The sequence below is a fragment of the Burkholderia seminalis genome (assembly GCF_001718535.1).
In the GTDB taxonomy this organism is placed as follows: domain Bacteria; phylum Pseudomonadota; class Gammaproteobacteria; order Burkholderiales; family Burkholderiaceae; genus Burkholderia; species Burkholderia seminalis.
Window position 1 is genome coordinate 113,323 of the sequence record NZ_CP013398.1, and the last position, 456,876, is coordinate 570,198.

The window sequence follows — 456,876 nt, forward strand, 5'->3', positions numbered from 1 at the left end:
CAATGCACACGAGGAGGCGCAACTGCTGGCCGAAGCCGCACGCCAGATCCGCCGCGTGGGGCTCGAGAAGCACATGTACGACGAAGCGGGCAGCCTCGCGCTCGGCCAGCAGCGGATTCTCGAAATCGCCCGCGCGCTGTGCTGCGATCCGACGCTGCTGCTGCTCGACGAGCCGGCTGCGGGGCTGCGTTACCAGGAGAAGCAACAGCTCGCCGACCTGCTGCGACGGCTGAAGGCGGAAGGCATGAGCGTGTTGCTCGTGGAACATGACATGGATTTCGTGATGAATCTCACCGACCGGCTGGTGGTGATGGAGTTCGGCACGCGGATCGCGGAAGGGCTGCCGCAGGATGTGCAGCAGGACCCGGCCGTGCTCGAAGCGTATCTGGGCGGGGTGGAGTGATGACGGACACGACGATGCCGATTCTCGAAGTGCGCGGGCTGGCAGTCCGGTACGGGAAGGTGGAGGCACTGCACGGTGCGGCGATCATGGTCGGTGCGGGGCAGATCGTCAGCGTGATCGGCCCGAACGGTGCCGGCAAGTCGACGCTGCTGAACGCGATCATGGGCGCGTTGCCGGTTACGGGGCATGCGTCGGGCGCGGTCGTGTACCGCGGCAGCGACGTCGGTGCGTTGCCGGTCGAGCAGCGTGTCGCGCGCGGGATGTGCCTCGTACCGGAAAAGCGCGAGCTGTTCAGCACGATGACGGTCGAGGACAACCTTGTGCTGGGTGCGTATCGCCGCAAGCAGGCTGGCGAATCGAACTTCCTCGACCAGCTCGACCACGTGTTCGTGCTGTTCCCGCGGCTGAAGGAGCGCCGCAAGCAGGCGGCCGGCACGCTGTCGGGCGGCGAGCGGCAGATGCTTGCGGTCGGCCGCGCGCTGATGGGCAAGCCCGACCTGTTGATGCTCGACGAGCCGAGCCTCGGGCTCGCGCCGCTGATCGTGAAGGAGATCTTTCATATCATCAGCGCGTTGCGCGGTACGGGGGTGGCGACGTTGCTGATCGAACAGAACGCGCGGGCCGCGTTGCAGATCTCGGATTACGGCTATGTGCTGGAGACCGGTGAGGTTGCGCTGGAAGGGCCTGCCGCCGAGCTTGCGCAGAATCCACGCGTGATCGAAACGTACCTGGGGCTGGCGAAGAAGACGGCTTGAGGGACCGAGCGGTTGGCGGGAAACGAACGGCGTGTTTCACGTGAAACACGCCGTTTTTATTTGCCGGTGAGGCCTTGTTGGCTCGAGGTCTGAGGATAAGCGCCGGAGGAATCGTCTTAAGTCCTGTGCGGTGGTGGCTCGTTCCACAGGCCGATGATGTGTGGAACCTCGGTGGACAAGGGTGAGAGTAACCGGCAGAAATGCTGTGAAGAGAAGGGGGCACAGCATGTCGTGTTCGCGCGGCCTCGCGGGCCACGGATATCGATCGGGTCATATTCCGCCTGCGGCGTTCTCGCCAGTCAGGTTTTTTGCACAGGTGCAGCGATGTACGGCAAACCGTGCTCGGGCTTTGCCTGAACAGGCTCGACACCCTGGATTCTCCCGTCCACGGCCCAAAAATCGACGAAATGCACAGACCCTACCATTCGGACGGCATTCGGGTGAAAAGCGAACCCGCTATAATTCGGCCCATACATTTCTCTGATAGGTTCGTGCGCAGCTCGGCGTGCGGAATCCACCATGCTTTTTCCCACAGAATTTGACGTCATCGTCGTCGGTGGCGGTCATGCCGGCACGGAAGCCGCGCTGGCGTCCGCCCGTATGGGCGCGAAGACGCTGCTGCTGACCCACAATATCGAAACGCTCGGGCAGATGAGCTGCAATCCGTCGATCGGCGGCATCGGCAAGGGCCATTTGGTCAAGGAAGTCGACGCGCTGGGTGGCGCAATGGCCGCCGCGACGGACGAGAGCGGTATTCAGTTCCGGATCCTCAATTCGTCGAAGGGCCCGGCCGTGCGCGCGACGCGTGCACAGGCCGACCGCATCCTGTACAAGGCCGCGATCCGCCACCGGCTCGAGAACCAGCCGAACCTGTGGCTGTTCCAGCAGGCCGTCGACGACCTGATGGTCGAAGGCGATCGCGTGGTGGGCGCCGTCACGCAGATCGGTATCCGCTTCCGCTCGCGTGCGGTCGTGCTGACGGCCGGCACGTTCCTCGACGGCAAGATCCACGTCGGCCTGAACAACTACACGGGCGGCCGCGCCGGCGATCCGGCAGCCGTGTCGCTGTCGTCGCGCCTGAAGGAGCTGAAGCTGCCGCAGGGCCGGTTGAAGACCGGTACGCCCCCGCGTATCGACGGCCGGACGATCGACTTCTCGAAGCTCGACGAGCAGCCGGGTGACCTCGATCCGATTCCCGTGTTTTCGTTCCTGGGCCGCGCGGAGCAGCATCCGCAGCAGCTGCCGTGCTGGGTCACGCATACGAACGAACGCACGCACGACATCATTCGCGGCGGCCTCGACCGTTCGCCTATGTATACAGGCGTGATCGAAGGCGTCGGGCCGCGTTATTGCCCGTCGATCGAGGACAAGATCCACCGGTTCGCGTCGAAGGAATCGCACCAGATCTTTCTCGAGCCGGAAGGGCTGACGACCAACGAGTTCTACCCGAACGGGATCTCGACGAGCCTGCCGTTCGATGTCCAGCTCGAGCTCGTGCATTCGATGCGCGGCCTCGAGAACGCGCACATCCTGCGCCCGGGTTATGCGATCGAGTACGACTACTTCGACCCGCGCGCGCTGAAGGCGTCGCTCGAGACCAAGGCGATCAACGGGTTGTTCTTTGCGGGCCAGATCAACGGCACGACCGGCTATGAAGAGGCGGCCGCGCAGGGCTTGCTGGCCGGCCTCAATGCGGGTCGCTATGTGCAGGAGAAGGACGCGTGGTGCCCGCGCCGTGACCAGGCCTATCTGGGCGTGCTGGTCGACGATCTCGTGACGCGTGGCGTGGCCGAGCCGTACCGGATGTTCACGAGCCGTGCCGAGTATCGCCTGAGCCTGCGTGAAGACAATGCCGACATGCGCCTGACCGAGATCGGCCGTGAGCTGGGGCTCGTCGACGACGCGCGCTGGGACGCATTCAGCCGGAAGCGCGACGCTGTTTCACGTGAAACCGAACGCCTGAAGTCGACGTGGGTCACGCCGAAGACGCTGCCGCCGGAAGAGGCGACCGCGCTGCTCGGCAAGGCGATCGATCACGAATACAGCCTCGCCGAACTGCTGCGTCGTCCGGGCATCAGCTACGACGGCGTATGCGGGCTGAAGGGCGGTGAATGCGGTCCCGCGGAGCCGCTGACCGACGATCCGGTGCTGCTCGAGCAGATCAAGGAGCAGGTCGAGATTGGTATCAAGTATCAGGGCTATATCGAGCGCCAGGCATCCGAGATCGAACGCAACGACGCGAACGAGAACACGCGCTTGCCGGACGGTATCGATTACCGTGAAGTGCGCGGGCTGTCGTTCGAGGTGAGCCAGAAGCTCAACGAGTTCCGGCCGGAAACGATCGGGCAGGCATCGCGCATCTCGGGCGTCACGCCGGCGGCAATCTCGCTGCTGATGGTGCACCTGAAGCGTCGCGGGCTGGGCCGCCGGAATGGCACGGCCGCCGAGGCAACGGAGCAGGGGGACGGCGCCGTCCCGACGCAACAATGACGGCGCGTCGCGCGCCGGCGGTTAATCGGGACGTACTGGAACAGATGCTCGTCGAAGGCACGGCGGCGCTCGACCTCACGCTGACGGATGCTCAGCGCAACCAGTTGCTCGACTATGTCGCGCTGCTCGGCAAGTGGAACGCGGTCTACAACCTGACCGCGATCCGCGACCCGAAGCAGATGCTGATCCAGCACATCCTCGATTCGCTTTCGATCGTCCCGCATCTGCGCGGCCGTGCGTCGGCGCGTGTGCTCGACGTCGGTTCGGGCGGCGGGTTGCCCGGCATCGTGCTCGCGATCGTCGAGCCGGACTGGCAGGTCACGCTGAACGATATCGTGCAGAAGAAGTCTGCATTCCAGACGCAGATGCGCGCGGAACTGAAGCTCGCGAACCTGTCGGTCGTCACCGGGCGGGTTGAATCGCTGCAGCCGGGCGTCGAAGTGCCGGAAAAATTCGACATGATCGTATCCCGCGCTTTCGCGGATCTGTCCGACTTCGTTAAACTTGCTCGACATCTGGTTGCGCCGGGTGGATCGATCTGGGCAATGAAGGGCGTTCACCCGGATGATGAAATTGCGCGTTTGCCGGAAGGCAGCCGCGTGAAGCAGACGATCCGGCTGGCGGTGCCGATGCTCGATGCCGAGCGGCATCTGTTCGAAGTGGCCGTCGACGACGCGAATTGAAGGCGCGCGGTAGCGCGCCGTTTGTTTGAAGGTAAAGGGAACACACCAACGATGGCAAAGATCTTCTGCGTTGCGAACCAGAAGGGGGGCGTCGGCAAGACGACGACATCGGTCAATCTCGCCGCAAGCCTTGCAGCGCAGGAGCAACGAGTCCTGCTGATCGATCTCGACCCGCAGGGCAACGCGACGATGGGCAGCGGGATCGACAAGGCCGCCTGTGAGGCGACCGTGTACGAAGTGCTGGTCGATGGCGTGTCGGTCGCCGATGCGCGCATCCGCCCGGACGGCGTCACCTACGATGTGCTGCCCGCGAACCGCGAGCTGTCCGGTGCCGAGATCGAACTGATCAGCATCGACAACCGCGAGCGCCGGCTGAAAGCAGCGCTCGAACGCGTGGCCGACGACTACGATTTCGTGCTGATCGATTGCCCGCCGACGCTGTCGCTGCTGACGCTGAACGGGTTGTGCGCGGCACATGGCGTCGTGATCCCGATGCAGTGCGAGTACTTCGCGCTGGAAGGGTTGTCGGACCTCGTCAACACGATCAAGCAGGTTCACGCGAACATGAACCGCGACCTGAAGATCATCGGCTTGCTGCGTGTGATGTTCGATCCGCGCATCACGCTGCAGCAGCAAGTCTCCGATCAACTGAAAGCGCACTTTGGCGACAAGGTGTTCGACGCGGTGATTCCGCGCAACGTGCGCCTGGCGGAAGCGCCGAGTTACGGGTTGCCGGGCGTCGTGTTCGACCGCAGCTCGCGCGGTGCGCAGGCGTATCTCCAGTTCGGTGCCGAGATGATCGAACGCGTCCGCGCGTTCGAGGTGTCGTGATCCGGACATGAGCGAAGCGAGGAAGAAAGACATGAACGCGGTACCAAAGAAGAAGGGCTTGGGACGTGGCCTCGAAGCGCTGCTCGGCGGCAGCGCCGATATCACCGAAGCGGTGAAGATCGAAGGGGCGCCGAACACGCTCGCGCTCGGCAAGCTGCAGGCCGGCAAGTACCAGCCGCGGACGCGGATGGACGAGGGCAGCCTGCAGGAGCTCGCGGCCAGCATTCGCGCTCAGGGCGTGATGCAGCCGATCCTGGTACGGCCCATTTCATCAGACAAATACGAGATCATTGCAGGCGAGCGGCGGTTCCGCGCGGCGCGCCTGGCCGGTCTCGATGAAGTGCCGGTGCTCGTAAAGGACGTGTCCGATCAGGCTGCCGCCGCGATGGCGCTGATCGAGAACATCCAGCGCGAGGACCTGAACCCGCTTGAAGAGGCGCACGGTATCCAGCGCCTGCTCGACGAGTTCGGTTTCACGCACGAGCAGGCGGCCGAATCGGTCGGCCGTTCGCGCAGCGCGGTGTCGAACCTGCTGCGCCTGCTGAACCTCGCGTCGCCGGTGCAGACGATGCTGCTGGCCGGCGATCTCGACATGGGGCACGCGCGCGCGCTGCTCGCCGTCGATGCGGCCACGCAGATCACGCTCGCGCATCAGGTCGTCAACAAGCGCATGTCGGTGCGCGAAACCGAGAAGCTCGTCGCACATACGACGAAGGAAGCGCCGGCCGTGAAGGCGCGCGCGAAGGACGACGGCGGCCGCGATACGCGCCGTCTCGAAGAGGAGTTGTCCGACCTGCTCGCGTCGACGGTGAAGATCAAGCTCGGCCGCCGCGGGCGCGGGCAGGTGACGATCGACTTCGGCAACCTCGATGCGCTCGAGGGCATTCTCGCGCGGCTGCGCGGCAACGTCGCAACCGAAGAGTAAGGACAGCCAATGGAGAAGACGGGCGCACCGGCGCCGCGCCGGTGGCTCGGATGGCTTGCGCAGGAACCGGTACTGTCGGTGCTTGCACTCGGCCTGATCGTGCTGCAATGGGTGCGTCCGCAACCATTTTCGGTGCTTGCAGGTCGCGTCGACTGGCAGACGGTCGCGACGCTCGCGGGCCTGCTGATGCTGACCAAGGCACTCGAGCTGTCCGGTTGCCTGATGTGGCTCGCGCACCGCATCGTGCATCACGTGCATTCCGAACGCGGGCTCGCGATGCTGCTGGTCGGATTCGCCGCGGTACTGTCGATGTGGCTCACCAACGACGTCGCGCTGTTCGTCGTCGTGCCGTTGATGGTGTCGCTGCGTGCACTGACGCCGCTACCGTTCCGGCGGCTCGTGATCGTCGTCGCGCTGGCCGTCAACGCGGGGTCCGTCGCGACACCGCTCGGCAATCCCCAGAATCTTTTCCTGTGGCAATTGAGCGGCGTGTCGTTCGGCCGCTTCGTGGTTACGCTCGGGCCGCTGGCGCTTGCGTTGATGGCGTTGCTGCTCGTGCTGACCGCGTTCATGTTTCGCGCGAAGCCGCTCGATCTGTCCGGCGACGCCATCGCGTTACCGGTACAGCGCATGCACGCGCTGATCGCGGCAGTGCTGTTCGCTGCATTCGTACTGCTCGCCGATGCCCACCATCCGCTGCCGGGCCTCGTCGGCGTCGCCATCGTCCTGCTCGCCGTCAAACGCAACGCAGTCCTGAAGATCGACTGGCTGCTGCTGCTGATCTTCGTGCTGATGTTCGTCGTGCTGCGCAGCGCGGCCGCGCTGCCCGTCGTGCACGACACGATCGCGAATGCGCGGCTCGATTCGCCGCTGCGCGTCTATGCCGCGGGCGCCGTGCTGTCACAGGTGATCAGCAATGTGCCGGCGGCGATCCTGCTGTCGGAATTCACGCACGACTGGCGTGCGCTGGCGTTCGGCGTATCGGTCGGCGGTTTCGGTTTTGCCATCGGTTCGCTCGCGAACCTGATCGCGGTGCGTCTCGCGAAGGAGCCGCGCATGTGGCTGCCGTTTCATCTGGTGTCGATTCCGTTCGCGCTCGTGAGCGCGGCACTTGGCGCGTGGTTGCTCGTTCACGGTTGAGCAAGGCGGGTGCGCGGCACAGGTGTGCGATTCGAGGGGCGGGGAAGGGTGCAGTGTTCGCGGTGGTTATAGGCTGTTGATAAGTGCCGCAACCCACAGTCGAACACCTGTGGTGGCGCGACAACTGATTGGACGTATCGATGCGCGAGCGTCCGGTCGAATTTCACCCGTCGCGCACGACCGATCGGCCAGGGCGCTTCGCGTGTTCCGGGCCGTCGTGCCAAGTCATTCCGGGCGAGTGTTTCACCGCGCATTTCCCGCGGCGATCGTGCCGCTCCGCCCGGACCCGTACCGGGCATCGTTTCCCCGTCATTCCCCCTGCCGCCGGCGTTTTACGCGCAAGAAATACCGGTGCAAGAAATCGACCTTACAACTGTCATCGTACGTCGTCGAATCGGGTGTTTTTTCACATGATGAGGCGTCGTTTTATGCAGGTTTTTGTCGCGTCTAAAGCCTTGAATCACTTGCAACTATCGCTTACAATCGCCCGGATTTGTTAGCTAGGCACCCCTGAAAGCTTTCAGAAAGCTTGGGGTCGGGTTCAAGGACTTTGCGGAAGATTGCGATGGCGGGTCAGGCGCCGGACGACAGGCACGATGATCAGCGCACGCAACGCCCCGCTTCGGCGGCCGGTGAGTGGCGCGAATCCGACGACTGGGATGTCGAGCAGCAAGATAACAACATCGTTCCGCTTACACGGACGGAAGCCGAGAGGCTGTTCGGTCCGAACGTGAGCAAGCCCTCGCGCGTGACCCCCTACAAGGTGGTGTTCGCGCAAGTGGTCCTGTCCCTGGTTGCAACGCTGGCGTGGTGGCTGTTTTCGAAGTCGCCGGGCGCCGCTGCGCAATCCGCGTTTCTGGGCGGAGCGATTGGCTGGGTGCCAAGTGCGGTATTCGTGGCACGACTGAAGGCAGGTGGCTCGGCCACCGTGATGAGCTGGGTGATGGGCGAAGCCCTGAAGCTCGCTCTGACGATCGGGATGTTCACCGCAGTGGCGTTCGGCTGGGCCGGCGTGCACTGGGTGCCGTTCCTCGTCACGTACCTCGTCGTGCTGAAGACCTACTGGATCGCGCTGGCCTGGCGGTAAGGAACAAGCAGCGTGCGGTTTCGACAGCGAACCGCACCGGCCCGTTCCCGCAATAGCGTGTTGCGGAACAGGCAAAACGATTTTCGACAATTTGGGTGGCATTAACGATATGGCAGCTAGCGAAGGCACGCGCGGTCCGGATCCGTCCGAGTACATTGCGCACCACTTGCAGAATTTCTCCACCTCGCATCAGACGTCGATTTTCGACATCCACGTCTGGAATCTCGACACGCTGTTCTGGTCGATCGTGTGCGGCATCGTGACGATCGTCCTGCTGCGTCTGGCCGCCCGCAAGGCGACGTCGGGCGTGCCGGGCCGCTTCCAGTGCGCGATCGAGATGCTCGTCGAAATGGTCGAAGACCAGTCGAAGGCCATCGTCCATGGCAATCGTACCTTCATCGCTCCGCTCGCCCTCACGGTGTTCGTGTGGGTCGCGCTGATGAACTCCCTCGACTTCCTCCCGGTCGACCTGCCGGGCCGCGTGATCGGCCTGCTCGGTCTGTCGGACGTGATTTCCCACCATCGCATCGTCCCGACGGCCGACCTGAACGGCACGCTCGGCATCGCGCTCGGCGTGTTCGTCCTGATGATCTACTACAGCATCAAGATCAAGGGCGCGGGCGGCTTCGTGCACGAGCTGCTGTCGGCACCGTTCGGCGCACACCCGCTGCTGTGGATCCCGAACCTCGCGCTCAACATTGTCGAATATCTCGCGAAGACCGTTTCTCTCGGTATGCGGCTGTTCGGCAACATGTACGCGGGTGAGCTGTTGTTCCTGTTGATCGCCCTGCTCGGCAGCATGTGGAGCTTCGGTGGCGACGCAACGTTCCTCGGCTTCGTTGGTCATGTGATCGCGGGTAGCGTCTGGGCAATCTTCCACATCCTGATTGTTCTGTTGCAGGCATTCATTTTCATGATGCTGACGCTGGTGTATCTCGGCCAGGCGCACGACAAGCACTAAGCGCGGCGTGCAAGAAAGAGTCTTCGTTTTAGTTTTTTAAATCTCAGTTCCAAGTCTTTTCACAAAGGAGTGATCATGCAAGCTTACATCGCCAACATCCAGGGTCTGACCGCCATCGGTATCGGCATCATCATCGGCCTGGGTGCAATCGGCGCCTGTATCGGTATCGCGCTGATGGGTGGCAAGTACATCGAAGCCTGCGCGCGTCAGCCGGAACTCATCAACCCGCTGCAAACGAAGATGTTCCTGCTGGCTGGCCTGATCGACGCTGCATTCCTGATCGGCGTTGGTGTCGCAATGCTGTTCGCGTTCGCGAACCCGCTCCTGTCGAAGCTCGCAGGCTAAGGTTCCTCGGAAATATGCGTCCGGCGTGAGCCGGCGCAGGGCGGAACGGAGACTTGGGGCGCTGATCGAATGCAACTCGATGAGCGCCTTACCGTTTCATTTTTCCGGAATAGCAGATAAGGAAACACCGTGAATCTCAACGCAACTCTGTTTGCGCAAATGGTCGTGTTCCTGGTCCTCGCGTGGTTCACGATGAAATTCGTGTGGCCGCCGTTGATCAACGCCCTCGACGAACGTTCGAAGAAGATCGCCGACGGCCTCGCCGCCGCGGAGAAGGGCAAGGCGGAACTCGACGCAGCGCACAAGCGCGTGGACCAGGAACTCGCGCAGGCCCGCAACGACGGCCAGCAGCGCATCGCCGACGCCGAAAAGCGTGCCCAGGCGGTCGCCGAGGAAATCAAGGCCAACGCCCAGGCTGAAGCCGCCCGCATCGTCGCTCAGGCGAAGGCGGAAGCAGAACAGCAAATCGTGAAGGCGCGCGAAGCGCTGCGTGGCGAAGTCGCCGCGCTGGCCGTGAAGGGCGCCGAGCAGATCCTGAAGCGCGAAGTCGATCAAACGGCCCACGCCCAACTGCTGAATCAACTGAAAGCCGAGCTCTGATCATGGCCGAACTTGCAACCATCGCCCGCCCTTACGCAGAAGCGCTGTTCCGCGTGGCCGAGGGCGGTGACATCGCCGCCTGGTCCACGCTCGTGCAAGAGCTGGCCCAGGTTGCGCGTCTGCCGGAAGTGCTGTCGGTCGCGTCGAGCCCGAAGGTGACGCGCACGCAAGTAGCCGAGTTGCTGCTTGCTGCGGTGAAGTCGCCGCTCGCGGCCGGCGCCGAAGCGAAGAACTTCGTGCAGATGCTGGTCGACAATCATCGCATCGCGCTGCTGCCGGAAATTGCCGAGCAGTTCGAGGCGCTCAAGAACGAACGTGAAGGCGCAGCCGACGCCGAGATCGTGAGCGCGTTCCCGCTGAACGGCGCGGATCTCGACAGTCTCGTCTCGGGCCTCGAACGCAAGTTCAAGCGCAAGCTGAAACCGACGGTCGAAGTCGATTCGTCGCTGATCGGCGGCGTGCGCGTGACGGTCGGCGACGAAGTGCTCGACACCTCGGTTCGCGCGCGCCTCGCATCGATGCAGGCTGCCTTGACCGCCTGAGCGCCACGCCGGCACGCAACAGAATTGACTATCAGGAGCGAATAATGCAACTCAATCCCTCTGAGATCAGCGAGCTGATCAAGAGCCGGATCCAGGGCCTTGAAGCGAGCGCAGACGTTCGCAACCAGGGCACCGTGATCTCCGTGACCGACGGTATCGTGCGTATCCACGGCCTGTCGGACGTGATGCAGGGCGAAATGCTCGAGTTTCCGGGCAACACGTTCGGTCTCGCGCTGAACCTCGAGCGCGACTCGGTCGGCGCGGTGATTCTCGGCGAATACGAACACATCTCGGAAGGCGACGTCGTCAAGACGACGGGCCGCATTCTCGAAGTGCCGGTGGGTCCGGAACTCGTCGGCCGCGTGGTCGATGCGCTCGGCAACCCGATCGACGGCAAGGGCCCGGTCAACGCGAAGCTGACCGACGCGATCGAAAAGATCGCCCCGGGCGTGATCTGGCGCAAGTCGGTGTCGCAGCCGGTGCAGACGGGCATCAAGTCGATCGACGCGATGGTGCCGATCGGCCGTGGCCAGCGTGAGCTGATCATCGGCGACCGTCAGTGCGGCAAGACCGCGGTGGCGCTCGACGCGATCATCAACCAGAAGGGCAAGGACCTGATCTGTATCTACGTCGCGATCGGCCAGAAGGCTTCGTCGATCATGAACGTGGTTCGCAAGCTCGAAGAAACGGGCGCGATGGAATACACGATCGTCGTCGCCGCTTCGGCGTCGGATTCGGCCGCGATGCAGTACCTCGCACCGTACGCCGGCTGCACGATGGGCGAATACTTCCGCGACCGCGGCCAGGACGCGCTGATCATCTATGACGACTTGACCAAGCAAGCCTGGGCATACCGTCAGATCTCGCTGCTGCTGCGCCGCCCGCCGGGCCGTGAAGCGTACCCGGGCGACGTGTTTTATCTGCACTCGCGCCTGCTGGAGCGTGCCGCTCGCGTGTCGGAAGAGTACGTCGAGAAGTTCACGAACGGCGAAGTGAAGGGCAAGAGCGGTTCGCTGACGGCACTGCCGGTCATCGAAACGCAGGCGGGCGACGTGACCGCGTTCGTTCCGACGAACGTGATCTCGATCACCGACGGCCAGATCTTCCTGGAAACCGACCTGTTCAACGCAGGCATCCGCCCGGCAATCAACGCCGGCGTGTCGGTGTCGCGAGTCGGTGGCGCCGCTCAGACGAAGGTCGTGAAGAAGCTGTCGGGCGGTATCCGTACCGACCTCGCGCAGTACCGTGAACTGGCTGCATTCGCGCAGTTCGCATCGGACCTCGACGAAGCGACCCGCAAGCAGCTCGAGCGCGGCCGCCGCGTGACGGAACTGCTGAAGCAGCCGCAGTACCAGCCGCTGCAGGTCTGGGAACTGGCCGTGTCGCTGTACGCCGCGAACAACGGCTACCTCGACGATCTCGACGTCAAGCAAGTGCTGTCGTTCGAGAAGGGCCTGCGCGAAAACCTGAAGACCAGCCACGCTGACCTCATCAAGCGCATCGAAGACACCAAGGATCTCTCGAAGGACGACGAAGGCGCGCTGCGCTCGGCGATCGAATCCTTCAAGAAGTCCGGTGCCTATTGATCCGCGAGTGACACATTGAGGCCGCGCGGGTGCTGATGCGCCCGCGCCGCTTCGGTGAGCGATGCATGAGCCCCGAGTAAAGCGCTAAAGCGCTAACCCGGGGCGCAAAGGAGCAAGCTATGGCTGGAATGAAGGAAATTCGCGGCAAGATCAAGAGCGTGCAGAACACGCGCAAGATCACGAAGGCGATGGAGATGGTGGCCGCATCGAAGATGCGCCGCGCGCAGGAACGCATGCGCGCCGCTCGTCCGTATGCGGACAAGGTCCGTGCCATCGCCGCGCACATGAGCCGTGCGAACCCGGAGTACCGCCACCCGTTCATGGTGGCAAACGACGGCGCGAAGACGGCCGGCATCATCCTCGTCACGACGGACAAGGGGTTGTGCGGCGGTTTGAACACCAACGTGCTGCGTGCGACGGTGCAGAAGTTCAAGGAGCTGGAAGAGAAGGGCCAGAAGGTCGAAGCCACCGCGATCGGCGGCAAGGGCCTCGGGTTCCTGAACCGCTTCGGCGCGAAGGTGATGTCGCAGGTCGTGCACCTCGGCGACACCCCGCATCTGGACAAGCTGATCGGCGCCGTGAAGACGCAGCTCGATCTGTATTCGGAAGGCAAGCTGTCGGCGGTTTATATCGCTTACACGCGCTTCGTCAACACGATGAAGCAGGAAGCCGTGATCGAGCAGCTGCTGCCGCTGTCGTCGGAACACTTCGAAGCCGATGACGGTACGCCGGCCACGTCGTGGGACTACATCTACGAGCCGGACGCGCAGGCAGTCGTCGACGAACTGCTCGTGCGTTACGTCGAGGCGCTGGTGTACCAGGCCGTCGCGGAAAACATGGCGTCCGAGCAATCGGCGCGCATGGTCGCGATGAAGGCCGCGTCCGACAACGCGAAGACGGTGATCAGCGAACTGCAGCTCGTATACAACAAGAGCCGTCAGGCCGCGATCACGAAAGAACTGTCGGAGATCGTCGGCGGCGCAGCCGCTGTTTAAGCGCGCGCCCGGGACGACAACTGCGCCTTTGCGCGAGTAAAGAATCAGGTATTTAAAGGAAAAGCGATGAGTACTGCTGCTTTGGTAGAAGGCAAGATCGTACAGTGCATCGGCGCCGTTATCGACGTGGAATTCCCGCGCGACAGCATGCCGAAGATCTACGACGCGCTTATTCTCGATGGCTCGGAACTGACGCTCGAAGTCCAGCAGCAGCTGGGCGACGGCGTGGTCCGTACCATCTGTCTGGGTGCTTCCGACGGCCTGCGCCGCGGCCTGACCGTGAAGAACACGGCAAAGCCGATCTCGGTGCCGGTCGGCAAGCCGACCCTCGGCCGGATCATGGACGTCCTCGGCCGTCCGATCGACGAAGCCGGCCCGATCGAAAGCGAACATACGCGTTCGATCCACCAGAAGGCTCCGGCGTTCGACGAACTGTCGCCGTCGACCGAACTGCTCGAAACGGGTATCAAGGTCATCGACCTGATCTGCCCGTTCGCCAAGGGCGGCAAGGTTGGCCTGTTCGGCGGTGCTGGCGTGGGCAAGACCGTCAACATGATGGAGCTCATCAACAACATCGCGAAGGAACACGGCGGTTACTCCGTGTTCGCGGGCGTGGGCGAGCGTACCCGTGAAGGGAACGACTTCTACCACGAAATGAAGGACTCGAACGTTCTCGACAAGGTCGCGCTGGTGTACGGCCAGATGAACGAGCCGCCGGGCAACCGTCTGCGCGTCGCGCTGACCGGCCTGACGATGGCCGAGCACTTCCGTGACGAAGGCCTCGACGTGCTGTTCTTCGTCGACAACATCTACCGTTTCACGCTGGCCGGTACCGAAGTGTCGGCACTGCTCGGCCGTATGCCGTCGGCAGTGGGCTATCAGCCGACGCTGGCTGAAGAAATGGGCAAGCTGCAAGAGCGCATCACGTCGACCAAGAAGGGCTCGATTACGTCGGTCCAGGCCGTGTACGTCCCTGCGGACGACTTGACCGACCCGTCGCCGGCGACGACCTTCGGCCACCTGGACGCAACCGTCGTTCTGTCGCGTGACATCGCTTCGCTGGGTATCTACCCGGCGGTCGACCCGCTCGACTCGACGTCGCGCCAGATCGACCCGAACGTGATCGGTGAAGAGCACTACTCGATCACCCGTCGCGTTCAGCAGACGCTGCAGCGCTACAAGGAACTGCGCGACATCATCGCGATTCTGGGCATGGACGAACTGTCGCCGGAAGACAAGCTGTCGGTCGCACGTGCACGTAAGATCCAGCGTTTCCTGTCGCAGCCGTTCCACGTTGCTGAAGTGTTCACGGGCTCGCCGGGCAAGTACGTGCCGCTGAAGGAAACGATCCGCGGCTTCAAGATGATCGTCGACGGCGAGTGCGACCACCTGCCGGAACAGGCGTTCTACATGGTCGGCACGATCGACGAAGCCTTCGAAAAGGCCAAGAAGATCCAGTAAGGGTCGGGTGTAACGCAGCGGGCGCCGTTGAGGTCGTTGATTCTCCTATACCCCCGGGGATAGGAGACACGGCGCCCACGTAATACGCTCAACCAGGAGTCGATATGGCAACCATCAAAGTAGACGTCGTCAGCGCGGAAGAGCAGATCTTCTCGGGCGAGGCGAAATTCGTCGCGCTGCCGGGCGAAACGGGTGAGCTGGGCATTCTGCCGGGTCACACGCCGCTGATCACGCGGATTCGTCCGGGTGCGGTGCGCATCGAAGTCGAGGGCGGCAACGACGAATTCGTGTTCGTCGCGGGCGGCATTCTCGAAGTGCAGCCGGGCGCCGTGACGGTGCTCGCCGATACCGCGATCCGCGGCAAGGACCTCGACGCGGCGAAAGCCGAGGAAGCGCGCAAGCGTGCCGAGGAAACGCTGCAGAACGCGAAGTCGGATCTCGACCTCGCGAAGGCGCAATCCGAGCTCGCGACCGCGATGGCGCAGCTCGAAGCGATCCAGCGTCTGGCGAAGATCCGCAGCCGGCACTAAGCCGCGCCGCGTATCCCGCGAAAGAAAGCAGCCTTCGGGCTGCTTTTTTTTCGTCTGCGGATTGCGGGCCAGATCATTCCGTCCGGTCGTGCTATTTCATCCGTCCGCCGCGAATTGATGTCAGAGTGTCGTCAGCGGAGCGCGGCATCATCCGCAGTGAGGCTGTCCGTCGCGATCGAGGCGATGGAGGCGGGCGCGGCAGGCGCGCGCGGGCCGATCAGACCAAAAAGACGGAGACATTCATGGCAGCAGACCTTGGCGTGGGCGCGCTGATCGCGCCCGAGAACGGCTTGTCGTACGTGCGTGGCGCGACCGACGTGCCGCTGTCCGAAGCGACGATCGGCCGGTTCCTGCGCGACACCGCCGGCCGCTTTCCCGACCGTCCGGCCGTCGTGTTCCGCGAGCAGCAGGTGCGCTGGACCTGGCGCGAGTTCGCGAACGAGGTCGACGTGCTCGCGGCGGGGCTGGCCGCGCTCGGTATCGTGAAGGGCGACCGCGTCGGCATCTGGTCGCCGAACCGCAGCGAATGGCTGCTCACGCAGTTCGCGACCGCGCGCATCGGTGCGGTGCTCGTCAACCTGAATCCGGCCTACCGGCTCGCCGAGCTCGAATACGCGCTGAACAAGGTCGGCTGCAAGGCCGTGATCACGGCCGAGCGCTTCAAGTCGTCGGCCTACGTCGAGATGCTGCAGGCCATCGCGCCGGAGCTCGCGACCACGACGCCGGGCGACCTGCACGCGGCACGCGTGCCGAGCCTGCGCACGGTCGTGTCGATGGGCGACGTCGCGCCGGCCGGCATGTTCCGCTTCGCGGACGTGATGACACGCGGCCGCCAGGCCGTCGATCCGGGATTGCTCGATGCAATCGGCACGACGCTCACGGCCAACGAACCGATCAACATCCAGTTCACGAGCGGCACGACCGGCAGCCCGAAGGGCGCGACGCTCACGCACCGCAACGTCGTCAACAACGGGCGCTCGATCGCGACCGCGATGCGCTTCACCGAGCACGACACGCTGTGCATCCCGGTGCCGCTCTATCACTGCTTCGGGATGGTGCTGGCCGTGCTCGCGTGCGTGTCGAAGGGCGCGGCGATGGTGTTCCCCGGCGAGGCGTTCGATCCGGTTGCGACGCTCGCGGCCGTGGCCGGCGAGCGCTGCACCGCGCTGCACGGCGTGCCGACGATGTTCATCGCCGAGCTCGATCATCCGGCGTTCTCGACCTTCGATCTTTCGACGCTGCGCACCGGGATCATGGCCGGCTCGCCGTGCCCGATCGAGACGATGAAGCGCGTCGTGTCGCAGATGCACCTGTCGGAGATCACGATCGCGTACGGGATGACGGAGACGAGCCCCGTATCGTTCCAGAGTTCGACCGACGATCCGCTCGAGAAGCGCACGACGACGGTCGGCCGCATCCAGCCGCACCTGGAAGTGAAGATCGTCGATGCGAGCGGCGACATCGTGCCGGTCGGCGCGACGGGCGAGCTCTGCACGAAGGGCTATTCGGTGATGCTCGGCTACTGGGACGACGACGCGAAGACGCGCGAGGTGCTGGTCGACGGCTGGATGCACACGGGCGACCTCGCGACGCTCGATGCGGACGGCTACTGCAATATCGTCGGCCGCCTGAAGGACATGGTGATTCGCGGCGGCGAGAACGTCTATCCGCGCGAGATCGAGGAGTTCCTGTTTCGGCATCCGAAGATCCAGAGCGCGCAGGTGTTCGGCGTGCCGGATGCGAAGTACGGCGAGGAGCTGTGCGCGTGGATCGTGCTGCGCGCGGACGAGCAGATGACGGAGGACGACGTGCGTGCGTTCTGCAGCGGGCAGATCGCGCACTACAAGATTCCGCGCTACATCCGCTTCGTCGACGAGCTGCCGATGACGGTGACGGGCAAGGTGCAGAAGTTCGTGATGCGCGACCGGATGATCGAGGAGCTGAAGCTCGACGTGCAGAAGACCGCTTGATGCGGGACGGCGCGGGAAAAATGCGGGAAAAAACGTGGCGGCCTGCGGGCCGTTACGTTTTCGATGGACGAAAAAAAGCGGGCTTATTAGCCCGCTAAAAACCACACGCTACGGGGTTAGCGCGAGGAGACCAAAGATGAAACCGAATCCGGCGGGGGGCCGGAAACGACTCCAACAGGGATGCCCCTCGGAAGGGCTTCGGTACGTGACCGACTGGCTCGCAGCGCTTCGCGTCCGCTCACACTTGGCACACGAGACCGCATCCGTGTTGAAACCGTTGAGGCCATTGTGGGCGAATTAATGACCCGTCGCGGTAACAAAGTGTTTCAGGTTGTAACGCCCGCCAGATAAGGCTTCCCGGGATTTTTTGCTGTTTTCGGGGTCCTGAAAAAGGTCATTTTTACCCATATTTTCCGCTGCGTTTTCAGCCGATGCGCACGATGCGTTTTTCATGCGTATCGGGCGCGATGAATGGCCGATTTTCACGTCAGAAAGTGCGCGGCATGATCGATACCGCGGATGACGATTCATTCGTCAGAAAGATTTTGAAACGTGATCGGAATGCGCGGAAGTCGGCCGATCGGCCGATTCGGGTGGTTTCGCGCCGATTGTCGGGTCGGGCGACGCGAGGGCAATGTGTAACGGCGGCAGGTTCGCCGCCGCCATGCCGCGCATTCGGCAGGCGGCGGCCACGGGGTCGATGCCCGTTATCGGCCGCCGCGGGACGGGCTTCTTACTTCAGCCACTTGTCCGAAATCGCCTGGTATTCGCCGGTCGACAGCGCGAGATGCAGCCACTGGTCGACGTATTGCTGGAACACGACGTCGCCGCGCGGCACCATGTACGCCTTCTCGCCGAACTGGAACGGCTTGTCCGGATGCACCGAGCACAGCCCCGGATTCAGCTTTTGCTGCAACTGCGTCTCGGACGCATCCGTCACCATCACGTCGGCCTTGCCCGCGAGGATCTGCTTGAAGATCGTCACGTTGTCCGGATAGACGGTCAGGTTCGCATGTGTGAAGAACTGTTTCGCGAACCGCTCGTTGGTACCGCCCGGATTCACGATCACACGCGTCTCGGGCCGGTCGATCTGCGCGACGGTCTGGTACTTGTCGGCGTCCGCGCAGCGCACGATCGGCGTCTTGCCGTCGACGACGTACGGCTGCGTGAAGAACACGCGCTTCTGGCGCTCGAGCGTCGTCGACACACCGCCCACCGCGATGTCGCATTTCGCGACGAAATCGGCGGTCAGGTTCGGCCAGCTCGTCTTCACGAAGTCGGTCTTCACGCCGAGCGATTTCGCGAGCGATTCGGCCATGTCGATGTCGATGCCCTCGAAACGGCCGTCCGTGCGGTAGTACGAATACGGCTTGTAGTCGCCCGTCGTGCACACGCGCAGCGTGCCGCGCGCGAGCACGTCGTCGAGCCGCGAACCGGCCCCCGGCGCGGCGGTGGTGCCGGTGGTGGTCTGCGCGTGCGCGGCGGCGCAGCAGAGCAGCGCGGCAGCGGCGAGCGTGGCGAATGTCTTCATCGGTCTCCTCCTTCATTCGATATGAGCGTCCGATCATAACGGAGCCATCGCGCGCGTCATATGGCCGCCATCGCGTCGGCATGCGCAGCCTGAGGGCGGCTGTCCGGTAAAATGCCGCTTTGCCTTCGCATCGTCGCTCCTACCGTGGCCCATAACCTGCTCAACGACACCTTCCTGCGTGCGCTTCTGCGCGAGCCGACCGACTACACGCCGATCTGGCTGATGCGCCAGGCCGGCCGCTACCTGCCCGAATACAACGCGACGCGTGCGCGCGCCGGCAGCTTCCTCGGCCTCGCGAAGAATCCCGACTACGCGACCGAGGTGACGCTGCAGCCGCTCGAGCGTTTCCCGCTCGACGCCGCGATCCTGTTCTCGGACATCCTGACGATTCCCGACGCGATGGGGCTAGGTCTCGACTTCCAGGTCGGCGAAGGGCCGAAGTTCGCGCATCCGGTGCGCACCGAGGCCGACGTCGCGAAGCTCGCGGTGCCGGACATCGAGGAGACGCTCGGTTATGTGACGGGCGCCGTGCGCGAGATCCGCCGCGCGCTCACCGACGGCCAGGGCCGCCAGCGCGTGCCGCTGATCGGCTTCTCGGGCAGCCCGTGGACACTCGCGTGCTACATGGTCGAAGGCGGCGGGTCGGACGATTTCCGCACGGTGAAGTCGATGGCGTATTCGCGCCCCGACCTGATGCACCGGATCCTCGACGTGAATGCGCAGGCGGTGGCCGCGTACCTGAACGCGCAGATCGAAGCGGGCGCGCAGGCCGTGATGATCTTCGATACGTGGGGCGGCGCGCTGGCCGACGGCGCATACCAGCGCTTCTCGCTCGACTACATCCGCCGCGTGGTGAGCCAGCTCAAGCGCGAGCACGACGGCGAACGCGTGCCGGTGATCACGTTCACGAAGGGCGGCGGGCTGTGGCTCGAGGAGATCGCGGCGACCGGCGTCGATGCGGTCGGGCTCGACTGGACGGTCAACCTCGGCGCCGCGCGCGAGCGCGTCGCGGGGCGTGTCGCGCTGCAGGGCAACCTCGATCCGACGATCCTGTTTGCGCCGCCGGCCGCGGTGCGCGAACAGGCGCGCGCGGTGCTCGACAGCTACGGCAACCATCCGGGCCATGTGTTCAACCTCGGCCACGGCATCTCGCAATTCACGTCGCCCGATCACGTCGCCGAACTCGTCGACGAAGTACACAACCACAGCCGCGCGATCCGTAGCCGACCCGCTGGCTGAACGCAAGCGTTGTCATGCTGCACTGCGGGATGACAGCGTTTCGCTGTCGGGACTAAACAGGGCGCAACCCCGCTCCCGCTGCCGATCCGGTGCTTGTCAAGACTTGACTTATACACATTTTCCACGTTGCAGCGCGGTAGAGCCCTGTATCGGTCAATTTGTCTCGCTATTGTTCGGTAATTTGAATAGCAGCCTTATGGAATAAGGCTCCGCGGGGCGGCGCCCCGCGCGGCGAAAAACAGCGGAAAGCACGGCCCCGCGCGCGTTGCGGCCATTCGGGGGCGAGTTCTCAACAAAGTTATCCACAGGACTGGGCAGGGTATACGGCGATTCCTAATGCGAATCCAAAACTTAGCGCGGAATCTGAAGTTTTACTTTAAGTTCGCTGCCGCGATGCGGACGCGGATGCAAGCCGCCTGTCCTTCGCGTACCGCTGCCGGTGGGGCGCCGCAATGAGCGGCACCTACCTGCGCGTCGCGCTCGACCATCCGCTCGCGACCCTGTTCGACTACCGCTGCGACGCGCAGCCGGCACCCGTGCCCGGCACGCTCGTGCAGGTGCCGTTCGGCAAGCGGCAGGCCGTCGGGCTCGTTTGCGAAGTGACGACTCACACCGATGTGCCGCCGTCACGGCTGCGCGCGGTCGACGCGATCTGCGCCGACCTGCCCCCGCTGTCGGCGGACTGGCTCGCCCTGGTGTCGTTCGCCGCCGACTACTATCAGCGCGGGCGCGGCGAGGTTGCGCTGCCGGCGCTGCCGCAGGCGCTGCGTGACGCCGGGCGCTGGGGGCGGCTGCTCGCGCCCGAAGTGCGCTACCAGCCGACCGAAGCCGGCCGCGCGGCGTTGCCCGATGCATTGCCCGCGCGCGGCGCCGCGCTGCGGCGGCTTGCACAGGCGCTCGTCAATACCGGTTCGTTGACGCTGCCCGACGCGCGGGTGCTGCATCCGAAGGCGGCCGCGACGCTCGATGACTGGGCCGCGCGCGGCTGGGTCGACGTCGAGGAGATCGGCTGGGCCGATGCGCCTGTGCCCAAAGCTGTGGATAACCTGTCGACAACCGGTGGACGAACCGTGCCGCCGGCACTGACCGACCAGCAGGCCGAGGCGCTCGACGCGATCCGCGCGGCAGCGGGCTTCGCGCCGTTCCTGCTGCACGGCGTGACGGGCAGCGGCAAGACCGAGGTCTATCTGCATGCGCTCGCGTCGCTGCTCGATGCACGGCCGGACGCGCAGGCGCTCGTGCTCGTGCCCGAAATCAACCTGACGCCGCAGTTCGAGGCCGCGTTTCGCGCGCGCTTCGCGGGGGCGCTCGCCGACGACGCGATCGTCACGCTGCACAGCGGGCTCGCCGAGGGCGAGCGGGCGCGCAACTGGCTGGCCGCCCACACGGGCCGCGCGCGGATCGTGCTCGGCACGCGCCTGGCGGTGCTGGCGTCGATGCCGACGCTCGCGCTGATCGTCGTCGACGAGGAGCACGAGCCGGCGTACAAGCAGCAGGAAGGGCTGCGCTATTCGGCGCGCGATCTCGCCGTGTGGCGCGCCAAGCAGCTCGGCATCACGGTCGTGCTCGGCTCGGCCACGCCGTCGCTCGAAAGCTGGTGGCAGGCCGAGCAGGGGCGCTATACGAAGCTCACGCTATCGCGCCGCGCGGTGGCCGACGCGACGCTGCCGACCGTGCGGCTGATCGATCTCGAAGAGGAGCGACGGCGCGGCCGCGCGTCGATGGGCGGGCTGTCGGGGCCGCTCGTCGCGGCGCTGAAGGCGCGGCTCGAACGCGGCGAGCAGAGCCTCGTGTTCCTGAACCGGCGCGGTTACGCGCCGCAGCTCGCGTGCGACGCATGCGGCTGGGTCGCCGGTTGTCCGCGCTGCAGCGCGTACGTCGTCCTGCACAAGCCCGAGCATGCGCTGCGCTGCCATCACTGCGGCTGGGAGGCGCGCATTCCTCGGTCGTGTCCGGAGTGCGGGAACGTCGACATCGCGCCGCTCGGGCGCGGCACGCAGCGTATCGAGGAGGCGCTCGCCGAGGCCGTGCCGGGCGCGCGGGTGCTGCGGATCGACGCGGACAGCACGCGCCGCAAGGGCAGCGCGCAGGCGCTGTTCTCCGACGTGCATGCGGGCGAGGTCGACATCCTGGTCGGCACGCAGATGATCGCGAAGGGGCACGACTTTCAGCGCGTGTCGCTCGTCGGCGTGCTCAATGCCGACACCGCGCTGTTTTCGCACGATTTCCGGGCGAGCGAACGGCTGTTCGCGCAGTTGATGCAGGTGAGCGGCCGCGCGGGGCGGGCCGGGCTGCCGGGCGAGGTGATGGTGCAGACGCGTTACCCGCGTCATGCGCTGTATCACGCGCTCGGGCGGCAGGATTACGTCGGCTTCGCGAATTCGACGCTCGGCGAGCGCCGCGACGCGCACCTGCCGCCGTTCGTCTACCAGGCGCTGCTGCGCGCCGAAGGGCGCACGCTCGACGCGGCGCTCGCGTTCCTGCTTCAGGCCGCGGCCGCATTGCCGGGGCTGCCGGGCGCCGATCGCGTGACCGTGTACGACGCGGTGCCGATGACGATCGTCAAGGTCGCGAACGTCCATCGCGCGCAGTTGCTGCTCGAAAGCGCATCGCGGGCGGCGCTGCAGCATGCGCTGCGTGCATGGCAGCCGGCACTGCGGGCGCTGAAGGGCGTGCTGCGGTGGAGCGTCGAAGTCGACCCGCTGGATATCTGAGCGGCGCGCTGCCGTATGAAGAAGCCCGGCCCGCCGGGCGTCATCCGCCTGCCTCTCGTCGCGCGTCCGAACCGGGCGTCGCATCGTTTCTCCCACCCAGTGCAACCCGTTTTCGGCCGCTTCCACGCGCGTCGACGGTTGCACACGCGCGTCCAGCCGGCCCGATCAGGGAAAACACCGATCCGCCGACCACGGGCAACCCCTAGGTTGCAACCACATAAGTGGCTGATTATATTGACTAACTTGTGGGTGCAACCTGTTCGGTAATTTGGTTGCACCTTTTTATTGCGTGCCGTAGGATTTCGCGCATCCTCTTACACCACATCGCCGGGCTCGCACCGGCGCACGAACCCACCATGGCAAGCACGACTCTCGGCGTCAAAGTCGACGACCTTCTCCGCTCGCGCCTCAAGGACGCCGCCGCGCGCCTCGAGCGCACTCCCCACTGGCTGATCAAGCAGGCGATCTTCGCGTATCTCGAGCGGATCGAGCACGGCCAGTTGCCGCCCGAACTGTCGGGCCACAGCGGCGTGACGGAGCTCGCCGACGGTCAGGCGGCGGACGGCGACGACGACAACTCGCCGCATCCGTTCCTCGAGTTCGCGCAGAACGTTCAGCCGCAATCGGTGCTGCGCGCGGCGATCACGGCCGCGTACCGCCGCCCGGAGCCGGAATGCGTGCCGTTCCTGCTCGGTCAGGCGCGCCTGCCGGCGAACCTGCAGGCGGACGTGCAGGCGCTCGCGACGAAGCTCGTCGAGGCGCTACGCGAGAAAAGCTCGGGCGGCGGCGTCGAAGGGCTGATCCACGAGTTCTCGCTGTCGAGCCAGGAAGGCGTCGCGCTGATGTGCCTCGCCGAGGCGCTGCTGCGCATTCCCGATCGCGCGACGCGCGATGCGCTGATTCGCGACAAGATCAGCAAGGGCGACTGGCGCTCGCACGTCGGCCACGCGCCGTCGCTGTTCGTGAACGCGGCGACCTGGGGGCTGATGATCACCGGCAAGCTCGTGACGACCAACAGCGAAGCGGGCCTGTCGTCGGCGCTCACGCGCCTGATCGGCCGCGGCGGCGAGCCGCTGATCCGCAAGGGCGTCGACATGGCGATGCGCCTGATGGGCGAACAGTTCGTCACCGGCGAGACGATTTCCGAAGCGCTCGCGAACAGCCGCAAGTACGAAGCGCGCGGCTTCCGCTACTCGTACGACATGCTCGGCGAAGCGGCGACGACCGAAGAGGACGCGCAGCGCTACTACGCGTCGTACGAACAGGCGATCCACGCGATCGGCAAGGCGGCCGGCGGCCGCGGCATCTACGAAGGCCCGGGCATCTCGATCAAGCTGTCGGCGCTGCACGCGCGCTACTCGCGCTCGCAGCAGGACCGCACGATGAGCGAGCTGCTGCCGCGCGTGCGCGCACTCGCGCTGCTGGCGCGCCGCTACGACATCGGCCTGAACATCGACGCTGAAGAGGCCGACCGCCTCGAGCTGTCGCTCGACCTGCTCGAGGCGCTGTGCTTCGATCCGGATCTCGCGGGCTGGAACGGCATCGGCTTCGTGGTGCAGGGCTACCAGAAGCGCTGCCCGTTCGTGATCGACTACCTGATCGATCTCGCGCGCCGCAGCCGTCACCGCCTGATGATCCGCCTCGTGAAGGGCGCGTACTGGGATACCGAGATCAAGCGCGCGCAGGTCGACGGCCTCGAAGGCTATCCGGTCTATACGCGCAAGATCTACACTGACGTGTCGTACCTCGCGTGCGCGAAGAAGCTGCTCGCGGCGCCCGACGCCGTCTACCCGCAGTTCGCGACGCACAACGCGTACACGCTGGCCGCGATCTACCAGCTCGCGGGCCAGAACTACTACCCGGGCCAGTACGAATTCCAGTGCCTGCACGGGATGGGCGAGCCGCTGTACGAGGAGGTCACGGGCCGCGACAAGCTGAACCGTCCGTGCCGCGTGTACGCACCGGTCGGCACGCACGAGACGCTGCTCGCGTACCTCGTGCGCCGCCTGCTCGAGAACGGCGCGAACACGTCGTTCGTGAACCGTATCGCGGACAAGACCGTGTCGGTGAAGGAACTGGTCGCCGATCCGGTCGACGAAGCGTCGAAAGTCGTGCCGCTCGGCGCGCCGCATGCGAAGATCCCGCTGCCGCGCAACCTGTACGGCGACGAGCGTCCCAATTCGATGGGCCTCGATTTGTCGAACGAACACCGGCTCGCCTCGCTGTCGTCCGCGCTGCTCGCGAGCGCGCATCATCCGTGGCGCGCGGCGCCGATGCTCGCCGACGACGCGCTCGCCGACGCACCGGCACGCGACGTGCGCAACCCGGCCGACCAGCGCGACCTGGTCGGCACGGTCAGCGAGGCGACGGCCGAACACGTGAGCGCGGCGCTCGCGCACGCGGTGGCCGCCGCGCCGATCTGGCAGGCGACGCCGGTCGACGCCCGCGCTGACTGCCTGGCGCGCGCAGCCGACCTGCTCGAAGCGCAGATGCACACGCTGATGGGCCTGATCGTGCGCGAAGCCGGCAAGTCGCTGCCGAACGCGATCGCCGAGATTCGCGAAGCGGTCGACTTCCTGCGCTACTACGCGGCGCAGATCCGCGACGAGTTCTCGAACGACACGCATCGCCCGCTCGGCCCCGTGGTCTGCATCAGCCCGTGGAACTTCCCGCTCGCGATCTTCATGGGCCAGGTCGCCGCGGCGCTCGCCGCCGGCAACACGGTGCTCGCGAAGCCGGCCGAACAGACGCCGCTGATCGCCGCGCAGGCCGTGCGCCTGCTGCGCGAGGCCGGCGTGCCGGCCGGCGCGGTACAGCTGCTGCCGGGTACCGGCGAGACCGTCGGCGCGGCGCTGGTCGCCGATCCGCGTACGCGTGCGGTGATGTTCACGGGCTCGACCGAAGTCGCGCGCCTGATCAACAAGACGCTGTCCGCGCGCCTCGACCCGGAGGGCAAGCCGATTCCGCTGATCGCGGAAACGGGCGGCCAGAATGCGATGATCGTCGACTCGTCGGCGCTCGCGGAGCAGGTCGTCGCGGACGTGATGCAGTCGTCGTTCGACTCGGCCGGTCAACGGTGCTCGGCGCTGCGCGTTCTGTGTCTGCAGGACGACGTCGCGGACCGCACGCTGACGATGCTCAAGGGCGCGATGCACGAGCTGGCGCTCGGCAACCCCGACCGGCTGTCGACGGACGTCGGCCCGGTGATCGACGGTGAAGCGAAGCAGACGATCGACGCGCACGTCGCGACGATGAAGGACAAGGGCCATGCGGTCACGCAACTGCCGACGCCCGAGGCCTGCGCGCACGGCACGTTCGTGCCGCCGACGCTGATCGAGATCGGCAGCATCGACGAGCTCAAGCGCGAAGTGTTCGGCCCCGTGCTGCACGTGGTGCGCTACCGCCGCAGCCAGCTCGACAAGCTGCTCGAGCAGATCCGCGCGACCGGTTACGGGCTGACGCTCGGGATCCACACGCGGATCGACGAGACGATCGCGCACGTGATCTCGAATGCGCACGTGGGCAACATCTACGTGAACCGCAACGTGATCGGTGCAGTGGTCGGCGTGCAGCCGTTCGGCGGCGAAGGGCTGTCGGGCACGGGCCCGAAGGCCGGGGGCGCGCTGTACCTGCAGCGCCTGCTCGCGACGCGTCCGTCGGGCCTGCCGCGCTCGCTCGCGCAGACGCTGATCGCGGACGGCGCGGTCGAAGGCGATGCGCGCGGCAATCCGGCGGCGGCGCTCACGACGCTGCGCGACTGGCTGATCGAGCAACGCGAGCCGGCACTGGCCGCGCGTTGCGACGGCTATCTGGCACAGGTGCCGGCCGGCGCGACCGCCGTGCTGACCGGGCCGACGGGCGAGCGAAACACGTATACACTCGGCCCGCGCGGCACGGTGCTGTGTGTCGCGGCCACCCCGAGCGGCGCGCGCGCGCAGTTCGCGGCGGTGCTGGCCACCGGCAACCGCGCATTGTTCGCGGGCGCGGCCGGCGAGGCGCTGGTCGCCGCGCTGCCGGCATCGCTGAAGGCGCATGCGAGCGTGCGCAAGCAGGCCGACGCGCCGTTCGACGCGGTGCTGTTCGAAGGCGACAGCGACGAACTGCAGACGCTCGTGAAGGACGTCGCGCAGCGCCCGGGCCCGATCGTATCGGTGCAGGGCGTGTCGGTGGGCGCGTTCGAGAACGGCGATGCGGAAGACTACGCGCTCGAGCGGCTCCTGACGGAACGCTCGGTGAGCGTGAATACGGCCGCGGCGGGCGGCAATGCGAATTTGATGACGATCGGCTGATCATCCTTGCCGTTCGGATCAAACAAAGAAGCGGCAAGGCGATCCCGAAGCCGCTTCATTTACCCTGGTACCAAGGAGATGCTATGCAACACACGATGAAAAAGGTGGCAGGCGCGACGTTCGTCGCCGTCATGTCGCTGGCGGGGACGGCCCATGCGGATGACGTGAAGATCGGTTACGCAGGGCCGATGACGGGCGCGCAGGCGCACTACGGCAAGGACATGCAGAACGGGATCGTGCTCGCGCTGGAAGACTTCAACGCGACGAACCCGAAGATCGGCGGCAAGCCGGTGAAGTTCGTGCTGAGCACGCAGGACGACCAGGCTGACCCGCGCACGGGCACGACGGTTGCACAGAAGCTCGTCGACGACGGCATCAAGGGCATGCTCGGCCACTTCAACTCGGGCACGACGATTCCCGCCTCGCGCATCTACGCGAACGCGGGCATTCCGGAAATCGCGATGGCGACGGCGCCGGAATACACGCAGCAGGGTTACAAGACGACCTTCCGCATGATGACGTCCGACACGCAGCAGGGCTCGGTGGCCGGCACGTTCGCGGCGAAGGATCTCGGCATGAAGAAGATCGCGATCGTCGACGACCGCACGGCCTACGGCCAGGGTCTCGCCGACCAGTTCGAGAAGGCGGCGAAGGCCGGCGGCGCGACGATCGTCGACCGTGAATTCACGAACGACAAGGCGGTCGACTTCAAGGCGATCCTGACCAAGCTGAAGGCTGCGAAGCCGGACATGGTCTACTACGGCGGCGCGGATTCGCAGGCAGCGCCGATGGTCAAGCAGATGAAGGCGCTGGGCTTCACCGCACCGCTGATGAGCGGCGAAATGGTGAAGACGCCGACGTTCCTGAAGATCGCGGGCAACGCGGCCGACGGCACGATCGCTTCGCTGGCCGGCCTCCCGCTGGAAGAGATGCCGGGCGGCAAGACCTACGCGGACAAGTACAAGAAGCGTTTCGGCGAAGAAGTGCAGACGTACTCGCCGTACGCGTACGACGGCGCGATGGCGATGCTGAACGCGATGAAGAAGGCCGATTCGACCGATCCGGCGAAATACCTGCCGGTGCTCGCGAAGACCGACATGGCCGGCGTGACGTCGACGCACGTCGCGTATGACGCGAAGGGCGACCTGAAGAACGGCGGCATCACGATGTACAAGGTCGAGAAGGGCGAGTGGAAGCCGCTGAAGAGCATCGGCGGCAAGTAAGCAGCCTGTGAGTCGCGGGCGGCGACGTCGTCGCCCCGTTGAACATGCGAAAGCCATCGGATCGTTTGGGGCCGGTGGCTTTTTCTTTGTCGGTGCACGGCCGGGTAGTGCATATGAATCCTGCCGACGATGGTGTGGCGATGCGTTGCAGGATCATGCGCGGTCGATAGGTTCCGCCAGGCGTGCCACCAGTGCAGGTCAACGACTCGTCGAAGTGACTGACGGCAGTATTAGGTTACTTGCCGTCGCAGCACTTGTTAGGGCAATCAGGCAGGAAGGAGATTTCCACACGCCTTCCATTGTCCACGTCGCCGTGCGAATAGACGTGGACGCTCGTCTTGATGATGCCGCGTAGAAAACCTAGCTGCTCCAGCAGCGCATACGCGGTTTGCATTCGGGACTGTGCAAGGGACAGTGCTCTTTGCTCCCCTTCTTCAGCATGGCCGCTAATCAGTGTTGTTTCTTTGGTTAAGTGATTGGCGTAATCGATTTTTTTATCGATTGCCCATTTTGTAACGCGGATGATTTCTGAATTGGATATATGTGAGCTATTTGGCGAGAAGTAGATGTCGAAATTTTCGCTGGCGATGCACGCAAATGATGGGCTGGAAATGAAGAGGCATAGGCCGAGAATAAATTTAGGCATTATATATAATATATCCTGCAATACTGTCGGCATTGTTGATTGCTTGATTCGGATTTTCGGCTCCGAATGTCAAGCAATCTTCCATAAAGTATCTGTGATCTCTGGTTCCCATTGTATCGTCAAAATGACTTGCCTCATGAATCAGGGTGGAGATCATCGAATCCTTTTCCCATGAGAAGTCACGCATCGTGCAAAAATCGACGTGTATTGCGATTGTATGGGTTGCGGTATCCGGTGAGCACACTGATGCAGCGACGCCTGACTGATTTGGATTTGGAACGCATCCGATATGCTTGAATCGCTCGCTATCCCATCGCGTAAAGTTGTGGCCCGTAAGCGATTTGAGTACTTCGGTGATTGCAGTCAGCCCTGTTAGTAGTATCCTGCGCGTGCCTTCGTCTATTCTGCCAAACCATTGTAGTACGCGTGCCTTGTCGGTGCTGGACCAGCGTTGCAAATCCGTGATTCTTTTGTCGACGAGAGAAACGGCTCGATCCCGTATGCTCAAGACCATTTCTCGAAATTCCTTGTTGGTCATGTTCGGGCATATTTTCTCGATGTTGATTGTTACTTCCACCATCGATCCGGGGTTGGTATTGGTGGCGGTGCCCGAGTGTACGAGGAACCATTCCTCATCGTCATGTGCAGCAAAATTTTTCATTGTCTCAATGGCCCGCTGTATAGATTTTCAGGAACGCCGCAGCGTCGGTAACGATTCGACGTGTTTGCCCGTCCGAATCGGTGGTGCCCGTGAAGATCTGCCCGGTGTCGGTCACCACTCGATAGCGGACGTTTGCGAGCGGCCGACGGCTGCCATCGAGCAAGATGAATTGCTCGTCGTGCATGACGCTCGATCGAGCAAATGACCGATCGGCTGCACCAGGTTTAGGCCTATCCAGCGTCGCTATCTCGCCCGCAGTGAAAATCATCCGCATGCCGCGCTCAGCGTAAAAGACCGGCGGCGGATGGCATTCGCAGACATTGATGTCTCCGCTCAATGCCCATTGTTTGCCGTTCGGGCCGGTACCAGGCCAGCGCGGCCCTTGCGGTGCGATGTGCCCTTCACGCTTGCAGGCCGAACAGTAGGTCTTCATATCGAGCGTGGCGATATGAACGCGCGGTGGTGGATCGGAACAGGTCACGGTGTCGAGACCTTCGATAATGACCGCATCACCGGCGTGGTCGCGTTTGGCAAGAAAGTAGCGGATCACAGGAGCCGCCTCAGTGGGACAGGGGCGTTTGGGTAACGACGCTAAATACAATGGACGACGCGACGCCTCGCCGCTCTGGGCTGTCAGTGATCGTGTCGCCGTTATCGAGTTCACTGCCGACGAAGGCGAGTGGTGCGAAGTCGGACCTGTCGGCCAAACCCAGACCGCTGATCACGCACGCGGTTGAGCCGTCCGGATAGTGGATCAGGTCGCCCACCACGGCCGCGTTGCCTAAGTGCGGTGCTACTTCCCATGTACCGGACGGCTCGCGCAACGCACCGCCGTGCGCTGTCGTCGCACCACGTACGGCCAGTCTGTAGGCGGGCGCTGCGGGCGGCGGCACGTAGGTCGGATCGAACAGTCCAGCAACGCTTTGCCGCTCGCGTACGTGAATGCCCAATGAGGTGCGCAGCGTTTCGGTAATGCGATCGCCGTTGCTCAATCGGCTGCCGACCAACGCGAAGGGCTTGCCCTCGCTATGGTTGTTTCCCGCCCCATCGATGATCACGGCCTCGCTACCGTCGTCGTAGGTCACCACGTCTCCGACGCGGGCTACCTCCAGCCCAGCCAGGGTCAGGCCGCTGGTTGCAGTCGTGACGCGTCCGCCACGTTCGGTGAGTGAGCCAACGGTGGCAAAAAGATGGGTCGGTGCTTTGTGTTCGTTTTTCATCGTGCGTCCCTGTCTCGGTAAATGGAATGACCGGCTTAGAGACGCTATTTCAGACAAGAACCATTGATCAATCGGACGAGTATGATTTGTTATCCTAAAGTTTTATTACTCGTTTCATATCATCCTTTGGATCGACCACGCATGCTGAAATGAGCCGGTGCGATGGCGCGGTTGGGTGCTTTCTTGCAGCGCGTGAAGCACGCTTCGATCACCGGATGCCGGAGGGATGCGGAAAACGCAGACCGTAACCAACGGATGCCGTGGACGGGGGAATGGCGCCGCTTCCGACCTGGATGAAAGCTGTCGGCAAGTGGAATAGGAGTGCACGAGTTGCGAGTGCCTTGACCAAACCTCAGGTACTTAATCCCCGCGCACGCGCAGCAGGAACTTCTGCAGCTTGCCGGTCGGCGTGCGCGGCAGCGCCTGCGCGAACGTGAATTCGCGCGGAATCTTGTACGCGGCCAGCCGCTCGCCGCAGAACGCGCGCAGCGCCTCCGCGTCGGGCGCCGCATTCGCGCGCAGCACGACGTGCGCGACGATCGTCTCGCCCCAGTCGGGATGCGGGGCCCCGACGACGGCCGCCTCGGCGATGTCGGGGTGCGCGCCGAGCACGTCCTCCACTTCCTTCGAATAGACGTTCTCGCCACCGGTCACGATCATGTCCTTCAGCCGGTCGACGATGAACAGGTAGCCGTCCTGATCGATCCGCGCGATGTCGCCGGTGCGATACCAGCCGTCCGGCGCGAACGCCGCGTCCGTCGCGGCCGCGTCGTCGAGATAGCCGAGCATCATGCAGTCGGCCTTCAGCCAGATCTCGCCGGTCTCGCCCGGCCGCGCGTCGATGCCGTCCAGCCGCACGACGCGCAGGTCGACGCCCGGGCCGCCCTGGCGGCCGATCGAGCCGGCCTTCGCGATCTGCTCGTCCGGATACAGCGTCGTGCCGGCCGGGCCCGTTTCGGTCATCCCGTACACCTGGAAGAACGCATGGCTGCGATACGCCTGCGCGAGCCGTTCGGCCTGCGTGGCGCCGATCGGGCCGCCGCCGTACAGCCACGCGCGCACGCTCGACAGGTCGAACGCGCCGAAGCCGTCGACCGTGTCGAGCGGCAGCGTGTACGACACCGGCGCGCCGAAATACAGTGTCACGCGTTCGCGCTCGATGGTTTGCAGGAAGCGCAGCGGATGGTATTCGCGCATCAGCACGACGGTGCCGCCCGCGAACAGCGTGCCGCCGAACCAGTTGTTCAGCGGCGACGAATGCCAGATCGGCATCGCCATCAGCGTGCGCTCGTTGCGGCCGATGCCGGTCGCGAGCGCCGCCTGCATCGCCGCGAGCGTCACGGTGCGATGGCTGTGCACGCAGCCTTTCGGGCGGCCGGTCGTGCCGGACGTGTAGAGAATCTGCGCGATGTCGCCGTCGGCCGGTTCGATCCCCGCGAGGGCGTCCCGCGTCATGCACATCGTGTCGAAGTTCGGCACGCCGTCGAGTTCGCCCTCGGTCACGAGCCGCCGCGCGGGATGCGCGAGGCGCTCGACCACCGGCGCGAGCGCCACGTCGAACAGCAGCGCCTTGCAGCGGCTGTGTTCGAGCACGTAGTCGACTTCCGGTGCCTGCAGCTTGTGGTTGATCGGCACGAACGCCGCGCCGAGCCGCCATGCGCCGAACATCAAGTCGACGAAGGCCGGCGTGTTGAAGCACATCGCGGCGACGCGGTCGCCGGCCGCGACGCCGAGCGCGCTCAGCACGGCCGCCGCGCGGTGCGAGCGCTCGCGTGCGGCGGCATAGGTGATCGTCGCGGATTCGTTGACGAGGAACGGCTTGTCGGGCGTCGCACGAGCGGCGCGGTCGAGGGCGGCGACGAGGTTCATCGGGGCTCCGGGCGGGCGAACGAAGGCGAACGCGGGTGAACAAGGGTGAACGGACCGGCGTCAGGCCGGGTAGGCGCGCTGCAGCAGCGCGGCGACGTCGATCGCATGCGGATCGAAGCCGCCCGCGATGCGGCCCCAGTCGGGCGCGGCGAGCCGGGTCGCGACGAACGCGTCGGCGACGGCCGCCGGCGCGTCGCGGCGCAGCAGGCACGCCTGTGCGACAAGCGCGAGCCGCTGCGCGAACACGCGGGCCGATGCTTCGAGCGTGTCGGCCGGCGCGGCGAGCATCGCGCGCAGCGCGTCGAGCGCCGCGCGGATGCGCGGTTCGCCCGCGCCTAGGTCGGCGAGTTCGTCGAACAGCGCGGCGGCCGCGTCGGGCTCGCGCGACACCGCGCGCAGCACGTCGAGGCACATCACGTTGCCCGAGCCCTCCCAGATCGAGTTGACGGGCGCCTCGCGGAACAGCCGCGCGATCGGGCCGTCGTCGACGTAGCCGTTGCCGCCGAACACTTCCATCACCTCGCCGGTCAACTCGACCGCGCGCTTGCAGACCCAGAATTTCGCGGCGGGCGTGACGATCCGCTTCCATGCGCGCTCGCGCGGCGAGTCGTCGCGTTCGAACGCGTCGGCCAGACGCATCGCGAGCGACAGCGCGGCTTCGCTTTCGAGCGCGAGATCGGCGAGCACGGTGCGCATCAGCGGCTGCTCGGCGAGCGCGCGGCCGAACGCGTGGCGCTGGCGCGTGTACGCGATCGCCTGCACGACGCCCTGACGCAGCATCGCCGCGCTGCCGAGCACGCAGTTCAACCGCGTGTAGGTGGCCATCTCGATGATGGTCGGAATGCCGCGGCCTTCGTCGCCGAGCATGATGCCCCACGCGTCGTTCAGCTCGATCTCGCTGCTGGCGTTGCTGCGGTTGCCGACCTTGTTCTTCAGCCGCTGGATCTCGACCGCGTTCTTCGTGCCGTCCGGCCGCCAGCGCGGCACGTAGAAGCACGACGGGCTGCCGGCCTCGGTGCGTGCGACGACGAGGTGCGCGTCGCACATCGGCGCGGAGAAGAACCACTTGTGGCCGCGCAACCGGTATTCGGCGCCACGCCCGCCCGCGCCGACCGGCGTGGCGAGCGTCGTGTTCGCGCGCACGTCGGAGCCGCCCTGTTTCTCGGTCATGCCCATGCCGAACCAGATCGAGCGCTTGTCGGCGACCGGCACGTCGCGCGGATCGTAATCGTCGTTATAGAGCTTGTCGCGCAGCAGGCCCCACAGCGCCGGTTCCTTCTGCAGCACGGGAATCGCGGCCTGCGTCATCGTGGCCGGGCATAGCGTGCCGGCCTCGATCTGGCCGTGCAGGTAGAAGCCGGCGGCGGTCGCGGCCCAGCGGCCGCGGTGCGACTCGCGGAACGCGAGCGACACGAAGCCTTCGTGGCGGTACTGGCCGAGCAGCGCGTGCCAAGCCGGGTGGAAATCGACGCGGTCGATGCGGCGGCCGCGCCGGTCGAACGTGTTCAGTTCCGGCCCGTGGCGGTTCGCTTCGTCGGCGAGCCGCGCGGTGTCGGCGCGGCCGAGCCACGCGCCGTACGCGTCGAGCTGCGGCATGGCCCAGTCGGCGCCTGCCCGGGCGAGCGCGTCGCGTAGCGCGAGATCCGTCGCGAAGAGGTTATAGTCGACCAGTTCGTCGACCTGGTTCGTGACGGCGTGAGTCGATTCGGTCATCGCGTGTGTCTCCGGTCTCATGCTTCGCGGGCAGCCGGCGCCATGCCGCGCGGCGCGCGCTTCGGCACGGCTTCGGGCGCCCGGTAAAACGTATTCCCTGCCGATTTCAGAGTAGCAAATATGCCGCCGCGACATGTTCAGGTTCCGGCGCCGCCCGGCCAGCCGGCGGCGCAACCCGCGCCCGCATTGCGCCGCCGGCCGCGCCAGTCGCGCGCGCAGGCGAGCTCCGATGCGCTGCAGCAGGCGTTCGTTCAGCTTTTGCTCGAACGCGGCTATGCAAAGGCGACGATCCGCGAGATCGCGGCCGTCGCAGGCGTGAGCATCGGCACCTTCTACGAGTATTTCGGCGACAAGCAGAGCCTTGCGGCGCTCTGCATCCACCGTCGCGTGCAGGCGCTGGCCGACCGGCTGCGCGATGCGGCCGAGCGGCTGCGCGGCGCACCGCGGGCCGAACTCGCCGCCGCGCTGGTCGACCTGCAGGTCGACGCGATCGCCGCCGATGCGGCGCTGTGGGGCGCGCTGTTCGTGCTGGAGCGGCAGGTCTCGCCGTTGGCCGCGTACCGCCGGCATTACGACGCGTATGTCGCGCTGTGGCGCGACGCGCTGGCCCAGGCGGCCGATCCGCCGCCGGCCGCGCGGCTCGACGGGCTCGCGCGGATGGCCCAGACGATCTGCTACGGCGGGCTGTCGCAGGCCTTGCTGACGCTCGGGCCCGCGCTCGATTTCGCCGCGCAGCGCCGCGAACTGCGGGCCGTGCTGCTCGCGTACCTGGCGGCGGCGGATGCGTAGCGCCACGGGAAATGCCTGATTCGCATGTCGGGCCCGCCCACCAGCCTTGCAGTTGCGTGCTTCTCCCGGTGAGCCATGAGGAAAATGCATGGACGCCATGACGAACTTTCGATTGTCCGCCGATATTGGCTCGGGCTAAATCATGCGGCAGACGGAGGGCCGCGCGTGACGCGGGCCCGCCCGAAGGACATCAGAAGGAGGAGTCATGCGAAGCGCCACCGCGCCCCGTTCGAAACTGCCCGACGTCGGGACGACGATCTTCACGGTGATCGGCCAACTGGCTGCCCAACACGACGCGTTGAACCTGTCGCAGGGCGCGCCGAATTTCGCGCCCGATCCGGCGCTCGTCGAAGGCGTCGCGCGCGCGATGCGCGACGGGCACAACCAGTACGCGCCGATGGCCGGCGTGATGGCGCTGCGCGAGCGGCTCGCCGAGAAGACGGAAGCGCTGTACGGCGCGCGCTACGACCCGGCGACCGAGATCACGGTGATCGCGAGCGCGAGCGAGGGGCTCTACGCGGCGATCAGCGCGCTCGTGCATCCGGGCGACGAGGTGATCTATTTCGAGCCGTCGTTCGACAGTTATGCGCCGATCGTGCGGCTGCAGGGCGCGACGCCGGTCGCGATCAAGCTGTCGCCCGAGCATTTCCGCGTGAACTGGGATGAAGTGGCTGCCGCGATCACGCCGCGCACGCGGATGATCATCGTCAACACGCCGCACAACCCGACCGCGACCGTGTTCTCGGCCGACGATCTCGACCGGCTCGCGCAGCTCACGCGCGATACGGGCATCGTCGTGCTGTCCGACGAGGTCTACGAGCACGTCGTGTTCGACGGCGCGCAGCACCAGAGCGTCGCGCGCCACCGCGAGCTGGCCGAGCGCAGCGTGATCGTGTCGTCGTTCGGCAAGTCGTTCCACGTGACCGGCTGGCGGGTCGGCCATTGCCTCGCGCCGGCCGAACTGATGGACGAGATCCGCAAGGTCCACCAGTTCATGGTGTTCTCGGCCGACACGCCGATGCAGGTCGCGTTCGCGGAGATCCTCGCGCGGCCGGACAGCTATCTCGGCCTGTCGGCGTTCTACCAGGCCAAGCGCGACCTGCTCGCGCGCGAGCTGGCCGGTTCGCGTTTCGAACTGCTGCCGAGCGAAGGCTCGTTCTTCATGCTCGCGCGCTTCCGTCACTTCTCGGACGAAAGCGACAGCGATTTCGTGCTGCGCCTGATCCGCGACGCGCGTGTCGCGACGATTCCGCTGTCGGCGTTCTACACCGACGGCACCGATGCCGGCGTGATCCGGCTCAGTTTTTCGAAGGACGACGCGACGCTGGTCGAAGGCGCGCGGCGGCTGCGTTCGCTGTAGGAAAACCGGCGACGGGCACCCGGCGACGGGCCCGTCGCATCGACCAGACACTGGAGATCACGATGAAGCACACGGCCACCCTGAAACTCGCGTTCGCACTTGCTTGCGCAATCGGCTCCGGCGCGGCGCTCGCCGACGCGCAGACGCTGCGTTTCGGCCTTGAAGCGCAATACCCGCCGTTCGAATCGAAAGCGCCGAACGGCGACCTGCAGGGCTTCGACATCGACGTCGGCAATGCCGTCTGCCAGACGGCGAAGCTGTCGTGCAAATGGGTCGAGACGTCGTTCGACGGGCTGATTCCCGCACTGAAGGGCCGCAAGTTCGACGCGATCAATTCGGCGATGAACGCGACCGAGCAGCGGCGCCAGGCGATCGACTTCACGACGATCATCTATCGCGTGCCGACCCAGCTGATCGCGCGCACCGGCAGCGGCCTGCTGCCGACGCCCGAATCGCTGAAGGGCAAGCGCGTCGGCGTGCTGCAGGCATCGATCCAGGAAACCTTCGCGAAGGCGCACTGGGAACCGGCGGGCGTCGCGATCGTCGCGTACCAGGACCAGAACCAGGCGTACGCGGATCTCGTGGCGGGCCGCCTCGACGCGACGCTCGTGCTCGCACCGTCCGGCCAGCGCGGCTTCCTGTCGCGCCCGGACGGCAAGGGCTTCTCGTTCGTCGGCCAGCCGGTGCACGACGACAGGATCCTCGGCAGCGGGATCGCATTCGGCCTGCGCAAGGGCGACGACGCACTGAAGGCGAAGCTCGACGCGGCGATCGACAAGCTGAAGGCGGACGGCACGGTGAAGTCGCTCGGCCTGAAGTATTTCGGCGATATCGACATTTCGACCAAGTAAGCGGGCCGCACGATGCAGAACCGGGAGACGGCGGCCGCGGGCGGCGAACCGCGCGGCGGCGCGCAGCCGGGCGAGGCGCCCGACGCCGTGCTCGTCGCGGAACTGGGCGATGCGCTGGTTACGCGTTCCGCCGAGATCGATCCGCGTTACTTCACCGCGTACAACGAGCCGGCCGGCGTGCGGCCGCGCGCGCTGGTGCGCCCGCGCAGCGTCGACGACGTGTCGCGCACGCTCGCGCTGTGCACGCGGCTCGGGCTGCCGGTCGTGCCGCAGGGCGGACTGACCGGGCTCGCGCGTGGCGCGGTCGCGCTCGGCGGCGAGGTCGTGCTGTCGATGGAGCGGTTTGCCGGTATCGAAGCGATCGACGCGGCGTCCGGCACGATGACCGTGCGCGCCGGGACGCCGCTGCAGACGGTGCAGGAAGCCGCGGAAGCAGCGGGCTTCACGTTCGGCGTCGATCTCGGCGCGCGGGGTTCATGCCAGATCGGCGGCATGCTCGCGACCAATGCGGGCGGCACGCGCGCGATCCGCTACGGGATGATGCGCGAGCAGGTGCTCGGGCTCGAAGCCGTGCTCGCGGACGGCACGATCGTCTCGTCGATGAACCGCATGCTGAAGAACAACGCGGGTTATGACCTGAAGCAGCTGTTCATCGGCAGCGAGGGGACGCTCGGCGTCGTCACGCGCGCGGTGTTGCGGCTGCACCCGCTGCTCGCGGCGCCGGCCACCGCGCTGTGCCGCGTGCGCGACTACGACGCGGTGGTCGAGCTGTGGAACCGCGTGCGCACGCTGCCGGAAGTCGTCAGCTTCGAGGCGATGTGGCCGGCGTTCTACGACTACGTCGCGCGTCACACGCCGGACGTCACGGCGCCGTTCGCGGGCGAAGGCGGCTTCGCGGTGCTGATCGAATGCGCGACGAGCGCGCCGGGCGGCGATGCGCGCCAGGCGCTGGAATCGGGCCTCGCGGCGGGGTTCGACGCGGGGCTGGTGGACGACGCGGTGCTCGCGACGTCGGAGCGGCAGGCGCGCGACCTGTGGACGTTGCGCGAAGGCCTGGCGATCGATGCGCTGCCGCATCTCGTCAATTTCGACGTGAGCTTGCCGACGGGCGAGCTCGGCACGTTCGCCGGGCGCTGCGAGGCGGCGCTGCGGGCGCGCTGGCCGGACGTCACGTGCCTGTTCTTCGGTCATGTCGGCGACGGCAACGTGCATATCGGCGTATCGCTGGCCGGGATGACCGCGGCGGACCTCGAGGCGCTCGATCACGGCGTGTACGCGGTGGTGCGCGACATGGGCGGCTCGGTATCGGCCGAGCACGGGATCGGCGTGCTCAAGCGCGCTTATCTCGCGCATACGCGCAGCGACGCGGAAATCGGGCTGATGCGGCGCCTGAAGGCCGCGCTGGACCCGCACGGCCTCCTCAATCCCGGCAAGGTGCTTTGACGCGGTCGATTCCCGTGACCGACGGGAAGCGACCGGCGAGATAGGTACGTCAGCCGTCCACCCAGCGCAGCGCGCCGATCTTCAGGTGTTCGACGACGCTGCGCGTCCAGTCGAGCTCCGCATTGAGCAACACCAGCGCATGTTCGTTCTGCAGCAGGAACAGGCGCGGCACCTGGTCGGCCTGCGCGGTGGCCCGCAGCCCTTCCAGCCGTTCGCGCTCGGCGTCGAGCCGCGCGATCCGCAGCTCGAGCTGGTGGCGCGCGTCGTCGGCGTCGAGCAGCGGCAGGAACGCGAGACCGGCGCCGAACACCGGGAATTCGCGCGCGGGCTCCGCGAGCAGCGCATGCAGCCACGCCTGCCCCGCCGTGTGCCCGGCTTCGGTCAGCGCATACAGCGTGCGTTCCGGAAATGCCCCGTCGCGCTCGGTGTCGTGCACGGCGATCAGCCCGTCGCGCAGCAGCCGGTCGATCGTCTGGTAGAGGCTCGTGCGCTGCCGCACGTTGACGACTTCGTCGTATCCGCGGGCCTTCAGTTGCTGCAGCATCCCGTACGGATGCATCGGCGTTTCGGTGAGCGTCGCAAGGACGGCCAGCGCGAGCGGGGACGGACGACTCGTAGACATGAATAGTTCATTTATATCTAGTCAGAATATAACTATTCTCAACCAGACTATCTTATTTCACAAGGGTTTCAGCCGAGGTGCGATCGCTTCGCGGCCGGCGCGACGGTTTCCATCGTCGCGAGACCATGCACGATGCCGCAATCCTCGACCGAATGTTCGCCGACGCACTGGCGGCGCAATTCGGTGAGCTGGTCGCGCAGATGCGTGAGTTCCGCGAGGCGCGCATCGACGTGTCCGATGTGATCGTCGAGCAGCGAATTGATCGAATCGCAGCGGTCGGCCGGCGTGTCGGTGAGCCGCAGCAGCGCGCGGATTTCGTCGTGCGCCATGTCGAGCGCGCGGCAGTTGCGGATGAAGCGCAGCCGTTCGACGTGCACGTCGGTGTAGTTGCGGTAGTTCGAGTCGGTGCGCTCCGCATCCGGCATCAGCCCCTCTTTTTCGTAGAAACGGATCGTCTCGGGGGTGCAGCGGGCCGCCTTGGCCAGTTCGCCAATCTTCATGCCTTTCTCCCGTGTAAGGGTTGACCTTGTAGTGGCTTCAGGGTGTTAACTGTACTCCGTCAAGCCATTGAAAGCCATTGAGGAGGTTGTCATGACCGACGCCCAGCGTACCCGCGACCCGCGACACCGTCATGCCGGCGGCGCCGATGCATGCTGCGCCGACCCGCGCGACACGCAGACGGCGACCGTTGCCGATGCGGCGCCGGCGGCCGGCGAGCGCGCGCACGGCGAGGTTGCCTCGCGCGGCCGCGACCATGATCACGATCATTCGCACGACGACGCGCATCAGCACGGCGCGACGTGTTCGCACGACCACGCCGCGCATGACCATGCCGGTCACGACCACGACCACGACCACGACCACGACCACGACCACGACCACGCGGCCGGCGCCTGCTGCGCGCCTGCCGCGCTGACGCTCGCGCCGCTGCCGGTCGCGCAGGCGACCGCGTCGGGTCATGTGCGCTCCGCGTTCCGGATCATGCAGATGGACTGCCCGACCGAGGAAACGCTGATCCGCAAGAAGCTCGGCGGGATGAACGAGGTATCGGCGCTCGAATTCAACCTGATGCAGCGGATGCTGACCGTCGAGCACGTGCCCGGCGCGCAGCCGGCGATCGAAAGCGCGATCCGCACGCTCGGGATGACGCCCGAGGCCGCGACGGCCGGCGCACCGGCGCCGCGCGTCGCCGACGCGCCCGCGAAGCCGTGGTGGCCGCTGGCGCTGGCCGGCGTCGCCGCGATCGCATCCGAAGGCGCGACGTGGGCCGGGCTGCCGGTATGGCTCGCGGCGGCGCTCGCGCTTGCCGCGGTGCTCGCGTGCGGGCTCACCACGTACAAGAAGGGCTGGATCGCGATCCGCAACGGCAACCTGAACATCAACGCGCTGATGAGCATCGCGGTGACGGGCGCGATGGCGATCGGCCAGTGGCCGGAAGCCGCGATGGTGATGGTGCTGTTCACGATCGCCGAATTGATCGAGGCGAAGTCGCTCGACCGCGCGCGCAACGCGATCCAGGGCCTGATGCAGCTCGCGCCGGACACCGCGACCGTGCGGCAGGCCGACGGCGCGTGGCGCACGGTCGAGGCCGCGCAGGTTGCGCTCGGCGCGGTCGTCCGCGTGAAGCCGGGCGAGCGGATCGGGCTGGACGGCGAGGTCGTCGCGGGCCGCTCGACGGTCAACCAGGCGCCGATCACCGGCGAGAGCCTGCCCGTGGAGAAGACGACCGGCGACGCCGTGTACGCGGGCACGATCAACGAATCGGGCTCGTTCGAATACCGCGTGACGGCCGTCGCGGCGAACTCGACGCTCGCGCGGATCATCCACGCGGTCGAGGAAGCGCAGGGCGCGAAGGCGCCGACGCAGCGCTTCGTCGACCAGTTCGCGCGCGTCTACACGCCGATCGTGTTCGCGGTTGCATTGCTGGTCGCGGTGGTGCCGCCGATCGTCATGGGCGGTGCGTGGCAGGACTGGATCTACCGCGCGCTGGTGCTGCTCGTGATCGCGTGCCCGTGCGCGCTGGTGATCTCGACGCCGGTGACGATCGTGTCGGGGCTCGCGGCGGCCGCGCGGCGCGGGATTCTCGTGAAGGGCGGCGTCTACCTGGAAGAAGGGCGCAAGCTCGCGTGGCTCGCGCTCGACAAGACCGGCACGATCACGCACGGCAAGCCGGTGCAGACCGACTTCGACTTGCATGCGGACGACGCCGATGCGGCGCGCGTGCGGCATCTCGGCGCGAGCCTCGCGGCGCGCTCCGATCACCCGGTGTCGCAGGCAATCGCGGCCGCGGCGCGCGATGCCGGCACGACGGCCTTCGCCGATGTGCAGGACTTCGAAGCGATCGTCGGGCGCGGCGTGCGCGGCACGATCGACGGCACGCGCTACTGGCTCGGCAACCATCGGCTCGTCGAGGAGCTGGAGCGTTGCTCGACGGCCCTCGAAGCGAAGCTCGACGCGCTGGAGCGCCAGGGCAAGAGCGTCGTGGTGCTGGTCGACGACGTGCGCGTGCTCGGCATCTTCGCGGTGGCCGACACGATCAAGGACACGAGCCGCGAAGCGATCGCCGATCTGCACGCGCTCGGCATCCGCACCGCGATGCTGACGGGCGACAACCCGCACACCGCGCAGGCGATCGCGCAGGAGGCCGGCATCGACGACGCGCGCGGCAACCAGTTGCCGGAAGACAAGCTCGCGGCGGTCGAGGCGCTGTCGGCCGGCGGCGCGGGCGCGGTCGGGATGGTCGGCGACGGGATCAACGATGCGCCGGCGCTCGCGCGTGCCGACATCGGCTTCGCGATGGGCGCGATGGGCACGGACACCGCGATCGAGACGGCCGACGTCGCGCTGATGGACGACGACCTGCGCAAGATTCCCGCATTCGTGCGGCTGTCGCGTGCGACGCACCGCGTGCTGGTGCAGAACATCGGCTTCGCGCTCGGCGTGAAGGTCGTGTTCCTCGGCCTCACGGTCGCGGGGCTCGGCACGATGTGGATGGCGGTCTTTGCCGACGCGGGCGCGAGCCTGATCGTCGTGGCCAACGGCTTGCGGCTGCTGTCGTCCTCCGGGGCGTTCGGCGGCGCACCGGCCAAGCGTTGAGGAGCGGGCGATGAGCTTTCTGAAACGGATCCTGGGCGGCCACGGCAGTGGTCATGGCGGCGGGCACGGCAGCGGTGGCCACGGCGGCGGGCATCACGGCGACCAGCGTCGTGACGGGCACGGCGGCCACGATGCACGCGGCCGGGATCGCCACGGCTGGGGCTGGCAGGCGCCGGCCGACGCGTCGAACGGCGGCCAGGGCGGCAACCTGCCGCTGAGCCAGCTCGCGTGCGCGGGCTGCGGCGCGCTGAATGCGGCCGATGCGCGCTTCTGCGCGCAGTGCGGCGCGGCCCAACGCAGCCGGGCCTGCAGCCGTTGCCACACGGCGCTGGCGGCCGACGCGCGTTTCTGTCCCGGGTGCGGGACGCAGGCGACTTAACACGCCTGCGCGCATGATCATCGGCCGGCGCGCGTCGTTTCACGGCGGGCCCGGCGGCCTGTCGATCAGCGCAACGGCAGGTAGATCTCGGTGCGCAGGTCGGCCGGCGCCGCATCCATCGGCGTGTTGAGGTACAGCTCGAACGGCGGCGCGTCGGCGGCTTCGCGGCCCGAGTGACGCAGCCAGTCGCCGTAGAGCCACTGGTAGGCCGTCTTCAGGTCCGCATACGGCCCCGTATGCAGCAGCACCGCGTACTCGCCGCCGGCCACCGTCGCGCGTTCGACCGGCGGCGCGGGCTCGACGTCCGGCGCGCCGTCGGCCGGCATGAAGCACGCCTTCGCGCGCAACTGCGCTTCGGGCGTCGTGTCCGGATCGTCGTAGAAAATGCCGATCATCTTCGCGCCCGGGCCGATCAGCCCGTGCTGTCCGACCCACGCGCCGATCCGCCCGAACGCATCGCCGACCTTCAGGTAAGCGCCGGTGTGCGCGACCGCGTAGCCACGCAGTTCCGGCAGGCGCCGGATCTCGACCTCATGCTTGAACATGTCTTCCTCTCCTCTCTGTAGCGGGTAGATCGGCCGGTGCACGCCCGTGCGCCGGTGCTGGGCAGGCGGCACGCCGTAGGCGTCGCGGAATGCCCGCGCGAACGCGTGCGCCGAACCGTAGCCCGCGCGCCGCGCGATCTCGTCGATCGGCCGCGCGGTGCACACGAGATCCTCGGACGCGCGCACGATGCGCATCCGCCGCACCGTCAGCACGATCGACTCGCCGTACAGCGCGCGGTACACGCGTTGCCAGTGATACGGCGACAGGCACGCGACCTCGGCGAGCCGGTTCAGGTCGAGCGGGCCGTCGAGGTGCGCGAGGATGGTTTCGTGAACGCGCGCCACGCTTGCCGCATAGCGACGCCACGCGGGGCGGTCGGTTTTCGTTTCGGCTGTCATCGACGGGTCCGGGGCAAGAACGGAAACCACGGTAGCACGGGCGCGATGGACAAATCTTGCGGAAATGCGTAGCCGTCCTGAATCCGCCCCTTTTTATTTTCGCCGAAATGGGGTCTTGCCCCTCCGCAATCAATGACTAAAGTTAAAGACGGTGAAATCGGGTGATCGCGTCATTTTTCTCGGGTAAGTTGCTCGGACAGGGCCGCACGCTTTTCGAAGTACGCAGGTAGTTCGTCGATGTTCAATCGCAACACCACGTTTTCGGGAGAAGAAGAAATGGATGCTTCCAGCTTCATCACGTCGCTGCAGAGCACGCTAGGCGGATACCTGCCCAAGATCGCCGGCGCGATCGGCATCCTGGTGATCGGCTGGCTGATCGCGGTGGTGGTGCGGGCCGGCGCGCTGCGCCTGCTCAGCGCGCTGAAGGTCGACAAGCGGATCAGCGACAGCACCGGCCAGGGCGCGTGCGTCGAGCGCATCATCGCCGGCGGGCTGTTCTGGCTCGTGCTGCTCGTCACCGCGGTGGGCATCTTCAACGTGCTCAACCTGTATGCGGTTTCCAATCCGTTCTCGCTGCTCGTCACGCACATCGTCAACTACCTGCCGAACCTGATCGGCGGCGCGGCGCTGACGCTGATCGCGTGGCTCATCGCGTCGCTGCTGCGCAGCCTCGCGAACCGCGCGCTGAAGGCCAGCCGGATCGACAACAAGCTGTCCGAAGGCGCCGGCATGCAGCCGATGAGCGGCTATCTCGGCGATGTGCTGTTCTGGCTCGTGATCCTGATGTTCCTGCCGGCGATCCTCGCGTCGTTCGCGCTGTCGGGGCTGCTGTCGCCGGTGCAGGGGATGGTCGACAAGCTGCTCGCGATCGTGCCGAACCTGTTCGCGGCCGCGGTGATCGGCTTCGTCGGCTGGGTCGTCGCGCGCGTGCTGCGCGGCCTCGTGACGAACCTGCTGGTCGCCGCCGGCGCCGATCGCCTCACGCAGCGCCTCGACAGCCCGACGCCCGTGCGCGTGTCGAGCCTGATCGGCACGATCGTCTACGTGTTCGTGTTCGTGCCGACGTTGATCTCCGCGCTCGACGCGCTGAAGATCGAGGCGATCTCGATTCCCGCGACCAACATGCTGAACCAGTTCCTCGGCGCGGTGCCGGACATCGTCGCGGCGATCGTGATCGTGGTCGTCACGTTCTACTTCGCGCGCTTCGTCGCGTCGCTCGCGCAGAAGCTGCTCGAAGCCGCGGGCGCCGACGGGCTGCCGGCGGTGCTCGGCGTCGAGCGCGTGTTCTCGGGCATCCTGCAGCCGTCGGTGCTGGTCGCACGGCTGATCGTGTTCTTCGCGATGCTGTTCGCGTCGGTCGAAGCCGCGAACCGGCTCGGTTTCTCGCAGGTGCGCGACGTCGTCACGCTGTTCATCGAATTCGGCGGCCACGTGCTGATGGGCGGCGTGATCCTCGTGATCGGCGTGTGGCTCGCGGGCCTCGCGCGCCGCGTGCTCGAGCAGGCCGACCGCGAACACAGCGTGCTGTTCGCGCGCATCGCGCAATTCGCGATCCTCGGCCTCGTGTTCGCGATGGGGCTGCGCGCGATGGGCATCGCGAACGAGATCGTCCAGCTCGCGTTCGGCCTCGTGCTCGGCGCGATCGCGGTGGCCGTGGCGCTGTCGTTCGGCCTCGGCGGCCGCGAGGCGGCCGGCAAGCTGCTCGACCGCTGGTTCAACCAGCGCGGCGGCGGCCAGTAAGCACGGGCGATCCGGCCCGCGTCGTGCGGCCGGATCGCCGTTGCAACCCGCGCGGCCGGCGTTTCCGTCAGCGAAATGTCAGCCGCGATCTTTGCCGAATTTCGATAACACGTCGTTTAATGACTCTCTAGCATCGATTCTCAGTCGCGCGGGCCGGCAAGGCCCGGCGCCCTTGAGGAGAATGTCCGATGAAAGCAGAGTCGAATGGCCGGCCCGCCGCCGGCGCCAAGTCCGGCCAGCCCGCGCTGCAGCAGACGCTCGGGACCTGGCAACTGTGGGGCATCGCGGTCGGCCTCGTGATTTCCGGCGAATACTTCGGCTGGAGCTATGGCTGGGCGAGCGCCGGCACGCTGGGCTTCGTCATCACCGCACTGTTCGTCGCGGCGATGTACACGACCTTCATCTTCAGTTTCACCGAGCTGACGACGTCGATCCCCCATGCCGGCGGCCCGTTCGCCTATGCGCGCCGCGCGTTCGGCCCGACCGGCGGTTATCTCGCCGGCGCCGCGACGCTCGTCGAGTTCGTCTTCGCGCCGCCCGCGATCGCGCTCGCGATCGGCGCGTACCTGCACGTGCAGTTCCCCGGCCTCGAGCCGAAGCACGCGGCGATGGGCGCGTATCTCGTGTTCATGGCGCTGAACATCGTCGGCGTGCAGATCGCGGCGACCTTCGAGCTCGTCGTCACGCTGCTCGCGATCTTCGAGCTGCTGGTGTTCATGGGCGTCGTGTCGCCGGGCTTCGCGTGGAGCAACTTCGCGAAGGGCGGCTGGTCGGGCGCCGATCATTTCAGCGTGGGCGCGTTCCACGGGATGTTCGCGGCGATCCCGTTCGCGATCTGGTTCTTCCTCGCGATCGAAGGCGTCGCGATGGCCGCCGAGGAAGCGAAGAACCCGAAGCGCTCGATTCCGATCGCGTACGTCGCCGGGATCCTGACGCTCGTTGCGCTCGCGATCGGCGTGATGGTGTTCGCCGGCGGCGCGGGCGACTGGACCAAGCTCGCGAACATCAACGATCCGCTGCCGCAGGCGATGAAGTACATCGTCGGCGCGAACAGCGGCTGGATGCACATGCTCGTGTGGCTCGGGCTGTTCGGGCTCGTCGCGTCGTTCCACGGGATCATCCTCGGTTATTCGCGCCAGATCTTCGCGCTGGCCCGCGAAGGCTACCTGCCCGAATGGCTCGGCAAGGTCCATCCGCGCTTCAAGACCCCGCATCGCGCGATCCTCGCGGGCGGCGTGGTCGGCATCGCGGCGATCTACAGCGACGAGCTGATCCAGTTCGGCGGGCAGACGCTGACCGCGAACATCGTGACGATGTCGGTATTCGGCGCGATCGTGATGTATATCGTGAGCATGGCGTCGCTGTTCAAGCTGCGCCGCACGCAGCCGAACATGGCGCGGCCGTTCCGCGCGCCGATGTACCCGATCTTCCCGGCGTTCGCGATCCTGGCCGCGCTCGTCTGTCTCGGTACGATGGTGTATTTCAACGGGCTGGTCGCGCTGGTGTTCGTCGGCTTCCTCGCGGTCGGCTACGCGTACTTCCTCGCGACGCGTTCGCAGCGGGCGAGTGCGCCGGGCGACGCGCTGCTGGAGGAGTGAGCAGCGTGAAGATGGCAGGCCGTTTCTGACGGCATCCGGCGCGCCCCGTCGAACGGGCGCGCCGTCGGCTTTTGGCAAGGATGGGCAAGGAGGCTCGCAGATGTCCTATACGGAGACGATCGGTCCGCGCACGTACCGCTTCGCGGACCTGAAGACGCTGCTCGCGAAGGCGAGCCCGCTGCGTTCCGGCGACCAGCTCGCCGGCGTCGCGGCGGCGAGCGAAGAGGAGCGCGTGGCCGCGAAGATCGCGCTCGCGGGCGTGCCGCTGAAGGCGTTCCTGAACGAGGCGGTGATTCCGTACGAAGACGACGAGGTCACGCGCCTGATCATCGACGATCACGACGCGCAGGCGTTCGCGGAAATCTCGCACCTCACCGTCGGCGATTTCCGCAACTGGCTGCTGTCGCCCGCGGCCGACGGCGCGGCGCTCGAACGGATCGCGCCGGGCCTCACGCCCGAGATGGTCGCGGCCGTGTCGAAGCTGATGCGCAACCAGGACCTGATCGCGGCCGCGCGCAAGCGCCGCGTCGTCACGCGCTTTCGCAACACGGTCGGGCTGGCCGGCCGGATGTCGGTGCGGCTGCAGCCGAACCACCCGACCGACGACGTGAAGGGCATCGCCGCGTCGATGCTCGACGGGCTGATGTACGGCTGCGGCGACGCGATGATCGGCATCAACCCGGCCACCGACAGCCTCGCGGCGATCGTCAAGCTGCTCGCGATGATCGACGCGTTCCGCGAACGCTACGGCGTGCCGACCCAGTCGTGCGTGCTCACGCACGTGACCAACACGATCGCGGCGATCGAGAAGGGCGCGCCGGTCGATCTCGTGTTCCAGTCGATCGCGGGCACGGAGAAAGCGAACGCGAGCTTCGGCATCTCGCTGGCCCTGCTCGGCGAGGCGCGCGAGGCCGCGTTGTCGCTGAAGCGCGGCACCGTCGGCAACAATCTGATGTATTTCGAGACGGGCCAGGGCAGCGCGCTGTCGGCGAACGCGCACTTCGGCGTCGACCAGCAGACCTGCGAAGTGCGCGCGTATGCGGTCGCGCGCAAGTTCGAGCCGTTCCTCGTGAACACGGTGGTCGGCTTCATCGGCCCCGAATACCTGTACGACGGCAAGCAGATCATCCGCGCGGGGCTCGAGGATCACTTCTGCGGGAAGCTGCTCGGCGTGCCGATGGGTTGCGACATCTGCTACACGAACCACGCGGAAGCCGACCAGGACGACATGGACACGCTGCTGACGCTGCTCGGGGCGGCCGGCATCAACTTCATCATGGGGATCCCGGGCGCGGACGACGTGATGCTGAACTACCAGAGCACGTCGTTCCACGACCAGCTCTACGTGCGCGAGGTGCTCGGGCTGCGCCGCGCGCCGGAATTCGAGGAATGGCTGGAGACGATGGAGATCGCCGACGCGCACGGCGTGCTGCGCACGGCGACGGCACGCGTGCCGCTGCTCGCGGGGGCGAACGACTGGATGGGGGTGTCCGCATGAGCGACGCCGTCGAGAAGAATCCGTGGGCGCAGCTGAAGTCGTTCACGAACGCGCGGATCGCGCTCGGCCGCGCGGGCAACAGCCTGCCGACCGCGCCGCTGCTGGCCTTCAACCTGTCGCATGCGCAGGCGCGCGACGCGGTGCACCAGCCGCTCGATGCGGACGCGCTGCGGCGCGAGATCGAGGCGGCCGGCCTGCTGCCGACGCTCGGCGTGCAGAGCGCCGCGCCGGATCGCGACCATTACCTGCGCCGGCCCGATCTCGGCCGCAAGCTGTCGGACGACAGCCGCGGGTTGCTGGCCGGCTACGGCGCGGCGCTCGACGAGGCGCCGGACGTCGTGTTCGTGGTCGGCGACGGGCTGTCGGCGTTCGCGGCCGCGAAGCAGGCGCTGCCGCTGCTGCAGGCCGTGCGGCCGCGGCTCGACGCGGACGGCTGGCGCGTCGGGCCGGTGGTGGTCGCGAAGCAGGCGCGCGTCGCGCTCGGCGACGAGATCGGCGAGCTGCTGCGCGCGAAGGTCGTCGCGATGCTGATCGGCGAACGGCCGGGGCTCAGCTCGCCGGACAGCCTCGGCGTGTACCTGACGTGGGCGCCGAAAGTCGGCTGCCACGATGCGCTGCGCAACTGCATCTCGAACGTGCGGCCCGAAGGGCTGCCGCATGCGGCAGCCGCGCACAAGCTGCATTACCTGATGACGCATGCGCGCCGCCTCGGGCTCACCGGCGTGGGGCTGAAGGACGACAGCGATGCGCTGCCGCCGCCGGCGGAAGCCGGGCGGATCGGCGCGGCGTGACTACCTGAACAGCCGCTCGCACAGGAAATCGACGAACACGCGCAGCTTCGGCGACAACTGCCGGCTCGACGGCCACACGATCGAGAACTGCCCCGGCGCGATCCGGTAGTCGTCGAGCACGGTGACGAGCGCGCCGTGTTCGAGTGCGTCGCGCGCGAGGAAGTCGGGCATGTAGCCGATGCCGAGCCCCGCGAGCACGGTGCCGCGCAACGCCTCCATGTTGTTGCAGGTCATCGCGGTGCGCAGCTTCAGCGGCGTGCCGTCGTCGGCCGCGAGCGCCCAGTCCTGCAGCTTGCCGGTGGTCGGGAAGCAGTAGCGTATGCAGTCGTGCGCCTCGAGGTCGCGCGGCGTGCGCGGCGTGCCGGCCTGCGCGAGATACGCGGGCGTCGCGCACAGCACGAACGCGAACGGGCCGAGCCGCCGCGACATCAGGCTCGAATCGGACAGCGGGCCGCTGCGGATCACCGCGTCGAACCCGCCCTCGACGACGTCGACCATCCGGTCGTTGAAATCGAGATCGAGCTCGACGTCCGGATAGCGCTGCCGGAATTCCGGCAGTACGGGCAGCAGGAAGCGGTAGCCGATCACCGGCAGGCTCACGCGCAGCCTGCCGCGCGGGCGCTGCGCGGACGCCGTCACGGCCGCTTCCGCATCGCGGAAATCCTCGAGGATCCGCTGGCAGCGTTCGTAGAAGTGTCGTCCCTCGTCGGTGAGCGTGACGCGTCGCGTCGTGCGGTTGAACAGGCGCACGCCGAGCGACTGTTCGAGTTTCGCGATCGTCTTGCCGACCGCCGACGCCGAAATGCCGAGCGCACGGCCGGCCGCGACGAAGCTCAACGCTTCGGCGGTGCGGACGAACGCGACGATGCCGGAGAGGTTTTCCATCGTTCCATCGAATCGAAGGGCACAAGACGACGCTCGCGCCACGGGAATTACGGAATTTTAGTCCGTTATATGCGGAGCTTTGCGTAGTTTTTCGCGGATTGAATCGGATTTATCTTCTGTTGCTCTGACGGCGCAGCCGCGCCGGCTTTTCGAGGAGCGATGATGGATCACCCTGTATCAGCCGTTTCGGCCCAGTCGGCGCGCCGGCGCGCATGGGTGCTGGCCGCCGTCTGCATGGCCGCCGTCGCGCTGCCGCTGTCGTTTTCGGGCGGCGCGGTCGCGACGCCGGCCATCGGCCGCGATCTGCACGGCAGCCCGGTCGCGATGAACTGGATCACCAACGCGTTCATGCTCGCGTTCGGCAGCTTCCTGATGGCGTCGGGCGCGCTCGCCGACCAGTTCGGGCGCAAGCGCGTGTTCGCGATCGGCGTCGGCGGCTTCACGCTGATGTCGGTCGCGCTCGCGTTCGCGCCGTCGATGCTCGCGGTCGACCTGCTGCGCGCCGCGCAAGGGCTCGCGGCCGCCGCGGCGCTCGCCGGCGGTACCGCCGCGCTCGCGCAGGAGTTCGACGGCGCGGCGCGCACGCGTGCGTTCAGCCTGCTCGGCACGACCTTCGGCATCGGGCTCGCGTTCGGGCCCGTGCTCGCCGGCGGCCTGATCGGGCACTACGGCTGGCGCGCGATCTTCATGACGAGCGCGGTGGCCGGCGTGTTGTCGCTCGTGTTCGGGCTGCCGCGCATGCACGAGTCGCGCGACCCGCACGCGACGGGGCTCGACTGGCCGGGCACGGCCGCGTTCACGGCCGCGCTGACGCTGTTCACGTTCGGCGTGATCGAGGCGCCCGCGCGCGGCGGGTCGAGCGCGCTCGTGATCGCGCTGCTGGCCGGGGCGGCGCTTGGCGCGGCTGCGTTCGTGAGGATCGAGACGCGTGTCGCGCGGCCGATGCTCGATCTGTCGCTGTTTCGCATCGCGCGCTTCGTCGGCGTGCAGGTGCTGCCGGTGTCGACCTGCTGCTGCTACATCGTGCTGCTCGTCGTGCTGCCGCTGCGCTTCATCGGCATCGACGGCTTCAGCGAGATCGACGCCGGCTGGCTGATGCTCGCGATCTCCGCGCCGATGCTGGTCGTGCCGTTCGTCGCGGCGACGCTCACGCGCTGGCTGTCGGCCGGCGTGATCTCGGGGCTCGGGCTCCTCGTCGCGGCGGCCGGGCTCGTGTGGCTGGGCATCGCGTTGCGCGGCGGCGCGGGGCCCGCGGCGATCGCGCCGATGCTCGCGATCGGCGTCGGCGCCGGCATGCCGTGGGGGCTGATGGACGGGCTGTCGGTGAGCGTCGTGCCGAAGGAGCGCGCGGGGATGGCGACGGGCATTTTCAGCACGACGCGGGTGGCCGGCGAGGGGATCGCGCTGGCGATCGTCGGCGCGGTGCTGGCCGCGCTCGCGCGGACCGGGCTGACGCAGGCGGCGGGCGCGGCCGGCACGCCGGACGCGACGCTGCGGGCGGCCGCACGGCTCGCGACCGGCGATCTCGCGGGCGCGGCCGCCGCGTTGCCGGGCGTCGGGCACGCGGCGTTGATCTCGAGCTACGCGCATGCGTTCGACCGGCTGCTGACCGGGCTGGCCGTCGTTACCGTGTTGTGTGCCGCCGTGGTGTTCGCGTTTCTCGGCGGGCGGGCCGCCGTGGCTGAAACGCCTGAAGCGGATGACGGCGCCGGCGCGCCAGTGCGCGGCCGGATCGAACCGGCCTGCGCGGAAACGCACGGACGTTGAGCGTTGCGTCGTCGCGCGTGGATCACACGCGACGCGTCATGCGAGCACGAGCGGCGGCAGCGCCGCATCGGCCCGCGCCTGTGCCCGTTCCACGTCGACCACCACATAGCGCAACGCATCGGGCCACAGGTGCGCGCGGCTTCCCGCATCCTCGTCGATCGTCGCGCGTCCCTGCACGAGCCAGGTCGTCTGGCGCACGAAATCGACGAACAGCAGCGCGATCGCGGGATTCACGAGCAGGTTGCCGATCGTATTGAAGAGGTTGTTGCCCGCGAAGTCGGGCAGCACGAGCGTGCGGCGGTCGGGCAGGTGGACGAGCGGCTCGAACGAGCCGTCGCCGCGCGGCTGGCGGCCGCGGTACGAGCAGTCGCCGTTGCCGGCCGCGTCGGCGGTCGCGACGATCAGGAAGGCCTGCTCGCGGATGAACGCGATGGCGTCGTCGGTCAGCGGGCACGGGTCGTTCATGGTGTCGGGCGGCGCGAATGCCGTTGCGTGTCGATCGTCGGGTCGCACGCAAGCGACATGCCACGCGGCGCGGCCCGCATCCGCGTGCAGCGCAGTGCCGCGCACTGTGGAAATTTCGAACACCGGCCGCGCCGCTGCGCAATCGCGGTGTTCAGAATCGGCGCACCGGTCGTGCTTCACGCGTGAACACCGCACGGTGCGCACACGGGCCGGCGGCGATCGACGTGGTCATGTCCTGTTTGGCACGCATGTTGCGTAAACGGATGCAGCGCATTCCAACCGGCGCTGCATCCACACAAAGCACGATGAACAGGAGACATGTATGAACCCGTTTGACCTGAAGCAACTGGGCCTCGACGTCGAATACCCGTACCGTCAGCAGTACGACAACTACATCGGCGGCAAGTGGGTCGCGCCGGTGAAGGGCGAGTATTTCGAGAACGTGTCGCCGATCAACGGCCAGCCGTTCTGCCGCGTGCCGCGCTCGGGCGCCGACGACATCGAACTGGCGCTCGACGCCGCGCACGCCGCGCGCCGCAAGTGGGGCAAGACGTCCGTGGCCGAGCGCGCGAACCTGCTGCTCGCCGCCGCCGACCGGATGGAAAAGAACCTGAAGCTGCTGGCCGTGGCCGAGACGATCGACAACGGCAAGCCGCTGCGCGAGACGATGGCCGCCGACCTGCCGCTCGCGATCGACCACTTCCGCTACTTCGCGGGCTGCATCCGCGCGCAAGAGGGCGGCATCTCCGAGATCGACGACAACACCGTCGCGTACCACTTCCATGAACCGCTCGGCGTGGTCGGCCAGATCATCCCGTGGAACTTCCCGCTGCTGATGGCCGCGTGGAAGCTCGCGCCGGCGCTCGCGGCCGGCTGCTGCGTCGTGATGAAGCCGGCCGAGCAGACGCCCGCGTCGGTGCTGGTGCTGATGGAGCTGATCGGCGACCTGTTCCCGGCCGGCACGATCAACATCGTGAACGGCTTCGGCAAGGAAGCGGGCGAAGCGCTCGCGACCAGCAAGCGGATCGCGAAGATCGCGTTCACGGGCTCGACGCCGGTCGGCAAGCACATCCTGCGTGCCGCGGCCGAGAGCCTGATCCCGTCGACGGTCGAACTGGGCGGCAAGAGCCCGAACATCTTCTTCGCCGACGTGCTCGACCAGGACGACGCGTTCCTCGACAAGGCGCTCGAAGGGCTCGCGATGTTCGCGCTGAACCAGGGCGAAGTGTGCACGTGCCCGTCGCGGATCCTGATCCAGGAATCGATCTACGAACGCTTCATCGAGAAGGCCGTCGCGCGCGTCGAACGCATCAAGGCCGGCCACCCGCTCGACCTGCAGACGATGATCGGCGCGCAGGCGTCGCAGCAGCAGCTCGACAAGATCCTGTCGTACATCGACATCGGCCGCGGCGAAGGCGCGCAATGCCTGACGGGCGGCGAGCGCACGGCGCCGGCCGCGGAACTCGGCACGGGCTACTACGTGAAGCCGACGATGCTGCTCGGCAACAACAAGATGCGCGTGTTCCAGGAAGAGATCTTCGGGCCGGTCGCGTCGGTGATGACGTTCAAGGACGAGCAGGAAGCGATCGAACTCGCGAACGACACGTTCTACGGGCTCGGCGCCGGTGTGTGGACGCGCAACGGCACGCGTGCGTACCGGATGGGCCGCGAGGTCGAGGCCGGCCGCGTGTGGACCAACTGCTATCACCTGTACCCCGCGCATGCGGCGTTCGGCGGCTACAAGCAGTCGGGGATCGGCCGCGAGACGCACAAGATGGCGCTGTCGAACTATCAGCAGACGAAGTGCCTGCTGGTGAGCTATCAGGCCGAGGCGCTCGGGTTCTTCTGATCGCCGACACGGGGGCAAGCGCCGGGACGCGCCGGCCGGCAGCGCAACGCCGGCCGGTGCGGTTGCCGGTCTTTCACGGCGACGCGCGCAGCGCATACGGTGCCGGGCGCGCTCGCGCGGCGCCTGGCCCGTTTCGATTTCGACATTCGGCGCCGGCGCTGCATCGTCGCATCCGGCACCGGAGACGACACCGGCGGCCGCCCGTTCGCGGCGGCACGGTGCGCTCACGCGCTTAACAAGAACCAGCATGGCAGAACCGCCCCGATCCTTTCCGCGTCACCCGGTATTTCATCCGGGTGAACTCGACGCGCAGCACCGCTTCGGCGTCGCCGACGAAGCCGAGCGGATGAGCGACGTCGTGACGACGCGCCTGAGCATCGGCGTGCGGCAGTTCGTCGAATCGCAGCCGTTCATGTTCGTCGGCGCAGCGGGCGGCACCGGCGGTGTCGTGACCTGCGACATCGTGCAGAGCCTGCGCGATGCGAACGGCGATCTGCTGCCCGTCGTTCGCGTGATCGACACGAAGACGCTGCGGTTCGCGTTGCCCACACATGACGGCGGCGGCCGGATCGCGTCGGCCGTGTACGACGGCAGCGGTGTCGGGTTGCTGTTCGTCGATTTCGTGCGCGGGATCCGGTACCGGATCAACGGCCGCGCCACGTTGCGGGCCGATCAGCCCGAAGCGGACGCGGCGCCGTGGGCGGCGGGCAGCACGATCGTCGAGCTGGCGGTCGCGCAGGCGTACGGCAACTGCGGCACGCGGGTCGTGCGGCTGAAGCCGGCCGGCTAGCCGGTGTGCGGGAGCCGGTCGCGGCACGGATGCGCGGTCGCGGCGCATGTTGCACCGCGTATCGCACCGGCGGCGTGCGCGCGCCGCCGCCTTCGGGTGCGCCCGCATGGCGCGTATCGGCCGGACAGCGTGCAATGGCGGGCGATTCGCCGGGCCATGCGGTTCGGCACGGGACTTGCGTGACAGGCGCGGTTCCGCGCAGGTGAGGGAGGACACGATGGATCAATACGTGGCGTGCAGGGAAGAACCGACCGCCGAAGACACGCGGCGCAATGCGCAGGGCGACGATGCGCTGGCCGGGCAGGCGGTCGTCAGCGTCGCGCACGATGCGGACGAGCAGGCGCGCAACCTGATCGGCTGGCGGCAGACCTACGACCAGCTCGCGGCCGGCCGCTTCGTCGGCACGCTGACCGAGCTGCCGCTCGACACGATGAAGCTGTTTCGCGAATCGACGAGCCACCTGCTGCGTCAGGCGTGCGAAGTGCGCGGCGACGCGTACTGGTTCGGCATTCCGCTCGTGTCCGACGGCACGGCGCGCGTCGATGCGTGCCGCATCGGGCCCGGTGCGCTCGCGTTCCGGCCCGGCAACGTCGAATTCGAACTGGTGACGCCCGCGCAGTTCTCGATCTACGGCGTCGTCGTGCGCGGCGACGTGCTGCGCCGCTACGCGCAGGAGGTCGAACGCCGTGCGCTCGACGAGCGGCTGTTCACGCAGTGCGTGATGCAGGTCGGCGATGCGCGGCTCGCGCGCCTGTGCGCGCTGCTCGGCCGCCGCCTCGACGGCGCGGTGGCGATGGCCGGCCCGCTGCCCGATGCGCAGCGCGACGACCTGCAGGCCGACGTGCTGGCCGCGCTGTTCGACGTGTGCGCGCACCCGGCCGACGACGGCAGCGGCGCCGCGCCGTCGACGCGGCGCTGGATCGTCGATCAGGCGCGCGACTACGTGCTCGCGCACCGTACGCGCCCGGTCGGCGTGCCGGAATTGTGCGAGCAGTTGCACGTGAGCCGGCGCACGCTGCAGTACTGCTTCCAGGACGTGCTCGGGATGGCGCCCGCGACCTACCTGCGCACGCTGCGGCTGAACGGCGCGCGGCGCGACCTGTGCGGCCGCGCGGCCGGCTCGGTGCAGGATGTCGCGGAGGCATGGGGCTTCTGGCACCTGAGCCAGTTCGCGACCGATTACCGGCGCCTGTTCGGCAAGCGGCCGTCGGAGACGCTGCGCGATCGCGCGGTGCGGGTCGGCGCGGGGTGACGAAGGCGGCGGGGGCGACGTTCCGACTCGCTGCCGCACCCGGGTTCCTTATCCGGTGGCCGCCGCCGCATCGCGCGGTGCGGGCCACGGCAGCCCATCCCAGTCGACGTTCCGGTAAGCGGCTTCGACCGCCGCGAGATCGTCCGGCCGCTCGCTGCGGTGCAGCCCGCGCAATTCGGCCGGCAATTCGAGTTCGACCGGTACGCAATGCGGATAGTCGCGCACGCGCAGCGCCGGCCCGATCGTCGTGAAGCACGCGAGCGTCGGCACGTCGAAACCGTCGGCGAGATGCAAGGCGGCCGTGTCGGGCGCGAACAGCAGGCGGGCGCCCTTGACCCACGAGATGAAGCGCGCGGTGTCGGTGGCGTCGCCGCTCACGTCGACGTAGTGGGGATGCGCGACCGGGCCGAAACCGGCCACCGGCAGCCCGTAGCGCTGCACGAGCCGATCCACGAATGCCGCGCGCAGCGCGGGCGGCACGCTGCGCACGGCGGTGCTCGCGTTCGGGCAGAACAGGACGTACGGCCGCTGCCACGCGGCCGGCAGCGCGGGCAGCGGCAGCCGGGCGAGCCAGCGGTTGCGCTTCGCGGCGGCCGGTACGGCGGCCGGGTCGACGCCGAGCGCATCCAGGAAGAAATCGATCATCGGCAGCCGCGCGAATGCGGGCCAGTACAGGTGATTGCCGACGTCGATGCATGGCGCATCGGCGGGCAGCGCGTCGACCGGGCACGGCAGCGTGCGCGACGGCGCGACGACGTCGGCCGCGAGCGCATACAGCGTGTCGACATAGCGCGGCGCGCGGGCCGGCCGGTACAGCGTGAAACGCAGGCCCGGGTGGGCCGCACGCAGCGCGGCGACGGCCGTCAGCCCGATCACCGAATCGCCGAGCGTGACGCCCATTCCGTTGATCACGTGCACGTGCCGCGCGTCGTCGTAATCGAGCCGGAACGGCCGATGCGCGGCGTGCAGCAGGCCGAGCGCGGGCGCGGCCGGCACGTGGCCGTCGGCACGCAGGTTGCCGGACTCGAGGTCGTACGGCGCGACGAGCGCGCCGTCGGGCGCGAGCAGCGTGCCGGGGCAGGCCAGCGCGTCCTCATGCGACAGCCCGGCGCCGGGCGGCGCGGTGTGCGTGTCCACCGTCACCCGCCGCGCGCCCGGCGGCCTTGCTCGCGGATCTGTTCGAGCGTCGCGGCCGGCGTGCTGGCGTCCTGCGGGATGCGGATCTCGATCACCGCGGGCAACCCGCAGGTCAGCGCGCGCTCGAGCGCGGGCGCGAATTCGGCGGTGCGCTCGACCGTCTCGCCATGCGCGCCGAATGCACGCGCATAGGCGGCGAAATCGGGATTCGTGAGCCCCGTGCCGTGCACGCGGCCCGGATAGTTGCGCTCCTGATGCATGCGGATCGTGCCGAAATGCCCGTTGTTGACGACGATCGCGACGATGTTCAGCCCGTACTGCATCGCGGTCGCGAGTTCGTTGCCGGCCATCATGAAGCAGCCGTCGCCCGCCAGCGCGACGACCGCGCGCGACGGGTACAGCGACTTCGCGGCGAGCGCGGCCGGCAGCCCGTAGCCCATCGCGCCGCTGGTCGGCGCGAGCTGCGAACGGAAGTGCCGGTACGCGAAGTGGCGATGCAGCCAGATCGCATAGTTGCCGGCGCCGTTGGTCAGGATCGCGTCGTGCGGCAGGCGCTCGCGCAACTGCACCATCACGTCGCCGAGCTGGACGTCGCCGGGCATCGGCAGCGGCGCATGCCATTCGCGGTACGCGCGATGGGCGTCGGCGGCCGCGCCGGCCCATGCCGGACGGTCGGGCGGCTCGAGCGCGGCAAGCGGCGCGGCGATCTCGGGCATTCCCGACACGATCGGCAGGTCGGCCGCATACACGCGGCCGAGTTCGTCGGCGCCCTGGTGCACGTGGATCAGCGTCTGGCGCGTTTTCGGGATGTCGAGCAGCGTATAGCCGCCGGTCGTGGCTTCGCCGAGGCGCGGCCCGATCACGAGCAGCAGGTCGGCGTCGCGGATGCGCTTCGCGAGCGCAGGGTTGATCCCGAGGCCGACGTCGCCCGCGTAGTTCGGGTGCGCGTTGTCGATCGTGTCCTGGAAGCGGAACGCGCACGCGACCGGCAGTTGCCAGCGTTCGACGAAGGTGCGCAGGTTCGCGCACGCGTCGGGCGTCCAGCCGCTGCCGCCGACGATCGCGAACGGCCGCTCCGCGCGCGCGAGCCGCTCGCGCAGCTCGTCGAGCTGCGCGGCCGACGGCGCGGCCGCGACGCGTTTCGCGGCCGGCACGACGGGTTGGGACGCGCACGCTTCGGACAGCACGTCCTCCGGCAGCGCGAGCACGACCGGGCCGGGCCGGCCCGACGTCGCGACGTGAAACGCATGGCTCAGGTATTCGGGGAGGCGGCGCGGGTCGTCGATCTGCGCGACCCATTTCGCCATCTGGCCGAACATCCGGCGGTAGTCGATTTCCTGGAAGGCTTCGCGGTCGAGGTGCTCGCGTGCGCATTGGCCGACGAACAGGATCATCGGCGTCGAATCCTGGAACGCGGTGTGCACGCCGATCGACGCATGGGTCGCGCCGGGCCCGCGCGTGACGAATGCGATGCCGGGACGGCCGGTCAGCTTGCCGACCGCTTCGGCCATGTTCGCGGCGGCCGCCTCGTGACGGCAGACGACCGTCTGGATGCGCGCGGTGTCGTCCGCCAGCGCATCGAGTACGGCGAGGAAGCTTTCGCCCGGCACGCAGAAGACGCGTTCGACGTGATTGGCGAGCAACGCATCGACGAGCAGTCGCGCACCGGTGGTGGCGCGCGGCTCGAGATCCTTGGCATGCGACATGGGCTGCCGTCTCCCTGGGTAGCGGGACGTACAGCTTACGCCCGTTGGCCGGGCGCTGAAAAGTGCCGCGGGCAAGCGGGGTGGCGCTGCTTGACCCTCGCGCTGTACTGGAATCCCAAGGCGCGCGAGGATCGCGCCGCGATCATGGACCATATCGGCCAGGACGATCCGCTGGCCGCGCTCGAACTGGACGAACTGCTGGAGGAGAAGGCAGCGGCGTTGCCGGCGCGCGCGGAACTGTATCGGCGAGGGCGCGTGGCAAGTACGCGCGAACTGGTGATTGCGCCGAACCATGTGCTCGTCTATCGCATTCGACCCACCGAGCACATCGTGGCAATTCTTCGCGTGTTGCATGCGCGACGACAGTGGCCGTGATGGCGTCATGCGGATACATGGCTTGCATCGAGCCTGTCGCGGTGTGCATGAACCCCGCCCGCGAGCGGAAGAAGATCATCCCGACAAACCGATCGCCGCTCACGCTGTGCCGCTCGACGTCGTGCTCGTGACCCACAACGAGCGGGACTTCGCCGGTTATCCGGGCTTGCGGCTCGAGAACGGGTTGAACGACTGATGCACGCCCGTTAGCGCCCGGCGGCCATGCGGGACATCGTGACCCGCGTGGCCGCCGGAACCCGCATCAGCACTCGACGATGTTCACCGCCAGCCCGCCGCGCGACGTTTCCTTGTACTTCGTCTTCATGTCGGCGCCGGTCTCGCGCATCGTCTTGATCACGGAGTCGAGCGACACGTAGTGCGAGCCGTCGCCGCGCAGCGCCATGCGCGCCGCATTGACGGCCTTCACCGACGCCATCGCGTTGCGCTCGATGCACGGGATCTGCACCATCCCGCCGACCGGGTCGCAGGTGAGGCCGAGGTTGTGTTCCATGCCGATCTCGGCCGCGTTCTCGACCTGCTGCGGCGTGCCGCCGAGCACGGCCGCGAGCGCGCCGGCCGCCATCGAGCACGCGACACCCACTTCGCCCTGGCAGCCGACTTCCGCGCCCGAGATCGACGCGTTGAGCTTGTACAGAATGCCGATCGCGGCGGCCGTCAGCAGGAAGTCGATCACGCCTTGCTCGTTCGCGCCGGGCGTGAAGCGCGTGTAGTAGTGCAGCACGGCCGGGATGATGCCGGCCGCACCGTTGGTCGGCGCGGTGACCACGCGGCCGCCGGCCGCGTTTTCCTCGTTGACCGCGATCGCGTACAGGTTGATCCAGTCGATCATCGACAGCGGATCCTGCAGCGCGCGCTCCGGGCTGCCGGTCAGCGTGCGGTACAGTTGCGGCGCGCGGCGCTTGACCTGGAACGGGCCGGGCAGGTTGCCGTCGGCGTCGGGGTTGCCGATCCCGCAGCCGCGCGACACGCACGATTGCATCACGGCCCAGATCTTCAGCAGCCCGTCGCGCGTTTCTTCCTCGGTGTGCCACGCGCGCTCGTTTTCCCACATCAGCTGCGCGATCGACTTGCCGGTCGACGCGGTCAGCGCGAGCAGCTCGGCGCCGGTGCGGAACGGGTGCGTCATCTGCTCGGCCGCACTCAGCACCTTCGTGTTCGGCGCGCCGGCCGTCACGACGAAGCCGCCGCCGACCGACAGGTAGGTGCGCTCGACCAGTACCGCGCCGTTCGCGTCGCTCGCGCGCAGCTTCATCCCGTTCGGATGCTCGGGCAGCGCCTGGCGGTAGAACGCGATGTTCTCCTTCAGCACGAACGGCACCGGATGCGTGCCGAGCAGCGCGAGTTTCTTCGACTGGCGGACGTCTTCCAGCCGCGCGTCGATCGTGTCGGGATCGACGGTGTCGGGCGCGTCGCCGAGCAGGCCGAGCATCACGCCGCGGTCGGTGCCGTGGCCCTTGCCGGTCGCGCCGAGCGAGCCGTACAGCTCGACCTTCACGTGGGCCGTCGCGTCGAGCAGCCCGTCGCGCTCGAGGCCCTGGACGAACATCAGCGCCGCGCGCATCGGCCCGACCGTGTGCGAACTGGACGGACCGATGCCGATCTTGAAGAGGTCAAACACGCTGACTGCCATTTCGATACCTGCCTTGCTTTAAGAGTAGTGCTAGCGCGCCTGCAATGGCAGGCACGCGGCGAGCCATGCGGGCGGTGTTGGGGAAAGCTGCTGCGCGACGCGGGCATAGCGCCCGTCGAGCCGCGCGGCCAGATGGAAGAGTTCGGTGGCGTTTTTCGGGTCCCACTGCCCCGTGTAGCCCGGCAAGCCGGCCTCGCGGCGCTTCGCGTCGAACGGCACCGGCGAATTCACGAATTCCTCGTGGGTCTTCTCGCCGAGCGCGTACGGCACGAGCCAGTCGAGCGCCGCCGCGAGCGTCGCGCCGTTCGCGCCGCGTTCGCGCAGCCAGTTGCGGTTGAAGCGGCGCGCGGCGAGCGCGGCCGTCACCAGCGGCTGCAGGTCGTAGACCGCGTAATGCAGCGCATCGCGTTCCTCGAAGTCCCATGTCTTGCCGTCCGGGCCGATGTTGTCGGCGAGATGCTCGACGAACAGCCGTTGCGCGGCGTTCATCATCTTGCGGTCGCCGAGCGTGAACGCGGACAGCGCGATCAGCTTGATCCGGTGGCTCTGCCAGTTGTTGCGCCAGGTGCCGGTGAGCGGGCGCTTCTGCGCGTCGATCTGCGCGACGTAGCCGGCGCCGAGCTTCGCGATGAACGCGGCCGTCGCGTTGCGCGTTTTTACCGGCAGCGCGCTCGCGGTCATGTCGTACGCGACGATCAGGCTCTCGAAGCGCGTTTCGTCGATCGGATTGAAGCTCGGCTGGTAGGTCGAGACCCACGCGGACAGGAAGCGGTCGACGAGCTGCAGGTAGCGCGGCGCGTTCGTCACGCGCCACGCGAGCGCCGCGTCGCGCATCAGGTCCATGTCCTTCAGCGCGGCCGCACTCTGGTCGTAGATGCCTTCGTGCGGCAGCGTGCCCTCGGTGTGCACGCGCGCCATCGCCTTCGGCTGCTCGCCGATGCGCGCGTCGACGCTGCGGATCAGCGCCTGCACGCCCGGCTCGGCCTGCGTCGTCTCGCTCGCCTGCAGCGCCGGCGCCGCGCAGAAATTCATCGCCGCGCGCGCCCCGCCGGACGCGCCGAGGCCGGCGGCGGCAAGCGACAGCGAGGCGACGAGCATCGGCACGAAACGACCGGCACGCGCGTGCGGCCGCGTCCTGTTTGCACCATGGCCCGGAAACATCGGACGCACCATGCGGAACTCCTTCATTGGCTGGATCGCGTGTGATGTTAGCCGGATTGGCGGGGGAACGTGAACCGGTTCGCCCGGCGAACGCAAAAACCGCACGCAACCCCGGGTTGCGTGCGGTGCGGTCATGGTCGGGCGGCGCCGGGGCTGGCGTGCGTTACGCGTATTCCGACATCGGCACGCACGAGCAGAACAGGTTGCGGTCGCCGTACGCGTTGTCCGCGCGGCCGACCGGCGGCCAGTACTTGTTCGTGCCGAGCGACGCGACCGGGTACGCAGCCTGCTCGCGCGAGTACGCGTGCGGCCATTCGTTCGCGGTGACGACGGCCGCCGTATGCGGCGCGTGACGCAGCGGGTTGTCCTCGCGATCGGCGCGGCCTTCCTCGACCGCGCGGATTTCCTCGCGGATCGCGATCATCGCGGCGATGAAGCGGTCGAGTTCTTCCTGCGATTCCGATTCGGTCGGCTCGACCATCAGCGTGCCCGGCACCGGGAAGCTCATCGTCGGCGCGTGGAAGCCGTAGTCCATCAGGCGCTTCGCGACGTCGTCGACGCTGATGCCGCTCGACTCCTTGATCGGGCGCAGGTCGAGAATGCACTCGTGCGCGACCAGCCCGCCCGGGCCCGAATACAGCACCGGGTAGTGGGGCGCGAGGCGCTTCGCGATGTAGTTCGCGTTGAGGATCGCGGTTTCCGTCGCGGCGGTCAGGTTCTTCGCGCCCATCATCGCGATGTACATCCACGAGATCGGCAGGATCGACGCCGAGCCGTACGGGGCGGCCGACACCGCGCCGATGCCTTCTTCGCCGCGCGCATAGCCGGTCGAACGCTGGTTCGGCAGGAACTTCGCGAGGTGCGCGCCGACCGCGACCGGGCCGACGCCCGGGCCGCCGCCGCCGTGCGGGATGCAGAAGGTCTTGTGCAGGTTCAGGTGCGACACGTCGCCGCCGAACTGGCCCGGCGCGGTCAGGCCGACCATCGCGTTCATGTTCGCGCCGTCGACGTACACCTGGCCGCCGTGCGCGTGCACGATCTCGCAGATCTCGCGGACGTTCTGCTCGAACACGCCGTGCGTCGACGGATACGTGATCATGATCGCCGCGAGGTCCTTCGAATGTGCTTCGGCCTTCGCCTTCAGGTCGGCGATGTCGACGTTGCCCTGGGCGTCGCAGGCGACGACCACGACCTTCATGCCGGCCATGTGCGCCGACGCCGGGTTCGTGCCGTGCGCGGATGCCGGGATCAGGCACACGTCGCGATGCGCTTCGCCGCGCGATGCGTGGTACGCGTGGATGATCAGCAGGCCCGCGTACTCGCCCTGCGAGCCGGCGTTCGGTTGCAGCGACACGGCCGCGTAGCCGGTGGCCGCGACGAGCATCTGCTCGAGTTGGTCGATCATCTCGCGGTAGCCGACGGTCTGCTCGGCCGGTGCGAACGGATGGATGCCGCCGAACTCGGGCCACGTGACGGGCAGCATTTCCGACGTCGCGTTCAGCTTCATCGTGCACGAGCCGAGCGGGATCATCGAGCGGTCGAGCGCGAGATCCTTGTCCGACAGGCTGCGCAGGTAGCGCAGCATTTCGGTTTCGGAATGGTGGCGGTTGAACACGTGGTGCGTCAGGTACGCGCTCGTGCGCTCGAGGCCGGCCGGCAGCGCGGCGACGCCGGCGAGGCCCGCGTCCAGCGCGTCGACGGCCGGTGCGGTGCCGCCCGCGGCCTGCGCGAACACGTCGAGCAGGTCGGCGAGGTCGTCGCGCGTCGTGGTTTCGTCGACCGACACGCCGACTTGCGTGTCGCTCACGCGGCGCAGGTTGATGCGCTTGGCTTTCGCGAATTCATGGACCTGCGCGGTGCGCGCGCCGGTGTCGACCGTCAGCGTGTCGAAGAACGTGTCGTTGACGGTCGCGAAGCCGAGCTGCTTCACGCCGGCGGCGAAGAGCGCCGCGATGCGGTTCACGCGCAGCGCGATCGTCTTCAGGCCGTGCGGGCCGTGGTAGACCGCGTACATGCTGGCCATGATCGCGAGCAGCGCCTGCGCGGTACACACGTTCGACGTCGCCTTCTCGCGGCGGATGTGCTGTTCGCGCGTCTGCAGCGCGAGGCGCAGCGCGGGCTTGCCCTGTGCGTCGACCGTCACGCCGACGAGGCGGCCCGGCATCTGGCGCTTGAATTCGTCGCGCACCGCGAGATAGGCGGCGTGCGGGCCGCCGAAGCCCATCGGCACGCCGAAGCGCTGCGTGTTGCCGATCGCGACGTCCGCGCCCCATTCGCCGGGCGGCGTCAGCACGGTCAGCGCGAGCAGGTCGGCCGCGACGACCACGTGGCCGCCGGCCGCATGGATCGCTTCGGTGAGCGCGCGGTAGTCGCGCACGTCGCCGTTCACGCCCGGGTATTGCAGCAGCACGCCGAATGCGTTCGCCTGCGCCGCGTCGGCGGCCGGGCCCGTCCTGACCTCGATGCCGACCGGCAGCGCGCGCGTGCGGATCACTTCGAGCGTTTGCGGCAGCACGTCGTCGGCGACGTAGAACACGTTCGACGCCGGCTTGCCGGTGCGCTGCAGCAGCGTCATCGCTTCGGCCGCGGCGGTCGCTTCATCGAGCAGCGACGCGTTCGAGATCGCGAGGCCCGTCAGGTCGGCGACCATCTGCTGGAAGTTCAGGAGCGCCTCGAGGCGGCCCTGGGAAATTTCAGGCTGGTACGGCGTGTAGGCCGTGTACCACGCCGGGTTTTCGAGCACGTTGCGCAGGATCACGGCCGGCGTGTGCGTGTCGTGGTAACCCTGACCGATATACGAGCGGAACACCTGGTTCTTGTCCGCGAGAACCCGCAGCGCGGCGAGCGCTTCGGCCTCGCTCTTCGGCTGCGCGAACGGGCCGAGCGGCAGCGTTTCGGCGCGGCGGATCGAGGCCGGGATCACGGCGTCGATCAGGGCGGCGCGCGACGCGAAGCCGAGCGTGTCGAGCATGGCCTGCTGGCTGGCGGCGTCGGGGCCGATGTGGCGTTCGGCGAACGCGTCGTGCGTTTCGAGCGCGGCGAGCGAGAGGGGCGTGCGGTTCATCAGGCGGTCCGGGTGTTCGAGCTTCATGGCGTGACTCTGGTCCCGCGCGGGCCGAGGCCGGCGCCACGCGGTTCGGGTAGGGAAATTAGTCGATCAGCTTGCCGTAGGCGGCTGCGTCGATCAGCTTGTCGGTCGATGCGCCGGCCGCGAGCTTGATCTTGAAGAGCCACACGCCGTACGCGTCGCTGTTCACTGCTTCCGGTGCGTCGGTGGCTTCTTCGTTGATGGCGATGATTTCGCCGGACACCGGCGAGTAGATGTCGGATGCCGCCTTCACCGACTCGACGACGCCGACGGCATCGCCTTCCTTCACTTGCTTGCCGACTGCCGGCAGTTCGAGGAACACGATGTCGCCAAGCGTGTTCTGCGCGTGATCGGTGATGCCGACCGTCAGCGTGCCGTCTGCCTCGGTGCGGATCCACTCGTGTTCGTCGGTGTATTTCAGCTCGGCCGGGACGTTGCTCATCGGTTGCTCCTGGATAAAAGGGTGTGATTCGTTCTTCTGGCGCGCCGCCATGGCACGCCGGGTAGGGTTGCGCCGGGTGCCATCTCCCGGCTTACCGGGAGGCAGGCCTCCCGGCCGTTACGCAGCGAGGACCTTGCCGTTGCGTACGAACGGCAGTTTTACCACGCGCGCGGGAAGATTCTTGTCTCGAATTTGCACCTGGATCAGGTCGCCGATCTGGACGGCGGCCGGCACGCGCGCGAACGCGATCGATTCCTGCATCGACGGCGAGAACGTGCCGCTCGTGATCTCGCCTTCGCCGTGCGGCGTGACGACCTTCTGGTGCGCGCGCAGCACGCCGCCCGCCTTGCCGTTTTCCTTCTGCAGGATCAGGCCGACGAACGCGGCGCGGGTGCCGTTGGCTTCCAGTGCGGCGCGGCCGACGAAGTCGCGCGGCGCGGTGAGGTCGACCGTCCACGCGAGGCCCGCGTCGAGCGGGGAGACGGTGTCGTCCATGTCCTGGCCGTACAGGTTCATGCCGGCCTCCAGGCGCAGCGTGTCGCGCGCGCCGAGCCCGCACGGACGCACGCCGTTTTGCTGCAGCGCGGCCCACAGCGCTTCGACGTGTACGGCCGGGACGATCACTTCGAAACCGTCTTCACCGGTATAGCCGGTGCGGGCGATGGTGAGGTCGCCGAACGGCGTGCCGGCGACCTGCGCGGCGTTGAACGGCTTCAGCTCGCTGGTCGCGGCGCGTGCGGAAGGCACCGTCGTCCACACCTTTTCGCGCGCGTTCGGACCCTGTACGGCGACGATCGCGAAGTCGCGGCGCGGCGCGATCGTGAGACCGAAGCCGCCTTGCTCGTTCAGCTGGTTGAACCACGCGATGTCTTTCTCGGCCGTGCCGGCATTGACGACGACGCGGAAGAATTCCTCGGTGAAGTAATAGACGATCAGGTCGTCGATGACGCCGCCCTGCGGGTTGAGCAGGCACGAGTAAAGCGCCTTGCCGGGCGTCTTGAGCTTGCCGACGTTGTTTGCGATCGCGTGCTCGAAGAACGCGCGCACGCGGCTGCCGGTGAAATCGATCACGCACATGTGCGACACGTCGAACATGCCGGCGTCGGTGCGCACGGCTGCGTGTTCTTCGATCTGCGAGCCGTAGTTGACGGGCATGTCCCAGCCGCCGAAGTCGACCATGCGGGCATTGAGCGCGCGGTGCGCGGCGTTGAGCGGGGTGTGATTCAGTGCAGTCATCGAGGCCTCAGGCAAGGCGCTTGCGCGCGGATCAGAACGGCCATGTGCCGACCGCCGCGGCCGATGGCCCGAGCGATCCGGTACATGCCCCTCTGTCCTCGATACCTGAGAGATTGCGCGGCGGGCAAAGCCCGGCCGGCGCGCGCCCCTTCGGTGGGCAGCCTGCCCGCGCAACCAGTGCGCTGCGGGCTACTGCCGCTCTCCAGAGTGCGGGGAGCGTATGGCCCGCGCAGTGCGCGGACGCGATTCCCCGACGCGGTCGGTCCTTTTGCCTGAGAGTTTGCGGGTGTGCCCCTTCGGCGGCGCAACCGGTGTCGAAACCACCCGGTTACACGCTCTCCCGACGCGTGCGGGCGACTGTACGCGAGCAGATGGGCATTGTCAATTTGGGCAAAATAATGTCGCTTCGCGACAAGCGGCGGCGTGAGGGGCCGCCGCTTTCGCCGACACCGGGAAGGGGCGGCGCTGCCGGGATTACTCGCCGATCGCGCGTGCGGCGGTGTCGAGTTCCTGGTTCAGCACGCGCTGCTCGTCGCCGGACAGGCCGCCGTTATGCTGGGCCGACATGTCGTTCGCTTCCTGGCGGATCACGTCGAGGCGGTGGTGCAGTTGCGCGCCGTACGGCGGCGGGTAGTAGCCGTTGTTGACGCGCGCGTCGATCCGGCGGTGCAGGTTGTCGATCCGGCCCTGGACCTCCTGCATGCGGTCGTTCGCGACGACCTGCGGATTCGGTCGCGGCGGAGGCGGCGGTGCCTGCCGGACCGGTCGCTGCGGCTGCACGATACAGGCCGCGAGCGTGGAAACCAGGACGCAGCATGCCGCTGCGCGAATCAACCGTTGCATCACATTCTCCTGACGGTTTGGTGTCGGATCGACTTTTTGAGAAACGCGTCAGACCGGATGACCGCTGACTTTCGTTCCCGCACCATTTGTAACGGAATGTTCCGGACCGTGCCGGCGGGGCGGCCCGCGCAGGGCCGCTGCCCGCGAACGACGCGGGAGGGCGACTGCGGCTGGGCAGGCGCCGGCCCGGCCGGCGGCCCGTCAGATGGCGCGGCGCACGAATGGTACCCGGCGGCCGTCGTGCTCGCTTTGCGCGGCAAGCTCGATGACGGTCATCACGTCGACGGCGTCCTGCGCGGTGATGGGGAACGGCGCGCCGTCGCGGATCGACGCCGCGAGCGCGCGGTAGAACTCAGCGTACTGGCCGTCGAGGGTCGGGATCGGGCGCTCGACCTCGACGTCGCCGTCGAGCACGCGCAGCAGGCCGGGCGGGTTGCCGCCGCCGAATTCGACGTCGTCCGCGGTGAGACCGGCCTTGAGCTGGTCTTCCTGCGTGTCGAGCCCGAACTTCTGGTAGCTGCCGCGCGTGCCGTGCAGCGTGAAGCGCGCGGGCTCGATCGCCGACAGCGCGCTCGCATGCAGCGCGACCTCCTTGTCCGGATAACCGAGCAGCAGGTGGACGAAATCGGGCGCGGTGCCATCGTCGCGGCGCGTCTTGACGGTCGCGCTCACCGTTTCCGGCAGGCCGAACAGCGCGAGCGCCTGATCGATCAGGTGCGGGCCGAGGTCGAGCAGCAGGCCGCCGCCGCGGGCCGGTTCCTCGCGCCAGCGCGTGCGCGGCGTCGGCCGGAAACGGTCGAAGTGCGACGCGAAATAGGTGAGGCGGCCGAGCTCGCCCGATTTGACGATGTCGCGCACGGTGAGGAAATCGCCGTCCCAGCGGCGGTTGTGAAACGGCGCGAACAGCCGGCTGCGCGCGTTCGCGAGCCGCGCGAGCGCGAGCGCCTCGTCGGCGGTGAGCGTGACGGGCTTGTCGACGACCACGTGGCGGCCGGCCTCGAGCACCTGGCGTGCGAGCGTGAAGTGCGTGTCGTTCGGCGTGGCGATCACCACGCACTCGATATCGTCGAGGCCGAGCAGCGTGTCGAGGTCGGGGACCACGCGCGCGCCCGGATACGCGGCCTGCGCGCGATCGGGCTGCCCCGTCGCGATCGCGGCGACTTCAGTGCGGCCGCTCGTGGCGATCACCGGCGCGTGAAACGTCGCGCCGGCGAAACCGAAACCCATCAAACCAATCCTGAGCAATGACGACATGGCAATTCCTGGCTGCGAAGGAAACTAAAGGATGGCGCGCCGAAACGGCGCGAAGACGACCGGCTATTTTGGCATGGCGCCGCCGCTTGCACAGGCACGTTGGGCGAAATGCGCGACGCGACGCAGCACATGCGCAAGGAAGGCCGGCATTTTGCGCGAGGCCGTGCGCCGCGCGCGGCATCGCGGGCTGCCCGGCTGAGCGGTGAACGGGCGGCGTGCGGCCCACACACCGCGTCATGCGGCTGCCCGTTGCCGCACGGCCGTTGCGACCTGAGAAGCCCACGCCGCGCACGCGGCTTCACCGGGATGGAAGCCGTCGGCGGCCATCAGGTGGCGCTCGAGCGGCAGGTCGACCCGCAGGAACGTGCAGTGCGGCTGCGTGCCGGCCCAGCCGGCGAGCGCCGCATTGAGCCGCTTCGCGCGCAGCCCGAGATACCACGCGAGCGGCTGCGGCAGCGCCGGGAAGCGCTCCATCGGCGGCACCGCCGACAGGATCGCGTGCCCGACCCGGAAGCGGGCGGCGAGCAGCCGCACCAGCTCGGCCTGCTGCGCCAGCCAGCGCGCGGGCGCCACGCCGCCCGTCACGTCGTTGACGCCGAGCGACGTGACGGCCACGTCGAACGGCTCGGCCGGCTCGGCGGCGAGCCACTCGACGAGCTCCCGGGTGGTGAGGCCCGTGCGCGCGAGCAGCTTCCAGCTCACGCGGTGCGTGGCCGCCAGCGCGTGCGCCAGTTGCCCGGCGAGCGCGTCGCGCTGCGTGGCGACGCCGACGCCCGCGGCGGCCGAATCGCCGACCACCAGCACGCGCAGCGGCGGGCCGTCGCCGGCCACGCCGTCGCGCGGGCCGGCCGCTTCGGGCAGCCGCGGCGTGACGCGCCGCACGTAGCACCCCTGCGCGAACAGCAGCGGGCCGAGGGCGGCGGTGGCGAACGGGTAGCCCATGAGGTCGATCCGGTGGTTGGTTCAGACGAATGAAATCGGACCGGCGCGGGTGGCGCCGGGGAGTAGGTATTGTGTCCGATCGCCGCGCGAACGGGGCCGGATTGGCCGAACGGGCAGGGACGACCGCGCCGGACGGACAGGGGGTGCCCGCCCGGCAAGCCCGCGCGGCCCCGTCCGGCGGCCCGCCCGAAATGCGCGCCGCCGACGTGTTAACATGCGCGTCCTGCCCGCGTGTCCGCCTGCTTCGCCAGCCTGTCGCGCACGGCATCCTCCCGGCGTTCCGCCGTCAACCGCAACACCATCCGTCATCATGTCCGCAGGCCTCAATCCCGCCCAGAACGAAGCGGTGCGCTACCTCGACGGTCCCTGTCTCGTGCTCGCCGGCGCGGGCAGCGGCAAGACCCGCGTGATCACGCAGAAGATCGCGCACCTGATCGAAGCGAAAGGCTTCGAGCCGCGCCATATTGCCGCCGTCACGTTCACGAACAAGGCGGCGGCCGAAATGCGCGAGCGCGTGTCGAAGCTGCTCGAGGGCAAGACGCTCACCACGCCCGGCAAGGAAGGCCGCAAGGTGCCCGTCAACCAGCTCACCGTCTGCACGTTCCATTCGCTGGGCGTGCAGATCCTGCGCCAGGAGGCCGAGCACGTCGGGCTGAAGCCGCAGTTCTCGATCATGGATTCGGACGACTGCTTCGGGATGATCCAGGAGCAGCTCGGCACGACCGACAAGGGGCTGATCCGCAAGATCCAGAGCATCATCTCGCTGTGGAAGAACGGCCTGATCATGCCCGACGAGGCGATGGCGATCGCGGCGAACGAGGACGAGCACCAGGCCGCGCTGGTCTACCGCAACTACGTCGCGACGCTGCACGCGTACCAGGCGGTCGACTTCGACGACCTGATCCGCCTGCCGGCCGAGCTGTTCGCGAAGAACGAGCAGGTGCGCGACCGCTGGCAGAACAAGCTGCGCTACCTGCTGATCGACGAGTACCAGGACACCAACGCGTGCCAGTACGAGCTGCTGAAGCTGCTCGCCGGCCCGCGCGCCGCGTTCACGGCGGTCGGCGACGACGACCAGGCGATCTACGGCTGGCGCGGCGCGACGCTCGAGAACCTCGCGCAGCTCGGCAAGGATTTCCCGAAGTTGCACGTGATCAAGCTCGAGCAGAACTACCGGTCGACGGTGCGGATCCTGACCGCCGCGAACAACGTGATCGCGAACAACCCGAAGCTGTTCGAGAAGAAGCTGTGGTCCGAGCACGGGATGGGCGATTCGATCACCGTCACGCCGTGCAACGACGAGGAGCACGAGGCCGAATCGGTCGTGTTCCGGCTGTCGGCGCACAAGTTCGAGCGGCGCGCGCAGTTCCGCGACTACGCGATCCTGTACCGCGGCAACTTCCAGGCGCGCATCTTCGAGCAGGTACTGCGGCGCGAGCGGATCCCGTACGTGCTGTCGGGCGGCCAGTCGTTCTTCGACAAGGCCGAGATCAAGGATCTGTGCGCCTACCTGCGGCTGATCGCGAACGCCGACGACGATCCCGCGTTCATCCGCGCGGTCACGACGCCGCGCCGCGGAATCGGCAACACGACGCTCGAGGCGCTCGGCTCGTTCGCGGGGCAGGCAAAGGTGTCGCTGTTCGAGGCCGTGTACATGGGCGGGATCGAGGCGCGGCTGTCGGCGCGCCAGGTCGAGCCGTTGCGGATGTTCTGCGACTTCATCCAGCGCCTGACCGAGCGCGCGGACAAGGAGCCCGCGACCGTCGTGCTCGACGACATGATGGAGGCGATCCACTACGAGGCGTACCTGTACGACGCGTTCGACGAGCGGCAGGCGCAGTCGAAGTGGCAGAACGTGCTCGAATTCCTCGAATGGCTGAAGCGCAAGGGCACCAAGCCCGAGACGGAAGCCGTCGACGGCGAGGCCGAAGGCTTCCACAACGCGGACGGGCTCGCCGATACGGGCAAGAACCTGCTCGGCCTGATCCAGACCGTCGCGCTGATGTCGATGCTCGAGGGCAAGGACGAGGATCCGGACGCGGTGCGGCTGTCGACCGTCCATGCATCGAAGGGGCTCGAGTATCCGCACGTGTTCCTGGTCGGCGTCGAGGAAGGCATCATGCCGCACCGCGGCGGCAGCGAGGACGACGGCCCGATCGACAGCGAGCGGATCGAGGAGGAGCGCCGGCTGATGTACGTCGCGATCACGCGCGCGCAGCGCAGCCTGCACCTGAACTGGTGCAAGAAGCGCAAGCGGGCCCGCGAGACGGTCGTGTGCGAGCCGTCGCGTTTCATCCCGGAGATGGGGCTCGACGAAGCGCCGCCGCCGACGCCGGAAGAAGCGCCGATGTCGCCGAAGGACCGGCTCGCGAGCCTGAAGGCGCTGCTGCAGAAGTAATGCGGTAGTCCGGCGGACCGGAAAGACAAAACCCCCGCGATGCGTGTGCGTCGCGGGGGTTTTTTACGGATGGCCCGGCGTGATTACTTCGACGCGTTGACCATGTAGTCGACGGCCGCCTTCACGTCGGCGTCCGACGCGGTCGACCCGCCCTTCGGCGGCATCGCGCCCTTGCCGTGCAGCGCGTAGTTGTAGACCGTGTCCATCGAGTCCTTCAGGCGCGGCGCCCAGTCCTCCTTGCTGCCGAACTTCGGTGCGCCGAGCACGCCGGCCGCGTGACAGGCTTGGCAGGTCGACGTGTACAGCGCCTTGCCGGCCGTTGCCGCGTCGGCGCTGGCCGGCGCGGCCGCGGGTTTTTCGCCGGCCTTCGGAATCGCGGCGATCGCGGCCATGGCGGCGGCGGCCTGCGCGTTCGACGCGTCGGCACCCGATGCGGCGGCGCCGGCGGCGGGCGCGGCATTGGCAGCCGGGGCGGCCGGTTCGGGGAAGTTCGCGCCGTCGTTGTTCGCCATGTAGACGATCGCGCGGGCGATTTCATAGTCGCTGACGTCGTCGGGGCTCGTGCCGCCGCGCGGCGGCATCGCGCCCTTGCCGGCGAGGGCCGTCTTCAGCAGCGTGTCGAAGCCTTGCGAGATGCGCGGCGCCCAGTCGTCCTTGTTGCCGAACTTCGGTGCGCCGGCGGCGCCGGTGCCGTGACAGGTCACGCAGACGGCCTTGTAGACCGCCTCGCCGGTCTTGTACGTGCGGGGCGCGTTGGCGTCCTTCACGTCGACCTTCGCGAGTGGCGCGATGCGCGCGGCGACCTGCTCGTCGGACAGCGCATCCGTGCCGGCGCCGGAACGGAACGCATGGTTCGCATAGTTGGCGAACAGGACGATCAGGATGATCGGAATCGCGAACGACGCGATGATGACGGCAATCAGCTGCCCGGGGGTTTTGACGGGAGATTCGTGGGGTGCTTCGCTCATGCTTGCCTCGTCTCCATGAATAGGAATTGTGAGCGCGGTGCAACGGCAAAATGGCAGTCCAATGAAGCACGGACGATTATAGACGGAACGTTTACATCACGGCGAGCGATGCGATGGCGCGTGTTTACCCGCACGCAGCAAGGCCCGGCGGCCATTCGGCGGGTAAGGTGGACGCGTCATGGGAAACCGGGTATCCTTGCCGTCTTGCCAAACGTGGGCGGCCTGTATATGGGGTCGCTTCACTGTCTCACGCGCCCGTAGCTCAATGGATAGAGTACTGCCCTCCGAAGGCAGGGGTTGCTGGTTCGATCCCAGCCGGGCGCGCCATATGGCCTGATTCCAGGCGTCGAGTTTCCCCGATCCGTTGTTCCGAAATCGGCCAGGCGTAGCGTCACCGCACGGCATTGCGTCGATCATCGTCATTTCCCGCACCGTCCCCACGCAATTCCCCGCCTCACCGCCGTGCGAGAATCTCCCGCAACGACAACTCAAGCGTCGATCGCGGCGGCCGTCCGCGCATCACGCCGACTCCCGATGGCAGCCCTTCCGTCTACCCCGACCACCGTCGATGCGCGCGCGCTGACCGATGCGCAACAGGCGCTGCTCGCGCGTCTGCACGCCTATTCCCCCGACGATCCACGCGCGCCGCTGCCGTACAGCCGGCGCCTCGCCGAAGCCGAAGGCTGGTCGCATGCCCACGCGCTGGCCGTGATCGACGAATACAAGCGCTTCGCGTTTCTCGCGCAGGCGGCCGGGCATCCGGTCACACCGTCGGTCGCGGTCGATGCCGCATGGCATTTCCACCTGCAGTACACGCTCGAATACTGGGACGTCTTCTGCGCCGGCGTGCTGCGCGCGCGGCTGCATCACATGCCCGGTACGGGCGCGTCGGACGAGGGCGCCGTGTATGCGCGGCGCTATCGCGACACGCTCGACAGCTATCGCCGGATGTTCGGCCACGAGCCGCCGGAATCGATCTGGCCGCGCCCGGTCGATCGGCCGGCCGAAGCGGCGGCGCCGCAGGCAGACGAGCCGGCCGCCGCTGCGCCGCGCCGCGCGTTGGGCATCCGGCTGCCGAAACTCGCGTGGCCGGCGGCCGCCGCAAGCGTCGCCGCGACCTGCGCATCGGCGCAGGACTTCAACGTGCTGGATTACACGGGGCCGCGGTTTCTCGCGTTCTACATTCCGGTCTGCATCGCCGCGCTGCTGCTGATCGGGCTCCTGCAACAGATCGAATACCGATGCCGGCGCAGGCGCGCATTCCCATCGGACCTGACCGCCGAGGAGGCCGCGTACCTCGCCGGCGACGCGTCGCGGGTCGTGCAGGTCGCGACGCTTTCGCTCGTCCATGCGGGCGCGATCGATCTGACGATGGCCGGACGGCTGGGTGGGCGCGTGCGGCTCATCGACGCGACTCGGGCGGGCGCGTACGCGGACGCATGCGAATGGCTGGCCGGGCAGCCTGACGGGGAGGCCAGCTTCGGTGCATTCCGCCAGCTGCTGGCGCGTCACGCTGCCGAGCACGCGAAATCGTTGCGCGCGCGTGGCTGCTTCTGGGCGCCGGGCGACCTGCGGACGGCGCGCATGGCCGCACGCGCGATTGCGCTGCTGGTGCTCGGCACGGGCGCGGCGAAACTGGCGGTCGGGCTGAGCCGGGGGCGGCCGGTCCTGTTGCTCGTCATCGGCATGGCGGCGTTTGCGATTGCGTACCGCATCATCGTGGGGCGGCTGACCGGATTCGGGCGGCCTGGCCTGACGGTGGGCGGGCAGGCGTCGCTCGCCGCGCGGCGGACCGTGCGCAGCGACGATCACGACGGGCCGGACGCATTGCTGTGGACCGCCGCGCTGTTCGGCGCGGGCGCGCTGGCCGGCACCGCATGGGCTGCACATTCCATGGTGCTGATGGAGCCGCCGCCGTTGGCGCCGGCCGCCGCACGGGCGGGCGGATCGACCGGTTCCTCCTACGGTTCGAGCGACTCGTCGTCGAGCTGCAGTTCGTCGAGTTCGTGCAACTCCAGCTCCTGCAGTTCGAGCAGTTGCGGCGGATGCTCGTCGAGCAACTGAGCGCGCCCGGTCACGAAGGCACGATGGGGACCGGGCGCCTTCGTCAATCGATCGCCGCATCCGCGGCGGTCGTCTCCTGAATATCGTCTCCGGCTTCGGTGTCCGCGGCGTCGATGATCGTGAACCAGTCGAACGCCGGCATCGCGGCGAGCTGGTCGGCCGTGGCCGCATACTCGTGCGGCGTGGCCCGCAGGTAACGCAGCCGGTCCGTCCACTCGGGCAGCGGGTCGGGCGACGTCGTCAGCACCACGTTCAGCAGATCCTGTTCGGCGCGTGCCGCGACGATCCGCAGCGCGGCCCGCACACGCTCGACGTCGCCGGCGGCGTCGAGGATCAGCACGCCCGGAATCGGCGCTTCGCGCGGCGGCAACTGCACGGCCGTGCCCTGACGTTCGACGCACAACCGGTAAAGTTCGCGATGCAGCGGCAGTTGCGCCTGCAGCGCGTCGCGCTTGCGCACGCGTGCCTGCGCGGTGCGGGCCAGCCGCCGGCGCAGTGCGGGTTGCGTGACCAGGCGGTCGATCGCGTCGTCCCACGCGTGCGGGTCGTCGCCGGCAAGCAGTACGTCGTCGCCGTCGTTCAGGCCGATGCGAAGCGCCGGCAGGTCGCTCGCCACCACGGCGATGCCGGCGGCCGCGAATTCCTGTCGCCGGATGGCGCCGGCCGCGTTGTCATCGGCATCGGCGAGCGGCAGCAACGCGATGTCCCAGTCCAGCGCGCGCAACTGCTGCGCATACGCGCGGTACGCATCGGGCGCGGGTAGGAAGGAGGCTGCCGGATGGTCCGCCCAGCCGGCGGGCGCGTGCGTGCCGAAGAGCTGCACGGCGACGCGGCCGGCGTGGCGCGCGCAGACCGCGCGCAGCGCGGCGTCCACGCGTGCGAAGTTGGCCGGCAGCAGCGCGTCGCCCGCGACGCCGATGGTCACGCGATCCGCCGCACGGGCCGGCACCGGCCGCAGGAACAGGTCGAGATCGACGCCGTCGGGCAGCACGAACACGCGTGGGTTCCACGGCCGGTAGCGGTGCGCGAGATCCGGCGTCGGGATGACGACAGCGCTGGCGTTGCCGAGCGTATACGCGATGCCCGTCCACGCCGGATCGTCCGGCGCCGCGGGCGGCGGGCAGTCGGTCGCATAAATCACCGGCTTGTCGAATTTGAAGATCGCGCGCAGGCCGTCGAGCGACAGCCGGCCCGGCGTGTGGCGATCGAGCAGCACGGCGTCCGCCGTGGCGATCGCGTTGCCGTCGGCCATGCCCCAGACGAATTCCCAATCGTTGCCGAGCCGCGCGAACGGCAGCGCGACGCGGCGCTGCACGGACGCACCGTCGACCGGATCGAGCGCATAGGCGACGAGGCGCTTCTTCTGCCAGGCACGCGGCACGTGCGCGCCGCCCGGCGCGGGTGCCGGTGCGCGAACCGGCCGCCGGCCCTGTTCGGCGAGCCACGCGTACAGCGTACCGTGGCGGATGCAGTCGGCATCGCCGGGGAGCACGTGTACCGCCGCATTGACGTGACGGTACGTGCGCGCGATCGCGTCCGACGGCACGACCAGCGCATCGGCACGCCGGATCGCGTCGTGCATCGCGGCCAGCCGGCGCGCGCTGCCGGCGACTTCCGGGCCATCGAGCGAGAGCGCGTCGAGCGGCCGGTCGAGATCGCAGACGACCGGCTTGCCGAGCGCGAACATCTGCTCGAGCGCGGGGCCCGACAGCAGGCTTGCGACCGCGCCGTGCAGGACGACGATGTCCGCCCGCTGGAGCGCGTCGAGGTCGATGCCGTTGCTGCCGACGGGAAAGTCCACGGCCCATTCGCGATCGAGCTGGCCGAACGGGGTGCCGAACCGCGCCGCGACGTGCGGGTGCGTGGCCGGTTCGGCGCAGACGACGGCCATGCGCCGCACTGCGCGCGCCGCTGCCGCCCGCGCGCCTGCCGGGCCATGCGAATCGGGCCGCGCATCGAGCGCGCTGGCATGGGCCTGGGTCTTGTCGACGAAGTGCCGCAATTGCCGCCAGAACGTTGCCTCTTCTTCCCGGTAGACGTCGCGCGCTTCATGCACGGTCGCTTTCGCGTGCGCGATTTCGCGCGGATCGAGTCCCCATGCGATGCCCTTGCCGCCCATCACCCAGCGCTCCGCGTCCGGCATCGACGCGTCGTTGAGGATGCACACGACCGGGCAGCCGCACAGCAGCGCTTCGAAGGCGATGGTGGACCACTCGTACAGGTACACGCATTCGACCCGGCGCAACAGTTCGGCGAGCTCGTGCGCGGAGCGCTCCGGCACGCGGCCGGAGATCTCGATGGATTCGGCCGTCGCCGGATGCAGGCTGCCGCCGCGGCGAAGGTGGCGGTTCAGGAAGACGGCCGTGCCGCTGCGGGTCGCGTCGTCGACGCCGTCGCAGTGGAAGATGCGCGTATCGACGAGCGGGATTCTCAGCAGGTCGGCCTGCCATCCGTCGGGCACGATCGTCGGCCCGAACGCGAACACGAGATCGGTCGGCGCCAGGTCGAGCGGGTTGCCGTTGATGCGGCCGGGTTCCGCGAGCAGATAGCGCGCGACACAGCGTGAACCGAACGGATTGCCCTCGACGATCTCGGGATACACGGCCACCGGGCTGCGGCCCGCTTCGAAGTGGGCCTGCGCGATCTCCTGCGTCAGCAACGGCGTGCGCAGCGCGGGATGCACTTCCGTGGTCTTGAGGTAGGCCTCGCAGCCGAGCAGGTTCAGTGCATGGCACAGGTAGTGCATCGCGCGCACGCCGCCCGACGTCTGCTTGTAGCCGGGCGCGGTGAGGTAGTACGGATGGTCGAGCGGCGCGAAGATGCGGGGCGAGTCGTTCATGGGACGAATGGCGAAAGGCGCGATGAAGGGCGACGGGCGGCCGGTTACGTGCCGGCCCGGTAGAAATCGGATACCACGTCGATGACGCGATCCTGTTCCGCCTCGCTCATCGCGTGGTACAGCGGCAGGCGCACGAGCCGGTCGGCGACGTCGTCGGTAACCTGCATGCCGGAGCCGCACCGGCCGTAGCGCAGGCCCGCCGGCGAACTGTGCAGCGGCACGTAATGGAACACGGCGAATACGCCCGCGTCGCGGATACGTTCGAGCAGCGCCGTGCGTTCGGCGAGGTTGCGCGTGAGGAGATAGAACAGGTGGCCGTTGCCCTGCTCGCTCAGCGGCGTGGCGGGCAGCGTGATGTGACCGGCTTCGTGCAGCGGCCGCAGCGCGTCTTCGTAGCGTTTCACGGTTGCGCGCCGCTGCGCGGTGATCACGTCCGCGTGTTCGAACTGCGCGTACAGGAACGCGGCGATCAGCTCGCCCGGCAGGTACGACGAACCGACGTCGACCCACGTGTACTTGTCCACGTGGCCGCGGAAGAACTGGCTGCGGTTGGTGCCCTTCTCGCGGACGATTTCCGCACGCTCGACGAGGCGTTCGTCGTTGACGAGCAGCGCACCGCCTTCGCCGGCGATCACGTTCTTGGTCTCGTGGAAGCTGAGGCACGCGAGGTGGCCGATGCTGCCGAGCGGCCTGCCCTTCCAGGTCGACTGGATCGCCTGCGCGGCGTCCTCGACGACCCACAGCCGGTAATCGGCCGCGAGGTGCGAGATCGTGTCCATGTCGCACGCCACGCCCGCGTAGTGAACCGGGACGATCGCGCGCGTGCGCTCGGTGATCGCGGCCGCGACGAGCTTCTCGTCGAGGTTCAGCGTGTCGGGCCGGATGTCGACGAAGACGGGCGTCGCGCCGCGCAACGCGAATGCATTGGCGGTCGACACGAACGTGTAGGACGGCATGATCACCTCGTCGCCCGGGCCGACGTCGGTGAGGATCGCGGCCATCTCCAGCGCGGCCGTGCACGAATGCGTGAGCAGCGCGCGATGACAGCCGATGCGCGCTTCGAGCCACTGGTGACACAGCTTCGTGAAGGCCTGGTCGCCGGCGAGCCCGCCCTGTTCCACCGCTTTCGCGATGTAGTAGAGCTCCTTGCCGACGATGAACGGCCGGCCGAACGGAATGCGGTCGAGATTGGGAGGAGCGAACATGACGGGACTCCGCGGGAGCATATGAGGGGCGACGGGCGGCAGCTTGCGCGGGGTGCGTTCAGCCGTCCTTCCTGACGAGCAGCGTGAATTCGTACAGCCCGTAGTCGTGCAGCAGCGCGACGTGCCGCGAGTAGCGGCGCTTGCAGCGATCGAACAGCGCGCACGGATCGGCGTAGTAGAGCCGTTCGGGGCGCATGAACGGCGGATCGGAATACGACGTCAGGCAGTTGAACGAGAAGCCGAGTCGGCTCGTCGCATGCAGCATGTCGAGCGTCGTGTGGATGTAGTCGAGCCACGTCGCGTCGTCGTGGCCGCGATGGACGTTGAAGATCCCCGACGCGATGCCGTAGTCGGCGCTCGCCAGCGGCGTATCGCCGACGTGAAACGACACGTCGGAGCGGTCGCGATAACGCTGCCGTGCCGCGTCGACCATCTCGGGCGACACGTCGTTGCCCGCGTAGGCATGACGGCGTCCCGCCGCATGCTCGTCGAGGAAATCCACCAGCGCGCCATAACCGCAGCCGATGTCGTTGACCGAAAAGGCGTCGGCATCGGGTGCGACGATTTTCGTCAGCTGTGCGAAGCGCAGCCGCTGGCCGTCCTCGCCGTTCCAGTCCACGCCGCGCGCGGTCTGTCCGTGCTCGGCGAGGCGCGCGCCGTAATAGGCGGCGACGTCCGCCAGCAGGCTCGAGTGTCGGGAATCGTGCATCGCGTGGTCCTCAGGTTCGGCCGGTCACGACATGGCGGCGCGCCTCCGGGCCGCAATGAAACAGCACGTCGAGCACCGTCACGCCATGCACGAACTCGCCCCACAGCTGCGCATAGGGCGGATAGGCCGGATAGTCGAACCAGCGCACCGCGATGCCTTCGGCCGCGAACCGGCTCTCGTCGAGGTAGTCGCGTGCGGCGGGGCCCGACAGGTATTCGGTCGCGCCGGCCTGGAGGCACAGGTTCAGCAGTTTGTCGGTGCGGTCGCCTTCCAGCGTGTAGTCGGACGACGAAGAAATGCGCGTGGCGATGCCCAGCTGCCGGTTGATCCAGGCCAGCATCGCGAGGTTCAGCGCGCTCAGCGTGCCGTGCCGGCCGTTCAGGTAAAGCGCCTCGAGCTGCTCCGCGTAGCGCGCGAAATGCGGCGCACGCGCGTAGTTCTGCCGCAGCCGCGTCCAGTGCTGCTGTGCCCATTGCGTGCCGTCGATCTCGGTTTCGCGAATGCTCTGGTGATAACGGCCTTTCACCTTGACCGGCACGGTCAGCCACTGCACGCCTTGCGGCGTCTTGATCTGGTTGCGGTTGCGCCAGTCGCGCCGCGTGTACTGCGCGTCGTCGTACAGGATGAACTCATCGGTCGCGGCGATCAGGTCGAAGTACCCCTTCCAAGGGATGTAGTTCGACTGGACGATCGCGATGCGCTTCGGCTGCGGATTCATGTCGATCAGGCCGGGATGTGACCGTACCGGTACATGTCGACGAGCTCGGGCGGAATGCCCCAGTCCGTCGCGCCGAGCCGGTCGTGCAGCGCCTCGAGATCCGCGCGGCTCGCGCGTTCGAGCTGTTCGACCATGCGGTTGCGCGCGGGGACGAAGTCGTGCTGGAAAGCCGCGTTGATCTGGTGGCGGACCGTCTTGGCGATCGCCGCCTCGCGCGACAGGTTGCGGATCAGCGGCCGCTCCGGCGCGAGGTCCGCATAACGCGGGTCGATCGGCTCGCCGCGCATCGCCGCGACGAGGTCGCGGCACAGCACCGGCGACAGATGAAAGCCGTCGCGCTTGGTGCCGCCGAGGATCCACAGGTCGCGCACGCTGGTCGCGCCGATCAGCGGATAGAGATCGGATGTCGTCGGGCGCCAGCCGACGTTGACGTTGACGAGATTCGCGCGCGAGAAACGCGTATTGATCTGGTCCATCGCCGATTTGAGCAGCGTGTACGCGCTGCCGGCATGCCCGTGTTCGTGCGGCACCGGGCTGATGTAGTTGCTGGCGCCGACGAGCGTGCGGTCCGGGCCGTACGGCGCCGAATAGACGCCGCACGCGAGGCCGCGGTTGGTCGTGCGCACGCAGTGCGTATGCACGTTCTCGCTGCTCTGCAGTTCGATCGACATGCCGATGCCGTAGAACAGCCGCTGCACCGGCAGCTCCGGCACGCTCGCCTGCAGCACGCGCGTCAGGTTCGCGCCGTTGCAGAGCACGAAGCGGTCGGCCTCGACCGTCGAGCCGTCGCTCAGCCGGGCGCCGGTCACGCGCCCGCTCGCGACGTCGATGCGCTCGACTTCGGCCGAAACGAAGGTGACAGGGCCTGCCGCGGCCACGCTGGCCTGGAGCGCATCGAGAAACTGTTTCGGGTTCGTCCAGCCTTCGCGCCTCAGATACACCGCGTTCAGCGCGCGGAACTGCGGATGCGGGTGATAGTTCGGGATGCCGGCGGGATCGACGGCCTCGCACGGCTCCTCGAATTCGCGGCAGAAGCGCCGCATCGCCGCGAAGTTCTCGTCGTCGAGCGCGTCGGTGGCCGCGTTGTTGAGCACGTAGGTGCCGAAGCCGTGCGCGACCGCGTGCGCCGGTGTGCAGATCTCGGCGAACACGCCGGGCCAGGCGGCGGTCGCCGCGCGGCTCAGCTCGAACTTGAAGCGGTCGAGCGGCGTGCCGAGCGAATCGCCTTCCAGTTCGGTGAACGAGTTGAGCATCGCGGCGGCCGCGCGCGTCGCGGAACCTGGGCGCTGCGCGGGACCGACGACGACGAGCTCGATGCCCGGCTCGGCGCGCTGCCAGGCACGGGCCGTCATCAGCCCGAGGATGCCGTTGCCGAGGATCACGATCTTCATGGGCGCACCCCGCCGCCTTCCGGGAACGTCAGATAGCACAGCGACGGATACGATTTCGCCTTGTGGATGCGGTGCGGGTGCTTGCCGAGCAGCTCGCGCACGTAGTGGATCCCTTCGGCCGGCGTCTGGCCGCCGCGCGTGAGCTGCCAGAACGCGACCACGCCGCCGGGCACGAGCCGCTTCATCACGGTCTCGAAGGCGTGGCGCGTCGGTCCCGGCACGTTCAGGTCGAACCACGCGAGCGCGACCGGTTCGCCGGGATGCGCTTCCTCGTAGGCGGCGAGCGTTTCGCGGCAGTCGCCTTCCCACACGTGGTGCTTGCCGTTCACGTGGCCCATCGCGTTGTTGCGTTCGTGCAGCGACAGCAGGTTGCGCAGCAGGTCCGCGTAGTCGCCGGCGAGCGAGTACGTGCCGTCGGAGAACAGCTTGCGATCGCGCGAATCGGTGTCGGAGAAACCCGCGTAGCCGGTGAACGTATCGAACGCGTGAATCCGGCGCTGGAAGTTCAGCGGCTCGAGGATCGCGCGGAAGTTCTCGCACAGCACGGCGGTCTGCCCGCGCCAGGTGCCCAGATCGAGGATCGAGCCGGGCAACGGCACGATCTGCTCGTAGACCTCGAACGTCGCGAGAATCCGCGCGAGCAGCGAGCCGCGCACGAACAGGCCGAGCGAGCGTTCGAGTTCCTCCTGCGTCGCCGGATAGGTCTGCATCAGGTCGAACAGTTCGCGCCGCGCGGCGAGCTGATCGTCGTTCGAGTTGGAGATGATTGAGGACTCGTGCATACACATGGCTCCAGGCGCTGAGGGTGGATTCGAGGGCATCCCCAGCCGCGGGCCGGCAAGCGGCTTGCGCCCGGCGCGATCGTCCGCGCGGTGGACGCCTCCAAGTCTGTGCCCGAGTCTATCGATCCGCGCCCGGATCGAACGGCGGATTAGCGGGCCGTTTCACCCCGCATTTCGACGGATGCCGCCGCGACCGGCGGCCGGGCGGGCGCGGCCGCCGCATGCCGCCGCAATGCCGAAAACCGTTATCCGGCGCGGCCCGGCGCGATTCGGCACCCATGCGCGGCATGCCGTCTCGGCCGACGATCCGCGTTCCGCGCCGCTCGAGCCGCAACCTTGACCGGCGTCATGCCGGCACCCGCGCGGTCACATGAAAAGCGACCAAATCCGGCACCTGCTCCGCCGATTGGAACGACTGGCGCGCGCCGAGAATGCTGGCATGTCGAAGGCCGTCCGCCCGCATGCCGACCGGTATCCGCCCGGGCGTGCCTTCGCGATCACGTGCCGGCCCGCGCGCCGGTGCGCGCGCCCCTATCGAACCCAGGCTGGCTTACCACGATGACTGATCTCACGCTGCCCGACTCCCCCGTCGCCACGATCGAAGCGGCGCTGGCGCTGCACCAGGCCGACCGCCTCGAAGAAGCCGAGACGCTGTACCGGCAACTCCTCGACGCCGACCCCCGGCACGCGGACGCGCTGCACCTGCTCGGCCTGATCGGTCACCAGTACGGGCGCTATCAGGAGGCGTCCGAACTGATCATGGCGGCGATCGAGATCAAGCCCGACGCGATCTACTACTACAACCTCGGCAACGTGATGCAGGCGCACAACCGCCCCGCCGCGGCCGCCGAGTGTTTCCGCCTCGCGATCGAGCTGCGGCCCGACTACGTCGACGCGTACAACAACCTCGGCAACGCGCAGCGGCTGGCGGGCAACGCGCGCGCGGCCGTCGACGCGTTTTGCCAGGCGATCGCGCTGCAGCCCGACCACGGGCAGGCGTACAACAATCTCGGCAATGCGCTGCTCGACCTGAACGAGATTCCGGCCGCGCTCGAGGCGTACCAGCACGCGGTCGCGCTGCGCCCCGAGCTGCCCGAGCCGCGCAGCAACCTGCTGTTCGCGTACCACTACAGCGATGCGTTCGACCAGCAGGCGTATCTCGACGAAGCGGCCCGCTTCGACGCGCTCGTCACCGGCCGCGCGCAACCGTGGTCGACCTGGCTCGTCGACCTGACCGCGCGCATCGGCCGGCCGCTGCGCGTCGGCATCGTATCGGGCGACCTGAAGTCGCATCCGGTCGGCTATTTCATCGAAGGGATGCTCGCGCACCTGAACGGCGCGCGTGTCGAGCTGCATGCGTACCCGACGCGCGACGTCGAGGACGACGTCACCGCGCGCCTCAAGCAGCGCTTCGCGTCGTGGACCCGCCTCGCGGGCCTCGGCGACGCCGCCGCGGCCGCCCGGATCCGCGACGACCGCATCGACGTGCTGATCGATGCGTCGGGCCACACGATCCACAACCGCCTGCCGCTGTTCGCGTGGAAGCCCGCGCCGCTGCAGGTGAGCTGGCCCGGCTATTTCGCGAGCACCGGCATGCGCGCGATCGACTACGTGCTCGGCGACCGCCACGTGATGCCGGACGACGAGGCCGCGCATTTCGTCGAGCGCGCATGGCATTTGCCCGACAGCTACCTGTGCTTCACGCCGCCGGCTGTCGAGCTCGACGCCGGCCCGCTGCCGATGCTCGCGAACGGTTATCCGACCTTCGGCTATTTCGGCAAGCTCGCGAAGCTCACCGACCGCGTGATCGCGGTGTGGTCGCGCGTGCTGGCCGACGTGCCGAACGCGAAGCTGTTCGTGAAGGCGCCGCATCTGGACGACCCGCGCGAGCAGGACGCGCTGTCGGCCCGCTTCGCGGCGCACGGCATCGGCGCGGCGCGCCTGCTGTTCGAGGGCCGCTCGCCGCGCGACGAATACCTCGCCGCGTACCGGCGCGTCGACCTGATGCTGAGTCCGTTCCCGTACCCGGGCGGCACGACGACGGCCGAAGCGCTGTGGATGGGCGTGCCGGTGCTCGGCCGCCGCGGCGCGCGGTTCCTGTCGCACATCTGCGAAAGCCTGCTGCACGCGGCGCGCCTGCCGGAATGGATCGCCGACGACGATGACGATGCGTACGTCGCGAAAGCCGTCGCGTTCGCGCGCAATCCGGCCGAGCTGGCCGTGCTGCGCACGACGTTGCGCGCGCAGGTGCTCGCCGCGCCGCTGTGCGACGCGCCCCGCTTCGCGCGCCATTTCGAGGACGCGCTGCACGCGATGTGGGCGCGCCACGTCGAGGCCGCGCCGGGAGCCGCGTCGTGAACGGCCGTTCCGTGCTTGTCACCGGCGGTGCGGGCTTTCTCGGCTCGCACCTGTGCGAGCGCCTCGTCGGCGCCGGTTACGACGTGATGTGCGTCGACAACTTCTACACGGGCAGCAAGCACAACGTCGCGCACCTGATCGGGCACGTCAATTTCGAGCTGATCCGCCACGACGTGTGGCTGCCGCTGTATGTCGAAGCCGACCGCGTATTCAACATGGCGTGCCCGGCGAGCCCGGTGCACTACCAGAGCGATCCCGTATCGACGGTGAAGACGGCCGTGCTCGGCGCGATCAACATGCTCGGCCTCGCGAAGCGCTGCGGCGCGCGCATCCTGCAGGCGTCGACGAGCGAGGTGTACGGCGACGCGCAGCAGCATCCTCAGCAGGAAAGCTACTGGGGCAACGTCAATCCGAACGGGCCCCGCGCGTGCTACGACGAAGGCAAGCGCTGCGCCGAGACGCTGTTCTTCGACTATCACCGGCAGCACGGCGTCGACATCCGCGTGGTGCGGATCTTCAACACCTACGGCCCGCGCATGCGCGCCGACGACGGGCGCGTCGTGTCGAACTTCATCATGCAGGCGCTGCGCGGCGAACCGATCACGCTGTACGGCGACGGCAGCCAGACGCGCTCGTTCTGCTACGTCGACGATCTCGTCGAAGGCCTGCTGCGCATGATGGATCAGAACGACGACACCGGCCCGATGAACCTCGGCAATCCGAGCGAGATCACGATCCGCGAGCTGGCCGAATGCGTGCTGCGGCTCACGGGTTCGAAAAGCCGCATCGAATATCGCCCGCTGCCCGCCGACGATCCGCTGCAGCGCCGCCCCGACATCGGCCGTGCGCGTCAGCGCCTCGATTGGCAGCCCGGCGTCGCGCTCGAGGACGGCCTGAAGGAAACGATCGCCTATTTCCGCAAACAGGTGAATGCATGACCCCCGAACTGATCGACGCCACCTGCCCCGTTTGCGCGCATACCGTTGCCGCGCCGTTCTTCCCGGCCGGCGAGCACACGCTCGCGACGCTTGCCTGGCCCGCGTCCGCCGAAGCGGCCCGCCGGCTGCCGCGCCATGTGCTCGACTTCGTCCAGTGCCCGCGGTGCTCGCACGTGTGGAACCACCGCTTCAGCTACGATGCGATTCCGTATCAAAGCAACCCGAACCGGATGTTCAACAGCGGCGGGATCTGGAAGGGCCATCTCGCGGCCACGCGCGACCTGCTGCTCGGCGCGCTGCCGGCCGAACCGGCCGTCGTCGAGATCGGCTGCGGCGAAGGGCATTTCGTGCGCGGGCTCGCCGAAGCGAGCCGCGGCGGCCGCTTCGCCGGCTTCGATCCGAACGCGAGCGCGGGCACCGGCCACGGCATCGAGTTCCATGCGCGGCTGTTCGAGCCGCTCGCCGACATGCCGGCCTTCCGGCCCGATGCGATCGTCATCCGCCACGTGCTCGAACACCTGACCGAACCCGCGAAGCTCGTCGAGCAGCTCGCATGGGGCGCCGCGCGCCAGCCGAACGCCTGCTGGCTGTTCGCGGAAGTGCCGTGCATCGATCGCGTGTTCGAGACCGAACGCCTCGCCGATTTCTTCTACGAGCACGTGTCGCAGTTCACGACGGAGTCGTTCCGCACGCTGATGGCGCGCGCGGGCGAGGTCGTCACGCTCGCGCACGGCTACGACGGCGAAGTCGTCTATGCGCTGGTGCGGCTCGGCGTGCCCGAGCAGGCGCGCAAACGTGCCGATGCGTCGACGCATTTCGCGGCCCGCACGGTCGAGCACCGCGCGGCGATCGCCGGGCAGCTCGCGGCGCTGGCCGAATCGGGGCGGCGTGTCGCGATCTGGGGCGGTACCGGCAAGGCCGCCGCGTTCATCCATCACTTCGATGCCGACGCCGCGCGCTTTCCGCTCGTCGTCGATTCCGATCCCGACAAGGTCGGCACCTACGTGCCGGGCACGGGCCAGAAGATCGAATACCGCGACGCGCTGAAAGCGGCGCCGGCCGACGTGATCATCATCCCGACGCAATGGCGCGCACGCGACATCGTCGCCGAGATGTCGCGCGAGGGGATCGCGGCCGCGGCCGTGATGATCGAGCACGAAGGCCGGCTGATCGACTTCGGGCGCGAACCGCATCCGTATTGAGCGGCCCACGCGATGGAGTCGATCGGACCGCAACTGCAGGCGGCACTCGCGCATCACCAGGCCGGCCGTCTCGTGGAAGCGAAGACGCTGTACGACGCGATCCTCACGGCGCAGCCGGGCCAGCCCGACGCGATGCATTTCCTCGGCCTGCTCGCCTGCCAGCTGAAGCAGTACGATGCGGGCCTCGCGCTGATGGAGCGCTCGCTCGCGGCGCGGCCGGACGCGTCGTACTTCAACAACCTCGGCAACATGCTGCGCGAATGCGGCCGGCTCGACGACGCGATCGCGCATTACCGCCGCGCGGTGGCGCTGCGCCCCGAGTTTCCGGAAGCGCACAACAACCTCGGCAACGCGCTGCGCGACGCGCGGGTGCCGGCCGAGGCGATGGCGAGCTGTTCGCGCGCGATCGAGCTGCGGTCCGGTTACGCGGAGGCGTACAACAACCTCGGCAATGTGCTGCAGGATCTCGGTGAACTCGACGCGGCGGCGGCCAGCTACGGCAAGGCGATCGCGTTCCACACCGCGTATGCGGAAGCGCACAGCAACCTCGGCCACGTGCTGCGCGCGCAGGACAAGCACACGGAAGCGATCGCGCACTACCGCCGCGCACTCGAACTGAGCCCTGCGCTGCCGGCCGCGCGTCACGGCCTCGGCCTGTCGCTGTGGGCGCTCGGCGAACTCGGCGAAGCCGCGCGGGTGCTGCGTGCCGCCGTCGCGGCCGAACCTGGCGATGCGGACCTGCACAACAACCTGGCCGGCGTGCTGCGCGATGCGGGCGACCTCGACGGCGCCGCGTCGCACTATGGGCGCGCGCTGGAACACGATCCGTCGATGGCGGTCGCGCATGCGAACCTGAGCGGCGTGTTGCGCCGCCAGGCACGTTACGCGGAGGCGTTGCGGCATGCGCAGCATGCGATCCGGCTGGCGCCCGGTCTCGCCGATGCGCACAACCATGCCGGCAATGCGTATCACGGCCTGAACGATCTCGACGCGGCGGACGCGAGCTACCGCACCGCGCTCGCGCTGAACCCGGCCGATGCCGGCGCCGCCCACAACCTGTCGGTCGTGCTGCTCAAGCGCGAGCGGCACGACGACGCGCTCGCGTATTGCCGGCAGGCGCTGTCGGCCGGCCGCCCGAGCGCGGCGATGCACGTGAATCTGGGCGACATCCTGCGCGGCCAGGGCAACGTCGACGCCGCCGTGCCCGCGTACCGGGACGCGCTGGCGCTGGTGCGCGACGACGCGGACGACGGCGCGGCCGATGTACTGAGCCGCCTGCTGTTCGCGTCGGCCGCGTCGGCGAGCGTGCAGCCAGCCGATTACCTGAACGACGCGCGCCGCTACGGCCGGCATCTGGCGGCCCGTTCGACGCGTTATCCGCACGACGTAAGCGAACGTGCGGCGCGCGCGCGGCACCGCCCGCTGCGCGTCGGTTTCGTGTCGGGCGACCTGCGCCTGCATCCGGTCGGGATCTTTCTCGAAAGCGTGTTCGCGCATCTCGATCGCACGCGCGTCGCACCGCACGTCTATGCGACGTCGGACGAAGAAGACGCGGTCACCGCGCGGCTCAAGCCGCATGCGGCCGCCTGGCGCTCGATCGCCGCGCTCGATCCGCAGGCGGCCGCGCGCACGATTCACGACGACGGCATCGACGTGCTCGTCGACCTCGCGGGCCACACGCAGGCGAGCGGCCTGGCCGTATTCGGCTGGAAGCCCGCGCCGGTGCAGGCGAGCTGGCTCGGCTTCTTCGCGTCGACGGGGTGCGATGCGATCGACTACTTCATCGGCGACGCGTACACGTTGCCGGAAAGCGAAGCCCGTCATTTCGTCGAGGCGCCGTGGCGGCTGCCGGACAGCTACCTGTGCTTCACGCCGCCGGCCGACGACGTACCGGTCGGCCCGCTGCCGATGGCCGCGAACGGCGGCGTGACGTTCGGCTGTTTCGGCAAGCTGGTGAAGCTCGGCGACGACGTCGTGCGCGTGTGGTCGCGCGTGCTGCACGCGCTGCCGTCGGCCCGGCTGCTGCTGAAGGCGCGCGAGCTCGAACACGCGGCCGTGCGCGATGTGACCGCTGCCCGGTTCGCGCGGCACGGGATTGACGCGAGCCGGCTCGCGTTCGAACCCGCATCGCCGCGTGCCGACTATTTCGCCGCGTACAACCGGATCGACATCGCGCTGAGCCCGTTCCCGTACCCGGGCGGCACGACGACGGCCGAGGCGCTGTGGATGGGCGTGCCGGTGATCGGCATGAAGGGCGGGCGCTTCGTCACGCACATCTGCGAGAGCCTGCTGCATGCGGCCGGCATGAACGACTGGATCGCCGGCGACGAAGACGACTATGTCGCGAAGGCGGTGGCGGCCGCCGCCGACGGGGCGCGCCTGGCGGCGCTGCGCGCGGATTTGCGCGCCACGCTGCTCGCGTCGCCGCTGTGCGACGCGGCGCGTTTCGCACATCATCTCGAAGACGCATTCCACGGCATGTGGGCACGCTATACGGAAACGGCACACGCAGCATGAACGACATCAACGACACCCTGCAACGCGCGCTGGCGCATCACCAGGCCGGCCGTCTCGCTGAAGCGAAGACGCTGTACGACGCGATCCTCAGGGCGCAGCCGGGCCAGCCCGACGCGATGCATTTCCTCGGCCTGCTTGCCTGCCAGCTGAAGCAGTACGATGCGGGCCTCGCGCTGATGGAGCGCTCGCTCGCGGCGCGGCCGGACGCGTCGTACTTCAACAACCTCGGCAACATGCTGCGCGAATGCGGCCGGCTCGACGACGCGATCGCGCATTACCGCCGCGCGGTGGCGCTGCGCCCCGAGTTTCCGGAAGCGCACAACAACCTCGGCAACGCGCTGCGCGACGCGCGGGTCCCGGCCGAGGCGATGGCGAGCTGTTCGCGCGCGATCGAGCTGCGGCCCGGTTACGCGGAGGCGTACAACAACCTCGGCAACGTGTTGCAGGATCTCGGTGAACTCGACGCGGCGGCGGCCAGCTACGGCAAGGCGATCGCGTTCCACACCGCGTATGCGGAAGCGCACAGCAACCTCGGCCACGTGCTGCGCGCGCAGGACAAGCACACGGAAGCGATCGCGCACTACCGCCGCGCGCTCGAACTGAATCCCGCGCTGCGCGTCGCGCAACGCGGGTTGGGTGCCGCGCTGCGGGCGACCGGCGATTTCGACGGCGCGCTCGCGCATGCACGCGCGGGACTCGAGCCGGACGATGCCGAAGCCCATTGCGCGCTCGGCATCTCGTTGCGCAGCATCAACGATTTCGACGGCGCCGCCCAGTTGTTCGAGCGCGCGCGAGAGATCGATCCGCGCTACGCGCCGGCCTGGGCGCGGCTCGGCGAGCTGCGTTGCCAGCAGGGCGAATACGAGGCGTCCGTGCACCTGTGCCGGCGCGCGATCGAGCTCGATCCCGAGCTGGCGGACGCATACAACTTTCTCGGCCTCGCGTATCACAACCTCGACCGGATGGCGGCCGCGGAGTTGAGCCATCGCCACGCGATCGACCTGAACCCGGACGACGCCGATGCGCACCACAACCTCGCCGCCGCGCTGTTCCGCCTCGACAAGCTCGACGAGGCGATGGACGAATACCGGATCGCACAGGCGCTCGGCATCGATCCGGTGAAGATCCAGCTGACGCTCGGCGACATCCGCTGGGCGAAGCGCGACTTCGCGGGCGCCGTCGCGGCCTTTCGCGAGGCGATCGAGCACGACCCGCATCGCGCGTATGCGCGCCTGCTGTTCAACATGTCGAGCTCGGCGGCGTTCGAGCCGCGGGACTGGGTGGTCGAGGCGCACCGCTACGGCGAACGCCTGGCGCGCGACGTGCGGCCGTTCGAGCACGATCGCGCCCGGCGCGTGCGAGACGCGCGCGGCCGCCCGCTGCGGGTCGGCTTCGTGTCGGGCGACCTGCGCCAGCATCCGGTCGGCATCTTCCTCGAAAGCGTGCTCGCGCATCTCGATCGCACGCGCATCGAGCCGCATGCGTACGTGACCTTCGTGGTCGAGGACGACGTGACGGCGCGGCTGAAGTCGGGCTTCGCGAGCTGGAAGAAACTGACCTGCATGAACCGCGACCAGGCGGCGCGGATGATTCGCGACGACGGCATCGACGTGCTCGTCGACCTCGCCGGGCACACGAACTGGAGCGGGCTGCCGATCTTCGCGCACCGGCCCGCGCCGGTGCAGGCGAGCTGGCTCGGCTTCTTCGCGACGACGGGGGTGCGCGCGGTCGACTATTTCGTCGGCGATGCGTACACGCTGCCCGCCGACGAGGCCGAGCACTTCGTCGAGGCGCCGTGGCGGCTGCCGGACAGCTACCTGTGCTTCACGCCGCCGGCCTACGACGTGCCGGTCGGCCCGTTGCCGATGGCCGCGAACGGCGGCGTGACGTTCGGCTGCTTCGGCAAGCTCACCAAGATCAGCGACGACGTCGTCGCGCTGTGGTCGCGGCTGCTGCAGGCACTGCCCGATGCACGCCTGCTGCTGAAGGCGCACGAACTCGGCGCGGGCGACCTGAATGCGGCGACGCGCGCGCGCTTCGCGCGGCACGGCATCGACGCGGGCCGGCTGATCCTCGAAGGCGGGTCGCCGCGCGCGGAATACTTCGCCGCGTACAACCGGATCGACATCGCGCTGAGCCCGTTCCCGTACCCGGGCGGCACGACGACGGCCGAAGCGCTGTGGATGGGCGTGCCGGTGATCGGCATGAAGGGCGGGCGCTTCGTCACGCACATCTGCGAGAGTCTGCTGCATGCGGCCGGGATGGGCGACTGGATCGCCGACGGCGAAGCGTCGTATCTCGCCAAGGCCGTCGCGTTCGCGCAGGATCGCGACGGGCTGGCTGCGTTGCGCGCGACGTTGCGCGAACGCACGCTCGCGTCGCCGCTGTGCGATGCCGCGCGGTTCGCGCGCAATCTCGAGGACGCGTTCCACGGGATGTGGGATCGCTACGCGGCCGGCGAGACGACGGAGCCGCGCGCATGACGGGCCTCGTCGCGGAACGGTTGAACGCGGCGCTCGCGCACCATCAGGCCGGGCGTCTCGACGATGCGCGCGTGTTGTACGAGGCGATTCGCCGCGACGCGCCCGACCAGCCGGACGCGACGCATTTCCTCGGGCTCCTCGCATGCCAGCTCGGCCAGTTTCCGGCCGGCCTCGCGCTGATGGAGCGCGCGATCGCGCTGCGTGCCGATCCCGTCTACCTGAACAACCTCGGCAACATGCTGCGCGCGCACGGCCGGCTCGACGACGCGATCGGCGCCTATCGTCGCGCGATCGCGCTCGCGCCCGGTTATGCGGAAGCGCACAGCAACCTCGGCAACGCGCTGCACGAGGCGGGCGACGCCGACGCCGCGATGCTGAGCTGCGCGCAGGCGCTCGCGCTGCGGCCCGACTATGCGCCGGCCTACAACAACCTCGGCAACGCGCTGCGGGACAAGGGCGAAGCGGATGCCGCGGCGCGCGCGTACGAGAAGGCGCTCGCGCTCGATCCCGCCTATGCGGAAGCGTGTTTCAACCTGGGCAACGTGTGCGGCGCGCAGCATCGGCACGACGACGCGATCGCGCACTACCGCCGTGCGATTGCGCTGCAGCCGGGCCTGCACGCCGCGCATCACGCGCTGGGCATGCTGCTGCTGGAGCGCGGCGAACTCGACGCCGCGATCGCGAGCCTCGCGTGCGCGGCGGAGTCGGGCGACGTCGACCGGTTGTTCGGCCTCGCGGCCGCGCTCGATCATGCGGGCGATCTCGACGGTGCGGTGGCGAGCCTGCGGCGCGCACTGGCTGTCGCGCCCGATCGCGCCGAACTGCATCACCATCTGGCACAGACGCTCGTGCGGCAGGGCAAGCGGCGCGACGCGCTCGACAGTTGCCGCGTCGCGCTGTCATTGCCGAACCCGACCGCGCAGATGCACGCGGTGATGGGCGACATCCTCTGTGCGCTGTGGCATATCGATGCCGGGCTCGCGAGCTACGACCGCGCGCTCGAGCTCGATCCGGCGTTTCGCAACGCGCACTCGGGCCGCATGTTCCACGGCGCCGGCACCGACCGGCTGTCGGCGGCGCAACTGCGCGAGCGCGCCTGCGCGTTCGGCGCGCAGATGGCGGCGCTGGCGTCGCCGCATCGCCACGCGCCGCGGCCGGCGAACGGGCGCGCGTTGCGGGTCGGCTTCGTATCCGGCGACCTGAAATCGCATCCGGTCGCGGTGTTCCTGCTGAGCGTCGTCGCGGCGCTCGATCGGTCGCGCGTCGAACTGGTGGCCTACGCGACGCAACCGGTCGAGGACGACACGACCGCGGCGCTCAAGCGCCACTTCGCGCTGTGGCGCGACCTCACGCCGCTCGACGACCGTGCGGCCGCCGACCTGATCGCGGCCGACCGCATCGACGTGCTGGTCGACCTGAGCGGTCACACGGCGTCGAACCGGCTGCCGCTGTTCGCGTGGAAGCCGGCGCCGGTGCAGGCGACCTGGCTCGGCTATTTCGCGACGACGGGCGTCGCCGCGATCGACTACGTGATCGGCGATCGCCACGTGCTTCCACCCGACGAGGCGGCGCATTTCGTCGAACGGCCGTGGCGGCTGCCGGACAGCTATCTGTGCTTCACGCCGCCCGCGCTGCCGCTCGACGTCGGGCCGCTGCCGGCCGAGGGAAACGGGTGCGTGACGTTCGGTTGCCTGAACAACGCGAACAAGATCGGCGAGCCGGTCGTCGCGCTGTGGTCGCGCGTGCTGCATGCGGTGCCGGGCTCGCGCCTGCTGCTGAAGTCGGCGCAGCTCGACGAGGCGGCGCTGCGCACGAGTCTCGCCGCGCGCTTCGCCGCGCACGGCATTCCCGCCGAACGGCTGCTGCTGCGCGGCGGCTCGAAGCGGCTCGCGCATATCGGTACGTTCAACGACATCGACATCGTGCTCGATCCGTTCCCGTATCCGGGCGGCACGACGAGCATGGAGGGGCTGTGGATGGGCGCGCCGTTCGTCACGCGGCGCGGCGACCGTTTCCTGTCGCATATCGGCGAAAGCATCCTGCACACGCTCGGCATGCCGGAATGGATCGCGGACGGCGACGACGCTTACGTCGCGAAGGCGGCCGCGTTCGCGAACGACCTGCCGCGCCTGGCCGCCGTGCGGGCCGGGCTGCGCGAGCGGCTGCTGCGCTCGCCGTTGTGCGATGCGCCGCGCTTTGCCCGGCACCTCGAAGCGGCGTTCGCGCAGATGCATGCGGCGGCGGTCGAACAGGCGGCGCGCGGCGCGCACTAGCGTAGGCGCGGCGCCCGGGGGCGCGCGAGGCGCCTCCTTTCGCCCCCTGCCTGCCGGCGAAAAAAGAGCCGCATGCATGCGGCTCGACGATACGACGTCGGCGCCCGCTCGATGGCGGCGCGCGTTGTTGTTCGCAGGCTTACAGCATGCCGGTCGTCTGGTAGGCGCTCGCGGCGCGGATCCGCTCGCGCGATGCGGTGAACTGCTGCGCGAGCCGGTCGCGATCGGCCTGCGCGTCCTGTGTGATCGATGCGTCGATGTCCATGATCCGGCGGATCGTGTCGAGCGCGGCCGGCGTCTGCTCCGGCGCCAGGCTCATCAGCAGCGGCGAGCGCGCGTCGGCCAGCGCGGCGACGCGCTCCCAGTCGCGCAACGCGCTCGCCGACTGCATCGCCTGGGTCAGGTGCAGCGCATGGTTCAGGGCATCGGTCGTCATGGTCATGGTCGTCGTCCGGTGTCGTGCGAAGGGCGCGTTACTTGTTGGTGGCGAGCGCACCCGCGCTGTTGGTGCCGCCGAACAGCTGGGTCAGGTACTTCGTGTTGTTCGCCATCGTCGCCATCAGGTTGTTCAGCGCGGTGAACTGCGCGTTGTACTGCGTGGTCAGCTGGGCCGAGTAGTTCTGCAGTTGCGTCGCCTGGTCCGACAGGCTCTTCAGGTCCGCGTTGATCGCGGTGGTGCGCTGGTCGATCAGGCCGTTGGTCTGCGTGTAGTTGCTGACCAGGTTGTTGAGCGTCTGGCCGACACCGTTCGTCGTGTTGAACAGTGCGCCGACCGCCGGGTTGTTCGACGTGAGCGCGGTGTTCAGCGCGCTCGAGTCCACCTGCAGCGTGCCGTCCGCCTGCAGGCTGATGCCGATGGCCGCCAGCGAATAGGTCGAGCCGCCCGTCGTGACGCCGCCGCTGATCGCGGTCGCGAGTCCGTTCGAGATCGTGTTCAGCATCGAATCGCCGAGCAGCGGGCCGGCCGTCGACGTGTTCGGATCGTACGACGACAGCGACTGCGCGGTCGTCACGTAGGTGTTGTACGCGCTGACGAACGCGTTGATCGCGGTCGTCGTGGCCGTCGTGTCGGGCGACAGCGTGACCGTCTGGGTCGTGTTCAGCGCCTGCGTCGTCAGGTTCAGCGTGACGCCCGTCAGCACGCCCGACACGCTGTTGGACGCGCTCGTCACCGGCGTGCCGTCGACGGTCAGTTTCGCGTCGGCGGCCGCCGTCACGGTCGTGTAGCCCGAGGTCAGCTTCGAATTGACGCCGGTGCCGCTCACCGACACAGTGTTGGCCGCGCCTGTGTTGTTCGACTGGATCACGAGATGCTGGCCGTCCGAGCCGGTGATGACCGACGCGGTGACGCCCGGGTTGCCGGCCGTCGTGTTGATCGACTTCGCGATGTCCGACAGCGATGCACCGGCCGCGACGTTGACGTTGAAGGCCGTGCCGGTGCCGAGCGTGATGCTCAGCGAACCGGCGGAGATCGTGTCCGAGGACGTGATGCCGGCCGACGACAGCTTGTTCGCGGTGGCGAGCTGCGTGACGTTGACCGCGTACGAGCCGGCCACCGCGCCGCCGCCGCTCTTGACCGACGCGGTGATGCCGTTGCCGCTCGCGGTTGCCGCGAGGCCGCTCAGCGTCGTGCCGTTCGACAGGCCCGTGATCGCGGTCTGCAGCGCCGACAGCGCGGATTTCAGTTTGCCGACCGCCGACAGTTCGGTGTTGTCGGCCGTCTGCTTGTTCGTGAGGGTGGTCTGCTGGCCGATGGTCTTGGCCTGCACCAGCGACGTGACGAGCGAATTGACGTCGAGCGTCGAATTGGTCGCGCCGCTGATGATCGATTGTCCGGCCTGCGCCAGGATGCTGCCGATATCCGTCGTGCTCGTCGTGGCCATGCGGGTGCTCCAGTCGTTTGCGCGATGACGCGCGTTTCGGCGGGTCGCCGTACTTCGGTTTCAATGCAAGCAGGGAGGCATGCCTCCCTGGAGTGTCGGGTCCGACGAATCGAACCGGCGCCGTCGCGCGCCGCAACGCGGACGACGCCGTGCGCGCGGGCGACTCGCCCGGCGCGGGGTGTTCCCGATTACTGCAGGAGCTTCAGGACTTGCTGCGGCAGCGAGTTCGCTTGCGCGAGCACCGAGATGCCGGCTTGCTGCAGCACTTGCGCCTTGCTCAGGTTCGCCGTTTCCGTCGCGAAGTCCGCGTCGGTGATCTGCGAACGCGCCGCGCTCATGTTCGTTGCCTGGGTTTGCGTCGTCGTGATCGCAGCCTGGAACGTGTTTTGTGCCGCACCCAGCGTTGCCTGGAACGTGTTCACGTTCTTCAGTGCCGCGTCGATCGACGTGATGGCCGACTGTGCGCTCGTCTGGTCGCTGACCGTCAGGCCGCTCAGGCTCAGGCCGCCGCCCGTGCTCGTCCACACCGTCGCGCCGAAGTTGACGGCCACGGTCTGGTTGGCTGCCGCGCCGACCTGGAACGTGACGTTGCCCGCTGCGCTCAGGATGGTCTGGCCGTTGAACGACGTTTGCGTTGCCACGCGGTCGATTTCGCCGAGACGCGTCGTGACTTCAGCCTGCAGGTTCGCACGTGCGTTCGAATCCAGCGAGCCGTCGCCTGCTTCGACTGCCAGCGTACGGATACGCTGCAGGTTGTCGACGGTCGACTGCAGCGCGCCGGCTGCCGTCTGGATCATCGAGATGCCGTTGTTCGCGTTCGACACGCCTTGGGTCAGCGCGTTGATCGCTGCCGTTTGCGACGTCGAGATCGCGAGACCTGCCGCGTCGTCGGCTGCCGTGTTGACGCGCTTGCCGGACGACAGGCGGTTGATCGCTTGCGACAGCGCGTTTTGCGAGCCCGACAGATTCGTCTGCGTCGTCAGCGAAAGGATGTTGGTGTTGATGTTCAGCATTTGCTTCCTCGTTTTGGAAAATGCCTGAGATACAGACAGGTTCTGATTTCGGCGTTGCGCTTTTTCGCGTCTGGCGCTGCCCGCCTTTCCTGGTTGACGGCGGCACCCGGCGAAAACTTTAGAGGGATGTTTGAGGAAATTCGGGACGGAAGAGGGGATTTCGCCGGGAAGGCTCGCCCGGCATGGCGGACAGCGTGGTGGCCAGGGCGAGGAACACCGCCCGGTTGGGTGGAACGTTTGCCCGCGATCGACAAAAGGATGGTTTTGTCTGTGATTCCCTGCTATGATGGCGGGCTGAATTGAGATTTCTGTCACGCCTCTGCCGTTTTCGGCATGTCTGCTGGCAGTCAAACGCGGCGCTGCACGCGGCTGTGAAGCGTACTCGCGGTGCTTTCCGCCTCTCTTTTCCGGCCTCCGAGGCCGTATTTCCGCTCGTTTCGCCTGTTCGTGGGGACGCTCGGATGGCCGGTGCGTGGCGCTTGGCCGCTACGTTTTTGACCGTTTAAGCAATTTAGGAACGACATGACGACGATTCTTCTGAAAGAAAACGAGCCGTTCGAAGTGGCGATTCGCCGCTTTCGTCGCGCTATCGAAAAAAATGGCCTGATCGCTGAACTGCGTGAGCGCCAGTCTTACGAAAAGCCGACCGCAGTCCGCAAGCGCAAGAAGGCAGCAGCCGTCAAGCGCCTGCACAAGCGTCTGCGCAGCCAGATGCTGCCGAAGAAGCTCCACTAAGAGCGTCTGACGGTTCGCCGCGAAACGGCGGAGTGTGCCTCGAAAGAGGCCGCTCCGCCGTTTCGCTTTTGGGGTCCGGGAAAATCCCGAGGCTCGCCGCGGGGCGGCCGTTCCGGCCGGCGGCCGCGGTTGGCGGCCGGCCGGTGCGGCGTCCGGAAGTCGATTTTTGCGGTCAGGCCAGCCGTGCGCGGGTCGCCCGGCTTCAGGTCATCCGCGTACTGATATTCCCGGTAACGGCGGTTCTGCACGCTGCCGATTGGCGCGCGCAGCGTCAAGGCGTGGCGGCCGACCTGCGTCGGGGAGTGCGCCCGCATCGATGGCGAGCCAGTCTGGCGCATCGAGGCCGCCGGTCGCGCGCAGCGGCGTCGCGCCGGCGAATCGTCGGCATGCGCGAGCGAGGCGGCGAAGCAGGCAGGGGCGGCGGCCTCGCGGCGTGGACGGACGTGCGGTCGCGCGAAGCCGACGGTCATGGCGGGTGAGCAAAAATGCGAGTAAGAATCATTCGCATCGCGATAAAATGTCGCGCATCGTATCAAGACCCGCCGAACGCGCAATATTTCCAGGCCGCGCACAAGGGCATCCGGCCTCGCCTGGCGCGGCCGGCCGGCGCTTGCGCGGCGTTTGACATCAGATGACCTTCCTCCCGTCGACCCGGGGCCGCCGCCTGTGCCGGCCCGTTTTCCTGTCGCCGCGCACGCGATGAATGCGTTCCCGCGACCGTTTCTCGTCCGCCTGCATCGCTGGTTCGGGCTCGCCATCGCGCTGTTCCTGTTCGTCGCGGGGCTCACCGGCGCGCTGATCGCATGGGACCACGAGCTCGACGCGGTGTTGAACCCCGACTTCTACGTCGCGCGCAGCGGCGCCGCGCCGCTTGCGCCGCTCGAACTGGCGACGCGCATCGAGGCTGCCGACCCGCGCGTGCAGGTGACCTATCTGCCGCTCGCGGTCGAGCCGGGGCACACGCTGCAGGCGGGCGTGATACCGCGCACCGACCCGGCGACCGGCCGGCCGTACGCGATCGATTTCAGCCAGATCGCCGTCGATCCCGCGACCGGCGCGGTGCAGGGCCGCCGCGAATGGGGCGCGGCGTCGCTCGCGCGGCTCGACCTGATGCCGTTCATCTACCGGCTGCACTACTCGCTGTTCCTCCCCGAGTACGGCGGGATCAACTTCGGGTTCTGGGTGATGGGCGTCGTCGGTATCGTGTGGGCAATCGACAGCCTGATCGCGCTCGTGCTCGCGTTCCCGAACCTGAAGAGCTGGCGCAAGTCGTTCGCGTTCCGCGTGCGGCGCGGCGGCTATCCGCTCGTATTCGACCTGCACCGCTCCGGCGCCGTATGGGTATGGGGGCTGCTGCTGGTCGTTGCGGTCACATCGATCTCGATGAACCTCGCGGTTCCGGTCGTGCGCCCGCTGGTGTCGCGGCTGTCGCCGCTCGCGCAGACGCCGTACACGAATCCCGAGCGTTTCCCGCCGGCTCCACCGGGCAGCACCGTGCTGCCGCGCGAGCGAATCGTCGAGATCGCGCGCCCGGCCGGGCGCGACGCGGGAATCACCGCGCCGCCCGGTGCGCTGCTGTTCGCGCCGGCGATGAACGTCTATGCGGTCGGGTTCTTCACGCCCGGCAACGACCACGGGGACGTCGGGCTGGGTAACGCGTGGTTGTACTGGGATGCGGTGACGGGCAAGCCGGTCGCCGCCCAGGTGCCCGGCCGCGGCTCGGCCGGCGACCTGTTCATGCAGGCGCAGTTTCCGCTGCACTCGGGGCGGATCGCCGGCGTCGCGGGCCGCGTCGCGATCAGCGCGCTCGGCATCGTCATCGCGATGCTGAGCGTGACGGGCATCTGCATCTGGGTGAAGAAGCGCAGCGCACGCGTGCGGGCCGCACGAAGCGCACGGTCGGCCGTGCCGGCGTCGTCACGCGCCGCGCGGTAAGCGACGGGTGGCGCCGTGGCCACCGTCGCCGCGGGCGGCGTTGAAGGACGGGTGCCCGGCTGGCGCCGGTGCCTGCGCCTGCGTGGTCAGCCCGCCTTGCGCTTGCGTGCCGGCTGTTTCCGGCCGAGCGCCGCGCACCGCGCGTGGCACGGGCAGCCGATCTCGTGATCGTTGACCATGCCGGTTGCCTGCATCAGTGCATAGCAGATCGTCGAGCCGACGAACTTGCAGCCGTATGCCTTCAGCGCCTTGCTGAGCGCGTCGGACTGTTCGGTCGACGCGGGCGCGTCGCGGTACGACTGCCATGCATTCTGGATCGGCGTATTGCCGACGAACGACCACAGGAATGCGGCGAGCGAACCGTGTTCGTCGCGGATGCGCTGCACGGCGCGCGCATTGGTGACCGCCGATTCGACCTTCGCGCGGTTGCGCACGATGCCCGGATTCTCCAGCAGCTTGTCGATGCGCTTCGGCGTGAAGCGCGCGACGGCGTCGACGTCGAACTCGGCGAACGCGCCGCGATACCCCGCGCGCTTGTTCAGGATCGTCGACCACGACAGCCCGGCCTGCGCGCCTTCCAGGATCAGCATTTCGAACAGGTGGCGATCGTCGTGCGACGGCACGCCCCACTCGGTGTCGTGATAGTGAGCGTCCGCTTCCGTCTTCACCCAGTTGCACCGCTGCGACATCGTCTGCCTCGTTTTCAGTGTCGAATCGATCGTGCCAGCATAGCGGAAGCCCTTTTTGCGGGATAGCCGGCCGAACGGCAGATGGGCGCGCGGCGCCGATCCGGTTAAGCTTGGCGCCTGTTCGAATCAGCGGGATGAAGGCATGGCGGCATTACTTTTTGCGATCGGCATCGACGGCGGCGGCACGGGCACGCGCGCGGTGCTGGCCGACCGGCACGGGCGCGAGCTCGCGCAGGGGCGCGGCGGCCCGTCGGGGCTCGGGCTTGGCATCGAGCGCGCGTGGGCGTCGATCGGGGCGGCGTGCGCGGACGCGTTCACGCAGGCCGGCCTTGCGTTCGACTGGTCGCAGTGCGCGCTCGGCTGCGGGCTCGCGGGCGTCAACAATGCGGCGTGGCTCGCTGCGTTCCGGGCGCAGGCCCCGCTCGGCGCGCTCGCGATCGAGAGCGATGCATATACGACGGTCGTCGGTGCGCACGGCGGCGCGCCGGGGCTCATCGTCGCGCTCGGCACCGGCAGCATCGCGGCGGCGCTCGATGCGGGCGGCGCGTGCCGGATCGCCGGCGGGTTCGGCTTTCCGTCCGGCGACGAGGCGAGCGGCGCGTGGCTCGGCGTGCGCGCGCTCGCATACGCGCAACAGGCGCTCGACGGCCGCGTGCCGCGCGATGCGTTCGCCGATGCGCTGCTCGCGGAAACGGGCGCGCAGGATCGCGACGCGCTCGTCCAGTGGTCGTGCGACGCGAACCAGACGATCTACGCGCGCCTCGCGCCGGTCGTGTTCACGCACCGCACGCATCCGGTGGCGGGCGCGCTGATCGCGCAGGCCGGCGACGAAATCGGCAAGATGATCGACGCGCTCGATCCGCAGCACGCGCTGCCGGTCGCCCTGTGCGGCGGGCTGGCGGATGCACTCGCGCCGGCTGTGCCGGCGCGCCATGCCGCGCGGCTGCGCGCGCCGCTCGACGATTCCGCACATGGCGCGCTGCGGCTCGCGCTGCAGGCGCTGCGGGTGGCGGAAGGCGGCTGAAGCGAGGCAACGCGGGCCAGGGCGGGGTGGAAGGCGCGTCGACCCAGCGCCAAAGGCGCGCTTGACCGGGAACCACCCGGCGCGCCGCCGGGCACGACGTTAAAATGGCGATTCCGCAGCGTCCTGTGCGCCATTCTCCCGTCCCATGTACAAAGTCATCGCCACCGATCTCGACGGTACCCTGCTGAACAGCGACCACCAGCTCGATCCGTACACGATCGACACCGTCCGCCGGCTCGACCGCGACGGCCTGCAGTTCGTGATCGCGACGGGGCGCCATTACGCGGACGTCGCCGGCATTCGCGACGTGCTCGGCATCCGGCCGTACCTGATCACGTCGAACGGCGCGCGCGTGCATGCGCCGGACGACACGACGATTCACGCGCAGGACATCGATCCCGCGATCGTCCGCAGCCTCGTGCAGCCGGAGGTCACCGGCGCGCATGGCCGCACGATCGTCAACCTGTTCACCAACGACGGCTGGCTGATCGACCGCGACGCGCCGCACCTGCTCGACTTCCACCAGGATTCGGGCTTCCGCTACGACGTGATCGACATGGCCGCGCACGACGGCGCCGATATCGCGAAGGTGCTGTATATCGGCGAGCCGGCCGATCTGGCGGTCGTCGCCGAGCAGATGCGCGTGCGCTTCGGCGATGCGCTGTACGTCACGTATTCGCTGCCCGACTGTCTGGAGGTGATGACCGCGAACGTATCGAAGGGCCGCGCGCTGCGCACGGTGCTCGGGCGGCTCGGCGTCGATACCGGCCACTGCATCGCGTTCGGCGACAACATGAACGACATCGACCTGCTCGAAACCGCCGGTCACGCGTTCATGATGAACAACGCGAACCCCGACCTGGTCGCGCGGCTGCCGCACATTCCGCGGATCGGCAACAACTTCGATGCGGGGGTCGCCCGGCACCTGCGCTCGCTGTTCTCGCTCGAGGACAACGTCGCCGCTTCCTGAGCGTCCGGCCCCGGGCGCGTGTCCCGTGCGGAAATGAAAAACGGGCGCCAGTGGCGCCCGTCGAAATTGCCTGCCTCGATGTTGTTGGACAGCGTGAGGCTCGCTGCTCTGCTCGCTTGACCCCGTAGTGTTTTATTCGCTTGTGCGAGCCGATGCCGGAAGCAGGTCGACGGCGTCGTCACGCCCGGCGACCAGCGGGTAGATGATCCCTGCGAGTACCGCGCCGATCATCGGCGCCACCCAGAACAGCCAGAGCTGGCCGATCGCGTCGCCGCCGACGAACAGCGCCGGGCCGGTCGAGCGCGCCGGGTTCACCGACGTGTTGGTGACCGGGATCGAGATCAGGTGAATCAGCGTCAGGCACAGGCCGATCGCGATCGGCGCGAAGCCGGCCGGCACACCGCGCTTGTCGGTCGCGCCGAGGATCACGAACAGGAAGAAGCCCGTCATCACGACTTCGCAGATGAACGATGCGCTCAGCGAGTAGTGGCCGGGCGAGCGATCGCCGAAGCCGTTCGTCGCAAAGCCGCTGCCGACGACGTCGAAGCCCGGCTTGCCGGTGGCGATCAGGTACAGCACGAACGCGCCGAGCGTGGCGCCGACGACCTGCGCGACGATGTACGGAGCGAGATCGCGTGCCGGGAAGCGGCCGGCGACCGTCAGGCCGACGCTCACCGCCGGATTCAGGTGGCAACCCGAGATGTGGCCGATTGCGAATGCCATCGTCAGCACGGTCAGGCCGAAGGCAAGTGCGACGCCGGCAAAGCCGATGCCGAGGCCCGGAAAGGCGGCGGCCAGCACGGCGCTTCCGCACCCGCCGAGCACCAGCCAGAACGTGCCGAATACCTCTGCAGCGAGACGCTGAGAAAGATTCATGTAAGGACCTCGTTCAAGTGGGTTGAAGACCACCGGACGACACTGCGGATTTAATCCCTCGCCCGGAATTGGTCTGGATTATAGGAAATGAATCGCGTCCGGGAGGGTCAACGATTGTTAAATTTGAATGGCTGACGAATGCCTTTTATTAGAATAAGTCCGCATTCTCGATAAAGCCGAATCGGTTAAAGATGACAGTATTTATTTCGAAGGGCAGGGCGGCAGTGCGGATGACGTAACGGGTGTTGGCGTCCCGGCCGGATTCGCCGGGGCCGCATCATCGAAAAGGGGAGTCGAAAAATGTCTCAATACGCGAAACTCAAGGCGCAGATCGCTGATCTGCAGGCTCAGGCGGACGACGTGCGCCGCCAGGAAGTGGCGGCGGTCATTGCCGACGTCCAGCGAATGATTGCGGAATACGGCCTGACGGCCCAGGACCTGGGCTTCGCGGAACGGGCACGGCGCGGGCGCCCGCCGAAGAAGGCGCCGCTGCCGCCGAAATACCGCGATCCGAAGTCGGGTGCCACCTGGAGCGGGCGCGGCAAGCCGCCGAATTGGATCGTCGGGAAAAACCGCGATCGTTTCCTGATCGAATGACCGGAAGCCGAAAAGAAAGAGCCGCATCGTCGATGCGGCTCTTTTGTTTTACGCGCCGATTTCGGCGCGGATTTTGCTGAGTATTTCCGCGCGGATTTCCGCGTCAGGCGCTCGCGACCCGGCGCAATACCGGTTGCTTGGCCGCCGCGCAAAGCGATTCGTAAGTTTCGACATAACGCTGCGCCATTGCCTTCGAGCTGAAACGCGTGTCGAAACGCTGGCGGATCGCGGTGCGCGACAGCGTGTCGATCCGGTGCAGCGCCCCGACCGCGCCCTGCACGTCCTCGACGATGAAGCCGGTCACGCCGTCCTCGATCACTTCCGGCACCGAGCCGCGGTTGAACGCGACGACCGGCGTGCCGCAGGCCATCGCCTCGATCATCACCAGGCCGAACGGCTCCGGCCAGTCGATCGGGAACAGCAGCGCCTTCGCGCCGGACAGGAACGCGGGCTTCTGCGCCTCGTTGATCTCGCCGATGAATTCGACGTGCGCCTGGCCGAGCAGCGGCTCGATCACTTCCTTGAAATAGTCGGCGTCGGCCTTGTCGACCTTCGCGGCGATCTTCAGCGGCAGCCCGCTTTGCGCGGCGATCCGGATCGCGGTGTCGACGCGCTTTTCGGGACAGATCCGGCCGAGGAACGCGAGGTATTCGGGCTTCACGCCCGGCTGCGGCGTCAGCAGCGTGTCGGGCAGCCCGTGATACACGGTGCCGGCCCACGCGGCCTGCGGCAGCGGCTTGCGCTGGTTGTTCGAGATCGACACGACCGGCGCGTCCGGGAACGCGTCGAACACCGGCTGCAGCTCGGGCAGGTCGAGGCGGCCGTGCAACGTCGTCACGTACGGCGTGTCGAGGCGCGACATCAGCGGGAACGGCAGGTAATCGAGGTGGAAATGCAGCACGTCGAATTCGTGCGCGACCCGGGCCACCTGCTCGAGGAGCCGCATGTGGGGTGCCATCGAATCGCGGATCGACGGGTCGAGCCGCAGGGCGCGCGGCCACGCCGCCTCGAGACGGGCCGACGTGACGGAGTCGCCGCTGGCGAACAGCGTCACGTCGTGGCCGAGTTCGACGAGCGCCTCGGTGAGGTAGGACACGACACGCTCGGTGCCGCCGTAGAGTTTCGGCGGAACGGCTTCGTAAAGCGGCGCGATCTGGGCAATTCGCATCGGTGTTCTCCGGTTTTCGATCCGTGGGCGCCATCGCGCCGACGCGGATCCCATACAACGTTGCGGAACTCGCCGACGCACGCGTCTGGCGTACGTGGCCGGGCCCTGGACGGGGTGCGCGGGGCGCCGGACGGCAAGCTGCGGGGCGGGCCGGCACGGCTCGCGCCGCCGCCCATTGGAGTCCATTATCGATATCGCCCTGCGGGGTTCGAGTGTTTTTTCAAACACTTAAGGCTTGTTACACGATGAAATACGCGAAAACCCCGAGAAAAAGGGCGCGGAATCATGAATCGAGATGGCCGCAACTATTGTTGCGCGATCGTGAAAAACCACTATAATTTTTACCGATCCGATTGTCGGCAGCCCTGCCGGCAAGCCTTCCGCCATCGAGCGGGCGGCCATCGGCACCCTCGCAGCCGAATGCGCGCTGTCATCCGCTTTCCCGATTGCCCCTTTCAATTCGCTTTGTCGGAAAAATTCCTACACGGTTTACAGACAAATCCTGCATGGCATACGCCACTTCGCTGATACCGACATAAATGGCGTTTGGCCAAAATTCGCCCTGTAAGACTATAAACGAGCCGACAGTGCGCCAGGAGCGCTCCGATCGAGCAAACGTTTTCATAACACGAATGGCCAAAGCAAAGCTCTTATAACGGGGGAATCATGAGCGCTACCAGCGAAATGCTCAGTGAGATCAAAGAGGTCAACCTGTCGTACCTCCTCCTCGCGCAGCGCCTGCTGCGGGAAGACAAGGCGATGGGCATGTTCCGCATGGGAATTTCCCAGGAACTCGCCGACGTGCTCGCCAACCTCACGCTCGCACAGACCGTGAAGCTCGCCGCGTCGAACCAGATGCTGTGCCGCTTCCGCTTCGACGATCACGCGCTGCTGTCGTCGCTCGCCGACAAGGGCCGTAGCGATGTCGTCGCGCACGCCCACTCGGCCATCCTGATGGCCGGGCAGCAGGTCGAAGGCGTCCGCTGATCCATCCCGCCTTGCGTTGTGTCCCGGCGTACCGCGCCGGAGGGCAGCGTATTGGCCATCCATTCGAACAACGTCAAGCGGACGGTTATCACCATGGCAAGCAAAAGCGTCGTGATCGAGGTGAAGGAAATCACCCTCGCCATCGAACTGATCGAACTGGGCGCCCGGCTGCAGCTGCTGGAGGCGGAGACGAGCCTGTCGCGGGACCGTCTGATCAAGCTGTACAAGGAACTGAAGGGCGTGTCGCCGCCGAAGGGGATGCTGCCGTTCTCGACCGACTGGTTCATGACGTGGCAGCCGAACATCCACTCGTCGCTGTTCTACAACATCTACCGGTTCATGCAGGACCACGGCCGCTGCGAGCCGATCCAGTCGATCGTGAAGGCGTACCGGCTCTATCAGGAGCACGTGAACCTGTCCGGCGACGAGGCCGCGCTGAGCCTCACGCGGGCATGGACGCTCGTGCGCTTCTTCGATTCGGGGATGCTGCAGATGACCCCGTGCACGCGCTGCGGCGGCCACTTCGTCGCGCATGCGCATGATCCGCATCAAGGTTTCGTGTGCGGCCTCTGCCAGCCGCCGTCGCGTGCCGGCAAGACCCGCAAGGCCGCCGCCGCGCGCGCCGAACTGGCTGCCACCGCGGCCTGAGTGCCGCCGGGCGGGGCGCGGGCGGTTGCCGCGGGCCGCGCGAATCGTCCGTGCCGTGCTGGTAAACACTGCCGGGCCGCCGCCGGGCGGCCGCGAAAGTTTTCCTGCCGACTGCCGTAAACCTGTTTAACGGCGGTCTTCCCGCCGGTCTTTCGTGAGGGACAGGCAGTGCTGATTATCGTGGGAACACTCGTGACGCTGTTGTCCGTCTTCGGCGGCTATGCGCTGGCAGGCGGGCATCTGGGCGCATTGATCCAGCCGGTCGAGATCCTGATGATCGTGGGCGCCGGCGTCGGCGCATTCATCCTCGGCAACGGCGGCAAGACCATCAAGGCCACGCTGCGCGTGCTGCCGACCCTCTTCAAAGGGTCGAAGTACACGAAGGACGTCTACATGGAGCTGATGGCGCTGCTCTACGTGCTGCTGGCGAAGGCGCGCAAGGAAGGCACGCTGACGCTCGAGGCCGACATCGACGATCCGGAAAAGAGCCCGATTTTCACGCAATACCCGAAGATCCTCGCCGATCATCACATCGTCGAGTTCCTGACCGACTACCTGCGCCTGATGGTGGGCGGCAACATGAACGCGTTCGAGATCGAGAGCCTGATGGACGAGGAGATCGAGACGCACCACGCGGAAGGCGAAGGCCCCGCGCACGCGCTGATGCGCGTCGGCGACGCGATGCCGGCGTTCGGCATCGTCGCGGCCGTGATGGGCGTGGTCCACACGATGGCGTCGGCCGACAAGCCGCCCGCGGTGCTCGGCGCGATGATCGCGCAGGCGCTGGTCGGCACGTTCCTCGGGATCCTGCTGTCGTACGGGCTGATCGGGCCGCTCGCGAGCCTGGCGGAGCAGCGCGTCGCCGAGTCGACGAAGATGTTCCAGTGCATCAAGGTGACGATCCTCGCGACGCTGAACGGTTATGCGCCGGCGATTGCCGTCGAGTTCGGCCGCAAGGTGCTGTTCTCGACCGAGCGCCCGTCGTTCTCGGAACTCGAAGAGCACGTGCGCCGGGTGAAGGCGAAGTGACGCGGAGCGCACGATGAGCAAGAGCAAGGATCGCGCGATCGTCGTCAAGCGGGTGGCCCCGGCGAAGAAGGGCCACCACGGCGGCGCATGGAAGCTCGCGTACGCGGATTTCATGACCGCGATGATGGCGTTCTTCCTGTTGATGTGGCTGCTGAGCTCGGTCACGCCGGTGCAGCTGAAGGGCATCGCCGAATACTTCAACACGCCGCTGAAGGCCGCGCTGTTCGGCAGCGGCGACCGCAATTCGCAGGACTCCAGCATCCTCAACGCCGGCGGCCGCGACCTGTCGAGCGTCGACGCCGGCACGCTGCGCCGCACCGACGGCTCGACGCAGCTCGCCGATCGCGTCGCGAAGGCCGGCGACGACAACACGCGCTCGCAGGCGCAGGGCGCGCAGGACCGGCTCGAGCAGGCGCGCCTGCACGACCTGCAGATCAAGCTGATGGCCGCGATCGAGGCGAATCCGACGTTGCGCCAGTTCAAGCAGCAGATCCGCATCGATTCGACGCTGATGGGGCTGCGCATCGAGATCGTCGATTCGCAGAAGCGGCCGATGTTCGCGATGTCGAGCGACCGCGTCGAGCCGTACATGCGCGACATCCTGCGCGAGATCGGCAAGACGCTGAACGACGTGCCGAACCGGATCATCGTCCAGGGCCACACCGACGCCGTGCCGTACGCGGGCGGCGAGGGCGGCTACAGCAACTGGGAGCTGTCGGCCGATCGTGCGAACGCGTCGCGCCGCGAGCTGATCTCCGGCGGCATGGACGAGGCGAAAGTGCTGCGCGTGCTCGGCCTCGCGTCGACGCAGAACCTGAACAAGGCCGACCCGCTCGATCCGGAAAACCGCCGGATCAGCGTGATCGTGCTGAACCGCAAATCCGAAGAGGCGCTGATGCGCGATGACGCGACGACCACGACGCTGTCGGCCGATGCGGCCGGCTCGAAGCAGCTCGCGCAGCAGCTCGGCGCGGCGCCGGCCGTGCGCCCCGCGCTCGCGGCGTCCGCCGTCGCGGTGCCGAAACCCTGATATCGACAAGACCCGCTCCGAGACAGACATGATCCGAACCATTCTCGCCATCGACGACTCCGCGACCATGCGCGCCCTGCTGCAGGCGACGCTTGCACAGGCCGGCTATGACGTGACGGTGGCGCCGGACGGCGAAGCCGGCTTCGACATGGCCGCGACCGCGCCGTACGACCTGGTGCTGACCGACCAGAACATGCCGCGCAAGAACGGGCTCGAGGTGATCGCCGCGCTGCGCAAGCTGACCGCGTATGCGGACACGCCGATCCTCGTGCTGACGACCGAGGGCAGCGATGCCTTCAAGGATGCCGCGCGCGACGCGGGCGCGACGGGCTGGATCGAGAAGCCGATCGACCCGGCCGTGCTGGTCGACCTGGTCGCGACGCTCTCCGAGCCGGCCGCATCCTGACATGAACGCGACGAATTCAACCGGTGACCGGGCATGACTCTCGACATCACTCAGTTCTACCAGACCTTTTTCGACGAAGCGGACGAGCTGCTCGCGCAGATGGAGCAGCTGCTGCTGAACCTCGACGTCGACTCGCCCGACCCCGAAGACCTGGCCGCGATCTTCCGCGCCGCGCATTCGATCAAGGGCGGCGCGGCGACGTTCGGCTTTTCCGCGCTGACCGATACGACGCACATCCTCGAATCGCTGCTCGACCGCGCGCGCAACCACGAGCTGACGCTGACCAAGGAGATGGTCGACGCGTTCCTCGAGACCAAGGACGTGCTGTCCGACCAGCTCGCGGACTACCGCGCGAGCGCCGAACCGGACGCGGCGGCTGCCGCGACGATCTGCGCGAAGCTCGAACGGCTGAAGGCCGAGAGCGGCGCGGGTGAACCGGCGGCGGCCGCCGCGCCGGCACCTGCGCCCGCTGCCGCACCCGCTGCCGCTGCTCCGGCCGCGGAACCCGCCGCCGGTGGCGAGCGCGCGCCCGATCACGTGGTCGAGCAGGCCGTCGCGGCCGCGCATCCGGCGGGTGACGCGGACGCGGGCGCGGGCGGCCCGCACCTGAAGATCACGCTGGTGGGCGTCGACGCGAAGGACCAGGCGCTGCTCACCGAGGAACTCGGCAACCTCGGCCGGATCGTCGGCCGCGAGGCAGCGGGCGCCGACCTGTCGCTGTGGCTCGAATCCGATGTGCCGTCCGACGACATCGTCGCCGTGTGCTGCTTCGTGATCGACGAAAGCCAGATCCGCGTCGCGCACGGCACGGCGCCGGCCGCACCGGCCGCGCCGGCTGCCGCGCAGGACACGGCGGCGCCGGTTGCCGAACCGGCCGCTGCCGCGCAACCGGCGCGCGTCGAGGTGTTCGCGCCGCCGGCCGCCGCGCCGCAACCGGCCGCGCCGGCGCCCGCCGAGCCGGCCGCCGCGGCCGCACCGGCCCAGCCGCCGCAACCCGCGCCGCAACCGCCGGCCGAACACGCGGCGCCGGCCGCCGCGCACCACGACGACAAGCGTGCGCGCCCGGCCGCGGCCGCCGCCGCGGGCGCCGAAGGCAGCTCGATTCGCGTCGGCGTGGAGAAGGTCGACCAGCTGATCAACCTCGTCGGCGAGCTCGTGATCACGCAGGCGATGCTCGCGGAAACCGCGAGCGCATTCGATCCGGCGCTGCACGACCGCCTGTTCAACGGGATGGCGCAGCTCGAGCGCAACGCGCGCGACCTGCAGGAAGCGGTGATGTCGATCCGCATGATGCCGATGGACTACGTGTTCAGCCGCTTCCCGCGCCTCGTGCGCGACCTCGCCGGCAAGCTCGGCAAGCAGGTCGAGCTCGTCACGTTCGGCCAGGCGACCGAACTCGACAAGAGCCTGATCGAGCGGATCATCGATCCGCTCACCCACCTCGTGCGCAACAGCCTCGACCACGGGATCGAAACCGTCGACAAGCGCGTCGCCGCCGGCAAGGATGCGGTCGGCCAGCTCGTGCTGTCGGCCGCGCATCACGGCGGCAACATCGTGATCGAGGTGAGCGACGACGGCGCGGGCCTGAACCGCGAGCGGATCCTCGCGAAGGCCGCGAAGCAGGGCATGCAGGTGTCCGACAACATCAGCGACGACGAAGTCTGGCAGCTGATCTTCGCGCCGGGCTTCTCGACGGCCGAGACGGTGACCGACGTGTCGGGCCGCGGCGTCGGGATGGACGTCGTGAAGCGCAACATCCAGTCGATGGGCGGCCACGTCGAGATCACGTCGCAGGCCGGCCGCGGCACGACCACGCGGATCGTGCTGCCGCTCACGCTCGCGATCCTCGACGGGATGTCGGTGAAGGTCGGCAGCGAGATCTTCATCCTGCCGCTGAACTTCGTGATGGAGTCGCTGCAGCCGTCGACCGACGACATCTACACGGTCGGCAACGGCGAGCGCGTGGTGCGCGTGCGCGGCGAATACCTGCCGCTGGTCGCGCTGCACGAGGTGTTCTCGGTCGAGGACGCGCGCACCGACCCGACGCAGGGGATCGTCACGATCATGGAAACCGAGGGCCGCCGCTTCGCGATGCTGATCGACGAGCTGGTCGGCCAGCAGCAGGTGGTCGTGAAGAACCTCGAAACCAACTACCGCAAGGTCCACGGCATCTCGGCGGCGACCATCCTCGGCGACGGCAGCGTCGCCCTGATCGTCGACGTCGCGGCGCTCAACCGTGAAACCCGTGCGACGCACGGCGCCCGTGCCGGCGCCGAGCTCGCGATGTTCTGACTCTCGCCATCAACCGATTGGGGGCAAACGTGTCTGCTGAAGTCCAAATGATCAATCCGGCCGCGGCGAACGCGGCAACGAGCCGCCGCGACGCGGAGCAGGGCGACGCGACGGGCCAGGAATTCCTCGTGTTCACGCTCGGCGACGAGGAATACGGGATCGACATCCTGAAAGTGCAGGAAATCCGCGGCTACGACAGCGTCACGCGCATCGCGAACGCGCCGGAGTTCATCAAGGGCGTGATCAACCTGCGCGGGATCATCGTGCCGATCGTCGACATGCGGATCAAGTTCCATCTCGGCCGCGTCGAGTACGACCACCAGACCGTCGTGATCATCCTGAACGTGTCGAACCGCGTGGTCGGGATGGTGGTCGACGGCGTGTCGGACGTGCTGACGCTGCAGACCGACCAGATCATGCCGGCGCCGGAATTCGGCGCGACGCTGACGACCGAGTACCTGACCGGCCTCGGCACGGTCGACGGCCGGATGCTGATCCTGATGGACATCGAGAAGCTGATGTCGAGCCGTGAAATGGCGCTGATCGAGACACTCGGCGGGTAAGCGCGCCGCGCGCGCAGCAATTTCGGGAGAATCTGCAATGTTGCACAACTGGTCGATCCGTACGACGCTCACCGCGGTCGGACTCATTCTCGTGTGCCTGGCCGCCGCGGTCGGCGGGCTCGGCCTCTACGCGCTCAATCACGCGAGCCGTTCGCTCGACGAGATCGCGCACGTCGACCTGCCGGCGATTCACACGCTGGACGACACGGCCGCGCACCTGCTGCGCTCGCGCGTCGCGCTCGACCGCTTCCGTACGCTGACCGAAGGCGGCAATGCGGCCGACGCGACGAAGGTGCTCGACCGCGCGCAGGAGCTGTTCGCGAAGTCGAACCAGAACTGGCAGGCGTTCCAGTCGTTGCCGAAGCTCGGCGTCGAGCAGGCGCTCCTCGACGAGCTCACCGCCCGCTACACGACGATCGTGAAGGAAGGCGTCGAGCCCGAATTCGCGGCGGCGCGCGCGGGCGACATGGCGGCGTACCACGCGATTGCCGACGCGAAGATCAGCCCGATGTTCGTCGCGTTCGACCAGACGGCGGCGGCCGTGATCGCATCGCTGCAGAAGCGCGCGGAAGAGCGTCAGGCCGCGACGCAGTCGCAGATCTCGCTGATGGTCGCGCTGATCGCCGCCGGCATCGCGATCGCGTTCGTCGTCGTGATCGCGATCCGCTTCGTCCTGCGCGGCCTGATCGTGAAGCCGATCGAGGACGCGATCGCGCACTTCGAGCGCATCGCCGGCGGCGACCTCACGCAGCCGGTGAGAGTGTTCAGCACGAACGAGATCGGCCGCCTGTTCGGCGGCATCAAGCGGATGCAGGACGCGGTGACGACGATGGTGCAGGCCGTGCATCGCGGCACCGAGTCGATCGACGTCGGCGCGCGCGAGATCGCGACCGGCAACATCGACCTGTCGCAGCGCACCGAGGAGCAGGCCGCGTCGCTGCAGGAAACCGCGTCGAGCATGGAGCAGCTGACGGGCACCGTGCGGCAGAACGCGGAGAACGCGCGGCAGGCGAGCCAGCTCGCGGTGAACGCGTCGGACATCGCGACGCAGGGCGGCGACGTGGTCGGCCAGGTCGTGTCGACGATGCAGGACATCGCGGCCAGCTCGGGCAAGGTCGTCGACATCATCGGCACGATCGAGGGCATCGCGTTCCAGACCAACATCCTCGCGCTGAACGCGGCGGTCGAAGCCGCGCGCGCGGGCGAACAGGGCCGCGGCTTCGCGGTGGTCGCGGGCGAGGTGCGCTCGCTCGCGCAGCGCAGCGCGAGCGCCGCAAAGGAAATCAAGCAGCTGATCGGCGATTCGACCGAGAAGGTCGACAGCGGGTCGGCGCTCGTGGCGCGTGCCGGCGCGACGATGGAAGAGATCGTGCAGGCCGTGCGCCGCGTGACCGACATCATGGGCGAGATCAGCGCGGCGTCCGACGAGCAGTCGACCGGCATCGAGCAGGTCAACCGCGCGGTCGGCCAGATGGATTCGGTCACGCAGCAGAACGCGGCGCTCGTCGAGCAGGCGGCGGCGGCCGCCGCGTCGCTCGAGGAGCAGACGCGCCAGATGAAGGCGATCGTGTCAGGCTGGCGCGTCGCGGGCGGCATCGCGCTCGCGCCGGCGCGCAGCGTCGCGCGGCCGGTCGCGCACGAACCGGCGGCCGTGCCTGCGTTGCCGTCGGAGCCGCGTCACGACGCGGCGCCGGTCGCCGCGCTGCCGGCGCCTCAGGCGGCGGCACAACCGGCACGGCGCGCCGCGCCGGCCGCCCGTGCGGCCGCGTCGGGCGCCGGCGCCGAACCGAAGCGCACGGCCGACACCGCGCGCACGCAGAAGGATGCAACGGCTTCCCGCGGCACCGCCGCGGGCGGCTATGGCCCGCGCCTCGCGAAGTCGGCCGCACCGGCGGACAAGCCGGCCGCGAAGCCCGCGCTCGTGCGCCCGGCGCTGAACGGCGAGAAGCCGGCGCTGGCGGCGGCCGGCACGTCCGACGACGACTGGGAGACCTTCTAAGCCATGTCGCACGCGCGCGCGCCGTTTCGACCCGATGCACCGGATGCCTCGCCTCGCGCAGGGGATCCGGGGCGCGACTTCGCGTTCACGGGCGCGGATTTCGCACGCATTCGCGCGCTGATCCATCAACGCGCGGGGATCTCGCTGTCCGAGCACAAGCGCGACATGGCGTACAGCCGTCTCGCCCGGCGGCTGCGTGCGCGCGGCCTCGACACGTTCCGCGACTACCTCGACCTGCTCGAGCAGGAGGACGATCCGCTCGAGTGGGAAGCGTTCACCAACGCGCTGACGACCAACCTGACCGCGTTCTTCCGCGAGTCGCACCATTTCCCGATCCTGTCGGATTTCGTGAAAGGGCGCCCGGCGCCGGTGTCGGTCTGGTGCTCGGCGGCGTCGACCGGCGAGGAGCCGTATTCGATCGCGATCACGCTGATCGAGGCACTCGGCGAATTGGCGGCGCGCGGCGCGTCGATCCTCGCGACCGATCTCGACACGCAGGTGCTCGCGAAGGCGGAGGCCGGCATCTACACGTACGACCAGGTCAAGCACCTGTCGCCGGAGCGGCTCAAGCGCTTCTTCCTGAAAGGCACGGGTCCGCAGTCAGGCCGTGTGAAGGTGCGCCCCGAGCTGCGCGCGATGATCCGTTTCGAGCAACTGAACCTGACCGATGCGGACTACGGGATCGCGAAGCCGTTCGACGCGATCTTCTGCCGCAACGTGATGATCTATTTCGACAAGCCGACGCAGGGGCAGGTGCTGTCGCGCTTCGAGCCGCTCGTGAAGCCGGGCGGGCTGCTGTTCGCCGGCCATTCGGAAAACTTCACGTACGTGACGCAGGCGTTCCGGCTGCGCGGGCAGACGGTGTACGAACTGACACGCGACGCCGCGCAGGGCGCGCGGCCGCGCGGCGCGCAGGCGCCCGCGGCGGCCGCGATGCCGTCGCCCGTGCGCGCGCGGGCCGCGGGCGCCGTGCCTGCCTATGGAGAGCGCGGATGAGCGCACTGCCGATCGCGACCAATCGCTATTTCGACAGCCACTTCGGCCTTCCCGGCGTGAAGCTGTTGCCGAACGAGTTCTACACGACCGCCGAGGACATGGTGCTGATGACCGTGCTCGGCTCGTGCGTCGCCGCGTGCATTCACGATCCGTACGCGGGCATCGGCGGGATGAACCACTTCATGCTGCCCGACGACGGCGCCGACGCCGGCGCGGCCGCGTCCGAATCGATGCGCTATGGCGCGTACGCGATGGAAGTGCTGATCAACGAACTGATCAAGGCCGGCGGGCGCCGCGAACGCCTCGAGGCGAAGGTGTTCGGCGGCGCGGCCGTGCTGGCCGGGATGACGACGATCAACATCGGCGATCGCAACGCGGATTTCGTGCGCCGCTACCTCGCGCTCGAACGCATCCGCATCACCGCGGAGGACTTGCAGGACGTCCATCCGCGCAAGGTCGCGTTCATGCCGCGCACGGGGCGCGCGATGGTGAAGAAGTTGCGGCTGCAGGTGCCGGGCGTGACCGAGCGCGAAGCCGCGCTGGCGCGCGAGGCCGACCGCTTGCGCGCGGCGCGCCCGCGCGCGCACGTCGAGCTGTTCCAGGCGAAACGGCCGGCCGCGCCGCAACCGGCGCGCCCGCGCATCGAGCTGTTCGGCGCGCGCGGCGCCGCGCCGGCCGGCAGCGGCAGCGCGGGCGGTGCCGGCGGCGTGCGGGCGGCGAACCCGTATGCGGCGAACCTATCAAGAAAGCAGGAGGCATGACCGCAGTGCAGAAGATCAAAGTATTGTGCGTCGACGATTCGGCGCTGATCCGCAGCCTGATGACCGAGATCATCAACAGCCAGCCCGACATGACGGTGTGCGCGACCGCGCCCGATCCGCTCGTCGCGCGCGAGCTCATCAAGCAGCACAACCCCGACGTGCTCACGCTCGACGTCGAAATGCCGCGCATGGACGGGCTCGACTTCCTCGAGAAGCTGATGCGCCTGCGGCCGATGCCGGTCGTGATGGTGTCGTCGCTGACCGAGCGCGGCTCCGAAATCACGCTGCGCGCGCTCGAACTCGGCGCGGTGGATTTCGTCACGAAGCCGCGCGTCGGGATTCGCGACGGGATGCTCGACTACGCGGAAAAGCTCGCCGACAAGATCCGCGCGGCGTCGCGCGCGCGCGTGCGCCAAGCGCCGCAGCCGCAAGCCGCCGCGCGCTCGGCCGACAGCCCGGCGGCCGCGCCGATGATCAACAACCCGCTCGTCAGTACCGAGAAGCTGCTCATCATCGGCGCGTCGACGGGCGGCACCGAGGCGATTCGCGAAGTGCTGACGCCGCTGCCGCCGGATGCGCCGGCCGTGCTGATCGCGCAGCACATGCCGCCGGGCTTCACGAAGTCGTTCGCGCAGCGGCTGAACGGCCTGTGCCGGATCGCGGTGAAGGAAGCCGAGCACGGCGAGCGCGTGCTGCCGGGCCATGCGTATATCGCGCCGGGCCACGCGCACCTGTTGCTTGCGAGAAGCGGGGCGAACTATATTGCGCAACTGTCGGACGAGCCGCCGGTGAACCGGCACCGCCCGTCGGTCGACGTGCTGTTCCGTTCGGCGGCGACGCACGCGGGCAAGAACGCGATCGGCGTGATCCTCACCGGGATGGGCCGTGACGGCGCGGCCGGCCTGCTGGAAATGAAGCGCGCGGGCGCCTACACGTTCGCGCAGGACGAAGCGAGCTGCATCGTGTTCGGGATGCCGCGCGAGGCGATCGCGCTCGGCGGCGCGGACGAGGTCGCGCCGCTCGCCGACATGAGCCGCCGCGTGATGGCGCGCCTGGCGACGATGGGCGACCGCGTGCAGCGCGTTTGAATGGAATGTCACGGGGCGCGTGCCACGATACGCGTCCCGACGGAAACGAATCTGGAAAGGAACGACGATGGACAAGAGCATGAAAATCCTGGTGGTGGACGATTTCCCGACGATGCGCCGGATCGTCCGCAACCTGCTGAAGGAACTGGGCTATTCGAACGTCGACGAGGCCGAGGACGGCCTGGCCGGCCTCGCGCGGCTGCGCGGCGGCGGCTACGACTTCGTGATCTCGGACTGGAACATGCCGAACCTCGACGGCCTCGCGATGCTGAAGGAAATCCGCGCGGACGCGACGCTCACGCACCTGCCGGTGCTGATGGTCACGGCCGAGTCGAAGAAGGAGAACATCATCGCGGCCGCGCAGGCCGGTGCGAGCGGCTACGTCGTGAAACCGTTCACGGCCGCGACGCTCGACGAGAAGCTGAACAAGATCATCGACAAGATGGCGAAGGCCGGGAGCTGACGTGAACGAGCCGATCCATGCGGCGCTCGCCGGCGCGGGATTCAGCGCCGACAGCCAGCCAGAAGGCGCCGATTTCGCGAGCGACCGCATCCTCGCGCGCATCGGCCACGTCACGCGCACGCTGCGCGACTCGATGCGCGAGCTCGGGCTCGACAAGCACGTCGAGCGCGCGGCGGAGGCCGTGCCCGATGCGCGCGACCGGCTGCGCTACGTCGCGACGATGACCGAGCAGGCCGCCGTGCGCGTGCTGAATGCGATCGAGGTCGCGAAGCCGATGCAGGCGCGCATCCAGACCGAGGCCGAGGCGCTCGACGCGCGCTGGACGCAGTGGTATGCGGCGCCGATCGAGCACGCGGAAGTGCGCGAGCTGATGGACGATACGCGCGCGTTCCTGCGCACGTTGCCCGAGGCGACGTCGGCCACCAGCGCGCAGCTGCTCGAGATCATGCTCGCGCAGGATTTCCAGGATCTCACCGGGCAGGTGATCAAGAAGATCATGGACATGGTCTACCTGATCGAGCAGCAGCTCCTCACCGTGCTCGTCGAGAACATCGCGCCCGAGCGGCGCGAACAGTTCGCGGCCACCGCGGCCGCGCTCGCGGCCGAGCAGATGAGTGCGACCGGCAGCCCCGAGTCGCTGCTCAACGGCCCGCAGATCGCGCCGGAAGGCAAATCCGACGTGGTCCAGGACCAGGGGCAGGTCGACGACCTGCTCGCGAGCCTCGGCTTCTGACCTTGCCGCCACGCGTCGGCGCGCCCCGTTTCGCGGGGCGCCCGCCGCGCGCCTTTCCCGTTCCCGCCTCGTTTCCCCGTGCGCGCCGCGTCCCTGCGGCGCGGCGTGATCCTGCGGCGAATTGACACTTGATCACACTCAGCAGGCATACTACGCGTCAGCAGCAACGTAGCGTCATTCGTACGAATCATCGGTTGGCAGGCGGCGCAGGCCCGATGGCGGCGCCGCCGCAACGAAGCCAATCCCTTGGGGGGGAACGTGAAGCTGAAACGCTTGGGCTGGACCGTCGCGCAGGCGGCGGCCGCAATGGGTGTGCTGTGGGCCGTCCACGCACATGCTGAACTGGGCGGCGCGCCGATGTCGCCGCCCGCGGACGATCAGGCCGCCACCGTGCGCGCGCTGCAGCGCGCGATGCGTTCGGCGGACGGCGTGCAGACGAGCACGGCCGGCTATACCGTCCGCGAGATCACGCTCGGGTCGGGCACCGTCATCCACGAATACACGTCGGCCGCCGGCAGCGTGTTCGGCCTCGCGTGGAGCGGGCCGACGATGCCGGATCTCGCGTCGCTGCTCGGCAGCTATTTCCCGCAGTACACCGCAGGCGTCCAGGCGGCGCACAAGGCGCGCGGCTGGCGTGCGCCCGTGGCCGTCGACACGAGCGGCCTCGTGATCCGGACGGGCGGCCACATGGGCGCGTTCTCGGGTCAGGCGTGGCTGCCGGCGGCGCTGCCGGCCGGCCTGGCCGGCACCGACATCCAGTGACAGCGGGAGAGCGATCTTGAGCATTCATCGTACATTCAAGCGCTGGCTCGGCGTGCTGGGCCTCGCGGCCGCGACGGCCGTGCTCGTCACCGCATGCGGCGGCGGCGGCGGCGACGGCGGCGGCGGCAGCAACACGGGCAACAACGGCAACAACGGATCCGGCGGATCGGACGGCAATTCCGGAAATACCGCCGTCATCACGGTCGCCACGGGCGTCGCGAACGTGATCAACATCCCGACCATCAGCGTGAAGGTCTGCGCGCCGGGCACGTCGAACTGCCAGGTGGTCAACAACGTGCTGGTCGATACCGCGTCCTACGGGCTGCGGCTCGTCGGCAGCGCGGTGTCGGGCGTGCTGGGCAGCCTGCCGCAGGTGACGAGCGGCGGCGCGCCGGTGGCCGAGTGCGGCAAGTTCGTGTCGAGCTACACGTGGGGATCGGTACGCACGGTCGACCTGTCGATCGGCACCGAGCAGGCGAGCGCGCTGCCCGTACAGATCATCGGCGACCTCGGCACGACCAACGTGCCGAGCTCGTGCACGAACGGCGGCGCGTCGGCCAACTCGGCGGGTGCGCTGGGCGCGAACGGGATCCTCGGCATCGGGCCCGCGCCGTACGACTGCGGCACGACCTGCGCGACGTCGACGTCGTCGAGCAACAACTACTACGCGTGCCCGAACGGCGACAACGCGAGCTGCACGGTGGCGCTCGTGCCGCTGTCGCAGCAGGTGGCCAACCCGGTCCATCGTTTCGCGAACAGCGACGGCGTGAGCGTGCAGATGCCGGCCATCTCGAGCAACGGGCAGGCGAGCGCGACCGGGACGCTGACGTTCGGCCTGCCGAGCCTGAGCGGCAAGACGGTCCTGACGTCGACCACGACGGGCGACGTCAGCGCGACGTTCCTCGGGCGCAACGTGACCGCGTTCTTCGATACGGGCTCGAACGCGTATTTCTTCAACGATTCGGCGCAGACGGTCTGTTCGCGGAACACGGAGTTCTACTGCCCGTCGTCCGCGACGACCTACTCGGCGACGCTGAGCGGCCAGAACGGCGCGTCGGGTGTCGTGTCGATGCCCGTCTCGAACGCCGATTCGCTGTTCTCGAACCCGTCGACGTTCGCGTTCAACGACATCGCGGGCCCGTTCGGCTCGACCAGCTGGCTGGACATCGGCATGCCGCACTTCTACGGCAAGACGATCTACTTCGGGATGGACAAGACCGCGAGCGGCGGCGCGCCGCCGTTCGTCGCGTTCTGACAGGGCGCGGCGGCACGCGGGAACAAAGGGGGCGAGCGATCGCCCCCTTTTTTTATCGCGCCGCCGTGCGTGTCCGATGGGCCGGATTTCCGCCGCGCGCGGGCGCAGCGCCTACGATGTAAGACCGGCACCGGTGCCGGCACGACATCGAGGAGACAACGTCATGAACCCGCGTATCCAGCGCATCACGCCGTTCCTGTGGTTCGACCGCGACGCCGAGGCGGCGGCCGGCTTCTACGTGTCGGTGTTCGACAACGCGCGCATCGTGCACGTCGCGCGCTACGGCAAGGCCGGCGCGCACGCGTCCGGCAGCGCGGAGGGCGCGGTGATGACCGTCGCGTTCGAGCTCGACGGGCAGGCGTTCGTCGCGCTGAACGGCGGCCCCGTGTTCCAGATCACACCGGCCGTGTCGTTCGTCGTCAACTGCCGCGACCAGGACGAGATCGATCATTACTGGGCACGCCTGTCCGAAGGCGGCGACGAGCGCGCGCAGCAGTGCGGCTGGTTGCGCGACCGCTTCGGCGTGTCGTGGCAGGTCGTGCCGGTGCAGATGGCCGAACTGATGACGGGCGACCCGGCGCGCGCCGAGCGCGTGATGGCGCAGGTGATGACGATGAAGAAGCTCGACCTCGCCGCGCTGCAGCAGGCGGCGGATCAGGCCGGATAATCGAATGCCGCGCACGTCACGCGATTATCGTTGGTGCGCGGTTTCATTCGAATGTAATCAAATGCCGGATTATCGGGGGCTGTCGTTTCTGTCAGGTATTCAAGATTATTAAAATGACGCGGCATGCAAGGCCGCGGTACCGAATTATGCTGGAGCGGCCTTTCCCGCGCGGCATCGGCGTCCATGCGAACGGGCGAGCGCCGGCCGGCAGGCGAAACAGATGGAGTCCGGTGAAAATCAAACATATAATGCCGGCGTTGTTTCCGGGGTGCCAATATAAAACAGGAGGGTAATAAGATGGGTTTTTCCGAAGCCGTTCGTACCGCACTCAATAAATACGCGACATTCGAAGGCCGTGCGCGTCGTGCCGAATACTGGTATTTCACGCTGCTGAGCGTCATTCTTTCGATCGCGGCCCAGGTCATCGGCGCGGCCGGCCGCGATGGCGGCCTGATCACGCTGCTGCTGCTCGGCGTCATCTGCCTGGTCTCGCTGGCGCTGCTCGTTCCGGGCATCGCGGTCAGCGTGCGCCGCCTGCACGATACGGGCCGCTCGGGCTGGTTCCTGCTGATCGCGCTGATTCCGGTGGTCGGCGGCATCCTGCTGCTCGTGTGGATGTGCTCGCGCGGCACCGACGGCCCGAACCGCTTCGGCGCCGATCCGATTCCGGCCGTCTGACCGGTCCCGCCCCGGCGCGCGAGCGTCGCGCCGGGGCCTGAATGTCCCGCCTTTCCCGCCCGTCGGTTTACCGCAGTCGTTTCGCCCTTTCCCCGCTTCCCGCCGTCGGCGTCCTGCCCGCGGCCGACCCCTCGCCATCGCGCCGATCGGCACGTTTTTCCGCGTTGCCGCGCGTCGCTGCGCCCCCGCGCCAGCCGCGTTCGCACCGGCTCGCCCGATTCCCCGAAATACCCCCCTTTCCCGGCTTTGCTCGACCGATCGGCGTTTGACGCCTGCATGAATAATCGGTGTCACTGGAAAGCGGCATTCCGCCGTACCCGACTGGAGGCCCCGTGGCAGACGAGAGCGATCTCGACAAGACCGAAGCCGCCACTCCCAGGCGCCGCGAGAAGGCGCGCGAGGAGGGGCAGGTCGCGCGTTCGCGCGAGCTGGCTTCGTTCGCGCTGCTCGCGGCCGGATTCTACGGCGCATGGCTGCTCGCGGGCCCGTCGGGCGCGCATCTGCAGACGATGCTGCGCGGCGCGTTCACGTTCGATCGCGCGACCGCATTCGACACGAACCGGATGCTGTCGGCGGCCGGCAGCGCGAGCCTCGAGGGCCTCACCGCGCTGCTGCCGATCCTCGCGCTCACCGGTCTCGCCGCGCTGCTCGCGCCGATGGCGCTCGGCGGCTGGCTGATCTCGCAGAAGACGTTCGAGCTGAAGTTCGACCGCCTGAACCCGATCTCGGGCCTCGGCCGGATCTTCTCGATCCAGGGGCCGATCCAGCTCGGGATGTCGGTCGCGAAGACGATCGTCGTCGGCGGGATCGGCGGCGTCGCGATCTGGCGCAGCAAGGACGAACTGCTCGGCCTCGCGACGCAGCCGCTCGGCGTCGCGCTCCCCGACGCGCTGCACCTGGTCGCCGTGTGCTGCGGCACGACGGTCGCCGGGATGCTGGTGGTCGCCGCGCTCGATGTGCCTTACCAAATCTGGCAGTACAACAAGAAGTTGCGCATGACGAAGGAAGAAGTGAAGCGCGAGCATCGCGAGAACGAAGGCGATCCGCACGTGAAGGGGCGGATCCGCCAGCAGCAGCGCGCGATCGCGCGCCGCCGGATGATGGCGGCCGTGCCGAAGGCCGACGTGGTCGTCACGAACCCGACCCACTTCGCCGTCGCGCTGCAATACACGGACGGCGAGATGCGCGCGCCGAAGGTCGTCGCGAAGGGCGTGAACCTCGTCGCGGCGCGCATCCGCGAACTCGCGGCCGAACACAACGTGCCGCTGCTCGAGGCGCCGCCGCTCGCGCGTGCGCTGTATCACAACGTCGAACTCGAGCGCGAGATCCCCGGCTCGCTGTACTCGGCCGTCGCCGAGGTGCTCGCGTGGGTCTACCAGCTCAAGCGCTTCCGCTCGGAAGGCGGCGCGTTTCCGGCGGTGCCGGTCGATCTCGACGTGCCGGCCGAACTCGACAAGGGCACGTCGGTCGCCGCCGGCGACGAACGCGAGGAAGCCGAGGACACGCTCGGCCAGCAAGGAGCGTCGCAATGATCCGCCCCCACGCTCACCCGCGCGCGCCGTTCCCCGTAGCGGCTACCGCCCCTGACGCGGCCCGGCCGGAGGCAGCATGAGCACCCCGACCACCGGCCTGTTCGCCAAGCGCCAGAACCCGTTCGCCGGCACGAACCTGCGCGCGCTCGCGGGCCCGATCCTCATCTGCATGATCCTGGGGATGATGATCCTGCCGCTGCCGCCGATGCTGCTGGATCTGCTGTTCACGTTCAACATCGCGCTGTCGGTGATGGTGCTGCTCGTCAGCATGTACACGATGAAGCCGCTCGACTTCGCGGCGTTCCCGAGCGTGCTGCTGTTCTCGACGCTGCTGCGCCTGTCGCTGAACGTCGCGTCGACGCGCGTCGTGCTGCTCGAGGGCCACACCGGGCCGGACGCCGCCGGCCAGGTGATCGAGGCGTTCGGCCACTTCCTCGTCGGCGGCAATTTCGCGGTCGGCATCGTCGTGTTCGTGATCCTGATGATCATCAACTTCATGGTGATCACGAAGGGCGCGGGGCGGATCGCCGAAGTGTCCGCGCGCTTCACGCTCGACGCGATGCCCGGCAAGCAGATGGCGATCGACGCCGACCTGAACGCGGGCCTCATCAACGAGGAACAGGCGCGCAAGCGGCGTCTCGCCGTGTCGCAGGAAGCCGAGTTCTACGGGTCGATGGACGGCGCGTCGAAGTTCGTGCGCGGCGATGCGATCGCCGGCCTGATCATCATGGCGATCAACGTGATCGGCGGGCTGATCGTCGGGATGGTCCAGCACGACATGTCGTTCGCCGCGGCCGGCACGAACTACACGCTGCTGACGATCGGCGACGGCCTCGTCGCGCAGATCCCGTCGCTCGTGATCTCGACTGCAGCCGGCGTGATCGTGTCGCGTGTCGCGACCGACGAGGACATCGGCACGCAGATCACCGGCCAGCTGTTCACGAACCCGCGCGTGCTGACGATCACCGGCGTGATCATCGTGGTCATGGGGCTGATCCCGGGGATGCCGCACTTCGCGTTTCTCGCGCTCGGCGGCGGCGCGATCTGGCTGGCCCGCACGCTGACCCGGCGCGCGGCGGCCCGCAAGGCGGCCGGCGACGTGACCGACATCGCGCCGCCCGCGGTGCTGCCGTCCGACAGCCACGAGGCAACCTGGGACGACGTGCAGCTGATCGATCCGCTCGGCCTCGAAGTCGGCTACCGGCTGATCCCGCTTGTCGACAAGGGCAGCGACGGCGAGCTGCTCAAGCGCATCAAGAGCATCCGCAAGAAATTCGCGCAGGAAATCGGCTTCCTGCCGCCGGTGATCCATATCCGCGACAACCTCGAGCTGCGGCCGAATGCGTACCGGATCGCGCTGAAGGGCGTCGAGATCGGCGTCGGCGAAGTGTTCCCGGGCCAGTGGCTCGCGATCAACCCGGGCCAGGTGACGGCCGCGCTGCCGGGCGCGGTCACGCAGGATCCCGCGTTCGGGCTGCCGGCCGTGTGGATCGACGTCGCGCTGCGCGAGCAGGCGCAGGTGTACGGCTACACGGTGGTCGACGCGAGCACGGTCGTCGCGACGCACCTGAACCATCTCGTCGTCCAGCATGCGGCCGAACTGCTCGGCCGCCAGGAAGTGCAGGCGCTCATCGAGCGCACCGGCAAGGACGCGCCGTCGCTCGTCGAGGACCTCGTGCCGAAGACGATCTCGCTGACGACGCTGCAGAAGGTGCTGCAGAACCTGCTCGAGGAAGGCGTGCCGATCCGCGACATGCGCACGATCCTCGAGGCCGTGTCCGAACACGCGGGCCGCGGCGACGCGTACGAGATCACGGCCGCGGTGCGGCTCTCGCTCGGCCGCGCGATCACGCAGCAGTGGTATCCGGGCGCCGGCGAAATGCAGGTGATGGGCCTCGATGCGAATCTCGAGCGCGTGCTGTCGCAGGCGCTCGCCACCGGCGCGAACCCGGGCCTCGAACCCGGCCTCGCGCACAACCTTCTGACCGGCACGCAGCAAGCGATGCTGCGTCAACAGAATCTCGGGCTGCCGCCCGTGCTGCTCGTGCAGCACGCGCTGCGCGCGATGCTCGCGCGTTTCCTGCGCCGCAGCCTGCCGCAATTGAAAGTGCTGTCGTATGCCGAAGTGCCGGACACACGCACGATCAAGGTCGTTAACGTCATCGGGGGTTCCGCTTGAACATTCGCAAATTCACCGGCGCAACGAGCCGCGACGCACTTCGTCTCGTGCGCGAGGCGCTCGGCGCCGACGCGGTCGTGCTGTCGAACCGCACGCTCGATGACGGCAGCGTCGAAATCGTTGCACTCGCCGATTCGGACCTGGCCGCGGTGACGCCGCCGGCCGCCCGCTCGCGCCTCGCCACGCCGCGCCTGCCGGAATCCGTGCCGGCCGCCGCCGTGCCGGGCATCGTGTCGCGCCCGGGCGCGGTACCGGCGCGCCCGGTCATGAATCCTTATGCCGCCGGCGAAGGCGGGCTGCCGGACGTGTTCTCGTCCGTGTTCGGCGCGAGCGCCGACGCGGAGGAGCCGGACGCGCACGCGTCGGCGCTCGATGCGGATGCGCCGGCCATGCCGCCGGCTGCGGCCTCGCCGCCGATCGCCACGTCCGCCGCCGGCATCGCCGCCGACACCCCGGCCGCCGGCGCGGCCGAACCTGCCCCCTGGCTGGTCGAGCACGCGAAGCGCCTGACGCAGCAGCGCGACGCGCTGATCGCACGCGCGCAGGCGCCGGCCACGCCGCCCGCGAGCGCACCCGCGCCGCAGGCCGCCGCGCGCGCGACGCCGCCCGACTGGGCGCGCGACATCGTGCGCGACGCCGAGCGCCGGATGCCGGCCGCCTCCCGCGCGCCCGACACGGGCGCCGCGCACGCGGCAAAGACGGCCGAGCGCGCGCGCCTGTCCGCCGACACGGCCGCCGCGGTGGCCGACGCGGTGAAGTCGCGCATCGAGCGGATCGTCAACGACACGGTGATGCAGGAACTCGGCGAACTGCGCGGGATGATGGAAGAGCAGTTCGACAGCCTGAAGTGGCACGACCGCCAGCGTCGCAGCGCCGTGCACGGCGCGCTGACGAAGCACCTGTTCGCGGCCGGTTTCTCCGCGCAGCTCGTGCGGATGCTGGTCGACAACCTGCCGTCCGGCGACGGCACGCAGACCTTCGAACAGGCCGCCGAATGGGCGCAGTCGGTGCTCGCGTCGAACCTGCCGGTGCTCGACAGCGAGGATGCGCTGATGGAGCGCGGCGGCGTGTTCGCGCTGATGGGGCCGACGGGCGTCGGCAAGACGACCACCACCGCGAAGCTGGCCGCGCGCTGCGTGATGCGCTTCGGCGCGAGCAAGGTCGCGCTGCTGACCACCGACAGCTACCGGATCGGCGGCCACGAGCAGTTGCGCATCTTCGGCAAGATCCTCGGCGTGCCGGTGCACGCGGTGAAGGATGCGGGCGATCTCGCGCTCGCGCTGTCCGAGCTGCGCAACAAGCACATCGTGCTGATCGACACGATCGGCATGAGCCAGCGCGACCGCGCGGTGTCCGACCAGATCGCGATGCTGCACGGCGCGAACGCGCCGGTGCAGCGCTTGCTGCTGCTCAACGCGACGAGCCACGGCGACACGCTCAACGAAGTCGTGCAGGCATACCGCAGCGCGGGCGAGCATCCGCACGCGGCATCCTCCGATCTCGCCGGCTGCATCCTCACGAAGCTCGACGAGGCGACCCACCTCGGCGGCGTGCTCGACACGGTGATCCGCTACAAGCTGCCGGTCCACTACGTGTCGACCGGCCAGAAGGTGCCGGAGAACCTGTACGTCGCCTCGACCAAATTCCTGCTGAAGAGCGCGTTCTGTGTGCCGCGCGACGGCTCCCCCTTCGTGCCGCAAGACGAGGACATGCCGACGCTGCTTTCCGCACTGACCGCACGTTCCACCGCCGAGCTGCACGAGGTGCGATTTGGATAAACGGATCATCGACCAGGCCGAAGGGCTGCGGCGCCTGCTGGCCGGGCGCGCGTCGCGCATCGTCGCGGTGACGGGCGGGCCGACGGGGGTGGGCTGCACGTCCGCCATCGTGAATCTGGCGACGGCGCTTGCGTCGCTCGGCAAGGACGTGCTCGTCGTCGACGAACGCGCCGACGTGCATTCGGCCAGCGCGACCCTGGCGGGCGCGTGGCTGCGCGACGGCGAACGCACGCGGGTGGCCGCCGGCTTCGGCCTGTGCGCGGCCGCGCGGCTCGCGCGTGCCGGCTACAGCGACGCGCAGTTGAGCGATTTCATCGACGGCCCGGCCGACATCGTGCTGGTCGACGCGCAGCTCGGCGCCGACGGTTCGTTCTCGGCGCTCGCCCGCGAGGCCCACGACGTGCTGGTCGTCACGCGGGTCGCCGCGCAGGCGATCACCGAGGCGTACGCATGCATGAAGCGGCTGCATTTCGCGCACGCGTTCGCGCAGTTCCGCGTGCTGACCAATCACGTCGGCAGCCACGCGGACGCGAAGACGGCCTTCGACAACCTCGCGGGCGTCGCGAGCCGCTACCTGACCGTGTCGATCGCCGACGCGGGCTGCGTGAGCGCCGATCCGCTCGTCGAGCATGCGCGCGAACTGATGCACGCGGTGGTCGATGCGTTCCCGTCGTCGCCGGCTGCGCGCGACTACCGGCAGATTGCCGCCGACCTGCTGTACTGGCCGATGCGCCCGCGGCCGGGCACGGGGCGCGCGGTCCACGCGGGCGGCAAGCCGTCGTATGAGGCCGGCGCGGCACACGCCGCGTGAGCGCCACCGGAAGGAGAGAGCCATGATGTACAACGCTCAAGGAAAGATGTCCCAGGCCGACGTGCTCGCGCAATATGCGCCGCTCGTGCGTCGCCTCGGGCTGCAGCTCGTCGCGAAGATGCCGGCGAGCGTCGACCTCGACGATCTGATCCAGGCCGGCATGATCGGCCTGATGGACGCGGCCGGCCGCTACAAGGAAGACCAGGGCGCGCAGTTCGAGACCTACGCGACGCAGCGCATCCGCGGCGCGATGCTCGACGAGCTGCGCAGCAACGACTGGCTGCCGCGCAGCCTGCGCAAGACGTCGCGCGAGGTCGAGCACGCGGTGCACCAGGTCGAGCAGCATCTCGGCCGCTCGGCGAGCGAGACCGAGATCGCCGAGCACCTGAAGATGCCGCTCGACGAATACCAGGGGATGCTGCAGGACCTGCACGGCAGCCAGCTCATCTACTACGAGGATTTCGACCGCGCGGCCGACGACGAGCCGTTTCTCGACCGCTATCGCGTCGATCACGCCGATCCGCTGTCGGCGCTGCTCGACGAGCACCTGCGCGAGGCGCTCGTCGAGGCGATCGAGCGGCTGCCGGAGCGCGAGAAGCTGCTGATGTCGCTGTACTACGAACGGGGTCTGAATCTGCGCGAGATCGGCGCGGTGCTCGAAGTGAGCGAGTCGCGCGTGTGCCAGCTGCACAGCCAGGCCGTCGCGCGCCTGCGCGCGCGGCTGCGCGAACAGGCCTGGGTCGGCGCGGAGTCCTGACCCTGTCAGGGCGGCCACGCGCGCCGACGCCGCGCGCTTGTGCCGTGCTTGCGTCGCGGTGCTCGCGCATTTTGCGCGCCGATTTGCTACAATCCCCTCCGTTTTCCGAGGAGCGTTGCGACGGACCATCCGTGTCCGCCAGGCTCGGAAGGCTTCACCAAGCAGCCGTGCGGCGCGTTCAGCGATCGTCGCGCCGGCCCCGCTTCCTGAACGGCGCTCACGTCACCAATCTAGAACTTTTTTAGAAAGGAGGGCGTGATGAACGCCATTATCGATTCCAAGGCTTCCCACGATTACGTCGTCGCCGACATGGCACTGGCCGGCTGGGGCCGCAAGGAACTCAACATCGCCGAGACCGAAATGCCGGGCCTCGTGCAGATCCGCGACGAATACAAGGCGCAGCAGCCGCTGAAGGGCGCGCGCATCGCCGGTTCGCTGCACATGACGATCCAGACGGGCGTGCTGATCGAGACGCTGAAGGCGCTCGGCGCGGACGTCCGCTGGGCCTCGTGCAACATCTTCTCGACGCAGGATCACGCCGCGGCCGCGATCGTCGAAGCCGGCACGCCGGTGTTCGCGTTCAAGGGCGAGTCGCTCGACGAATACTGGGAGTTCTCGCACCGCATCTTCGAATGGCCGAACGGCGAATTCGCGAACATGATCCTGGACGACGGCGGCGACGCAACGCTGCTGCTGATCCTCGGCGCGAAGGCCGAGAAGGACCGTTCGGTGATCGCGAAGCCGACCAACGAGGAAGAAGTCGCGCTGTACAAGTCGATCGCGAAGCACCTCGACATCGATGCGACCTGGTACTCGAAGCGCCTCGCGCACATCAAGGGCGTGACCGAGGAAACCACGACCGGCGTGCACCGCCTGTACCAGATGGAAAAGGACGGCCGCCTGCCGTTCCCGGCGTTCAACGTGAACGATTCGGTCACGAAGTCGAAGTTCGACAACCTGTACGGCTGCCGCGAATCGCTGGTCGACGGCATCAAGCGCGCGACCGACGTGATGATTGCGGGCAAGGTCGCGGTCGTCGCGGGCTACGGCGACGTGGGCAAGGGCTGCGCGCAGTCGCTGCGCGGCCTGGGCGCGACCGTGTGGGTCACCGAAATCGATCCGATCTGCGCGCTGCAGGCGGCGATGGAAGGCTACCGCGTCGTGACGATGGAATACGCGGCCGACAAGGCCGACATCTTCGTGACGGCGACCGGCAACTACCACGTGATCAACCACGATCACATGAAGGCGATGCGCCACAACGCGATCGTCTGCAACATCGGCCACTTCGACTCGGAAATCGACGTCGCGTCGACGCGCCAGTACCAGTGGGAAAACATCAAGCCGCAGGTCGACCACATCATCTTCCCGGACGGCAAGCGCGTGATCCTGCTGGCGGAAGGCCGCCTCGTGAACCTCGGCTGCGCGACCGGCCACCCGTCGTTCGTGATGTCGAACTCGTTCGCGAACCAGACGCTCGCGCAGATCGAGCTGTTCGTGCGCGGCAACGAGTACGAGAACAAGGTGTACGTGCTGCCGAAGCATCTCGATGAAAAGGTCGCGCGCCTGCACCTCGCGCGCATCGGCGCGAACCTGTCCGTGCTGTCGGACGAGCAGGCTTCGTACATCGGCGTGCAGAAGGACGGCCCGTTCAAGCCGAACCATTACCGCTACTGATGCGTCGCGGCCGCCGCCGTGCCGTGCGCGCCCCGCTGCGGGACGCACGGTGCGGCAGCGGCCCGGCGCCGGATCGCCGGCTTGCCGCGCGGCGCCTTCGGGCCCGCGCGGCGGCCGGCGGCGGCCACTGATCGTACAGATCGACAACCGAACCGGAGCACTCCATGAGCGTCATCCTCACCTGGGTCATCAACGCGCTCGCGCTGCTGATCATCACGTATCTCGTGCCGTCGATCCACATCAAGAGCTTCGGCACCGCGCTGATCATCGCGGTCGTGCTCGGCCTGATCAACACGGTGATCCGTCCGGTGCTGATCCTGCTGACGCTGCCCGTGACGATCGTCACGCTGGGGGTGTTCATCCTCGTCGTGAACGCGCTGTGCTTCTGGTTCGCGTCGTCGCTGCTGAAGGGCTTCGAGGTGTCGGGATTCTGGTCCGCGTTCTTCGGGTCGATCCTGTACAGCATCGTGTCGTGGCTGCTGTCCGCCCTGATCTTCGGCCAGCGCGACATCGGCTGAGGGCTGAACCCACCGAATCATGAAACCGATCGAACTCTCGTTTGAATTCTTCCCGCCGAAGACGGCGGACGGCGTCGAAAAGCTGCGCGCGACGCGTGCGCAACTGCTGCCGCTGAAGCCGAAATTCGTCTCCGTGACGTTCGGCGCCGGCGGCTCGACGCAGCAGGGCACGCTCGATACCGTGCTCGACATGCAGAAGGACGGCCTCGAGGCCGCGCCGCACCTGTCGTGCATCGGCTCGTCGCGCGACAGCCTGCGCGCGATCCTCGACCAGTACCGCTCGCACGGCATCCGGCACATCGTCGCGCTGCGCGGCGACCTGCCGTCGGGGATGGGCGAGGTCGGCGAGCTGCGTTATGCGTCCGAGCTCGTCAGCTTCATCCGCGCCGAGCATGGCGACTGGTTCCACATCGAAGTCGCCGGCTACCCGGAGTACCACCCGCAGTCGCGTTCGCCGAAGGCCGATCTCGAGAATTTCGCGCGCAAGGTGAAAGCCGGCGCGAATTCCGCGATCACGCAGTACTTCTTCAACGCCGACGCGTATTTCCGCTTCGTCGACGATACGCGCAAGCTGGGTGTGGACGTGCCGATCGTGCCGGGCATCATGCCGATCACGAACTTCTCGCAGCTGATGCGCTTCTCCGAGATGTGCGGCGCCGAAGTGCCGCGCTGGGTCGCGCGCCGGCTCGAAAGCTTCGGCGACGATCGCGAGTCGATCCGCGCGTTCGGCGCGGACGTCGTCACGGGCCTGTGCCAGCGCCTGATCGATGCGGGCGTGCCGGGGCTGCATTTCTATACGCTGAACGCAGCGACCGCCACGCGGACGATCTGCGAACGGCTCGCCGTGTAAGCGCGGTCGCGCGGTTGCATGCGCCAAAACCCCGCCGGGTTCCCGGCGGGGTTTTTTTCGTGACGCGTGGCGCAAGCGCCCGCGCGTCAGCGCTGCGCCTGCATCAGCGGCGGGCGGCGATCGAACCACGGCCGCGCCTGCTCGAGCTGCCGCGCGAGCCTGAGCAGCAGCGCGTCGTCGGCGTGGCGCGCGGCGAACTGCACGCCGATCGGCAGCCCGCGCGCATTCCAGTAGAGCGGCACCGACATCGCCGGCTGGCCGGTCAGGTTGAACAGCTCGGTACAGCCGGCCCACGCGAACGCCTTTTCCGACGACTTCGCGAGCATTTCCTTCAGCAGCGGCTTGACCGGCAGCGCGGCGACCAGCTTCATCTGCGCGGATTCGAACGGCGTCGGCTGCAGCTCGCCGATCTTCACCGGCGGCGCCGCGAGCGACGCGCACAGGATCGCGTCGTAGCGCGAGACGAGACCGGAAACCTGCACGGTCAGCTGGCGCTGCCATTCGAGCACGTCCGGCAGGCGCGTGCGGGCGAGGCGCCGACCGACCACGGCCATCGCCCACGTCGCGGCCTCGAATTCGCCGCGCCGCGGCGTGCGGCCGGTCAATGCGCGCGCGCCGAGCACCATCTCCTCGGCGATCGTCGCCCACAGCGTGAGGAAGGTTTCGGCCGCGCGGGCGTAGTCGACGTTCAGCGTCGCCGGTTCGACATGGTGACCGAGCGATTCGAGCAGCGCGGCCGCATCGTCGAGCGCCGCCCGCGTGTCGTCGGCGAGTGCCGGCGCGAGCATCGGATCGACGACGAAGCCGATCCGCAGCGGGCCGGGCGGCGTGTCGATCGCGCCGAGGAAGGTGCCCGGCGCGCCGGCCGGCAGCGTCTGGCCGGTCGTCACGTCGAGCAGCAGCGCGCTGTCGCGCACGCTGCGCGACACCGCATGCTGGACGACGAGTTCGCCGTTCGACGGTTGGTCGACGAGCATCGGGTTGCGGCTCGGCTTCAGGCCGAACAGCCCGCAGCACGACGCGGGAATCCGGATCGAGCCGCCGCCGTCGGACGCATGCGCGAGCGGCACGATGCCGGCCGCGACCGCCGCCGCGGCGCCGCCGCTCGAGCCGCCGGGCGTGTGGTCGAGATTCCACGGGTTGCGGCACGCGCCGAACAGCTCGGGTTCGGTGTACGGCATCTGGCCGATTTCCGACGTGTTGGTCTTGCCGAACAGGTTCAGGCCCGCCGCGCGGCTGCGCGCGATCACCGGGGAGTCGTCGGCCGGCACGAAATAGCGGTAGTGCCGGCTGCCCATCGACAGCGGCAGCCCGGCGACCGCCGCGCCGAGATCCTTGACGAGATAAGGCACGCCCGCGAACGGCGCATCGGCGCCGGGTTCGGGCGCGGCGCCCGCGCGCTGGCGCGCGGCTTCGTAGTCCTGCAGCACGATCGCGTTGATCGCGCCGTTGACCGCTTCGGCCTGCCCGATCGCGGCGTCGAGCAGTTCGCGCGGGCTGGCCTTGCGGTCGCGCACGAGCGCCGCGAGGCCGATCGCGTCATGCGCGAGATAGTCCGAGTGCATCGCTGTCACCCCCGTTGTGACTCGTGGCGATGAGGGGAGCATAACGCGGGCCCGGTGCGCCGGGCCCGCGGCCGGGCATGTTTACAGGTGCTCGGCGAGGAACGTCAGCGTGCGGCCGTGCGCGAGCGCCGCCGCGCGCTGGTTGTACGACGCGCGGTCCGTGCAGTTGAAGCCGTGCTCGGCGCCCGCGTACACGTGGAAGGACGCGTGGCCATGGCCGGCGAACGCGGCCTTCACCGCATCGACGGCCGTGAGCGGAATCCCGTGATCGTTTTCCGCGTAGTGGAACAGGATCGGCTGCGTGACCTTGCCGGCCAGGTCGAGCGCGTTCTGGATGCCGCCGCCGTAATAGGACACGGCCGCGTCGAGCTTGCCGGTCGCGGCCGCGCGGTATGCGAGCTGGCCGCCGAAGCAGTAGCCGATCGCGGCGACCTTGCCGGCTACTTCGGGGCGGGCGCGCAACGCGTCGGCCGCCGCGCCGATGTCGGCAACCGCGAGACCCACGTCGGTCTTCTTCATCAGCTCGATGCCCTTGTCGCGATCCGCGCCTTCGTAGGTCAGCTCGACGCGCGGCTGCGTGCGCCAGAACACGTCCGGCGCGAGCGCGACGAAGCCGTCGGACGCGTACTGGTCGGCGACCGCGCGGATGTGCGCGTTCACGCCGAAGATCTCCTGGATGATGATGACGGCAGGGCCCTTGCCGCGCTTGGGCAGCGCGAGATAGCCGCCGAAGCTGTCGTTACCGGTCGGGATGTCGATCCATTGGGCAGTCACGTTCTGAACTCCTGGCGAACGGGATGCGCGATGCGCACCCCGGGGTGAAAGAGGGCGGCCTAGTGTGCCACCAATCGCCGGGTGCTGCAGCGCACGCGCCGGCTTCTCGCGCAGCGATCGTTTCGATCTCGATTATTCATTTTTCGGCGCCGCGCGGCTTCGATAGAGTCGATGTACCGGCATTTACAAAGCGCTTTCGCGCATCGTTCATCGAAGGATTCGCCATGTCTGCCCGTCTGTTTGCCACGCCCTTTTCCGAACGCTTCGGCCTGCGCCTGCCGCTCGTGCAGGCGCCGATGGTCGGCGCAACCACGACCGCGATGGTCGCCGCCGCATCGAACGCGGGCGCGCTCGGCAGCCTCGGCGCCGCCGCGTTCGCGCCCGAGCGCCTCGCCACCGAAGTCGACGCCATTCGCGCGGCGACCGATCGCCCGTTCGCGGTCAACCTGTTCGTGCTGCCGGACGCCACGCCCGACGCGGCGACCGTCGCGCGCGCACTGGCCGCGATCGACCCGCTGAACGCGGCGCTCGGCTTGCCGCCGGGCACCGCGCCGGCCCGCTACGCGCCCGACTTCCGCGCGCAGCTCGACGCGCTCGTCGCGCTGCGCGTGCCGGTCGCGAGCTTCACGTTCGGCGTGCTCGACGCGGCCGACGTCGCGCGGCTGAAGGCGGCCGGCACCTATGTGATCGGCACCGCGACGCACGTGGCCGAAGGGCTCGCGTGGCAGGCGGCCGGCGCCGACGCGCTGTCCGCGCAGGGCGCCGAGGCGGGCGGCCATCGCGGCACGTTCATCGGTTGCGCCGACGATGCGCTGATCGGCACGCTCGCGCTCGTGCCGCAGCTCGTCGACGCGACCGGCCTGCCCGTGCTCGCCGCGGGCGGCATCATGGACGGCCGCGGGATCGCGGCCGCGCTCGCGCTCGGCGCGCAGGGCGCCCAGCTCGGCACCGCGTTCCTCACCTGCATGGAAAGCGCGATCGCGGCGGACTGGAAGGCGCGCCTGCTCGCGAGCACCGATACGTCGACGCAGGTCACCCGTGCGATCACCGGCCGCCATGCGCGCGGGTTGCGCAACACGCTGATGGCGCGGCTCGGCGCACACGTGGCCGACGTCGCGCCGTACCCGGTGCAGAACGCGCTGACGCAGCCGCTGCGTCAGGCCGCCGCGCGCGCGAACGACGGCGACTACCTGTCGCTGTGGGCCGGACAGGGCGCGCCGCTCGCGCGGCGCCGCGGCGATGCGCTGACGACGTCGCAGCTCGTCGCGGCGCTCGATGCCGAATGGCGCGCATCGGCCGCCTGAATGGTTCATGCCGGACGACGAAGCGCGCGTGTTGTCACGCGCGTTTCATTCAATGATCCCGGGCACAAAATACCGAATCGAAATGACCCGGGAATCTTTTGAATCGATCTGTCGGGAAGCTGCCGGAAATTAGCGGAAACCCTTATCCGGCGGGGCTTGCGGCGATATTCGAGTCACCCTTCCAAAGTGCGCATATCGGTAGTGTTACCACTACCCCAAAAAAGTCCCACAAATTAATTTGATCGCCTACACTTGCGCGCAAGTACGGACGGGGGCGGCTGCTAAAAGCGGCTGTTTTCACGTGCTTGAGGCCAAGTGCATGAACGATGCATCCGGCGAATCGTCCAGTGATTGCAAACACAGGGATGGCAGCGGGGCACCGGGCGATGGCGTTTATTGGGACCGAACTGGAGACTTACATGAATATCAAGATGCAAAAGCTGTTGCCGATCACCGCCGCAGCAATGCTGTGCGCTGCAGCTGCAAGCAACGCGTCCGCCGATCAAGTCGTCAAGATCGGCCACGTCGCGCCGTTGACGGGCGGCATTGCACACCTGGGCAAGGACAACGAAAACGGTGCGCGTCTCGCAGTCGAGGAGATCAACGCGAAGGGTCTCACGATCGGCGGCCAGAAGATCACGCTGCAACTCGACCCGCAGGATGACGCGGCCGACCCGCGGCAGGCCACGCAGGTTGCGCAGAAGCTCGTCGACGACAAGGTCGTCGCCGTGGTCGGCCACCTGAACTCGGGCACGTCGATCCCGGCCTCGAAGATCTACAGCGATGCGGGCATCGTGCAGATCTCGCCGTCGGCGACCAACCCGGCCTATACGCAGCAAGGCTTCAAGACCACGTACCGCGTGGTCGCGACCGATGCGCAACAGGGCCCGGCACTGGCGAACTACGCGCACTCGAAGGGCATCAAGAGCGTGGCGGTGGTCGACGATTCGACCGCATACGGCCAGGGTCTCGCGAACGAGTTCGAAAAGAAGGCGAAGGCGCTCGGCCTGAAGGTGATGTCGCATGACGCGACGAACGACAAGGCGGTCGACTTCCGCGCGATTCTGACCAAGATCAAGGGCGAGAACCCCGACGCGATCATGTACGGCGGCATGGACGCCACCGGCGGCCCGTTCGCGAAACAGGCGAAGCAGCTCGGCCTACGCGCGAAGATCTTCGCGGGCGACGGCGTGTGCACGGAAAAGCTGGCCGATCTGGCCGGCGATGCGACCGACAACGTGGTGTGCTCGGAAGCCGGTGCCTCGCTCGAGAAGATGGCGGGCGGCGCGGCGTTCAAGGCGAAGTACGAGAAGCGCTTCGGCCAGCCGATCCAGATCTACGCACCGTTCACGTATGACGCCGTGTACATCATCGTCGACGCGATGAAGCGCGCGAACTCGACGGACCCGGCGAAGATCCTCGCGGCGATGCCGACGACGAACTACTCGGGCGTGATCGGCACGACGACCTTCGACTCGAAGGGCGACCTGCAGCACGGCGTGATCTCGCTGTACAACTACAAGGGCGGCAAGAAGTCGCTGCTCGACGAAGTGAAGATGTAACGCGACAAGCGGTCAACAGAAGGGGTGAAAACGCGCATGCGGCAACGCATGCGCGTTTTCTTTTGGTTTTCTTTGGGCCGTTCGGGTCGGTGTGCGTCGTACCGTCAGATCTTCAGATGGGCGAGCACCCTCGGCGCGACGAGCGCGACGAGTGCCGCGCACAGCGCGACGACCGACAGGCCGATCGTCAGGTTCGCGGCCTGCGCGACCGCACCGATCACGACCGGACCGAACAGCAGTCCGAAATACGCGAGCCCCGCCACGTGCGCGAGCCCTTCGGCCGCGTGGATGCCCTTCACGCGCGCGGCGGCCGCGAACAGCACGGGCATCATGTTCGCGAGGCCGAGGCCCATCAGCGTGAAGCCGGTCAGCACCGCGGCCGGATTCGGCAGCAGCAGCGCACCGATCATCCCCGCGCATGCGAGCGACGCGCTCGCGAATACGAGCTGCGGCGCGCCGAAGCGCGCACGCACGGCGTCGCCCGCGAAGCGCGCGACAGCCATCCCGCCCGAGAACGCCGCATACGCGGCGCTCGCGAGCGCGGGGCTCGCCGCGACGACGTCGCGCATGTAGACCGTCGCCCAGTCGTACATCGCGCCTTCGGCGACCAGTGCGATCAGCGCGATGCCGCCGAGCATCCACAACGCGGGCGAGCGCCAGCGGTTGCCGCCGCCATGCGCGTGTTCGTGGTGCGGCACGTGCGGCAGCACGGCCGGGCTGGCGGCCACGAGCACCGCCGCGCTCACGGCCGCCGCGAGTGCGAGGTGCACGGCCGGCGCCATGCCCGCCGACAGCAGCGCGCCGCCGGCGGCCGCGCCCGCCATCCCGCCGATGCTGAACATCCCGTGCAGCGACGACATGATCGGCTTGCCGAGCGCGATCTCGACCGCGCTCGCCTCGGCGTTCATCGCGACGTCGAGCGTGGCCATCGAGAAGCCGAACAGCGCGAGCACCGCGAGCAGCATCCAGTAGTCGGGCACGACGAGGATCAGCGCCGCGCACGCGGACATCACGAGCCCGCCGGCGAGGCACGCGGTGCGCGAGCCGACGCGGGTGATCCAGCGCGCGATGGTCAGCATCGCGGCGATCGAGCCGCCGGCGACCGCGAACAGCGCGATCGACAGCAGGCCGGGGCTCAGCGCGAACTTGTCGCGCACGGTCGGCACGTGCACGCCCCAGGACGCGTACATCATGCCGGCGACGAAGAACAGCGCCATCGACGCCGTGCGCGCGCGCTGGCGGGCCGGCAGCGGCAGCACGCGGTGCGCATCGGGCGGCGCGGCGAACGGGGACGACGATTCGGGGGAGGAGGATTCGGACACGGGAAGGCTCGCCAGGAGGAAATGCGCGGACGCACGCGGCGTCCGTCGGAATCGTCCGATTCTATCGAACCGCTTACGATCGTGCCGGGCACTGCCGTTCGGCCGACGATCGGACGGCCGGGCCGCATTGGCCATTCGGTCGATGCGCGGCGCGTCGCGCCGGCGGGTAACATCGAATCGTATGCGGCATGAACGACGCGCCGCCCTTCGACCGCAGGAGTCCTCTTGAACATCGATCCCGCCCTCGCGCTGCATTTGCTGCACCGTTGCGCGCTCGGCACGCTCGCCACTCATACGCGCGAACCACAGGGTTTCCCGTATCCGACGGTCGTCCCGTTTGCACCCGATGCAAGCCATCGGCCCGTGATCCTCGTCAGCGGCCTGGCCGAGCACACGCGCAATCTCGCCGCCGATCCGCGCGCGGGCTTCCTGGTCGTCGACGCGCCGGATGGCGACGTGCTGAACGCCGAGCGTGCGACGCTGCTCGGCCGGTTCGTGCCGCTCGGCGACGATCCGCATGTCGCCGCGCGCTACCTGCGCTACGAGCCGGACGCCGCGCGCTATCTCGCACTCGGCGATTTCGCGTTCTGGGCGCTCGAGATCGAGCGGCTGCGCTATATCGGCGGTTTCGGGCGGATGGGCTGGGTCGACGGCCCGCATCTCGATGCACGGCCGCCGCTCGCGTTCGACGACGAGCAGGCGCTGTGGAACGCCTACGAGACGGGCGAGGCGCGCCGCGACGGGCTCGACCTGCTCGGCGTCGATTGCCACGGCGCCGACTGGCGATACGACGGCCGCCGGGTGCGTACGCCCTTCGATGCGCCGTCGGCCGATCTCGGCGCGCTGCGCGACCGGCTGACGGCATGCGCACGCGGTGTGACGTGACGTCGCGGGTCAGTGATTTGTCCGTTTAGCAAACCGCGTCATGTGGTTTTCGCAAAGCTGTCGTCCGATGAAAGCTTCTATTTTCCCGAATACAGGGTAATTGCGTATGTTGATAGTCCGAATAGGCAATCGCTAATGTCCTAATCTCTGTACGGAGACGTAAAAATTTGAGAAAAGGCCGCGGCCGGTCAAAATGACATGCGCGAATTACAATTGATCTCGGGATTTTCGTGAATCTCGCTTCTATCAAATCTTTTTTGTGCTAATCTCTGCCTTCGAAAATCCGAGGCACATATATTTCATGAATGGTGAGCTGGCTGCAGACCGGCGCCATTAGTCAGATAGAAAGGGAAACTATGTCTTCTTACAAGGACCTGCTGGCCCAGCGGGAGAAGCTGGAGAAGCAAATCGAAGAAGCGAAGTCGCGTGAATACGCTGAAGTGCTGAATGACGTGAAGCAGAAAATTGCCGACTACGGCTTTTCGCTCGCCGAACTCGGTCTCAGCCGCGCGAAGGCAGGCAAGGTTGGCCGTCCGCGCGCAGGCGTGGCCGCGAAGTACCGCGATCCGGAAACGGGCGCGACGTGGTCGGGCCGTGGCAAGCCGCCGCGCTGGATTGCAGGCAAGAACCGCGAACAGTTTGCGATTTAAACGTTTGTTTAAGTCGTCTGCGCTTCGAAAGAGCCGCGTGTCCGTTCAGGAGCGCGGCTTTTTTGTTTCCGGACGCAGCCGCCCTGCAAACATTGTCATGAAAATGTAATAATCGCCATGTGAATGAAAATGCGACACGTTCGTATAAGCGATTGATTTGAATAAGAAATTTTCGGGTATTGAGCGGGTTCGCGACGCGCGTTTGATAGAATTGCGTATCGCACACCGATATCTCATATTTCATGTCCACGTTTTCCGGCGACGCGCAGAGCGCAGATAAGCACACGGTTGCGCGCAAGAGCACGCTCGTCAGTATTGTGCTGAATGTGGTGCTCGCCACATTTCAGATCGTCGTCGGTACGATTGCGCATTCGCAGGCGTTGATTGCCGACGGTGTGCATTCGATATCCGATTTGATCTCGGATTTTGTCGTGCTGGTTGCGAATCGTCATAGTGGCGCATCGCCCGATGCCGACCACAATTACGGTCATAGCCGCTACGAGACGGTCGCATCATTGTTTCTCGGCGCGATCCTGATCGCGGTCGGGATCGGCATGCTCTGGCGCGCCGGCGACCGCCTCGTCAATCTCGACAATATCCCCGCCGTCCATTTTTCCGCGCTGGTCGTGGCGCTGACGGTACTCGTGTCGAAAGAGGCGCTGTTTCGCTACATGCTGCGCGAGGCGCGGCGCGTGCGTTCGGCGATGCTCGTCGCGAATGCATGGCATGCGCGTTCGGATGCCGCCTCGTCGCTGGTCGTCGCGATCGGCATCGTCGGCAGCCTGGCCGGGGTGAAGCTGCTCGACCCGATCGCGGCCGCGATCGTCGGCTTCATGGTCGCGCGGATGGGCTGGACGTTCGGCTATGACGCGCTGCAGGACCTGTCCGACCGCGCGCTCGATATGGGCGATACGGCCGAGATCCGCGCGCTGCTCGCGGCGACGCCCGGCGTACGCGACGTGCACGACCTGCGCACGCGCAAGATGGGCGATGCCGCGCTCGTCGACGCGCACATCCTCGTCGATCCGAAGATTTCCGTATCCGAAGGGCACTACATTGCCGAAACCGCGCGTGCGCGTGTGCTGTCCGACCCGCGCGTGCTCGACGCGCTGATCCATGTCGATCCGGAGAACGACGCGGCGCGCCGTCCGGCGCTCGCGCTGCCGCCGCGCGGCGAGATCGCGGCACGGCTCGAGGCCGCGCTCGCGCAGCGCGGGCTGCAGGCAGCGGCGATCAACCTGCATTACCTGAGTACGGGGCTCGAGATCGATGTGACGCTCGTCAGCGATCCGCACGATACCGATGCGGCGCTGGCCGGCCGGCTCGACGTCGGTGCGCTGGAGCGCGAGTTCGGCGCGCGCCGGATCGGCTTCACGCGCGCGATGCCCGCGCGTGCGTGACCGGCGGCCGGCGGCCGCGCACGCCGCGCACCGGCCGGGCCGGCCCGCGCGTTACAGCGGCAGTTGCGTGTCGAACTTGATCTCGCGCAGCACGACGCTCGTGCGCACCTGCGACACGGCGGGGATCTTGAAGATGCGCTCGTGCAGGAACACGTCGTATGCCTTGATGTCCGGCGCGACGATCTTGAGGATGTAATCGGCTTCGCCCGTCGTGCTGTAGCACTCGGTGACTTCCGGGCAGGTCGCGATCTCGCGCTCGAACTGCTCGACGCCGCCTTCGTTGTGGCGTGTCAGGTGCACGTGCGCGAGCGCGCAGACGTGCAGGCCGAGCTTCTCGCGATCGAGCAGCGCCGTGTAGCGCTGGATCACGCCCGACTGTTCCATGTCCTTGATGCGGCGCCAGCACGGCGTGCTCGACAGGCCGACCTGGTCGGAAATTTCCTGAACGGAACGGCGCGCGTCGAGCTGCAACAGGCGAAGGATTTTTTGCGAAAAGGAATCGAGCGTCACCTGCGCCTCCATGCGGCAGCAACAACATGCTGAATGTTAGAGGGCCGGGAAAGGAAAGGCAATCTGGCGTGGCGCTGGTGAGCGAGATTCGCTAATTTGCTCGCGGATCCGTGGGATTTTGTCCCGCCCCCGCGCGCTCCGACCGATCGGTGTCCGATACGGCGAGGCCGGCGAGCGCGGCCTGCTGGCGGCGCAGGTCGGCGAGCATGTTGCAGAACAGCGCGCCTTGCTCGATCGCGTCGTCGAGCGCGACGTGCGTGTGCGGATGGTCGTCGAACCAGTGCTTCGGAAAGCGCGGCTTGATCGCCTTGCGGTACGGCAGGCCCGTCATCGCGAACGCGAGCGTCTTGATGTCGAGCGCGGACCACGAGAACGGGCAACGTCCCGCGAAGCGCATCATGTACCAGAACATGAACGTGAAATCGAAGCCGGCCGGCATCGCGACGAACACGGGCTTGCCGGGCAGCGCCTCGACCCAGTCGACGTACGCGACCAGCGCCGCCTCGGGCGCCTGCAGGTCGCGCCGGCACGCGGCCCAGGCTTCCGGTTCGGTCTTCCACCACGCTTCCTGCACCGGGTGCGCCTGCGCGCCGGGCAGCGTCTCGAGGTTGGCCGAGAACGTCGCGATCAGCTGCTTGTCCTCGGTATAGGCGGCCGACGCGAAGCTCAGCATCGAGTGCGGGCCGGGAATCGGGCCGTCGGCCTCGACGTCGGTGCTGACGTAGATTTCCGGGATGGCGGTCTGGTTCATCCGAATACCTTGTCTGACACGAACGGGTTCGTGCGGCGCTCGTCGCCGAACGTCGACACCGGGCCGTGGCCCGGCACGAACGTGACGTCGTCGCCGAGCGGCCACAGCTTCTCCTTGATCGAACGGACGAGATCCTCGTGGTTGCCGCGCGGGAAATCGGTCCGGCCGATCGAGCCCGCGAACAGCACGTCGCCGACGATCGCGATGCGGTGTGCGCGGCTGAAGAACACGACGTGGCCGGGCGTGTGGCCCGGGCAGTGATAGACCTCGAGCGTCTCGTCGCCGAACTGCACGGTGTCGCCGTCGTTCAGCCAGCGGTCGGGCTCGAAGGTGTCGGCGGCCGGAAAGCCGAAGCGCTCGCTCTGCATCGGCAGCTTCTCGATCCAGAAGCGTTCTTCTTCCTGCGGCCCCTCGATGGGCACGCCGTAGTGCGTCGCGAGCGTCTTCGCGCCCGCGCAGTGATCGATGTGCCCGTGCGTGAGCAGCACCTTCTCGACCTGCACGTTCTGCCGCGCGACTTCCTGCTGGATCCGGTCGAGATCGCCGCCCGGATCGACGACGGCGGCACGGCCCGTTTTCTCGCAGACGAGCAGCGAGCAGTTCTGCTGGAACGGCGTGACCGGAATGAGCGTGACTTTCATGGAGGCACCGGCGGCTAAAAGGAGCGATTGTACCGGTCGCGCGCGCCGCCTGCCGCTCGTGCGACGCGTGCCGCGGCGCGCGGGTGAGGGCATTCCCGGAGCATGTCGATTGTTACAGCCATAGTGAGAATCAATGGTCCGTCGGGGGTGCTTTTCGAGATGGCGTTTTGATTTATGTATAATGCGCCCCATTGCGCGTGAATTTCACGCCATTCGCTGGTGTTTCGGCCCCGTTAAAAGAGGCGTCCGATTCACCGTCAAGCATCAGCCGCCGGGGAGTCCGGCGGTGTATCCAGCACCGAGCATTCGGTGCTCACGTCTTGTCCGGCCGGGTGCTGCGCGCCCGCCTGCGGCCCTGCTGCCGCGCCGCCGGATGAGGCCTGTGCCGCCGTTCCTGTGCGTTGGTCGTATCGACGCGCGCGAACGTGGAGCCATGTTCGATGGCGGCATGTGGGGTCTGGTCAGGCTGTTGGGGACAGGTTGCGCCAGACGTGAAAACTAATCAGGACGGTTGCGGCATAGACGAAAGCCGCGCCCATGCTAGCCGCCTGCTCGCATCCGAGCGGGGCGTGCACGCATTTGCCGTCCGGGCCGCGTATCTGCGTTGTGAAGCAGCGTTGTATCGGAGCGGCCCGAACCAGAAGGCGACACGTCGATGAATTTACGTTTTCCGAGTCGATTCGGAACCATTGCATTGTTTTTTGCGCTGACGGGCTGCGCGGTGCCATCCAGCCAGACCACCGGCAGCGTGAACCAGAAGAAGGCGGTCGACAAGACGGCCGCGGCCGCCAAGGCGGACGACGACAAGCAGCCGCTCAATTTCGATTCCGCGCTGGCATCGCTGCCGGCCGCGGACAGCAAGGACGCGAAGAAGCCGTCGCTGGCCGACGCCGAGCCGATCGACGGCAAGGATGTATCCGACTTCCGCCAGACGGGCCGCGCTTCGTGGTACGGGCGGGATTTCCACGGCCGCCGCACCGCGAACGGCGAGCGCTTCAACATGAACGCGCTTACCGCCGCGCACCGCACGCTGCCGCTGTCGTCGTACATCAAGGTGACGAATGCGTCGACCGGCAAGTGGGTCGTCGTGAAGGTCAACGATCGCGGGCCGTTCAAGCGCGGCCGTGTGCTCGACCTGTCGTATGCCGCTGCCAAGCTGATCGGCCTCGTGCATGCCGGCACGGGCCGCGTGAAGATCGAGGGGCTGTCGCCGCAGGAAGCGCGCGAGGCGCGCGACGAAATGCTCGCGTCGATCTCGGCGAAGTAACGCGGCGGTTCGTCCGCTCACGCGTCGAGCATCAAGTACAAAGGGCTGCCTTCCGGCAGCCCTTTGTCGTTTCGGCGCGGCGTCGTTCCGCGTCAGCCTTCCTTCAGCGCGAGCGCACGCGCATACAGCGTGTTGCGCGATGCGCCCGTCAGCGCGGCCGCGAGCTTGGCCGCGCTCTTCACCGGCACTTCTTCCAGCAGCAGCCTGAGCAGCGCGTCGTGCGCGGTGTCGTCGGCTTCGCCGCTCGACGCCGGCGCGCCTTCGACGACCAGCACGAACTCGCCGCGCTGCCGGTTCGCATCGCCGGCCAGCCAGGTCTGTCCTTCGGACAGGGTGCCCTGGAACAGCTGCTCGTGTAGCTTGGTGAGTTCGCGCGCGATCAGCAGCCGGCGCGCGGGGCCGAATGCATCGGCGAGCGCGGCGACGGTTTCGGCGATCCGGTGCGGCGCTTCGTAGAACACCAGTGCATACGGGTGCGACACCAGCGCCTGCAGCGCGCTGGCGCGCTGCTTGGCCTTCGGCGGCAGGAAGCCCGCGAACGTGAACGCGCCGGCCCAGTCGCCGGCCACGCTCAGCGCGGTCACGGCCGCGCTCGCGCCCGGCAGCGGGATCACCGCGAAGCCGGCCTCGCGCACCGCGTCGACGAGCCGCGCGCCGGGGTCCGAGATGCCGGGCGTGCCGGCGTCCGAGACGTAAGCCACGCGTTCGCCGCCACGCAGCAGTTCGATCACGCGCTGCGCGGCTTCGCGTTCGTTGTGTTCGTGCACGGCCAGGAGCGGCTTCGAGATCCCGTAGCGGGCGAGCAGCTGGCCGGTGTTGCGGGTGTCTTCGGCCGCGATGCGGTCGGCGAGGCCGAGCACGTGCAGCGCGCGCAGCGTGATGTCGGCCGTATTGCCGATCGGCGTGGCGACCACGTAAAGCGCGGCGTCCGGGTAGTGCTGCGTGTGCGCGAGTTCGAGGAGGGCAGTCATGGCAGGCAATGCACGCAATCGCGGCGCAAGCGGAACAAGGTCGGCATTGTGCCACGCGGCGCCGGCCAGCCCGGGCGACGGGCGCGGATTGCCGCACGCGGGCGACAACTTTTCCGGCGCGGCACGATCCAAACCGGTCGGTGCGGCGTTCGAGCAGCGCGCGCGGCAGTTTCTCGAGCGCCGCGGCCTCGGGTTCGTCGCGGCGAACGTGACGATGCGCGGCGGCGAGCTCGATCTCGTGATGCGCGAGCCCGACGGCATGCTCGTGTTCGTCGAGGTGCGCGCACGGCGCAGTGTCCGGCACGGCGGCGCGGCCGCGAGCGTCGGCTGGCGCAAGCGGCGGCGCCTCGTGGCGGCGGCGCTGCAGTTCTGGGCGCGGCACGGTGCCGGTGCCGCGTGCCGGTTCGATGTCGTCGCGTTCGAGGCCGGCCGGCTCGCGTGGCTGCGCGACGCATTTCGTACCGACGATGCGTAGCCGCGACGTGTGACGAGATGTAAAGAGTTCTTGCCGGACCCCCGGAGAGGGTGCCGGAGTACGGTAAACTCGCCGCACCCACGATGTCGCGCGAAATGTGCCACGCGCCCAGTTCACCAGGAATCGATGTCAGTCGAACGTATTCAGCAACAATTCCACGACAGCGCCGCGCTTCACGCTGAAGCGGCCGACGCGCTGTCGTTGCCGATCGCAGCCGCGGTCGATGCGATGTTCGCCGCGCTGGCGAACGGCAACAAGATCGTCGCGTGCGGTGACGGCCCGTCGGCTGCTGCCGCGCAGTATCTCGCCGCGTCGCTCGTCGGCGGCTTCGAGCGCGAGCGTCCGGGCCTGCCGGCGATCGCGCTGGCCACCGATGCGTCGCAGGCCGGCCTCATGGGGGCGGCGGCCGCCGAGCAGCTGTTCGCGCAGCAGGTGCGCGTGCTCGGCCAGACCGGCGACATCCTGCTGGTGCTCGATGCGGGTGGCGCGTCGCCGCGCGTGCTGGCGGCGATCGACGAGGCGCACGAGCGCGAGATGACCGTCGTCGCGCTGACGGGCGGCAATGGCCATGCAGTCGCGGCCGCGCTGTCCGATACCGATATTCCGATCAGCGTGCACGCCGTTCGCGCGGCACGCATCCACGAAGTCCATCTGCTGACCATCCACTGCCTGTGCGACGGCATCGACGCGATGCTGCTGGGTGAGGATTGAACGAAGGAGAGCCGTCGATGAATCAAAGCCGCGTCAAACAGACGCTCGTCAGAACCACGCTGCTCGCCGCGCTGACGGCGGGCCTCGCCGTGTCGCTGCAGGGTTGTGTGCTCGGAGTCGTGGGTGCAGCGGCCGGCGGCGGCGCGCTGATCGCGACCGATCGCCGGACGCTCGGCGCGCAGACGGAGGACCGCGAGATCCAGGTCAAGGCGCTTTCGCAGATCAACAACGGGCTGCCGGACCAGTCGCACGTGAACGTGACGGTGTTCAACCGCCGCGTGCTGCTGACGGGTGAAGTGCCGAACGATGCGTCGAAGCAGCGCGCCGAGGAAATCGTGCGCGGCATCAACAACGTGAACGGCATCGTCAACGAGCTGTCGGTCGAGCCGGCGTCGTCGTTGTCGTCGCGCGCGAACGACTCGTATCTCGAAGGGCGCGTGAAGTCCGAGCTGATCGCGACGAAGGGCATCTCGGCGAACTACTACAAGGTCGTCAGCGAACGCGGCAACCTTTACCTGATGGGCCTCGTGACGGTGGACGAAGGCAATCGCGGCGCGGAAGCCGCGAGCCAGGTGCCGGGCGTCGAGAAGGTCGTGAAGGTGTTCCAGTACGTGAAGCCGCAGGACGCGCAGGCGCTGCAGGCCGCATCGCCCGCGAGCGGCGCATCCGGCGTGTCGGCTGCCGCCGCGCCGGCGGACAGCGCGACGGTCGGCGCGGTACCCGACGCGTCGGTGCAGTCCGCGCCGCTGCAGTCGCCCGCCCCGATCTCGAATTCGTCGAGCGTGCACCCGGGCAACCCGAAGGCGCCGGCGCAATGAAGGGCGCGCGGATGAAGCAGATGAAACAGTGGATGGTGCAGGGCGCCGCCGGCGCGGCGCTCGTGGTCGGCACGCTGGGCGCAGCGCACGCGGACGTCGGCGATGGCCTGAAGGTTGCGCGCAGCAACGCCTGCATGGGCTGTCACGCGGTCGACCGCAAGCTCGTCGGCCCGTCGTTCAAGGATATTGCCGCGCGCTACAAGTCCGATCCGCAGGCCGTCGCGAAGCTGTCGAAGAAGGTGAAGGACGGCGGTTCGGGCGTCTGGGGCGCGATTCCGATGCCCGCGCATCCGCGCATGACCGACGCCGATGTCCGTTCGGTGGTCGAATGGGTGCTGGCCGGCGCGCCGTCAAAGTAACGCTTTAGGGGGATGTAACCCCTATTGCCAAGCGCAGAAATGCGTGTGTATGATGGTCGACTGTTGGGGCGGTAGCTCAGCTGGGAGAGCGTCGCGTTCGCAATGCGAAGGTCGGGAGTTCGATCCTCCTCCGCTCCACCAACGGAATTCGAAAGGCCCGATCGCGAGATCGGGCCTTTTTGTTTTTGCGGGTCCGATAGCCGGCGGACTACGTCGCCAGATCCTGAACCAACCGGAACGTCGGCACCGACAACACGGCCGCCCCCACCGTAACGACCGCGAGAATCGCCGTTCTTTTCCGCAGCAGCGCGCCGACGACTATCGATAGCGCATAGAACGCGCAGGTCAGCAGGATGACCCACCATAGCGCTGCGTAACCGGCACCGCCTTCGAAATTCGATACGTTGCGCGTAATCCGAGCTGCGACATAGCTGGCGACGGTCACGCTCGCCGGCAGACACAACACCGAATACAGCATGAAGACGATGATTTGCCGAAGTGTCGGATCGGATGACGTCATGGAGAGCGTTCTTTCGCGGATGAGCGGGAGCGCCCGACCATCCGCCGCGCGGGCCGATCCGGGCAGCCGGCAGGATGCGGCCGTTTTCGGCATTTGGCAACCGCCACCCGTCATCCCGCCTTCCCCTCACCCCCGCCCGAAACTCGGCCGCTTCGGATCGTAAGCCCACCCCGGCACCAGATAGCGCATCGCGACCGCGTCATCCCGCGCGGTGCCGCCCACCGCGTTGTACAACGCATGCGCCGCCTCGATCTGCGCCATGTCGAGCTCGATCCCGAGCCCCGGCCGTTCCGGCACGGCCACCTTGCCGCCGACGATCGCGAGCGGCTCGCGCGTGAGCCGCGCGTCGCCTTCCTGCCAGATCCAGTGCGTATCGATCGCGGTGATCGTGCCGGGCGCGGCGGCCGCCGCGTGCGTGAACATCGCGAGCGACACGTCGAAGTGGTTGTTCGAGTGCGACCCCCACGTGAGCCCCCAGTCGCGGCACAGCTGCGCGAGCCGCACCGAGCCCTGCATCGTCCAGAAATGCGGGTCGGCGAGCGGGATGTCGACCGCCTGCAGCCGCACCGCGTGATCCATCTGCCGCCAGTCGGTCGCGATCATGTTGGTCGCGGTCGGGATCCCCGTCGCGCGGCGGAATTCGGCCATGACCTCGCGGCCCGAATAGCCGCCTTCGGGCCCGCACGGATCTTCCGCATACGCGAGCAGGTGGCCCTGCCCACGGCACAGCGCGACGGCTTCGTCGAGCGACCACGCGCCGTTCGGGTCGAGCGTCGCGCGCGAATCGGGGAAGCGCGCCTTGATCGCCGCGATCGCTTCCAGCTCGTCGGCGCCGGCCATCACGCCGCCCTTCAGCTTGAAATCGGCGAAGCCGTAGCGGTCGACCGCGGCTTCGGCCTGCCGCGCGATGTCGGCCGGCGCGAGCGCCGTTTCGTTGCGCAGCCGGAACCACGCGTTCGCCGCATGCGCCTCGTCGCGATACGGCAGGTCGGTGCGGCGCCGGTCGCCGATATAGAACAGGTACGCGAGCATCGGCACCGCTTCGCGCTGCTGGCCTTCGCCGAGCAGCGCCGCGACCGGCACGTCGAGGTGCTGGCCGAGCAGGTCGAGCAGCGCGGCCTCGATCGCGGTGATCACGTTGTCGAGCCGCAGGTTGATCTCGTGCGGCTGCCGCAGCACCGCGGCCTCGCCGGCCGACGTCACCTCGTGCCGGATCGTGCGGCCCGCCCCGGCACCCGCGCCGGACAGCGCCGCACGCACCGCGTTGAGGGTCGCCTGGTAGCGGCCGATCGACTGGCCGACCACGAGATCCGTCATGCGCTCGAGCGCGTGGCGGATGCCTTCGCCGCCCGGCACTTCGCCGACGCCCGTATTCCCGCTGCTGTCGTCGAGGATCACCAGGTTGCGCGTGAAGTACGGCGCGTGCGCGCCGCACAGGTTGAGCAGCATGCTGTCGCGGCCGGCGACGGGAATCACCTGCATGCGCGTGACGCGCGGCGTGCCCGCGCGGCTGGGTTCGGACATCGGTTCGCTCCTGGTTCCGGGGGGGCGCGGGCCGCCGGACGCGCCGGCGCGGCCCGCGCCGTTCATTGAAGCTCGACGCGGCGGATCTCGCCGACGACGAACAGGTAGCAGATCACGGCGACGAGCGCGTGCGCGACGACATAGACGAGCGCGCCATTGAACGAGCCGCTGCGGTCGACGATGTAGCCGATCGCGATCGGCGTCGTGATGCTGGAGAGGTTGCCGCAGGTGTTGAGCAGCGCGCCGCTCAGCCCGGCGATCTGGCGCGGCGCGGTGTCGGCGTTGACCGCCCAGCCGAGCGCGCCGAGCCCCTTGCCGAAGAACGACAGCGCCATGAACAGCACGACGAGCACGTGCGAATCGGTGTAGTTGCAGACGATCATCGACATCGACAGCAGCATGCCGGCCACGATCGGCACCTTGCGCGCGACCGACAGCGACCGGCCCTGCTTGAGCAGCGCGTCGGACACGACGCCGCCGAGAATCCCGCCGAGGAACCCGCACACGGCGGGGATCGACGCGACGAGCCCCGCGTTGAGGATCGACATCCCGCGCGCCTGCACGAGATAGACGGGAAACCACGTGATGAAGAAATAGGTGAGCGCGTTGATGCAGTACTGCGCGACGTACACGCCGATCAGCATCCGGTTCTTCAGCAGCGCCTTCACGTGACGCATCGACGGGCCGCCGTCGCGTCCGCCCGTCGCCTGGTCGATGTTGACGAGCGCGCCGCCTTCGGCGAGGTAGTCGAGTTCCGCGCGGTTGACGTTCGGGTGGTCCTTCGGGTCGTACATCGTGCGGTTCCACACCATGACGAACGCGAAACCGAGCACGCCCATCACCGCGAACACCGACTGCCAGCCGAACGCGTGCACGAGCCAGCCCATCAGCGGTGCGAACACGACGGTCGCCGCGTACTGCGCGGCGTTGAAGATCGCGGACGCGGTGCCGCGCTCGGCAGCCGGGAACCACGCGGACACGATCCGGCTGTTGGCCGGGAACGACGGCGCCTCGGCCGCGCCGACGAGGAAGCGCAGCCCGAACAGCAGCGCGAACGCGGCCGCGCCGCCGAAGAAACCGATCGCGCCCTGCAGCAGCGTGAACAGCGACCAGAAGAAGATGCTGAACGCGTAGACGATGCGCGACCCGTAGCGGTCGAGCAGCCAGCCGCCCGGCAGTTGCGCGACCACGTACGACCAGCCGAACGCGGAGAAGATGAAGCCGATCTGCACGTGGCTCAGGTGCAGCGCGCGGGCAAGGCTCGGGCCCGCGATCGCGATCGCCGCGCGGTCCGCGTAGTTGATTGTCGTGACCGCGAACAGGACGGCCAGCACGAGCCAGCGCACGCGCGTGCGCCGGACCGTTGCCGACGCGGACGCCGGCAGCGCGTGAAGCGGATTCATGACTTGTCTCCTCCGAAGGACGGAAGGTGCCGTCGTGCGGCGGGCGCGTCGGCGCGCGCGTGATGTTGTCGTATGGGTGCCGCCGGCCGGAGGCAGGGCACCGGGCGCCGAGTCGGGCAAGGCGTCCGGGCCATTCTGTCATGTCGAAAACTTCGCTTTCATGCCAATTGCTGACTTGATCGATTCAGCATTTGAATCGATCGGTCCGGCGATCGGTCCAGCGCGCGCGTCGTCCGCGCCAGCCGGGCAGCACGCGCACGAGCGTGCCGGACGCCAGCGCGGAGCGCCGTCGGCGGTGTCGCCGTCGCGTTGCAGCCGCCCTGGTTGCCCGTCCGGGCGGCCTGACCGGCGCCGTGGTCGCCCGAGGGGGGCGCTGCTGTCAAATTTTTACCCGGATAATATTGACATCCAATTAATACCCGGATAAAAATAGCGCCATTCTGATCCCGGCCTGCGGGCGACCACGATGACAACCTCCACGCTTCTTCCTTCGTACACGGCCTTCGACGGCCACCGGCGGCTCGCGTCGGGCCCGCTCGCGACAGTTGCGCTCGCGGTCCGGCAGGCGGCCGGCGACGCGACGCACGGCACGATCCTGATCTTCGACGACGCGACGGGCCGCTCGATCGACCTCGACCTGCGGGGCACGGACGACGACATCCGCGTGCGCTATGCGCCGCCGTCGGGCGACGTGCCCGGCGCCGCCGGCGCGTCGGCAGGCGCGGGCGAGCAGCGCGGCCGCGGCCGGCCGAAGCTCGGCGTCGTATCGCGTGAAGTCACGCTGCTGCCGCGTCACTGGGAATGGCTCGGCGCGCAGCCGGGCGGCGCGTCGGTCGCGCTGCGCAAGCTGGTCGAGGACGCGCGGCGCACGCATGCGGCGGCCGACCGGCACCGCGACGCGCAGGCGCGCGCCTATCACTTCATGTCGGCGATGGCGGGCGACCTGCCCGGTTTCGAGGAAGCTGCGCGGGCGCTGTACGCGAACGAGCCGGCGCGGCTGGCCGAACTGGTTGCCGGCTGGCCGGACGATGTGCGCGACCACGCGCTCGCGCTGGCGCGCGGCGACCTGCCGCCGTCCGCCGAAGACTGCTGACGGAGCGCCGACGCGATGACCGCATTCGACCTGAACCACGGCGCGATCGCGCCGGTCGCCGACGAAGTCGATGTCGTCGACCTGCGCGTGACGGGCGCCATCCCGCGCGAACTCGACGGCACGTTGCTGCGCAACGGCCCGAATCCGCCGGGCGGCCGCTTCGAAGGCAACGACATGCTGTCGTGGTGGCCGGAAGCCGCGATGCTGCACGCGATCGCGTTCGACCGTGGCCGCGCGACCGGCTACCGGAACCGCTGGGCGCGCACGCAGCGCTGGGCCGCCGTGCATGCGCCGGGGCAGGTGCCGCATCTGTCCGACACCAATCCGAACGTGAACGTGCTGCAGCATGCGGGCGAATTGCTCGCGCTGGCCGAGGGCGGCGCGCCCCTCGCGATCACGCCCGCGCTCGATTCGCTCGGCGCGGCGGCGCGGCACGCGGGCTTCGGCGGCGGAATGACCGCGCATCCGAAGGTCGATCCGGTGACCGGCGAACTGATCGCGTTCCGTGCGGACTGGCGCGCGCCCTGGCTGCGCTACGGCGTGATCGACGCGCACGGCGTGCAGCACGTCGACGTCGAAATCGACCTGAATGCGCCGTCGATGATGCACGACCTCGCGATCACCGAAACCCGCAGCCTGCTGCTCGACCTGAACGTCGGCTACGACTTCTCGCTGCTGAAGCAGGGCCACCGGATGCCGCTGCGCTGGCACGACGACCGGCCCGCGCGCATCGGCGTGATGCCGCGGCACGGCGGCGCCGTGCGCTGGTTCGGTGTCGAGCCGTGCTTCATCCAGCACGTCGTAAACGCATACGACTGCGACGCGTCGTGCATCGTGCTCGACGCGGTGCGCTATCCGTCGTTCCTGCGGCTCGATGCGCGCACGGGCCGCTTCGCCGACAACCCGGTCGGCGAGCTGTGGCGCTACGTGATCGACACGGCGAACGGGCTGGTCGACGAAGGGCCGCTCGCCGACGGCGGCATCGAATTGCCGCGCATCAACGACAGCCGGACGGGGCGCCGCTACCGCTACTTGTATGCGGTCGAGCAGCCGAACAACGCGGAAATGCGCGGCGTGATGCGCTTCGATCACGCGCGCGGCACGACGACGCATTACGCCGTGCCGCCCGGCGACCAGAACGGCGAGCCGGTGTTCGTGCCGCGCCCGGGCGGCACCGACGAGGACGACGGCTGGCTGCTGGTGATGGTCTACCGCGCGGCGACCGATACGAGCGACGTGGTGATCCTCGATGCGCGCGCGATCGATGACGAGCCGGTCGCGACCGTGCACCTGCCGCGCCGCGTGCCGGCCGGGTTCCACGGCGCATGGGTACCGCGCGAGCGTTGAACGTGAGCGGCGGCGCGCGTCACTGCGCGCGCAGCGCGTCGACGATCTTCAGCCGCGCGGCGCGCATCGCCGGCAGGAACCCGCCGACGAGCCCCATCACGAGCGAGAACAGCAGCGTCTTCACGACGATCGCGGGCGTCAGCACGAAGCGGAACGACAGGTCCGAGAAGGTCTGGAAGTTGGTGGTCGAGAACGACGCGAACTGCATCAGCGACGCGCACGCGAGCCCCGCGACGCCGCCGACGAAGCCGAGCAGCAGCGCTTCGAGCAGGAACGCGGCGAGCACGTTCCTGCGCTTGAAGCCGAGCGCGCGCAGCGTGCCGATCTCGGCCACGCGGTTCGCGACCGACGCATACATCGTGATCATCGCGCCGATCATCGCGGCGATCGAGAAGATCGTCGACAGCGTGATGCCGAGGATGTTGATGAACGTCGACAGCGACTTCGACTGGTCGCCGTAGAACGTCTGCTCGCGTTTCGCCTCGTCGGTCAGCCGCGGGTCGACGTCGATGTCGGCCTTGAAGCGCGCGAAGCCGTCGGCGCCCGGGATGCGCAGCACCATCGACGAATAGCTGGTGCGCCGGAACGACTGCATCAGCTGGTCGACGTCGCCCCAGATTTCCGAATCGAAACCGCTGCCGCCCGCGTCGAAGATGCCGACGATGGTCCAGTCGCGCTGCGCGAAATGCAGGCTGTCGCCGAGCTGCGTGCCGCTGAAGCCTTTCGCGATCGCGCTGCCGACGACGATCTCCGACGAGCCCGGCGCGAACATCCGGCCGGCCACGCGCTTCACGTGCGGGCGCAGCGCGAGCCCGGCCGGCGACACGCCGCGGATCACGACGTTCGACGGTTTGCCGCTCGACGTCTTCACGAGCGAGATCAGCACGACCGCTTCCCTCGACACGAGCGGCCGGCCGTCGGGGCCGAGCGCGACGGCCGGGTGCATCTCGAGCGCGTTGGCCTGCTGGTGGTCGATCGAACTCTGGATCTCGGTCTCGGCGCCCTTGCGGATCACCACCGCGTTGTCGGCTTCGCCGGTCGACACGAGCGTCTGCGTGAGCCCCGCGTCGAGCATCTGCACGGTCGCGAACACGAAGATCACGAGCGCCATCCCGCCGGCGGTGAGCGCGGTGGTGAGGCGCCGGGTCCACAGGTTGCGCGCGATGTAGGTGAGCGGGATCGCCATGCGCGTCGTTACCCGATCGCCCGCAGGCCTTCGACGACGCGCACGCGTGCGGCCTGCCACGCCGGCACGAGCGCGGCCGCGAGGCCGACCGCGACCGAGCACGCGGCCTGCAGCGCGACCGTCCCGGCCGACACCCTGAACACCGGGAAGATGCCGCCTGCCGCCTGCTTGAACAGGCTTGCGGCGGGCGGTGTCGCGAGGATCCCGAGGCCGCCGCCGGCCAGCGCGATCACGACCGATTCGCCGAACACGAGCAGCGCGAGAAAGCCGGGGCCGAAGCCGAGCGCCTTCAGCGTCGCGTACTCGGCCGTGCGTTCGCGCGCGCTCATCGCCATCGCGTTGGCCATCACGGCCATGATGATCAGGATCACCACGTAGGACACGAGGCGAATCGCCGCGATGATCTGGTTCGACATCGCGACGAAGCCGAGCTGGAACGCCTGCTCGGTCTCGGTCAGCGTCTCGGCGAGCGAGTTCTTGAACACCGCGTCGACGTTGCGTGCGATCGACGCGCCGTCGTCGGGGTTCGCGACGCCGAGCACGAACACGCCGACCTGGTCGGCCTGCTTCGGCGTGCGCTGGCGCACCGTCTCGTTCAGGTAATCCCAGTGGAACACCAGTTGGCGCGTGATCGTCGAGTCGTCGCGGCCGTCGAGGATCCCGCGCACGACGAAATCCCACGTGCCGGGATAGATCGTGCCCTTCAACGGGATCACGTCGCCGATCTTGAAGCCGAACTGCGTGGCGAGCTGGCGGCCGACGAGGCAGCCGCGGCGGTCGCGGTCGTAGTCGGCGCGCTGCTGCGCCGGGATGATGAATTCCGGATACAGGTCGAGGTAGTTGTCCGACACCGCGAAGCTCGCGAAGAAGTTCTTCGGGTCGCGGTAGATGCCGCCGAACCAGTTCGAGCGGACCACGGCCGTCACGCCGTCGACGCCGCGGATCCGGTTCTCGTAGCTGACGGGCAGCGGAAACACCAGCGAGATCGCGTTGCGCGTGACGAGCCGCCCGCTGGACGCGGCGGCCGCGCCCGCGTACCACGCGTCGACCACCGTATGCAGCAGCCCGAACGCCAGTACGGCGATGGTCAGCCCGAGCACGGTCAGCAGCGTGCGCAGCCGGTGGCGCAGCGCGTTGCGTGCGATCAGCTTCAGCACGTACATCGCGCGCGCTCCCGCCGCCGCTCAGCCGGCGTGCCCATCGATCAGCTCCCCTTTTTCCAGATGCACGAGCGACTGGGCGGCGCCGGCCGCATGCGCGTCGTGCGTCACCATGATGATCGTCTTGCCGAGCTCGGCGTTCATCCGCTGCAGCATCGCGAGCACGTCGGTGGCCGACGCGCGGTCGAGGTCGCCGGTCGGCTCGTCGGCGACGATCAGCACGGGATCGGTGATCAGCGCGCGGGCGATCGCGACGCGCTGCTGCTGGCCGCCCGACAGCTCGGACGGATAGTGGCTGGTCCGGTCGCCGAGGTTCACCATGTCGAGCACGAGCTCGACGCGCTCGCGCCGCTCGCGGCGCGACAGGTGCGTGAGCATCAGCGGCAGCTCGACGTTCTCGAACGCGGTGAGCACCGGCATCAGGTTGTAGAACTGGAAGATGAAGCCGACGTTCGCCGCGCGCCATTCGGCGAGCTGCGCCTCCGCGAGCTGCGAGATGTCGAGGCCGCCGACGCGCAGCTCGCCGCTGTCGGGCCGGTCGATGCCGGCCACCAGGTTCAGCAGCGTGCTCTTGCCGGAGCCCGACGGCCCCATCAGCGCGACGAAGTCGCCTGCGCCGATGTCGAGCGTGATGTCGGTCAGCACGGGCACGATCTGGTTGCCGCGCCGGTACGACTTCGCGACGTGGCTGATCTCGACGAGGGGCGGCGGTGCGTCGTTCACGCGCGCTACTTCTTCGCGACGGTCACTTTCGCGCCGTCCTTCAGCTTCGCGCCCGGTGCGAGCACGACCGTGTCGCCGGGTTTCACGCCGCGGATCGCCACCAGTTCGCCGATCCGCAGGCCGCGCGTCACGGCCGCCGCGTGCACGGTGTCGTCCTTCACGACGAACACGACCGGCCGTCCGTCGCGCTCGACCACCGCGCTCGCCTGCACGGCCGTGACGGGCTGCCGGTCCTGCGCCGACACGGGTTTCGACAGGAATGCGATCTTCGCGCTCATGTCGGGCAGCACGCGCTCGTCGCGGTCGACGAAACGCACCTTCACGAGCACGGTGGCCTTCGAGCGGTCGACGGTCGGCACGATGCGCGACACGCGGCCCGCGAAGCGCATGTCGGGCAGCGCGTCGAGCTGGATCTCGCACGGCTGCTCGGCGCGGATCTTCGCGATGTTCGATTCGGCGACGTCGGCCTCGACCTCGAGCGTGTCCATGTCGGCGATCGTCACGACCGCGCCCTTGCTGTCCGACGCGGACGAGAACGGCGTGATGTTGTCGCCGACGTTCGCGTGCTTCGCCAGCACGATGCCGTCGAACGGCGCGCGGATCACCGTCTGGTCGACCGCGACCTGCGCGGCCTGCGCATTCGCTTCGGCCGACGCGATCGCCGCCTGGTCGCTGCCGACCGACGCGCGCGCCTTGTTCACGCGGGCCGTGTCGATGTCGAGCTGCGCGGCCGGCACGGCGCCCTTCGGCGCGAGCGCGGCGGTGCGGCGCAGCGCGATTTCGGCGTCCTTCTGCTCGGCCAGCGCCACGCCGAGGTTGGCGCGGGAGACCTGCACCTGCGCGCGCGCCTGCGCGAGCGACGCTTCCACGTCGCGGCTTTCGAGGCGCGCGATGATGTCGTCCTTCTTCACGCGCGTGCCTTCGAGCACGCCGAGCCATTCGACGCGCCCCTGGCCCTTCGACGCGACCGCGGCCTTGCGCTGCGGCACGACATAGCCGGTCGCATTGAGCTGCGTGTCGTTCTGGTACGGGTAGGCGGACGTGACGGACGTGGTTTCGACCGTCGGCCGGCCGCTGAGCGCGATGCCGGCGGCGATCGCGACGACGACGGCCGCGGCGGCGGCCGCCAAGCGGACCCACCGGCGCCGGCGGGGCGCCGGTGCGATCGGACGCCGGTCGATTTTCAGTTTGTCCAGATTGTGATCGGGCAATTTGAGCGCCTCGAGACGGCGGCGGTTTGGCGACCGGCCGCGATCCGGTTTCCGGGGAAAGGGACGGATGGACGCCAGTATAAGCGCCGCCCCGACGGTGCGCGAGCCGGTTTGCGGCGCGACGCGGCGGCAGCCGGAGCGGCTCGCCGGCGCGGGACGACGAGCCGGCCCCCGGGGAAACCCGAAGGTGCAAGCAACGTGTCAACTTGCCGCGAACACGATGCGTTATGGAACCAGTGCGTCAGGTTTTGTCGCGGCGGACCGGCGAAAGCCGGCCTCGCGGCCTGGGGCTCCGATGCGAATGCCTCGCATCTTTACTTACCGGTACGTTTGATTTTTTCTCCGCTAAAGGAAGAACAATGAAGAAGACGCTCGCTTCGATCATCGCCGCGGCATTCGCGCTCGCATCGGTTTCGGCATTCGCACAGGCGTCCGCGCCGGCAGCCGACACGTCGGCAGCCGCTCCGGCACCGGCCAAGAAGGATCACAGCAAGCCGAAGCACCAGCTGAAGCACCACGGTTCGAAGAAGGGCCAGGCGAAGGCTGCAGCCGCATCGGCCGCCGGCACGAACGACGCAGGCACGCAGAACTAAGCACGCTGCCTGGGGACGGCAGGCGTAGCCGGCCGTCCGTCGAACAACCCCGCATGCTCCGGCATGCGGGGTTTTGTTTTTTCAGGCGCCGCGTTCGCCGGACGGCAGTGGCGATGGCCGTGACGGCGTACGCATCGCGTCGACCACCGCACGCATGCGCCGCCAGTGCGAGCCTTCCCAGAACACGCGCCGGCACACGTCGCACGCGGCGAAGCGCCGGTGCCGCTGCCGGACCCCGTCCGGCACGCGCGGCGCGGCGGCGGCCGCGTCGAGCGGGTGCAGCGGCGCATTGCAGCGCAGGCACAGCCGGAACGGCCGCATGTGCGGCGCGAGATCGAGCCGCTCGAACAGCTCGCGCAACTGGTCGGCCGGCTGCAGCGCATGCAGGTAGCAGCCGCGCACGACCGCGCGCCGCTTGAGCAGCTCGCGGTCGCGCGTCAGCACGATCCGGCCCTCCCGCTCGGCCAGCGCCGTGAGTTCGTCGTCGCGGTAGTGGTTGTCGTAGCAGGTGTCGAAGCCGGCGAGGCGCAGCAACTGAGCGAGGCCGCTGAGATGCGCGTCGGCGACGAAGCGCCACGGCACCGGCGGCGGCGCGGTGGCCCCGTTCGCCGCCGGCCGGGCGCGTTCCGGAAAGGCTTCGACGCGGTCGCCGTCGCAAAGCGGCCGGTCGAGCGCGGCGGGCAGATCGTTCACGCAAAGCCGGCCGATTTCGGTATGCGGGATACCGAGCGCCTCGATCGCATGCTTCACCGTCGCGTCGCGCGCGCAGGCGCGCCCGAACGCGCGGTCGCGCCGCGCGCGCGGGAGAAACGCGTTCAGTTCGCCATGGAAGCGGAAGGTCGCGGTCGCCATCCGTGCAGTATCGCACCGCGCCCGGCCGGCGGCAGGCGCTGCAGACGGCCGGCATCTGTGTTTAACTCGCGGCTTCACGGAGCGAAGGAGCGGGCAATGGATCTCGGGTTTATCGGGCTGGGCGAAATGGGGCAGGCGATCGCGACGAACCTGCTGAAGGCGGGCCACACGGTGCGGGTCTGGAACCGGTCGCGCGAGCGCGCCGAGCCGCTCGCGGCGTTCGGCGCGCAGATCGTCGACACCCCGGCCGATGCGTTTCGCGGCGACGCGGTGTTCTCGATGCTCGGCGACGATGCTGCCGCGCGCGCGGTGTTCGACGACGCGCTGCTCGCGCAGGCGCCGCGCGGGCTGATCCACGTCAACATGGCGACGGTGTCGGTCGCGCTCGCCGAATCGCTCGCGCACGCGCACGCGTCGCGCGGTATCGACTACGTCGCCGCGCCGGTGATGGGGCGGCCCGACGTGGCCGCCGCCGCACGCCTGACGATCATGGCCGGCGGCCCGGCCGAGGCGATCGACCGCGTGCAGCCGCTGTTCGACGCGATCGGCCAGAAGACCTGGCGGTTCGGCTCGCTGCCGCAGCACGCGAACGTCGCGAAGATCGCCGCGAACTTCACGCTCGCGTCGGCGATCGAGACGCTCGGCGAGGCGTCGGCGCTGCTGGGCGCGCACGGCGTCGCGATGCGCGACTTCCTCGACGTGATCACCAACAGCGTGTTTCCGGGGCCGGTCTACGAGGGCTACGGCTCGATGATCGCGGAGCGGCGCTACGAGCCCGCGCGCTTCAAGGCGCGCCTCGGGCTGAAGGATGTCCGCCTCGCGCTGGAAGCCGGCGACGCGACGTCGGTGCCGCTGCCGGTGGCGAGCGTCGTGCGCGACAGCCTGCTCGACGCGCTCGCGCATGGCGGCGGCGACCAGGATTTCGCGGTGCTCGGCGAGGTCGCGCTGCGCCGCGCCGGCCGCTGACGCGCGACAGAAGCGCCATGCTCGCGGCATAATCGGCATTTCGTTTTCCCTGCATTCCCTACATTCAGAGGCGGTCATGAACCTGCATACGTGGTGGCTTTTCGTGGCGACGGTGTTCGTCGTATCGGCGATCCCGGGCCCGAACATGCTGCTCGTGATGACGCACGGCGCGCGCCACGGGCTGCGCCGCTCGGCGTCGACGATGGCCGGTTGCCTGAGCGCGCTGGTGCTGATGCTGTCGGTGTCGGCGGCGGGCCTCGGCGCGGTGCTCGAGGCGTGGCCGGCGATGTTCAACACGCTGCGCTTCGCGGGTGCGGCTTACCTGATCTACCTCGGCGTGAAGGCATGGCGCGCGCGTGCCGACGATGTCCCGGCGGCCGGCGCCGAGCCGGCGGCGGGCCAGACGGCGGCCGCATCGCGCGGGACGCTGTTCCGCAACGGTTTCCTGGTCGCGGGCAGCAACCCGAAGGCGATCTTGTTCGCGGCCGCCTTGCTGCCGCAGTTCATCAACGCGGCCGAGCCGACGCTGCCGCAATTCGGCATCCTCGTCGTCACGTTCGCGGTGATCGAGGTGAGCTGGTATCTCGTCTACGCGTCGTTCGGCACGCGCATCGGCACGACGCTGAAGAGCCAGAGCGTCGCGAAGGTGTTCAACCGGCTGACGGGCGGGCTGTTCGTCGGCTTCGGCGCGATGATGGCGCTCGTGCGTCACTGATTTCGACCCGACCTGATTCCGGCGCGCCGAACGCCCCGTCTCTTGCATGAGGGCGGGGCGTTCGGCTTTTCGGGGCCGCTTCAGGCCCGCTGCACCGCCGCTCATGCACGCGGGCGAGTCAATGCCGCCGCGCCGGCCCCGCGCCCGGCCGCGAGACCGAACCCGGCGGCCGTGCCGGCGAACGCGAACCCCACGCCGCACACCGCGTTCCATCCGCCCCAGGCCCAGGCGCTGCCCGCGAGCGCCGCGCCGAGTGCGCCGCCGACGAAGAACAGGCCGACGAACAGCCCGTTCAGGCGGCCGCGTGCGGCCGGGTCCAGCAGGTTGATCGCGCGGCGGCCGATCGTCTGGTCGACGATGACGCCCGCGTCCAGCAATGCCGCACCGCCGGCCAGCAGCGCGAGTGCGACGCCGCGATGCGCATGTGTGTCGAAACCGAACCAGCCGGCCCCGGCGATGCCCAGCACGACGAGCGCCGCGAGCATCGTGCCGTGCGCGATCCGCTGCGCGGCCGGGCCGTGGCCATGGTCGCCGGCGCGGCCGGCCAGCGGCGTGACGATCGCGCCGCTGGCGCCCGCGAACGCGAACAGCGCGATTCCGTGCAGGTCGAGCGCGAACGGCGGCTGCGCGAGCCGCAGCCCGATGGCCGTCCAGAACGCGCTGAACGCGGCCATCGCGAGCGCGGCCGACAGCGCATGCCGGCGCAGCACCGGTTCGTCGGCGAGCAGGCGCCCCAGCGACGCGAGCAGCGTGCGGTAGCCGGCCGTGATCGACGGCGTGCGCGCCGGCAGGCGCAGCGCGAGCACGACGGCGATCGCCGCATTCGCGACCGCGGCCAGCAGGTAGAACGCGCGCCACCCGGCCGAACCCGCGATCAGGCTCGCGAGCGGCCGCGACAGCAGGATGCCGAGCATCAGCCCGCTCATCACGTTGCCGACCGCGCGGCCGCGCTGCGTTTCGGGCGCCATCGACGCGGCCATCGGCACGAGCATCTGGATCACGCTCGACGCCGCGCCGGCCGCCAGCGTCGCCAGCAGGAACACGGTGCCCGATTGCGTGAACGCGGGCAGCGCGAGCGCCGCGGCACACGCGGCGAGCGTCGCGACGATCAGGCGGCGGTTCTCGAGCAGGTCGACCAGCGGCACGAGCAGCACGAGCCCGGCCGCGTAGCCCAGCTGCGGCAGCATCGCGACGAGGCCGGCGAGGCCGGGCGGCAGGTGCAGGTCGGCGCTGATCGGGCCCGTCAGCGGTTGCGCGGCGAACAGGTCCATCACGATCACGCCGACCGTCGCGGCGAAGAACAGCGTCATCCCGGTGCTCAGCGCGGGCGGCGCGGCGACAGACGGGGGAACGGAGGCGGGACAACGGTGGGCAGGGCAGTTCATCGGAAGCCTGGGAGAGGGAGCGAAGGAATCCCCATCGTAGGTGCCCGATGTTTATGCGACAATTGAAATATGTCTAACATGATTATGCGAGTTTGTTTTGAATACGCGTGATCTCCTGGCGTTCGTGGCGGTGGTCGACAGCGGGTCGATGGTCGCCGCGGCCGCGAAGCTCCACCTGACGCAGCCGGGCCTGACGCGGCGTGTGCAGAACCTCGAAACGCTGCTCGGCGTGCCGCTGCTCGAGCGGCAAAGCAAGCCGCTGAAGCCGACCGCCACCGGGCGCGACGTCTACGCGCTCGTGCGCAACGTGCTGGGTGCGGTCGACGAACTGATGGCGGCGGGCGCGCCGGACAGCGAGCCGTCCGGCGAGCTGCGCATCGGCGTGCCGCCGTTCCTGTCCGAGCTCGCGCTCGAGCGGCCGATCGACCGGCTGCGCGACGCGTTCCCGCGCCTCACGCTGCGCGTGACGGCCGGCTGGTCGCCGGCGCTGATGCAGGGCATCGAGCGCGGTGCGCTCGACGTCGCGGCCGTGATGGTGCCGGCCAGTACGGTGCTGCCCGACGCGTTCGCCGCGACGCTGCTCGCGACGCAGCCGACGGTGCTCGTTGCCGCGCGCGACTTTCCGCTGCCGGACGGTCCGCTGTCGCTCGACACGCTGTCGGGTTTTCCGTGGGTGCTGAGCCAGGACGGCTGCGGGATGCGCTCGGCGCTGAGCCGCGCGCTCGGCGCGGCCGGGCTGCCGTTCGACGTCGCGGTCGAGGCGTTCGGCTCGGAGCTGCAGCTCTCACTCGTCGCGCGCGGCGCCGGGATCGGCATCGCCGCGCCGAATGCGCTGGCGCGCAGTGCGCATCGCGACGCATTGAGGGTGGTGGAAACGGCGGGGCTGGAAACGCGGATCAACGTGTGGATCGTGCACGGCACGCTGCCGGGCCGGCTGGTGCGGCCTGTCGCGCTGCTGCGCGACGCGCTGGGCGAGGTGCTTGACCGCGAGAACGGGGAAGGGTCAGATGCGGCAATGGCGAACTAGAGGCAGCGTTCGAGGGAAAATCCTTATTTTCTCTACGGAAATGTTGCAATGCGGAAATCGATTCGATATAGTGACACCTGTCTCCTCCATGTCTCCTCTGATATGGATTCAGCCCGCCGGTTAGGCGGGCTTTTTTTTGCCTGCGATTTTGCCGCGGCGATCCATTCGTCGGCGCGCGCCGGCGTCAGAACTTGTACGTCATCCCGACGTAGCTGATGATCGGGTCCGCCTTCAGGTCCGATTTCGATTCCGCGAGCACCGAACCGTCGGCCGCCTTGATCGTCACCGTCGACGTCGTCTTCAGCGGGATGTACGTCACCGATGCGATCAGCCCGAAGTGCTCCGTCATGTTGTACTGCAGGCCCGCGTTGAACACCGGCTGCCATGACGACGACGCCTTCGCTTCCACCGATGTCGTCCCCGGCTTGCCCGCGCCCGCCGCGAGGATCGCGCCGAGGTTGTCCTGCGTCTGCTTGATGAAGTTCGTGTTGAGCTGCAGGTCGCTGAACCAGTTGTACGACACGCCGAGGCCGAGGAACGGCCGGAACTTCGCGGTCGCCTGCCCGAAGTAGTACTGCAGGATCACCGCCGGGCTCCACTGCCGCACGCTCTTCACGATCGGGTTGACCGACGCCAGCCCGATGTTCTGCGTGCCGAGCGCGCCGGCAGGTCCCGGCGGCTTGATCGTGCCCTGGCCCGACACCTTGAACACCGGCGGCACGCCCGCCACCGACGTGACCGCGATGTGGTCGGTCAGGAAGTGGCTGACCGTCAGGCCGACGGTGTCGGCGCCGCTCGTGTGCAGCCCCGTGCCCGCCGACGTGAACGACGGCGGCAGCCGCAACGGCGTGTTGATCGGCGTCGGCGCGACGTTGGTCGTCATCGGCGTGCTGCTCTGCTGCGGCATGATGTGGAACCAGCCCAGCGTGACGACGTTGCTGCCGGCGCTCTGCGCGTGCGCCGCGAGCGGCGCCAGCACGGCGGCGCCGGCCGCCGCGCGGAGAAGGGTTGTCTTCATCACGGCTTTTCCCTCCGCTTACTGGACGAATGCGCCGATCGTGAAATACGGCGTCGATCCCGCGTTGTCGAGGAAACCGAACACGCCACCCGAGAAGATGAACTTGCCGGTCGGCGACGTGCTGCTTGCGCCCGTGTGGGTCGTCGTGACCGTGCCCGGCACCTTCTGCGTGTAGTCGAGGTCGAGCACGCGCGTGAGCGACGCCTGGGACGGCTGGAACGGATCGAGCAGCGTCGCCTGGGTGTTGATCAGCGCGGTGGTCCGGTAGTTGAACTCGCTGTCGACGCCGATGTACTCGCCGTTCTGCGAACCGGCCGCGATCGCCGTCTGCGGCGCGAGGATCGAGATGCTCGATTCGTCGTCCGCGGTGAGGCCCGGCACGCCGTTGCTGTCCGGCGTCGGGTTCGGGTTCGCGACGCCCGTGCGCACGAGGATCGGCACGAGCTGGTTGCGCAGCTTGCCGACGATCATGAAGCCCTTGCCCTGCGGCGTGGCCGACAGCGTCGGCTTCAGCTGGCTCTGGTAGTTGTTCGACTGGAACGCGCCGCTGCCGTCGGCGGACAGCGCGAAGTTCGAGCCCTGCTGCGTGCACGCGCCGCCGGCGAACTGGCCGGTCGAGTCGCACTTGGTCCACGAGCCGTCCGCGTTGATCGTCACCTTCGCGTCGATCGATGCCGGCGCGAACTTCTGCGACGGCACTTCGCCGAAGCCGGTGTGGCTGTACGTGCCGGCGACCTTCGTGATGTCGGTCTCGATCGACGAGAAGCCGATGAACGGGTAGTACGGGAATTTCGTGTCGGGCACCGCGGCCTGGCCGAGCACGCCGTCGAACTGGATTTCCTTGCCGGGGATCGTGCCGCCCGCGACGCCGAAGCCGACGAAGATCCGCGCCGGGCGCGATGCGTCGAGGCTCGCGCCGTTCAGCCGGAACGCGCACTGGTTCAGCTTGTTGGTCGGCAGCAGCGTTTCCTGCGTGAGCGTGCCGCTGTCGACGGTGCCCGCGCGGGTCGGCGTGACCGTGCCGGTCGTGCGCGGCACGGCCGATTCGACGTACGTCACCTGCCAGGTCATCTTGGTCGTGTCGAGCTGGACCTTCGCGAGTTCTCCGCTGCCCGCGCCGCCCGTGAACACGGTGCTGTAGTCGAGCGTGGCGGGACAGAGCCGGTCTTCGACGAGCGGCGGCGGGTTGTCGCTGCCGCCGCCGCAGGCGGAAAGAAGGGGGGCGGCAAGGGCCGCCGCCAGAATGAGGTTGCGCTTCATGTTGCTCCTCCAGATTTGTCTTGTACGGCGGCCAGCTCCCTGTCGGCCGCTTCTGTTCGTCGTGCTCGTCCTGCTCGCGCCGTGCCGCGCGCGTCGTGCGTTACGCGACGGCGGACGGGCCGCCGCCGCGTCCCCGTTCGCTACTTGCTGATCTGCGCGCCCACGCCGAAGTACGGTGTCGACGAAGTCGTCGAGTTCGCCGACGTCGACGTGACGCCGCCGTTCACCGTGCCCTGGATCAGTGCCGCGTACAGGCCGCCCGTCGCGATCACCACGCCCGATGCGGACGGGTAGTTCGTGCCGGACGGCGGCCTCGGTGTCGTCGTCGCGTTCAGCAGGCCCGGCGTCGTCTGGCCGTAGTCGAGCGTGAAACCGTCTTCCTCGACCTGCGTGGACGGATTGATGAACGACGCGTTGCCGCCGCGGATCAGCGCGGCCGTGTACTTGAAGTTCGAGTCCGCGCCCGCGTAGCCGCCGTCGATCGTGCCCGACTGGATCGCCGTCGCCGCACCGAGCACCGCGATGCCCGATTCGTCGTCGACCTGCGCGTCGACGTGCAGCGGCGGCGTGCCGAGGTTCACGTTGCCCGTGCGCACGATCACCGGCACCGTCGCGCCGTTGAGCTGGCCGATCACCATGTGCGCGGTCGCCGACTTGCCGGTCGCGCCGACGATCGGCAATTGCGTCTGCGGCAGCGTCTGCGGCGCCTTCGTGCTGTCGAAGTAGCCGCCGTTCGCGCTCGTCTTCCACGGGTCGCCGGTCGTCTGGCAGCCGCCCGAGCCGCTCGACGTGCACGCGCCGTTCGCATCGAACGTCTCGCTCGAATTCGTGCCCTTCGTCGCGTAGTCGCCCGACGGCACGAGGTGGTAGATCAGCGCGTTGTACGTGCCCGGCAGCTTCGACAGGTCGGTCGTCGTGTTCGCGAAGCCGAGGAACGGATAGAAGTCGAAATGACGGTTGGGCACCTTGCCGACGTCCTTTGCCACCACGATCGGGCCGACGGCGATCGTCAGTCCGTCGTACTGGATCGTCGCGCCCGGAATGCCGCCGCCCGCGACGCCCATGCCGACCAGCAGCATCGGCGGGTTCGCCTGGTTGAAGTCGGCGGCCGTCGAATAGGTCGAGCCGTCCGGCGCGGGGCCCGTGCCCGGCGTGAGGACGAATGCGCAACGCGTCTGCTCGGCGGTCGGCAGCGTGCCGGTCGGCGGGTGGATGACCTTGCCGGTGATGGTCGTGCCGACGCGGCTCGGCGTGACGGTGCCCGTCTTCAGCGGAATCGGCGATTCGAGCCACTTGAGCGTGTACGTCATCGCGACCGCGTCGATGTTGACGCTGACGATCTCGCCGCTACCGGCGCCGCCGAGATACGTGCTCTTCACGATGTCGGCGTTGGCCGGGCACAGCGCGCCGTTGATGGGCTGCGACGGCGGCGGCCCTTGCGTGCCGCAACTCGATCCGGAACATTGGGGCGCGTTGATCGGCGCGAGCGCGCCACCGGAGTCCCCTCCACCACATGCAACCAGGAAAGGGGCGATGGCAAAGGCCGTTGCCACCCCCTTCGATAAGGCGTGCGACATGCCGCTGTCTCCAATCGTTTAATTGTGCGAGCTAATGTCGCTGCCTGGGTTTTTGCTGTCAATTGATGAACCCGTCTAAAAAAGGCGATTGAAACGGGAATCGTGTTTTGAGTCCTTGCCTGACATGGCATTCGGTAAGAATTTAAACGTGCGGCAGGCCGAGAAAAGCTTCCTGAGTGGGGGATGCGCGACGCCCGGCACGCTCTCGGCGCGCCTTCCTGCGGATAACGGCAGCGTTTAAAGCGACGGTATCCGGTTTATCCCTATTCGGGATTGACTGGAGCAGGATCGGGGGATTTAATTCGCCGGTAATCGCGCAATGGAAAGCTTGTAAATATTTGTAAATGCGCGATCAGGGATTTTTTATTTATTGCCTGATATGGATAAATAAAAAGCCGGCCACTGGCCGGCTTTGCATTGCATGCGATGCTGAATCAGCGTTTGAGACCTGCGTCCTCGGCCGCGCCGATGTTCAGGTTCATGCACTGGATCGCGGCGCCCGACGCGCCCTTGCCGAGGTTGTCGAGGCGCGCGACCGTGACGAAGCGCTCGGCATTGCCGAACACGAACAGGTCGACACGGTTCGTATCGTTGTTCGCCTGTACGTCGAAGAAGCCGCCGTCGAGGTTCGCGTCCGCATCGAACGGTGCGACGCGCACGAACGCTTCGTCCGCGTAGTACTCGGCGAACACACGCTGCACGTCCTGCGGCGTGGCGCGCTTCGCGAGCTGCTCGGGCGTGAAGTAGGTCGTCACCGCGAGCCCCTTCAGGAACGGGCCGACGATCGGCGTGAAGATCGGTGCGTTCGCGAGGCCCGTGTGCGCGGCCATTTCCGGCAGGTGCTTGTGCGTGAGGCCGAGCGCATACGGGCGCGGGCTCGCGAGCTTGCCGCCGGGCGCCGCGCTTTCGTATTCGGCGATCATCGACTTGCCGCCGCCGCTGTAGCCGGTGATCGAGTAGCTGTGCGCGGCGAACGTTGGCGCGACGATCCCTGCGTCGACGAGCGGGCGCATCGCGAGCACGAACGCCGAGGCGTGGCAGCCGGGCACGGCGATGCGCTTCGACGTCCGAATCTTCTCGCGCTGCGCGCGGGTCAGCTCGGGCAGGCCGTAGGCCCAGTCGGCGCTCGTGCGGAATGCGGTGCTCGCGTCGATCAGCGTCGTGTTCGGGTTCTCGACGAGCGAGGCCGATTCGCGCGACGCGACGTCCGGCAGGCACAGGAACGTGACGTCCGACGCGTTGATCAGGCGGCGGCGCTCGTCGACGTCCTTGCGCTTCGCTTCATCGATACGCAGGATCTCGATGTCGTTGCGTGCCGACAGGTATTCGAAGATCTTGAGGCCGGTCGTGCCTTCCTGGCCGTCGACAAAAACTTTGGTGCTCATTTCGCTCTCACTGGATGAAACGCGGGCCCGCGCCCGGAAACCGCCATTTTAAGACGTGATCCGGCGGGTCTGCGCCGCGCGGGGCGAAAAAAGACGGCCGCCGGCCGTCTTGTGTCCCTTTGCGACGCCCGCCGGTGCGGGCGTCAGGGGCGTGTTCAGCGGGCGCCGGCGTCCCAGCGTGCGGTCGCTTCGGCCACGCGCCGGCCGAATGCCTTGCCGGTCTCGAGGTCGCCCGGCAGCGGGCCTTCGTCGGGCGTCGCGTCGGCCGGCGATTGCGCGAGCAGGCCCGTGGAGCCGCCGAGGTAGTTGATGTCGTTGCGCGTGGCCGCCTTCGAGTTGGCCGGCATCAGGCTCGTGCCGACCCATACCATCCCGTGCTGCATCGCCAGCGTGACGAAATATTGAATCGTCGAGAACTTGTCGCCGTTCATCGTCGCGGAGTTCGTGAAGCCCGCGGCGACCTTGTCCTTCCACTTCTGCGTGAACCATGCTTTCGACGTGGCATCGGCGAATTGCTTGAACTGCGCCGACGGGCCGCCCATGTAGGTCGGCGAGCCGAAGATGATCGCGTCGGCCGCGTCGAGGGCGGCCCAGCCCGCGTCGTCGAGGTCGCCGACGGCGATCAGGCGCACGTTCGCGCCGGCGTCCTGCGCGCCGGCATGCACGGCCTCGGCCAGTTTCTGCGTGTGACCGTAGCCGCTGTGATAGACGATGACGATGTTCGACATGAAGCGTTCTCCGGAAAGGGACGGGAACGGCGGACCGCAGGCTCGCCGCGTCACGCGCCGCCTGCCGGCGGCGCGACGGTCGCGCGGCAGGAATTGCCGCGGCCGGTGACGACGAGTCTAGCAAGCCGAAATGACGAGACAACGTGCGCGCGCGGCGCACTGAAATTCGCGGCGGACGGCCATCGCGGCGGCGCCGTCTGGCGGCGCATGGCGCCGCTACTGGCCGTAAGTGACCGTGAATTGCGCGGTGCCGATCGCCAGCGTGCCGATCTCGTGCTCGAACATCGGCGCGGGGCGGCCCTGCGACACGCGCAGGTCGGTGCCTTTCAGCGCGTAGACGGTGATCACGTAGCGGTGCGGCTTGCCGGGCGGCGGGCACGGGCCGCCGTAGCCGTCGCTGCCGAAGTCGTTGCGCGCCTCGCTCGCGCCGATGCGCCGCAGGAAGCCGGATGCGCTCGCGTCGGCCGGCAGGCTCGTGACGGTGGCCGGGATGCCCGCGACGGCCCAGTGCCACCAGCCGTGGCCGGGCGCATCGGGATCGAAGATCGTGACCGCATAGCCGCGCGTGCCGGGCGGCGGGTTGTGCCATGCGAGCTGCGGCGAGCGGTTCGCGCCCTTGCAGTCGCCGCGGTCGAATACGTTCGCGGCGCGCACGCGCCCGCCGGGCGTCAGGTCGTCGCTCGTCACGGTGAACGGGCTTTCCGCGTGTGCGGGCAGCGCCGCGAACACGGCGGCGCAGAGCAGGACGAAGCGGATGGACGGAGACGGGTGACCCGATGGCGCAGGCGGAGTGGTCCGGCGATCCACACGCATATGGCGCTTCTCCCGTCACGTGGGCCGGCCCGATGCTCCCGGCGTTGTTGGCGTTGTGTGTTGCCCGCGCAGCTGATGGCGGCGATGGTTCAAGTCTAGCATTAGGGTTCGATGAACGACGCACGCCGCAGCCCGCGATTGCGCCCGGTCATCGTGCGGATCGGCGGACGAAAAAAAACCGCCCGCGATCGGGCGGGCGGTTTTTTCGGCCAGGACGCCGGCATGCAGGCCGGCGCGGCGTCATTCCTTCGGGGCCGTCGCGCCGCCGTGCGCCGCCGACCACTCGGCCGGCGCGTGCAGGAATTTCTCGACTTCGTCGAGCGTCTTCGTTTCGAAGTAGCCGGAGGCCTTCGCGACGCGCAGCACGTCCCACCACGTCGCCAGCGCGTGCAGGTCGACGTCGATATCCTTCAGGACCGACACGCTTTCCTTGAAGATGTTGTAGTGGAACAGCACGAAGCAGTGGTTCACCGTCGCGCCCGCGGTGCGCAGCGCGTTGACGAAGTTGATCTTGCTGCGGCTGTCGGTCGTCAGGTCTTCCACCAGCAGCACGCGCGAGCCTTCTTCCAGATGGCCTTCGATCTGCGCGTTGCGGCCGAAACCCTTCGGCTTCTTGCGCACGTACTGCATCGGCACCATCATCCGGTCCGCGATCCAGGCCGCGAACGGGATGCCGGCCGTCTCGCCGCCCGCCACCGCGTCGATCTGCTCGAAGCCGATGTCGCGCGTGATCGTCGTTTCCGCCATTTCCATCAGCGCTCGGCGCACGCGCGGGTACGAGATCAGCTTGCGGCAGTCGATATAGACGGGGCTTGCCCAGCCGGACGTGAAGATGAACGGTTTTTCGGCGTTGAAGTGCACCGCCTGCACTTCGAGCAGGATTTTGGCGGTCGTATCCGAGATCGACTGACGATCGTAGCCTGTCATGGGCATTCCTTGGGTGATGAGCGAGGAGCGGGCGCGGGCCCGGTGGCGCAGCAAGGGGAACCTGCCCAGGGGGCCGGGGCGCGATCGGAGGACCAATCGCATCGCTGCGCGCGTAGCCGGCTATTTTACCCGATTCAGGCCGGTTTTCGGCGGAATTCGCGCAGGTTCGCGTGGCCCCTCACCACCGGCGAAACAAACGGGGCGCGACCGACCCGGTGCCGATGCCCGGGATGCGGCGCTGCACCAACGGGCGTCATTTAGGGGGTGTACACTAGGCGACCCTTAGAAATCGTTCAGTACTTTGTACTTTCCTCTTGCCACCCGCCAAGGTTCGATGGCGTGCCGACCCGGCGCGTCGCGTGCCGTCTCGCAGTCGACCACCCCCTCGATTCAAGCAGACGCGGCCGAAGGTGCTGTGTACTGAGCCGTCAATATTTCGCATGTCTCTCGCAGGTCAATCATGGACGAACAACTGAAGCAGGCCGCTCTCGCTTATCACCTGAATCCGAAACCCGGCAAGATTTCGGTCACCCCCACCAAGCCGCTGTCGAACCAGCTCGATCTGTCGCTCGCGTATTCGCCGGGCGTCGCCGCCGCGTGCGAGGCGATCCACGCCGATCCGCTCGACGCGCAGAAGTACACGTCGCGCGGCAACCTGGTCGGCGTGATCACGAACGGCACGGCCGTGCTCGGCCTCGGCAACATCGGCCCGCTCGCCGCGAAACCGGTGATGGAAGGCAAGGGCTGCCTCTTCAAGAAATTCGCGGGCATCGACGTGTTCGACATCGAGCTGTCGGAGTCCGACCCCGACAAGCTCGTCGAGGCGATCGCGATGCTCGAGCCGACGCTCGGCGGCATCAACCTCGAGGACATCAAGGCGCCGGAATGCTTCTACATCGAGCAGAAGCTGCGCGAGCGCATGAAGATCCCCGTCTTCCACGATGACCAGCACGGCACCGCGATCATCGCGTCGGCCGCGATCCTGAACGGCCTGAAGGTCGTCGGCAAGAAGCTGTCCGACGTGAAGCTCGTGTGCTCGGGTGCCGGCGCCGCGGCCATCGCGTGCCTGGACCTGCTGGTGAACCTCGGCCTGACGAAGTCGAACATCCTGGTCGCCGATTCGAAGGGCGTGATCTACGAAGGGCGCGGCAACCTCGACCCGTCGAAGCAGCGCTACGCGGCCACCACCGACGCGCGCACGCTTGCCGACGCGATCGTCGGCGCGGACGTGTTCCTCGGCTGCTCGAGCGCGGGCGTGCTGAAGCAGGACATGGTCAAGACGATGGGCGAGCGCCCGCTGATCCTGGCGCTCGCGAATCCGGAACCGGAAATCCGCCCGGAAGACGCGAAGGCCGTGCGCCCGGACGCGATCGTCGCGACCGGCCGTTCGGACTACCCGAACCAGGTCAACAACGTGCTGTGCTTCCCGTTCATCTTCCGCGGCGCGCTCGACGTCGGCGCGACGACGATCACGGAAGAAATGAAGCTCGCGTGCGTGCGCGCGATCGCCGAGCTGGCGCAAGAAACCGACCAGAGCGAGGAAGTCGCGAAGGCGTACGAAGGCCACTCGCTCGAATTCGGGCCGGACTACCTGATCCCGAAGCCGTTCGACCCGCGCCTGATCATCAAGATCGCGCCGGCCGTCGCGCAAGCCGCGATGGATTCGGGTGTCGCCACGCGCCCGATCCAGGACATGGACGCGTACCGCGAGCAACTCGGCGCGACCGTCTATCGCACCGGCATGGTGATGCGCCCGGTGTTCGCGACCGCGAAGCAGAAGCAGGCCCGCATCGTGTTTGCCGAGGGCGAGGACGAGCGCGTGCTGCGCGCCGCGCAGTTCGTGCTGCAGGAAAAGATCGCCAGGCCGATCATCGTCGGCCGTCCGTCGGTCGTCGACATGCGCCTGCAGAAGATCGGCTCGAAGCTGAAGGCCGGCGTCGATTTCGAAATCGTCGATCCGGAAGACGATGCGCGCTACCACCGCTACTGGCAGGCGTATCAGGAGATCGGCGCGCGCGACGGCGTGACGCCGGAAGTCGCGAAGGCCGCGATGCGCAAGTTCAACACGCTGATCGGCACGATGCTCGTGCACCTGGGCGACGCGGACGGGATGATCTGCGGGATGATCGACACGTTCCACAGCCACCTGAAGTTCATCGAGCAGGTGCTGGGCCGCGCGAAGGGCGCCGAGCACTTCGCCGCGATGAACCTGCTGATGCTGCCGGGCCGCAACCTGTTCGTGTGCGACACGTACGTGAACGAGCTGCCGAGCGCCGAACAGCTGGCCGACATGACGATCCAGGCCGCGGCCGAGATCGAGCGCTTCGGCATCGCGCCGAAGGCCGCGCTGCTGTCGAACTCGAACTTCGGCAGCGCGCCGTCGGCGTCGTCGCGCCGGATGGGCGAGGCCCGCAAGCTGATCGTCGAACGCGCACCGAACCTGGAAGTCGACGGTGAAATGCACGGCGACGCGGCACTGTCGGAAGTGATCCGCAAGCAGGCGTTCCCGGGCACGACGCTATCGGGCGAAGCGAACCTGCTGATCATGCCGAACGTCGAGGCGGCGAACATCGCGTACAACCTGCTGAAGATGGTCGGCGGCGAAGGCGTGACGGTCGGCCCGTTCCTGCTCGGCGCGGCGAAGCCGGTCCACATCCTGACGCCGGCCGCGACCGTGCGCCGGATCATCAACATGACGGCCGTTGCCGCCGCGAACGTGAACACGAAGTAAGTCCGCGCCCGCGTGTGCCGCGCTCGATGCGCGGCGCAATGAAAAACGCCACGGAACCAGCGTTCCGTGGCGTTTTTTTCGCATGAACCGCAACGGCGGGGCGGGCGGGGCGTCCCGAGCGCGAACGCCTCGCCCGCCGCGTCCCGTTACGCGACCTGCTGGTGAGACTGGCCGCCTGCCGGCGAACGCCACTTCGTCAGCAGCGTGTCCCACTTCCGGCGTACCGCGCGCAGGTTGTTCTCCTTCACGTGGCCGTAGCCGCGAATGCCGTCCGGCAGCGCCGCGAGCTCGAGCGCGAGCGGGCGGTTGGCCGCGTTCAGTTTGCCGAGCACCTCGCCGATCAGCGCTTCGTACTCGCCGATCAGCGCGCGCTCGGTGCGGCGCTCCTCGCTGCGGCCGAACGGATCGAGCCCCGTGCCGCGCAGGAACTTCGCTTTCGCGAGCAGCCGGAACGCCGACATCATCCACGGGCCGTACGCCTTCTTCACGAGATGGCCGTGAGCATCCGTCTTCGCGAACAGCGGCGGCGCGAGGTGGAATTTCAGCTTCCAGTCGCCTTCGAACTGCGCGCTCAGGCGCGCGAGGAACGCGGGGTCGGACTGCAGTCGCGCGACCTCGTATTCGTCCTTGTACGCCATCAGCTTGAACAGGTTGCGCGCGACCGCTTCGGTCAGTTGCTCCTGCACCGTGTCGCCGTCCGCCAGCGCGCGTTCGGCGGCGCGCACCTTGTCGACGAAGGCCGCATAACGCGAGGCGTACGCGGCATCCTGGTACGCGGTGAGGAATTCCACACGCTTCGCGATCAACGCGTCGACCGCCTTCTTCGTGTGCAGCGCGATCACCGTGGCGCCTTGCGCGGGACGTGCATCGCCGGCCGCGGCCTGCTTCACGCTGGCGAGGTCGTACGCGGCGCGGCGGCCCCAGTCGAATGCCGCACGGTTCTTCTCGACCGACACCGCATTCAACTCGATCGCACGTTCGAGCGACGCGAGCGTGAGCGGCAGCCAGCCTTTCTGCCACGCGTAGCCGAGCACGAACGGGTTCGTGTAGATCGCGTCGCCGAGCAGCGCGACCGCGAAGCGGTTCGCGTCGATGAAGTCGACCGCGGCGCCTGCCGCCGCGCGGATGTCGTTCTCCGCGGACAGCCCCGGGAATGCCCAGTTCGGGTTCTTGATGAACTCGGCGGTCGGCGTCTGCGCGCTGTTGACGACCACGCGCGTCGTGTCGTGCCGCATCCGCGACGTGCACTCGTCGCCGGCCGTGACGATCGCGTCGCAGCCGATCACGAGGTCGGCTTCGCCCATCGCGATCCGCGTCGCATGGATGTCGGTCGGCGCGTGCGAGATCTGCACGTGGCTCATCACGGCACCGCCCTTCTGCGCGAGGCCGGTGACGTCGAGCACGGTCACGCCCTTGTTTTCCAGATGCGCGGCCATCCCGAGCAGCGCGCCGATCGTGACGACGCCCGTGCCGCCGACGCCCGTCACGAGCACGCCGTACGCACGGTCGATCTCGGGCAGCGTCGGTTCCGGGATCGGCGGCAGCGCGTTGCCGTCGACCGAAACCGCCTTCGGCTTCTTCAACTGGCCGCCCTCGACCGTGACGAAGCTCGGGCAGAAGCCCTTCACGCACGAGAAATCCTTGTTGCAGCTCGACTGGTTGATCTGGCGCTTCGTGCCGAATTCGGTTTCCAGCGGCTCGACCGACAGGCAGTTCGACTGCACCGAGCAGTCGCCGCAGCCTTCGCACACCGCGTCGTTGATCACGACGCGTTTGGCCGGATCCGGATACGTGCCGCGCTTGCGGCGACGGCGCTTCTCGGTCGCGCAGGTCTGGTCGTAGATCAGGATCGTCGTACCCTCGATCTCGCGCAGCTCGCGCTGCACGTCGTCGAGCTGGTCGCGGTGATGGACCGTCACGCCCGGCGCGAGCAGCGCCTTCTGGCTGTCGTACTTCTCCGGCTCGTCGGTCACGATCACGATCTTCTTCGCGCCTTCGGACGCGAGCTGGTGCGTGATCTGCGGCACCGTCAGCACGCCGTCGACCGGCTGGCCGCCCGTCATCGCGACGGCGTCGTTGTAGAGGATCTTGTAGGTGATGTTCGCCTTCGACGAAATCGCCGCGCGCACGGCCAGCAGGCCCGAGTGGAAGTAGGTGCCGTCGCCGAGGTTCGCGAACACGTGCTTCTCGTCCGTGAACGGCGCCTGGCCGATCCACGGCACGCCTTCGCCGCCCATCTGGCTGAAGGTGCTCGTGCTGCGGTCCATCCATACGGTCATGTAGTGGCAGCCGATGCCGGCGATCGCCCGCGAGCCTTCCGGCACGTTGGTCGACGTGTTGTGCGGGCAGCCCGAGCAGAACCACGGCTTGCGCTCGGTCTGCACATGCGGCTTCGCGAGCGCCATTTCCTTCGCGTTGATCACCGCGAGCCGCGCGGCGATGCGCGCGCGCACGTCGGACGGCAGCTCGAACTTATCGAGGCGCGTCGCGATCGCCTTCGCGATGATCGCCGGCGACAGTTCGTAGTGCGCTGGCAGCAGCCAGTTGCCCATCGGCACCGACCATTCGCCGCCGGCGCCGTCCTTCTCGTCGAACTTGCCGAACACGCGCGGGCGCTGGCCGTCCGGCCAGTTGTACAGCTCTTCCTTGATCGCGTATTCGAGAATCTGGCGCTTTTCCTCGACGACCAGGATTTCGTCGAGGCCGCGCGCGAACGCCTGCGCGCCCTGTGCTTCGAGCGGCCATACGCAGCCGACCTTGTAGAGCCGGATGCCGATCCGCGCGCAGGTGTCGTCGTCGAGGCCGAGATCGGTCAGCGCCTGGCGCACGTCGAGATACGCCTTGCCGCCCGTCATGATCCCGAAGCGCGCGTTCGGCGAATCGATCTCGATCCGGTCGAGCTTGTTCGCGCGCACATAAGCGAGCGCGGCATACCACTTGTAGTCGAGCAGCCGCGCTTCCTGCACGAGCGGCGGGTCGGGCCAGCGGATGTTCAGCCCGCCTTCCGGCAGGATGAAATCGGTCGGCAGCACGATCTCGGTGCGATGCGGGTCGATGTCGACCGACGCCGACGATTCGACGACGTCCGTCACGCACTTGAGCGCGACCCACAGGCCCGAGTAGCGGCTCATCGCCCAGCCGTGCAGGCCGAAATCGAGATATTCCTGCACGTTGGACGGGAACAGCACGGGCAGGCCGCACGCCTTGAAGATGTGTTCGGACTGGTGCGCGAGCGTCGACGATTTCGCCGCGTGGTCGTCGCCGGCGAGCACCAGCACGCCGCCGTGCTGCGACGAGCCGGCCGAGTTCGCGTGCTTGAAGACGTCGCCGGTGCGGTCGACGCCCGGGCCCTTGCCGTACCACATGCCGAACACGCCGTCGTGCTTCGCGCCGGAGTACAGGTTCACCTGCTGCGAGCCCCATACGGCGGTGGCGGCGAGATCTTCGTTGAGGCCGGGCTGGAAGACGATCTGGTGGGCCGCCAGATGCTGCTTGGCTTTCCAGAGCGACAGATCGAGGCCGCCGAGCGGCGAGCCGCGGTAGCCGGAGATGAAGCCGGCCGTATTGAGACCGGCGGCGCGGTCGCGTTCCTGCTGGAGCATCGGCAGGCGCACGAGGGCCTGGATGCCGCTCATGTACGCGCGACCGCGCTCGAGTGTGTATTTGTCGTCAAGCGTGACGGACTTCAGCGCGGCTTCTAGCGACGCGCGTTGGTCTGCGTCTAGCGGGGCATTCATTAACTGTCTCCTCCACCCGGTCTGGGATCACCAAAACTTCGGTTGCGTCGGCATCTTTTGGATGCGTCGGCAGTGGCCGGCATGTTCGCCGGTTTTAAGCGATGGTAGCACTGGGGCAAACCCGCCGCCCATCGGTTCGAATGCGGTTGGAAGGCAGGTGGAATGGCGGCGGCGCACCGAAAAAAGGGGCGTGATGATGCGTTACATCATGTAAAAGCATGTAAAGCCGCGTCCATCTGCGAGCAAATGCCGTTAATCTTGTCGGCCTGCCGGAGGTGCCCGGTCGCGTGGGCTCGTTTCGACGCAATCGGGGAGGCGCCGGCAGTTTTACAGGAGGTGCAATGAACACACGTCATATCCAGAGTTTCCTGATCGTGTCCGCCGCGTTTTTCGCGATGACCGGCCCGGTGCGCGCGCAAGGCGCGAGCGCACTGGCGGCAGCCGGCGCGCAGATGCGTCAGATCGCGCCGGCCCAGGACGCCGCCGCGCAGCCGTCGGCCGAGCGCGCCGTCGAGTCGAAGGCGAACGCGCGTTGATCCGGTCGCGCGGCCGGCAGGCCGCACCGGAATGAGAGAAGGGCGGGAATCCTCGGATTCCCGCCCTTTTTCTTTGCGCCGCCGGATCGTGCGGCCGGCCCGGTTGCCCGAGGCCGCCGCTTGCCGAGTGCGTCAGGCCTTGTCCTGCACGACGCCGCGGCGGATCTGGTCGAGTTCGATCGACTCGAACAGCGCCTTGAAGTTGCCTTCGCCGAAGCCCTGGTTGCCCTTGCGCTGGATGATCTCGAAGAAGATCGGCCCGATCTGGTTCTCGGTGAAGATCTGCAGCAGCAGGTCGTCGCGCGCGCCGTCGATCAGGATCTTGCGCTTCTTCAGTTCGTCCAGCGATTCGCCGTGGTTCGGCACGCGGCGGTCGACCAGCTCGTAATACGTGTCGATCGTGTCGAGCAGTTTCACTTCCTTGCTGCGCAGGCCGTCGACCGCCTGGTAGATGTCGCTCGCGCCGAGCGCGATGTGCTGGATCCCTTCGCCGTGGTACGCGTCCAGGTATTCCTGGATCTGGCCGGCCGTTTCCGAGCCTTCCTCGTTGATCGGGATGCGGATCTTGCCGCACGGCGACGTCATCGCCTTCGACTTCACGCCCGTCACCTTGCCTTCGATGTCGAAGTAACGCACTTCGCGGAAGTTGAACAGGCGCTCGTAGAACTCGGCCCATTCCTGCATGCGGCCGCGGTGCACGTTGTGCGTCAGGTGGTCGATGTACGTCAGGCCGTGGCCGACCGGGTTCGGGTTCGCGCCGGCGATCGGCTCGAAGTCGACGTCATAGATGCTGATGTCGCCGATCGCGCCCGGCTGCGCGCCGTTCTTGCCGCGCCAGCGGTCGACGAAATAGATCAGCGAATCGCCGATGCCCTTGATCGCCGGGATGTTCAGCTCCATCGGGCCCGTCTTGTTGTCGAAGCCCCACGCGCCGAGGTCGAGCGCGCGCTGGTACGCCTTCGCGGCGTCCTGCACGCGGAATGCGATCGCGCAGATCGACGGGCCGTGCAGGCGCGCGAAGCGTTGCGCGAACGAGTCGGGTTCGGCGTTGATGATGAAGTTGATGTCGCCCTGGCGGTACACCGTCACGTCCTTGTGGCGGTGGCGTGCGATCGCGGTGAAACCCATCCGCTCGAACAGTTGTCCGAGCGCTTTCGGGTCCGGCGCCGTGTATTCGATGAATTCGAAGCCGTCGGTGCCGACGGGGTTGTCCCAGTTGGGGATCTGCATGTCGTGTCTCCTGTGCGGGGCGGTCGGCCCGGGGCGACGTCCGCCTGCCTGGCCTGGTTCGATGTCGACGGCCGCACATGCCCGGGCGTGCGCGGCGAATCGATACATGCGACAGAGTGTAGCGGGCGGGCACGAGCGGAAACTTGCGAACTTAATCGCCGCCCCCTACGATGACGCAATTTCCAGCCTTGAAACAATCATTGGAGGGCAGAAGATGGCGCAAGCCGAACTGGATGCCATCGACCGGCGGATTCTCGCGATTCTTCAGGAGAACGGGCGCCTGTCGAACCAGGAGATCGCCGAGCGCGTGAACCTGTCGCCGAGCCCGTGCCTGCGGCGGATCCGGCGGCTCGAGGAGATCGGCGTGATCACCGGTTATGTCGCGCTGCTGAACCCGCAGAAGCTCGGGCTCGACCTGCTCGCGTACGTGAGCGTGCGGCTCGAGAAGCGCGGCGGCCTGGCGCCGATGCGGGTCGACGAGACGTCGGCGCGCGCGGGCGCGACCCATGCGGAGCTGTTCCGCGCGGCCGTGCAGACCTGGCCGGAAGTGGTCGCGTGCCACGCGATGACGGGGGACATGGATTACCTGCTGCGCGTGCAGGTGGAGGACATGGCGCATTTCTCCCGCTTCGTGCAGGAGCACTTGCTGCATCACCCGTCGGTGATCGACGTGAAGACGAGCTTTTCGCTCGAATGCTTCAAGGAGACGACGGCGTTGCCGATTCGCTCGGTGCGCTAGTGTGGAGGAAAGGGCGGGAACCGGGCGCGCCGCTGGCGCACCCGGCTGGCCGATGTCAGGCCGTCAGTGCGGCGGGCATCAGCGATTCGATGAACTTCGTCGTGCGGCGCGCCTGGCGCTTCATCGCGTAGTCGAACACCGCGGCCTGTTCCTGCAGCATCTCGGCGATGATCGTCGAGTGGTCGGCCGGCGGCAGCGACAGGTACGCATCGGCTTCGCCGTACGCGTACTCGATCCGCATCCCGGACTTCTTCGCGATGTGCATCATCGTCGCGTTACGCGACAGGCAATGCATGTACAGCATGGTCACGTGCGTATTGCGGCTGCGGATCGCCGCGCGCTCGAACAGCTTCGAGCCGACGCCGCGGCCGCGTGCGCTTTCGAGCACCGACACGCCGAATTCGGCCGTGCGCTTGTCGCCCTCGGCCGGCAGGTAGGCCAGGTGGCCGACGCCGATCAGTTCGAGGTCGTGGTCGAACACGCCGAACACGGTGTCGCGACCGAAGTCGATCGTGCGGACATAGTTCTCGATCACGTGGTCGGGCACCATCTGGCCGAAGCGCAGCAGGCGGTCCTCTTCGCCGAGCGAGAGAAAGTGGGTGAGCATCTGCTCACGGTCTTTGGAAGCCAGTTCCCTGACGAGAACCGGCGCACTGCCGACCGTGCCGGCGACTGCGGCGGGGCCGTTGAATTGCGTGTTCATCGTGGGTTCCTCAGTGTGTGGCTGCACAAGCGGGTTGTGCAATGCAACAGCATTTTACCCGACAGGGGTTGGGGAAAACCCGTATTTGACGTTGTTTGTGCCGAGGAGAAATTCTAAACCCGCTTAGTTCATTTGCTATCTATTTGATTTTTAACGGATTTAAAATTCATCATATGAAACGCGCGACGGGCGATCGCAGTGTACCCGTCACGCAACGCATGCTGCTGCGCGGCAATCAGGCCGCCGTCGACAGCCCGCGTTCGATCAGGTCGATCACCTGCTCCGCGAAGTCGCGATAGCCGAGGCGGCCGCCCGGCTTCAGCCACGTGAACGTCCAGTTGATCATTCCGAACACCATCATCGTCACCGATGTCTGGTTTTCCTTCGAGATGCGGTCCGGGTACGCGCGGGCGAGCTGCCGCGTGAATGCCGCGACGATGTCGCGCTGGCGGTCGAGCACGATTTCGCGCTGCGCGTCCTCGAGATACTTCACGTCGTTGAGCAGCGCGACGTGCCGGCTGTGCGACGTCTCGTATTCGGCGAGGAACGCGCGCACGAGCTCGGCGAACGCGTCGCGTTCGCTCAGGCCGCGCCGCTGGCTCGCGCCTTCGACCTCGGCGATGATCAACATCAGCCGTTTGGTATAGCGGTCGAGCAGGTCGAACAGGATCGCTTCCTTGCTCTCGTAATAGTGATAGAGGCGTGCCTTCGACGTGCCGCTCGCGGTCGCGAGATCGGACATCGACGTGCTCGGATAGCTCGTCTGCGCGAATTTCTCGGCGGCCAGATCGAGGATCTGTTCGCGCTGGGATTCGTGGTCGGGCGCTCGGGTACGGGCCATGGTCGAATGGGGAAGATTAGCGGTGCGCGAAAGCCGCGCGGGCCGCGCGCACCTGCGTGGAAGAGAGGGCGTCGGGCGCGTCGTCCTGCAACTCGAGCCGGCCGGCTGCCGCCAGTGCGCGGCAGCGCCACCAGGCGATCGAATCGCTGACGAACAGCCCGCCGCGGTCGGCGGCGGCCATGATGCTGCCGACGAGGCGCCGCGCGGGCAGCCAGTCGGTTTCGGCGTGCGAGACGATCAGCGCGTCGAGATCGGCATAGTAGCCGCTCTTGATCGTGTTGCTGACCCAGTAGCGCAGTTCGGCGTTCAGGTGTTTCGCCTCCTGCCATTCGAGTGCGAGGCGGCCGATGCGCAGCACCGAGACCGGCGCGGCCGCCGGGCGTTTGCGCGCCAGTTCCGCGGGCGAGAACATCCCGGTCGAGCATGCCTGGTCGGTGCGCGACAGCGCCCTGCGCTGCGCCGGGTCGAAATCGGCGGCCGACAGCCGTACCTCGTTCAGGCGCTGCGGCACGTTGCGCAGGTGGTAGGCGACGCGGCGCAGCAGCAGCTTGTCGCCGACGCTCGGCGCGTGCCATACGACCACCTGGCCCGTGTCCATCGCGAGTTGGTCGAGACGCGCGAATTCGCCCTCGATTTCCGCGTTCCAGTCGGGGATCTGGTCGCCGAGCACGTCGTGCCAGAAGGCGGCGCGCGTGTCGGGCGTCTCGTCGGCGCCCTTGAGCGGTCCGACGCCGAGATCGTCGAGCAAACCGACGACGTGCTCGTCGCGCCCGGCTTGCGCGAGTGCCTCGCGCAGCGACGCGGCGGCGGTGCCGCCCTGAATCACATGAATGGTACTCATCGGCCTGTCGTCAACAAAAGAAAACCGCCGGCCGGGCGGACGTTGTGATGTCCAGCCGGCCGGCGGCCCCTAGTGTAAGCGAGATGTGTGACGGCGAGAAACCGCCCGGCGCCGCGGCGCAATGCCGCTCAACGCTCGTCGTAGCTCACGACGACCTTGTCGCTGATCGGGTGGCACTGGCACGTGAGCACGAAACCGTCCTTCACTTCGTGCTCCTCGAGCGTGTAGTTCTTCTCCATGCGCACCTCGCCTTCGATCACCTTCGCGCGGCACGTGCAGCACACGCCGCCCTTGCACGCGTACGGCAGCGCGAGGCCCGCGCGCAGGCCGACATCGAGCAGGCTCACGCCTTCGTACGGCAGGCGCAGCTTGCGCTTCTTGCCGTCGAGCACGATTTCGAGGTCGGCGGCCGGCGTCTGCTCGGTGATTTCGACGGCCGGCGTGCCGGCTTGCGGCAGCGGCGTGCCGAAGCGCTCGACATGCACCTTCGCCTGCGGCACGCCGGCCGCCTTCAGCGCGGCTTCCGCCGCGTCCATCATCGGCGCCGGGCCGCAGATGAACGCTTCGTCGATCGCGTCGGCGGGCGTCAGCGTGCGGAGGAATTCCGCGCATTTCGCCTGGTCGAGCACGCCGTTGAACAGCTCCACGTCCTGCAGGTCGTCCGACAGCACGTGATAGAGGACGAAGCGGTTCATGTAGCGGTTCTTCAGGTCCTCGAGCTCCTCCGCGAACATGATCGCGTCGACGCTGCGGTTCCCGTAGATCAGCGTGAAGGTGCTGCGCGGCTCGAGTTCGAGCGTCGTCTTCACGATCGCGAGCACCGGCGTGATCCCCGAGCCGCCGGAAAACGCGACGTACTGCTTGCCGTGGTCGGCGTTCAGGTGCGTGAAGAAGCGGCCGTCCGGCGTCATCACGTCGATCGTGTGGCCGGGCTTCAGCGTGTCGAACGCGAAGTTCGAGAAGCGGCCGCCGCGTACGCGCTTGATGCCGATGCGCAGTTCGCCGTCGCGGTCGTAATCCGTCGTGCCGACGCAGATCGAATACGAGCGGCGCGTTTCCTCGCCGTCGATGTGGGTCTTCAGCGTGACGAACTGGCCTTGCGTGAAGCGGTACGCGTCGCGCAGCTCGGGCGGCACGTCGAACGAGACGGTGACGGCGTCGGCGGTCTCGGGCCGCACGTCGCGGATACGCAGCGGATGAAATTGCGGGGTCGCCATATTCAGTAGGGTTTGAAGTAGTCGAAGGGTTCGCGGCAGTCGACGCAGCGATACAGCGCCTTGCAGGCCGTGGACGCGAATTGCGCGAGACGCTCGGTGCGGGCGGAGCCGCAGCGCGGGCAGGCGGGCGCCGCGACCGGCCGCGGCACGAAGCGCACGACGTTTTCCCGTGGCGCGGCGCTGCCGCACTGGCCGACCGGCGGCGCGATGCCGTACGCGCGCAGCTTGTCGCGCGCCTCCTGCGTGATCCAGTCGGTCGTCCACGCGGGCGCGAGCACCGTCTCGATCCGGTGCGGCGGCAGGTCGGCGGCCTGCAGCGCGGCGGCGATGTCCTCGGCGATCTGCGACATGGCAGGGCAGCCCGAGTAGGTCGGCGTGATCACGACCTCGAGCTGGCCGTCGTCCGCGCGGCGGACGTCGCGCAGGATGCCGAGTTCGCGGATCGACACGACCGGAATCTCGGGATCGGGCACGGCTTCCAGCACGTCCCACGCGCGGGCGAGCAGCGGATCGTCGTGGCGCGCGGCGGGTGCGGCGTGGGAGGGGGCAGCGGTCTGGACGGACATCGTCGGGTTCCGTGGCGTTGGCCGGTTACCAGGTTGCGCCGGGATGCTGGCGCGCGAGGCTCTGCATTTCGGCGAGCAGGTAGCCCATGTGCTCCGAGTGCTCGCCCTGCTTGCCGGTCGTCACGTGTTTCACGGGCGCCGGCAGCGCGAGCGTCGCCTCGGCGAGCGCATCGTCCACGTCCGCGCGCCACGCGGCTTCGAGCGCGGCCGGCGCCGGGCCGATGCCCGAAGCGGCGATCGCGTTGTCGATCGCATCGGCCGCGAAGCATTCGCGCGTGTACGGCATCAGGTAGTCGAGCGCATCCTGCGCGCGGCGATGCGATGCGTCGGTGCCGTCGCCGAGGCGCACGAGCCACTCGCGGGCGTGCTGCACGTGATAGCGGGTTTCCTTCACCGATTTCGCGGCGATCGCGGCGAGCTGCGTGTCGGTCGACGTTTCCAGTGCGCTCCATACGTGCAGCATCAATGCCGCGTACAGGAAGTTGCGCACGATCGTCACCGCATAGTCCTTGTCGGCGTGCGCGGTGCCGGAGACCGGCCCGTAGTGCGGCAGCTCGGCGAGCGTGAAGTTCGCGAATTCGCGCTCGGTACGGAAGTACGCGTAGTCGTCCTCGGTCTTTGTCGTGCCGTTGAGCTGGCGCTCGAGCTCGGCCGCGTGCGTATACAGCATGCGCGCCTGGCCGATGAGGTCGAGGCTCATGTTGGTGAGCGCGATGTCTTCCTCGAGGATCGGGCCGTGGCCGCACCATTCGGCGTTGCGCTGACCGAGGATCAGCGCGTTGTCCGCGAGGCGCAGCACGTAGGAGAGGTGTTCGGGCGTGATCGTCATGGCGCGGGCGTTACATGTGGTTGACTTCGTCGGGCAGCGTGTAGAACGTCGGGTGACGGTAGATCTTGTCGCCCGCCGGTTCGAACAGCTCGGCCTTCTCGTTCGGGTCCGACGCGGTGATCGCCGACGACGGCACCACCCAGATGCTCACGCCTTCCTGGCGCCGCGTGTAGACGTCGCGCGCCATGCGCAGCGCCATCGTCGCGTCGGCGGCGTGCAGACTGCCGCAATGCTTGTGGTCGAGGCCCTGCTTGCTGCGCACGAACACTTCCCAGATCGGCCATTCCTTGTTCATCACTTTCTCCTGATTCCTGAATTCGGGTGTTGCCGCTCAGGCGGCGTGCTGTTCGGCGCGGGCGCGGCGCTTCGCTTCGTGCGCGAGCGCGGCTTCGCGTACCCATGCGCCGTCCTCGTGCGCTTTCACGCGGGTCGCGAGGCGTTCCTTGTTGCACGGGCCGTCGCCGTTGACCACGCGCCAGAATTCGTCCCAGTCGATCGTGCCGTAGTCGTGGTGGCCGCGCGCTTCGTTCCATTTCAGGTTGGGGTCGGGCAGCGTCACGCCGAGCACCTTCGCCTGGTCGACCGTCGCGTCGACGAATTTCTGCCGCAGGTCGTCGTTCGAGATCCGCTTGATGCCCCATTTCGCGGACTGGCTGCTATGGACCGAGTCGGCGTCGCTCGGGCCGAACATCATCAGCACCGGCCACCACCAGCGGTCCACGGCCTGCTGGACCATCGCGCGCTGGGCGTCGCTGCCCTTCATCATCGACAGCAGTGCGTCGAAACCCTGACGCTGGTGGAACGACTCTTCCTTGCACACGCGGATCATCGCGCGAGCGTAGGGGCCATACGTGCAGCGGCACAGCGGGATCTGGTTCATGATCGCGGCGCCGTCGACCAGCCAGCCGATCACGCCGACGTCGGCCCAGGTCGGCGTCGGGTAGTTGAAGATGCTCGAATATTTCGCCTTGCCGGCGTGCAGTGCGTCGATCAGCGAATCGCGCGACACGCCGAGCGTTTCGGCCGCGCTATAAAGATAGAGGCCGTGGCCGGCTTCGTCCTGGACCTTCGCGAGCAGGATCGCCTTGCGCTTCAGGCTCGGCGCGCGCGAGATCCAGTTGCCTTCCGGCAGCATGCCGACGACTTCCGAATGCGCGTGCTGCGAGATCTGGCGTACCAGCGTCTTGCGGTATGCGTCGGGCATCCAGTCCTGCGGTTCGATCTTGCCGTCGGCTGCCATCACCGCGTCGAACCGCGCCTGCTCGGGCGACTCGGCTGCGGCGTCGAGCGGTGCGACGTTGCCGGGGATGTCGAGGGATTGCGTGTACATGGCGAGACTCTCGTCCGGTTGAATGTGTGCGAAGTATAAACCAACCGACCGGTCGGTTAATAAATTTCTTGCGGATTTGCGGCGAGACTCGGGTAAACGAGGGACGTCGGGGCGCGATCGGGCGACGCAGCGCGTTCCCGCACGCGAGCCTCGCGCCTTCTGCGGCACAATGCCCGCTTTCCGATGAGGATTTTGCCGATGTCATTCCGAAGCAGTTTCGCCGCGGCCATGCTGGGTGCGGCCGTTCTCGTGTCGCCGCTTGCTGCGTTCGCCGCGCCGGCCGGATGGGTTGCCGCGTGGGCCACCGCGCTGCAGCCGATTCCTGACCTTGCTGCGCCGCCGCCGCTCTATCGCGCGCCCGACGTGGCCGGGCGCGCCGTGCGCCAGATCGTGTACCCGACGGTGTCGGGGCGCGCCGCGCGGATTCGCGTCAGCAATGCGTACAGCCGTGCGCCGCTGGTCATCGAGGCCGCGAGCCTCGCGCGCGCCGGCGAGGGGGCGGCGCTCGCCGGCGGCGCGGTCGCGCCGGTCCGGTTCGGCGGCAAGCCGTCCGTGACGCTCGCGCCCGGCCAGGAGATCGAAAGCGATCCGGTGGCCATCGACGTGGCGTCCGCGCAGCCGTATGCGATCAGTCTCCAGATGGGGCCAAACCAGCGGATGACGGTCTGGCACCGCGTGTCGAACCAGTTCAACTATGTGTCTGCGCCGGGCGATCACGTGAGCGATCCCGGCGCCGCCGCGTTCCGTACCCGTTTTACTCAATTTGCCTGGGTGACCGAGCTGGCAGTCGAAACAGGTCCCGCGCGGGCCAGTATCGCCGCGATCGGCGACTCGATCACCGACGGGCTGCGCTCCAGCGTGAACCGGAACCGCCGCTGGCCTGACGCACTCGCGCGCCGGCTGACGGCGTCGGGGGCCGATTCGGTCGGTGTCGTGAATCTGGGCATCAGCGGGAACCGACTGCTCAGCGATTCCGCGTGCTACGGCACGTCGCTGGCGTCGCGGTTCGAGCGCGATGCGCTGTCGCGTGCGGGTGTGAAGGCGGCGGTCGTGCTGATCGGCATCAACGACATCAACTTCGCGGCGATGCCGCCGCGCGCGGGGCTCGATTGCGACCACCCGCATACGCAGGTGACGGCCGCGTCGCTGATCGACGGCTACCGCCGGCTGATCGAGGCGGCGCACCGCCAGGGCGTGAAGGTTTACGGCGCGACGCTCACGCCGGCTGCGTTGCCGGCCGGGCGTGAAGCGATCCGGCTCGAGGTGAACCGGTGGATCCGGAGCGGCGGCGGGTTCGACGGCGTGGTCGATTTCGATGCGGTGCTGCGCGATCCGGCGCGTCCGAGCGTGCTGCAGCGCCGATATGACAGCGGCGACGGTATTCATCCGAGCGACGCGGGCTACACGGCGATGGCCGACGCGGTGCCGATCGAGCAACTGCAGGCTGCGGCCGGCGGCAAGTGATGGGGCTCTATATATAGAGAGAGAAGTGTGGTCGGCGACGGCGCGGGCGTCGTTGTCGCGTCGCCCGTCGAACCCCCAGCTCCCGTGCGCGGCAGCGCACGGGAGCTTTTTCAAACTTTTTTCACAAAGGGCTTGCGTGGGCGGCGCGAGGTGCATAGAATCACGCCTCTTTCGCGCTCACGGAAACGCGGCGCGGAAGGAAGGGAAGCAGTGCGGTTGGGGCTTGGCAGGAACGGCCTCGGCGGTACGGAAGTTGAGCCCCGCGGTCGCAACGACGTAGTGCAAAAAGTTGTTGACGAGCTGCGAAACACGGTTCACAATCTCGCTTCTCTGCTGCTGAAAACGCAGCGCTGCCGGGAAACACGATGTTCCTCGCAGATTGCTCTTTAAAAATTAACAGCCGATAAGTGTGGGCGCTTGATGGCAGCGAGCTGATCCCCGGATCAGATAGCGAAAGTATCAAGAGTCTCACACTAAAGTAAGTCAGGTTTATGAAGTGATTCATATTCCTGTCAGCTTTGAGTGAGCGACCGGTTCTTAACCGAACCGAAAACAGTAACAGGTTTAAACTGAAGAGTTTGATCCTGGCTCAGATTGAACGCTGGCGGCATGCCTTACACATGCAAGTCGAACGGCAGCACGGGTGCTTGCACCTGGTGGCGAGTGGCGAACGGGTGAGTAATACATCGGAACATGTCCTGTAGTGGGGGATAGCCCGGCGAAAGCCGGATTAATACCGCATACGATCCATGGATGAAAGCGGGGGACCTTCGGGCCTCGCGCTATAGGGTTGGCCGATGGCTGATTAGCTAGTTGGTGGGGTAAAGGCCTACCAAGGCGACGATCAGTAGCTGGTCTGAGAGGACGACCAGCCACACTGGGACTGAGACACGGCCCAGACTCCTACGGGAGGCAGCAGTGGGGAATTTTGGACAATGGGCGAAAGCCTGATCCAGCAATGCCGCGTGTGTGAAGAAGGCCTTCGGGTTGTAAAGCACTTTTGTCCGGAAAGAAATCCTTGGCTCTAATACAGTCGGGGGATGACGGTACCGGAAGAATAAGCACCGGCTAACTACGTGCCAGCAGCCGCGGTAATACGTAGGGTGCAAGCGTTAATCGGAATTACTGGGCGTAAAGCGTGCGCAGGCGGTTTGCTAAGACCGATGTGAAATCCCCGGGCTCAACCTGGGAACTGCATTGGTGACTGGCAGGCTAGAGTATGGCAGAGGGGGGTAGAATTCCACGTGTAGCAGTGAAATGCGTAGAGATGTGGAGGAATACCGATGGCGAAGGCAGCCCCCTGGGTCAATACTGACGCTCATGCACGAAAGCGTGGGGAGCAAACAGGATTAGATACCCTGGTAGTCCACGCCCTAAACGATGTCAACTAGTTGTTGGGGATTCATTTCCTTAGTAACGTAGCTAACGCGTGAAGTTGACCGCCTGGGGAGTACGGTCGCAAGATTAAAACTCAAAGGAATTGACGGGGACCCGCACAAGCGGTGGATGATGTGGATTAATTCGATGCAACGCGAAAAACCTTACCTACCCTTGACATGGTCGGAATCCTGCTGAGAGGCGGGAGTGCTCGAAAGAGAACCGGCGCACAGGTGCTGCATGGCTGTCGTCAGCTCGTGTCGTGAGATGTTGGGTTAAGTCCCGCAACGAGCGCAACCCTTGTCCTTAGTTGCTACGCAAGAGCACTCTAAGGAGACTGCCGGTGACAAACCGGAGGAAGGTGGGGATGACGTCAAGTCCTCATGGCCCTTATGGGTAGGGCTTCACACGTCATACAATGGTCGGAACAGAGGGTTGCCAACCCGCGAGGGGGAGCTAATCCCAGAAAACCGATCGTAGTCCGGATTGCACTCTGCAACTCGAGTGCATGAAGCTGGAATCGCTAGTAATCGCGGATCAGCATGCCGCGGTGAATACGTTCCCGGGTCTTGTACACACCGCCCGTCACACCATGGGAGTGGGTTTTACCAGAAGTGGCTAGTCTAACCGCAAGGAGGACGGTCACCACGGTAGGATTCATGACTGGGGTGAAGTCGTAACAAGGTAGCCGTATCGGAAGGTGCGGCTGGATCACCTCCTTTCCAGAGCTTCTCGCATAAGTTGAGCGCTCACGCTTATCGGCTGTAAATTTAAAGACAGACTCAGGGGTCTGTAGCTCAGTCGGTTAGAGCACCGTCTTGATAAGGCGGGGGTCGTTGGTTCGAATCCAACCAGACCCACCATTGTCTGGCGGTAGGTACCTGAGGCATCTGTACTCATGGGGGCATAGCTCAGCTGGGAGAGCACCTGCTTTGCAAGCAGGGGGTCGTCGGTTCGATCCCGTCTGCCTCCACCAATCTTCAATGACAAGCGTTCGACTTGCGTCGAATCTTTGTCATTGGCGATTGAGCCAGTCAGAGGATATCAACAGATATCGGCTGTCGTTCTTTAACAATCTGGAAGAAGTAAGTAATTTGGATAGCGGAAGCGTCTTGAGATGGACGTGGAAACTATCCGGGTTGTGATTGTATCGATGTATCTCAAGATGATTCGAACTCTATGTTTGACTCAATTGGAATACGGCACAACGCGAGAACTCAACCTGTAGCGGCTGTCGAGAGACAGACTCGTTATAGGGTCAAGCGAACAAGTGCATGTGGTGGATGCCTTGGCGATCACAGGCGATGAAGGACGCGGTAGCCTGCGAAAAGCTACGGGGAGCTGGCAAACGAGCTTTGATCCGTAGATGTCCGAATGGGGAAACCCACTCCTTTTGGAGTATCCATGGCTGAATACATAGGCCATGCGAAGCGAACGCGGTGAACTGAAACATCTAAGTAACCGCAGGAAAAGAAATCAACCGAGATTCCCAAAGTAGTGGCGAGCGAAATGGGATGAGCCTTGCACTCTTTATTTGTATTGTTAGCCGAACGCTCTGGAAAGTGCGGCCATAGCAGGTGATAGCCCTGTAGGCGAAAACAGTATGAAAGAACTAGGTGTGCGACAAGTAGGGCGGGACACGTGAAATCCTGTCTGAAGATGGGGGGACCATCCTCCAAGGCTAAATACTCGTGATCGACCGATAGTGAACCAGTACCGTGAGGGAAAGGCGAAAAGAACCCCGGGAGGGGAGTGAAATAGATCCTGAAACCGCATGCATACAAACAGTCGGAGCCTCGTAAGGGGTGACGGCGTACCTTTTGTATAATGGGTCAGCGACTTACGTTCAGTAGCAAGCTTAACCGTATAGGGCAGGCGTAGCGAAAGCGAGTCCGAATAGGGCGTTCAGTTGCTGGGCGTAGACCCGAAACCAGGTGATCTATCCATGGCCAGGATGAAGGTGCGGTAACACGTACTGGAGGTCCGAACCCACTAACGTTGAAAAGTTAGGGGATGAGCTGTGGATAGGGGTGAAAGGCTAAACAAACCTGGAAATAGCTGGTTCTCTCCGAAAACTATTTAGGTAGTGCCTCGTGTCTCACCTTCGGGGGTAGAGCACTGTCATGGTTGGGGGGTCTATTGCAGATTACCCCGCCATAGCAAACTCCGAATACCGAAGAGTGCAATCACGGGAGACAGACATCGGGTGCTAACGTCCGGTGTCAAGAGGGAAACAACCCAGACCGCCAGCTAAGGTCCCCAAATATAGCTAAGTGGGAAACGAAGTGGGAAGGCTAAAACAGTCAGGAGGTTGGCTTAGAAGCAGCCACCCTTTAAAGAAAGCGTAATAGCTCACTGATCGAGTCGTCCTGCGCGGAAGATGTAACGGGGCTAAGCTATATACCGAAGCTGCGGATGCGTGCTTTGCACGCATGGTAGGAGAGCGTTCCGTAAGCCTGCGAAGGTGCGTTGAAAAGCGTGCTGGAGGTATCGGAAGTGCGAATGCTGACATGAGTAGCGATAAAGGGGGTGAAAGGCCCCCTCGCCGTAAGCCCAAGGTTTCCTACGCAACGTTCATCGGCGTAGGGTGAGTCGGCCCCTAAGGCGAGGCAGAAATGCGTAGCTGATGGGAAGCAGGTCAATATTCCTGCACCATTGTTAGATGCGATGGGGGGACGGATCGCGGAAGGTTGTCCGGGTGTTGGAAGTCCCGGTCGCTGCATTGGAGAAGGCACTTAGGCAAATCCGGGTGCGCAATTCAAGGGTGTGGCGCGAGCTCCTTAGGGAGCGAAGCAATTGGAAGTGGTTCCAAGAAAAGCCTCTAAGCTTCAGTCTAACGATGACCGTACCGCAAACCGACACAGGTGGGCGAGATGAGTATTCTAAGGCGCTTGAGAGAACTCGGGAGAAGGAACTCGGCAAATTGGTACCGTAACTTCGGGATAAGGTACGCCCTTGTAGCTTGACTGGCCTGCGCCAGGAGGGTGAAGGGGTTGCAATAAACTGGTGGCTGCGACTGTTTAATAAAAACACAGCACTCTGCAAACACGAAAGTGGACGTATAGGGTGTGACGCCTGCCCGGTGCCGGAAGATTAAATGATGGGGTGCAAGCTCTTGATTGAAGTCCCGGTAAACGGCGGCCGTAACTATAACGGTCCTAAGGTAGCGAAATTCCTTGTCGGGTAAGTTCCGACCTGCACGAATGGCGTAACGATGGCCACACTGTCTCCTCCCGAGACTCAGCGAAGTTGAAGTGTTTGTGATGATGCAATCTACCCGCGGCTAGACGGAAAGACCCCATGAACCTTTACTGTAGCTTTGCATTGGACTTTGAACCGATCTGTGTAGGATAGGTGGGAGGCTATGAAACCGGAACGCTAGTTTCGGTGGAGCCGTCCTTGAAATACCACCCTGGTTTGTTTGAGGTTCTAACCTTGGCCCGTGATCCGGGTCGGGGACAGTGCATGGTAGGCAGTTTGACTGGGGCGGTCTCCTCCCAAAGCGTAACGGAGGAGTACGAAGGTACGCTAGGTACGGTCGGAAATCGTGCTGATAGTGCAATGGCATAAGCGTGCTTAACTGCGAGACCGACAAGTCGAGCAGGTGCGAAAGCAGGTCATAGTGATCCGGTGGTTCTGTATGGAAGGGCCATCGCTCAACGGATAAAAGGTACTCTGGGGATAACAGGCTGATACCGCCCAAGAGTTCATATCGACGGCGGTGTTTGGCACCTCGATGTCGGCTCATCTCATCCTGGGGCTGTAGCCGGTCCCAAGGGTATGGCTGTTCGCCATTTAAAGAGGTACGTGAGCTGGGTTTAAAACGTCGTGAGACAGTTTGGTCCCTATCTGCCGTGGGCGTTGGATATTTGAAGGGGGCTGCTCCTAGTACGAGAGGACCGGAGTGGACGAACCTCTGGTGTACCGGTTGTCACGCCAGTGGCATCGCCGGGTAGCTATGTTCGGAAGAGATAACCGCTGAAAGCATCTAAGCGGGAAACTCGCCTTAAGATGAGATATCCCTGGGGACTAGATCCCCTTGAAGGGTCGTTCGAGACCAGGACGTTGATAGGTCAGGTGTGTAAGCGCAGTAATGCGTTCAGCTAACTGATACTAATTGCCCGTAAGGCTTGATCCTATAACAAGTCTGTTTTACAGACAGCGGTTGAATGACCGCGATGTGCTGATACGCACAACCCCAAAATTACTGCTTCTTCCCAGATTGGTCGCGTTGCGAAGCAACGTGACAACCCCCTTTGCCTGATGACCATAGCGAGTCGGTCCCACCCCTTCCCATCCCGAACAGGACCGTGAAACGACTCTACGCCGATGATAGTGCGGATTCCCGTGTGAAAGTAGGTAATCGTCAGGCTCCCTAAGCCAAGAACCCCCGCCCGACAAGGCGGGGGTTTTTGCATTTCGGCGACGGAAATGCGCGTCGACGGTCAAGCACAATGCGGCCGGAACTGATGCGTCGATGACGTCGACGCGGGCCGCGCTCGTATCCAGTCGGCGCAAATTCCCTCCGTCTGCTGGGTGGCTCAGCACCCGCAAATAGCAATTGGCGTCGCTGAGGTCGGCATCCTCTCGTTATCGACTCGAAGTGGCGACACGTTCGGCCGATAGCCGGTCCGCTCGATCGCCTGTTCGCCGGAACTCCATGTCGAGGATTTGCACAACGCCATGTGGCTTGGCGCAATGGTTCTTGCCGTCAGGATATTTGCCATCTCGTCCCATCTGCATGCGTACGGAAGCCTTCTCCCGCGAAAATTGCGGCGCTCGTTCCATTGTTACGAGATCCCTCCTGCGTTTTTCGCGACCGTGTCGGCTGCCGGTGTGAGCGTCGTACGGCTTGCGGCGCAGCTGAACTCCGACGTTTCTTGTCGAAGGTACGGAATGATCGAGGCGCCATGAAGCGGCACGACAGAGTTGCGTCGGATAACGCAAAGTGGTGCTATCAAGTGCCGTTCGTCGCCTAATCCGCCGGATATCATCCGGATTCGACTCATCCGAGGCGGTGAGCACCCGGTTCGCGGCAAACGTAACGATCCGGCTGGAGTGCCAGTTGTAACGCCTGTGAGTCGCCCTGCAGGCGCTATCAATCTTTTTAACGAGCATGGGGCGGCCGCCTCAGAACACGTAGATTTCCTCGATGAGCGAATAGGCGGTGCCGCCGAAGCAGGCGCTTCCTTCTTCGATCGGCGCAAAGTGCGCGCCGTTTGCGTCGACGCCGGTCGATCGCACCGCGCACGTCGTGCTGAGATCGCGCAGCGCGGAATCCTTGGTTGGCGGAAACCGGCGTGTTGTGCCCCGGCCTTATTCCCGAGTCGGCACGGGCATCGCTGGGCAGCGCGCGCCGGTCATCAACGCCGCGGGGCAGAGGTCAGCTTTCCAGTGCCTCCGGAAGTATGAGGTGCGGCGAAAGCCCCTGCACCGAACCCCGCGCAACTATTCACATTCAGCTGAACGAGATGGGCGTCGTGCGGGCACGCAGGATGTCGTGTGTACGCGGAGGATTCGCTGCGATAAGCCGACCAGATGCTGACGTTGGTCGGCCAGCGCGACGGGGAGAGGTAGCGGGCACCGTATTTCAGGACGTTTGCCAAGGTCGTGGTGCGGGGCGTGTGGGGCGCGCCTGGTGACCGTATATCATCCCCGAGCAAAGGCTGCAGCACGCCCCCCAGGCAGGTCGCGCTGTCGGATTCGGCGGGCGGGGCGCTGTCGCCGGCCGGGACGGGATAAACGGACGCATCGTTGGTCCGCCGTGCATAGGCGATCGCGTCCTGATTCATCGGCCATGCTGCGGTCGAACCGTTATGCGTCGAGCTCAGGCAGCGGACGTCGAGCACGCGGGCTTCAACTGATCATATGCGGCGAGAGCTGCTGCCGCTCCGGAGCGTCTCTCGGCGTGGTTTTTATCCTGGGCTTGCTGACGGATCTTCGCGATCGGGCTCGAGCGACACCGGGTGTCAGTGGCTGCGGCATGTGCGGCCGGTCCGCCCAAGGCCGTGAAGGCAATCGCAAGAGCGAGCAGGTGCATGGGAATCCACGCGGGAAGATGACGGAAGGCGAGGGTTGGTATCGCGCCGGCCGTAGGTTCGCGTGGGGGATTTCATCCGGGCGCGGCGGTGCCGTTGCCATGGCGCCACCACCGGAAGGTTCGGATAACCCCTTGCCGGGTACCCCGGGCAGTTCGAGCCTGGCCGCGGCGACGCGGGTAGCGAGTAGTCCCGATTTCGCGCAAGCAACTGCGTGCGGAAGCCGCCAGGCACACCGTCTGCGAGGTCGGCGAAGCCGCCCGGCACGAAATTTGCGGAAATTTTGCGTCTACCCGCTTGGCATTGTGTGAAAGAGGTCGTATGATGGCGGTCTTTCGTTTTTAGCGCAGATGCAGATCGGCGCTAAGGGCGGAGTCTGACGAAGATGTGGCGCCGGTCTGCAACATCTCGTGCTTGCCTTAGCCGGGCAAGGGCGGGAGATCGGTGGTAAAGCGGGAGTCAGGAAGAGAGTGAAAATAATCTTCCGGATGTGCTTGACACGAGTGCGATGCACCCCCATAATCGTCAGTTCTCTACGGAGGGGTGCCCGAGTGGCTAAAGGGGGCAGACTGTAAATCTGTTGGCTTACGCCTACGTTGGTTCGAATCCAACCTCCTCCACCAAGATATCAGCGTAGCGAGCGGTAGGGAATCGTTAGTGGCCCGTGCGGGTGTAGCTCAATGGTAGAGCAGAAGCCTTCCAAGCTTACGACGAGGGTTCGATTCCCTTCACCCGCTCCAGACCGCGAAGTTGAAGCGTAAAACGCCCATGTGGCTCAGTGGTAGAGCACTCCCTTGGTAAGGGAGAGGTCGGCAGTTCGATCCTGCCCATGGGCACCAGCAGTAAAAAGTCAGTGTCTTGTTTGCGCGCGGCGCAACCTGTGAAATTCCTTTTGGGAGTTGAAAATGGCCAAGGAAAAGTTTGAGCGGACCAAGCCGCACGTGAACGTTGGTACGATTGGTCACGTTGACCACGGCAAGACGACGCTGACGGCAGCGATCACGACGGTTCTGACGAAGAAGTTCGGTGGCGAAGCGAAGGCGTACGACCAGATCGACGCGGCACCGGAAGAAAAGGCGCGCGGCATCACGATCAACACGGCACACGTCGAGTACGAAACGGCGAACCGCCACTACGCACACGTCGACTGCCCGGGCCACGCTGACTATGTGAAGAACATGATCACGGGCGCAGCGCAGATGGACGGCGCGATCCTGGTTTGCTCGGCAGCTGACGGCCCGATGCCGCAGACGCGTGAGCACATCCTGCTGGCGCGTCAGGTTGGCGTTCCGTACATCATCGTGTTCCTGAACAAGTGCGACATGGTGGACGACGCTGAACTGCTCGAGCTGGTCGAGATGGAAGTTCGCGAGCTGCTGTCGAAGTACGACTTCCCGGGCGACGACACGCCGATCGTGAAGGGTTCGGCGAAGCTGGCGCTGGAAGGCGACACGGGCGAGCTGGGCGAAGTGGCGATCATGAGCCTGGCCGACGCGCTGGACACGTACATCCCGACGCCGGAGCGTGCAGTTGACGGCGCATTCCTGATGCCGGTGGAAGATGTGTTCTCGATCTCGGGCCGTGGTACGGTGGTGACGGGTCGTGTCGAGCGCGGCATCGTGAAGGTCGGCGAGGAAATCGAAATCGTCGGTATCAAGCCGACGGTGAAGACGACCTGCACGGGCGTTGAAATGTTCCGTAAGCTGCTGGACCAAGGTCAGGCAGGCGACAACGTGGGTATCCTGCTGCGCGGCACGAAGCGTGAAGACGTGGAGCGTGGCCAGGTTCTGGCGAAGCCGGGTTCGATCACGCCGCACACGCACTTCACGGCTGAAGTGTACGTGCTGAGCAAGGACGAAGGCGGCCGTCACACGCCGTTCTTCAACAACTACCGTCCGCAGTTCTACTTCCGTACGACGGACGTGACGGGCTCGATCGAGCTGCCGAAGGACAAGGAAATGGTGATGCCGGGCGACAACGTGTCGATCACGGTGAAGCTGATCGCTCCGATCGCGATGGAAGAAGGTCTGCGCTTCGCAATCCGCGAAGGCGGCCGTACGGTCGGCGCCGGCGTCGTCGCCAAGATCATCGAGTAAGCCAGTTATTCGTTGATCGACAGTTTTGGGGCTGGCAACAGCCGGCCCCAACATGGTTTAGGGGTATAGCTCAACTGGCAGAGCGTCGGTCTCCAAAACCGAAGGTTGGGGGTTCGATTCCCTCTGCCCCTGCCAAAAATAGCCACGTGTCCTACGTGGCATTTGTTTTAAGGTGTTATGGCGAATCCATCCGTCGAAACTGTAAATACCTCCGGCGATAAGCTGATGCTGGCCCTGGGTGTATTGCTGGTGTTGGCCGGATTCGTGGGCTTCTTCTGGCTGGCCAATCAGCAGTGGTATGTCCGCGGTGCCGCGTTGGCGGTAGGGATCATCGCCGGTGTGGCCGTCGGGCTGATGTCGGCCCCTGGCAAGAGCCTCATCGCTTTTGCCAAGGATTCGTACAAGGAAGTCCGGAAGGTCGTTTGGCCCACCCGCAAGGAAGCAACGCAAACCACGCTCGTCGTGTTCGGTTTCGTGCTCGTGATGGCGATTTTCCTCTGGTTGAGTGACAAATCGATCGAATGGGTGATTTTCTCGGCGATTCTGGGTTGGAAATGATATGAGCGATACTCCGGCATCCCCGAGCGGAAAACGTTGGTACGTCGTGCACGCCTACTCCGGTATGGAGAAGAGCGTGCAACGTGCGCTTCAGGAGCGCATCGAACGTGCTGGCATGCAGGACAAATTCGGTCAGATCCTGGTCCCGACCGAAGAGGTGGTTGAAGTCAAGGGCGGTCACAAGGCGGTGACCGAGCGTCGTTTCTTCCCCGGCTACGTGCTGGTGGAAATGGAGATGACGGACGAAACGTGGCACCTCGTGAAGAACACCGCGAAGGTCACCGGCTTCGTCGGCGGTGCGCGTAACCGCCCGACCCCGATTTCCCCGAAGGAAGTCGAGAAGATCATGTCGCAGATGCAGGAAGGCGTCGAGAAGCCGCGCCCGAAGACCCTGTTCGAAGTCGGCGAGATGGTGCGTGTCAAGGAAGGCCCGTTCACGGACTTCAACGGCACCGTCGAAGAAGTCAACTACGAAAAATCGCGCGTGCGTGTGTCGGTCACCATCTTTGGTCGATCCACCCCGGTCGAACTCGAATTCGGCCAGGTCGAAAAAGTTTGATCCCGATTCGGTGGGCAGCCTCGGCTGCCCACCTTCGCGCTTACGGCCCGCGTCATGGCCGTTGAGGAGCGTCAGTAGCCAGCGGCGAACGCGCGTTATTACTCACCGAACGCCCTTTCGGCGTTCCAATGAGGTTCACAAATGGCAAAGAAGATTATCGGCTTTATCAAGCTGCAGATCCCTGCAGGTAAAGCCAACCCGTCGCCGCCGGTCGGTCCGGCACTGGGCCAGCGCGGCCTGAACATCATGGAGTTCTGCAAGGCGTTCAACGCGCAGACTCAAGGCATGGAGCCGGGTCTGCCGGTGCCGGTGGTCATCACGGCATTCGCTGACAAGAGCTTCACGTTCGTGATGAAGACGCCGCCGGCAACCGTCCTGATCAAGAAGGCGGCGAAGGTGGACAAGGGCTCGAGCAAGCCGCACACCGACAAGGTCGGTTCGATCACGCGCGCTCAAGCCGAAGAAATCGCGAAGACCAAGATGCCGGACCTTACGGCAGCTGATCTGGACGCAGCCGTTCGCACCATCGCTGGTAGCGCACGCTCGATGGGCATCACTGTGGAGGGCGTGTAAATGGCTAAGATCTCCAAGCGCCGTCAGGCATTTGCCGCCAAGGTTGATCGTCAGAAGCTGTACGCGATCGAAGACGCACTGAGCCTCGTGAAGGAATGCGCGAGCGCGAAGTTCGACGAGTCGATCGACGTCGCAGTCCAGCTCGGCATCGATGCAAAGAAGTCGGACCAGGTCGTTCGTGGTTCGGTCGTTCTGCCGGCCGGTACGGGCAAGTCGGTTCGCGTTGCCGTGTTCGCGCAAGGCGAAAAGGCCGAGCAGGCACGTGCAGCAGGCGCGGAAATCGTCGGTATGGAAGACCTGGCTGAGCAGATCAAGGCTGGCCAGATGGACTTCGACATCGTGATCGCTTCGCCGGACACGATGCGTATCGTCGGTACGCTGGGCCAGATCCTCGGCCCGCGCGGCCTGATGCCGAACCCGAAGGTCGGTACGGTCACGCCGGACGTCGCAACCGCCGTCAAGAACGCGAAGGCTGGTCAGGTGCAATTCCGTGTCGACAAGGCCGGTATCATCCACGCGACCATCGGCCGTGCATCGTTCGAACCGACCGCACTGCGTTCGAACCTGTCGGCGCTGATCGAAGCGCTGCAGAAGGCCAAGCCGGCAACGAGCAAGGGCGTGTACCTGCGCAAGATCGCACTGTCGAGCACGATGGGCGTCGGCGTGCGTGTCGACCAGGCTACGCTGGCAGCACAGTAAGCAAGTATTCGGGCCGCTTCGTTCGCGAAGCGGCCTACATGGGCTTTGGGCGGTTGCTCGTGCAGCAAGGCGAGCAACCGGTTATCAAAGACCGTTGGTGGGGCGCAGCAGTCAGGTGATCCCTTAATTCAAGCCAACGCAGATGGCGAACCCGAAAAAGTTTTGCAGTGGTGAAGCCGCAGGCCGTGAAGCGATTCGCGGCGTGAGGTGGAAATACTCCTAACGAGGTCGGACGCCGTTGTTGAACGAGGTACGTGAGGTTTCGGCCATACCGGCCGCGCCGAACGTATCGTTTCTGGAGGCTAACCGTGCCGCTTAATAGAGAAGACAAGCAAGCCGTCGTCGCTGAGGTTTCCGCGCAAGTCGCGAAGGCCCAGACCGTTGTGCTGGCTGAGTATCGTGGAATTGCGGTTGGCGATCTGACCAAGCTGCGCGCGCAAGCGCGTGAGCAGAAGGTTTACCTGCGCGTGTTGAAGAACACGCTGGCGCGTCGCGCTGTTGAAGGTACGCCGTTTGCTCCGCTGGCAGAGCAGATGACTGGTCCGTTGATCTACGGCATCTCGGAAGATGCAATTGCTGCTGCTAAGGTCGTCAACGACTTCAGCAAGGGCAATGACAAGTTGGTCATCAAGGCTGGTTCGTTCGATGGCAAGGTGATGGACAAGGCTGGCGTGCAAGCGCTGGCAAGCATCCCGAGCCGCGAAGAACTGCTCTCGAAGCTGCTGTTCGTTATGCAATCGCCTGTTTCGGGCTTCGCGCGTGCTCTGGCAGCGCTGGCCGAGAAGAAGCAAGCGGAAGCTGCATAAGCGAGCGTGCATCAGCGTTACTGATCGCTGGCTGTATCCGAATTCAATTTAGGAGTATTTCAAATGGCAATCGCAAAAGAAGACATCCTGGCAGCAGTCGAAGGGATGACCGTTCTGGAACTGAACGAACTGGTCAAGGCGTTCGAAGAGAAGTTTGGCGTGTCGGCAGCTGCAGTGGCAGTCGCTGGCCCGGCAGGCGGCGGCGCTGCTGCTGCTGCAGAAGAGAAGACCGAATTCACGGTCGTCCTGGCTGAAGCCGGCGCCAACAAGGTTTCGGTCATCAAGGCCGTTCGCGAACTGACGGGCCTGGGCCTGAAGGAAGCGAAGGACCTGGTTGACGGTGCACCGAAGCCCGTCAAGGAAGGCGTCGACAAGGCTGCTGCTGAAGAAGCCAAGAAGAAGCTGGAAGAAGCTGGCGCGAAGGTCGAAGTCAAGTAAGTTTCGACGCGCTGTGCGAAGGCTGGCGGTATTTTCACCGCCGGCCTTTTTGTGCTTTGTGGGGACGTTATTCTGGCACTCATTCGGGAGCCCGAATAATCGGCCCCAGAAGCCAAAGAAAACCGCCTGATCGTTGTGAAAGATCACGCACGATTGGCGGTTCTCTTTGTCTTCTGAAGCGACTGCAGAAGGCAAGTTTGGTCGGGTAGCGGGCAACACAGGCATCCGCTGCCGTCAGCCAGCGGTTGGTAGCGGCCAACCACCAAGCTTCTCGGCTCGTTCAAGCCGTCGAACGGCCATCGGGTCTCAGTCGGTGAACACTCGGGTTTGAAACGTCCAGGTATTCCGCCTCGATAGCACCCGCCGTGATTCGGAGATCGTATGCAATATTCCTTCACCGAGAAGAAGCGCATTCGCAAGAGTTTCGCGAAGCGCCCCATCGTTCACCAAGTTCCGTTCTTGCTGGCTACCCAGCTTGAATCATTCAGCACGTTTCTGCAAGCCGATGTGCCGGCGACGCAACGCAAGCCTGAAGGTTTGCAGGCCGCGTTCACATCGGTATTTCCCATTGTTTCGCACAACGGTTTCGCGCGCCTCGAGTTCGTGAGCTATGCGCTGTCCTCGCCGGCATTCAACATCAAGGAATGCCAGCAGCGTGGCCTGACGTACTGCTCCGCGCTGCGCGCGAAGGTCCGCCTTGTCATCCTCGACAAGGAATCGCCGAACAAGCCGGTCGTCAAGGAAGTGAAGGAGCAGGAAGTGTACATGGGCGAAATTCCGCTCATGACGCCGACGGGCTCGTTCGTCATCAATGGCACCGAGCGTGTCATCGTCTCGCAGCTGCACCGTTCGCCGGGCGTGTTCTTCGAACACGACAAGGGCAAGACGCACAGCTCGGGCAAGCTGCTGTTCTCGGCACGGATCATTCCGTACCGCGGCTCGTGGCTCGACTTCGAATTCGATCCGAAGGACATCCTGTACTTCCGCGTCGACCGTCGCCGCAAGATGCCGGTCACGATCCTGCTGAAGGCCATCGGCCTGACGCCGGAACAGATCCTCGCGAACTTCTTCGTGTTCGACAACTTCACGCTGATGGACGAAGGCGCGCAACTCGAGTTCGTGCCCGAGCGCCTGCGTGGTGAAGTCGCGCGTTTCGACATCACGGATCGTGATGGCAAGGTCATCGTCCAGAAGGACAAGCGGATCAACGCGAAGCACATTCGCGACCTCGAAGCCGCGAAGACCAAGTTCATCTCGGTGCCGGAAGACTATCTGCTCGGCCGCGTGCTGGCGAAGAACGTCGTCGACGGCGACACCGGCGAAGTGATCGCGAGCGCGAACGACGAAGTCACGGAAAGCGTGCTCGAGAAGCTGCGCGAAGCGGGCATCAAGGACATCCAGACGCTCTACACGAACGACCTGGACCAGGGCCCGTACATCTCGTCGACGCTGCGTGTCGACGAAACGACCGACAAGACGGCCGCGCGCATCGCGATCTACCGCATGATGCGTCCGGGCGAGCCGCCGACCGAAGAAGCGGTCGAGGCGCTGTTCAACCGTCTGTTCTATAGCGAGGAAGCGTACGACCTGTCGAAGGTCGGCCGCATGAAGTTCAACCGCCGCGTCGGCCGTGACGAGATCGTCGGCCCGATGACGCTGCAGGACGACGACATCCTCGCGACGATCAAGATCCTCGTCGAGCTGCGCAACGGCAAGGGCGAAGTGGACGACATCGACCACCTCGGCAACCGTCGCGTGCGTTGCGTCGGCGAACTGGCGGAAAACCAGTTCCGCGCGGGTCTCGTGCGTGTCGAGCGCGCGGTCAAGGAACGCCTCGGCCAGGCCGAAAGCGAAAACCTGATGCCGCACGACCTGATCAACTCGAAGCCGATTTCGTCGGCGATCCGCGAGTTCTTCGGTTCGTCGCAGCTGTCGCAGTTCATGGACCAGACCAACCCGCTGTCGGAAATCACGCACAAGCGCCGTGTTTCCGCACTGGGCCCGGGCGGTCTGACGCGCGAACGCGCAGGCTTCGAAGTCCGCGACGTGCACCCGACCCACTACGGCCGCGTGTGCCCGATCGAAACGCCGGAAGGTCCGAACATCGGCCTGATCAACTCGCTCGCACTGTACGCGCACCTGAACGAATACGGCTTCCTCGAGACGCCGTACCGCAAGGTCGTGGACAGCAAGGTGACCGACCAGATCGACTACCTGTCGGCGATCGAGGAAGGCCGCTACATGATCGCGCAGGCGAACGCCGCGATCGACGAGAACGGCCAGCTGATCGACGAACTCGTGTCGTCGCGTGAAGCCGGCGAAACGATGATGGTCACGCCGGACCGTATCCAGTACATGGACGTCGCGCCGTCGCAGATCGTGTCGGTGGCAGCCTCGCTGATTCCGTTCCTCGAGCACGATGACGCGAACCGTGCACTGATGGGTTCGAACATGCAGCGTCAGGCGGTGCCGTGTCTGCGTCCGGAAAAGCCGGTCGTCGGTACGGGCATCGAGCGCACCTGCGCGGTCGACTCGGGTACGACGGTTCAGGCGTTCCGCGGCGGCGTCGTCGACTATGTCGACGCGGGCCGTATCGTGATTCGCGTGAACGACGACGAAGCGGTCGCAGGTGAAGTCGGTGTCGACATCTACAACCTGATCAAGTACACGCGTTCGAACCAGAACACGAACATCAACCAGCGTCCGATCGTGAAGATGGGCGACAAGGTCTCGCGCGGCGACGTGCTGGCCGACGGCGCCTCGACGGACCTGGGCGAGCTCGCGCTCGGCCAGAACATGCTGATCGCGTTCATGCCGTGGAACGGCTACAACTTCGAGGATTCGATTCTGATCTCGGAGAAGGTGGTCGCGGACGATCGCTACACGTCGATCCACATCGAAGAGCTGAACGTCGTTGCACGCGACACGAAGCTCGGGCCGGAAGAAATCACGCGCGACATCTCGAACCTGGCGGAAGTCCAGCTCGGCCGTCTCGACGAATCGGGCATCGTGTACATCGGTGCCGAAGTCGAAGCAGGCGACGTGCTGGTCGGCAAGGTCACGCCGAAGGGCGAGACCCAGCTGACGCCGGAAGAGAAGCTGCTGCGCGCGATCTTCGGCGAGAAGGCTTCGGACGTGAAGGACACGTCGCTGCGCGTGCCGTCGGGCATGAGCGGCACCGTGATCGACGTCCAGGTGTTCACGCGTGAAGGCATCCAGCGCGACAAGCGTGCGCAACAGATCATCGACGACGAACTGAAGCGCTACCGCCTCGACCTGAACGACCAGCTGCGCATCGTGGAAGGCGACGCGTTCCAGCGTCTCGCCCGCATGCTCGTGGGCAAGGTCGCGAACGGCGGCCCGAAGAAGCTCGCGAAGGGCACGAAGATCGACCAGGCTTACCTGGAAGACCTCGACCACTACCACTGGTTCGACATCCGCCTGGCGGACGACGAGGCAGCGGCGCAGCTCGAAGCGATCAAGAACTCGATCGAGGAAAAGCGTCACCAGTTCGACCTCGCGTTCGAAGAGAAGCGCAAGAAGCTCACGCAAGGCGACGAACTGCCGCCGGGCGTGCTGAAGATGGTCAAGGTGTACCTCGCGGTGAAGCGCCGCCTGCAGCCTGGCGACAAGATGGCAGGCCGTCACGGTAACAAGGGTGTCGTGTCGAAGATCGTTCCGATCGAAGACATGCCGTACATGGCCGATGGCCGTCCGGCAGACGTCGTGCTGAACCCGCTCGGCGTGCCGTCGCGGATGAACGTGGGTCAGGTTCTCGAAGTGCACCTCGGCTGGGCCGCGAAGGGCCTCGGCTGGCGTATCGGCGAAATGCTGCAGCGTCAGGCGAAGATCGAGGAACTGCGCGTGTTCCTGACGAAGATCTACAACGAGTCGGGCCGCCAGGAAGACCTGGAAAGCTTCACCGACGACGAGATCCTCGAACTCGCGAAGAACCTGCGCGAAGGCGTGCCGTTCGCGACGCCGGTGTTCGACGGTGCGACCGAGGAAGAAATGGGCAAGATGCTCGACCTCGCGTTCCCGGACGACATCGCCGAACAGCTCGGCATGAACCCGTCGAAGAACCAGGTCCGTCTGTACGACGGCCGCACGGGTGAAATGTTCGAACGTCGCGTGACGCTCGGCTACATGCACTACCTGAAGCTGCACCACTTGGTCGACGACAAGATGCACGCGCGTTCGACCGGCCCGTACTCGCTCGTCACGCAGCAGCCGCTGGGTGGTAAGGCGCAGTTCGGTGGCCAGCGTTTCGGTGAAATGGAAGTGTGGGCACTCGAAGCGTACGGCGCGTCCTACGTGCTGCAGGAAATGCTGACGGTGAAGTCGGACGACGTGACCGGCCGGACGAAGGTGTACGAAAACCTCGTCAAGGGCGATCACGTGATCGATGCAGGCATGCCGGAATCCTTCAACGTGCTCGTGAAGGAAATCCGCTCGCTCGGTATCGATATCGATCTCGACCGCAATTAATCGGACTACGGAGAGAAAGCAATGAAAGCTCTGCTCGATCTATTCAAGCAAGTCCAACAGGAAGAAGTTTTCGACGCGATCAAGATCGGTCTGGCCTCGCCGGACAAGATCCGTTCGTGGTCGTTCGGCGAAGTGAAGAAGCCGGAGACCATCAACTACCGTACGTTCAAGCCGGAACGCGATGGTCTCTTCTGCGCGAAGATCTTCGGGCCGATCAAGGACTACGAGTGCCTGTGCGGCAAGTACAAGCGTCTGAAGCACCGCGGCGTGATCTGCGAGAAGTGCGGCGTCGAAGTGACGCTGGCGAAGGTGCGTCGCGAACGGATGGGCCACATCGAACTGGCCTCGCCGGTCGCGCACATCTGGTTCCTGAAGTCGCTGCCGTCGCGTCTGGGCATGGTGCTCGACATGACGCTGCGCGACATCGAACGCGTGCTGTACTTCGAAGCCTATGTGGTGATCGAACCGGGCATGACGCCGCTGAAGGCGCGGCAGATCATGACCGAAGAGGATTACTACAACAAGGTCGAGGAATACGGCGACGAATTCCGTGCCGAGATGGGCGCGGAAGGCGTGCGTGAACTGCTGCGCGCGATCAACATCGACGAGCAGGTCGAGACGCTGCGCACCGAGCTGAAGAACACCGGCTCGGAAGCGAAGATCAAGAAGTACGCGAAGCGCCTGAAGGTCCTCGAGGCATTCCAGCGCTCGGGCATCAAGCCCGAGTGGATGATCCTCGAAGTGCTGCCGGTGCTGCCGCCGGAACTGCGTCCGCTCGTGCCGCTGGACGGCGGCCGCTTCGCGACGTCGGACCTGAACGACCTGTATCGCCGCGTGATCAACCGTAACAACCGGTTGAAGCGTCTGCTCGAGCTGAAGGCGCCTGAAATCATCGTCCGCAACGAAAAGCGGATGCTGCAGGAAGCCGTCGACTCGCTGCTCGACAACGGCCGTCGCGGCAAGGCGATGACGGGCGCGAACAAGCGTCCGCTGAAGTCGCTCGCCGACATGATCAAGGGCAAGGGCGGTCGTTTCCGTCAGAACCTGCTGGGCAAGCGCGTCGACTACTCGGGCCGTTCGGTCATCGTGGTCGGCCCGACGCTGAAGCTGCACCAGTGCGGTCTGCCGAAGCTGATGGCGCTCGAGCTGTTCAAGCCGTTCATCTTCAACAAGCTGGAAGTGATGGGCGTCGCGACGACCATCAAGGCTGCGAAGAAGGAAGTCGAGAACCAGACGCCGGTGGTGTGGGACATCCTCGAAGAGGTGATCCGCGAGCACCCGGTGATGCTGAACCGTGCGCCGACGCTGCACCGTCTCGGTATCCAGGCGTTCGAGCCGGTGCTGATCGAAGGCAAGGCAATCCAGCTGCACCCGCTCGTTTGCGCGGCGTTCAACGCCGACTTCGACGGTGACCAGATGGCCGTTCACGTGCCGCTGTCGCTCGAAGCGCAGATGGAAGCGCGTACGCTGATGCTGGCGTCGAACAACGTGCTGTTCCCGGCCAACGGCGATCCGTCGATCGTGCCGTCGCAGGATATCGTGCTGGGTCTGTACTACGCGACCCGCGAAGCCGTCAACGCGAAGGGCGAAGGCCTGTCGTTCACGGGCGTGTCGGAAGTGATCCGCGCGTACGAGAACAAGGAAGTCGAGCTGGCCTCGCGCGTCAACGTGCGGATCACCGAAATGGTCCGCAACGAGGACACGTCGGAAGGCGCGCCGGAATTCGTGCCGAAGATCTCGCTGTACGCGACGACCGTCGGCCGCGCGATCCTGTCGGAGATCCTGCCGCACGGCCTGCCGTTCTCGGTGCTGAACAAGCCGCTGAAGAAGAAGGAAATCTCGCGCCTGATCAACACGGCGTTCCGCAAGTGCGGTCTGCGCGCGACGGTGGTGTTCGCCGACCAGCTGATGCAGTCGGGTTTCCGTCTCGCGACGCGTGCCGGCATTTCGATCTGCGTGGACGACATGCTCGTGCCGCCGCAGAAGGAAACGATCGTCGGCGACGCCGCGAAGAAGGTGAAGGAGTACGACCGCCAGTACATGTCCGGTCTCGTCACCGCGCAGGAACGCTACAACAACGTGGTCGACATCTGGTCGGCAACGTCGGAAGCGGTCGGCAAGGCGATGATGGAGCAGCTGTCGACGGAGCCGGTGACGGACCGCGACGGCAAGGAAACGCGCCAGGAGTCGTTCAACTCGATCTACATGATGGCCGACTCGGGCGCCCGGGGTTCGGCGGTTCAGATTCGTCAGCTGGCCGGTATGCGCGGCCTGATGGCGAAGCCGGACGGCTCGATTATCGAGACGCCGATTACCGCGAACTTCCGCGAAGGTCTGAACGTGTTGCAGTACTTCATCTCGACCCACGGTGCACGTAAGGGTCTGGCTGATACGGCACTGAAGACCGCGAACTCGGGTTACCTGACGCGTCGTCTCGTCGACGTCACGCAGGATCTGGTCGTGGTGGAAGACGATTGCGGCACGTCGAACGGCGTCGCGATGAAGGCGCTGGTCGAAGGCGGTGAAGTCGTCGAAGCGCTGCGCGACCGTATCCTCGGCCGCGTCGCGGTCGCGGACGTCGTGAACCCGGAAACGCAGGAAACGGTGTACGAATCGGGCACGCTGCTCGACGAAACGGCGGTCGAGGAAATCGAACGCCTCGGCATCGACGAAGTGCGCGTGCGCACGCCGCTGACCTGCGAAACGCGCTACGGCCTGTGCGCGGCCTGCTACGGCCGTGACCTCGGCCGCGGCTCGCTCGTGAACGTCGGCGAAGCAGTCGGCGTGATCGCGGCACAGTCGATCGGTGAGCCGGGCACGCAGCTGACGATGCGTACCTTCCACATCGGTGGTGCGGCATCGCGTGCGGCAGTGGCTTCGTCGGTCGAAGCGAAGAGCAACGGTATCGTGCGCTTCACGGCGACGATGCGCTACGTCACGAACGCGAAGGGCGAGCAGATCGTCATTTCCCGCTCGGGCGAAGCGATGATCACCGACGACTTCGGTCGCGAGCGCGAGCGTCACAAAGTGCCGTACGGCGCGACGCTGCTGCAGCTCGACGGCGCGACGATCAAGGCCGGCACGCAGCTCGCCACGTGGGATCCGCTGACGCGTCCGATCATCACCGAGTACGGTGGTACGGTGAAGTTCGAGAACGTCGAGGAAGGCGTGACCGTCGCGAAGCAGATCGACGACGTGACCGGCCTGTCGACGCTGGTCGTGATCGACGTGAAGCGTCGCGGTTCGCAGGCTTCGAAGAGCGTGCGTCCGCAGGTGAAGCTGCTCGACGCGAACGGCGACGAAGTGAAGATTCCGGGCACGGAGCACGCGGTGCAGATCGGCTTCCAGGTCGGCGCACTGATCACCGTGAAGGACGGCCAGCAGGTGCAGGTCGGTGAAGTGCTCGCACGTATCCCGACCGAAGCGCAGAAGACGCGTGACATTACCGGCGGTCTGCCGCGGGTGGCGGAACTGTTCGAAGCGCGTTCGCCGAAGGATGCCGGCATTCTCGCGGAAGTCACGGGTACGACGTCGTTCGGCAAGGACACGAAGGGCAAGCAGCGTCTCGTCATCACGGATCTCGAGGGCAACCAGCACGAGTTCCTGATCGCGAAGGAAAAGCAGGTTCTGGTTCACGATGCCCAGGTCGTCAACAAGGGCGAAATGATCGTGGACGGTCCGGCCGATCCGCACGACATCCTGCGTCTGCAGGGTATCGAGGCGCTGTCGCGCTACATCGTCGACGAAGTGCAGGACGTGTATCGTCTGCAGGGCGTGAAGATCAACGACAAGCACATCGAGGTGATCGTTCGCCAGATGCTGCGTCGTGTGCAGATCACCGACAACGGCGATACGCGCTTCATCCCGGGCGAACAGGTCGAGCGTTCCGACATGCTGGACGAGAACGATCGCATGATCGCCGAGGGCAAGCGCCCGGCCTCGTACGACAACGTGCTGCTCGGTATCACGAAGGCATCGCTGTCGACCGACTCGTTCATCTCCGCGGCATCGTTCCAGGAAACGACCCGCGTGCTGACCGAAGCGGCGATCATGGGCAAGCGCGACGATCTGCGCGGCCTGAAGGAAAACGTGATCGTCGGCCGTCTGATTCCGGCCGGTACGGGTCTCGCGTTCCACAAGGCACGCAAGGCGAAGGAATCGTCGGATCGCGAGCGTTTCGACCAGATCGCAGCGGAAGAGGCATTCGACTTCGGCACGCCGAGCGCGCCGGCGGAAGAGCCGCAACACCCGGCAGCCGAGTAAGTGCGGGCGGCGCAAGCCGCCTCACCTCGCTGTCACCGAAACCGTCCGGTTCCGCCGGGCGGTTTTTTTTTCATCCGTCGTTCACGTGCATGACGTGCCTGAGCCGCGCCCGCGCATGCCCGCAATCGCCGGCCGCGCGGCCGCGACAGGCCCGCGATGCACGCGAACGGACCCTGACCGAACGGCCAACAACGCTCGATTCGCCACGCGCCGCGCAAGCGGGTTGTTAAAATCGCGATCATCGTTCAGCCGTCCTTGTTCCCATTCATGTCCCGCGCCCTCGAAATCCTCGACGAAGTCTTTGGTTATTCCGCCTTTCGCGGCCAGCAGGGCGAGATCGTCGAGCACGTCGCCGGCGGCGGCGATTGTCTCGTGCTGATGCCCACGGGCGGCGGCAAGTCGTTGTGCTACCAGATCCCGGCGCTGCTGCGCCGCGACGCCGGGCAGGGCGCCGGCATCGTCGTGTCGCCGTTGATCGCGCTGATGCAGGACCAGGTCGCCGCGCTGCGCGAAGTCGGCGTGCGCGCGGCCTACCTGAATTCGACGCTGTCGGGCGCCGAGGCCGCGGCCACCGAGCGCGCGCTGCGCGAAGGCGAGATCGACCTGCTGTACGTCGCGCCGGAGCGGCTGATGACCGGGCGCTTCCTCGACCTGCTCGAACGCGCGAAGATCGGCCTGTTCGCGATCGACGAAGCGCACTGCGTGTCGCAATGGGGGCACGATTTCCGTCCGGAATACATCCAGCTGTCGGTGCTTCACGAGCGCTTCCCGTCGGTGCCGCGCATCGCGCTGACGGCCACGGCCGACGCGATCACGCGCGACGAGATCATCCATCGTCTCGCGCTCGACGACGCACGCGTGTTCGTATCGAGCTTCGATCGCCCCAACATCCGCTACCGGATCGTCGAGAAGGACAACGCGCGCGCGCAGCTGCTCGACTTCATCCGCGCGGAGCACACGAATGCCGACGGCACGACCGACGCCGGCGTCGTCTATTGCCTGTCGCGTCGCAAGGTCGAGGAAACGGCCGAATGGCTGAAGGCGCAAGGCGTGCGGGCGCTGCCCTATCACGCCGGGATGGAGTTCGAGGTGCGGCAGAAGCACCAGGAAATGTTCCAGCGCGAAGAGGGTATCGTGATGTGCGCGACGATCGCGTTCGGCATGGGCATCGACAAGCCCGACGTGCGCTTCGTCGCGCACCTGGATCTGCCGAAGAGCGTCGAAGGCTACTACCAGGAAACGGGCCGCGCGGGCCGCGACGGGATGCCCGCGAATGCATGGATGGCGTACGGCCTCGGCGACGTCGTCCAGCAGCGCAAGATGATCGACGAATCGGATGCGGACGACGCACACAAGCGCGTGCAGACGTCGAAGCTCGACGCGCTGCTCGGGCTGTGCGAGACGATTTCGTGCCGCCGCGTGCGGTTGCTGAACTACTTCGGCGAAGAGAGCCGGCCGTGCGGCAACTGCGACACCTGCCTCGAGCCGCCCGCGTCGTGGGACGCCACGCGTGAGGCGCAGATGGCGTTGTCGTGCGTGTTCCGCGCGCAGCGCGCGAGCGGTTTCAATTTCGGCTCGAGCCACCTGATCGAGATCCTGCGCGGCGGGCGCACCGAGAAGGTGTTGCAGCGCGGCCATGACCAGCTCAGCACGTTCGGGATCGGCGCGGCGCTGTCCGAACCGGAATGGCGCGCGATTTTCAGGCAGCTCGTCGCGTACGGCTACCTGGCGGTCGACCATGGCGGCTTTGGCGCGCTGATGCTGACGGAGGCCGCGAAGGCCGTGCTGAAGAACGAGGAGAAGGTCACGCTGCGCCGCTACGTGAAGCCGCAGCGCACGCGCCAGTCGTCGAGCCGCAGCGGCACGCGCGTCGACCCGACCGCCGGCATGGGCACGCGCGAGCGCGCACGGTGGGACGCGTTGCGCGCGTGGCGCGCGGAAACCGCGAAGACCGACGGCGTGCCGGCCTACGTGATCTTCCACGATGCGACGCTCGCGGAAATCGCGCGCAACGCACCGGAGTCGATCGACGACCTGCGCCACATCCCCGGCATGGGCGTACGCAAGCTCGAACGCTTCGGCGACGAGATCATCGACGTGGTCGAATCGGCCTGACACAGGTGTTCGGACCCTTCCTGTAAACCACGCGGTCGACCGGCAAATCACGCAACCCGTTGACTTAGTTGGTATTTCCGGACTATTATGCTGGGTTCCGGTATTCGGTGGGCTGTGTCGCGTTCGAAAGCGCGCGCCCGATTCGCCGGTGCGGAAGTCAACTGTGCGCCGATTCTCGCTTTGCCCGAAATCGATGCGCAGATTTTGTTCAATTTCAGGAATAAACAATGCCAACCATCAACCAACTGGTTCGCAAAGGCCGTCAGTCGGAAACGACGAAGAGCAAGAGCCCGGCCCTGCAGGACTGCCCCCAGCGTCGCGGCGTGTGCACCCGTGTGTACACGACGACGCCGAAGAAGCCGAACTCGGCACTCCGTAAGGTCGCCAAGGTTCGTCTGACGAACGGCTTCGAAGTGATTTCGTACATCGGCGGTGAAGGCCACAACCTGCAGGAACACTCGGTTGTGCTGATCCGCGGCGGCCGTGTGAAGGACTTGCCGGGTGTGCGTTACCACATGGTTCGCGGCTCGCTGGATACCCAGGGCGTCAAGGACCGTAAGCAAGCGCGCTCGAAGTACGGCGCGAAGCGTGCAAAGGCTGCCAAGTAAGCAGTTTTTGATCAGGGATCGCCGCAGGGCGGTCAAGGCGGGAGTGCCGGATTGCCGGTGCTGTCGAGTAAGTGGTCACCCGGCCAAGCTGGTTAGTCGTGAAGATGTGATCGGGTTTGTTGGTGGCCGCGGAGCTGGAACCAGCTCCAACTGAACAAGTAAAGGAAGAATCATGCCGCGTCGTCGCGAAGTCCCCAAGCGGGAAGTGTTGCCGGATCCGAAGTTCGGCAACGTTGATGTTGCCAAGTTCATGAACATGCTGATGCTGTCCGGCAAGAAGTCGGTCGCAGAGCGCATCGTTTATGGCGCATTCGAACAAATCCAGACCAAGGGTGGCAAGGACCCGCTGGAAGTGTTCACGGTTGCGCTCAACAACGTGAAGCCGGTGGTCGAAGTGAAGAGCCGTCGCGTTGGTGGTGCCAACTATCAAGTTCCGGTCGAAGTGCGCCCGTCGCGTCGTATGGCATTGGCGATGCGCTGGCTGCGTGAGGCTGCGAAGAAGCGCAGCGAGAAGTCGATGGCCCTGCGCCTGGCAGGTGAACTCTCCGAAGCGGCCGAAGGCCGTGGCGGCGCGATGAAGAAGCGCGACGAAGTTCACCGCATGGCAGAAGCCAACCGCGCGTTCTCGCATTTCCGTTTCTAAGCGCCTGGCTGGGCTGTTAGCGGAAATAAATTCCGGGCGGGTGCGCTTTTCAGGCGCCTCGCCCGTTTGTGTTGAAGCATGATGCAGCCGGGCTGCATCGTGTTATCCCAGTAGAGGATCAAAGTGGCTCGCAAGACTCCTATCGAGCGCTACCGCAATATCGGTATTAGCGCTCACATCGACGCCGGCAAAACGACGACGACCGAGCGCATTCTGTTTTACACCGGTGTGAACCACAAGATCGGTGAAGTCCACGACGGCGCAGCCACGATGGACTGGATGGAGCAGGAACAGGAACGTGGCATCACGATCACGTCCGCTGCTACCACGGCCTTCTGGAAGGGCATGGGCGGCAACTATCCGGAACACCGCATCAACATCATCGACACCCCGGGCCACGTCGACTTCACGATCGAAGTCGAGCGCTCGATGCGCGTGCTCGACGGCGCGTGCATGGTGTACTGCGCAGTGGGCGGCGTGCAGCCGCAGTCGGAAACGGTGTGGCGCCAGGCGAACAAGTACAAGGTGCCGCGTCTCGCGTTCGTCAACAAGATGGACCGTACCGGCGCGAACTTCTTCAAGGTCTACGACCAGCTCCGTCTGCGCCTGAAGGCGAACCCGGTTCCGGTCGTGGTGCCGATCGGCGCGGAAGAAAACTTCAAGGGCGTCGTCGACCTGATCAAGATGAAGGCGATCATTTGGGACGAAGCGTCGCAAGGCACGAAGTTCGACTACGTCGACATCCCGGCCGAGCTCGCGGAGACCTGCAAGGAATGGCGCGAGAAGATGGTCGAAGTGGCTGCCGAAGCCAGCGAAGACCTGATGAACAAGTACCTGGAAGAAGGCGATCTGCCGGAAGCCGACATCGTCAAGGCGCTGCGCGACCGTACGATCGCGTGCGAAATCCAGCCGATGCTGTGCGGTACCGCGTTCAAGAACAAGGGCGTGCAGCGTATGCTCGACGCCGTGATCGACTTCCTGCCCTCGCCGGTCGACATCCCGCCGGTCAAGGGCGAGCTCGAAAACGGTGAAGAAGCGGAGCGCAAGGCGTCGGACGAAGAGAAGTTCTCGTCGCTCGCGTTCAAGATCATGACCGACCCGTTCGTCGGCCAGCTGATCTTCTTCCGTGTGTACTCGGGCGTCGTCAACTCGGGCGACACGCTGCTGAACTCGACCAAGGGCAAGAAGGAACGCCTCGGCCGTATTCTGCAGATGCACGCGAACCAGCGTGAGGAAATCAAGGAAGTTCGCGCAGGCGACATCGCTGCTGCGGTCGGCCTGAAGGAAGCCACCACGGGCGACACGCTGTGCGACCCGGCGAACCCGATCGTTCTCGAGCGCATGGTGTTCCCGGAGCCGGTGATCTCGCAGGCTGTCGAGCCGAAGACCAAGGCTGACCAGGAAAAGATGGGCCTCGCACTGAACCGTCTGGCTCAGGAAGACCCGTCGTTCCGCGTGCAGACCGACGAAGAATCGGGCCAGACCATCATTTCGGGCATGGGCGAGCTCCACCTCGAAATTCTGGTCGACCGGATGAAGCGTGAATTCGGCGTGGAAGCAACCGTCGGCAAGCCGCAGGTTGCGTACCGCGAGACGATCCGCTCGACGGCGAAGGATGTCGACGGCAAGTTCGTCAAGCAATCGGGTGGTCGCGGCCAGTACGGTCACGCGGTCATCACGCTCGAGCCGAACGAACAAGGCAAGGGCTACGAGTTCTTCGACGAGATCAAGGGTGGTGTGATTCCGCGTGAATACATCCCGGCGGTCGACAAGGGTATCCAGGACACGCTGAAGTCGGGCGTGCTGGCTGGCTTCCCGGTCGTCGACGTGAAGGTTCACCTGACGTTCGGTTCGTACCACGACGTTGACTCGAACGAAAACGCGTTCCGCATGGCCGGTTCGATGGCGTTCAAGGAAGCGATGCGCAAGGCGAACCCGGTCGTCCTCGAGCCGATGATGGCCGTCGAAGTCGAGACGCCGGAAGACTACATGGGCAACGTGATGGGCGACCTGTCGGGCCGTCGCGGTATCGTCCAGGGCATGGAAGACATGGTCGGCGGCGGCAAGATCGTTCGCGCCGAAGTGCCGCTGTCGGAAATGTTCGGTTACTCGACGTCGCTGCGCTCGCTGACGCAAGGTCGCGCAACGTACACGATGGAGTTCAAGCACTACGCTGAAGCTCCGCGCAACGTTGCCGAAGCGATCATCAGCGCGAAGTCGAAGTAAATCTGCAGCTACCAACTGATTATTTTTTGAAAGAAGAGAATCATGGCAAAAGAAAAGTTTGAGCGGACCAAGCCGCACGTGAACGTTGGTACGATTGGTCACGTTGACCACGGCAAGACGACGCTGACGGCAGCGATCACGACGGTTCTGACGAAGAAGTTCGGCGGCGAAGCGAAGGCGTACGACCAGATCGACGCGGCACCGGAAGAAAAGGCGCGCGGCATCACGATCAACACGGCACACGTCGAGTACGAAACGGCGAACCGCCACTACGCACACGTCGACTGCCCGGGCCACGCTGACTATGTGAAGAACATGATCACGGGCGCAGCGCAGATGGACGGCGCGATCCTGGTTTGCTCGGCAGCTGACGGCCCGATGCCGCAGACGCGTGAGCACATCCTGCTGGCGCGTCAGGTTGGCGTTCCGTACATCATCGTGTTCCTGAACAAGTGCGACATGGTGGACGACGCTGAACTGCTCGAGCTGGTCGAGATGGAAGTTCGCGAGCTGCTGTCGAAGTACGACTTCCCGGGCGACGACACGCCGATCGTGAAGGGTTCGGCGAAGCTGGCGCTGGAAGGCGACACGGGCGAGCTGGGCGAAGTGGCGATCATGAGCCTGGCCGACGCGCTGGACACGTACATCCCGACGCCGGAGCGTGCAGTTGACGGCGCATTCCTGATGCCGGTGGAAGATGTGTTCTCGATCTCGGGCCGTGGTACGGTGGTGACGGGTCGTGTCGAGCGCGGCATCGTGAAGGTCGGCGAGGAAATCGAAATCGTCGGTATCAAGCCGACGGTGAAGACGACCTGCACGGGCGTTGAAATGTTCCGCAAGCTGCTGGACCAAGGTCAGGCAGGCGACAACGTGGGTATCCTGCTGCGCGGCACGAAGCGTGAAGACGTGGAGCGTGGCCAGGTTCTGGCGAAGCCGGGTTCGATCACGCCGCACACGCACTTCACGGCTGAAGTGTACGTGCTGAGCAAGGACGAAGGCGGCCGTCACACGCCGTTCTTCAACAACTACCGTCCGCAGTTCTACTTCCGTACGACGGACGTGACGGGCTCGATCGAGCTGCCGAAGGACAAGGAAATGGTGATGCCGGGCGACAACGTGTCGATCACGGTGAAGCTGATCGCTCCGATCGCGATGGAAGAAGGTCTGCGCTTCGCAATCCGCGAAGGCGGCCGTACGGTCGGCGCCGGCGTCGTCGCCAAGATCATCGAGTAACATCGACGATCCGCGGATCCCGACGGGGTCCGCGATTCCGCGGTACGCAGTTGTGCCGTCGAAACCGGGTGTCCAGCTTGTGCTGGCACCCGGTTTTGTTTTTCCGGCGGCGCGTTGCGCGGGCCGTGAAATGCACGCCACGGTTTCAGAATTTCGTGTAGAATCGCGGGTTTAGCAGTGGAAGTACTGTCCGGAACCTGATGCTTCGCTCCCCGCTGGCGTCATGTTTCACGTTCTTTTAGTGTCCGGCGATGCAACATCGCCTCGCTCTTTTCAAGGAATCGTCATGCAGCAACAGAAAATCCGCATTCGCCTGAAGGCATTCGACTATCGTCTGATCGATCAATCGGCTGCCGAGATCGTCGATACCGCGAAGCGGACTGGCGCAATCGTCCGTGGCCCGGTGCCGCTGCCGACGCGCATTCAGCGTTTTGACATCCTGCGTTCGCCGCACGTCAACAAGACGTCGCGCGATCAGCTCGAAATCCGCACCCACCAGCGCCTGATGGACATCGTCGACCCGACGGACAAGACCGTCGACGCGCTGATGAAGCTCGACCTGCCGGCTGGCGTCGACGTGGAAATCAAGCTGCAGTAAGGCTTCCGGCGCCGATCGGCATGCCGGGCGGCGCTAAGTCTTTGTATTGCTTGCGGAAATGGAAAGGTCGGGCTATACTGCTTGGCTTTTCGCGTATTCGCGTAAAAAAGTTGGGCCTTGCGTGCCCGGCATTTTGTAAATCAGCCCCGACCAATCGCAGTCGGGAATGGAGAAAATGATGAGCCTTGGACTCGTAGGTCGCAAGGTTGGCATGACCCGTATCTTCACGGCTGAAGGGGATTCGATTCCCGTCACCGTGCTGGACGTGTCGGACAACCGCGTGACGCAGATCAAGACTGTTGAAACCGACGGCTACACGGCCGTGCAGGTTGCATTCGGCTCCCGTCGTGCATCGCGCGTGACGAAGCCGCTGGCAGGTCATCTCGCCAAAGCCGGTGTCGAAGCCGGTGAAATCCTCAAGGAATTCCGCATTGACGCGGCCAAGGCAGCCGAGCTGTCAAATGGCGCCGTGGTCGGTGCAGATCTTTTCGAAGTGGGCCAGAAGGTCGACGTGCAAGGCGTGTCGATCGGTAAGGGCTACGCCGGTACGATCAAGCGTTACAACTTCTCCTCCGGCCGTGCCACGCACGGTAACTCGCGCTCGCACAACGTGCCGGGCTCGATCGGTATGGCGCAGGATCCGGGTCGTGTTTTCCCGGGTAAACGCATGACGGGTCACATGGGTGACGTGACGGTGACGGTGCAGAACCTCGAAATCGCTCGTATCGACGCAGAGCGCAAGCTGCTGCTCGTGAAGGGTGCGATTCCGGGCGCGAAGGGCGGCAAGGTCTTCGTGACGCCGGCCGTCAAGACCAAGGGGGCGAAATAATGGAACTCAAGCTCCTGAACGAAAATGGTCAGGAAGGTGCAGTGGTCAACGCATCGGACGTCGTGTTCGGTCGTGACTACAACGAAGCGCTGATCCACCAGGTCGTCGTCGCTTACCAGGCGAATGCTCGCCAGGGTAACCGCGCACAGAAGGACCGTGAGCAAGTCAAGCACACGACCAAGAAGCCGTGGCGCCAGAAGGGTACGGGCCGTGCTCGTGCCGGTATGTCGTCGAGCCCGTTGTGGCGTGGCGGTGGTCGTATCTTCCCGAATTCGCCGGAAGAAAACTTCTCGCACAAGGTCAACAAGAAGATGCATCGCGCAGGTCTCTGCTCGATCTTCTCGCAGCTGGCCCGTGAAGGCCGCCTGTCGGTCGTCGAGGACATCATCCTCGAAGCGCCGAAGACCAAGCTGCTGGCCGACAAATTCAAGACCATGGGTCTCGACTCCGTGCTGATCATCACCGACACGGTTGACGAAAACCTGTACCTGGCATCGCGCAACCTGCCGCACGTGGCAATTGTCGAGCCGCGCTACGCTGACCCGCTGTCGCTGATCTACTTCAAGAAAGTGCTGGTCACGAAGGCTGCGGTCGCCCAGATCGAGGAGTTGCTGTCATGAGCGAGATTCGCAAGAACGATCATCGTTTGATGCAGGTCCTGCTCGCACCGGTGATCTCGGAAAAGGCGACGCTGGTTGCCGACAAGAACGAGCAAGTCGTGTTCGAAGTCGCACCGGATGCCACGAAGCAGGAAGTGAAGGCGGCCGTCGAGCTGCTGTTCAAGGTTGAAGTTGATTCCGTCAACGTGCTGGTTCAGAAGGGCAAGCAAAAGCGCTTTGGCCGTTCGATGGGCCGCCGCAAGGACGTGAAGAAGGCGTACGTTTGCCTGAAGCCCGGCCAGGAAATCAACTTTGAAGCGGAGGCCAAGTAATCATGGCAATCGTTAAAGTTAAGCCGACATCGCCGGGTCGCCGCGCGATGGTCAAGGTGGTCAACAAGAACCTGCACCAGGGCAAGCCGTTCGCGGCACTGCTCGACTCGCAGAGCTCGACCGCCGGCCGTAACAACAACGGTCGTATCACCACGCGTCACAAGGGTGGTGGTCACAAGCAGCACTACCGTATCGTCGATTTCCGTCGCACGAAGGATGGCATCCCGGCAAAGGTCGAGCGTCTCGAGTACGACCCGAACCGTAGCGCGAACATCGCGCTGGTGCTCTACGCGGACGGCGAGCGTCGCTACATCATCGCCCCGAAGGGTCTGACCGTCGGCCAACAGCTGATGTCGGGTTCGGAAGCGCCGATCCGTGCAGGCAACACGCTGCCGATCCGCAACATTCCGGTCGGTACGACGATCCACTGCATCGAGATGCTGCCGGGCAAGGGCGCGCAAATGGCGCGTTCGGCTGGCACGTCGGCCATGCTGCTGGCACGTGAAGGCGTCTACGCGCAGGTTCGTCTGCGTTCGGGCGAAATCCGCCGCGTGCACATCGAGTGCCGTGCAACGATCGGTGAAGTCGGTAACGAAGAGCATAGCCTGCGCCAGATCGGCAAGGCTGGCGCGAACCGCTGGCGCGGTATCCGCCCGACGGTGCGTGGCGTTGCGATGAACCCGGTTGATCACCCGCACGGTGGTGGTGAGGGCAAGACGGCTGCAGGTCGCGATCCGGTGAGCCCGTGGGGTACGCCGGCTAAGGGTTACCGCACCCGCAGCAACAAGCGCACGACGACGATGATCGTCCAGCGCCGTCACAAGCGTTAAGGAGTAGGCAATGGCACGTTCTGTTAAAAAAGGTCCGTTCTGCGACGCCCATTTGCTGAAGAAAGTTGAGGCGGCTGCAGCTTCGCGCGACAAAAAACCGATCAAGACCTGGTCGCGTCGCTCGACGATTCTGCCGGATTTCATCGGCCTGACGATCGCTGTTCACAACGGCCGTCAACACGTTCCGGTGTACATCTCGGAAAACATGGTCGGCCACAAGCTTGGCGAGTTCGCACTGACCCGTACGTTCAAGGGTCACGCAGCCGACAAGAAGGCCAAGAAATAAGGGGCAATCAAGATGGAAGTGAAAGCAATTCATCGCGGTGCCCGCATCTCGGCGCAAAAAACGCGCCTTGTGGCTGACCAGATCCGCGGTTTGCCGGTCGACAAGGCGCTGAACGTTCTGACGTTCTCGCCGAAGAAGGCGGCTGGCATCGTGAAGAAGGTTGTGCTGTCGGCAATCGCGAATGCGGAGCACAACGAAGGCGCCGATATCGACGAGCTCAAGATCAAGAGCATCTACGTCGACAAGGCTGCATCGCTCAAGCGTTTCACCGCGCGCGCCAAGGGCCGCGGTAACCGCATCGAGAAGCAATCCTGTCACATCACTGTGACGGTCGGGAATTAAGGAGCCATACGATGGGACAGAAAATTCATCCGACTGGCTTCCGCCTGGCTGTCAGCCGCAATTGGGCTTCGCGTTGGTACGCGAACAACAACAATTTCGCGGCGATGCTGCAGGAAGACATCGGTGTTCGTGAATACCTGAAGAAGAAGCTGAAGAACGCTTCGGTCGGTCGGGTCGTCATCGAGCGTCCGGCGAAGAACGCGCGCATCACGATTTACAGCTCGCGTCCGGGCGTGGTCATCGGCAAGAAGGGCGAGGATATCGAGCAGCTGAAGACGGAACTGCAACGCCGCATGGGCGTGCCGGTTCACGTCAACATCGAGGAAATCCGCAAGCCGGAAACCGATGCTCAGCTGATCGCTGACTCGATCACGCAACAGCTCGAGCGCCGGATCATGTTCCGTCGCGCGATGAAGCGTGCGATGCAGAACGCGATGCGTCTGGGTGCCCAAGGCATCAAGATCATGAGCGCGGGCCGTCTGAACGGTATCGAAATCGCTCGTACGGAGTGGTATCGCGAAGGTCGCGTGCCGCTTCACACGCTGCGTGCTGATATCGACTACGCGACTTCGGAAGCGAAGACGACTTACGGGATCATCGGCGTCAAGGTGTGGGTCTACAAGGGCGATACGCTCGGCCGCAACGACGCACCGGTGGTGGAAGAAGTAGCCGAAGACAAGCGTCCGCGTCGCAATGCGCGTCCGGGCGACCGTCGTCCGCGCCGTGACGGCGAAGGCGGCGCTCCGGGTGCTCGTCGTGGCGCACCGCGCCGTGGCGCCGGCAAGCCCGAAGACGGCAAGACTGGAGAATAACGATGCTGCAACCGAAACGCAGAAAGTATCGTAAAGAGCAGAAGGGTCGTAACACCGGCAAGGCGACGCGCGGCAACGCAGTGTCGTTCGGTGAATTCGGCCTGAAGGCGATCGGTCGCGGTCGTTTGACCGCACGCCAGATTGAAGCGGCGCGTCGTGCAATGACGCGTCACATCAAGCGTGGCGGCCGCATCTGGATCCGGATCTTCCCGGACAAGCCGATTTCGCAGAAGCCGGCCGAAGTGCGTATGGGTAACGGTAAGGGTAACCCGGAGTACTACGTCGCCGAGATTCAGCCGGGCAAGATGCTCTATGAAATGGACGGCGTAACCGAAGAACTGGCACGCGAAGCGTTCCGTCTGGCTGCAGCCAAGCTGCCGCTGAAGACGGCATTCATCGTGCGCCAGCTCGGCGCCTAAGGAGAAAACATGAAGGCTTCCGAACTTCTCCAGAAAGACCAGGCCGCGCTCAACAAGGAGCTGGCGGACCTGCTGAAGGCGCAATTCGGCCTGCGCATGCAACTCGCGACCCAGCAGCTCACGAACACGAGCCAGCTGAAGAAGGTTCGTCGCGACATCGCACGTGTGCGGACCGTCATGACTCAGAAGGCGAACCAGAAATGAACGATAGCGTGAAAACCTCGCTGAAGCGGACGCTGGTCGGTCGGGTCGTCAGCAACAAGATGGACAAGACCGTCACCGTGCTGATCGAGCACCGCGTCAAGCACCCGATCTACGGCAAGTATGTCGTGCGCTCGAAGAAGTACCACGCGCATGATGAAGCGAACACCTGCAACGAAGGCGATCTCGTCGAAATCCAGGAAACTCGTCCTGTTTCGAAGACGAAGGCCTGGACGGTGTCGCGCCTCGTCGAAGCCGCTCGCGTCATCTAAGCGGGCAGCGCAGTAGGCAGTAACAGGCACCTCTCCTCGAAGTGCTTGAAATCGCAAAGTTTTTGCTTGCGTGACCAGGATTATTTGTTATAATCCTGGTCTTCCCTCTTTATGGGAGCCCCGTCGCGGGCGAAGTTGGTGGGGGAAGCGGACTGGCGCCTGCCTGTCCGAAAGATTCACCGAATTGCGATGGCGGGTTTCGTTTGCCGTCGCTGCTGTTCCAACCCAAGCAGCCGATTGGCTGACGGGACCAAGACTGACCGAATGCATCATGGTGGTGCATCCGGATTAAGTTGGGAAAGACAAACCATGATCCAGACCGAATCTCGGCTCGAAGTAGCCGACAACACGGGTGCGCGTGAAGTCATGTGCATCAAGGTGCTCGGCGGCTCGAAGCGTCGTTATGCCGGCATTGGCGACATCATCAAGGTGACCGTCAAAGAGGCAACGCCGCGCGGGCGCGTGAAGAAAGGCGAAATTTACAACGCCGTGGTGGTCCGCACCGCCAAGGGCGTGCGCCGTCAAGACGGCTCGCTGATCAAGTTCGACGGCAACGCCGCTGTGCTTTTGAATAACAAGCTCGAGCCGATCGGCACCCGTATCTTCGGGCCGGTGACGCGTGAGCTGCGTAGCGAACGATTCATGAAGATCGTTTCGCTGGCGCCGGAAGTGCTGTAAGGAGTCGCGATGAACAAGATTCGCAAAGGCGACGAAGTGATCGTCGTCACTGGCAAGGACAAGGGCAAGCGCGGCGTCGTGCTGGCTGTCGGTGCTGAGCATGTGACGGTTGAGGGTATCAACCTCGTCAAGAAGCATGTGAAGCCGAACCCGATGAAGGGTACGACGGGTGGCGTGGAAGCGAAGACGATGCCCCTGCATATTTCGAACGTCGCACTGGTCGACGCGAATGGCAAGGCGTCGCGTGTTGGCATCAAGGTCGAGGAAGGCAAGAAGGTTCGCTTCCTGAAGACGACCGGTGCCGTACTGAGCGCCTGACGCAGCGGAGTAAAAAATGGCTCGTTTTCAAGAGTTTTACAAAGAAAAGGTTGTGCCCGGCCTGATCGAGAAGTTCGGTTACAAGTCGGTCATGGAAGTGCCGCGCATCACCAAGATCACGCTGAACATGGGTCTTGGCGAAGCGATCGCTGACAAGAAGATCATCGAGAACGCCGTTGGCGACCTCACGAAGATCGCCGGCCAGAAGCCGGTCGTCACGAAGGCACGCAAGGCAATCGCTGGCTTCAAGATCCGCCAGGGTTACCCGATCGGCGCGATGGTGACGCTGCGTGGCCAGGCGATGTACGAATTCCTCGACCGTTTCGTGACCGTTGCCCTGCCCCGCGTGCGAGATTTCCGCGGCGTGTCGGGTCGTGCGTTCGATGGCCGTGGCAACTACAACATCGGTGTGAAAGAGCAGATCATTTTCCCCGAAATCGACTACGACAAGATCGACGCACTGCGTGGGCTGAACATCAGCATCACGACGACTGCGAAGACCGACGACGAAGCAAAGGCTCTGCTCGCCAGCTTCAAGTTCCCGTTCAGAAACTGAGGTTACCGTGGCTAAACTGGCACTGATCGAACGTGAAAAGAAGCGCGCCCGCCTGGTCGCGAAGTTCGCAGCAAAGCGCGAAGCGCTGAAGGCGATCGTCGAAGACCAAAGCAAGTCGGAAGAAGAGCGCTACGAAGCACGCCTGGAGCTGCAGCAACTGCCCCGCAACGCAAACCCGACCCGCCAGCGTAACCGCTGCGCGATCACGGGCCGTCCGCGTGGCACGTTCCGTAAATTCGGCCTCGCGCGTAACAAGATTCGTGAAATCGCATTCCGTGGCGAGATTCCTGGCCTGACCAAGGCGAGCTGGTAATAGGAGAAACGTAAATGAGCATGAGTGATCCTATCGCCGATATGCTGACTCGCATCCGCAACGCGCAGATGGTCGAGAAGGTATCGGTTGCGATGCCCTCGTCGAAGGTCAAGGTTGCAATCGCGCAAGTCCTCAAGGACGAAGGTTATATCGACGATTTCGCCGTGAAGGCGGAAGGTGCGAAGTCCGAACTGAATATCGCGCTGAAGTACTACGCAGGTCGCCCGGTCATCGAACGCCTCGAGCGCGTGTCGAAGCCTGGTCTGCGCGTGTACCGCGGCCGTAACGACATTCCGCAGGTCATGAACGGCCTCGGCGTGGCTATCGTGTCGACGCCGAAGGGCGTGATGACCGACCGCAAGGCGCGCGCTACCGGCGTCGGCGGCGAAGTCATCTGCTACGTCGCTTAAAGCCGAGGAGAGAGAAACATGTCTCGAGTAGGTAAGAGCCCGATCGCGCTGCAAGGCGCGGAAGTCAAGCTGGCCGACGGTGCTATCACCGTCAAGGGCCCGCTGGGCACCATCACGCAAGCGATCAATCCGCTCGTGAACGTGGCGAACAACGACGGCACGCTGAATCTGTCGCCGGTCGACGAAAGCCGCGAAGCAAATGCACTGTCGGGCACGATGCGCGCGATCATCGCGAATGCCGTGCACGGCGTGACCAAGGGTTTCGAGCGCAAGCTGACGCTGGTTGGCGTCGGTTACCGTGCGCAAGCGCAAGGCGACAAGCTGAACCTGTCGCTGGGTTTCTCGCACCCGGTGGTGCACCAGATGCCGGAAGGCGTCAAGGCTGAAACCCCGACGCAAACCGAAATCGTGATCAAGGGGATCAACAAGCAACAAGTCGGTCAAGTGGCTGCGGAAGTCCGCGGTTACCGTCCGCCGGAGCCCTACAAGGGCAAGGGCGTGCGTTATGCCGACGAGGTTGTGATCCTCAAAGAAACGAAGAAGAAGTAAGGGTGCGCAATCATGGATAAGACTCAATCTCGCCTGCGCCGCGCTCGCCAGACGCGTATCAAGATCGCTGAGCTGCAGGTCGCGCGTCTCGCCGTGCATCGCACGAACACGCACATCTACGCTCAAGTGTTCTCGCCCTGCGGCACCAAGGTGCTCGCCAGCGCGTCGACGCTCGAAGCAGAAGTGCGCGCCGAACTGGCCGACAAGTCGGGCAAGGGCGGCAACGTGAATGCCGCGACGCTGATCGGCAAGCGTATTGCCGAGAAGGCAAAGGCTGCCGGCATCGAATCCGTCGCCTTCGACCGCTCGGGCTTCCGCTACCACGGCCGCGTCAAGGCGCTGGCTGAGGCAGCTCGCGAAGCTGGGCTCAAGTTCTAAGGAAGGAATTCGTCATGGCAAAGATGCAAGCGAAAGTTCAGGCTGACGAGCGCGACGACGGCCTTCGCGAAAAGATGATTTCGGTCAATCGCGTGACCAAGGTCGTGAAGGGTGGCCGTATTCTCGGCTTCGCCGCACTGACCGTGGTTGGCGACGGTGATGGCCGCATCGGTATGGGCAAGGGCAAGGCGAAGGAAGTGCCGGTCGCTGTCCAGAAGGCAATGGAACAAGCTCGCCGCAACATGTTCAAGGTGCCGCTCAAGAACGGCACGCTGCAACACGAAGTGCACGGCAAGCACGGCGCATCGGCCGTCCTCCTCGCTCCGGCGAAGGCAGGTACGGGCGTGATCGCCGGCGGCCCGATGCGCGCAGTGTTCGACGTGATGGGCGTTCAGAACGTCGTGGCGAAGAGCCACGGTTCGACGAACCCGTACAACCTCGTTCGCGCCACGCTGGACGGCCTGCGCAAGCAGTCCACCCCGGCAGACATCGCGGCGAAGCGCGGCAAGTCCGTCGAAGAAATTTTGGGCTAAGCCCGGGTGGTCACCATGTCTGAAAAAACTGTCAAGGTTCAGCTCGTTAAGAGCCTGATCGGGACCCGCGAATCGCACCGCGCGACCGTGCGTGGTCTGGGCCTGCGCCGACTCAATTCGGTCAGCGAGCTCCAGGACACGCCGGCGGTCCGCGGCATGATCAACAAGGTCTCGTACCTCGTTAAGGTCATCGCGTAAGCGGCCCTACGGATCAAGGAGTTGATATGGAATTGAATAACCTGAAGCCGGCCGCTGGCGCCAAGCACGCCAAGCGTCGCGTCGGTCGTGGCATCGGTTCGGGCCTCGGCAAGACGGCTGGCCGTGGTCACAAGGGTCAGAAATCGCGTTCGGGCGGCTTCCACAAAGTCGGTTTCGAAGGCGGTCAGATGCCGCTGCAACGTCGTCTGCCGAAGCGCGGCTTCACGTCGCTGACGAAGGAATTCGTCGGTGAAGTGCGCCTGGGCGACCTCGAGAAGCTGCCGGTCGACGAGATCGATCTGCTCGCACTGAAGCAAGCCGGCCTGGTCGGCGAGCTGACGAAGAGCGCAAAGATCATCGCGACGGGCGAACTGAAGCGCAAGATCGTCGTGAAGGGTCTCGGTGCCACCAAGGGTGCGCGCGCTGCGATCGAAGCGGCCGGCGGTTCGTTCGCCGAGTGACACGCGTAGCGCGTCGTCACTTGCATTCATCGGAGAAGGTACTTGGCTAACAGCCCGAGTCTTGCAAAACCCGGTCGAAGCACGGCGAAATTCGGCGATCTGCGTCGGCGAGCGATGTTCCTGCTCCTGGCGCTGATCGTCTATCGCATCGGCGCGCACATTCCCGTGCCGGGCATCGATCCGGATCAACTGGCTAAGCTGTTCCAGAGCCAGGCGGGCGGCATCCTGGGCATGTTCAACATGTTCTCGGGTGGCGCGCTTTCCCGCTTCACGATCTTTGCGCTGGGGATCATGCCGTACATTTCGGCGTCGATCATCATGCAGTTGCTGGCGATCGTATCGCCGCAGCTCGAGGCGCTGAAGAAGGAAGGGCAGGCAGGGCAACGGAAGATCACGCAGTACACGCGGTATTTCACCGTGGTGCTCGCGACCTTCCAGGCGTTCGGTATCGCGGCCGCGCTGGAAAACCAGCCGGGCCTCGTCACCGACCCCGGCATGCTGTTCCGTCTGACGACGGTCGTGACGCTGGTTACCGGTACGATGTTCCTGATGTGGCTCGGCGAGCAGATTACCGAGCGTGGTCTGGGCAACGGTATCTCGATCATCATCTTCGGCGGGATCGCAGCAGGGTTCCCGAATGCCGTGGGTGGGTTGTTCGAGCTGGTGCGTACGGGTTCGATGAGCATCATTTCGGCGATCATCATCGTCGTTCTGATCGCCGCGGTGACTTACCTGGTCGTGTTCATCGAACGCGGTCAGCGCAAGATCCTCGTGAACTACGCGAAGCGCCAGGTCGGCAACAAGATCTACGGTGGGCAGTCGTCGCATCTGCCGCTGAAGTTGAACATGTCGGGCGTGATTCCGCCGATCTTTGCATCGTCGATCATCCTGTTCCCGGCGACGATTCTCGGCTGGTTCAGTACCGGTCAGCCGACGGGAAGCTGGATTTCCAATACGTTGCATAACGTAGCGGAAGCGCTGAAGCCGGGCCAGCCGGTCTATGTGCTGCTGTACACGCTGGCGATCGTGTTTTTCTGCTTCTTCTACACCGCACTGGTGTTCAACAGCAGGGAAACCGCGGACAACCTGAAGAAGAGCGGCGCGTTTGTTCCGGGCATCCGTCCGGGCGATCAGACCGCACGATATATCGACCGCATCCTCACGCGTCTGACGCTGGCCGGTGCGATCTACATCGTCTTCGTGTGTCTGCTGCCGGAATTTCTGGTGCTGCGCTGGAACGTGCCGTTTTATTTTGGTGGAACGTCGCTGCTGATCATTGTCGTCGTCACGATGGACTTTATGGCGCAGGTGCAGTCGTACGTTATGTCGCAACAGTATGAGTCTCTGCTCAAGAAGGCGAACTTCAAGGGCGGCAACATCCCGATGCGTTAAGGACTATGGCCAAAGACGATGTAATCCAGATGCAGGGAGAGGTGATTGAAAACCTCCCGAATGCGACCTTCCGTGTGAAGCTGGAAAACGGCCATGTCGTATTGGGACATATTTCCGGGAAGATGCGGATGCACTACATCCGTATCCTGCCGGGCGACAAGGTGACGGTTGAGTTGACGCCTTACGATCTGTCTCGTGCGCGGATCGTGTTCCGGGCGAAGTGATTTGAAAAAAGGGTATTATCATGAAAGTGATGGCATCGGTTAAGCGCATTTGCCGCAATTGCAAGATCATCAAGCGCAAAGGCGTCGTTCGCGTGATCTGCAGCTCGGATCCGCGCCACAAGCAGCGCCAAGGCTGACCGCGCGTTTGTTTGCGCTTTTTGTTTGAGGAAAAACAATGGCTCGTATCGCAGGGGTTAACATCCCGAATCACCAGCACACCGAGATCGGCCTGACGGCTATCTTTGGTGTCGGCCGCACCCGTTCGCGCAGCATCTGCGTGGCAGCTGGCGTCGATTTTTCGAAGAAGGTCAAGGATCTGACCGACGCAGACCTGGAAAAGCTGCGTGAAGAAGTGGGCAAGTTTGTCGTCGAAGGCGATCTGCGCCGTGAAGTGACGATGAACATCAAGCGCCTGATGGACCTCGGTTGCTACCGTGGCGTCCGTCATCGCAAGGGCCTGCCGATGCGCGGTCAGCGTACGCGTACGAACGCACGTACCCGTAAGGGTCCGCGTCGTGCAGCGCAAGCGCTGAAGAAGTAAGCGGAACTGACAGTTACAGGAAAACGTAATGGCTAAGGCTTCGAACACCGCGGCGCAACGCGTTCGCAAGAAGGTTAAGAAGAACGTCGCTGAAGGCGTGGTTCACGTTCACGCGTCGTTCAACAATACGATCATCACGATCACCGATCGCCAAGGCAACGCTCTGGCATGGGCGACGTCGGGCGGTCAGGGCTTCAAGGGCTCGCGCAAATCGACGCCGTTCGCTGCTCAGGTCGCAGCCGAGTCGGCTGGCCGCGTCGCGATGGAATACGGCGTGAAGAATCTGGAAGTGCGGATCAAGGGCCCGGGCCCGGGTCGCGAGTCGGCAGTGCGCGCACTGCACGGCCTCGGCATCAAGATCACCGCGATTTCGGACGTCACCCCGATTCCGCACAACGGCTGCCGTCCGCCGAAGCGTCGTCGTATCTAAGGATGTGCTGGCACGTTCGTGCTAGCGCATTGCCTGTCGCCGCTCAGCGTCGACGGGCGTTGCTTTTTTGATTGACTAAGCCCACCGTTCGCCCCAAAGGGAGCGGACTAGCGCGGATTTCGGTTCGCGTGACTGATTGATAAAGGAATGCAAAGTGGCACGTTATATCGGCCCCAAAGCCAAGCTGTCCCGCCGTGAAGGCACCGACCTGTTCCTGAAGAGCGCACGCCGCTCGCTCGCCGACAAGTGCAAGCTCGACAGCAAGCCGGGCCAGCACGGCCGTACCTCGGGCGCACGTACGTCCGACTACGGTACGCAGCTGCGTGAAAAGCAGAAGGTCAAGCGCATCTACGGCGTGCTGGAGCGTCAGTTCCGCCGCTACTTCGCTGAAGCCGATCGCCGCAAGGGCAACACGGGTGAAAACCTGCTGCAACTGCTCGAGTCGCGCCTCGACAACGTCGTGTATCGCATGGGCTTCGGCTCGACCCGCGCTGAAGCGCGTCAGCTGGTGAGCCACAAGTCGATCACCGTGAACGGCGTCGTCGCAAACGTCCCGTCGCAGCAAGTGAAGGCAGGTGACGTCGTCGCGATCCGCGAAAAGGCGAAGAAGCAAGCGCGTATCGTCGAAGCGCTGTCGCTGGCCGAGCAAGGCGGCATGCCGAGCTGGGTTGCAGTCGATGCGAAGAAGTTCGAAGGCACGTTCAAGCAAATGCCGGAACGCGCCGAGATCGCAGGCGACATCAACGAAAGCCTGATCGTCGAATTGTATTCGCGTTAATCCGATTGACGGCCGAGGTACCCCGATTGCGTTGCGCAAGGAAGGGCCTCGGCTGTTTATTTTCTGGTTGTTACCGGTCAGCCTTATCGGTGTAACGAGCCGAGGGTATTGAAAAGGAAAACCCATGCAAACCAGTTTGCTGAAACCCAAGATCATCGCCGTGGAATCGCTGGGCGAGAACCACGCGCGGGTGGTCATGGAACCGTTCGAACGCGGTTACGGCCATACCTTGGGCAATGCGCTTCGCCGCGTGCTGCTGTCGTCGATGGTTGGCTACGCGCCGACCGAAGTCACGATCGCAGGCGTGGTGCACGAGTACTCGACGCTGGACGGTGTGCAGGAAGACGTCGTCAACCTGCTGCTGAACCTGAAGGGCGTGGTGTTCAAGCTGCATAACCGTGACGAAGTGACGGTTACGCTGCGCAAGGAAGGTGAAGGCGTTGTCACGGCCGGCGATATCGAACTGGCCCACGATTGCGAAGTCATCAACCCGAATCACGTGATTGCGCACCTGTCGAAGGGCGGTAAGCTCGACGTTCAGATCAAGATCGAAAAGGGTCGCGGCTATGTGCCCGGCAACGTCCGTCGTTATGGCGAAGACACGGCCAAGATCATCGGCCGCATCGTCCTCGACGCATCGTTCTCGCCGGTTCGCCGCGTGAGCTACGCGGTCGAAAGCGCACGTGTCGAGCAGCGTACCGACCTCGACAAGCTCGTGATGAACATCGAGACGAGCGGTGTGATCACGCCGGAAGAAGCGATCCGTCAATCGGCCCGCATCCTGGTCGACCAGCTGTCCGTGTTCGCGGCGCTGGAAGGCACGGAAACGGCAGCCGAAGCACCGTCGCGCGCGCCGCAGATCGACCCGATCCTGCTGCGTCCGGTGGACGATCTCGAGCTGACGGTTCGTTCGGCGAACTGCCTGAAGGCCGAGAACATCTACTACATCGGCGACCTGATCCAGCGCACGGAAAACGAGCTGCTGAAGACGCCGAACCTCGGTCGCAAGTCGCTCAACGAGATCAAGGAAGTGCTCGCTTCGCGCGGTCTCACGCTGGGCATGAAGCTCGAGAACTGGCCGCCGGCTGGTCTCGACAAGTAAGCCCGGTTGTTGCTGTAGTTGGCAAAGATGCGGATTTTCCTTTAAAATCCGCATCTTGCTTTTTTTCGCTACCGGCCCGTGCACCCTCGGGGTGCGATAGAAGAGCTGGATCAAAACTTTGAATCAAGGAAACTGAAATGCGCCATCGTCATGGTCTGCGGAAACTGAACCGCACGAGCAGCCACCGTCTGGCTATGCTCCGTAACATGTCCAACTCGCTGATCGAGCACGAAGTCATCAAGACGACGCTGCCGAAGGCGAAGGAACTCCGTAAAGTCGTCGAGCCGCTGATCACGCTCGGCAAGAAGCCGTCGCTGGCAAACCGTCGCCTGGCGTTCAACCGCCTGCGCGATCGTGACTCGGTGGCGAAGCTGTTCGACGTGCTCGGTCCGCGTTTCGCGAACCGTCCGGGCGGCTACCTGCGCGTGCTGAAGTTCGGCTTCCGCGTGGGCGACAACGCACCGATGGCACTGGTCGAACTGCTCGACCGTCCGGAAGTCGACGAAACGGAAAACGTGCAAGAAGCCGAGTAAGCTTCCGGTACGCCGCAGTATCTGAAAAGGGCCGAGCAATTGCTTGGCCCTTTTTGTTTTCGAGCTGCCGGCTGCGATCGATTGTCGCAGGCCGGCGCCGGCAGCATTGCGCGGGCTGCGCTACGATACGGGCAACCGACGCGATCCGAGGACAGGCAATCCGCGCCGGCCGGAGCCGGTAGACCAGCCAGGAGGGCGCGGATGATAGTGGTGCTGATGCTGACGACGGTGCCCGATGCGGCGACGGCTGCAGCGCTGTCCGATGGCGCGCTCGACGCGCGGCTGGCCGCATGCGTGTCGGAGCTCGGCGCGATCAAGTCGCGCTATCACTGGCAGGGCAAGGTCGAAACGGCCGACGAGATCCAGTTGCTGTTCAAGACGAGCCCCGTGCGGGCGCTCGAACTGGAGCGATTTATTCTCGCGCATCATCCGTACGAGACGCCCGAAATCGTCTCGTGGCAAACGACGGCGTCGGCCGCGTATGGCCAGTGGGTGACCAGCGAAACTCAACGTCTATTTCATGTTTAACGGTATGGCGCTTTCCGTGCGCGTGCGCGCGCTGCGGTTCCTGGCAGTCCTGTTGTCGTTCGCGGTCATGCTGGGCGGCCTGTCGGTCGCGCGCGCGGCCGACGATTTCCTCGATCCGTCGGTCGCGTTCAAGTTCAGCGCGAGCGAGTCGCCGGGGCAGGTGGACGTCCGCTTCAAGGTCGCCAACGGCTATTACCTGTACCGCGAGCGGTTCGCGTTCGCGGTGAAGAGCGGACAGGCGACGCTTGGCGAGCCGCAATTCCCGGCCGGCCACGTGAAGTTCGACCAGACGTTCCAGAAGAACGTCGAGACCTATCGCGACGAAGTCGTCATCCACGTGCCGGTGAAGCAGGCGGCCGGGCCGTTCGACCTCGCGGTGACGTCGCAGGGCTGTGCGGACGAAGGGATCTGCTATCCGCCGACCGAGCACGTCGTGAAGGTCGGCGGTGCGGCGCTCGGCGCCGCGTCGTCGTCCAGTGGAGACGCGGCGGCCGCGGGCAGCTGGTTCGACAAGGTCACGAGCGCCGATTTCGCGCAGTCGCTGCTCGAAGGCCACGGCTTCTTCACGATCGTCGCCCTGTATTTCGTCGCGGGTGTCGTGCTGAGCCTCCTGCCCTGCTCGTACCCGATGATCCCGATCGTGTCCGCGATCATCATCGGCCAGGGCACGCGGGCGACACATGCACGCGGCCTCGCGCTGTCGCTGACCTATGTGGTCGGCATGGCGCTCGTCTACACGGTGCTCGGCATTGCCGCGGCACTGGTCGGCCAGAGCCTCGGCGCGTGGCTGCAGAACCCGTGGGTGCTCGGCGCGTTCGGCGTGCTGCTGACCGCGTTCGCGGTATCGCTGATCTCGGGCAAGGACATTGCGTTGCCCGCACGCTGGCAGAACGGCGCGGCCGAAGCCTCGAGCGCGCGACAGGGCGGCCACTTCGTCGCGGTCGCGGCGATGGGCGCGTTGTCGGCGCTGGTCGTCGGCGCGTGCATGACGGCGCCGCTGTTCGCCGTGCTCGCCTTCATTGCGCACACCGGCAATGCACTGCTCGGCGGGGCGGCGCTGTTCGCGATGGGGCTGGGGCTCGGCGTGCCGCTGCTGGTCGTCGGCGTCGGTGCCGGGACGGTGCTGCCGCGCGCAGGTGCGTGGATGGACGGCGTGAAGGTGTTCTTCGGCATCGTGCTGCTCGCGGCCGCGCTGTGGATCGTGTGGCCGGTGCTGGCAGGCGGCCTGAAGATGGTGCTCGCCGCGTTGTGGCTGCTGGTCGCGGCCGCGGCGCTCGGCCTGTTCACGCCGAATGCCGGCGCCGCGTCGATCTGGCGCCGCCTCGGCAGGGGCCTTGGCGCCGCGCTCGCGATCTGGGCCGCGACGCTGCTCGTCGGCCTGGCGGCCGGCTCGACGGATCCCGTGAAGCCGCTGGCCGTGCTGGCGGCACGCACGGCGGCGTCCGGCGGCGCTGCGGCTGCCGGCGCGGCCGCCGCGCAGGACGGCCCCGCGTTTGCGTCGGTGCGCTCCAGCGGCGAACTCGACGCGCTGCTGAAGACGTCTGGCAAGCCCGTGATGCTCGACTTCTACGCGGACTGGTGCGTGAGCTGCAAGGAGATGGAGCATCTGACGTTTACCGACGCTCGCGTGCAGGCGCGTCTCGCACAGCTCCATCTCGTGCGCGCGGACGTCACCGCGAACAATCCGGACGACCAGGCGCTGCTCAAGCGCTTCAACCTGTTCGGGCCGCCGGGCATCATCTTCTTCGATCGCAGCGGCAACGAGATCGGGCGCGTGGTCGGTTATCAGGCGGCCGAGACGTTCCTGCGCAGCCTCGACCGCGCCGCCGTCCCGACGGTGTAGCGAACGAGGGCGTTCGACGCGGCATCGGCCTCGATCGGCGGTAAACAAAAAACGGCGGAACACCGAAGTGTCCCGCCGTTTTTCGTTGGGCCTGCCGGCGCGCGATCAGCGCTGCGCTTTCAGCAGGCGCGCGGCGTCGAGCGCGAAGTACGTGAGCACGCCGTCGGCGCCGGCGCGCTTGAACGCGAGCAGCGATTCGAGCACGACCTTGTCGTGGTCGAGCCAGCCGTTCATCGCGGCCGCCTTCAGCATCGCGTATTCGCCGCTCACCTGGTACACGTAGGTCGGGAAGCGGAACTCGTCCTTCACGCGGCGCACGATGTCGAGATACGGCATGCCGGGCTTGACCATCACCATGTCGGCGCCTTCGTCGATGTCGAGGCGCACTTCGCGCAGCGCTTCGTCGCTGTTCGCCGGATCCATCTGGTAGGTCATCTTGTTGCCCTTGCCCAGGTTGGATGCCGAGCCGACCGCATCGCGGAACGGACCGTAGAACGCCGACGCGAACTTGGCCGAATAGGCCATGATCCGCGTGTGGATGTGGCCGTCGCTTTCCAGCATTTCGCGGATCGCGCCGATGCGGCCGTCCATCATGTCCGACGGCGCGACGATGTCGACGCCGGCTTCAGCCTGCGCGCGCGCTTGATCGATCAGGATCTCGATCGTGTCGTCGTTGATCACGTAGCCGTTCTCGTCGAGCACGCCGTCCTGGCCGTGGCTCGTGTACGGGTCGAGCGCGACGTCGGTCAGCACGCCGAGCTCGGGGAAGCGTTTCTTCAGCTCGCGCACCGCGCGCGGAATCAGGCCTTCCGGATTGGCTGCCTCGCGGCCGTCGGGCGTCTTCACCGACGGCTCGATGGCCGGGAACAGCGACAGCACGGGCACGCCGAGTTCGACGCATTGCTCGGCGACGTGCATCAGCAGATCGACCGACACGCGCTCGACGCCGGGCATCGACGGCACCGGCTGCCGTTCGTTGGTGCCTTCGACGACGAACACCGGGTAGATCAGGTCGTCGGTGGTCAGGCGGTTTTCGCGCATCAGGCGGCGGGAGAAGTCGTCGCGGCGCATCCGGCGCGGACGATGAAGCGGATGGAAGCTCATGGCGATTTGGCAGAAATCAGGGCGGTAAGGACCTTACGGAACCCTTAGGTGATTTTTGAGAGCGTTGGTATATGATAGCGATCGAGCGGCACGCGTCGCGTGCAGCTCCCCGCTTCTCCTCCCTGAGCGGGTGCCTGTCGTTTTTCGATTAGGCTGTTTGACCCGCCGTCCAACGGCGGGTTTTTTTATGAGCCGGCCGAATCCGCAGGCGCCATCAGGTGCGCGCCGCCGATCCCGGCCGCGCGTTGCCCGATCATTGTGCTACAGGCTCGCCTTTTTCGTCGGCGACGGACGGCCGCACCCAGCTCTCGATCAGCTCATGTGCCTCGTCGAGCCCCGTGCGCTTCAGCGCGGAGAACAGCTGGACCGTCAGCTTGCCCTGGACGCCCTGGTCGCGATACGCATCGAGCCCCTTTTGCGTGGTCCGCAGCGCGTTGATGCTTTCCTGGCGCGTCAATTTGTCGCACTTGGTCAGCAGCGTGTGGATCGGCTTGCCGGTCGGCGTGAACCACTCGATCATGCGGCGATCGAGGTCGGTCAGCGGACGGCGCGAATCCATCATCAGGATCAGGCCGCAGAGCTGCGAACGCGTCGCGAGGTAGGACGACAGCAGCATCTCCCAGTGCGCCTTGGCGGCGCCGGGCACTTCCGCGTAGCCGTAGCCGGGCAGGTCGACGAGGTTCGCGACGGGCTCGGCGGCCGGGCCGACGGAGAAGTAGTTGATATGCTGCGTGCGGCCGGGCGTCTTCGACGCGAAGGCCAGCCGCTTCTGGTTGCACAGCACGTTGATCGCCGTCGACTTGCCGGCATTCGAGCGGCCCGCGAACGCGATTTCCGGCTGGACCGTCGGCGGCAGGTCGCGCAGATGGTTGACGGTCGTGTAGAAGCGGGCTTGATGGAGCAGAAAGGCCATGGGAACCGGAAGGACGGGCGGCGCGAGCCGCTTGGTGGAGGCGGGGTAGCCCCGATAGGCGCGGGAGCTTTCAACGCGATATTGTACAATACGGCGGTTTTACCGAAGGCCACCCGGCGCCTGCCTCGCGCTTTTATGTGGCTTCTGCGGTAGACTGGTCGCCGTCGTTTTTTGCAGAACCTCAAATTCCCACAAGACGAAACAGGGTGTGCGAATGAATCGACTGTGCAAGTCTCTGATGGTGCTTCAGGTTGCAGCAGGGTTCGTAGGTTTCGTAGCGGAGGCAAACGCGGCGGATGCGGCAAAGCCGGATCTCGACCGCGGCAAGGCGATTGCCGGGCAGGTCTGCGCGTCGTGTCACGGCGCCGACGGCAATAGCGCATCGGCCAGTTTCCCGAAGCTGGCCGGCCAGCATCCCGAATATCTGGTCAAGCAGCTGAACGACTTCAAGACGCAGCCGGGCGCGAAGGGGCCGGCGCGCAATAACGCGGTGATGGTCGGATTCGCGAGCGCGTTGAGCGCGGACGACATGCGCAACGTCGCCGCGTACTACGGGTCGCAGACGACGAAGCTCGGTACCGCACGCGACGCGGCGACCGTGCCGGTCGGCCAGAAGATCTATCGCGGCGGCATCGCGGAGAAGGGCGTCCCCGCCTGCGCGAGCTGTCACGGGCCGACGGGGCAGGGGATGCCGGTCCAGTATCCGCGTCTGTCGGGGCAGTGGGCCGATTACACGGTCGCGCAGTTGACCGCGTTCCAGCAGGGTGCCGGCGCGCGCAACAACAACGAGGCGATGCATCAGATCGCCACGCGCCTGTCGGACAACGAGATCAAGGCCGTCGCGGATTACATCGCGGGCCTGCGTTGACCGGCCGGTCGCGAACCGAATGACCGGTCGCCCGCAGGGCGGCCGGAGCCAGAACAAGAAAAGGGTGGGGCGCCGCGCCAGTGCGGCCGCCTTGCCCTTTTTTGTTGTCAGTTGGAGTTTGAATGAGCGTTACCACGTCGGGGTTGCAGTCGAAGTCGGGTCAGGGTGCGTCGAGGCGCGCGGTCGAGTTGCTGAGCTCGATGCGCTTCGCGATCGCGCTGCTGGTGGTGCTATCGATCGCGAGCATCATCGGGACGGTCCTGACCCAGGATGATCCGTATCCGAACTACGTGAACCAGTTCGGGCCGTTCTGGGCGGACATCTTCCGCTCGCTCGGCCTGTACAACGTGTACAGCGCGTGGTGGTTCATGCTGATCCTGATCTTCCTCGTCGTGTCGATCTCGCTGTGCGTGATCCGCAACGCGCCGAAGATGCTCGCCGATGCGAAGAGCTGGAAGGACAAGGTCCGCGAAGGCAGCCTGCGCGCGTTCCACCACAAGGCCGAGTACTCGGCTTCTGGCACGCGCGCGAGCGTCGCGGCGACGCTCGCCACCTTCGTCACCAAGGCCGGCTACAAGCACGTCGTGCGTGAAAACGACGGCGCGACGCTGATCTCCGCGAAGCGCGGCGCGATGACCAAGTGGGGTTACATCTCCGCCCACCTCGCGATCGTCGTGATCTGTATCGGCGGCCTGCTCGACAGCAACCTGCCGATCAAATTCCAGATGTGGATGTTCGGCAAGAGCCCGGTCAACACGAGCGCGACGATCAGCGAGATCTCGCCCGACCATCGGCTGTCCGCGTCGAACCCGACGTTCCGCGGCTACGCGTGGGTGCCCGAGGGCCAGTTCGTGTCGACCGCGATCCTGAACCAGCCGAGCGGCTCGCTGATCCAGGATCTGCCGTTCTCGATCCAGCTGAACAAGTTCATCGTCGACTACTACACGACGGGCATGCCGAAGCTGTTCGCGAGCGACATCGTCGTGATCGATCGCGAGACCGGCCAGAAGATCCCGGCGCGCGTCGAGGTTAACAAGCCGTTCACGTACAAGGGCGTGTCGATCTACCAGTCGAGCTTCCAGGACGGCGGCTCGCAGATGCAGATGACGGCCTACCCGATGACGGGCGGCAGCGCGACGACCCTCCCCGTGAAGGGCACGATCGGCAGTTCGGCGCCGCTGCAGGTGCCCGGCGCCGACGGCGACACGATCGAGTTCTCCGATTTCCGCGCGATCAACGTCGAGAACATGGCCGACGCGAACGGCAAGCCGGACGTGCGCGGCGTCGCGACGACGAGCTCGCTGAAGGAAGTGTTCGACGAGCGGCTCGGCTCGGGCGCGAAGACGTCGAAGCCGACGCAGCTCCACAACATCGGCCCGTCGGTGCAGTACAAGATCCGCGGCAAGGACGGCCAGGCGCGCGAATTCAACAACTACATGCTGCCCGTCGACATGAACGGCGAGCGCGTGTTCCTCGCCGGCGTGCGCGCGAGCCCGAACGATCCGTTCCGCTACATGCGGATCCCGGCCGACAGCCAGGATTCGATCGGCGAATGGATGCGCCTGCGCGCCGCGCTGGAGGATCCGGCCGTGCGCGCCGAGGCCGCCGCGCGCTTCGCGCAGCGTTCGCTGCCGGGCACCGACGCATCGCTGCGCGGCCGCCTGCAGGACAGCGCATCGAAGGTGCTGACCCTTTTTGCTGCAAGCGACGACAGCGTCGGCCGCGGTGCCGACGGCCAGCCGGTCGGCGGCTTCCAGGCGGTGGCGACGTTCATCGACCGCTCGGTGCCGAAGGCCGAGCAGGAGAAGGCGGCGAGCCTGCTGCTGCGGATGCTCGAAGGCTCGATGTGGGAGGTCTGGCAGATCGCGCGCGAGCGTGCCGGCGAGCCGGCCGCCCAGCAGGGCACCGAGACGATCCGCTTCGTGCAGAACGCGATCAATGCGCTATCCGACAGCTTTTTGTATGGATCGCCGGTCTATTTGCAGCTTGACTCATTCAAGCAGGTGCAAGCTTCGGTATTTCAGTTGACGCGCGCACCCGGCAAGAATCTGGTGTATCTTGGCAGCCTGCTGCTGGTCGCCGGCATCTTCTCGATGTTCTACGTGCGCGAGCGGCGCCTCTGGTTCTGGCTGAAGGACGCCGGTTCGGGCGTCGATGTGGTGATGGCGATGTCCACGGCCCGCAAGACCTTCGATTTCGAGAAAGAATTCGTGCAGACGCGCGAAGCGGCCGGCGTCGCCTTGCGCGCCGCACCTCGCGACGCCGCGCCCGCCGGTGCGGCATCGACGGCCCGCCCGCCTGCCGGCGGCGGTTCCGATTCCGAGAATTCCACCCGGTAACATCATGGATCTCACGCAAGTTTCCTCTTCCCGTGCGGCGTCGGCCCAGGCGCCGGTTTCGTCGCCGCTGTTCGACGACCGTCCTTTCCTCGCGCGCCTGTCGCTGTTCGACTGGCTGTTCGCTCTGGCGCTCGTGGCGGGCGCGGGCTATGCGCTCGTGCACTACAACGCGCACATGGATTACTACGACAAGGCGGTGATGATCGGCACCGTGCCGGCGCTCGTCGCGCTCGGCTGGCGCTGGAAGCCCGCGCGGCTGATGATGGCGTCGATCGCCGTGCTGTCGCTGCTGTCGATCCAGATCTACCAGGGCGATCTCGCGCGCGCCGATTCGGCGTTCTTCCTCAAGTACTTCCTGTCGAGCCAGTCGGCGATCCTGTGGATGAGCGCGCTGTTCGTGCTCGCGACGATCTTCTACTGGATCGGCCTGCTCGCGCGCTCGGAAACGGGCGCCGCGATCGGCCAGAAGCTCACGTGGGTCGCCGTGCTGATGGGCTTCACGGGGCTGATGGTGCGCTGGTACGAGTCCTACCTGATCGGCTCGGACGTCGGCCACATCCCGGTTTCGAACCTCTATGAAGTGTTCGTGCTGTTCAGCCTGATTACCGCATTGCTGTACCTGTATTACGAAGGCCACTACGGCACGCGTTCGCTCGGCGCGTTCGTGCTGCTGGTGATCAGCGCGGCGGTCGGCTTCCTGATGTGGTACTCGGTCGCGCGCGATGCGCAGCAGATCCAGCCGCTCGTGCCGGCGCTGCAGAGCTGGTGGATGAAGATCCACGTGCCGGCGAACTTCATCGGCTACGGCAGCTTCGCGCTGTCGGCGATGGTGTCGGTCGCGTACCTGATGAAGGAGCGCGGCGTGCTCGCCGATCGCCTGCCGACGCTCGAAGTGCTCGACGACGTGATGTACAAGTCGATCGCGGTCGGTTTCGCGTTCTTCACGATCGCGACGATCCTCGGCGCGCTGTGGGCAGCCGAGGCATGGGGCGGCTACTGGAGCTGGGACCCGAAGGAAACCTGGGCGCTGATCGTATGGCTGAACTACGCGGCGTGGCTGCACATGCGGCTGATGAAGGGCCTGCGCGGCGCGGTCGCTGCATGGTGGGCGCTCACCGGCCTGCTGGTCACGACGTTTGCGTTCCTCGGCGTCAACATGTTCCTGTCGGGGCTGCACAGCTACGGCAAGTTGTAAGATTTCCGCCGCTCGTCCGACTATCGAACCGCCGGTGCACTGCGTGCCCGGCGGTTTTGTTTTGTAACGGGCGGGCGAACCGGGCGTCGAACGGCGCACGACGGGCCGGGTCGAACGCTCATGAAGCATGCGCGCCGCGCATGCAGGAGGAACAGCACGATGTGGATCAAACGCCCTTTGCGGAACGTACTGACCGGCGGTGATATTTCGTCCAGCGAGGTCACGCCGCGCGCGGTATTCGAGAACCGGCGGCGCGTATTGCAGGCGGCCGGCCTCGCGGCGGCGGGCGGGCTGCTCGGCGGCAGCGGCGCGGCATTCGCCGCGTATGCGTCGCCCGACGCGCGGGCGACGAAGCTCGCGGCAAAAACGAATCCGAAGTTCGTCGCCGCCGACAAGGTGACGCCGTTCAAGGACATCACGTCCTACAACAACTTCTACGAGTTCGGCACCGACAAGAGCGACCCGGCGCAGAACGCCGGCACGTTGCGGCCGCGCCCGTGGCGTGTGAGCGTCGAGGGCGAGGTGCTGCACCCGAAGGTGTTCGATCTCGACGAACTGATGAAGCTCGCGCCGCTCGAGGAGCGCGTGTACCGGCTGCGCTGCGTCGAGGGATGGTCGATGGTGATTCCGTGGATCGGTGTGCCGCTGTCCGAGCTGATCAAGCGCGTGCAGCCGACCGGCAACGCGAAATACGTGCAGTTCATCACGCTGGCCGATCCGTCGCAGATGCCCGGTCTGTCGACGCCCGTCCTCGACTGGCCGTATTCGGAAGGGCTGCGGATGGACGAGGCGATGAACCCGCTGACGCTGCTGACGATGGGCGTCTACGGGCAGGTGCTGCCGAACCAGAACGGCGCGCCGGTGCGGATCGTCGTGCCTTGGAAGTACGGCTTCAAGAGCGCGAAGTCGCTCGTGAAGATCCGCTTCGTCGACAAGCAGCCGAAGACGAGCTGGAACACCTACGCGTCGAACGAGTACGGCTTTTATTCGAACGTGAATCCGAACGTCGATCATCCGCGCTGGAGCCAGGCGACCGAGCGGCGCATCGGCGAGGACGGCTTCTTCACGCCGAAGCGCAAGACGCTGATGTTCAACGGCTACGGCGATCTCGTCGCGTCGATGTATCAGGGCATGGACCTGAAGAAGAACTTCTGAACGCGACCGTGAGAAACGACATGCCTCCTCCGACGCTCACGCCCGCGCGTGCCGCGGGCGCCGGGCCGGCCGCGCGCGCGGCGCGAAACGGTGCGGTCCGACCCGCCGCGCCGCGCTGGCTCGTGCCGGCCAAGGTGCTGGTGTTCGCGGCCGGCCTCTATCCGCTTGCGCGTCTCGTGCTGTTCGGGCTGACCGACCGGCTCGGCGCGAATCCGATCGAATTCATCACGCGTTCGACGGGCCTCTGGACGCTCGTCTTGTTGTGCATCACGCTCGCCGTCACGCCGCTGCGGCGCATGACGGGGTTCGCCGCGCTGCTGCGTTTTCGCCGGATGATCGGGCTGTTCGCGTTCTTCTACGCGACGCTGCACTTCACGACCTACCTGTGGTTCGACAAGTGGTTCGACGTCGTCGCGATCCTGAAGGACGTCGGCAAGCGTCCGTTCATCACGGTCGGCTTTGCCGCGTTCGTGCTGCTGATCCCGCTCGCCGCGACATCGACGCGCGCGATGGTGCGCCGGCTCGGCCGCCACTGGGCGACGCTGCATCGCACGATCTACGCGATCGCGCTGTTCGGCGTGCTGCACTTCTGGTGGATGCGGGCCGGCAAGCACAATCTCGCGCAGCCGAAGCTCTATGCGGCCATCGTCGCCGTGCTGCTCGGCTGGCGGCTGATCGCATGGGGATGGCGGCGCGTGCGTGCGTGACGGCGCGGCCTGGAAAAACAAAAGGCGATGACTGGAAGTCATCGCCTCGTTTCGCCGGCCGCGCGGGCGGCCTCGCGTCGTTACTTCGCGGCGGCCGGGCTCGATGCCGGCGCGGGCATGGTCGATGCGCCGCTCGACAGCTCGGGCGACAGCGTGAGCGGCGAGCCCGACGTGTCGGGTGTGTCGTCGGACGACGCGTTTTCATCGGTCGGTTTCACGTCCGACGGCGGCGTATCCTGCTGCTGGAGCGGCTTGGGCATCGGAGGCACGGTGGGCAGATAGAGCGCGCCGCTTTGACCGCAGCCGGCAAGAATCGCCAAAGCCGCTACAATCGCGCTCATCCGGAAAACGACTCGCATGATCGTCCCTGAACAATTGAACCGATAGAGTTTAGCATGTCCGATACCGAATACCTGACCCGTGCCGAGGCCGTGCTGATGGCCGTCGAGCGTACCGTCGACGCCGCGAACGACGGCGACCACGACATCGATCTGGAGCGTAACGGCAGCGTCCTGACGCTGACGTTCGAGAACGGCTCGAAGATCATCGTCAACCTGCAGCCGCCGATGAAGGAAGTGTGGATCGCCGCGAAGGCGGGCGGATTCCACTACCGTTTCGTCGACGGTCAATGGCGCGATACGCGCACGGGCACCGAGTTCTTCTCGGCGCTCTCCGAATACGCGACCCAGCAGGCCGGCTTGCCGATCACGTTCAGCCTGTGACGTGCCGGGGCGCCGGAGCCCGAGCGTTGCCGCCAAAGAAAAAGCGCCCCGCGGGGCGCTTTTTTCATGTCCGGGCCGTGTGTCAGTGGCCGCGGAACAGGTTCATGATGTCCTGCTTTTCCTGTTCGTCGACGTGCGGGACCGCTTCGTCGACGCCCTGCGCGGCCGGTGCCTGCGGTACGCCGACCGTCGACACGAAGCCGTGACCCGGCGTGAATTCGGTGAAGTACAGCTCGCTGCCGAGCGATTCGACACCGTCGGGCATCGTCGGCTTGAACTCGGGCACGCCCTTCAGCGCCGCGCCCATGTAGTCGATCCAGACCGGCAGCGACAGGCCGCCGCCCGTTTCGCGATCGCCGAGGCTGCGCGGGTTGTCGTAGCCGATCCACGCGATCGCGGCGAGCGTGTGCTGGTAGCCGGCGAACCACGCGTCGTGCGAATCGTTCGTCGTGCCGGTCTTGCCCGCGAGGTCGGTGCGCTTCAGGATGTTGGTCCGTGCGCCCGTGCCGCGCTGCGCGACGCTCTGAAGCAGGCTGTTCATCACGTACGCGTTGCGCGCGTCGATCGCGCGCGGCGCGTTCTGCTCGGCGACGAGCGGTTGCGCGCGGGCGACGATCGCGCCGTTCGGATCGGTGACTTCGGCGATCAGGTAAGGATTGACGCGGTAGCCGCCGTTCGCGAACACCGAGTACGCGCCGGCCATCTGCAGCGGCGTGACCTGGCCGGCGCCGAGTGCCATCGGCAGGTAGGCCGGATGGCGCTCGGCGTCGAAGCCGAAGCGCGTGATGTACTGCTGCGCGTACTTCGTGCCGATGTGGTTCAGGATCCGGATCGACACGAGGTTGCGCGAGCGCTGCAGCGCGGTGCGCATCGACATCGGGCCCTCGAAGCCGCCGCCGTAGTTCTTCGGCTCCCACGGCTGGCCGCCCGTTTCCGCGGCACTGAAATACAGGGGGCCGTCGTTGATCACGGTGGCCGGCCCGAGGCCCTTGTCGAGGGACGCCGAGTAGATGAACGGCTTGAACGACGAACCCGGTTGCCGCCACGCCTGCGTGACGTGGTTGAACTTGTTCTTGTTGTAGTCGAAGCCGCCGACGAGCGAGCGGATCGCGCCATCCTGCGGGACGATCGACAGGAACGCGCCTTCGACCTGCGGCAATTGCGTGATCGACCACTTGCCGGTGTCGTTCTTCACGACGCGCACGATCGCGCCGGGGCGGATGCGGCGGTTCGGCTGCGCGTTGGCCGACAGCGCGCCCGACGCGAAGCGCAGGTTGTCGCCCTCGACCGTCGCCGTGCTGCCGTCGATGAATGCCACCGTGATCTGGCGCGGGCTCGCGGCCGTGACGACCGCGGCAATCAGCTCGCCGTTGTCGGGATGTTCGAGCAGCGCGTCGTCGATCGCCTGTTCGCGGTCGTCGGCACCGGCGGGCAGCTCGATGAAGCCTTCCGGCCCGCGATAGCCGTGGCGGCGTTCGTAATCCATGATGCCCTTGCGCAGCGCGGTGTACGCGACCTGCTGGTCCGCGGAATCGATCGTCGTGACGACGTTGAAGCCGCGTGTGTAGGTTTCCTCGCGGTACTGCGCGTACATCATCTGTCTGACCATTTCCGCGACGTACTCGGCGTGCACGCTGAAATCGCGTCCCGGGCCCTTGACGACGAGCGGTTGCGCGACGGCTTCGTCGTACTGCTCGCGCGTGATGAAGTTCAGCTCGAGCATCCGCTGCAGGATGTATTCCTGGCGCACCTTCGCGCGTTTCGGATTGACGACCGGGTTGTACGCGGACGGCGCCTTCGGCAGCCCCGCCAGCATCGCGGCTTCCGCGAGGCTGATGTCCTTCAGGTCCTTGCCGAAATAGACCCGCGCGGCGCTCGCGAAGCCGTACGCGCGCTGGCCGAGATAGATCTGATTCATGTAGACCTCGAGAATCTGGTCCTTCGTCAGCGCGCGCTCGATCCGGTACGCGAGCAGCATCTCGTAGATCTTGCGCGTGTAGGTCTTCTCGCTCGACAGGAAGAAGTTGCGGGCGACCTGCATCGTGATCGTGCTCGCGCCCTGCGACGCGTGGCCGTTCGTCAGCGCGACGAAGCCGGCGCGGATGATGCCGGTGAGGTCGACGCCGCCGTGATCGTAGAAGCGCGCGTCCTCGATCGCGAGGATCGCCTTCTTCAGCGAGTCGGGCACGTCCTTGAAATGCACGACGTCGCGGCGCTCCTCGCCGAATTCGCCGATCAGCACGTGATCGGACGTATAGATGCGCAGCGGCACCTTCGGGCGATAGTCCGTCAGCGCGTCGAGCGACGGCATGTTGGGCCAGGCGATGACGAGGGCATAGCCGAGCACGAGGCCGCCGGCCACGACGGCGGCCACGCACATCGCGGCGAAGCCGAGCAGGACTTTTTGCCACCAGGGCCGCTTCTTCTTCGGCTCCGGGGCGGGAGGCGGGGACGTAGGAGTCGTGGATTGCATAGGCACACCGGAAAACAGTCCCGCGATTATAGCTGCCCGGTAACACCGGTCCTGGCGCGGGGGGCGCCCGCCGGCAAGCCGCGGGTCGGCGGGCCGCCAGTATGACCCGCGCACGGCCGCCGCCGGCCGCTGCTGGCCGTTTGGCCGACTGTCGGCCCTGCAAGCCGCTTTGCAGAATCAGGTCTCGGCAACGTGGCGTGGGCCGCGACGATTTCGGGAGGCTGGGATGGCGGGACGATGGGTAGCGCGGTTGGCGCAGGGCAAGCACCGGTCGACGGGGATCGACATCGGCGCGGACGAGCTGAGGGTGGTCGTGCTGAGCCGGCGCGGCCGGGGCGCGGACGTGCGGGTCGAGGGGCTCGAGCGGGAGCCTGTCGGATTGTGCGGCGGGCCGGAAGACGCGCGCTGGGCCGCGGTCGCGCGGGCGCTGGCGGCAGCCGTCGCGCGGCTGTCGGCGGCCGACGTGCGGTGCGACACGCGCGGCGTGATGGCGTTGCGCGATGACGAGATACGTACCGCGACGCTCGACCTGGCCGGGCGTCACGACATCCCGGACGCCGCGCGGCAGGCGGCCGAGCGCATCTCGGGGCTGGCGCCGGACAGTTTCGCGTTCGACTGGCGGCAGCACGGCGGCGCGCGATCCGGTGAAATCGCGGTGGCCGTGGCCCCGCTGGCGCTGCTGGAGCGGCGGATCGACGTGGCCGCCCAGGCCGGTATCGACCTGACCGCGGTCGACGGCGAGTCGGCCGCGATGCTGCGCGCGTTGCGCTATGCCGCTCAGTTCGAACTCGACGCGCAGGGTTCGTACGCCGCGCTCTGGTTCCGCGACTCGGAGGTGCGAGGCTGGCGAATCGAAGGGCCGCTGGCAGTTCCGGTGCTCACGCTGTCCGGCCTCCCTCCGGAGGCGCTTCCCGATGCGCTGCGCCGGTGCGCGCTCGGCGCCGTGCGCCGTGTGTTCGTCGCCGGGGACGAGCGAAGCATCGCGTGCTTCGATACGTCCGTCGCGGAGATTGGCGACGTGCTTGGCTCGGCGGTGGTGCCGTTCGACTGCACGGGCTGGGACGGGCAGCCATGCGCGCCCGGCGGCATGCCGGGCGGCCCGGCATTCGCCGTTGCATTCGGGCTGGCGTTGCGCGGGGTGTGGGAATGATGGCCGACCAGGCGGCACTCGGCGGCTTCAACCTGCTGCCGTACCGCGAGCGGCGGGCGCACGCGTTGCGGCGTCGCCGGGCTGTGCAGTGCGGGGCGGCGATCCTGCTCGGCGTGCTCGGCGCCGCACTGTGGACGGGCGCGGCCACCTGGATGCGGTGGCGCGCGGACGCCGCGCGCATAGGCGTGGAGACGCGGCTGCGGCAGTTGCAGCCGCGGGTGTATGCCGCGACGCGCGCCGCCGATGCGGCGGCAGTCATCGCGCGGCGCGATGCACAGGTCGCCGCGCTTGCCGCACCGTACGAGCGCGCCGCGGGGCTGCTGGCGACACTGGCGCGGGTGCGCGACGACGGCGTCCGGCTCGACACGCTGCGCACGACGCCGGCCGGGGCCGTGCTCGAGGTGCGTGCCACGAGCTATCGGGCAGCCGCGCGATGGCTTGCCGGGATGGCGCGCGAGCAGCGCGACTGGCGGATCGACGTGGATGCATTGAAACCCGTGTCGAGCGCGCCGGTCCCCCTGGCCGGGTTGCCGCTGCGGTTTTCGGTTCAATTGCGCTGGCACGACGCGATGCCGTCGCGGACCTCGACGGGAGACGGCGCATGACGGCGATCACGCATTGGCCTGCGCCGCGTGGCGATGCGTGGCCAGGCGGCATGCGGCGGGTCTCGCCGGGGGCCCTGCATGCCGCCGGCTGCGTGCTGACGTTCGTGGCCGTGCTGGCGGGCGGCATTCATCTGGCGAATGCGGCCGACTGGAGCGGGCTCGCGCAGAGTCGCGCGTTGCTCGCCACCGCGCAGGGGCGTGTGGTCGACGCGCAGCGCGTACTCGGGGCCGCGGAGCCCAGGCACGAGACCCGTTTGCCGCCGACGCATGGCGACCGCGCGCCGGGCGCGCCGGAATGGGCGGCGCTGATGCTGGAATTGGCCGATCTCGCCGCGTCGAGCGGGCTGCACGGCGTATCGATCGAGCCGCAGCCCACCGACGGCGCGGCGCGGGATGGCCGGCGCACCGTGCGTATCGTTGCCGACGGCGGCTTTCGCGCGCTGTCGACGATGGTCGGCGGGCTGGCGCGCTTTCCGGTGCTGGCGGTGCCGTCGGCGCTGCGTGTCGAGCGAGGCATGCAGTCGACACGGGTGGACATGTCTGTCGACGTGTATCCGGCGCTGCCGGCGGCATCGTCCGCACGCGGCACGATGCCGCTTCAGGCCGCTGCGCTCGACGCCGATCCGTTCGGCGGGGAAGCCGACGGGAGGGCGGTCCGCCTCGCCGGCACGATTCGCGACGCGCGTGCCGGTCTCGCGTTGTTCGACGACGGAGACGGCGTGTTCACCGCCGTGGCGCCCGGCGAAGCGCTGGGGGCAGTGCGCGTGGTGCGCGTCGAGCCCGCGGCGGTGATGCTCGCGACGGCGGACGGCGCGCACCGGGTCGTCCTGGACGACGGAGGGCGGCCATGATGAAGCACGGCTGTCGGGTACTCGCCGTCTGGGCCGGATTGACGGCGGCCGGTGCGGGCGCGTCGTTGCCGCCGCTGCCGGCAGTCTGGCCCGCCGCGTCGGTGGAGGCGCCGGCGCCGGCGCCGGGTCTGCCGCTGCCGCACGGGAGCGTGGACGGCGCGGACAGCGCGGCTCCCGAGGAAGCCGGCCCGCCGCCGTCCGGCCAGGCTGCTCGCGCGGTGCTTCAGGCGGAGCCCGCTCCACCGGCGCCGCAACTGGAGGGGCCGCCGATTCCGTTGGCGCCGCCGGCCCGGATGAGCGACGCCGCTGCGCGGCAACCCGACGATGCGGACGACGCGCGACGAATCTCGCTGAATCTGCAGGGCGCCGGGCTCGCGGCCGCGTTCGACGCATTCGCGCGGTTCACGGGGCTCAATATCGTCGTCGGCGAGCAGGTGCGAGGCACCGTCACGTTACGTCTGAATAATGTGCGCTGGCGCGATGCGTTCGACACGCTGCTCGACACCCACGGGCTCGCGATGTCCCGGCGCGGCAACGTGATCTGGGTCACGCCGGCGGCCGAGCTGGCCGCCCGGGAGCGCGAGCGCTTCGAAATGCATGCGCGGGCCGCCGATCTGGAGCCGCTCGCGAGCCGCACGTTCGCGCTGCACTACCCGCGCGCGCAGGACGTGCAGCGGCTGCTGGCCGGCGCGACCGGCCAGCGCCTGCTGTCGAAACGCGGCGCCGCGGCGGCCGATCCGCGCACGAACCTGCTGTTCGTCACCGATCTCGCGCCGCGCCTCGCGCAGATCGCGAGCCTGATCGACGCGATCGACCGGCCGTCGCGGCAGGTCCGGATCGAGGCCCGCATCGTCGAGGGCGAGCAGGGCTTCTCGCGCAACCTCGGTGCACGCGTCGCGCTGCGGGCGCAGGGGCGTCCGTCGGGGGGCGAGAGCGCCACGTTCACGGCCGACGCGCGCAACGCGCTCGACCTCGCCGCGCGGCCGCTCGGCGGCTTCGACGCGGCGACCGCCGGCTTCACGCTGTTCGCCGCGCCGCTCAGCCGTGTCCTCGACGTCGAGCTGAGCGCGCTGGAGGCGCAGGGGCGGGGCCAGATCGTCTCGCGGCCGCGCGTGGTGACGGCCGACCGCGTCAAGGCCATCGTCGAGCAGGGTTCGGAGCTGCCGTACCAGGCGAAGGTGGGCAATGGCGTGAGCGGCGTGCAGTTCCGCCGTGCGACGCTCAAGCTGGAGGTCGAGCCGCAGATCACGCCGGACGGGCGCGTGGTGCTGGATCTCGATGTGACGAAGGACAGCGTCGGCGAGCCGACGGCGGCCGGCCCGGCCATCCATACGAAGCATGTGCGGACGCGTGTCGAGGTCGAGAATGGCGGGACGGTCGCGATCGGCGGCATCTATGAACAACTGAACCGGAACGATGTGACGCGCGTGCCGCTCTTGGGCAAAATACCGTTTCTGGGCGCGCTTTTCCGGCATCGCGCGCAGCGCGACCAGCGCAACGAACTGGTCGTGTTCATCACGCCGACCGTCGTCGATGCGCGTTGCGATGGGCGCGACGCGGGCGATGCGGATCCCGATAAAACGGGGCCAGAAGGCGTCGGCGCAGGCTCGACAAGGCAGCCGCTTTGCCAGTAAGCTGCGCCACACACCAGCAAGATTGAAGCAGAGGAAGCCGTTGCAAGCGCGGGACCCACATGCAAACGTATTTTTCGTCGGCCTTATGGGAGCGGGTAAGACCACCGTGGGCCGTGCGGTCGCGCGTCGTCTCGACAGGACGTTCTTCGACTCCGACCACGAAATCGAGGCACGCACGGGCGCGCGCATTCCGGTGATCTTCGAGCTGGAGGGCGAGGCCGGATTTCGCGATCGCGAAACGCAGGTGATCGCCGATCTCACCCAGCGCGAGAACATCGTGCTCGCGACGGGCGGCGGCGCGGTGTTGCGCCCGGAAAATCGCGACTGCCTCAAAAGCAACGGCATCGTCGTCTACCTGCGCGCCAATCCGCACGATTTGTGGCTGCGCACGCGCAAGGACAAGAACCGCCCGCTGCTGCAGACCGACGATCCGAAGGGGCGTCTCGAGGCGCTGTACGAAGTACGCGACCCGCTGTACCGCGAATGCGCGGATTTCGTCATCGAGACCGGCCGTCCGTCGGTCAACGGTCTCGTCAACATGGTGCTGATGCAACTCGAACTGGCCGGCGTCATCGCCAAGCCGCTACAAGCATGATTACTGTCAACGTCGATCTGGGCGACCGAGCCTATCCGATTCACATTGGTGCCGGCCTGATCGGCCGCACCGAGCTGTTCGCGCCTCACATCAAGGGTTCGTCCGTCACGATCGTCACGAACACGACGGTCGATCCGCTCTACGGCGACGCGCTGCGCGCGGCGCTCGCGCCGCTCGGCAAGCGCGTATCGACGGTCCTGCTGCCGGACGGCGAGGCGTACAAGAACTGGGAAACGCTGAACCTGATCTTCGACGGCCTGCTGACGGATCGCGCCGATCGCAAGACGACGCTCGTCGCGCTCGGCGGCGGCGTGATCGGCGACATGACGGGCTTTGCCGCCGCGTGCTACATGCGCGGCGTGCCGTTCATCCAGGTGCCGACCACATTGCTGTCGCAGGTCGATTCGTCGGTCGGCGGCAAGACGGGCATCAACCACCCGCTCGGCAAGAACATGGTCGGCGCGTTCTACCAGCCGCAGGCCGTGATCGCGGACATCGGCGCGCTGACGACGCTGCCCGATCGCGAACTGGCGGCCGGCGTTGCCGAGATCATTAAGACCGGCGCGATCGCCGACGCGGCGTTCTTCGACTGGATCGAGGCGAACGTCGACGCGCTGAACCGTCGCGAGCCGGCTGCGCTCGCGCATGCCGTGAAGCGTTCGTGCGAGATCAAGGCGAGCGTGGTCGCGGCCGACGAGCGCGAAGGCGGTCTGCGCGCGATCCTGAATTTCGGCCACACGTTCGGCCATGCGATCGAGGCCGGGCTCGGCTACGGCGAGTGGCTGCACGGCGAGGCGGTCGGCTGCGGGATGGTGATGGCCGGCGACCTGTCGGCACGGCTCGGCCTGCTCGACGAAGCGTCGCGGCAGCGCCTCGACGCGGTGATCGCGGCCGCGCATCTGCCGACGCGCGGGCCCGCGCTCGGCGACGCGCGCTACATGGACCTGATGCGCGTCGACAAGAAGGCGGAGGCCGGCGCGATCAAGTTCATCCTGCTGAAGCGATTCGGCGATACGCTGATCACGGAGGCGCCAGACGAAGCCGTGTTCGCTACACTGGCGCAGACGACCCGATAACGGTGGCCCGGATGCCCCGGCGCCCCTGACATGGAGGAGACGTGAGCGAGACATCCAGCAGCACCTTGCCCGAAGCCGGCCGCGCATCCGCTGCGCCGGTGGCCGAGCCGCCGACGCTGGCGGCGCTGGAAGCCCATCTCGCTCCGTATGCCGCGCACGCGTCGCAATCGCGCGGCCGCCGCCATCCGGAAACCCCGCCGGCGGCGCGCACCGAATTCCAGCGCGATCGCGACCGCATCGTCCATTCGACCGCGTTCCGCCGGCTCGAATACAAGACGCAGGTCTTCGTGAATCACGAAGGCGACCTGTTCCGCACCCGCCTCACGCACAGCCTCGAAGTCGCGCAGATCGCCCGCTCGGTTGCCCGCAACCTGCGCCTGAACGAGGATCTCGTCGAAGCGATCTCGCTCGCGCACGATCTCGGCCACACGCCGTTCGGCCATGCCGGCCAGGACGCGCTGAATGCATGCATGCGCGACCACGGCGGCTTCGAGCACAACCTGCAGAGCCTCGCGGTCGTCGACGAGCTGGAGGAGCACTACGGCGCATTCAACGGGCTGAACCTGTGCTTCGAGACGCGCGAAGGCATCCTGAAGCATTGCTCGCGCGAGCATGCGCGCAAGCTCGGCGCGCTCGGCGAACGTTTCCTGCACGGCCGCCAGCCGTCGCTCGAAGCGCAGCTCGCGAACATCGCCGACGAAATCGCATACAACAACCACGACGTCGACGACGGCCTGCGTTCCGGCCTGATCACGATCGAGCAGCTTGCGGAAGTCGAGCTGTGGCAGCGTCACTACGAGGCGGCGCTCGCCGAATTCCCGCACCTCGAAGGCCGCCGGCTCGTGCACGAGACGGTGCGCCGCATCATCAACACGCTGATCGTCGACCTGATCGACGAAACGACGCGCAACCTCGTGCGCGTCGCGCCCGCGTCGCTCGACGACGTGCGCGCCGCGCCGCCGCTCGTGTCGCACAGCGCGACGGTCGCCGCTCAGGCAGCCGCGCTCAAGCGCTTCCTCTTCAAGAACCTGTACCGCCACTACAAGGTGATGCGCATGGCGAGCAAGGCGCAGCGCGTCGTCACGGGGCTGTTCGACGCATTCATCGACGATCCGCGCCTGCTGCCGCCGCCGTACCAGTCCGACGACGCGGCACATCAGCCCCGCCTCGTCGCGCACTACATCGCCGGCATGACCGACCGCTTCGCGCTGAAGGAATATCAGCGCCTGTTCGTCATCAACGACAACTGACTGTCACAAACGATCACTAGACTTCGCCGGTTCAATGGCGACGGGAATGTTGCACACGCTGTTGGTAACGTTTTCATAGGAGAGAGGTCGATGAAGAAGAAGCCTGCGGGGACACTGGTTCGTTCGATCGCGCTCGGCGGCGCGCTGATGTTCGGGGTGCAGCACGTGGCGCTCGCCGCGACTGAAATTCAGTTCTGGCATGCGATGGAGGCCGCGCTCGGCGAGCGGGTCAATGCGATCGCCGACCAGTTCAATGCGTCGCAAAGCGACTACAAGATCGTGCCGGTCTTCAAGGGCACCTACGACCAGGCGCTCGCGGCCGGCATCGCCGCGTATCGCAGCGGCAATGCGCCGGCGATCCTCCAGGTCTACGAAGTCGGCACGGCCACGATGATGCAGGCGAAGAAGGCCGTCGTGCCGGTCTACGACGTGTTCAAGCAGGCCGGCGTGCCGCTCGACGAAAAGGCGTTCGTGCCGACCATCGCGAGCTATTACAGCGACGCGAAGACGGGCCATCTCGTATCGATGCCGTTCAACAGCTCGACGCCGGTGCTTTACTACAACAAGGACGCGTTCAAGAAGGCCGGCCTCGATCCGAACCAGCCGCCGAAGACGTGGGCCGACGTGCAGGCCGATGCCGAGAAGCTGCGCAAGTCGGGGATGGCGTGCGGCTTCACGACCGGCTGGCAGGGCTGGATCCAGCTCGAGAACTACAGCGCGTGGCACGGGCTGCCGTTCGCGAGCCGCAACAACGGCTTCGACGGCACCGACGCCGTGCTCGAATTCAACAAGCCGCAGCAGATCGCGCACGTCGCGTTCCTGCAGCAGATGGCGAAGGACGGCACGTTCACGTACGCGGGCCGCAAGGATGAAGCGTCGGCGAAGTTCTACAGCGGCGATTGCGGGATCATGACGACGTCGTCGGGCGCGCTCGCGAACGTGCAGAAGTTCGCGAAGTTCAGCTACGGCACCGGCATGATGCCGTACGACGCGAACGTGAAGGGTGCACCGCAGAACGCGATCATCGGCGGCGCGAGCCTGTGGGTGCTGGCCGGCAAGGATCCGGCGACCTACAAGGGCGTCGCGAAATTCCTCGCGTACCTCGCTTCGCCGGCGGTCGCCGCGAAGTGGCATCAGGACACGGGCTACCTGCCCGTCACCAAGGCGGCCTACGACCTGACGCGCGAACAGGGCTTCTACGCGAAGAACCCGAGCGCCGAAACCGCGATCAAGCAGATGCTGAACAAGCCGCCGCTGCCGTACACGAAGGGGCTGCGCCTGGGCAACATGCCGCAGATCCGCACGGTGGTCGACGAGGAGTTCGAACAGGTCTGGGCGCAGAAGAAGTCGCCGAAGGACGCGCTCGATTCGGCCGCTTCGCGTGGCGACGAGCTGCTGCGCCGCTTCGAGAAGTCGGGCGGCTGAGCACGCATCGCGTCGTGCCGCCGGCGGCCCCGCGCATGAGCGCGTGTCGTCCGGCGGCGCGGTTTCCTTTCCGTTTCGCCTGACCGGATATCCGCGATGCAATCCCGTTCCCGTTTCGGTACGAGCCTGTTGCCGTACCTGCTGATCGCGCCGCAGCTCGCGATCACCGCCGTGTTCTTCCTGTGGCCGGCGGGCGTCGCGCTGTGGCAGTCGACGCAGACGCAGGACGCGTTCGGCACGTCGAGCGAATTCGTCGGCTTCGCGAACTTCGCGCACCTGTTCGCCGATCCGCTGTATCTCGATTCGTTCCGCACGACGCTCGTGTTCAGCTCGCTCGTCACGGTGAGCGGGCTCGTCGTGTCGCTGCTGCTCGCCGCCTGCGCCGATCGCGTGATCCGCGGCGCGCGCGCGTACCGCACGCTGCTGATCTGGCCGTACGCCGTCGCGCCGACGATCGCGGCCGTGCTGTGGGCGTTCCTGTTCAACCCGAGCATCGGCCTGATCACCTATGCGCTCGCGAAGAGCGGCATCGTGTGGAACCACGCGCTGAACGGCGGGCAGGCGATGTTCCTGGTCGTGCTGGCATCGGTATGGAAGCAGGTGAGCTACAACTTCCTGTTCTTCTACGCGGGCCTGCAGGCGATCCCGCGCTCGCTGATCGAGGCGGCGGCGATCGACGGGGCCGGGCCGGTGCGGCGCTTCTTCAACATCGTGCTGCCGCTGCTGTCGCCGACGAGTTTCTTCCTGCTGGTCGTGAACCTCGTCTACGCGTTCTTCGACACGTTCCCGGTGATCGACGCGGCCACCGGCGGCGGCCCGGCGCAAAGCACGAAGACGCTGATCTACAAGATCTTCACGGAGGGCTTCCAGGGGCTCGACATCGGCAGCTCGGGCGCGCAGTCGGTCGTGTTGATGATCATCGTCGTCGGGCTCACGGTGATCCAGTTCCGCTTCGTCGAACGCAGGGTGCAATACGCATGATCGAAAATCGCAAGGGCTTCGACCTGTTCTGCCACGCGGTGCTGATCGCGGGCGTCGTGCTGATCGTGTTCCCCGTCTACGTCGCGTTCTGCGCGGCGACGATGAACGCGCAGGAAGTGTTCACGGTGCCGCTGTCGCTCGTGCCGAGCACGCACCTGTTCGAGAACATCGCGTACATCTGGGGGCACGGCAGCGGCGGCACGACGGCGCCGTTCGGCCGCCTGCTCGTGAACAGCTTCGCGATGGCGCTCGGCATCGCGGTCGGCAAGATCGCGGTGTCGATCCTGTCCGCGTACGCGATCGTCTATTTCCGCTTCCCGTTCCGCAACACGGCGTTCTGGCTGATTTTCGTCACGCTGATGCTGCCGGTGGAAGTGCGGATCTTCCCGACCGTGCAGGTCGTGTCGACGCTGCACCTGACGAACACGTACGCCGGGCTCACGATGCCGCTGATCGCATCGGCGACCGCTACGTTCCTGTTCCGCCAGTTCTTCATGACGCTGCCCGACGAGCTGATGGACGCCGCGCGCATCGACGGCGCCGGGGCGCTGCGCTTCTTCTGGGACGTGGTGCTGCCGCTGTCGAAGACGAGCATCGCGGCGCTGTTCGTGATCACGTTCATCTACGGCTGGAACCAGTATCTGTGGCCGATCCTGATCACGACGGAAGCGTCGCTGTCGACGGCGGTGGTGGGCATCAAGACGATGATCGCGAGCGGCGACGCCGCGACCGAATGGCAATACGTGATGGCGGCGACGCTGCTGGCGATGATCCCGCCGCTCGTCGTCGTGCTGGCGATGCAGCGCTGGTTCGTGCGCGGCCTCGTCGATTCCGAGAAATGAACCATGGACGGTAACCGGGAGAAGGACCAGGTATGGCTGCGCTGAGCTTGAAGGGCGTCAGGAAATCCTACGACGGCAAGCAGCATGTGCTGCACGGCATCGACGTGGAGATCGCGGACGGCGAATTCATCGTGCTGGTCGGCCCGTCGGGCTGCGGCAAGTCGACGTTGCTGCGGATGATCGCGGGGCTCGAGTCCGTGACGGACGGCGAGATCGCGATCGGCGAGCGCGTCGTCAACACGCTGGAGCCGAAGGATCGCGACATCGCGATGGTGTTCCAGAACTATGCGCTGTATCCGCACATGACGGTCGCGCAGAACATGGGCTACGGGCTGAAGATCCGTGGAATCGAGCGCGCGACGATCGATTCGCGGGTGGCCGCGGCCGCGAAGATCCTCGAGCTCGAGCCGCTGCTGGCACGGCGGCCGCGCGAACTGTCGGGCGGCCAGCGGCAGCGTGTCGCGATGGGGCGCGCGATCGTGCGCGAGCCGTCGGTGTTCCTGTTCGACGAGCCGTTGTCCAACCTCGACGCGAAGCTGCGCGTGCAGATGCGGCTCGAGATCCAGCGGCTGCATGCGCGGCTGGCGACGACGAGCGTCTACGTGACGCACGACCAGATCGAGGCGATGACGCTCGCGCAGCGCGTGATCGTGATGAACCGCGGCTACGCGGAACAGATCGGCGCGCCGGTCGACGTGTACGAGAAGCCGGCGACGGTGTTCGTCGCGGGCTTCATCGGCTCGCCGGCGATGAACCTGATGCACGGCCGGCTGTCGGATGACGGCGCGACCTTCACGGTCGCGGGCGGCGGCCCCGCGCTGCCGGTCGCCGGTGCGCCAGGCATCGGCGCGGAGATCGCCACCGGGCGCGACTGGGTGCTCGGCGTGCGTCCCGAGCACATGACGCCGCAGCCGGGCGTCGCGCAGGCGACGCTGCCGGTCGACTCGTGCGAGCTGCTGGGCGCGGACAACCTCGCGCACGGCCGCTGGGGCAACCACGACATCGCGGTGCGCCTGCCGCATGCGGACCGTCCCGCACGCGGCACGGCGCTCGCGGCCGCGCTGCCCGCGCACCGGCTGCATTTCTTCGATCCCGAAACCGGCAAGCGTGCCGGTTGAACCTGCTGCACTTGCCGAGAGACCGACGATGACCCTCCGCACCGACTGGCCCTATCCGCGCGTCGTCGCCCATCGCGGCGGCGGCACGCTCGCGCCGGAGAACACGCTTGCCGCGCTCGACGAGGGGGCGCGTCGCGGGCACCGGATGGTCGAGTTCGACGCGAAGCTGTCGGCCGACGACGTGACGTTCCTGCTGCACGACGACACGGTCGACCGGACGTCGAACGGCCACGGGCCGGCGGCGGGCATGCGTTATGCGGCGCTCGCCGCGCTCGACGCGGGCGCGTGGCGGGACGCGCGCTTCGCGGGCGAACGGATGCCGACGCTCGAGGCGGCGGCGGCGCGCTGCATCGCGCACGGGCTCGCCGCGAACGTCGAGATCAAGCCGTGCCCGGGGCGCGAGCGCGAGACCGGGCAACGCGTGGCGGCCGACGCGGCTGCGTACTGGCGCGCCGCCGCGGTGCCGCCGCTGCTGTCGTCGTTCTCGTTCGATGCGCTGCAGCAGGCACGCGCGACCGAGCCGGCGCTGCCGCGCGGGATGCTCTACGAAGCCGTGCCGGACGACTGGCACGCGCAGGTCGTCGGCGCGCTCGGCTGCGTATCGTTGCACGCAGACCACAAACGGCTCGACGAACCGCTCGTGCGCGCGATCAAGGCGGCCGGTCTGCGCATCCTGGTTTACACGGTGAACGATCTCGAACGGGCGCGCGAACTCGCGCGCTGGGGCGTCGACGCGGTCTGCACGGACCGGATCGACCTGATCGCCCCCGATGCGCTGGACGACATCGCCGTCGTCTGACGATCACGGCAGCGCCACGGCGCGGCTCGAGCGGGAACGTGCCTGACGCGAAAAAACAACGCCCCGGCGGGATTTCCGCCGGGGCGTTGTGCATCGTGGAGACGTTACGTCAGGAAAAATCCGCTACAAATTGCAGCAGGATTAACCATTCCCCAAATATTCGACTACGCTTAGAAACGGTAGCCGACGTTCAGGTACGTGACGATCGGGTTGAGCGAGATCTTCGCTTTCGACGTTTCGGTCAGGGTGCCGACCGGCGTCCGGCGGGCCGTCGTGAAGGTCGCGGTCACGCTGACCGGGATGTACGAGATCGACAGGCCCCCGAACCAGTGTTTCGTGAAGTTGTACGTGAAGCCGGCGTTGAATACGGGCGCCCACTGGTTGCTGGTCGTCGCGCTGGTCGGGCCGCCGAGCACGCCGTTCTCGAAGCTGCTGTTCGTGATCTTTGCGCCGGTGAACCAGACATACGTCGCGCCGACGCCGACATACGGACGGAACTTCGCGTTGGCGTCGTTGAAGTGGTAGCGAAGCAACACGGCGGGGCTCCACTGGTACGCACGGCCGAGTACGCCGAACTTATCGAACTGACCCTTGCCGGTGATGTCGAACTTCGGCGGTATCCCCATGACGAGCTCGGTGGAGATGTGGTCGGTGACGAAGTAGCCCGCTGCGAGCCCAAGCGTATCGGCGTCGTTGATGCCGGCGCCCGTGTTGGGAATCGATTGGTTGATGGGCGTGCCGCCGACGCGATACAGGAACAGCGGATCGCTGCTGTCCTGCGGCGACAGGTGCAGCCAGCCGGTGCTGACGTAGAAATCACCTGCGGATTGTGCTTGTGCCGTACCGCCCGCAAACGTGAATGCGAGCGCTGCGGCCCCCGTAATGGCCAGTTTTCGTTTCATTGTGTCTCCTCCGATGTAAGGCGTGCTCATTATGACGACTGCGTTTAAAACCAAACAAGCTCGTAAGTTAGAGTTTTCACCCTAGGATTAGTACGACCGTACGCTTACGCGCGCCGCAGGGACAGGCATTCTACGCAGGTGCGCACTTTCGGACCTTCGGGTATTTCCTAACGCGTTCAAACGGACATTCAGCATGGCACGGTTAGCACGACTCTACGTTCCCGACCAGCCGCAGCACGTGATACTGCGCGGCCTGGATCAGCAACCCGCGTTCGTCGACGACCAGGACTACGAACTCTTCATCGATTGCCTGAAGGCCGCCGCGCGCGATCATCACCTGTCGGTGCACGCCTACGTGCTGCTGCCGCGCCAGGTGCAACTCCTCGTGACGCCGAGCGACGAGGCGAGCCTGCCGAAAGCGATGCAGGCCGTCGGCCGCCGCTACGTCGCGCATTTCAACCGGCGCTACTCGCGGCGCGGCACGCTGTGGGAAGGCCGCTACCGCGCGACCGTGATCGAAGGCGAGCGCTATTTCCTGCTCGCGAGCCGCGTGGTCGAGATGAGCCCGGTGCGGTCGCAACTCGTCGCGACGCCCGAGGCCTATCGCTGGTCGAGCTACCGGCATCACGTCGGGCTCACCGTCGACAGCCTGATCACCGACCATCCGCTGTACTGGGCGCTCGGCAATACGCCGTTCGACCGTCAGCGCGCGTACAAGGAGCTGTGCGAGCAGCCGCTCGACGAGCGGCAGGCCGACCAGCTGCAGCAGGCGACGCTCAAGGGCTGGGTGCTCGGCGGCGAGCATTACCGCGAGTGGGCGGCGCGTACCGCGAACCGGCGCGTGTCGCCGTTGCCGCGCGGACGCCCCAGAAAGGTGCGTGAGAACACGCCGCCGATCCAGCAGTAATGCCGGAAAGGCGGGCCGGAAGCGGCGCTGCGGGCGCCGCTTCTTTTTGCACCAAAACGATACGTCCCCAATAAAACAGCACCAGATCGATGCGTCTGATTAATTAGGGTTCAATCAAGCGGTTTTTGTTGCTATTTCCTTGATTCGTCGCGTATATTCCGAATTCCGGTGGCCCGGGCGAAGCCTGCCCAACCACTGTCGGCCGCGCCGTCTCCCGTCGGGAGCGGGATCGGCGGCAACAAGAAAACGGTTCAACGGCCTCCAGGCCCCCTTTACGACGGTGTCCCCATGAACGACCACCAGCAGCCGCTCGCCGCGGTGCCCGCCGCACAAGGTCTGTACGACCCGCAAAACGAACACGACGCCTGCGGCGTCGGCTTCGTCGCTCACATCAAGGGCAAGAAGAGCCACGAGATCATCCAGCAGGGCCTGAAGATCCTCGAGAACCTCGACCACCGCGGCGCGGTCGGTGCCGATCCGCTGATGGGCGACGGCGCGGGCATCCTGATCCAGATTCCGGACGCGTTCTATCGCGAGGAGATGGCCAAGCAGGGCGTGGACCTGCCGCCGGCCGGAGAATATGGGGTCGGGATGATCTTCCTGCCGAAGGAGAACGCGTCGCGTCTCGCGTGCGAGCAGGAGCTCGAGCGGACGGTGAAGGCGGAAGGCCAGGTCGTGCTCGGCTGGCGCGACGTGCCGGTCGACCATGCGATGCCGATTTCGCCGACCGTGAAGGCGAGCGAGCCGCTGATCCGCCAGATCTTCATCGGCCGCGGCAAGGACATCATGGTGACGGACGCGCTCGAGCGGAAGCTGTACGTGATCCGCAAGACCGCGAGCCACCGCATCCAGGCGCTGAAGCTCAAGCACGGCAAGGAATACTTCGTGCCGTCGATGTCGGCGCGCACGATCGTCTACAAGGGCCTGCTGCTGGCCGGCCAGGTCGGCGTGTACTACCGCGACCTGCAGGACGCGCGCGTCGTGTCGGCGCTCGCGCTCGTGCACCAGCGCTTCTCGACCAACACGTTCCCGGCATGGGAACTCGCTCACCCGTACCGGATGATCGCGCACAACGGCGAGATCAACACCGTGAAGGGCAACGTGAACTGGCTGAACGCGCGTACCGGCGCGATCGCGTCGCACGTGCTCGCCGACGACCTGCCGAAGCTGTGGCCGTTGATCTACCCGGGCCAGTCCGATACCGCATCGTTCGACAACTGTCTCGAACTGCTGGTGATGGCCGGTTACCCGCTCGTGCACGCGGTGATGATGATGATTCCGGAAGCGTGGGAGCAGCACACGCTGATGGACGAGAATCGCCGCGCGTTCTACGAATACCACGCCGCGATGATGGAGCCGTGGGACGGCCCGGCCGCGATCGCGTTCACCGACGGCCGCCAGATCGGCGCGACGCTCGACCGTAACGGCCTGCGTCCGGCGCGCTACATCGTGACCGACGACGATCTCGTGATCATGGCGTCGGAAGCCGGCACGCTGCCGATCCCCGAATCGAAGATCGTCAAGAAGTGGCGCCTGCAGCCGGGCAAGATGTTCCTGATCGACATGGAGCACGGCCGCATCATCGACGACAAGGAGCTGAAGGACAACCTCGCGAACGCGAAGCCGTACAAGAGCTGGATCGACGCCGTGCGCATCAAGCTCGACGAGATCGAGCCGAAGGCCGAGGAAGTCGCGGCCGGCCGTACGCAGGGCGCCGCGCTGCTCGACCGCCAGCAGGCGTTCGGCTATACGCAGGAAGACCTGAAGTTCCTGATGGCGCCGATGGCGCAGCAGGGCGAGGAAGCCGTCGGTTCGATGGGCAACGACTCGCCGCTCGCGGTGATGTCGAACAAGAACAAGACGCTCTATCACTACTTCAAGCAGCTGTTCGCGCAGGTCACGAACCCGCCGATCGACCCGATCCGTGAAAACATGGTCATGTCGCTCGTGTCGTTCATCGGCCCGAAGCCGAACCTGCTCGACACGAACAACATCAACCCGCCGATGCGTCTCGAAGTGTCGCAGCCGGTGCTCGACTTCAAGGACATCGCGAAGATCCGCGCGATCGACCAGTACACGGGCGGCAAGTTCAGCGCGTACGAACTGAACATCTGCTACCCGGTCGCGTGGGGCAAGGAAGGCATCGAGGCGCGTCTCGCGTCGCTGTGCGCGGAAGCCGTCGACGCGGTGAAGTCGGGCTACAACATGCTGATCGTGTCGGACCGCAAGACCGACGCCGAGCATGTCGCGATCCCGGCGCTGCTCGCCACGTCGGCAATCCACACGCACCTCGTCCAGCAAGGGCTGCGCACGAGCACGGGCCTCGTCGTCGAGACGGGCTCCGCGCGTGAAACGCACCACTTCGCGCTGCTCGCGGGCTACGGCGCGGAAGCCGTGCACCCGTACCTCGCGATGGAAACGCTCGCGAAGATGGCCGAGGGCCTGCCGGGCGACCTGTCGCCGGAGAAGGCCGTCTACAACTTCACGAAGGCGGTCGGCAAGGGCCTGCAGAAGGTGATGTCGAAGATGGGCATCTCGACGTACATGTCGTACACGGGCGCGCAGATCTTCGAAGCGCTCGGCCTGTCGAGCGACCTCGTCGAGAAGTACTTCAAGGGCACGGCGTCGAAGGTCGGCGGCATCGGCCTGTTCGAAGTCGCGGAAGAGGCGATCCGCCTGCACCGCGACGCGTTCGGCGACAGCCCGGTCCTGCGCGACATGCTCGACGCGGGCGGCGAGTACGCATACCGCGTGCGCGGCGAAGACCACATGTGGACGCCGGATTCGATCGCGAAGCTGCAGCACGCGACGCGCAGCAACTCGTACCAGACGTACAAGGAATACGCGCACCTGATCAACGACCAGACCAAGCGTCACATGACGTTCCGCGGCCTGTTCGAGTTCAAGGTCGAGCCGACCAAGGCGATCCCGATCGACGACGTCGAGCCGGCGAAGGAGATCGTCAAGCGCTTCGCGACGGGCGCGATGTCGCTCGGTTCGATCAGCACCGAAGCGCACGCGACGCTCGCGATCGCGATGAACCGGATCGGCGGCAAGTCGAACACCGGCGAAGGCGGCGAGGACGAGAAGCGCTATCGCAACGAACTGCGCGGTATTCCGATCAAGTCGGGCGAGACGCTGAAGTCGGTGATCGGCGACGAGATCGTCAGCGACATTCCGCTGAAGGACGGCGATTCGCTGCGCTCGAAGATCAAGCAGGTCGCGTCGGGCCGCTTCGGCGTCACCGCCGAGTACCTCGCGTCGGCCGACCAGATCCAGATCAAGATGGCGCAGGGCGCGAAGCCTGGCGAAGGCGGTCAGCTGCCGGGCCACAAGGTGTCCGAGTACATCGGCAAGCTGCGTTACTCGGTGCCGGGCGTCGGCCTGATCTCGCCGCCGCCGCACCACGACATCTACTCGATCGAGGATCTGGCGCAGCTGATCCACGACCTGAAGAACGTGAACCCGAGCGCGAGCATCTCCGTGAAGCTCGTGTCGGAAGTGGGCGTCGGCACGGTCGCGGCTGGCGTGGCGAAGGCGAAGGCCGATCATGTCGTGATCGCCGGCCATGACGGCGGCACGGGCGCATCGCCGCTGTCGTCGGTCAAGCACGCCGGCACGCCGTGGGAGCTGGGCCTGGCCGAAACGCAGCAGACGCTGGTGCTGAACCGCCTGCGCGGCCGGATCCGCGTGCAGGCCGACGGCCAGATGAAGACGGGGCGCGACGTCGTGATCGGCGCGCTGCTCGGCGCGGACGAATTCGGCTTCGCGACGGCGCCGCTCGTCGTCGAGGGCTGCATCATGATGCGCAAGTGCCACCTGAACACGTGCCCGGTCGGCGTCGCGACGCAGGATCCGGTGCTGCGCGCGAAGTTCAAGGGCCAGCCCGAGCACGTCGTGAACTACTTCTTCTTCGTCGCCGAGGAAGTGCGCGAGATCATGGCGCAGCTCGGCGTCGCGAAGTTCGACGACCTGATCGGCCGCGCCGACCTGCTCGATACGCGCAAGGGCATCGAGCACTGGAAGGCGAAGGGCCTCGACTTCTCGCGCGTGTTCTACCAGCCGGAAGAGTGCGAGGACGTCGCGCCGCGTCACGTCGACGTGCAGGATCACGGCCTCGAGCGCGCGCTCGACCACGTGCTGATCGAGAAGGCGAAGGCCGCGATCGAGAACGGCGAGCATGTGTCGTTCATCCAGCCGGTGCGCAACGTGAACCGTACGGTCGGCGCGATGCTGTCGGGCGTGATCGCGAAGAAGCACGGCCACGAAGGCCTCGCCGACGACGCGGTGCACATCCAGCTGAAGGGCACGGCCGGTCAGAGCTTCGGCGCGTTCCTCGCGAAGGGCGTGACGCTCGACCTCGTCGGCGACGGCAACGACTACGTCGGCAAGGGCCTGTCGGGCGGCCGGATCATCATCCGTCCGACCAACGACTTCCGCGGCAAGTCCGAGGAAAACATCATCTGCGGCAACACGGTGATGTACGGCGCGATCGAAGGCGAATCGTTCTTCCGCGGCGTCGCGGGCGAGCGCTTCTGCGTGCGCAACTCGGGCGCGACGGCGGTCGTCGAAGGCACGGGCGACCACGGCTGCGAATACATGACGGGCGGTACGGTCGTCGTGCTCGGCGAGACGGGGCGCAACTTCGCGGCCGGCATGTCGGGCGGCCTCGCTTACATCTACGATCCGGACGGCACGTTCGCGGCGAAGTGCAACAAGTCGATGGTCGCGCTCGAGCCGGTGCTGCAGCAGGCCGAGCAGGAGCGCACGGTCGATCGCGCGCTCTGGCACGCGGGCACGACGGACGAAGCGCTGCTCAAGGGGCTCGTCGAGCGTCATTTCCAGTTCACGGGTTCGCCGCGCGCGAAGTCGCTGCTGGAAAACTGGGACGCGGCGCGCCGCCAGTTCGTGAAGGTGTTCCCGCACGAATACAAGCGCGCGCTGGGCGAGATCGGTGCGAAGAAGGCGGCGAAGGAAGTGCTGGCCGCCTGAGCGACGAACGACATAGCGAATGCCGCGCGCGCGTGATTGCCGCGCGCGGCTCCCCCACCCGATACACCGAACAGAAGAGCACCTTATGGGCAAGGCAACCGGTTTTCTGGAGTTCGAACGCCGCCACGAGGCGTACGAAGCACCGCTCACGCGCGTGAAGCACTACAAGGAATTCGTCGCGGCACTGACCGACGCGGACGCGAAGGTCCAGGGCGCGCGCTGCATGGATTGCGGCATCCCGTTCTGCAACAACGGCTGCCCGGTCAACAACATCATTCCGGACTTCAACGATCTCGTTTACCGCCAGGACTGGCAGCAGGCGATCGAAGTCCTGCACTCGACCAACAACTTCCCGGAATTCACGGGCCGCATCTGCCCGGCGCCGTGCGAGGCGGCGTGCACGCTCGGGATCAACAACGACCCGGTCGGCATCAAGTCGATCGAGCACGCGATCATCGACAAGGCCTGGGCGGAAGGCTGGGTGAAGCCGCAGCCGGCCGAGCACAAGACCGGCAAGAAGGTCGCGGTCGTCGGTTCGGGCCCCGCGGGCCTCGCCGCCGCGCAGCAGCTCGCGCGCGCGGGCCACGACGTGACGGTGTTCGAGAAGAACGACCGCGTCGGCGGCCTGCTGCGTTACGGGATTCCCGACTTCAAGCTCGAGAAGTGGCTGATCGACCGCCGCATGCGCCAGATGGAAGCGGAAGGCGTGACGTTCCGCACCAGCGTGTTCATCGGCAAGGATCCGCTGCCCGAGTCGATCGGCAGTCTCGCGAAGGAAACGATTTCGCCGGACACGCTGAAGGAAGAATTCGACGCGGTCGTGATCGCGGGCGGTTCGGAAACGCCGCGCGACCTGCCGGTGCCGGGCCGCGAGCTCGCGGGCGTCCATTTCGCGATGGACTTCCTGCCGCAGCAGAACCGCGTGAATGCCGGCGACAAGCTCGTCGACCAGTTGCTCGCGAAGGGCAAGCACGTGATCGTGATCGGCGGCGGCGATACGGGTTCGGACTGCGTCGGCACGTCGAACCGTCACGGCGCGAAGCAGGTCACGCAGTTCGAACTGCTGCCGCAGCCGCCGGAGGAGGAAAACAAGCCGCTCGTGTGGCCGTACTGGCCGATCAAGCTGCGCACGTCGTCATCGCACGAGGAAGGTTGCGAGCGCGATTGGGCGGTCGCGACGAAGCGTCTCGAAGGCAAGAACGGCAAGGTCGAGAAGCTGATCGCGGTGCGCGTCGAGTGGAAGGACGGCAAGATGCAGGAAGTGCCGGGCTCCGAATTCGAGATGAAGGCCGACCTCGTGCTGCTCGCGATGGGCTTCACGCAGCCGGCGGCGCCGGTGCTCGACGCGTTCGGCGTCGCGAAGGATGCGCGCGGCAATGCGCGTGCGGCGACCGAAGGCGATCGCTCGTACTACACGTCGGTCGACAAGGTGTTCGCGGCGGGCGACATGCGCCGCGGCCAGTCGCTCGTGGTGTGGGCGATCCGCGAAGGCCGCCAGTGCGCACGCTCGGTCGATGCGTACCTGATGGGACATTCGGAACTGCCGCGCTGAGCTGGATCGCGCGGGTTTCGACGGAAGCCGGGCGTCCGAAAGGGCGCCCGGTTTTTTTATGGCTGGCGCCTGCCGGGGCGCGCCGGCTTCGCGTGCGCGGCGACGCCGTCCGATCGGGGTGCCGTGCCCGCCGGTACGCATCATTTTCGCGAAGCATCGCCTAACCTGATGACATCCAGGCGCGATTTCCCGATATCTCAAATCCTTTCGTTTTGTAATATTCCTTGAAAACTGTCATATCATGTCGCCCCTCGGGCCGCGTTCGCGGCCGACGCACCTGACTGACCCTATTTACAAGGAAACCGGATGGAAGCACTCCTGCAAGCGCTGATCGACGCCGTCAACGGCGTGTTGTGGAATTACGTGCTGATCGCGCTGCTGCTCGGCGCCGGCGCGTGGTTCACGCTGCGGTTCCGGATGATCCAGCTGAAGGCGCTGCTCCTCAGCATGAAACTGGTCGGCAGCAAGGGCGAGCCGGGCAGTATCTCGTCGTTCCAGGCGTTCGCGACGGGGCTCGCGAGCCGCGTCGGCACCGGCAACATCGCCGGCGTCGCGGTCGCGCTGACGGTCGGCGGCCCGGGCGCGATCTTCTGGATGTGGATGACCGCGCTCGTCGGGATGTCGTCCGCGTTCGTCGAGGCGACGCTCGCGCAGATCTTCAAGGTGTCGCATCCGGACGGCAGCTTCCGCGGCGGCCCCGCGTACTACATCCAGACGGGCCTGCGTTCGCGCGGCTTCGGCGTGCTGTTCTCGTTGTCGCTGATCCTTGCGTTCGGTTTCGTGTTCAACGCGGTGCAGGCCAACGCGATCGCCGACGCATTTCATACGTCGTTCGGCTGGAGCCGCGAGACGGTCGGCCTCGGCCTCGTGCTGCTGTCCGCACCGATCATCTTCGGGGGGATCCGCCGCATCGCGACGGTCGCGCAGGTGATCGTGCCGCTGATGGCGATCGGCTACCTCGCGCTCGCGGTCTACGCGGTCGCGACGCACATCGCGCTGGTGCCGGACGTGATCGTGCTGATCGTGAAGAGCGCGTTCGGCCTCGAGCAGGCAGCGGGCGGCCTGACCGGCTATGCGGTGAGCCAGGCGATCGCGATCGGCGTGAAGCGCGGGCTGTTCTCGAACGAGGCGGGGATGGGCAGCGCGCCGAACGCGGCCGCGACCGCGAGCACGCGGCACCCGGTCACGCAGGGGCTGATCCAGATGCTCGGCGTGTTCGTCGACACGATCGTGATCTGCAGCGCGACCGCGTTCGTGATCCTGCTGTCGGGCCAGTACGAACTCGGCACCGGCATGGAAGGCGCGGCGCTCACGCAGCGCGCGATCTCGAGCCACGTCGGCGACTGGGGCGGCATCTACATGGCCGTCGCGATCTTCTTTCTCGCGTTCTCGTCGGTGATCGGCAACTACGCGTATGCGGAAGGCAACGTCGAATTCATCACGAAGCGGCGCGGCGTGCTGCCGCTGTTCCGCGTCGCGGTGCTCGCGATGGTGATGTTCGGCAGCGTCGGGCAACTGCCGCTCGTCTGGGCGATGGCCGATACGAGCATGGGGCTGATGGCGATCATCAACCTGATCGCCATCATCGCGCTCGGCAAGTACGCGCACGCCGCGTGGGCCGACTATCGCCGCCAGCGCGCGGCGGGCATCGCCGATCCGGTGTTCACGCGCAACACGATCCCCGAACTCGCGCGCGTGCTGCCGGCCGACGTGTGGGGCGAACACGGGCCGCTGCCGCAGCGTCCGGCGGCGTCGGCCGACGCGGCCAGCGCGCCGCGCGGCGCGGTACGCGGGTCATGAACGGCGACCGGCTCCGTGCGTTCGTCGCGCTGATGCCCGATGCGGCGTCGCGCGACGCGCTGCACGCGTTGCCGGTCACCCGTGGCGCGCGACGCACGCTGCCCGCGCAACTGCACGTGACGCTCGCATTCATCGGCGCGATCGAGCGCGAACGGTGCGACGCGCTGGCCGCGCACCTGCCCGCGCTCGCGGCGGCCCATGCGCTGCCGCCGCTGCCGGTCGAGCGGATCGCGTGGTGGCCGAGCCTGCCGCGCGCGCGGCTGATCGTCGCGGAACTCGCGGCCGATCCCGCGTGCGTCGCGCTGAATGCCGGGTTGTCGGCGGTGCTGCGCGAACTCGGCGTGCCGGCCGACCGGCGGCCGTTCCGCCCGCACGTGACGCTCGCGCGGCTGCCGCATGACGCGGTCGGCCAGCCCGCGCACGGCGGCGCGCCGGGGCGACAGGTCGTGCTGCGTGTCGACGCGCTGACGCTGTTCGAAAGCCGGCTGTCGCATGAAGGCGTGTCGCATCGGCCGATCGCGTCGGCGTCGGTTGCGTGCGCGGATGGTCACGCCGCGCGCTGAGCGGTTTCCGCGATGCGGGGCGAAGGCCGGCCATCATCGACAGCTTGCCGGACAAACCGTCTGGACCCGATGGGGCGACGCCGCCGCCCGACGTTCGGCCTGCTGCGCTCTAACGTCGGTAGCGCGCGAGCGTCAGGCCGGACAGATCGATCTCCGGCTCGTGTCCGGTGACGAGGTCCGCCAGCACCTTCCCCGAACCCATCGACATCGCCCAGCCCGTCGAGCCGTGGCCGACGTTGAGCCAGAGCCCGTCGATCCCGCTGGCGCCCAGCAGCGGAGGCCCGTCGGGCGTCATCGGCCGGCGGCCGACCCAGAAGCGCGCCGAGGCCCGATCGGCGGCCGCCGGAAACCAGTCGTCGAGCACCTTCATCAGCGTATCGAGCGCCTGCTGACGCAGCGCCGCGCGCCGGTTGCCGAGTTCCGCGGTGCCCGCGACGCGCAGCGTCGGGCCGAAGCGCGTGATCGCCGTCTTCAGTGATTCGTCCATCAGCGCGGCGCACGGCGCTTTTTCCTCGTCGACGACTTCGAGCGTGGCGGAATAGCCTTTCACCGGATACAGCGGCACGTCGATTCCATGCGGCCGCAGCAGGCCGGCGCTGTCGACGCCAAGCGCGACGACGATCGCGTCGGCGGCGAGCATCGCATCGCGTGGCGTGGCATCGCCCGCGGCGCGCGAATCGACCCGCACGCCGCGCACCTTGCCGCCCGCGACGTCGAGCGCGCGGATCTCGGTGCGAAAGCGGAACGTCACGCCGTTCGCCTCGCACAGCGCCCGCAGTTCGCGCGTGAAGCGGGCGCAGTCGCCGGCTTCGTCGTCGGGCAGGTAGATGCCGCCGACAGGCGCCTGCCGCGCCCAGCGCAGGCCCGGCTCGATCGCCGTGCAGCCGGCCGCGTCGAGTTCGCGAAACGCGATGCCGGCGTCGCGCAGCACCTTCAGCGCGGGCTGCACCATCTCGACGTCGAACGCGCCGCGCAGCAGTTGCAGGTAGCCGCGGCTCGCGCCGTAGTCGAACGGATAACGCTCGCGAAACGCATGCAGGCATGCGCGGCTGTAATACGCGACGCGCTGCATCCGCTGCTTGTTCACGCGGAACCGTTCGAACTCGCATTCGCGCAGCCAGCGCGCGATCCAGCGCCACTGCGCGGCATCGAGCGTCGGCCGGAAGATCAGCGGCGACGCGGGCTTGAACAGGTACTTGAGGATCTTGCCGGGCATCCCGGGCGCGGCCCACGGCGTCACGTAGCCGGGTGCGATCACGCCCGCGTTGCCGAGGCTCGTCGCTCGCGCGACGTCGGCCTCGCGTTCGATCACGGTGACGTCGCAGCCTGCTTCGCGCAGGTGCCAGGCGGTGGTGACGCCGATCACGCCGGCGCCCAGAACGATCACGTGCATGCGGTTTCCGGGGCGAAGCAGTTGATCACGACGCGACGGCCGGATCGTCGACGAGCGACTTGCCGCGCGTTTCCGGCAGCACGAGCGCGGCGACGATCACGAGCAGGTAGCCGCCGCCCGCCACGAGGCCGATCGCCTTCACGAGCGACATCGACTGCGACAGCGCGCCGACGAGGATCGGGAAGAACGAGCCGAGCCCGCGGCCAAGGTTGTAGCAGAAGCCTTGGCCCGAGCCGCGGATCGCGCCCGGATACAGTTCCGACAGGTACGCGCCGACGCCCGCGAAAATCCCCTGCACGACGATGCCGAGCGGGAAGCCGAGCAGCAGCATCGCGGTATCGGTGATCGGCAGCATCGTGTATGCCATGCCGAGCGAGAACGAGCCGATCGCGAACAGGATGAACGACGCGCGGCGGCCGAGCCGGTCGGACAGGATCGCGCCGACCACGTAGCCGACGAACGAGCCGACGATCAGCACGACCAGATAGCCGCTCGTGTTGAACACCGACAGGTGGCGGACGGTTTTCAGGTAGGTGGGCAGCCACGTCGTGATCGCGTAGTAGCCGCCGAGCATGCCGGTGCACAGCGCGCTGCCGAACAGCGTCGCGCGCAGGTGCGGCGGCGAGAAGATCTCGAGGAAGTGGCCCGACACGCGGCCCTCGTCGCGCGCGCGGCGCGTGGCCGTGTAGATGTCGGGATCGCTGACGTTGCGGCGGATGTACAGGATCCACAGCGCGGGCGCGATGCCGATCCAGAAGCACGCGCGCCACGCGAGCTGCTCGGGCAGCAGCGCGAAGAATGCCCAGTAGAGGATCGCGGCCGCGCCCCAGCCGAACGACCAGCTGCTCTGCACGGTGCCGACGGCCTTTGCGCGATGCTCGGGCGAGCGGATCGTCTCGGCCATCATGATCGTCACGACCGACCATTCGCCGCCGAAGCCGAAGCCCTGCAGCGTGCGGGTGGCGAGCAGCTGCCAGAACGAATGCGTGAACCCGGACAGGCACGTGAACAGCGCGAACGTCGCGATCGTCCACTGCAGCACGCGCACGCGGCCGTAGCGGTCGGCGAGGATGCCGGCGATCCAGCCGCCGATCGCCGACGAGATCAGCGAACTCGTCGCGATCATCCCCGCCTCGCTCTTCGACATGCCCCAGGTCGCGATCAGCGTCGGAATCAGGAACGAATAGATCATGAAGTCGAACGCATCGACCGCGTAGCCGCCGAAGCCGGCGTACAGCGTCCGGCGCTCGCGCGTCGACAGTTCGTTGAACCACTGGAATGCCTGCATGCTTGCCGCCCCCTCTCGTCTTCTCGCGCTGCCGCGTGGCGGTTATTTTACGGGCGCGGCCCCGCGTGCCAAAAAGGCGGGGACGGGTTCGTGCGGGCAAGGAGGGGGAGGGAAGGACGCGTCAGAGCGTCAGGCCGCCGTCGACGTGAATGACCTGGCCGGTGATCTGCCGCGCCGCATCGGACAACAGGAATGCGATCAGCGCGGCGACATCGTCGGGTTCGGCGATCCGGCCGAGCGGTGTCGCCTGTTCGGCCTGCGCCCACGCGGCGGCGTTGCCGGCGCTCGGGCCGTGGTCCTTGCGCGTGAAGCCCGGCGCGACGGCGTTCACGGTGATGCCGCGCGCGGCGAATTCGGCGGCCGCCGAGCGCACGAGCGATTCGAGCGCGGCCTTCGCGGCGGCGGTCGCCGCGAACGGCGCATCGGCGCGGTAACGGTGCGCGACGAACGAGCTGACCGCGACGATGCGCGGGGCGACCGACGCTTCGAGCAGCGGCCGCGCGCGGCCCGCGAGCGCCGAGAACGCGCCGGGCATCGCCGTGAAGGCGCACGCGAGCGTGTCCGCGGAAAGATCGGAAAAGGATTGCCGCGCGGCGAAGCCGGCGTTCGCGACGAGCTGGTCGAGCCCGCCGAAGCGCGTGGCGGTGGTATCGACGAGCGCGGCGGCAAGACCCGGTTCGCCGAGATCGCCGGTCAGCGTGATGCATTCGGCGCCGGCCGTCGTGCACGCACGGGCGACGTCGGCGAGCCGCGCCCGCGCGGAATCGTCCGCGCCGCGCGCATGCAGCGCCAGCGCGATGCCGGGCGCCGCAAGCCGTCGTGCGAGCGCCGCGCCGATCCCCGCGCCTGCGCCGGTGATCAGCGCGATGCGCGCGCGTGCGCTCACGCGGCGACCTTGTCGCCGGCGTTCGCGCGTTCGACGTTGATCGTGCCGACGTGGAACGCGGCCAGCGACTCGCGGTGCGCGATGCTGACGATCGCGGCCTTCGGCAGCCGTTCGGCGAACAGGTGATACAGGCGTGCCTCGTTGTCGGCGTCGAGCGCGCTGGTGGCTTCGTCGAGGAACAGGAAGTCGGGCTTGTGCAGCAGCACGCGCGCGCCGGCAAGACGCTGCTGCTCGCCGGGCGACAGCACGCGCGTCCAGTGCGCGGTCTCGTCGAGGCGCTCGACGTAATCCTCGAGGCGGCACGCGCGCAGCGCGTCGCGGCAGGCTTCGTCGCTGAACGTGTCGGGTGTCGCCGGATAGGTGAGCGCGGCCTTCAGCGTGCCGATCGGCAGGTAGCTCGTCTGCGGCACGAACATCATCCGCGCGCCGACCGGCGCATCGATCGCACCGTCGCCGAACGGCCACAGGCCCGCGAGCGCGCGCATGAACGTGCTCTTGCCGGAACCCGACTTGCCGATCACGAGCCAGCGCGAGCCCGGCTCGATCGTCACGTTGCCGATGTCGGCGAGCGCGTTGCCGTTCGGCAGCGCGAGCTTCAGCGCCGACGTCGACAGCTTCGCGTCGTCGATGTAGTGCAGGTTGATGCCGCCGTGCTCGGTCGCGGGCGACAGGCTTTCCTTCAGGTGCGACGTGCCCATCACGCGCTTGAATTCGCGCAGACGGTTGACGGTGGCGCGCCATTCGACGAGGGTCGAGTAGCTGTTGATGAACCACGAGAACGAATCGCTGACGGTGCCGAACGCGGACGAGATCTGCATCAGCACGCCGAACGAGAACGCGCCCGCGAAATAGCGCGGCGCGGCGACGACGAGCGGGAAGATGATCGCGATCTGCCCGTAGAAGCTCAGCACGAACGTGAGCCGCTTCGTGTACTTCATCACGCGCCACCAGTTGTCGCGGATGCGCATGAAGAGGCCCTGCGCGTTGGCCGCCTCGGTCTTCTCGCCGTCGTAGAACGCGATCTGCTCGGCGTTCTCGCGCACGCGGATCAGCCCGAAGCGGAAATCGGCCTCGACGCGCTGCTGCTGGTAGTTGATCGACACCAACGGATGGCCGACCTTCTGGATGATCAGCGAGCCGATCACCGCGTACAGCGCGGCCGCCCACACCATGTAGCCGGGAATCGAGATCGGCGTCGCGCCGAGCGTGAACGTCAGCGCGCCGGCGAGCGACCACAGGATCGTGATGAACGACACGAGCGTGACGACCGTCGACAGCAGGTCGAGCGACAGCGCGAGCGTCGTGGTCGCGAACGATTGGAGGTCGTCGGTGATCCGCTGGTCGGGGTTGTCCGCGAGGCGGTCGCGTTCGATCCGGTAGAACGCGCGATCGCCGAGCCACTGGCCGAGGAAGCGGTCGGTGAGCCACTGGCGCCAGCGGAAGCCGAGCAGCTGCCGCAGGTAGCGGCCGTACACCGCGAGGATGATGAACGCGAACGCGAGCGCGGAGAACTGCATCAGCAGATTCGGGAAGTCGTGGACGTCCTTCGACTGCAGCGCGTTGTAGAACTCGGCGTTCCACTTGTTCAGCCGGACGTTGATCCAGACCACGCAGAGGTTGATCGCGATGATCGTGACCAGCAGGCCCCACGCGATTTTCCATTCGGACGATACCCAGTAGGGCTTGATGAGGCTCCATGCGGATACCGGGCGCTCGTCCTGCGGCGCGTCGGAGGCGGAGCGGACGGGATCGATCGATTGGGTCATGTGCTTCCTGATGAGTAGCCGGCGCGCGGGCCGGGCGAAGCCGGGCGCGCGCCGCGATACGGCATGCCGGGGCGCGGCGCCGACGGACGGCGGGCGCAGCGATGGTCGCCCGCGCGTCTTAAACGGCGCTTAAGGGCCGGCGGTGACGCGGCAACCGGCCGCTCGCGCGGCCGGCCTGCGGGCATTGTGCCAGAGCGGCGCGGGCCGACGGCGAATTTGCCCCACGGGGACAGTTTGCGGCGCTTTCGGCTTTTATGGTCTAATGGCCGACGACGAAACAGGGGTGCTTCGTGGCGCGGCCGGCGGATGTTCCGGGCGGCGCGGCGAGGCTGAGAAAAACCCTTTGCACCCGATCCGGGTAATACCGGCGAGGGAAGTTTCTGATCCCGCCGGGCCGCGCTGGCCGCCATCCCATATGGTCAGCGCCCGAGTCCCGCCCGGCCGGCCTTTGCTGCCGGTTTCGTCCTTTTGGGTACGCGCATTGCGCGTTACGGAAGGAATGATGACCGCACAATCTTCAGTCTTTTGCTTGATTCCCGCCCCGATGCCGCATGCGTTCGCATGGGGCGGCGCGCGCGCGTCGACGCTCGTCGTGCGTATTCGCGCGGAGGGCGCGCGATGAACGTCCAGGATGCACGGCCCGATTTCGCGGTGCTCGGCGGCGGCCTCGTCGGCCGCCTGATCGCGTGGCGGCTCGCGGGCGACGGGCATCGCGTCGCGCTGTACGAGCGCGGCGGCCCGGACGGCGAGCAGTCGGCTGCCTGGATCGCGGCCGCGATGCTCGCGCCGCTCGCGGAAGCGGCGAGCGCGGAACGGCTGATCACCGAGCTCGGCGCCGCGTCGCTCGAACGCTGGCCGCAATGGCTCGCGGAACTGCCCGAACCCGTTTTTTTCCAGCATCACGGCACGCTCGTCGTCTGGCACCACGCGGACCGTGCGGAGGCGCCGCTGTTCGAGCGGCGGGTGCGCGCGAACGCGCCGGCCGACCTGCTCGACGGCGGTTTCGTGACGCTCGCCGGCGCGCAGGTCGATGCGGCCGAGCCCACGCTCGCGGGCCGTTTCGCCCGCGGCCTGCTGCTGCCGCGCGAAGGGCAGCTCGACAATCGCCAGGCGCTGCGCGCGCTGGCGGCCGGCCTCGCCGAACGCGGCGTCGATCTCCGCTGGCACGTCGCGATCGACGATGCCAACCTGCCCGCCGCGCATTTCACGATCGATTGCCGCGGGCTCGGCGCGAAATCCGCGCTGCCCGCGCTGCGCGGCATCCGCGGCGAAGTCGCGCGCGTGCATGCGCCCGGCATCGGGCTCACGCGGCCCGTGCGGCTGCTGCATCCGCGCTACCCGCTGTACATCGCGCCGAAGCAGGACGATCTCTATGTGATCGGCGCGACCGAGGTGGAGGGCGAGGACATGTCGCCCGTCAGCGTGCGCTCCGCGCTCGAACTGCTGAGCGCGGCGTTCTCCGTGCATCCGGCGTTCGGCGAGGCACGCATTCTCGAACTCAACGCGCAGTGCCGGCCGACGCTGCCCGATCACCGCCCGGCGGTGATCTGGGACGGCGCATCGACACTCGCCGTCAACGGTCTGTACCGGCACGGCTTCATGATTGCGCCGGAAGTCGCGCAGGCAGCCGTCGCGTGCGCGCAAGCCGCGCTCGGCGGCGCGCTGGGCGATGCCGACGCGTTCGCCGCGTGGCGCGACGCCGCGCGTTGGCCGACGCTCCTTCATCACCGCAGCGACGCGCGCCAGCCGGCCTGACGCGCGCCGCCGACCGAATCCGACCGAGCCTCATGGATATCCAGATCAACCAACAGACCCTGACGCTGCCCGACGGCGCGACGGTGGCCGACGCGCTCGCCGCGTACGGCGCGCGGCCGCCGTACGCGGTCGCGCTGAACGGCAATTTCGTCGCGCGCACGCAGCATGCGGCGCGCGCGCTCGCGGCGGGCGACAAGCTCGACGTCGTGCACCCCGTCGCGGGCGGCTGAGCGCCGCCGGTTCGTCCCCGCTCTTCCAGGAAAACGACATGACGTCCCTCACCTCCGCCGACGCGCTGACGCTGTACGGCGAAACCTTCGCAAGCCGCGTGCTGCTCGGCACGTCGCGTTATCCGTCGCTGCAGTCGCTGTCCGATTCGATCGACGCGTCGCGTCCCGGGATGGTGACGGTCGCGCTGCGCCGCCAGATGACGGGCGGCACCGCAGAAGCCGGCTTCTTCGACCTGCTCAAGCGCCACGCGGTGCCGCTGCTGCCGAACACGGCCGGCTGCCAGACCGTCGCCGAGGCCGTGACGACCGCGCACATGGCGCGCGAGGTGTTCGGCACCGACTGGATCAAGCTCGAGCTGATCGGCGACGACTACACGCTGCAGCCCGATCCGGTCGGGTTGATCGAGGCCGCCGCGCAACTGGTCAAGGACGGCTTCAAGGTGCTGCCGTACTGCACCGAGGATCTCGTGATCGGCCGGCGCCTGCTCGACGTCGGCTGCGAGGCGCTGATGCCGTGGGGCGCGCCGATCGGCACGGGCAAGGGCATCGTGAACCCGTACGGCCTGCGCGTGCTGCGCGAGCGGCTGCCGGACGTGCCGCTGATCGTCGATGCGGGGCTCGGCGTGCCGTCGCACGCGTGCCAGGTGATGGAGTGGGGCTTCGACGGCGTGCTGCTGAACACGGCCGTGTCGCAGGCCACGCACCCGGAGATCATGGCGCGCGCGTTCGCGCAGGGCGTCGAGGCGGGGCGCGCCGCGTACCTGGCCGGGCCGATGGACGCACGCGAGACCGCGCACGCGAGCACGCCGGTCGTCGGGATGCCGTTCTGGCACCAGGACGGGGGCGGCGCATGAGCGCGCGCTTCGCCGACGCATTCTGGCCGCCGGCCGACGAGCTGGCCGAAGCGGCCGAACGGATTCGCGCCCGCCTCGGCGACTGGCCGGACGGCGCGGCGCCGTGGCGGCTCTGCGTGGCGGCGCCCGACGTGCCGTCCGACGGCGACGTGCTGATCGTGTCCGCCGGCGACCGCACCGCGCAGGCGCGCGCGTCGGCCGCGTCGCGGCCGGCCTCGCCGGAGGCGGTCGCGATCGAATTCGACGAGCAGGGCGCGGTGCTGCATGCGGCGGGCGCGCGTTACGCGCTCGAAGCCGCGCATCCGCTCGCGGACGACTGGATCGCGGCGCTCGCCGCCTTCCTCGATTGCGGTTTCGCGCCGGTCGACGCGCTGGTGCTCGCGCTGGCGTGGCAAGACGGCGACGAGACGCGCGCCGCCGACGCGTGGCCGGTCGATGCCGCGCGGTTTCCGCGTGTCGCCGGGCTGCCGCCCGCGCCGGAGCCGGCATTCGCGCCGTGTCCCGCGCAACTCGGCCTCTATCCGGTCGTGCCGGACGCGGCGTGGGTCGAGCGCGTGCTCGAGGGCGGTGCGCGGACCGTGCAACTGCGCGTGAAAGGCGCGACGCCGGACGCGCTGCGCCGGGAAATCGCGCGTGCGGTCGCGGCGGGGCGTCGTTATCCCGATGCGCGCGTGTTCATCAACGATCACTGGCAGATCGCGGTAGATGAAGGCGCGTACGGCGTTCATCTGGGTCAGGAGGACCTCGAAACGGCCGATCTGGCCGCGATCGCGCGCGCGGGCCTGCGGCTCGGACTTTCGAGCCACGGTTATTACGAGATGTTGCGGGCGTTGCACGCGCGCCCGAGCTACCTCGCGCTCGGCCCCGTCTACGCGACCGCCACGAAGGCCGTCGCCGCGCCGCCCCAGGGCCTCGCGCGGATTGCCCGCTACGCGCGCTTCGCCAGCGCGCGGGCGCCGCTCGTCGCGATCGGCGGGGTGGGGCTCGACACGCTGCCGGCCGTGCTGGCGACGGGCGTCGGTAGCGTCGCGGTGGTCAGCGCGGTCACGGGCGCCGCCGATTATCGGACGGCGCTTATTGCGCTGCAGCAATGTTTTCCCGGACAATTTGACAATCATTGACCGCCGGGCCCGGAACGGCGTCACGACATCATTCCAATGCAGGCCCTATAATTCGGCGTTCTGCGTAAAAGGACTGTCAGCTCCGTGAGCCCCACTCCTACCGAGACTCTGCTGGAACTTCGCGACGTCGACTTTGGCTACGGCGACCGCCTCGTCCTGTCCAACCTGAACCTGCGCTTCGGGCGCGGGCAGGTCGTCGCGGTCATGGGCGGCTCGGGTTGCGGCAAGACCACCGTGCTGCGCCTGATTGGCGGCCTCGTGCGCGCGCGCCGCGGCCAGGTGCTGTTCGACGGCGCCGACGTCGGCGCGCAAACGCGCGACGGCCTGTACGCGCTGCGCCGCAAGATGGGCATGCTGTTCCAGTTCGGCGCGTTGTTTACCGACATGTCGGTGTTCGAGAACGTCGCGTTCGCGCTGCGCGAGCATACCGACCTGCCCGAAGACCTGATCCGCGACCTCGTGCTGATGAAGCTCAACGCGGTCGGCCTGCGCGGCGCGCGCGACCTGATGCCGTCCGAGGTGTCGGGCGGGATGGCGCGCCGGATCGCGCTCGCCCGCGCGATCGCGCTCGATCCGCAGCTCATCATGTACGACGAGCCGTTCGCCGGCCTCGACCCGATCTCGCTCGGCATCACCGCGAACCTGATCCGCACGCTGAACCAGGCGCTCGGCGCGACCTCGATCCTCGTCACGCACGACGTGCCGGAATCGTTCGCGATCGCCGACTACGTGTACTTTCTGGCCAACGGCGGCGTGCTCGCGCAGGGCACGCCCGACGAGCTGCGCGCGTCGACCGATCCGAGCGTGCGGCAGTTCATCGACGGCGCGCCGGACGGCCCGTTCAAATTTCATTACACGAGCCCGCCGCTTGCAGCGGATTTCGGGCTCGGCGGAGGGCGCGCATGATCAGCGCGATCGGACGTTACGTCATCGGCGGCCTCGAGCGCGCGGGCTACGGCACGCGGCTGTTCGTGCGCCTCGTGCTGCAATTCTTCCCGCTGCTGCGCCGGCCGCGGCTGGTCACGAAGCAGATCCACTTCCTCGGCAACTATTCGTTCGTGATCATTGCCGTGTCGGGGCTGTTCGTCGGCTTCGTGCTCGGCCTGCAGGGCTATTACACGCTGAACCGCTACGGGTCCGAGCAGGCGCTCGGCCTGCTGGTCGCGCTGTCGCTCGTGCGCGAGCTCGGCCCGGTCGTCACCGCGCTGCTGTTCGCGGGCCGCGCGGGCACGTCGCTCACGGCCGAGATCGGCCTGATGAAGGCCGGCGAGCAGCTCACCGCGCTCGAAATGATGGCGGTGGACCCGATCAAGACGGTGATCGCGCCGCGCATGTGGGCGGGCATCATCGCGATGCCGCTGCTCGCGGCGATCTTCAACGCGGTCGGCGTGCTCGGCGGCTACTTCGTCGGCGTCGTGCTGATCGGCGTCGATCCGGGCGCGTTCTGGTCGCAGATGCAGGGCGGGGTCCAGGTCTGGGCCGACGTCGGCAACGGCGTGCTGAAGAGCATCGTGTTCGGGTTCGCCGTGACCTTCATTGCGCTGTATCAGGGGTATGAAGCGAAGCCCACGCCCGAAGGCGTGTCGCGCGCGACCACCAAGACGGTTGTGTTCGCGTCGCTCGCCGTACTCGGCCTCGATTTTCTGCTGACCGCGCTGATGTTCAGCTAAGCCTCAGCCAAGCCAAATTTTGGGATGACGATGAAAAAGACTGCTCTCGACTTCTGGGTCGGCCTGTTCGTGGTGGTGGGCTTCCTTGCGGTGCTGTTCCTGGCGCTGAAGGTCGGCAACATGAGCTCGCTGTCGTTTCAGCCGACCTACTCGGTCCGGATGAAATTCGACAATATCGGCGGGCTGAAGCCGCGCGCGGCCGTGAAGAGTGCCGGCGTCGTGGTCGGCCGCGTGAAGTCGATCGGCTTCGACACGAACACGTACCAGGCGCTGGTGACGATCGACATCGACGGCCAGTACCCGTTCCCGAAGGATTCGTCGGCGAAGATCCTGACGTCGGGCCTGCTCGGCGAGCAATACATCGGCCTCGATCCGGGCGGCGACACGGAAATGCTGAAGTCGGGCGATACGATCTCGATGACGCAGTCGGCGATCGTGCTCGAGAACCTGATCGGCCAGTTCCTGTACAGCAAGGCCGCCGATGCGGGCGGTGCGAAGCCGGCAGCCGGCGCGCCGGCTGCGCCGGCTCCGGTGGCGGTGCCGGCGTCGGCGGTGTCCGCCGCGTCCGGTTCGGCGGCCCAATAACCACACGAGAGAATAGAAGAGGGTAATGACCATGCAGACGATCCGCATCAGGCACGCCGCGCTGGCGATAGCGGCAGCCGCCGCGTTGAGCGGCTGCGCGACCGTGCAGACGCCGACCAAGGGCGATCCGCTCGAGGGCTTCAACCGGACGATGTACAAGTTCAACGACACGGTCGACACCTACGCGCTGAAACCGGTCGCGAAGGGCTACCAGTACGTGGTGCCGCAGCCGGTGCGCGACAGCGTGACGAACTTCTTCTCGAACATCGGCGACGTCTACATCGCGGCGAACAACATCGTGCAGCTGCGGATCGCGGACGGCGTCGGCGACATCATGCGCGTCGTGATCAACACGGTGTTCGGCGTCGGCGGCCTGTTCGACGTCGCGACGATCGCGAAGCTGCCGAAGCACACGGCCGATTTCGGGATCACGATGGGCCGCTACGGCATGCCGTCGGGCCCGTACCTCGTGCTGCCGCTGCTCGGCCCGAGCACGCTGCGCGACACGGCCGGCCTCGGCGTCGACTACGTCGGCAATCCGCTTACCTACGTGAAGCCGGACGGCCTGAGCTGGGGCCTGTTCGGCGTCAACCTCGTCAACACGCGTGCGAACCTGCTCGGCGCGGGCGACGTGCTGGATGCCGCGGCGCTCGACAAGTATTCGTTCGTGCGCAACGCGTACCTGCAGCGCCGCCAGATGCTGATCAGCAACGCGCGCGGCGAGGCCGCCGCGACGTCGAGCAACGACGCGCTGCCGAAGTACGATCTGCCGGACGACGGCGCGGCACCGGCGGCGGCCGGTACGGCGGGCGCGGCAGCGGTGAGCGGCGCGACCGCGCCGGCGGGGGCATCGGGCGCGGCGGTTGCCGCGCCGGCCTCGGGCACGGCCGAAGGACCGAATCCGGCCAGCGAAACGAACGTGCCGGCGATGCAGGTGGCGCCGCCGTCGCCGGGCGGGTTCCGCTTCCCGAGCATCCGGCTGCACTGACGGATTTACATTCGTTACAGCCGGAAACGATTCAGTCGGTAGCGTGCGCGAACTTGCGCGTAAGCTACCTGCTCCAACCTTCGCATCGACTCATTCATGCAGGTCACTATGATGAAAAAACTGTTCCTGATCCCCGTATTCGCGGCGCTGTTCTCGTTCGGCAGCGCGGCTCACGCGCAAGTCGACCAGTCGAACCCGCAGTCGCTGATCAAGACGGCGACGCAGCAGGTGCTCGACGAAGTCAAGCAGCAGACGATCAAGCAGGGCGACACCAACCGCATCATCTCGATCGTCAACAAGGACATCCTGCCGTACACCGATTTCCGCCGCACCACGCAGCTCGCGATGGGCCGCAACTGGCGCACGGCAACGGCCGAGCAGCAGCAGCAGGTTCAGGAGCAGTTCAAGCTGCTGCTGATCCGCACGTACTCGGGCGCGCTGGCGCAGCTGAAGCCGGACCAGCAGATCCAGTACCCGCCGTTCCGCGCCGATCCGGCCGATACCGATGTCGTGGTCAAGACGGTCGCGATGAACAACGGCCAGCCGGTCCAGATCGATTACCGCCTGTACAAGTCGGCGAACGGCTGGAAGGTGTATGACCTGAACGTGCTCGGCGCGTGGCTGATCCAGACGTACCAGCAGCAGTTCAACGAAAAGATCCAGCAAAGCGGCGTGGACGGCCTGATCCAGTTCCTGACGCAGCGCAACCAGCAACTTGCCGCCGGCAAGCAAGCGTCGTGAGCGGCTTCGAAGCCGGCTCCTCACTGACCGTCGCGAGCGCGAAATCCGCGCTCGCGGACGGTCTTGCGCGCATCGGCGCGGGCGCCACCGCCGTCGATTGCGCGGCGCTGACGCAGTTCGACTCGTCCGCGCTCGCCGTGCTGCTCGCATGGCAACGTGCCGCCATGTCGCGCGGCGCGACCCTCGACATCCTCAATCTCCCGCCGAAGCTCGCCAGCCTCGCGCGCGCCTACGGCGTCGACGCGCTCATCGACGGCACCGGGCGACATTGACCCCGTCCGACCGGGGCCTGCCGCGCCAGCCGGCGCGCGCACGCGTCAGGCCGCGCGCCTCCGGCGCCGGCTCCCCCAGCCGGTTTGCCCTATAATCAAGCGTTTTGCGGGGCAGCCAATCGGCGTCCGGCCCCCATTTTCTTTCGCAGCAAGCACAGAATAGGCGTCGCGGCCCTGGCGTCGCGCACAGTCATGTCAGCCATAGAAATCCGTCACGTCAAGAAGCGCTACAAGTCGCTTCAGGCGCTCAAGGGCGTCAGCCTGTCGGTCGAGGAAGGCGAGTTTTTCGGTCTGCTCGGCCCCAACGGCGCAGGCAAGACCACGCTCATCAGTATCCTCGCCGGGCTCGCCCGGGCCGACGAAGGCAGTATCTCGGTGCGCGGCCACGACGTCGTCAAGGACTTCCGCGGTGCGCGCCGCGCGCTGGGTGTCGTCCCGCAGGAACTCGTCTTCGACCCGTTCTTCACCGTCCGCGAGACGCTGCGGATCCAGTCCGGCTATTTCGGGCTGCGCCGCAACGACGACTGGATCGACGAAGTGATGGCCAATCTCGACCTCACCGAGAAGGCCGACGCGAACATGCGCGCGCTGTCGGGCGGGATGAAGCGCCGCGTGCTCGTCGCGCAGGCGCTGGTGCACCGGCCGCCCGTGATCGTGCTCGACGAGCCGACCGCCGGCGTCGACGTCGAATTGCGCCAGACGCTGTGGAAATTCATCTCGCGCCTGAACCGCGAGGGTCACACGATCGTGTTGACCACCCATTACCTCGAGGAAGCCGAGTCGCTGTGCGACCGCATCGCGATGCTGCGCCGGGGCGAGGTGGTCGCGCTCGACCGCACCGACGCGCTGCTGCGCCGCTTCGCGGGGCTGCAGCTCTATCTGCGGCTCGCGACGGGCGCGCTGCCGGCCGAGCTGCGCGGGCTGGAGACCGACCCCGCCGCGCGCGCGCCGGGCGAGCACCTGCTGCGTCTCACGAGCTACGACGATGTCGAACGCATTCTCGCGCAATGCCGCGCGGCAGGCTGCACGTTCGACGAGATCGAGGTCCGCAAGGCCGACCTCGAGGATGTGTTCGTCCAGGTGATGAACGGGGCCGAGGTGATCGAGGGTCTGGCATGAATCAACAATCCCCGCGCGAACTGCGTTCGCTGCCGGCCGAAGGGGCGCTGGGCACGGCCCGGCGCGTGCCGGGCAGCGGCTTCCGGACGCTGGTCTACAAGGAACTGCTGCGTTTCTGGAAAGTGTCGTTCCAGACGGTGCTCGCGCCGATCGTCACGGCGCTGCTGTACCTGACGATCTTCGGTCATGCGCTGTCGGGCCGCGTCGAGGTGTATCCGGGCGTCGAGTACGTGAGCTTTCTCGTGCCGGGCCTCGTGATGATGAGCGTGTTGCAGAACGCGTTCGCGAACAGCTCGTCGTCGCTGATCCAGTCGAAGATCACCGGCAACCTCGTGTTCATGCTGCTGCCGCCGCTGTCGTACCGCGACATCTTCGGCGCGTACGTGCTCGCGTCGGTCGTGCGCGGGCTCGCGGTCGGCACCGGCGTGTTCGTCGTGACGATCTGGTTTATCCCGATGCATTTCGCGGCGCCGCTGTTCATCATTGCGTTCGCGCTGCTCGGCTCGGCGATCCTCGGCACGCTCGGCCTGATCGCCGGGATCTGGGCCGAGAAGTTCGACCAGCTCGCCGCGTTCCAGAACTTCCTGATCATGCCGCTGACGTTCCTGTCGGGCGTGTTCTATTCGACGCACTCGCTGCCGCCCGTGTGGCGCGAGATCTCGCGTCTCAATCCGTTTTTCTACATGATCGACGGCTTTCGTTTCGGGTTCTTCGGCGCGTCCGATATCAACCCGTTCGCGAGCCTCGCGATCGTTACCGGTTTCTTCGTGCTGCTCGCGCTGATCGCGATGCGGCTGCTCGCGACCGGCTACAAACTGCGTCATTGATATCGACAGGCTGCGGCCGCCTCCCGGGGCGCCGCCGCCGACAGGAGCCTTACACCATGTTGCCGACTCCCGAACAGGTCAAGCAATACATCGCCGGCGGTCTCGCCTGCACGCATCTGGAAGTCGAAGGCGACGGCCAGCATTTCTTCGCGACGATCGTGTCGGCGGCCTTCGAGGGCAAGCGGCCGATCCAGCGGCACCAGCTCGTCTATGCGGCGCTCGGCGATCGCATGAAGCAGGAAATCCACGCGCTCAGCATGAAGACGCTGACGCCCGCCGAATGGCAGAACGCATAACCGGAAATCACTGAGTGCAAGTCACCGTCAACGAGCGCGACGCCGTCAAGAGCGTCGCCACGGCACACCCGGCCGCCAACGGGGAATCGCAGGGACAGGGGATGGACAAGCTCGTGATCGAAGGCGGTAACCGTCTGTCCGGCGAGATCGTCGTGTCGGGTGCGAAGAACGCCGCACTGCCGATCCTGTGCGCGGGGCTGCTCACCGCCGATCCGGTCGATCTCGACAACGTGCCGAACCTGAAGGACGTGCGCACCACGCTGAAGGTGCTGAACCAGATGGGCGTGAAGAGCGAGACCGACGGCTGCCGCGTGCAGCTCGACGCGTCGCGCGTCGACAACCTCGTCGCGCCGTACGAACTCGTGAAGACGATGCGCGCGTCGATCCTCGTGCTCGGACCGCTGCTCGCGCGCTTCGGCGAGGCGAAGGTGTCGCTGCCGGGCGGCTGCGCGATCGGCGCGCGTCCGGTCGACCAGCACATCAAGGGGCTGCAGGCGATGGGCGCCGAGATCAGCATCGAGCACGGCTTCATCGAAGCGCGCGCGAAGCGCCTGAAGGGCGCGCGCATCGTGACCGACATGATCACGGTGACGGGCACGGAAAACCTGCTGATGGCCGCGACGCTGGCAGACGGCGAGACGGTGATCGAAAACGCCGCGCGCGAGCCGGAAGTGAGCGATCTCGCCCACCTGCTGGTGGCGATGGGCGCGAAGATCGACGGTATCGGTACCGATCGCCTCGTGATCCAGGGCGTCGAGCGGCTGCACGGCGCGCGCCATTCGGTGATCCCCGACCGCATCGAGGCCGGCACGTTCCTGTGCGCGGTCGCGGCGGCCGGCGGCGACGTGATGCTGACGGGCGTGCGCCCGCACATTCTCGACGCGGTGATCGACAAGCTGCGCGAAGCCGGCGTGTCGATCGAGGAAGGCGACAGCTGGCTGCGCGTGAAGATGGACCGCCGCCCGTCGGCCGTGACGATCCGCACGTCGGAATACCCGGCGTTCCCGACCGACATGCAGGCGCAGTTCATGGCCCTCAATACGGTCGCGACGGGCACCGCGCAGGTCGTCGAAACCATTTTCGAGAACCGCTTCATGCACGTGCAGGAGCTGAACCGGCTCGGCGCGAACATCACGATCGACGGCAATACCGCGCTCGTGACGGGCGTCGAGAAGCTGTCCGGCGCGAACGTGATGGCGACCGACCTGCGTGCGTCGGCGAGCCTCGTGATCGCCGGGCTGCGCGCCGACGGGGAAACGCTCGTCGACCGGATCTATCACCTGGACCGCGGCTACGACCGCATGGAAGCCAAACTGACCGCCGTCGGCGCGAACGTGCGCCGCCTTTCCGGGAGCCAAGCATGACCGCGCCGCTGACCCTCGCCCTGTCGAAGGGCCGGATTTTCGAGGAAACCCTGCCGTTGCTCGCCGCGGCCGGCGTGCAGGTGACCGAGGATCCGGAAACGTCGCGCAAGCTGATCCTGCCGACGACGAACCCGGACCTGCGCGTGATCATCGTGCGCGCGAGCGACGTGCCGACCTACGTCGAATACGGCGCGGCCGATTTCGGCGTGGCCGGCAAGGACGTGCTGGTCGAGCACGGCGGCTCGGGCCTGTACCAGCCGATCGATCTGAACATCGCGCGCTGCCGGATGTCGGTGGCGGTGTCGGCCGGCTTCGATTACGCGAGCGCCGTGCGCCAGGGCGCACGCCTGCGCGTCGCGACGAAGTACGTCGAAACGGCGCGCGAACACTTCGCCGCGAAGGGCGTGCACGTCGACCTGATCAAGCTGTACGGCTCGATGGAGCTCGCGCCGCTGGTCGGGCTGGCCGACGCGATCGTCGACCTCGTCAGCTCGGGCGGCACGCTGAAGGCGAACAATCTGGTCGAGGTCGAGGAGATCATGGCGATCTCGTCGCGCCTCGTCGTGAACCAGGCCGCGCTGAAGTTGAAGCGCGCGGCGCTCAAGCCGATCCTCGACGCGTTCGAACGCGCGTCGCAGAATGGCGGTTGAGCGCATCACCGTAACGGAACTCCCATGTCCATCACCATCCGCAAGCTCGATTCGACGAACGAAGGCTTCGGCGCCGCGCTGCGCGCGTTGCTCGCGTTCGAGGCAAGCGAAGACGAAGCGATCGAGCAATCGGTCGCGAAGATCCTCGCCGACGTGAAGTCGCGCGGCGACGCCGCGGTGCTCGAGTACACGAACCGCTTCGACCGGCTGAGCGCGAACAGCGTCGCCGCGCTCGAACTGCCGCAGGACGCGCTGCAGACGGCGCTCGACGGTCTCGCGCCGAAGGCGCGCGCGGCGCTGGAAGCGGCCGCGGCGCGTGTGCGCGCGTACCACGAGAAGCAGAAGATCGAGTGCGGCACGCATAGCTGGCAGTACACGGAAAGCGACGGCACGGTGCTCGGCCAGAAGGTCACGCCGCTCGACCGCGTCGGCCTGTACGTGCCGGGCGGCAAGGCCGCGTATCCGTCGTCGGTGCTGATGAACGCAATTCCCGCGCGCGTCGCGGGCGTCGGCGAGATCGTGATGGTCGTGCCGACGCCGGACGGCGTGAAGAACGACCTCGTGCTCGCCGCGGCGCTGCTCGGCGGCGTCGACCGCGTGTTCACGATCGGCGGCGCGCAGGCGGTCGGCGCGCTCGCGTACGGCACGGCGACGGTGCCGGCCGTCGACAAGATCTGCGGCCCCGGCAATGCGTACGTCGCGTCGGCGAAGCGCCGCGTGTTCGGCACGGTCGGTATCGACATGATCGCCGGGCCGTCGGAAATCCTCGTGCTGTGCGACGGCACGACCGATCCGAACTGGGTCGCGATGGACCTGTTCTCGCAGGCCGAGCACGACGAGCTCGCGCAGTCGATCCTGCTGTGCCCGGACGGCGCGTTCCTCGACCGTGTCGAGAAGGCGATCGACGAGCTGCTGCCGTCGATGCCGCGCCGGGACGTGATCCGCGCATCGCTCGAAGGGCGCGGCGCGCTGATCAAGGTGCGCGACATGGCCGAAGCGTGCCGGATCGCGAACGACATCGCGCCCGAGCACCTCGAAATCTCGGCACTGGAACCGCAGCAATGGGGCCAGCAGATCCGCCACGCAGGCGCGATCTTCCTCGGCCGCTACACGAGCGAAAGCCTCGGCGACTACTGCGCGGGGCCGAACCACGTGCTGCCGACGTCGCGCACCGCGCGTTTCTCGTCGCCGCTAGGCGTGTACGACTTCATCAAGCGTTCGAGCCTGATCGAGGTCAGCGCGGAAGGCGCGCAGACCCTCGGCGAGATCGCCTCCGAGCTCGCGTACGGCGAAGGGCTGCAGGCGCACGCGAAGAGCGCCGAGTTCCGGATGAAGGGCTGACCACGCACCACGCGGGGCCGAGCCGGGGCGGGCGCCGATGCGCCGGCGCCGGCCGCACCGCGGAGCGCGGCTGGAGACCAGTGCAGGGCGGCAGCCGCCGCCTTGCCGACCATTTGATGCCGGCGCGACGCACGCCGGCTTGAGACCATGACGACGCCACAAGACATCATCCGCCGCGACGTGCTCGCGATGACGAGCTATCCGGTGCCCGACGCGAGCGGGTTCGTGAAGCTCGACGCGATGGAGAATCCGTATCCGCTGCCCGAACCGCTGGCGGCGGCGCTCGGCGAGCGTCTCGCGCAGGTCGCGCTGAACCGCTACCCGGCGCCGCGCCCGGCCGCGCTGCTCGACAAGCTGCGCCACGCGATGGGCGTGCCGGCCGGTTGCGACGTGCTGCTCGGCAACGGTTCCGACGAAATCATCAGCATGATCTCGGTCGCGTGCGCGCAGCCGGGCGCGAAGGTGCTCGCGCCGGTGCCGGGTTTCGTGATGTACGAGCTGTCGGCGAAGCTCGCGCAGCTCGAATTCGTCGGCGTGCCGCTGCAGGCCGACCTGACGCTCGACGTCGACGCGATGCTCGCGGCGATCGCCGGGCACCGGCCCGCGATCGTCTATCTCGCGTACCCGAACAACCCGACCGGCACGCTGTACGACGATGCCGACGTCGAACGGATCATTGCCGCCGCGCGGCACAGCCTGATCGTGATCGACGAGGCGTACCAGCCGTTCGCCGAGCGCTCGTGGCTGCCGCGCGCCGCCGAATTCGACAACGTCGTCGTGATGCGCACGGTGTCGAAGCTCGGTCTCGCGGGCATCCGCCTCGGCTATCTCGTCGGGCGGCACGCGTGGCTGACCGAATTCGACAAGGTGCGCCCGCCGTACAACATCAACGTGCTGACCCAGGCGACCGTCGATTTCCTGCTCGACCACCTCGACGTGCTCGATGCGCAGGCGGCCGAACTGCGCGCGGAACGCACGCGTCTCGCGCAGGCCGTGGCCGCGCTGCCGGGCACGACGGTGTTCCCGAGCGCCGGCAATTTCCTGCTGGTGCGCGTGCCGGACGCGGCCGCCGTGTTCGATGCGCTGCTCACCGAACGGGTGCTGGTCAAAAACGTGAGTAAAATGCATCCATTGCTGGCCGAATGCGTGCGGCTGACCGTCGGTTCTCCCGACGAAAACGCCCGCCTGCTGGCCGCCTTGAAACTCGCGCTGCCCGGTTGAGCCCAGGGCGCGGCGGCGCGCGACGATCAATCCCCATTTACCTCAGACTCAATCAAGGAATTGCCATGCGTGTGGCGGAAGTCGTTCGCAATACCAGCGAAACGCAGATCCGTGTGAAGCTCGATCTCGACGGCACCGGCCAGCAGAAGCTGGCCACCGGCGTGCCGTTTCTCGACCATATGCTCGACCAGATCGCGCGGCATGGTCTGGTCGATCTCGAGGTCGAAGCGCATGGCGACACGCATATCGACGACCACCACACGGTCGAGGATGTCGGCATCACGCTCGGTCAGGCCGTCGCGAAGGCGATCGGCGACCGGAAGGGCATCCGCCGCTACGGCCATTCGTACGTGCCGCTCGACGAGGCGCTGTCGCGCGTCGTGATCGACTTCTCCGGCCGGCCGGGCCTCGAATTCCACGTGCCGTTCACGCGTGCGCGGATCGGCACGTTCGACGTCGACCTGTCGATCGAGTTCTTCCGCGGTTTCGTGAACCACGCGGGCGTCACGCTGCACATCGACAACCTGCGCGGGATCAACGCGCACCATCAGCTCGAGACGGTGTTCAAGGCCTTCGGCCGTGCGCTGCGCGCGGCGGTGGAGCTCGACGAGCGTGCGGCGGGGCAGATTCCGTCGACGAAAGGCAGCCTCTGATCGTCCGGATGGGCGGACGCTAAGGACAACCTCACGGCTTCGGCGCGCGGCGCCGGCTTGCGATGGATCTGCTCAAATCGTTCATTTCGCTGCTGGCGCTGATCAACCCGGTCGGCGCGGTGCCGTTCTTCCTGAGCCTGACGGCGCAGCAGACGGACGGCGAGCGGCGTCGCACGATCCGGATCGCATCGGTGTCGGTATTCTGCGTGATGACGGTGACCGCGCTGCTCGGGCAGCAGATCATCAACTTCTTCGGCATTTCGGTCGGGTCGCTCGAAGTGGGCGGCGGGATCATCATGCTGCTGATGGCGATCAACATGCTGAACGCGCAGATCGGCAACACGCGATCGACGCCGGAAGAGCGCCACGAAGCCGAGCTGAAGGACAACATCGCGGTCGTGCCGCTGGCGATTCCGCTGCTCACGGGCCCCGGCTCGATCAGCACGGTGATCATCTATGCGGCGAACGCGCATCACTGGTATGAACAGGCCGGGCTGGTCGCGATCGGCGCGGTCCTGGCTTTTCTGTGTTTCGTCGCGATGCGGCTCGCCGAGCCGATCGCGAACTGGATCGGCCGCACGGGCATCAACATCGCCACGCGGCTGATGGGTCTGATGCTGTCGGCGCTGGCGGTGGAATTCATCGTCAATGGACTGAGGGCGCTACTGCCTGCACTGAGATGAAAACTTCGATTGCGATTGTGGATTATGGGATGGGCAACCTGCGCTCGGTCGCGCAGGCGCTCAAGAAGGCCGAACCGGCCGCCGACGTGGCGATCGTCGACACGCCGGCCGCGATTCGCGCGGCCGACCGCGTCGTGCTGCCCGGCCAGGGCGCGATGCCCGACTGCATGCGCTGCCTCGGCGAATCGGGCCTGCAGGAGGCCGTGATCGAGGCGTCGCGCACGAAGCCGCTGCTCGGCGTGTGCGTCGGCGAGCAGATGCTGTTCGACTGGAGCGCGGAAGGCGACACGAAGGGCCTCGGCCTGTTGCCCGGCAAGGTCGTGCGCTTCGAGCTCGACGGCCGCGTGCAGGACGACGGCTCGCGCTTCAAGGTGCCGCAGATGGGCTGGAACCGCGTGCGCCAGTCGCAGCCGCACCCGCTGTGGGACGGCGTGCCCGACGACGCGTATTTCTACTTCGTGCACAGCTACTACGTGACGCCGGACAACCCGGCACATACGGTCGGCGAAACGGCATATGGTGCGCCGTTTACGTCCGCGGTCGCGCGGGACAACCTCTTCGCGACCCAATTCCACCCGGAGAAAAGCGCGGAGGTCGGGTTGCGTCTGTACCGCAACTTCGTACACTGGAAACCGTGAACGTGGTGCGCGAACCACAGTCGACGGGCCGCGGAGGCCCGTCTTGCGGGGCTCGCGCGCCTAGGCGCCGAAAGAGTTGTACTAAACTAGCGAGACGGCGCGGTACCGGATTGGCCGGTACGCGCCGGATTCTTTTCTTCTTCCACGACGACACCCGATTGCTATGTTGCTGATTCCGGCCATCGATCTAAAAGACGGTCAGTGTGTGCGCCTCAAACAGGGCGACATGGACCAGGCCACGATTTTTTCCGAGGACCCGGCGGCGATGGCCCGCAAGTGGGTCGATCTCGGCGCCCGGCGGCTCCATCTGGTCGACCTGAACGGCGCATTCGCCGGCAAGCCGAAGAATCTCGAGGCGATCGAAGCGATCCTCGACGAAGTCGGCGATGAAATCCCCGTCCAGCTTGGTGGCGGCATCCGCAGCCTCGAGACGATCGAGAAGTATCTCGACGCGGGCCTGTCCTACGTGATCATCGGCACGGCGGCCGTGAAGAACCCGGGCTTCCTGCAGGACGCGTGCACCGCGTTCTCCGGCAGCATCATCGTCGGGCTCGACGCGAAGGACGGCAAGGTCGCGACCGACGGCTGGAGCAAGCTGACCGGCCACGAAGTGGTCGATCTCGCGAAGAAGTTCGAGGACTACGGCGTCGAATCGATCGTCTATACCGACATCGGGCGCGACGGAATGCTGCAGGGCATCAACATCGAGGCGACCGTGAAGCTCGCGCAGGCGGTCGGCATTCCGGTGATCGCCAGCGGCGGCCTGTCGAACCTCACGGACATCGAGAACCTGTGCGAAGTGGAAGAGCACGGCGTCGAAGGCGTGATCTGCGGCCGCGCGATCTACTCCGGCGATCTCGATTTCGCGGCCGCGCAAAGGCGCGCGGACGAACTGAACGGCGAACTCGACAACGCGTAACGCGGTTTCCCGTTCGCCGGGGCCGCCCGCAGGCGGCCCCGACCGGAAGTCTCGTGCGAGGCTTCCGCAACCGGCCGTCCCAGCGCGGCATTTGGCGCAACATCATGGCTCTAGCTAAACGCATCATCCCCTGCCTGGACGTGACTGCCGGGCGTGTCGTCAAGGGCGTCAACTTCGTCGAGCTGCGCGATGCCGGCGATCCCGTCGAAATCGCCCGCCGCTACGACGACCAGGGCGCCGACGAACTGACGTTCCTCGACATCACCGCGACGTCCGACCAGCGCGACCTGATCCTGCCGATCATCGAAGCCGTCGCGTCGCAGGTCTTCATTCCGCTGACCGTCGGCGGCGGCGTGCGCGCGGTCGAGGACGTGCGGCGTCTGCTGAACGCGGGCGCGGACAAGGTCAGCATGAATTCGTCGGCGGTCGCGAACCCGCAGCTCGTGCGCGATGCGGCCGACAAGTACGGCTCGCAGTGCATCGTCGTCGCGATCGACGCGAAGCGCGTGTCGGCCGACGGCGAGACGCCGCGCTGGGAAGTCTTCACGCACGGCGGCCGCAAGAACACGGGCCTCGACGCGATCGAATGGGCGCGCAAGATGGCCGAGCTCGGCGCGGGCGAGATCCTGCTCACGAGCATGGACCGCGACGGCACCAAGTCGGGCTTCGACCTCGCGCTCACGCGCGGCGTGTCGGACGCGGTGCCGGTGCCGGTGATCGCATCGGGCGGCGTCGGTTCGCTGCAGCATCTGGCAGACGGCATCAAGGACGGCCGCGCCGACGCGGTGCTGGCCGCGAGCATCTTCCACTACGGCGAGCACACGGTCGGCGAGGCGAAGCGCTTCATGGCCGACCAGGGCATCCCGGTGAGGCTGTAATGAATACGGAAACGAAATCCCTGCCCGCGTGGCTCGACAAGGTCCGCTGGGACGACAACGGCCTCGTGCCGGTGATCGCGCAGGAAGCAGCGACGAACGACGTGCTGATGTTCGCGTGGATGAACCGCGAGGCACTGGCGAAGACGATCGAGACGCAGCGCGCGGTCTACTATTCGCGCTCGCGCAAGCGGTTGTGGTTCAAGGGCGAGGAGTCGGGCCACGTGCAGCACGTGCACGAGGTGCGGCTCGACTGCGACGAGGACGTCGTGCTGCTGAAGGTCGAGCAGGTATCGGGCATCGCGTGCCACACCGGCCGGCATTCGTGCTTTTTCCAGAAATTCGAGGGCACCGTCGACCACGGCGACTGGGTCGCGGTCGAACCGGTGCTGAAAGATCCCGAACACATCTACAAATGACGCAATCGACCGAAGACACGCTGCTGCGCCTCGCGGCCGTGATCGATAGCCGCAAGGGCGGCGACCCCGATCAATCGTACGTATCGCGCCTGTTCCACAAGGGCGACGACGCGGTGCTGAAGAAGATCGGCGAAGAGGCGACGGAAGTCGTGCTGGCCGCGAAGGACGTGCGCCAGGGCGGCGCGCCGAGCGCGCTCGTCGGCGAGGTGGCCGACCTGTGGTTCCACTGCCTCGTGATGCTGTCGCACTTCGAGCTGAGCCCGGCCGACGTGATCGCCGAACTCGAGCGCCGCGAAGGGCTGTCGGGCATCGAGGAAAAGGCGCTGCGCAAGCGCCGCGAGCGCGAGGAAAACGGCGGCTGATGCGCATCGTCCCGCCGCGGTGGCAGCAGTGCGGTAAGCTGTAAGAATTGTCATCTTACGGGGGTAGCATCATGAACGATACGTCGAACCAGTTTCCGACGCCCGCGGTGCCGGGGGCGGCGGATGCCGAGCGCCTGAACGGGCTGCGCACGCTGACTCACGTGCTCTACGGTCTTTATGCATTTCACTGGCTGACGGGCGGCGTCACGGGCATCATCGCGATCATCATCAACTACGTGAAGCGCGGGGACGTGGCCGGCACGCCGTATGCCGACCATTTCGAGTGGCAGATCCGCACGTTCTGGCGCGCGCTGATCGCGTACGTCATCGGGTTCGCGCTGGCATTCGTCGTGGTCGGATTCGCAGTGATGTTTGTCACGTGGATTTGGACGCTGTACCGTATCATCAAGGGTTGGCTGTACCTGAACGACAACAAGACGCTCGATCCGCAGGCGTGGTTCTGACCGGCGCGCGCGGGCGTTTCGCAGGAGCAACATGAGTCACGATCCGAATTGCCTGTTCTGCAAGATCGCGGCAGGCGAGATCCCGAGCACGAAGGTGCACGAGGACGACGAATTCGTCGCGTTCCGCGACATCCGCCCGGCGGCCGAGACGCACGTGCTCGTGATTCCGCGCCGGCACCTGCCGACGCTGTCGGCGGCGAGCGCGGATGATGCGCCGATGCTCGGCCGGCTGATGCTGCTCGTCGCGCGCCTTGCCGACCAGCTCGGCGTCGCGTACACGGGCGGCGAGACCGGTTTTCGCACGGTGATCAATACGGGCCCGGGCGGCGGGCAGGAGGTCTACCACCTGCACGCGCATATCCTGGCCGGTCCGCGCCCCTGGCAGCGGATGGGTTGACGGCGCGGGGCGTTTCCCCGCATCGATAGTCGAAGCCGGCGCGTCGCCGGCGATTTGCGCCGCCCGGCGGCGTGGTTGAGGAGAGGTTTCATCATGGGTGGATTGAGCATTTGGCACTGGCTGATCGTGCTGCTGATCGTCGCGCTGGTTTTCGGTACGAAGAAGCTGCGCAACATCGGCAACGATCTCGGCAGCGCCGTGAAGGGTTTCAAGGACGGCATGAAGGAAGGCGAAACGCCGGCCGACGCGCAGCAGCTGCCGCGCTCCGGCTCGGTCGACGTCAACGCGAAGGAAACGACGCGTTCCGATTCGAACAAGGCGTAACGCCGGCCCGCTGACAGGCATTCGCGATGCTGGATCTCGGTCTTTCGAAGATGGCGCTGATCGGCGTCGTCGCGCTCGTGGTGCTCGGCCCCGAGCGCCTGCCGCGCGTCGCGCGTACGGCAGGCGCGCTGTTCGGTCGTGCGCAGCGGTACATCAACGACGTGAAGGCCGAGGTCTCGCGCGAAATCGAACTCGACGCGTTGCGGACGATGAAGACCGATTTCGAATCGGCCGCGCGCAATGTCGAGACGACGATTCACGACAACCTGCGCGAGCACGAGAAGGAACTCAACGACACGTGGCATTCCGCGGTCGGCGGTCTTGACGAAGCGTCGGGTGCCGCAGGGTCCTACGGTTCCGACGCGCCTGCTGCGCCGTCGTGGCGCGGCAGTCCGGCCGCGCTCGCGACGAAGCGCCGCAACTGGCGCGTGAAGCAGGCGGCGACGCCTGTCTGGTACAAGCGCGCGACCACCCGCCGCACGCACGTGCAGTCGGGCGCCGCGCGTGTCGCGCGCCACCAGCCGGCCAGCCTGCGCCGGCCGACGCGCTTCTTCTGAGCCGAGCGCATGCTCGCTCGTCAATCCTACCGAGGGCCGGTGTGAGCGACCCCCAGCAGAACCCGGGCGACGCCCCGGAAGAAACCTTCATTTCCCATCTCGTCGAGCTTCGCGACCGCATCATTCGCGCGGGGCTGGCCGTGATCGTCGTGTTCCTCGGGCTCGTCTACTGGGCGCCCGACATCTTCCGGCTGCTCGCGCGGCCGCTGATGGAGAATCTGCCGAAGGACGGCAAGATGATCGTCACCGACGTCACCGGCTCGTTCTTCGTGCCGATGAAGGTCACGATGCTCGTCGCGCTCGTGATCGCGCTGCCGGTCGTGCTGTACCAGATCTGGGCGTTCGTCGCGCCGGGGCTGTACCAGCACGAGAAGAAGCTCGTCACGCCGCTCGTCGGCAGCAGCTACGTGCTGTTCCTGTGCGGGATGGCATTCGCGTACTTCCTCGTGTTCCCGACGATCTTCCGCGTGATGGCGCACTACAACGCGCCGCTCGGGGCCGAGATGACGACCGACATCGACAACTACCTGAGCTTCGTGCTCGGGATGTTCATCGCGTTCGGGGTCACGTTCGAGGTGCCGATCGTCGTCGTGCTGCTCGTCCGGATGGGCGTGCTGACGGTGAAGAAACTGAAGGAAATCCGCCCGTACGTGATCGTCGGCGCGTTCGTCGTCGCGGCGGTCGTCACGCCGCCGGACGTGTTCTCGCAACTGATGCTCGCGCTGCCGCTGATCGTGCTGTATGAAGCCGGGATCCTGGCCGCGCGGTTCTTCGTGCCGAAGAAGCCGGCCGAAGAGGGCGAGGCGGGGAACGGCGAAGCCGCGGGCTGACGGCGGCGCACCGGGCGGCGGGCCGGCTCTTCCGGTCAGCTCGAACGGTGCGGCGATGCCGTGGCCGAGCCGGCAAGCGTGTGGCATTGTCCCCTTCCCGGGCAATACGGATCGGTTGAAGCAAAGCAAAAGGGCAGCCAACCGGCTGCCCTTTTTCATTTCCACCGACGACAACGGGCGCGTGATGTCGCGCGACCCGCCTGCCCAACCTCATTCGGTATCGCTGTCCTGCTCGTCGAGCGTCTGCTTCGGCGGCGGCGGGCGCTTGCCGATCACGACGCTCACGTCGAACTCCTTGCCCTTGCGCACGACGTGCACCTTGGTCGGCGTGCCGGGCTTGATCTGCGCGACGACGTTCAGCAGCTTGGTCGTGTCCGTGATGTCCTCGCCGTTGACCGTGACCAGGATATCGCCCGGCTTGATGCCGGCCTTGTCGGCCGGGCCGCCCTGCAGCACGCCGGCGACGATCGCGCCCGATTTCTGCTGGAGCCCGAACGACTCGGCGATCTCCGGCGTGACGTCCTGCGGTTCGACGCCGATCCAGCCGCGCGTGACCGAGCCCGTCGTGATGATGCTCTCGAGCACCGTGCGCGCGGTCGACACCGGAATCGCGAAGCCGATGCCGAGCGAGCCGCCCGAACGCGAGTAGATCGCCGTGTTGATGCCGAGCAGGTTGCCGTTCACGTCGACCAGCGCGCCGCCCGAGTTGCCGGGGTTGATCGGTGCGTCGGTCTGGATGAAGTTCTCGAACGTGTTGATGCCGAGGTGATTGCGGCCGAGCGCGCTGATGATCCCCATCGTGACCGTCTGGCCGACGCCGAACGGGTTGCCGATCGCGAGCACGACATCGCCGACGCGCGACTGGTCGGAGCGGCCGAGCGTGATCGTCGGCAGGTTCGTCACGTTGATCTTCAGCACGGCCAGATCGGTCTCGGGATCGCTGCCGATCACCTTCGCGGTGGCCGTGCGGCCGTCGGCGAGCGCGACTTCGATCTGGTCGGCGCCGTCCACGACGTGCTGGTTCGTTAGAATGTAACCTTCCGGGCTCACGATAACGCCCGAGCCGAGGTTGGCTGCCGGTTCGTCCTGCTGCTTGCGGGCGTTGCGGTCGCCGAAGAAGTAGCGGAACAGCGGATCTTTCGCGCGCGGGTCGGGCGGCAGCGAGCCGTCCTTGCTGGAGAACACGTTGACGACGGCCGGCATCGCCTTCTGCGCGGCTTCCGCGTACGACGTGGTCGCCGGCGCGCCGCCGATGCCGGGCGCGACCTCCCGCAGCGCAACGATCGGCGTGGCGAGCTGCTTGCCGAGCTGTCCTTGCCGTTGCAGCCATTGCGGCTTGAGCGTCACGACGATGAACATCAGCGCGAGCAGCACGGTAACCGCCTGCGCGAAGAACAGCCAGAAGCGTCTAAGCATCTGAATGGATTAGAGGTTTATATGGATCGGATCGAACTTGAATTGTACTTGAACAATACCCTCGAAACCGCGCGCTTCAAGGACTATTGCCCGAACGGCCTCCAGGTCGAGGGGCGCCGCAAGGTCGAGAAGATCGCCACCGGCGTGACGGCGTCGGTCGCGTTCCTCGAGGCCGCGCTCGAATGGGGGGCGGATGCCGTGCTCGTCCATCACGGTTATTTCTGGCGCAACGAGGCGCCGCAGATCACGGGCCGCAAGTACCAGCGCCTGAAGCTGCTGCTCGCGAACGACCTGAACCTGTTCGCGTTCCACCTGCCGCTCGACGCGCATCCCGAATTCGGCAACAACGCGCAGCTCGGCGCGAAGCTCGGGCTGATCGGCGAGCAGCGTTTCGGCGAAGGCGACCTCGGCTGGATGGCGACGCTGCCGATGCCCGTCACGCTCGAGCACTTCGTCGCGAAGGTCGAGAACACGCTCGGCCGCACGCCGCTCGTGCTCGGTGACCCGGAGATGCAGCTGCGCCGTATCGCGTGGTGCACCGGCGCCGCGCAAAGCTATTTCGACGCGGCGATCGATGCCGGCGCGGACGTGTACCTGACCGGCGAGGTGTCCGAATACGTGACGCACACGGCTGCCGAGAGCGGCGTCGCGTTCGTTGCGGCGGGGCACCATGCGACCGAACGTTACGGAATCCAGGCGCTGGGCGCCCACTTGTCCGAAGAATTCGATATCGAGCACCTTTTTATCGATATTCACAATCCGGTCTGAGCGACGAATTTGCGGCGGTGCATCGAAATTTCGCAATGTAGCGGATGCTTAAAAGTGAAATGATTTAATCGCTCCGATAGTGGGGGATAACCCTTAACTATCAAACACTTCGAAGGGATTTTCATCTCCGGGCCTTGTAAATGGCGACTCCATTCGAGCAAACTAGCGGCGGAATGGAAAGTCGTGACGGAAAATCCAACTCAGAAGTGGGGCGTGTGATGCGAGACAAGGAAGAGAAACGCGTCGACAGCGGCCGCCGTACCTGGCTGATTGCGACATCCGTAGCAGGTGGCGTGGGAGGCGTAGCCACCGTCATACCTTTCGCGGCGTCGCTTGCGCCGTCCGCGAAAGCGAAAGCGGCCGGTGCCCCGGTCGAGGTTGATATCAGCGGCCTGAAGCCTGGCGAAATGGTCACCGTGCCGTGGCGCGGCAAGCCCGTCTGGATCCTGAATCGCACCGATTCGATGCTGGCCGACGTGGTCAAGGCCGACAAGGAAGTCGCGGATCCGACCACGAAATCCCCGTATTCGATGCCGTTGCCCGCGTATTGCGCCAACGAATATCGCTCGCGGGCCGATCGCAAGAACATTCTCGTCGTGATGGCCGTGTGTACGCACCTCGGCTGCACGCCTAGCCAACGCTTCACGCCGGGTCCGCAGCCGAACCTGCCGGACGACTGGCCGGGCGGTTTCCTGTGCCCGTGCCACGGTTCGACCTACGACCTCGCCGGCCGTGTGTTCAAGAACAAGCCGGCGCCTCAGAATCTCGACATCCCGCCCTACATGTTCACGTCGGCGACGACCCTCGTGATCGGCAAGGACGAGAAAGGAGAAGCGTGATGGCCGCCGACAACAAAGAAGTCTCCACGACAGGTCTCACCGGCTGGATCGATCAGCGCTTCCCGCTCACGTCCACCTGGAAGAAGCACGTTTCCGAGTACTACGCGCCGAAGAACTTCAACTTCTGGTACTTCTTCGGCTCCCTCGCGCTGCTGGTGCTCGTCAACCAGATCGTCACGGGCATCTTCCTGACGATGAACTACAAGCCCGACTCGATGCTCGCGTTCGCGTCGGTCGAGTACATCATGCGCGAGGTGCCATGGGGCTGGCTGATCCGCTACATGCACTCGACCGGTGCATCGATGTTCTTCGTGGTCGTCTACCTGCACATGTTCCGCGGGCTGCTGTACGGGTCGTACCGCAAGCCGCGCGAGCTCGTGTGGATCTTCGGCTGCGCGATCTTCCTGTGCCTGATGGCCGAGGCGTTCTTCGGCTACCTGCTGCCGTGGGGCCAGATGTCGTTCTGGGGTGCGCAGGTGATCGTGAACCTGTTCTCGGCGATCCCGTTCGTCGGCCCGGACCTGTCGCTGTGGATTCGCGGCGACTACGTCGTGTCCGACGTCACGCTGAACCGTTTCTTCGCGTTCCACGTGATCGCGATTCCGCTCGTGCTGGTCGGTCTCGTGATCGCGCACCTCGTCGCACTGCACGAAGTGGGGTCGAATAACCCGGACGGCATCGAGATCAAGGCGAAGAAGGACGAGAACGGCATCCCGCTCGACGGCATCCCGTTCCATCCGTACTACTCGGTGCACGATTTCCTCGGCGTGTGCGTGTTCCTGATGATCTTCGCGCTGATCGTGTTTTTCTCGCCGGAGATGGGCGGCTACTTCCTCGAGGCGAACAACTTCGTCCCCGCGAACCCGCTGCAGACGCCGCCCGAGATCGCGCCGGTCTGGTACTTCACCGCGTTCTACGCGATGCTGCGCGCGACCACCGACCCGTTCAAGATCGTGCTGATGATCGTGATCGCGCTGCTCGGCGTGCTCGCGCTGATCCGCGCGCGCGGCAAGTGGAAGGCCGGCCTGCCGGTGCTGGCCGCGGCGATCGTCGTGTTCATGTACCTGACGGAGTCGAAGTTCTGGGGCGTCGTCGTGATGGGCTCGGCGGTGATCACGTTGTTCTTCCTGCCGTGGCTGGACCGCAGCCCGGTGAAGTCGATCCGCTACCGGCCGCTGTTCCACAAGGTGTTCCTCGGGATCTTCGTCGCGGCGTTCCTGACCCTCGCGTTCCTCGGCACGCGGCCGCCATCGCCGGCTGCGACGCTGATCGCGCAGGCCTGCGCGCTGATCTACTTCGCGTTCTTCCTCGGCATGCCCGTCTGGACGCCGCTTGGCACGTTCAAGCAGCCGCCGGAGCGGGTGCGCTTCAAGCCCCATTAACGTGAGCGAGGAGAGAACGACATGAAGAAACTGCTTTCGACACTCGCGCTGATCGGGGCGACCGCGTGTGCGCTGCTGGCGGCGCCGGCCGTGCGGGCGGAAGGTAATTTTCCGCTCGACCGGGCGCCCGATAACACGGAAAATCTCGTTTCGCTTCAGCACGGCGCGCAATTGTTTGTAAACTATTGCCTGAACTGCCACAGCGCGAACCTGATGCGCTACAACCGTCTGACGGATCTGGGCATATCCCAGAAGGAGATCGAAAAGAATCTCCTGTTCACGACCGACAAGGTCGGCAACACGATGTCCGTCGCGATGCGGCCCGAAGACGCGAAGAACTGGCTCGGCACCACGCCGCCCGACCTGTCGGTCGAGGAGCGCGCGCGCGGCCGCGACTGGCTGTATACGTATCTGCGGAGTTTCTACCGCGACGATACGCGGCCGACCGGCTGGAACAACGCGGTGTTCGAGAACGTCGGCATGCCCCATGTGTTGTGGCAGCTGCAGGGGCAGCGCATTGCCAAATTCGAAGACAAGACGGACGAGGAGACGGGCGAGAAGGTCCACACGCTCGTCGGCTTCCAGCAGGTCACGCCGGGCACGCTGTCGTCGCCCGACTATGATGCTGCGGTGGCCGACCTGGTGGCCTATATGACATGGATGTCCGAGCCGGCCCAGCAGACCCGCAAACGCCTCGGCGTGTGGGTGCTGATCTTTCTCGGTGTCCTGACTTTCCTGGCCTGGCGGCTCAATGCCGCGTACTGGAAAGATATCAAGTAAACACGCCTGACCGGCGTGGGGCCGGCGCAAGGCGGAACCCGTGAAAGGGGTTGCGCCGCGTGCCGGCCCTCGGCTTTTTTGAGGAAACGCAAATATGATGGTTCTGTATTCCGGCACAACTTGCCCGTTCTCCCAGCGTTGCCGGCTGGTGCTGTTCGAGAAGGGCATGGACTTCGAAATCCGTGACGTCGACCTGTTCAACAAGCCGGAAGACATTTCGGTGATGAACCCGTACGGTCAGGTGCCGATCCTGGTCGAGCGCGACCTGATCCTGTACGAATCGAACATCATCAACGAGTACATCGACGAGCGCTTCCCGCATCCGCAGCTGATGCCGGCCGACCCGGTGCAGCGCGCCCGTGCGCGCCTGTTCCTGCTCAACTTCGAGAAGGAACTGTTCGTCCACGTCAGCACGCTCGAGAACGAGAAGGGCAAGGCGGCGGAGAAGAACCACGAGAAGGCACGCCTCGCGATCCGCGATCGCCTGACGCAGCTCGCGCCGATCTTCGTGAAGAACAAGTACATGCTCGGCGAAGAGTTCTCGATGCTCGACGTCGCGATCGCTCCGCTGCTGTGGCGCCTGGATCACTACGGCATCGAGCTGTCGAAGAACGCCGCGCCGCTGATGAAGTACGCCGAACGGATCTTCAGCCGTCCGGCCTACATCGAGGCACTGACGCCGTCCGAAAAGGTCATGCGTCGTTGATGTTGCAATGAAGGAATGACGGAGCGGGCGGCGCGGCATGCCGCGTGCCTGCTCCGGGTTCGAGGATCGTGATGCAAGAGATTTCAACGAAGCCTTATCTGCTGCGCGCGTTGTACGAGTGGTGCACCGATAACGGTTACACGCCGCATATCGCGGTGAGGGTCGACAACTCGACGCGCGTGCCGCGTCAGTTCGTGCGTGACGGCGAGATCGTGCTCAACATCAGCTTCGAGGCGACGAGCCAGTTGCAGATGGGCAACGAGTGGATCGAGTTCACGGCCCGGTTCTCCGGGAAGGCGCACAAGATCGAGATTCCGGTGGCCAACGTGCTCGCGATCTATGCGCGCGAGAACGGGCAGGGCATGGCGTTCCAGGTCGATGCGGTTGCGGGCGAAGGCGCGGATTCGGGTACGTTCGACGACGACGCCGCGCAAGCGGAAGACGGGCAGCGTGACGAGCCTGCGTCGACGTTGACGCCGGTCGCCGACAGCGGCGTGAACGAGGAGCCGTCCGAAGGCGCCGACGAACCGCCGAAAACCGACGGCGACGGCACGAAAGGCGGCAGCAGACCTCGCCTCAAGATCGTGAAATGAGGTAGAATCTCGCGCTTACGCCGGCTTAGCTCATCTGGTAGAGCAGTTGATTTGTAATCATCAGGTGGCGGGTTCGAGTCCTGCAGCCGGCACCATATTGAACGAAGGGCCGGGAGATTGATTCTCCCGGCCCTTTGTCTTTTCTGCGGCCGTCTTTCTGGTCGACGAGGTGTCGTGTGCGCGGTGCCGCGACAAGGGGACTGTCCTTTCGACATCAATCTGCCGCTCACATCTGCCTGAACAATCCCGCATACGCACGACTGACGGGCAGCATCTCCCGCTGCCCGTGCACGCGAATCCGCAACCGTCCCAGCAGATCGCGCTCGATACGATCGATCGCCGCGTACGCGACGATCACACCGCGATGCACCTGCGCGAACCGCGCCGGATCGAGCCGCTGCATCAGGTCCTTCAACGGCGTGCGGATCATGAGCCGTTCGCTGGCCGTGACGATTTCCGTGTATTTTTCCGACGCCTGGAAATACAGCACATCGTCGATCGAAACGAGCCGCGTCGCATCCTTCACGCCCACGGTCAGCCAGCGGATCGGCGCGGCATCCCGCGATTGCACCGCTTGAGCCAACGCTTCGGGATGCCCGACAGCCGGCTCGCCGCGCTGAAGCTTCGCGATACAGCGCAGCAGCCGCTCGTCCGTCACCGGCTTCAGCAAGTAGTCGACCGCTGAGCGATCGAACGCGTCGACTGCATATTCGTCGTAAGCCGTGACAAACACGACATGTATGTCCGGCGCCAGCGCAGCCAGCTTCAACCCGTCGATGCCGGGCATCCGGATGTCGAGGAACGCGATGTCCGGGCGCGGCGACGCATTCAGTGCGGCCAGTGTTTCGACACCGTTGCGCGGCATCGCAACGATCTCCAGTTCAGGCCAGAGCTGCCGCAGTCGTTGCGCGAGCGAAGCGGACAGGTTCGGTTCGTCGTCGGCGATGAGGGCGGTCGGCATGTCAGTCGATCGGAGTCAGCAGGGTGGCGGTGACGCCATGTGCGGCACTCGCGTTCGTTTCGACGGTGACGCTGCCGCGCTCGCCATGCAGCGTCCGGATACGTGCAGCGACGTTGGCGAGCCCGACGCCGCCGTGCAGGCCAGAGCCGCCCTTGCCGAGGCCGACGCCCGTGTCGATTACGTTCAGTTCTAGCTTGTCGCCCCGCATCCGGCCGCGAACGACGATCACACCGCCGTCGATCGACGGCTCGATCCCGTGCAGCAGCGCATTCTCGACGAGCGGCTGCAGCAGCAGCGGCGAGAACGGCAGCGCGTGCAATTCCTCCGGAACTTCGATCGCATATGACAGCCGCTCGCCGAGCCGGATCGAGGCGATCTTCAGCAACGCGTCGACGAGATCGAGTTCGTCGCCGAGCGTCGACGTCGCATCGCGCGTGCGGCGCAGGCTCGCACGCAGGTAGCGGTTCAGGTGGTCCAGCATCGTCGATGCGCGGGACGGGTCGCGTTCGATCAGGCTCTGCACGTTCGCGAGCGTATTGAACAGGAAGTGCGGCTCGATCTGCGCCTGCAGCAGCGCGAGGCGTGCGGCTGTCTCGGCCTGGCGCGCTTCGGCGGCTTCGCGTCGCTCGGTTTCGAGCGTCGCGCGCATGCGAAGCGACTGAAGGAACAGCGACACGCACACGAACAGCACGGCCGACACCAGGAACGACGGCCCGTAGTTGTCCCACGTTCCGATGCGGGCGTGCCCGAATACGTGCGGCACGTTCCCGCGAATGATGGTCGCGGCGATCTCGAACCCGGCGAACACGCTGACCGGTGCGATCACGATGGCCTTCAGCACGAGCCCCGGCTTGCGCGGCAGCAGCCGATTCGCGGCGCGGCTGAGCAACAGCGCGCAGAAACCGATCGTGTTGGCGACGACGAGGTAGGGCAGCAGCGGTTCGCCGACATGGACGACCCAGAACCCCAGGCCGACGACCGAATTGAAGCACGTGAACGCGAGCAGCGCGGCCGGATCGCGCAGCCGCCGCGGTGCGGCGCCGGCAGGCGGCGGTATCGGTGAAGGATCGGACGTGGCTCGCATGGTGTCGGGGGAGCGCGATGCGCGTATGCCGTGACTTTAGCGTCACGCGGGCCGACTGCGTGAATGTTGCGACGAACGGCGCGCGGCTTCGACGACGTGCGTCGGCGGCCGACGGCTGGCCGGCTATCGCCACGAGTGTCGCGGAGCGTCGCCCGGAGGGATAGCGGATGGCGCCGGCTCCGCGCCGAGGGGGCCTCACCGGACGACCATCGCCACGACGCGCAGCTCGTCCGCGGATTCCGGCCGCCCGTCGCAAGCCGCGCCGCGCGCCGGGGCTGCGCAGTACGGTGTCGGCGTGTCCATTCCGATCAGGCGACTTCGACCATGTCCGCGCTCCTTCATCTGAAGCCTTACGTGTACGTGATGTTCTGCGTGCTGCTTTACATCGGCATCAAGCGCTGTTTCCCGCGCGAGGTGCCGGCGATGCGACCGCTGATTTCTCCCGTCGTATTCGGGATGCTCGGCATCGTCAGCCTGAACGGTCTGTTTCCGCACGCCGGTGTCGATGCGAACGCGATTGCGCTGGCGGCCGTGCTGGGCGGCGCGTCGCTGGGCTGGCTGCACGCGAGCCGGTGGCGCCTCGAATACCGCTCGATGCCGTCGGGCCTGCGCGTGCGCCTGCCCGGCGACGCAAGCCTGCTCGTCACGCTGATGGTGACCTTCGTCGCGGAAACCTGCATGCATTATGCAGTGGCCGTGCGGGCGCCATGGGCGGCGACGAGCGGCTTCGAGATGCTGTCGTTCGCCGTCTGGGGCGTGCTCGTCGGAATGACGCTTGGGCGTGCACTGAACGTGGTCGTGCGCTGCATGCGCCATGCGAGCGGATCGGGGCGTGGCGGCTTCCCGTATTCGGTCGATTCGCGATGACGGGCGCGAGCTTGATGCAGTTCGTCGTCAACTGGATCCGCATCGAAACGCCAGCGGCGCGTAATGCGGACTATTTCGCTCCCGTTTTGCTGTCACGGCCGCGTCACGATACGCCCATAAGGTTGCACGTTTTCGTCGCCGCGACCCCGCCCGACGGAGCCGTGCGCAACCCGCGCCGCGGCGACGTGCCCGCATCGCGGGCCGGGTAACCGGGATCTCGCTCCGGCAGCCTGGCGGTCGCGCATCGCACCCTTCCATTCGCAAACACGATCGACGCCGGTTCGAACCGGATCGCGGCCGGTCAGGAGACAAGCACCATGCTGAGTCCGCACGAATTCTCGATGCTGTTGCGCATTGCGCGTGCGCCGGACAGCGTCGATCAATCGAATCCGGCCTTTGCCGTGCTGGTCGAGAAGCGTCTGGTCGACGATACGCAGGCGCGCATGAGCGCCGTGGCGGCGCGTCCGGCGCTGACGCCGATCGGCCAGATGTTGCTGGCGCGCTTCGACGAAGCGGCTTGAGGGGAGGCGTCACGCGTTCATCGAAATGAACGGCGTGACGCATGGAAATGCCGGGCGTCTTATTGTGCGACCGGCACCGTTACATCGCTGCCGAACCAGTGCATCGAGATCTTCTTCAACGTGCCGTCCTTGTGCAGCGAATCGAGCGCGTCGTTGATCGCCTTCTCGAACTTCGGATTGCCCTTGCGGAACGGGATCGCCATTTCCTGCTTGCCGCCGTTCAGCACCGCACCCGCGCGCAGCGGCAGGTTGGACGTCTTGATCATGTACGGCAGCATCAGCCGATCGTCGAGCGTTGCCTCGATCCGGCCCGCGGCGAGGTCGCGCAGTTTCTCCGGCGCGCCCGGATACGTCTGCACCTCGATACCCGGCACGGTGCGCGCCATCTGGTCGTAGTTGGTGCCGAGCGTCACGCCCAGCTTCTTGCCCTTGAAGTCGTCGAGCGACTTGAAGTTGCGCGTGTCGTCCTTGCGCTGGATCAGCTGCGCGGCCGAGTACGTGTACGGCTGGCTGAAGTCGAGCGCTTCCTTGCGTTGCGGCGTGATCGTGACCTGGTTGACGATCACGTCGAACTTGCCGGCCTGCAGGCCGGCGATGATGCCGCTCCATTCGGTCGGGACGAACTGCGTCTTCACGCCGAGCTTGCCGGCGACCGCGTTCGCGACGTCGACGTCGAAACCCTCGAGCTGGCCTGACGTGCCGCGCGAATTGAACGGCGGATACGTGCCCTCGAGGCCGACGCGCAGCACGCCGGCTTTCTTCACGGAATCGAGCAGGTCTTCCGCGTGTGCGGCGACGGCCGTGAAGCCGAGGGCAGACGCGAGCAGCAGGCCCGACAGCAGGAACTTCGAACGTTTCATCGCAGATCTCCAGTGTTCAGTGTCGTGTAGGGAGCGCCGGGTATCGGTTGGACCCGGATGAGGCCGGAATACGGGCACGTAGACACTACTCGCAACCGCGCCGCGCCGGAAGTCGAATTGGCCCTGATTGCAATCGATTTCACCTGGCGGCGAGGGCGGAACGGTTCGGCGGGCGGCAGCGCAGGCGAAGCGCGGACCGATTGGATGCCGGGTCTTCAAATCCGGCCGGTTTACGAAGATGCCAGTAAATTGTCTGTAAAATCGCGCGAGCGAAGTCCAGTGCTCGCGCCATCCGAGGGCGCGTCAAAAGAAGAAAAGGCCGTAGCCATGAACATGCAGAACACGATCGCCGCGTTGCGTGGCGGGTTGCTTCAGCAGGACCGGTTGCTGAAGCTCGATACGCCCTTGGGGGGCAACGTCCTGACCGTGCAGCGGGCAGTCGGCCGCTCGCGCATCGGTCGTGCGTACGAGTTCACGCTCGACGTGCTGTCGACCGATAGCGATCTGGAACTTAAAAAGCTGATCGCGCAGCCCGTCACGCTGTGGATCGAGCAAGGCGACCGCAGCTATCGGCCGATCAACGGATACGTGCATACCGCGCGCCGGCTGGGCGCCGACGGCGGGCTCACGACCTATCAGCTCACGTTCGCCGATTTCACCCATTTCCTGAAGTTCCGTCGCGACCAGCGGCTCTGGAACGACACGACCGTCGACCAGATCATCAGCGACGTGCTGAACCAGCATCCGCAGGCCAAGGGCCATTTCCGCTTCGCGCTGTCGAAGCCGGTGCCGAATCGCTCGTACACGCGCCAGCACGACACCGACTGGCATTTCGTGCATCGGCTGATGGAGGACGAGGGGCTCTTCTGCGCATGGCAGCAGGCCGACGACGGCAAGTCGCACACGCTCGTGATCACCGACAACCTGCAGGCGTTTGCGCCGCTGTCACCGGAGACGGTGAGCTTCTATCGCGGCGGTGCGGCAAGCGGGGCCGACGCGTTCACGCAATGGTCGGGCACGCGCACGCTGCAGAGCGTCACGCGGTCGACGCGCACGTTTGACTACAAGAACCCCGCGCAACCGTCGAATCCGAAAGGTACGTCGCTGCCGACGATGGCCGGCCAGGGTGAACTGCCGGACCAGCTCGAGGTGTACGAGTACACGGGCGCTTACACGTATCTGGACCAGACGCGCGGCGACCATCTGACGAAGGTACGGATGGAGGAGTGGGAATCGCAGGCGAAGCGCTTCCACGGTGCGGGCGGCGTGCGCGCGATCGACGCCGGCCGGCGCTTCACGCTGGCCGAGCATCCCGAGCACGATCGCGATTCCGCCGATCAGCGCGAATTCGCCGCGATCGAGGTCGCGTGGTGGATCGAGAACAACCTGCCCGTTGCGAGCGACAGCGCGGACTTCCCGTACAGCCTGCGCGAGGCATTGATCCAGGCACAGGACGGTTACGGCGCCGATCCTGCGTTGCGTGTCCCGCACGACGACGGATCGACGGGCTTCTATCTCGTCGAGGTCGAGGCGCAGCGCGTGAGCGTGCCGTATCGCAGCCCGTTCGAGCATAAAAAACCGGAGATGCACCTCGAAACGGCAATCGTCGTTGGACCGCAGGGCGAGGAGGTCCATACCGACGAACTGAACCGGATCCGTGTGCAGTTCGTATGGGACCGGTTGAATCCGGCCAACGAGAACGCGTCGTGCTGGGTGCGCGTCGTGCAGTCGGATACGGGCGGCGGCTACGGCGGCGTGCACGTACCGCGCATCGGCGAGGAAGTGCTGATCGACTACGTCGGCGGCGACTGCGACCGGCCGCTGGCCGTCGGGCGCGTGTACAACGGCGCGAACCAGCCGCAGTGGCATAGCGACGGGATCCTGTCCGGCTACCGGTCGAAGGAGTATTCGGGCGGCGGCTACAACCAGCTTGTGATGGACGACGCGACCGGGCAGAACCGCGTGCAGTTGATGAGCAGCAGCGCGAACAGCCTGCTGCACCTCGGCTACCTCATCGACCAGAACGGCAATTCGCGCGGGTCGTATCTCGGCAGCGGGTTCGACTTGCGCTCGGATGCGTACGGCGCGGTGCGGGCGAGCCAGGGCCTTTACGTGACGACGCACCCGAAGGCGCCGAACAGCCAGCCGCTCGACGTGAAGGAAGCGCAGCAGCAGCTCGTGACGGGTGAAAGCCTCGTCGAAGCGATGTCGGGTGTGAGCGAGCAGCATCAGGCGGAAAGCCTGAAGGAAGCGCACGACACGATGCGCGCGTTCACCGACGCGACGCAGGACAGCAAGTCGGGCAGCGCGTCCGGCGGGCGCACGGCCGGTGGCGGCACCGGAAGCGCGAATGCGTTCAAGGAGCCGGTGATGCTGTTCGGCAGCCCGTCGGGAATCGGGATGTCGACGCAGCAGTCGGTGCATGTGGTCGCGAACGATCACGTGAACGTGGCGAGCGGGCAAAGCGTGCATGTCGCGGCGGGCAAGTCGCTGATCGGGAGCATCGGGCAGAAGCTGAGCCTGTTCGTACAGAACGCGGGGATGAAGCTGTTCGCGGGCAAGGGCAAGGTGGAGATCCAGGCGCAGTCGGACAACATCGAGGTGACCGCGCAGAAGGCGGTGAAGGTCGTGTCGGCGACTGACCGGATCGAGATCGCGGCCGATCAGGGGATTCTGCTGACGAGCGGCGGCGGGTATATCCGCATTCAAGGCGGGAACATCGAGATTCATACGCCGGGTGCGGTCGATGTGAAGGGTGCGTCGCATACGTTCGTGGGGCCGGCGAGCATGGGGTATCCGTTGCCGAGTCCACGGCCGGATCAGCCGGGGCAGCTGGAGCTGTTTCACAAGTACGTGAACGGCGAGGCGGTGAAGGGCGGGCTGTTCACGGTGAAAGACGTGAACGGTGCGGTGCTGAAGAAGGGGGCGCTTGACAACAGCGGCTACACGGTCGTGAGCGGGCTGCCGCCGGGTGCGGTACGTGTCGAGTTCGGGAAGGATCCGCGCGAGTCGGATCAGCCGGCGAACTATTTCAAACAGGCGAAATGGCCAGCGGAGCCGGTCGAGCCGTCGCCGGAGGCGGCCCAGTCAGCGGCAACGGGACAGCTTGCCAGCCAGTTGCAAGGGATGGCCCCTGCTGCTGCGACGGCAGCCGTGGGGCTCGTGAGCGGTGGCGGTGCAGGTGCAGCGCTGGGCGGACTGGCGAGTTCCGCGTTGCCGGCTGCGGCGGGCGCGCTGGGTGGAGCAGGTGCAGTCTCCGCGCTGCAGACGGCGTCGAGCCTGGGCAGCGCCGCTAAGCAGGTGGCCGGGATGGTGCAGGCGGCACGGCAAGGCGGACTCGCGGCGCTGGCCGCGCCGGCGGCGAATGCGGCGTCCGGGGCGTTGCAAGGCGCATTGCCGGGCGTCGCCGGTATCGCGGGCAAGGGCGCCACGACCGTCGCCTCGGCCGCGGGCGCGACGGGCATGAAGCTGCCGACGAGCGGGTTTGGCGGACCGCTGAAATCCTGAGAGAGCGGCGGCTCGTCAGCCGCCCGAATATAACGAACTGAACGAAGAACGACATGGCACAACAACTTCCGCCGGGCGCTGAGAAGGAACAGGCCGTTACCTGGCTCAGCGATGTTTCTCCGAAGGATGTCGCCGCGGTCGGCAACCGCTTCGATGCGTGGTTGCGCAAGATCAGCGGCAACCACATCACGTTCGAGGACGTGAAGACGTTTGCCGGTGCGGTACCGATCATCGGCAACATCATGGCAATGGTCGACGCGCTGGGCGATATTGCCGAGATCATCGAGAAGCGCGGCGGCCAGGTGCTCGACTACATGAGCCTTGCGATCAACCTGCTTGGCATCATCCCGGTTCCGCCGACGCTTGCGCCTTTCCGGATGTCGGCGCGCCCGCTGCTTGCGCTCGTTCGCCACGAATTGCTGATGACGCGCAACAACCTCGGCGCGGCGATCATCTCCGTGCTGGTCACGCATATCAACGCGACTTGCGCGACCGAGATCGAGGATTTTCTCAACAAGCTGAAGTCCGGCCTCGTCGAACTGCTCAACGGATGCGCATCGACGTGCCAGGAGCTCATGCTCGCGCTGGCGACCGGCATGGACAAGGCGCTGCACGGGCAACTCTTCGACGCGAACGCGAATCTGAAGCGGCAGCAGGAGATCGCAAAGAAGATGGCGGACGAGCGGCCGTGGTACAGCCCGAGCCGTGTCGGCGACGGCATCCAGTTTGCGTACGAGGGGACCAAGGCGCTGGGAAAGAAGGTTGTCAACAAGACGGCGGGCACGGTGGCGAAGCTCGCGCCGGATGCGTGGCTCGAGCCGTTTCGCGGCACGGTGACGTTCCTTCGGACCGAAGCGCCGAAGATCGCGGCGTCGATTCGTTCGCTTGCCGGCAGCGAAGAAGGCAAGATGATGTGGCTGGTCTTGCAGCTGATCGAGGCCGTTGGCCGCGTCAAGGCGCGCGCGAAGCTTCATGAGCAGAGTACGGACGTCAAGGCGAACGGGAAGAGCCAGGCGAAGAAGACGCGGGAGCAGGAAGGGCTGGAGAAAGTCGACGGACAAGCGCCGGTCGAAGGGGCGGGGAGGAGCACGTGCAAGGCGTGCGGGCTCGGGGCATCGGAGGCATCAATCGATTTCGCGTTCGGCGACGAAACGTTCTCCCACGTGGATTTCGACCTGCCGGGCGCCATGCCGCTCGTTTGGGAGCGTACTTATCGTTCTCGTCTGTCGGCTTATGACAATGGTGAGCTGGGTGCGCGATGGATCACGCCCTATACGACGCGCATCGACATCAAGAACGGTCAGTGGATCTATCGCGATGCGGAAGGGCGCAGCATCGAGTATCCGGCACTCGCGGCCGGCGCGGTGCACGATGATCTGTCGGAGAACCTGACGCTGTCGCGGCTCGACGATACATGGGTGACGATCGCATACGGCCATGCCGTGCTGCATGTGTACGAGCGTCGCGGCGACGTGTTCCGTCTCGCGATGCAGAAGGACCGTGCCGGCAACACGATCACGCTGGACTACGATGCGCTCGATCGCCTGGCGCGTCTGATCGATTCGAGCGGCAATGTGCTCGCGTTCGAGCACGATCGGCATGGCCGGATCGTGCAGATCGAACACGTGCTCAAGGATGGTGTTCGTCGCACGCTGGCGAGCTACGAATACGATGCCGACGGCGATCTCGTGCGCGCGGTCGATCGCCACGGCAATGCGCGGACGTATCAGTATCGCCGTCACCTTGTGACGCGCTATACCGATCGCACGGGCCGCGGGATGACGCTCGAATGGGATGGCGCGGATGCCGAGGACAACGCAAACGCGAAGTGCATTCGTGAATATGCCGACGACGGCAGTCTCGATCTCCGGCTCGCGTGGAATCCGAACATCCGTCTGACCTACGTGACCGATGCGCTCGGACAGATGACGCGGTACTACTTCAACATCCACGGTTACGTGTATCGGATCGTGTATCCGGACGGTAACCAGGAGTGGTTCCGGCGCGATGCTCATCACAATCTGGTACTGCACATCCGGCAGGATGGCAGCATCGAACGGCGCGAATACGACGCGCGCGGCAATCTGGTTCAGCACGAACGGGCGGACGGCAGCGTCGTCGAGATGGCGTACGACGACAAGGATCAGATGATCCGGCTCGTCGACCCGAACGGGCACGTGTGGCAACGCAAGTACGACGATGCGGGCAACCTCGTCGAGGAAATCGATCCGCTCGAACACTCGACGAAGTACGAATACAACGACAAGGGCTTGCCGACGCAAATCATCGATGCGAAGGGCGGTTCGAAGACGCTCGAGTACAACGACGCGGGGCAGGTCACAAGCTATACGGACTGCTCCGGAAAGAAGACGGAGTGGCGCTATGACGATATCGGGCGCGTGATCGAGACAAAGGACGCGGCCGGTGGCGTGGTGGCCTATCGGTACGGCCCGAACGGGCAACCGACCGAAGTTCGCTCGCCTGCTGGCGTCGAGCAGGTCCAATACGATGCTGAAGGCCGCTTGCTCCGTCACACGGATCAGCTCAATCGTTCGACGCGATATGGCTACGACGCGGTCGGCCGCATTGCCAGCCGCGCCGATGCGCTCGGGCAGACGGTTGCGTATCGCTATGACCGCCTCGGGCGCCTGACCGCGTTGACCGATGCCAACTTTGCGACGTATCAGTTCCACTACGATCCGGCAGGGCGGCTGATCGAGGAAATCGGCTTCGACGGCAAGTCGACGCGTTATCAGTACGACAGCGAGAGCGGCAGTCTCGTTTCGATCGACGAAGCGGGTTGCGTGACGTCGATCGACGTCGATGTGAACGGTCGGCTGCTGAAGCGCGTCGCGGGGGAAAGCGAAGAGCGGTTTGCCTACGATCGGAGCGGCAAGTTGATCGATGCGGTGAATCGATACGGCCGCGTGCAGTTCTTCTTCGATCCGGTCGGCAATCTCGTGCGCGAACATCATGCGTACGACCTGTTCGGCGAACGACGCAGTTACGTATGGCATCACGAGTACGACGAACTCGGCAATCGGCGGCGTACCGTTCGGCCGGACGGCCATGCGGTCGACTGGCTGATGTATGGGTCCGGGCATGTGCACGGGATGCTGCTCGATGGCGAGGAGCGTGTGCAGTTCGAGCGCGATGACTTGCATCGCGAGACGGTGCGTGTGCTGTCGAGCAAGGTCGGCCAGCGCACGCACTACGATCCGGCTGGACGCGTGTTGCAGCAGACGATTCAGCGATCGACATCGCCCGCGCCGCTTGCCGAGCGGCGGTATCGCTATGACGTGGTGGGGCAGTTGTCGCGAATCGAGGACAGCCGCAAGGGCGGGACCGACTATCGATACGATCCGGTCGGACGGTTGATCGAGGCGATCAGTCCCATCGCGAAGGAACGGTTTGCGTTCGATCCGGCGAGCAACATCATCGATCCGGTGCGGACTGCGGACATGTCTGCGTCGCGTCCGAGTCCGGTGCGGCCGGACAGCACGTTGCCGGTTGGGGTGCCAAAGGTGCTTGGTAACCTGCTGAAGGCGTATGCAGGCATGCACTTTGAGTACGACGCGCGCGGGAATCTGGTGCGCAAGCGCACGCCGGCGGGTGAGCAGGAATACGAGTGGGATGAATTCAATCGCTTGCTGTCCGCACGGGTTGCCGAGACGTCGCGGCAGAGTCAGGCGCGGTATTTCTATGACCCGTTCGGTCGGCGTATTGCGAAGGAGGTGAACGGCGAGCGGACGGTGTTCGGGTGGGATGGCGACACGCTGGCGTATGAGAGTGACGGCGAGCGCGGCACGCACTATCTGTACGAGCCGGGAACGTTCGTGCCGCTGGCGCAGTATGTTGCGGGGCCGGTTGAGGGGATCGTGACACCGGAGTGGAAGAGTACCGACCGCTATGTGCCAGAGGAAGATCCGCTGCAGAAGGTGCCGGAGCGTCGAGGCGATGCGGCGGTGTTCTATTACCACTGTGATCAGATCGGTACGCCGCAGTTGTTGACGGATGCCAATGGAGACGTCGTGTGGGAGGCGTCGTATAAGGCGTGGGGGGAAGCGCGGGAAGTGATCGCGCGGGTGTCGAAGGCGGCGGGGATCGTGGCGAGGAATCCGCTGCGGTTTCAGGGGCAGCAGGACGATGAAGAGACGGGGCTGCACTACAACCGGCATCGATACTATGATCCGACATTTGGGCGGTTCATCTCCGCGGATCCGGTCGGGCTAGCGGGCGGTTCAAATGGGTATGAATATTCAGTCAATCCAATCGACAGCATAGATCCTCGCGGTCTAACTGCGGACCGGCTTGGGCGAAACCTTACTCGTGCAGGAAGACCTCTTCAGCCTGGACAAACGCCGCACCATATCGTTCAGGAAAATTGCCGCAAGGGCTCCCCAAATAGCCACGTGCAGAAGTCACGCGAAATTTTGGAGCGGAATGATATTGATATCGACTCCGCGTCGAACGGTGCTCGTTTGTGGGGTACTGGCAATGCTCAGGTCCAGGTGCCGGGACACCCTGGACGAGTAGCTGCTCGAGCGGATGGCACCTACCACGCAGGCGCACATATTCATGGCACAGATAATGATAAATTGATATATCAAGTACTCAAGGGCGTAGAGAAAAGGGGGGGCAATGTTGAAAATGCTCTTCGTGATATTGGACAACGAATGGAAAGCGGCAGTTGGAAGGGGACGTTTAATTGCTGTTGTGACTAGGGAGTCGAAGAAATGTTATTGGAAGAGCCAGTGGTCGAGAATATGTTGACCATGCTTCGGGAGAAATTTGAGTCGTATGACACGACGAATCTCTACCCTCAATATCTTGAGCTCAGGGATTCGATAGACGATTGGAAGTTTTCGTCCGGTGACTATTTTTCATGTCTTCCATATGAAGAGCAGCGACAGGGTTTCTCCGCGCCAAAGTTACTCAAGAAACGCTATGAGAACGTCGACGAAGCACGTTGGCTAGGAAAATACAGCGCAGGCTTCCGAAATGGACGGCATGTCGTGACAGTCATGCCAGGTCAAAAGACCGTTCGAGCGCTCAGTGCAGATTTGTACAGCGAAGACGATGGTGTAATCGATGTGTGTAGTATCACTCATAAGGGAATTGATAATCCGGAGAAGGTCGCGTCTCGTGTGACGGGTATTGCTCGAATGAAGCCGCTCGATGAATCTCGCAAGGTTTACGTCGCTGTGGGTGAGGGTGGGGCATTTTCGATTTATCTTTTTGAATACTCGATGGATGAAAAGCCGAAAACTGCGCTAGCGTTCTCGAAAGGATGGACGGGCGAGTCTCGGTGGGACTTCCATTATGGGCCGTCCGGCGAGTTAGATCGAATCACAGCCGGCCCAGCGACACTTTGGGCACGAGCGTAGTTGACTCTTTGCTGATGGCGCTCTGCGGCAATCTGGTGCGAGAACACCACGTCAAGATTTGTTCGACGATCGACATTGCCCGCGCCGCTCGCCGAGGAGCGATATCGCTATGACGCGGCCGGGAAATTGTCGTGGATCGAGGATAGCCGCAAGGGCGGGACCGACTATCGTTATGACCCGGTCGGGCGACTGATCGAGGCGATTAGTCCGGTTGCGATGGAGCGGTTTGCGTTTGATCCGGTGAGCAACATCATCGATCCGTGGTCCACCGAAACGCTGGCCTCCCGGTCGAGTCCGGTGCGGCCGGAAAGCACGTTGCCGGTTGGGGTGCCAAAGGTGCTTGGTAACCTGCTGAAGGCGTATGCAGGCATGCACTTCGAGTACGACGCGCGCGGGAATCTGGTGCGCAAGCGCACGCCGGCGGGTGAGCAGGAATACGAGTGGGATGAATTCAATCGCTTGCTGTCCGCACGGGTTGCCGAGACGTCGCGGCAGAGTCAGGCGCGGTATTTCTATGACCCGTTCGGTCGGCGTATTGCGAAGGAGGTGAACGGCGAGCGGACGGTGTTCGGGTGGGATGGTGACACGCTGGCGTATGAGAGTGACGGCGAGCGCGGCACGCACTATCTGTACGAGCCGGGAACGTTCGTGCCGCTGGCGCAGTATGTTGCGGGGCCGGTTGAGGGGATCGTGACACCGGAGTGGGAGAGTACCGACCGCTATGTGCCAGAGGAAGATCCGCTGCAGAAGGTGCCGGAGCGTCGAGGCGATGCGGCGGTGTTCTATTACCACTGTGATCAGATCGGTACGCCGCAGTTGTTGACGGATGCCGATGGAGACGTCGTGTGGGAGGCGTCGTATAAGGCGTGGGGGGAAGCGCGGAAAGTGATCGCGCGGGTGTCGAAGGCGGCGGGGATCGTGGCGAGGAATCCGCTGCGGTTTCAGGGGCAGCAGGACGATGAAGAGACGGGGCTGCATTACAACCGGTATCGGTACTACGATCCAGAAGTAGGACGGTTCATTAGCAAAGATCCAATTGGACTTGCGGGTGGGCTGAATGCTTTCCAGTACGCGCCTAACCCCATCGGTTGGGTTGATCCGTTGGGGCTCAGATGCGATAGTCCAGCAGAAAAACTTCGTCGGAAGCTTTCAGCGCTTGAAGGAGCACAGGCGACGGCTGATCGAACGCGTGCGCTGCCAGACGGACGTATCCGGTACTACGATAAAGAAGCGTTAGCCAGAACTGCCGGGCCGACGAGAGGACGATCACACGTCACCGAATGGAATCCTGCTACTGGTCAAGTCCGCAGTTGGGAAGAGACGTACGACCATTCTGGAGCAGTGAATCGCGTTCATCCTAAGATGAATGATGGCGAGGTTCTGGATTTACCACACTACCCGCCGACCAAGGCAGATATAGATCAAGGGAAGGCGACGCCGGGCGGCAGAGCAATTAATTGTCCATGTAGGTGCTGATGATGAATCAACGCGATGAAAAACTGAACTTGGTCACGGAAATAATGGAGTTCATCGAAACACAACCCTATGCCCCGGAAACATGTGCTCGATATGTTTATCTCAAGTCGCTTGATGCTAGGGCATATCGCTATGGTGATAAGAGGCTCGACACGCTGCTCGACACGATTGGTGGGATGAGTGCTGGAGAGGAGTTCGTCTATTCAAAGACTGAGCTTCTAGAAATGTTGAAGGCGTACTTGTCAGAAGCGTAGTAACGAAAGGCCGCTCGAGCGGCTCCTGGTATATATGTGATTGTCGAGGTCGGGGGAGATGGAAATCAGGTACGACGGGATCGACCATTTGATCGAGCAAACGGGGGGCGACGGCAAGATGGTGCGCTATGAATACGACGAGGTGGGTTTACGGATCGCGTCACCTTGAGGAAATTACTCAACACCCCGCAGCCAAAGGCGCACCGGCACCTAGCGAGTGGCGCAATGCGACTACGACGCGGGTGGTGTTCTGCGCCCAGGCAATGTGCTTCTCGATTGGGAGAGTGAAGGAGCGCGACTTATAGACGGGGCTCGCCTATAACCGACACAGATACTACGATCCGAGTTCGGGGCACTTCGTGTCCAAGGACCCGATCGGTCTCGCTGGCGGCAACAACCTCTATCAATACGCGCCCAATCCGACTGGCTGGATCGACCCGCTGGGGCTGGCTCGATGCCCTTGTGATCCGTGCTCGAAGTATGATGTTGGTACGTACGACGATCTCAAGAAGCGTTCAGCTTCTGGCGACGGCCTCGATATTCACCACGCGATGCAAAAACACCCAGCCGCCCAGGTTGTTGCTGGCTACGATCCAAAGACTGGCCCGGCCATAGCTGTTCCTGCTGGTGAACATGAACAAATTCCGACACGTAAGGGCGCGTATACGGAAACGGCGAGAGATTTGCTAGCTAGCGACATCAGAGACCTGAGACAACACACTGGCGCTTCTAACAAGTGCTTGCAACGGCTCATTGCGCTCAACAAGGAAATGTACCCAAAGGCTTTTAAGAAATAGTATTCACGTAAAAAGGACTTCAGTCATGAATACAGAGGAATTCGTTGCTGCGATCCGGACGCATGTACAGGAGCAGGCGACAAGTGATCTTGTGAGAACTTTTACTGCCCCTCCGGGGCGGCGGCCTCGTGATCTGCTGATCAAGGTTTCGGAGTGGCGGGCTCGTTTACCGAGCGATGAACAACGGCTACTCGACGAAGCGATAGCAGAATCGGTTCGCGTTGCATTATTTGGTCTCTTTGCTGTAATCGACGGGTCAAGGGTCGTTGACGAAAATGTGGATCGGTTCATTATTACTGCTGTAGGCTACGACGGAGTTCGAACAGAGCTTAATGAAGATACCGCAGTCGACCTTCACAGTGAGTTTGCGCCTGATTGACGAGAGCCTTCGAAGGGAGCAGTAAAAGAACAAGGGCCGCGTAAGCGGCCCTTGTTGTTTCTGGTCGCTGATGTCCGGAAATAGACCAACGCGCGGTTACTCGTTTCTTCCCTGATAATGCGAGTTCACGCGCTGCGGCTCGAGCCTTTGGATCTGGCTCAACCAGACCTGATTCAATTCTCTATCAAGCTAGGATAAATGGTGTTACGCACTCGCGGACGTTTGCGAATCCTTGTCCATGCAAATGCCCATGACTGGAGATGAAATGACGCCCACTGAACGATTGACGACCTTTATAGCGGATATGCTGCGTTGGGAGATAGCGCTTGAGGCGAAGCGACGAGCCCTGAGAGGCAACCAGGACTCATCGGTGCGTGAGCAAATGTTGACCGATGCTAGAGAAGCGCTAAACCAGATTTTTATGGAGCACCTCAGTGCCGAGGCGCTTGCTACGAAGGCGCAAAGTCGCCTCGATTTGTTGCCTTCTGGTCGTCCGCCAGAGTTTGAGCAGCAAGTGCTGGATGATACAGAGAGCAAAGTCGGTAAGACGATCTACATCGAGACGTTCAATGAAAGAGGACTCGCTCAGCGTCTCCGTTACGCGCTCGTAATGGAGCACGGTGAGCCGAAAATTGACGCCGTCTACGATTGGCGTCGGAGTACGGGTAAATGGGACAAGCAGGATTCCATCTAGAGTGAGTCACCGCGCCACATGGTGCGGGTGAAGCAAGGGCGGTTATCAGCAAAGCGGCTCGCAATGTAGGAATCAGGAATCCACTGCGCTTCGCGGACCAATTGAGATGCTGAAACGGGGTCGCTCCAGCTGCACTATAACCGGCATCGGTACTACGACCCGAGCAGCGGCCGCTTCATCTCGAAAGACCCGATCGGCCTCGACGGTGGCTTCAACGTCTATCAATATGCGCCCAACCCGACCGGCTGGATCGATCCGTTAGGGCTTTCGAAGCAATGTCCTAAATGCTTGCCTAGCTGCAACGATTACGCGTCTCAGGGGCCGAAAGATTCAACTGAGATGGCCCAAGAACTTTCAAAGCAGATCAACCAAAATTCGATAACGTTCTCTACGCCCACAACACAAGGCCACATTGATCTGAAAGGGGCATCGCATTTCGATAAGGCCAAACTCCGTGTAATTCGGTAGATTCGGCCCGTGTGCCTATCCTGCACTGGATCAAAAAGGTTCAACGTTGATCTTGATTGGCTCCAGCCGCCAAAATCGGTCAACGTGTACTTACTCGTTTCTCCACGATCGGGGAGAAACGTAGCGTCGGCCGTCGGAGTGGGGACGGCTAAGACAACGCGCTGGCTGAAACGATCAACGGCCTGTACAAGACGGAACTGATTCATCGGCGTGCCCCGTGGAAAACAAGGGAATCCGTCGAACTTGCAACGCTGGAATGGGTGGCCTGGTACAACCATCATCGACTGATGGAACCGCTGGGCTATATCCCGCCCGCCGAGGTTGAGGCAAACTACTACGTGAAATTCAGAGCTACCGCTGACGTACCCGCATTACTTAAACTAACCGGCCTCCACGATTCCCGGTGCGGATCACACCTTCGGTGCAATTGGCGGGGCCGTCACACGAAGTTGGGCCGGGGCATTATGTTGCGACACAATCGCAGCGTCAGAGAGGTGTCGACGGTACATATGTCGTGGAGCGTCGGGTTGCATACCGGGCGCTACGCCGAGCTGGTTTTTCTGCAGATGAAACTCGCTGCCATGTAATGCGAGCTGACAATTATTTCTCCAATATGGGCGTTACGGCTGATACGCCGACTCGTGTGCCAGGGAATAGAAATAGTTCAACTAGGAGGTGGTAGTGTGAGCAAATGGATTACAGATGATATGATTTTGGAGATATCCAAGATATGTGAATGCTTTTCGAAAAATATTTTCGAAAAATTGGTTTCGGATGGAAATTTTGATGCCAAAGAGTCGGGGGGAATTAAGAGGAATATTTTGGAATATCTGTGCGGGGATATTCTGGATGAGAATACGCTAAAAAGGATTGGAGTCCCTGATCGAGGCTACATCGTTAGTCACGTGAAGTTGTATGAAATTGATCCGGGGGCGCCATCGGAGTCCAGTAAGAGGGTGCAACTCGATCTAATAATAGATGGCGTTGAAAGTGACCTTACTCTTGTTATGCATGCATATAAAATGGCTGAAAAGGATAGGATTTTGATTTACGATGCTCTAACTTTGTAGGGTCGGTTTGCTGCTGAATGAGAGTGAGGCTTTGCGTTTCCGTGTTATTCTTTTTCGATGGGGCGTGCAGTCGCTCAGTTGAGGCGAAGTGATGATGATACGTATCGATTGACGTGAATTGTATGTTGATTAGTAAAAATTTCCGATATTGATGCAAGGTGAGTCATCTTCGCTTCTTTTTTTGATTGGTTCGGGAAGGGGGGCAGATGATTACGTACGATTTCGATTCGGACCTGATCGCCATATTATGTCTATTTGGCTAGGGAGTCTGATGAAGAAGATGGTGACTTCGTAGGTGTGGCGATCGCGGAAGTCGTAGTATCTTGCCCAAAGTTCAATCGGCAAAAAGTATAGATGTGAGATGCAGGTTTCAAGTGGTGTTTAGGAGGAGCGCGCGGGGGTGTCAGGATTTCCGTGTTCAAGGCGGGTGGAGCAATTACTCGGAAAGCCGGATGAATCGATCTGCGTAAAGGATAGCGAATTGGTTCATGGCGGTCTTCCAGTCATGCGCGGCACTTCCCCAATTCGCGGTGATGTTGCGCAAGGCCGGCCAGATGAGCTTGATGGCGGCCTCATCGGTCGGGAAGTGACCACGGGTCTTGATGATCTTGCGCAGCTGCGAGTTGATATTTTTCAATCGCGTTCGTCGTGTAGATGATCTTGCGCCCGCCCGGCGGAAACGCGAAGAACGGGATCACGCGATCCCAGGCGTTGCGCCACGCGCTACTGACGGTCGGGAATTTCTGGCCCCACGGGCCATTCGCAAACGCATCGAGTTCGGCCTAAGCAGCTTCCGCGCTGGGCGCGGCATAGATCGGTTTGATCGCCGCGGCCAGTCCTCGGCGGTCCTTCCAACTGGCGTAGTCCAGGCTGTTGCGGATCAAATGGACGATGCAGGTTTGCAGCGTCGTGGCCGCAAATACTGCTGCCAGGGCCTCGGGCATGCCCTTCAGACCGTCGGTCACGGCGATCAAGATGTCGTGAACGCCGCAAGTCTCCAGATCGTTGAATACCTTCATCCAGAACTTGGCGCCCGCGGTGTTCTCGATCCACAGACCCGGGATCTCCTGCGTGCCGTCGGGCAGCACGCCCAGCGCCAGGTACACCGCCTTGTTGCGCACGACGGCGTCTTCGCGAATCTTGACCCGCAGTGCGTTGAAAAACACCACCGGATACATCGGCTCAAGCGGCCGGGCCTGCCAGGCGGTTACCTCGGCCATGACCTCGTCGGTGACCGAGCTGATGAAGTCGGGTGAGACCTCGGTGCCGTACTGTTCCAGCAGGAAGCCCTGAATCTCGCGCACGGTCATGCCCCGGGCATACATGGCGACGATCTTGTCGTCGAAGCCCGTGAAGCGCCGTTCGTGCTTGGGAATAAGGATGGGGTCGAAGCTGCCTTCGCGGTCGCGCGGCACCTCGATGCGAATCGGACCGTCTTGGCACCTTTGCCGTTGCGCTGATTCGTGGCGTTGGTCGGTTTGGCCGCACCGGCAGGGTAGCCGAGATGATGATTCATCTCGCCGCCCAACGCCCGTTCGATCAGCGCCTTCTTGAGCGCCAGTGTCGCGGCATTGATGGCTTCGGCCGTCATCGGACCGTTGCAGAACCGCTCAAGCAGCTCGGCCGGAATCGCCGGCAGAGCCGCCGGCTGGGCTTTCGGTTTGCAAGGCATACACTCTCCTTGAGAGCATGTTATGCCTTAAACACGAAATTCCTGACAGGCCCCCAACAACGCGCGCTGAGCAATCTCAGGGCCCCGGATTCGGCATAATCACGGCTTGCCACCGTGGCCTCACGATTCCAGCAACGCCTTCCCTCCGTTCAACCGCAATACCTATGTCGACCACCTACGCGACCACTGCGTCGCTGCAGCACATCCTCGAACACCCTGGAGATTTCTCCGGATGGCTCTGCCTGCCGCCGACGCCGTGGACGCTCGATACCGAGGGCGAATTCGCCGATGACGCTGACCACGCCGAAGGCACCACGCCACCCGCCGCCGCACCACACCCCGACTGGCGTGTCACGCTGAACAGCGCGACGATCGAGGACATCGTGATCAACGCACATGACCAGGTCGACGAACCGAGCATCGCGCAACTATTCGACGCATTCGTGTTCTACGTCGACAACGAAGAATTCATCCTACTCTGAAGGCGCTCGCCACGCGCCACAGTAAAAAAGGACCGCCGAGCGGTCCTTTTTCCATGCAGCATCAACGTCGAACGAAGCCCGCCCCTCAAGGCAACGAAATCGTCAAATTAGCCGACTCCGGGCCCACCTTGATCACCTGCGAATAAGGCGCCAACGCCTGCAGCGTCTTGTCCTTGAGATAAGTATTGAGCCCGAGGTACCCGAGCAGTGCCACGAGTGCAAACACCGCCCCGATCGCCCAAACCGGCACCTCACGCTTCAACCGATGCGCGATCTGATCCGGCAACGGCCAATGCGGCGCGAACGGCGCCCGCTTGCCTTTCATATGCGCGATCTCATCGCCCAGCCGCGCGGTGAGGTAAGCGAGCTTCTCCGGCCCTTCGAGCAGATACTTGCCCTGGAACCCGAGCAGCAGGCACATATGAAACACCTCGAGCGACTGCAGCCGCGCCGCGCCCTGCGCACGGCAATCCTCGAGATACTGATAGAACTTCTCGCCCGCGAGCTGCTCGCCGAACAGCACGAGCTGCAGCGGCCGGCGTTCCCAGTCGGCCCGGATCTTGAACTGCGACGACAGCACCATCTCGTCGATCGCGGCGCAGAACGCGAATTTCGCGCCGTAGACGTCCTCGGCAGCGATATTCAGCTTCTTCGCGCCGCGCTCGAAATCCGACAGGAACTCCTGGATCCGCGTGCTGAACTCGCTCGCGCTGTCCGGTTCCCGCCCGTTCTTGAGCAGGAACAGCATGAAGAAGCCGTCGTACAGCAAATCGAGCAGCGAACGCGCCTGGAACGCGGAGTCCGTCGACGCCGGGGTATGCATGGGTGCCGGCGCGTTGTCGCCGAACAGGGAAGGCGCGTAGCTCATGATGTGACCGCGATCAGTTCGAATTTCAGGTCATTGATGCCAGTCGGCGCATAGATCATCGCGGACTGGGCCTGCAGCATGCGCTCGTACAGCGGGCTGCGCGAATCGAGCGCGAAGTAGCACGCGCCCGGCCGCACCGGGATCGCGGGCGGCACCTGCGGCGTGTACGACAGCCGCACGCCGGGCATCGCCGACAGCACGAGCTTGTCGACGTCGTCGGGCGCGCCGACCTTGAAGCGGGCCGGCACGGCATCGACGAGCTCGACGCTCGGCATGTCCGCGGACACGGCCAGATAGAACTCGGTCTTGTCGTCGATCTTGCCGGAGTCGAGGCGGCCCAGGTGGAACGACGGACGTACCTCGTCGAGCGTGATCGCGAAATAGCGCGTCGAGATCACGGTGTCGAGCAGCTCGCGCAGCATCAGGTCGAGACGCGCAAAACTCGGTCCCGGATCGTCGTGGCGGTAGACGGGCAGGTCGGCGAGCGAATAACCCTTCGAGAACGTCATCAACTGGCCCGCGAGGCGCAGCAGTTCCTGGAACAGCCGCTCCGGATGCAGCGCCGCGTGCTGGTGCAGGTGCGCGAGCGTCGCGAATGCGGCGTTCGCGGTGTGCAGCAGCCAGAACGATGCGATGTCGCCCGAGCGGAACTCGATGATGTTCTTCGACGGCTCGCGGTGGAAACCGTACAGCGCGTTCACCTTCGCCTGCAGCGCGTCGACGAGCTGGCGCAGCCGCTGGTGCAGGATCGGCGATGCCTCGATCGCGAGGCACGGCGGCACGAAGCTGTCGTCGATCTCGAAACCGGAGGTCGCGGTGCGGCGCACGCGGACGAGCGGCACCGACAGCAACTGGTCGCGCGGTTCGCTGTGCGCGATCAGTTTGACCTGCGTCTTCAGGAACGTGATGTCGGCTTCGGCGGCATCGGTGAAGTTGTCGGCGACGCTCGTCTGCTCGCTGACGAAGCGCGTCATGAAGCCGGCGGCCGGATCGTCGCTGTAATTGGTGCCGTTCTCGCGCAGCGGGTGCAGCGCGAGATAGAACACGAATTCGTTGATGCCCTCGGGCAGCGTATCCAGCGCGATCGGCGGCGGCAGGTCGTCGGCCTGCGGCGCGGCATACAGCGCACCGTCCGGAAACACGAGCGCGAGTTCGGCGACCCGCAGCACATTGCTGCCGAGCGCGTCGCGATCGATGCGCACCGAGCGCACGCCCCAGTTGTACGGCTGGATCGCCTGGATGGACTCGAACAGGCGCGCCTCGTGGTACGCGTCCTGTCGCTGAAAGTGTTGAGGCCGGAGGAACAGCCCTTCCCCCCACAGCACCTTGGCCGAATAACTCATGTCAAATCCGGTTAATGTGGCGTTGCGATGTAATCGATTTGGTCGTGCCCGAATTAAATCGCCAATTGTTAACTCTTGTTAATTGACATTCGTGCGACATGTTTAACCGCAGGACACTGAAGACAGCATATTCAGCGGTTGTGACGGCGCACCCTGCTGCGGTGCAATGACGGTGCCATCGGTGACCGTCATCGCGCAATTATGCAGGCCGATGATTATGCCGGATTTCTCCGACTTCACCGGATCGAACGTCAGTTTCCATCGCTGGAGTGCGGGATCGCGGAACAGCGCGACGATGCCGAACGCCTGCGCCTCGCGCGAAACCTTCTCGGTCGCCGTATAGCGCTGGCCCGGAATCAGCGTGATTTCACGTACGTTCAGCAGGTCGGCGCCGAGTGCGGCCTTTTCCTTGGTCGGATCGGTGAAGGCGTCGAACGGCGCTTGCTGGAACGACGTCGGGTCCTTCAGCGTATAGAGCCGCACGACGAGCGCGAGCGGCTTGTTGTCGGTCGCGGCATTCAGGTTCGGCGCCGCGGCGAGCGTGATGCCGAGGTTGCGCGGCGGCTTTTGCGCGTCGGGCACCTCGGGCTTGCCGATGCCGGCCGCGGACATCACGGCGCTCGCGGCCGAGCCGAGCAGCGGGGCGGCCGCGCATCCGGCCAGCAGGGCGCACGCAACCAGCGGCAGCGCGTAGCGAATCATGGACGATCTCATGTGTTTCCGGCGTGCCGCCTTTATCCCTGTCAAGACTGCCAGGTATTTCCGCGATCGCTGCGAATCCCCGGCGTTACATTGTTCAACTATTAAGCGCGCCGGCGTCTCGGCGGGCATCCGGAAATTTTTTCCGCCGCCCGGGCGGCGCGTCGTGCGACCAGTAAAACTTGCGCATTCCGGCCGAAAGAAAAACCGCCGCGAGCCTGCGGCGATAGGCCATTCGAGGGGGTAGCGCCCGGTTTTAAAAGGAATTACTCTTCACACGACGATTGAATTATGAAAAATTGATCGGTACTATACCCGCGCGCTTCTTGCAAAGCAAAAGAACCAGATTCTCAACGATTTAAAACTCACGCGCCGGTGGAAATAACGATGAAAGACCGTCTCTTCGCAAAACTGTCTGGGGTAGTAGTGGCTTGCGGCGTGATCGCCGGTTGTGCGAGCCAGCCTCCCGCGCCGCCGACTGCCGAGGTGTTCAACAAGTCGCTGGCCGATGCAGACGCCGTTGCGAAGGCGGGGGACCAGGACAAGGCGCTCGGCCTTTACCAGCAACTCGCGAAGTCGGATCCGACGCGCGAGGAGCCGTGGTCGCGCATTGCGCAAATCCAGTTCGCACAGAACCACTACGGCCAGGCAATCGTTGCCGCGCAGGAAGCGCTGCAGCGCGACGCGACCGACCGTCAGGCGAAGAGCGTGCTGGCCGTGGCCGGCCTGCGGATCGCGACGCAGTCGCTCGGCGAGCTGCGCCAGGATGCGTCGCTCGCGGGCGACGCGAAGTCCGATGCGCAGGCGCTCGCGAAGCAGCTGCGCGACACGCTCGGCGAATCGGCGCTGTTCCCGCCTGAAACGAAGGTCGTGAAGCCGCGCCCGCCGCGCCGCGTCGTCCATCGTCCGAAGGGCGTTGCCGCACCGGCCGCCGAAGCGGCGGCAGCCACCACGCCGACGCCGCCCGCCACGCCGCAAAAGGGCAGCGCCGATCCGTTCGGCGCACTGCGCAACTGAAACCGCAACTGACGCGATAACCACAACTAACCTGGGAGCCGTCGAGATGGCCAAGAAAGAAAGCATTCAGAAAAGCTTGCAGAAAATTCGGCCGCCGCGCGTCCAGCTGACCTACGAGGTCGAGAAGGGCGATGCGATCGAGGTGAAGGAACTGCCGTTCGTCGTCGGGGTCGTCGGCGATCTGGCGGGCCAGTCCGAAATCGAGCAGCCGAAGCTGCGCGACCGCAAATTCGTCAACATCGACCGCGACAATTTCGACGACGTGATGAAGGCGATCGAGCCGCGTGCCGCGTTCCAGGTGGAAAACCGCCTGAGCCCGGAAGGCGGCAAGTTCGCGGTCGACCTGAAGTTCCGCTCGCTGTCGGATTTCAGCCCGGACGAAGTCGTCGAACAGGTCGAGCCGCTGCGCCGCCTGCTCGAGGCGCGCTCGAAGCTCGCCGACCTGCGCAACAAGCTCGCCGGCAACGATAAGCTCGAGGATCTGCTGTCCGAGGTGCTGAAGAACACGCAGCAGCTGCAGGAGCTCGCGAAGGGCACCGGCGGCGACAAAGACGGCGAATGACGACGGAGTGTTGAGATGAACCAGCAAACGGCTGCGGCCCAAGCGAGCGGCGCGGAATACGCCGCCGGGACTTCGCTGCTCGACGACATCGTCGAGAAGAGCAAGGTCGCGAAATCCGATTCCGAGCATGCCCGCGCGAAGGACCTGATCGGCGAACTCGCGCACCAGGTGCTCGACGGCACGGTGATCGTGTCGGACAACCTGTCGGCCACGATCGACGCGCGCGTCGCGGAACTCGACCGCCTGATCTCCACGCAGCTTTCCGCGGTGATGCACGCGCCGGAATTCCAGCGCCTCGAGAGCACGTGGCGCGGGATGGACTACCTGGTCAAGGAAAGCAACACGGGCCAGACGATCAAGATCAAGGCGCTGCACGCCCCGAAGCGCGACCTCGTGCGCGACTTCAAGGGCGCGAGCGAGTTCGACCAGAGCGCGCTGTTCAAGAAAGTCTACGAAGAAGAATTCGGCACGTTCGGCGGCTCGCCGTTCGGTGCGCTGATCGGCGATTACGAGATCTCGCGCCAGCCGGAAGACCTGTACTTCATCGAGCAGATGTCGCGTGTCGCGGCGGCTGCCCATGCGCCGTTCATCGCGTCGGCGTCGCCGGAGCTGCTCGGCCTCGAGTCGTTCGCCGACCTCGGCAAGCCGCGCGATCTCGCGAAGGTATTCGACACGGTCGAATACGCGAAGTGGAAGTCGTTCCGCGACTCGGAGGATTCGCGCTACGTCGGCCTGACGCTGCCGCGCTTCCTCGGCCGCCTGCCGTTCAATCCGAAGGACGGCCAGACCGCGGAGCGCTTCAACTTCGTCGAGGACGTCGACGGCACCGAGCACGACAAGTACCTGTGGTGCAACGCGGCGTGGGCCTTCGCAGCCCGCCTGACGGCTGCATTCGACGACTTCGGCTGGTGCGCGGCGATTCGCGGCGTCGAAGGCGGCGGCCTCGTCGAGGATCTGCCGACCCACACGTTCAAGACGGACGACGGCGAAGTCGCGCTGAAGTGCCCGACCGAGATCGCGATCACCGATCGCCGCGAGAAGGAACTGAGCGACCTCGGTTTCATCCCGCTCGTCCATTGCAAGAATTCCGATTACGCCGCGTTCTTCGCCGCGCAGTCGGTGCAGAAAGCGAAGAAATACAGCACCGACAGCGCCAACGCGAACGCCGTCCTGTCCGCCCAGCTTCAATACATCTTCTCGGTATCGCGTGTTGCGCACTACCTGAAGGCGATGATGCGGGACAAGATCGGCAGCTTCGCCTCGGCGCAGAACGTGGAAACATTCCTCAACCGGTGGATTTCGCAGTACGTGCTGCTCGACGACAACGCGTCGCAGGAGCAGAAGGCGCAATTCCCGCTGCGCGAGGCTTCCATACAAGTGTCGGAGATTCCGGGGAAGCCGGGCTCGTATCGTTCGGTCGCATTCCTGCGCCCGCACTTTCAGCTCGACGAACTCTCGATTTCTCTGCGACTTGTCGCTGATCTGCCCAAATCGGCAAATTCATAAGCGAGCAAAATCGCCCGGGCGGGCCGCCTGGGTAGGACGTTAAAACCACCTCTTTGGGGAGTAGAAGGGCCATGTTACACATTCACTTGCAATTTGGTAGCCCGGCAGTCAAGGGCGAGTCGGCTGACAAGGACCATCAGGGCTGGCTTGAGCTGAAGTCGTGGGATCACTCGATCGTGCAGCCGCGTTCGGCAACGGCGTCGTCGGCCGGCGGCCTGACGCAGACGCGGTGCGAACACGGCGACATGGTGTTCTCGAAGGAAATCGATTCGTCGAGCCCGCTGCTGTACCAGCACGCGTCGGGCGGCACGACGTTCGACGAAGTGACGATCCATTTCTCGCGCGCCGACGGTGAAGGCAAGCGCGTGCAGTATCTGGAAGTCAAGCTCAAGTACGTGATCATCTCGAGCATCGCGCCGAGCGTCCGCGAGGAAGGCCTGCCGATCGAGACGTTCTCGCTGAAGTACGCAGCCGTGCAGTGGAAGCAGACCCAGCAGAAGATCGGCGGCAACCAGGGCGGCAACACGCAGGGCGCCTGGAGCCTGACGAAGAACGACAAGACCTACGCGGTCTAAGGTCGGTTGCGGCAACGGGGCGCACGGCGTCCCGTTGCCGTTTTCGCTGTGCACGCCGGCTGATGAAACGATTCGAACCCAGTTTTCTCGACAAGCTGTTCGACGACGAACCGCACCTGCCGGCCTCGGCAGCGATGCGGCAATTGTCGCTGGACGAGCTCAAGAACACGGTCGCCCGCGACGTCGAGGCGATCCTCAACACGCGTATCGCGCATACCGAGAGCGAGCTGGCGGCGCTGCCCGAATGCCAGAAGTCGGTGCTGACCTACGGGCTGAACGATTTCGCGGGGCTGAGCCTCGCGAGCCACTACGACCGCGCGTTCATCTGCAAGTCGATCCAGCAGGCCATCGCGCGCCATGAGCCGCGCCTGCAGCAGGTGCAGGTGACGTTCGAGCTGAACGAGCAAGCCACCAACGCGCTCTATTTCGCGATCCAGGCGCTGCTCGTCGTGCACCCGGCCGAAGAGCCGGTGAGTTTCGACGCGATGCTGCAACCGTCGACGCTGCAGTATTCGGTCACGCGCGCACGCGCCGCGAGAATGCAGTAAATCAAGCCGCCGAGCGGGCCGGACCGCCCGGTGGTTGATCAGGTCCGGCAGGAAATATTGAGGTTCGGGGTCGTCGATGGAAGAATTGCTGCCGTATTACGAGCGCGAATTATCGTTTTTGCGGCGCTATTCGCGAGATTTCGCCGAACGCTATCCGAAAATCGCGGCGCGGCTCGCGCTGTCCGGCGAGCATTGCGAGGATCCGCACGTCGAGCGGATGATCGAGTCGTTCGCGCTGCTCGGCGCGCGCATCAACAAGAAGCTCGACGACGACTACCCCGAGTTCACCGAAGCGCTGCTGGAAGTGCTGTATCCGCACTACCTGCGGCCGTTCCCGTCGTGCTCGATCGCGCAGTTCACGCCAGCTTCGCCCGGCCAGCAGACCGAACCGGTCGTGATCGAGCGCGGCACCGAGCTGAAGAGCCGTCCGATCCGCGGCGTGCAGTGCCGGTTTCGCACCGCCTACGACGTGACGCTCGCGCCGATCCGCATTTCGGAGGCCCGTTACACGCCGGTCGCGCTCGCGCCGAGCGCGACGGTGCTGCCGTCGAACGCGACGGGCGTGATCTCGATCACGTTCGAATCGCTCGCCGCGCAGCTCGATCTCGGCGCGCTGAAGCTGTCGACGCTGCGCGCGCACCTGCACGGCGAGCAGTCGTTCGTCGCCGCGCTCACCGACTGCCTGTTCGTCAACGTGCTGGGCGCGTATGTCGAGCCGGAACGCAACGGCCGCTGGACCGCGCTGCGCAAGCTGCCGATCGCGCAGGCCGGTTTCGACGAAGACGACGCGCTGATCGACTATCCGGCGAAATCGCATCCCGCGTATCGCCTGCTCACCGAATACTTCGCGTTCCCCGACAAGTTCGATTTCGTCGATTTCGACCTCGCGGCGATCACGCGCGCGTCGGGCCGCTGCCAGCGCGCGACGCTGCATCTGGTGCTGCAGGACGTGCGCAGCGATTCGCACGTCGCGCGGCTGCTCGAGCTGCTGGCGCCGAGTCATTTCCGGCTGTTCTGCACGCCGATCGTCAACCTGTTCCGCCAGCACGGCGAGCCGATCCGCGTCACGCATCGCGCGGTGTCGTATCCGGTGATCGCCGAGGCGCGGCGCGCGTTCGCGTACGAGGTGTACTCGATCGACTCGGTGAAGCTCGTCAGGCAGCAGGCGCACGAGGAGTCGGTGATCGAATTCCGGCCGTTCTACTCGCTGCATCATGGTGAATCGGCGCGGATCGGCCACTACTGGTTCGCGCGCCGCAACGACTGGGTCGCGCAGAAGAGCCCCGGCTACGAAACCGAAATCTCGATCGTCGATATCGACTTCGAGCCGACGTCGCCGCAAACCGACACGCTGAGCCTCGACCTCACCTGCACGAACCGCGATCTGCCGGCGATGCTCGCGTTCGGCCTCGAGGGCGGCGACCTGTTCCAGGAGGGCGGTGCGCAGACGAGCGGCATTTCGATGCTGCGCCGCCCGACGCAGAGCGTGCGCTTCGAGCGCGGCCGCGCCGCGCACTGGCGGCTCGTGTCGCATCTGGCGCTCAATCACGTGTCGCTGGTCGCGCACGGCCTTGCGCCGCTGAAGGAAATGCTGACGCTGTACGACCTGCGGCGCACGGCCGTGTCGATGCGCCAGATCGACGGCCTCGTCGGGGTCGAGCAGCGCGGCGCCGTGCAGTGGCTGCCCGGCAAGCCGTTCGCGACCTTCGTGCGCGGCATCGAGATCCGGCTCACGATCGACGAGGAGCACTTCGTCGGCGCGAGCCTCGCGTCGTTCGTACGCGTGCTCGACAGCTTCTTCGGGCTGTACGTCCATCTCAACAGTTTCGTTCAATTGGTCGTCGTGTCGAAGCGCACCGGCGAGGAGATCATCCGATGCAAGCCCCGAACCGGCGAATCGATCCTGGCGTAGTCGACGCGCTGCTCGACGAGCCGCACCGCTTCGAATTCTTCCAGGCGGTGCGCGTGCTCGAAGGGCTGTTCGCACGGCAGGCGTCGGACGCGCCCGGCGCATGGCGGCAGGGCGACGTGGTCGCGCAGCGCATCGAGTTCCGCAATACGCTGTCGCTCGGTTTTCCGCCGAGCGAGATCGAAGGTGTGCGCTCGTTCGACGACGGCGGCGCGCTGCTCGATTCGGGCGAGCAGCGTACCGCAGCGCTCGCGGCCGGCGAGCTCGGCCACGTCGAGCTGACGCCCGCGTTCTTCGGGCTGCTCGGCGGCCAGGGGGCGCTGCCGCTGCATTACACCGAGCAGATCGTCGCGCGGGAGTACCTGCGGCGCGATCATGCGGCGCGCGCGTTCTTCGACGTGTTCTCGAACCGCGCGACCGCGCTGTTCTACGCGGCGTGGAAGAAATACCGGCTGCCGTTCCATTACGAGCTCGATCGTGACGAGCGCTATCTGCCGCTGCTGCTCGCGATCGCGGGCGTACCGAGCGACGAGGTGCGCGACAGCCTCGCGGCCGGCCCGGGCGGCGTGCTCGACGAAGCCGTCGCCGGTTACGCGCTGGCCGCGCGGCACCGGCCGATGTCGGCCGCGTATCTGCAGCGCGCGCTGTCCGATTACTTCCGCGTGCCGGTGAAAATCGACCAGTTCGTCGGCAAGTGGTACGACGTGCCGCCCGACCAGTTGAGCGTGCTCGGCGAAGTCAACGCGGTGCTCGGCGCGACGGCGCTCGTCGGCGAACGCGTCTGGCAGCGCGACATGCGCGCACGGATCGTCGTCGGTCCGCTGTCCAAGCGCGATTACGAGGCCTTCCTGCCTGGCGGCGCGCACGCCGTCGCGCTCGAGCGGATGCTGACGCTGCTCGCCGGCGTCACGCTCGAATACGAGGTGAAGCTCGTACTGAAGCGCACCGAGGTCGGCGCGAGCGTGCTGGGCGCGGGCTCACGGCTCGGCTGGGATGCATTCCTCTGCACGCGCGACGCGATCGAGGACCGCTCCGATGCACGCTACGAACTGCACGTGATTCATTGATTCCGAACGACAACAACACGCAATCGAACCTGAGATCGACGCCATGAGCACGCCTCTGAAGACCCTGATCACGAAACTGAATCCGCTGTGCCGGCACGCGACCGAGCGCGCGGCGAGCGCGTGCCTGGCGCGCGGCCATTACGAGGTCGATCTGGAGCACCTGTTCCTCGCGTTGCTCGAGGAGCCCGCCGGCGACCTGCCGCTCGCGCTGCGCGCGAGCCGCGTCGATCCGCATGCGCTGCGTGCCGATCTCGAACGCGAGCTGACGCGGCTGAAGACCGGCAACACGCGTACGCCGGTGTTTTCCGTGCACCTGATCGCGCTGTTCGAGCAGGCATGGCTGATCGCGTCGCTCGATTCGCAGCTCGGCCGCATCCGTTCGGGGCATCTGCTGCTCGCGCTGCTGACCGCGCCGGATCTCGCGCAGTTCGCGCAGCGGATGTCGTCCCAGTTCGCGGAAGTGAACGTGACGGACCTGAAGCACAAGTTCGACGACGTCGTGGCCGGGTCGAGCGAGGCCGAGCCGCGTCAGGCCGATACGGACGACGGCGGCGCGGCGGCGAGCGAGGCCGGTGCGGCACCCGCGGCGGGCCCGTCGAAGACCCCCGCGCTCGACACGTACACGACCAACCTCACGCAGCGCGCGCGCGACGGCAAGATCGATCCGGTGATCGGCCGCGAAGCGGAGATCCGCCAGGCGATCGACATCCTGATGCGCCGCCGCCAGAACAACCCGATCATGACGGGCGAGGCCGGCGTCGGCAAAACCGCGGTCGTCGAGGGGCTCGCGCTGCGGATCGCGGCCGACGACGTGCCGCCGCCGCTGCGCGGCGTGGCGCTGCACGTGCTCGACATGGGGCTGCTGCAGGCCGGTGCGAGCGTGAAGGGCGAGTTCGAGAACCGCCTGAAGAGCGTGATCGAGGAAGTGAAGAAGAGCGCGCATCCGATCATCCTGTTCATCGACGAAGCGCATACGATCATCGGCGCGGGCGGCCAGGCCGGCCAGAACGACGCGGCGAACCTGCTGAAGCCGGCGCTGGCGCGCGGCGAGTTGCGCACGATCGCCGCGACGACGTGGAGCGAATACAAGAAGTACTTCGAGAAGGACGCGGCGCTGGCGCGGCGCTTCCAGGTCGTGAAGGTCGAGGAGCCGAGCGAGCCGCTCGCGGCCGCGATGCTGCGCGGGATGTCGGGCCTGATGGAAAAGCACTTCAACGTGCGGATCCTCGACGACGCGATCACCGAGGCCGTGCGCCTGTCGCACCGCTACATCAGCGGCCGCCAGCTGCCCGACAAGGCGATCAGCGTGCTCGACACCGCGTGCGCGAAGGTCGCGCTCGCGCACAGCGCGACGCCGGCCGCGATCGACGACACGAAGAAGCGGATCGAGCGGATCGACGCGGAAATCGCGTCGCTGGAGCGCGAGGCAGCCGGCGGCGCGCCGCACGACGAGCGGCTTGCCGAACTGCGTGGTGCGCGCGACACGGCGCTCGAACAACTCGCGAAGGACGACGCACGCTACGAAGCCGAGCGTGCGATCGTCGCCGAGATTACCGAGCTGCGCGATACGCTCGACAAGGCGCGCGGCCCGTCGGAAGACGGCCAGCCGGTCGACGTGCCGGCCACCCGCGACAAGCTCGCCGAACGCGTGGCGGCACTGCACGCGCTGCAGGGCGGCGAGCCGATGGTGCCGCTGCAGGTCGACGGCCATGTCGTCGCCGAGATCGTCGCTGCGTGGACGGGTATTCCGCTTGGCCGGATGGTGAAGGACGAGATCGACACCGTCCTGAACCTGCAGCCGCTGCTCACCGCGCGCGTGATCGGCCAGGATCACGCGCTCGACGCGATCGCGCAGCGCGTGCGCACCGCGACCGCGAACCTCGAGGATCCGAACAAGCCGCGCGGCGTGTTCATGTTCGTCGGGCCGTCGGGGGTCGGCAAGACCGAGACGGCGCTCGCGCTGGCCGACATCCTGTACGGCGGCGAACGCAAGATGGTCACGATCAACATGAGCGAGTACCAGGAAGCGCACAGCGTGTCGGGCCTGAAAGGCTCGCCGCCCGGCTACGTCGGTTATGGCGAAGGCGGTGTGCTGACCGAGGCCGTGCGCCGCAACCCGTATTCCGTCGTGCTGCTCGACGAGGTCGAGAAGGCGCACCCCGACGTGCTCGAGATGTTCTTCCAGGTGTTCGACAAGGGCGCGATGGACGATGCGGAAGGGCGTGAGATCGACTTCCGCAACACGCTGATCATCCTGACGTCGAACGTCGGGTCGGCCGCGGTGATGCAGGCGTGCCTGAACAAGCCGGCCGAGGAACTGCCCGATCCGGACGCGCTCGCCGAGACGCTGCGCCCGCAGCTGTACAAGACGTTCAAGCCCGCGTTTCTCGGGCGCATGAAGGTCGTGCCGTACTATCCGATTTCCGACGACGTGCTGGCCGAGATCATCGAGTTGAAGCTCGAACGGATCCGCCGCCGGATCGAGGCGAACCACAAGGCCGCGTTCGAATGGGACGAGTCGCTCGTCGAGGCGGTGCTTGCGCGCTGCACCGAGGTCGACTCGGGCGCCCGCAACGTCGACCATATCCTGAACGGCACGCTGCTGCCGGAGATCGCGGGCCACGTGCTCGGCCGGATCGCCGACGGCGAAGCCATCGCGCGTATCGCGGTGCGTGCGGACGAGGCCGGCGAATTCGCGTACACCGTCGAATGAGCGCGGCCGCGCAACGTCCAAGCATTGATGAACTGACCAAACCATGCCGATCAATCTTCCCGAGCTGCTGACGCCGATCAGCGACGCGTCGCCCAGCGGCGACGACCTGCTGTTTTCGAACGAATTCGACGCGATCCAGGACGCGCGGCGCTACGACGATCCGACGCTCGACCAGGGCGAATGGGTGACCGAGATCAAGGAGGCGGACTGGGGCTTCGTCGTCGATCAGGCAAGCGTGCTGCTGCGTACGCGCACGAAGGACCTGCGGCTCGGCGTGTGGCTGACCGAGGCGCTCGCGCTCGAGGACGGCATCACCGGCCTCACCGACGGTTATGCGTTGCTCGAGGGCCTGTGCCGTGAGTTCTGGGACACCGTGCACCCGCTGCCCGAAGGCGAGGACACCGAATACCGGCTCGGCAACGTCGCATGGCTCTCCGGCCGCACGGCCGAGCTGCTGCGCGCGGTGCCGATGACGGACGGTGCATCGAACGCGTTCAGCACGCTCGACTGGGAAGTGGCGCAGCACGTCGCGCAGGCGATCAAGCGCGACCCCGATCACGCGGACGAGATCGCGCGCGGCAAGCCGTCGCTCGACCAGATCGATTCGTCGCGGCGCGTGACGCCGATCGCGTTCTACACGACGCTGCTGGCGAACCTGAAGGCGTTCGAATTCGCGCTCGATGCGTTCGAGGAGCGGCTCGTCGAGCGCGCGGGCGATTCGGCGCCGAGCTTCCGTCAGGCGCGCGACGCGTTCGAGACCGTGTACCGGCTCGCCGAGCGTTTTGCGCGCGAGCAAGGCTACACGGGCAGCGCGCCGCACACGCAGGCGGCGCCGCAGGCGCAACCCGAGCGCATCGAGCCGGTGTTCGGCAATTCGATCCAGACCGAGGAGACCCACGTGCAGCAGCAGACCGCGCCGCGTCCTCCGGTGACGCAGATGATCGCCGGCATCCAGAACCGCGCGCAGGCCGTCGACCAGCTGCGTGCGGTCGCGCGCTATTTCCGCCAGACCGAGCCGCACAGCCCGGTCGCGTATCTCGCCGACAAGGCGGCCGAATGGGCCGACATGCCGCTGCACAAGTGGCTCGAGAGCGTCGTGAAGGACGACGGGTCGTTGTCGCATATCCGCGAGCTGCTGGGCGTGCGGCCGGACGAGCAGTCGTAAGCGCCGGGCCTTGCACCTGAGAGCGCGGGCTCGGCGGGCCCGCGGCAGACAAGAACAGGGATTGACGCATGAACGTGACCGAACTGGCCCAGGCGATCCGCGGCGGCCTGGTTCAGCAGGATCGCCTGCTGAAGATCGACCTCCCGTCGCTGCCGAACAATGCGCTGGTGCCGCGCCGCGCCGTGATTCACGCCGAACTGGGACGCGATTTCAGCGTGGAGCTCGATCTCGTGTCGAGCGCGAGCGACATTGAGCTCAAGACGCTGATCGCGAAGCCGATCACGCTGTGGATCCAGCAGGCGGACAAATCGTATCTGCCGATCAACGGTCATATCCACACGGCGCGCAGGCTCGGCGCGGACGGCAGCCTGTCGGGCTACCAGCTGGCCTTCGCGTCGTGGATGCATTTTCTCAAGTTCCGCAGCGACATGCGGTACTGGCAGGACCAGACGATCGACACGATCCTGGCCGACGTGTTCGATGCGCATCCGCAGGCCAAGGGCCGATACCAGTTCGCGCTGTCGAAGCCGCTGCCGTCGCGCTCCTACTGTCGCCAGAGCGAAACCGACTGGAACTTCGTGCATCGGCTGATGGAAGACGAAGGGCTGTTCGGCTTCTGGCGCCATGCCGGGGACGGCAGCGCGCACACGCTGGTGATTACCGACGACCTGCATGCGGTCGACGAACTGTCCCCGAATACCGTCAGGTTCGACCGCTCGGGAACGGGCAGCGAAACCACGGGTTTCACGCAATGGGCCGCGTCGCGCACCCTGCAGAGTTCGCTGCACACCACGCGCACGTTCGACTACAAGTCGCCGTCATCCGCCGGCAACCCGAACGGCACGACGCTGCCGACCAAGGCCGATCAGGGCGACCTGCCGGGCCAGACCGAAATCTACGAATACACCGGTGCGTATACGTACGCGGGCCAGGATCGCGGCGAACACCTGTCGAAGATTCGCCTTGAGCAATGGGAGTCCTGCGCGAAGCGCTTTTTCGGCGTGGGCGGCGTGCGTGCGATCGATGCGGGCCGGCGCTTCACGCTGGCGGATCACCCCGAGCACGATCGCGATTCGGCTCAGGACCGGGAATTTGCGGCCGTGAAGGTGTCCCGGTACATCGAGAACAACCTGCCGATCTCGGACCACGAGGCGAACTTCCCGCACAGCCTGCAGGACCGTCTGGCGCAGGTGAAAGCCGGCCACGGTGAAGCCGCGGCCTTCGAGGTGGGGCATGACGACGGTTCGGCCGGGTTCTATCTCGTCGAAGTCGAGGCGCAACGCGCAGCCGTGCCGTATCGCAGCCCGTTCGAGCATCGGAAGCCCGAGATGCAGCTTGAGACGGCCATCGTCGTCGGGCCGAAGGGCGAAGAGGTGTATACGGACGAGCTGAACCGGATCAAGGTCATGTTCGTCTGGGACCGGCAGAACGCGGGCACCGAAGCCGCGTCGTGCTGGATGCGCGTCATGCAGTCGGATACCGGCGGCGGCTACGGGGCCGTCCATATTCCGCGTGTCGGCGAGGAAGTGCTGGTCGGCTACATCGGCGGCGACTGCGACCGGCCGATCGTCATGCATCGCGTCTACAACGGAGCGACCAAGCCGCAATGGCATAGCGACGGGATCCTGTCGGGTTTCCGGTCGAAGGAATACGCGGGGTCGGGGCACAACGAGATGGTGCTCGACGACGCGACCGGGCAGAACCGTGCGCGCCTGTTCAGCAGCAGCGCGAATTCGCTGCTTCATCTCGGTTACCTGATCGAACAGAACGGCAACACGCGCGGCACGTATCTCGGCTCGGGTTTTGACCTGCGTACGGATGCGTATGGTGCGGTGCGCGCCGGGCAGGGGCTGTATGTGACGACGCATCCGAAGCAGGCGAACAGCCAGCCGCTCGATGTGAGCGAAGCGAAGCAGCAGCTTGCCAATGCGGAAGGGTTGATCGAGTCGATGTCGCAGGTCAGCGAGATGCATCAGGCTGAAGCCCTCGGGGCCGGTCACGATGCGCTGAAGCAGTTCGTCGATGCGACACAGAACAGCGTGACGGGGGCGACGTCGGGCGGCAGGACCGCTGGTGGCGGGACGGGCAGCGCGAATGCGTTCACGGAACCGGTGATGTTGTTCGCGAGCCCGGCGGGGATCGGGATGGCGTCGGAGCAAAGCATGCACCTGGCTGCGGATCGCCACGTCAACGTCGTGAGCGGGCAGAGCACGCATCTCGCCAGCGGGAAATCGCTGGTGGCGAGCGTCAAGGAGAAGCTCAGTCTGTTTGCGCAGAATGCGGGCATGAAGCTCTTTGCCGGGAAAGGTGCCGTCGAGATACAGGCGCAGAATGACAACGTCGAGATGGTCGCGCAGAAGACGATCAAGGTGCTGTCGGCGACCTCAACGATCGAAGGCGTCGCGAAGGAAGAGATTCTGCTGACTTCCGGCGGCGCGTATGTCCGGATCAAGGGCGGCAACATCGAGATTCATGCACCGGGCAAGATCGACGTGAAGGGCGGGCAGCACACGTTCAGCGGGCCGACGAGCATGCATAAGACGTTCAAGGCGGAAGGCAAGAAGGCAGACATGCGGATTCGATATGTAGATGCCGACGGCAACGTGCCGCACGGGGAACCGATCAAGTTCACGACCGAGGACGGGACCGAGCATAGCGTCGCGCTCGACGCGGAAGGCAAGGCGGAATTGAAGAACATCGATTTTGACGAGTTCGTGGCCAGTCAGTTCAAACGGACGGGGGAGTGAAAATGGGCAAGCCACTTGTTCAACATAACGTCTGTATTGATCTGCCGGGGGAGCCGGTCAAGTGCGCGGCCGAGACGGAATTGACGGTGCTGTTACGCAAGCATCGGGATGTGGTATTCGATATCCAGCTTCAGGCCGGCGCGACCTATACCGTCACCACGACGCACCCCGATCAACCGAACGGGCGCTTTTATGACACGAAGCGGAAGATGAATGTCGGCAAGACGACGTTCAAAGATGGGGAGCCGTGCCACATCTGGATCGGCCGTACTTTCGAGGGGAGTCTGATTCTCAAGCAGGGCGAGAAGGTGCTTGGGCACTATCCGATTGCCAAAATGGACTGCACAAAGGGCTGTACGGATGATCCGAAGGATAAACCAGCGCCGGTTCTGATTGTGCTCCACAACGATAAGGAGTGGGCGAAGGACCTGATCCGGATTTCGGATGCTGGAGTCCTGGGAAAAGCTGCTGCGGCACCGTCCTTGATGTCCGCTCTGGATCGGGCCCGCCAAGCGCAATCCAAAGGTGATTTATCCGGCCTGATGAGTAATAGCCCGTTCCAATCTAAAAAATCGATGGCGGGTGCGCCCAATGTTTTCTCGGGGGAGGCATTAAATGTTTCCGCGGACGGGCGGGAAATAAAATACTCCGTTCACATGTTTTCCGTAAAGCGGAATGCCGGTGTGGAGGAGCCAAATTGGGTGCTGAGATTCTTCAAAGAGGGTGACAAACCTTACGAATTCAAGCCTAATCCTCACGATGTCATATCGAGGAACTGGCTTCTGATGCAGGTCGGAAATATCGGTGCGTATATCAGGGATGCTTGGTATGGAAATGAGCCTTGGGCAAGGGATTTTTTTAAAAGATCATTTTTTTTAATCAAGCGTGGCGGTGAAACGGTACTTGCATTCTCCACCGTCCCGGAAGATTGGAAAACTCTGGGATTTTTATTGGTTGGCTATGCGCGGGAAGTGCAGCCCGGTACCAAGCTGGCAACGATAGCCGGAGGGGCTGGATCATTGTCATCCGCAGGAGCGGCGGCGTGGAATGCAGCCAAGGGATCCTTTTCCGGGAATGCACTGGTCGCATTCTTTATTGGGGCGGGTATAGACACGATCGTCTGGTTTTCGGATTCAAATCAGGATTTCAGGGATTTAATCGCAATATTGTTGGTGGATGCATTCAAGGCGGCATTGGTTGGTGCTGCAATAAGCTTGGCCAACGCTGGCATAGTTGCCATGGCTGCAGCGACCGGAGTGACTGTAGGTGCTCTGGCGATAGGTGGATTTGTCCTGATTTTGGGTGTTGGTTTGCTTGTTGATTATTTGTTCGATGCCAGTGGGAAGAAATTCGTGAAATTGCTATTTCACAATCCGAAGGCTATCGTGGATGAAATCGATGGCATGGTGCGGAGGGCCGGTAAGGCACTCGAAGAAAAGCTGCCGAAGGATTATGGTGACTATTATTCAGGGTCGCAGTGGATGATGCTTCCCTGAGGATTCACTTCCGGTAATTTTTGAGGATTTTTATCTGACGATGATGGAAGCAAATGTTGATGGCCACCCAGTCGATGACGGTTCGCCGATAGATTTTCATGGAAAGCTGGCTGCGATAGAGTTGGCTATTGGTTTGCTTGTGGCCGCCATATATTACGTATTTTCCAAGTTGGGTGTGATGGCGGATTTGTTGTGGAAATCGATAGTGGTTGTTCAGTTTTGCATATCGATTGTTTTGTTTGTTCATTATGTTATGAATCGGCAGCCTCGAAGGCTCTGGGTTGAGGGTGTTGTTTCGCTGTTTTACCTGGGGCCGTGGTTGATGATCGCATTGTTTTGGTTATTCTATATATCATATGTTCCGATGCCTGGAATTTTGAAGGTTTCCGTGATCGCTGTATGCTTTGCTATTATTGGGTGGCACTCGTTCAAGGTTTTGTTGGATTTTCGTCGCGCCGCTAAAAGCGAATCGGTTGTGAATACAATTTATTATGAAAGTGGTGGGAAATTGGTCTTCCGTAATTCGCTGGGTGGCTATATTGACCAATTGACTTCGCGGAATCCGTTGAAAGGATCCTTGCTTTCAGTGGTTGGTTATTCGATGCCTTTTGCTGCGGCATTTGGGTTGAGTGCTAACCATGTTTTTGGTGAGAACATTGGTCCTCATGTGCTGGGTGTTGTTTTGTCGCTCGTTGGGTTCCCGATGTCGATCTGGATCATTGGAAATGCCTACGTGCGATCGATTTTTTTTCGAGTTTATTTGCCATTGAGGCTTGAACGAAAAACCGGGAAGAAAGTTATTCTGAGTTCATGAATGGCCTGATGCTCGCGGCGGTTTGAAGCGAAATTTCATATCCGCGTGATACCACGCAATTCTCGGAGAGAATCTGGTCGCCGGTGCGGTCCTCATCGTGTGCGCGTATGTGCTCGGAACGCCACTGTTTCTGGTCGATTCGCCGCCGTTGACGATCGCCGCTGACGGAGCAACGAACGATGACTCTTCTGGATTACTTGAAACAGGCGTCCGATCAGTGAATGCCCGATTCTCGGGCTCCGCGCTACGGCGATCAGCTGCATAACATGGGCGGATGCGACCAAGTGTGATCCGCAACCAGTCGTCATATCCGAATCACGAATCGCCGATGCGATTCCGTGCCCGCCGCATATTCACTGGGTGTGGCGGATGGACCGCCGTCGCAGCTCGAAATGTCGATCCAGGATTTCGAGCAGTCGCCGGGCGTTGTCCGTTTGCGTGGGAACGCGCCGTAGCGCATGGTGAGCGGCGTGCCGAGGTCGCCCTCACAAGGTGGTGGCCGCCCCCAAGCCCCCCGCAACCCGCTGCCCGATCCCGGGATGAGATCTTGCGCTGCGGCGAAATGAACGCAGCGGTGTACACTGGCCGGGATGGCGAGAGGGCGATCCTTGAAGCTGGTTTTGAGCATACCCAGATAAGGCACCATTCCTATCAGCTCGCCGGCTTCCTCCGACATGATGGATGAAACTGCATAGAGCAATCCGACAAACTTAATCTGAATCGGCACGCCTTCAATAGCGAGATCCGTGTCGTCCCTGCGTTTGGTCATGCAATACACTGCACCGGAATTCCCCGCGATTGTTCCAGGCCTTCGCGGTACACACGCCGTTCGCGGACGGTTCTCCGCTGCGCTGCGAGTCGCTGCGGCAGGCTTGCTGTTCGTGTCCATGGCGGCGTGCAGCAAGTCGGATCCGACCTACACCAGCATTTCGACCGAGGCGCTGAACTACCTGCCGTACAACCTCGTTCGGTTCACGATCACCGACCAGTTCGGCAACAAGGCACGCGGCGGCGGTGATCTCGAACCTGGGGCAGGGGAGGGCAGCATCGCCTGCTGCTATTTGCTGAAGGGCACCGATTTCAAGGTTCAATGGACGTATTACGATGCGGACGACTGGCGGCCGGGCGAGCAGGTGAAGAAACAACAGGCGGAGACGGACGTTTCATTGCCGCCGACGAGGGAGCCGGACTCGATCGGCTCACGCATTCTCGAAGTTCACTTCTATCCCGATCGTCATGTCGAACTGGCATTTCCCGGCGAGATGCTGGGCAGTACGCGATTGCCGATCGTCGACGTGTCGCGTGACCTGACGAAACGGTACGGCAAACGGCTCGACGAAAAGTACAAGGACAACGACGCCCAGTTGCACCGCCGGATTGCGAGAACCGTTGCGGAAGCCTGGATCAAGTACCGCTTCACCGATCGCAGCGACCTCGAGCAATACGCGTATTACGTGCTTCTGGTGAATCCTCGGTTCGACGCGCACCAGGAGGCGCAGAAACTCATTCAGTCAAGCAAGGGCAAGCCGGGCGCATTCGCGAAGGCGGTAGCCGCGCTGTCGCCTTCGGTTGTGAAGGAGCTTGGGCGAAACCGATTCCAGGCGGTCGCGGTGCCGTCGATTCCGGCGGGGCTGTTGCCGCCGCCACGTGAGGAGAACAGCCATGGCAGGAGCTAACGATCGAAACGCTATTCGACTCGATCCTGACGATGCTACGCCGCAGAGCGTTCGAATGGCCGTCGACAGGATGGCGACGGCCAACTATCCGAAGGGAGATTGTCTGCCGTGCGGGGCAACGATCCGTATCGGCGTGTTCTTCGTACCGCAAGGTCGTCCCTGATACGCAGGGCGTGAACTTTCTGCCGCATGCGGAGGTATTCCTGCGCTGGATCGCCGTGCGATATCAGGATCCGGAATTCCGTCATTCAGTGACGGATCCGGCGACCGAGTGGCGCAAGGATGTCGAAAAAGCCGACTACGACCGGCGCGATGCCAAGGCAAAGCTCGACTGGGCGATGATGGGCCGCCAACGGATGGATTCGCCCGAAATTCAAAAGCTGAAGCTCGCGAAGCAGGCGGCGGACAAGCGTTACAACGACCTGTGGAGTGACGTCCCGCCGAGCAACTATACGACGGTCTGGCAGCGCCTCGACAAGGAGGCGAAGGAGATGACCGGAAAGTGGGAGAAGATGCGGCCGGAATACGAGGCCCAACAGCAGCGCCGCTTCATGCAGTCGTTCAACAACAAGCTGACCTATACGCCGCTGTTCCTCGCGCCTGCGTTTGCGCGCCACGTCGAACTGAACGAGGACGAGGTTGCGCTGGTCAAGGCCTGGGAGCAGGGGTATTCGGGGAAGAACCCGCTTCCGGCGGAGGTGATGGCGATGTTCGACATGCTCGTCCACGATACGTTGCTGACGAGTTGGCAAGATCACGTGCTCGCGCCTTCACTGTACTTCAGGACACGGGACAAGGACGTGTTTGGAAAGACCGACTACGTGAAGGAAGATAAGCAGCGCAAGAGCGACGATCTCACCGCCGAACGGGTCGAGCAGGCGAGCAGGCAGAGCCAGCAATGGGCGAAAAGCCACCAGCGGACGCCGCCCACGCATTGACGTCACTCAGCGGCGCGCAATTATCTATCGCCGACACCCCGCCACACCGGGGCGGCTCATCGTGAGCCGCCTCCCGCAAACTTACTGCCCCACCCGGAACTCGATCCGCCGATTCCTCGCCCGCCCGTCGGCCGTATCGTTCGGCGCGATCGGCTGATCCGGCCCGACGCCCGTCGTCGTCATCTGCTGCGGCGGAATGTTCTTCGTGATCAGGTAACCCTTCACCGCATCCGCGCGCGCCTGGCTCAGCGCGATGTTCGACGTCCGGTTCCCCGAGTTGTCGGTGTGGCCGATGATGTCGACCGTGCGGTTCTGCATCTTCGCGAGCGCGGCCGCCATCTGGTCGAGGATCAGCCGGCCCTGCGGCGTCAGCGTCGCGCTGCCGGTCTCGAACTCGATCGTGCGATTGGCGAGCGTCTGGTCGAGCACGCCCTGCTCGGACGCCGACACGCGCAACCCGTTCTTGATCGTGTACGTCGGGTTCAGCGTGTTCGCCATGTCGCTGGCGAGCTGCTGGCGCTGCGCCTCGTTGTGCACCTCGCCCTTCATCTCGATCTGCGTGCCGTTGATCTTCAACTGCCCCTTGCTGATCTGCTTGAGTTGCGCGCCGAGCAGCTTCTGCACGTTGGCGCTCCAGTTCGGCGGCGTCGCGACGTCGCCGACCTCGATCTGGTCGACGACGTTCGTCGTGCCGTAGGTATCGCGCAGCTTCTGCAGCACGGCGGCCTTGGTCGCCTCGTCGGGCACCTTGCCGCCGACGACGACCTGGCCGGGCGCCGCGTTAGCGGGCGGCGGCGTGATCGTGCCGGCCGTGCCGCGCACCACCGTGCCGGACGCGGTGCCGGCGCTCGGGTTCGACGACTGCAGCGCGGTCGTCGCGACCGTGCCGTTGCCGACCGGCGTGACGGTGGCGCCGGTGTTCTGCGCGAAGGCCGCGCCGCTCGCGACGAGGCCGGCGGCGAAGAGGGCGGCGAGGGCGGGCGAGAGGGCGGCCGAAAGACGGGCGCGCCGGGCGTGAATCGTGCGATGCATCCCGTCAGCCTCCGATGAACGCTTCGCGGAACGCGTCGATGGCGACGCGCAGCGAGAGTTGCGGTTGGTCGAGGTAGCTGACGAGCTTGCTGATCTGCTGATCGTTTTGCGCATGGGCGTCGATCCACTCGGGATCGTCGATGTCGATGTTGTGGGCGGCGTAGGTCTGCGGGTCGACCACGCTCAGCAGCGTCTTGGAAGACGCGCCGTTGAAGCCGATGATCAGCCGTTCGCGTTCGGCGATCGTGCCGATGAAGATCGCGAGCTCGAAGTCGGCCTGCGCGACGAACGGCGTGATGAGTTCGAGCCAGAACGCGGCGACGAGGCTGCGGTAGAACGGATCCACGGGCAGCGGTAGCGTGAGCCCGCGCTCGATGTGCGACGAGCCGCTCTGCATCACGGGCCGCAGCAGCGAGCCGAGCGCGAGCATCGCGCCGCGCAGCCGCACCGGATGGCCGCTTTCGAGCAGCATCTGCTGCAGGCCGTACAGCGACTGATGTTCGACGAAATCGTTGAAGGTACCGTCGTGCGACGTACCGGGGCCGCCGACATCGATCGGCACCTGCGTGTCGCCGAGCGCCTGCAGCGCGCCGGGCGGCTCCTCCTTCGCGAGCAGCGCCGGCATCTGCGCCGCCACGCGCGACCACAGCCGCGCGAACGCGAGCGGGCTGCGCGCGAGGAACGCGAGCGGCCGGTCGACCTCGAGCGCGGTCGCGCCGAGGAACGGGAAGCGGCGCATCGACACGTCATGGCTCGCCACCATGTGGCCCGCGATCGCGAGCTTGCTGCGCGAGCCGATGAATGCGAAATGCATCGGCTTCGCATCCTCGTAGACGATCTTCCAGCGTGGATCTTCCGCAAGCAGCTCGAGCGCCTGCGCGATCCAGCGATCGAGCGTCTGCAGCAGCTGCGGATTGTGTGCGCTCTTGACGAAGTCGCCGCGCGACGGAATCTTGCCGAAGTAGGCGATTTGCGCCTGAACGGTTTGCGTCATTGCGCCCCCTGTGCATGCGTTGCGTTGGCGGCCGCGACGGCCGGCGCGGCGGCCGGCGTGCCCGTGCCGGCGGACTGGGTTGCGTTCAGCGCCGCGCCCGCGCTCGCGTCGGCGACCGACGACGGCAGCTGCAGGCCGCGCAGGCTCTGCTGCTGCGGCTGGTCACCGCCGCCGCCGGACGGTTGAGACGTGCTGATGATGCGCATCGTTACCGACACGTTCACGCTGCCCTGCGCCCACGTCAGGTCGAAGGTGCCGTCCGGGCGGCGCTTGCGCTGCGCCGAGTTGATCAGCTTCTCGAGACCGTAGCGGCCCGGCTCGTTGACGAGCTGCACCGTGCGGCCGTCGAAGGTCGTCGCGGACAGCGTCGCGCCCGGCGAGCCCTGCGGGTTCGGCCAGACGAAGTTGGTCCACTGCGGCGGCGTGTTGCGGTAGCGCAGTTGCTGGCCGTCGATCGCGATCGTGTATTCCGTCGTGCCCGTGCTCGGCTGCGGCAGGATCTGGAACACGGTCTGCGGCTCGGTCGACGCGGCCGCGCTGCCGGCGGCGCCGCCCGCAAGCGGTGCGACCCAGCGTGCGAAGCCGTTCGTGAAGTCCGGCGTGAGCCCGATGCCCATGTCGCCCCACGTGCGGGCGGCGAGCGTGTCGCCGCGGCGTACCGCGAGCGGCCCGAGCGTCGTGCCGACGAACTTCGCGATCGAGCCGTCCGGACCGAACACCTGCGCGATCTCGCCGGCGCCGGCCTCGACCTTGGCGTTCGCCGCGAACGGGTACTTCGTCGCGAGCGAGTTCTGGAACGGCTGGTAGACCTGCGCGTTCCACACCTTGTTGACTTCGGCGCTGGCCGGCTGGATCACGACCGCGAACGCCTGCATCAGCGGCCGCACGAGCAGCGGGCGCAGCGACTTGCGTTGCGAATCGGTGAGGCCCGTCAGCATCTGCTCGTCGACGAGCTTCAGCGAATCGGCGAGCTCCGAACCGTTGCCGTCGAGCGTCTGCTGCATCAGCTGGCGCGCGCCCGGGCCCGGGTCGCCCTGGTTCTTGATCACGTTGAAGCGGGTACGGACCTTCGACAGCGAATCCATGTAGCCCTTGAGCATCGACGTGCCGTCATGCGTCGCGACGATCCGCGCGAGCCCGATGAACTCCTGGCCGATCGGACCCATCGGCACCTCGGCCGGATTGCCGTTGATGTCGATGTTGGCCGCCGCCACCTGGCCGGCCTGCGAGCGCGTGAACAGCTGCTTGACCCAGTTCACCACGCCCGTCTGCGCCTTCTTGATGGCCACGTTCGCGAGCGACGGGTTGTCCCACGACGTCTGGTCGTACGCGGTCTCGAGGATCTTGCGGATCGGCGAATCCTGCGGGTCGCCGAGGCGGTTCATCCCGTCGACGGCCTGGCCGAAGCTGCTGAAGCCCTGCACCGCGATGCCCTGCATGAACTTCTGCCAGTGCTGCGCGTACTCGGTCTTGTACATGCCGACGAGCGTCTTCTGGATCTGCTCGGGGCTGCCCTCGAGCGTCAGGTCGTCCTGCGTCGACGTGTTCAGCACCCAGTCCTTCGCCTGCAGCTCCTTGGTCGCCGCGTCGCGGATCGCCGGCTGCACGTAGTCGAACCACGCTTCGCGCGTGAACGTGCCCGGAATCGCGTAGCTGCCCGCCACGAGCGACTGGTTGCCGTCGCCGACGATGCGCGCGATGGTCATCGGCGCGAAGCGGGTCGACGCGCGCGCCTTGATTTCCTCGTAGACGCGCTGGCGGGCCGGCATGCCGCGCACGACGCGGCGCAGGTTCTCGCGGGTTTGGTCGACGAGCGCGAGGTTCGCGTCGATCATCGGCCAGTCGTCGTCGTTCACGCGGGACAGGTAGAACGAGATCATGCGCTCGGCGCTCTTGATCATCTCGTCGCGCGGCATGTTGCCGCGATTCGTCTCGAGCCAGCCGCGCCAGAAGCGGGCGAGCTGGTCGGTCAGGTGCGCCTGCTCGACGTGGCGCTTGTCGGACAGCATCAGGTACGTCTTCAGCGCGTTGTACGCGTCCTGCACGTTGGTCGGCGACGCGTCGCTGTAGAGGCCGCCCTGCGGTGCGGCGGGCTGTTGCGCGGCGGCCGGCGCGGGGCCGGACGCGGCCAGTGCGGCACCGGCCTGCGGCGCGGCGCCTGCCGCGTTGGTCGAGACCGGCAGCGTGCCGCCCTGCACGGCGCCCGATTCGGGCGGGCGCGTCATCGGCACGAGCTGTTCGGGGTGCGCGTTCACGTCCTTCATGAACGACGCGAGGTTCTGCGACACCGGAGCCAGCAGGATCTGGCGCACGCCGTTGTAGTACTCGGTCAGCAGGTGCTGCTCGAGACGGTCGCCCTGGTACAGGCCGAGCGACACCGACAGCGGCTTGTCGCGGCGGAACTGCTCGAGCTGCTCGATCCGGTCTTCGAGGATGTCCATCGCCTGCAGGCGCGACTGCAGGTCGTTGCGGCCCTGTTGCAGGCGCGTGACGTTGTCGAGGTCGGCCTGCACGTTCGACACGAGTTGCTGGTTGCCGATCGTGGACCAGGTCCAGCCGCCGAGCGCGAGCGCGAGCGCCGCGACGAAGCCGAAGAAGGTGGCGTAGCGTAGCCGCGTCTTGGTCGGGCTTGCGAACTGGCGCACCGTCTGGCGGTCGGCGAAGATCACCTTCGAGAACAGGTCGCGCAGGAAGAAGCCGTTCTTCGAGAAGGCGCTGTGCGGCTTCGGCAGCGCGTTTCCGTCGAGGCCGAAGCGGTGCGCGATGCGCTGCGCGGCCGCGCTGTTGGTTTCGCCTTCCTGCAGGGCGCTGGTGAAGTAGAAGCCGCGGAAGATCGGCTTGTACTGGAACGGGTTGTTCTCGAACAGCGTCGCGAGGAACGCGCGCAGCGACGGCTTGATCGTCGAGAATTCGAGCGGGAAGCTCAGCTGGCCCGGCGACAGCTGGTTGCCGCGCGACAGCGACAGCTGCGCGACGCTGATCTCCTTCAGCCCTTCGTAGAGTTCCTCGAAGTGCGTATCGAACTGCGCGACCACGTCGCGCTTGTCGTCGGGCTCGTAGGGCAGGGTGGCGCCCCACACGCGGTCGTACTCGTGCTTGTCGCTGCTGCTGAAGAATTCGGTGAAGCCGGTGATCAGGTCGGCCTTCGTGAACATCACGTAGACCGGCGCGAACACTTCCAGCTTTTCCGTCAGCTCCTGAACGCGCTGGCGGAGGTTTTTCGCGAGGTTGATCGCGAATTCGGGGCGGTTGCCGGTGAGTTCGGCGATGCTCGCGGTGACGATGATGCCGTTGATCGGCGCCTTCGGGCGATAGCGCTTGAGCAGGCCGAGGAAGCCGAGCCATTCGCTGCGGTCTTCCTCGTGCACCGAATAGCGGCCGGCCGTGTCGAGCAGGATCCCTTCGGTCGTGAAGAACCAGTCGCAGTTGCGCGTGCCGCCGATGCCGTGGATCACGGCGCTGTTCTTGTCCGCGAACGGGAATTGCAGGCCGGAGTTGAGCACGGCGCTGCTCTTGCCCGCGGCCGGGTTGCCGATCACGATGTACCACGGCAGTTCGTACAGCGCGGAGCCGCCCGACACCTGGCCGATCTTCGATGTCTTGATCGTCTTCACCGCATCCGACAGGCGCGTGCGCAGCACGTCGAGGTCGGCGGTCTTCGAATCGGGGGCGAGCGCGGCGGCGGCGGGCGCGGCGATCTTGCCGGTTTCCGCCTGCTCCTCGAGCACCTGGCCGAGCTGCTGGTTCGCGCGCTTCACGCGCCAGCGGCGCCACAGCGCGACGACGAGCCACAGCGCGAGGATCGCCGCGAACGCGATCGCCGCCCACAGGAGCGGCAGCTGCAGCATGTCGGCGACGATGAAGAGAATCGCCGCTAGCGCGACGATCCCGACAATCGAGAGCGTACGCGGATGAGTCAGCACGTTGAGGATGCGTTGCATAGGACGTTCAGGTTCCGGTGCGATTCGGTGAGGCGACGCAGGCGCGCCGAGCGGCAAGGGTGGCGCCGCGATGTGTCGCCATGCTGTCAAACGGGATGAAGGGGGCTGGCATCAATGCGCCCGCGGCATCGGAGAAGGCGCGCGCATTAATGAAAGGACGCTGTGAGATTTAAAACGGAAGCGGCGGCCGGAAAAAATCGCGCACCGGAATGCCCGATTTTTTGCGTCGCCCGTATCGTTTCCTGCCGGGATATTTAAAAGCCCCATGCCGCCCTCATTATTTCCTGTCCGGCAGCCCTGGCTAGCTGCCGCGTCCCAGTTTAAAACCGGGTTTATGGTATTCCACGTGCCCGAGATCCATCATTTTCCATCGGCCGCCCCAGGTCAGGCCGACTTGCTCGGCGACCTGGCCGTACAACTCGTAGCCGCGCATCGCCCAGGGATCTTTCTCGGAAATGACCAGCTTGCCGTCGCGCAGGAATGCGTTGTCGGCCGCCAGCCCGAATTGGTGATAACTCTGGAAGGCCGCCGCGTTGGTCACGTTGCTGCCCATCTGTGCCAGCCGGTTCTGCCGTTCCGGGCTTCGGTACCCTTCCAGCAGCGCCATCTCATAACCGTGCTGTTCGTGCATGATCTTGTAGACCAGCAGCAGACGCGTACGGAAATCCGGGTCCAGCAGGTTCCAGTCGCGGCTCGCATCCTTGAGTGCCGGGCGTATCTGCTCGACTTCCTTGGTGGCGAAGACTTCCGGCGGCAGCGGCGGCGGCGGTACGAGCTGCTCGCCCTGCAGCAGCGCGGCGATCTTCTCGTCGGGCACGCGCGCCGTGTCGTCATACTGGAACAATTGCCGGCCGCGTAAAGCAATGGCGACCAATGGCGGCGTCGCAAGAATACCTGCCGATACCATAATCATCAAGCGCCGTCGAACCAGTAAATTTTGCACATCGTTTAATGCGCTGCGCGTAACGCTTGCCGATTTAACAATCTGACTCCGCGTGCGCGCGGCGCGATCGTTCGCACGGCGCGTAAGACGGCCGTGAAACTGGGCGACGGATTCGAAAACGGTCGCGCGGATACCCGGTAAAAGCAACAGTGCCGCAACCGCAACGGCAAGGGCGAAATAGGCGACGAGTGCGACGGCAATCAAGGAAATCCCCGGAAATTGGAATTGATTGTGTTTTGCAATGCTTGCTCTTAGAATCAGGCTGCTTCGAGAGGCCGGGCTATATTATCGCGGTGAATTAAACCAGGATTCAATGAGACGCTGAATGAGTGCGCCGGAAAATTCAAATTCGAAAACTCCGCCCAGCCTGCTGTCCGATACTAAACCGGCAGGCGAGGGAGGACCTCAGCAGTCGCGCATTCTCGCGAATCTGGAAGGACGTGTCACGCCGCCCGCCGAACCCCCGCGCCGTTCGCTGAAGGCGCCGATCGCCGCCGTCGTCGCACTGGTGGTTGCCGTCGGCGGCTGGGGTGCGTGGCGCATGCAGCAGCACTCGGGCGAACCGGTCGCCGCCGTGACGGCCGCCGCCGAGCCCGCGGCCGCCGCGCCGGCCAAGGCCGTACCGGCCAGCAACGCCGTCGCGCAAGTCGCGCAGAATGGCGCATCCGCCGCGTCCGCCGTGCAACCGGCCACGATCGTCAACGACGATTCGGCATCCCAGGCCGTTGCCTCCGCATCGTCCGCGTCCGCCGCCGACGGCAGCCGCCTGTCGCGCGCACTGGCCAATGGCGCCGACGACGCATCGGGCGCAGCCACGGCCGGCGCGGCTGCAGCCGCCACGGCCGCAGCAGCCGCGACGACGAAGACCGCGAAGGCCGACGCCACGAAGAGCACGAAGGTCGCGGCGCACGGCAAGGCCGACACCAAGGCCGAGGCCCGCAAGCATCGCAAGGAACAGGAGGCGGAGCTCGCGCAGGCGAAGAAGCGCCGCGACGCGGCCGCGACCCGTACCGCGAAGGCGGCCGGGAAGGACGATCCGGATGCCGACCTGCTCGCGGCGCTCGTCGCGCGCACGAAGCCGGCCGACAAGAAGCTCGCCGCGCAGAAGGGCCAGGCCGTGCCGACCAAGACGGCCGCGACGTCCGGCTCGCTCGCGTCGCGCGTGAAGGAATGTTCGGAGCGCGGCTTCTTCGAAGATCAGCTGTGCCGCTGGCGTGTGTGTGACGGCCACTGGGGCAAGGACCCCGCGTGCCCGAGCGCCGCACAGTCGGAGACGCGGCAGTAGCGCGCGTTGCGCCTGCCGCCGCGCTTGGTCCGCGCCGCCCGTTGGGCGGCGCGTTGCTTTTGGGGGCGAGCAAGCTGCCGGTATGATGCGGCCTGATGCTGTCACGAGCGCGTCACGCCCGTCGGGCATACGTCTCCATTCCTTTCCCGGCGCGGGCCCGCGACCCGCGATGTGCGGCGCGTCGCGCGCCGCACGACCTTCGACACGATGGACCTGATCGTACAGACTTACGGCGCCGATACGTCCGGCATGGTGTGCGGCTTCCGCTTCGTGCCCGGCGGCGCCGGCGCGACGCTCGACGCCGACGCGGCCGCCGCGTGGCTGCGCACGTGCCGCGAACACGGCACAGGCGCGTCGGGCGATTTCGTCTGGCTGCATTTCAATCTCGCGCATGGCGCGAGCGAGCGCTGGATGCGCACGCATCTCGGGCTGCCCGACAGTTTCTTCGAATTTCTCCACGAGGGGTCGCGTTCGACGCGCATCGAGCAGGAAGACGGCGCGCTGCGCGCGATCGTCAACGACGTGATGTTCAACCTCGAGCTGACGCCGTCGGAGATCGCGACGCTGTTCGTCCACGTCGAGCAGCGCATCATGGTGACGGCGCGGCTCAAGCCGCTGCGCTCGGTCGACACGCTGCGCGCGTGCGTGCGCGACGGCGAGCGGTTCAGGTCGCCCGCGGAACTGCTCGTGCACCTGCTGCGCGACCAGGCCGACCTGCTGATCCAGATCATGCGGCGCACGAGCGTCGACGTCGACCGCATCGAGGATCGCTTCCTGTCGCAGCGGCTCACGTCGAGCCGTATCGAGCTCGGCGCGATGCGCCGCACGCTGACGCGCCTGCAGCGCATGCTCGCGCCGGAACCCGGGTCGATCTTCCGGCTGCTCGCGAAGCCGCCCGCGTGGCTGCACCTGGAAGACGTGCAGGAGCTGCGCGAATCGACCGAAGAGTTCTCGCTCGTGCTCGCCGACCTGGCGGGGCTCAACGAGCGGATCAAGCTGCTGCAGGAAGAGATCGGCTCGCGTCTCGACGAGCAGAACAACCGGACGCTGTTCACGCTGACGCTCGTGACCGTGATCGCATTGCCGATCAACATCGTTGCCGGCTTCTTCGGGATGAACGTCGGCGGCGTGCCGTTCTCGGAAAACAAGCACGGCTTCTGGCTGATGGTGCTGCTCGTCGCGGGCTTCACCGCGCTCGCCGCCTGGTGGGCATTCCGGCGTCGCGACGACCGCTAGCGACGCATCGGCGCCGCGGCGCGGTCGCGCGTGCGTCGGGCGGACGAAAAAAGGGCCTCGCATGCGAGGCCCGTCAAAGGTCGGAGAAGCCGGTACGCCGTCCGGCGCCGCAGGCTGCGCGGCGCCGGACGGCTGCGCACCGTTACTGCGTCACTACCTTGCGCGGCTTGAAGATGCCCTGGTATTGCAGTGCCGGGCGTTCCTTCGTCGTCAGCTCCACGCCGCCGAAGGTCGGCGTCTGGCGCAGCTTCATCGCGGCCGGCGAAGCGACCGAGCCGATCGACGTCGAGCGCGAAGCCGGCGCGAGATTGTTCGCGACGAGCAGCGCGGCTTCGCTCTTCAGGTTCGCCAGCAGTACCGGATCGGTCGAGCCGTTGACCTGCGTGAGCAGCCCGCTCCAGGCCGCGTCGCTGTAGTTCACGACGTAGTAGTCGAGACCGCTCGGGTCGGCGACCACGCCCGTGCAGCCGTCGATCCGCGTCTGCGTCTGCGTGTCCTTCAGCGCGAGCGTCGTGCGTTTCGCGAGACCCTGGCCGTACGCGAGCGTGATCGGCACCGTCCACTGCAGGCCCGGATACGCGTTCTTGTTCGGGAACGGCTGCTGTTTCAGCGTGACGATGGTCTGGTTCTTCGTCAGGTCGCACTGCGTGTCGAGCGAGATCAGCGGCACGCCGGTCTGACGCACGTAGCTGTCGCCGATCGGGCCGACCGCCTGGCCGCTTTCCTTCGACAGCGCATCCCACAGGCGCTTCGGCGTACCGTTGCCGAACGAGTAGTCGACCAGGTACTGCTGCAGACCCTTGCGCAGCGTCTGCTCGCCGAGATAGTTCTCGAGCGTCTTCAGCACGTGACCGCCCTTGTCGTACGTGAACGCGCTGGCGCTCAGCACGAAGTCGTTCGACGCCCAGCCGTTGAAGTTCGGCGCGACCGGGAACGCGTTCGGGCCGATGTCACGATTGATCACGCGGTACTTGTTCTTCACCTGGTCGAGCCAGCTGAACTCGTCGGGGAAGAACTGGATCGTGGTCTTCGTCTCGAAGAACGTCGCGAACGATTCGTTGAGCCACACGTTGTCCCACCAGTCGGTCGTGACGAGATCGCCGAACCACTGGTGCGCGACTTCGTGCGTCAGCACCTCGTTGCCGTAGTGCGACATCGGCTGGCCCGGCTGCGGCAGGATGTCGTCGGCGAACTCGAGGATCGACCCCCAGTTCTCCATCCCGCCGAAGTTCAGGTCCTTCTGGTCCTTGAACGCGTCGTTCGCGGCCACCGTGTCGAACTTCGTGAGCGGCAGCGCGATGCCCGTGTAGCGGTAGTAGAAGTCGAGCGCCTGCTTGGTGCGGTCCATCGCCGGCTTCGCCCACTCGCTCATGCCCGGCGGCGTGAACACGCGCAGGTGCAGGCCGCCCTTGCCGCCCGGCAGCGGGCTCGTGAAATCGTCCTCGTAGGTGTCGAACATGCCGCCGCCGAAGAACAGCAGGTACGACGGCATCGGCGGGGTCTTCTCGAACTGCACGAGCTTGTAGCCGCCGCCGACGTTGGTCGACGGCTTTTCGGCCGCGTTCGACACGACGCGCCAGCTCGACGGCACTTCGGCCGTCACTTCATAGGTCGGGCGGAAGGCCGGCTCGTCCCAGCCCGGGAACCACTGGCGCGCCAGGTTGGTTTCGCCCTGCGTCAGGATCGCGCCGCTCGTCTTGCCGTCGGTGCCTTTCAGGTCGACCCGGAACACGCCTTCCGCGGCCGAGCAGCCCGGATACGGATCGTCGCCGCAGCTGCCGCCCGTCTTCGTGCCCGGATCGTCGTACGACTTGAAGTTGATGATGCCCGACCACTCCATGTGCAGCGAATAGGTGCCCGGCGAGATCGTGCCGCTCACGGGCCGCAACTGATAGAAGTCACCCTTGTCCTGCGGCGTCGCAATCAGCTGGATATTGCCCGGCTGCAGCGTGATGCGGCCGTTCGTGAACTTGATCCGGTGGCCGGCGATCACGATGTTGTTGACCGGCTTCAGCACCTTGATTTCGACGTCGGCGCGGCCGTCGAACGCGTTCAGCGCGTCGTTCGGGCGGAACCACAGCCGGTAGTTCACGGGCACCACGGTGTCCGGCAATTCGACAGGCGATACGCTCTTGTCGACGTTCGATGCGCTCGGCGGCGCGGTGACGGCGGGCGACGAGCCTGAATGCGGCGCGCCGGCGGAGCTGAGCGCGGAAGCGGAGCCCGCACCGCCGTCGTCGCCGCCGCACCCGGCGAGTGCCAGTGCGGCGACGAGCGGCAGATAACGCATCTTGCGAATATGGATCGACATGACTGAAACCTCGATTGTTGAAGGAATCGTTCAGTGCTGCGAAAACGCCGGCAAAAGCCATCCCCTCGCCGTTAATCAGCGGCGAAAAAAATGGCAATGACGGATTATTCGAAAAGACGGTAGCCGACTACGTGAAGGTAATCATGGTTTACTGCCCCCTCTGGATTTCCGGATATTGGTTAACTTGCCAGTTCAAAATGGCCGGACGCGTGTTGTACTGAATTGATTTCGCGCGCACGACACGGGGCCGCGCGCCCGGCGGGGCGCGCAATCCCTTTGAACCGACGACCTACGGGGCTGGCCGGGCCAGGCCGCAGGACGGAAGGAAGGCGGGTTGCCATTCCGTAAATGCGCCGTCATGCGGCTTCAAGGTTTGTCGGCTTGCTCCAAGGATGCGTAAATATACTTGATGGTTTTGGGTAAAGGAAACGAAAAATTTAGAAAGAGCATCTATTGAATTCTCCGCGCTTCATTGAATGCTGGAAGTCATTAATTCGCTTTCCGTTTAGCTGATGATTTCGTAGTTTTAATCTATTAACGATCTTGGGCTGCCGAGAAAACTACGAAATCCGGCGTGGAGCGGCACGCTCGGTACAATGCATCGACGACCCGCTCACCGATCGCCGCGAGGAGGCCCTTCCATGCCACGTACCCTGTTCCGTTTCGCGCCGCTGCGCGCCGTGCCGATGCTGTTCGCCGCCGTGCTGCTGCTGCTCGGCGGTTGCGCGGGGCTGACGCGCGACCCCATGCGCGTGTCGGTCGCGGGGCTCGACCCGCTCGTCGGGCAGGGGCTCGAGATGCGCTTCAACCTGAAGCTGCGCGTGCAGAACCCGAACGATGCGCCGATCGAGTACGACGGCATCTCGGTGTCGCTCGACCTGAACGGCACGCCGTTCGCGAGCGGCGTCAGCGATCGCGCGGGCACCGTGCCGCGTTTCGGCGAAGCGGTGCTCGACGTGCCGGTGTCCGTGTCCGCCTTCGCCGCCGCGCGGCAGGCGTGGAACCTGCCCGGCGCGGCCGCGAACGGCGAACTGCCGTATGCGCTGCGCGGCCGGCTCGCCGGCGGCGTGATCGGCACCGTGCGCTTCAACGACGCGGGCACGCTGCGCATGCCGGTCATGCCGGGGTGGGGCGGGTAGGCCATGCGGTTTCCGGTAACGTCGCTCAAATGTCAACGAAAATTGACGATTTGACGGTCTTCAATGCTTATCGTCGCGTGAGGTCGATTTTTGCGGGCGTTGCCCCTACACTTGCCGATGTCCGAGGGCCGGACATTCATTTCAGGAGCAAACTCATGGCGGCAAAATTCGAGATCAAGAAAGCCACGAACGGTCAGTACTACTTCCACCTGAAGTCGGCGAACGGCGAGATCATTCTCGCGAGCGAGCGGTACGAAGAGAAAGGCAGCGCGAAAAACGGGATCGCATCCGTGCGGGAAAATGCGCCGCTGGACGAGCGCTATGAGCGCAAGCTCGCCCACAACGGCGAGCCGATGTTCAACCTGAAGGCGGCCAACCATCAGGTCATCGGCACGAGCGAAACGTACAAGAGCGTGCAGGGCCGCGAGAACGGCATCGCGGCCGTCAAGCGCGATGCGCCCGGCGCGGAAGCCATCGATCTCGCCTGACGGTCGATCGCGCCGCGACGCATGCTTTCGGGCGGGTGTCGCGGCGCCCGTTTTGCCGGTCCGGGCAAAGCGCGGTATGGTGTGGTCCGCGCGGTGAATTCCCGCCGCCATCGATGCCAACCGTAACCGAGTTCGCGTGACCGATTTCCCCGTTTTCCACTGGACCGACGCCGACGGCGCCGATCATGCCGTGCGCTGGCGCTCCGAAGCCGGCGTGCCGCCGCCCAAGCGTGCGGTGCCCGCCGACGATCGTCTTGCCGCCGACGCGGCTTACCGCCTTGCTTGCGAGGGCACCGCGCTCGTCTGGCAGGGTGATTTCCAGAACGCGCGCCAGCTCGTGCAGGCGATGGCGCGCCGTGTCGAGCGCAAGCCGAAGAAGGCGAAAGCCGCGGCCGGCGTCGACGCATTCAACCTGCATCGTCTCGCGCAGTCGCAGCGTGCGCGCACGCTCGGGATGCTGCTGATCCCGCTCGACGCCGACTACACGATCCCGCTGCGCCGTGCGCCCGACGTGCGTGCCGCCTGCGAGGAGGCGTATGGCCCCGGCGGCGCGCCGTCGGTCGTGTCGCTGCGCGAACTGCTCGGTCTCGTCGGCGCGCATGAGTGGCGCAAGAAGGGCGTACCGATTCCGGCGCTCGGCGGCGCGCCGATCCACCCGCACTATGGCGTGTTCTCGCCGGTGCGCGGCGAATACGTCGACCTCGTCGCGCGCGCGCCGCTGCCGGCGACATCGCTCGCGTTCGACATCGGCACCGGCACCGGCGTGCTGGCGGCCGTGCTTGCGTCGCGCGGCGTCGAGCGCGTCGTCGCGACCGACCAGGATCCGCGTGCGCTGGCGTGCGCACGCGAGAACGTCGCGCGGCTCGGCCATGCGAGCCAGGTCGACGTCGTGGAAGCCGACCTGTTTCCGCCCGGCCGCGCGCCGCTCGTCGTCTGCAACCCGCCGTGGGTGCCGGCCCGGCCGAGCGCGCCGATCGAATACGCGGTCTACGACCCCGACAGCCGCATGTTGCGCGGCTTCCTCGCGGGGCTCGCCGCGCATCTCGAGCCGGGCGGCGAGGGCTGGCTGATCCTGTCCGATTTCGCCGAGCATCTCGGCCTGCGGCCGCGCGAAACGCTGCTGCAATGGATCGACGAAGCCGGCCTCGTCGTGCTCGGCCGCGACGACATCCGCCCCGCCCACCCAAAGTCGACGGACGCCGACGATCCGCTGCACGCGGCACGCCGCGCCGAAGTCACGTCGCTGTGGCGGCTCGGCGCACGAGCCTGACCGCGCATTTTCGGTAAACTGTCGCCATTCCTCACGAATTCCCGCCGCCGGGCCGTGGTCGACCGACCGTGGCCCGGCGCCGCATCACGATGTCGAACAAGACCCACGAAATCCGTCCGGAGCAGTCCGTCGAGCTGCTGAAGGAACTGCACATCCTCACCCGCGACGGGAAGCTGAACCAGGACAGCCGCCGCAAGCTGAAGCAGGTCTACCACCTGTTCCAGTTCATCGAGCCGCTGCTCGCCGGCGTGCAGGCCGACCAAGGCAACGTGACGCTCGTCGATCACGGTGCCGGCAAGTCGTATCTCGGCTTCATCCTGTACGACCTGTTCTTCAAGCAGCAGCCGGGGCACGGTACGCCGGCGTTCGCGTCGCACGTGTACGGGATCGAGACGCGCGAGGAGCTCGTCACGCGCTCGACCGAGCTGGCCGCGCGGCTCGGGTTCGGCGGCATGTCGTTCCTGAACCTGTCGGTCGCCGACTCGATCACGTCGCCGCGGCTGCCCGAAACCGTCGACGTCGTCACCGCGCTGCATGCATGCGACACGGCGACCGACGACGCGATCCGCTTCGCGCTCGCGAAGCGCGCGCAGCACATCGTGCTGGTGCCGTGCTGCCAGGCGGAAGTCGCGGGCGTGCTGCGCAAGAACAAGGGCAAGTCGCTCGCGAACGCGCTGACCGAGGTGTGGCGGCATCCGCTGCATACGCGCGAATTCGGCAGCCAGATCACCAACGTGCTGCGCTGCCTGCAGCTCGAGGCGCACGGCTACCAGGTCAGCGTGACCGAACTGGTCGGCTGGGAGCATTCGATGAAGAACGAGCTGATCATCGCGCAGTACAAGAACCTGCCGCGCCGGCGGCCCGGCGAGCGGTTGAACGAGATCCTCGGGATGTTCGGCCTTGCCGAACTGAACGAGCGCTTCTTCGTGGCGCAAGCCGCGCGAGCAGGCGGCGAGGCCGCCGAGCCGGCCGAAGGCTGACGCACGGCCCGCGCGGCGCGTCAGACGTCGTCGCCCGGCCTGCGCATCCATTCGCGCCAGCCGTCATGGCCGAGGCGGCGCAGCGTTTCCTGATTCTTTTCGTAGATCGCGGACGCGTCGGGAAACGCGTCGACCGCGCGTGCGATGCTGTCCTCGCGCAGCAGATGCAGGATCGGGTACGGCGCGCGGTTCGTGTAGTTCTCGATGTCGTCGGGCGCGGTGCCTTCGAATCGGTATTGCGGGTGGAAGCTCGCGATCTGCAGCACGCCGTCGAGCCGCAACTGCTGCACCAGCCGTTCGGCAAAGAACAGTGCGTCGTTGTAATCGACGAAATCGGCAAACGCATGCGGGAAGATCAGCAGCGTCGTATCGACCTGCCGCGGGTCCGCCGCATCGAGCGCGCGCAGCTCGGTCTCGAGTTCGGCGAGCGCATCTTCCAGCGTCGTCGCGTCGCTGATCGCGTAGCGCACCTGTTCCTTCACGTAGACGCTTTTCGCGAACGGGCACAGATTGAGCCCGATCACCGCGCGCGCGAGCCAGTGCCGGGTGGCGGCGAGGATGTCGTCGTGCGATTCGGGGCGGGTGTCGGTCATCGTGAAACCAGTCGGGCGGAAGAACGGCGAGGGCCGCATTGTAGCGGGCGCGCCGCGCGCCGGCGCATGCGCCGCGTCAAGCGCAGGCGGCTTCGATCAACTGCGTGACGAGCGCGGGCGCGGTGCCGATCGGCGTTTCGCCGTGCCGGTACGTCTGGCTCGCCGCATAGATGCCTTCGACCACCAGCGCAAGCGCGTCGGCCAGCGCCTTCGGCTGCCGCGCGCCGGCGCCTTCGCATAGCGAGACGAGCCGTTTCATCAACTGTTCCTTGTTTTGCGCGACGCGCTCGCGCGCCGGGTGCGACGCATCCGGGAATTCGGCGGCCACGTTGACGAACGGGCAGCCGCGATAGTCCTTCTGCGTCGCGCGCTCGGCAAGATCGACGAAATACTGGATCAACTGCGCCTTCGGCTGCCCCGGGTGCTTCGCGGCGCTCGTGTCGAGCCGCTCGAAGAAGCATGCGTCCATCCGTTCGAGATACGCGAGGATCAGCTCGTCCTTCGACGAGAACTGGCGGTACAGGCTCATCTTGTTGACGCCCGCGCGCTCCACGACCGCCTCGACGCCCACCGTTCGCACGCCTTCCCTGTAAAACAGCTCCTCGGCGGCACGCAGCAGGTGCTCCTGTGCGGTGGCGCCGTCGATCGGCCGGCGCGTACGCCGCGCCGGCGGTTTGTCGATCTCGATGCCCGACATGATGACCCTCGACTACGTGATGAATTGCTTGACATGTTACCGACTGGTAACTACGATCGCAACACACTTGTGACCGGTCGGTAACAATCGCGCCGGATCGACAGACGAATGCCAAGCGTCGGCCCGGGTCAGCCGACGTTGCAATGCGCGGCGGAGGTGGCCTGATCGGGGCGGAGCAGGTGCGATGGCGCCGGAGCCGCCAACTGGAGAACGCGAAGATGAACTGGGCAGTGACACGAATCAGCGGGCGCTTCCACTACGGATGGCTCGCGGCGGCGGTGGTATTCCTGATCCTGCTGGCGGCAGCCGGCACGCGTGCGACGCCGAGCGTGCTGATGGTGCCGCTCGAGCGCGAGCTCGGCTGGAGCCGGGCGGCGATTTCGCTGGCGATCTCGGTGAACATCGCGCTGTACGGCCTGACGGGCCCGTTCGCGGCCGCCGCGATGCAGCGCTTCGGGCTGCGCCCGACGATCCTCACCGCGCTGGTGACGATGAGCGCGGGCGTCGCGCTGTCGTCGATGATGACGCAGAGCTGGCAGATGGTGGTGATCTGGGGGCTGATGGTCGGCTGCTCGACGGGCGTCGTCGCGCTGACGCTGTCCGCGACCTTCGTCACGCGCTGGTTCCATGCACGGCGCGGCCTCGTGATGGGGATCCTGACCGCGAGCACGGCCACCGGCCAGCTCGTGTTCCTGCCGATGCTCGCGGCGATCGCGCAGCGCCACGGCTGGCGGCCGGTCGTGCTGGTCGTCGCGGTGGCGGCGGCGATCGTGATTCCGCTGGTGGCGTTCCTGTTGCCCGAGCGGCCGGCCGACGTGAAGCTGCGCCCGTACGGCGAGCCGGCCGACGCGCCGCCCGCGCCCGACGCGACGAAGGAGAACCCGCTCGCGGTCGCGTTCGGCACGTTGCTGATGGCGAGCCGTTCGCGCGACTTCTGGCTGCTGTTCTTCAGCTTCTTCATCTGCGGCGCGAGCACCAACGGCTACGTCGGCACGCACCTGATCGCGATGTGCAGCGACTACGGGATGACCGAAGTGCAGGGCGCATCGCTGCTTGCGGCGATGGGGGTGTTCGACCTGTTCGGCACGACGCTGTCGGGCTGGCTGTCCGACCGTTACGACAACCGCGTGCTGTTGTTCTGGTACTACGGGCTGCGCGGGCTGTCGCTGATCTATCTGCCGCATGCGTTCGGGATCGATTTCTTCGGGCTGCCGCTGTTCGCGATGTTCTACGGGCTCGACTGGATCGCGACCGTGCCGCCGACCGTGCGGCTCGCGACCGATGTGTTCGGCAAGGCCGCGGCGCCGGTCGTGTTCGGCTGGATCGTCGCCGGCCACCAGCTCGGCGCGGCATTCGCGGCGCTCGGGGCCGGGCTGCTGCGCGCGAGCCTCGGTACCTACACGGTCGCTTCGATGATCTCGGGCGGGCTGTGCATCGCCGGCGCGCTGATCGTGCTGCGGATCAACCGCGGCCCGTCGCGCGCGGCCGCGCAGGCAGCCTGATCGCGGTGAACGCGGCCGGCCGCGCAGCCTGCGGCCGGCCAATGCACGCACGGAGATTTGCATAGCGCGGCGGGAGCGGGCGCACCGCCGCTCAAGCGGGTATGCTTGCGGTTCGCCGGGCGTTCGCGCCCCTTCATCGATGTCAGCGAGGAACCGCATGTCCGTCAAACCTGCTCCCACCACTGTTTCGATTCACGATCTGATCGCAGGCCGCTGGAGCCCGCGTGCCTATTCGGACGAGCCCGTCAGCGCCGGCGATCTGCACGCCGTGCTCGAAGCGGCGCGCTGGGCGCCGTCCGCGTACAACGCCCAGCCGTGGCGTTTCATCGTATTCGATCGCGCGCATGACGAAGACGCATTCAAGCGCGCGTTCGCGACGCTGGTGCCGTTCAACCAGGGCTGGAATGCGCCGGCGCCCGTGCTGATCGCGGTGACCGCGCACACGTTGACGCCGAAGGGCGAGCCGGCACCGACCGCGTCGTACGACGCGGGCGCCGCCGCGATGTCGCTGGTGCTGCAGGCGCATGCGCTCGGCCTCGCGGCCCACCAGATGAGCGGTTTCGATACGAAGGCGTTTCGCGACGCGTTCGCGATTCCGGCCGACGTCGCGATCCTGTCGATCATCTCGCTCGGCCACTACGGCAACGTCGACAAGCTCGATCCGGTGCTGCGCGATCGCGAAAAGGCGCCGCGTACGCGCCATGCGATCGGCGAAGTCGTCTATGCGGGCGCGTGGAAGAAGGGCTTCGACGCGGCAGCCTGACCCCGCAGGCGGCGGGCTGCGTCCTGCATCCCGCCCGTGTGTGTCCCTGGCGCGCCGCGGCGCGCGCCGTCGCCTGCCGCGCCCGCCGCGCGGCACCGGTGGCCCGCCCCGGTTGTGATCCAGCGGGCTTCATGTTAAAAAGCCCGTCCTTTCCGTTTTCGCGCCGGCCCTGCTGCGGCAATTTCCCATGACTTACTGCGCGATCGATTTCGGCACGTCCAATTCCGCCGTGGCGCTGCCCGACGGCGACGGCATGCGCCTCGCGCCCGTCGAGGGCGACCACCTGACGCTGCCCACGGCGATCTTCTTCAACAACGACGAGGAAACGGTCGAATACGGCCGTGCGGCGCTGGCTTCCTATATCGACGGTTTCGACGGCCGGCTGATGCGCTCGATGAAGAGCATCCTCGGCTCGCCGCTCGCGGAGACGACGACCGATCTCGGCGACGGCAGCGCGATCGCGTACACCGAAATCATCGCGCGCTTCCTGACCCACCTGAAACGCAAGGCCGAAGCGCGCGCGGGCGCGCCGATCGGCCGCGCGGTGCTCGGCCGGCCCGTGTTCTTCGTCGACGACGATCCGCGCGCCGACCGTCTCGCGCAGGATCAGCTCGCGGCGGCCGCGCAATCGGTCGGTTTCGCGGACGTTCACTTCCAGTACGAACCGATTGCCGCCGCGTTCGACTACGAATCGCGCCAGCAGGCCGAGCGCCTCGTGCTCGTCGCGGACATCGGCGGCGGCACGTCCGACTTCTCGCTGGTGCGCGTCGGGCCCGAGCGGATGGCGCGGCTCGAGCGCAAGGACGACGTGCTGGCGCACCACGGCGTGCACGTCGCGGGTACCGACTACGACCGGCGTGTCGAACTGGCGGCGATCCTGCCCGCATTCGGCTACCGTTCGCTCGACCCGGAAGGGCGCGAACTGCCGAACAAGATCTACTTCGATCTCGCGACCTGGCACCTGATCAACACGGTCTACACGCCGAAGCGGCTCGGCGAGCTGAAGCTGATGAAGCACCTGTACCAGGACGTGCGGCAGTACGACCGGCTCACAAGCGTGGTCGAGCAGCGGCTCGGGCATGCGCTGATGGCGCGCGCGGAAGAGGCAAAGATCGGCGTCGCGGCGGGCGGGGAGACGATGATCGACCTGAACGACGTGGAAGAAGACCTGCTGATCGCGTTCGACGCCGATCGCCTCGTCGATGCGAGCCGTGACGACACCACACGCATCGTCGACGCCGCGCGCGAGACGGTGCGGCTTGCGGGCATCGCGCCGCGCGAGGTCGGCGCGCTGTACTTCACCGGCGGTTCGACCGGGCTCGCGTTCCTGTCGGGTGCGCTCGCGGGCGCGTTTCCGGAGGCGCAACCGGTATTCGGCGACCGCCTCGCGAGCGTCGCGACGGGCCTCGGCATTCACGCGCAGCGATTGTTCGGTTGAATGGCGGCAGGCGGAAGGGCGTAGCTGCCATCCCGCATCGGCGCCCAAAAACAAAAAGCCCCGCCGAAGCGGGGCTTTTTTACACGAATTATCGCGCCAAGCTTAGACCGGACGGATGTTCGCAGCTTGCAGACCCTTCGGGCCCGTCTTCACTTCGAATTCAACCTTCTGGTTTTCTTGCAGCGTCTTGAAGCCTTCGACGCGGATTTCCGAGAAGTGCGCGAACAGATCGTCGCCGCCGCCTTCCGGGGTGATGAAGCCGAAGCCCTTTGCGTCATTGAACCACTTGACGGTACCGGTTGCCATGTTACTTGTTCCTAAAAAGATAAAACGGGGCCGAAGCCCATGGGGTGCGGAAAATCAAGGAAGGGGTAATAGGACCACCGGAGTACCGTTGATGGGCGAACTACGAAAGAACCAATTCACTCGCCACCTGAAATCCTGCGAAGTCCTTTATACGGCTAATCGCGCTCATGGTCAACCGTATTCCCATGCTCTCAGGGTTATTGCGTATATCAGGTTTACAAAGCTTGCAGGCGATGCGAATTTTTTGTAGGGGCCGAACGATTTTGGCGGCACGTTCGAGGTGCAACCGTTAAACTACGCGCCGCGCGGACGGGTTGCCCCGATCGGATGACTCGTCCCCCCAAGAATGCGTGCGCGGTGCTGTCCGAGCCGATCCCGGACCGCGGGCCGACCATGCTTTTTGAGACACAGGAGAGGATGTGAAGAGTTCTATTCAACGGAACATCGGCCCGTTTGCATTGATGCTGACGGGGCTGGGTTCGATTATCGGCTCGGGCTGGCTGTTCGGTGCCTGGAAAGCCGCGAAGATCGCCGGTCCGGCGGCGATCTGCGCATGGATCATCGGTGCGGTCGTGATTCTTGCGATTGCACTGACGTACGCCGAACTGGGCGCGATGTTCCCCGAGTCGGGCGGCATGGTGCGCTACGCGCGCTACTCGCACGGTTCGCTGGTCGGTTTCATCAGCGCATGGGCCAACTGGATCGCGATCGTTTCCGTGATCCCGATCGAGGCCGAAGCGTCGATCCAGTACATGAGTACGTGGCCGTATCCATGGGCGCATGCGCTGTTCGTGAACGGCGAGTTGACGACACCCGGCCTGCTGCTGTCGGCCGTGCTGGTCGTCATCTACTTCATGCTGAACTACTGGGGCGTGAAGGCCTTTGCACGGGCGAACACCGCGATCACGATCTTCAAGTTCCTGATCCCGGGCGCCACGATCCTCGGCCTGATGCTGACGAGCTTCCATTCGGAGAACCTCGGCACCGCGTCGAATGCGAGCTTCGCACCGTATGGCTGGTCGGCCGTGCTGACCGCGGTCGCGACGAGCGGCATCGTGTTCGCGTTCAACGGTTTCCAGAGCCCGGTGAACCTGGCGGGCGAAGCGCGCAATCCGTCGCGCAGCGTGCCGTTCGCGGTGATCACGTCGATCCTGATCGCGCTCGTGATCTACGTGCTGCTGCAGATGGCGTACATCGGCTCGGTGAATCCGGCTGACGTCGCGCAGGGCTGGGCGCACTTCAATTTCTCGTCGCCGTTCGCGGAACTCGCGATCGCGCTGAACCTGAACTGGCTCGCGATCCTGCTGTACATCGACGCGTTCGTCAGCCCGAGCGGCACCGGCACGACCTACATGGCGACGACCACGCGGATGATCTACGCGATGGAACGCAACAACACGATGCCGAAGATGTTCGGCAACGTGCACCCGATCTACGGTGTGCCGCGCCAGGCGATGTGGTTCAACCTGCTCGTGTCGTTCGTGTTCCTGTTCTTCTTCCGCGGCTGGAGCTCGCTCGCGGCGGTGATCTCGGTTGCAACGGTGATCTCGTACCTGACCGGCCCGATCAGCCTGATGGCGCTGCGCCGCGCGGCGACCGACATCGAGCGCCCGCTGTCGATCCCGCTGATGAAGCTGATCGCACCGTTCGCGTTCGTGTGTGCGTCGCTGATCCTGTATTGGGCGAAGTGGCCGCTCACGGGCGAAATCATCCTGCTGATGATCGTCGCACTGCCGGTGTACTTCTACTTCCAGGCGAAATCGGGCTGGACCGGCTGGGGCGCCGACCTGAAGGCTGCCTGGTGGCTGGTCGCGTACCTGCCGACGATGGCCGTGCTGTCGCTGATCGGCAGCAAGGAATTCGGCGGTCACGGCTACCTGCCGTACGGCTGGGACATGCTGATCGTCGCGGCGATCTCGCTGGTGTTCTACTTCTGGGGTGTGAATACCGGTTACCGGACCCAGTATCTCGACGAGCGCGAGTCGCACGACGAGATCCTCGAAGGGGTCGGTGCCTGACGCATGACCTGTCGCCGGATTCGGCGGCGGCGGGAAGCAGCGGAAAAAGCCCGCCCGAGCGATGCTCGGGCGGGCTTTTTGTTTGCGTCGGCGATGGCGTCGCGGCTCAGGCGTTGGCGCTCGCGAACACGTAGTTCGTCATCGCGAGCACGCGCTGGTAGGTGCCGAGCGACTGGATGCCGAGCTGGTAGTCGTCGTCCGCCGCGCCGAGCGCCGTGAAGACCGGCAGCAGATGCTCGTCGGTCGGATGCATCAGCACCGCGTGCGGCGCCTGCCGGCGGTAGTCGAGCAGCGCATCGACATCGCGGGCGGCGAGCTTCGCCTCGAACCAGTCGGTGAATTCCGCGACGCGCGGGTCCGCATCCTCGGGCGCGGCACCGAAATCGGCCGCACGCAGGTTATGCGTGATCTGGCCCGAGCCGATCACCATCACGCCTTCGTCACGCAGCGGCCGCAGCGCACGGCCGAGCGCGAAGTGGTGCGTCGCATCCGCGCGCGGCTGGATCGACAGCTGCGCGACCGGCACGTCCGCCTCCGGGAACATCAGCAGCATCGGCACCCACGCGCCGTGGTCGAGGCCGTGCTCGGTCGTCGCGGTCGCGATGCCGGCCGCATTCAGCAGCGTGGCCGCGCGTTCGGCGACGTCGGGCGCGCCCGGCGCCGGATAGCGGATGTCGTACAGCGCCTGCGGGAAACCGTAGAAATCGTGAATCGTTTCCGGATGCGCGGCGACGCTCGCGACCGGCCGTTGCGTGCCCCAGTGCGCGGACAGCATCAGTACCGCGCGCGGGCGCGGCAATTCGGCGCCGAGATGCGTGAATGCGCCGGACGGCAGCGTCGGGTCGATCGGCAGCGTCGGGGCGCCGTGGGACAGGTACAGCGAAGGCAAGCGGTTCATGGTGGTGGCCTGCAAAAAGGGTTTGCCTGTGACTATAGGCGCGCACCGCATATTGATAAATCCGCGTGGCGGAATTTGATTGACGCTTGTTTGTTGATAATCGTCGCAACGTAATGCGTGACGGTGTGCGAAATCGTCAGTACGCGTGCAATCGAGTGAATTGCCGTGAAAATCGGCGAAGATGAGCGAAGAAGGGGGCTTACTGCGCGTGCCGGATGCCGGCCCAGGGTGTCGTCTGCGGCGCGCTGAGCGCGAACAGGTCGAGGACGCGCGTGACGGTCTGGTCGACGAGTTCCTCGATCGTCTTCGGCATCGCGTAGAACGCGGGCAGCGGCGGAAAGACGATGCCGCCCATCTCGGTGACGGCGGTCATGTTGCGCAGATGCGCGAGGTTGAACGGCGTTTCGCGCACCATCAGCACGAGACGGCGGCGTTCCTTCAGCGTGACGTCGGCCGCGCGTGTGATCAGGTTGTCGGACAGCCCGTGCGCGACGCTCGCGAGCGTCTTCATCGAACAGGGTGCGATCACCATCCCGTCGGTCGCGAACGAACCCGACGCGATCGTCGCACCGACGTCGCGCACCGAGTGCACGACGTCCGCTCGGCGTTCGACCTCGGCCTTCGGCAGCTTCAGTTCATGCTGGATGTTGAGCCAGCCGGCGTTCGAAATCAGCAGGTGCGTTTCGACGCCGCCCGCGGCGCGCAGCAGATCGAGCAGCCGGACGCCGTAGATCGCGCCGGTGGCGCCGGTGATCGCGACGATCAGCCGGCGTGGCGGCGCGCTGGGAGAGGCCATCGAAAGGGCAGCGGCTGCCGCGTGTCAGGCGGCGGCGAACAGTTGCTGCAGTTCGCCCGACTGGTACATCTCCATCATGATGTCCGAGCCGCCGATGAATTCGCCCTTCACGTAGAGCTGCGGAATGGTCGGCCAGTTCGAGAATGCCTTGATGCCCTGGCGGATTTCGTCGTCTTCCAGCACGTTGACCGTCTTGAACTGGTCGACGCCGCAGGCTTTCAGCACCTGCACGGCGCGGCCCGAGAAGCCGCACATCGGGAATTGCGCGTTGCCCTTCATGAAGAGCACGACCTGGTTTTCGTCGACGATTTGCTTGATACGTTGTTGGGTGTCCATGACTGACCTTGCGTTTGCGGGGCGTTAGATCGAAATGATAGCGGATTTCAACCGGGCGAGCCGGGCGTCAGCCCGGCCGCCGGCCGCCTGTCGTGCGTTCGATCGCGGCGAGATCGGCGAGCGATTCGACCGCGACGAAGCCGTGCGAGGCGAGAATGTCGCGGACGGCTTCGGCATGATCGTAGCCGTGCTCGATCCAGAGCGTGCCGCCTGGTTTCAAATGGGCGCCGGCGCCCGCGACGATCGTGCGGATCGCGCTGAGGCCGTCGGCGTCGTCGGTGAGTGCGCCGCGCGGCTCGAAACGCAGGTCGCCCTGCGCGAGATGCGGATCGTGCTGCGCGATGTACGGCGGGTTGCTGACGATCGTGTCGAACACGAGCGCCGGATCGAGCGCCGCGTACCAGTCGCTCTGCAGCCACTGCAGCGGGCCGCCGGGGCGGCCTGCGTCGAGCAGCTTGCCTGCGTTGCGCTGCGCGACGACCAGCGCGGCCGGCGAGCGATCAAGCGCCCACACGCGTGCATCGGGGCGCTCGGCGGCGATCGACACGGCAATCGCGCCACTGCCGGTGCCGAGATCGAGCACGGCCGGATGCGGCAGCCCGTCGATCGCATCGAGCGCGGCTTCGACGAGCAGTTCGGTTTCGGGGCGCGGGATCAGCACGTCGGGCGTCACGTCGAACGGGCGGCCGAAGAACTCGCGGATCCCGACCAGTTGCGCGACGGGTTCGCCGGCGACGCGGCGCGCTTCGAGCGCGCGGTAGCGTTCGACCGCGGCCGCATCGAGCGGCGCATCGCCGCGCGTGATCAGCTGTGTGCGGGTCCAGCCGAGCGCGTGCGCGAGCAGCACGCGTGCGTCGACCGCGTCGAGCGGTGACGCGCGCAGCAATTCGGCGGCGGTGGTGTCGGGCATCGCGGCCTCAGTCGGCTTCGCCGAGCGACGCGAGCAGCTCGGCCTGGTGCTCGCTGACGAGCGCGCCGATCAGTTCGTCGAGATCGCCGTCCATGATCGCCTCGAGCCGGTACAGCGTCAGGTTGATCCGGTGGTCGGTCATCCGGCCTTGCGGGAAGTTGTACGTGCGGATCCGTTCGGAACGGTCGCCGGAGCCGATCAGGCTCTTGCGCGTCGCGGCTTCCTTCGCGTGCTGCTCGTGATACTGCTTGTCCTTGATGCGCGCGGCGAGCACCTTCAGCGCGCGGTCCTTGTTCTTGTGCTGCGAGCGGTCGTCCTGGCATTCGACGACGATCCCGGTCGGGATGTGCGTGACGCGCACCGCCGAATCGGTCTTGTTGATGTGCTGGCCGCCCGCGCCGGATGCGCGGAACGTGTCGATCCGCAGGTCGGCCGGGTTGATCTCGACTTCGCCGATCTCGTCGGCTTCCGGCATCACCGCGACCGTGCACGCGGACGTATGGATGCGCCCCTGTGTCTCGGTCGCCGGCACGCGCTGCACGCGATGGCCGCCCGATTCGAACTTTAGGCGCGAAAACGCGCCCTGGCCCGCGATCCGCACGATCACTTCCTTGTAGCCGCCGAGATCCGACGCGCTCTCCGACATCATTTCGACCTGCCAGCGCTGGCGTTCCGCGAAGCGCAGGTACATGCGCAGCAGGTCGCCCGCGAACAGCGCCGATTCGTCGCCGCCCGTGCCCGCGCGGATTTCGAGGAAGATGTTGCGATCGTCGTTCGGATCCTTCGGCAGCAGCATCTTCTGCAGCTCGGTCTCGAGGCGCGCCATATCGTCGCGCGCGCTGCGGATTTCGTCTTCGGCGAAGTCCCGCATCGACGGGTCGGCGAGCAGTTCCTGCGCGGCCTTCTCGTCGCTGCGCGACTGGCGCCACAGCGCGTATTGCTCGACGACCGGGCCGAGTTCCGCATGTTCACGCGTCAGCTTGCGGTACTGGTCGAGGTCGGCCGTGACGTTTTCGCGGCTCAGCAGGTCGTTCAGTTCGGCCAGCCGTGTGGACAGCTGGTCGAGCTTGCGTTGCATGCTCGTTTTCATGGTGTGGAGCGGCGCTCCCGGGCAAGGGGTATTCGGAAAGGATAGGCCGGCGCGCGGCCGGCGGCAGGGCGACCGGGCGGCGCTAGTGGCCGGACTGGTCGTTCGAGCGCGGCGCGTGCTGGTAGAAGCCGCGCATCAGGTCGATCAGCGAATCGCGATCGGCGCCGTTCACGCGGTTGAGCGCGCTCGTCGGGCCGTGGATCAGCTTGTTGGTCAGCGCCTGCGACAACGCCTCGAGTACGGCGGCCGGATCGTCGCCGCGTGCGAGCAGTTTCAGCGCCTTGTCGACTTCGGCGCGGCGCAGCGCGTCGGCCTGCGTATGCATGTGACGAATCACCGGCACGACGCTGCGCGTGTCGAGCCATTGCATGAAATTCTGCACGCGCGTCTCGATGATCGCTTCGGCCTGCGCGACCGCCGCTTGGCGCGACGCGTTGCCTTCGCGCACGATCGCGCCGAGATCGTCGACGGTGTAGAGGAACACGTCCTTCAGCTTGCCGACTTCGGGCTCGATGTCGCGCGGCACCGCGAGGTCGACCATGAAGATCGGGCGGTGGCGGCGTGCCTTCACCGCGCGCTCGACCGCGCCGAGGCCGATGATCGGCAGCGTCGATGCGGTGCACGACACGATGATGTCGAATTCGTGCATGCGGGTCGGCAGGTCGGCCAGCGGCATCGCGCGGCCGTTGAAGCGTTCGGCGAGCCGCTGGCCGCGTTCGGCCGTGCGGTTCGCGACGACGAGTTCGCGCGGGCCTTGCGCGGCGAAGTGCGTCGCGCACAGCTCGATCATCTCGCCGGCACCGATGAACAGTACGCGCTGATCCGACACCTTTTCGAAGATCCGCTGCGCGAGGCGCACCGCGGCGGCGGCCATCGACACCGACTGCGTGCCGATTTCGGTCGTGCCGCGCACTTCCTTCGCCACCGCGAACGTGCGCTGGAACAGCTGGTTCAGATAGGTGCCGAGCGCGCCGGCTTCCGTCGCGGTGCGGACTGCGTCCTTCATCTGGCCCAGAATCTGGGTTTCGCCGAGCACCATCGAATCGAGGCCGGACGCGACGCGGAATGCATGCCGGACCGCTTCCGACTGCGGCAGCGCGTACACATGTGGGGCGAGCTCGTCGACCGGAATCCGGTGATACTCCGACAGCCAGCGGACCGCGCCTTCGCGCGCCGCGCGATCGTCGGTCGCGCAATACAGTTCGGTGCGGTTGCAGGTGGAGAGGATCGCCGCTTCGGGCGTATTGGGTGCCTGGGGGCCGAGAAACACGTTCTTGAACGTGACGAGAGCCGGCTTGATCTGCTCGAGCGGAAACGCCACGCGTTCGCGCAAGGCGACAGGCGCAGTGTGGTGATTGATTCCGATCGTGAGGAGTTGCATATCGAGGGCTATCGTTTAGCCCCATATTATAGCGTTTCAGCGATTTCCTCACTCGCGGCATACCGGGCATCAGCGTGGCGGGGCCGGGAATTTGGGGGTTCGATCGGCACGCGGTCGAGCTGATAGCCGTAGCCGTAGAGCGGCAACAGCCGGTAGCCGCGCTCCGGGAGCAATTGCAACTTGCTGCGCAGCCGGGATGCGTGCGTATCGAGCGTGCGCGACTTCATGTCGCGGCGGCGCCCCCACACGGTTTCGAGGATATGGGCGCGCGACACGGGCCGCGACAGGTTCGTGAACAGCAGCTGGGCGAAACGGAATTCCTTGGGCGTCAGTGAAACGATTGCGTTGCCGAAGCGCACGAGGTCGTGCGTTGCGTCGAATGCATATTCCCCATACATTTCGCGCGAGCGGGTCGGCGGCCGGCGTACGCCGGCGCGCCGGCTCAGTGCGTTGACGCGCGCAAGCAGCTCGGGGCCGCTCACGGGCCGCGCGAGGCAATCGTCGGCGCCCGCGTGCAGGCACGAGACGATTTCGCTTTCGCGCGGCGACTGCATCACCGCGATGGCCGGCAACCCGGGCAGGACCGTCTGCGCGCGCGGAATGACTTCCTCGGCGGGCTGATCGCCGGCCCAGTGGCCGGTGATCAGCATGTCGCAGGTGTTGTCGGCCGCGAGCCACGCGAAGAAGGCGGTGCTGGACGGAAACGCGTGGCACACGTGACCGCCCGCGAAGAGCAGCCGGTTCAGGAGCGCGGCGCGACGCGACTCGGGATCGATCAGAGCGATTCGCATGAGAGTTTCTTCATTACGGTAGCCGGTGCGCGCTTGCCATAACGTCGAGTCGGCCCCTACACTCGAACGTTCGCGGCACCCGGCTGGTCTCGGGTTCGATGGATGAATCGATGCTAGCCGCTGGTAACGTTCACGCCTATGGGACGAATCTGAATTTATAGAAGGCGTCGAATGAACTGGTTTGGAATCATTGTCCTGGGAGCGGCCGTCGGGCTGTTCGGCCGCTGGCTGCATCCGATGCGGCGCACGAGTCGGCCGGCGTGGTGGATCGCGGTGCTCGCCGGCATCGTCGGTGCGGCCGCCGCCCGCATGGCCGGCAATCTCTCGGGACTGTTTTACGATGGCGAGACGCTCGAATGGCCGGTCTGCACCGGCGTCGCGTTCCTTGCCGTAGCCGTGACGGTCGCGCTGTCGGCCCGTCGCTGAATGCTCTCAGGTGAAATCATGAATGCCCGTCTTCCCGAAGTCTCGCCGGTGCCGGCCCGCCTTGCGCTGTTGCGCGGTGCCATGGCCCGCGAGGACCTGGCCGCCTATCTCGTGCCGTCCGCCGATCCCCATCTGTCCGAGTATCTGCCCGAGCGCTGGCAGGCGCGCCGCTGGCTGTCCGGCTTCACGGGCTCGGTCGGCACGCTGGTCGTGACCGCGGATTTCGCGGGGCTGTGGGTCGACAGCCGCTACTGGGTGCAGGCCGACGCCGAGCTGGCCGGCACGGGCGTGCAGCTGATGAAGATGACGGGCGGCCAGCAGAGCGCGCCGCATGTCGACTGGCTGGCGCAGAACGTGCCGGCCGGCGCGACGGTCGGCGTCGACGGCGCGGTGCTCGGCGTCGCGGCGGCGCGCGGGCTGACGGCCGCGCTGAGCGCGCGCGGCATCGCGCTGCGCACCGATCTCGACCTGCTCGACGCGATCTGGCCGGAGCGGCCGGGGTTGCCCGGCGACGCTGTGTTCGAGCACACGGCGCCGCAGGCCGACACGACGCGCGCGAGCAAGCTGGCCGAGGTGCGCCGCGCGATGCACGCGCAGGGCGCGCAGTGGCATTTCGTGTCGACGCTCGACGATCTCGCCTGGCTGTTCAACCTGCGCGGCGCCGACGTCAACTTCAATCCCGTGTTCGTTGCGCACGCAATGATCGGCGCCGATCGTGCGACGCTGTTCATCGCCGACGGCAAGGTGTCGCCGGCGCTGGCCGAGTCGCTCGCGCGGGACGGCGTCGACGTCCGTGCGTACGGCGACGCGCGCGCGTCGCTCGCGGCGCTGCCCGCCGGCGCGACGCTGCTGATCGACCCGCGCCGCGTGACGTTCGGCACGCTCGAGGCCGTGCCGGCCGGCGTGAAGCTCGTCGAGGCGGTGAATCCGTCGACGTTCGCGAAGTCGCGCAAGACGTCCGCCGAGATCGAACACGTGCGCGTGACGATGGAACACGACGGCGCCGCGCTCGCGGAATTCTTCGCATGGTTCGAGCAGGCCGTGAACCGCGAGACGATTACCGAGCTGACGATCGAGGAGAAGCTCACGGCCGCACGCGCACGGCGCCCCGGCTACGTGTCGGCGAGCTTCGCGACGATCGCGGGCTTCAACGCGAACGGCGCGATGCCGCACTACCACGCGACCCGCGAGTCGCACGCGACGATCGCCGGCGACGGCCTGCTGCTGATCGATTCGGGCGGCCAGTACATGACAGGCACGACCGACATCACGCGCGTCGTGCCGGTCGGCACCGTCAGCGACCTGCAGCGGCGCGATTTCACGATCGTGCTGAAATCGATGATGGCGCTGTCGCGCGCACGCTTCCCGCGCGGCATCCGCTCGCCGATGCTCGACGCGATCGCGCGCGCGCCGATGTGGGCGGCCGGGCTCGATTACGGCCACGGCACCGGGCATGGCGTCGGCTATTTCCTGAACGTGCACGAAGGCCCGCAGGTCATCTCGCACTACGCGCCGGCCGAGCCGTACACGGCGATGGAAGAAGGCATGATCACGTCGATCGAGCCTGGCGTATACCGTCCGGGCCAGTGGGGCATCCGGATCGAGAACCTGGTCGTGAACCGCGCGGCCGGAAAGACGGAGTTCGGCGATTTTCTCGCGTTCGAGACGCTGACGCTGTGCCCGATCGACACGCGCTGCGTGCTGATCGAGATGCTGCACGACGAGGAGCGCGCATGGCTGAACACGTATCACGCGACGGTGCGCGAGCGCGTCGGCAGGCACGTGAGCGGCGATGCGAAAGCGTGGCTCGACGCGCGCACGCAGCCGATCTGACGCCGCCGGCGGCAACGGCCGGACCATCAGCCGACATAAGCCGAACGACAGAACCGAGGGCAAGCAATGACGGACACCGCAGTGATCGTGATCGACATGCAGCGCGGGCTGGTGGAGCGGGCGCGGCCTGCCTACCGGCTCGACGAGGTCGTGTCGGGCATCAACCGGTTGACGGCGGCCGCGCGCGCGGCCAACGCGCCCGTCTGTTTCGTGCAGCACGACGGCGATGCGGACGACGACATCGTGCCCGGCACGCCGGGCTGGGAGCTGCATGCGGGGCTGGTCGTCGGCGGCGACGACTGGCGCGTGCGCAAGCAGGTGAGCGATTCGTTCCACGACACGCTGCTCGCGGCGCAGCTCGATCGGCACGGCATCCGTTCGGTGCTGATCTGCGGTTATGCGACGGAGTTCTGCGTCGATTCGGCCGCGCGCCGCGCCGCGCTGCTCGGCTACCGGACGACCGTCGTGTCCGACCTGCACACGACGAACGAGCGTGCGCACCTGTCGGCCGCGCAGATCGTCGCGCACCACCACTTCATCTGGAACAACAACTCGCTGTCGGGCAACGCGGTGACGCCGCGTCCGCTCGCGGAAGTCCTTGCTGCGGAGTTTGCATGACGATCAAGGCCGTGGTGTTCGATTTCGGCGGCGTGCTGATCGACTGGAGCCCCGAGTACCTTTACCGTGAGCTGATTCCAGACGAAACCGAGCGTCGCTGGTTTCTCACGCACGTGTGCGCGATGGACTGGGTGATCCGCCAGGACGGCGGGCAGACGATCGAGGAAGGCACGGCCGAGCTCGTCGCGAAGTTTCCGGAGCACGAGGCGCTGATCCGCGCGTTCTATGCGCGCTGGCACGAGATGATCCGCGGCGTGCTGGAAGAGGGCGCCGCGCTCGTCGACCGGCTGGACGCGCAGGGGATGCCGCTGTTCGGCCTGACGAACTGGTCCGCGCAGACGTTTCCGTACGCGTGGGACAACTTCCCGGTGCTGCGGCGATTCAGGGACATCGTCGTGTCGGGCCGCGTGAAGCTCGTGAAACCCGATCCGGCGATCTATCGCGAGATGCATGCGCGGATCGTGCCGCACCTGCCGGGTATCGCGCCGCACGAGCTCGTGTTCATCGACGACAACGCGAAGAATGCGCAGGCCGCGACGGCGCTCGGCTGGCACGGCATTCATCACACGAGCGCGGCGGCGACCGAGGCACGGTTGCGCGAACTGGGCGCGCTCGCGTAAGCGACAGCGGGCGACCGCGCGGCGATAAAAAAAGCGGGCCACGGGCCCGCTTTTTCGTTCTGCCGATCCGGAGGCGGCCGCCTCGGGCATTCGGCCCCGCGTTGCCGCGGTGCCGGATGCCCAGGCCGGCGTGCCGGTCAGCGGCTGATCGGCTTGTAGCGCAGACGCTTCGGCTTCGCGGCTTCCTCGCCGAGGCGCGCACGCTTGTCGGCTTCGTACTCCTGGTAGTTGCCGTCGAAGAACGTGACCTGCGAATCGCCTTCGAACGCGAGGATGTGCGTCGCGATCCGGTCGAGGAACCAGCGATCGTGCGAGATCACCATCACCGAGCCCGCGAATTCGAGCAGCGCGTCTTCCAGCGCGCGCAGCGTTTCGACGTCGAGATCGTTCGACGGTTCGTCGAGCAGCAGCACGTTGCCGCCCGAGATCAGCGTCTTCGCGAGGTGCAGACGGCCGCGTTCACCGCCGGACAGGTTGCCGACGATCTTCTGCTGGTCGCCGCCCTTGAAGTTGAAGCGGCCGATGTACGCCCGCGACGGCGTTTCGTACTTGCCGACCGTCAGCACGTCGGCGCCGCCCGAGATTTCCTCGAACACCGTCTTCGAGCCGTCGAGCGCGTCGCGGCTCTGGTCGACGTACGCGAGCTTCACCGTCGGGCCCATCACGACTTCACCCGAATCCGGCTGTTCCTTGCCCGTGAGCATCTTGAACAGCGTCGACTTGCCGGCGCCGTTCGGGCCGATGATGCCGACGATCGCGCCGGCCGGAATCTTGAAGCTCAGGTTGTCGATCAGCAGGCGGTCGCCGAACGACTTGCTGACGTTCTTGAACTCGATCACTTCATTGCCGAGGCGTTCGCCGGCCGGAATGAAGATTTCCTGCGTTTCGTTGCGCTTCTGGTATTCCTGGCTGCTCAGTTCCTCGAAGCGCGCGATACGCGCCTTCGACTTCGCCTGACGGCCCTTCGGGTTCTGGCGCACCCACTCCAGTTCCTTCTTGATCGCCTTCTGGCGTGCCGATTCCGATGCTTCTTCCTGCTTCAGGCGCTCTTCCTTCTGGTCGAGCCAGCTGCTGTAGTTGCCCTTCCACGGAATGCCGTGGCCGCGGTCGAGTTCGAGAATCCACTCGGCTGCGTTGTCGAGGAAGTAGCGATCGTGCGTCACGGCGACGACCGTGCCGGGGAAGCGCACCAGGAACTGCTCGAGCCAGTCGACCGATTCGGCGTCGAGGTGGTTGGTCGGTTCGTCGAGCAGCAGCATGTCCGGTTTTTCGAGCAGCAGCTTGCACAGCGCGACGCGGCGTTTTTCACCGCCCGACAGATGCTCGATCTTCGCGTCCCAGGGCGGCAGGCGCAACGCGTCGGCCGCCACTTCGAGCTGCTGCTCGGGGCTGCCGCCGTCGCTCGACGCGAGGATCGCCTCGTACTTCGCCTGCTCGGCCGCGAGTGCGTCGAAATCGGCGTCCGGTTCCGCGTAGGCCGCGTAGATTTCTTCCAGCTTCTTGTTGGCCTGGAACAGGTCGCCGAGGCCTTCCTCGACGGCTTCGCGCACGGTCTTCGTCGGATCGAGCTGCGGTTCCTGCGGCAGGTAGCCGATGTTCAGGTTCGGCATCGGCGTGGCTTCGCCCTCGATGTCCTTGTCGACGCCCGCCATGATGCGGATCAGCGTCGACTTGCCCGAGCCGTTCAGGCCGAGCACGCCGATCTTCGCGCCGGGAAAGAACGACAGCGAGATGTCCTTCAGGATCTGGCGCTTGGGCGGCACGATTTTGCCGACCCGGTTCATCGTGAAAACGTATTGGGCCATTTCGGTGTGAAAGTCAGAAGTGGTTGAGACGGCCGCGCAGCGTGCGGGCGTGGCGGCGTCGGGTGATTCGGTACGGAGCGTGCCGCGCGGGGCGCGGCGGCGCCGCCGCGTGTCGGCGGCGCGAACGCGTATTGTACTTCGCCGCCGGCTGCCGCTGGCGCCGCGCAGCCGTCCGGATGCGTCGCGTTACAGCCACGCGGCGACGCCGCCGTGCCCCGAGCACGTGCCGCGTCGATGGCGGCTGAAGCTGTACGTGCCGTCGCGGCAGCGCGCGCTCGCCCCGTCCGGCACGCGGCCCGATTTCGAATGCGCGGGCGCGTGCACGGTCTCGCCGTCGCGGTTGCGATACGTGTCGTGACGGTCGAGATCGGCTTCGTTGCCGTAGCCGGGCGATGCGCGGTACGCGTATGCGGAGTGGGGCAACGCGGCGCAGGTGACAAGGAAGACGGCGGACAGTGCCGCGATGCGTGTCGCGCGGCGGAACAGGGCAGGCATGGTCTCTCCCGGTCGGTTTGTTGTTATCGATGTCGGGCGGATCGCCCGCGCTGCATGTTAACGGATCGGCGCCCGACCGGTGCCGGCGCCGCGCGGCGGCGCGACGCTACGCCGCGCCGGACATCGACGCCGCGCCGTCCGCCTGCGCGGCCTCGAGAATCCAGCGGCGGAACGCGGCGACCTTCGGCCGCTCGGCGTGATGCGGCGGATAGACGAGGTAGTACGCGAAATCGTCGAGCCAGGCGACCTCGGCAAGCTGCACGAGTCGCCCGCTCGCCAGCGCTCCGCGCACCATCGCGGCCGGCAGCAGCCCGGCGCCCTGGCCGGCGACGATCGCCTGCAGCAGCAGGCCCGAGTCGTCGAACGCGGGGCCGCGCGGCGGCCCGAAATCGTCGATCCGCTGCGCGCCGAACCAGATGTGCCAGCCCTTGCGCTCGGCGTCGTGCAGGTGCGGCCAGCCGACGAGGTCGGCCGGCGTCGCCGGCCTGCCGAGCCGCGCGACGAGTTCGGGCGACGCGAGCGCGACGATCTCCACCGTCAGCAGGCGCTCGCTGCACAGCCCGATGTAGCGCCCGAGGCCGTGACGGATCGCGACATCGACGCCGTCGCGCGAGAAATCCGCGAGCGCGTGGCTCGTGACGACCTGCAGGTCGACGTCCGGGCACGCGTGCCGGAACTGCGCGAGGCGCGGGACGAGCCACGCGGACGCGAAGAACGGCGTGACGCTCACCGTCAGCACGCCGCTGTCGGCGGCGCCCGACACGCGCTGCGACGCGTCGGCGATCTGCCGGAACGCGTTGCGCACGGGCGGCAGGTAGTCGCGGCCGGCGGCCGTCAGCAGGATGCCGCGGTTCACGCGCTCGAACAGCTGCACGCCGAGATGCGCCTCGAGCGTGCGGATCATCTGGCTCACCGCGCCGGGCGTGACCGACAGCTCTTCGGCGGCCGACTTCACCGACAGGTGGCGGGCGGCAGCTTCGAGGGCGCGCAGGGCGTTGAGTGGCGGCAGGCGGGAACGATTCATTCAGTTTTTCTAAAGCGAAAGGCCGACGAAATATCGTTTGAGGCCGCGTGTATGCGCGAGTACCGTTGATGTATCGGATCACACGTTGCGTGACCGCGTTTCGGTAGCGGATGCGATCAACATAGTTCATCTATATCCATGAGGCAATCCGGGCGCTGCCCGGCGGCCGGTGGAACCTGAGAGGAGCATCGTCATGAACCGCCCGGGCGCTCCGCGCCTCTTCTACGGCTGGTACGTGGTCGCGGCCGCGTTCGCCGTCACGTTGGTCGGGTTCGGTAGCGCGTATACGTTCAGCGCGTTCGTCGAGTCGCTGCAGCGGGATTTCGCCGCGTCGCGCGGGCAGATTTCGCTCGTGTTCTCGCTCGCCGGCTTCCTGTATTTCGGTTTCGGCATCGTCAGCGGGCCGCTGGCCGATCGCTTCGGCTCGCGGCGGCTCGCCGTCGCCGGGATGTTGCTGACCGGCGCGGGGCTCGCGGCGGCCGGCGCGGCGCGCACGCTGCTGCAGGTCTATGTCGCGTACGGGCTCGGGGTCGGACTCGGCGTCGGCTGCGCGTACGTGCCGGCCGTCGGTGCCGTGCAGCGCTGGTTCGTGCGCCGGCGCGGCTTCGCATCGGGGCTCGCGGTCGCGGGGATCGGCGTCGGCACGCTCGTGATGCCGCCGCTCGCGTCCGCGCTGATCGCGCATGCCGGCTGGCGCGGCGCGTATTTCACGCTCGCCGTGATCGCGGTCGTGCTGGGCGCAGGCATGTCGCTGCTGATCGAGAACGATCCGCGCGGGCGCGGACTGCTGCCCGATGGCGATGCGGCCGACGATGACGGCCGGCATGCCGGTGCCGCCTCGGCCCGTGTGAAGGTGCAGGTCGGGGCGACCGTGCGCGAAGCCGTCACGTCGCGGCCGTTCGCGAGCCTCTACGCGGCATGCCTCGTGTGCTCGTTCGGCGTGTTCGTCCCGTTCGTTCACCTCGTGCCGTACGCGCTCGATCACGGCGTCGCGCCGCCCACGGCCGTGCTGCTGCTCGGGGCGATCGGCGTCGGCAGCACGGCCGGGCGCTTCTTCCTCGGCGGCCTGGCCGACCGCTTCGGCCGCCGCGCATCGCTGCTGGCGATGTTCGCCGGCATGGCCGTGGCGCTCGTCGCATGGGCGGGGGCAGGCACCGTCGCGACGCTCGCCACGTTCGCGCTCGTGTTCGGCGTGTTTTATGGCGGCTGGGTCGCCGTGCTGCCGGCGGTCGTGATGGACTATTTCGGCGGGCGCAACGTGAGCGCGATCATCGGCATCCTGTACACGAGCGTCGCGTTCGGCACGCTGATCGGCCCGGCCGCCGCCGGCTTCATCTTCGACGCGGGCGGCGGCTATCTCGTGCCGATCCTCGCGAGCGCCGCCGCGAATGCGATCGCGTTCGCGATCGTCGCGACGACCGGACGGGCGCCGGCGGCCGCGCGCGCAACCGGCGGATAGGCGCATCCGGCTGGGCGCGCCGCGCGATTTCCGGTAGCGTGGCCGGACCGGCAACCATCGGCCAACGGTCAGGGAGGCATCGTGACATTCGACGACGTCCGGCAGATCGCGCTCGCGTGGCGCGGTGTCGAGGAGGGCACGTCGTACGGCACGCCCGCACTCAAGGTGAAGGGCAGGATGCTCGCGCGGCTGCGCGAGGACGGCGACACGCTTGTCGTGAAGGGTGTCGGCCCCGACGAGCGCGCCTGGCTGATCGAATCGGAACCCGACGTGTATTACGTGACCGATCACTATGCCGGCTGGCCGATCGTGCTGGTCCGCCTGTCGGTCGCGCACCCCGACGCCGTGAAAAACCTGCTTCTGCGCGAATGGCACGCGATCGTCCCGGCCAGGTGGCGGGACGAAGCGGCGCACTGACGGCGCGGAATCCGGCACCACGCCGGATCAAGCGTTGCATCGGTTCGCATCGATGCAACGAGTGGTTCCATCGAAATTCTTCAATTGGTTCTTAGTGACGAACCGTTTGATGCTTACACTCCTTCGCTTCGAAGGCGGCTGACGACAGCCGATGGAAAGGGCGCACGCGATGCGCCGGCGTCTTGCACGCCGCATCGCACCCGCAGCTTCGCAGACTGCGTGGGCGCACCGACCCGAACGGCCCCACCTGGCCTCACGCCCGCGTGCGACGCACGCACGGCCGCAGCCGGAATCAAGAACGACAACGCCCCGCGCCGCCTTCACGCGACACCCGGTCATACCGGAACCGTTTTTTGGAGAGAGACAGATGAGTGGAAGCAACACGGGCCTCGGCACGGGCCTGAAGCAGCGTCACGTGACGATGATGTCGATTGCCGGCGTCATCGGCGCGGGCTTGTTCGTCGGCTCCGGCCACGCGATCGCGGAAGCCGGTCCGGCATCGATCCTCGCGTATGCGATCGCGGGCGTGCTGGTCGTGCTGGTGATGCGCATGCTCGGCGAAATGGCCGTCGCGCATCCGGACAGCGGGTCGTTCTCGACCTATGCCGATCGGGCGATCGGCCATTGGGCCGGCTTCACGATCGGCTGGCTGTACTGGTGGTTCTGGGTGCTCGTGATCCCGATCGAGGCGACGGCCGCCGCGACCATCCTCAATGCATGGTTCCCGGGCGTCGCGACGTGGATCTTCGCGCTCGGCATCACGCTGCTGCTTACCCTCACCAACCTCTTCTCCGTCAAGAACTACGGCGAATTCGAATTCTGGTTCGCGCTGATCAAGGTCGTCGCGATCGTCGTGTTCCTGTGCATCGGCGGCGCGGCGATCGTCGGAATCATCCCGGCGCCCGCCGTATCGGGCGTGTCGAACCTGTTCGCGCACCACGGCTTCATGCCGAACGGCGCCGGCGCGGTGCTGGCGGCGATGCTGACGACGATGTTCTCGTTCCTCGGCACCGAGATCGTGACGATCGCGGCCGCCGAATCGGACAACCCGCAACGCCAGATCGTGCGCGCGACCAACTCGGTCATCTGGCGCATCACGCTGTTCTATCTCGGCTCGATCCTGATCGTCGCGGCCATCGTGCCGTGGAACGACCCGCTGCTGCCGAAGCACGGCTCGTATCAGCGCGCGATGGAACTGATCGGCGTCCCGAACGCGAAAGCGATCATCGACGTGATCGTGCTCGTGTCGGTCGCCAGTTGCCTGAATTCGGCGCTGTACACCGCGTCGCGGATGCTGTTCTCGCTGTCGAAGCGCAAGGACGCGCCGGCGTTCCTGCATCGCACCGATTCGACCGGCACGCCGCGCGCGGCCGTGCTCGCGTCGACCGCCTTCGGCTTCGTGACCGTGATCGCGAACTACCTGATGCCGGAGCAGGTGTTCGGCTTCCTGCTCGCGACGTCGGGCGCGATCGCGCTGCTCGTGTATCTGGTGATCGCGATCTCGCAACTGCGGATGCGCAAGACGCTCGAATCGACCGGCGCCGACCTGACGCTGCGCATGTGGCTGTTCCCGTGGCTCACGTGGGCGGTGATCCTGTTCATCTGCGGCACGCTGACCGTGATGTTCGTCAGCGAGGAGCATCGGATGGAAGTGGGGGCGACGGCCGTGCTGGCGTTGATCGTGCTGCTGGCGTCGTGGCTGAACAAGCGTGGGCGCGATGCGCAGGCGAGCGCGGGGCGGCGGGTGTCGGCGACCTGATGTCACGACGAAGCGGCGGCGGACGCACGGCGTTCGCCGCTGGCTGGCGGAACGTCCCGCAATGAAAATGGCCCGACGGCGCTTGCCGTCGGGCCATTCGTTTTTCGTGCCGGGCACGTGTTGCGCGATGCCGCGTGATTCACACGGCATCGGTCGATGCAACGCTCAGACGTTGAACAGGAAGTTCATCACGTCGCCGTCGTGCACGACATATTCCTTCCCTTCTGCGCGCATCTTGCCGGCTTCCTTCGCACCCTGTTCACCCTTGTACGCGATGAAGTCGTCGAACGCGATCGTCTGCGCGCGGATGAAGCCGCGCTCGAAGTCGGTGTGGATCACGCCGGCTGCCTGCGGCGCCGTGTCGCCGATATGGATCGTCCACGCGCGCACTTCCTTCACGCCCGCGGTGAAGTAGGTCTGCAGGCCGAGCAGCTTGAAGCCCGCGCGGATCACGCGGTCGAGGCCCGGTTCTTCCATGCCCATGTCGGCGAGGAACGCTTCCTTGTCCGCATCGTCGAGATCGGCGATTTCCGCTTCGATCGCCGCGCACACGGCAACCACCGGCGCATTCTCGCTTTCCGCGTACTTGCGCACCGCCTCGAGGTGCGGGTTGTTCTCGAAGCCGTCGTCCTTCACGTTGGCGACGTACATCGCCGGCTTCGCGGTGATCAGGCAGAACGGCTTGAGCAGCGCCGCTTCGTCGTCCGACAGCGCGAGGCCGCGCACGGCCTTGCCCTGGTCGAGCTGCGCGCGCACTTTCTCGAGCACCGCGACGAGCTTCGCCGCTTCCTTGTCGTTGCCCGACTTCGCGGCCTTCGAATAGCGCGTGAGCGCCTTCTCGACGGTGCCGAGGTCGGCCAGCGCGAGTTCGGTGTTGATCACTTCGATATCGTCGATCGGGCTGACCTTGCCGGCGACGTGAATGACGTTCTCGTCCTCGAAGCAGCGCACGACGTGCGTGATCGCGTCGGTTTCGCGGATGTTCGCGAGGAACTGGTTGCCGAGGCCTTCACCCTTGCTCGCGCCCGCGACGAGGCCCGCGATGTCGACGAATTCGACGACGGCCGGCACGACACGCTCCGGCTTGACGATCTCGGAGAGCGCCTTCAGGCGCGTATCGGGCACTTCGACGATGCCGACGTTCGGTTCGATCGTGCAGAACGGGTAGTTCTCGGCGGCGATGCCGGCCTTGGTCAGCGCATTGAACAGGGTGGACTTGCCGACGTTGGGCAAGCCGACGATGCCGCATTTGAGACTCATGGAATCCTTCGGACGGGTAAGGCGGCGCGGCCGGACAGGGCACGGCGGCGCGGGAAAAAAAGGGCGGCCGGCGCGTGGAGCGCGGCGAGCCGACGGTCAAAGACGCTATTGTACCGTGCCGACGCCCCGGATTCCGGGGTTGCGCCGAACGGCCGATGCGACGGGCCGCCCCGCCGCATCGGCCGCCAGCGATTCTGCTGATTTCCCGCAAAGTCCGGCCGCGTAAGGGTTTGGCCCCGCGGCTATAATGCCCGCCATGACTGCCCACCACTCCTTCGACGTCGCCGTGGTCGGCGGCGGGCTCGTCGGCAAGACGGCCGCGCTCGCGCTGACCCAGTCCGGCTACAAGACCGCCTTGCTTGCCCAGCCGGCCACGCCGCGCCCCGCCGATCTCGCGTTCGACACCCGCGTCTACGCGCTGTCTTCCAGTTCGCAGGCGCTGCTCGAGCGGCTGCGGGTCTGGCAGGCGCTCGACCACGGCCGGCTCGCGCCCGTCTTCGACATGCGCGTGTACGGCGACGCGCATGCGGAACTGCATTTTTCCGCCTACCAGGCCTCCGTGCCGCAACTTGCATGGATCGCCGAATCGTCGCTGGTCGAGACGTCGCTCGACGCCGCCCTGCGGTTCCAGCCGAACCTCACGTGGTTCGACGCGCGCGCACAGGGCTTCGACGTGCGCGACGACGCGGCCGTGCTCACGCTGTCGTCGGGACAGGTGCTCGAAGCCGATCTGGTCGTCGGTGCCGACGGCGCGCATTCGTGGGTGCGTTCCCAAATGGGGGCCCGGGTCGAACGGCGCGATTACCGGCAGACGGGCGTCGTCGCGAACTTCAAGGCGTCGCTGCCGCACCGCGAGACGGCCTACCAGTGGTTCCACGAGGGCGAGATCGTCGCGCTGCTGCCGCTGCCGGACGGCCACGTGTCGCTCGTGTGGTCCGCGCACACCGCGCATGCCGATGAATTGCTCGCGCTCGGCCCCGCGCAGCTCGCGGCCGAGGTCGAGCGCGTGTCGCACGGCCAGGTCGGCACGCTCGAATGCGTGACGCCGGCCGCCGGTTTCCCGCTGGCGCTGCAGACGGTCGACAAGCTGATCGCGCCGCGCGTCGCGCTGGTCGGCGACGCCGCGCACCTGATCCACCCGCTCGCCGGGCAGGGGATGAACCTCGGGCTGCGCGACGTCGCGGCGCTCGTCGACGCGATCGCGGGCAAGGAAAGCTTCCGCAACCTCGGCGACACGGTGCTGCTGCGCCGCTACGAGCGTTCGCGCCGCGAGGACATCCGCGCGCTGATGGTCGCGACCGACGGCCTGCAGCGGCTCTTCGCGGTGCCGGGCTCGCTCGCGAAAGCGGTGCGCAATGCGGGCATGGCCTTCGTCGGTACGCAGCCGCTCGTGAAGCGCTGGCTCGTGTCGGCCGCGCTCGGCTGAACGAACCTTCCGCCGCTTCGCCGGTCGGAGACGGTTCCGTTACGGCGTACACTGTGCCGTGCACACCGATTGAGCTGAAGGAAGATTTCGATGAAAAAAACGATCCGCATCGCGTCGCTGGCGCTGGCCGTCACGATGGCGACGCTTGGCTGCACCGCGCAGGCCGACCAGACCACCGACAAGCTGAAGGCCACGCTGCAAGCCCGTCTCGGCAACGATGCGCCGATCAAGAGCGTGTCGAAATCGCCGGTCGCCGGCCTTTACGAAGTGAACCTCGGCTCGCAGATCATCTATAGCGACGCGGCGGGCGACTACGTGCTGCTCGGCGATCTCGTCGACACCAAGACGCACAAGAACCTGACCGACGCACGCCTGTCCGAAATCAACAAGATCGACTTCGCGAGCCTGCCGTTCGCGAACGCGATCAAGGTCGTCAAGGGCAACGGCGCCCGCAAGATCGCGGTGTTCTCCGATCCGAACTGCCCGTATTGCAAGAAGCTCGAGACGACGCTGCAGTCGGTCGACAACGTCACCGTCTACACGTTCCTGTATCCGGTGCTGTCGCCGGACTCGACCGTGAAGTCGAAGGCGATCTGGTGCGCGACCGACCGTGCGAAGACGTGGGAAGGCTGGATGCTCGACCACCGCACCCCGTCCGGCGCCGGCACCTGCGATACCACCGCGCTCGACAAGAACCTCGCGCTCGGGCGCGGGATGAACGTCACGGGCACGCCGACGATCTTCCTGCCGGACGGCCGCCGCCTGCCGGGCGCGGTCTCGGCCGACCAGCTCAATCAGGCGCTCGCCTCGAGCAAGTAACCGACTACACGCCGGGCACATGGCCCGGCGAGCGAGGGGCGCCCGCATGATCTGCCGGCGCCTCTCTTCGTTTTCGCCGCCGTATTCGACCGACCGATTGCCACGATGACCCAGCCGATCCGCTATTCGATTGTCCCGAAAGATCTTGCCGCGCACCTGTTCGAAGTATCGGTGACGGTCGCCGATCCCGATCCCGAAGGCCAGCGCTTCTCGCTGCCGGTGTGGATTCCGGGCAGCTACCTCGTGCGCGAGTTCGCGCGCAACATCGTGACGCTCGGTGCGTTCAACGACGCGGGCCGCAAGGTGCGCATCGCGAAGACCGACAAGCACACGTGGCAGGCCGCGCCCGTGACCGGCGCGCTGACGCTGCGCTACGACGTGTACGCATGGGACCTGTCGGTGCGCTCCGCGTATCTCGACGAATCGGGCGGCTTCTTCAACGCGACGGCCGTGTTCCTGAGCGTCGCCGGCCGCGAGGCCGCGCCGTGCGAGGTCGACATCGCGAAACCGGCCGGCGCGGCGTTCCGCACGTGGCGCGTCGGCACCGCGCTGCCCGAAGCGCGCGGCACGAAGCGCTACGGTTTCGGCGCGTATCGCGCCGCGAACTACGATGAGCTTTCCGACCATCCGGTGACGATCGGCGAATTCGCGCTCGCGACGTTCGACGCGCATGGCGTGCCGCACGACATCGTGATCGCCGGGCGCGTGACGCAGCTCGACATGGAGCGGCTGCGCACCGACCTGAAGCGCGTGTGCGAAGCGCAGATCGCGCTGTTCGAGCCGAAGTCGAAGAAGGCGCCGATGGACCGCTACGTGTTCATGACGCTCGCGGTCAGCGACGGCTACGGCGGCCTCGAGCATCGTGCGTCGACCGCGCTGATCTGCAACCGCACCGACCTGCCGGTGAAGGGGCGGCCGGAAACGACGGAAGGCTATCGCACCTATCTCGGTCTCTGCAGCCACGAGTACTTCCACACGTGGAACGTGAAGCGCATCAAGCCCGCGGCGTTCGTGCCGTACGACCTGACGCGCGAGAACTACACGTCGCTGCTGTGGCTGTTCGAGGGTTTCACGTCGTATTACGACGACCTGATGCTGGTGCGCAGCGGGCTGATGTCGCAGGACGAATATTTCGCGGCACTGGGCCGGACGATCGGCGGCGTGCTGCGCGGCACGGGCCGGCTCAAGCAGAGCGTCGCGGAAAGCTCGTTCGACGCGTGGATCAAGTACTACCGCCAGGACGAGAATGCGACCAACGCGATCGTCAGCTATTACACGAAGGGTTCGCTCGTCGCGCTCGCGTTCGATCTCGCGATCCGCGCGCAGACGCGCAACCGGAAGTCGCTCGACGACGTGATGCGTCTGCTGTGGCAGCGCTACGGCCGCGACTTCTACCGCGGCAAGCAGGCGGGCGTCGAGGAGAACGAAGTCGACGCACTGATCGAGGAAGCGACGGGCGTCGCGCTCGGCCGCCTGTTCACCGATGCCGTGCACGGCACGCGCGACCTGCCGCTCGCCGAGCTGTTCGCGCCGTTCGGTGTGACGCTGGCGCCCGATGTCGCGAACGGCGCGGCCGCGAAGCCGACGATCGGTGCGCGTCTGCGCGGCGGCACGGACTGCACGTTCGCGGCGGTCTACGAAGGCGGTGCCGCGCATCGCGCGGGGCTGTCGGCCGGCGATACGCTGATCGCGGTCGACGGGCTGCGCGTGACGGGCACGAACCTCGATGCGCTGCTCGCGCGCTACCGGCCGGGCGACAAGGTCGAGGTGCACGCATTCCGCCGCGACGAGCTGCGTACCGCGAAACTGAAGCTCGACGGCCCGGAAGTCACGCGCTACCGGCTGACGGCGGCCGCGAAGCCGGCCGCGGTCTCCAGGGCCCGGGAAACCTGGCTGAAGGGGTGAACGTAAGAAGACGGGTATCGGGGCGCGATCACGGATTGTTCTGCTGCTGCAACAATCCGTCGCCCTGAACCCGCTTTTTCACGGTCATGCGGCCACGCACAATGGCGTCACTCGCGCTACCGAAGCGCAACCCCACCGGAGCCTGACATGACGACCATTCTGCAAATCAATTCCGCTGCGCGTTCGCAAGGTGCGCAATCCACGCTGCTGGCCAACGAACTGACGGCAAAGCTGCAACAATCGAACCCCGGCGCGAAGGTCGTGGTTCGCGACCTGCTGGCCGATGCGCTGCCGCACCTCGACGAATCGGTGCTCGGCGCGTTCTTCACGCCGGCCGACAAGCGCACCGCGGAGCAGAATGCGATCGTCGCGAAGAGCGATGCACTGATCGCCGAGCTGCAAGCCGCCGACGTCATCGTGATCGGCGCCCCGATGTACAACTTCGGCATCTCGTCGCAACTGAAGACGTACTTCGACTGGATCGCCCGTGCCGGCGTCACGTTCCGCTACACCGAGAACGGTCCGGAAGGCCTGATCAAGGGCAAGAAGGTTCACGTCGTGACGGCCCGCGGCGGCAAGTACGCCGGTACGCCGAACGACAGCCAGACGCCGTACCTGCGCACCTTCCTCGGCTTCATCGGCCTGACCGACGTGAGCTTCATCTTCGCCGAAGGCCTGAATCTCGGCCCGGATGCGCAGAGCGCCGCGCTCGCGAGCGCACGCGAAGCGATCGCCGCCGCGTAAGGAAGGCCGCCGCGGGTGCGACGCACCTGCTGTCTCTGCGTCGCCCGAAAAAAACGCCGCGTTCCCGAAAGGGGCGCGGCGTTTTTGCGTGCTTGCCGGCACGAAGGAACCGGCAGCGCGTCAAGCGAGCGTTTCGGCGACTTCCGGCAGGCGCCAGTCGATCGGCTCGCGGCCCGCATCGACCAGATAATCGTTCGCGAGCGCGAAATGGCGGCAGCCGAGGAAGCCGCGGTGTGCGGATAGCGGCGACGGATGCGGCGCCTCGAGCACGCAATGCGCGCTCGCGTCGAACAGCGCGCGCTTCGCCTGCGCGTGTGCGCCCCACAGCATGAACACGAGCCCGCGATGACGGCCGGCGAGTTCGCGGATCAGCGTGTCCGTGCATTGCTCCCAGCCGCGCTTCGCATGGCTGGCGGCCGCGCCGCGCTCGACCGTCAGCACGGTGTTGAGCAGCAGCACGCCCTGGCGCGCCCATGTGTCGAGACAGCCGTGGCGCGGCGTGTCGTGACCGAAGTTCGCGGCGATTTCCTTGAAGATGTTGCGCAGCGACGGCGGCGTGCGGACGGCCGGCGGCACCGAGAACGCGAGGCCGTGCGCCTGCGGCGTGCCGCGATCGTCGCCATGGTACGGATCCTGGCCGAGGATCACGACTTTCACGTCGTCGGGGCTCGTCAGGCGCAGCGCGCGGAACACGTCGGTCGGGTAGACCGTCTTGCCGGCTGCGCGCTCGTCGTCGACGAAGCGGCACAGCGGCGCGTACGCGTCGCTGTCGGTGAACGGCTTCAGCACGTCGCGCCAGACGGCCGGCAGCGCGTCGAATTGCGCGGCGAGATGCGGAACGTCGGCGGCGGCGGGCTGCGGTGCCGCCGCGGCGGGGGCCGGTGCCGCGGTTTTCTTCGCGGGTTTGCGCCTGGCCGCGGGCGGCTTGGAAGCCGCGGACGGTATATCGGCCGGTGCCGTTTCCGGCACGGGATCGTCGAACAGCGACGCCTGTTGCGGCGCGCGGGAAGTCTTGCGGGTTGCCATGCGTGATGCGTGTTTATTGCGTGCGCAGCCGGTAGCCGCGCTGCGCCTTGCTGATGTTTTCGGGAGCGAGGCCCGGCAGCGCCTGCTGCAGTTCGGCGGCAAGCGTCGAGAGCGCCGCTTCCGGGCCGTCGATCAGTTCGAGTTCGATTTCGCTGATCGGTTCGCGGCGCGTTTCGTGTTCCGCCTGGACGACGATCTCGCCGAGGTCCACCGCGGCCTCGACGGTCGCACCGCCGATCGCGACGCGCCACAGCGTACGCGAAAAATCCGTGCGGAACAGCGCATGCAGCGCGCCGGCCGCATTATTCAGCGCGGCGGCCGCTTCCGGCACGTCGCAGGCCGCGACGAGCGCGTCGATCTCGAGCGCGTCGCCGGCGACCGGCAGTTCCCATTCGTGGCGGCGATGCAGGCCGCCTTCCGCACTGCCGACCGTCTTGAAGGTCTGCAGCCAGCCGTGCGGCGTGCGACGCACGCGCACCGCGCTCTTCGAGCGCGCCAGCGCGAGATCGGGTGTGTCGTAGTAGACGTTCGCGAGCGTGACGTCGCGGCCGGGTTCGCCGGTCAGCGTCTCGAAGAAGCGTCGCGCGGCGTCGGCCTGACCGGCCGGCAGCGCGAGCTTGATTTCCTTTTCGATCGCCATCAGAAGAACATCCGCGCGAGTTCCTCGCCCGGCTGCTCGGCGCGCATGAACGCTTCGCCGACGAGGAACGTGTTCACGTTCGCCGCGCGCATCGTGTCGACGTCGGTGCGCGACAGGATGCCCGATTCGGTCACGACGATGCGGTCCGCCGGAATCATGTCGAGCATGTCGAGCGTGGTCTGGATCGACGTCTCGAACGTGCGCAGGTTGCGGTTGTTGATGCCGAGCAGCGGTGTCTTGAGCGTCAGCGCCTGTTCCATCTCGTTGCGGTCGTGCACTTCGACCAGCACCGCGAGGCCGAGCGAGTGCGCATACGCCTCGAGGTCCTGCATCAGCGGCGTATCGAGCGCGGCGGCGATCAGCAGGATCGCGTCGGCGCCCATCGCGCGGGCTTCGACGATCTGGTACGCGTCGACGATGAAGTCCTTGCGCAGCACCGGCAGCGTGCAGGCCGCGCGTGCCTCTTCGAGGTAGCGGACGCCGCCCTGGAAGAATTGCTCGTCGGTCAGCACCGACAGGCACGCGGCGCCGTGCGCCGCATACGAGCGTGCGATGTCGGCCGGCACGAAGTGCTCGCGCAGCACGCCCTTCGACGGGCTGGCCTTCTTGATTTCGGCGATTACCGCGGCGTCGCCGGCCGCGTGCTTCGCACGCAGCGCGCCGACGAAGTCGCGCAGGTCGCGCGCGGAGGCGTCCAGCTTCAGTGCCTCGAGCGGCGTGCTGCGCATGGCCGCCGCGATTTCTTCGCGCTTGACGGCGATGATTCGGTCGAGAATGTCGCTCATGGGGATTCCTGCTTGATTCGTAAGGGGAGTCAGCGCTTGAACTGCTGCGTGAAGCGCACGAGTTCGTCGACTTTCGCGCGCGCCTTGCCGCTCGCGATCGCTTCGCGGGCGAGCTGGATGCCGTCCGCGATCGATTCGGCGACGTTCGCCGCATACAGCGCGGTGCCCGCGTTCAGCGTGACGATCTCGCGCGCGACGCCCGGCTGGTTGTCCAGCGCGCCGAGCAGCATCGTGCGCGACTCGTCGGCATTTTCCACCTTCAGCGTGCGGTTCGACACCATCTGCAGGCCGAAATCCTCCGGATGGATCTCGTATTCGTGCACCTTGCCGTCGCGCAATTCGCCGACGAGCGTCGCGGCGCCGAGCGACACCTCGTCCATCCCGTCCTTGCCGTATACGACGAGCACGTGCTGCGCGCCGAGGCGCTGCATCACGCGCACCTGGATACCGACGAGGTCGGGGTGGAACACGCCCATCAGCTGGTTCGGCGCGCCGGCCGGATTGGTCAGCGGGCCGAGGATGTTGAAGATCGTGCGCACGCCGAGTTCGCGCCGCACGGCCGCGATGTTCTTCATCGCCGGGTGATGGTTCGGCGCGAACATGAAGCCCATGCCCGTTTCGGCGATCGACGCGGCGACCTGCTCCGACTGCAGGTCGATGTTCACGCCGAGCGCCTCGAGCACGTCGGCGCTGCCGGACTTGCTCGACACGCCGCGGTTGCCGTGCTTCGCGACCTTCGCGCCGGCCGCGGCCGTGACGAACATCGACGCGGTCGAGATGTTGAACGTATGCGAGCCGTCGCCGCCGGTGCCGACGATGTCGACGAAGTTCGAGTTGTCCTGCACCTCGACGTGGTTCGCGAATTCGCGCATCACGGTCGCGGCGGCGGCGATCTCGCCGATCGTCTCCTTCTTCACGCGCAATCCGGTGATGATCGCCGCGGCCATCACCGGCGACATGTCGCCGCGCATGATGAGCCGCATCAGGTGCAGCATCTCGTCGTGGAAGATTTCGCGGTGCTCGATCGTGCGCTGCAGCGCTTCCTGCGGAGTAATCGTCATCGTGGGGCTCCTGTCACGCAGCCTGTGCAGCCGCGGCGCGGGCCTGCTTCAGGAAATTCTCGAGCAGCGCATGGCCGTGCTCGGACAGGATCGATTCCGGATGGAACTGCACGCCTTCGACCGGCAGCGTCTTGTGGCGCACGCCCATGATTTCGCCGTCGTCGGTCCAGGCGGACACTTCGAGGCAGTCCGGCAGCGATTCGCGCTCGATCGCGAGCGAGTGGTAGCGCGTGACGTCGAAATGCTTCGGCAGGTCGGCGAACACGCCGCGGCAATCGGTTTCGATCCGGCTCACCTTGCCGTGCATGATGGTCTTCGCGCGCACCACGCGGCCGCCGAATGCCTCGCCGATCGCCTGGTGGCCGAGACACACGCCGAGGATCGGTTTCTTGCCGGCGAACTCGCGCAGCACGTCGAGCGTGATGCCCGCATGTTGCGGATTGCTCGGGCCCGGCGACAGGCAGATCGCGTCGGGATCCAGGCGCGCGATCTCGTCGAGCGTGATTTCGTCGTTGCGGTAGGTACGCACGTCCTCGCCGAGTTCACCGAAGTACTGGACCAGGTTGTAGGTAAACGAGTCGTAGTTGTCGATCATGAGCAGCATGGTCAGTCTCCGGTCAGAAGTCGCTATCGAGGCCGTCCTGGACCTGTTCGGCCGCACGCAGCACCGCGCGCGCCTTGTTCTCGGTCTCTTGCCATTCGGATTCGGGTACCGAATCCGCGACGACGCCGGCCGCCGCTTGTACATACAGGTTGCCGTTGTGGATCAGCCCCGTGCGGATCGCGATCGCGAGATCCATCTCGCCCGAGAACGACAGGTAGCCGACCGCGCCGCCGTACAGCCCGCGCTTGACCGGCTCGAGCTCGTCGATCAGTTCCATCGCGCGCACCTTCGGCGCGCCGGACAGCGTGCCGGCCGGGAACGTCGCGCGCAGCACGTCGTAGTTCGTCATGCCGGGCTTCAGCTTGCCTTCGACCGAGCTGACGATATGCTGCACGTGCGAGTACTTCTCGATGACCATCTTGTCGGTCACCTGCACCGAGCCGATTTCGGCAATACGGCCGACATCGTTGCGCGCGAGGTCGATCAGCATCACGTGCTCGGCGATCTCCTTCGGATCGTTGAGCAGCTCGGTCGCGAGTTCCGCATCGCGCTCGGGCGTGTTGCCGCGCGGGCGCGTGCCGGCGAGCGGGCGGATCGTGACGATCTGATCCTCGCCGCGCTTTTCCTGGCGCACGAGGATTTCCGGCGACGCACCCACCACGTGGAAATCGCCGAAGTTGTAGTAATACATGTACGGCGACGGGTTCAGCGAACGCAGCGCGCGATACAGCGACAGCGGATTGTCGCGGTACGGCTTCGTCAGCCGCTGGCCGACCTGGATCTGCATCAGTTCGCCGGCCGCGATGTATTCCTTCGCCTGGCGCACGGCGGCCAGATAGTCGTCCTTCTTGAACTCGCGGAACGTCTCGGTGCGCACGCTGGCCGACGTGACGGGCGGCTGCACGGTCGTGCGCAGGCGCTGCTTCAGCTCGCGCAGGCGCTGTTTCGCCTTCGCGTAGGCTTCGGGCTGGCCCGGGTCCGCGTAGATGATCAGGTACAGCTTGCCGGCGAGGTTGTCGATGACCGCGACTTCCTCGGTCAGCAGCAGCTGGATGTCGGGCAGGCCGAGATCGTCGCGCGGCGCGGTGTTCGCGAGCTTCTTCTCGATATAGCGCACCGCGTCGTAACCGAAGTAGCCGGCGAGACCGCCGCAGAAGCGCGGCAGGCCCGGGCGCTGCGCGACCTTGAAACGCGCCTGGAACGATTCGATGAACTGGAACGGGTCGCCGTCGTGCGTCTCGACGACCTGGCCGTCGCGCACGACTTCCGATACGCCGTTGCGGGTGCGGATGAGCGTGCGGGCCGGCAGGCCGATGAACGAGTAGCGGCCGAAGCGTTCGCCGCCGACCACGGATTCCAGCAGGAACGAGTTGGCGCCCGCGCGTTCGGGCTGGGCCAGCTTCAGGTAGAGGGACAGCGGCGTTTCGAGATCGGCAAGGGCTTCCGCGATCAGCGGGATGCGGTTGTAGCCTTCGTTCGCGAGCGATTGGAATTCGAGTTCGGTCATGTTCCGGTCCTGTTCGGGACGAGCGGCGCGTGCGCCAGGGATCACTTGACGCTGCGCGGGTTGCCGTCGGCGAAAGGGCGGTCGATCGAGAAGTGCCTGTTGCCGGCCGGCATTCCGGGCGTGAACGTCGCGAGCCTGCGGCCGATCCTGAACGCAAGCGTTCGGACGCGGTGGAACTCGAGGTGGTGCGACGATCGGCGCGCGGATGCGCAGCGAGATAAAAAACGGCGCTGAAGACGTGCTTCAGCGTACCTCATCGAAGAGGTTAGCGCGACCAGCGACGCCAGGGCCAGGCTCCCCGGTCGATGCTGCTCAGACTCCGTTTTTTATTCAGAAACATGCGGATGGAAGAAATAATCAGACGGTTGGCCGGCCGGCGTTGTGCGCGGAAATTGCGCGAGCCGCGACCAGCAACGAATCGACTATACCATCCGAATTTATCGTTTGTATAGCTTTGCCGTGGTTGTAGCCGTACGGCACCGTCAGCGTCGCCATTCCGGCCGCGCGGCCGGCCAGCGCGTCGTTTTCCGAGTCGCCGATCGCGACCGCCGCGTCCGGCGGGACGCCGAGCGCGTCGCAGGCCGTCAGCATCGGCAGCGGATCGGGCTTCTTGCGTGCGACGCTGTCGCCGCCGAGCACGATGCCGAAGCAATCGGCCAGCCCGTATTGTTCGAGCAGCTCGACCGCGAAGCGGTGCGGCTTGTTCGTCACGCACGCGAGCCGGATCCCGGCCGCGCGCAGCGCGTCGAGGCCGGCGGCCACTTCCGGATAGAGGCGCGCATGGCGGCCGTTGATCTTCGCGTATTCGGTCTGGTAGATCGCCAGCGCGTCGTCGAAGCGCGCGTGCGCTTCGTCGGCCGGGAAGCGCGGCTTCAGCACGCTCTGGATCAGGTGTTCGGAGCCCTTGCCGACGTAGCCGATCACCTCGTCGCGCGACGTGGCCGGCGCGCCGAGCCGCGCGAGCATCCCGTTCAGGCCGGCCGTGAAATCGTCGGCCGTGTCGACCATCGTGCCGTCGAGGTCGATCAGCGCGGCTTCGATACGCGGCGCGGCAAAGCGGATCGGGGCGGCGTGCGTGGCGTCCGCGGTGGCCCCGGCCGGCGCGTGGCCGGCAAGCGACGAATCGGCCACGGCGTCAGCTCCGCTCGACAGTGGCGAGCGCGGCGCGCATCTCGTCGATCACCTTGCGGTAGTCGGGCTTGCCGAAGATCGCCGAACCCGCGACGAACGTGTCGGCGCCGGCCGCAGCGATTTCCGCGATGTTGTCGGCCTTCACGCCGCCGTCGACCTCGAGCAGGATCTCGCGGCCCGTGCGCTCGGTGTACGCGTCGATGCGCGCGCGTGCTTCACGCAGCTTGTTCAGCGTTTCCGGAATGAACGACTGGCCGCCGAAGCCCGGGTTGACCGACATCAGCAGCACGAAGTCGAGGCGGTCCATCACGTGGTCGAGGTAGTTCAGCGGCGTGGCCGGGTTGAACACGAGGCCGGCCTTGCAGCCGTGGTCGCGGATCAGCGACAGCGTGCGGTCGATGTGATCGGAGCCTTCCGGGTGGAAGCTGATCAGGTTCGCACCGGCCTTCGCGAAATCGGGCACGATCCGGTCGACCGGGCGCACCATCAGGTGCACGTCGATCGGCACCTGCACGTGCGGGCGGATCGCTTCGCACACGAGCGGGCCGATTGTCAGGTTCGGCACATAATGGTTGTCCATCACGTCGAAGTGGATCCAGTCGGCGCCGGCGGCGACGACGTTGCGGACTTCTTCGCCGAGCCGTGCGAAATCGGCCGACAGGATGCTGGGAGCGATACGGAATTGGGTCATGGCAGGGGAGCGGGGACGTTGCGGCGCAAAACCGTCATTCTACCGTCCGGCGACCCGGTGCGCGGCGGCGGGCCGTGCGGCCGAGGCCCGATTGCGCATAGAATGCCGAACCAATGCGGCGCGCCCGCGGCCCCGTTGCCCATGCCGGCACGGACAGTCACCTTCCACCGGAAACATCATGAGTCAGTATCAGTTCACCGTTTCGGTGAAAACCAGCTACCTGCCGGAACAATCCGACCCCGATCACCGTCAATACGCATTCGCGTACACGCTGACGATCCGCAACACGGGACAGGTCGCGGCGCAGCTGATCGCGCGTCACTGGATCATCACGGACAGCGAGAACCACGTGCAGGAAGTGAAGGGGCTCGGCGTCGTCGGGCACCAGCCGCTGCTGCAGCCGGGCGAACACTTCGAATACACGAGCTGGGCCGTGATCGCGACGCCGGTCGGCACGATGCGGGGCGCGTACTTCTGCGTGGCGGAAGACGGCGAGCGTTTCGAGGCGCCGGTCGACGAGTTCGCACTGCACATGCCGCGCACGCTGCATTGAGCGTGCGAAGCGCGTCAGCGCGGCTGGCGGTCGTTGTTGCCGCGGGCGTGCTTCTTTCTGCCCGACGACGTCCACACGACGATGAAGATCAGCAGGGCAAGCGCTACGAAGGCTTCGAGCGCGAAGATGAGCATCGGATATTGGTCGAGAAAATCTGACATGGCGGTTTCCATCAAGAACGGACATTGTATGTGGTTTGGGCCCCGGTTGGCCGGGTGGGTGGCAGCGGCCGCGGCGGCGGCGCTGCTTGCCGCGTGCGGCAGCGCACCGACGCGGACGTCGTCGCTGAAGCCGCCGACCGGCGCGGCGATCGTGCCGGGGCAGGTCGCCGCGAAGCGGCTCACGCCGGTCGCGTGGCAGCAGGTGCCGGGCTGGCAGGACGATTCGCTGATCGGCGCGACGGCCGCGCTGCGGCAGAACTGCGTGCGGCTCGCGCGCCAGCCGGCCTGGGCGCGCGCGTGCGCGGCCGCCGACCGGCTCGACGAGCTCGACGTCGGCAGCGCGCGCACTTTCTTCGAAACGTATTTCACGCCGTTCCAGCTCGCGAACACCGACGGGACGCTCGACGGGCTCGTGACCGGTTATTACGAGCCGCTGCTGCACGGTTCGCGCGTGCGCCGCGGCCCGTATCAGTACGCGCTCTATCGCTGGCCGGCCGGCTATCGCGCGGGGGCCGCGCTGCCGGCACGCGCGCAGCTCGAGCGCGCCGGGATCCTGAACGGCAACGAACTCGTGTGGGTCGACGATCCGATCGAGGCCTTCTTCCTGCAGGTGCAGGGCTCGGGGCGCGTGCTGCTCGACGACGGTTCGGTGATGCGGGTCGGCTTCGGCGGCACCAACAACCAGCCGTACCGTTCGATCGGCAAGTGGCTGCTCGATCGCGGCGAGCTGACGCCCGCCCAGGCGACGATGCAGGGCATCAAGGCATGGGCGAAGGCGAACCCGACCCGCGTCGACGCGTTGCTCGACACGAATCCGCGGTTCGTGTTCTTCCGCGACATGCCGACCAAGGAAGATGCGCCGCATGGCGGCGCGGACGGCCCGATCGGCGCGCTTGGCGTGCCGCTGACGCCGGAGCGTTCGATCGCGGTCGACCCGTCGGCGATTCCGCTCGGCACGCCCGTGTTCCTGCAGACTACGCGTCCGCTGACGAATACGCCGATGAACCGGCTCGTGTTCGCGCAGGATACGGGTTCGGCGATCAAGGGCGGCGTGCGGGCTGACTATTTCTGGGGGCTCGGCGACGACGCGGGCGATCAGGCCGGCCGGATGAAGCAGGTCGGCCGGATGTGGCTGCTGTTCCCGAATTCGTGATGCGCAGCGGCGCGGTTGTTCCAGGCGGAATGCCCCACGTGACGTGACTGACTTGACGGGCCGTGCCCCGGGACAAAACAGTCCGACCGGCTCTGGCCGATTCGGACTGTTTCTTTTTGGGGCGGCGCGATGACCGCTCCGCGTCGCTGACCGGCGGCGTCCGGTGTTATCCCTTGCGCTTGTCGACGACGCGGCGTGCCTTGCCGACCGAGCGCTCGATCCCGTTCACGGGCAGCACGTTGATCACGGCCGTCACGCCGATCAGCGACTTGATGTCGTGCGCGAGCGCCTGTTTTGCCGCGTGGATCGCCGCCGTATCGGGTGCGGAGTCGGGGCAGGGCTCGACGTTGAGCGTCAGCACGTCGAGCGGGCCTTCCTTCGTCAGCACGATCTGATAGTGCGGCGCGAGCGCGCGCTGCTTGAGCAACTGCTCCTCGATTTGCGTCGGGAATACGTTGACGCCGCGCACGATCATCATGTCGTCCGAGCGGCCGGTGATCTTCTCCATCCGGCGCATCGTGCGGGCGGTGCCGGGCAACAGGCGCGTGAGATCGCGGGTGCGATAGCGGATGATCGGCAGCGCTTCCTTCGTCAGTGACGTGAACACGAGTTCGCCGAGCTCGCCGTCCGGCAGTACTTCGCCGGTTTCCGGGTCGATGATTTCCGGATAGAAATGGTCTTCCCAGATGGTCGGGCCGTCCTTGGTCTCGACGCATTCGGACGCGACACCGGGCCCCATCACTTCCGACAGCCCGTAGATGTCGACCGCGTCGATGCCCATTCGCTGTTCGATCGCGACGCGCATGTCGTTGGTCCAGGGCTCCGCGCCGAAGATACCGATGCGCAGCGAGCTCTGCACGGGATCGAGACCCTGGCGTTCGATTTCGTCTGCGATCGACAGCATGTAGCTCGGCGTCACCATGATGATGTCGGGCCGGAAATCCTGGATCAGCTGCACCTGCTTTTCGGTCTGGCCGCCGCCGAACGGGATCACGGTCAGCCCTGCGCGTTCGGCGCCGTAATGCGCGCCGAGCCCGCCCGTGAACAGGCCGTAGCCGTAGCTGACGTGTACCTTGTCGCCGCGGCGTGCACCGGCGGCGCGGATCGAACGCGCGACGAGGTTCGCCCACGTGTCGATGTCGCCGGCCGTATAGCCGACGACCGTCGGCTTGCCGGTCGTGCCCGATGACGCGTGGATGCGCGAGATCCGGTCCTGCGGTACCGCGAACATCCCGAACGGGTAGCTGTCGCGCAGATCGCCCTTCGTCGTGAACGGGAAGCGCGACAGGTCGGCGAGCGTCTTCAGGTCGTCCGGATGCACGCCCGCGTCGTCGAACTTGCGACGATAGACGGGCGAGTGGTCATACGCATGCCGGAGCGACCACTTGAGGCGTTCGAGCTGCAGTGCGATCAGCTCGTCGCGTGAGGCGGTCTCGATCGGCTCGAGCGGTAGCGGGGTAGTCATGCCTGTCTCCAGTGTTTGTTATGTGCGGGCCGTCGGCGTCAGCGATCTTCCGGGATGACCGTGCCCTTGATCTGGGCGGATTTGCCGCGAAACATCGCGACCGTTTCACCGGTCTGGTTCGTGACGCGGATGTCGTAGATGCCGTGGCGGCCGGCGCGCGCCTGTTCGATCGCCTCGGCCGTCAGCACGTCGTCGCCGTGCACCGGGCGCAGGAATTCGATCGAGCAGCCGGCCGCGACCGTGTTCAGGTTGTACGAGTTGCACGCGAATGCGAAGGTCGAATCGGCGAGCGTGAAGATGATCCCGCCGTGGCAGGTCTGGTGTCCGTTCAGGAATTCGGGCCGCACGCGCATCCGCAGGCGGGCGTAGCCGGCGCGAACTTCGGCGATTTCCATGCCGAACGCGCGGCTGCAGGCGTCGGCTTCGTACATGGCCTGCGCCGTGGCGCGGGCCAGCGAATCGGGGTCGAGCGTGGTGGTGGCGTGCGTCATGTCAACGCCCCTCGAAGCGCGGTGCGCGCTTCTCGATGAACGCCGTCACGCCTTCCGCATAGTCGTGCGACTGGCCGAGCTTGCGTTGAAGGTCGCGTTCCAGGTCGAGCTGCTGGTCGAGCGTGTTCGTGACGCCGTCGCGCATCGATTGCTTGATCGATGCGATTGCGAGCGTCGGCTGTTGCGCGAGCTGGGTGGCGAGCTGACGGACCGTCGCGACGAGTGCGTCGTCGTCGACCGCACGCCAGATCAAGCCCCATTGCTCGGCCTGCTCGGCGCCGAGCTTGTCGCCGGTCAGCGCGAGCCCCAGCGCGCGAGCCATGCCGACGCGCTGCGGCAGGAACCACGTGCCGCCCGAATCCGGCACGAGCCCGATCTTGATGAAGGCCTGGATGAAATTGCTCGAGCGGGCGGCAAACACGAGATCGCATGCGAGGGCGAGATTCGCGCCGGCGCCGGCCGCCGTGCCGTTGACGGCGGCGATCACCGGAATCGGCAGGCGCTGCAGGCGGCGGATCAGCGGATTGAAGTGCTCGTCGATCAGCGTGCCGAGGTCGGTGGACGCGCCCGGCGTGAAGTCGAGGTCGGCCAGATCCTGGCCCGCGCAGAAGCCGCGCCCCGCCCCTGTCAGAATCAGCGCGCGCGCGCCGGCCGCTTCGACTTCATCGAGTGCCGACTGCAGTTCGCGATGCATCGCCCGCGTGAAGCTGTTCAGCTTGTCGGGGCGGTTGAGGGTGATCGTGGCCACGCGCGCGGCCTGATCGATATCCAGCTGAATCGCCTGATAGGACATGCAGTGTCTCCTTCATGACTTCGTTATAGGCGCGCGGCGGGGCGGTTACACGCGTTCGATCGCGAGGGCGATGCCCTGGCCGACGCCGATGCACATCGTACAGAGCGCAAAGCGGCCGCCCGTACGTTCGAGTTGATGGAGCGCGGTGGTCACGAGCCGGGCCCCCGAAGCGCCGAGCGGATGGCCCAGCGCAATCGCGCCCCCGTTCGGGTTCACGCGCGGATCGTCGTCGGCGACACCGAGCATGCGCAGCACCGCGAGGCCCTGCGACGCGAACGCCTCGTTCAGTTCGATCACGTCGAACTGGTCGATGGTCATGCCGAGCTGACGCAGCAGCTTTTGCGTGGCCGGCGCGGGGCCGATGCCCATCACGCGGGGTTCCACACCGGCGGTTGCCATGCCGACGACGCGCGCGCGGCGGCGCAGCCCATACTGGTCGGCTGCCTGCGCATTGGCGAGCAGCAGCGCGCACGCGCCGTCGTTGACGCCCGACGCGTTGCCGGCCGTGACGGAGCCGTCCGGACGCACGACACCCTTCAGCTTCGCAAGCGCCTCGAGCGACGTCTCGCGCGGATGTTCGTCGCGCGACACGACGATAGCGTCGCCTTTCTTCTGCGCGATCGTGACCGAGACGATTTCGTCGGCGAGCGTGCCGTCCTGCTGCGCACGCGCGGCCTTCTGCTGGCTGCGCAGCGCGAACAGGTCCTGATCCGCGCGGCTGATGTGGTAGTCGACCGCGACGTTCTCGGCCGTTTCCGGCATCGAGTCGACGCCATGCAGCTGCTTCATCAGCGGATTGACGAAACGCCAGCCGATCGTCGTATCGAAGATGTCGGCCTGGCGCGCGAATGCGCTGGCGGCCTTGCCCATCACGAACGGCGCGCGCGTCATGCTCTCGACGCCGCCGGCGATCATCAGGCGCGCTTCGCCCGACTTGATCGCGCGCGCGGCCGTGCCGACCGCGTCCATTCCGGAGCCGCACAGGCGGTTCAGCGTCGTGCCCGGCACGGCGGTCGGCAGGCCCGCGAGCAGCGCGGACATGCGTGCGACGTTGCGGTTGTCCTCGCCGGCCTGGTTCGCGCAGCCGTAGATCACGTCGTCGATCGCCGTCCAGTCGACGTCGCGGTTGCGCTCGACGAGCGCCTTGAGCGGCACCGCGCCGAGGTCGTCGGCGCGGACGTCTTTCAGGGCGCCGCCGTAGCGGCCGATGGGGGTGCGAATCGCGTCGCAGATGTAGGCGTCTGTCATGGGCGTATCGATGAGCAACGAACCCGCCGGGTGGCGGATTCGTTCATGGTAGAGAACGTGGCGGCGTTTGCACGTCGGCCATTCGGGTTATGCCGTCTGGCCGGCTTCCGCGGGGACTGCTTTCGGGGCAACATGGACGCGGCTTTGCACCACGCGGAAGCGGTTGGCGACGAACGCCGGGTCGGCCAGCGCCGCGTTAGCCGCCGGGTTCGCACCGGTGCCGTGGAAATCGGAGAACGCGGCCGACTGGTTGACGAATACGCCGCCCGTCAGGTTGATCGACAGCGCGACACCGCCGCGTACCGCCGCGTCGTGCGCGGCCTCGACGATCGCGTCGTCGGTGCTGTAGACGGAGAGCGTCAGTGCGCCATGTTCCGCCGCGATTTCACCGGCGAGGTCGAGCGACTGAGCGGTCGAGTCGGTCGCGATCACGAACGAGATCGGGCCGAACCATTCCTGCGTGAATTTTGCGCGATCGGCCACGTCGAGCTGCAGTACGAGCGGCGTACGCACGCGGGCGTCGGGGAAGATCGGGTGCTGGAGAGTCTGGCTGTCGGCGAGCACGCGGCCGAGCTGGCGGGCGTCGTCGATGCGCGCGGTCACGCCTTCGTTCTGGATCGCGCCGATCAGTTCGACCGCGCGTGCCGGGTCGCCGGTGAGTTTTTGGACGGAAACGGCGATGGCCTGTGCGACCTCGTCGAAGCTCGCATGACCGTCGGCCGTCCGGATCCCGTCGCGCGGCACGTAGATATTTTGCGGCGCCGTGCACATCTGGCCGGAGTACAGCGCCAGCGAGAACGCGATGTTCCTGGCGGCGGCCTTCAGGTCGTCGGTCGAGTCGATCACGATCTGGTTGACGCCCGCCTTTTCGGTATAGACCTGTGCCTGGTGGGCATGGCGTTCGAGCCACGTGCCGTTCTGTGTGCTGCCGGTAAAGTCGATCAGCTTGATCTCGGGGCGCAGCGCGAGGTCCTGGACGAGGGCGCCGTCGTTGGGCTCGGTCGCGAGGAGCGTGACGATGTTCGGATCGAATCCGGCCTCGCGCAGTACGTCGCGGGCGATCCGGACCGTGATCGCGAGCGGCAGGATCGCACCCGGATGCGGTTTGACGATCACGGTGTTGCCGGTTGCCAGGTCGGCGAACAGGCCCGGGTAGCCGTTCCAGGTCGGGAACGTGCAGCAGCCGAGCACGAGCCCCGTGCCGCGCGGGACGACCGTGTAGCGCTTGTGCATCGCGAGCGGCGGGTTCTTGCCTTGCGGTTTTTCCCAGTGCGCGTCGGCGGGGATGCGGCGCAGTTCGTCCCATGCATAGGCGACGGCCTCGAGCGCGCGATCCTGCGCGTGCGGGCCACCGGCCTGGAACGCCATCATGAATGCCTGCCCGGTGGTGTGCATCACGCTGTAAGCGATCTCGAAGCTTGCGCGGTTCAGGCGCGCGAGAATCTCGAGGCTGACGCCGATCCATGCGCTCGGGCCGGCTTCGCGCCACGTGCGTTGCGCGGCGGCCGCGGCGGCGATCAGTGCGTCGGGCGTCGATTTCGGATACCGGATGCCGAGCGCGATGCCATAGGGCGACTGCTCGGCACCGACCGTTTCGCCGGACGCCGGCTGGTCGAGTTCGAACGTTTTGTCGAGGTGGGACTTGAATGCGGCCTCGCCATCGGCGTTCGCGCTTTCCCCGTACACTTTGGGGCTCGGCATTTCGGCGAACGGGCTCCAGTACCCGCGGCTCTCGATGGCGGCGAGTGCGTGCTTCAGCGTGTCTTCGTGCTTCGTGAACAGTGCATGGGTCATGGCGGCGGCCTGATGGACATTGAGAGGGGTTGGATCGATTAATTAACCGACCGGTTGGTCGGAGAATGGTAGCATCAAACTATTCGCATGTGCGAGGCGTTTCTCATTTCATTGATCGAGGAGAAATAGATGGCTTACGAGAACATCCTGGTGGAGACCCGGGGGCGTGTCGGGCTGGTTACGCTGAACCGTCCGAAGGCGTTGAATGCGCTGAACGATGCGCTGATGGATGAGTTGGGCGCCGCGCTGAAGGCGTTCGATGCGGATGACGGCATCGGCGCGATCGTCGTGACGGGGAGCGAGAAGGCATTCGCGGCCGGTGCGGATATCGGCATGATGGCGACCTACTCCTATATGGATGTTTATCGGGGCGACTACATCACGCGCAACTGGGAGACGGTCCGCGAGATCCGCAAGCCGATCATTGCGGCGGTTTCGGGCTTCGCGCTGGGAGGCGGCTGCGAGCTTGCGATGATGTGCGACATCATCTTTGCGGCGGATACGGCCAAGTTCGGTCAGCCGGAGATCAAGCTGGGCATCATGCCGGGCGCTGGCGGTACGCAGCGGCTGCCGCGCGCGGTGTCGAAAGCGAAGGCGATGGACATGTGTCTGACGGCACGCTTCATGGACGCCGCCGAAGCCGAGCGGGCCGGGCTCGTGTCGCGCGTGCTGCCGGCCGACAAGTTGCTCGACGAGGCGCTTGCCGCCGCGGCGACGATTGCCGAGTTCTCGCTGCCGGCGGTCATGATGGTCAAGGAGTCGGTGAACCGCGCGTACGAGACGACGCTGGCCGAGGGCGTCCACTTCGAGCGTCGGCTGTTCCATTCGCTGTTCGCGACCGAAGACCAGAAGGAAGGGATGGCGGCTTTCGTCGAGAAGCGGAAGCCGGAGTTCAAGAACCGCTGATCGGGTGCTGCCACGCGCGGTGTCCGACGGCCTGTTGGGCGCCTGTTGTCAGCACGGCCGGTCGTCGCCCGTCGAACCCCTAGCCCCCGTGCGCGGCAGCGCACGGGGGCTTTTTCAAACTTTTTTCACAAAGGGCTTGCGCGGGCGGCGCGAGGTGCATAGAATCACGCCTCTTTCGCGCTCACGGAAACGCGGCGCGGAAGGAAGGGAAGCAGTGCGGTTGAGGCTTGGCAGGAACGGCCTCGGCGGTACGGAAGTTGAGCCCCGCGGTCGCAACGACGTAGTGCAAAAAGTTGTTGACGAACTGCGAAACACGGTTCATAATCTCGCTTCTCTGCTGCTGAAAACGCAGCGCTGCCGGGAAACGCGATGTTCCTCGCAGATTGCTCTTTAAAAATTAACAGCCGATAAGTGTGGGCGCTTGATGGCAGCGAGCTGATCCTCGGATCAGATAGCGAAAGTATCAAGAGTCTCACACTAAAGTAAGTCAGGTTTATGAAGTGATTCATATTCCTGTCAGCTTTGAGTGAGCGACCGGTTCTTAACCGAACCGAAAACAGTAACAGGTTTAAACTGAAGAGTTTGATCCTGGCTCAGATTGAACGCTGGCGGCATGCCTTACACATGCAAGTCGAACGGCAGCACGGGTGCTTGCACCTGGTGGCGAGTGGCGAACGGGTGAGTAATACATCGGAACATGTCCTGTAGTGGGGGATAGCCCGGCGAAAGCCGGATTAATACCGCATACGATCCATGGATGAAAGCGGGGGACCTTCGGGCCTCGCGCTATAGGGTTGGCCGATGGCTGATTAGCTAGTTGGTGGGGTAAAGGCCTACCAAGGCGACGATCAGTAGCTGGTCTGAGAGGACGACCAGCCACACTGGGACTGAGACACGGCCCAGACTCCTACGGGAGGCAGCAGTGGGGAATTTTGGACAATGGGCGAAAGCCTGATCCAGCAATGCCGCGTGTGTGAAGAAGGCCTTCGGGTTGTAAAGCACTTTTGTCCGGAAAGAAATCCTTGGCTCTAATACAGTCGGGGGATGACGGTACCGGAAGAATAAGCACCGGCTAACTACGTGCCAGCAGCCGCGGTAATACGTAGGGTGCAAGCGTTAATCGGAATTACTGGGCGTAAAGCGTGCGCAGGCGGTTTGCTAAGACCGATGTGAAATCCCCGGGCTCAACCTGGGAACTGCATTGGTGACTGGCAGGCTAGAGTATGGCAGAGGGGGGTAGAATTCCACGTGTAGCAGTGAAATGCGTAGAGATGTGGAGGAATACCGATGGCGAAGGCAGCCCCCTGGGCCAATACTGACGCTCATGCACGAAAGCGTGGGGAGCAAACAGGATTAGATACCCTGGTAGTCCACGCCCTAAACGATGTCAACTAGTTGTTGGGGATTCATTTCCTTAGTAACGTAGCTAACGCGTGAAGTTGACCGCCTGGGGAGTACGGTCGCAAGATTAAAACTCAAAGGAATTGACGGGGACCCGCACAAGCGGTGGATGATGTGGATTAATTCGATGCAACGCGAAAAACCTTACCTACCCTTGACATGGTCGGAATCCTGCTGAGAGGCGGGAGTGCTCGAAAGAGAACCGGCGCACAGGTGCTGCATGGCTGTCGTCAGCTCGTGTCGTGAGATGTTGGGTTAAGTCCCGCAACGAGCGCAACCCTTGTCCTTAGTTGCTACGCAAGAGCACTCTAAGGAGACTGCCGGTGACAAACCGGAGGAAGGTGGGGATGACGTCAAGTCCTCATGGCCCTTATGGGTAGGGCTTCACACGTCATACAATGGTCGGAACAGAGGGTTGCCAACCCGCGAGGGGGAGCTAATCCCAGAAAACCGATCGTAGTCCGGATTGCACTCTGCAACTCGAGTGCATGAAGCTGGAATCGCTAGTAATCGCGGATCAGCATGCCGCGGTGAATACGTTCCCGGGTCTTGTACACACCGCCCGTCACACCATGGGAGTGGGTTTTACCAGAAGTGGCTAGTCTAACCGCAAGGAGGACGGTCACCACGGTAGGATTCATGACTGGGGTGAAGTCGTAACAAGGTAGCCGTATCGGAAGGTGCGGCTGGATCACCTCCTTTCCAGAGCTTCTCGCACAAGTTGAGCGCTCACGCTTATCGGCTGTAATTTAAAGACAGACTCAGGGGTCTGTAGCTCAGTCGGTTAGAGCACCGTCTTGATAAGGCGGGGGTCGTTGGTTCGAATCCAACCAGACCCACCATTGTCTGGCGGTAACACACCTGAGGCATCTGTACTCAATGGGGGCATAGCTCAGCTGGGAGAGCACCTGCTTTGCAAGCAGGGGGTCGTCGGTTCGATCCCGTCTGCCTCCACCAATCACCAACGCTAAGTGCTTGGTTCACACGCTGAACCGAGAATTTTGCATTGGCGATTGAGCCAGTCAGAGGATATCAACAGATATCGGCTGTCGTTCTTTAACAATCTGGAAGAAGTAAGTAATTTGGATAGCGGAAGCGTCTTGAGATGGACGTGAAAACTATCCGGGTTGTGATTGTATCGATGTATCTCAAGATGATTCGAACTCTATGTTCGACTCAATTTGGAATACGGCACAACGCGAGAACTCAACCTGTAGCGGCTGTCGATGAGACAGACTCGTTATAGGGTCAAGCGAACAAGTGCATGTGGTGGATGCCTTGGCGATCACAGGCGATGAAGGACGCGGTAGCCTGCGAAAAGCTACGGGGAGCTGGCAAACGAGCTTTGATCCGTAGATGTCCGAATGGGGAAACCCACTCCTTTTGGAGTATCCATGGCTGAATACATAGGCCATGCGAAGCGAACGCGGTGAACTGAAACATCTAAGTAACCGCAGGAAAAGAAATCAACCGAGATTCCCAAAGTAGTGGCGAGCGAAATGGGATGAGCCTTGCACTCTTTATTTGTATTGTTAGCCGAACGCTCTGGAAAGTGCGGCCATAGCGGGTGATAGCCCCGTAGGCGAAAACAGTATGAAAGAACTAGGTGTGCGACAAGTAGGGCGGGACACGTGAAATCCTGTCTGAAGATGGGGGGACCATCCTCCAAGGCTAAATACTCGTGATCGACCGATAGTGAACCAGTACCGTGAGGGAAAGGCGAAAAGAACCCCGGGAGGGGAGTGAAATAGATCCTGAAACCGCATGCATACAAACAGTCGGAGCCTCGTAAGGGGTGACGGCGTACCTTTTGTATAATGGGTCAGCGACTTACGTTCAGTAGCAAGCTTAACCGTATAGGGCAGGCGTAGCGAAAGCGAGTCCGAATAGGGCGTTCAGTTGCTGGGCGTAGACCCGAAACCAGGTGATCTATCCATGGCCAGGATGAAGGTGCGGTAACACGTACTGGAGGTCCGAACCCACTAACGTTGAAAAGTTAGGGGATGAGCTGTGGATAGGGGTGAAAGGCTAAACAAACCTGGAAATAGCTGGTTCTCTCCGAAAACTATTTAGGTAGTGCCTCGTGTCTCACCTTCGGGGGTAGAGCACTGTCATGGTTGGGGGGTCTATTGCAGATTACCCCGCCATAGCAAACTCCGAATACCGAAGAGTGCAATCACGGGAGACAGACATCGGGTGCTAACGTCCGGTGTCAAGAGGGAAACAACCCAGACCGCCAGCTAAGGTCCCCAAATATAGCTAAGTGGGAAACGAAGTGGGAAGGCTAAAACAGTCAGGAGGTTGGCTTAGAAGCAGCCACCCTTTAAAGAAAGCGTAATAGCTCACTGATCGAGTCGTCCTGCGCGGAAGATGTAACGGGGCTAAGCTATATACCGAAGCTGCGGATGCGTGCTTTGCACGCATGGTAGGAGAGCGTTCCGTAAGCCTGCGAAGGTGCGTTGAAAAGCGTGCTGGAGGTATCGGAAGTGCGAATGCTGACATGAGTAGCGATAAAGGGGGTGAAAGGCCCCCTCGCCGTAAGCCCAAGGTTTCCTACGCAACGTTCATCGGCGTAGGGTGAGTCGGCCCCTAAGGCGAGGCAGAAATGCGTAGCTGATGGGAAGCAGGTCAATATTCCTGCACCATTGTTAGATGCGATGGGGGGACGGATCGCGGAAGGTTGTCCGGGTGTTGGAAGTCCCGGTCGCTGCATTGGAGAAGGCACTTAGGCAAATCCGGGTGCGCAATTCAAGGGTGTGGCGCGAGCTCCTTAGGGAGCGAAGCAATTGGAAGTGGTTCCAAGAAAAGCCTCTAAGCTTCAGTCTAACGATGACCGTACCGCAAACCGACACAGGTGGGCGAGATGAGTATTCTAAGGCGCTTGAGAGAACTCGGGAGAAGGAACTCGGCAAATTGGTACCGTAACTTCGGGATAAGGTACGCCCTTGTAGCTTGACTGGCCTGCGCCAGGAGGGTGAAGGGGTTGCAATAAACTGGTGGCTGCGACTGTTTAATAAAAACACAGCACTCTGCAAACACGAAAGTGGACGTATAGGGTGTGACGCCTGCCCGGTGCCGGAAGATTAAATGATGGGGTGCAAGCTCTTGATTGAAGTCCCGGTAAACGGCGGCCGTAACTATAACGGTCCTAAGGTAGCGAAATTCCTTGTCGGGTAAGTTCCGACCTGCACGAATGGCGTAACGATGGCCACACTGTCTCCTCCCGAGACTCAGCGAAGTTGAAGTGTTTGTGATGATGCAATCTACCCGCGGCTAGACGGAAAGACCCCATGAACCTTTACTGTAGCTTTGCATTGGACTTTGAACCGATCTGTGTAGGATAGGTGGGAGGCTATGAAACCGGAACGCTAGTTTCGGTGGAGCCGTCCTTGAAATACCACCCTGGTTTGTTTGAGGTTCTAACCTTGGCCCGTGATCCGGGTCGGGGACAGTGCATGGTAGGCAGTTTGACTGGGGCGGTCTCCTCCCAAAGCGTAACGGAGGAGTACGAAGGTACGCTAGGTACGGTCGGAAATCGTGCTGATAGTGCAATGGCATAAGCGTGCTTAACTGCGAGACCGACAAGTCGAGCAGGTGCGAAAGCAGGTCATAGTGATCCGGTGGTTCTGTATGGAAGGGCCATCGCTCAACGGATAAAAGGTACTCTGGGGATAACAGGCTGATACCGCCCAAGAGTTCATATCGACGGCGGTGTTTGGCACCTCGATGTCGGCTCATCTCATCCTGGGGCTGTAGCCGGTCCCAAGGGTATGGCTGTTCGCCATTTAAAGAGGTACGTGAGCTGGGTTTAAAACGTCGTGAGACAGTTTGGTCCCTATCTGCCGTGGGCGTTGGATATTTGAAGGGGGCTGCTCCTAGTACGAGAGGACCGGAGTGGACGAACCTCTGGTGTACCGGTTGTCACGCCAGTGGCATCGCCGGGTAGCTATGTTCGGAAGAGATAACCGCTGAAAGCATCTAAGCGGGAAACTCGCCTTAAGATGAGATATCCCTGGGGACTAGATCCCCTTGAAGGGTCGTTCGAGACCAGGACGTTGATAGGTCAGGTGTGTAAGCGCAGTAATGCGTTCAGCTAACTGATACTAATTGCCCGTAAGGCTTGATCCTATAACAAGTCTGTTTTACAGACAGCGGTTGAATGACCGCGATGTGCTGATACGCACAACTCAAAAATTACTGCTTCTTCCAAGATTGGTTGCGCTGCGAAGCAACGCAACAACCCTCTTTGCCTGATGACCATAGCGAGTCGGTCCCACCCCTTCCCATCCCGAACAGGACCGTGAAACGACTCTACGCCGATGATAGTGCGGATTCCCGTGTGAAAGTAGGTAATCGTCAGGCTCCCTAAGCCAGAAACCCCCGCCCGAAAGGCGGGGGTTTTTGCATTTCGGCGGCGGAAATGCGCGTGCGCGGCAATGTCAGTCGGTCTTCGTTCAGATAACCCGAGTCCCGAACGAAATGAGCGCGTTATCCGGCGTGTCCACGTAAAATTCGCGAATCCCCACCTCCGCATTCAAGACGATGAACGCCGCCACCCAGGTAGCCCGGGCCGTTTGCCCGCACGATTGTCCGGACACGTGCGCAATGCGCGTGACCGTCGAGAACGGGAAGGCGATCAAGGTAACGGGCGATCCCGATCATCCGCCGACGCAAGGTGTGTTGTGCACGAAGGTCAGCCGTTACGCCGACCGCGTCCATCATCCCGATCGCCTCACGGTTCCGCTCAAACGCGTCGGCCCGAAGGGCGAAGGGCGCTTCGAGCCGATCAGCTGGAGCGAGGCGTTCGACGAGATCGGCCGTCGCCTGGGTGAAATCGCCGCGCGCGCGCCGGAAGCGATCGTGCCGTACAGCTACGCCGGAACGATGGGGCTCGTGCAGGGCGAGGGCATCGCCCAACGGTTCTTCCACACGCTCGGCGCATCGCGGCTCGAGCGCACGATCTGTGCGGCAGCAGGCGCGGCGGGGCTGCGATATACGTATGGCGGCAGTCTCGGCATGCACCTCGAGCACTTCGAGGAAAGCGAACTGATTCTGATATGGGGCGCGAATCCGATCGCGTCGAGCCTGCACTTCTGGACCCGCGCGCAGGAAGCGAAGCGCCGCGGTGCGCGTCTTGTCGCGATCGATCCCTATCGCTCGCTGACCGCGGAGAAGTGCCATCAGCACATTGCGCTGAAACCGGGTACCGATGGTGCATTTGCGCTCGGCATGATGCATGTGTTGATCACCGAAAATCTGCTCGATCACGACTACATCGCTGACCATACGCTGGGTTTTGACGCGCTCAAGGCGCGCGCCATGTCCTATCCGCCGGAGCGGGTCGCGCAGATCTGCGGCATCGATGCGTCGGAGCTGATCGATCTTGCGCGTCGCTACGGCGCCACGCGAAAGGCATCGATCCGCCTCAACTACGGCATGCAGCGCGTTCGCGGCGGCGGCAATGCCGTGCGCGCGATTGCCAGCCTGCCGGCGCTGACGGGAGCGTGGCGCGACCGCGCGGGCGGGCTGTTGCTGTCGTCGTCGGAATCCGCACCGGTCAACCAGGCGGCGCTGCTGCGCCCGGATCTGATGCCGGGTTGGCCGCACAAGCTGCCGCGCATCATCAACATGAATGCGATCGGCGACGCGCTGCTGCACCCCGGCGATGCGACATTCGGGCCGAAAGTCGAAGCCGTGATCGTGTACAACTCGAATCCGGTGGCGGTCGCGCCGGATTCGTCGAAGGTCGCCGCTGGGTTCGCGCGTGACGATCTGTTTACGGTCGTTCTCGAGCATTTCAAGACAGATACCGTCGATTTTGCCGACATTGTGTTGCCGGCGACCACGCAGCTCGAGCATCTCGATATTCACAAATCGTATGGCCACACCTACGTGATGGCGAACCTGCCGTCGATTCCGCCGGTGGGCGAGGCGCGGCCGAACACGGAGATCTTCCGTGGCATCGCGCGCAGCATGAGGCTCGACGAGCCGGCGCTGTATCACACCGACGAAGAGGTCGCGCGTGCGGCGCTCCGCTGGGACGACCCGGCACTCGACAGCGACTGGGAAACGTTGAAGCGGGAAGGCTGGCTGAAGCTCAAGCTGCCGGAGGCGCCGTTCGCGAACGGCGGTTTCCGCACCCCGTCAGGCAAGTGCGAGTTCTACAGCCCGCGGCTCGAGCAGATGGGCATGGACCCCGTCCCGGACTACCTGCCGCCGTTCGAATCGGCCGAGGCCGCGCCCGAGCTTGCCGCGCGTTATCCGCTCGCGATGATCTCGCCGCCGGCCCGCCACTTCCTGAACAGCACGTTCGTGAACGTCGACAGCCTGCGTACGACGGAAGGCGAGCCGCACCTCGACATGCACCCGTCCGACGCCGAGGCGCGCGGCATCGCGGAGGGCGACGTCGTCCGCATCTTCAACGATCGCGGTTCGATGCAGGCGCTCGCACGGGTTACCGATCGCGCACGGGCGGGGCTCGTCGTCGGACTGTCGATCTGGTGGAAGAAACTGTCGCCCGACGGCAGGAACGCGAACGAGGTGACAAGCCAGGCGCTGACCGATCTCGGCAATTCGGCGACGTTTTACGATTGTCTTGTGGAAGTTGAACGAATTTGATCGAATATCGCGTTATGGTCGGACGAATATCCTCGGAAGTTCGAAGTGGACATCTAACCCTGTTGTCTCGGGGCGGGGGAGCCGTTACGATGCGTTTTAGCACGACCATTCGAAAATCTGTGAGGAGACGCGCGGCATGGACAAAATTTGGCTGAAATCGTACCCACCCGGCGTTCCAGCCGAAATTGACGCGTCTCCCTATCCTTCTGTCCCGGACCTGCTCGACGAAAGCTTCCGGCAGTATCGCGATCGCACGGCGTTCGTCTGCATGGGCAAGGGCATCACGTACGGTGAACTCGACAAGCTGTCGCGGCAGTTCGGCGCGTGGCTGCAATCCCGTGGCCTCGCACGCGGCGCGCGCGTCGCGATCATGATGCCGAACGTGCTCCAGTATCCGGTGACGATCGCCGCGGTACTGCGGGCCGGTTACACCGTCGTCAACGTCAACCCGCTTTATACGCCGCGCGAGCTCGAGCACCAGTTGAAGGACAGCGGCGCGGAAGCGATCGTCATCCTCGAGAATTTCGCGTCGACGCTGCAGTCCGTCATCGCCAATACGGCCGTCAAGCATGTGGTCGTCGCATCGATGGGCGACCTGCTGGGCATCAAGGGGTGGCTCGTCAATTACGTGGTGCGCAACGTGAAGAAGATGGTGCCTGCATGGCAGCTGCCGTCGTTCACGCGCTTCAAGGCCGCGCTGTCGGAAGGCGCGCGGCAGGCGTTCAAGCCGCAGAAGATCGGCCCCGACGACGTCGCGTTCCTGCAATACACGGGTGGGACGACCGGCGTCGCGAAGGGCGCGACGCTGTTGCACCGGAACATCGTGTCGAACGTGCTGCAGGCCGGCGCCTGGCACCATCCGGCACACGAGAAATACCCGGAGGTGAAACAGTTCGTGACGGTCGTCGCGCTGCCGCTGTATCACGTGTTCGCACTGACCGTCTGCGGTTTCCTGACGATGCGCACGGGCGGCATGGGAGTCCTGATCCCGAACCCGCGCGACATCGCCGGCATGATCAAGGAGCTGAAGGGCTATCAGATCTCGACGATTCCGGCGGTCAACACGCTGTACAACGCGCTGCTGAACCATCCCGAATTCAGTCAGCTCGACCTGTCGAAGCTCGTGATCGCCAACGGCGGCGGCATGGCGATCCAGGAAGGGGTCGCGAAGCGCTGGTATGAAAAGACCCATACCGCGATCATCGAAGGATACGGGCTGTCCGAAACGTCGCCGGTGGCGACCTGCAATCCCGTGACGGCGACCGAATACAGCGGGACGATCGGTTTGCCGCTGCCGTCGACCGAGGTGGCGATCCGCGACGATGCCGGCAATGACGTGGCGCTCGGCGAACCCGGCGAGATCTGCATCCGCGGGCCGCAGGTGATGGCGGGCTACTGGAACCGGCCCGACGAGACCGCGAAGGTCATGTTCCCGGACGGGTTCTTCAAGACGGGCGACGTCGGCGTGATGGACGCGCGCGGTTACGTGAAGATCGTCGACCGGAAGAAGGACATGATCCTCGTGTCCGGCTTCAACGTGTATCCGAACGAAGTCGAGGACGTGGTGGCGTCGCATCCGGGCGTGTTCGAGGTGGCGGCGGTCGGCGTGCCCGACGAGCATTCCGGCGAGGCCGTGAAGCTGTTCGTCGTGAAGAAGGATCCGGCGCTCACCGACAAGGACATCCTGGCCTACTGCAAGGAGCGGCTCACCGGCTACAAGCGGCCGAAGCTGGTCGAATTCCGTACGGAGCTGCCGAAAACGAACGTCGGCAAGATCTTGCGGCGCGAGTTGCGCGACGGACGCGCGTAAGTCGCGGCGAGGTTGAGCGAAAAAGCCCGGCAGACGCCGGGCTTTTTTGTTTGCGGATGACGCGGATCGGAACCAGCCGCTTTCCGCGGCGGGCCGGCGGCCCATCGCATCGTCGATTGTGCCGACACGACCGGCGCACATGGCGCGCCGGTGGCGCTTTCACCGTGATTGGCCGGCGGATTTCTGGCGCGCCGGTCCAGCATGGTCGCCGCCGGGGAAAAGAAAAAGGCGCCCGAAGGCGCCTTCAATATGCTGCGGCTTGTCAGGCAAGCTGATTAGAACTTGTGACGGATACCGACGCGCGCTGCGACCTGGTTGGCGGAGCTCGAACCTGCGAGACCGTTGATCGCCGCGGTTGCCTTCAGGACGTTGCCGTTCGCGTCGAGCACGTTGCCCGAAGCGTGTTGGTACACGCCGATTGCGTAGACGTCCGTGCGCTTCGACAGGAAGTAGTCGACGCCCAGCGAGCCTTGGTGGTACTTGGCTGCCGAGTTGCCGTCGATCTTGCTGCCTTGCGTGTAGTCGTACGCCGCGCCGAGAATCAGCGCCGGGGTCAGCTGATACTTGAAGTTGATTTCGCCGTTGTTGAACGTCGCGGTCTGGTTCACGAACGGGCCTGCCGAGAAGCCCTTGAACTTCGTGTTCGAGTACGTCGCGCCGATCGTTGCCGCGCCGAACGTGTAGGCGCCGCCTGCACCGATGACCTGGTACGTGTTCGCGTTGTTCGCGTACGCGCCGTAGATCGGCGACGAAACCGACGACGATGCGGAACCGTTGTTGAACATGCCGCCGAACTGGTTCGGCGTACGTGCGTTCAAGTAACCGACGCCGAGGACCAGCGGGCCGTTGTTGTAGCCTGCGCCGAGCGACCAGACCTGGTTCTTCGAGAACTGGCCTGCCTGGCCGCCGAAGCTGTACAGGCCGCCGAACGTGATGCCGCCGTAGCTCTGGCTCGTGAACTTGACCGCGTTGTTCACGCGATAGGCGTTGTTGAAGTTGTCCAGGTCGCCCGGGTGAGCGGCGATGTAGCCGCCCCACTGGTCGCCTGCCTCGAGCGGGCCGACGAAGTCGACGACGGAGTCGTACTGACGACCCAGCGTGACCGTGCCGTACTGGCTCGACAGGCCGACGTAGGCCTGACGACCGAACATCAGGCCGCCCTGACCGAGCTTGCCGCTGTTCACGTCGAAACCGTTTTCGAGGGTGAAGATTGCCTTCAGGCCGCCACCGAGGTCTTCGGTGCCGCGCAGGCCGAAGCGGCTGCCTTGCATCACGCCGCTGGCCATGCTGTACAGGTGCTTGCCGCCTGCATTGTTGTTGAAGAGCAGGCCTTCATCGATGATGCCGTAAAGCGTCACGCTGCTTTGCGCTTGGGCAGCGCCAGCGAACGCGCCCAGCGCGACGAGCGCGAGAAGCGACTTTTTCATTAACGGATCTCCAAGAATCACTGAATTTTTTTGGCGGGGCAGATAGTTATGTTCTGTTGACGGGCCCCATCAACTTCGCAAGAAGTCGGACGTAATGTAGCAAAACCGTTTTTTGCCACAAAGCGAAATGCCGTGGCGCAAGGCCGCCATGTTTCCTTTATGCAACAATGGTTAAAATCACGGGTTAACCGCAATTTCCGCTGAATAATCAAGTCGGTTACGCAGCGGACTCGTGCCCTTGCCGCTCGCGGCGGCACCTGCAGCCAGGAGAACAGGAACGTGTTGGATGAACTGATCAGCGAATTCGATCGCGGCTTGCGATCGCTGACCGGCATTAGCCGGATGAGCCGCCCGGTGCCCACGCCGGCCGAGGCGCCCGACGTCGAGCTGACGCCGGCCGAACGGACGCATGCCGCCGGGCTGATGCGCGTGAACCACGTCGGGGAGGTCTGCGCGCAGGCGCTCTACCAGGCGCAGAAGCTCACCGCGCGCACGGCGTCGGCGAAGGCGATGTTCGAGGAGGCCGCGCGCGAGGAAGAGGATCACCTCGCGTGGACCGCGCACCGCCTGAAGGAACTCGACTCGCGCCCGAGCCTGCTGAATCCGCTGTGGTATGCCGGCGCGCTCGCGATCGGCGTCGCGGCCGGCACGCTCGGCGACAAGGTCAGCCTCGGCTTCATGGCCGAGACGGAGCGGCAGGTCGAGAATCATCTCGAAGGCCATATGTCCGAGCTGCCGGCGACCGACGCGGCGTCGCGCGCGATCGTCGACCAGATGCGGATCGACGAGGTGAAGCACGGCAAGGCCGCGACCGACGCAGGCGGGATCGAGTTGCCGCTGCCCGCGCGGATGCTGATGCGCGCCGCGTCGAAAGTCATGACGAGCACTGCGTACTATCTCTGAGAATTGCGCCGGGGCGACGCATGACGCCGCCCTGGTTCACCGCCCCCGATACCGCCCGCCGCCCCCTCGTTTTCCCGCCCCCGAAAGCCCCGTCCGCACGCCTGTCTGGCCCGTCTTTCTCACGTATCACCTTCACAAGTTGCACTAGCTCATTCATTTATAACGGTTTTTGGTATGAGGGGGCGCATGAGCATGTGCGCGTAAGTCCTTGTTCTAACTAACAAAATTCGTCAAAAAAGCGGGCCGCTCCCTTGACCGTGCCACACCCTTCCTCTAAAGTGGGAGACAGTGTGAGAAAGTGTATTTTTGTGTGATTTAGCGGGCTATTCCGGCTAAATTCTCAGCATTGAGCGGGTGCTTCGGTGCCCTGAACGGGAGAGCGGAAAGTGTTCCAAGGGGCGTCGGCGCTGACGCTCGATGCGAAAGGGCGGATGTCGGTGCCGGCTCGCTATCGCGAAGCGCTGCAAGGACAGGCAGAAGGACGGGTGACTGTGACCAAGCACCCGGACGGCTGCCTGTTGCTGTTTCCGCGCCCCGAATGGGAAGTATTCCGCGCCAAGATCGCCGCGCTGCCGATGGACGCGCACTGGTGGCGGCGCATTTTTCTCGGCAATGCGATGGACGTCGATCTCGACAGCGCGGGCCGGATTCTCGTATCGCCCGAGCTGCGCATGGCAGCCGGACTGGAAAAGGAAGTCATGTTGTTGGGAATGGGTAGTCACTTCGAGCTGTGGGATTCGCAAACCTACAACGCGAAGGAGCAGGCAGCGATGGCGCAGGGCATGCCCGACGCGCTGAAGAATTTCACGTTCTGATTGCGGTGACGGAGACGCCCGCGATGGGAAATGAATTGCGGCATCGGACGGTGCTGTTGGATGAGGCGGTCGAGTCGCTCGTGACGCGGCCGGACGGCGTGTACGTCGACGGTACGTTCGGGCGGGGCGGGCATAGCCGCGCGGTGCTCGCGCGGCTCGCGCCGGCCGGGCGGCTGATCGCGTTCGACAAGGACCCGAGGGCGATCGAGACGGCGCAGGGCATCGAGGATGCGCGCTTCTCGATCGTGCATGACAGCTTTGCATCGATGCGCGACGCGCTTGCGGCGCGCGGCGTCGAGAAGGTGGCGGGTGTGTTGCTGGACCTGGGCGTGTCCTCGCCGCAGGTGGACGATCCGGCGCGCGGCTTCAGCTTCCGCGCCGATGGTCCGCTGGACATGCGAATGGATCCGACGCGTGGCGAGTCGGCGGCCGAATGGCTCGCGCGGGCTTCGGTGCAGGAATTGACGGAGGTGATACGGGATTATGGGGAAGAACGGTTTGCTTTTCAGATTGCAAAGGCGCTTGTTGCTCGCCGGGCAGAGTCCGACCGTCTTGGGCCTCTCGACACCACGGGCGAGCTTGCCCAAATCGTGGGTCACGTCGTCAAAACCCGTGAGAAGGGCAAGGATCCGGCAACCCGCACCTTTCAGGCTATACGGATTCACGTCAATCAAGAGCTTGCGGACCTGCAAGTCGTACTAGACGCGGCACTGTCGTTGCTGGAGCAAGGGGGGCGGCTGGTGGTGATCAGCTTTCATTCACTCGAGGACCGGATCGTCAAGCGATTCATGCAGGCGCACGCCAGTGCGCCTGCGGTCGATCGTCGCCTGCCGATCCGCGCCGTCGACCTCCCGAGCCCGCCGCTCAAGATCATCAGCCGTCAGTTTCCGAGTGAAGCGGAAGTCGCCGCGAATCCGCGCGCCCGCTCGGCCGTGATGCGCATTGCGGAGCGCGTCACGCCATGAGCCGCTTCAATATCTTCCTGCTGATCATCGTGATGGGTTGCGCGCTGTCGGTCGTCAACTCGACGAACCAGCAGCGGCAGATCTTCATCCAGCTGCAGCGCGCGCAGTCGCAGGAGCGCCAGCTCCAGCAGGACTACGCGCAGCTTCAATATCAGCAGAGCGCGCTGTCGAAGACGTCGCGCATCGAGCAACTCGCGAACGATTCGCTGAAGATGCAGGCGATCTCGACCGGCCGCACGCAATACCTGACGCTGCCGCCGGGCGCGGCGAAGGCGATCGACGCGCCGATCCCGGCGTCGGCCGACACGGCAGGCAAGGGCAAGGGGGGCGCGCGATGAAGCCGTCCCAGAAGCGCCAGAACGTGAAGTTCTCGTCGAGCCCCGTGCTGGGCGTGCACCTGCCGATGTGGCGCTCGAAGTTCGTCGTGTTCCTGCTGTTCATGGCGTTCGTCGCGCTGGCCGCGCGGGCGTTCTGGATCCAGGGGCCCGGCAACGCGTTCTATCAGAAGCAGGGCGAAAGCCGCTACCAGCGCACGCTCGAGCTGCCCGCGACGCGCGGCAAGATCCTCGACCGTAACGGGCTCGTGCTCGCGACGAGCCTGCCCGTGCGCGCGATCTGGGCGATTCCCGACGCGGTGCCGGACGATCTCGACGCCGACAAGATCAACCAGCTCGGCAAGCTCCTCGGCATGACGCCGAAGGAACTGCGCGTGAAGCTGTCGGAAGACAAGGGTTTCGTCTACGTGAAGCGCCAGGTGCCGCTCGACGTTGCGGACAAGGTCGCCGCGCTCGACATTCCCGGCATCTACCAGCGCAACGAATACAAGCGCTTCTATCCGGAAGGCGAGATCACCGCTCACCTGATCGGCTTCACGAACGTCGAGGACGAAGGGCAGGAAGGCGTCGAGCTCGGCGACCAGAAGTTGCTGTCCGGCACGTCGGGCGTGCGTCGCGTGATCAAGGACCGGATGGGGCACATCGTCGAGGACGTCGCCGAGCAGATCCCGCCGCACAACGGGACCGACGTCGACCTGTCGATCGACAGCAAGATCCAGTACATCGCGTACGCGAACCTGAAGGCCGCCGTCGAGAAGTTCAAGGCGAAGGCCGGCGCGGCGATGGTTGTCGACGTGCGTACCGGCGAAGTGCTCGCGCTCGTCAACTACCCGACGTACAACCCGAACGACCGCTCGCGCATGACGGGCGAGCAACTGCGCAACCGGATCATGACCGACGTGTTCGAGCCGGGCTCGATCATGAAGCCATTCACGGTGTCGCTCGCGCTCGACCTGCACCGCGTGACGCCGAACACGCTCGTCGAAACGGGCAACGGGCATTTCGTGCTCGACGGCGCGCCGATCACCGACGACGCGGGTTTCGGCACGCTGACGGTCGGCGGCGTGATCCAGAAGTCGAGCAACATCGGCGCGACGAAGATCGCGATGACGATGCGGCCCGAGGAAATGTGGAATATGTATACGAGCATCGGCCTCGGCCAGGCGCCGAAGGTCGGGTTCCCGGGCGCGGTGGCCGGCCGCCTGCGTCCGTGGAAGAGCTGGCGCCGCATCGAGCAGGCGACGATGTCGTACGGCTACGGCCTGTCGGTGTCGCTGTTCCAGCTCGCACGCGCCTACACGGCGATCGCGCACGACGGCGAGCTGATGCCCGTGACCATTTTCAAGACCGACCCCAATCAGCCGATCACGGGCACGCAGGTATTCAACCCGACCACCGCGCGCGAAGTGCGCGCGATGCTCGAGACGGTGGTCGCGCCGGGCGGTACGTCGCCGGATGCGGCCGTGCCGGGCTATCGCGTCGGCGGCAAGAGCGGTACCGCGTACAAGCATGAAGGGCACGGCTACACGCGCAAGTACCGTGCGTCGTTCGTCGGGATGGCGCCGATGCCGAATCCGCGCATCGTCGTCGCGGTGTCGGTCGACGAGCCGACCGCCGGCAGCCACTTCGGCGGCCAGGTGTCCGGCCCCGTATTCTCGGCGATCGCCGGCGACACGATGCGTGCGTTGAACGTCCCGCCGAACATGCCGATCAAGCAACTCGTCGTGTCTGACGATTCGCCGGCAGCGCCGAGCGCAACGGGGCCGCAAAAGCTGGCCGCGGGGAGCGGTGCGAAGCATATGATCGTGTCCAGCACGACGCGTAATTCACCAGGAGTTGTTCGATGAGCGCCGCCCGCAGTTCCCATCCGGCGCATCAGCAGATCGCCGCCGCGCTTGCGTGGCTGCGTCAGCATGTGGCCCCCGCGGCGCAACTGCATGCCGACACGCGCAGTCTCAAGGCTGGCGACGTGTTCGTCGCGTATGCGGTCGACGGGGCAGACAATCGCGCCTTCATTGCCAACGCCGTCGCACAAGGTGCGGCCGCCGTGCTGTATCAGCCGGAAGGGCTGGCCGCCGCGCCGGCCGTACCCGTCGCGCTCGCGGTGCCGGCGCTCGACCAGCTCGCCGGCGAGATCGCCAGCGGCTGGTACGGCGATCCGAGCGACAGCCTGCTCGCGGTCGGCGTCACGGGCACGAACGGCAAGACGTCGTGCACGCAATGGCTCGCTGTCGCGCTGACGGCGTTGCATCAGCCGTGCGCGGTGATCGGCACGCTCGGCAGCGGGATGCCCGGCCAGCTCGTGCCGACCGGCTTCACGACGCCCGACGCGCCGCAACTGCAGCGCAGCCTCGCGCAGTTGCGCGACGCCGGTGCGAAGGCGGTGGCGATGGAAGTGTCGTCGCACGCGTTGCATCAGGGCCGCGTGAACGGCACGGCCTTCGATATCGCGGTATTTACGAACCTCACGCAGGATCACCTCGACTATCACGGCACGTTCGATGCGTACGAAGCCGCGAAGGCGAAGCTGTTCGCGTGGCGCGGCCTGCGCGCGGCGGTGATCAATCGCGACGACGCAGCCGGCCGGCGCCTGCTCGAGAAGCTGGCCGGCCGCGTGCGCACGATCGCGTACGGGATCGGCGACGCGGCGGCACCCGACGCCGATCGCGAGCTGGTCGCGCTCGACGTGCGTGCGACCGCCACCGGCACCGCATTCCGCCTGCGTTCGTCGTGGGGCGACGCGGACGTCGAGGTCGGCACGCTCGGCACCTTCAACGTCAGCAACCTGCTTGCCGTACTCGGCTCGCTGCTCGCGGCCGATGTGCCGTTCGACGCGGCGCTCGCCGAGATCGAGCGGCTCGAGTCGGTCAACGGCCGGATGCAGCGGCTCGGCGGCCGGCTGCAGAACGACGAACCGCTCGTCGTGATCGACTACGCGCACACGCCCGACGCGCTCGAAAAGACGCTCGACGCGTTGCGCCCGATCGCCACGGCGCGCGGTGGCCGGCTCGTCTGCATGTTCGGCTGCGGCGGCGATCGCGACGCAACGAAGCGCCCGCTGATGGGCGCGATCGCGGAGCGGCTCGCCGACGAGACCGTCGTCACGAGCGACAACCCGCGCAGCGAGGATCCGCAGCGCATCATCGACCAGATCGTCGCGGGCATGACCGCACCCGATCACGCACGCCGCATCGAGGATCGCGCGAGCGCGATCCTGCAGGCCGTGCGCGGCGCCGCACGCGAGGATGTCGTCGTGCTGGCCGGCAAGGGCCACGAGGCCACGCAGGAAATCATGGGCAAGAAGCGTACGTTCTCCGATCAGGATCACGCGCGGCTCGCGCTGGCGGCGCGCGCGACGCACGGCAAGGGAGGCGGCGAATGACGATGCTCAGTCTCGGCGAAGCCGCCCGTCTGATTCCCGGCGCCACCGTCCACGGCGACGCGGGCGTCACGTTCGACCGCGTGTCGACGGACAGCCGCACGGCCGGGCCGGGCGACCTGTTCGTCGCGCTGAAGGGCGAGCGCTTCGACGCGCACGACTTCCTCGGCGACGTCGCCGCGCGCGGTGCCGCCGCGGCACTCGTCGCGCACGTGCCGGCGGGCGTCACGATGCCGGCGATCGTGGGCGGCGAAACGCGTGCCGCGCTCGGCGCGCTCGCGCACGGCTGGCGCATGCGATTCCCGCTGCCGCTCGTCGCGGTGACGGGCAGCAACGGCAAGACGACGGTCAAGGAAATGATCGCGTCGATCTTCGCGGCGGCGGTCGGCGCCGACGCGCGACTCGCGACGGCCGGCAACCTGAACAACGATGTCGGCCTGCCGCTGACGCTGTTGCGCCTGTCGCCCGCCCATCGTCTCGCGGTGATCGAGATCGGGATGAACCATCCGGGCGAGACCGAAGTCCTCGCGCGCCTCACGGCGCCGACGGTCGCGCTCGTCAACAACGCGCAGCGCGAGCACCAGGAATTCATGTCGACGGTCGAAGCCGTGGCGCTCGAACACGCGGCCGTGATTCACGCGCTGCCGCCGGATGGCGTCGCGGTGTTCCCGGCCGACGACGCGTACGCGGGCATCTGGCGCGTCGCGGCGACCGGCAACCGGATCCTCGATTTCGCGCTGCACGACGCCGAACGGCAGAACGACGCGCAGGTCGTCGGCCGTCTGCACGGCGGCGAACTCGCGATCGACACGCCGGCGGGTGCCGTCACGGTGCGGCTGCGCGCGCTCGGCGAGCACAATGCACGCAACGCGCTGGCCGCGACGGCCGCGGCGCTCGGCGCCGGCGTCTCGCTGTCGGCGATCCGGCAGGGCCTCGAATCGTTCGAACCGGTCAAGGGCCGGCTGCAGGTGAAGCAGGCGATTGCCGGGAGCCTCGCGGGTGCGACGGTCGTCGACGATACGTACAACGCGAACCCCGATTCGATGCGCGCCGCGATCGACGTGCTCGCCGCGCAATCGGGGCCGCGCGTGCTGGTGATCGGCGACATGGGCGAGGTTGGCGAAGAAGGGCCGGCTTTTCACCGCGAGATCGGCGCCTATGCGCGCGATCGCGGGATCGATGCGCTGTTCGCGCTCGGCGACGCGTCGCGCGACGCGTGCACGGCGTACGGCGACACGGCCCGCCATTTCGATGACGTCGGCGCGCTCGTGTTGGCGCTGCTCGCGGCCGGATACGGCGCACCGGCGACGGTGCTGGTGAAGGGCTCGCGGTACATGAAGATGGAGCGCGTGGTCGACGCGCTGACGAACCAACCCGCGGCGGGCACGGCGCCCGCCGCACACTGAGTAGAAGGAAGGAAGCATGCTGCTGGCGCTGGCGCAATGGCTGCAAGGAGACGCAAGCTTTTTGCGCTTGTTCACGTACCTCACGTTCCGTGCGGTGATGGCCACCATCACCGCGCTCGGGATCGGGCTCGTGTGCGGACCGTGGGTGATCCGCAAGCTGACGCAAATGAAGGTCGGGCAGGCCGTGCGCAAGGACGGCCCGCAGACCCACCTCGTCAAGTCCGGCACGCCGACGATGGGCGGCGTGCTGATCCTGATCGGCATCGCGGTCGCGACGCTGCTGTGGGGCGACCTGACGAACCGTTTCATCTGGATCGTGATGCTCGTCACGTTCGGCTTCGGCGTGATCGGCTGGGTCGACGATTACCGCAAGGTCGTCCACAAGGACCCGCGCGGGATGTCGTCGCGCGAGAAGTATTTCTGGCAATCGGTGATCGGGCTGTTCGCGGCCGTCTACCTGGCCTTCAGCGTGTCCGAGGCGAACAACGTGCGCGTGTTCGACCTGTTCATGGCATGGGTGAGGAGCGGCCTGTCGATGGGGCTGCCCGCACGTGCCGACCTGATGCTGCCGTTCCTGAAGTCGATCAGCTACCCGCTCGGCGTGTGGGGCTTCATCGTGCTGACCTACTTCGTGATCGTCGGCGCGAGCAACGCGGTGAACCTGACCGACGGCCTCGACGGCCTCGTGATCATGCCGGTCGTGCTGGTCGGCGCGTCGCTGGGTGTGTTCGCGTACGTGATGGGCAGCGCGGTCTATTCAAAATACCTGCTGTTCCCGCACATCCCGGGCGCGGGCGAGCTGCTGATCTTCTGCTCCGCGATGGGCGGGGCAGGGCTCGCGTTCCTCTGGTACAACACGCACCCCGCGCAGGTGTTCATGGGCGACGTCGGCGCGCTGGCGCTCGGCGGCGCGCTCGGCACGGTCGCGGTGATCGTGCGCCAGGAAATCGTGCTGTTCATCATGGGCGGCATCTTCGTCGCGGAAACGCTGTCGGTGATGCTGCAGGTTTCGTGGTTCAAGTACACGAAGAAGCGTTACGGCGAAGGGCGGCGCCTGCTGAAGATGGCGCCGCTGCATCACCATTTCGAATTGTCCGGCTGGAAGGAAACGCAGGTGGTCGTGCGTTTCTGGATCATCACGCTGATGCTGTGCCTGTTTGGTCTGACCACCCTCAAGCTGCGGTAAAGGAAAGGTAACAAGGATGTCTGGCGAGATGTTTGGAGATCGGCAACGGCCGATGGTGCTCGTACTGGGGCTCGGTGAATCGGGTCTCGCGATCGCGCGATGGTGCGCGAGGCACGGGTGCCGGCTGCGTATTGCCGATACCCGCGAGGCGCCGCCGAACCTTGCCGCGCTGCAGGCCGAAGGCATCGATGCGGAATTCGTCGGCGGGGCATTCACGCCCGCACTGCTCGACGGCGGCGTCGAGATCGTCGGGCTGAGCCCCGGGCTGTCGCCGCTCGAACCGGCACTCGCGGCGCTGGTCGCGGCCGCGCACGAGCGCGGGATCGCGGTGTGGGGCGAGCTGGAATTCTTCGCGCAGGCATTGCGCGCGCTCGGCACGAGCGGCTACCAGCCGAAGGTGCTCGCGATCACCGGCACCAACGGCAAGACCACGACGACGAGCCTCGCGGGCCTGCTGTGCCGGCGCGCGGGCAAGAAGGTCGCCGTCGCGGGCAACATCAGCCCGGCGATGCTCGATCGGCTCGCGAACGCGATCGACGAAACCGCGCTGCCCGACGTGTGGGTGCTCGAACTGTCGAGCTTCCAGCTCGAGACCGCGCGCACGTTTGCACCCGATGCCGCCGCGATCCTCAACATCACGCAGGACCACCTCGACTGGCACGGCGGCTTCGACGCGTATGCGCAGGCAAAGGGCCGGATCTTCGGTGCGACGACGACGCGCGTGCTGAACCGCGACGATGCGGCCGTGATGAAGTTCGCGCCGGCAGCCGGCGCGGCCGACGCGCCGCGCACGGTCACGTTCGGCCTGAACGAGCCGGTGCAGGACGGCGACTACGGGCTGTCGCGCGACAACGGCATTGCATGGCTGGTGGAAGCCGTCGATCGCGACGCACCGGATGAAGTGACGACGACCCGCCGGCGCAGGCGCGACGCCGCGCATACGCCCGACATCGCGCAGAAGCGCCTGATGCCGGCCGACGCGCTGCGCATCCGCGGGCTGCACAACGCGGCGAACGCGCTGGCCGCATTCGCGCTCGCCCGCGCGATCGACCTGCCGGCCGCGCCGCTGCTGCACGCGCTGCGCGAATATCGCGGCGAAGCGCATCGCGTCGAAGTGATCGCGACGATCGACGACGTCGACTACGTCGACGACAGCAAGGGCACCAACGTCGGCGCGACGGTCGCCGCGCTCGACGGGCTCGCGCAGAAGATCGTGCTGATCGCGGGCGGCGACGGCAAGGGCCAGGATTTCGCACCGCTGGTCGCACCGGTCGCACGCTGGTGCCGCGCGGTGATGCTGATCGGCCGCGACGCGCCGGCAATCCGCGACACGCTCGCCGAAACGGGCGTGCCGCTCGCCGATCACGCGACGCTCGAAAGCGCGGTGCACGCGGCGGCCGATCTCGCGGAGCCGGGCGACGCGGTGTTGCTGTCGCCCGCATGCGCGAGCCTCGACATGTTCAGGAACTACGCCCATCGCGCGGATGTGTTCCGCGCGGCGGTCGACGAAATCGCCATCGACAAAGGAGCGACGCCATGAGCTGGTCCGATCGCCTCGTCTCCCGGTTCAACGACCGGCGCGACACCGGCGGCAATGCCGCGGGCGGCCGCGTCGCGTCGGCCACGCGCGCCGCAACGGGCGGCCTCGCGAGCGTCGTCAACGGCGTGCGCCCGAGCCGTTCGCGGATGCTCGACTTCGACTACTCGCTGTTGTGGGTCGCGATCGCGCTGCTCGGCCTCGGCGTCGTGATGGTGTATTCGGCGTCGATCGCGATGCCTGATTCGCCGAAATACGCGTCGTATCACGATTACGCGTTCCTGATGCGCCACTGCATTTCGCTCGGCGTCGCGTTCGTCGCGGCGGTGATCGCGTTCCGCGTGCCCGTCTCGACATGGGACAAGTACGCGCCGCATCTCTTCCTGATCGCGCTCGTCGGCCTCGTGATCGTGCTGATCCCGCACGTCGGCAAGGGCGTGAACGGGGCGCGCCGCTGGATTCCGCTCGGCATCACGAACATGCAGCCGTCGGAAATCATGAAGCTCGCGGTGACGATCTACGCGGCGAACTACACGGTGCGCAAGCAGGAATACATGCAGAGCTTCGCGAAGGGCTTCCTGCCGATGGCGTTCGCGGTCGGCCTGGTCGGTGCGCTGCTGCTGCTCGAGCCGGACATGGGCGCGTTCATGGTGGTCGCCGCGATCGCGATGGGCGTGCTGTTCCTCGGCGGCGTGAACGGCAAGCTGTTCGGCGGCCTCGTCGCAACGGCGGTCGGCACGTTCACGATGCTGGTGTGGCTGTCGCCGTGGCGTCGCGAGCGGATCTTCGCGTATCTCGATCCGTGGGACGAGCGCTACGCACAGGGCAAGGCTTACCAGCTCACGCACTCGCTGATCGCATTCGGCCGCGGCGAATGGCTTGGCGTCGGCCTCGGCGGCAGCGTCGAGAAACTGAACTACCTGCCGGAAGCGCACACCGACTTCATCCTCGCGGTGATCGGCGAGGAACTCGGCTTCGTCGGCGTGCTGGTCGTGATCCTGCTGTTCTACTGGATCGTGCGCCGCGCGTTCGAGATCGGCCGCCAGGCGCTCGCGCTCGACCGCACGTTCGCGGGCCTGATGGCAAAAGGTATCGGCATCTGGTTCGGCGCGCAGACGTTCATCAACATGGGCGTGAACCTCGGGCTGCTGCCGACCAAGGGCCTGACGCTGCCGCTGGTGAGCTACGGCGGCTCGGGCATCCTGCTGAACTGCGTCGCGCTGGCGGTGCTGCTGCGGGTCGACTACGAAAACCGGGTGCTGATGCGCGGAGGGAAGGTATGACCGCGTCGCAACGCACGCTGATGGTGATGGCAGGCGGCACCGGGGGCCACGTGTTCCCGGGGCTCGCGGTCGCGCACCGGATGGAAGCGGCGGGCTGGCGCGTCGTGTGGCTCGGCAATCCGGCCGGGATGGAAGCGACGCTCGTGCCGAAGCACGGCATTCCGATGGAATACGTGCGGTTCGGCGGGCTGCGCGGCAAGGGCCTGAAGACCAAGCTGACGCTGCCGGTCAACCTGTTGCGCGCGTGCTGGCAGAGCCTCGGCGCGCTGCGCCGCGTGCGGCCGGACGTCGTGCTCGGGATGGGCGGCTACATCACGTTCCCGGCGGGTGTGATGACCGCGCTGTCGGGGCGTCCGCTCGTGCTGCATGAACAGAATTCGATCGCGGGCCTGACGAACAAGGTGCTCGCGAAACTCGCGAAGCGCGTGCTCGTCGCGTTCCCCGGCGCACTGCCGCACGCGGAATGGACCGGCAACCCGATTCGCGCGGAACTTGCGCACACGGAACCGCCCAAAGCACGCTATGCGTCGCGCAGCGGTCCGCTGAACGTGCTGGTCGTCGGCGGCAGCCTCGGGGCGGCCGCGCTGAACGAAGTCGTGCCGCGCGCGCTGGCGCTGCTGACGCCGGGCGAACGCCCGCGCGTCGTGCACCAGGCCGGCGTGAAGCACATCGACGCATTGAAGGCGAATTACGAAGCGGCCGGTTTCGCGGCCGGCGAGGACGTGCGGCTCGTGCCGTTCATCGACGACATGGCGGCCGCGTACGCGGCGGCGGATCTGGTGATCTGCCGGTCGGGCGCGATGACGGTGTCGGAGATCGCGGCGGTGGGCGTGGCGGCGCTGTTCGTGCCGTTCCCGTACGCGGTCGACGATCACCAGACGACCAATGCCGCGTTCCTCGCCGATGCGGGCGCGGCGGTGCTGGTGCAACAACGCGACCTGTCGGCGGAACTGCTCGCCGACTGGCTGCGCGGCCAGTCGCGGGCATCGCTCGCGGACATGGCGGAACGTTCGCGCTCGCTGGCGAAGCCCGAGGCTACCGACGAAGTCGCGCGCGTGTGCGCGAAGGCGGCCGGCGCGCACCTGGAAACACTATGAAACACATCGTCAAACACATTCATTTCGTCGGGATCGGCGGCGCGGGCATGAGCGGCATCGCCGAAGTGCTCGTCAACCTCGGCTACGAGGTCAGCGGCTCGGATCTCTCGCGCAACGCGGTGACCGATCGCCTCCAGGCGCTCGGCGCACGGATCGCGATCGGCCACGACGCGGCGAACATCGCGGGCGCGAACGCGGTCGTCGTGTCGACGGCCGTGCGCTCGGACAACCCGGAAGTGCTGGCCGCCCGCAGCCAGGGCGTGCCGATCGTGCAGCGTGCGGTGATGCTCGCGGAGCTGATGCGCCTGAAGCAGGGCATCGCGATCGCCGGCACGCACGGCAAGACCACGACGACGAGCCTCGTCGCGAGCGTGCTCGCGGCGGGCGGGCTCGACCCGACCTTCGTGATCGGCGGGCGGCTGATCAGCGCCGGCGCGAACGCGCGGCTCGGCACGGGCGACTTCATCGTCGCCGAGGCCGACGAGTCGGACGCGTCGTTCCTGAACCTGTATCCGGTGATCGAAGTCATCACGAACATCGACGCCGACCACATGGACACCTACGGCCACGATTTCGCGCGGCTCAAGCAGGCGTTCATCGAATTCACGCAACGCCTGCCGTTCTACGGCAGCGCGGTCGTGTGCGTCGACGATCCGAACGTGCGGCAGATCATCCCGTTCATCTCGAAGCCGGTCGTGCGCTACGGCCTGTCGCCGGACGCACAGGTGCGCGCGGAAGACATCGACGCGCGCGACGGCCGGATGCACTTCACGGTGATCCGCGAAGGGCGCGCGCCGCTCGCGATCGTGCTGAACCTGCCGGGCCTGCACAACGTGCAGAACGCGCTCGCGGCGATCGCGATCGCGACCGATCTCGGCGTGGCGGACGACGCGATCCAGCAGGCGCTGACGGAATTCAACGGTGTCGGCCGGCGCTTCCAGCGCTACGGCGAGGTGCCGACCGCCGACGGCGGCCAGTACACGCTGATCGACGACTACGGTCATCACCCGGTCGAGATGGCCGCGACGATCGCGGCCGCGCGCGGCGCGTTCCCGGGCCGCCGCCTCGTGCTGGCGTTCCAGCCGCACCGCTACACGCGCACGCGCGACTGCTTCGACGATTTCGTCAACGTGCTGTCGACGGTCGACGCGCTGGTGCTGACGGAAGTCTACGCGGCCGGCGAGGCCGCGATCCCGACGGCCAACGGCGACGCGCTGTCGCGCGCGCTGCGCGCGGTCGGGAAGGTTGACCCGGTGTTCGTCGCGACGGTCGACGACGTGCCGGATGCATTGGCGAAGGTCGCTCAGAACGGCGACGTGGTGATCACGATGGGCGCGGGCTCGATCGGCGGCGTGCCGGCGAAGCTCGTGCAACACATTCAACAGAAGGCATGACATGAAACGACCCCCACGCTCACTTCGTTCGCTGTCGACCGGAGTTGGCGCTTTAGCGCTTACTCCGGTCCCGTGCAAGGCGCCCCCCGCGAGGGCGGTCAGCCTGCTTGGGGCGGCCCGGCGGAGGCTGGCATGAGCGGAACCGATCCGAAACGTTTCGGCAAGGTGGCGGTGTTGTTCGGCGGGGAATCCGCCGAGCGCGAGGTGTCGCTCACCTCGGGCCGCCTCGTGCTGCAGGGCCTGCGCGACGCGGGCGTCGATGCGCATCCGTTCGACCCGGCCGAGCGGCCGCTGTCGGCGCTGAAGGACGAAGGTTTCGTGCGCGCGTTCAACGCGCTGCACGGCGGCTACGGCGAGAACGGCCAGATCCAGGGCGCGCTCGATTTCTACGGCATTCGCTACACGGGCAGCGGCGTGCTCGGGTCGGCGCTCGGCCTCGACAAGTTCCGCACGAAGCTCGTATGGCAGCAGACGGGCGTGCCGACGCCGCCGTTCGAGACGGTGATGCGCGGCGACGATCTGGCCGCGCGCGCGGCCGACATCGTCGCGAAGCTCGGCCTGCCGCTGTTCGTGAAGCCGGCGAGCGAAGGCTCGAGCGTCGCGGTGCTGAAGGTGAAGACGGCCGACGCGTTGCCGGCCGCGCTGGAAGAGGCCGCCACGCACGACAAGATCGTGATCGTCGAGAAGAGCATCGAGGGCGGCGGCGAATACACCGCGTGCATCGCCGGTGATCTCGACCTGCCGCTGATCAAGATCGTGCCGGCGGGCGAGTTCTACGACTACCACGCGAAGTACGTCGCCGACGACACGCAGTACCTGATCCCGTGCGGCCTGCCGGCCGAACAGGAGGCGGAACTGAAGCGCATCGCGCGCCGCGCGTTCGACGTGCTCGGCTGTACCGACTGGGGCCGCGCGGATTTCATGCTCGACGCGGCCGGCAATGCGTATTTCCTGGAAGTGAACACGGCCCCCGGGATGACCGACCACTCGCTGCCGCCGAAGGCGGCGCGCGCGGTCGGCATCAGCTATTCGGAGCTGGTCGTGAAGGTGCTGTCGCTCACGCTCAACGACTGACGCAGGAACGGAACGACGTATGTGGAACAACGTTCGCCAACTCAACCTTGCCGCCAGCGCGCTGTACGCGCTGCTGCTGCTCGTGTTGGCGGCGGCCGGTTGCTACTGGCTGATCCAGCGCCCGACGTTCGCGCTGCGGGAAATCCGGATCGACGGCGATACCGAGCACATCAACTCGCCGACGGTGCGCGCGGGCGTGGTCGGCCGGCTGAAGGGCAATTTCTTCACGGTCGATCTCGATGCGGCGCGCGCCGCGTTCGAGCAGATGCCGTGGGTGCGCCATGCGAGCGTGCGCCGGGTGTGGCCGAATGCGCTGGCTGTCACGCTGGAGGAGTACAAACCGCTCGGGACCTGGGGCAGCGACCAGCTGGTGAGCGTCGACGGCGAGCTGTTCACCGCGAACCAGGGCGAGCTGGAGCAGGAACTGCCGGCGTTCGACGGCCCGGAAGGCAGTGCGAAGGAAGTCGTTACGCGGTACCGCGACTTCGGGAAATGGTTTGCGCCGCTGAAGGCGGCGCCGGAAGAAGTGACGCTGTCGGCGCGGTACGCGTGGACGGTGAAGCTGTCGAACGGCATGCAGGTCGAGCTGGGCAAGGAACGCAACAGCGACACGTTGCATGACCGGAGCCAGCGCCTGGTCGCGGCCTGGCCGGCCGTCACGGAGCGTTGGGGCAACGACATCGAGTACGCGGACCTGCGCTATCCGAACGGATTCGCGATTCGCGCGGCAGGCATGCGGTTCCTGACCGATACCGACAAGCGCAAGAAGTAACGAGAGATCACACGCAAGAGCACTTTATGAGCAAAGACTACAAGGATCTGCTGGTTTCCCTCGACATCGGCACGTCGAAGGTGGTGGCCATCGTCGCCGAGCTGAAGGGCGAGGGTCACTACGAGGTGATCGGTCTCGGCCAGAGCGAGTCGAAGGGTCTGAAGAAAGGTGTGGTGGTCAACATCGAGGCCACCGTGCAGTCGATCCAGCGCGCGCTCGAGGAGGCGGAGCTGATGGCCGACTGCAAGATCACCAACGTGTTCACGGGGATCGCGGGCAGCCACATCCGCAGCTTCAACTCGAGCGGGATGGTCGCGATCAAGGACAAGGAAGTCACGCAGACGGACGTCGCGCGCGTGATTGAGACCGCGAAGGCGATCAACATCCCGACCGACCAGCAGGTGCTGCACATCCTCACGCAGGAATTCATCATCGACGGCCAGGAAGACGTGCGCGAGCCGATCGGGATGAGCGGTATCCGGCTGGAAGTGAAGGTGCACATCGTGACGGGCGCGGTGAGCGCCGCGCAGAACATCGTCAAGTGCGTGCGCCGCTGTGGGCTGGAAGTGAACGACCTGATCCTGCAGCCGCTCGCGTCGTCGCTGGCGGTGCTGACGGAAGACGAGAAGGATCTCGGCGTGGTGCTGGTCGACATCGGCGGCGGCACGACGGACATCGCGATCTTCGCCGAAGGCGCGATCCGTCACACCGCGGTGATTCCGATCGCCGGCGACCAGATCACGAGCGACATCGCGATGGCGCTGCGCACGCCGACGCCGGATGCGGAAGACATCAAGGTCGGCTACGGAATCGCGAAGCAGGCGCTCGCCGATCCGGACGAAATGGTCGAAGTGCCGGGCCTCGGCGAACGCGGCCCGCGCACGCTGTCGCGCCAGGCGCTCGCGGCCGTGATCGAGCCGCGCGTCGAGGAACTGTTCTCGCTCGTGCAGCAGGTCGTGCGCGAATCGGGTTACGAAGAACTGTTGAGCTCCGGCGTGGTCATTACCGGCGGTGCGTCGATGATGCCCGGCATGGTCGAGCTCGGCGAAGACATTTTCCTGAAACCGGTGCGCATCGGCGCGCCGGAATATGCAGGCGGCCTCTCCGACGTCGTGCGCAATCCGCGCTACTCGACGGCGATGGGGCTGCTGGTCGAAGGCAGTGCTCAGCGCATGCGCGGCCGCAAGGTCGCCGTGCAGTCCGGCAACGCGGGGCAGGTGTTCTCGCGGATGAAGGAATGGTTCCTGAGCAACTTTTGACGAACCGAATCGAAATTCGCGCTGGTGCCGGCGGCTGGCGCGCGACAGGAGGTTGCCCGATCTCCTGCCGAATAACGGCCGATTAGCAGTTTTTCTCTTGACGGAGGCAACATGGAATTCGAAATGCTGGAAACCGAGACCAACGGCACCATCATCAAGGTGGTCGGCGTTGGCGGCGCTGGCGGCAATGCCGTCCAGCACATGATCAACCGCGGCGTGCAGGGCGTCGACTTCATCGTGATGAACACGGACGCCCAGGCGCTGTCGCGTTCGCGCGCATCGTCGGTGATCCAGCTCGGCAACACGGGCCTCGGCGCCGGCGCGAAGCCGGAAATGGGCCGCGCGGCAGCGGAAGAAGCGCGTGAGCGCATCGCCGACGCACTGCGCGGCGCGCACATGGTGTTCATCACCGCCGGCATGGGTGGCGGCACGGGCACGGGCGCGGCACCGGTGGTCGCGCAGATCGCGAAGGAGATGGGCATCCTGACGGTTGGCGTCGTCAGCAAGCCGTTCGAGTTCGAAGGCGGCAAGCGCATGCGCGTCGCGGAAGCAGGTTCGCAGCAACTGGAGGATCACGTCGACTCGCTGATCGTCGTTCTGAACGACAAGCTGTTCGACGTGATGGGCGACGACGCCGAGATGGACAAGTGCTTCCAGTGCGCGGACGACGTGTTGAACAACGCGGTCGCCGGCATCGCTGAAATCATCAACGTCGATGGCCTCGTGAACGTCGACTTCGAAGACGTGAAGACGGTGATGGGCGAGCAGGGCAAGGCGATGATGGGCACGGCGACGGTTGCCGGCGTCGATCGCGCACGCCTCGCGGCGGAACAGGCCGTGGCGAGCCCGCTGCTCGAAGGCGTCGATCTGTCGGGCGCGCGCGGCGTGCTGGTCAACATCACGTCGAGCCGTTCGCTGCGCCTGTCGGAAACCCGCGAAGTGATGAACACGATCAAGAGCTACGCGGCGGAAGATGCGACGGTGATCTTCGGTGCGGTGTACGACGACGCGATGGGCGATGCGCTGCGCGTGACGGTCGTGGCAACGGGTCTGGGCCGTGCGGCGAAGAAGCAGCAGTCGGCACCGATGACGCTGCTGCGCACGGGTACGGACAACCAGCCGGTCAGCGCGGTGTCGCACGGTTATGCACCGGCTCATCACGTCAGCACGGCGGACTACGGCGCGCTGGATACGCCGGCAGTGTGGCGCAATTCGCGCGAAACCGCGGCATCGCACGTGCAGGCGCTGCAGGAGAAGGGTGTCGACACGTACGACATCCCGGCTTTCCTGCGCAAGCAGGCTGACTGACGCAAACACAGGCGAAGCCGCGGCGAAACCGCCGCGGTATCGCCGGCGTGACGGATGCTACGGACCAGGACAGGCCGCGTCGGCTGCGACGCCGGGCCGGGAAACGTGCCCTCTTCGCTCAGGCGGGGCGGGATGGACCGTGCTGTCCGCAACACGCTGAAAAACCGTATCGCTATGAGGGACCAGCCATGATTCAAGTGGGCGACGCGCTGCCCGACGCGCAGTTGTTCGAGTTCATCGACGACGCGCGCGAAGGGTGCACGCTGGGGCCGAACGCCTACAGCGTGCGCGACCAGGTTGCGGGGAAGCGGGTGGTGATCTTCGGATTGCCGGGCGCGTTCACGCCGACCTGCTCGGCGCAGCATGTACCGGGCTACGTCGAACACGCCGAGCAATTGCGCGCGGCGGGTATCGACGAGATCTGGTGCGTGTCCGTCAACGACGCATTCGTGATGGGCGCATGGGGACGTGATCTGCACACCGCGGGCAAGGTGCGCATGATGGCGGACGGCAGCGCGGCTTTCACTCTTGCGCTGGGGCTGACGCAGGATTTGTCCGCGCGTGGCATGGGGATTCGTTCCCTGCGCTACGCGATGGTGATTGACGGCGGTGTGGTCAAGACGCTGGCCGTCGAGGCGCCGGGCAAATTCGAAGTGAGCGATGCGGCGAGTGTTCTCGCGACGTTGACGTCCTGATCGTGCGGTGCGCCGTTGCCTGCCGGCAACGCTGCTCACCGGCCTCAGGGCAGTTGTAACACGGGCTGATGACCGGAAACGCCTCCGTTCCGGGCATCGGCCCGTCCCGTATCGGCACGGGTAAACTGTCGAAACAGATTGATACGCAGTTGCAAACAGCGTTGAATAGGGAATTACGCTATAATCCCGCCTATCGAATATAACTCCTGATTGATATCTTCAATCAAGACGAAGAACACCATGTTGAAGCAGCGCACCATCAAGTCCATCGTGAAGACCGTCGGTATCGGTGTCCACTCGGGTCGCAAGATCGAGTTGACGCTCCGTCCCGCCGCGCCCGGCACGGGCATCGTCTTTTCACGCGTCGACCTGCCCACGCCCGTCGACATTCCCGCCTCGGCGATGTCGATCGGCGACACGCGGCTCGCGTCGGTGCTCCAGAAGGATGGCGTGCGCGTGTCGACCGTCGAGCATCTGATGTCGGCGTGCGCGGGGCTCGGCATCGACAATCTGTATGTCGACGTGACGGCCGAGGAAATCCCGATCATGGACGGCAGCGCGGCAACGTTCGTGTTCCTGATCCAGTCCGCCGGCATCGAGGAGCAGAACGCGCCGAAACGCTTCATCAAGGTGAAGAAGCCGGTCGAAATCCGCGATGGCGACAAGTTCGCGCGTCTCGACCCGTATTTCGGCTTCAAGCTGAAGTTCTCGATCGATTTTCGTCACCCGGCCGTCGACAAGACGGGCCAGGAGCTCGAAGTCGATTTCGCCACCACGTCGTACGTGCGCGAGATCGCGCGTGCGCGCACCTTCGGCTTCGCGCACGAAGCCGAGATGCTGCGCGAGATCGGCCTGGCGCGCGGTGGCAGCATGGACAACGCGATCGTGCTCGACGAGTACCGCATCCTGAACAACGACGGGCTGCGCTACGACGACGAATTCGTGAAGCACAAGATGCTCGACGCGATCGGCGACCTGTACGTGATCGGTCACCCGCTGCTGGCGTCGTACACCGCGTACAAGTCGGGTCATGGCCTGAACAACGCGTTGCTGCGCGAGCTGCTCGCGCACGAAGACGCGTACGAGATCGTGACGTTCGACGATCCGCAGGCTGCGCCGAAGGGCTTCGCGTTCGACGCGCAGACGGCCTTTGCGTAACCGGCGCGTTGCGCAAGCGATAAAAAAGCGGCCTTCGGGCCGCTTTTTTGTTGGCCGGCCGCTGCCGGCCAAATGCGCCGTCAGCGCGACTTGGCGCCGTGCCGGGCCGCCATGCGGGCAAGCGCGGCCTGCAGCGGGGACGGTTCGAGATGATCGGCGAGATCGCGCAGGGCGGCGGCGCCGACCGAGGTCATCCGCGCCTGCTTCACGTGCGGCGGCTCCGGCGCGTCCTTCGGCCGCACGCGCACGCGCAGCGTCGTCACGGGCCAGCCGCGCTTCTGCAGATCGCCGAGCAGCCGCGGCTCGACCTGCCGCAACCGGGCAGCCAGCGCATTGTGCGCGGCAAAGAGGGTCAGGGTGCCGTCCTTGATGAAGCCCGGTTCGATGTGATTCGCGAGGTAGTCGGGCAGGAGCGCGGCGAGATCGCGCTGCAGCGACGCGATCTGCTCGACGCCGGCGCGCAGCGCCGCGAACGCGTCGGTGCGGCCGAGCACTTCCGACACGGGTTGCGGGCGATAGGCGGCGAGCGGGCCGAAACGCTTGGAAAATCGGTTCATCGAGGCATTCTTCGGGCGCGCACGCGCGCGGACGTTGCCGCCGATTGTACCCGCGCCGGCCCATGCCCGGGCGGCTTTCGCCCCGCCGGCCCGGCCGTCGGCGTGCGGCGCCCGTCCCGCCGAGAGACAGGCGTGCGCTTCCCCGCGTGCTAAAATTCGACGTTTGAGTCCACTAATTCGCTAAGCCGCCGAGGCTCGGGCGCCGGGGCGCGCAACACGCGCCGGGCGCCGGTGCTGCGACGCAGGATCCGATCCGATGACAACCGGTTTTCTCCAGAAAATTTTTGGCAGCCGCAACCAGCGGCTCGTCAAGCAATACCAAAAGACCGTCGCGACGATCAATGCGCTCGAAACGCAGATCGAGAAGCTGACGGACGACCAGTTGCGCGGCAAGACGGACGAATTCCGCCAGCGTGTCGCGGCCGGCGAGTCGCTCGACAAGCTGCTGCCCGAGGCGTTCGCGGTCTGTCGCGAGGCCAGCCGTCGCGTGCTGAAGATGCGGCACTTCGACGTGCAGATGATCGGCGGCATGGTGCTCCACTACGGCAAGATCGCGGAAATGCGCACCGGCGAGGGCAAGACGCTCGTCGCGACGCTGCCCGTGTACCTGAATGCGCTCGCCGGCCGCGGCGTGCACGTCGTGACCGTCAACGACTACCTCGCGCAGCGCGACGCCGAATGGATGGCGCGCCTCTACAACTTCCTCGGTCTGTCGGTCGGCATCAACCTGTCCGGCATGGAGCACGACCAGAAGCAGCAGGCGTACGCCGCGGACATCACGTACGGCACGAACAACGAGTTCGGCTTCGACTACCTGCGCGACAACATGGTCTACGAGACCGATGCGCGCGTGCAGCGGGCGCTGAACTTTGCGGTTGTCGACGAAGTGGACTCGATCCTGATCGACGAGGCGCGCACGCCGCTGATCATTTCGGGCCAGGCCGAGGATCACACCGAGCTGTACGTGCGGATGAATGCGCTGCCGCCGCTGCTCGAGCGCCAGATTGGCGAAGAGAAGGCCGACGGCACGGGCGTCGAGAAGCCGGGCGACTACACGCTCGACGAGAAGGCGCGCCAGGTGTTCCTGACGGAGTCGGGCCACGAGAAGGCCGAGCGCCTGCTCGCCGAATGGGGCCTGATCGGCGAGGGCGAGAGCCTGTACGCGCCGCAGAACATCACGCTGATGCACCACGTGTACGCGGCGCTGCGCGCGCACACGCTGTTCCACAAGGATCAGCACTACGTCGTGCAGAACGGCGAAGTGGTCATCGTCGACGAATTCACGGGCCGCCTGATGGCCGGCCGCCGCTGGTCCGACGGCCTGCATCAGGCGGTCGAGGCCAAGGAGCACGTAAAGATCCAGAGCGAGAACCAGACGCTCGCGTCGATTACGTTCCAGAACTACTTCCGGATGTACGCGAAGCTGGCCGGCATGACCGGTACCGCGGACACCGAAGCGTACGAATTCAACGAGATCTACGGTCTCGAAACGGTCGTGATCCCGACCAACCGTCCGCCGAAGCGGATCGACAAACAGGACCAGATCTACAAGACGGCCAAGGAGCGCTACGACGCGGTGATCCGCGACATCCGCGACTGCTACGAGCGCGGCCAGCCGGTGCTGGTCGGCACGACGTCGATCGAGAACTCCGAGTTGCTGTCGCATCTGCTGAAGCAGGCCGGGTTGCCGCACGAAGTGCTGAACGCGAAGCAGCACGAGCGTGAAGCCGCGATCGTCGCGGAAGCCGGCCGGCCGAACCGCGTGACGATCGCGACCAACATGGCCGGCCGCGGTACCGACATCGTGCTCGGCGGCAATGCCGAGAAGCAGGCCGCGTTCATCGAGGCCGACGACGCGATCCCGGCCGACGAAAAGGCGCGCCGCATCCAGCAGCTGCACGACGAGTGGGAAACGCTGCACGAGCAGGTGAAGGCGGCGGGCGGCCTGCACATCATCGGCACCGAGCGCCACGAATCCCGCCGGATCGACAACCAGCTGCGCGGCCGTGCGGGCCGCCAGGGCGATCCGGGCTCGTCGCGCTTCTACCTGTCGCTCGACGATCCGCTGCTGCGCATCTTCGCGGGCGACCGCGTGCGCTCGATCATGGATCGCCTGAAGATGCCGGAAGGCGAGGCGATCGAGGCCGGCATCGTCACGCGCTCGATCGAATCCGCGCAGCGCAAGGTCGAAGCGCGCAACTTCGACATCCGCAAGCAGCTGCTCGAATACGACGACGTGTCGAACGACCAGCGCAAGGTGATCTACCAGCAGCGCAACGAGCTGCTCGAAGCGCACGACATCACCGAGACGATCACCGCGATGCGTCATGGCGTGATCACCGAAGTCGTCCGCCAGTTCGTGCCGGAAGGCAGCATCGAAGAGCAGTGGGACGTGCCCGAGCTCGAGGAAGCGCTGCGCAACGACTGGCAGCTCGACCTCGCGATTCAGGAAATGGTGAACGAGTCGTCGTCGATCACGGCCGAGGAAATTCTCGATGCCGTGATGACGGCCGCCGACGAGCAGTACGAGAGCAAGGTCGCGATGGTCGGCCGCGAATCGTTCAGCGCGTTCGAGCGCTCGGTGATGCTGCAGACGGTCGACCGCCTGTGGCGCGAACACCTCGCGGCGCTCGACCACCTGCGCCAGGGCATCCACCTGCGCGGCTATGCGCAGAAGAACCCGAAGCAGGAATACAAGCGCGAGGCGTTCGAACTGTTCGCCGCGATGCTCGAGGCGATCAAGCAGGAAGTCACGCGTGTCGTGATGAACGTGCAGATCCAGTCGCCGGAGCAGCTCGAGGAAGCCGCCGAGCAGATCGAGGAACGCGCCGGTCATCTCGAGAACGTCGAGTACCAGCACGCCGACTACGCGGACGCCGGTGCGCCGGTGGCGAACGTCACGGCTGCCGCGGCCGCCACGGCGACGGCCGACATGGTCGGCAGCGCGATGACGCACAGCGGCCCCGGCGGCGAGATGCCGAAGGTCGGCCGCAACGACCCGTGCCCGTGCGGCAGCGGCAAGAAGTACAAGCAGTGTCACGGGAAGCTGTCATGATCGGCGGCGGCGCGCGTCACGCGTGCCGCTTCGATCCAGCTTCGCGTGACTGATGTGAGTTGCGGCGGCCCGCGCGTGCGGCCGCCGGTTCTTCCAATCGATGCCGGCGTATGCCGGCATTTTCCATCCGGCAGGTGTGCCCCATGGCTGTCAATTTTCCGTCGATCGATCCCGCCCAACTGCATCCCGTCGCCGGCGTCACGCTCGGCTGGGCGGAAGCGAATATCCGCAAGCCGAATCGCAAGGACGTGCTGGTCATCTCCGTCGACGAAGGCGCAACGGTCGCGGGCGTGTTCACCGAAAACCGCTTCTGCGCCGCGCCGGTCATCGTCTGCCGCGAGCATCTGGCGAAGGTGCGCGCGGGCGGTGCGGGCATTCGCGCGCTCGTCGTGAATACGGGCAATGCCAACGCCGGTACCGGCGAGCCGGGCCTTGCGAACGCGCGCGAAACCTGCACGGAACTCGCGCGCCTCGCGGGTATCGAGCCGGCGCAGGTGCTGCCGTTCTCGACCGGCGTGATCCTCGAGCCGCTGCCGATCGACCGCCTGAAGGCCGGGCTGCCGGCCGCGCTCGCGAACCGCAAGGCCGCGAACTGGTTCGATGCCGCGCAGGCGATCATGACGACCGACACGCTGCCGAAGGCCACGTCGCGCCAGGTGACGATCGACGGCCACACGGTCACGCTGACGGGCATCAGCAAGGGCGCGGGCATGATCAAGCCGAACATGGCGACGATGCTCGGCTTCCTCGCATTCGACGCGAACGTCGCGCAGCCGGTGCTCGACACGCTCGTGAAGGAAGTCGCCGACCGCTCGTTCAACTGCATCACGATCGACGGCGACACGTCGACGAACGACTCGTTCATCCTGATCGCATCGGGCAAGAGCACGCTGCCGGCCATCACGTCGACCGATTCGCCGGCTTATGCAGCGCTGCGCGACGCGGTCACGCAGGTCGCGCAGGTGCTGTCGCAGTTGATCGTGCGCGACGGCGAAGGCGCGACGAAATTCATGACGGTGCAGGTCGAAGGCGGCAAGAGCGTCGCCGAATGCCGCCAGATCGCCTATGCGATCGGCCATTCGCCGCTCGTGAAGACGGCCTTCTACGCATCCGACCCCAACCTCGGCCGGATTCTCGCGGCGATCGGCTATGCAGGCGTCGCGGATCTCGACGTCGGCAAGATCGACCTCTATCTCGACGACGTGCTCGTCGCGAAGTCGGGCGGCCGCAACCCGGCCTACCAGGAAGAGGACGGCCAGCGCGTGATGAAGCAGAGCGAAATCACGATTCGCGTGCTGCTCGGCCGCGGCGACGCGCAGGCCACCGTCTGGACGTGCGACCTGTCGCACGATTACGTGAGCATCAACGCGGATTACCGCTCCTGATCGGGGGCGTTCGAACGCCATGGACAAGCTTGAACAGTTTCTGACCCGCGCCGAAGCGCTGCTTGGCCGCCTCGAGGGGATCCTGCCGCCCGCGCCGGCGGCCGTCGACTGGAACGCCGCCCACGCATTCCGCTGGCGCAAGCGCCAGGGGCGCGGCTACCTGCAGCCGGTGCCGGCCGTGTCGTCGATCACGCTCGCCGACCTGCACAACATCGATCGCCAGAAAGGGTTGATCGAGCAGAACACGCGGCAGTTCGTGCAGAAGAAGCCGGCCAACAACGTGCTGCTGACCGGCGCGCGCGGTACCGGCAAGTCGTCGCTGATCAAGGCATGCCTGAACGCGTACGCGAACGACGGGCTGCGCCTGATCGAAGTCGACAAGGACGACCTGCACGATCTCGGCGACATCGTCGACCTGATCTCGCAGCGTCCGGAGCGGTTCATCGTGTTCTGCGACGACCTGTCGTTCGAGGAGGGCGAATCGGGCTACAAGGCGCTGAAGGTCGCGCTCGACGGCTCGATCGCCGCGCAGTCGGACAACGTGCTGATCTACGCGACGTCGAACCGCCGCCATCTGCTGCCCGAGTACATGAGCGACAACGAGTCGTACAAGCATCTCCCGGATGGCGAGATTCACCCCGGCGAAGTCGTCGAGGAGAAGATCTCGCTGTCGGAGCGCTTCGGCCTGTGGGTCAGCTTCTATCCGTTCAAGCAGGACGATTATCTCGACATCGTCGGGCACTGGCTGCGCCACTTCGGCTGCCCGGATGCGGAGATCGAGTCCGCGCGCGGCGACGCGCTCGTGTGGGCGCTCGAGCGCGGTTCGCGGTCGGGGCGCGTCGCGTGGCAGTTCGCGCGTGACTGGTCGGGCCGCAAGGAGCAGGCATGAGCGCGGATCTCGCACAAGGCGCCGTGCGCGCACCGGACGGCCGCAAGGTGACGGAAGTCGCGGTCGGCGTGATGGTTCAGCCGGACGGCAGCTACCTGCTCGCGCAACGCCTGCAGGGCAAGCCGTATGAAGGGTACTGGGAGTTTCCGGGCGGCAAGCTGGAGGCCGGCGAAAGCGTCGAGGACGCGCTCGCGCGCGAACTGCACGAGGAGCTCGGCATCGAGGTCACGGCCAGCCATCGCTGGCACACGCTCGAGCACGATTATCCGCATGCGTACGTGCGGCTCTATTTCTGCAAGGTGACGGGCTGGACGGGCGAGCCGCACAGCAAGGAAGGGCAGGCGTTCGTCTGGCAGAAACTGCCGGTCGCCGTTGCGCCGCTGCTGCCGGCGGCGCTGCCGGTGCTCGAATTGCTCGAGAAGGAGGCGGCGTCGAACTGACGCCGTGGCGGCCTGCCGGAAAGGCGGGCCATATCGCCGACGGGCGGTGCCGCTCGGCTGTCTCAGCTATCGCGACGGTCGTCCGTGCCGTCTTCTTCCGACGAGGGGCCCTCGTCGGAAGACCCGCCGATCCGGTACTTTTCCGCGGCCCAGGCCCCGAGGTCGAGTTGCTTGCAGCGGGCCGAACAGAACGGGCGGAACTGATTTTCAGGCGTCCAGCGCACTGCGGCGCCGCACGACGGGCATTTCACAACGGTAGTCATACGAAAGCGATCCGGCACACGGCCGTTACAGATTGCACAGTGTCAGATGGAACGGCACGTCGATATCCACCGCGCGCGGCCGCACATCGCCGTCCTGCATGGTGAACCGTACCCACAGCATGTATTTGTTGGCGCTCGCTTCGGGAATGACGCGCAGCTCCGGCGGCACGCGGACCTGCATCAGCTGGTAGGTGCGGCCCGACAGCATCTGTTGGTAGCTGCCCTGCATCGCCATGACCTTCGACGCCTGACCCGATTCGCGCGCGAGCCGCAGCACGATCGACGCGGCGTCGCGCAGCGGCAGCATCGGCAGAATCCATTTCGCGATGTCCTGGCGCCGTTGCTCGGCGGGCCATTGCTGCCACGCGTAGTACGACGGCAGGTCGAACTTGCACGTGCCGCCGGGAATCACCGCACGGCTGCGGATGCTGGCGAGCCATTCGTTGTCCACGAGGTGCTGGCCGGTCTTGCCCTGCATCTGCGCGAGATTGGCCAGCGTCTGCTCGATTTCGCCGAGCACGGCTTCGAGCGCGTTCTGCTCGATGCCCGGATTGCCGCGAAAGGGGGCGAGCGTCTGGCGTTGACGTTCGAGCTCCTTCATCAGATCCGATTTCAGGTCCGCGCGGCCCGTTACCTCGGCGATTTCGAACAGCGTCGTCAGCGCGACGTGGTGTTCACGCGGGTCCTCCTGAGCCAAAAAGAACGCGAAGCGCTCGAACAGATCTTCGAGGCGCAACAGCGTGCGAATTCGCTCGTTGAACGGATACTCGTAAAGAATCAAGCGCGCTCGCCTCTTGGGTAGGGATGGAAACAATGCAGGACATTCTAATGCTCACTCTCTACCCTAGCAACGCGCCAATTTCGTACACCATCACGATCGTGCGCGATGCTCAGTGCGCGGCGGCCGCGAACGCGACATAACGTTGGTGCAGTGCATCGACCTGCGCGGCGAGTGCATCGGGCGTCACCGCGTCGTTGACGATCACGTCGTCGGCCGCCGCGAGGCGGGCTTCGCGTGACGCCTGTCGCGCGATGATCGCTTCGACCTGCTCGCGTGTGAAGCCGTTGCGCCGCATCACGCGCGCAATCTGCGTTTCGACCGGGCAATCGACGACGAGCACGCGATCGCTGCGCGCCTTCCAGTTGCCCGACTCGACGAGCAGCGGCACGACGAACATCACGTACGGGCCCTGCGCGTCGCGTGCTTCGCGATCGGTTTCCGCGCGGATCAGCGGATGCGTGATCGCTTCGAGGCGCCGGCGCGCATCGTCGTCGCTGAAGATCAGCGTGCGCATCTTCGCGCGATCGAGCGAGCCGTCGGCGGCAACGTAGTCGTGGCCGAACGCCTGTTCGATCGCGGGCATCGCGAGGCCGCCGGGGGCGGTGATGCGGTGGGCGATCAGATCGGTATCGACGAGCGACGCGCCGCGGGCGCCGAACAGGTCGGCGACGGTCGTCTTGCCGCTGCCGATGCCGCCCGTGAGTCCTACTGCGTACATGTCAGCCTCCGAGCGCGAAATAGAACGGCGTGCCGAAAAACAGCGTCGCGGCACCGCCGGCCGCGAGGAACGGGCCGAACGGAATCGGCTCCTCGAAGCGCATGCGGCCGCGCCAGGTCGCGACGAGCCCGACGATCGCGCCCGTCACGGCGGCGAACAGCACGACCTGCGGCAGCGCGGCCCAGCCCATCCACGCGCCGAGCGCGGCAAGCAGCTTCAGGTCGCCGAAGCCGATGCCCTCGATGCCGCGCAGCCATTTGAACAGCCAGTAGATGGACCACAGGAACAGATAGCCGGCCATCGCGCCGATCACGGCCGAGCGCAGCGACGTGAACGTGCCGCCGAGATTCAGCACGAGCCCGGCCCAGAGCAGCGGCAGCGTCATCGAGTCGGGCAGGTAGCCGGTGCGGATGTCGATCGCGCTCATCGCGAGCAGCGCGGCGCACAGTGCGAATGCGGCGAGCGCGGCGACGGTCGGACCGAACGCGGCGAGCGAGCCGGCAGCGAGCAGCGCGCACGCGAGCTCGACGAGGGGATAACCGATGCCGATCGCATGGCCGCAGCGGCGGCAGCGCCCTCGCAGCATCAGATAGCTGACGAGCGGGATGTTCTCCCATGCGCGCAGCACGTGGCCGCAATGCGGGCAGGCGCTGCGCGGGCGCCACAGGTCGTAGCGCGGCGGATAACCGTCGTCGGGCGCGGCGCCGGCGTTGCCGGTCGCTTCGTCGATCTCGGCCTGCCACGCGCGCTGCATCATCACGGGCAGCCGGTGCACGACCACGTTCAGGAAGCTGCCGACGCACAGGCCGATGACGACCGCGAACGCGTACTGCAGCGCGGGCGGCAGCATCGCCAGCACGAGCAGCGTGCTCTCGGGCGATTCGGAAACGGCGGACAGGGGCGCGGGCGTCATGAGGCTCAAGGTTCGGACTTAAAAGGCGACAGAATCGGTTGCGATGCTACACCACGTTGCCGAGCTGAAGGATGGGCAGGTACATCGCGATCACGAGGCCGCCGACGAGTGCGCCCAGGACGATCACGATCAGCGGTTCGCCGAGCGCCGCGAGCGCATCGAGACGCGCGTCGAGCTGGCGTTCGCAGAGCGCCGCGATGTCGGCGAGCATCGTGTCGAGCGCACCGGTTTCCTCCGCGACGGCGATCGGCTGGACGACGTCGTCCGGAAAGCAGCCGGCCGAGCGCATCGCATCGGCGAGGCGCGCGCCGCGCAACACGCGTGCCGCGACGTGCGCGGTGGCGTGCGCGAACACCGGATGGCCGGCCGTGCGCTCGAGGGTGGCGAAGGCGTCGGCGAGCGGCACGCCGGCGCCGAGCAGCGTTGCAAGCGAACGGCACCAGCGTGCGGCCGCGTATCGCTCGAGCGCGCTGCCCGCGAGCGGCGCCCGCAGCAGGCGGCGCGCGACCGCATGGCGCAACGGTGCGGACCGCCGAAGCGCGCGATGCGCGGCGAGTGCCGCTGCCGCGGCGCCGGCCACGAGCGCGCCGCCCCACGCCGACAATGCGGAAGACAGCGCGAGCAGCACGCGGGTCGGCGCGGGCAGGGCTGCGCCGAAACCGTCGAAGATCTGCCGGAACGTCGGCACGACCCACACCATCAGCGCGGCCGAGATCGCGAGCGCGAACAGGATGACGGCGGCCGGATACGCGAGGGCGGCCCGCAGTTTGCGCCATTGCGTATCGGCGCGCTCGCGGTGTTCGGCGACGCGCGTCAGCACGATCCCGAGCGAGCCGGACGCTTCGCCGACTTCGATCAACTGACGGTACAGCGTGCCGAACTGCGACGGATAGCGCGCGAGCGCGTCGGCGAAGCGCCGCCCGCCGACGATCTCGCGGGCGAGGCCCGCGGCGATGCGCGGCACGCCGTCGCGCGACCGTGTACGCGCGAGCATCTCGAGCGACGGTGCGATCGGCAGCCCGGCCTGCAACAGGCTCGCGAGCTGGCGCGTGAAACGCGTGATCTCCCGCGCGCCGGCCGTCGGCGGTCGGGCCGGCCCGCGGACGTCGAGCGACAACACCGCGATGCCGTCGCGTGCGAGCGTGGCGCGCGCGGCTGCGGCGTCGAAGGCGACGACGGTTCCGCGGTGCGGTGTGCCGTCGCGACGGCGGCCGCGCCACGCGAAGCGGGTTTCGCGCGGCGGCGTGGGCGTGCTCATACGGCGGGGGTGGCGGCGACGGCTTCCGCGAGGCTCGTCGTGCCGTCCCGCACGCGTGCGAATGCGGCATCGCGCAGGTTGCGCACGCCTTCGGCTGCCGCGCATTGCGCGAGCGCCCCGACGCTTGCGCGCGCGACGATGCGCTCCGCGAGTTCCGGCGAGACCGGCATCGTCTGATGCAGCCCGATGCGGCCGCGATAGCCGATCCCGTGACAGGCGGCGCAGCCGCGCGCGACGAACGGCCGCCATCCGGCCGCCAGCGCCGCCGGGTCGCAGCCGGCTTCCCGCAGCCCGCGCGCCGGTGCGTCCGACGGGACACGGCATGCGACGCACAGGCGCCGGACGAGGCGCTGCGCGGTGACGAGCTGCAGCGCGGCCGCGAGGTTGTACGGCGCGACGCCGATATCGAGCATGCGGGCGATGGCGGCCGGCGCGTCGTTCGTGTGCAGCGTCGACAGTACGAGATGGCCGGTCTGCGCGGCCTTGATCGCGACGTCGGCCGTTTCGGCATCGCGTATCTCGCCGACCATGATGATGTCCGGATCCTGCCGCAACAGCGCACGCAGCGCCGTCGCGAACGTGAGCCCGGCCTTTTCGGCGACACCGACCTGGTTGATCCCGTCGAGCTGGATCTCGGCGGGATCCTCGACCGTGCAGACGTTGTGCGCGTCGCGATCGAGCATCTGCAGCGCGCAGTAGAGCGATAGCGTCTTGCCGCTGCCGGTCGGGCCGGTGACGAGCACGAGGCCATGCGGCGCGCGTATCGCGGCCTCCATCGCGGCGGCCTGCTGCGCGTCGAAGCCGAGACGGGCGAGCGTGAGATCGGGCGGCAGCGTGTCGAGGCGCCGCAGCACGAGCTTTTCGCCGAACAGCGTCGGCAGCGAGCTGACGCGATAGTCGCCGCGCGTGCCGCCGTCGATCGCGATGCGTAGCCTGCCGTCCTGCGGAAGTCGCCGCTCGGCGATGTCCATGCGCGCGAGCACCTTGATTCGCGTGACGAGCGCGTCGCGCAGGTGCGCGGGCGGCCGCGCGTGGTCGTGCAGCACGCCGTCGATACGCAGGCGGATGCGCCAGCCGGTTTCGAACGGCTCGACGTGGATGTCGGATGCATCGCGCACGCGTGCCGCGTGCAGCGTGTCCGTCAGCAGCCGCACGGCCGGCGCATCGTCGAGCTGGGCCGCGTCGAGTGCGTGAGGCACGGCGGCAGGCGGCGCGGCGGAGCGGGCGGGCGGCGGCTGCATGCGCAGCGGCGCCCCGGAAGGAGGAAAAGGCATGTGAGCCGGCACGCTGGCCGCCTGTTGACCGTGACCTGCAGATGGTCGCGCGTCGCGGGCGGTGCCGGCAGTCGGCCGTTCGGCTAGCGGGTGGCGGCGCGTGCGGTGCGCGCGCCGCGCGGCTTGAAGAGCTTGACGGTGCGCACGGCCTGATCGTCGCTGCGCATCACCTCGAGCATCACGTCGCCGATCTTCAGGCACACGTCGTCTTCCGGAATTTCCTCGAGGATTTCGAGCACCAGTCCGTTCAGCGTCTTCGGACCGTCGGTCGGCAGCTTCAGGTGCAGCCAGCGGTTCAGTTCGCGCAGCGGCATGCTGGCCGACACGATGCATTCGCCGTTCTCGTCCCAGCCGCCCGCGCGTTCGCTGCGCGGCATCGACGTCGTGAATTCGCCGATCAGTTCCTCGATGATGTCTTCGGGCGTGACGAGCCCTTCGAGCTCGCCGTACTCGTTGACGACGAGCGCGGTGCGTTGCCGCGTTTCCTGGAAGAACTGGAGCTGCTGGACCACCGGCGTGCCCGACGGCACGTAGTACGGCTCGGCGAGCAGCGTGCGCAGCGTCTCGCGGTCGAACTCCTGATTGTGGAGCGCGGTCAGCGTCTTGCGCACGTGCAGCACGCCGAGCACCTTGTCGATGTCGCCTTCGTAGACGACGAGCCGGTTGTGATAGCAGGTTTCGAGCTGGTGCAGGACGTCGTCGAGCGGCGCGTAGAAGTTGAGCGACTCGATCTGGCGGCGCGGCACCATCACGTCATCGACCGTGATGTTCTCGAGGTCGAACAGGTTGAGCAGGATGCTGCGGTGCTTGGTCGGCATGAAGCTGCTCGACTCGAGCACGATGGCGCGCAGCTCGTCGGCCGACATCCGCTGGTCGCGACCCTTCTTCGTGTTGATGCGCAGCGCCCACAGCACGCCGTTCGCGAGCGCGTTGACGAACCAGACGACCGGCTTGAACACGCGCATCAGCGGCGCGATCACGAGGCTCGCGGGCAGGGCGATGCGTTCGGGGAAGGTCGCGCCGACGATCTTCGGTGCGATTTCCGCGAACACGATGATCAGGAACGCGACGATGCCGGTCGCGATCGACAGCGCGAGGTTGTTGCGGCCGAACGTATGCAGCGCGAGCGACGTCGTCAGGACCGGGATGATCGTGTTGAACAGGTTGTTGCCGATCAGGATCACGCTGAGCAGCAGGTCAGTGCGCGTGAGCAGGCCTTGCGTGGTTTTCGCGCCGAGCGCGCCCTGGCCGGCGAGATGCTTCAGCCGATGGCGGTTGAGCGCCATCATCGCGGTCTCGGAAATCGAAAAGAAGCTGGAACAGAGGAGAAGCAGGAAGACGGCGCCGATTTGCGCCCATAAGGGAATTTGGTCCACGCGTCGGATGGGCAGTGAAGGACAGGGATGGAGGGAATATAGCAGAGGCCGGCGATCGCGATGTGTCGTGCGCGACACATGGGGCCTGAGGCGGCCGGGCAAAAAAAAACCGTGCACACGGTGCACGGTTTTTTACAAATCTGGTCGGGGTGAGAGGATTCGAACCTCCGGCCTCTACGTCCCGAACGTAGCGCTCTACCAGGCTAAGCTACACCCCGATTTGGACTCTTCCGATTTCGCCGTCTTCTTCAAGACCGCTGCGTCGTCGAGCAAGAACATAACTATAACGACGTTTCTTTAAAAAGGGAAGGCCTTGGAGAAGAAAATTTTCGGGACAGGTGAATTTCCCGTGTCGACGGTGCGTCGTCGCAGCCGTGGCGGCGACGCACGCGATCGGCTTACGACTGTCGCGACGTCGAATACGAGCACAGCGCGAGCAGGCTCTCCTTGTAGATCGAATCGGGGAACGCGGCGATCGCGGCGGCTGCGGCCTGCGCTTCCTGACGCGCGCATTCGAGCGTGTGATCGAGTGCGCCGGAGCGCGTGATCGCGTCGAAGATCGTGTCGAAACGATCGGTGCCGCCCTGTTCGATCGCTTCGCGCGCCAGTGCCGACTGCTCGGGCGTGCCGCGTTCGATCAGATAGATGAGCGGCAGCGTCGGCTTGCCTTCGCGCAGGTCGTCGCCGGCGTTCTTGCCCATGGCCTCGACGGTGCCTGCGTAGTCGAGCCAGTCGTCCATGATCTGGAACGCGGTACCGATGCGGCGCCCGTATTCGGCGGCGGCGGCCTCGGTCGGCGCATCGGCGCCCGCGAGCACGGCGCCCAGGCGGGCCGACGCCTCGAACAGCTTGGCCGTCTTGTAGCGGATCACCTGCATGTAGCGCGTTTCGTCGACGTCCGCGTCGTGCATGTTGAGGAGCTGCAGCACCTCGCCTTCGGAAATGATCGTCGTCGCTTCGGACAGGATCTCCATCACGCGCATCTTGCCGACGCCGACCATCATCTCGAACGAGCGCGAGTAGAGGTAATCGCCTACCAGCACGCTCGCCGCGTTGCCGAACAGCGCATTGGCGGTCTGGCGGCCGCGGCGCAGCTCGGATTCGTCGACGACGTCGTCATGCAGCAGCGTGGCCGTGTGGATGAACTCGACGACGGCGGCCAGCACGTGCCGCTGATGCGACGTTTCGCCGAGCGCGCCGGCGACGAGCAGCAGCAACGCCGGACGCAGCCGCTTGCCGCCCGCCCCGATGATGTACTCGGCGATCTGGTTGATCAGCAGCACGTCGGACGCGAGGCTTTGCCGGATAACGCGATTTACCTGCTCCATGTCGCTGGTGATCGGAGCGAGCAGGTGGGCGGCGCTGAGGGTGGGGGAGGCGGTGGACGACGACATGATGATGGAATTGGGTGATGCGGCGGATTATAAGTCGAATCCGCGAAATCCCGGTCTGTCAGACGTGCCGCAGCCGTGATTTTGGCCGTTCGGCCGGGGCTTGTGCGCGGCAATCGTCGATCGGTTTTGACTTCGGTGCTAACCCCATGTATAATCACGTGTTTTCCGCGCGTGGTGTGCGGAAAAATTGGATCCAGAGTGAGGTTCTCAATGTACGCGGTCATAAAAACCGGCGGCAAGCAGTACAAGGTTGCCGTTGGCGAAAAACTCAAAGTAGAACAGATACCGGCTGACATTGACGCTGAAATCACGCTCGACCAGGTTCTCGCAGTGGGCGAAGGCGAATCGATTAAGTTCGGTGCGCCGCTGGTCAGTGGGGCTTCCGTCAAGGCCACCGTTGTGTCGCACGGTCGTCATGCCAAGGTCACCATCTTCAAGATGCGTCGCCGGAAGCACTACCAAAAGCACGGCGGCCACCGCCAGAACTACACTGAGCTGCGCATCGACGCGATCAACGCGTAAGCGCCTCGGTAAAGGAGCAATCAGATGGCACACAAAAAGGCAGGCGGCTCTTCCCGGAACGGCCGCGACTCCGAGTCGAAGCGTCTCGGCGTGAAAGTGTACGGCGGCCAGGCAATCAATGCCGGCGGCATCATCGTGCGTCAGCGCGGTACGCGCATGCACGCAGGCGAGAACGTCGGCATGGGCAAGGATCACACCCTGTTCGCGCTGGTCGACGGTCACGTCAAGTTCGCGACGAAGGGCGCGGACAAGAAGCATCTGGTCATCGTCGTCCCGGCGGCTGCCTAAGTCAGGCACCCACGGGCTTCGTAGCCGAAAGGCCCCGCAGTCTTCGCGGGGCCTTTTTTTATTTGGTCGCCGGGCGCATGCGCGGGCCGGCGACCCTCGCGCAACCGGCGTACGATCGGCCGAACGGCAGATTGTTCAAGCGTGCCGGCGCGCGGCACAATAGCGGAAATACTGGGCGGAGTGACGAATGAAGTTCATTGACGAAGCACGAATCGAAGTCATCGCCGGAGACGGGGGTGATGGCAGCGCGTCGATGCGCCGCGAGAAGTTCGTCCCGTTCGGCGGGCCGGACGGCGGCGACGGCGGCCGGGGCGGCAGCGTCTACGCGATCGCCGACCGCAACATCAATACGCTGATCGACTACCGATACGCGAAGAAGCATCTCGCGCGCAATGGCGAAAACGGTCGCGGCTCGGATTGCTACGGCAAGGGCGGCGACGACGTTACGCTGCGCATGCCGGTCGGCACGATCATCAGCGACATGGATACCGGCGAGCTGATCGCCGACCTGACCGAGCACGACCAGCAGGTGATGCTTGCCCAGGGTGGTGCCGGCGGGCTCGGCAACCTGCATTTCAAATCGAGCACGAACCGTGCGCCGCGCCAGAAGACGGACGGCAAGCCGGGCGAGCGGCGCATGCTGAAGCTCGAGCTGAAGGTGCTCGCCGACGTCGGTCTGCTCGGCATGCCGAACGCGGGCAAGTCGACGTTCATCTCGTCGGTGTCGAACGCGCGGCCGAAGATCGCCGACTACCCGTTCACGACGCTTGCGCCGAACCTCGGCGTGGTGCGGGTCGGCCCGAGCAAGAGCTTTGTGATCGCCGACATCCCGGGGCTGATCGAGGGCGCGGCCGAAGGCGCGGGCCTCGGGCATCAGTTCCTGCGCCACCTGCAGCGCACCGGCGTGCTGCTGCATCTGGTCGATCTGGCGCCGTTCGACGAAAGCGTCGATCCGGTCGCGGAAGCCACCGCGATCGTCGGCGAGCTGCGCAAGTACGACGAAGCGCTGTACGAAAAGCCGCGCTGGCTCGTGCTCAACAAGCTCGACATGGTGCCGGAAGACGAGCGCGAGGCGCGCGTCGCCGATTTCCTCGACCGTTTTGGCTGGGACGGCCCCGTGTTCGAGATTTCGGCGTTGACGGGCCAGGGCTGCGAAGCGCTGTGCTACGCGATCTACGATTACCTGTCCGAGCATTCGGACGCACACCGTGCGGCGGAAGCGGAAGATCTCGCGGCGGACGTGCGTTTCCGCGATGCGCCGCCGGCGAACGGCGGTGCGGCGCCGGGCGACGACGCCTGAGCGGTTCCGGAACGCGCCGGGCGTGCCGCCCGGCGTCGGCGTTCAATCGCGCCCTGCCGGGCAGGCATCAGATACAGGAGACAGTGCAGGATGCGTTCGATCATCGCGGATTCGAAGCGATTGGTGGTGAAGGTGGGTTCCAGCCTCGTGACCAACGACGGCAAGGGGCTCGATCATGCTGCAATCGGCCGCTGGGCAGCCCAGATCGCCGCATTGCGCGCGCAGGGCAAGGAGGTCGTGCTCGTCAGTTCGGGCGCGATCGCGGAAGGGATGCAGCGCCTCGGCTGGAGCAAGCGGCCGCGCGAAATCGACGAGTTGCAGGCCGCCGCGGCGGTCGGCCAGATGGGGCTCGCGCAGGTCTATGAGAGCCGCTTCACCGAGCACGACATCCGCACCGCGCAGATCCTGCTCACGCACGCCGACCTGGCCGATCGCGAGCGCTACCTGAATGCGCGCTCGACGCTGCTCACGCTGCTGCGGCTCGGCGTCGTGCCGATCATCAACGAGAACGACACGGTCGTCACCGACGAAATCAAGTTCGGCGACAACGACACGCTCGGCGCGCTCGTCGCGAACCTGATCGAAGGCGATGCGCTGATCATCCTGACCGACCAGACCGGGCTGTTCACGGCCGATCCGCGCAAGGACCCGAACGCGACGCTCGTCGCCGAGGCCAATGCGGGCGCGCCGGAGCTCGAGGCGATGGCCGGCGGCGCCGGTTCGAGCCTCGGTCGCGGCGGGATGCTGACGAAGATCCTCGCGGCGAAGCGTGCGGCACACAGCGGCGCGAACACCGTGATCGCGAGCGGCCGGGAGGCCGACGTGCTCGTGCGCCTGGCGGCCGGCGAGGCGATCGGCACCCAGCTGATCGCGCGTACCGCGCGGATGGCGGCGCGCAAGCAATGGATGGCCGACCATCTGCAGGTGCGCGGCCATGTCGTGATCGACGCCGGCGCGGTCGAAAAGCTGACGGCCGGCGGCAAGAGCCTGCTGCCGATCGGCGTGATCGACGTGCAGGGCGCGTTCGCGCGCGGCGAGGTGATCGCGTGTGTCGGCCCCGACGGGCGCGAAGTGGCGCGCGGGCTCACGAACTACAGCAGCGCGGAAACGAAGCTGATTCACCGCAAGCCGAGCGGCGAGATCGAGGCGGTGCTCGGCTACATGCTGGAGCCGGAACTGATCCATCGCGACAACCTCGTGCTGGTGTGATCGCCGGCCAGGTTTCGGGTGTCCAGGCAGTCCAATGAAAAAGCCCGCGTGACGCGGGCTTTTTCGAGTGGCATGCGATGCGGAGGGCCCGCACCGTGCGCCGTCAACGCAACTGCGTCATCGCGGTGCGGTGGAACCGGATGTTTTCCAGGATCTGCCGGGTCGAGCCTTGCGGCATCTTGTTCGAGCAGAAGTAGTCCTGATACAGCGCGGAGTGGTAAGCGTTCAGTTCGCCGTTCTCGATGCGCCGCCAGTCGTTCTCGACCGTGCGATCCCAGCCGTTGTGGTCCGAGTTCAGGCCCGCGTACTGGCGCCATTCGTAGGTGTCGCAGCGGATGCCTTCGTAGTTCACGTTGCGC

402 protein-coding genes, 12 tRNA genes, 6 rRNA genes, 7 pseudogenes and 4 riboswitches (2 of these 431 cut by a window edge) are annotated in these 456,876 nt (G+C 66.1%); of the genes and pseudogenes, 296 read left to right on the forward strand and 131 right to left on the reverse strand.

Annotated features, from left to right (window positions below):
* From WJ12_RS00490 to WJ12_RS00570, 17 genes are all read left to right on the forward strand, one after another.
* Positions 1-403, forward strand: the 3' portion of a protein-coding gene (locus WJ12_RS00490; RefSeq protein WP_049032698.1) for a branched-chain amino acid ABC transporter ATP-binding protein/permease. The gene continues 1,382 nt to the left of window position 1, outside the view; 403 of the gene's 1,785 nt are visible here — the last part of the coding sequence; its start codon lies beyond the left edge, outside the window; it ends in the stop codon at positions 401-403.
* Positions 403-1,158 (forward strand): ABC transporter ATP-binding protein, encoded by a 756-nt coding sequence (locus WJ12_RS00495; protein ID WP_059559487.1) that lies wholly within the window; start codon positions 403-405, stop codon positions 1,156-1,158. The genes WJ12_RS00490 and WJ12_RS00495 overlap by 1 nt, the downstream gene beginning before the upstream one ends.
* A gap of 519 nt (positions 1,159-1,677) precedes the next feature.
* Positions 1,678-3,648: a tRNA uridine-5-carboxymethylaminomethyl(34) synthesis enzyme MnmG gene (gene mnmG, locus WJ12_RS00500; RefSeq protein ID WP_034188177.1), complete on the forward strand. Its 1,971-nt coding sequence runs from the start codon at positions 1,678-1,680 to the stop codon at positions 3,646-3,648.
* Positions 3,645-4,331, forward strand: a complete 687-nt coding sequence (rsmG, locus tag WJ12_RS00505; RefSeq protein WP_034188176.1) for a 16S rRNA (guanine(527)-N(7))-methyltransferase RsmG — start codon at positions 3,645-3,647, stop codon at positions 4,329-4,331. Before mnmG ends, rsmG begins: the two co-directional genes overlap by 4 nt.
* A gap of 51 nt (positions 4,332-4,382) precedes the next feature.
* Positions 4,383-5,162 (forward strand): ParA family protein, encoded by a 780-nt coding sequence (locus tag WJ12_RS00510; protein ID WP_059559486.1) that lies wholly within the window; start codon positions 4,383-4,385, stop codon positions 5,160-5,162.
* Between the two features lie 31 nt (positions 5,163-5,193).
* Positions 5,194-6,087 (forward strand): ParB/RepB/Spo0J family partition protein, encoded by an 894-nt coding sequence (locus tag WJ12_RS00515; RefSeq protein ID WP_034188249.1) that lies wholly within the window; start codon positions 5,194-5,196, stop codon positions 6,085-6,087.
* 9 nt (positions 6,088-6,096) lie between these two features.
* Positions 6,097-7,227: an SLC13 family permease gene (locus tag WJ12_RS00520; RefSeq protein WP_049030887.1), complete on the forward strand. Its 1,131-nt coding sequence runs from the start codon at positions 6,097-6,099 to the stop codon at positions 7,225-7,227.
* Between the two features lie 565 nt (positions 7,228-7,792).
* A complete protein-coding gene (locus WJ12_RS00525; protein ID WP_034188173.1) occupies positions 7,793-8,314 on the forward strand; it encodes an ATP synthase subunit I in 522 nt (173 codons plus the stop codon).
* Positions 8,315-8,423: 109 nt separating this feature from the next.
* Complete coding sequence (gene atpB / locus WJ12_RS00530) at positions 8,424-9,275, forward strand: F0F1 ATP synthase subunit A (protein WP_012492242.1); 852 nt, start codon at positions 8,424-8,426, stop codon at positions 9,273-9,275.
* Positions 9,276-9,350: 75 nt separating this feature from the next.
* Positions 9,351-9,620 carry a F0F1 ATP synthase subunit C gene (gene atpE, locus WJ12_RS00535; protein WP_006482730.1) on the forward strand — a complete coding sequence of 90 codons (270 nt, stop codon included), beginning with the start codon at positions 9,351-9,353 and terminating at the stop codon, positions 9,618-9,620.
* A gap of 129 nt (positions 9,621-9,749) precedes the next feature.
* Positions 9,750-10,220: a F0F1 ATP synthase subunit B gene (locus tag WJ12_RS00540; RefSeq protein ID WP_006477283.1), complete on the forward strand. Its 471-nt coding sequence runs from the start codon at positions 9,750-9,752 to the stop codon at positions 10,218-10,220.
* A gap of 2 nt (positions 10,221-10,222) precedes the next feature.
* A complete protein-coding gene (locus tag WJ12_RS00545; protein WP_034188172.1) occupies positions 10,223-10,762 on the forward strand; it encodes a F0F1 ATP synthase subunit delta in 540 nt (179 codons plus the stop codon).
* A gap of 44 nt (positions 10,763-10,806) precedes the next feature.
* Positions 10,807-12,348: a F0F1 ATP synthase subunit alpha gene (gene atpA, locus WJ12_RS00550; RefSeq protein ID WP_034188171.1), complete on the forward strand. Its 1,542-nt coding sequence runs from the start codon at positions 10,807-10,809 to the stop codon at positions 12,346-12,348.
* Positions 12,349-12,467: 119 nt separating this feature from the next.
* Positions 12,468-13,343: a F0F1 ATP synthase subunit gamma gene (gene atpG, locus WJ12_RS00555; protein WP_034188170.1), complete on the forward strand. Its 876-nt coding sequence runs from the start codon at positions 12,468-12,470 to the stop codon at positions 13,341-13,343.
* Between the two features lie 66 nt (positions 13,344-13,409).
* A complete protein-coding gene (gene atpD, locus WJ12_RS00560) occupies positions 13,410-14,804 on the forward strand; it encodes a F0F1 ATP synthase subunit beta (RefSeq protein ID WP_034188169.1) in 1,395 nt (464 codons plus the stop codon).
* Between the two features lie 104 nt (positions 14,805-14,908).
* Complete coding sequence (locus WJ12_RS00565; protein ID WP_006477288.1) at positions 14,909-15,334, forward strand: F0F1 ATP synthase subunit epsilon; 426 nt, start codon at positions 14,909-14,911, stop codon at positions 15,332-15,334.
* A gap of 242 nt (positions 15,335-15,576) precedes the next feature.
* Positions 15,577-17,304: an AMP-binding protein gene (locus WJ12_RS00570; RefSeq protein ID WP_059559483.1), complete on the forward strand. Its 1,728-nt coding sequence runs from the start codon at positions 15,577-15,579 to the stop codon at positions 17,302-17,304.
* A 297-nt stretch (positions 17,305-17,601) separates the two neighbouring features.
* On the opposite strand, the gene WJ12_RS36265 is transcribed toward WJ12_RS00570, so the two are convergent.
* Positions 17,602-17,757 carry a hypothetical protein gene (locus tag WJ12_RS36265; protein ID WP_167361860.1) on the reverse strand — a complete coding sequence of 52 codons (156 nt, stop codon included), beginning with the start codon at positions 17,755-17,757 and terminating at the stop codon, positions 17,602-17,604.
* Positions 17,758-18,037: 280 nt separating this feature from the next.
* Positions 18,038-18,835 carry a transporter substrate-binding domain-containing protein gene (locus WJ12_RS00575; protein ID WP_049030889.1) on the reverse strand — a complete coding sequence of 266 codons (798 nt, stop codon included), beginning with the start codon at positions 18,833-18,835 and terminating at the stop codon, positions 18,038-18,040.
* A 144-nt stretch (positions 18,836-18,979) separates the two neighbouring features.
* Between WJ12_RS00575 and hemE the strand changes: the two genes are divergently transcribed.
* The 4 genes from hemE to WJ12_RS00595 all read left to right on the forward strand — a co-directional run bounded on the left by hemE (position 18,980) and on the right by WJ12_RS00595 (position 28,300).
* Positions 18,980-20,074 (forward strand): uroporphyrinogen decarboxylase, encoded by a 1,095-nt coding sequence (hemE, locus tag WJ12_RS00580; protein ID WP_059559480.1) that lies wholly within the window; start codon positions 18,980-18,982, stop codon positions 20,072-20,074.
* 452 nt (positions 20,075-20,526) lie between these two features.
* Positions 20,527-22,788 (forward strand): primosomal protein N', encoded by a 2,262-nt coding sequence (locus tag WJ12_RS00585; protein ID WP_059559477.1) that lies wholly within the window; start codon positions 20,527-20,529, stop codon positions 22,786-22,788.
* Between the two features lie 356 nt (positions 22,789-23,144).
* Positions 23,145-27,077 (forward strand): trifunctional transcriptional regulator/proline dehydrogenase/L-glutamate gamma-semialdehyde dehydrogenase, encoded by a 3,933-nt coding sequence (putA, locus tag WJ12_RS00590; protein ID WP_034188164.1) that lies wholly within the window; start codon positions 23,145-23,147, stop codon positions 27,075-27,077.
* Positions 27,078-27,160: 83 nt separating this feature from the next.
* Positions 27,161-28,300 (forward strand): branched-chain amino acid ABC transporter substrate-binding protein, encoded by a 1,140-nt coding sequence (locus WJ12_RS00595; protein ID WP_034188163.1) that lies wholly within the window; start codon positions 27,161-27,163, stop codon positions 28,298-28,300.
* Between the two features lie 235 nt (positions 28,301-28,535).
* Here WJ12_RS00595 and WJ12_RS34165 read toward each other — a convergent pair whose 3' ends face one another.
* From WJ12_RS34165 to WJ12_RS00615, 6 genes are all read right to left on the reverse strand, one after another.
* Positions 28,536-28,946 (reverse strand): OmpA family protein, encoded by a 411-nt coding sequence (locus tag WJ12_RS34165; RefSeq protein ID WP_059559544.1) that lies wholly within the window; start codon positions 28,944-28,946, stop codon positions 28,536-28,538.
* Positions 28,939-29,607, reverse strand: coding sequence for a M35 family metalloendopeptidase (locus WJ12_RS34170; RefSeq protein WP_082744735.1), 669 nt, complete (start codon positions 29,605-29,607; stop codon positions 28,939-28,941). The genes WJ12_RS34165 and WJ12_RS34170 overlap by 8 nt, the downstream gene beginning before the upstream one ends.
* 4 nt (positions 29,608-29,611) lie before the next feature.
* Positions 29,612-30,157 carry a PAAR domain-containing protein gene (locus WJ12_RS00600; RefSeq protein ID WP_082744734.1) on the reverse strand — a complete coding sequence of 182 codons (546 nt, stop codon included), beginning with the start codon at positions 30,155-30,157 and terminating at the stop codon, positions 29,612-29,614.
* Positions 30,158-30,167: 10 nt separating this feature from the next.
* Positions 30,168-30,827 (reverse strand): PAAR domain-containing protein, encoded by a 660-nt coding sequence (locus WJ12_RS00605; RefSeq protein WP_059559474.1) that lies wholly within the window; start codon positions 30,825-30,827, stop codon positions 30,168-30,170.
* A 360-nt stretch (positions 30,828-31,187) separates the two neighbouring features.
* Complete coding sequence (locus WJ12_RS00610) at positions 31,188-32,696, reverse strand: class I adenylate-forming enzyme family protein (RefSeq protein WP_059559472.1); 1,509 nt, start codon at positions 32,694-32,696, stop codon at positions 31,188-31,190.
* A gap of 60 nt (positions 32,697-32,756) precedes the next feature.
* Positions 32,757-34,409 carry an acyl-CoA dehydrogenase family protein gene (locus WJ12_RS00615; RefSeq protein WP_059559469.1) on the reverse strand — a complete coding sequence of 551 codons (1,653 nt, stop codon included), beginning with the start codon at positions 34,407-34,409 and terminating at the stop codon, positions 32,757-32,759.
* A 120-nt stretch (positions 34,410-34,529) separates the two neighbouring features.
* Between WJ12_RS00615 and WJ12_RS00620 the strand changes: the two genes are divergently transcribed.
* The 4 genes from WJ12_RS00620 to WJ12_RS00635 all read left to right on the forward strand — a co-directional run bounded on the left by WJ12_RS00620 (position 34,530) and on the right by WJ12_RS00635 (position 38,852).
* A complete protein-coding gene (locus tag WJ12_RS00620) occupies positions 34,530-35,198 on the forward strand; it encodes a TetR/AcrR family transcriptional regulator (protein ID WP_059559466.1) in 669 nt (222 codons plus the stop codon).
* A gap of 205 nt (positions 35,199-35,403) precedes the next feature.
* A complete protein-coding gene (locus WJ12_RS00625) occupies positions 35,404-36,558 on the forward strand; it encodes a pyridoxal phosphate-dependent aminotransferase (RefSeq protein WP_059559464.1) in 1,155 nt (384 codons plus the stop codon).
* Positions 36,559-36,620: 62 nt separating this feature from the next.
* Entirely contained in the window at positions 36,621-37,409 is a 789-nt protein-coding gene (locus WJ12_RS00630; protein WP_059559462.1) for an ABC transporter substrate-binding protein, read from the forward strand.
* A 12-nt stretch (positions 37,410-37,421) separates the two neighbouring features.
* Positions 37,422-38,852, forward strand: coding sequence for an FAD-binding oxidoreductase (locus WJ12_RS00635; protein WP_059559459.1), 1,431 nt, complete (start codon positions 37,422-37,424; stop codon positions 38,850-38,852).
* 49 nt (positions 38,853-38,901) lie between these two features.
* Here WJ12_RS00635 and WJ12_RS00640 read toward each other — a convergent pair whose 3' ends face one another.
* Entirely contained in the window at positions 38,902-39,474 is a 573-nt protein-coding gene (locus tag WJ12_RS00640) for a PadR family transcriptional regulator (RefSeq protein ID WP_059559456.1), read from the reverse strand.
* A gap of 68 nt (positions 39,475-39,542) precedes the next feature.
* On the reverse strand, positions 39,543-39,974 hold the full coding sequence (cadR, locus tag WJ12_RS00645; RefSeq protein ID WP_006477300.1) for a Cd(II)/Pb(II)-responsive transcriptional regulator: 432 nt from the start codon (positions 39,972-39,974) through the stop codon (positions 39,543-39,545).
* Between the two features lie 91 nt (positions 39,975-40,065).
* On the opposite strand from cadR, the gene WJ12_RS00650 reads away from it, so the two are divergent.
* Entirely contained in the window at positions 40,066-42,570 is a 2,505-nt protein-coding gene (locus WJ12_RS00650; protein ID WP_069245520.1) for a heavy metal translocating P-type ATPase, read from the forward strand.
* 10 nt (positions 42,571-42,580) lie between these two features.
* A complete protein-coding gene (locus tag WJ12_RS00655; protein WP_059559451.1) occupies positions 42,581-42,949 on the forward strand; it encodes a zinc ribbon domain-containing protein in 369 nt (122 codons plus the stop codon).
* A gap of 65 nt (positions 42,950-43,014) precedes the next feature.
* Here WJ12_RS00655 and WJ12_RS00660 read toward each other — a convergent pair whose 3' ends face one another.
* Entirely contained in the window at positions 43,015-43,893 is an 879-nt protein-coding gene (locus WJ12_RS00660) for an AraC family transcriptional regulator (protein ID WP_059559447.1), read from the reverse strand.
* Positions 43,894-44,169: 276 nt separating this feature from the next.
* Here WJ12_RS00660 and WJ12_RS00665 point away from each other — a divergent pair, with 276 nt between their 5' ends.
* The 4 genes from WJ12_RS00665 (at position 44,170) to eutC (ending at position 49,520) form a co-directional block, all read left to right on the forward strand.
* Complete coding sequence (locus WJ12_RS00665; protein WP_034188247.1) at positions 44,170-45,633, forward strand: mechanosensitive ion channel; 1,464 nt, start codon at positions 44,170-44,172, stop codon at positions 45,631-45,633.
* Between the two features lie 188 nt (positions 45,634-45,821).
* The gene (eat, locus tag WJ12_RS00670) at positions 45,822-47,231 is read left to right on the forward strand and encodes an ethanolamine permease (RefSeq protein ID WP_034188150.1); all 1,410 of its coding nucleotides are present in this window, start codon (positions 45,822-45,824) and stop codon (positions 47,229-47,231) included.
* A 100-nt stretch (positions 47,232-47,331) separates the two neighbouring features.
* A complete protein-coding gene (locus tag WJ12_RS00675) occupies positions 47,332-48,729 on the forward strand; it encodes an ethanolamine ammonia-lyase subunit EutB (protein WP_034188149.1) in 1,398 nt (465 codons plus the stop codon).
* A complete protein-coding gene (gene eutC / locus WJ12_RS00680; protein WP_034188148.1) occupies positions 48,726-49,520 on the forward strand; it encodes an ethanolamine ammonia-lyase subunit EutC in 795 nt (264 codons plus the stop codon). Before WJ12_RS00675 ends, eutC begins: the two co-directional genes overlap by 4 nt.
* On the opposite strand, the gene WJ12_RS00685 is transcribed toward eutC, so the two are convergent.
* Entirely contained in the window at positions 49,521-50,405 is an 885-nt protein-coding gene (locus WJ12_RS00685) for a LysR family transcriptional regulator (RefSeq protein ID WP_059559446.1), read from the reverse strand.
* Positions 50,406-50,567: 162 nt separating this feature from the next.
* On the opposite strand from WJ12_RS00685, the gene WJ12_RS00690 reads away from it, so the two are divergent.
* The gene (locus WJ12_RS00690; RefSeq protein ID WP_059559443.1) at positions 50,568-52,172 is read left to right on the forward strand and encodes an MFS transporter; all 1,605 of its coding nucleotides are present in this window, start codon (positions 50,568-50,570) and stop codon (positions 52,170-52,172) included.
* A 36-nt stretch (positions 52,173-52,208) separates the two neighbouring features.
* Here WJ12_RS00690 and WJ12_RS00695 read toward each other — a convergent pair whose 3' ends face one another.
* Positions 52,209-52,637 (reverse strand): pyridoxamine 5'-phosphate oxidase family protein, encoded by a 429-nt coding sequence (locus tag WJ12_RS00695; protein ID WP_059559541.1) that lies wholly within the window; start codon positions 52,635-52,637, stop codon positions 52,209-52,211.
* 322 nt (positions 52,638-52,959) lie between these two features.
* Between WJ12_RS00695 and exaC the strand changes: the two genes are divergently transcribed.
* From exaC to WJ12_RS00710, 3 genes are all read left to right on the forward strand, one after another.
* Positions 52,960-54,486, forward strand: coding sequence for an acetaldehyde dehydrogenase ExaC (gene exaC / locus WJ12_RS00700; RefSeq protein WP_034188145.1), 1,527 nt, complete (start codon positions 52,960-52,962; stop codon positions 54,484-54,486).
* Positions 54,487-54,733: 247 nt separating this feature from the next.
* On the forward strand, positions 54,734-55,276 hold the full coding sequence (locus tag WJ12_RS00705) for a pyridoxamine 5'-phosphate oxidase family protein (protein ID WP_059559440.1): 543 nt from the start codon (positions 54,734-54,736) through the stop codon (positions 55,274-55,276).
* 217 nt (positions 55,277-55,493) lie between these two features.
* A complete protein-coding gene (locus WJ12_RS00710; protein ID WP_034188143.1) occupies positions 55,494-56,528 on the forward strand; it encodes a helix-turn-helix domain-containing protein in 1,035 nt (344 codons plus the stop codon).
* A 48-nt stretch (positions 56,529-56,576) separates the two neighbouring features.
* On the opposite strand, the gene WJ12_RS00715 is transcribed toward WJ12_RS00710, so the two are convergent.
* Positions 56,577-57,671 carry a glycosyltransferase family 9 protein gene (locus tag WJ12_RS00715; protein ID WP_059559438.1) on the reverse strand — a complete coding sequence of 365 codons (1,095 nt, stop codon included), beginning with the start codon at positions 57,669-57,671 and terminating at the stop codon, positions 56,577-56,579.
* Positions 57,668-59,371, reverse strand: a complete 1,704-nt coding sequence (locus WJ12_RS00720; protein ID WP_059559435.1) for a thiamine pyrophosphate-binding protein — start codon at positions 59,369-59,371, stop codon at positions 57,668-57,670. The genes WJ12_RS00715 and WJ12_RS00720 overlap by 4 nt, the downstream gene beginning before the upstream one ends.
* 90 nt (positions 59,372-59,461) lie before the next feature.
* Between WJ12_RS00720 and WJ12_RS00725 the strand changes: the two genes are divergently transcribed.
* Positions 59,462-59,746, forward strand: coding sequence for a type II toxin-antitoxin system RelE/ParE family toxin (locus WJ12_RS00725; RefSeq protein ID WP_059559433.1), 285 nt, complete (start codon positions 59,462-59,464; stop codon positions 59,744-59,746).
* 73 nt (positions 59,747-59,819) lie between these two features.
* Positions 59,820-59,942: pseudogene (locus WJ12_RS00730) on the forward strand (VapC toxin family PIN domain ribonuclease); the annotation flags it as partial.
* Between the two features lie 66 nt (positions 59,943-60,008).
* On the opposite strand, the gene WJ12_RS00735 reads toward WJ12_RS00730, so the two are convergent.
* The 8 genes from WJ12_RS00735 to WJ12_RS00770 all read right to left on the reverse strand — a co-directional run bounded on the left by WJ12_RS00735 (position 60,009) and on the right by WJ12_RS00770 (position 70,363).
* Positions 60,009-61,397 (reverse strand): L-serine ammonia-lyase, encoded by a 1,389-nt coding sequence (locus tag WJ12_RS00735; protein ID WP_034188139.1) that lies wholly within the window; start codon positions 61,395-61,397, stop codon positions 60,009-60,011.
* A 30-nt stretch (positions 61,398-61,427) separates the two neighbouring features.
* Entirely contained in the window at positions 61,428-62,570 is a 1,143-nt protein-coding gene (locus WJ12_RS00740; RefSeq protein ID WP_034188244.1) for an alginate lyase family protein, read from the reverse strand.
* 151 nt (positions 62,571-62,721) lie between these two features.
* A complete protein-coding gene (gcvP, locus tag WJ12_RS00745) occupies positions 62,722-65,649 on the reverse strand; it encodes an aminomethyl-transferring glycine dehydrogenase (protein ID WP_059559430.1) in 2,928 nt (975 codons plus the stop codon).
* Between the two features lie 58 nt (positions 65,650-65,707).
* Positions 65,708-66,088: a glycine cleavage system protein GcvH gene (gene gcvH / locus WJ12_RS00750; protein WP_034188137.1), complete on the reverse strand. Its 381-nt coding sequence runs from the start codon at positions 66,086-66,088 to the stop codon at positions 65,708-65,710.
* A gap of 117 nt (positions 66,089-66,205) precedes the next feature.
* Positions 66,206-67,324 carry a glycine cleavage system aminomethyltransferase GcvT gene (gene gcvT, locus WJ12_RS00755; protein ID WP_034188136.1) on the reverse strand — a complete coding sequence of 373 codons (1,119 nt, stop codon included), beginning with the start codon at positions 67,322-67,324 and terminating at the stop codon, positions 66,206-66,208.
* An 82-nt stretch (positions 67,325-67,406) separates the two neighbouring features.
* Positions 67,407-67,540, reverse strand: a riboswitch (glycine riboswitch).
* A 34-nt stretch (positions 67,541-67,574) separates the two neighbouring features.
* A riboswitch (glycine riboswitch) is annotated at positions 67,575-67,677 on the reverse strand.
* Positions 67,678-67,798: 121 nt separating this feature from the next.
* Entirely contained in the window at positions 67,799-68,167 is a 369-nt protein-coding gene (locus WJ12_RS00760; protein ID WP_034188135.1) for a hypothetical protein, read from the reverse strand.
* Between the two features lie 201 nt (positions 68,168-68,368).
* Positions 68,369-69,421: an oxidoreductase gene (locus WJ12_RS00765; protein WP_059559428.1), complete on the reverse strand. Its 1,053-nt coding sequence runs from the start codon at positions 69,419-69,421 to the stop codon at positions 68,369-68,371.
* A 234-nt stretch (positions 69,422-69,655) separates the two neighbouring features.
* Complete coding sequence (locus WJ12_RS00770) at positions 69,656-70,363, reverse strand: SGNH/GDSL hydrolase family protein (RefSeq protein WP_059559425.1); 708 nt, start codon at positions 70,361-70,363, stop codon at positions 69,656-69,658.
* A gap of 310 nt (positions 70,364-70,673) precedes the next feature.
* Here WJ12_RS00770 and WJ12_RS00775 point away from each other — a divergent pair, with 310 nt between their 5' ends.
* Entirely contained in the window at positions 70,674-72,761 is a 2,088-nt protein-coding gene (locus tag WJ12_RS00775; protein WP_034188132.1) for a UvrD-helicase domain-containing protein, read from the forward strand.
* An 83-nt stretch (positions 72,762-72,844) separates the two neighbouring features.
* Here the strand turns inward: WJ12_RS00775 and WJ12_RS00780 are convergent, their stop codons facing one another.
* The gene (locus WJ12_RS00780; protein ID WP_034188131.1) at positions 72,845-73,729 is read right to left on the reverse strand and encodes a c-type cytochrome; all 885 of its coding nucleotides are present in this window, start codon (positions 73,727-73,729) and stop codon (positions 72,845-72,847) included.
* Positions 73,730-73,980: 251 nt separating this feature from the next.
* Between WJ12_RS00780 and WJ12_RS00785 the strand changes: the two genes are divergently transcribed.
* Positions 73,981-74,056: transfer RNA gene (locus WJ12_RS00785), tRNA-Arg, on the forward strand.
* Between the two features lie 207 nt (positions 74,057-74,263).
* On the forward strand, positions 74,264-75,793 hold the full coding sequence (locus WJ12_RS00790) for a TIGR04222 domain-containing membrane protein (protein WP_059559423.1): 1,530 nt from the start codon (positions 74,264-74,266) through the stop codon (positions 75,791-75,793).
* Positions 75,794-75,836: 43 nt separating this feature from the next.
* On the opposite strand, the gene WJ12_RS00795 is transcribed toward WJ12_RS00790, so the two are convergent.
* Genes WJ12_RS00795 through WJ12_RS00820 form a run of 6 tightly spaced genes read right to left on the reverse strand, consistent with a single transcriptional unit; the run spans position 75,837 to position 83,437 of the window.
* A complete protein-coding gene (locus WJ12_RS00795; protein ID WP_059559417.1) occupies positions 75,837-78,632 on the reverse strand; it encodes a glycosyltransferase family protein in 2,796 nt (931 codons plus the stop codon).
* Positions 78,633-78,676: 44 nt separating this feature from the next.
* The gene (gene rffA / locus WJ12_RS00800; protein ID WP_059559414.1) at positions 78,677-79,837 is read right to left on the reverse strand and encodes a dTDP-4-amino-4,6-dideoxygalactose transaminase; all 1,161 of its coding nucleotides are present in this window, start codon (positions 79,835-79,837) and stop codon (positions 78,677-78,679) included.
* A 58-nt stretch (positions 79,838-79,895) separates the two neighbouring features.
* Complete coding sequence (locus WJ12_RS00805; RefSeq protein ID WP_059559412.1) at positions 79,896-80,546, reverse strand: class I SAM-dependent methyltransferase; 651 nt, start codon at positions 80,544-80,546, stop codon at positions 79,896-79,898.
* Between the two features lie 10 nt (positions 80,547-80,556).
* Positions 80,557-81,264: a WbqC family protein gene (locus WJ12_RS00810; protein WP_059559409.1), complete on the reverse strand. Its 708-nt coding sequence runs from the start codon at positions 81,262-81,264 to the stop codon at positions 80,557-80,559.
* 5 nt (positions 81,265-81,269) lie between these two features.
* A complete protein-coding gene (locus WJ12_RS00815; protein ID WP_059559406.1) occupies positions 81,270-82,655 on the reverse strand; it encodes an NAD(P)/FAD-dependent oxidoreductase in 1,386 nt (461 codons plus the stop codon).
* Positions 82,652-83,437: a class I SAM-dependent methyltransferase gene (locus tag WJ12_RS00820; RefSeq protein WP_034188102.1), complete on the reverse strand. Its 786-nt coding sequence runs from the start codon at positions 83,435-83,437 to the stop codon at positions 82,652-82,654. The genes WJ12_RS00815 and WJ12_RS00820 overlap by 4 nt, the downstream gene beginning before the upstream one ends.
* A 558-nt stretch (positions 83,438-83,995) precedes the next feature.
* Here WJ12_RS00820 and WJ12_RS00825 point away from each other — a divergent pair.
* The 6 genes from WJ12_RS00825 to WJ12_RS00850 are packed head-to-tail and all read left to right on the forward strand — an operon-like array spanning position 83,996 to position 95,208.
* Entirely contained in the window at positions 83,996-85,795 is a 1,800-nt protein-coding gene (locus tag WJ12_RS00825) for an O-linked N-acetylglucosamine transferase, SPINDLY family protein (protein ID WP_059559405.1), read from the forward strand.
* Positions 85,792-86,733: a UDP-glucuronic acid decarboxylase family protein gene (locus WJ12_RS00830; RefSeq protein ID WP_175028446.1), complete on the forward strand. Its 942-nt coding sequence runs from the start codon at positions 85,792-85,794 to the stop codon at positions 86,731-86,733. The genes WJ12_RS00825 and WJ12_RS00830 overlap by 4 nt, the downstream gene beginning before the upstream one ends.
* A complete protein-coding gene (locus tag WJ12_RS00835) occupies positions 86,730-87,935 on the forward strand; it encodes a class I SAM-dependent methyltransferase (RefSeq protein ID WP_034188099.1) in 1,206 nt (401 codons plus the stop codon). The genes WJ12_RS00830 and WJ12_RS00835 overlap by 4 nt, the downstream gene beginning before the upstream one ends.
* Before the next feature lie 12 nt (positions 87,936-87,947).
* Positions 87,948-90,452 carry a tetratricopeptide repeat protein gene (locus tag WJ12_RS00840; protein ID WP_059559402.1) on the forward strand — a complete coding sequence of 835 codons (2,505 nt, stop codon included), beginning with the start codon at positions 87,948-87,950 and terminating at the stop codon, positions 90,450-90,452.
* Positions 90,449-92,935: a tetratricopeptide repeat protein gene (locus WJ12_RS00845; RefSeq protein ID WP_069245521.1), complete on the forward strand. Its 2,487-nt coding sequence runs from the start codon at positions 90,449-90,451 to the stop codon at positions 92,933-92,935. The genes WJ12_RS00840 and WJ12_RS00845 overlap by 4 nt, the downstream gene beginning before the upstream one ends.
* Entirely contained in the window at positions 92,932-95,208 is a 2,277-nt protein-coding gene (locus WJ12_RS00850; protein ID WP_069245522.1) for an O-linked N-acetylglucosamine transferase, SPINDLY family protein, read from the forward strand. Before WJ12_RS00845 ends, WJ12_RS00850 begins: the two co-directional genes overlap by 4 nt.
* A gap of 139 nt (positions 95,209-95,347) precedes the next feature.
* Here WJ12_RS00850 and WJ12_RS00855 read toward each other — a convergent pair whose 3' ends face one another.
* From WJ12_RS00855 to WJ12_RS00865, 3 genes are all read right to left on the reverse strand, one after another.
* Positions 95,348-95,644 (reverse strand): flagellar protein FliT, encoded by a 297-nt coding sequence (locus WJ12_RS00855; protein ID WP_059559395.1) that lies wholly within the window; start codon positions 95,642-95,644, stop codon positions 95,348-95,350.
* Positions 95,645-95,681: 37 nt separating this feature from the next.
* Positions 95,682-97,091, reverse strand: a complete 1,410-nt coding sequence (fliD, locus tag WJ12_RS00860) for a flagellar filament capping protein FliD (protein WP_034188095.1) — start codon at positions 97,089-97,091, stop codon at positions 95,682-95,684.
* Between the two features lie 188 nt (positions 97,092-97,279).
* Complete coding sequence (locus WJ12_RS00865) at positions 97,280-98,104, reverse strand: flagellin domain-containing protein (protein WP_034188094.1); 825 nt, start codon at positions 98,102-98,104, stop codon at positions 97,280-97,282.
* A 522-nt stretch (positions 98,105-98,626) separates the two neighbouring features.
* Here WJ12_RS00865 and rpsU point away from each other — a divergent pair.
* Together rpsU and WJ12_RS00875 are read left to right on the forward strand one after the other, a co-directional pair.
* The gene (gene rpsU / locus WJ12_RS00870; protein WP_006401410.1) at positions 98,627-98,839 is read left to right on the forward strand and encodes a 30S ribosomal protein S21; all 213 of its coding nucleotides are present in this window, start codon (positions 98,627-98,629) and stop codon (positions 98,837-98,839) included.
* Between the two features lie 699 nt (positions 98,840-99,538).
* Positions 99,539-100,774 carry a PepSY-associated TM helix domain-containing protein gene (locus tag WJ12_RS00875; protein WP_059559392.1) on the forward strand — a complete coding sequence of 412 codons (1,236 nt, stop codon included), beginning with the start codon at positions 99,539-99,541 and terminating at the stop codon, positions 100,772-100,774.
* An 86-nt stretch (positions 100,775-100,860) separates the two neighbouring features.
* Here WJ12_RS00875 and WJ12_RS00880 read toward each other — a convergent pair whose 3' ends face one another.
* A complete protein-coding gene (locus tag WJ12_RS00880; protein ID WP_059559390.1) occupies positions 100,861-101,463 on the reverse strand; it encodes a DNA-3-methyladenine glycosylase I in 603 nt (200 codons plus the stop codon).
* A gap of 142 nt (positions 101,464-101,605) precedes the next feature.
* Between WJ12_RS00880 and WJ12_RS00885 the strand changes: the two genes are divergently transcribed.
* Both WJ12_RS00885 and WJ12_RS00890 read left to right on the forward strand, forming a co-directional pair.
* A complete protein-coding gene (locus WJ12_RS00885) occupies positions 101,606-102,487 on the forward strand; it encodes a glucosamine kinase nucleotide-binding domain-containing protein (RefSeq protein ID WP_059559387.1) in 882 nt (293 codons plus the stop codon).
* A 145-nt stretch (positions 102,488-102,632) separates the two neighbouring features.
* Positions 102,633-103,457: a Cof-type HAD-IIB family hydrolase gene (locus tag WJ12_RS00890; protein WP_059559383.1), complete on the forward strand. Its 825-nt coding sequence runs from the start codon at positions 102,633-102,635 to the stop codon at positions 103,455-103,457.
* Between the two features lie 132 nt (positions 103,458-103,589).
* On the opposite strand, the gene aqpZ is transcribed toward WJ12_RS00890, so the two are convergent.
* Complete coding sequence (gene aqpZ / locus WJ12_RS00895) at positions 103,590-104,333, reverse strand: aquaporin Z (RefSeq protein ID WP_034188089.1); 744 nt, start codon at positions 104,331-104,333, stop codon at positions 103,590-103,592.
* Between the two features lie 300 nt (positions 104,334-104,633).
* Between aqpZ and WJ12_RS00900 the strand changes: the two genes are divergently transcribed.
* On the forward strand, positions 104,634-104,930 hold the full coding sequence (locus tag WJ12_RS00900; protein ID WP_006489320.1) for an H-NS histone family protein: 297 nt from the start codon (positions 104,634-104,636) through the stop codon (positions 104,928-104,930).
* 103 nt (positions 104,931-105,033) lie between these two features.
* Here the strand turns inward: WJ12_RS00900 and WJ12_RS00905 are convergent, their stop codons facing one another.
* Positions 105,034-106,098 carry a glycosyltransferase family 4 protein gene (locus tag WJ12_RS00905; protein WP_034188088.1) on the reverse strand — a complete coding sequence of 355 codons (1,065 nt, stop codon included), beginning with the start codon at positions 106,096-106,098 and terminating at the stop codon, positions 105,034-105,036.
* A gap of 666 nt (positions 106,099-106,764) precedes the next feature.
* On the opposite strand from WJ12_RS00905, the gene flhD reads away from it, so the two are divergent.
* From flhD to metF, 25 genes are all read left to right on the forward strand, one after another.
* Entirely contained in the window at positions 106,765-107,085 is a 321-nt protein-coding gene (gene flhD, locus WJ12_RS00910; RefSeq protein WP_011350590.1) for a flagellar transcriptional regulator FlhD, read from the forward strand.
* Between the two features lie 93 nt (positions 107,086-107,178).
* The gene (gene flhC, locus WJ12_RS00915; RefSeq protein WP_034188087.1) at positions 107,179-107,733 is read left to right on the forward strand and encodes a flagellar transcriptional regulator FlhC; all 555 of its coding nucleotides are present in this window, start codon (positions 107,179-107,181) and stop codon (positions 107,731-107,733) included.
* A 168-nt stretch (positions 107,734-107,901) separates the two neighbouring features.
* A complete protein-coding gene (gene motA, locus WJ12_RS00920) occupies positions 107,902-108,762 on the forward strand; it encodes a flagellar motor stator protein MotA (protein ID WP_011350592.1) in 861 nt (286 codons plus the stop codon).
* Positions 108,763-108,775: 13 nt separating this feature from the next.
* Entirely contained in the window at positions 108,776-109,792 is a 1,017-nt protein-coding gene (gene motB, locus WJ12_RS00925; RefSeq protein WP_034188086.1) for a flagellar motor protein MotB, read from the forward strand.
* A gap of 28 nt (positions 109,793-109,820) precedes the next feature.
* The gene (locus WJ12_RS00930; protein WP_034188085.1) at positions 109,821-110,198 is read left to right on the forward strand and encodes a response regulator; all 378 of its coding nucleotides are present in this window, start codon (positions 109,821-109,823) and stop codon (positions 110,196-110,198) included.
* A gap of 33 nt (positions 110,199-110,231) precedes the next feature.
* Positions 110,232-112,490 (forward strand): chemotaxis protein CheA, encoded by a 2,259-nt coding sequence (gene cheA, locus WJ12_RS00935; RefSeq protein ID WP_034188084.1) that lies wholly within the window; start codon positions 110,232-110,234, stop codon positions 112,488-112,490.
* Between the two features lie 47 nt (positions 112,491-112,537).
* Positions 112,538-113,053, forward strand: coding sequence for a chemotaxis protein CheW (gene cheW / locus WJ12_RS00940; protein WP_006486165.1), 516 nt, complete (start codon positions 112,538-112,540; stop codon positions 113,051-113,053).
* A gap of 37 nt (positions 113,054-113,090) precedes the next feature.
* Positions 113,091-115,052 (forward strand): methyl-accepting chemotaxis protein, encoded by a 1,962-nt coding sequence (locus WJ12_RS00945; RefSeq protein WP_059559381.1) that lies wholly within the window; start codon positions 113,091-113,093, stop codon positions 115,050-115,052.
* Positions 115,053-115,055: 3 nt separating this feature from the next.
* Entirely contained in the window at positions 115,056-116,048 is a 993-nt protein-coding gene (locus WJ12_RS00950) for a CheR family methyltransferase (protein WP_059559378.1), read from the forward strand.
* A complete protein-coding gene (gene cheD, locus WJ12_RS00955) occupies positions 116,045-116,809 on the forward strand; it encodes a chemoreceptor glutamine deamidase CheD (protein WP_034188081.1) in 765 nt (254 codons plus the stop codon). The genes WJ12_RS00950 and cheD overlap by 4 nt, the downstream gene beginning before the upstream one ends.
* Positions 116,806-117,897, forward strand: a complete 1,092-nt coding sequence (locus WJ12_RS00960) for a protein-glutamate methylesterase/protein-glutamine glutaminase (protein ID WP_034188080.1) — start codon at positions 116,806-116,808, stop codon at positions 117,895-117,897. The genes cheD and WJ12_RS00960 overlap by 4 nt, the downstream gene beginning before the upstream one ends.
* A gap of 67 nt (positions 117,898-117,964) precedes the next feature.
* Positions 117,965-118,360, forward strand: coding sequence for a chemotaxis response regulator CheY (gene cheY, locus WJ12_RS00965; protein WP_006485893.1), 396 nt, complete (start codon positions 117,965-117,967; stop codon positions 118,358-118,360).
* Between the two features lies 1 nt (position 118,361).
* The gene (gene cheZ, locus WJ12_RS00970; protein WP_059559376.1) at positions 118,362-119,093 is read left to right on the forward strand and encodes a protein phosphatase CheZ; all 732 of its coding nucleotides are present in this window, start codon (positions 118,362-118,364) and stop codon (positions 119,091-119,093) included.
* Positions 119,094-119,351: 258 nt separating this feature from the next.
* Entirely contained in the window at positions 119,352-119,855 is a 504-nt protein-coding gene (locus WJ12_RS00975) for a DUF2844 domain-containing protein (RefSeq protein WP_034188078.1), read from the forward strand.
* Positions 119,856-119,871: 16 nt separating this feature from the next.
* The gene (locus WJ12_RS00980; RefSeq protein ID WP_059559373.1) at positions 119,872-121,110 is read left to right on the forward strand and encodes a DUF3443 family protein; all 1,239 of its coding nucleotides are present in this window, start codon (positions 119,872-119,874) and stop codon (positions 121,108-121,110) included.
* Between the two features lie 163 nt (positions 121,111-121,273).
* Complete coding sequence (locus WJ12_RS00985; protein ID WP_034188076.1) at positions 121,274-121,777, forward strand: VOC family protein; 504 nt, start codon at positions 121,274-121,276, stop codon at positions 121,775-121,777.
* A gap of 297 nt (positions 121,778-122,074) precedes the next feature.
* The gene (locus WJ12_RS00990; protein WP_034188075.1) at positions 122,075-122,455 is read left to right on the forward strand and encodes a DUF805 domain-containing protein; all 381 of its coding nucleotides are present in this window, start codon (positions 122,075-122,077) and stop codon (positions 122,453-122,455) included.
* 332 nt (positions 122,456-122,787) lie between these two features.
* Positions 122,788-123,987, forward strand: coding sequence for a flagellar biosynthesis protein FlhB (gene flhB, locus WJ12_RS00995; RefSeq protein ID WP_034188074.1), 1,200 nt, complete (start codon positions 122,788-122,790; stop codon positions 123,985-123,987).
* Between the two features lie 76 nt (positions 123,988-124,063).
* The gene (gene flhA / locus WJ12_RS01000) at positions 124,064-126,166 is read left to right on the forward strand and encodes a flagellar biosynthesis protein FlhA (protein ID WP_059559372.1); all 2,103 of its coding nucleotides are present in this window, start codon (positions 124,064-124,066) and stop codon (positions 126,164-126,166) included.
* Positions 126,163-127,944 carry a flagellar biosynthesis protein FlhF gene (gene flhF / locus WJ12_RS01005; RefSeq protein WP_059559370.1) on the forward strand — a complete coding sequence of 594 codons (1,782 nt, stop codon included), beginning with the start codon at positions 126,163-126,165 and terminating at the stop codon, positions 127,942-127,944. The genes flhA and flhF overlap by 4 nt, the downstream gene beginning before the upstream one ends.
* Positions 127,937-128,755 carry a nucleotide-binding protein gene (locus tag WJ12_RS01010; protein ID WP_034188071.1) on the forward strand — a complete coding sequence of 273 codons (819 nt, stop codon included), beginning with the start codon at positions 127,937-127,939 and terminating at the stop codon, positions 128,753-128,755. Before flhF ends, WJ12_RS01010 begins: the two co-directional genes overlap by 8 nt.
* 22 nt (positions 128,756-128,777) lie before the next feature.
* Positions 128,778-129,512, forward strand: a complete 735-nt coding sequence (locus WJ12_RS01015; RefSeq protein ID WP_034188070.1) for an RNA polymerase sigma factor FliA — start codon at positions 128,778-128,780, stop codon at positions 129,510-129,512.
* Positions 129,513-129,613: 101 nt separating this feature from the next.
* Positions 129,614-129,738: riboswitch (S-adenosyl-L-homocysteine riboswitch) on the forward strand.
* Between the two features lie 32 nt (positions 129,739-129,770).
* Positions 129,771-131,189, forward strand: coding sequence for an adenosylhomocysteinase (gene ahcY / locus WJ12_RS01020; protein ID WP_034188069.1), 1,419 nt, complete (start codon positions 129,771-129,773; stop codon positions 131,187-131,189).
* 164 nt (positions 131,190-131,353) lie between these two features.
* A complete protein-coding gene (locus WJ12_RS01025; RefSeq protein WP_006477367.1) occupies positions 131,354-131,707 on the forward strand; it encodes a phage holin family protein in 354 nt (117 codons plus the stop codon).
* A gap of 19 nt (positions 131,708-131,726) precedes the next feature.
* Entirely contained in the window at positions 131,727-132,557 is an 831-nt protein-coding gene (gene metF / locus WJ12_RS01030) for a methylenetetrahydrofolate reductase [NAD(P)H] (protein WP_034188068.1), read from the forward strand.
* An 86-nt stretch (positions 132,558-132,643) separates the two neighbouring features.
* On the opposite strand, the gene WJ12_RS01035 is transcribed toward metF, so the two are convergent.
* Positions 132,644-134,122, reverse strand: coding sequence for an amidase (locus WJ12_RS01035; protein WP_059559368.1), 1,479 nt, complete (start codon positions 134,120-134,122; stop codon positions 132,644-132,646).
* An 81-nt stretch (positions 134,123-134,203) separates the two neighbouring features.
* Positions 134,204-134,896, reverse strand: a complete 693-nt coding sequence (locus WJ12_RS01040; RefSeq protein ID WP_049033307.1) for a dienelactone hydrolase family protein — start codon at positions 134,894-134,896, stop codon at positions 134,204-134,206.
* Positions 134,897-135,120: 224 nt separating this feature from the next.
* Here WJ12_RS01040 and WJ12_RS01045 point away from each other — a divergent pair, with 224 nt between their 5' ends.
* Entirely contained in the window at positions 135,121-136,200 is a 1,080-nt protein-coding gene (locus tag WJ12_RS01045) for an NAD(P)H-dependent flavin oxidoreductase (RefSeq protein ID WP_059559365.1), read from the forward strand.
* A 419-nt stretch (positions 136,201-136,619) separates the two neighbouring features.
* Positions 136,620-137,762: a branched-chain amino acid ABC transporter substrate-binding protein gene (locus WJ12_RS01050; RefSeq protein ID WP_034188065.1), complete on the forward strand. Its 1,143-nt coding sequence runs from the start codon at positions 136,620-136,622 to the stop codon at positions 137,760-137,762.
* A 104-nt stretch (positions 137,763-137,866) separates the two neighbouring features.
* Here WJ12_RS01050 and WJ12_RS01055 read toward each other — a convergent pair whose 3' ends face one another.
* Entirely contained in the window at positions 137,867-139,084 is a 1,218-nt protein-coding gene (locus tag WJ12_RS01055; RefSeq protein ID WP_034188064.1) for an MFS transporter, read from the reverse strand.
* Positions 139,085-139,309: 225 nt separating this feature from the next.
* Between WJ12_RS01055 and WJ12_RS01060 the strand changes: the two genes are divergently transcribed.
* The 3 genes from WJ12_RS01060 to WJ12_RS01070 all read left to right on the forward strand — a co-directional run bounded on the left by WJ12_RS01060 (position 139,310) and on the right by WJ12_RS01070 (position 142,019).
* Positions 139,310-139,969: a HugZ family pyridoxamine 5'-phosphate oxidase gene (locus WJ12_RS01060; RefSeq protein ID WP_059559362.1), complete on the forward strand. Its 660-nt coding sequence runs from the start codon at positions 139,310-139,312 to the stop codon at positions 139,967-139,969.
* 356 nt (positions 139,970-140,325) lie between these two features.
* Entirely contained in the window at positions 140,326-140,619 is a 294-nt protein-coding gene (locus WJ12_RS01065; protein ID WP_006491875.1) for an H-NS histone family protein, read from the forward strand.
* A gap of 242 nt (positions 140,620-140,861) precedes the next feature.
* Positions 140,862-142,019 carry a cation diffusion facilitator family transporter gene (locus WJ12_RS01070; RefSeq protein ID WP_059559360.1) on the forward strand — a complete coding sequence of 386 codons (1,158 nt, stop codon included), beginning with the start codon at positions 140,862-140,864 and terminating at the stop codon, positions 142,017-142,019.
* A gap of 51 nt (positions 142,020-142,070) precedes the next feature.
* On the opposite strand, the gene WJ12_RS01075 is transcribed toward WJ12_RS01070, so the two are convergent.
* From WJ12_RS01075 to WJ12_RS01085, 3 genes are all read right to left on the reverse strand, one after another.
* Positions 142,071-142,541: an Lrp/AsnC family transcriptional regulator gene (locus tag WJ12_RS01075; protein ID WP_006477376.1), complete on the reverse strand. Its 471-nt coding sequence runs from the start codon at positions 142,539-142,541 to the stop codon at positions 142,071-142,073.
* Positions 142,542-142,620: 79 nt separating this feature from the next.
* Positions 142,621-143,280 carry a 3'-5' exonuclease family protein gene (locus tag WJ12_RS01080; protein WP_049030364.1) on the reverse strand — a complete coding sequence of 220 codons (660 nt, stop codon included), beginning with the start codon at positions 143,278-143,280 and terminating at the stop codon, positions 142,621-142,623.
* A complete protein-coding gene (locus WJ12_RS01085; protein ID WP_059559357.1) occupies positions 143,277-143,921 on the reverse strand; it encodes an MBL fold metallo-hydrolase in 645 nt (214 codons plus the stop codon). Before WJ12_RS01085 ends, WJ12_RS01080 begins: the two co-directional genes overlap by 4 nt.
* A gap of 655 nt (positions 143,922-144,576) precedes the next feature.
* Here WJ12_RS01085 and WJ12_RS01090 point away from each other — a divergent pair.
* Entirely contained in the window at positions 144,577-145,188 is a 612-nt protein-coding gene (locus WJ12_RS01090) for a septal ring lytic transglycosylase RlpA family protein (protein ID WP_034188059.1), read from the forward strand.
* Between the two features lie 92 nt (positions 145,189-145,280).
* Here WJ12_RS01090 and rsmI read toward each other — a convergent pair whose 3' ends face one another.
* Complete coding sequence (gene rsmI / locus WJ12_RS01095) at positions 145,281-146,159, reverse strand: 16S rRNA (cytidine(1402)-2'-O)-methyltransferase (protein WP_034188058.1); 879 nt, start codon at positions 146,157-146,159, stop codon at positions 145,281-145,283.
* 46 nt (positions 146,160-146,205) lie between these two features.
* On the opposite strand from rsmI, the gene WJ12_RS01100 reads away from it, so the two are divergent.
* The 5 genes from WJ12_RS01100 to WJ12_RS01120 all read left to right on the forward strand — a co-directional run bounded on the left by WJ12_RS01100 (position 146,206) and on the right by WJ12_RS01120 (position 148,663).
* Entirely contained in the window at positions 146,206-146,634 is a 429-nt protein-coding gene (locus WJ12_RS01100) for a YraN family protein (protein ID WP_175028547.1), read from the forward strand.
* 126 nt (positions 146,635-146,760) lie between these two features.
* Entirely contained in the window at positions 146,761-147,345 is a 585-nt protein-coding gene (locus WJ12_RS01105) for an SIS domain-containing protein (RefSeq protein WP_059559351.1), read from the forward strand.
* Positions 147,346-147,362: 17 nt separating this feature from the next.
* Positions 147,363-148,163 (forward strand): BON domain-containing protein, encoded by an 801-nt coding sequence (locus tag WJ12_RS01110; RefSeq protein ID WP_049030150.1) that lies wholly within the window; start codon positions 147,363-147,365, stop codon positions 148,161-148,163.
* 11 nt (positions 148,164-148,174) lie between these two features.
* Positions 148,175-148,522, forward strand: coding sequence for a c-type cytochrome (locus tag WJ12_RS01115; RefSeq protein WP_404824023.1), 348 nt, complete (start codon positions 148,175-148,177; stop codon positions 148,520-148,522).
* A gap of 65 nt (positions 148,523-148,587) precedes the next feature.
* Positions 148,588-148,663 (forward strand) — tRNA-Ala (locus WJ12_RS01120).
* A 67-nt stretch (positions 148,664-148,730) separates the two neighbouring features.
* Here WJ12_RS01120 and WJ12_RS01125 read toward each other — a convergent pair.
* From WJ12_RS01125 to WJ12_RS01135, 3 genes are all read right to left on the reverse strand, one after another.
* Positions 148,731-149,042, reverse strand: a complete 312-nt coding sequence (locus tag WJ12_RS01125; protein WP_059559539.1) for a hypothetical protein — start codon at positions 149,040-149,042, stop codon at positions 148,731-148,733.
* A gap of 126 nt (positions 149,043-149,168) precedes the next feature.
* Entirely contained in the window at positions 149,169-150,566 is a 1,398-nt protein-coding gene (locus tag WJ12_RS01130; RefSeq protein WP_059559536.1) for an enolase C-terminal domain-like protein, read from the reverse strand.
* A gap of 62 nt (positions 150,567-150,628) precedes the next feature.
* Positions 150,629-151,969: an MFS transporter gene (locus WJ12_RS01135; protein ID WP_059559349.1), complete on the reverse strand. Its 1,341-nt coding sequence runs from the start codon at positions 151,967-151,969 to the stop codon at positions 150,629-150,631.
* A 466-nt stretch (positions 151,970-152,435) separates the two neighbouring features.
* Here WJ12_RS01135 and WJ12_RS01140 point away from each other — a divergent pair, with 466 nt between their 5' ends.
* On the forward strand, positions 152,436-153,062 hold the full coding sequence (locus WJ12_RS01140; RefSeq protein WP_034188042.1) for a DUF2239 family protein: 627 nt from the start codon (positions 152,436-152,438) through the stop codon (positions 153,060-153,062).
* 15 nt (positions 153,063-153,077) lie between these two features.
* Entirely contained in the window at positions 153,078-154,409 is a 1,332-nt protein-coding gene (locus WJ12_RS01145) for a carotenoid oxygenase family protein (RefSeq protein WP_034188041.1), read from the forward strand.
* A 19-nt stretch (positions 154,410-154,428) separates the two neighbouring features.
* On the opposite strand, the gene WJ12_RS01150 is transcribed toward WJ12_RS01145, so the two are convergent.
* Genes WJ12_RS01150 through WJ12_RS01165 form a run of 4 tightly spaced genes read right to left on the reverse strand, consistent with a single transcriptional unit; the run spans position 154,429 to position 158,689 of the window.
* The gene (locus tag WJ12_RS01150; RefSeq protein ID WP_034188040.1) at positions 154,429-155,595 is read right to left on the reverse strand and encodes an ABC transporter permease; all 1,167 of its coding nucleotides are present in this window, start codon (positions 155,593-155,595) and stop codon (positions 154,429-154,431) included.
* An 8-nt stretch (positions 155,596-155,603) separates the two neighbouring features.
* Positions 155,604-156,758 (reverse strand): ABC transporter permease, encoded by a 1,155-nt coding sequence (locus WJ12_RS01155; protein WP_034188039.1) that lies wholly within the window; start codon positions 156,756-156,758, stop codon positions 155,604-155,606.
* 21 nt (positions 156,759-156,779) lie between these two features.
* Positions 156,780-157,478, reverse strand: a complete 699-nt coding sequence (locus tag WJ12_RS01160; RefSeq protein ID WP_059559346.1) for an ABC transporter ATP-binding protein — start codon at positions 157,476-157,478, stop codon at positions 156,780-156,782.
* A 5-nt stretch (positions 157,479-157,483) separates the two neighbouring features.
* The gene (locus WJ12_RS01165; protein ID WP_059559343.1) at positions 157,484-158,689 is read right to left on the reverse strand and encodes an efflux RND transporter periplasmic adaptor subunit; all 1,206 of its coding nucleotides are present in this window, start codon (positions 158,687-158,689) and stop codon (positions 157,484-157,486) included.
* A 359-nt stretch (positions 158,690-159,048) separates the two neighbouring features.
* On the opposite strand from WJ12_RS01165, the gene WJ12_RS01170 reads away from it, so the two are divergent.
* Complete coding sequence (locus tag WJ12_RS01170; protein WP_006494172.1) at positions 159,049-159,282, forward strand: hypothetical protein; 234 nt, start codon at positions 159,049-159,051, stop codon at positions 159,280-159,282.
* A gap of 81 nt (positions 159,283-159,363) precedes the next feature.
* On the opposite strand, the gene WJ12_RS01175 is transcribed toward WJ12_RS01170, so the two are convergent.
* The gene (locus WJ12_RS01175; protein ID WP_059559340.1) at positions 159,364-160,134 is read right to left on the reverse strand and encodes a Mut7-C RNAse domain-containing protein; all 771 of its coding nucleotides are present in this window, start codon (positions 160,132-160,134) and stop codon (positions 159,364-159,366) included.
* Between the two features lie 96 nt (positions 160,135-160,230).
* Between WJ12_RS01175 and WJ12_RS01180 the strand changes: the two genes are divergently transcribed.
* On the forward strand, positions 160,231-161,100 hold the full coding sequence (locus WJ12_RS01180) for an NAD(P)-dependent oxidoreductase (protein WP_034188035.1): 870 nt from the start codon (positions 160,231-160,233) through the stop codon (positions 161,098-161,100).
* 76 nt (positions 161,101-161,176) lie between these two features.
* Positions 161,177-161,815, forward strand: a complete 639-nt coding sequence (locus WJ12_RS01185) for a LysE family translocator (protein ID WP_049030686.1) — start codon at positions 161,177-161,179, stop codon at positions 161,813-161,815.
* Between the two features lie 101 nt (positions 161,816-161,916).
* Here WJ12_RS01185 and WJ12_RS01190 read toward each other — a convergent pair whose 3' ends face one another.
* On the reverse strand, positions 161,917-163,200 hold the full coding sequence (locus WJ12_RS01190; RefSeq protein WP_059559338.1) for an MFS transporter: 1,284 nt from the start codon (positions 163,198-163,200) through the stop codon (positions 161,917-161,919).
* 97 nt (positions 163,201-163,297) lie between these two features.
* On the opposite strand from WJ12_RS01190, the gene WJ12_RS01195 reads away from it, so the two are divergent.
* On the forward strand, positions 163,298-164,227 hold the full coding sequence (locus WJ12_RS01195; protein ID WP_069245523.1) for a LysR family transcriptional regulator: 930 nt from the start codon (positions 163,298-163,300) through the stop codon (positions 164,225-164,227).
* Positions 164,228-164,411: 184 nt separating this feature from the next.
* On the opposite strand, the gene WJ12_RS01200 is transcribed toward WJ12_RS01195, so the two are convergent.
* From WJ12_RS01200 to WJ12_RS01230, 7 genes are all read right to left on the reverse strand, one after another.
* On the reverse strand, positions 164,412-165,245 hold the full coding sequence (locus WJ12_RS01200) for an OmpW/AlkL family protein (RefSeq protein WP_034188031.1): 834 nt from the start codon (positions 165,243-165,245) through the stop codon (positions 164,412-164,414).
* 18 nt (positions 165,246-165,263) lie between these two features.
* A complete protein-coding gene (locus WJ12_RS01205; protein WP_034188030.1) occupies positions 165,264-166,505 on the reverse strand; it encodes a DUF2957 domain-containing protein in 1,242 nt (413 codons plus the stop codon).
* 140 nt (positions 166,506-166,645) lie between these two features.
* The gene (locus tag WJ12_RS01210; RefSeq protein WP_034188029.1) at positions 166,646-168,082 is read right to left on the reverse strand and encodes a DUF2957 domain-containing protein; all 1,437 of its coding nucleotides are present in this window, start codon (positions 168,080-168,082) and stop codon (positions 166,646-166,648) included.
* Positions 168,083-168,516: 434 nt separating this feature from the next.
* Positions 168,517-169,467: an N-acetyl-gamma-glutamyl-phosphate reductase gene (gene argC / locus WJ12_RS01215; protein ID WP_034188028.1), complete on the reverse strand. Its 951-nt coding sequence runs from the start codon at positions 169,465-169,467 to the stop codon at positions 168,517-168,519.
* 155 nt (positions 169,468-169,622) lie between these two features.
* Positions 169,623-170,195 carry a flavodoxin family protein gene (locus WJ12_RS01220; RefSeq protein WP_059559335.1) on the reverse strand — a complete coding sequence of 191 codons (573 nt, stop codon included), beginning with the start codon at positions 170,193-170,195 and terminating at the stop codon, positions 169,623-169,625.
* 216 nt (positions 170,196-170,411) lie between these two features.
* Complete coding sequence (locus WJ12_RS01225; protein ID WP_059559332.1) at positions 170,412-171,008, reverse strand: YbhB/YbcL family Raf kinase inhibitor-like protein; 597 nt, start codon at positions 171,006-171,008, stop codon at positions 170,412-170,414.
* 240 nt (positions 171,009-171,248) lie between these two features.
* Positions 171,249-171,935: an orotate phosphoribosyltransferase gene (locus WJ12_RS01230; protein WP_006482887.1), complete on the reverse strand. Its 687-nt coding sequence runs from the start codon at positions 171,933-171,935 to the stop codon at positions 171,249-171,251.
* Positions 171,936-172,395: 460 nt separating this feature from the next.
* Between WJ12_RS01230 and WJ12_RS01235 the strand changes: the two genes are divergently transcribed.
* Entirely contained in the window at positions 172,396-174,666 is a 2,271-nt protein-coding gene (locus WJ12_RS01235; RefSeq protein WP_034188025.1) for an NADP-dependent malic enzyme, read from the forward strand.
* A 146-nt stretch (positions 174,667-174,812) separates the two neighbouring features.
* On the opposite strand, the gene WJ12_RS01240 is transcribed toward WJ12_RS01235, so the two are convergent.
* A complete protein-coding gene (locus tag WJ12_RS01240) occupies positions 174,813-178,403 on the reverse strand; it encodes an indolepyruvate ferredoxin oxidoreductase family protein (protein WP_069245524.1) in 3,591 nt (1,196 codons plus the stop codon).
* A 341-nt stretch (positions 178,404-178,744) separates the two neighbouring features.
* Here WJ12_RS01240 and WJ12_RS01245 point away from each other — a divergent pair, with 341 nt between their 5' ends.
* Positions 178,745-178,939 (forward strand): hypothetical protein, encoded by a 195-nt coding sequence (locus WJ12_RS01245; RefSeq protein WP_069245525.1) that lies wholly within the window; start codon positions 178,745-178,747, stop codon positions 178,937-178,939.
* 132 nt (positions 178,940-179,071) lie between these two features.
* Here the strand turns inward: WJ12_RS01245 and hppD are convergent, their stop codons facing one another.
* Positions 179,072-180,169 carry a 4-hydroxyphenylpyruvate dioxygenase gene (hppD, locus tag WJ12_RS01250; RefSeq protein ID WP_034188022.1) on the reverse strand — a complete coding sequence of 366 codons (1,098 nt, stop codon included), beginning with the start codon at positions 180,167-180,169 and terminating at the stop codon, positions 179,072-179,074.
* Between the two features lie 214 nt (positions 180,170-180,383).
* On the opposite strand from hppD, the gene WJ12_RS01255 reads away from it, so the two are divergent.
* On the forward strand, positions 180,384-180,908 hold the full coding sequence (locus WJ12_RS01255) for an Lrp/AsnC family transcriptional regulator (RefSeq protein ID WP_034188021.1): 525 nt from the start codon (positions 180,384-180,386) through the stop codon (positions 180,906-180,908).
* 55 nt (positions 180,909-180,963) lie between these two features.
* On the opposite strand, the gene WJ12_RS01260 is transcribed toward WJ12_RS01255, so the two are convergent.
* The 8 genes from WJ12_RS01260 to paaA form a co-directional block, all read right to left on the reverse strand.
* Positions 180,964-181,611 (reverse strand): GNAT family N-acetyltransferase, encoded by a 648-nt coding sequence (locus WJ12_RS01260; protein WP_059559326.1) that lies wholly within the window; start codon positions 181,609-181,611, stop codon positions 180,964-180,966.
* Between the two features lie 235 nt (positions 181,612-181,846).
* Entirely contained in the window at positions 181,847-182,452 is a 606-nt protein-coding gene (locus WJ12_RS01265) for a TetR/AcrR family transcriptional regulator (protein WP_006482923.1), read from the reverse strand.
* Between the two features lie 16 nt (positions 182,453-182,468).
* A complete protein-coding gene (locus WJ12_RS01270) occupies positions 182,469-183,293 on the reverse strand; it encodes a DUF1835 domain-containing protein (protein ID WP_049030972.1) in 825 nt (274 codons plus the stop codon).
* Between the two features lie 128 nt (positions 183,294-183,421).
* Positions 183,422-184,510 carry a 1,2-phenylacetyl-CoA epoxidase subunit PaaE gene (gene paaE, locus WJ12_RS01275; protein WP_069245526.1) on the reverse strand — a complete coding sequence of 363 codons (1,089 nt, stop codon included), beginning with the start codon at positions 184,508-184,510 and terminating at the stop codon, positions 183,422-183,424.
* 2 nt (positions 184,511-184,512) lie between these two features.
* Positions 184,513-185,076 carry a 1,2-phenylacetyl-CoA epoxidase subunit PaaD gene (gene paaD, locus WJ12_RS01280; RefSeq protein ID WP_069245527.1) on the reverse strand — a complete coding sequence of 188 codons (564 nt, stop codon included), beginning with the start codon at positions 185,074-185,076 and terminating at the stop codon, positions 184,513-184,515.
* A gap of 25 nt (positions 185,077-185,101) precedes the next feature.
* The gene (paaC, locus tag WJ12_RS01285) at positions 185,102-185,905 is read right to left on the reverse strand and encodes a 1,2-phenylacetyl-CoA epoxidase subunit PaaC (RefSeq protein ID WP_034188016.1); all 804 of its coding nucleotides are present in this window, start codon (positions 185,903-185,905) and stop codon (positions 185,102-185,104) included.
* Positions 185,906-185,915: 10 nt separating this feature from the next.
* On the reverse strand, positions 185,916-186,200 hold the full coding sequence (paaB, locus tag WJ12_RS01290; protein WP_034188015.1) for a 1,2-phenylacetyl-CoA epoxidase subunit PaaB: 285 nt from the start codon (positions 186,198-186,200) through the stop codon (positions 185,916-185,918).
* A gap of 36 nt (positions 186,201-186,236) precedes the next feature.
* Positions 186,237-187,235 carry a 1,2-phenylacetyl-CoA epoxidase subunit PaaA gene (gene paaA, locus WJ12_RS01295; protein ID WP_069245528.1) on the reverse strand — a complete coding sequence of 333 codons (999 nt, stop codon included), beginning with the start codon at positions 187,233-187,235 and terminating at the stop codon, positions 186,237-186,239.
* Between the two features lie 198 nt (positions 187,236-187,433).
* Between paaA and WJ12_RS01300 the strand changes: the two genes are divergently transcribed.
* From WJ12_RS01300 to dsbD, 55 genes are all read left to right on the forward strand, one after another.
* On the forward strand, positions 187,434-188,699 hold the full coding sequence (locus WJ12_RS01300) for an SGNH/GDSL hydrolase family protein (protein WP_069245529.1): 1,266 nt from the start codon (positions 187,434-187,436) through the stop codon (positions 188,697-188,699).
* 566 nt (positions 188,700-189,265) lie between these two features.
* Positions 189,266-190,798: ribosomal RNA gene (locus tag WJ12_RS01305) — 16S ribosomal RNA — on the forward strand.
* 64 nt (positions 190,799-190,862) lie between these two features.
* Positions 190,863-190,939 (forward strand) — tRNA-Ile (locus WJ12_RS01310).
* Positions 190,940-190,976: 37 nt separating this feature from the next.
* Positions 190,977-191,052, forward strand: a tRNA-Ala gene (locus WJ12_RS01315).
* Positions 191,053-191,332: 280 nt separating this feature from the next.
* Positions 191,333-194,214 (forward strand): 23S ribosomal RNA (locus WJ12_RS01320).
* 121 nt (positions 194,215-194,335) lie between these two features.
* Positions 194,336-194,448, forward strand: a 5S ribosomal RNA gene (gene rrf / locus WJ12_RS01325).
* The 16S, 23S and 5S rRNA genes sit together here with 2 tRNA genes alongside, the layout of an rRNA operon.
* Before the next feature lie 2,203 nt (positions 194,449-196,651).
* A tRNA-Tyr gene (locus WJ12_RS01330) sits at positions 196,652-196,737 on the forward strand.
* Between the two features lie 43 nt (positions 196,738-196,780).
* Positions 196,781-196,854, forward strand: a tRNA-Gly gene (locus WJ12_RS01335).
* 24 nt (positions 196,855-196,878) lie between these two features.
* Positions 196,879-196,953: transfer RNA gene (locus WJ12_RS01340), tRNA-Thr, on the forward strand.
* Positions 196,954-197,019: 66 nt separating this feature from the next.
* Complete coding sequence (gene tuf, locus WJ12_RS01345) at positions 197,020-198,210, forward strand: elongation factor Tu (protein WP_006482910.1); 1,191 nt, start codon at positions 197,020-197,022, stop codon at positions 198,208-198,210.
* Positions 198,211-198,269: 59 nt separating this feature from the next.
* A tRNA-Trp gene (locus WJ12_RS01350) sits at positions 198,270-198,345 on the forward strand.
* A 42-nt stretch (positions 198,346-198,387) separates the two neighbouring features.
* Entirely contained in the window at positions 198,388-198,768 is a 381-nt protein-coding gene (secE, locus tag WJ12_RS01355; RefSeq protein ID WP_006482892.1) for a preprotein translocase subunit SecE, read from the forward strand.
* A gap of 1 nt (position 198,769) precedes the next feature.
* Positions 198,770-199,327: a transcription termination/antitermination protein NusG gene (nusG, locus tag WJ12_RS01360; protein WP_006400672.1), complete on the forward strand. Its 558-nt coding sequence runs from the start codon at positions 198,770-198,772 to the stop codon at positions 199,325-199,327.
* Between the two features lie 141 nt (positions 199,328-199,468).
* Positions 199,469-199,900, forward strand: coding sequence for a 50S ribosomal protein L11 (gene rplK, locus WJ12_RS01365; RefSeq protein WP_006477201.1), 432 nt, complete (start codon positions 199,469-199,471; stop codon positions 199,898-199,900).
* The gene (gene rplA / locus WJ12_RS01370) at positions 199,901-200,599 is read left to right on the forward strand and encodes a 50S ribosomal protein L1 (protein WP_006482906.1); all 699 of its coding nucleotides are present in this window, start codon (positions 199,901-199,903) and stop codon (positions 200,597-200,599) included.
* A 308-nt stretch (positions 200,600-200,907) separates the two neighbouring features.
* Positions 200,908-201,405 (forward strand): 50S ribosomal protein L10, encoded by a 498-nt coding sequence (gene rplJ, locus WJ12_RS01375; RefSeq protein WP_034191212.1) that lies wholly within the window; start codon positions 200,908-200,910, stop codon positions 201,403-201,405.
* Between the two features lie 63 nt (positions 201,406-201,468).
* A complete protein-coding gene (gene rplL / locus WJ12_RS01380; protein ID WP_006477198.1) occupies positions 201,469-201,843 on the forward strand; it encodes a 50S ribosomal protein L7/L12 in 375 nt (124 codons plus the stop codon).
* A gap of 381 nt (positions 201,844-202,224) precedes the next feature.
* Positions 202,225-206,331, forward strand: coding sequence for a DNA-directed RNA polymerase subunit beta (gene rpoB / locus WJ12_RS01385; protein WP_034191213.1), 4,107 nt, complete (start codon positions 202,225-202,227; stop codon positions 206,329-206,331).
* Positions 206,332-206,352: 21 nt separating this feature from the next.
* Positions 206,353-210,594, forward strand: coding sequence for a DNA-directed RNA polymerase subunit beta' (gene rpoC / locus WJ12_RS01390; RefSeq protein ID WP_034191214.1), 4,242 nt, complete (start codon positions 206,353-206,355; stop codon positions 210,592-210,594).
* A gap of 267 nt (positions 210,595-210,861) precedes the next feature.
* Positions 210,862-212,709 (forward strand): DNA helicase RecQ, encoded by a 1,848-nt coding sequence (recQ, locus tag WJ12_RS01395; RefSeq protein ID WP_059557063.1) that lies wholly within the window; start codon positions 210,862-210,864, stop codon positions 212,707-212,709.
* 227 nt (positions 212,710-212,936) lie between these two features.
* Positions 212,937-213,317, forward strand: a complete 381-nt coding sequence (gene rpsL / locus WJ12_RS01400; RefSeq protein WP_006400662.1) for a 30S ribosomal protein S12 — start codon at positions 212,937-212,939, stop codon at positions 213,315-213,317.
* Between the two features lie 172 nt (positions 213,318-213,489).
* Positions 213,490-213,960 (forward strand): 30S ribosomal protein S7, encoded by a 471-nt coding sequence (gene rpsG, locus WJ12_RS01405; RefSeq protein ID WP_006477195.1) that lies wholly within the window; start codon positions 213,490-213,492, stop codon positions 213,958-213,960.
* 123 nt (positions 213,961-214,083) lie between these two features.
* On the forward strand, positions 214,084-216,186 hold the full coding sequence (gene fusA / locus WJ12_RS01410) for an elongation factor G (RefSeq protein ID WP_006482929.1): 2,103 nt from the start codon (positions 214,084-214,086) through the stop codon (positions 216,184-216,186).
* Positions 216,187-216,228: 42 nt separating this feature from the next.
* Positions 216,229-217,419: an elongation factor Tu gene (gene tuf / locus WJ12_RS01415; RefSeq protein ID WP_006482910.1), complete on the forward strand. Its 1,191-nt coding sequence runs from the start codon at positions 216,229-216,231 to the stop codon at positions 217,417-217,419.
* 286 nt (positions 217,420-217,705) lie between these two features.
* Positions 217,706-218,017, forward strand: coding sequence for a 30S ribosomal protein S10 (rpsJ, locus tag WJ12_RS01420; RefSeq protein ID WP_004199280.1), 312 nt, complete (start codon positions 217,706-217,708; stop codon positions 218,015-218,017).
* Positions 218,018-218,195: 178 nt separating this feature from the next.
* Positions 218,196-218,846, forward strand: a complete 651-nt coding sequence (gene rplC / locus WJ12_RS01425; RefSeq protein ID WP_006482922.1) for a 50S ribosomal protein L3 — start codon at positions 218,196-218,198, stop codon at positions 218,844-218,846.
* Positions 218,846-219,466 (forward strand): 50S ribosomal protein L4, encoded by a 621-nt coding sequence (rplD, locus tag WJ12_RS01430; protein ID WP_006477192.1) that lies wholly within the window; start codon positions 218,846-218,848, stop codon positions 219,464-219,466. Before rplC ends, rplD begins: the two co-directional genes overlap by 1 nt.
* Positions 219,463-219,777: a 50S ribosomal protein L23 gene (gene rplW / locus WJ12_RS01435; RefSeq protein WP_004199275.1), complete on the forward strand. Its 315-nt coding sequence runs from the start codon at positions 219,463-219,465 to the stop codon at positions 219,775-219,777. The genes rplD and rplW overlap by 4 nt, the downstream gene beginning before the upstream one ends.
* A 2-nt stretch (positions 219,778-219,779) precedes the next feature.
* Positions 219,780-220,607, forward strand: a complete 828-nt coding sequence (gene rplB / locus WJ12_RS01440; protein WP_006482900.1) for a 50S ribosomal protein L2 — start codon at positions 219,780-219,782, stop codon at positions 220,605-220,607.
* A 10-nt stretch (positions 220,608-220,617) separates the two neighbouring features.
* On the forward strand, positions 220,618-220,893 hold the full coding sequence (gene rpsS / locus WJ12_RS01445) for a 30S ribosomal protein S19 (protein ID WP_004199273.1): 276 nt from the start codon (positions 220,618-220,620) through the stop codon (positions 220,891-220,893).
* A 12-nt stretch (positions 220,894-220,905) separates the two neighbouring features.
* Positions 220,906-221,235 carry a 50S ribosomal protein L22 gene (gene rplV, locus WJ12_RS01450; protein WP_004199272.1) on the forward strand — a complete coding sequence of 110 codons (330 nt, stop codon included), beginning with the start codon at positions 220,906-220,908 and terminating at the stop codon, positions 221,233-221,235.
* An 11-nt stretch (positions 221,236-221,246) separates the two neighbouring features.
* Positions 221,247-222,047, forward strand: coding sequence for a 30S ribosomal protein S3 (rpsC, locus tag WJ12_RS01455; protein WP_006482899.1), 801 nt, complete (start codon positions 221,247-221,249; stop codon positions 222,045-222,047).
* A 2-nt stretch (positions 222,048-222,049) separates the two neighbouring features.
* Entirely contained in the window at positions 222,050-222,466 is a 417-nt protein-coding gene (gene rplP, locus WJ12_RS01460) for a 50S ribosomal protein L16 (RefSeq protein WP_006482873.1), read from the forward strand.
* Between the two features lie 9 nt (positions 222,467-222,475).
* On the forward strand, positions 222,476-222,670 hold the full coding sequence (rpmC, locus tag WJ12_RS01465) for a 50S ribosomal protein L29 (RefSeq protein ID WP_006400652.1): 195 nt from the start codon (positions 222,476-222,478) through the stop codon (positions 222,668-222,670).
* Positions 222,667-222,939 carry a 30S ribosomal protein S17 gene (rpsQ, locus tag WJ12_RS01470; protein ID WP_006752928.1) on the forward strand — a complete coding sequence of 91 codons (273 nt, stop codon included), beginning with the start codon at positions 222,667-222,669 and terminating at the stop codon, positions 222,937-222,939. The genes rpmC and rpsQ overlap by 4 nt, the downstream gene beginning before the upstream one ends.
* 309 nt (positions 222,940-223,248) lie before the next feature.
* Positions 223,249-223,617, forward strand: coding sequence for a 50S ribosomal protein L14 (rplN, locus tag WJ12_RS01475; RefSeq protein WP_006752929.1), 369 nt, complete (start codon positions 223,249-223,251; stop codon positions 223,615-223,617).
* 9 nt (positions 223,618-223,626) lie between these two features.
* The gene (gene rplX / locus WJ12_RS01480; RefSeq protein ID WP_006477187.1) at positions 223,627-223,935 is read left to right on the forward strand and encodes a 50S ribosomal protein L24; all 309 of its coding nucleotides are present in this window, start codon (positions 223,627-223,629) and stop codon (positions 223,933-223,935) included.
* Positions 223,936-223,951: 16 nt separating this feature from the next.
* Entirely contained in the window at positions 223,952-224,491 is a 540-nt protein-coding gene (rplE, locus tag WJ12_RS01485) for a 50S ribosomal protein L5 (protein ID WP_006477186.1), read from the forward strand.
* A gap of 7 nt (positions 224,492-224,498) precedes the next feature.
* Positions 224,499-224,804, forward strand: coding sequence for a 30S ribosomal protein S14 (rpsN, locus tag WJ12_RS01490; protein WP_006482884.1), 306 nt, complete (start codon positions 224,499-224,501; stop codon positions 224,802-224,804).
* Between the two features lie 14 nt (positions 224,805-224,818).
* Positions 224,819-225,214, forward strand: a complete 396-nt coding sequence (gene rpsH / locus WJ12_RS01495; protein ID WP_006477185.1) for a 30S ribosomal protein S8 — start codon at positions 224,819-224,821, stop codon at positions 225,212-225,214.
* 18 nt (positions 225,215-225,232) lie between these two features.
* Positions 225,233-225,763 (forward strand): 50S ribosomal protein L6, encoded by a 531-nt coding sequence (rplF, locus tag WJ12_RS01500; RefSeq protein WP_006477184.1) that lies wholly within the window; start codon positions 225,233-225,235, stop codon positions 225,761-225,763.
* Positions 225,764-225,775: 12 nt separating this feature from the next.
* Positions 225,776-226,141 carry a 50S ribosomal protein L18 gene (gene rplR, locus WJ12_RS01505; protein ID WP_006477183.1) on the forward strand — a complete coding sequence of 122 codons (366 nt, stop codon included), beginning with the start codon at positions 225,776-225,778 and terminating at the stop codon, positions 226,139-226,141.
* A 14-nt stretch (positions 226,142-226,155) separates the two neighbouring features.
* Positions 226,156-226,674: a 30S ribosomal protein S5 gene (gene rpsE / locus WJ12_RS01510; RefSeq protein WP_006482895.1), complete on the forward strand. Its 519-nt coding sequence runs from the start codon at positions 226,156-226,158 to the stop codon at positions 226,672-226,674.
* A gap of 15 nt (positions 226,675-226,689) precedes the next feature.
* Positions 226,690-226,872: a 50S ribosomal protein L30 gene (rpmD, locus tag WJ12_RS01515; RefSeq protein WP_006400644.1), complete on the forward strand. Its 183-nt coding sequence runs from the start codon at positions 226,690-226,692 to the stop codon at positions 226,870-226,872.
* A 26-nt stretch (positions 226,873-226,898) separates the two neighbouring features.
* The gene (gene rplO / locus WJ12_RS01520; RefSeq protein ID WP_006482880.1) at positions 226,899-227,333 is read left to right on the forward strand and encodes a 50S ribosomal protein L15; all 435 of its coding nucleotides are present in this window, start codon (positions 226,899-226,901) and stop codon (positions 227,331-227,333) included.
* A 42-nt stretch (positions 227,334-227,375) separates the two neighbouring features.
* Positions 227,376-228,725, forward strand: coding sequence for a preprotein translocase subunit SecY (secY, locus tag WJ12_RS01525; protein WP_006482915.1), 1,350 nt, complete (start codon positions 227,376-227,378; stop codon positions 228,723-228,725).
* Positions 228,726-228,730: 5 nt separating this feature from the next.
* Positions 228,731-228,949 (forward strand): translation initiation factor IF-1, encoded by a 219-nt coding sequence (infA, locus tag WJ12_RS01530; RefSeq protein ID WP_004521905.1) that lies wholly within the window; start codon positions 228,731-228,733, stop codon positions 228,947-228,949.
* A 20-nt stretch (positions 228,950-228,969) separates the two neighbouring features.
* Positions 228,970-229,086, forward strand: coding sequence for a 50S ribosomal protein L36 (rpmJ, locus tag WJ12_RS01535; RefSeq protein WP_004199844.1), 117 nt, complete (start codon positions 228,970-228,972; stop codon positions 229,084-229,086).
* Positions 229,087-229,124: 38 nt separating this feature from the next.
* Positions 229,125-229,490, forward strand: coding sequence for a 30S ribosomal protein S13 (rpsM, locus tag WJ12_RS01540; RefSeq protein ID WP_006477178.1), 366 nt, complete (start codon positions 229,125-229,127; stop codon positions 229,488-229,490).
* Positions 229,491-229,518: 28 nt separating this feature from the next.
* Positions 229,519-229,920 (forward strand): 30S ribosomal protein S11, encoded by a 402-nt coding sequence (gene rpsK, locus WJ12_RS01545; RefSeq protein ID WP_004197937.1) that lies wholly within the window; start codon positions 229,519-229,521, stop codon positions 229,918-229,920.
* Between the two features lie 154 nt (positions 229,921-230,074).
* Positions 230,075-230,698, forward strand: coding sequence for a 30S ribosomal protein S4 (gene rpsD, locus WJ12_RS01550; protein WP_006477177.1), 624 nt, complete (start codon positions 230,075-230,077; stop codon positions 230,696-230,698).
* 124 nt (positions 230,699-230,822) lie between these two features.
* Positions 230,823-231,800, forward strand: coding sequence for a DNA-directed RNA polymerase subunit alpha (locus WJ12_RS01555; protein WP_006477176.1), 978 nt, complete (start codon positions 230,823-230,825; stop codon positions 231,798-231,800).
* A 137-nt stretch (positions 231,801-231,937) separates the two neighbouring features.
* Positions 231,938-232,333: a 50S ribosomal protein L17 gene (rplQ, locus tag WJ12_RS01560; RefSeq protein ID WP_006477175.1), complete on the forward strand. Its 396-nt coding sequence runs from the start codon at positions 231,938-231,940 to the stop codon at positions 232,331-232,333.
* 201 nt (positions 232,334-232,534) lie between these two features.
* Positions 232,535-232,861 carry a divalent-cation tolerance protein CutA gene (cutA, locus tag WJ12_RS01565; RefSeq protein WP_034189858.1) on the forward strand — a complete coding sequence of 109 codons (327 nt, stop codon included), beginning with the start codon at positions 232,535-232,537 and terminating at the stop codon, positions 232,859-232,861.
* Positions 232,854-234,704, forward strand: a complete 1,851-nt coding sequence (dsbD, locus tag WJ12_RS01570) for a protein-disulfide reductase DsbD (RefSeq protein WP_059557064.1) — start codon at positions 232,854-232,856, stop codon at positions 234,702-234,704. The genes cutA and dsbD overlap by 8 nt, the downstream gene beginning before the upstream one ends.
* 105 nt (positions 234,705-234,809) lie before the next feature.
* Here dsbD and hemB read toward each other — a convergent pair whose 3' ends face one another.
* Together hemB and yihA are read right to left on the reverse strand one after the other, a co-directional pair.
* Positions 234,810-235,808 carry a porphobilinogen synthase gene (gene hemB, locus WJ12_RS01575; protein ID WP_021161736.1) on the reverse strand — a complete coding sequence of 333 codons (999 nt, stop codon included), beginning with the start codon at positions 235,806-235,808 and terminating at the stop codon, positions 234,810-234,812.
* A 253-nt stretch (positions 235,809-236,061) separates the two neighbouring features.
* Positions 236,062-236,721, reverse strand: a complete 660-nt coding sequence (yihA, locus tag WJ12_RS01580; RefSeq protein WP_034189856.1) for a ribosome biogenesis GTP-binding protein YihA/YsxC — start codon at positions 236,719-236,721, stop codon at positions 236,062-236,064.
* 214 nt (positions 236,722-236,935) lie between these two features.
* Between yihA and WJ12_RS01585 the strand changes: the two genes are divergently transcribed.
* The 5 genes from WJ12_RS01585 (at position 236,936) to msrQ (ending at position 242,985) form a co-directional block, all read left to right on the forward strand.
* Positions 236,936-237,589 (forward strand): c-type cytochrome, encoded by a 654-nt coding sequence (locus WJ12_RS01585; RefSeq protein WP_034189855.1) that lies wholly within the window; start codon positions 236,936-236,938, stop codon positions 237,587-237,589.
* Between the two features lie 122 nt (positions 237,590-237,711).
* On the forward strand, positions 237,712-239,928 hold the full coding sequence (locus WJ12_RS01590; RefSeq protein WP_059557065.1) for a cytochrome c biogenesis protein ResB: 2,217 nt from the start codon (positions 237,712-237,714) through the stop codon (positions 239,926-239,928).
* 4 nt (positions 239,929-239,932) lie between these two features.
* Positions 239,933-241,123 (forward strand): c-type cytochrome biogenesis protein CcsB, encoded by a 1,191-nt coding sequence (ccsB, locus tag WJ12_RS01595; RefSeq protein ID WP_049035624.1) that lies wholly within the window; start codon positions 239,933-239,935, stop codon positions 241,121-241,123.
* A gap of 159 nt (positions 241,124-241,282) precedes the next feature.
* Complete coding sequence (msrP, locus tag WJ12_RS01600; RefSeq protein ID WP_034189863.1) at positions 241,283-242,278, forward strand: protein-methionine-sulfoxide reductase catalytic subunit MsrP; 996 nt, start codon at positions 241,283-241,285, stop codon at positions 242,276-242,278.
* A gap of 20 nt (positions 242,279-242,298) precedes the next feature.
* Positions 242,299-242,985, forward strand: a complete 687-nt coding sequence (gene msrQ / locus WJ12_RS01605) for a protein-methionine-sulfoxide reductase heme-binding subunit MsrQ (RefSeq protein WP_034189852.1) — start codon at positions 242,299-242,301, stop codon at positions 242,983-242,985.
* Positions 242,986-243,065: 80 nt separating this feature from the next.
* Here the strand turns inward: msrQ and lptM are convergent, their stop codons facing one another.
* Positions 243,066-243,344, reverse strand: a complete 279-nt coding sequence (lptM, locus tag WJ12_RS01610; RefSeq protein WP_034189851.1) for an LPS translocon maturation chaperone LptM — start codon at positions 243,342-243,344, stop codon at positions 243,066-243,068.
* 36 nt (positions 243,345-243,380) lie between these two features.
* On the opposite strand from lptM, the gene cyaY reads away from it, so the two are divergent.
* Positions 243,381-243,707, forward strand: a complete 327-nt coding sequence (gene cyaY, locus WJ12_RS01615) for an iron donor protein CyaY (RefSeq protein WP_034189850.1) — start codon at positions 243,381-243,383, stop codon at positions 243,705-243,707.
* An 82-nt stretch (positions 243,708-243,789) separates the two neighbouring features.
* On the opposite strand, the gene WJ12_RS01620 is transcribed toward cyaY, so the two are convergent.
* Positions 243,790-246,180 (reverse strand): penicillin-binding protein 1A, encoded by a 2,391-nt coding sequence (locus WJ12_RS01620; RefSeq protein WP_034189849.1) that lies wholly within the window; start codon positions 246,178-246,180, stop codon positions 243,790-243,792.
* Between the two features lie 226 nt (positions 246,181-246,406).
* On the opposite strand from WJ12_RS01620, the gene WJ12_RS01625 reads away from it, so the two are divergent.
* From WJ12_RS01625 to ugpQ, 12 genes are all read left to right on the forward strand, one after another.
* Positions 246,407-247,330, forward strand: coding sequence for a type IV pilus biogenesis protein PilM (locus WJ12_RS01625; protein WP_034189848.1), 924 nt, complete (start codon positions 246,407-246,409; stop codon positions 247,328-247,330).
* Positions 247,327-247,935 carry a fimbrial protein gene (locus WJ12_RS01630; RefSeq protein ID WP_069245530.1) on the forward strand — a complete coding sequence of 203 codons (609 nt, stop codon included), beginning with the start codon at positions 247,327-247,329 and terminating at the stop codon, positions 247,933-247,935. The genes WJ12_RS01625 and WJ12_RS01630 overlap by 4 nt, the downstream gene beginning before the upstream one ends.
* Positions 247,932-248,786 carry a hypothetical protein gene (locus WJ12_RS01635; RefSeq protein WP_059557068.1) on the forward strand — a complete coding sequence of 285 codons (855 nt, stop codon included), beginning with the start codon at positions 247,932-247,934 and terminating at the stop codon, positions 248,784-248,786. The genes WJ12_RS01630 and WJ12_RS01635 overlap by 4 nt, the downstream gene beginning before the upstream one ends.
* Positions 248,783-250,420: a type IV pilus secretin PilQ gene (gene pilQ, locus WJ12_RS01640; protein WP_059557069.1), complete on the forward strand. Its 1,638-nt coding sequence runs from the start codon at positions 248,783-248,785 to the stop codon at positions 250,418-250,420. The genes WJ12_RS01635 and pilQ overlap by 4 nt, the downstream gene beginning before the upstream one ends.
* A 40-nt stretch (positions 250,421-250,460) precedes the next feature.
* The gene (gene aroK, locus WJ12_RS01645; RefSeq protein ID WP_034189844.1) at positions 250,461-251,015 is read left to right on the forward strand and encodes a shikimate kinase AroK; all 555 of its coding nucleotides are present in this window, start codon (positions 250,461-250,463) and stop codon (positions 251,013-251,015) included.
* The gene (gene aroB / locus WJ12_RS01650) at positions 251,012-252,091 is read left to right on the forward strand and encodes a 3-dehydroquinate synthase (RefSeq protein ID WP_059557070.1); all 1,080 of its coding nucleotides are present in this window, start codon (positions 251,012-251,014) and stop codon (positions 252,089-252,091) included. Before aroK ends, aroB begins: the two co-directional genes overlap by 4 nt.
* A gap of 41 nt (positions 252,092-252,132) precedes the next feature.
* Positions 252,133-253,341 carry a deoxyguanosinetriphosphate triphosphohydrolase gene (locus WJ12_RS01655; RefSeq protein ID WP_034189842.1) on the forward strand — a complete coding sequence of 403 codons (1,209 nt, stop codon included), beginning with the start codon at positions 252,133-252,135 and terminating at the stop codon, positions 253,339-253,341.
* Positions 253,342-253,431: 90 nt separating this feature from the next.
* Entirely contained in the window at positions 253,432-254,766 is a 1,335-nt protein-coding gene (gene ugpB, locus WJ12_RS01660; RefSeq protein WP_034189841.1) for a sn-glycerol-3-phosphate ABC transporter substrate-binding protein UgpB, read from the forward strand.
* 96 nt (positions 254,767-254,862) lie between these two features.
* Entirely contained in the window at positions 254,863-255,747 is an 885-nt protein-coding gene (gene ugpA, locus WJ12_RS01665; protein WP_034189840.1) for a sn-glycerol-3-phosphate ABC transporter permease UgpA, read from the forward strand.
* Positions 255,744-256,589, forward strand: coding sequence for a sn-glycerol-3-phosphate ABC transporter permease UgpE (gene ugpE, locus WJ12_RS01670; protein ID WP_034189839.1), 846 nt, complete (start codon positions 255,744-255,746; stop codon positions 256,587-256,589). The genes ugpA and ugpE overlap by 4 nt, the downstream gene beginning before the upstream one ends.
* 32 nt (positions 256,590-256,621) lie before the next feature.
* On the forward strand, positions 256,622-257,707 hold the full coding sequence (locus tag WJ12_RS01675; protein WP_059557071.1) for a sn-glycerol-3-phosphate import ATP-binding protein UgpC: 1,086 nt from the start codon (positions 256,622-256,624) through the stop codon (positions 257,705-257,707).
* A gap of 28 nt (positions 257,708-257,735) precedes the next feature.
* The gene (ugpQ, locus tag WJ12_RS01680; RefSeq protein WP_034189837.1) at positions 257,736-258,506 is read left to right on the forward strand and encodes a glycerophosphodiester phosphodiesterase; all 771 of its coding nucleotides are present in this window, start codon (positions 257,736-257,738) and stop codon (positions 258,504-258,506) included.
* A gap of 170 nt (positions 258,507-258,676) precedes the next feature.
* Here the strand turns inward: ugpQ and WJ12_RS01685 are convergent, their stop codons facing one another.
* Entirely contained in the window at positions 258,677-259,408 is a 732-nt protein-coding gene (locus tag WJ12_RS01685; RefSeq protein WP_034189836.1) for an OmpW/AlkL family protein, read from the reverse strand.
* Between the two features lie 193 nt (positions 259,409-259,601).
* Here WJ12_RS01685 and WJ12_RS01690 point away from each other — a divergent pair, with 193 nt between their 5' ends.
* The 5 genes from WJ12_RS01690 (at position 259,602) to thpR (ending at position 269,222) form a co-directional block, all read left to right on the forward strand.
* The gene (locus WJ12_RS01690; protein WP_034189835.1) at positions 259,602-260,315 is read left to right on the forward strand and encodes a transposase; all 714 of its coding nucleotides are present in this window, start codon (positions 259,602-259,604) and stop codon (positions 260,313-260,315) included.
* Positions 260,316-260,603: 288 nt separating this feature from the next.
* Entirely contained in the window at positions 260,604-265,307 is a 4,704-nt protein-coding gene (locus WJ12_RS01695; protein ID WP_034189834.1) for a glutamate synthase-related protein, read from the forward strand.
* An 85-nt stretch (positions 265,308-265,392) separates the two neighbouring features.
* The gene (locus tag WJ12_RS01700; protein WP_034189833.1) at positions 265,393-266,859 is read left to right on the forward strand and encodes a glutamate synthase subunit beta; all 1,467 of its coding nucleotides are present in this window, start codon (positions 265,393-265,395) and stop codon (positions 266,857-266,859) included.
* Between the two features lie 306 nt (positions 266,860-267,165).
* Positions 267,166-268,659 carry an alanine/glycine:cation symporter family protein gene (locus WJ12_RS01705; protein WP_049035352.1) on the forward strand — a complete coding sequence of 498 codons (1,494 nt, stop codon included), beginning with the start codon at positions 267,166-267,168 and terminating at the stop codon, positions 268,657-268,659.
* Positions 268,656-269,222: an RNA 2',3'-cyclic phosphodiesterase gene (thpR, locus tag WJ12_RS01710; RefSeq protein WP_059557072.1), complete on the forward strand. Its 567-nt coding sequence runs from the start codon at positions 268,656-268,658 to the stop codon at positions 269,220-269,222. The genes WJ12_RS01705 and thpR overlap by 4 nt, the downstream gene beginning before the upstream one ends.
* 109 nt (positions 269,223-269,331) lie before the next feature.
* Here thpR and WJ12_RS01715 read toward each other — a convergent pair whose 3' ends face one another.
* The 4 genes from WJ12_RS01715 to WJ12_RS01730 all read right to left on the reverse strand — a co-directional run bounded on the left by WJ12_RS01715 (position 269,332) and on the right by WJ12_RS01730 (position 274,555).
* On the reverse strand, positions 269,332-270,615 hold the full coding sequence (locus WJ12_RS01715) for a D-amino acid dehydrogenase (RefSeq protein ID WP_049030990.1): 1,284 nt from the start codon (positions 270,613-270,615) through the stop codon (positions 269,332-269,334).
* 25 nt (positions 270,616-270,640) lie between these two features.
* Positions 270,641-271,903 (reverse strand): MFS transporter, encoded by a 1,263-nt coding sequence (locus WJ12_RS01720; RefSeq protein ID WP_059557073.1) that lies wholly within the window; start codon positions 271,901-271,903, stop codon positions 270,641-270,643.
* Between the two features lie 121 nt (positions 271,904-272,024).
* On the reverse strand, positions 272,025-272,789 hold the full coding sequence (locus tag WJ12_RS01725) for an SDR family NAD(P)-dependent oxidoreductase (protein WP_059557074.1): 765 nt from the start codon (positions 272,787-272,789) through the stop codon (positions 272,025-272,027).
* Positions 272,786-274,555 (reverse strand): ABC transporter ATP-binding protein/permease, encoded by a 1,770-nt coding sequence (locus WJ12_RS01730; RefSeq protein WP_034189827.1) that lies wholly within the window; start codon positions 274,553-274,555, stop codon positions 272,786-272,788. Before WJ12_RS01730 ends, WJ12_RS01725 begins: the two co-directional genes overlap by 4 nt.
* A 269-nt stretch (positions 274,556-274,824) precedes the next feature.
* A riboswitch (TPP riboswitch) is annotated at positions 274,825-274,948 on the forward strand.
* 225 nt (positions 274,949-275,173) lie between these two features.
* Between WJ12_RS01730 and WJ12_RS01735 the strand changes: the two genes are divergently transcribed.
* The 29 genes from WJ12_RS01735 (at position 275,174) to tatC (ending at position 296,710) form a co-directional block, all read left to right on the forward strand.
* Complete coding sequence (locus WJ12_RS01735; RefSeq protein WP_059557075.1) at positions 275,174-276,310, forward strand: FAD-dependent oxidoreductase; 1,137 nt, start codon at positions 275,174-275,176, stop codon at positions 276,308-276,310.
* A 32-nt stretch (positions 276,311-276,342) separates the two neighbouring features.
* Entirely contained in the window at positions 276,343-276,540 is a 198-nt protein-coding gene (gene thiS / locus WJ12_RS01740; protein ID WP_027783340.1) for a sulfur carrier protein ThiS, read from the forward strand.
* 38 nt (positions 276,541-276,578) lie between these two features.
* Positions 276,579-277,394 carry a thiazole synthase gene (locus tag WJ12_RS01745; protein ID WP_034189825.1) on the forward strand — a complete coding sequence of 272 codons (816 nt, stop codon included), beginning with the start codon at positions 276,579-276,581 and terminating at the stop codon, positions 277,392-277,394.
* Entirely contained in the window at positions 277,391-278,515 is a 1,125-nt protein-coding gene (gene thiE, locus WJ12_RS01750; RefSeq protein WP_063896717.1) for a thiamine phosphate synthase, read from the forward strand. The genes WJ12_RS01745 and thiE overlap by 4 nt, the downstream gene beginning before the upstream one ends.
* Positions 278,516-278,599: 84 nt before the next feature.
* Positions 278,600-279,421, forward strand: a complete 822-nt coding sequence (locus tag WJ12_RS01755; protein WP_006477138.1) for an ABC transporter ATP-binding protein — start codon at positions 278,600-278,602, stop codon at positions 279,419-279,421.
* Positions 279,418-280,185, forward strand: coding sequence for a lipid asymmetry maintenance ABC transporter permease subunit MlaE (gene mlaE, locus WJ12_RS01760; RefSeq protein ID WP_034189823.1), 768 nt, complete (start codon positions 279,418-279,420; stop codon positions 280,183-280,185). The genes WJ12_RS01755 and mlaE overlap by 4 nt, the downstream gene beginning before the upstream one ends.
* Before the next feature lie 24 nt (positions 280,186-280,209).
* Complete coding sequence (gene mlaD, locus WJ12_RS01765; RefSeq protein ID WP_034189822.1) at positions 280,210-280,770, forward strand: outer membrane lipid asymmetry maintenance protein MlaD; 561 nt, start codon at positions 280,210-280,212, stop codon at positions 280,768-280,770.
* Between the two features lie 31 nt (positions 280,771-280,801).
* Positions 280,802-281,758: an MlaA family lipoprotein gene (locus WJ12_RS01770; protein ID WP_059557092.1), complete on the forward strand. Its 957-nt coding sequence runs from the start codon at positions 280,802-280,804 to the stop codon at positions 281,756-281,758.
* Between the two features lie 111 nt (positions 281,759-281,869).
* Complete coding sequence (locus tag WJ12_RS01775; protein ID WP_034189861.1) at positions 281,870-282,499, forward strand: MlaC/ttg2D family ABC transporter substrate-binding protein; 630 nt, start codon at positions 281,870-281,872, stop codon at positions 282,497-282,499.
* On the forward strand, positions 282,496-282,771 hold the full coding sequence (locus tag WJ12_RS01780) for an STAS domain-containing protein (RefSeq protein WP_034189821.1): 276 nt from the start codon (positions 282,496-282,498) through the stop codon (positions 282,769-282,771). The genes WJ12_RS01775 and WJ12_RS01780 overlap by 4 nt, the downstream gene beginning before the upstream one ends.
* Before the next feature lie 192 nt (positions 282,772-282,963).
* Positions 282,964-283,890 carry an ABC transporter ATP-binding protein gene (locus tag WJ12_RS01785; RefSeq protein ID WP_034189820.1) on the forward strand — a complete coding sequence of 309 codons (927 nt, stop codon included), beginning with the start codon at positions 282,964-282,966 and terminating at the stop codon, positions 283,888-283,890.
* Positions 283,887-284,717 (forward strand): ABC transporter permease, encoded by an 831-nt coding sequence (locus WJ12_RS01790; RefSeq protein WP_226104016.1) that lies wholly within the window; start codon positions 283,887-283,889, stop codon positions 284,715-284,717. The genes WJ12_RS01785 and WJ12_RS01790 overlap by 4 nt, the downstream gene beginning before the upstream one ends.
* 56 nt (positions 284,718-284,773) lie before the next feature.
* Positions 284,774-285,013: a BolA family protein gene (locus WJ12_RS01795; RefSeq protein ID WP_006477131.1), complete on the forward strand. Its 240-nt coding sequence runs from the start codon at positions 284,774-284,776 to the stop codon at positions 285,011-285,013.
* Between the two features lie 14 nt (positions 285,014-285,027).
* Entirely contained in the window at positions 285,028-286,377 is a 1,350-nt protein-coding gene (gene murA / locus WJ12_RS01800) for a UDP-N-acetylglucosamine 1-carboxyvinyltransferase (protein WP_034189819.1), read from the forward strand.
* On the forward strand, positions 286,374-287,027 hold the full coding sequence (hisG, locus tag WJ12_RS01805; RefSeq protein ID WP_012327780.1) for an ATP phosphoribosyltransferase: 654 nt from the start codon (positions 286,374-286,376) through the stop codon (positions 287,025-287,027). The genes murA and hisG overlap by 4 nt, the downstream gene beginning before the upstream one ends.
* Before the next feature lie 24 nt (positions 287,028-287,051).
* Positions 287,052-288,368, forward strand: a complete 1,317-nt coding sequence (hisD, locus tag WJ12_RS01810) for a histidinol dehydrogenase (RefSeq protein ID WP_034189818.1) — start codon at positions 287,052-287,054, stop codon at positions 288,366-288,368.
* A gap of 147 nt (positions 288,369-288,515) precedes the next feature.
* On the forward strand, positions 288,516-289,589 hold the full coding sequence (gene hisC, locus WJ12_RS01815) for a histidinol-phosphate transaminase (protein ID WP_059557076.1): 1,074 nt from the start codon (positions 288,516-288,518) through the stop codon (positions 289,587-289,589).
* A gap of 65 nt (positions 289,590-289,654) precedes the next feature.
* Positions 289,655-290,242 (forward strand): imidazoleglycerol-phosphate dehydratase HisB, encoded by a 588-nt coding sequence (gene hisB / locus WJ12_RS01820; protein ID WP_006477126.1) that lies wholly within the window; start codon positions 289,655-289,657, stop codon positions 290,240-290,242.
* A gap of 62 nt (positions 290,243-290,304) precedes the next feature.
* A complete protein-coding gene (locus tag WJ12_RS01825; RefSeq protein ID WP_049032488.1) occupies positions 290,305-290,925 on the forward strand; it encodes a YchE family NAAT transporter in 621 nt (206 codons plus the stop codon).
* The gene (hisH, locus tag WJ12_RS01830; RefSeq protein WP_034189815.1) at positions 290,922-291,563 is read left to right on the forward strand and encodes an imidazole glycerol phosphate synthase subunit HisH; all 642 of its coding nucleotides are present in this window, start codon (positions 290,922-290,924) and stop codon (positions 291,561-291,563) included. Before WJ12_RS01825 ends, hisH begins: the two co-directional genes overlap by 4 nt.
* A gap of 163 nt (positions 291,564-291,726) precedes the next feature.
* Positions 291,727-292,482, forward strand: coding sequence for a 1-(5-phosphoribosyl)-5-[(5-phosphoribosylamino)methylideneamino]imidazole-4-carboxamide isomerase (hisA, locus tag WJ12_RS01835; RefSeq protein ID WP_034189814.1), 756 nt, complete (start codon positions 291,727-291,729; stop codon positions 292,480-292,482).
* A 104-nt stretch (positions 292,483-292,586) separates the two neighbouring features.
* Positions 292,587-293,360 carry an imidazole glycerol phosphate synthase subunit HisF gene (gene hisF / locus WJ12_RS01840; protein ID WP_011350732.1) on the forward strand — a complete coding sequence of 258 codons (774 nt, stop codon included), beginning with the start codon at positions 292,587-292,589 and terminating at the stop codon, positions 293,358-293,360.
* Positions 293,360-293,776 carry a phosphoribosyl-AMP cyclohydrolase gene (hisI, locus tag WJ12_RS01845; RefSeq protein WP_034189813.1) on the forward strand — a complete coding sequence of 139 codons (417 nt, stop codon included), beginning with the start codon at positions 293,360-293,362 and terminating at the stop codon, positions 293,774-293,776. The genes hisF and hisI overlap by 1 nt, the downstream gene beginning before the upstream one ends.
* Positions 293,773-294,138, forward strand: coding sequence for a phosphoribosyl-ATP diphosphatase (locus WJ12_RS01850; RefSeq protein ID WP_034189812.1), 366 nt, complete (start codon positions 293,773-293,775; stop codon positions 294,136-294,138). The genes hisI and WJ12_RS01850 overlap by 4 nt, the downstream gene beginning before the upstream one ends.
* Before the next feature lie 71 nt (positions 294,139-294,209).
* Positions 294,210-294,602, forward strand: a complete 393-nt coding sequence (locus WJ12_RS01855; protein ID WP_034189811.1) for a DUF4870 family protein — start codon at positions 294,210-294,212, stop codon at positions 294,600-294,602.
* Between the two features lie 31 nt (positions 294,603-294,633).
* Complete coding sequence (locus tag WJ12_RS01860; RefSeq protein ID WP_034189810.1) at positions 294,634-294,999, forward strand: histidine triad nucleotide-binding protein; 366 nt, start codon at positions 294,634-294,636, stop codon at positions 294,997-294,999.
* A gap of 93 nt (positions 295,000-295,092) precedes the next feature.
* A complete protein-coding gene (gene tatA / locus WJ12_RS01865; RefSeq protein WP_034183658.1) occupies positions 295,093-295,323 on the forward strand; it encodes a Sec-independent protein translocase subunit TatA in 231 nt (76 codons plus the stop codon).
* Between the two features lie 26 nt (positions 295,324-295,349).
* Complete coding sequence (gene tatB, locus WJ12_RS01870; protein WP_034189809.1) at positions 295,350-295,880, forward strand: Sec-independent protein translocase protein TatB; 531 nt, start codon at positions 295,350-295,352, stop codon at positions 295,878-295,880.
* A 41-nt stretch (positions 295,881-295,921) separates the two neighbouring features.
* On the forward strand, positions 295,922-296,710 hold the full coding sequence (gene tatC, locus WJ12_RS01875) for a twin-arginine translocase subunit TatC (protein ID WP_034189808.1): 789 nt from the start codon (positions 295,922-295,924) through the stop codon (positions 296,708-296,710).
* Positions 296,711-296,920: 210 nt separating this feature from the next.
* Here the strand turns inward: tatC and WJ12_RS01880 are convergent, their stop codons facing one another.
* Positions 296,921-298,126 (reverse strand): Do family serine endopeptidase, encoded by a 1,206-nt coding sequence (locus tag WJ12_RS01880; protein WP_034189807.1) that lies wholly within the window; start codon positions 298,124-298,126, stop codon positions 296,921-296,923.
* 21 nt (positions 298,127-298,147) lie between these two features.
* Here WJ12_RS01880 and WJ12_RS01885 point away from each other — a divergent pair, with 21 nt between their 5' ends.
* From WJ12_RS01885 to WJ12_RS01915, 7 genes are all read left to right on the forward strand, one after another.
* The gene (locus WJ12_RS01885) at positions 298,148-298,894 is read left to right on the forward strand and encodes a Nif3-like dinuclear metal center hexameric protein (protein ID WP_034189806.1); all 747 of its coding nucleotides are present in this window, start codon (positions 298,148-298,150) and stop codon (positions 298,892-298,894) included.
* 218 nt (positions 298,895-299,112) lie between these two features.
* Positions 299,113-299,733, forward strand: a complete 621-nt coding sequence (petA, locus tag WJ12_RS01890) for a ubiquinol-cytochrome c reductase iron-sulfur subunit (RefSeq protein WP_006477110.1) — start codon at positions 299,113-299,115, stop codon at positions 299,731-299,733.
* Complete coding sequence (locus WJ12_RS01895; protein ID WP_034189805.1) at positions 299,733-301,115, forward strand: cytochrome b; 1,383 nt, start codon at positions 299,733-299,735, stop codon at positions 301,113-301,115. The genes petA and WJ12_RS01895 overlap by 1 nt, the downstream gene beginning before the upstream one ends.
* A 21-nt stretch (positions 301,116-301,136) precedes the next feature.
* A complete protein-coding gene (locus WJ12_RS01900; protein WP_034189804.1) occupies positions 301,137-301,895 on the forward strand; it encodes a cytochrome c1 in 759 nt (252 codons plus the stop codon).
* A gap of 94 nt (positions 301,896-301,989) precedes the next feature.
* On the forward strand, positions 301,990-302,601 hold the full coding sequence (locus tag WJ12_RS01905; RefSeq protein ID WP_006400565.1) for a glutathione S-transferase N-terminal domain-containing protein: 612 nt from the start codon (positions 301,990-301,992) through the stop codon (positions 302,599-302,601).
* A gap of 71 nt (positions 302,602-302,672) precedes the next feature.
* Positions 302,673-303,194 carry a ClpXP protease specificity-enhancing factor gene (locus WJ12_RS01910; RefSeq protein WP_059557077.1) on the forward strand — a complete coding sequence of 174 codons (522 nt, stop codon included), beginning with the start codon at positions 302,673-302,675 and terminating at the stop codon, positions 303,192-303,194.
* Positions 303,195-303,213: 19 nt separating this feature from the next.
* Positions 303,214-303,289: transfer RNA gene (locus WJ12_RS01915), tRNA-Thr, on the forward strand.
* A gap of 131 nt (positions 303,290-303,420) precedes the next feature.
* On the opposite strand, the gene WJ12_RS01920 is transcribed toward WJ12_RS01915, so the two are convergent.
* A complete protein-coding gene (locus tag WJ12_RS01920) occupies positions 303,421-304,155 on the reverse strand; it encodes a LytR/AlgR family response regulator transcription factor (protein ID WP_059557087.1) in 735 nt (244 codons plus the stop codon).
* A 1-nt stretch (position 304,156) separates the two neighbouring features.
* Positions 304,157-305,239, reverse strand: coding sequence for a sensor histidine kinase (locus tag WJ12_RS01925; RefSeq protein ID WP_059557088.1), 1,083 nt, complete (start codon positions 305,237-305,239; stop codon positions 304,157-304,159).
* Between the two features lie 324 nt (positions 305,240-305,563).
* On the opposite strand from WJ12_RS01925, the gene WJ12_RS01930 reads away from it, so the two are divergent.
* The 3 genes from WJ12_RS01930 to WJ12_RS01940 all read left to right on the forward strand — a co-directional run bounded on the left by WJ12_RS01930 (position 305,564) and on the right by WJ12_RS01940 (position 306,627).
* Positions 305,564-306,106, forward strand: a complete 543-nt coding sequence (locus tag WJ12_RS01930; RefSeq protein WP_059557089.1) for a DUF6622 family protein — start codon at positions 305,564-305,566, stop codon at positions 306,104-306,106.
* 14 nt (positions 306,107-306,120) lie between these two features.
* Positions 306,121-306,315: a hypothetical protein gene (locus WJ12_RS01935; protein WP_156444751.1), complete on the forward strand. Its 195-nt coding sequence runs from the start codon at positions 306,121-306,123 to the stop codon at positions 306,313-306,315.
* 108 nt (positions 306,316-306,423) lie between these two features.
* The gene (locus WJ12_RS01940; protein ID WP_034189859.1) at positions 306,424-306,627 is read left to right on the forward strand and encodes a hypothetical protein; all 204 of its coding nucleotides are present in this window, start codon (positions 306,424-306,426) and stop codon (positions 306,625-306,627) included.
* Positions 306,628-306,686: 59 nt separating this feature from the next.
* Here WJ12_RS01940 and WJ12_RS01945 read toward each other — a convergent pair whose 3' ends face one another.
* Positions 306,687-307,487 carry a transporter substrate-binding domain-containing protein gene (locus WJ12_RS01945; protein WP_034189797.1) on the reverse strand — a complete coding sequence of 267 codons (801 nt, stop codon included), beginning with the start codon at positions 307,485-307,487 and terminating at the stop codon, positions 306,687-306,689.
* 327 nt (positions 307,488-307,814) lie between these two features.
* Between WJ12_RS01945 and WJ12_RS01950 the strand changes: the two genes are divergently transcribed.
* From WJ12_RS01950 to WJ12_RS35725, 11 genes and pseudogenes are all read left to right on the forward strand, one after another.
* The gene (locus tag WJ12_RS01950; protein ID WP_069245531.1) at positions 307,815-310,994 is read left to right on the forward strand and encodes a type VI secretion system Vgr family protein; all 3,180 of its coding nucleotides are present in this window, start codon (positions 307,815-307,817) and stop codon (positions 310,992-310,994) included.
* Positions 310,995-311,047: 53 nt separating this feature from the next.
* Positions 311,048-315,718 (forward strand): RHS repeat-associated core domain-containing protein, encoded by a 4,671-nt coding sequence (locus WJ12_RS01955; RefSeq protein WP_082744682.1) that lies wholly within the window; start codon positions 311,048-311,050, stop codon positions 315,716-315,718.
* 12 nt (positions 315,719-315,730) lie between these two features.
* Complete coding sequence (locus WJ12_RS35710) at positions 315,731-316,381, forward strand: hypothetical protein (RefSeq protein WP_154233824.1); 651 nt, start codon at positions 315,731-315,733, stop codon at positions 316,379-316,381.
* A gap of 60 nt (positions 316,382-316,441) precedes the next feature.
* Positions 316,442-317,857 (forward strand): annotated as a pseudogene (locus WJ12_RS01960) (RHS repeat-associated core domain-containing protein); the annotation flags it as partial.
* A gap of 2 nt (positions 317,858-317,859) precedes the next feature.
* Positions 317,860-318,111, forward strand: coding sequence for a hypothetical protein (locus WJ12_RS01965; RefSeq protein ID WP_059557545.1), 252 nt, complete (start codon positions 317,860-317,862; stop codon positions 318,109-318,111).
* A 305-nt stretch (positions 318,112-318,416) separates the two neighbouring features.
* Positions 318,417-318,567 (forward strand): annotated as a pseudogene (locus WJ12_RS37160) (RHS repeat-associated core domain-containing protein); the annotation flags it as partial.
* 366 nt (positions 318,568-318,933) lie between these two features.
* The gene (locus tag WJ12_RS35720; protein WP_156444766.1) at positions 318,934-319,287 is read left to right on the forward strand and encodes a hypothetical protein; all 354 of its coding nucleotides are present in this window, start codon (positions 318,934-318,936) and stop codon (positions 319,285-319,287) included.
* Between the two features lie 265 nt (positions 319,288-319,552).
* Positions 319,553-319,981 (forward strand): NTF2 fold immunity protein, encoded by a 429-nt coding sequence (locus WJ12_RS01970; protein WP_167361862.1) that lies wholly within the window; start codon positions 319,553-319,555, stop codon positions 319,979-319,981.
* A 26-nt stretch (positions 319,982-320,007) separates the two neighbouring features.
* A pseudogene (locus WJ12_RS37165) lies at positions 320,008-320,263 on the forward strand (RHS repeat-associated core domain-containing protein); the annotation flags it as partial.
* Positions 320,264-320,601: 338 nt separating this feature from the next.
* Positions 320,602-320,787: pseudogene (locus tag WJ12_RS34210) on the forward strand (integrase core domain-containing protein); the annotation flags it as partial.
* Positions 320,788-321,132: 345 nt separating this feature from the next.
* On the forward strand, positions 321,133-321,519 hold the full coding sequence (locus WJ12_RS35725; protein WP_156444765.1) for a hypothetical protein: 387 nt from the start codon (positions 321,133-321,135) through the stop codon (positions 321,517-321,519).
* Positions 321,520-321,955: 436 nt separating this feature from the next.
* Here WJ12_RS35725 and WJ12_RS01975 read toward each other — a convergent pair.
* A pseudogene (locus WJ12_RS01975) lies at positions 321,956-323,123 on the reverse strand (IS256 family transposase).
* Positions 323,124-323,355: 232 nt separating this feature from the next.
* Here WJ12_RS01975 and WJ12_RS01980 point away from each other — a divergent pair.
* Positions 323,356-323,673, forward strand: coding sequence for a DUF7716 domain-containing protein (locus WJ12_RS01980; protein ID WP_049035666.1), 318 nt, complete (start codon positions 323,356-323,358; stop codon positions 323,671-323,673).
* 85 nt (positions 323,674-323,758) lie between these two features.
* Here WJ12_RS01980 and icmH read toward each other — a convergent pair whose 3' ends face one another.
* The 3 genes from icmH to tssJ form a co-directional block, all read right to left on the reverse strand.
* Positions 323,759-324,541 carry a type IVB secretion system protein IcmH/DotU gene (icmH, locus tag WJ12_RS01985; protein ID WP_034187530.1) on the reverse strand — a complete coding sequence of 261 codons (783 nt, stop codon included), beginning with the start codon at positions 324,539-324,541 and terminating at the stop codon, positions 323,759-323,761.
* Entirely contained in the window at positions 324,538-325,884 is a 1,347-nt protein-coding gene (gene tssK, locus WJ12_RS01990; protein WP_034187529.1) for a type VI secretion system baseplate subunit TssK, read from the reverse strand. The genes icmH and tssK overlap by 4 nt, the downstream gene beginning before the upstream one ends.
* A 102-nt stretch (positions 325,885-325,986) precedes the next feature.
* Entirely contained in the window at positions 325,987-326,598 is a 612-nt protein-coding gene (tssJ, locus tag WJ12_RS01995) for a type VI secretion system lipoprotein TssJ (protein WP_034187528.1), read from the reverse strand.
* Between the two features lie 372 nt (positions 326,599-326,970).
* Between tssJ and WJ12_RS02000 the strand changes: the two genes are divergently transcribed.
* From WJ12_RS02000 to WJ12_RS35730, 12 genes are all read left to right on the forward strand, one after another.
* Positions 326,971-327,600 (forward strand): tetratricopeptide repeat protein, encoded by a 630-nt coding sequence (locus tag WJ12_RS02000; RefSeq protein WP_034187527.1) that lies wholly within the window; start codon positions 326,971-326,973, stop codon positions 327,598-327,600.
* 46 nt (positions 327,601-327,646) lie between these two features.
* Complete coding sequence (gene tssB / locus WJ12_RS02005) at positions 327,647-328,162, forward strand: type VI secretion system contractile sheath small subunit (protein WP_006484395.1); 516 nt, start codon at positions 327,647-327,649, stop codon at positions 328,160-328,162.
* Between the two features lie 15 nt (positions 328,163-328,177).
* On the forward strand, positions 328,178-329,668 hold the full coding sequence (gene tssC, locus WJ12_RS02010; protein ID WP_034187526.1) for a type VI secretion system contractile sheath large subunit: 1,491 nt from the start codon (positions 328,178-328,180) through the stop codon (positions 329,666-329,668).
* 71 nt (positions 329,669-329,739) lie between these two features.
* Positions 329,740-330,243 (forward strand): Hcp family type VI secretion system effector, encoded by a 504-nt coding sequence (locus WJ12_RS02015; protein ID WP_034187525.1) that lies wholly within the window; start codon positions 329,740-329,742, stop codon positions 330,241-330,243.
* 62 nt (positions 330,244-330,305) lie between these two features.
* The gene (gene tssE, locus WJ12_RS02020; protein ID WP_034187524.1) at positions 330,306-330,791 is read left to right on the forward strand and encodes a type VI secretion system baseplate subunit TssE; all 486 of its coding nucleotides are present in this window, start codon (positions 330,306-330,308) and stop codon (positions 330,789-330,791) included.
* A 76-nt stretch (positions 330,792-330,867) separates the two neighbouring features.
* Complete coding sequence (gene tssF, locus WJ12_RS02025) at positions 330,868-332,703, forward strand: type VI secretion system baseplate subunit TssF (RefSeq protein WP_059557536.1); 1,836 nt, start codon at positions 330,868-330,870, stop codon at positions 332,701-332,703.
* Positions 332,667-333,767, forward strand: coding sequence for a type VI secretion system baseplate subunit TssG (gene tssG, locus WJ12_RS02030; RefSeq protein ID WP_034187522.1), 1,101 nt, complete (start codon positions 332,667-332,669; stop codon positions 333,765-333,767). The genes tssF and tssG overlap by 37 nt, the downstream gene beginning before the upstream one ends.
* A 43-nt stretch (positions 333,768-333,810) precedes the next feature.
* The gene (tssH, locus tag WJ12_RS02035; RefSeq protein WP_034187521.1) at positions 333,811-336,480 is read left to right on the forward strand and encodes a type VI secretion system ATPase TssH; all 2,670 of its coding nucleotides are present in this window, start codon (positions 333,811-333,813) and stop codon (positions 336,478-336,480) included.
* Positions 336,481-336,523: 43 nt separating this feature from the next.
* The gene (tssA, locus tag WJ12_RS02040; protein ID WP_034187520.1) at positions 336,524-337,645 is read left to right on the forward strand and encodes a type VI secretion system protein TssA; all 1,122 of its coding nucleotides are present in this window, start codon (positions 336,524-336,526) and stop codon (positions 337,643-337,645) included.
* Positions 337,646-337,713: 68 nt separating this feature from the next.
* Positions 337,714-340,392 (forward strand): type VI secretion system Vgr family protein, encoded by a 2,679-nt coding sequence (locus WJ12_RS02045; protein ID WP_059557534.1) that lies wholly within the window; start codon positions 337,714-337,716, stop codon positions 340,390-340,392.
* 2 nt (positions 340,393-340,394) lie between these two features.
* Positions 340,395-341,888, forward strand: a complete 1,494-nt coding sequence (locus WJ12_RS02050) for a hypothetical protein (protein WP_059557533.1) — start codon at positions 340,395-340,397, stop codon at positions 341,886-341,888.
* 40 nt (positions 341,889-341,928) lie between these two features.
* On the forward strand, positions 341,929-342,702 hold the full coding sequence (locus tag WJ12_RS35730; protein ID WP_154233737.1) for a hypothetical protein: 774 nt from the start codon (positions 341,929-341,931) through the stop codon (positions 342,700-342,702).
* Positions 342,703-343,243: 541 nt separating this feature from the next.
* Here the strand turns inward: WJ12_RS35730 and WJ12_RS37080 are convergent.
* Positions 343,244-343,465: pseudogene (locus WJ12_RS37080) on the reverse strand (hypothetical protein); the annotation flags it as partial.
* 4 nt (positions 343,466-343,469) lie between these two features.
* Between WJ12_RS37080 and WJ12_RS02055 the strand changes: the two are divergent.
* On the forward strand, positions 343,470-344,378 hold the full coding sequence (locus WJ12_RS02055) for a DUF3304 domain-containing protein (protein WP_059557529.1): 909 nt from the start codon (positions 343,470-343,472) through the stop codon (positions 344,376-344,378).
* A 173-nt stretch (positions 344,379-344,551) separates the two neighbouring features.
* Positions 344,552-345,316, forward strand: coding sequence for a hypothetical protein (locus WJ12_RS02060; RefSeq protein WP_226104018.1), 765 nt, complete (start codon positions 344,552-344,554; stop codon positions 345,314-345,316).
* 81 nt (positions 345,317-345,397) lie between these two features.
* Here the strand turns inward: WJ12_RS02060 and WJ12_RS02065 are convergent, their stop codons facing one another.
* From WJ12_RS02065 to WJ12_RS02080, 4 genes are all read right to left on the reverse strand, one after another.
* On the reverse strand, positions 345,398-346,348 hold the full coding sequence (locus WJ12_RS02065; protein ID WP_059557528.1) for an OmpA family protein: 951 nt from the start codon (positions 346,346-346,348) through the stop codon (positions 345,398-345,400).
* Positions 346,349-346,352: 4 nt separating this feature from the next.
* Positions 346,353-347,342, reverse strand: coding sequence for a type VI secretion system-associated protein TagF (gene tagF / locus WJ12_RS02070; protein WP_034187515.1), 990 nt, complete (start codon positions 347,340-347,342; stop codon positions 346,353-346,355).
* Positions 347,339-351,283 (reverse strand): type VI secretion system membrane subunit TssM, encoded by a 3,945-nt coding sequence (gene tssM, locus WJ12_RS02075; RefSeq protein WP_059557526.1) that lies wholly within the window; start codon positions 351,281-351,283, stop codon positions 347,339-347,341. The genes tagF and tssM overlap by 4 nt, the downstream gene beginning before the upstream one ends.
* A 301-nt stretch (positions 351,284-351,584) precedes the next feature.
* Positions 351,585-352,430 (reverse strand): M15 family metallopeptidase, encoded by an 846-nt coding sequence (locus WJ12_RS02080; protein WP_069245533.1) that lies wholly within the window; start codon positions 352,428-352,430, stop codon positions 351,585-351,587.
* Between the two features lie 121 nt (positions 352,431-352,551).
* Between WJ12_RS02080 and WJ12_RS02085 the strand changes: the two genes are divergently transcribed.
* Both WJ12_RS02085 and WJ12_RS02090 read left to right on the forward strand, forming a co-directional pair.
* Positions 352,552-353,511, forward strand: a complete 960-nt coding sequence (locus tag WJ12_RS02085; RefSeq protein ID WP_059557524.1) for a hypothetical protein — start codon at positions 352,552-352,554, stop codon at positions 353,509-353,511.
* 207 nt (positions 353,512-353,718) lie between these two features.
* The gene (locus WJ12_RS02090; RefSeq protein ID WP_059557543.1) at positions 353,719-354,747 is read left to right on the forward strand and encodes a transporter; all 1,029 of its coding nucleotides are present in this window, start codon (positions 353,719-353,721) and stop codon (positions 354,745-354,747) included.
* A gap of 142 nt (positions 354,748-354,889) precedes the next feature.
* Here WJ12_RS02090 and WJ12_RS02095 read toward each other — a convergent pair whose 3' ends face one another.
* Positions 354,890-357,058: a M1 family metallopeptidase gene (locus WJ12_RS02095; protein WP_034187511.1), complete on the reverse strand. Its 2,169-nt coding sequence runs from the start codon at positions 357,056-357,058 to the stop codon at positions 354,890-354,892.
* Positions 357,059-357,699: 641 nt separating this feature from the next.
* Here WJ12_RS02095 and WJ12_RS02100 point away from each other — a divergent pair.
* The 4 genes from WJ12_RS02100 (at position 357,700) to WJ12_RS02115 (ending at position 360,935) form a co-directional block, all read left to right on the forward strand.
* The gene (locus WJ12_RS02100; RefSeq protein WP_059557523.1) at positions 357,700-358,197 is read left to right on the forward strand and encodes an LEA/WHy family protein; all 498 of its coding nucleotides are present in this window, start codon (positions 357,700-357,702) and stop codon (positions 358,195-358,197) included.
* A gap of 155 nt (positions 358,198-358,352) precedes the next feature.
* Positions 358,353-358,685, forward strand: a complete 333-nt coding sequence (locus WJ12_RS02105; RefSeq protein ID WP_034187509.1) for a YegP family protein — start codon at positions 358,353-358,355, stop codon at positions 358,683-358,685.
* A gap of 136 nt (positions 358,686-358,821) precedes the next feature.
* Positions 358,822-359,955 (forward strand): methyltransferase, encoded by a 1,134-nt coding sequence (locus tag WJ12_RS02110; protein ID WP_034187508.1) that lies wholly within the window; start codon positions 358,822-358,824, stop codon positions 359,953-359,955.
* Positions 359,956-360,044: 89 nt separating this feature from the next.
* Positions 360,045-360,935 carry a class I SAM-dependent methyltransferase gene (locus WJ12_RS02115; protein ID WP_034187534.1) on the forward strand — a complete coding sequence of 297 codons (891 nt, stop codon included), beginning with the start codon at positions 360,045-360,047 and terminating at the stop codon, positions 360,933-360,935.
* Between the two features lie 20 nt (positions 360,936-360,955).
* On the opposite strand, the gene WJ12_RS02120 is transcribed toward WJ12_RS02115, so the two are convergent.
* On the reverse strand, positions 360,956-361,528 hold the full coding sequence (locus WJ12_RS02120; RefSeq protein ID WP_034187507.1) for a DUF1415 domain-containing protein: 573 nt from the start codon (positions 361,526-361,528) through the stop codon (positions 360,956-360,958).
* Positions 361,529-361,604: 76 nt separating this feature from the next.
* Positions 361,605-362,225 carry a TetR/AcrR family transcriptional regulator gene (locus WJ12_RS02125; RefSeq protein WP_034187506.1) on the reverse strand — a complete coding sequence of 207 codons (621 nt, stop codon included), beginning with the start codon at positions 362,223-362,225 and terminating at the stop codon, positions 361,605-361,607.
* A gap of 218 nt (positions 362,226-362,443) precedes the next feature.
* Here WJ12_RS02125 and WJ12_RS02130 point away from each other — a divergent pair, with 218 nt between their 5' ends.
* From WJ12_RS02130 to WJ12_RS02140, 3 genes are all read left to right on the forward strand, one after another.
* Complete coding sequence (locus WJ12_RS02130; RefSeq protein ID WP_059557542.1) at positions 362,444-363,727, forward strand: MFS transporter; 1,284 nt, start codon at positions 362,444-362,446, stop codon at positions 363,725-363,727.
* A 157-nt stretch (positions 363,728-363,884) separates the two neighbouring features.
* A complete protein-coding gene (locus WJ12_RS02135; protein WP_034187505.1) occupies positions 363,885-364,490 on the forward strand; it encodes a nitroreductase family protein in 606 nt (201 codons plus the stop codon).
* A 187-nt stretch (positions 364,491-364,677) separates the two neighbouring features.
* Positions 364,678-365,928 (forward strand): Hsp70 family protein, encoded by a 1,251-nt coding sequence (locus WJ12_RS02140; RefSeq protein ID WP_034187504.1) that lies wholly within the window; start codon positions 364,678-364,680, stop codon positions 365,926-365,928.
* A gap of 102 nt (positions 365,929-366,030) precedes the next feature.
* Here the strand turns inward: WJ12_RS02140 and WJ12_RS02145 are convergent, their stop codons facing one another.
* Positions 366,031-366,234 (reverse strand): cold-shock protein, encoded by a 204-nt coding sequence (locus tag WJ12_RS02145; RefSeq protein ID WP_006477070.1) that lies wholly within the window; start codon positions 366,232-366,234, stop codon positions 366,031-366,033.
* Between the two features lie 419 nt (positions 366,235-366,653).
* Here WJ12_RS02145 and WJ12_RS02150 point away from each other — a divergent pair, with 419 nt between their 5' ends.
* Positions 366,654-368,252 (forward strand): APC family permease, encoded by a 1,599-nt coding sequence (locus WJ12_RS02150; RefSeq protein ID WP_034187503.1) that lies wholly within the window; start codon positions 366,654-366,656, stop codon positions 368,250-368,252.
* A gap of 106 nt (positions 368,253-368,358) precedes the next feature.
* Here WJ12_RS02150 and WJ12_RS02155 read toward each other — a convergent pair whose 3' ends face one another.
* The 7 genes from WJ12_RS02155 to WJ12_RS02185 all read right to left on the reverse strand — a co-directional run bounded on the left by WJ12_RS02155 (position 368,359) and on the right by WJ12_RS02185 (position 374,454).
* Entirely contained in the window at positions 368,359-369,150 is a 792-nt protein-coding gene (locus WJ12_RS02155; RefSeq protein WP_059557520.1) for a DODA-type extradiol aromatic ring-opening family dioxygenase, read from the reverse strand.
* Positions 369,151-369,349: 199 nt separating this feature from the next.
* Positions 369,350-369,946 (reverse strand): UbiX family flavin prenyltransferase, encoded by a 597-nt coding sequence (locus tag WJ12_RS02160; protein ID WP_034187501.1) that lies wholly within the window; start codon positions 369,944-369,946, stop codon positions 369,350-369,352.
* 24 nt (positions 369,947-369,970) lie between these two features.
* A complete protein-coding gene (gene grxD / locus WJ12_RS02165) occupies positions 369,971-370,282 on the reverse strand; it encodes a Grx4 family monothiol glutaredoxin (RefSeq protein ID WP_006477066.1) in 312 nt (103 codons plus the stop codon).
* Positions 370,283-370,349: 67 nt separating this feature from the next.
* The gene (prmC, locus tag WJ12_RS02170) at positions 370,350-371,192 is read right to left on the reverse strand and encodes a peptide chain release factor N(5)-glutamine methyltransferase (RefSeq protein WP_059557519.1); all 843 of its coding nucleotides are present in this window, start codon (positions 371,190-371,192) and stop codon (positions 370,350-370,352) included.
* Between the two features lie 7 nt (positions 371,193-371,199).
* The gene (prfA, locus tag WJ12_RS02175; protein WP_034187499.1) at positions 371,200-372,282 is read right to left on the reverse strand and encodes a peptide chain release factor 1; all 1,083 of its coding nucleotides are present in this window, start codon (positions 372,280-372,282) and stop codon (positions 371,200-371,202) included.
* An 82-nt stretch (positions 372,283-372,364) separates the two neighbouring features.
* Positions 372,365-373,663, reverse strand: a complete 1,299-nt coding sequence (gene hemA / locus WJ12_RS02180; protein ID WP_059557517.1) for a glutamyl-tRNA reductase — start codon at positions 373,661-373,663, stop codon at positions 372,365-372,367.
* Between the two features lie 26 nt (positions 373,664-373,689).
* Complete coding sequence (locus tag WJ12_RS02185; RefSeq protein ID WP_034187498.1) at positions 373,690-374,454, reverse strand: response regulator transcription factor; 765 nt, start codon at positions 374,452-374,454, stop codon at positions 373,690-373,692.
* 171 nt (positions 374,455-374,625) lie between these two features.
* Between WJ12_RS02185 and WJ12_RS02190 the strand changes: the two genes are divergently transcribed.
* The 4 genes from WJ12_RS02190 to WJ12_RS02205 all read left to right on the forward strand — a co-directional run bounded on the left by WJ12_RS02190 (position 374,626) and on the right by WJ12_RS02205 (position 377,951).
* Positions 374,626-374,880: a DUF1129 domain-containing protein gene (locus WJ12_RS02190; protein WP_034187497.1), complete on the forward strand. Its 255-nt coding sequence runs from the start codon at positions 374,626-374,628 to the stop codon at positions 374,878-374,880.
* Between the two features lie 18 nt (positions 374,881-374,898).
* Positions 374,899-376,713, forward strand: coding sequence for an aminopeptidase P family protein (locus WJ12_RS02195; protein ID WP_034187496.1), 1,815 nt, complete (start codon positions 374,899-374,901; stop codon positions 376,711-376,713).
* 66 nt (positions 376,714-376,779) lie between these two features.
* Positions 376,780-377,331, forward strand: a complete 552-nt coding sequence (locus WJ12_RS02200; RefSeq protein ID WP_059557516.1) for a cysteine hydrolase family protein — start codon at positions 376,780-376,782, stop codon at positions 377,329-377,331.
* Complete coding sequence (locus tag WJ12_RS02205; RefSeq protein WP_049028997.1) at positions 377,328-377,951, forward strand: HAD family hydrolase; 624 nt, start codon at positions 377,328-377,330, stop codon at positions 377,949-377,951. Before WJ12_RS02200 ends, WJ12_RS02205 begins: the two co-directional genes overlap by 4 nt.
* A 137-nt stretch (positions 377,952-378,088) precedes the next feature.
* Here WJ12_RS02205 and ettA read toward each other — a convergent pair whose 3' ends face one another.
* From ettA to gcvA, 3 genes are all read right to left on the reverse strand, one after another.
* On the reverse strand, positions 378,089-379,756 hold the full coding sequence (ettA, locus tag WJ12_RS02210; RefSeq protein ID WP_006494122.1) for an energy-dependent translational throttle protein EttA: 1,668 nt from the start codon (positions 379,754-379,756) through the stop codon (positions 378,089-378,091).
* Positions 379,757-379,942: 186 nt separating this feature from the next.
* A complete protein-coding gene (locus WJ12_RS02215) occupies positions 379,943-380,251 on the reverse strand; it encodes a DUF3761 domain-containing protein (RefSeq protein WP_059557514.1) in 309 nt (102 codons plus the stop codon).
* A 106-nt stretch (positions 380,252-380,357) separates the two neighbouring features.
* Positions 380,358-381,275, reverse strand: coding sequence for a transcriptional regulator GcvA (gene gcvA, locus WJ12_RS02220; RefSeq protein WP_059557512.1), 918 nt, complete (start codon positions 381,273-381,275; stop codon positions 380,358-380,360).
* A 193-nt stretch (positions 381,276-381,468) separates the two neighbouring features.
* Between gcvA and WJ12_RS02225 the strand changes: the two genes are divergently transcribed.
* From WJ12_RS02225 to gabP, 3 genes are all read left to right on the forward strand, one after another.
* On the forward strand, positions 381,469-382,734 hold the full coding sequence (locus WJ12_RS02225; protein WP_059557510.1) for an MFS transporter: 1,266 nt from the start codon (positions 381,469-381,471) through the stop codon (positions 382,732-382,734).
* Between the two features lie 81 nt (positions 382,735-382,815).
* The gene (locus tag WJ12_RS02230; RefSeq protein WP_034187490.1) at positions 382,816-383,151 is read left to right on the forward strand and encodes an MmcQ/YjbR family DNA-binding protein; all 336 of its coding nucleotides are present in this window, start codon (positions 382,816-382,818) and stop codon (positions 383,149-383,151) included.
* Between the two features lie 367 nt (positions 383,152-383,518).
* Positions 383,519-384,910: a GABA permease gene (gene gabP, locus WJ12_RS02235; protein WP_049034433.1), complete on the forward strand. Its 1,392-nt coding sequence runs from the start codon at positions 383,519-383,521 to the stop codon at positions 384,908-384,910.
* A 165-nt stretch (positions 384,911-385,075) separates the two neighbouring features.
* On the opposite strand, the gene ychF is transcribed toward gabP, so the two are convergent.
* Positions 385,076-386,170 carry a redox-regulated ATPase YchF gene (gene ychF / locus WJ12_RS02240; protein WP_034187488.1) on the reverse strand — a complete coding sequence of 365 codons (1,095 nt, stop codon included), beginning with the start codon at positions 386,168-386,170 and terminating at the stop codon, positions 385,076-385,078.
* A 247-nt stretch (positions 386,171-386,417) separates the two neighbouring features.
* Here ychF and WJ12_RS02245 point away from each other — a divergent pair, with 247 nt between their 5' ends.
* From WJ12_RS02245 to WJ12_RS02260, 4 genes are all read left to right on the forward strand, one after another.
* The gene (locus WJ12_RS02245; RefSeq protein ID WP_059557508.1) at positions 386,418-387,596 is read left to right on the forward strand and encodes a UbiH/UbiF family hydroxylase; all 1,179 of its coding nucleotides are present in this window, start codon (positions 386,418-386,420) and stop codon (positions 387,594-387,596) included.
* 90 nt (positions 387,597-387,686) lie between these two features.
* Positions 387,687-388,415 (forward strand): DsbC family protein, encoded by a 729-nt coding sequence (locus WJ12_RS02250; protein ID WP_034187486.1) that lies wholly within the window; start codon positions 387,687-387,689, stop codon positions 388,413-388,415.
* A gap of 105 nt (positions 388,416-388,520) precedes the next feature.
* Complete coding sequence (locus WJ12_RS02255) at positions 388,521-390,320, forward strand: M61 family metallopeptidase (protein WP_059557505.1); 1,800 nt, start codon at positions 388,521-388,523, stop codon at positions 390,318-390,320.
* Positions 390,321-390,467: 147 nt separating this feature from the next.
* Complete coding sequence (locus tag WJ12_RS02260) at positions 390,468-391,064, forward strand: FMN-dependent NADH-azoreductase (protein ID WP_034187484.1); 597 nt, start codon at positions 390,468-390,470, stop codon at positions 391,062-391,064.
* Positions 391,065-391,184: 120 nt separating this feature from the next.
* Here the strand turns inward: WJ12_RS02260 and WJ12_RS02265 are convergent, their stop codons facing one another.
* The 8 genes from WJ12_RS02265 to rpe all read right to left on the reverse strand — a co-directional run bounded on the left by WJ12_RS02265 (position 391,185) and on the right by rpe (position 398,509).
* The gene (locus WJ12_RS02265) at positions 391,185-392,090 is read right to left on the reverse strand and encodes a uracil-DNA glycosylase (protein WP_059557503.1); all 906 of its coding nucleotides are present in this window, start codon (positions 392,088-392,090) and stop codon (positions 391,185-391,187) included.
* A gap of 13 nt (positions 392,091-392,103) precedes the next feature.
* Positions 392,104-392,730, reverse strand: coding sequence for a CYTH domain-containing protein (locus WJ12_RS02270; protein ID WP_059557502.1), 627 nt, complete (start codon positions 392,728-392,730; stop codon positions 392,104-392,106).
* Positions 392,730-393,515, reverse strand: a complete 786-nt coding sequence (gene trpC / locus WJ12_RS02275; RefSeq protein ID WP_059557500.1) for an indole-3-glycerol phosphate synthase TrpC — start codon at positions 393,513-393,515, stop codon at positions 392,730-392,732. The genes WJ12_RS02270 and trpC overlap by 1 nt, the downstream gene beginning before the upstream one ends.
* Before the next feature lie 29 nt (positions 393,516-393,544).
* Positions 393,545-394,576: an anthranilate phosphoribosyltransferase gene (gene trpD / locus WJ12_RS02280; RefSeq protein ID WP_027788472.1), complete on the reverse strand. Its 1,032-nt coding sequence runs from the start codon at positions 394,574-394,576 to the stop codon at positions 393,545-393,547.
* A gap of 13 nt (positions 394,577-394,589) precedes the next feature.
* On the reverse strand, positions 394,590-395,180 hold the full coding sequence (locus WJ12_RS02285) for an aminodeoxychorismate/anthranilate synthase component II (protein WP_049030266.1): 591 nt from the start codon (positions 395,178-395,180) through the stop codon (positions 394,590-394,592).
* A 13-nt stretch (positions 395,181-395,193) separates the two neighbouring features.
* Positions 395,194-396,687, reverse strand: a complete 1,494-nt coding sequence (gene trpE / locus WJ12_RS02290) for an anthranilate synthase component I (RefSeq protein WP_034187479.1) — start codon at positions 396,685-396,687, stop codon at positions 395,194-395,196.
* A 357-nt stretch (positions 396,688-397,044) separates the two neighbouring features.
* On the reverse strand, positions 397,045-397,818 hold the full coding sequence (locus tag WJ12_RS02295) for a phosphoglycolate phosphatase (protein WP_034187477.1): 774 nt from the start codon (positions 397,816-397,818) through the stop codon (positions 397,045-397,047).
* A 4-nt stretch (positions 397,819-397,822) separates the two neighbouring features.
* A complete protein-coding gene (gene rpe, locus WJ12_RS02300) occupies positions 397,823-398,509 on the reverse strand; it encodes a ribulose-phosphate 3-epimerase (protein ID WP_006482066.1) in 687 nt (228 codons plus the stop codon).
* A gap of 178 nt (positions 398,510-398,687) precedes the next feature.
* Here rpe and apaG point away from each other — a divergent pair, with 178 nt between their 5' ends.
* The gene (gene apaG, locus WJ12_RS02305; protein ID WP_034187476.1) at positions 398,688-399,062 is read left to right on the forward strand and encodes a Co2+/Mg2+ efflux protein ApaG; all 375 of its coding nucleotides are present in this window, start codon (positions 398,688-398,690) and stop codon (positions 399,060-399,062) included.
* Positions 399,063-399,143: 81 nt separating this feature from the next.
* Entirely contained in the window at positions 399,144-400,376 is a 1,233-nt protein-coding gene (gene mltA, locus WJ12_RS02310) for a murein transglycosylase A (protein ID WP_034187532.1), read from the forward strand.
* Positions 400,377-400,542: 166 nt separating this feature from the next.
* Here mltA and paaK read toward each other — a convergent pair whose 3' ends face one another.
* From paaK to paaN, 5 genes are all read right to left on the reverse strand, one after another.
* Positions 400,543-401,841 (reverse strand): phenylacetate--CoA ligase PaaK, encoded by a 1,299-nt coding sequence (paaK, locus tag WJ12_RS02315; protein ID WP_034187475.1) that lies wholly within the window; start codon positions 401,839-401,841, stop codon positions 400,543-400,545.
* Positions 401,842-401,879: 38 nt separating this feature from the next.
* A complete protein-coding gene (paaI, locus tag WJ12_RS02320; protein ID WP_059557496.1) occupies positions 401,880-402,332 on the reverse strand; it encodes a hydroxyphenylacetyl-CoA thioesterase PaaI in 453 nt (150 codons plus the stop codon).
* A 1-nt stretch (position 402,333) separates the two neighbouring features.
* On the reverse strand, positions 402,334-403,125 hold the full coding sequence (paaG, locus tag WJ12_RS02325; RefSeq protein WP_059557495.1) for a 2-(1,2-epoxy-1,2-dihydrophenyl)acetyl-CoA isomerase PaaG: 792 nt from the start codon (positions 403,123-403,125) through the stop codon (positions 402,334-402,336).
* Between the two features lie 45 nt (positions 403,126-403,170).
* The gene (pcaF, locus tag WJ12_RS02330; RefSeq protein WP_059557492.1) at positions 403,171-404,373 is read right to left on the reverse strand and encodes a 3-oxoadipyl-CoA thiolase; all 1,203 of its coding nucleotides are present in this window, start codon (positions 404,371-404,373) and stop codon (positions 403,171-403,173) included.
* Between the two features lie 87 nt (positions 404,374-404,460).
* Complete coding sequence (gene paaN, locus WJ12_RS02335) at positions 404,461-406,167, reverse strand: phenylacetic acid degradation protein PaaN (protein ID WP_059557491.1); 1,707 nt, start codon at positions 406,165-406,167, stop codon at positions 404,461-404,463.
* 129 nt (positions 406,168-406,296) lie between these two features.
* On the opposite strand from paaN, the gene WJ12_RS02340 reads away from it, so the two are divergent.
* The 8 genes from WJ12_RS02340 (at position 406,297) to WJ12_RS02375 (ending at position 416,902) form a co-directional block, all read left to right on the forward strand.
* Complete coding sequence (locus WJ12_RS02340; protein WP_034187470.1) at positions 406,297-407,073, forward strand: enoyl-CoA hydratase; 777 nt, start codon at positions 406,297-406,299, stop codon at positions 407,071-407,073.
* A 570-nt stretch (positions 407,074-407,643) separates the two neighbouring features.
* A 16S ribosomal RNA gene (locus tag WJ12_RS02345) occupies positions 407,644-409,176 on the forward strand.
* A gap of 63 nt (positions 409,177-409,239) precedes the next feature.
* Positions 409,240-409,316, forward strand: a tRNA-Ile gene (locus WJ12_RS02350).
* Between the two features lie 39 nt (positions 409,317-409,355).
* Positions 409,356-409,431, forward strand: a tRNA-Ala gene (locus WJ12_RS02355).
* A gap of 289 nt (positions 409,432-409,720) precedes the next feature.
* Positions 409,721-412,602: ribosomal RNA gene (locus WJ12_RS02360) — 23S ribosomal RNA — on the forward strand.
* A 121-nt stretch (positions 412,603-412,723) separates the two neighbouring features.
* Positions 412,724-412,836 (forward strand): 5S ribosomal RNA (gene rrf, locus WJ12_RS02365).
* Positions 412,837-413,016: 180 nt separating this feature from the next.
* On the forward strand, positions 413,017-415,092 hold the full coding sequence (locus WJ12_RS02370) for a molybdopterin-containing oxidoreductase family protein (RefSeq protein ID WP_059558082.1): 2,076 nt from the start codon (positions 413,017-413,019) through the stop codon (positions 415,090-415,092).
* A gap of 136 nt (positions 415,093-415,228) precedes the next feature.
* Entirely contained in the window at positions 415,229-416,902 is a 1,674-nt protein-coding gene (locus WJ12_RS02375) for a long-chain fatty acid--CoA ligase (protein ID WP_034186344.1), read from the forward strand.
* 275 nt (positions 416,903-417,177) lie between these two features.
* Here the strand turns inward: WJ12_RS02375 and WJ12_RS02380 are convergent, their stop codons facing one another.
* Positions 417,178-418,329, reverse strand: coding sequence for a porin (locus WJ12_RS02380; protein WP_034186345.1), 1,152 nt, complete (start codon positions 418,327-418,329; stop codon positions 417,178-417,180).
* A gap of 279 nt (positions 418,330-418,608) precedes the next feature.
* Here WJ12_RS02380 and coq7 point away from each other — a divergent pair, with 279 nt between their 5' ends.
* The 18 genes from coq7 to lpxC all read left to right on the forward strand — a co-directional run bounded on the left by coq7 (position 418,609) and on the right by lpxC (position 438,895).
* Positions 418,609-419,232, forward strand: coding sequence for a 2-polyprenyl-3-methyl-6-methoxy-1,4-benzoquinone monooxygenase (coq7, locus tag WJ12_RS02385; protein ID WP_034186346.1), 624 nt, complete (start codon positions 418,609-418,611; stop codon positions 419,230-419,232).
* 386 nt (positions 419,233-419,618) lie between these two features.
* Positions 419,619-420,047 carry a division/cell wall cluster transcriptional repressor MraZ gene (gene mraZ / locus WJ12_RS02390; protein ID WP_006487094.1) on the forward strand — a complete coding sequence of 143 codons (429 nt, stop codon included), beginning with the start codon at positions 419,619-419,621 and terminating at the stop codon, positions 420,045-420,047.
* A 23-nt stretch (positions 420,048-420,070) separates the two neighbouring features.
* On the forward strand, positions 420,071-421,012 hold the full coding sequence (gene rsmH, locus WJ12_RS02395; protein WP_034186443.1) for a 16S rRNA (cytosine(1402)-N(4))-methyltransferase RsmH: 942 nt from the start codon (positions 420,071-420,073) through the stop codon (positions 421,010-421,012).
* Positions 421,009-421,350, forward strand: coding sequence for a cell division protein FtsL (gene ftsL / locus WJ12_RS02400; RefSeq protein ID WP_034186347.1), 342 nt, complete (start codon positions 421,009-421,011; stop codon positions 421,348-421,350). The genes rsmH and ftsL overlap by 4 nt, the downstream gene beginning before the upstream one ends.
* A complete protein-coding gene (locus tag WJ12_RS02405; protein ID WP_034186348.1) occupies positions 421,347-423,194 on the forward strand; it encodes a peptidoglycan D,D-transpeptidase FtsI family protein in 1,848 nt (615 codons plus the stop codon). The genes ftsL and WJ12_RS02405 overlap by 4 nt, the downstream gene beginning before the upstream one ends.
* Complete coding sequence (locus tag WJ12_RS02410; protein ID WP_059558080.1) at positions 423,191-424,729, forward strand: UDP-N-acetylmuramoyl-L-alanyl-D-glutamate--2,6-diaminopimelate ligase; 1,539 nt, start codon at positions 423,191-423,193, stop codon at positions 424,727-424,729. Before WJ12_RS02405 ends, WJ12_RS02410 begins: the two co-directional genes overlap by 4 nt.
* A complete protein-coding gene (locus WJ12_RS02415) occupies positions 424,726-426,132 on the forward strand; it encodes a UDP-N-acetylmuramoyl-tripeptide--D-alanyl-D-alanine ligase (RefSeq protein WP_059558079.1) in 1,407 nt (468 codons plus the stop codon). The genes WJ12_RS02410 and WJ12_RS02415 overlap by 4 nt, the downstream gene beginning before the upstream one ends.
* 16 nt (positions 426,133-426,148) lie before the next feature.
* Entirely contained in the window at positions 426,149-427,318 is a 1,170-nt protein-coding gene (gene mraY, locus WJ12_RS02420; RefSeq protein ID WP_006477019.1) for a phospho-N-acetylmuramoyl-pentapeptide-transferase, read from the forward strand.
* A gap of 28 nt (positions 427,319-427,346) precedes the next feature.
* Positions 427,347-428,858, forward strand: a complete 1,512-nt coding sequence (gene murD / locus WJ12_RS02425) for a UDP-N-acetylmuramoyl-L-alanine--D-glutamate ligase (RefSeq protein WP_059558077.1) — start codon at positions 427,347-427,349, stop codon at positions 428,856-428,858.
* The gene (gene ftsW, locus WJ12_RS02430; protein ID WP_034186352.1) at positions 428,855-430,138 is read left to right on the forward strand and encodes a putative lipid II flippase FtsW; all 1,284 of its coding nucleotides are present in this window, start codon (positions 428,855-428,857) and stop codon (positions 430,136-430,138) included. Before murD ends, ftsW begins: the two co-directional genes overlap by 4 nt.
* On the forward strand, positions 430,135-431,235 hold the full coding sequence (murG, locus tag WJ12_RS02435) for an undecaprenyldiphospho-muramoylpentapeptide beta-N-acetylglucosaminyltransferase (protein ID WP_049032744.1): 1,101 nt from the start codon (positions 430,135-430,137) through the stop codon (positions 431,233-431,235). Before ftsW ends, murG begins: the two co-directional genes overlap by 4 nt.
* Positions 431,232-432,629 carry a UDP-N-acetylmuramate--L-alanine ligase gene (gene murC, locus WJ12_RS02440; RefSeq protein WP_069245534.1) on the forward strand — a complete coding sequence of 466 codons (1,398 nt, stop codon included), beginning with the start codon at positions 431,232-431,234 and terminating at the stop codon, positions 432,627-432,629. Before murG ends, murC begins: the two co-directional genes overlap by 4 nt.
* Before the next feature lie 132 nt (positions 432,630-432,761).
* Positions 432,762-433,703 (forward strand): D-alanine--D-alanine ligase, encoded by a 942-nt coding sequence (locus tag WJ12_RS02445; protein WP_069245535.1) that lies wholly within the window; start codon positions 432,762-432,764, stop codon positions 433,701-433,703.
* A gap of 19 nt (positions 433,704-433,722) precedes the next feature.
* On the forward strand, positions 433,723-434,475 hold the full coding sequence (locus WJ12_RS02450; protein ID WP_034186356.1) for a cell division protein FtsQ/DivIB: 753 nt from the start codon (positions 433,723-433,725) through the stop codon (positions 434,473-434,475).
* Positions 434,476-434,501: 26 nt separating this feature from the next.
* The gene (gene ftsA / locus WJ12_RS02455) at positions 434,502-435,734 is read left to right on the forward strand and encodes a cell division protein FtsA (RefSeq protein ID WP_006487138.1); all 1,233 of its coding nucleotides are present in this window, start codon (positions 434,502-434,504) and stop codon (positions 435,732-435,734) included.
* Between the two features lie 111 nt (positions 435,735-435,845).
* On the forward strand, positions 435,846-437,042 hold the full coding sequence (ftsZ, locus tag WJ12_RS02460) for a cell division protein FtsZ (RefSeq protein WP_021159911.1): 1,197 nt from the start codon (positions 435,846-435,848) through the stop codon (positions 437,040-437,042).
* A 188-nt stretch (positions 437,043-437,230) separates the two neighbouring features.
* Positions 437,231-437,737, forward strand: a complete 507-nt coding sequence (locus WJ12_RS02465; protein ID WP_034186357.1) for a peroxiredoxin — start codon at positions 437,231-437,233, stop codon at positions 437,735-437,737.
* Between the two features lie 240 nt (positions 437,738-437,977).
* Positions 437,978-438,895 carry a UDP-3-O-acyl-N-acetylglucosamine deacetylase gene (gene lpxC, locus WJ12_RS02470; RefSeq protein ID WP_006487145.1) on the forward strand — a complete coding sequence of 306 codons (918 nt, stop codon included), beginning with the start codon at positions 437,978-437,980 and terminating at the stop codon, positions 438,893-438,895.
* Between the two features lie 80 nt (positions 438,896-438,975).
* Here the strand turns inward: lpxC and WJ12_RS02475 are convergent, their stop codons facing one another.
* Positions 438,976-439,452: a DciA family protein gene (locus tag WJ12_RS02475; protein ID WP_034186358.1), complete on the reverse strand. Its 477-nt coding sequence runs from the start codon at positions 439,450-439,452 to the stop codon at positions 438,976-438,978.
* Positions 439,453-439,708: 256 nt separating this feature from the next.
* Here WJ12_RS02475 and secA point away from each other — a divergent pair, with 256 nt between their 5' ends.
* From secA to WJ12_RS02495, 4 genes are all read left to right on the forward strand, one after another.
* Positions 439,709-442,507 (forward strand): preprotein translocase subunit SecA, encoded by a 2,799-nt coding sequence (secA, locus tag WJ12_RS02480; protein ID WP_034186359.1) that lies wholly within the window; start codon positions 439,709-439,711, stop codon positions 442,505-442,507.
* A 143-nt stretch (positions 442,508-442,650) separates the two neighbouring features.
* On the forward strand, positions 442,651-443,892 hold the full coding sequence (gene argJ / locus WJ12_RS02485; protein ID WP_034186360.1) for a bifunctional glutamate N-acetyltransferase/amino-acid acetyltransferase ArgJ: 1,242 nt from the start codon (positions 442,651-442,653) through the stop codon (positions 443,890-443,892).
* A 19-nt stretch (positions 443,893-443,911) separates the two neighbouring features.
* A complete protein-coding gene (locus tag WJ12_RS02490) occupies positions 443,912-444,781 on the forward strand; it encodes an ATP-binding protein (protein WP_034186361.1) in 870 nt (289 codons plus the stop codon).
* Entirely contained in the window at positions 444,778-445,221 is a 444-nt protein-coding gene (locus tag WJ12_RS02495) for an NUDIX domain-containing protein (protein ID WP_034186362.1), read from the forward strand. The genes WJ12_RS02490 and WJ12_RS02495 overlap by 4 nt, the downstream gene beginning before the upstream one ends.
* A gap of 62 nt (positions 445,222-445,283) precedes the next feature.
* On the opposite strand, the gene WJ12_RS34235 is transcribed toward WJ12_RS02495, so the two are convergent.
* The 9 genes from WJ12_RS34235 to WJ12_RS02535 form a co-directional block, all read right to left on the reverse strand.
* Positions 445,284-445,484: a DNA gyrase inhibitor YacG gene (locus WJ12_RS34235; RefSeq protein WP_080287726.1), complete on the reverse strand. Its 201-nt coding sequence runs from the start codon at positions 445,482-445,484 to the stop codon at positions 445,284-445,286.
* A gap of 25 nt (positions 445,485-445,509) precedes the next feature.
* Complete coding sequence (gene zapD, locus WJ12_RS02500) at positions 445,510-446,265, reverse strand: cell division protein ZapD (protein ID WP_034186363.1); 756 nt, start codon at positions 446,263-446,265, stop codon at positions 445,510-445,512.
* Between the two features lie 109 nt (positions 446,266-446,374).
* Positions 446,375-446,983, reverse strand: coding sequence for a dephospho-CoA kinase (gene coaE / locus WJ12_RS02505; RefSeq protein ID WP_059558070.1), 609 nt, complete (start codon positions 446,981-446,983; stop codon positions 446,375-446,377).
* Between the two features lies 1 nt (position 446,984).
* Positions 446,985-447,896 (reverse strand): prepilin peptidase, encoded by a 912-nt coding sequence (locus tag WJ12_RS02510; protein WP_049034947.1) that lies wholly within the window; start codon positions 447,894-447,896, stop codon positions 446,985-446,987.
* A gap of 46 nt (positions 447,897-447,942) precedes the next feature.
* Positions 447,943-449,154 carry a type II secretion system F family protein gene (locus tag WJ12_RS02515; RefSeq protein ID WP_059558069.1) on the reverse strand — a complete coding sequence of 404 codons (1,212 nt, stop codon included), beginning with the start codon at positions 449,152-449,154 and terminating at the stop codon, positions 447,943-447,945.
* Positions 449,151-450,428 carry a GspE/PulE family protein gene (locus tag WJ12_RS02520; RefSeq protein WP_049030432.1) on the reverse strand — a complete coding sequence of 426 codons (1,278 nt, stop codon included), beginning with the start codon at positions 450,426-450,428 and terminating at the stop codon, positions 449,151-449,153. Before WJ12_RS02520 ends, WJ12_RS02515 begins: the two co-directional genes overlap by 4 nt.
* An 83-nt stretch (positions 450,429-450,511) precedes the next feature.
* The gene (locus WJ12_RS02525) at positions 450,512-451,804 is read right to left on the reverse strand and encodes an HlyC/CorC family transporter (protein WP_175027950.1); all 1,293 of its coding nucleotides are present in this window, start codon (positions 451,802-451,804) and stop codon (positions 450,512-450,514) included.
* A gap of 141 nt (positions 451,805-451,945) precedes the next feature.
* A tRNA-Pro gene (locus WJ12_RS02530) sits at positions 451,946-452,022 on the reverse strand.
* A 180-nt stretch (positions 452,023-452,202) separates the two neighbouring features.
* Positions 452,203-453,198, reverse strand: a complete 996-nt coding sequence (locus WJ12_RS02535; protein ID WP_031398933.1) for a polyprenyl synthetase family protein — start codon at positions 453,196-453,198, stop codon at positions 452,203-452,205.
* Positions 453,199-453,408: 210 nt separating this feature from the next.
* Between WJ12_RS02535 and rplU the strand changes: the two genes are divergently transcribed.
* The 4 genes from rplU (at position 453,409) to proB (ending at position 456,517) form a co-directional block, all read left to right on the forward strand.
* Positions 453,409-453,720 (forward strand): 50S ribosomal protein L21, encoded by a 312-nt coding sequence (gene rplU / locus WJ12_RS02540; RefSeq protein ID WP_027783472.1) that lies wholly within the window; start codon positions 453,409-453,411, stop codon positions 453,718-453,720.
* A 24-nt stretch (positions 453,721-453,744) separates the two neighbouring features.
* Positions 453,745-454,008 carry a 50S ribosomal protein L27 gene (gene rpmA / locus WJ12_RS02545; protein ID WP_006476999.1) on the forward strand — a complete coding sequence of 88 codons (264 nt, stop codon included), beginning with the start codon at positions 453,745-453,747 and terminating at the stop codon, positions 454,006-454,008.
* 187 nt (positions 454,009-454,195) lie between these two features.
* On the forward strand, positions 454,196-455,308 hold the full coding sequence (gene obgE, locus WJ12_RS02550; RefSeq protein WP_034186369.1) for a GTPase ObgE: 1,113 nt from the start codon (positions 454,196-454,198) through the stop codon (positions 455,306-455,308).
* Between the two features lie 90 nt (positions 455,309-455,398).
* Positions 455,399-456,517, forward strand: a complete 1,119-nt coding sequence (gene proB, locus WJ12_RS02555; protein ID WP_034186370.1) for a glutamate 5-kinase — start codon at positions 455,399-455,401, stop codon at positions 456,515-456,517.
* A gap of 103 nt (positions 456,518-456,620) precedes the next feature.
* Here proB and WJ12_RS02560 read toward each other — a convergent pair whose 3' ends face one another.
* Positions 456,621-456,876, reverse strand: partial view of a CNP1-like family protein gene (locus tag WJ12_RS02560; protein ID WP_034186371.1) — the final stretch only. 353 nt of this gene lie beyond the right edge of the window; only the last 256 of its 609 coding nucleotides appear in the window; its start codon lies beyond the right edge, outside the window — the gene reads right to left on this strand; it ends in the stop codon at positions 456,621-456,623.

Excerpts from the sequence above, each read along its gene's own strand:
- WJ12_RS00495 (WP_059559487.1), top strand. The coding sequence starts at position 403 with ATGACGGACACGACGATGCCGATTCTCGAAGTGCGCGGGCTGGCAGTC.
- mnmG (WP_034188177.1), top strand. The coding sequence starts at position 1,678 with ATGCTTTTTCCCACAGAATTTGACGTCATCGTCGTCGGTGGCGGTCAT.
- rsmG (WP_034188176.1), top strand. The coding sequence starts at position 3,645 with ATGACGGCGCGTCGCGCGCCGGCGGTTAATCGGGACGTACTGGAACAG.
- WJ12_RS00510 (WP_059559486.1), top strand. The coding sequence starts at position 4,383 with ATGGCAAAGATCTTCTGCGTTGCGAACCAGAAGGGGGGCGTCGGCAAG.
- WJ12_RS00515 (WP_034188249.1), top strand. The coding sequence starts at position 5,194 with ATGAACGCGGTACCAAAGAAGAAGGGCTTGGGACGTGGCCTCGAAGCG.
- WJ12_RS00520 (WP_049030887.1), top strand. The coding sequence starts at position 6,097 with ATGGAGAAGACGGGCGCACCGGCGCCGCGCCGGTGGCTCGGATGGCTT.
- WJ12_RS00525 (WP_034188173.1), top strand. The coding sequence starts at position 7,793 with ATGGCGGGTCAGGCGCCGGACGACAGGCACGATGATCAGCGCACGCAA.
- atpB (WP_012492242.1), top strand. The coding sequence starts at position 8,424 with ATGGCAGCTAGCGAAGGCACGCGCGGTCCGGATCCGTCCGAGTACATT.
- atpE (WP_006482730.1), top strand. The coding sequence starts at position 9,351 with ATGCAAGCTTACATCGCCAACATCCAGGGTCTGACCGCCATCGGTATC.
- WJ12_RS00545 (WP_034188172.1), top strand. The coding sequence starts at position 10,223 with ATGGCCGAACTTGCAACCATCGCCCGCCCTTACGCAGAAGCGCTGTTC.
- atpA (WP_034188171.1), top strand. The coding sequence starts at position 10,807 with ATGCAACTCAATCCCTCTGAGATCAGCGAGCTGATCAAGAGCCGGATC.
- atpG (WP_034188170.1), top strand. The coding sequence starts at position 12,468 with ATGGCTGGAATGAAGGAAATTCGCGGCAAGATCAAGAGCGTGCAGAAC.
- atpD (WP_034188169.1), top strand. The coding sequence starts at position 13,410 with ATGAGTACTGCTGCTTTGGTAGAAGGCAAGATCGTACAGTGCATCGGC.
- WJ12_RS00565 (WP_006477288.1), top strand. The coding sequence starts at position 14,909 with ATGGCAACCATCAAAGTAGACGTCGTCAGCGCGGAAGAGCAGATCTTC.
- WJ12_RS00570 (WP_059559483.1), top strand. The coding sequence starts at position 15,577 with ATGGCAGCAGACCTTGGCGTGGGCGCGCTGATCGCGCCCGAGAACGGC.
- WJ12_RS36265 (WP_167361860.1), bottom strand. The coding sequence starts at position 17,757 with ATGAAAAACGCATCGTGCGCATCGGCTGAAAACGCAGCGGAAAATATG.
- WJ12_RS00575 (WP_049030889.1), bottom strand. The coding sequence starts at position 18,835 with ATGAAGACATTCGCCACGCTCGCCGCTGCCGCGCTGCTCTGCTGCGCC.
- WJ12_RS00585 (WP_059559477.1), top strand. The coding sequence starts at position 20,527 with ATGAGCGGCACCTACCTGCGCGTCGCGCTCGACCATCCGCTCGCGACC.
- putA (WP_034188164.1), top strand. The coding sequence starts at position 23,145 with ATGGCAAGCACGACTCTCGGCGTCAAAGTCGACGACCTTCTCCGCTCG.
- WJ12_RS00595 (WP_034188163.1), top strand. The coding sequence starts at position 27,161 with ATGCAACACACGATGAAAAAGGTGGCAGGCGCGACGTTCGTCGCCGTC.
- WJ12_RS34165 (WP_059559544.1), bottom strand. The coding sequence starts at position 28,946 with ATGCCTAAATTTATTCTCGGCCTATGCCTCTTCATTTCCAGCCCATCA.
- WJ12_RS34170 (WP_082744735.1), bottom strand. The coding sequence starts at position 29,607 with ATGAAAAATTTTGCTGCACATGACGATGAGGAATGGTTCCTCGTACAC.
- WJ12_RS00605 (WP_059559474.1), bottom strand. The coding sequence starts at position 30,827 with ATGAAAAACGAACACAAAGCACCGACCCATCTTTTTGCCACCGTTGGC.
- WJ12_RS00610 (WP_059559472.1), bottom strand. The coding sequence starts at position 32,696 with ATGAACCTCGTCGCCGCCCTCGACCGCGCCGCTCGTGCGACGCCCGAC.
- WJ12_RS00615 (WP_059559469.1), bottom strand. The coding sequence starts at position 34,409 with ATGACCGAATCGACTCACGCCGTCACGAACCAGGTCGACGAACTGGTC.
- WJ12_RS00620 (WP_059559466.1), top strand. The coding sequence starts at position 34,530 with ATGCCGCCGCGACATGTTCAGGTTCCGGCGCCGCCCGGCCAGCCGGCG.
- WJ12_RS00625 (WP_059559464.1), top strand. The coding sequence starts at position 35,404 with ATGCGAAGCGCCACCGCGCCCCGTTCGAAACTGCCCGACGTCGGGACG.
- WJ12_RS00630 (WP_059559462.1), top strand. The coding sequence starts at position 36,621 with ATGAAGCACACGGCCACCCTGAAACTCGCGTTCGCACTTGCTTGCGCA.
- WJ12_RS00635 (WP_059559459.1), top strand. The coding sequence starts at position 37,422 with ATGCAGAACCGGGAGACGGCGGCCGCGGGCGGCGAACCGCGCGGCGGC.
- WJ12_RS00640 (WP_059559456.1), bottom strand. The coding sequence starts at position 39,474 with ATGTCTACGAGTCGTCCGTCCCCGCTCGCGCTGGCCGTCCTTGCGACG.
- cadR (WP_006477300.1), bottom strand. The coding sequence starts at position 39,974 with ATGAAGATTGGCGAACTGGCCAAGGCGGCCCGCTGCACCCCCGAGACG.
- WJ12_RS00650 (WP_069245520.1), top strand. The coding sequence starts at position 40,066 with ATGACCGACGCCCAGCGTACCCGCGACCCGCGACACCGTCATGCCGGC.
- WJ12_RS00655 (WP_059559451.1), top strand. The coding sequence starts at position 42,581 with ATGAGCTTTCTGAAACGGATCCTGGGCGGCCACGGCAGTGGTCATGGC.
- WJ12_RS00660 (WP_059559447.1), bottom strand. The coding sequence starts at position 43,893 with ATGACAGCCGAAACGAAAACCGACCGCCCCGCGTGGCGTCGCTATGCG.
- WJ12_RS00665 (WP_034188247.1), top strand. The coding sequence starts at position 44,170 with ATGGATGCTTCCAGCTTCATCACGTCGCTGCAGAGCACGCTAGGCGGA.
- eat (WP_034188150.1), top strand. The coding sequence starts at position 45,822 with ATGAAAGCAGAGTCGAATGGCCGGCCCGCCGCCGGCGCCAAGTCCGGC.
- WJ12_RS00675 (WP_034188149.1), top strand. The coding sequence starts at position 47,332 with ATGTCCTATACGGAGACGATCGGTCCGCGCACGTACCGCTTCGCGGAC.
- eutC (WP_034188148.1), top strand. The coding sequence starts at position 48,726 with ATGAGCGACGCCGTCGAGAAGAATCCGTGGGCGCAGCTGAAGTCGTTC.
- WJ12_RS00685 (WP_059559446.1), bottom strand. The coding sequence starts at position 50,405 with ATGGAAAACCTCTCCGGCATCGTCGCGTTCGTCCGCACCGCCGAAGCG.
- WJ12_RS00690 (WP_059559443.1), top strand. The coding sequence starts at position 50,568 with ATGGATCACCCTGTATCAGCCGTTTCGGCCCAGTCGGCGCGCCGGCGC.
- WJ12_RS00695 (WP_059559541.1), bottom strand. The coding sequence starts at position 52,637 with ATGAACGACCCGTGCCCGCTGACCGACGACGCCATCGCGTTCATCCGC.
- exaC (WP_034188145.1), top strand. The coding sequence starts at position 52,960 with ATGAACCCGTTTGACCTGAAGCAACTGGGCCTCGACGTCGAATACCCG.
- WJ12_RS00705 (WP_059559440.1), top strand. The coding sequence starts at position 54,734 with ATGGCAGAACCGCCCCGATCCTTTCCGCGTCACCCGGTATTTCATCCG.
- WJ12_RS00710 (WP_034188143.1), top strand. The coding sequence starts at position 55,494 with ATGGATCAATACGTGGCGTGCAGGGAAGAACCGACCGCCGAAGACACG.
- WJ12_RS00720 (WP_059559435.1), bottom strand. The coding sequence starts at position 59,371 with ATGTCGCATGCCAAGGATCTCGAGCCGCGCGCCACCACCGGTGCGCGA.
- WJ12_RS00735 (WP_034188139.1), bottom strand. The coding sequence starts at position 61,397 with ATGGCAGTCAGCGTGTTTGACCTCTTCAAGATCGGCATCGGTCCGTCC.
- WJ12_RS00740 (WP_034188244.1), bottom strand. The coding sequence starts at position 62,570 with ATGGTGCGTCCGATGTTTCCGGGCCATGGTGCAAACAGGACGCGGCCG.
- gcvP (WP_059559430.1), bottom strand. The coding sequence starts at position 65,649 with ATGAAGCTCGAACACCCGGACCGCCTGATGAACCGCACGCCCCTCTCG.
- gcvH (WP_034188137.1), bottom strand. The coding sequence starts at position 66,088 with ATGAGCAACGTCCCGGCCGAGCTGAAATACACCGACGAACACGAGTGG.
- gcvT (WP_034188136.1), bottom strand. The coding sequence starts at position 67,324 with ATGACTGCACTGAATCACACCCCGCTCAACGCCGCGCACCGCGCGCTC.
- WJ12_RS00760 (WP_034188135.1), bottom strand. The coding sequence starts at position 68,167 with ATGCAACGGTTGATTCGCGCAGCGGCATGCTGCGTCCTGGTTTCCACG.
- WJ12_RS00765 (WP_059559428.1), bottom strand. The coding sequence starts at position 69,421 with ATGTCGTCATTGCTCAGGATTGGTTTGATGGGTTTCGGTTTCGCCGGC.
- WJ12_RS00770 (WP_059559425.1), bottom strand. The coding sequence starts at position 70,363 with ATGGGCTACCCGTTCGCCACCGCCGCCCTCGGCCCGCTGCTGTTCGCG.
- WJ12_RS00775 (WP_034188132.1), top strand. The coding sequence starts at position 70,674 with ATGTCCGCAGGCCTCAATCCCGCCCAGAACGAAGCGGTGCGCTACCTC.
- WJ12_RS00780 (WP_034188131.1), bottom strand. The coding sequence starts at position 73,729 with ATGAGCGAAGCACCCCACGAATCTCCCGTCAAAACCCCCGGGCAGCTG.
- WJ12_RS00790 (WP_059559423.1), top strand. The coding sequence starts at position 74,264 with ATGGCAGCCCTTCCGTCTACCCCGACCACCGTCGATGCGCGCGCGCTG.
- WJ12_RS00795 (WP_059559417.1), bottom strand. The coding sequence starts at position 78,632 with ATGAACGACTCGCCCCGCATCTTCGCGCCGCTCGACCATCCGTACTAC.
- rffA (WP_059559414.1), bottom strand. The coding sequence starts at position 79,837 with ATGTTCGCTCCTCCCAATCTCGACCGCATTCCGTTCGGCCGGCCGTTC.
- WJ12_RS00805 (WP_059559412.1), bottom strand. The coding sequence starts at position 80,546 with ATGCACGATTCCCGACACTCGAGCCTGCTGGCGGACGTCGCCGCCTAT.
- WJ12_RS00810 (WP_059559409.1), bottom strand. The coding sequence starts at position 81,264 with ATGAATCCGCAGCCGAAGCGCATCGCGATCGTCCAGTCGAACTACATC.
- WJ12_RS00815 (WP_059559406.1), bottom strand. The coding sequence starts at position 82,655 with ATGAAGATCGTGATCCTCGGCAACGGCATCCTCGGGCTGATGACGGCC.
- WJ12_RS00820 (WP_034188102.1), bottom strand. The coding sequence starts at position 83,437 with ATGCACGAGTCCTCAATCATCTCCAACTCGAACGACGATCAGCTCGCC.
- WJ12_RS00825 (WP_059559405.1), top strand. The coding sequence starts at position 83,996 with ATGACTGATCTCACGCTGCCCGACTCCCCCGTCGCCACGATCGAAGCG.
- WJ12_RS00835 (WP_034188099.1), top strand. The coding sequence starts at position 86,730 with ATGACCCCCGAACTGATCGACGCCACCTGCCCCGTTTGCGCGCATACC.
- WJ12_RS00840 (WP_059559402.1), top strand. The coding sequence starts at position 87,948 with ATGGAGTCGATCGGACCGCAACTGCAGGCGGCACTCGCGCATCACCAG.
- WJ12_RS00845 (WP_069245521.1), top strand. The coding sequence starts at position 90,449 with ATGAACGACATCAACGACACCCTGCAACGCGCGCTGGCGCATCACCAG.
- WJ12_RS00850 (WP_069245522.1), top strand. The coding sequence starts at position 92,932 with ATGACGGGCCTCGTCGCGGAACGGTTGAACGCGGCGCTCGCGCACCAT.
- WJ12_RS00855 (WP_059559395.1), bottom strand. The coding sequence starts at position 95,644 with ATGACGACCGATGCCCTGAACCATGCGCTGCACCTGACCCAGGCGATG.
- fliD (WP_034188095.1), bottom strand. The coding sequence starts at position 97,091 with ATGGCCACGACGAGCACGACGGATATCGGCAGCATCCTGGCGCAGGCC.
- WJ12_RS00865 (WP_034188094.1), bottom strand. The coding sequence starts at position 98,104 with ATGCTGAACATCAACACCAACATCCTTTCGCTGACGACGCAGACGAAT.
- rpsU (WP_006401410.1), top strand. The coding sequence starts at position 98,627 with ATGACGACGATTCTTCTGAAAGAAAACGAGCCGTTCGAAGTGGCGATT.
- WJ12_RS00875 (WP_059559392.1), top strand. The coding sequence starts at position 99,539 with ATGAATGCGTTCCCGCGACCGTTTCTCGTCCGCCTGCATCGCTGGTTC.
- WJ12_RS00880 (WP_059559390.1), bottom strand. The coding sequence starts at position 101,463 with ATGTCGCAGCGGTGCAACTGGGTGAAGACGGAAGCGGACGCTCACTAT.
- WJ12_RS00885 (WP_059559387.1), top strand. The coding sequence starts at position 101,606 with ATGGCGGCATTACTTTTTGCGATCGGCATCGACGGCGGCGGCACGGGC.
- WJ12_RS00890 (WP_059559383.1), top strand. The coding sequence starts at position 102,633 with ATGTACAAAGTCATCGCCACCGATCTCGACGGTACCCTGCTGAACAGC.
- aqpZ (WP_034188089.1), bottom strand. The coding sequence starts at position 104,333 with ATGAATCTTTCTCAGCGTCTCGCTGCAGAGGTATTCGGCACGTTCTGG.
- WJ12_RS00900 (WP_006489320.1), top strand. The coding sequence starts at position 104,634 with ATGTCTCAATACGCGAAACTCAAGGCGCAGATCGCTGATCTGCAGGCT.
- WJ12_RS00905 (WP_034188088.1), bottom strand. The coding sequence starts at position 106,098 with ATGCGAATTGCCCAGATCGCGCCGCTTTACGAAGCCGTTCCGCCGAAA.
- flhD (WP_011350590.1), top strand. The coding sequence starts at position 106,765 with ATGAGCGCTACCAGCGAAATGCTCAGTGAGATCAAAGAGGTCAACCTG.
- flhC (WP_034188087.1), top strand. The coding sequence starts at position 107,179 with ATGGCAAGCAAAAGCGTCGTGATCGAGGTGAAGGAAATCACCCTCGCC.
- motB (WP_034188086.1), top strand. The coding sequence starts at position 108,776 with ATGAGCAAGAGCAAGGATCGCGCGATCGTCGTCAAGCGGGTGGCCCCG.
- WJ12_RS00930 (WP_034188085.1), top strand. The coding sequence starts at position 109,821 with ATGATCCGAACCATTCTCGCCATCGACGACTCCGCGACCATGCGCGCC.
- cheA (WP_034188084.1), top strand. The coding sequence starts at position 110,232 with ATGACTCTCGACATCACTCAGTTCTACCAGACCTTTTTCGACGAAGCG.
- cheW (WP_006486165.1), top strand. The coding sequence starts at position 112,538 with ATGATCAATCCGGCCGCGGCGAACGCGGCAACGAGCCGCCGCGACGCG.
- WJ12_RS00945 (WP_059559381.1), top strand. The coding sequence starts at position 113,091 with ATGTTGCACAACTGGTCGATCCGTACGACGCTCACCGCGGTCGGACTC.
- WJ12_RS00950 (WP_059559378.1), top strand. The coding sequence starts at position 115,056 with ATGTCGCACGCGCGCGCGCCGTTTCGACCCGATGCACCGGATGCCTCG.
- cheD (WP_034188081.1), top strand. The coding sequence starts at position 116,045 with ATGAGCGCACTGCCGATCGCGACCAATCGCTATTTCGACAGCCACTTC.
- WJ12_RS00960 (WP_034188080.1), top strand. The coding sequence starts at position 116,806 with ATGACCGCAGTGCAGAAGATCAAAGTATTGTGCGTCGACGATTCGGCG.
- cheY (WP_006485893.1), top strand. The coding sequence starts at position 117,965 with ATGGACAAGAGCATGAAAATCCTGGTGGTGGACGATTTCCCGACGATG.
- WJ12_RS00985 (WP_034188076.1), top strand. The coding sequence starts at position 121,274 with ATGAACCCGCGTATCCAGCGCATCACGCCGTTCCTGTGGTTCGACCGC.
- WJ12_RS00990 (WP_034188075.1), top strand. The coding sequence starts at position 122,075 with ATGGGTTTTTCCGAAGCCGTTCGTACCGCACTCAATAAATACGCGACA.
- flhA (WP_059559372.1), top strand. The coding sequence starts at position 124,064 with ATGAGCACCCCGACCACCGGCCTGTTCGCCAAGCGCCAGAACCCGTTC.
- WJ12_RS01015 (WP_034188070.1), top strand. The coding sequence starts at position 128,778 with ATGATGTACAACGCTCAAGGAAAGATGTCCCAGGCCGACGTGCTCGCG.
- ahcY (WP_034188069.1), top strand. The coding sequence starts at position 129,771 with ATGAACGCCATTATCGATTCCAAGGCTTCCCACGATTACGTCGTCGCC.
- WJ12_RS01025 (WP_006477367.1), top strand. The coding sequence starts at position 131,354 with ATGAGCGTCATCCTCACCTGGGTCATCAACGCGCTCGCGCTGCTGATC.
- metF (WP_034188068.1), top strand. The coding sequence starts at position 131,727 with ATGAAACCGATCGAACTCTCGTTTGAATTCTTCCCGCCGAAGACGGCG.
- WJ12_RS01035 (WP_059559368.1), bottom strand. The coding sequence starts at position 134,122 with ATGCACTCGGACTATCTCGCGCATGACGCGATCGGCCTCGCGGCGCTC.
- WJ12_RS01045 (WP_059559365.1), top strand. The coding sequence starts at position 135,121 with ATGTCTGCCCGTCTGTTTGCCACGCCCTTTTCCGAACGCTTCGGCCTG.
- WJ12_RS01050 (WP_034188065.1), top strand. The coding sequence starts at position 136,620 with ATGAATATCAAGATGCAAAAGCTGTTGCCGATCACCGCCGCAGCAATG.
- WJ12_RS01065 (WP_006491875.1), top strand. The coding sequence starts at position 140,326 with ATGTCTTCTTACAAGGACCTGCTGGCCCAGCGGGAGAAGCTGGAGAAG.
- WJ12_RS01070 (WP_059559360.1), top strand. The coding sequence starts at position 140,862 with ATGTCCACGTTTTCCGGCGACGCGCAGAGCGCAGATAAGCACACGGTT.
- WJ12_RS01075 (WP_006477376.1), bottom strand. The coding sequence starts at position 142,541 with ATGGAGGCGCAGGTGACGCTCGATTCCTTTTCGCAAAAAATCCTTCGC.
- WJ12_RS01080 (WP_049030364.1), bottom strand. The coding sequence starts at position 143,280 with ATGAACCAGACCGCCATCCCGGAAATCTACGTCAGCACCGACGTCGAG.
- WJ12_RS01085 (WP_059559357.1), bottom strand. The coding sequence starts at position 143,921 with ATGAAAGTCACGCTCATTCCGGTCACGCCGTTCCAGCAGAACTGCTCG.
- WJ12_RS01090 (WP_034188059.1), top strand. The coding sequence starts at position 144,577 with ATGAATTTACGTTTTCCGAGTCGATTCGGAACCATTGCATTGTTTTTT.
- rsmI (WP_034188058.1), bottom strand. The coding sequence starts at position 146,159 with ATGACTGCCCTCCTCGAACTCGCGCACACGCAGCACTACCCGGACGCC.
- WJ12_RS01105 (WP_059559351.1), top strand. The coding sequence starts at position 146,761 with ATGTCAGTCGAACGTATTCAGCAACAATTCCACGACAGCGCCGCGCTT.
- WJ12_RS01110 (WP_049030150.1), top strand. The coding sequence starts at position 147,363 with ATGAATCAAAGCCGCGTCAAACAGACGCTCGTCAGAACCACGCTGCTC.
- WJ12_RS01115 (WP_404824023.1), top strand. The coding sequence starts at position 148,175 with ATGAAGCAGATGAAACAGTGGATGGTGCAGGGCGCCGCCGGCGCGGCG.
- WJ12_RS01125 (WP_059559539.1), bottom strand. The coding sequence starts at position 149,042 with ATGACGTCATCCGATCCGACACTTCGGCAAATCATCGTCTTCATGCTG.
- WJ12_RS01130 (WP_059559536.1), bottom strand. The coding sequence starts at position 150,566 with ATGTCCGAACCCAGCCGCGCGGGCACGCCGCGCGTCACGCGCATGCAG.
- WJ12_RS01135 (WP_059559349.1), bottom strand. The coding sequence starts at position 151,969 with ATGAATCCGCTTCACGCGCTGCCGGCGTCCGCGTCGGCAACGGTCCGG.
- WJ12_RS01140 (WP_034188042.1), top strand. The coding sequence starts at position 152,436 with ATGACAACCTCCACGCTTCTTCCTTCGTACACGGCCTTCGACGGCCAC.
- WJ12_RS01145 (WP_034188041.1), top strand. The coding sequence starts at position 153,078 with ATGACCGCATTCGACCTGAACCACGGCGCGATCGCGCCGGTCGCCGAC.
- WJ12_RS01150 (WP_034188040.1), bottom strand. The coding sequence starts at position 155,595 with ATGGCGATCCCGCTCACCTACATCGCGCGCAACCTGTGGACCCGGCGC.
- WJ12_RS01155 (WP_034188039.1), bottom strand. The coding sequence starts at position 156,758 with ATGTACGTGCTGAAGCTGATCGCACGCAACGCGCTGCGCCACCGGCTG.
- WJ12_RS01170 (WP_006494172.1), top strand. The coding sequence starts at position 159,049 with ATGAAGAAGACGCTCGCTTCGATCATCGCCGCGGCATTCGCGCTCGCA.
- WJ12_RS01175 (WP_059559340.1), bottom strand. The coding sequence starts at position 160,134 with ATGGCGACCGCGACCTTCCGCTTCCATGGCGAACTGAACGCGTTTCTC.
- WJ12_RS01180 (WP_034188035.1), top strand. The coding sequence starts at position 160,231 with ATGGATCTCGGGTTTATCGGGCTGGGCGAAATGGGGCAGGCGATCGCG.
- WJ12_RS01185 (WP_049030686.1), top strand. The coding sequence starts at position 161,177 with ATGAACCTGCATACGTGGTGGCTTTTCGTGGCGACGGTGTTCGTCGTA.
- WJ12_RS01190 (WP_059559338.1), bottom strand. The coding sequence starts at position 163,200 with ATGAACTGCCCTGCCCACCGTTGTCCCGCCTCCGTTCCCCCGTCTGTC.
- WJ12_RS01200 (WP_034188031.1), bottom strand. The coding sequence starts at position 165,245 with ATGAAGACAACCCTTCTCCGCGCGGCGGCCGGCGCCGCCGTGCTGGCG.
- WJ12_RS01205 (WP_034188030.1), bottom strand. The coding sequence starts at position 166,505 with ATGAAGCGCAACCTCATTCTGGCGGCGGCCCTTGCCGCCCCCCTTCTT.
- WJ12_RS01210 (WP_034188029.1), bottom strand. The coding sequence starts at position 168,082 with ATGTCGCACGCCTTATCGAAGGGGGTGGCAACGGCCTTTGCCATCGCC.
- argC (WP_034188028.1), bottom strand. The coding sequence starts at position 169,467 with ATGAGCACCAAAGTTTTTGTCGACGGCCAGGAAGGCACGACCGGCCTC.
- WJ12_RS01220 (WP_059559335.1), bottom strand. The coding sequence starts at position 170,195 with ATGTCGAACATCGTCATCGTCTATCACAGCGGCTACGGTCACACGCAG.
- WJ12_RS01225 (WP_059559332.1), bottom strand. The coding sequence starts at position 171,008 with ATGCGTGTGGATCGCCGGACCACTCCGCCTGCGCCATCGGGTCACCCG.
- WJ12_RS01230 (WP_006482887.1), bottom strand. The coding sequence starts at position 171,935 with ATGACAGGCTACGATCGTCAGTCGATCTCGGATACGACCGCCAAAATC.
- WJ12_RS01235 (WP_034188025.1), top strand. The coding sequence starts at position 172,396 with ATGGACGAACAACTGAAGCAGGCCGCTCTCGCTTATCACCTGAATCCG.
- WJ12_RS01240 (WP_069245524.1), bottom strand. The coding sequence starts at position 178,403 with ATGAATGCCCCGCTAGACGCAGACCAACGCGCGTCGCTAGAAGCCGCG.
- WJ12_RS01245 (WP_069245525.1), top strand. The coding sequence starts at position 178,745 with ATGAACACACGTCATATCCAGAGTTTCCTGATCGTGTCCGCCGCGTTT.
- hppD (WP_034188022.1), bottom strand. The coding sequence starts at position 180,169 with ATGCAGATCCCCAACTGGGACAACCCCGTCGGCACCGACGGCTTCGAA.
- WJ12_RS01255 (WP_034188021.1), top strand. The coding sequence starts at position 180,384 with ATGGCGCAAGCCGAACTGGATGCCATCGACCGGCGGATTCTCGCGATT.
- WJ12_RS01260 (WP_059559326.1), bottom strand. The coding sequence starts at position 181,611 with ATGAACACGCAATTCAACGGCCCCGCCGCAGTCGCCGGCACGGTCGGC.
- WJ12_RS01265 (WP_006482923.1), bottom strand. The coding sequence starts at position 182,452 with ATGGCCCGTACCCGAGCGCCCGACCACGAATCCCAGCGCGAACAGATC.
- WJ12_RS01270 (WP_049030972.1), bottom strand. The coding sequence starts at position 183,293 with ATGAGTACCATTCATGTGATTCAGGGCGGCACCGCCGCCGCGTCGCTG.
- paaE (WP_069245526.1), bottom strand. The coding sequence starts at position 184,510 with ATGGCGACCCCGCAATTTCATCCGCTGCGTATCCGCGACGTGCGGCCC.
- paaD (WP_069245527.1), bottom strand. The coding sequence starts at position 185,076 with ATGTCCGTCCAGACCGCTGCCCCCTCCCACGCCGCACCCGCCGCGCGC.
- paaC (WP_034188016.1), bottom strand. The coding sequence starts at position 185,905 with ATGACGATCACGCCCGAACACCTCTCCTACGTGCTGCGCCTCGCGGAC.
- paaB (WP_034188015.1), bottom strand. The coding sequence starts at position 186,200 with ATGAACAAGGAATGGCCGATCTGGGAAGTGTTCGTGCGCAGCAAGCAG.
- paaA (WP_069245528.1), bottom strand. The coding sequence starts at position 187,235 with ATGTACACGCAATCCCTCGACATCCCCGGCAACGTCGCACCGCTCGAC.
- WJ12_RS01300 (WP_069245529.1), top strand. The coding sequence starts at position 187,434 with ATGTCATTCCGAAGCAGTTTCGCCGCGGCCATGCTGGGTGCGGCCGTT.
- tuf (WP_006482910.1), top strand. The coding sequence starts at position 197,020 with ATGGCCAAGGAAAAGTTTGAGCGGACCAAGCCGCACGTGAACGTTGGT.
- secE (WP_006482892.1), top strand. The coding sequence starts at position 198,388 with ATGGCGAATCCATCCGTCGAAACTGTAAATACCTCCGGCGATAAGCTG.
- nusG (WP_006400672.1), top strand. The coding sequence starts at position 198,770 with ATGAGCGATACTCCGGCATCCCCGAGCGGAAAACGTTGGTACGTCGTG.
- rplK (WP_006477201.1), top strand. The coding sequence starts at position 199,469 with ATGGCAAAGAAGATTATCGGCTTTATCAAGCTGCAGATCCCTGCAGGT.
- rplA (WP_006482906.1), top strand. The coding sequence starts at position 199,901 with ATGGCTAAGATCTCCAAGCGCCGTCAGGCATTTGCCGCCAAGGTTGAT.
- rplL (WP_006477198.1), top strand. The coding sequence starts at position 201,469 with ATGGCAATCGCAAAAGAAGACATCCTGGCAGCAGTCGAAGGGATGACC.
- rpoB (WP_034191213.1), top strand. The coding sequence starts at position 202,225 with ATGCAATATTCCTTCACCGAGAAGAAGCGCATTCGCAAGAGTTTCGCG.
- rpoC (WP_034191214.1), top strand. The coding sequence starts at position 206,353 with ATGAAAGCTCTGCTCGATCTATTCAAGCAAGTCCAACAGGAAGAAGTT.
- recQ (WP_059557063.1), top strand. The coding sequence starts at position 210,862 with ATGTCCCGCGCCCTCGAAATCCTCGACGAAGTCTTTGGTTATTCCGCC.
- rpsL (WP_006400662.1), top strand. The coding sequence starts at position 212,937 with ATGCCAACCATCAACCAACTGGTTCGCAAAGGCCGTCAGTCGGAAACG.
- rpsG (WP_006477195.1), top strand. The coding sequence starts at position 213,490 with ATGCCGCGTCGTCGCGAAGTCCCCAAGCGGGAAGTGTTGCCGGATCCG.
- tuf (WP_006482910.1), top strand. The coding sequence starts at position 216,229 with ATGGCAAAAGAAAAGTTTGAGCGGACCAAGCCGCACGTGAACGTTGGT.
- rpsJ (WP_004199280.1), top strand. The coding sequence starts at position 217,706 with ATGCAGCAACAGAAAATCCGCATTCGCCTGAAGGCATTCGACTATCGT.
- rplC (WP_006482922.1), top strand. The coding sequence starts at position 218,196 with ATGAGCCTTGGACTCGTAGGTCGCAAGGTTGGCATGACCCGTATCTTC.
- rplD (WP_006477192.1), top strand. The coding sequence starts at position 218,846 with ATGGAACTCAAGCTCCTGAACGAAAATGGTCAGGAAGGTGCAGTGGTC.
- rplW (WP_004199275.1), top strand. The coding sequence starts at position 219,463 with ATGAGCGAGATTCGCAAGAACGATCATCGTTTGATGCAGGTCCTGCTC.
- rplB (WP_006482900.1), top strand. The coding sequence starts at position 219,780 with ATGGCAATCGTTAAAGTTAAGCCGACATCGCCGGGTCGCCGCGCGATG.
- rpsS (WP_004199273.1), top strand. The coding sequence starts at position 220,618 with ATGGCACGTTCTGTTAAAAAAGGTCCGTTCTGCGACGCCCATTTGCTG.
- rplV (WP_004199272.1), top strand. The coding sequence starts at position 220,906 with ATGGAAGTGAAAGCAATTCATCGCGGTGCCCGCATCTCGGCGCAAAAA.
- rpsC (WP_006482899.1), top strand. The coding sequence starts at position 221,247 with ATGGGACAGAAAATTCATCCGACTGGCTTCCGCCTGGCTGTCAGCCGC.
- rplP (WP_006482873.1), top strand. The coding sequence starts at position 222,050 with ATGCTGCAACCGAAACGCAGAAAGTATCGTAAAGAGCAGAAGGGTCGT.
- rpmC (WP_006400652.1), top strand. The coding sequence starts at position 222,476 with ATGAAGGCTTCCGAACTTCTCCAGAAAGACCAGGCCGCGCTCAACAAG.
- rpsQ (WP_006752928.1), top strand. The coding sequence starts at position 222,667 with ATGAACGATAGCGTGAAAACCTCGCTGAAGCGGACGCTGGTCGGTCGG.
- rplN (WP_006752929.1), top strand. The coding sequence starts at position 223,249 with ATGATCCAGACCGAATCTCGGCTCGAAGTAGCCGACAACACGGGTGCG.
- rplX (WP_006477187.1), top strand. The coding sequence starts at position 223,627 with ATGAACAAGATTCGCAAAGGCGACGAAGTGATCGTCGTCACTGGCAAG.
- rplE (WP_006477186.1), top strand. The coding sequence starts at position 223,952 with ATGGCTCGTTTTCAAGAGTTTTACAAAGAAAAGGTTGTGCCCGGCCTG.
- rpsH (WP_006477185.1), top strand. The coding sequence starts at position 224,819 with ATGAGCATGAGTGATCCTATCGCCGATATGCTGACTCGCATCCGCAAC.
- rplF (WP_006477184.1), top strand. The coding sequence starts at position 225,233 with ATGTCTCGAGTAGGTAAGAGCCCGATCGCGCTGCAAGGCGCGGAAGTC.
- rplR (WP_006477183.1), top strand. The coding sequence starts at position 225,776 with ATGGATAAGACTCAATCTCGCCTGCGCCGCGCTCGCCAGACGCGTATC.
- rpsE (WP_006482895.1), top strand. The coding sequence starts at position 226,156 with ATGGCAAAGATGCAAGCGAAAGTTCAGGCTGACGAGCGCGACGACGGC.
- rpmD (WP_006400644.1), top strand. The coding sequence starts at position 226,690 with ATGTCTGAAAAAACTGTCAAGGTTCAGCTCGTTAAGAGCCTGATCGGG.
- rplO (WP_006482880.1), top strand. The coding sequence starts at position 226,899 with ATGGAATTGAATAACCTGAAGCCGGCCGCTGGCGCCAAGCACGCCAAG.
- infA (WP_004521905.1), top strand. The coding sequence starts at position 228,731 with ATGGCCAAAGACGATGTAATCCAGATGCAGGGAGAGGTGATTGAAAAC.
- rpmJ (WP_004199844.1), top strand. The coding sequence starts at position 228,970 with ATGAAAGTGATGGCATCGGTTAAGCGCATTTGCCGCAATTGCAAGATC.
- rpsM (WP_006477178.1), top strand. The coding sequence starts at position 229,125 with ATGGCTCGTATCGCAGGGGTTAACATCCCGAATCACCAGCACACCGAG.
- rpsK (WP_004197937.1), top strand. The coding sequence starts at position 229,519 with ATGGCTAAGGCTTCGAACACCGCGGCGCAACGCGTTCGCAAGAAGGTT.
- WJ12_RS01555 (WP_006477176.1), top strand. The coding sequence starts at position 230,823 with ATGCAAACCAGTTTGCTGAAACCCAAGATCATCGCCGTGGAATCGCTG.
- rplQ (WP_006477175.1), top strand. The coding sequence starts at position 231,938 with ATGCGCCATCGTCATGGTCTGCGGAAACTGAACCGCACGAGCAGCCAC.
- cutA (WP_034189858.1), top strand. The coding sequence starts at position 232,535 with ATGATAGTGGTGCTGATGCTGACGACGGTGCCCGATGCGGCGACGGCT.
- dsbD (WP_059557064.1), top strand. The coding sequence starts at position 232,854 with ATGTTTAACGGTATGGCGCTTTCCGTGCGCGTGCGCGCGCTGCGGTTC.
- hemB (WP_021161736.1), bottom strand. The coding sequence starts at position 235,808 with ATGAGCTTCCATCCGCTTCATCGTCCGCGCCGGATGCGCCGCGACGAC.
- yihA (WP_034189856.1), bottom strand. The coding sequence starts at position 236,721 with ATGGCCTTTCTGCTCCATCAAGCCCGCTTCTACACGACCGTCAACCAT.
- WJ12_RS01585 (WP_034189855.1), top strand. The coding sequence starts at position 236,936 with ATGAATCGACTGTGCAAGTCTCTGATGGTGCTTCAGGTTGCAGCAGGG.
- WJ12_RS01590 (WP_059557065.1), top strand. The coding sequence starts at position 237,712 with ATGAGCGTTACCACGTCGGGGTTGCAGTCGAAGTCGGGTCAGGGTGCG.
- ccsB (WP_049035624.1), top strand. The coding sequence starts at position 239,933 with ATGGATCTCACGCAAGTTTCCTCTTCCCGTGCGGCGTCGGCCCAGGCG.
- msrP (WP_034189863.1), top strand. The coding sequence starts at position 241,283 with ATGTGGATCAAACGCCCTTTGCGGAACGTACTGACCGGCGGTGATATT.
- msrQ (WP_034189852.1), top strand. The coding sequence starts at position 242,299 with ATGCCTCCTCCGACGCTCACGCCCGCGCGTGCCGCGGGCGCCGGGCCG.
- lptM (WP_034189851.1), bottom strand. The coding sequence starts at position 243,344 with ATGCGAGTCGTTTTCCGGATGAGCGCGATTGTAGCGGCTTTGGCGATT.
- cyaY (WP_034189850.1), top strand. The coding sequence starts at position 243,381 with ATGTCCGATACCGAATACCTGACCCGTGCCGAGGCCGTGCTGATGGCC.
- WJ12_RS01620 (WP_034189849.1), bottom strand. The coding sequence starts at position 246,180 with ATGCAATCCACGACTCCTACGTCCCCGCCTCCCGCCCCGGAGCCGAAG.
- WJ12_RS01625 (WP_034189848.1), top strand. The coding sequence starts at position 246,407 with ATGGCGGGACGATGGGTAGCGCGGTTGGCGCAGGGCAAGCACCGGTCG.
- WJ12_RS01630 (WP_069245530.1), top strand. The coding sequence starts at position 247,327 with ATGATGGCCGACCAGGCGGCACTCGGCGGCTTCAACCTGCTGCCGTAC.
- WJ12_RS01635 (WP_059557068.1), top strand. The coding sequence starts at position 247,932 with ATGACGGCGATCACGCATTGGCCTGCGCCGCGTGGCGATGCGTGGCCA.
- pilQ (WP_059557069.1), top strand. The coding sequence starts at position 248,783 with ATGATGAAGCACGGCTGTCGGGTACTCGCCGTCTGGGCCGGATTGACG.
- aroB (WP_059557070.1), top strand. The coding sequence starts at position 251,012 with ATGATTACTGTCAACGTCGATCTGGGCGACCGAGCCTATCCGATTCAC.
- ugpB (WP_034189841.1), top strand. The coding sequence starts at position 253,432 with ATGAAGAAGAAGCCTGCGGGGACACTGGTTCGTTCGATCGCGCTCGGC.
- ugpA (WP_034189840.1), top strand. The coding sequence starts at position 254,863 with ATGCAATCCCGTTCCCGTTTCGGTACGAGCCTGTTGCCGTACCTGCTG.
- ugpE (WP_034189839.1), top strand. The coding sequence starts at position 255,744 with ATGATCGAAAATCGCAAGGGCTTCGACCTGTTCTGCCACGCGGTGCTG.
- WJ12_RS01675 (WP_059557071.1), top strand. The coding sequence starts at position 256,622 with ATGGCTGCGCTGAGCTTGAAGGGCGTCAGGAAATCCTACGACGGCAAG.
- ugpQ (WP_034189837.1), top strand. The coding sequence starts at position 257,736 with ATGACCCTCCGCACCGACTGGCCCTATCCGCGCGTCGTCGCCCATCGC.
- WJ12_RS01685 (WP_034189836.1), bottom strand. The coding sequence starts at position 259,408 with ATGAAACGAAAACTGGCCATTACGGGGGCCGCAGCGCTCGCATTCACG.
- WJ12_RS01690 (WP_034189835.1), top strand. The coding sequence starts at position 259,602 with ATGGCACGGTTAGCACGACTCTACGTTCCCGACCAGCCGCAGCACGTG.
- WJ12_RS01695 (WP_034189834.1), top strand. The coding sequence starts at position 260,604 with ATGAACGACCACCAGCAGCCGCTCGCCGCGGTGCCCGCCGCACAAGGT.
- WJ12_RS01700 (WP_034189833.1), top strand. The coding sequence starts at position 265,393 with ATGGGCAAGGCAACCGGTTTTCTGGAGTTCGAACGCCGCCACGAGGCG.
- WJ12_RS01705 (WP_049035352.1), top strand. The coding sequence starts at position 267,166 with ATGGAAGCACTCCTGCAAGCGCTGATCGACGCCGTCAACGGCGTGTTG.
- thpR (WP_059557072.1), top strand. The coding sequence starts at position 268,656 with ATGAACGGCGACCGGCTCCGTGCGTTCGTCGCGCTGATGCCCGATGCG.
- WJ12_RS01715 (WP_049030990.1), bottom strand. The coding sequence starts at position 270,615 with ATGCACGTGATCGTTCTGGGCGCCGGCGTGATCGGCGTCACCACCGCC.
- WJ12_RS01720 (WP_059557073.1), bottom strand. The coding sequence starts at position 271,903 with ATGCAGGCATTCCAGTGGTTCAACGAACTGTCGACGCGCGAGCGCCGG.
- WJ12_RS01730 (WP_034189827.1), bottom strand. The coding sequence starts at position 274,555 with ATGACCCAATCGATCGATCCCGTCCGCTCCGCCTCCGACGCGCCGCAG.
- WJ12_RS01735 (WP_059557075.1), top strand. The coding sequence starts at position 275,174 with ATGAACGTCCAGGATGCACGGCCCGATTTCGCGGTGCTCGGCGGCGGC.
- thiS (WP_027783340.1), top strand. The coding sequence starts at position 276,343 with ATGGATATCCAGATCAACCAACAGACCCTGACGCTGCCCGACGGCGCG.
- WJ12_RS01745 (WP_034189825.1), top strand. The coding sequence starts at position 276,579 with ATGACGTCCCTCACCTCCGCCGACGCGCTGACGCTGTACGGCGAAACC.
- thiE (WP_063896717.1), top strand. The coding sequence starts at position 277,391 with ATGAGCGCGCGCTTCGCCGACGCATTCTGGCCGCCGGCCGACGAGCTG.
- mlaE (WP_034189823.1), top strand. The coding sequence starts at position 279,418 with ATGATCAGCGCGATCGGACGTTACGTCATCGGCGGCCTCGAGCGCGCG.
- mlaD (WP_034189822.1), top strand. The coding sequence starts at position 280,210 with ATGACGATGAAAAAGACTGCTCTCGACTTCTGGGTCGGCCTGTTCGTG.
- WJ12_RS01770 (WP_059557092.1), top strand. The coding sequence starts at position 280,802 with ATGCAGACGATCCGCATCAGGCACGCCGCGCTGGCGATAGCGGCAGCC.
- WJ12_RS01775 (WP_034189861.1), top strand. The coding sequence starts at position 281,870 with ATGAAAAAACTGTTCCTGATCCCCGTATTCGCGGCGCTGTTCTCGTTC.
- WJ12_RS01785 (WP_034189820.1), top strand. The coding sequence starts at position 282,964 with ATGTCAGCCATAGAAATCCGTCACGTCAAGAAGCGCTACAAGTCGCTT.
- WJ12_RS01790 (WP_226104016.1), top strand. The coding sequence starts at position 283,887 with ATGAATCAACAATCCCCGCGCGAACTGCGTTCGCTGCCGGCCGAAGGG.
- WJ12_RS01795 (WP_006477131.1), top strand. The coding sequence starts at position 284,774 with ATGTTGCCGACTCCCGAACAGGTCAAGCAATACATCGCCGGCGGTCTC.
- hisG (WP_012327780.1), top strand. The coding sequence starts at position 286,374 with ATGACCGCGCCGCTGACCCTCGCCCTGTCGAAGGGCCGGATTTTCGAG.
- hisD (WP_034189818.1), top strand. The coding sequence starts at position 287,052 with ATGTCCATCACCATCCGCAAGCTCGATTCGACGAACGAAGGCTTCGGC.
- hisC (WP_059557076.1), top strand. The coding sequence starts at position 288,516 with ATGACGACGCCACAAGACATCATCCGCCGCGACGTGCTCGCGATGACG.
- hisB (WP_006477126.1), top strand. The coding sequence starts at position 289,655 with ATGCGTGTGGCGGAAGTCGTTCGCAATACCAGCGAAACGCAGATCCGT.
- WJ12_RS01825 (WP_049032488.1), top strand. The coding sequence starts at position 290,305 with ATGGATCTGCTCAAATCGTTCATTTCGCTGCTGGCGCTGATCAACCCG.
- hisH (WP_034189815.1), top strand. The coding sequence starts at position 290,922 with ATGAAAACTTCGATTGCGATTGTGGATTATGGGATGGGCAACCTGCGC.
- hisA (WP_034189814.1), top strand. The coding sequence starts at position 291,727 with ATGTTGCTGATTCCGGCCATCGATCTAAAAGACGGTCAGTGTGTGCGC.
- hisF (WP_011350732.1), top strand. The coding sequence starts at position 292,587 with ATGGCTCTAGCTAAACGCATCATCCCCTGCCTGGACGTGACTGCCGGG.
- hisI (WP_034189813.1), top strand. The coding sequence starts at position 293,360 with ATGAATACGGAAACGAAATCCCTGCCCGCGTGGCTCGACAAGGTCCGC.
- WJ12_RS01850 (WP_034189812.1), top strand. The coding sequence starts at position 293,773 with ATGACGCAATCGACCGAAGACACGCTGCTGCGCCTCGCGGCCGTGATC.
- WJ12_RS01855 (WP_034189811.1), top strand. The coding sequence starts at position 294,210 with ATGAACGATACGTCGAACCAGTTTCCGACGCCCGCGGTGCCGGGGGCG.
- WJ12_RS01860 (WP_034189810.1), top strand. The coding sequence starts at position 294,634 with ATGAGTCACGATCCGAATTGCCTGTTCTGCAAGATCGCGGCAGGCGAG.
- tatA (WP_034183658.1), top strand. The coding sequence starts at position 295,093 with ATGGGTGGATTGAGCATTTGGCACTGGCTGATCGTGCTGCTGATCGTC.
- tatB (WP_034189809.1), top strand. The coding sequence starts at position 295,350 with ATGCTGGATCTCGGTCTTTCGAAGATGGCGCTGATCGGCGTCGTCGCG.
- WJ12_RS01880 (WP_034189807.1), bottom strand. The coding sequence starts at position 298,126 with ATGCTTAGACGCTTCTGGCTGTTCTTCGCGCAGGCGGTTACCGTGCTG.
- WJ12_RS01885 (WP_034189806.1), top strand. The coding sequence starts at position 298,148 with ATGGATCGGATCGAACTTGAATTGTACTTGAACAATACCCTCGAAACC.
- petA (WP_006477110.1), top strand. The coding sequence starts at position 299,113 with ATGCGAGACAAGGAAGAGAAACGCGTCGACAGCGGCCGCCGTACCTGG.
- WJ12_RS01895 (WP_034189805.1), top strand. The coding sequence starts at position 299,733 with ATGGCCGCCGACAACAAAGAAGTCTCCACGACAGGTCTCACCGGCTGG.
- WJ12_RS01900 (WP_034189804.1), top strand. The coding sequence starts at position 301,137 with ATGAAGAAACTGCTTTCGACACTCGCGCTGATCGGGGCGACCGCGTGT.
- WJ12_RS01905 (WP_006400565.1), top strand. The coding sequence starts at position 301,990 with ATGATGGTTCTGTATTCCGGCACAACTTGCCCGTTCTCCCAGCGTTGC.
- WJ12_RS01910 (WP_059557077.1), top strand. The coding sequence starts at position 302,673 with ATGCAAGAGATTTCAACGAAGCCTTATCTGCTGCGCGCGTTGTACGAG.
- WJ12_RS01920 (WP_059557087.1), bottom strand. The coding sequence starts at position 304,155 with ATGCCGACCGCCCTCATCGCCGACGACGAACCGAACCTGTCCGCTTCG.
- WJ12_RS01925 (WP_059557088.1), bottom strand. The coding sequence starts at position 305,239 with ATGCGAGCCACGTCCGATCCTTCACCGATACCGCCGCCTGCCGGCGCC.
- WJ12_RS01930 (WP_059557089.1), top strand. The coding sequence starts at position 305,564 with ATGTCCGCGCTCCTTCATCTGAAGCCTTACGTGTACGTGATGTTCTGC.
- WJ12_RS01935 (WP_156444751.1), top strand. The coding sequence starts at position 306,121 with ATGCAGTTCGTCGTCAACTGGATCCGCATCGAAACGCCAGCGGCGCGT.
- WJ12_RS01940 (WP_034189859.1), top strand. The coding sequence starts at position 306,424 with ATGCTGAGTCCGCACGAATTCTCGATGCTGTTGCGCATTGCGCGTGCG.
- WJ12_RS01945 (WP_034189797.1), bottom strand. The coding sequence starts at position 307,487 with ATGAAACGTTCGAAGTTCCTGCTGTCGGGCCTGCTGCTCGCGTCTGCC.
- WJ12_RS01950 (WP_069245531.1), top strand. The coding sequence starts at position 307,815 with ATGAACATGCAGAACACGATCGCCGCGTTGCGTGGCGGGTTGCTTCAG.
- WJ12_RS01955 (WP_082744682.1), top strand. The coding sequence starts at position 311,048 with ATGGCACAACAACTTCCGCCGGGCGCTGAGAAGGAACAGGCCGTTACC.
- WJ12_RS35710 (WP_154233824.1), top strand. The coding sequence starts at position 315,731 with ATGTTATTGGAAGAGCCAGTGGTCGAGAATATGTTGACCATGCTTCGG.
- WJ12_RS01965 (WP_059557545.1), top strand. The coding sequence starts at position 317,860 with ATGAATCAACGCGATGAAAAACTGAACTTGGTCACGGAAATAATGGAG.
- WJ12_RS35720 (WP_156444766.1), top strand. The coding sequence starts at position 318,934 with ATGAATACAGAGGAATTCGTTGCTGCGATCCGGACGCATGTACAGGAG.
- WJ12_RS01970 (WP_167361862.1), top strand. The coding sequence starts at position 319,553 with ATGACGCCCACTGAACGATTGACGACCTTTATAGCGGATATGCTGCGT.
- WJ12_RS01980 (WP_049035666.1), top strand. The coding sequence starts at position 323,356 with ATGTCGACCACCTACGCGACCACTGCGTCGCTGCAGCACATCCTCGAA.
- icmH (WP_034187530.1), bottom strand. The coding sequence starts at position 324,541 with ATGAGCTACGCGCCTTCCCTGTTCGGCGACAACGCGCCGGCACCCATG.
- tssK (WP_034187529.1), bottom strand. The coding sequence starts at position 325,884 with ATGAGTTATTCGGCCAAGGTGCTGTGGGGGGAAGGGCTGTTCCTCCGG.
- tssJ (WP_034187528.1), bottom strand. The coding sequence starts at position 326,598 with ATGAGATCGTCCATGATTCGCTACGCGCTGCCGCTGGTTGCGTGCGCC.
- WJ12_RS02000 (WP_034187527.1), top strand. The coding sequence starts at position 326,971 with ATGAAAGACCGTCTCTTCGCAAAACTGTCTGGGGTAGTAGTGGCTTGC.
- tssB (WP_006484395.1), top strand. The coding sequence starts at position 327,647 with ATGGCCAAGAAAGAAAGCATTCAGAAAAGCTTGCAGAAAATTCGGCCG.
- tssC (WP_034187526.1), top strand. The coding sequence starts at position 328,178 with ATGAACCAGCAAACGGCTGCGGCCCAAGCGAGCGGCGCGGAATACGCC.
- WJ12_RS02015 (WP_034187525.1), top strand. The coding sequence starts at position 329,740 with ATGTTACACATTCACTTGCAATTTGGTAGCCCGGCAGTCAAGGGCGAG.
- tssE (WP_034187524.1), top strand. The coding sequence starts at position 330,306 with ATGAAACGATTCGAACCCAGTTTTCTCGACAAGCTGTTCGACGACGAA.
- tssF (WP_059557536.1), top strand. The coding sequence starts at position 330,868 with ATGGAAGAATTGCTGCCGTATTACGAGCGCGAATTATCGTTTTTGCGG.
- tssG (WP_034187522.1), top strand. The coding sequence starts at position 332,667 with ATGCAAGCCCCGAACCGGCGAATCGATCCTGGCGTAGTCGACGCGCTG.
- tssH (WP_034187521.1), top strand. The coding sequence starts at position 333,811 with ATGAGCACGCCTCTGAAGACCCTGATCACGAAACTGAATCCGCTGTGC.
- tssA (WP_034187520.1), top strand. The coding sequence starts at position 336,524 with ATGCCGATCAATCTTCCCGAGCTGCTGACGCCGATCAGCGACGCGTCG.
- WJ12_RS02045 (WP_059557534.1), top strand. The coding sequence starts at position 337,714 with ATGAACGTGACCGAACTGGCCCAGGCGATCCGCGGCGGCCTGGTTCAG.
- WJ12_RS02050 (WP_059557533.1), top strand. The coding sequence starts at position 340,395 with ATGGGCAAGCCACTTGTTCAACATAACGTCTGTATTGATCTGCCGGGG.
- WJ12_RS35730 (WP_154233737.1), top strand. The coding sequence starts at position 341,929 with ATGATGGAAGCAAATGTTGATGGCCACCCAGTCGATGACGGTTCGCCG.
- WJ12_RS02055 (WP_059557529.1), top strand. The coding sequence starts at position 343,470 with ATGCAATACACTGCACCGGAATTCCCCGCGATTGTTCCAGGCCTTCGC.
- WJ12_RS02065 (WP_059557528.1), bottom strand. The coding sequence starts at position 346,348 with ATGCATCGCACGATTCACGCCCGGCGCGCCCGTCTTTCGGCCGCCCTC.
- tagF (WP_034187515.1), bottom strand. The coding sequence starts at position 347,342 with ATGACGCAAACCGTTCAGGCGCAAATCGCCTACTTCGGCAAGATTCCG.
- tssM (WP_059557526.1), bottom strand. The coding sequence starts at position 351,283 with ATGCAACGCATCCTCAACGTGCTGACTCATCCGCGTACGCTCTCGATT.
- WJ12_RS02085 (WP_059557524.1), top strand. The coding sequence starts at position 352,552 with ATGAGTGCGCCGGAAAATTCAAATTCGAAAACTCCGCCCAGCCTGCTG.
- WJ12_RS02090 (WP_059557543.1), top strand. The coding sequence starts at position 353,719 with ATGGACCTGATCGTACAGACTTACGGCGCCGATACGTCCGGCATGGTG.
- WJ12_RS02095 (WP_034187511.1), bottom strand. The coding sequence starts at position 357,058 with ATGTCGATCCATATTCGCAAGATGCGTTATCTGCCGCTCGTCGCCGCA.
- WJ12_RS02100 (WP_059557523.1), top strand. The coding sequence starts at position 357,700 with ATGCCACGTACCCTGTTCCGTTTCGCGCCGCTGCGCGCCGTGCCGATG.
- WJ12_RS02105 (WP_034187509.1), top strand. The coding sequence starts at position 358,353 with ATGGCGGCAAAATTCGAGATCAAGAAAGCCACGAACGGTCAGTACTAC.
- WJ12_RS02115 (WP_034187534.1), top strand. The coding sequence starts at position 360,045 with ATGTCGAACAAGACCCACGAAATCCGTCCGGAGCAGTCCGTCGAGCTG.
- WJ12_RS02120 (WP_034187507.1), bottom strand. The coding sequence starts at position 361,528 with ATGACCGACACCCGCCCCGAATCGCACGACGACATCCTCGCCGCCACC.
- WJ12_RS02125 (WP_034187506.1), bottom strand. The coding sequence starts at position 362,225 with ATGTCGGGCATCGAGATCGACAAACCGCCGGCGCGGCGTACGCGCCGG.
- WJ12_RS02130 (WP_059557542.1), top strand. The coding sequence starts at position 362,444 with ATGAACTGGGCAGTGACACGAATCAGCGGGCGCTTCCACTACGGATGG.
- WJ12_RS02135 (WP_034187505.1), top strand. The coding sequence starts at position 363,885 with ATGTCCGTCAAACCTGCTCCCACCACTGTTTCGATTCACGATCTGATC.
- WJ12_RS02140 (WP_034187504.1), top strand. The coding sequence starts at position 364,678 with ATGACTTACTGCGCGATCGATTTCGGCACGTCCAATTCCGCCGTGGCG.
- WJ12_RS02145 (WP_006477070.1), bottom strand. The coding sequence starts at position 366,234 with ATGGCAACCGGTACCGTCAAGTGGTTCAATGACGCAAAGGGCTTCGGC.
- WJ12_RS02155 (WP_059557520.1), bottom strand. The coding sequence starts at position 369,150 with ATGAACCGCTTGCCTTCGCTGTACCTGTCCCACGGCGCCCCGACGCTG.
- WJ12_RS02160 (WP_034187501.1), bottom strand. The coding sequence starts at position 369,946 with ATGGCCTCTCCCAGCGCGCCGCCACGCCGGCTGATCGTCGCGATCACC.
- grxD (WP_006477066.1), bottom strand. The coding sequence starts at position 370,282 with ATGGACACCCAACAACGTATCAAGCAAATCGTCGACGAAAACCAGGTC.
- prmC (WP_059557519.1), bottom strand. The coding sequence starts at position 371,192 with ATGCCCGACACCACCGCCGCCGAATTGCTGCGCGCGTCACCGCTCGAC.
- prfA (WP_034187499.1), bottom strand. The coding sequence starts at position 372,282 with ATGAAAACGAGCATGCAACGCAAGCTCGACCAGCTGTCCACACGGCTG.
- hemA (WP_059557517.1), bottom strand. The coding sequence starts at position 373,663 with ATGCAACTCCTCACGATCGGAATCAATCACCACACTGCGCCTGTCGCC.
- WJ12_RS02185 (WP_034187498.1), bottom strand. The coding sequence starts at position 374,454 with ATGCGAATCGCTCTGATCGATCCCGAGTCGCGTCGCGCCGCGCTCCTG.
- WJ12_RS02190 (WP_034187497.1), top strand. The coding sequence starts at position 374,626 with ATGAACTGGTTTGGAATCATTGTCCTGGGAGCGGCCGTCGGGCTGTTC.
- WJ12_RS02195 (WP_034187496.1), top strand. The coding sequence starts at position 374,899 with ATGAATGCCCGTCTTCCCGAAGTCTCGCCGGTGCCGGCCCGCCTTGCG.
- WJ12_RS02200 (WP_059557516.1), top strand. The coding sequence starts at position 376,780 with ATGACGGACACCGCAGTGATCGTGATCGACATGCAGCGCGGGCTGGTG.
- WJ12_RS02205 (WP_049028997.1), top strand. The coding sequence starts at position 377,328 with ATGACGATCAAGGCCGTGGTGTTCGATTTCGGCGGCGTGCTGATCGAC.
- ettA (WP_006494122.1), bottom strand. The coding sequence starts at position 379,756 with ATGGCCCAATACGTTTTCACGATGAACCGGGTCGGCAAAATCGTGCCG.
- WJ12_RS02215 (WP_059557514.1), bottom strand. The coding sequence starts at position 380,251 with ATGCCTGCCCTGTTCCGCCGCGCGACACGCATCGCGGCACTGTCCGCC.
- gcvA (WP_059557512.1), bottom strand. The coding sequence starts at position 381,275 with ATGAATCGTTCCCGCCTGCCGCCACTCAACGCCCTGCGCGCCCTCGAA.
- WJ12_RS02225 (WP_059557510.1), top strand. The coding sequence starts at position 381,469 with ATGAACCGCCCGGGCGCTCCGCGCCTCTTCTACGGCTGGTACGTGGTC.
- gabP (WP_049034433.1), top strand. The coding sequence starts at position 383,519 with ATGAGTGGAAGCAACACGGGCCTCGGCACGGGCCTGAAGCAGCGTCAC.
- ychF (WP_034187488.1), bottom strand. The coding sequence starts at position 386,170 with ATGAGTCTCAAATGCGGCATCGTCGGCTTGCCCAACGTCGGCAAGTCC.
- WJ12_RS02245 (WP_059557508.1), top strand. The coding sequence starts at position 386,418 with ATGCCCGCCATGACTGCCCACCACTCCTTCGACGTCGCCGTGGTCGGC.
- WJ12_RS02250 (WP_034187486.1), top strand. The coding sequence starts at position 387,687 with ATGAAAAAAACGATCCGCATCGCGTCGCTGGCGCTGGCCGTCACGATG.
- WJ12_RS02255 (WP_059557505.1), top strand. The coding sequence starts at position 388,521 with ATGACCCAGCCGATCCGCTATTCGATTGTCCCGAAAGATCTTGCCGCG.
- WJ12_RS02260 (WP_034187484.1), top strand. The coding sequence starts at position 390,468 with ATGACGACCATTCTGCAAATCAATTCCGCTGCGCGTTCGCAAGGTGCG.
- WJ12_RS02265 (WP_059557503.1), bottom strand. The coding sequence starts at position 392,090 with ATGGCAACCCGCAAGACTTCCCGCGCGCCGCAACAGGCGTCGCTGTTC.
- WJ12_RS02270 (WP_059557502.1), bottom strand. The coding sequence starts at position 392,730 with ATGGCGATCGAAAAGGAAATCAAGCTCGCGCTGCCGGCCGGTCAGGCC.
- trpC (WP_059557500.1), bottom strand. The coding sequence starts at position 393,515 with ATGAGCGACATTCTCGACCGAATCATCGCCGTCAAGCGCGAAGAAATC.
- trpD (WP_027788472.1), bottom strand. The coding sequence starts at position 394,576 with ATGACGATTACTCCGCAGGAAGCGCTGCAGCGCACGATCGAGCACCGC.
- WJ12_RS02285 (WP_049030266.1), bottom strand. The coding sequence starts at position 395,180 with ATGCTGCTCATGATCGACAACTACGACTCGTTTACCTACAACCTGGTC.
- trpE (WP_034187479.1), bottom strand. The coding sequence starts at position 396,687 with ATGACCGAACTCGAATTCCAATCGCTCGCGAACGAAGGCTACAACCGC.
- rpe (WP_006482066.1), bottom strand. The coding sequence starts at position 398,509 with ATGACCCAATTCCGTATCGCTCCCAGCATCCTGTCGGCCGATTTCGCA.
- apaG (WP_034187476.1), top strand. The coding sequence starts at position 398,688 with ATGAGTCAGTATCAGTTCACCGTTTCGGTGAAAACCAGCTACCTGCCG.
- mltA (WP_034187532.1), top strand. The coding sequence starts at position 399,144 with ATGAAGATCAGCAGGGCAAGCGCTACGAAGGCTTCGAGCGCGAAGATG.
- paaK (WP_034187475.1), bottom strand. The coding sequence starts at position 401,841 with ATGACTACCCCGCTACCGCTCGAGCCGATCGAGACCGCCTCACGCGAC.
- paaI (WP_059557496.1), bottom strand. The coding sequence starts at position 402,332 with ATGACGCACGCCACCACCACGCTCGACCCCGATTCGCTGGCCCGCGCC.
- paaG (WP_059557495.1), bottom strand. The coding sequence starts at position 403,125 with ATGTCCTATCAGGCGATTCAGCTGGATATCGATCAGGCCGCGCGCGTG.
- pcaF (WP_059557492.1), bottom strand. The coding sequence starts at position 404,373 with ATGACAGACGCCTACATCTGCGACGCGATTCGCACCCCCATCGGCCGC.
- paaN (WP_059557491.1), bottom strand. The coding sequence starts at position 406,167 with ATGACCCATGCACTGTTCACGAAGCACGAAGACACGCTGAAGCACGCA.
- WJ12_RS02340 (WP_034187470.1), top strand. The coding sequence starts at position 406,297 with ATGGCTTACGAGAACATCCTGGTGGAGACCCGGGGGCGTGTCGGGCTG.
- WJ12_RS02370 (WP_059558082.1), top strand. The coding sequence starts at position 413,017 with ATGAACGCCGCCACCCAGGTAGCCCGGGCCGTTTGCCCGCACGATTGT.
- WJ12_RS02375 (WP_034186344.1), top strand. The coding sequence starts at position 415,229 with ATGGACAAAATTTGGCTGAAATCGTACCCACCCGGCGTTCCAGCCGAA.
- WJ12_RS02380 (WP_034186345.1), bottom strand. The coding sequence starts at position 418,329 with ATGAAAAAGTCGCTTCTCGCGCTCGTCGCGCTGGGCGCGTTCGCTGGC.
- rsmH (WP_034186443.1), top strand. The coding sequence starts at position 420,071 with ATGGGAAATGAATTGCGGCATCGGACGGTGCTGTTGGATGAGGCGGTC.
- ftsL (WP_034186347.1), top strand. The coding sequence starts at position 421,009 with ATGAGCCGCTTCAATATCTTCCTGCTGATCATCGTGATGGGTTGCGCG.
- WJ12_RS02405 (WP_034186348.1), top strand. The coding sequence starts at position 421,347 with ATGAAGCCGTCCCAGAAGCGCCAGAACGTGAAGTTCTCGTCGAGCCCC.
- WJ12_RS02410 (WP_059558080.1), top strand. The coding sequence starts at position 423,191 with ATGAGCGCCGCCCGCAGTTCCCATCCGGCGCATCAGCAGATCGCCGCC.
- WJ12_RS02415 (WP_059558079.1), top strand. The coding sequence starts at position 424,726 with ATGACGATGCTCAGTCTCGGCGAAGCCGCCCGTCTGATTCCCGGCGCC.
- mraY (WP_006477019.1), top strand. The coding sequence starts at position 426,149 with ATGCTGCTGGCGCTGGCGCAATGGCTGCAAGGAGACGCAAGCTTTTTG.
- murD (WP_059558077.1), top strand. The coding sequence starts at position 427,347 with ATGTTTGGAGATCGGCAACGGCCGATGGTGCTCGTACTGGGGCTCGGT.
- ftsW (WP_034186352.1), top strand. The coding sequence starts at position 428,855 with ATGAGCTGGTCCGATCGCCTCGTCTCCCGGTTCAACGACCGGCGCGAC.
- murG (WP_049032744.1), top strand. The coding sequence starts at position 430,135 with ATGACCGCGTCGCAACGCACGCTGATGGTGATGGCAGGCGGCACCGGG.
- murC (WP_069245534.1), top strand. The coding sequence starts at position 431,232 with ATGAAACACATCGTCAAACACATTCATTTCGTCGGGATCGGCGGCGCG.
- WJ12_RS02445 (WP_069245535.1), top strand. The coding sequence starts at position 432,762 with ATGAGCGGAACCGATCCGAAACGTTTCGGCAAGGTGGCGGTGTTGTTC.
- WJ12_RS02450 (WP_034186356.1), top strand. The coding sequence starts at position 433,723 with ATGTGGAACAACGTTCGCCAACTCAACCTTGCCGCCAGCGCGCTGTAC.
- ftsA (WP_006487138.1), top strand. The coding sequence starts at position 434,502 with ATGAGCAAAGACTACAAGGATCTGCTGGTTTCCCTCGACATCGGCACG.
- ftsZ (WP_021159911.1), top strand. The coding sequence starts at position 435,846 with ATGGAATTCGAAATGCTGGAAACCGAGACCAACGGCACCATCATCAAG.
- WJ12_RS02465 (WP_034186357.1), top strand. The coding sequence starts at position 437,231 with ATGATTCAAGTGGGCGACGCGCTGCCCGACGCGCAGTTGTTCGAGTTC.
- lpxC (WP_006487145.1), top strand. The coding sequence starts at position 437,978 with ATGTTGAAGCAGCGCACCATCAAGTCCATCGTGAAGACCGTCGGTATC.
- WJ12_RS02475 (WP_034186358.1), bottom strand. The coding sequence starts at position 439,452 with ATGAACCGATTTTCCAAGCGTTTCGGCCCGCTCGCCGCCTATCGCCCG.
- secA (WP_034186359.1), top strand. The coding sequence starts at position 439,709 with ATGACAACCGGTTTTCTCCAGAAAATTTTTGGCAGCCGCAACCAGCGG.
- argJ (WP_034186360.1), top strand. The coding sequence starts at position 442,651 with ATGGCTGTCAATTTTCCGTCGATCGATCCCGCCCAACTGCATCCCGTC.
- WJ12_RS02490 (WP_034186361.1), top strand. The coding sequence starts at position 443,912 with ATGGACAAGCTTGAACAGTTTCTGACCCGCGCCGAAGCGCTGCTTGGC.
- WJ12_RS02495 (WP_034186362.1), top strand. The coding sequence starts at position 444,778 with ATGAGCGCGGATCTCGCACAAGGCGCCGTGCGCGCACCGGACGGCCGC.
- WJ12_RS34235 (WP_080287726.1), bottom strand. The coding sequence starts at position 445,484 with ATGACTACCGTTGTGAAATGCCCGTCGTGCGGCGCCGCAGTGCGCTGG.
- coaE (WP_059558070.1), bottom strand. The coding sequence starts at position 446,983 with ATGTACGCAGTAGGACTCACGGGCGGCATCGGCAGCGGCAAGACGACC.
- WJ12_RS02510 (WP_049034947.1), bottom strand. The coding sequence starts at position 447,896 with ATGACGCCCGCGCCCCTGTCCGCCGTTTCCGAATCGCCCGAGAGCACG.
- WJ12_RS02515 (WP_059558069.1), bottom strand. The coding sequence starts at position 449,154 with ATGAGCACGCCCACGCCGCCGCGCGAAACCCGCTTCGCGTGGCGCGGC.
- WJ12_RS02520 (WP_049030432.1), bottom strand. The coding sequence starts at position 450,428 with ATGCCTTTTCCTCCTTCCGGGGCGCCGCTGCGCATGCAGCCGCCGCCC.
- WJ12_RS02535 (WP_031398933.1), bottom strand. The coding sequence starts at position 453,198 with ATGTCGTCGTCCACCGCCTCCCCCACCCTCAGCGCCGCCCACCTGCTC.
- rplU (WP_027783472.1), top strand. The coding sequence starts at position 453,409 with ATGTACGCGGTCATAAAAACCGGCGGCAAGCAGTACAAGGTTGCCGTT.
- rpmA (WP_006476999.1), top strand. The coding sequence starts at position 453,745 with ATGGCACACAAAAAGGCAGGCGGCTCTTCCCGGAACGGCCGCGACTCC.
- obgE (WP_034186369.1), top strand. The coding sequence starts at position 454,196 with ATGAAGTTCATTGACGAAGCACGAATCGAAGTCATCGCCGGAGACGGG.
- proB (WP_034186370.1), top strand. The coding sequence starts at position 455,399 with ATGCGTTCGATCATCGCGGATTCGAAGCGATTGGTGGTGAAGGTGGGT.